Origin of the sequence: Eubacterium multiforme, from assembly GCF_030813415.1 — a bacterium.
Taxonomy (GTDB): domain Bacteria; phylum Bacillota; class Clostridia; order Clostridiales; family Clostridiaceae; genus Clostridium; species Clostridium multiforme.
In genome coordinates this window covers 346,029-807,401 of record NZ_JAUSUF010000001.1, presented here as the reverse complement: position 1 = coordinate 807,401, position 461,373 = coordinate 346,029, and the positions used below count along the sequence as shown (strand labels likewise).

At 27.5% G+C, this 461,373-nt stretch carries 428 protein-coding genes, 10 tRNA genes, 1 other RNA gene, 1 pseudogene, 5 riboswitches and 1 other annotated feature (2 of these 446 running past the window's edge); of the genes and pseudogenes, 360 read left to right on the top strand and 80 right to left on the bottom strand.

Annotation, left to right across the window (positions count from 1 at the left end):
* The 10 genes from J2S18_RS03785 to rho all read left to right on the top strand — a co-directional run.
* Window positions 1-1,167, top strand: the 3' portion of a protein-coding gene (locus J2S18_RS03785; RefSeq protein WP_307483411.1) for a DUF3794 and LysM peptidoglycan-binding domain-containing protein. It extends 396 nt beyond the left edge of the window; the window shows 1,167 of its 1,563 coding nt (coding positions 397-1,563); its start codon lies off the left edge, out of view; it ends in the stop codon at window positions 1,165-1,167.
* A 168-nt stretch (window positions 1,168-1,335) separates the two neighbouring features.
* Entirely contained in the window at window positions 1,336-2,181 is an 846-nt protein-coding gene (locus tag J2S18_RS03780) for a cyanophycinase (RefSeq protein WP_307483409.1), read from the top strand.
* Complete coding sequence (gene cphA / locus J2S18_RS03775) at window positions 2,153-4,759, top strand: cyanophycin synthetase (protein WP_307483406.1); 2,607 nt, start codon at window positions 2,153-2,155, stop codon at window positions 4,757-4,759. Before J2S18_RS03780 ends, cphA begins: the two co-directional genes overlap by 29 nt.
* A gap of 100 nt (window positions 4,760-4,859) precedes the next feature.
* The gene (gene ispE, locus J2S18_RS03770) at window positions 4,860-5,702 is read left to right on the top strand and encodes a 4-(cytidine 5'-diphospho)-2-C-methyl-D-erythritol kinase (protein WP_307483404.1); all 843 of its coding nucleotides are present in this window, start codon (window positions 4,860-4,862) and stop codon (window positions 5,700-5,702) included.
* Between the two features lie 68 nt (window positions 5,703-5,770).
* Window positions 5,771-6,439 (top strand): stage II sporulation protein R, encoded by a 669-nt coding sequence (gene spoIIR / locus J2S18_RS03765; RefSeq protein ID WP_307483401.1) that lies wholly within the window; start codon window positions 5,771-5,773, stop codon window positions 6,437-6,439.
* A 114-nt stretch (window positions 6,440-6,553) separates the two neighbouring features.
* On the top strand, window positions 6,554-7,543 hold the full coding sequence (locus J2S18_RS03760; RefSeq protein WP_307483399.1) for a tRNA 4-thiouridine(8) synthase ThiI: 990 nt from the start codon (window positions 6,554-6,556) through the stop codon (window positions 7,541-7,543).
* A 12-nt stretch (window positions 7,544-7,555) separates the two neighbouring features.
* Window positions 7,556-7,969 (top strand): YwiB family protein, encoded by a 414-nt coding sequence (locus J2S18_RS03755; protein ID WP_307483396.1) that lies wholly within the window; start codon window positions 7,556-7,558, stop codon window positions 7,967-7,969.
* A 211-nt stretch (window positions 7,970-8,180) separates the two neighbouring features.
* Window positions 8,181-8,474: a hypothetical protein gene (locus J2S18_RS03750; RefSeq protein ID WP_307483394.1), complete on the top strand. Its 294-nt coding sequence runs from the start codon at window positions 8,181-8,183 to the stop codon at window positions 8,472-8,474.
* Window positions 8,475-8,681: 207 nt separating this feature from the next.
* Entirely contained in the window at window positions 8,682-10,289 is a 1,608-nt protein-coding gene (pyrG, locus tag J2S18_RS03745; RefSeq protein WP_307483392.1) for a CTP synthase, read from the top strand.
* Window positions 10,290-10,535: 246 nt separating this feature from the next.
* A complete protein-coding gene (rho, locus tag J2S18_RS03740; protein WP_307483389.1) occupies window positions 10,536-12,038 on the top strand; it encodes a transcription termination factor Rho in 1,503 nt (500 codons plus the stop codon).
* A 24-nt stretch (window positions 12,039-12,062) separates the two neighbouring features.
* Here rho and J2S18_RS03735 read toward each other — a convergent pair whose 3' ends face one another.
* Both J2S18_RS03735 and rpmE read right to left on the bottom strand, forming a co-directional pair.
* Window positions 12,063-13,181 (bottom strand): MGDG synthase family glycosyltransferase, encoded by a 1,119-nt coding sequence (locus J2S18_RS03735; RefSeq protein WP_307483384.1) that lies wholly within the window; start codon window positions 13,179-13,181, stop codon window positions 12,063-12,065.
* A gap of 119 nt (window positions 13,182-13,300) precedes the next feature.
* Entirely contained in the window at window positions 13,301-13,507 is a 207-nt protein-coding gene (rpmE, locus tag J2S18_RS03730) for a 50S ribosomal protein L31 (RefSeq protein ID WP_002598683.1), read from the bottom strand.
* 173 nt (window positions 13,508-13,680) lie between these two features.
* Between rpmE and J2S18_RS03725 the strand changes: the two genes are divergently transcribed.
* The 8 genes from J2S18_RS03725 (at window position 13,681) to upp (ending at window position 20,534) form a co-directional block, all read left to right on the top strand.
* Complete coding sequence (locus tag J2S18_RS03725) at window positions 13,681-14,268, top strand: thymidine kinase (RefSeq protein WP_307483377.1); 588 nt, start codon at window positions 13,681-13,683, stop codon at window positions 14,266-14,268.
* 15 nt (window positions 14,269-14,283) lie between these two features.
* Window positions 14,284-16,035: a peptide chain release factor N(5)-glutamine methyltransferase gene (gene prmC, locus J2S18_RS03720; protein WP_307483374.1), complete on the top strand. Its 1,752-nt coding sequence runs from the start codon at window positions 14,284-14,286 to the stop codon at window positions 16,033-16,035.
* A gap of 69 nt (window positions 16,036-16,104) precedes the next feature.
* Window positions 16,105-17,190 (top strand): peptide chain release factor 1, encoded by a 1,086-nt coding sequence (gene prfA, locus J2S18_RS03715; protein WP_307483371.1) that lies wholly within the window; start codon window positions 16,105-16,107, stop codon window positions 17,188-17,190.
* Between the two features lie 54 nt (window positions 17,191-17,244).
* Entirely contained in the window at window positions 17,245-17,832 is a 588-nt protein-coding gene (locus J2S18_RS03710) for a hypothetical protein (RefSeq protein ID WP_307483369.1), read from the top strand.
* A 16-nt stretch (window positions 17,833-17,848) separates the two neighbouring features.
* The gene (locus J2S18_RS03705) at window positions 17,849-18,892 is read left to right on the top strand and encodes an L-threonylcarbamoyladenylate synthase (RefSeq protein ID WP_307483366.1); all 1,044 of its coding nucleotides are present in this window, start codon (window positions 17,849-17,851) and stop codon (window positions 18,890-18,892) included.
* Window positions 18,893-18,912: 20 nt separating this feature from the next.
* Window positions 18,913-19,365 (top strand): low molecular weight protein arginine phosphatase, encoded by a 453-nt coding sequence (locus tag J2S18_RS03700; RefSeq protein ID WP_307483364.1) that lies wholly within the window; start codon window positions 18,913-18,915, stop codon window positions 19,363-19,365.
* Window positions 19,366-19,434: 69 nt separating this feature from the next.
* Window positions 19,435-19,884 carry a ribose 5-phosphate isomerase B gene (rpiB, locus tag J2S18_RS03695; RefSeq protein WP_307483361.1) on the top strand — a complete coding sequence of 150 codons (450 nt, stop codon included), beginning with the start codon at window positions 19,435-19,437 and terminating at the stop codon, window positions 19,882-19,884.
* Window positions 19,885-19,904: 20 nt separating this feature from the next.
* Window positions 19,905-20,534 (top strand): uracil phosphoribosyltransferase, encoded by a 630-nt coding sequence (gene upp, locus J2S18_RS03690; RefSeq protein ID WP_209797559.1) that lies wholly within the window; start codon window positions 19,905-19,907, stop codon window positions 20,532-20,534.
* Window positions 20,535-20,577: 43 nt separating this feature from the next.
* Here the strand turns inward: upp and J2S18_RS03685 are convergent, their stop codons facing one another.
* The gene (locus J2S18_RS03685) at window positions 20,578-21,072 is read right to left on the bottom strand and encodes a deoxycytidylate deaminase (RefSeq protein WP_307483357.1); all 495 of its coding nucleotides are present in this window, start codon (window positions 21,070-21,072) and stop codon (window positions 20,578-20,580) included.
* 215 nt (window positions 21,073-21,287) lie between these two features.
* Here J2S18_RS03685 and J2S18_RS03680 point away from each other — a divergent pair, with 215 nt between their 5' ends.
* The 16 genes from J2S18_RS03680 (at window position 21,288) to mreB (ending at window position 35,343) form a co-directional block, all read left to right on the top strand.
* Window positions 21,288-22,466, top strand: a complete 1,179-nt coding sequence (locus tag J2S18_RS03680) for an acetyl-CoA C-acetyltransferase (RefSeq protein ID WP_307483355.1) — start codon at window positions 21,288-21,290, stop codon at window positions 22,464-22,466.
* 629 nt (window positions 22,467-23,095) lie between these two features.
* Complete coding sequence (locus J2S18_RS03675; protein WP_307483353.1) at window positions 23,096-23,458, top strand: ATP synthase subunit I; 363 nt, start codon at window positions 23,096-23,098, stop codon at window positions 23,456-23,458.
* Window positions 23,459-23,462: 4 nt separating this feature from the next.
* A complete protein-coding gene (locus J2S18_RS03670) occupies window positions 23,463-24,113 on the top strand; it encodes a F0F1 ATP synthase subunit A (RefSeq protein ID WP_307483350.1) in 651 nt (216 codons plus the stop codon).
* Window positions 24,114-24,171: 58 nt separating this feature from the next.
* Window positions 24,172-24,417: an ATP synthase F0 subunit C gene (gene atpE / locus J2S18_RS03665; RefSeq protein ID WP_307483347.1), complete on the top strand. Its 246-nt coding sequence runs from the start codon at window positions 24,172-24,174 to the stop codon at window positions 24,415-24,417.
* Window positions 24,418-24,476: 59 nt separating this feature from the next.
* Complete coding sequence (locus tag J2S18_RS03660; RefSeq protein WP_307483344.1) at window positions 24,477-24,968, top strand: F0F1 ATP synthase subunit B; 492 nt, start codon at window positions 24,477-24,479, stop codon at window positions 24,966-24,968.
* A 2-nt stretch (window positions 24,969-24,970) separates the two neighbouring features.
* On the top strand, window positions 24,971-25,510 hold the full coding sequence (locus J2S18_RS03655; RefSeq protein ID WP_307483341.1) for a F0F1 ATP synthase subunit delta: 540 nt from the start codon (window positions 24,971-24,973) through the stop codon (window positions 25,508-25,510).
* Between the two features lie 10 nt (window positions 25,511-25,520).
* A complete protein-coding gene (gene atpA / locus J2S18_RS03650; protein WP_307483339.1) occupies window positions 25,521-27,029 on the top strand; it encodes a F0F1 ATP synthase subunit alpha in 1,509 nt (502 codons plus the stop codon).
* Window positions 27,030-27,074: 45 nt separating this feature from the next.
* Complete coding sequence (gene atpG, locus J2S18_RS03645) at window positions 27,075-27,929, top strand: ATP synthase F1 subunit gamma (protein WP_307483337.1); 855 nt, start codon at window positions 27,075-27,077, stop codon at window positions 27,927-27,929.
* Between the two features lie 17 nt (window positions 27,930-27,946).
* Entirely contained in the window at window positions 27,947-29,344 is a 1,398-nt protein-coding gene (atpD, locus tag J2S18_RS03640) for a F0F1 ATP synthase subunit beta (RefSeq protein ID WP_307483334.1), read from the top strand.
* A gap of 14 nt (window positions 29,345-29,358) precedes the next feature.
* Complete coding sequence (locus J2S18_RS03635) at window positions 29,359-29,757, top strand: ATP synthase delta/epsilon chain alpha-helix domain-containing protein (RefSeq protein ID WP_307483331.1); 399 nt, start codon at window positions 29,359-29,361, stop codon at window positions 29,755-29,757.
* Between the two features lie 161 nt (window positions 29,758-29,918).
* Window positions 29,919-30,533 carry a hypothetical protein gene (locus J2S18_RS03630; RefSeq protein ID WP_307483329.1) on the top strand — a complete coding sequence of 205 codons (615 nt, stop codon included), beginning with the start codon at window positions 29,919-29,921 and terminating at the stop codon, window positions 30,531-30,533.
* A 21-nt stretch (window positions 30,534-30,554) separates the two neighbouring features.
* Window positions 30,555-31,814, top strand: coding sequence for a UDP-N-acetylglucosamine 1-carboxyvinyltransferase (murA, locus tag J2S18_RS03625; protein WP_307483327.1), 1,260 nt, complete (start codon window positions 30,555-30,557; stop codon window positions 31,812-31,814).
* 114 nt (window positions 31,815-31,928) lie between these two features.
* Window positions 31,929-32,957 carry a stage II sporulation protein D gene (gene spoIID, locus J2S18_RS03620; RefSeq protein WP_307483324.1) on the top strand — a complete coding sequence of 343 codons (1,029 nt, stop codon included), beginning with the start codon at window positions 31,929-31,931 and terminating at the stop codon, window positions 32,955-32,957.
* A 131-nt stretch (window positions 32,958-33,088) separates the two neighbouring features.
* Window positions 33,089-33,856, top strand: coding sequence for a peptidoglycan DD-metalloendopeptidase family protein (locus J2S18_RS03615; protein ID WP_307483321.1), 768 nt, complete (start codon window positions 33,089-33,091; stop codon window positions 33,854-33,856).
* 78 nt (window positions 33,857-33,934) lie between these two features.
* Window positions 33,935-34,186, top strand: coding sequence for a sporulation transcriptional regulator SpoIIID (gene spoIIID / locus J2S18_RS03610; protein ID WP_307483318.1), 252 nt, complete (start codon window positions 33,935-33,937; stop codon window positions 34,184-34,186).
* Between the two features lie 122 nt (window positions 34,187-34,308).
* Window positions 34,309-35,343, top strand: coding sequence for a rod shape-determining protein MreB (gene mreB / locus J2S18_RS03605; RefSeq protein ID WP_307483316.1), 1,035 nt, complete (start codon window positions 34,309-34,311; stop codon window positions 35,341-35,343).
* Window positions 35,344-35,362: 19 nt separating this feature from the next.
* Here mreB and yyaC read toward each other — a convergent pair whose 3' ends face one another.
* Window positions 35,363-35,908: a spore protease YyaC gene (gene yyaC, locus J2S18_RS03600; RefSeq protein WP_307483313.1), complete on the bottom strand. Its 546-nt coding sequence runs from the start codon at window positions 35,906-35,908 to the stop codon at window positions 35,363-35,365.
* A gap of 99 nt (window positions 35,909-36,007) precedes the next feature.
* Between yyaC and J2S18_RS03595 the strand changes: the two genes are divergently transcribed.
* From J2S18_RS03595 to J2S18_RS03535, 13 genes are all read left to right on the top strand, one after another.
* Window positions 36,008-36,640, top strand: coding sequence for a hypothetical protein (locus J2S18_RS03595; RefSeq protein ID WP_307483311.1), 633 nt, complete (start codon window positions 36,008-36,010; stop codon window positions 36,638-36,640).
* 168 nt (window positions 36,641-36,808) lie between these two features.
* Window positions 36,809-36,894 (top strand) — tRNA-Tyr (locus J2S18_RS03590).
* Between the two features lie 8 nt (window positions 36,895-36,902).
* Window positions 36,903-36,978, top strand: a tRNA-Val gene (locus J2S18_RS03585).
* A 23-nt stretch (window positions 36,979-37,001) separates the two neighbouring features.
* Window positions 37,002-37,077, top strand: a tRNA-Thr gene (locus J2S18_RS03580).
* 5 nt (window positions 37,078-37,082) lie between these two features.
* Window positions 37,083-37,168: transfer RNA gene (locus tag J2S18_RS03575), tRNA-Tyr, on the top strand.
* Between the two features lie 10 nt (window positions 37,169-37,178).
* Window positions 37,179-37,254: transfer RNA gene (locus J2S18_RS03570), tRNA-Val, on the top strand.
* A 23-nt stretch (window positions 37,255-37,277) separates the two neighbouring features.
* Window positions 37,278-37,353 (top strand) — tRNA-Thr (locus J2S18_RS03565).
* A 5-nt stretch (window positions 37,354-37,358) separates the two neighbouring features.
* A tRNA-Tyr gene (locus J2S18_RS03560) sits at window positions 37,359-37,444 on the top strand.
* A 312-nt stretch (window positions 37,445-37,756) separates the two neighbouring features.
* Window positions 37,757-37,871: riboswitch (SAM riboswitch) on the top strand.
* A gap of 79 nt (window positions 37,872-37,950) precedes the next feature.
* A complete protein-coding gene (metK, locus tag J2S18_RS03555) occupies window positions 37,951-39,126 on the top strand; it encodes a methionine adenosyltransferase (RefSeq protein ID WP_307483309.1) in 1,176 nt (391 codons plus the stop codon).
* 388 nt (window positions 39,127-39,514) lie between these two features.
* Window positions 39,515-41,365: an LTA synthase family protein gene (locus tag J2S18_RS03550; protein WP_307483306.1), complete on the top strand. Its 1,851-nt coding sequence runs from the start codon at window positions 39,515-39,517 to the stop codon at window positions 41,363-41,365.
* Between the two features lie 232 nt (window positions 41,366-41,597).
* Window positions 41,598-42,344 carry a DeoR/GlpR family DNA-binding transcription regulator gene (locus tag J2S18_RS03545; RefSeq protein ID WP_307483303.1) on the top strand — a complete coding sequence of 249 codons (747 nt, stop codon included), beginning with the start codon at window positions 41,598-41,600 and terminating at the stop codon, window positions 42,342-42,344.
* Between the two features lie 3 nt (window positions 42,345-42,347).
* Complete coding sequence (gene pfkB / locus J2S18_RS03540) at window positions 42,348-43,253, top strand: 1-phosphofructokinase (protein WP_307483300.1); 906 nt, start codon at window positions 42,348-42,350, stop codon at window positions 43,251-43,253.
* Between the two features lie 18 nt (window positions 43,254-43,271).
* Window positions 43,272-45,155, top strand: coding sequence for a PTS fructose transporter subunit IIABC (locus J2S18_RS03535; RefSeq protein ID WP_307483297.1), 1,884 nt, complete (start codon window positions 43,272-43,274; stop codon window positions 45,153-45,155).
* Window positions 45,156-45,230: 75 nt separating this feature from the next.
* Here J2S18_RS03535 and nagA read toward each other — a convergent pair whose 3' ends face one another.
* Window positions 45,231-46,367, bottom strand: coding sequence for an N-acetylglucosamine-6-phosphate deacetylase (gene nagA, locus J2S18_RS03530; protein WP_307483293.1), 1,137 nt, complete (start codon window positions 46,365-46,367; stop codon window positions 45,231-45,233).
* A gap of 145 nt (window positions 46,368-46,512) precedes the next feature.
* Here nagA and recD2 point away from each other — a divergent pair, with 145 nt between their 5' ends.
* The 18 genes from recD2 to J2S18_RS03440 all read left to right on the top strand — a co-directional run bounded on the left by recD2 (window position 46,513) and on the right by J2S18_RS03440 (window position 70,538).
* A complete protein-coding gene (recD2, locus tag J2S18_RS03525; protein ID WP_307483290.1) occupies window positions 46,513-48,747 on the top strand; it encodes an SF1B family DNA helicase RecD2 in 2,235 nt (744 codons plus the stop codon).
* Between the two features lie 17 nt (window positions 48,748-48,764).
* Window positions 48,765-49,748, top strand: coding sequence for a hypothetical protein (locus tag J2S18_RS03520; RefSeq protein ID WP_307483287.1), 984 nt, complete (start codon window positions 48,765-48,767; stop codon window positions 49,746-49,748).
* Window positions 49,730-50,365, top strand: coding sequence for a ComF family protein (locus tag J2S18_RS03515; RefSeq protein WP_307483284.1), 636 nt, complete (start codon window positions 49,730-49,732; stop codon window positions 50,363-50,365). Before J2S18_RS03520 ends, J2S18_RS03515 begins: the two co-directional genes overlap by 19 nt.
* Window positions 50,366-50,778: 413 nt before the next feature.
* Entirely contained in the window at window positions 50,779-51,306 is a 528-nt protein-coding gene (hpf, locus tag J2S18_RS03510) for a ribosome hibernation-promoting factor, HPF/YfiA family (protein WP_307483281.1), read from the top strand.
* A 214-nt stretch (window positions 51,307-51,520) separates the two neighbouring features.
* Window positions 51,521-54,046, top strand: coding sequence for a preprotein translocase subunit SecA (gene secA / locus J2S18_RS03505; RefSeq protein ID WP_307483278.1), 2,526 nt, complete (start codon window positions 51,521-51,523; stop codon window positions 54,044-54,046).
* A gap of 102 nt (window positions 54,047-54,148) precedes the next feature.
* Window positions 54,149-55,256, top strand: a protein-coding gene (gene prfB / locus J2S18_RS03500; RefSeq protein WP_307483276.1) for a peptide chain release factor 2 whose coding sequence is annotated in 2 segments (ribosomal slippage) — window positions 54,149-54,214 and window positions 54,216-55,256 — 1,107 coding nt in all. Because the reading frame shifts where the segments join, the coding sequence is not laid out codon by codon here.
* A gap of 249 nt (window positions 55,257-55,505) precedes the next feature.
* Entirely contained in the window at window positions 55,506-55,976 is a 471-nt protein-coding gene (locus J2S18_RS03495) for a DUF2975 domain-containing protein (protein WP_307483273.1), read from the top strand.
* Between the two features lie 9 nt (window positions 55,977-55,985).
* Window positions 55,986-56,195 carry a helix-turn-helix domain-containing protein gene (locus J2S18_RS03490; protein WP_307483270.1) on the top strand — a complete coding sequence of 70 codons (210 nt, stop codon included), beginning with the start codon at window positions 55,986-55,988 and terminating at the stop codon, window positions 56,193-56,195.
* A 356-nt stretch (window positions 56,196-56,551) separates the two neighbouring features.
* A complete protein-coding gene (locus tag J2S18_RS03485; protein WP_307483267.1) occupies window positions 56,552-57,028 on the top strand; it encodes a PTS sugar transporter subunit IIA in 477 nt (158 codons plus the stop codon).
* Between the two features lie 33 nt (window positions 57,029-57,061).
* Window positions 57,062-57,364 (top strand): PTS sugar transporter subunit IIB, encoded by a 303-nt coding sequence (locus J2S18_RS03480; protein WP_307483264.1) that lies wholly within the window; start codon window positions 57,062-57,064, stop codon window positions 57,362-57,364.
* 51 nt (window positions 57,365-57,415) lie between these two features.
* A complete protein-coding gene (locus J2S18_RS03475; protein WP_307483262.1) occupies window positions 57,416-58,831 on the top strand; it encodes a PTS galactitol transporter subunit IIC in 1,416 nt (471 codons plus the stop codon).
* Between the two features lie 152 nt (window positions 58,832-58,983).
* Complete coding sequence (locus tag J2S18_RS03470; RefSeq protein WP_307483259.1) at window positions 58,984-59,736, top strand: DeoR/GlpR family DNA-binding transcription regulator; 753 nt, start codon at window positions 58,984-58,986, stop codon at window positions 59,734-59,736.
* Window positions 59,737-59,753: 17 nt separating this feature from the next.
* Window positions 59,754-60,182, top strand: a complete 429-nt coding sequence (gene lacA, locus J2S18_RS03465) for a galactose-6-phosphate isomerase subunit LacA (protein ID WP_307483256.1) — start codon at window positions 59,754-59,756, stop codon at window positions 60,180-60,182.
* Window positions 60,183-60,196: 14 nt separating this feature from the next.
* Window positions 60,197-60,718: a galactose-6-phosphate isomerase subunit LacB gene (gene lacB / locus J2S18_RS03460; protein ID WP_307483253.1), complete on the top strand. Its 522-nt coding sequence runs from the start codon at window positions 60,197-60,199 to the stop codon at window positions 60,716-60,718.
* Between the two features lie 22 nt (window positions 60,719-60,740).
* Window positions 60,741-61,598, top strand: a complete 858-nt coding sequence (locus J2S18_RS03455; protein WP_307483250.1) for a tagatose bisphosphate family class II aldolase — start codon at window positions 60,741-60,743, stop codon at window positions 61,596-61,598.
* 19 nt (window positions 61,599-61,617) lie between these two features.
* On the top strand, window positions 61,618-62,544 hold the full coding sequence (locus J2S18_RS03450; RefSeq protein WP_307483246.1) for a 1-phosphofructokinase family hexose kinase: 927 nt from the start codon (window positions 61,618-61,620) through the stop codon (window positions 62,542-62,544).
* A 153-nt stretch (window positions 62,545-62,697) separates the two neighbouring features.
* Complete coding sequence (locus J2S18_RS03445; protein WP_307483243.1) at window positions 62,698-68,586, top strand: Ig-like domain-containing protein; 5,889 nt, start codon at window positions 62,698-62,700, stop codon at window positions 68,584-68,586.
* Between the two features lie 527 nt (window positions 68,587-69,113).
* Complete coding sequence (locus tag J2S18_RS03440) at window positions 69,114-70,538, top strand: APC family permease (protein ID WP_307483240.1); 1,425 nt, start codon at window positions 69,114-69,116, stop codon at window positions 70,536-70,538.
* A gap of 99 nt (window positions 70,539-70,637) precedes the next feature.
* On the opposite strand, the gene J2S18_RS03435 is transcribed toward J2S18_RS03440, so the two are convergent.
* The 3 genes from J2S18_RS03435 to J2S18_RS03425 all read right to left on the bottom strand — a co-directional run bounded on the left by J2S18_RS03435 (window position 70,638) and on the right by J2S18_RS03425 (window position 73,089).
* Window positions 70,638-71,231, bottom strand: a complete 594-nt coding sequence (locus J2S18_RS03435) for a metal-dependent hydrolase (RefSeq protein WP_307483238.1) — start codon at window positions 71,229-71,231, stop codon at window positions 70,638-70,640.
* Window positions 71,232-71,323: 92 nt separating this feature from the next.
* Window positions 71,324-72,679 carry a M28 family metallopeptidase gene (locus J2S18_RS03430; RefSeq protein ID WP_307483233.1) on the bottom strand — a complete coding sequence of 452 codons (1,356 nt, stop codon included), beginning with the start codon at window positions 72,677-72,679 and terminating at the stop codon, window positions 71,324-71,326.
* Between the two features lie 77 nt (window positions 72,680-72,756).
* Window positions 72,757-73,089, bottom strand: coding sequence for a hypothetical protein (locus J2S18_RS03425; RefSeq protein WP_307483230.1), 333 nt, complete (start codon window positions 73,087-73,089; stop codon window positions 72,757-72,759).
* Between the two features lie 156 nt (window positions 73,090-73,245).
* Between J2S18_RS03425 and J2S18_RS03420 the strand changes: the two genes are divergently transcribed.
* From J2S18_RS03420 to J2S18_RS03375, 10 genes are all read left to right on the top strand, one after another.
* Window positions 73,246-75,402: a Tex family protein gene (locus J2S18_RS03420; RefSeq protein ID WP_307483227.1), complete on the top strand. Its 2,157-nt coding sequence runs from the start codon at window positions 73,246-73,248 to the stop codon at window positions 75,400-75,402.
* 100 nt (window positions 75,403-75,502) lie between these two features.
* The gene (locus tag J2S18_RS03415; RefSeq protein ID WP_307483225.1) at window positions 75,503-76,060 is read left to right on the top strand and encodes a hypothetical protein; all 558 of its coding nucleotides are present in this window, start codon (window positions 75,503-75,505) and stop codon (window positions 76,058-76,060) included.
* Window positions 76,061-76,287: 227 nt separating this feature from the next.
* Complete coding sequence (agaV, locus tag J2S18_RS03410) at window positions 76,288-76,764, top strand: PTS N-acetylgalactosamine transporter subunit IIB (protein WP_307483223.1); 477 nt, start codon at window positions 76,288-76,290, stop codon at window positions 76,762-76,764.
* Between the two features lie 60 nt (window positions 76,765-76,824).
* Complete coding sequence (agaW, locus tag J2S18_RS03405; protein WP_307483221.1) at window positions 76,825-77,592, top strand: PTS N-acetylgalactosamine transporter subunit IIC; 768 nt, start codon at window positions 76,825-76,827, stop codon at window positions 77,590-77,592.
* Complete coding sequence (locus J2S18_RS03400; protein WP_307483219.1) at window positions 77,582-78,439, top strand: PTS system mannose/fructose/sorbose family transporter subunit IID; 858 nt, start codon at window positions 77,582-77,584, stop codon at window positions 78,437-78,439. The genes agaW and J2S18_RS03400 overlap by 11 nt, the downstream gene beginning before the upstream one ends.
* A gap of 208 nt (window positions 78,440-78,647) precedes the next feature.
* Window positions 78,648-79,376, top strand: a complete 729-nt coding sequence (locus tag J2S18_RS03395; RefSeq protein WP_307483217.1) for a GntR family transcriptional regulator — start codon at window positions 78,648-78,650, stop codon at window positions 79,374-79,376.
* A gap of 76 nt (window positions 79,377-79,452) precedes the next feature.
* Window positions 79,453-80,616: an SIS domain-containing protein gene (locus J2S18_RS03390; RefSeq protein ID WP_307483215.1), complete on the top strand. Its 1,164-nt coding sequence runs from the start codon at window positions 79,453-79,455 to the stop codon at window positions 80,614-80,616.
* A gap of 27 nt (window positions 80,617-80,643) precedes the next feature.
* Window positions 80,644-81,084: a PTS galactosamine/N-acetylgalactosamine transporter subunit IIA gene (agaF, locus tag J2S18_RS03385; RefSeq protein WP_307483213.1), complete on the top strand. Its 441-nt coding sequence runs from the start codon at window positions 80,644-80,646 to the stop codon at window positions 81,082-81,084.
* 32 nt (window positions 81,085-81,116) lie between these two features.
* Window positions 81,117-81,974: a tagatose bisphosphate family class II aldolase gene (locus tag J2S18_RS03380; RefSeq protein ID WP_307483210.1), complete on the top strand. Its 858-nt coding sequence runs from the start codon at window positions 81,117-81,119 to the stop codon at window positions 81,972-81,974.
* 19 nt (window positions 81,975-81,993) lie between these two features.
* Window positions 81,994-83,316 carry a class II D-tagatose-bisphosphate aldolase, non-catalytic subunit gene (locus J2S18_RS03375; protein WP_307483207.1) on the top strand — a complete coding sequence of 441 codons (1,323 nt, stop codon included), beginning with the start codon at window positions 81,994-81,996 and terminating at the stop codon, window positions 83,314-83,316.
* 132 nt (window positions 83,317-83,448) lie between these two features.
* On the opposite strand, the gene J2S18_RS03370 is transcribed toward J2S18_RS03375, so the two are convergent.
* The 3 genes from J2S18_RS03370 to J2S18_RS03360 form a co-directional block, all read right to left on the bottom strand.
* Window positions 83,449-84,963, bottom strand: coding sequence for a 4Fe-4S dicluster domain-containing protein (locus J2S18_RS03370; RefSeq protein WP_307483205.1), 1,515 nt, complete (start codon window positions 84,961-84,963; stop codon window positions 83,449-83,451).
* A gap of 256 nt (window positions 84,964-85,219) precedes the next feature.
* Window positions 85,220-85,591, bottom strand: coding sequence for a NifB/NifX family molybdenum-iron cluster-binding protein (locus J2S18_RS03365; protein WP_307483202.1), 372 nt, complete (start codon window positions 85,589-85,591; stop codon window positions 85,220-85,222).
* A gap of 1 nt (window position 85,592) precedes the next feature.
* Window positions 85,593-85,961 (bottom strand): ArsR/SmtB family transcription factor, encoded by a 369-nt coding sequence (locus J2S18_RS03360; RefSeq protein ID WP_307483199.1) that lies wholly within the window; start codon window positions 85,959-85,961, stop codon window positions 85,593-85,595.
* 137 nt (window positions 85,962-86,098) lie between these two features.
* A riboswitch (FMN riboswitch) is annotated at window positions 86,099-86,217 on the top strand.
* 127 nt (window positions 86,218-86,344) lie between these two features.
* Here J2S18_RS03360 and J2S18_RS03355 point away from each other — a divergent pair.
* The 3 genes from J2S18_RS03355 (at window position 86,345) to gmuD (ending at window position 89,381) form a co-directional block, all read left to right on the top strand.
* Entirely contained in the window at window positions 86,345-86,932 is a 588-nt protein-coding gene (locus J2S18_RS03355; RefSeq protein WP_307483196.1) for an ECF transporter S component, read from the top strand.
* A gap of 259 nt (window positions 86,933-87,191) precedes the next feature.
* The gene (locus J2S18_RS03350) at window positions 87,192-87,902 is read left to right on the top strand and encodes a GntR family transcriptional regulator (protein WP_307483193.1); all 711 of its coding nucleotides are present in this window, start codon (window positions 87,192-87,194) and stop codon (window positions 87,900-87,902) included.
* Window positions 87,903-87,977: 75 nt separating this feature from the next.
* Window positions 87,978-89,381, top strand: a complete 1,404-nt coding sequence (gene gmuD, locus J2S18_RS03345) for a 6-phospho-beta-glucosidase GmuD (protein WP_307483190.1) — start codon at window positions 87,978-87,980, stop codon at window positions 89,379-89,381.
* Between the two features lie 113 nt (window positions 89,382-89,494).
* On the opposite strand, the gene rimI is transcribed toward gmuD, so the two are convergent.
* The 3 genes from rimI to tsaE are packed head-to-tail and all read right to left on the bottom strand — an operon-like array spanning window position 89,495 to window position 91,096.
* A complete protein-coding gene (gene rimI / locus J2S18_RS03340; RefSeq protein WP_307483187.1) occupies window positions 89,495-89,938 on the bottom strand; it encodes a ribosomal protein S18-alanine N-acetyltransferase in 444 nt (147 codons plus the stop codon).
* The gene (tsaB, locus tag J2S18_RS03335; protein WP_307483184.1) at window positions 89,919-90,638 is read right to left on the bottom strand and encodes a tRNA (adenosine(37)-N6)-threonylcarbamoyltransferase complex dimerization subunit type 1 TsaB; all 720 of its coding nucleotides are present in this window, start codon (window positions 90,636-90,638) and stop codon (window positions 89,919-89,921) included. The genes rimI and tsaB overlap by 20 nt, the downstream gene beginning before the upstream one ends.
* Window positions 90,632-91,096: a tRNA (adenosine(37)-N6)-threonylcarbamoyltransferase complex ATPase subunit type 1 TsaE gene (tsaE, locus tag J2S18_RS03330; protein WP_307483180.1), complete on the bottom strand. Its 465-nt coding sequence runs from the start codon at window positions 91,094-91,096 to the stop codon at window positions 90,632-90,634. The genes tsaB and tsaE overlap by 7 nt, the downstream gene beginning before the upstream one ends.
* Window positions 91,097-91,300: 204 nt before the next feature.
* On the opposite strand from tsaE, the gene J2S18_RS03325 reads away from it, so the two are divergent.
* From J2S18_RS03325 to J2S18_RS03205, 25 genes are all read left to right on the top strand, one after another.
* On the top strand, window positions 91,301-92,182 hold the full coding sequence (locus J2S18_RS03325; RefSeq protein ID WP_307483177.1) for a metal ABC transporter substrate-binding protein: 882 nt from the start codon (window positions 91,301-91,303) through the stop codon (window positions 92,180-92,182).
* Between the two features lie 48 nt (window positions 92,183-92,230).
* Window positions 92,231-92,306 (top strand) — tRNA-Trp (locus J2S18_RS03320).
* Window positions 92,307-92,518: 212 nt separating this feature from the next.
* Window positions 92,519-93,664 carry a 1-propanol dehydrogenase PduQ gene (locus J2S18_RS03315; RefSeq protein WP_307483176.1) on the top strand — a complete coding sequence of 382 codons (1,146 nt, stop codon included), beginning with the start codon at window positions 92,519-92,521 and terminating at the stop codon, window positions 93,662-93,664.
* 163 nt (window positions 93,665-93,827) lie between these two features.
* Window positions 93,828-94,670 carry a MerR family transcriptional regulator gene (locus J2S18_RS03310; protein ID WP_307483174.1) on the top strand — a complete coding sequence of 281 codons (843 nt, stop codon included), beginning with the start codon at window positions 93,828-93,830 and terminating at the stop codon, window positions 94,668-94,670.
* Window positions 94,671-95,151: 481 nt separating this feature from the next.
* Entirely contained in the window at window positions 95,152-96,207 is a 1,056-nt protein-coding gene (locus tag J2S18_RS03305; RefSeq protein ID WP_307483536.1) for a DMT family transporter, read from the top strand.
* Window positions 96,208-96,212: 5 nt separating this feature from the next.
* Window positions 96,213-96,479: a hypothetical protein gene (locus J2S18_RS03300; RefSeq protein ID WP_307483171.1), complete on the top strand. Its 267-nt coding sequence runs from the start codon at window positions 96,213-96,215 to the stop codon at window positions 96,477-96,479.
* Between the two features lie 37 nt (window positions 96,480-96,516).
* Window positions 96,517-96,813, top strand: coding sequence for a BMC domain-containing protein (locus J2S18_RS03295; RefSeq protein WP_307483169.1), 297 nt, complete (start codon window positions 96,517-96,519; stop codon window positions 96,811-96,813).
* 19 nt (window positions 96,814-96,832) lie between these two features.
* Window positions 96,833-97,132, top strand: coding sequence for a BMC domain-containing protein (locus tag J2S18_RS03290; RefSeq protein ID WP_307483166.1), 300 nt, complete (start codon window positions 96,833-96,835; stop codon window positions 97,130-97,132).
* Between the two features lie 25 nt (window positions 97,133-97,157).
* On the top strand, window positions 97,158-98,648 hold the full coding sequence (locus J2S18_RS03285; protein WP_307483163.1) for an aldehyde dehydrogenase family protein: 1,491 nt from the start codon (window positions 97,158-97,160) through the stop codon (window positions 98,646-98,648).
* Window positions 98,649-98,670: 22 nt separating this feature from the next.
* Window positions 98,671-101,217 (top strand): choline trimethylamine-lyase, encoded by a 2,547-nt coding sequence (cutC, locus tag J2S18_RS03280; RefSeq protein ID WP_307483160.1) that lies wholly within the window; start codon window positions 98,671-98,673, stop codon window positions 101,215-101,217.
* Window positions 101,218-101,238: 21 nt separating this feature from the next.
* Window positions 101,239-102,192, top strand: coding sequence for a choline TMA-lyase-activating enzyme (gene cutD, locus J2S18_RS03275; protein ID WP_307483157.1), 954 nt, complete (start codon window positions 101,239-101,241; stop codon window positions 102,190-102,192).
* A 25-nt stretch (window positions 102,193-102,217) separates the two neighbouring features.
* Entirely contained in the window at window positions 102,218-102,571 is a 354-nt protein-coding gene (locus tag J2S18_RS03270; RefSeq protein WP_307483154.1) for a BMC domain-containing protein, read from the top strand.
* A complete protein-coding gene (locus tag J2S18_RS03265) occupies window positions 102,568-103,002 on the top strand; it encodes a EutP/PduV family microcompartment system protein (protein ID WP_307483151.1) in 435 nt (144 codons plus the stop codon). The genes J2S18_RS03270 and J2S18_RS03265 overlap by 4 nt, the downstream gene beginning before the upstream one ends.
* 16 nt (window positions 103,003-103,018) lie before the next feature.
* Entirely contained in the window at window positions 103,019-103,654 is a 636-nt protein-coding gene (locus J2S18_RS03260) for a cobalamin adenosyltransferase (RefSeq protein ID WP_307483148.1), read from the top strand.
* Window positions 103,651-104,481 carry an ethanolamine utilization protein EutJ gene (gene eutJ, locus J2S18_RS03255; RefSeq protein WP_370873751.1) on the top strand — a complete coding sequence of 277 codons (831 nt, stop codon included), beginning with the start codon at window positions 103,651-103,653 and terminating at the stop codon, window positions 104,479-104,481. The genes J2S18_RS03260 and eutJ overlap by 4 nt, the downstream gene beginning before the upstream one ends.
* Window positions 104,482-104,495: 14 nt before the next feature.
* A complete protein-coding gene (locus J2S18_RS03250; RefSeq protein ID WP_307483144.1) occupies window positions 104,496-104,798 on the top strand; it encodes a BMC domain-containing protein in 303 nt (100 codons plus the stop codon).
* Window positions 104,795-105,058 carry a EutN/CcmL family microcompartment protein gene (locus J2S18_RS03245; protein ID WP_307483142.1) on the top strand — a complete coding sequence of 88 codons (264 nt, stop codon included), beginning with the start codon at window positions 104,795-104,797 and terminating at the stop codon, window positions 105,056-105,058. Before J2S18_RS03250 ends, J2S18_RS03245 begins: the two co-directional genes overlap by 4 nt.
* 35 nt (window positions 105,059-105,093) lie before the next feature.
* Entirely contained in the window at window positions 105,094-105,723 is a 630-nt protein-coding gene (locus J2S18_RS03240; protein WP_307483140.1) for a EutQ-related cupin domain-containing protein, read from the top strand.
* A 21-nt stretch (window positions 105,724-105,744) separates the two neighbouring features.
* The gene (locus J2S18_RS03235; protein ID WP_307483138.1) at window positions 105,745-106,416 is read left to right on the top strand and encodes a BMC domain-containing protein; all 672 of its coding nucleotides are present in this window, start codon (window positions 105,745-105,747) and stop codon (window positions 106,414-106,416) included.
* A 28-nt stretch (window positions 106,417-106,444) separates the two neighbouring features.
* The gene (locus tag J2S18_RS03230; RefSeq protein ID WP_307483135.1) at window positions 106,445-108,004 is read left to right on the top strand and encodes an acetaldehyde dehydrogenase (acetylating); all 1,560 of its coding nucleotides are present in this window, start codon (window positions 106,445-106,447) and stop codon (window positions 108,002-108,004) included.
* Window positions 108,005-108,010: 6 nt separating this feature from the next.
* The gene (locus tag J2S18_RS03225; protein ID WP_307483133.1) at window positions 108,011-108,688 is read left to right on the top strand and encodes a phosphate propanoyltransferase; all 678 of its coding nucleotides are present in this window, start codon (window positions 108,011-108,013) and stop codon (window positions 108,686-108,688) included.
* A gap of 32 nt (window positions 108,689-108,720) precedes the next feature.
* Entirely contained in the window at window positions 108,721-109,014 is a 294-nt protein-coding gene (gene eutM / locus J2S18_RS03220) for an ethanolamine utilization microcompartment protein EutM (RefSeq protein WP_307483131.1), read from the top strand.
* A 299-nt stretch (window positions 109,015-109,313) separates the two neighbouring features.
* Window positions 109,314-109,733 carry a universal stress protein gene (locus tag J2S18_RS03215; RefSeq protein ID WP_307483129.1) on the top strand — a complete coding sequence of 140 codons (420 nt, stop codon included), beginning with the start codon at window positions 109,314-109,316 and terminating at the stop codon, window positions 109,731-109,733.
* Between the two features lie 26 nt (window positions 109,734-109,759).
* Window positions 109,760-110,749 (top strand): Gfo/Idh/MocA family protein, encoded by a 990-nt coding sequence (locus J2S18_RS03210; protein WP_307483126.1) that lies wholly within the window; start codon window positions 109,760-109,762, stop codon window positions 110,747-110,749.
* An 83-nt stretch (window positions 110,750-110,832) separates the two neighbouring features.
* Entirely contained in the window at window positions 110,833-111,870 is a 1,038-nt protein-coding gene (locus J2S18_RS03205) for a M42 family metallopeptidase (RefSeq protein WP_307483124.1), read from the top strand.
* Window positions 111,871-111,951: 81 nt separating this feature from the next.
* Here J2S18_RS03205 and J2S18_RS03200 read toward each other — a convergent pair whose 3' ends face one another.
* Window positions 111,952-113,019: an NAD(P)H-dependent flavin oxidoreductase gene (locus J2S18_RS03200; protein WP_307483121.1), complete on the bottom strand. Its 1,068-nt coding sequence runs from the start codon at window positions 113,017-113,019 to the stop codon at window positions 111,952-111,954.
* 156 nt (window positions 113,020-113,175) lie between these two features.
* On the opposite strand from J2S18_RS03200, the gene J2S18_RS03195 reads away from it, so the two are divergent.
* The 12 genes from J2S18_RS03195 (at window position 113,176) to J2S18_RS03140 (ending at window position 126,382) form a co-directional block, all read left to right on the top strand.
* Window positions 113,176-113,251, top strand: a tRNA-Trp gene (locus tag J2S18_RS03195).
* A gap of 367 nt (window positions 113,252-113,618) precedes the next feature.
* Window positions 113,619-114,230 carry a hypothetical protein gene (locus tag J2S18_RS03190; protein ID WP_307483119.1) on the top strand — a complete coding sequence of 204 codons (612 nt, stop codon included), beginning with the start codon at window positions 113,619-113,621 and terminating at the stop codon, window positions 114,228-114,230.
* Window positions 114,231-114,353: 123 nt separating this feature from the next.
* Window positions 114,354-114,539 (top strand): alpha/beta-type small acid-soluble spore protein, encoded by a 186-nt coding sequence (locus J2S18_RS03185; RefSeq protein ID WP_307483116.1) that lies wholly within the window; start codon window positions 114,354-114,356, stop codon window positions 114,537-114,539.
* A 165-nt stretch (window positions 114,540-114,704) separates the two neighbouring features.
* Entirely contained in the window at window positions 114,705-115,835 is a 1,131-nt protein-coding gene (locus J2S18_RS03180) for a metallophosphoesterase family protein (protein WP_307483115.1), read from the top strand.
* On the top strand, window positions 115,825-118,566 hold the full coding sequence (locus tag J2S18_RS03175; protein WP_307483112.1) for an ATP-binding protein: 2,742 nt from the start codon (window positions 115,825-115,827) through the stop codon (window positions 118,564-118,566). The genes J2S18_RS03180 and J2S18_RS03175 overlap by 11 nt, the downstream gene beginning before the upstream one ends.
* A 74-nt stretch (window positions 118,567-118,640) precedes the next feature.
* Window positions 118,641-119,537 (top strand): metal ABC transporter solute-binding protein, Zn/Mn family, encoded by an 897-nt coding sequence (locus J2S18_RS03170; RefSeq protein ID WP_307483109.1) that lies wholly within the window; start codon window positions 118,641-118,643, stop codon window positions 119,535-119,537.
* Between the two features lie 163 nt (window positions 119,538-119,700).
* Window positions 119,701-121,449 carry a MutS-related protein gene (locus J2S18_RS03165; protein ID WP_370873741.1) on the top strand — a complete coding sequence of 583 codons (1,749 nt, stop codon included), beginning with the start codon at window positions 119,701-119,703 and terminating at the stop codon, window positions 121,447-121,449.
* Between the two features lie 29 nt (window positions 121,450-121,478).
* Window positions 121,479-122,396 carry a 3'-5' exonuclease gene (locus J2S18_RS03160; RefSeq protein WP_307483106.1) on the top strand — a complete coding sequence of 306 codons (918 nt, stop codon included), beginning with the start codon at window positions 121,479-121,481 and terminating at the stop codon, window positions 122,394-122,396.
* Window positions 122,397-122,468: 72 nt separating this feature from the next.
* A complete protein-coding gene (locus tag J2S18_RS03155) occupies window positions 122,469-122,873 on the top strand; it encodes a CBS domain-containing protein (RefSeq protein ID WP_307483104.1) in 405 nt (134 codons plus the stop codon).
* A 202-nt stretch (window positions 122,874-123,075) separates the two neighbouring features.
* Complete coding sequence (locus J2S18_RS03150; RefSeq protein WP_307483102.1) at window positions 123,076-123,345, top strand: metal-sensing transcriptional repressor; 270 nt, start codon at window positions 123,076-123,078, stop codon at window positions 123,343-123,345.
* A 93-nt stretch (window positions 123,346-123,438) separates the two neighbouring features.
* Window positions 123,439-126,123, top strand: coding sequence for a heavy metal translocating P-type ATPase (locus tag J2S18_RS03145; protein WP_307483099.1), 2,685 nt, complete (start codon window positions 123,439-123,441; stop codon window positions 126,121-126,123).
* A gap of 49 nt (window positions 126,124-126,172) precedes the next feature.
* Entirely contained in the window at window positions 126,173-126,382 is a 210-nt protein-coding gene (locus J2S18_RS03140; protein WP_307483097.1) for a heavy-metal-associated domain-containing protein, read from the top strand.
* Between the two features lie 40 nt (window positions 126,383-126,422).
* Here J2S18_RS03140 and glsA (J2S18_RS03135) read toward each other — a convergent pair whose 3' ends face one another.
* Window positions 126,423-127,349: a glutaminase A gene (gene glsA, locus J2S18_RS03135; RefSeq protein ID WP_307483095.1), complete on the bottom strand. Its 927-nt coding sequence runs from the start codon at window positions 127,347-127,349 to the stop codon at window positions 126,423-126,425.
* 119 nt (window positions 127,350-127,468) lie between these two features.
* A complete protein-coding gene (locus J2S18_RS03130) occupies window positions 127,469-128,005 on the bottom strand; it encodes a hypothetical protein (RefSeq protein WP_307483093.1) in 537 nt (178 codons plus the stop codon).
* A 163-nt stretch (window positions 128,006-128,168) separates the two neighbouring features.
* Between J2S18_RS03130 and rpsA the strand changes: the two genes are divergently transcribed.
* Window positions 128,169-129,305 (top strand): 30S ribosomal protein S1, encoded by a 1,137-nt coding sequence (rpsA, locus tag J2S18_RS03125; protein WP_307483092.1) that lies wholly within the window; start codon window positions 128,169-128,171, stop codon window positions 129,303-129,305.
* Between the two features lie 108 nt (window positions 129,306-129,413).
* Window positions 129,414-131,051: an ATP-binding cassette domain-containing protein gene (locus J2S18_RS03120; protein WP_307483089.1), complete on the top strand. Its 1,638-nt coding sequence runs from the start codon at window positions 129,414-129,416 to the stop codon at window positions 131,049-131,051.
* A gap of 92 nt (window positions 131,052-131,143) precedes the next feature.
* On the opposite strand, the gene pyk is transcribed toward J2S18_RS03120, so the two are convergent.
* Window positions 131,144-132,562, bottom strand: a complete 1,419-nt coding sequence (pyk, locus tag J2S18_RS03115) for a pyruvate kinase (RefSeq protein WP_307483087.1) — start codon at window positions 132,560-132,562, stop codon at window positions 131,144-131,146.
* 181 nt (window positions 132,563-132,743) lie between these two features.
* Here pyk and J2S18_RS03110 point away from each other — a divergent pair, with 181 nt between their 5' ends.
* The 17 genes from J2S18_RS03110 to J2S18_RS03030 all read left to right on the top strand — a co-directional run bounded on the left by J2S18_RS03110 (window position 132,744) and on the right by J2S18_RS03030 (window position 151,379).
* The gene (locus J2S18_RS03110) at window positions 132,744-134,195 is read left to right on the top strand and encodes an aminoacyl-histidine dipeptidase (protein WP_307483084.1); all 1,452 of its coding nucleotides are present in this window, start codon (window positions 132,744-132,746) and stop codon (window positions 134,193-134,195) included.
* A 135-nt stretch (window positions 134,196-134,330) separates the two neighbouring features.
* Window positions 134,331-135,071: a hypothetical protein gene (locus J2S18_RS03105; RefSeq protein WP_307483080.1), complete on the top strand. Its 741-nt coding sequence runs from the start codon at window positions 134,331-134,333 to the stop codon at window positions 135,069-135,071.
* Between the two features lie 206 nt (window positions 135,072-135,277).
* Window positions 135,278-135,847: a Maf-like protein gene (locus J2S18_RS03100; protein ID WP_307483079.1), complete on the top strand. Its 570-nt coding sequence runs from the start codon at window positions 135,278-135,280 to the stop codon at window positions 135,845-135,847.
* Between the two features lie 12 nt (window positions 135,848-135,859).
* On the top strand, window positions 135,860-136,579 hold the full coding sequence (gene radC / locus J2S18_RS03095) for a RadC family protein (RefSeq protein WP_307483074.1): 720 nt from the start codon (window positions 135,860-135,862) through the stop codon (window positions 136,577-136,579).
* Window positions 136,580-136,597: 18 nt separating this feature from the next.
* Window positions 136,598-137,611 (top strand): rod shape-determining protein, encoded by a 1,014-nt coding sequence (locus tag J2S18_RS03090; RefSeq protein WP_307483071.1) that lies wholly within the window; start codon window positions 136,598-136,600, stop codon window positions 137,609-137,611.
* Window positions 137,612-137,615: 4 nt separating this feature from the next.
* Window positions 137,616-138,461, top strand: a complete 846-nt coding sequence (gene mreC / locus J2S18_RS03085; protein WP_307483069.1) for a rod shape-determining protein MreC — start codon at window positions 137,616-137,618, stop codon at window positions 138,459-138,461.
* An 11-nt stretch (window positions 138,462-138,472) separates the two neighbouring features.
* Entirely contained in the window at window positions 138,473-138,964 is a 492-nt protein-coding gene (gene mreD, locus J2S18_RS03080) for a rod shape-determining protein MreD (protein WP_307483067.1), read from the top strand.
* Window positions 138,961-141,948: a penicillin-binding transpeptidase domain-containing protein gene (locus J2S18_RS03075; RefSeq protein ID WP_307483065.1), complete on the top strand. Its 2,988-nt coding sequence runs from the start codon at window positions 138,961-138,963 to the stop codon at window positions 141,946-141,948. Before mreD ends, J2S18_RS03075 begins: the two co-directional genes overlap by 4 nt.
* A 182-nt stretch (window positions 141,949-142,130) precedes the next feature.
* The gene (gene minC / locus J2S18_RS03070; protein WP_307483531.1) at window positions 142,131-142,775 is read left to right on the top strand and encodes a septum site-determining protein MinC; all 645 of its coding nucleotides are present in this window, start codon (window positions 142,131-142,133) and stop codon (window positions 142,773-142,775) included.
* A gap of 19 nt (window positions 142,776-142,794) precedes the next feature.
* Window positions 142,795-143,592 (top strand): septum site-determining protein MinD, encoded by a 798-nt coding sequence (gene minD, locus J2S18_RS03065; RefSeq protein ID WP_307483062.1) that lies wholly within the window; start codon window positions 142,795-142,797, stop codon window positions 143,590-143,592.
* Between the two features lie 12 nt (window positions 143,593-143,604).
* Entirely contained in the window at window positions 143,605-143,874 is a 270-nt protein-coding gene (minE, locus tag J2S18_RS03060) for a cell division topological specificity factor MinE (RefSeq protein WP_307483060.1), read from the top strand.
* A gap of 195 nt (window positions 143,875-144,069) precedes the next feature.
* Complete coding sequence (gene rodA, locus J2S18_RS03055) at window positions 144,070-145,215, top strand: rod shape-determining protein RodA (RefSeq protein ID WP_370873750.1); 1,146 nt, start codon at window positions 144,070-144,072, stop codon at window positions 145,213-145,215.
* Between the two features lie 378 nt (window positions 145,216-145,593).
* Window positions 145,594-146,640, top strand: a complete 1,047-nt coding sequence (locus J2S18_RS03050) for a galactose ABC transporter substrate-binding protein (RefSeq protein WP_307483055.1) — start codon at window positions 145,594-145,596, stop codon at window positions 146,638-146,640.
* Window positions 146,641-146,729: 89 nt separating this feature from the next.
* Window positions 146,730-148,229 (top strand): galactose/methyl galactoside ABC transporter ATP-binding protein MglA, encoded by a 1,500-nt coding sequence (gene mglA, locus J2S18_RS03045; protein ID WP_307483053.1) that lies wholly within the window; start codon window positions 146,730-146,732, stop codon window positions 148,227-148,229.
* Window positions 148,230-148,249: 20 nt separating this feature from the next.
* A complete protein-coding gene (mglC, locus tag J2S18_RS03040; protein ID WP_307483051.1) occupies window positions 148,250-149,272 on the top strand; it encodes a galactose/methyl galactoside ABC transporter permease MglC in 1,023 nt (340 codons plus the stop codon).
* A 16-nt stretch (window positions 149,273-149,288) separates the two neighbouring features.
* Window positions 149,289-149,462 carry a hypothetical protein gene (locus J2S18_RS03035; protein WP_307483047.1) on the top strand — a complete coding sequence of 58 codons (174 nt, stop codon included), beginning with the start codon at window positions 149,289-149,291 and terminating at the stop codon, window positions 149,460-149,462.
* A gap of 312 nt (window positions 149,463-149,774) precedes the next feature.
* Complete coding sequence (locus tag J2S18_RS03030; protein WP_307483044.1) at window positions 149,775-151,379, top strand: response regulator; 1,605 nt, start codon at window positions 149,775-149,777, stop codon at window positions 151,377-151,379.
* Window positions 151,380-151,493: 114 nt separating this feature from the next.
* On the opposite strand, the gene J2S18_RS03025 is transcribed toward J2S18_RS03030, so the two are convergent.
* A complete protein-coding gene (locus J2S18_RS03025) occupies window positions 151,494-152,984 on the bottom strand; it encodes a C69 family dipeptidase (protein WP_307483041.1) in 1,491 nt (496 codons plus the stop codon).
* 220 nt (window positions 152,985-153,204) lie between these two features.
* Here J2S18_RS03025 and J2S18_RS03020 point away from each other — a divergent pair, with 220 nt between their 5' ends.
* From J2S18_RS03020 to J2S18_RS03000, 5 genes are all read left to right on the top strand, one after another.
* Window positions 153,205-153,564 carry a hypothetical protein gene (locus J2S18_RS03020; RefSeq protein ID WP_307483037.1) on the top strand — a complete coding sequence of 120 codons (360 nt, stop codon included), beginning with the start codon at window positions 153,205-153,207 and terminating at the stop codon, window positions 153,562-153,564.
* Between the two features lie 23 nt (window positions 153,565-153,587).
* The gene (locus J2S18_RS03015) at window positions 153,588-154,445 is read left to right on the top strand and encodes a site-2 protease family protein (RefSeq protein ID WP_307483035.1); all 858 of its coding nucleotides are present in this window, start codon (window positions 153,588-153,590) and stop codon (window positions 154,443-154,445) included.
* Between the two features lie 292 nt (window positions 154,446-154,737).
* Window positions 154,738-155,868: an efflux RND transporter periplasmic adaptor subunit gene (locus J2S18_RS03010; protein WP_307483033.1), complete on the top strand. Its 1,131-nt coding sequence runs from the start codon at window positions 154,738-154,740 to the stop codon at window positions 155,866-155,868.
* On the top strand, window positions 155,858-156,556 hold the full coding sequence (locus J2S18_RS03005; protein WP_307483529.1) for an ABC transporter ATP-binding protein: 699 nt from the start codon (window positions 155,858-155,860) through the stop codon (window positions 156,554-156,556). Before J2S18_RS03010 ends, J2S18_RS03005 begins: the two co-directional genes overlap by 11 nt.
* On the top strand, window positions 156,543-157,727 hold the full coding sequence (locus J2S18_RS03000; RefSeq protein WP_307483031.1) for an ABC transporter permease: 1,185 nt from the start codon (window positions 156,543-156,545) through the stop codon (window positions 157,725-157,727). The genes J2S18_RS03005 and J2S18_RS03000 overlap by 14 nt, the downstream gene beginning before the upstream one ends.
* 130 nt (window positions 157,728-157,857) lie before the next feature.
* On the opposite strand, the gene J2S18_RS02995 is transcribed toward J2S18_RS03000, so the two are convergent.
* Window positions 157,858-158,262, bottom strand: a complete 405-nt coding sequence (locus J2S18_RS02995; RefSeq protein WP_307483029.1) for a hypothetical protein — start codon at window positions 158,260-158,262, stop codon at window positions 157,858-157,860.
* A gap of 282 nt (window positions 158,263-158,544) precedes the next feature.
* Between J2S18_RS02995 and J2S18_RS02990 the strand changes: the two genes are divergently transcribed.
* From J2S18_RS02990 to J2S18_RS02935, 12 genes are all read left to right on the top strand, one after another.
* Window positions 158,545-160,410 (top strand): TIGR03960 family B12-binding radical SAM protein, encoded by a 1,866-nt coding sequence (locus J2S18_RS02990; RefSeq protein WP_307483027.1) that lies wholly within the window; start codon window positions 158,545-158,547, stop codon window positions 160,408-160,410.
* Complete coding sequence (locus J2S18_RS02985) at window positions 160,385-161,089, top strand: TIGR03936 family radical SAM-associated protein (protein ID WP_307483527.1); 705 nt, start codon at window positions 160,385-160,387, stop codon at window positions 161,087-161,089. Before J2S18_RS02990 ends, J2S18_RS02985 begins: the two co-directional genes overlap by 26 nt.
* Window positions 161,090-161,100: 11 nt before the next feature.
* Window positions 161,101-162,549, top strand: a complete 1,449-nt coding sequence (locus tag J2S18_RS02980) for an Rne/Rng family ribonuclease (RefSeq protein ID WP_307483025.1) — start codon at window positions 161,101-161,103, stop codon at window positions 162,547-162,549.
* 129 nt (window positions 162,550-162,678) lie between these two features.
* Window positions 162,679-162,990 (top strand): 50S ribosomal protein L21, encoded by a 312-nt coding sequence (gene rplU / locus J2S18_RS02975; protein WP_307483022.1) that lies wholly within the window; start codon window positions 162,679-162,681, stop codon window positions 162,988-162,990.
* A 5-nt stretch (window positions 162,991-162,995) separates the two neighbouring features.
* Window positions 162,996-163,382 carry a ribosomal-processing cysteine protease Prp gene (locus tag J2S18_RS02970; RefSeq protein ID WP_307483019.1) on the top strand — a complete coding sequence of 129 codons (387 nt, stop codon included), beginning with the start codon at window positions 162,996-162,998 and terminating at the stop codon, window positions 163,380-163,382.
* Between the two features lie 4 nt (window positions 163,383-163,386).
* Window positions 163,387-163,686: a 50S ribosomal protein L27 gene (gene rpmA, locus J2S18_RS02965; protein WP_307483016.1), complete on the top strand. Its 300-nt coding sequence runs from the start codon at window positions 163,387-163,389 to the stop codon at window positions 163,684-163,686.
* 214 nt (window positions 163,687-163,900) lie between these two features.
* Entirely contained in the window at window positions 163,901-165,187 is a 1,287-nt protein-coding gene (obgE, locus tag J2S18_RS02960; protein ID WP_307483013.1) for a GTPase ObgE, read from the top strand.
* An 11-nt stretch (window positions 165,188-165,198) separates the two neighbouring features.
* Window positions 165,199-165,513: a ribosome assembly RNA-binding protein YhbY gene (gene yhbY / locus J2S18_RS02955; RefSeq protein WP_307483011.1), complete on the top strand. Its 315-nt coding sequence runs from the start codon at window positions 165,199-165,201 to the stop codon at window positions 165,511-165,513.
* A gap of 1 nt (window position 165,514) precedes the next feature.
* On the top strand, window positions 165,515-166,120 hold the full coding sequence (nadD, locus tag J2S18_RS02950) for a nicotinate-nucleotide adenylyltransferase (RefSeq protein ID WP_307483007.1): 606 nt from the start codon (window positions 165,515-165,517) through the stop codon (window positions 166,118-166,120).
* Window position 166,121: 1 nt separating this feature from the next.
* A complete protein-coding gene (yqeK, locus tag J2S18_RS02945; protein ID WP_307483004.1) occupies window positions 166,122-166,694 on the top strand; it encodes a bis(5'-nucleosyl)-tetraphosphatase (symmetrical) YqeK in 573 nt (190 codons plus the stop codon).
* A 34-nt stretch (window positions 166,695-166,728) separates the two neighbouring features.
* Window positions 166,729-168,237, top strand: a complete 1,509-nt coding sequence (locus J2S18_RS02940) for an LCP family protein (RefSeq protein ID WP_307483001.1) — start codon at window positions 166,729-166,731, stop codon at window positions 168,235-168,237.
* A gap of 33 nt (window positions 168,238-168,270) precedes the next feature.
* Complete coding sequence (locus J2S18_RS02935; protein WP_307482998.1) at window positions 168,271-169,179, top strand: RluA family pseudouridine synthase; 909 nt, start codon at window positions 168,271-168,273, stop codon at window positions 169,177-169,179.
* Between the two features lie 40 nt (window positions 169,180-169,219).
* Here J2S18_RS02935 and J2S18_RS02930 read toward each other — a convergent pair whose 3' ends face one another.
* Window positions 169,220-170,509, bottom strand: a complete 1,290-nt coding sequence (locus J2S18_RS02930; RefSeq protein WP_307482995.1) for a D-alanyl-D-alanine carboxypeptidase family protein — start codon at window positions 170,507-170,509, stop codon at window positions 169,220-169,222.
* Window positions 170,510-170,636: 127 nt separating this feature from the next.
* Between J2S18_RS02930 and J2S18_RS02925 the strand changes: the two genes are divergently transcribed.
* The 13 genes from J2S18_RS02925 (at window position 170,637) to J2S18_RS02865 (ending at window position 189,762) form a co-directional block, all read left to right on the top strand.
* Window positions 170,637-171,335 carry a helix-hairpin-helix domain-containing protein gene (locus J2S18_RS02925; RefSeq protein WP_307482993.1) on the top strand — a complete coding sequence of 233 codons (699 nt, stop codon included), beginning with the start codon at window positions 170,637-170,639 and terminating at the stop codon, window positions 171,333-171,335.
* Window positions 171,336-171,398: 63 nt separating this feature from the next.
* Entirely contained in the window at window positions 171,399-172,433 is a 1,035-nt protein-coding gene (selD, locus tag J2S18_RS02920) for a selenide, water dikinase SelD (RefSeq protein WP_307482990.1), read from the top strand.
* Between the two features lie 342 nt (window positions 172,434-172,775).
* Window positions 172,776-173,477, top strand: coding sequence for an LptM family lipoprotein (locus J2S18_RS02915; protein WP_307482987.1), 702 nt, complete (start codon window positions 172,776-172,778; stop codon window positions 173,475-173,477).
* A gap of 18 nt (window positions 173,478-173,495) precedes the next feature.
* Window positions 173,496-173,930, top strand: coding sequence for an RDD family protein (locus J2S18_RS02910; protein WP_307482984.1), 435 nt, complete (start codon window positions 173,496-173,498; stop codon window positions 173,928-173,930).
* A gap of 23 nt (window positions 173,931-173,953) precedes the next feature.
* Window positions 173,954-175,306 carry a 23S rRNA (uracil(1939)-C(5))-methyltransferase RlmD gene (rlmD, locus tag J2S18_RS02905; RefSeq protein WP_307482981.1) on the top strand — a complete coding sequence of 451 codons (1,353 nt, stop codon included), beginning with the start codon at window positions 173,954-173,956 and terminating at the stop codon, window positions 175,304-175,306.
* 354 nt (window positions 175,307-175,660) lie between these two features.
* The gene (locus J2S18_RS02900) at window positions 175,661-177,160 is read left to right on the top strand and encodes a hypothetical protein (RefSeq protein WP_307482978.1); all 1,500 of its coding nucleotides are present in this window, start codon (window positions 175,661-175,663) and stop codon (window positions 177,158-177,160) included.
* Between the two features lie 546 nt (window positions 177,161-177,706).
* Window positions 177,707-179,188, top strand: a complete 1,482-nt coding sequence (locus tag J2S18_RS02895) for an ATP-binding protein (RefSeq protein WP_307482975.1) — start codon at window positions 177,707-177,709, stop codon at window positions 179,186-179,188.
* 1 nt (window position 179,189) lies between these two features.
* Entirely contained in the window at window positions 179,190-182,006 is a 2,817-nt protein-coding gene (locus J2S18_RS02890; RefSeq protein WP_307482974.1) for a Z1 domain-containing protein, read from the top strand.
* Window positions 181,990-183,006 carry a PD-(D/E)XK motif protein gene (locus tag J2S18_RS02885; protein ID WP_307482972.1) on the top strand — a complete coding sequence of 339 codons (1,017 nt, stop codon included), beginning with the start codon at window positions 181,990-181,992 and terminating at the stop codon, window positions 183,004-183,006. Before J2S18_RS02890 ends, J2S18_RS02885 begins: the two co-directional genes overlap by 17 nt.
* The gene (locus tag J2S18_RS02880; protein WP_307482969.1) at window positions 183,003-184,754 is read left to right on the top strand and encodes an AIPR family protein; all 1,752 of its coding nucleotides are present in this window, start codon (window positions 183,003-183,005) and stop codon (window positions 184,752-184,754) included. Before J2S18_RS02885 ends, J2S18_RS02880 begins: the two co-directional genes overlap by 4 nt.
* A gap of 70 nt (window positions 184,755-184,824) precedes the next feature.
* Entirely contained in the window at window positions 184,825-186,465 is a 1,641-nt protein-coding gene (locus J2S18_RS02875; protein WP_307482965.1) for a DNA cytosine methyltransferase, read from the top strand.
* A 1,035-nt stretch (window positions 186,466-187,500) separates the two neighbouring features.
* Window positions 187,501-188,262 (top strand): SDR family NAD(P)-dependent oxidoreductase, encoded by a 762-nt coding sequence (locus tag J2S18_RS02870; protein WP_307482962.1) that lies wholly within the window; start codon window positions 187,501-187,503, stop codon window positions 188,260-188,262.
* 291 nt (window positions 188,263-188,553) lie between these two features.
* Complete coding sequence (locus J2S18_RS02865; protein WP_307482961.1) at window positions 188,554-189,762, top strand: PucR family transcriptional regulator; 1,209 nt, start codon at window positions 188,554-188,556, stop codon at window positions 189,760-189,762.
* Between the two features lie 62 nt (window positions 189,763-189,824).
* On the opposite strand, the gene J2S18_RS02860 is transcribed toward J2S18_RS02865, so the two are convergent.
* A complete protein-coding gene (locus J2S18_RS02860) occupies window positions 189,825-190,751 on the bottom strand; it encodes a DMT family transporter (protein WP_307482958.1) in 927 nt (308 codons plus the stop codon).
* 54 nt (window positions 190,752-190,805) lie between these two features.
* Window positions 190,806-191,561: a creatininase gene (locus J2S18_RS02855; RefSeq protein WP_307482956.1), complete on the bottom strand. Its 756-nt coding sequence runs from the start codon at window positions 191,559-191,561 to the stop codon at window positions 190,806-190,808.
* A gap of 431 nt (window positions 191,562-191,992) precedes the next feature.
* Here J2S18_RS02855 and codA point away from each other — a divergent pair, with 431 nt between their 5' ends.
* Window positions 191,993-193,255: a cytosine deaminase gene (gene codA, locus J2S18_RS02850; RefSeq protein ID WP_307482953.1), complete on the top strand. Its 1,263-nt coding sequence runs from the start codon at window positions 191,993-191,995 to the stop codon at window positions 193,253-193,255.
* A gap of 139 nt (window positions 193,256-193,394) precedes the next feature.
* Here codA and grdD read toward each other — a convergent pair whose 3' ends face one another.
* The 9 genes from grdD to J2S18_RS02805 form a co-directional block, all read right to left on the bottom strand.
* Window positions 193,395-194,549: a glycine/sarcosine/betaine reductase complex component C subunit alpha gene (grdD, locus tag J2S18_RS02845; RefSeq protein ID WP_307482951.1), complete on the bottom strand. Its 1,155-nt coding sequence runs from the start codon at window positions 194,547-194,549 to the stop codon at window positions 193,395-193,397.
* A gap of 13 nt (window positions 194,550-194,562) precedes the next feature.
* Window positions 194,563-196,101, bottom strand: a complete 1,539-nt coding sequence (grdC, locus tag J2S18_RS02840; protein WP_307482950.1) for a glycine/sarcosine/betaine reductase complex component C subunit beta — start codon at window positions 196,099-196,101, stop codon at window positions 194,563-194,565.
* Between the two features lie 123 nt (window positions 196,102-196,224).
* The gene (grdB, locus tag J2S18_RS02835) at window positions 196,225-197,526 is read right to left on the bottom strand and encodes a glycine reductase complex selenoprotein B (RefSeq protein ID WP_307482947.1); all 1,302 of its coding nucleotides are present in this window, start codon (window positions 197,524-197,526) and stop codon (window positions 196,225-196,227) included.
* Between the two features lie 106 nt (window positions 197,527-197,632).
* Window positions 197,633-198,106 carry a glycine/sarcosine/betaine reductase complex selenoprotein A gene (grdA, locus tag J2S18_RS02830; protein ID WP_307482944.1) on the bottom strand — a complete coding sequence of 158 codons (474 nt, stop codon included), beginning with the start codon at window positions 198,104-198,106 and terminating at the stop codon, window positions 197,633-197,635.
* A gap of 31 nt (window positions 198,107-198,137) precedes the next feature.
* Window positions 198,138-199,424 (bottom strand): glycine/sarcosine/betaine reductase component B subunit, encoded by a 1,287-nt coding sequence (locus J2S18_RS02825; RefSeq protein WP_307482941.1) that lies wholly within the window; start codon window positions 199,422-199,424, stop codon window positions 198,138-198,140.
* Between the two features lie 74 nt (window positions 199,425-199,498).
* Window positions 199,499-199,828, bottom strand: coding sequence for a thioredoxin TrxA (trxA, locus tag J2S18_RS02820; protein WP_307482940.1), 330 nt, complete (start codon window positions 199,826-199,828; stop codon window positions 199,499-199,501).
* A gap of 50 nt (window positions 199,829-199,878) precedes the next feature.
* Complete coding sequence (trxB, locus tag J2S18_RS02815) at window positions 199,879-200,796, bottom strand: thioredoxin-disulfide reductase (RefSeq protein WP_307482936.1); 918 nt, start codon at window positions 200,794-200,796, stop codon at window positions 199,879-199,881.
* Between the two features lie 24 nt (window positions 200,797-200,820).
* Complete coding sequence (locus J2S18_RS02810; RefSeq protein WP_307482934.1) at window positions 200,821-201,201, bottom strand: GrdX family protein; 381 nt, start codon at window positions 201,199-201,201, stop codon at window positions 200,821-200,823.
* A gap of 112 nt (window positions 201,202-201,313) precedes the next feature.
* Window positions 201,314-201,427: riboswitch (glycine riboswitch) on the bottom strand.
* Window positions 201,428-201,595: 168 nt separating this feature from the next.
* Window positions 201,596-202,609 (bottom strand): PTS sugar transporter subunit IIC, encoded by a 1,014-nt coding sequence (locus J2S18_RS02805; protein ID WP_307482932.1) that lies wholly within the window; start codon window positions 202,607-202,609, stop codon window positions 201,596-201,598.
* A 382-nt stretch (window positions 202,610-202,991) separates the two neighbouring features.
* Between J2S18_RS02805 and J2S18_RS02800 the strand changes: the two genes are divergently transcribed.
* The 3 genes from J2S18_RS02800 (at window position 202,992) to J2S18_RS02790 (ending at window position 204,742) form a co-directional block, all read left to right on the top strand.
* A complete protein-coding gene (locus J2S18_RS02800; protein ID WP_307482929.1) occupies window positions 202,992-203,201 on the top strand; it encodes a DUF4177 domain-containing protein in 210 nt (69 codons plus the stop codon).
* Between the two features lie 34 nt (window positions 203,202-203,235).
* Window positions 203,236-203,385 (top strand): DUF6019 family protein, encoded by a 150-nt coding sequence (locus J2S18_RS02795; RefSeq protein ID WP_307482926.1) that lies wholly within the window; start codon window positions 203,236-203,238, stop codon window positions 203,383-203,385.
* Window positions 203,386-203,857: 472 nt separating this feature from the next.
* Window positions 203,858-204,742, top strand: a complete 885-nt coding sequence (locus J2S18_RS02790) for an LPXTG cell wall anchor domain-containing protein (protein WP_307482925.1) — start codon at window positions 203,858-203,860, stop codon at window positions 204,740-204,742.
* A 252-nt stretch (window positions 204,743-204,994) separates the two neighbouring features.
* Here J2S18_RS02790 and J2S18_RS02785 read toward each other — a convergent pair whose 3' ends face one another.
* The 3 genes from J2S18_RS02785 to J2S18_RS02780 form a co-directional block, all read right to left on the bottom strand.
* Complete coding sequence (locus J2S18_RS02785; protein WP_307482923.1) at window positions 204,995-205,243, bottom strand: CPF_0552 family protein; 249 nt, start codon at window positions 205,241-205,243, stop codon at window positions 204,995-204,997.
* Window positions 205,244-205,483: 240 nt separating this feature from the next.
* Complete coding sequence (locus tag J2S18_RS16395) at window positions 205,484-205,717, bottom strand: IS3 family transposase (protein WP_370873749.1); 234 nt, start codon at window positions 205,715-205,717, stop codon at window positions 205,484-205,486.
* 146 nt (window positions 205,718-205,863) lie between these two features.
* Window positions 205,864-206,157 (bottom strand): transposase, encoded by a 294-nt coding sequence (locus tag J2S18_RS02780; protein WP_307482921.1) that lies wholly within the window; start codon window positions 206,155-206,157, stop codon window positions 205,864-205,866.
* Window positions 206,158-206,391: 234 nt separating this feature from the next.
* Here J2S18_RS02780 and J2S18_RS02775 point away from each other — a divergent pair, with 234 nt between their 5' ends.
* Window positions 206,392-208,395 carry an oxidoreductase gene (locus J2S18_RS02775; protein ID WP_307482919.1) on the top strand — a complete coding sequence of 668 codons (2,004 nt, stop codon included), beginning with the start codon at window positions 206,392-206,394 and terminating at the stop codon, window positions 208,393-208,395.
* A gap of 68 nt (window positions 208,396-208,463) precedes the next feature.
* Here J2S18_RS02775 and J2S18_RS02770 read toward each other — a convergent pair whose 3' ends face one another.
* Complete coding sequence (locus tag J2S18_RS02770; RefSeq protein ID WP_307482916.1) at window positions 208,464-209,360, bottom strand: LysR substrate-binding domain-containing protein; 897 nt, start codon at window positions 209,358-209,360, stop codon at window positions 208,464-208,466.
* Between the two features lie 218 nt (window positions 209,361-209,578).
* On the opposite strand from J2S18_RS02770, the gene J2S18_RS02765 reads away from it, so the two are divergent.
* The 3 genes from J2S18_RS02765 to apgM are packed head-to-tail and all read left to right on the top strand — an operon-like array spanning window position 209,579 to window position 213,099.
* Window positions 209,579-211,054 (top strand): SLC13 family permease, encoded by a 1,476-nt coding sequence (locus tag J2S18_RS02765; RefSeq protein ID WP_234925755.1) that lies wholly within the window; start codon window positions 209,579-209,581, stop codon window positions 211,052-211,054.
* Window positions 211,055-211,066: 12 nt separating this feature from the next.
* Complete coding sequence (locus tag J2S18_RS02760) at window positions 211,067-211,822, top strand: hypothetical protein (protein ID WP_307482913.1); 756 nt, start codon at window positions 211,067-211,069, stop codon at window positions 211,820-211,822.
* Between the two features lie 23 nt (window positions 211,823-211,845).
* Window positions 211,846-213,099, top strand: coding sequence for a 2,3-bisphosphoglycerate-independent phosphoglycerate mutase (gene apgM / locus J2S18_RS02755; protein WP_307482911.1), 1,254 nt, complete (start codon window positions 211,846-211,848; stop codon window positions 213,097-213,099).
* Window positions 213,100-213,352: 253 nt separating this feature from the next.
* Here the strand turns inward: apgM and J2S18_RS02750 are convergent, their stop codons facing one another.
* Together J2S18_RS02750 and mscL are read right to left on the bottom strand one after the other, a co-directional pair.
* Complete coding sequence (locus tag J2S18_RS02750; RefSeq protein ID WP_307482908.1) at window positions 213,353-214,795, bottom strand: anion permease; 1,443 nt, start codon at window positions 214,793-214,795, stop codon at window positions 213,353-213,355.
* 459 nt (window positions 214,796-215,254) lie between these two features.
* Window positions 215,255-215,710, bottom strand: coding sequence for a large conductance mechanosensitive channel protein MscL (mscL, locus tag J2S18_RS02745; protein ID WP_307482905.1), 456 nt, complete (start codon window positions 215,708-215,710; stop codon window positions 215,255-215,257).
* A gap of 343 nt (window positions 215,711-216,053) precedes the next feature.
* Here mscL and J2S18_RS02740 point away from each other — a divergent pair, with 343 nt between their 5' ends.
* The 15 genes from J2S18_RS02740 to citG all read left to right on the top strand — a co-directional run bounded on the left by J2S18_RS02740 (window position 216,054) and on the right by citG (window position 231,568).
* Window positions 216,054-217,415 (top strand): FAD-dependent oxidoreductase, encoded by a 1,362-nt coding sequence (locus J2S18_RS02740; protein WP_307482902.1) that lies wholly within the window; start codon window positions 216,054-216,056, stop codon window positions 217,413-217,415.
* A 289-nt stretch (window positions 217,416-217,704) separates the two neighbouring features.
* Window positions 217,705-219,006, top strand: coding sequence for a hypothetical protein (locus J2S18_RS02735; protein WP_307482899.1), 1,302 nt, complete (start codon window positions 217,705-217,707; stop codon window positions 219,004-219,006).
* 221 nt (window positions 219,007-219,227) lie between these two features.
* Complete coding sequence (locus J2S18_RS02730; protein WP_307482896.1) at window positions 219,228-220,787, top strand: ClC family H(+)/Cl(-) exchange transporter; 1,560 nt, start codon at window positions 219,228-219,230, stop codon at window positions 220,785-220,787.
* A 106-nt stretch (window positions 220,788-220,893) separates the two neighbouring features.
* Window positions 220,894-221,081: riboswitch (cobalamin riboswitch) on the top strand.
* Window positions 221,082-221,373: 292 nt separating this feature from the next.
* Window positions 221,374-222,117 carry an energy-coupling factor ABC transporter permease gene (locus tag J2S18_RS02725; protein WP_307482893.1) on the top strand — a complete coding sequence of 248 codons (744 nt, stop codon included), beginning with the start codon at window positions 221,374-221,376 and terminating at the stop codon, window positions 222,115-222,117.
* Window positions 222,117-222,434: an energy-coupling factor ABC transporter substrate-binding protein gene (locus J2S18_RS02720; RefSeq protein WP_307482890.1), complete on the top strand. Its 318-nt coding sequence runs from the start codon at window positions 222,117-222,119 to the stop codon at window positions 222,432-222,434. Before J2S18_RS02725 ends, J2S18_RS02720 begins: the two co-directional genes overlap by 1 nt.
* Window positions 222,434-223,207 carry a cobalt ECF transporter T component CbiQ gene (gene cbiQ, locus J2S18_RS02715; RefSeq protein ID WP_307482886.1) on the top strand — a complete coding sequence of 258 codons (774 nt, stop codon included), beginning with the start codon at window positions 222,434-222,436 and terminating at the stop codon, window positions 223,205-223,207. The genes J2S18_RS02720 and cbiQ overlap by 1 nt, the downstream gene beginning before the upstream one ends.
* Window positions 223,208-223,226: 19 nt before the next feature.
* A complete protein-coding gene (locus J2S18_RS02710) occupies window positions 223,227-224,084 on the top strand; it encodes an ATP-binding cassette domain-containing protein (RefSeq protein ID WP_307482884.1) in 858 nt (285 codons plus the stop codon).
* Window positions 224,085-224,231: 147 nt separating this feature from the next.
* Window positions 224,232-224,870 carry a pentapeptide repeat-containing protein gene (locus tag J2S18_RS02705; RefSeq protein WP_307482883.1) on the top strand — a complete coding sequence of 213 codons (639 nt, stop codon included), beginning with the start codon at window positions 224,232-224,234 and terminating at the stop codon, window positions 224,868-224,870.
* A 279-nt stretch (window positions 224,871-225,149) separates the two neighbouring features.
* Window positions 225,150-226,310: an NAD(P)-dependent malic enzyme gene (locus J2S18_RS02700; RefSeq protein ID WP_307482881.1), complete on the top strand. Its 1,161-nt coding sequence runs from the start codon at window positions 225,150-225,152 to the stop codon at window positions 226,308-226,310.
* A gap of 17 nt (window positions 226,311-226,327) precedes the next feature.
* Window positions 226,328-227,359, top strand: coding sequence for a [citrate (pro-3S)-lyase] ligase (gene citC / locus J2S18_RS02695; RefSeq protein WP_307482879.1), 1,032 nt, complete (start codon window positions 226,328-226,330; stop codon window positions 227,357-227,359).
* A 49-nt stretch (window positions 227,360-227,408) separates the two neighbouring features.
* Window positions 227,409-227,702, top strand: coding sequence for a citrate lyase acyl carrier protein (citD, locus tag J2S18_RS02690; RefSeq protein ID WP_307482876.1), 294 nt, complete (start codon window positions 227,409-227,411; stop codon window positions 227,700-227,702).
* On the top strand, window positions 227,702-228,607 hold the full coding sequence (gene citE, locus J2S18_RS02685; protein ID WP_307482872.1) for a citrate (pro-3S)-lyase subunit beta: 906 nt from the start codon (window positions 227,702-227,704) through the stop codon (window positions 228,605-228,607). The genes citD and citE overlap by 1 nt, the downstream gene beginning before the upstream one ends.
* On the top strand, window positions 228,600-230,138 hold the full coding sequence (gene citF, locus J2S18_RS02680) for a citrate lyase subunit alpha (protein WP_307482871.1): 1,539 nt from the start codon (window positions 228,600-228,602) through the stop codon (window positions 230,136-230,138). Before citE ends, citF begins: the two co-directional genes overlap by 8 nt.
* A 15-nt stretch (window positions 230,139-230,153) precedes the next feature.
* Entirely contained in the window at window positions 230,154-230,672 is a 519-nt protein-coding gene (citX, locus tag J2S18_RS02675) for a citrate lyase holo-[acyl-carrier protein] synthase (RefSeq protein ID WP_307482870.1), read from the top strand.
* A 20-nt stretch (window positions 230,673-230,692) separates the two neighbouring features.
* Window positions 230,693-231,568 carry a triphosphoribosyl-dephospho-CoA synthase CitG gene (gene citG / locus J2S18_RS02670; RefSeq protein WP_307482869.1) on the top strand — a complete coding sequence of 292 codons (876 nt, stop codon included), beginning with the start codon at window positions 230,693-230,695 and terminating at the stop codon, window positions 231,566-231,568.
* Between the two features lie 76 nt (window positions 231,569-231,644).
* On the opposite strand, the gene J2S18_RS02665 is transcribed toward citG, so the two are convergent.
* Window positions 231,645-232,598, bottom strand: a complete 954-nt coding sequence (locus J2S18_RS02665; RefSeq protein ID WP_307482868.1) for a sugar-binding transcriptional regulator — start codon at window positions 232,596-232,598, stop codon at window positions 231,645-231,647.
* Window positions 232,599-233,098: 500 nt separating this feature from the next.
* On the opposite strand from J2S18_RS02665, the gene ygjK reads away from it, so the two are divergent.
* Window positions 233,099-235,777 (top strand): alpha-glucosidase, encoded by a 2,679-nt coding sequence (gene ygjK / locus J2S18_RS02660; protein WP_307482867.1) that lies wholly within the window; start codon window positions 233,099-233,101, stop codon window positions 235,775-235,777.
* 60 nt (window positions 235,778-235,837) lie between these two features.
* Here the strand turns inward: ygjK and J2S18_RS02655 are convergent, their stop codons facing one another.
* Window positions 235,838-237,139, bottom strand: coding sequence for an MFS transporter (locus tag J2S18_RS02655; protein WP_307482866.1), 1,302 nt, complete (start codon window positions 237,137-237,139; stop codon window positions 235,838-235,840).
* 381 nt (window positions 237,140-237,520) lie between these two features.
* Here J2S18_RS02655 and J2S18_RS02650 point away from each other — a divergent pair, with 381 nt between their 5' ends.
* Both J2S18_RS02650 and J2S18_RS02645 read left to right on the top strand, forming a co-directional pair.
* A complete protein-coding gene (locus tag J2S18_RS02650; protein WP_307482865.1) occupies window positions 237,521-238,417 on the top strand; it encodes a patatin-like phospholipase family protein in 897 nt (298 codons plus the stop codon).
* A gap of 14 nt (window positions 238,418-238,431) precedes the next feature.
* Window positions 238,432-238,911 carry a methylated-DNA--[protein]-cysteine S-methyltransferase gene (locus J2S18_RS02645; RefSeq protein ID WP_307482864.1) on the top strand — a complete coding sequence of 160 codons (480 nt, stop codon included), beginning with the start codon at window positions 238,432-238,434 and terminating at the stop codon, window positions 238,909-238,911.
* 22 nt (window positions 238,912-238,933) lie between these two features.
* On the opposite strand, the gene J2S18_RS02640 is transcribed toward J2S18_RS02645, so the two are convergent.
* The 4 genes from J2S18_RS02640 to J2S18_RS02625 all read right to left on the bottom strand — a co-directional run bounded on the left by J2S18_RS02640 (window position 238,934) and on the right by J2S18_RS02625 (window position 241,017).
* Window positions 238,934-239,377 (bottom strand): hypothetical protein, encoded by a 444-nt coding sequence (locus J2S18_RS02640; protein WP_307482863.1) that lies wholly within the window; start codon window positions 239,375-239,377, stop codon window positions 238,934-238,936.
* 19 nt (window positions 239,378-239,396) lie between these two features.
* The gene (locus J2S18_RS02635) at window positions 239,397-239,828 is read right to left on the bottom strand and encodes a hypothetical protein (protein ID WP_307482862.1); all 432 of its coding nucleotides are present in this window, start codon (window positions 239,826-239,828) and stop codon (window positions 239,397-239,399) included.
* A gap of 130 nt (window positions 239,829-239,958) precedes the next feature.
* Window positions 239,959-240,234 carry a hypothetical protein gene (locus J2S18_RS02630; RefSeq protein WP_307482861.1) on the bottom strand — a complete coding sequence of 92 codons (276 nt, stop codon included), beginning with the start codon at window positions 240,232-240,234 and terminating at the stop codon, window positions 239,959-239,961.
* Between the two features lie 165 nt (window positions 240,235-240,399).
* Window positions 240,400-241,017: a hypothetical protein gene (locus J2S18_RS02625; protein ID WP_307482860.1), complete on the bottom strand. Its 618-nt coding sequence runs from the start codon at window positions 241,015-241,017 to the stop codon at window positions 240,400-240,402.
* A gap of 224 nt (window positions 241,018-241,241) precedes the next feature.
* On the opposite strand from J2S18_RS02625, the gene J2S18_RS02620 reads away from it, so the two are divergent.
* From J2S18_RS02620 to J2S18_RS02560, 13 genes are all read left to right on the top strand, one after another.
* Window positions 241,242-242,663, top strand: coding sequence for a carbon starvation CstA family protein (locus J2S18_RS02620; RefSeq protein ID WP_307482859.1), 1,422 nt, complete (start codon window positions 241,242-241,244; stop codon window positions 242,661-242,663).
* A 103-nt stretch (window positions 242,664-242,766) separates the two neighbouring features.
* Window positions 242,767-243,879 carry a sensor histidine kinase gene (locus J2S18_RS02615; RefSeq protein WP_307482858.1) on the top strand — a complete coding sequence of 371 codons (1,113 nt, stop codon included), beginning with the start codon at window positions 242,767-242,769 and terminating at the stop codon, window positions 243,877-243,879.
* Window positions 243,880-243,893: 14 nt separating this feature from the next.
* Window positions 243,894-244,520, top strand: coding sequence for a response regulator transcription factor (locus J2S18_RS02610; protein WP_307482857.1), 627 nt, complete (start codon window positions 243,894-243,896; stop codon window positions 244,518-244,520).
* Between the two features lie 100 nt (window positions 244,521-244,620).
* Window positions 244,621-245,556 carry an ABC transporter ATP-binding protein gene (locus J2S18_RS02605; protein ID WP_307482856.1) on the top strand — a complete coding sequence of 312 codons (936 nt, stop codon included), beginning with the start codon at window positions 244,621-244,623 and terminating at the stop codon, window positions 245,554-245,556.
* Window positions 245,557-245,586: 30 nt separating this feature from the next.
* A complete protein-coding gene (locus tag J2S18_RS02600) occupies window positions 245,587-246,717 on the top strand; it encodes an ABC transporter permease (RefSeq protein WP_307482855.1) in 1,131 nt (376 codons plus the stop codon).
* On the top strand, window positions 246,714-247,862 hold the full coding sequence (locus J2S18_RS02595; RefSeq protein WP_307482854.1) for an ABC transporter permease: 1,149 nt from the start codon (window positions 246,714-246,716) through the stop codon (window positions 247,860-247,862). The genes J2S18_RS02600 and J2S18_RS02595 overlap by 4 nt, the downstream gene beginning before the upstream one ends.
* 165 nt (window positions 247,863-248,027) lie before the next feature.
* Window positions 248,028-248,813, top strand: a complete 786-nt coding sequence (locus tag J2S18_RS02590) for an MJ1433 family protein (RefSeq protein ID WP_307482853.1) — start codon at window positions 248,028-248,030, stop codon at window positions 248,811-248,813.
* A 149-nt stretch (window positions 248,814-248,962) separates the two neighbouring features.
* On the top strand, window positions 248,963-251,737 hold the full coding sequence (locus tag J2S18_RS02585; RefSeq protein WP_307482852.1) for a sigma 54-interacting transcriptional regulator: 2,775 nt from the start codon (window positions 248,963-248,965) through the stop codon (window positions 251,735-251,737).
* 89 nt (window positions 251,738-251,826) lie between these two features.
* Window positions 251,827-252,249, top strand: a complete 423-nt coding sequence (locus J2S18_RS02580) for a PTS sugar transporter subunit IIA (protein ID WP_307482851.1) — start codon at window positions 251,827-251,829, stop codon at window positions 252,247-252,249.
* Window positions 252,243-252,716 (top strand): PTS sugar transporter subunit IIB, encoded by a 474-nt coding sequence (locus J2S18_RS02575; protein WP_307482849.1) that lies wholly within the window; start codon window positions 252,243-252,245, stop codon window positions 252,714-252,716. The genes J2S18_RS02580 and J2S18_RS02575 overlap by 7 nt, the downstream gene beginning before the upstream one ends.
* A 40-nt stretch (window positions 252,717-252,756) precedes the next feature.
* Window positions 252,757-253,539, top strand: a complete 783-nt coding sequence (locus tag J2S18_RS02570) for a PTS mannose/fructose/sorbose/N-acetylgalactosamine transporter subunit IIC (protein ID WP_307482847.1) — start codon at window positions 252,757-252,759, stop codon at window positions 253,537-253,539.
* Window positions 253,532-254,347, top strand: a complete 816-nt coding sequence (locus tag J2S18_RS02565; protein WP_307482845.1) for a PTS system mannose/fructose/sorbose family transporter subunit IID — start codon at window positions 253,532-253,534, stop codon at window positions 254,345-254,347. The genes J2S18_RS02570 and J2S18_RS02565 overlap by 8 nt, the downstream gene beginning before the upstream one ends.
* Before the next feature lie 18 nt (window positions 254,348-254,365).
* Complete coding sequence (locus J2S18_RS02560) at window positions 254,366-255,418, top strand: SIS domain-containing protein (protein WP_307482843.1); 1,053 nt, start codon at window positions 254,366-254,368, stop codon at window positions 255,416-255,418.
* A gap of 51 nt (window positions 255,419-255,469) precedes the next feature.
* Here J2S18_RS02560 and ilvA read toward each other — a convergent pair whose 3' ends face one another.
* Window positions 255,470-256,669, bottom strand: coding sequence for a threonine ammonia-lyase (gene ilvA / locus J2S18_RS02555; RefSeq protein WP_307482841.1), 1,200 nt, complete (start codon window positions 256,667-256,669; stop codon window positions 255,470-255,472).
* Window positions 256,670-256,819: 150 nt separating this feature from the next.
* Here ilvA and J2S18_RS02550 point away from each other — a divergent pair, with 150 nt between their 5' ends.
* From J2S18_RS02550 to J2S18_RS02485, 14 genes are all read left to right on the top strand, one after another.
* Complete coding sequence (locus tag J2S18_RS02550; protein ID WP_307482837.1) at window positions 256,820-257,197, top strand: RidA family protein; 378 nt, start codon at window positions 256,820-256,822, stop codon at window positions 257,195-257,197.
* Between the two features lie 242 nt (window positions 257,198-257,439).
* Window positions 257,440-257,727, top strand: a complete 288-nt coding sequence (locus J2S18_RS02545) for a DUF503 domain-containing protein (RefSeq protein WP_307482836.1) — start codon at window positions 257,440-257,442, stop codon at window positions 257,725-257,727.
* A 178-nt stretch (window positions 257,728-257,905) separates the two neighbouring features.
* Window positions 257,906-258,077, top strand: a riboswitch (SAM riboswitch).
* A gap of 88 nt (window positions 258,078-258,165) precedes the next feature.
* Window positions 258,166-259,128, top strand: coding sequence for a methionine ABC transporter ATP-binding protein (locus J2S18_RS02540; protein WP_307482835.1), 963 nt, complete (start codon window positions 258,166-258,168; stop codon window positions 259,126-259,128).
* The gene (locus J2S18_RS02535; protein ID WP_307482834.1) at window positions 259,129-259,767 is read left to right on the top strand and encodes a methionine ABC transporter permease; all 639 of its coding nucleotides are present in this window, start codon (window positions 259,129-259,131) and stop codon (window positions 259,765-259,767) included.
* 17 nt (window positions 259,768-259,784) lie between these two features.
* Entirely contained in the window at window positions 259,785-260,597 is an 813-nt protein-coding gene (locus J2S18_RS02530) for a MetQ/NlpA family ABC transporter substrate-binding protein (RefSeq protein ID WP_307482832.1), read from the top strand.
* A gap of 91 nt (window positions 260,598-260,688) precedes the next feature.
* Window positions 260,689-261,801 carry a YkvA family protein gene (locus J2S18_RS02525; RefSeq protein WP_307482830.1) on the top strand — a complete coding sequence of 371 codons (1,113 nt, stop codon included), beginning with the start codon at window positions 260,689-260,691 and terminating at the stop codon, window positions 261,799-261,801.
* A 17-nt stretch (window positions 261,802-261,818) separates the two neighbouring features.
* The gene (locus J2S18_RS02520) at window positions 261,819-262,469 is read left to right on the top strand and encodes a ribonuclease H1 domain-containing protein (protein ID WP_307482827.1); all 651 of its coding nucleotides are present in this window, start codon (window positions 261,819-261,821) and stop codon (window positions 262,467-262,469) included.
* A gap of 93 nt (window positions 262,470-262,562) precedes the next feature.
* Window positions 262,563-262,736 carry a YtxH domain-containing protein gene (locus J2S18_RS02515; RefSeq protein WP_307482824.1) on the top strand — a complete coding sequence of 58 codons (174 nt, stop codon included), beginning with the start codon at window positions 262,563-262,565 and terminating at the stop codon, window positions 262,734-262,736.
* 223 nt (window positions 262,737-262,959) lie between these two features.
* On the top strand, window positions 262,960-264,261 hold the full coding sequence (locus J2S18_RS02510) for a helix-turn-helix domain-containing protein (protein WP_307482821.1): 1,302 nt from the start codon (window positions 262,960-262,962) through the stop codon (window positions 264,259-264,261).
* 13 nt (window positions 264,262-264,274) lie between these two features.
* A complete protein-coding gene (locus tag J2S18_RS02505; protein ID WP_307482818.1) occupies window positions 264,275-265,531 on the top strand; it encodes a helix-turn-helix domain-containing protein in 1,257 nt (418 codons plus the stop codon).
* 279 nt (window positions 265,532-265,810) lie between these two features.
* Window positions 265,811-268,414: an ATP-dependent chaperone ClpB gene (clpB, locus tag J2S18_RS02500; RefSeq protein WP_307482816.1), complete on the top strand. Its 2,604-nt coding sequence runs from the start codon at window positions 265,811-265,813 to the stop codon at window positions 268,412-268,414.
* A 119-nt stretch (window positions 268,415-268,533) separates the two neighbouring features.
* Window positions 268,534-268,932 carry a hypothetical protein gene (locus J2S18_RS02495; protein WP_307482812.1) on the top strand — a complete coding sequence of 133 codons (399 nt, stop codon included), beginning with the start codon at window positions 268,534-268,536 and terminating at the stop codon, window positions 268,930-268,932.
* 394 nt (window positions 268,933-269,326) lie between these two features.
* A complete protein-coding gene (locus tag J2S18_RS02490; protein WP_307482810.1) occupies window positions 269,327-270,520 on the top strand; it encodes a cation:proton antiporter in 1,194 nt (397 codons plus the stop codon).
* A gap of 298 nt (window positions 270,521-270,818) precedes the next feature.
* Entirely contained in the window at window positions 270,819-272,018 is a 1,200-nt protein-coding gene (locus J2S18_RS02485) for a cation:proton antiporter (RefSeq protein ID WP_307482808.1), read from the top strand.
* A gap of 65 nt (window positions 272,019-272,083) precedes the next feature.
* Here J2S18_RS02485 and rd (J2S18_RS02480) read toward each other — a convergent pair whose 3' ends face one another.
* Complete coding sequence (rd, locus tag J2S18_RS02480) at window positions 272,084-272,245, bottom strand: rubredoxin (RefSeq protein WP_307482806.1); 162 nt, start codon at window positions 272,243-272,245, stop codon at window positions 272,084-272,086.
* A gap of 297 nt (window positions 272,246-272,542) precedes the next feature.
* Entirely contained in the window at window positions 272,543-272,704 is a 162-nt protein-coding gene (rd, locus tag J2S18_RS02475; RefSeq protein WP_307482804.1) for a rubredoxin, read from the bottom strand.
* A gap of 504 nt (window positions 272,705-273,208) precedes the next feature.
* Here rd (J2S18_RS02475) and rpsD point away from each other — a divergent pair.
* The 13 genes from rpsD to J2S18_RS02410 all read left to right on the top strand — a co-directional run bounded on the left by rpsD (window position 273,209) and on the right by J2S18_RS02410 (window position 284,397).
* Window positions 273,209-273,802, top strand: coding sequence for a 30S ribosomal protein S4 (gene rpsD, locus J2S18_RS02470; protein ID WP_307482802.1), 594 nt, complete (start codon window positions 273,209-273,211; stop codon window positions 273,800-273,802).
* 174 nt (window positions 273,803-273,976) lie between these two features.
* Window positions 273,977-274,699 (top strand): Bax inhibitor-1/YccA family protein, encoded by a 723-nt coding sequence (locus J2S18_RS02465; RefSeq protein ID WP_307482799.1) that lies wholly within the window; start codon window positions 273,977-273,979, stop codon window positions 274,697-274,699.
* Window positions 274,700-274,999: 300 nt separating this feature from the next.
* Entirely contained in the window at window positions 275,000-277,072 is a 2,073-nt protein-coding gene (locus J2S18_RS02460; protein WP_307482796.1) for a molybdopterin oxidoreductase family protein, read from the top strand.
* Between the two features lie 148 nt (window positions 277,073-277,220).
* Window positions 277,221-278,414: a molybdopterin molybdotransferase MoeA gene (locus tag J2S18_RS02455; RefSeq protein ID WP_307482794.1), complete on the top strand. Its 1,194-nt coding sequence runs from the start codon at window positions 277,221-277,223 to the stop codon at window positions 278,412-278,414.
* On the top strand, window positions 278,411-278,986 hold the full coding sequence (locus J2S18_RS02450; RefSeq protein WP_307482792.1) for a molybdenum cofactor guanylyltransferase: 576 nt from the start codon (window positions 278,411-278,413) through the stop codon (window positions 278,984-278,986). Before J2S18_RS02455 ends, J2S18_RS02450 begins: the two co-directional genes overlap by 4 nt.
* 1 nt (window position 278,987) lies before the next feature.
* Window positions 278,988-279,530: a molybdopterin-guanine dinucleotide biosynthesis protein B gene (gene mobB / locus J2S18_RS02445; protein WP_307482789.1), complete on the top strand. Its 543-nt coding sequence runs from the start codon at window positions 278,988-278,990 to the stop codon at window positions 279,528-279,530.
* Window positions 279,502-279,993: a MogA/MoaB family molybdenum cofactor biosynthesis protein gene (locus J2S18_RS02440; RefSeq protein WP_307482787.1), complete on the top strand. Its 492-nt coding sequence runs from the start codon at window positions 279,502-279,504 to the stop codon at window positions 279,991-279,993. The genes mobB and J2S18_RS02440 overlap by 29 nt, the downstream gene beginning before the upstream one ends.
* Window positions 279,978-280,757, top strand: a complete 780-nt coding sequence (gene modA / locus J2S18_RS02435; RefSeq protein WP_307482785.1) for a molybdate ABC transporter substrate-binding protein — start codon at window positions 279,978-279,980, stop codon at window positions 280,755-280,757. Before J2S18_RS02440 ends, modA begins: the two co-directional genes overlap by 16 nt.
* A 4-nt stretch (window positions 280,758-280,761) precedes the next feature.
* A complete protein-coding gene (modB, locus tag J2S18_RS02430; protein ID WP_307482783.1) occupies window positions 280,762-281,418 on the top strand; it encodes a molybdate ABC transporter permease subunit in 657 nt (218 codons plus the stop codon).
* A 12-nt stretch (window positions 281,419-281,430) separates the two neighbouring features.
* On the top strand, window positions 281,431-282,450 hold the full coding sequence (locus J2S18_RS02425) for a molybdopterin-binding protein (RefSeq protein WP_307482780.1): 1,020 nt from the start codon (window positions 281,431-281,433) through the stop codon (window positions 282,448-282,450).
* Between the two features lie 5 nt (window positions 282,451-282,455).
* Window positions 282,456-282,932, top strand: a complete 477-nt coding sequence (moaC, locus tag J2S18_RS02420; protein WP_307482778.1) for a cyclic pyranopterin monophosphate synthase MoaC — start codon at window positions 282,456-282,458, stop codon at window positions 282,930-282,932.
* Between the two features lie 62 nt (window positions 282,933-282,994).
* The gene (gene moaA / locus J2S18_RS02415; protein ID WP_307483524.1) at window positions 282,995-283,966 is read left to right on the top strand and encodes a GTP 3',8-cyclase MoaA; all 972 of its coding nucleotides are present in this window, start codon (window positions 282,995-282,997) and stop codon (window positions 283,964-283,966) included.
* Window positions 283,967-283,968: 2 nt separating this feature from the next.
* The gene (locus J2S18_RS02410; RefSeq protein ID WP_307482776.1) at window positions 283,969-284,397 is read left to right on the top strand and encodes an MOSC domain-containing protein; all 429 of its coding nucleotides are present in this window, start codon (window positions 283,969-283,971) and stop codon (window positions 284,395-284,397) included.
* A gap of 115 nt (window positions 284,398-284,512) precedes the next feature.
* Here the strand turns inward: J2S18_RS02410 and yjeM are convergent, their stop codons facing one another.
* Complete coding sequence (gene yjeM, locus J2S18_RS02405; protein ID WP_307482774.1) at window positions 284,513-286,009, bottom strand: glutamate/gamma-aminobutyrate family transporter YjeM; 1,497 nt, start codon at window positions 286,007-286,009, stop codon at window positions 284,513-284,515.
* Window positions 286,010-286,238: 229 nt separating this feature from the next.
* On the opposite strand from yjeM, the gene J2S18_RS02400 reads away from it, so the two are divergent.
* Both J2S18_RS02400 and J2S18_RS02395 read left to right on the top strand, forming a co-directional pair.
* Window positions 286,239-288,398 carry a YhgE/Pip family protein gene (locus J2S18_RS02400; RefSeq protein WP_307482771.1) on the top strand — a complete coding sequence of 720 codons (2,160 nt, stop codon included), beginning with the start codon at window positions 286,239-286,241 and terminating at the stop codon, window positions 288,396-288,398.
* Window positions 288,399-288,423: 25 nt separating this feature from the next.
* Window positions 288,424-290,583 (top strand): YhgE/Pip family protein, encoded by a 2,160-nt coding sequence (locus J2S18_RS02395; RefSeq protein WP_307482768.1) that lies wholly within the window; start codon window positions 288,424-288,426, stop codon window positions 290,581-290,583.
* 104 nt (window positions 290,584-290,687) lie between these two features.
* Here J2S18_RS02395 and J2S18_RS02390 read toward each other — a convergent pair whose 3' ends face one another.
* On the bottom strand, window positions 290,688-291,845 hold the full coding sequence (locus J2S18_RS02390; protein WP_307482766.1) for an AI-2E family transporter: 1,158 nt from the start codon (window positions 291,843-291,845) through the stop codon (window positions 290,688-290,690).
* 190 nt (window positions 291,846-292,035) lie between these two features.
* Between J2S18_RS02390 and J2S18_RS02385 the strand changes: the two genes are divergently transcribed.
* The 4 genes from J2S18_RS02385 to J2S18_RS02370 all read left to right on the top strand — a co-directional run bounded on the left by J2S18_RS02385 (window position 292,036) and on the right by J2S18_RS02370 (window position 296,359).
* The gene (locus J2S18_RS02385) at window positions 292,036-292,710 is read left to right on the top strand and encodes a response regulator transcription factor (protein ID WP_307483522.1); all 675 of its coding nucleotides are present in this window, start codon (window positions 292,036-292,038) and stop codon (window positions 292,708-292,710) included.
* Window positions 292,685-294,112, top strand: a complete 1,428-nt coding sequence (locus J2S18_RS02380) for a HAMP domain-containing sensor histidine kinase (protein WP_307482764.1) — start codon at window positions 292,685-292,687, stop codon at window positions 294,110-294,112. Before J2S18_RS02385 ends, J2S18_RS02380 begins: the two co-directional genes overlap by 26 nt.
* 91 nt (window positions 294,113-294,203) lie before the next feature.
* Window positions 294,204-295,676, top strand: a complete 1,473-nt coding sequence (locus J2S18_RS02375; RefSeq protein WP_307482762.1) for an ABC transporter permease — start codon at window positions 294,204-294,206, stop codon at window positions 295,674-295,676.
* An 11-nt stretch (window positions 295,677-295,687) separates the two neighbouring features.
* Window positions 295,688-296,359: an ABC transporter ATP-binding protein gene (locus tag J2S18_RS02370; protein WP_307482759.1), complete on the top strand. Its 672-nt coding sequence runs from the start codon at window positions 295,688-295,690 to the stop codon at window positions 296,357-296,359.
* Window positions 296,360-296,415: 56 nt separating this feature from the next.
* On the opposite strand, the gene J2S18_RS02365 is transcribed toward J2S18_RS02370, so the two are convergent.
* The 3 genes from J2S18_RS02365 to J2S18_RS02355 form a co-directional block, all read right to left on the bottom strand.
* Window positions 296,416-296,598, bottom strand: coding sequence for an alpha/beta-type small acid-soluble spore protein (locus J2S18_RS02365; RefSeq protein ID WP_209795732.1), 183 nt, complete (start codon window positions 296,596-296,598; stop codon window positions 296,416-296,418).
* A 208-nt stretch (window positions 296,599-296,806) separates the two neighbouring features.
* A complete protein-coding gene (locus tag J2S18_RS02360; protein ID WP_307482755.1) occupies window positions 296,807-297,775 on the bottom strand; it encodes a P1 family peptidase in 969 nt (322 codons plus the stop codon).
* A gap of 68 nt (window positions 297,776-297,843) precedes the next feature.
* Window positions 297,844-298,434 (bottom strand): ECF transporter S component, encoded by a 591-nt coding sequence (locus J2S18_RS02355; RefSeq protein WP_307482753.1) that lies wholly within the window; start codon window positions 298,432-298,434, stop codon window positions 297,844-297,846.
* 308 nt (window positions 298,435-298,742) lie between these two features.
* On the opposite strand from J2S18_RS02355, the gene J2S18_RS02350 reads away from it, so the two are divergent.
* The 13 genes from J2S18_RS02350 to recQ all read left to right on the top strand — a co-directional run bounded on the left by J2S18_RS02350 (window position 298,743) and on the right by recQ (window position 309,014).
* Complete coding sequence (locus tag J2S18_RS02350) at window positions 298,743-299,723, top strand: PD-(D/E)XK nuclease family protein (protein ID WP_307482751.1); 981 nt, start codon at window positions 298,743-298,745, stop codon at window positions 299,721-299,723.
* A complete protein-coding gene (locus tag J2S18_RS02345) occupies window positions 299,704-300,270 on the top strand; it encodes an NUDIX hydrolase (protein ID WP_307482749.1) in 567 nt (188 codons plus the stop codon). Before J2S18_RS02350 ends, J2S18_RS02345 begins: the two co-directional genes overlap by 20 nt.
* Before the next feature lie 447 nt (window positions 300,271-300,717).
* A complete protein-coding gene (locus J2S18_RS02340; protein WP_307482746.1) occupies window positions 300,718-301,155 on the top strand; it encodes an ACT domain-containing protein in 438 nt (145 codons plus the stop codon).
* A gap of 358 nt (window positions 301,156-301,513) precedes the next feature.
* Window positions 301,514-302,167 carry a putative ABC transporter permease gene (locus J2S18_RS02335; RefSeq protein ID WP_307482743.1) on the top strand — a complete coding sequence of 218 codons (654 nt, stop codon included), beginning with the start codon at window positions 301,514-301,516 and terminating at the stop codon, window positions 302,165-302,167.
* Window positions 302,168-302,348: 181 nt separating this feature from the next.
* Window positions 302,349-302,852 (top strand): GNAT family N-acetyltransferase, encoded by a 504-nt coding sequence (locus tag J2S18_RS02330; RefSeq protein WP_307482740.1) that lies wholly within the window; start codon window positions 302,349-302,351, stop codon window positions 302,850-302,852.
* A 32-nt stretch (window positions 302,853-302,884) separates the two neighbouring features.
* On the top strand, window positions 302,885-303,502 hold the full coding sequence (locus tag J2S18_RS02325; RefSeq protein WP_307482738.1) for an HD domain-containing protein: 618 nt from the start codon (window positions 302,885-302,887) through the stop codon (window positions 303,500-303,502).
* A gap of 112 nt (window positions 303,503-303,614) precedes the next feature.
* Entirely contained in the window at window positions 303,615-304,097 is a 483-nt protein-coding gene (locus tag J2S18_RS02320; RefSeq protein ID WP_307482736.1) for a hypothetical protein, read from the top strand.
* A gap of 131 nt (window positions 304,098-304,228) precedes the next feature.
* The gene (locus J2S18_RS02315) at window positions 304,229-304,837 is read left to right on the top strand and encodes a hypothetical protein (protein ID WP_307482734.1); all 609 of its coding nucleotides are present in this window, start codon (window positions 304,229-304,231) and stop codon (window positions 304,835-304,837) included.
* 92 nt (window positions 304,838-304,929) lie between these two features.
* Window positions 304,930-305,064, top strand: coding sequence for a clostri-philic family protein (locus tag J2S18_RS02310; RefSeq protein WP_307482732.1), 135 nt, complete (start codon window positions 304,930-304,932; stop codon window positions 305,062-305,064).
* 90 nt (window positions 305,065-305,154) lie between these two features.
* On the top strand, window positions 305,155-305,592 hold the full coding sequence (locus tag J2S18_RS02305; RefSeq protein ID WP_307482730.1) for a GNAT family N-acetyltransferase: 438 nt from the start codon (window positions 305,155-305,157) through the stop codon (window positions 305,590-305,592).
* A gap of 58 nt (window positions 305,593-305,650) precedes the next feature.
* The gene (locus tag J2S18_RS02300; protein ID WP_307482728.1) at window positions 305,651-306,220 is read left to right on the top strand and encodes an NUDIX hydrolase; all 570 of its coding nucleotides are present in this window, start codon (window positions 305,651-305,653) and stop codon (window positions 306,218-306,220) included.
* Between the two features lie 21 nt (window positions 306,221-306,241).
* Window positions 306,242-306,742 carry an ATP-binding protein gene (locus J2S18_RS02295; RefSeq protein WP_307482726.1) on the top strand — a complete coding sequence of 167 codons (501 nt, stop codon included), beginning with the start codon at window positions 306,242-306,244 and terminating at the stop codon, window positions 306,740-306,742.
* A gap of 103 nt (window positions 306,743-306,845) precedes the next feature.
* Window positions 306,846-309,014, top strand: a complete 2,169-nt coding sequence (gene recQ, locus J2S18_RS02290) for a DNA helicase RecQ (RefSeq protein WP_307482723.1) — start codon at window positions 306,846-306,848, stop codon at window positions 309,012-309,014.
* Window positions 309,015-309,025: 11 nt separating this feature from the next.
* Here the strand turns inward: recQ and aspD are convergent, their stop codons facing one another.
* Window positions 309,026-310,672: an aspartate 4-decarboxylase gene (aspD, locus tag J2S18_RS02285; RefSeq protein WP_307482719.1), complete on the bottom strand. Its 1,647-nt coding sequence runs from the start codon at window positions 310,670-310,672 to the stop codon at window positions 309,026-309,028.
* A gap of 286 nt (window positions 310,673-310,958) precedes the next feature.
* Here aspD and J2S18_RS02280 point away from each other — a divergent pair, with 286 nt between their 5' ends.
* The 3 genes from J2S18_RS02280 to tdc (J2S18_RS02270) all read left to right on the top strand — a co-directional run bounded on the left by J2S18_RS02280 (window position 310,959) and on the right by tdc (J2S18_RS02270) (window position 316,852).
* Window positions 310,959-312,692 (top strand): MFS transporter, encoded by a 1,734-nt coding sequence (locus J2S18_RS02280; RefSeq protein ID WP_307482716.1) that lies wholly within the window; start codon window positions 310,959-310,961, stop codon window positions 312,690-312,692.
* 726 nt (window positions 312,693-313,418) lie between these two features.
* On the top strand, window positions 313,419-314,831 hold the full coding sequence (gene tyrP, locus J2S18_RS02275; RefSeq protein WP_307482714.1) for a tyrosine-tyramine antiporter: 1,413 nt from the start codon (window positions 313,419-313,421) through the stop codon (window positions 314,829-314,831).
* A gap of 167 nt (window positions 314,832-314,998) precedes the next feature.
* Window positions 314,999-316,852 (top strand): tyrosine decarboxylase, encoded by a 1,854-nt coding sequence (gene tdc, locus J2S18_RS02270; RefSeq protein ID WP_307482712.1) that lies wholly within the window; start codon window positions 314,999-315,001, stop codon window positions 316,850-316,852.
* A 211-nt stretch (window positions 316,853-317,063) separates the two neighbouring features.
* On the opposite strand, the gene J2S18_RS02265 is transcribed toward tdc (J2S18_RS02270), so the two are convergent.
* Window positions 317,064-318,938, bottom strand: a complete 1,875-nt coding sequence (locus tag J2S18_RS02265; protein ID WP_307482711.1) for a pyridoxal-dependent decarboxylase — start codon at window positions 318,936-318,938, stop codon at window positions 317,064-317,066.
* 557 nt (window positions 318,939-319,495) lie between these two features.
* Here J2S18_RS02265 and tyrP (J2S18_RS02260) point away from each other — a divergent pair.
* Window positions 319,496-320,905 carry a tyrosine-tyramine antiporter gene (tyrP, locus tag J2S18_RS02260; RefSeq protein ID WP_307482708.1) on the top strand — a complete coding sequence of 470 codons (1,410 nt, stop codon included), beginning with the start codon at window positions 319,496-319,498 and terminating at the stop codon, window positions 320,903-320,905.
* 120 nt (window positions 320,906-321,025) lie between these two features.
* A complete protein-coding gene (tdc, locus tag J2S18_RS02255) occupies window positions 321,026-322,873 on the top strand; it encodes a tyrosine decarboxylase (RefSeq protein ID WP_307482705.1) in 1,848 nt (615 codons plus the stop codon).
* 401 nt (window positions 322,874-323,274) lie between these two features.
* Here tdc (J2S18_RS02255) and tyrS read toward each other — a convergent pair whose 3' ends face one another.
* A complete protein-coding gene (gene tyrS, locus J2S18_RS02250) occupies window positions 323,275-324,504 on the bottom strand; it encodes a tyrosine--tRNA ligase (RefSeq protein ID WP_307482703.1) in 1,230 nt (409 codons plus the stop codon).
* 287 nt (window positions 324,505-324,791) lie between these two features.
* Window positions 324,792-325,026, bottom strand: a binding site (T-box leader).
* A gap of 248 nt (window positions 325,027-325,274) precedes the next feature.
* Between tyrS and cax the strand changes: the two genes are divergently transcribed.
* The 3 genes from cax to J2S18_RS02235 are packed head-to-tail and all read left to right on the top strand — an operon-like array spanning window position 325,275 to window position 328,532.
* Entirely contained in the window at window positions 325,275-326,318 is a 1,044-nt protein-coding gene (gene cax / locus J2S18_RS02245) for a calcium/proton exchanger (protein ID WP_307482701.1), read from the top strand.
* A 17-nt stretch (window positions 326,319-326,335) separates the two neighbouring features.
* Window positions 326,336-327,538: an alanyl-tRNA editing protein gene (locus J2S18_RS02240; protein WP_307482697.1), complete on the top strand. Its 1,203-nt coding sequence runs from the start codon at window positions 326,336-326,338 to the stop codon at window positions 327,536-327,538.
* A 13-nt stretch (window positions 327,539-327,551) separates the two neighbouring features.
* The gene (locus tag J2S18_RS02235; RefSeq protein WP_307482695.1) at window positions 327,552-328,532 is read left to right on the top strand and encodes an aromatic acid exporter family protein; all 981 of its coding nucleotides are present in this window, start codon (window positions 327,552-327,554) and stop codon (window positions 328,530-328,532) included.
* Window positions 328,533-328,547: 15 nt separating this feature from the next.
* Here J2S18_RS02235 and J2S18_RS02230 read toward each other — a convergent pair whose 3' ends face one another.
* Window positions 328,548-329,321 (bottom strand): histidinol phosphate phosphatase, encoded by a 774-nt coding sequence (locus J2S18_RS02230; RefSeq protein ID WP_307482692.1) that lies wholly within the window; start codon window positions 329,319-329,321, stop codon window positions 328,548-328,550.
* A gap of 96 nt (window positions 329,322-329,417) precedes the next feature.
* On the opposite strand from J2S18_RS02230, the gene J2S18_RS02225 reads away from it, so the two are divergent.
* The 13 genes from J2S18_RS02225 (at window position 329,418) to J2S18_RS02165 (ending at window position 342,204) form a co-directional block, all read left to right on the top strand.
* Entirely contained in the window at window positions 329,418-329,759 is a 342-nt protein-coding gene (locus tag J2S18_RS02225; protein WP_307482690.1) for a hypothetical protein, read from the top strand.
* Window positions 329,760-329,835: 76 nt separating this feature from the next.
* Window positions 329,836-331,083 (top strand): TcaA 3rd/4th domain-containing protein, encoded by a 1,248-nt coding sequence (locus J2S18_RS02220; protein ID WP_307482688.1) that lies wholly within the window; start codon window positions 329,836-329,838, stop codon window positions 331,081-331,083.
* Between the two features lie 417 nt (window positions 331,084-331,500).
* Entirely contained in the window at window positions 331,501-331,656 is a 156-nt protein-coding gene (locus J2S18_RS02215; RefSeq protein WP_307482685.1) for a hypothetical protein, read from the top strand.
* Window positions 331,657-331,741: 85 nt separating this feature from the next.
* Window positions 331,742-332,527: a hypothetical protein gene (locus tag J2S18_RS02210; protein WP_307482682.1), complete on the top strand. Its 786-nt coding sequence runs from the start codon at window positions 331,742-331,744 to the stop codon at window positions 332,525-332,527.
* A gap of 111 nt (window positions 332,528-332,638) precedes the next feature.
* Window positions 332,639-333,922 carry a trigger factor gene (gene tig / locus J2S18_RS02205; protein WP_307482679.1) on the top strand — a complete coding sequence of 428 codons (1,284 nt, stop codon included), beginning with the start codon at window positions 332,639-332,641 and terminating at the stop codon, window positions 333,920-333,922.
* A 147-nt stretch (window positions 333,923-334,069) separates the two neighbouring features.
* The gene (gene clpP / locus J2S18_RS02200; RefSeq protein ID WP_307482676.1) at window positions 334,070-334,666 is read left to right on the top strand and encodes an ATP-dependent Clp endopeptidase proteolytic subunit ClpP; all 597 of its coding nucleotides are present in this window, start codon (window positions 334,070-334,072) and stop codon (window positions 334,664-334,666) included.
* Window positions 334,667-334,701: 35 nt separating this feature from the next.
* Window positions 334,702-336,000, top strand: a complete 1,299-nt coding sequence (gene clpX, locus J2S18_RS02195; protein WP_307482674.1) for an ATP-dependent Clp protease ATP-binding subunit ClpX — start codon at window positions 334,702-334,704, stop codon at window positions 335,998-336,000.
* Between the two features lie 129 nt (window positions 336,001-336,129).
* The gene (lon, locus tag J2S18_RS02190; protein ID WP_307482672.1) at window positions 336,130-338,439 is read left to right on the top strand and encodes an endopeptidase La; all 2,310 of its coding nucleotides are present in this window, start codon (window positions 336,130-336,132) and stop codon (window positions 338,437-338,439) included.
* Between the two features lie 15 nt (window positions 338,440-338,454).
* Complete coding sequence (gene yihA, locus J2S18_RS02185; RefSeq protein ID WP_307482670.1) at window positions 338,455-339,051, top strand: ribosome biogenesis GTP-binding protein YihA/YsxC; 597 nt, start codon at window positions 338,455-338,457, stop codon at window positions 339,049-339,051.
* A 167-nt stretch (window positions 339,052-339,218) separates the two neighbouring features.
* Window positions 339,219-339,683 carry a hypothetical protein gene (locus tag J2S18_RS02180; protein WP_307482668.1) on the top strand — a complete coding sequence of 155 codons (465 nt, stop codon included), beginning with the start codon at window positions 339,219-339,221 and terminating at the stop codon, window positions 339,681-339,683.
* Window positions 339,684-339,712: 29 nt separating this feature from the next.
* On the top strand, window positions 339,713-339,991 hold the full coding sequence (locus J2S18_RS02175) for a hypothetical protein (RefSeq protein ID WP_307482667.1): 279 nt from the start codon (window positions 339,713-339,715) through the stop codon (window positions 339,989-339,991).
* 135 nt (window positions 339,992-340,126) lie between these two features.
* Window positions 340,127-340,723 (top strand): hypothetical protein, encoded by a 597-nt coding sequence (locus J2S18_RS02170; RefSeq protein ID WP_307482665.1) that lies wholly within the window; start codon window positions 340,127-340,129, stop codon window positions 340,721-340,723.
* Window positions 340,724-340,995: 272 nt separating this feature from the next.
* Window positions 340,996-342,204 carry an extracellular solute-binding protein gene (locus J2S18_RS02165; RefSeq protein ID WP_307482662.1) on the top strand — a complete coding sequence of 403 codons (1,209 nt, stop codon included), beginning with the start codon at window positions 340,996-340,998 and terminating at the stop codon, window positions 342,202-342,204.
* A gap of 51 nt (window positions 342,205-342,255) precedes the next feature.
* Here J2S18_RS02165 and perR read toward each other — a convergent pair whose 3' ends face one another.
* Window positions 342,256-342,663 (bottom strand): transcriptional regulator PerR, encoded by a 408-nt coding sequence (gene perR, locus J2S18_RS02160; RefSeq protein ID WP_307482660.1) that lies wholly within the window; start codon window positions 342,661-342,663, stop codon window positions 342,256-342,258.
* A 373-nt stretch (window positions 342,664-343,036) separates the two neighbouring features.
* Between perR and J2S18_RS02155 the strand changes: the two genes are divergently transcribed.
* Both J2S18_RS02155 and J2S18_RS02150 read left to right on the top strand, forming a co-directional pair.
* The gene (locus J2S18_RS02155) at window positions 343,037-343,366 is read left to right on the top strand and encodes a hypothetical protein (protein WP_307482657.1); all 330 of its coding nucleotides are present in this window, start codon (window positions 343,037-343,039) and stop codon (window positions 343,364-343,366) included.
* A gap of 157 nt (window positions 343,367-343,523) precedes the next feature.
* On the top strand, window positions 343,524-343,724 hold the full coding sequence (locus tag J2S18_RS02150; protein ID WP_307482655.1) for a hypothetical protein: 201 nt from the start codon (window positions 343,524-343,526) through the stop codon (window positions 343,722-343,724).
* Window positions 343,725-343,844: 120 nt separating this feature from the next.
* Here the strand turns inward: J2S18_RS02150 and J2S18_RS02145 are convergent, their stop codons facing one another.
* The gene (locus J2S18_RS02145) at window positions 343,845-345,323 is read right to left on the bottom strand and encodes a nicotinate phosphoribosyltransferase (protein ID WP_307482652.1); all 1,479 of its coding nucleotides are present in this window, start codon (window positions 345,321-345,323) and stop codon (window positions 343,845-343,847) included.
* Between the two features lie 110 nt (window positions 345,324-345,433).
* Here J2S18_RS02145 and J2S18_RS02140 point away from each other — a divergent pair, with 110 nt between their 5' ends.
* The 4 genes from J2S18_RS02140 to J2S18_RS02125 all read left to right on the top strand — a co-directional run bounded on the left by J2S18_RS02140 (window position 345,434) and on the right by J2S18_RS02125 (window position 351,407).
* On the top strand, window positions 345,434-347,449 hold the full coding sequence (locus J2S18_RS02140; RefSeq protein WP_307483519.1) for an ATP-dependent helicase: 2,016 nt from the start codon (window positions 345,434-345,436) through the stop codon (window positions 347,447-347,449).
* A gap of 89 nt (window positions 347,450-347,538) precedes the next feature.
* A complete protein-coding gene (locus J2S18_RS02135) occupies window positions 347,539-348,726 on the top strand; it encodes a M20 metallopeptidase family protein (protein WP_307482650.1) in 1,188 nt (395 codons plus the stop codon).
* 71 nt (window positions 348,727-348,797) lie between these two features.
* Complete coding sequence (locus J2S18_RS02130) at window positions 348,798-349,769, top strand: RluA family pseudouridine synthase (protein ID WP_307482648.1); 972 nt, start codon at window positions 348,798-348,800, stop codon at window positions 349,767-349,769.
* 15 nt (window positions 349,770-349,784) lie between these two features.
* Window positions 349,785-351,407: a putative polysaccharide biosynthesis protein gene (locus J2S18_RS02125; protein WP_307482645.1), complete on the top strand. Its 1,623-nt coding sequence runs from the start codon at window positions 349,785-349,787 to the stop codon at window positions 351,405-351,407.
* A gap of 39 nt (window positions 351,408-351,446) precedes the next feature.
* Here J2S18_RS02125 and spoVB read toward each other — a convergent pair whose 3' ends face one another.
* Window positions 351,447-352,940: a stage V sporulation protein B gene (gene spoVB / locus J2S18_RS02120; protein WP_307482643.1), complete on the bottom strand. Its 1,494-nt coding sequence runs from the start codon at window positions 352,938-352,940 to the stop codon at window positions 351,447-351,449.
* Between the two features lie 132 nt (window positions 352,941-353,072).
* Between spoVB and J2S18_RS02115 the strand changes: the two genes are divergently transcribed.
* The 16 genes from J2S18_RS02115 to J2S18_RS02040 all read left to right on the top strand — a co-directional run bounded on the left by J2S18_RS02115 (window position 353,073) and on the right by J2S18_RS02040 (window position 368,695).
* Window positions 353,073-353,570, top strand: a complete 498-nt coding sequence (locus tag J2S18_RS02115) for a hypothetical protein (protein WP_307482641.1) — start codon at window positions 353,073-353,075, stop codon at window positions 353,568-353,570.
* A 20-nt stretch (window positions 353,571-353,590) separates the two neighbouring features.
* Window positions 353,591-355,255 carry a B12-binding domain-containing radical SAM protein gene (locus J2S18_RS02110; protein ID WP_307482639.1) on the top strand — a complete coding sequence of 555 codons (1,665 nt, stop codon included), beginning with the start codon at window positions 353,591-353,593 and terminating at the stop codon, window positions 355,253-355,255.
* Window positions 355,256-355,463: 208 nt separating this feature from the next.
* Window positions 355,464-355,790 (top strand): ATPase, encoded by a 327-nt coding sequence (locus J2S18_RS02105; RefSeq protein ID WP_307482637.1) that lies wholly within the window; start codon window positions 355,464-355,466, stop codon window positions 355,788-355,790.
* Window positions 355,777-357,726 (top strand): V-type ATP synthase subunit I, encoded by a 1,950-nt coding sequence (locus J2S18_RS02100; protein ID WP_307482634.1) that lies wholly within the window; start codon window positions 355,777-355,779, stop codon window positions 357,724-357,726. The genes J2S18_RS02105 and J2S18_RS02100 overlap by 14 nt, the downstream gene beginning before the upstream one ends.
* A 24-nt stretch (window positions 357,727-357,750) precedes the next feature.
* Window positions 357,751-358,227, top strand: coding sequence for a V-type ATP synthase subunit K (locus J2S18_RS02095; protein ID WP_307482633.1), 477 nt, complete (start codon window positions 357,751-357,753; stop codon window positions 358,225-358,227).
* 18 nt (window positions 358,228-358,245) lie between these two features.
* On the top strand, window positions 358,246-358,845 hold the full coding sequence (locus tag J2S18_RS02090) for a V-type ATP synthase subunit E (RefSeq protein WP_307482630.1): 600 nt from the start codon (window positions 358,246-358,248) through the stop codon (window positions 358,843-358,845).
* A 12-nt stretch (window positions 358,846-358,857) separates the two neighbouring features.
* Window positions 358,858-359,859 carry a V-type ATP synthase subunit C gene (locus J2S18_RS02085; RefSeq protein ID WP_307482628.1) on the top strand — a complete coding sequence of 334 codons (1,002 nt, stop codon included), beginning with the start codon at window positions 358,858-358,860 and terminating at the stop codon, window positions 359,857-359,859.
* Window positions 359,852-360,163, top strand: a complete 312-nt coding sequence (locus J2S18_RS02080) for a V-type ATP synthase subunit F (RefSeq protein ID WP_307482626.1) — start codon at window positions 359,852-359,854, stop codon at window positions 360,161-360,163. The genes J2S18_RS02085 and J2S18_RS02080 overlap by 8 nt, the downstream gene beginning before the upstream one ends.
* A gap of 18 nt (window positions 360,164-360,181) precedes the next feature.
* A complete protein-coding gene (locus tag J2S18_RS02075) occupies window positions 360,182-361,960 on the top strand; it encodes a V-type ATP synthase subunit A (protein ID WP_307482623.1) in 1,779 nt (592 codons plus the stop codon).
* Window positions 361,953-363,332, top strand: a complete 1,380-nt coding sequence (locus tag J2S18_RS02070) for a V-type ATP synthase subunit B (RefSeq protein WP_307482618.1) — start codon at window positions 361,953-361,955, stop codon at window positions 363,330-363,332. The genes J2S18_RS02075 and J2S18_RS02070 overlap by 8 nt, the downstream gene beginning before the upstream one ends.
* Before the next feature lie 3 nt (window positions 363,333-363,335).
* Window positions 363,336-363,977: a V-type ATP synthase subunit D gene (locus tag J2S18_RS02065; RefSeq protein ID WP_307482616.1), complete on the top strand. Its 642-nt coding sequence runs from the start codon at window positions 363,336-363,338 to the stop codon at window positions 363,975-363,977.
* A gap of 230 nt (window positions 363,978-364,207) precedes the next feature.
* A complete protein-coding gene (locus J2S18_RS02060) occupies window positions 364,208-365,161 on the top strand; it encodes an MraY family glycosyltransferase (protein WP_307482614.1) in 954 nt (317 codons plus the stop codon).
* A gap of 141 nt (window positions 365,162-365,302) precedes the next feature.
* Window positions 365,303-365,851 carry a GNAT family N-acetyltransferase gene (locus J2S18_RS02055; protein ID WP_307482611.1) on the top strand — a complete coding sequence of 183 codons (549 nt, stop codon included), beginning with the start codon at window positions 365,303-365,305 and terminating at the stop codon, window positions 365,849-365,851.
* A gap of 380 nt (window positions 365,852-366,231) precedes the next feature.
* Window positions 366,232-366,684: an S-ribosylhomocysteine lyase gene (locus tag J2S18_RS02050; protein ID WP_307482609.1), complete on the top strand. Its 453-nt coding sequence runs from the start codon at window positions 366,232-366,234 to the stop codon at window positions 366,682-366,684.
* Between the two features lie 317 nt (window positions 366,685-367,001).
* Window positions 367,002-367,856, top strand: a complete 855-nt coding sequence (locus J2S18_RS02045; RefSeq protein ID WP_307482607.1) for a homocysteine S-methyltransferase family protein — start codon at window positions 367,002-367,004, stop codon at window positions 367,854-367,856.
* 167 nt (window positions 367,857-368,023) lie between these two features.
* Window positions 368,024-368,695 (top strand): TVP38/TMEM64 family protein, encoded by a 672-nt coding sequence (locus J2S18_RS02040; protein ID WP_307482604.1) that lies wholly within the window; start codon window positions 368,024-368,026, stop codon window positions 368,693-368,695.
* Between the two features lie 53 nt (window positions 368,696-368,748).
* Here J2S18_RS02040 and J2S18_RS02035 read toward each other — a convergent pair whose 3' ends face one another.
* Window positions 368,749-369,432 carry a hypothetical protein gene (locus J2S18_RS02035; RefSeq protein ID WP_307482602.1) on the bottom strand — a complete coding sequence of 228 codons (684 nt, stop codon included), beginning with the start codon at window positions 369,430-369,432 and terminating at the stop codon, window positions 368,749-368,751.
* Window positions 369,433-369,696: 264 nt separating this feature from the next.
* Here J2S18_RS02035 and J2S18_RS02030 point away from each other — a divergent pair, with 264 nt between their 5' ends.
* The 4 genes and pseudogenes from J2S18_RS02030 (at window position 369,697) to J2S18_RS02015 (ending at window position 373,423) form a co-directional block, all read left to right on the top strand.
* Window positions 369,697-370,245 (top strand): transglycosylase domain-containing protein, encoded by a 549-nt coding sequence (locus J2S18_RS02030; protein ID WP_307482599.1) that lies wholly within the window; start codon window positions 369,697-369,699, stop codon window positions 370,243-370,245.
* A gap of 67 nt (window positions 370,246-370,312) precedes the next feature.
* A pseudogene (locus J2S18_RS02025) lies at window positions 370,313-371,279 on the top strand (Gfo/Idh/MocA family protein).
* 355 nt (window positions 371,280-371,634) lie between these two features.
* Complete coding sequence (locus J2S18_RS02020) at window positions 371,635-372,555, top strand: CAP domain-containing protein (RefSeq protein WP_307482596.1); 921 nt, start codon at window positions 371,635-371,637, stop codon at window positions 372,553-372,555.
* A 253-nt stretch (window positions 372,556-372,808) separates the two neighbouring features.
* Window positions 372,809-373,423 carry a DUF488 domain-containing protein gene (locus J2S18_RS02015; RefSeq protein ID WP_307482593.1) on the top strand — a complete coding sequence of 205 codons (615 nt, stop codon included), beginning with the start codon at window positions 372,809-372,811 and terminating at the stop codon, window positions 373,421-373,423.
* A gap of 57 nt (window positions 373,424-373,480) precedes the next feature.
* Here J2S18_RS02015 and J2S18_RS02010 read toward each other — a convergent pair whose 3' ends face one another.
* Entirely contained in the window at window positions 373,481-373,996 is a 516-nt protein-coding gene (locus J2S18_RS02010; protein ID WP_307482590.1) for a ferritin, read from the bottom strand.
* Window positions 373,997-374,265: 269 nt separating this feature from the next.
* Here J2S18_RS02010 and J2S18_RS02005 point away from each other — a divergent pair, with 269 nt between their 5' ends.
* The 3 genes from J2S18_RS02005 (at window position 374,266) to J2S18_RS01995 (ending at window position 377,566) form a co-directional block, all read left to right on the top strand.
* Window positions 374,266-376,245, top strand: coding sequence for a fructose-1,6-bisphosphatase (locus J2S18_RS02005; RefSeq protein WP_307482588.1), 1,980 nt, complete (start codon window positions 374,266-374,268; stop codon window positions 376,243-376,245).
* Between the two features lie 180 nt (window positions 376,246-376,425).
* Window positions 376,426-376,671: a hypothetical protein gene (locus J2S18_RS02000; protein ID WP_307482586.1), complete on the top strand. Its 246-nt coding sequence runs from the start codon at window positions 376,426-376,428 to the stop codon at window positions 376,669-376,671.
* Window positions 376,652-377,566: an MFS transporter gene (locus J2S18_RS01995; RefSeq protein WP_307482584.1), complete on the top strand. Its 915-nt coding sequence runs from the start codon at window positions 376,652-376,654 to the stop codon at window positions 377,564-377,566. Before J2S18_RS02000 ends, J2S18_RS01995 begins: the two co-directional genes overlap by 20 nt.
* A gap of 40 nt (window positions 377,567-377,606) precedes the next feature.
* Here J2S18_RS01995 and J2S18_RS01990 read toward each other — a convergent pair whose 3' ends face one another.
* A complete protein-coding gene (locus J2S18_RS01990; RefSeq protein WP_307482582.1) occupies window positions 377,607-378,740 on the bottom strand; it encodes a DEAD/DEAH box helicase in 1,134 nt (377 codons plus the stop codon).
* A gap of 325 nt (window positions 378,741-379,065) precedes the next feature.
* Between J2S18_RS01990 and J2S18_RS01985 the strand changes: the two genes are divergently transcribed.
* The 11 genes from J2S18_RS01985 to J2S18_RS01935 all read left to right on the top strand — a co-directional run bounded on the left by J2S18_RS01985 (window position 379,066) and on the right by J2S18_RS01935 (window position 388,930).
* The gene (locus J2S18_RS01985) at window positions 379,066-380,445 is read left to right on the top strand and encodes an APC family permease (RefSeq protein WP_307482580.1); all 1,380 of its coding nucleotides are present in this window, start codon (window positions 379,066-379,068) and stop codon (window positions 380,443-380,445) included.
* A 118-nt stretch (window positions 380,446-380,563) separates the two neighbouring features.
* Entirely contained in the window at window positions 380,564-381,637 is a 1,074-nt protein-coding gene (locus J2S18_RS01980; protein WP_307482577.1) for a pyridoxal phosphate-dependent aminotransferase, read from the top strand.
* A 136-nt stretch (window positions 381,638-381,773) separates the two neighbouring features.
* Window positions 381,774-382,292 carry an ECF transporter S component gene (locus J2S18_RS01975; RefSeq protein ID WP_307482574.1) on the top strand — a complete coding sequence of 173 codons (519 nt, stop codon included), beginning with the start codon at window positions 381,774-381,776 and terminating at the stop codon, window positions 382,290-382,292.
* A gap of 96 nt (window positions 382,293-382,388) precedes the next feature.
* Entirely contained in the window at window positions 382,389-384,680 is a 2,292-nt protein-coding gene (gene helD / locus J2S18_RS01970; RefSeq protein ID WP_307482572.1) for an RNA polymerase recycling motor HelD, read from the top strand.
* A gap of 193 nt (window positions 384,681-384,873) precedes the next feature.
* Window positions 384,874-385,116: a DUF1292 domain-containing protein gene (locus J2S18_RS01965; protein WP_307482569.1), complete on the top strand. Its 243-nt coding sequence runs from the start codon at window positions 384,874-384,876 to the stop codon at window positions 385,114-385,116.
* 17 nt (window positions 385,117-385,133) lie between these two features.
* A complete protein-coding gene (locus tag J2S18_RS01960) occupies window positions 385,134-385,529 on the top strand; it encodes a hypothetical protein (RefSeq protein WP_307482566.1) in 396 nt (131 codons plus the stop codon).
* A gap of 71 nt (window positions 385,530-385,600) precedes the next feature.
* Window positions 385,601-385,794: non-coding RNA, 6S RNA (gene ssrS / locus J2S18_RS01955), on the top strand.
* A 239-nt stretch (window positions 385,795-386,033) separates the two neighbouring features.
* Window positions 386,034-386,228 carry a DUF896 domain-containing protein gene (locus J2S18_RS01950; RefSeq protein ID WP_307482563.1) on the top strand — a complete coding sequence of 65 codons (195 nt, stop codon included), beginning with the start codon at window positions 386,034-386,036 and terminating at the stop codon, window positions 386,226-386,228.
* 14 nt (window positions 386,229-386,242) lie between these two features.
* Window positions 386,243-387,154 carry an HPr(Ser) kinase/phosphatase gene (gene hprK, locus J2S18_RS01945; RefSeq protein WP_307482560.1) on the top strand — a complete coding sequence of 304 codons (912 nt, stop codon included), beginning with the start codon at window positions 386,243-386,245 and terminating at the stop codon, window positions 387,152-387,154.
* 67 nt (window positions 387,155-387,221) lie between these two features.
* Window positions 387,222-388,601 (top strand): aminopeptidase, encoded by a 1,380-nt coding sequence (locus J2S18_RS01940; protein ID WP_307482557.1) that lies wholly within the window; start codon window positions 387,222-387,224, stop codon window positions 388,599-388,601.
* 110 nt (window positions 388,602-388,711) lie between these two features.
* Window positions 388,712-388,930, top strand: a complete 219-nt coding sequence (locus J2S18_RS01935; RefSeq protein WP_307482554.1) for a phage holin family protein — start codon at window positions 388,712-388,714, stop codon at window positions 388,928-388,930.
* Between the two features lie 70 nt (window positions 388,931-389,000).
* Here J2S18_RS01935 and J2S18_RS01930 read toward each other — a convergent pair whose 3' ends face one another.
* On the bottom strand, window positions 389,001-389,834 hold the full coding sequence (locus J2S18_RS01930) for a PHP domain-containing protein (RefSeq protein WP_307482551.1): 834 nt from the start codon (window positions 389,832-389,834) through the stop codon (window positions 389,001-389,003).
* A gap of 120 nt (window positions 389,835-389,954) precedes the next feature.
* Here J2S18_RS01930 and J2S18_RS01925 point away from each other — a divergent pair, with 120 nt between their 5' ends.
* Genes J2S18_RS01925 through folK form a run of 7 tightly spaced genes read left to right on the top strand, consistent with a single transcriptional unit; the run spans window position 389,955 to window position 395,346 of the window.
* The gene (locus tag J2S18_RS01925) at window positions 389,955-390,554 is read left to right on the top strand and encodes an anthranilate synthase component II (protein WP_307482548.1); all 600 of its coding nucleotides are present in this window, start codon (window positions 389,955-389,957) and stop codon (window positions 390,552-390,554) included.
* Entirely contained in the window at window positions 390,544-391,893 is a 1,350-nt protein-coding gene (pabB, locus tag J2S18_RS01920) for an aminodeoxychorismate synthase component I (protein WP_307482545.1), read from the top strand. Before J2S18_RS01925 ends, pabB begins: the two co-directional genes overlap by 11 nt.
* A complete protein-coding gene (locus J2S18_RS01915; protein ID WP_307482542.1) occupies window positions 391,890-392,648 on the top strand; it encodes an aminotransferase class IV in 759 nt (252 codons plus the stop codon). Before pabB ends, J2S18_RS01915 begins: the two co-directional genes overlap by 4 nt.
* Window positions 392,649-393,203, top strand: coding sequence for a GTP cyclohydrolase I FolE (folE, locus tag J2S18_RS01910; protein WP_307482539.1), 555 nt, complete (start codon window positions 392,649-392,651; stop codon window positions 393,201-393,203).
* A gap of 13 nt (window positions 393,204-393,216) precedes the next feature.
* Window positions 393,217-393,693, top strand: a complete 477-nt coding sequence (locus tag J2S18_RS01905; RefSeq protein WP_307482536.1) for an HD domain-containing protein — start codon at window positions 393,217-393,219, stop codon at window positions 393,691-393,693.
* A 17-nt stretch (window positions 393,694-393,710) separates the two neighbouring features.
* Window positions 393,711-394,520 (top strand): dihydropteroate synthase, encoded by an 810-nt coding sequence (gene folP, locus J2S18_RS01900; RefSeq protein ID WP_307482532.1) that lies wholly within the window; start codon window positions 393,711-393,713, stop codon window positions 394,518-394,520.
* A 13-nt stretch (window positions 394,521-394,533) separates the two neighbouring features.
* The gene (gene folK / locus J2S18_RS01895) at window positions 394,534-395,346 is read left to right on the top strand and encodes a 2-amino-4-hydroxy-6-hydroxymethyldihydropteridine diphosphokinase (RefSeq protein WP_307482529.1); all 813 of its coding nucleotides are present in this window, start codon (window positions 394,534-394,536) and stop codon (window positions 395,344-395,346) included.
* Between the two features lie 31 nt (window positions 395,347-395,377).
* On the opposite strand, the gene J2S18_RS01890 is transcribed toward folK, so the two are convergent.
* Window positions 395,378-395,848, bottom strand: a complete 471-nt coding sequence (locus tag J2S18_RS01890) for a DUF4883 family protein (protein ID WP_307482526.1) — start codon at window positions 395,846-395,848, stop codon at window positions 395,378-395,380.
* 117 nt (window positions 395,849-395,965) lie between these two features.
* Between J2S18_RS01890 and J2S18_RS01885 the strand changes: the two genes are divergently transcribed.
* From J2S18_RS01885 to J2S18_RS01875, 3 genes are all read left to right on the top strand, one after another.
* Complete coding sequence (locus J2S18_RS01885) at window positions 395,966-396,406, top strand: N-acetylmuramoyl-L-alanine amidase (RefSeq protein ID WP_307482522.1); 441 nt, start codon at window positions 395,966-395,968, stop codon at window positions 396,404-396,406.
* A 127-nt stretch (window positions 396,407-396,533) separates the two neighbouring features.
* Window positions 396,534-397,553, top strand: coding sequence for a pyruvate kinase (locus J2S18_RS01880; RefSeq protein ID WP_307482518.1), 1,020 nt, complete (start codon window positions 396,534-396,536; stop codon window positions 397,551-397,553).
* Window positions 397,554-397,818: 265 nt separating this feature from the next.
* On the top strand, window positions 397,819-398,253 hold the full coding sequence (locus J2S18_RS01875; protein WP_307482515.1) for a hypothetical protein: 435 nt from the start codon (window positions 397,819-397,821) through the stop codon (window positions 398,251-398,253).
* Window positions 398,254-398,706: 453 nt separating this feature from the next.
* Here the strand turns inward: J2S18_RS01875 and J2S18_RS01870 are convergent, their stop codons facing one another.
* From J2S18_RS01870 to J2S18_RS01855, 4 genes are all read right to left on the bottom strand, one after another.
* Entirely contained in the window at window positions 398,707-399,717 is a 1,011-nt protein-coding gene (locus J2S18_RS01870; protein WP_307482512.1) for a C39 family peptidase, read from the bottom strand.
* A gap of 125 nt (window positions 399,718-399,842) precedes the next feature.
* A complete protein-coding gene (cloSI, locus tag J2S18_RS01865) occupies window positions 399,843-401,417 on the bottom strand; it encodes a clostripain (RefSeq protein ID WP_307482509.1) in 1,575 nt (524 codons plus the stop codon).
* A 608-nt stretch (window positions 401,418-402,025) separates the two neighbouring features.
* Window positions 402,026-402,436, bottom strand: coding sequence for a hypothetical protein (locus tag J2S18_RS01860; protein WP_307482505.1), 411 nt, complete (start codon window positions 402,434-402,436; stop codon window positions 402,026-402,028).
* A 215-nt stretch (window positions 402,437-402,651) separates the two neighbouring features.
* Window positions 402,652-402,735 (bottom strand) — tRNA-Leu (locus J2S18_RS01855).
* A 275-nt stretch (window positions 402,736-403,010) separates the two neighbouring features.
* Between J2S18_RS01855 and J2S18_RS01850 the strand changes: the two genes are divergently transcribed.
* Both J2S18_RS01850 and J2S18_RS01845 read left to right on the top strand, forming a co-directional pair.
* A complete protein-coding gene (locus J2S18_RS01850; RefSeq protein WP_307482503.1) occupies window positions 403,011-403,703 on the top strand; it encodes an iron-sulfur cluster assembly scaffold protein in 693 nt (230 codons plus the stop codon).
* Between the two features lie 31 nt (window positions 403,704-403,734).
* On the top strand, window positions 403,735-404,742 hold the full coding sequence (locus tag J2S18_RS01845; RefSeq protein WP_307482500.1) for a GGGtGRT protein: 1,008 nt from the start codon (window positions 403,735-403,737) through the stop codon (window positions 404,740-404,742).
* A 211-nt stretch (window positions 404,743-404,953) separates the two neighbouring features.
* Here J2S18_RS01845 and J2S18_RS01840 read toward each other — a convergent pair whose 3' ends face one another.
* Window positions 404,954-407,305, bottom strand: a complete 2,352-nt coding sequence (locus J2S18_RS01840; RefSeq protein ID WP_307482498.1) for a discoidin domain-containing protein — start codon at window positions 407,303-407,305, stop codon at window positions 404,954-404,956.
* A gap of 367 nt (window positions 407,306-407,672) precedes the next feature.
* On the opposite strand from J2S18_RS01840, the gene J2S18_RS01835 reads away from it, so the two are divergent.
* From J2S18_RS01835 to J2S18_RS01810, 6 genes are all read left to right on the top strand, one after another.
* Window positions 407,673-408,761, top strand: coding sequence for a polysaccharide deacetylase family protein (locus tag J2S18_RS01835; protein WP_307482495.1), 1,089 nt, complete (start codon window positions 407,673-407,675; stop codon window positions 408,759-408,761).
* 219 nt (window positions 408,762-408,980) lie between these two features.
* Window positions 408,981-409,361 (top strand): HsmA family protein, encoded by a 381-nt coding sequence (locus J2S18_RS01830; RefSeq protein WP_307482491.1) that lies wholly within the window; start codon window positions 408,981-408,983, stop codon window positions 409,359-409,361.
* A 74-nt stretch (window positions 409,362-409,435) separates the two neighbouring features.
* Window positions 409,436-410,749 carry a hemolysin family protein gene (locus J2S18_RS01825; protein WP_307483516.1) on the top strand — a complete coding sequence of 438 codons (1,314 nt, stop codon included), beginning with the start codon at window positions 409,436-409,438 and terminating at the stop codon, window positions 410,747-410,749.
* Between the two features lie 371 nt (window positions 410,750-411,120).
* On the top strand, window positions 411,121-412,443 hold the full coding sequence (locus J2S18_RS01820; protein ID WP_307482488.1) for an NCS2 family permease: 1,323 nt from the start codon (window positions 411,121-411,123) through the stop codon (window positions 412,441-412,443).
* 359 nt (window positions 412,444-412,802) lie between these two features.
* The gene (locus J2S18_RS01815) at window positions 412,803-413,099 is read left to right on the top strand and encodes a hypothetical protein (RefSeq protein ID WP_307482485.1); all 297 of its coding nucleotides are present in this window, start codon (window positions 412,803-412,805) and stop codon (window positions 413,097-413,099) included.
* Window positions 413,100-413,139: 40 nt separating this feature from the next.
* Entirely contained in the window at window positions 413,140-414,021 is an 882-nt protein-coding gene (locus J2S18_RS01810; RefSeq protein ID WP_307482482.1) for a LysR family transcriptional regulator, read from the top strand.
* Window positions 414,022-414,130: 109 nt separating this feature from the next.
* On the opposite strand, the gene J2S18_RS01805 is transcribed toward J2S18_RS01810, so the two are convergent.
* The gene (locus J2S18_RS01805; RefSeq protein WP_307482478.1) at window positions 414,131-415,366 is read right to left on the bottom strand and encodes an aminopeptidase; all 1,236 of its coding nucleotides are present in this window, start codon (window positions 415,364-415,366) and stop codon (window positions 414,131-414,133) included.
* Between the two features lie 170 nt (window positions 415,367-415,536).
* Between J2S18_RS01805 and glsA (J2S18_RS01800) the strand changes: the two genes are divergently transcribed.
* From glsA (J2S18_RS01800) to J2S18_RS01745, 12 genes are all read left to right on the top strand, one after another.
* On the top strand, window positions 415,537-416,454 hold the full coding sequence (gene glsA / locus J2S18_RS01800) for a glutaminase A (protein ID WP_307482476.1): 918 nt from the start codon (window positions 415,537-415,539) through the stop codon (window positions 416,452-416,454).
* A gap of 101 nt (window positions 416,455-416,555) precedes the next feature.
* A complete protein-coding gene (gene polA, locus J2S18_RS01795; protein ID WP_307482473.1) occupies window positions 416,556-419,147 on the top strand; it encodes a DNA polymerase I in 2,592 nt (863 codons plus the stop codon).
* Between the two features lie 18 nt (window positions 419,148-419,165).
* Window positions 419,166-419,765: a dephospho-CoA kinase gene (gene coaE / locus J2S18_RS01790; RefSeq protein WP_307482470.1), complete on the top strand. Its 600-nt coding sequence runs from the start codon at window positions 419,166-419,168 to the stop codon at window positions 419,763-419,765.
* Window positions 419,766-419,778: 13 nt separating this feature from the next.
* A complete protein-coding gene (locus J2S18_RS01785; RefSeq protein WP_307482467.1) occupies window positions 419,779-420,321 on the top strand; it encodes a lytic transglycosylase domain-containing protein in 543 nt (180 codons plus the stop codon).
* 62 nt (window positions 420,322-420,383) lie between these two features.
* Complete coding sequence (locus tag J2S18_RS01780; protein ID WP_307482465.1) at window positions 420,384-421,508, top strand: glycosyl hydrolase family 8; 1,125 nt, start codon at window positions 420,384-420,386, stop codon at window positions 421,506-421,508.
* Between the two features lie 158 nt (window positions 421,509-421,666).
* A complete protein-coding gene (locus J2S18_RS01775) occupies window positions 421,667-423,823 on the top strand; it encodes a YhgE/Pip domain-containing protein (protein ID WP_307482462.1) in 2,157 nt (718 codons plus the stop codon).
* Window positions 423,824-423,938: 115 nt separating this feature from the next.
* The gene (locus J2S18_RS01770; RefSeq protein WP_307482459.1) at window positions 423,939-424,868 is read left to right on the top strand and encodes an alpha/beta hydrolase; all 930 of its coding nucleotides are present in this window, start codon (window positions 423,939-423,941) and stop codon (window positions 424,866-424,868) included.
* 144 nt (window positions 424,869-425,012) lie between these two features.
* Window positions 425,013-427,049 (top strand): glucose-specific PTS transporter subunit IIBC, encoded by a 2,037-nt coding sequence (gene ptsG, locus J2S18_RS01765; RefSeq protein ID WP_307482456.1) that lies wholly within the window; start codon window positions 425,013-425,015, stop codon window positions 427,047-427,049.
* A 98-nt stretch (window positions 427,050-427,147) separates the two neighbouring features.
* Complete coding sequence (locus J2S18_RS01760; RefSeq protein WP_307482453.1) at window positions 427,148-429,100, top strand: sensor histidine kinase; 1,953 nt, start codon at window positions 427,148-427,150, stop codon at window positions 429,098-429,100.
* A complete protein-coding gene (locus J2S18_RS01755; RefSeq protein ID WP_307482450.1) occupies window positions 429,084-431,099 on the top strand; it encodes an ATP-binding protein in 2,016 nt (671 codons plus the stop codon). The genes J2S18_RS01760 and J2S18_RS01755 overlap by 17 nt, the downstream gene beginning before the upstream one ends.
* A 58-nt stretch (window positions 431,100-431,157) precedes the next feature.
* Complete coding sequence (locus J2S18_RS01750) at window positions 431,158-431,658, top strand: TspO/MBR family protein (RefSeq protein WP_307482447.1); 501 nt, start codon at window positions 431,158-431,160, stop codon at window positions 431,656-431,658.
* 95 nt (window positions 431,659-431,753) lie between these two features.
* On the top strand, window positions 431,754-433,718 hold the full coding sequence (locus J2S18_RS01745; RefSeq protein ID WP_307482445.1) for a DNA topoisomerase: 1,965 nt from the start codon (window positions 431,754-431,756) through the stop codon (window positions 433,716-433,718).
* A gap of 67 nt (window positions 433,719-433,785) precedes the next feature.
* On the opposite strand, the gene J2S18_RS01740 is transcribed toward J2S18_RS01745, so the two are convergent.
* From J2S18_RS01740 to J2S18_RS01715, 6 genes are all read right to left on the bottom strand, one after another.
* Window positions 433,786-434,502, bottom strand: a complete 717-nt coding sequence (locus J2S18_RS01740) for an LrgB family protein (RefSeq protein ID WP_307482443.1) — start codon at window positions 434,500-434,502, stop codon at window positions 433,786-433,788.
* Window positions 434,486-434,872 carry a CidA/LrgA family protein gene (locus J2S18_RS01735; protein ID WP_307482440.1) on the bottom strand — a complete coding sequence of 129 codons (387 nt, stop codon included), beginning with the start codon at window positions 434,870-434,872 and terminating at the stop codon, window positions 434,486-434,488. Before J2S18_RS01735 ends, J2S18_RS01740 begins: the two co-directional genes overlap by 17 nt.
* A gap of 179 nt (window positions 434,873-435,051) precedes the next feature.
* On the bottom strand, window positions 435,052-435,840 hold the full coding sequence (locus J2S18_RS01730) for an ABC transporter permease (RefSeq protein WP_307483512.1): 789 nt from the start codon (window positions 435,838-435,840) through the stop codon (window positions 435,052-435,054).
* The gene (locus tag J2S18_RS01725) at window positions 435,836-436,600 is read right to left on the bottom strand and encodes an ABC transporter ATP-binding protein (protein WP_307482437.1); all 765 of its coding nucleotides are present in this window, start codon (window positions 436,598-436,600) and stop codon (window positions 435,836-435,838) included. Before J2S18_RS01725 ends, J2S18_RS01730 begins: the two co-directional genes overlap by 5 nt.
* Before the next feature lie 208 nt (window positions 436,601-436,808).
* A complete protein-coding gene (locus J2S18_RS01720) occupies window positions 436,809-437,828 on the bottom strand; it encodes an ABC transporter substrate-binding protein (RefSeq protein ID WP_307482435.1) in 1,020 nt (339 codons plus the stop codon).
* Window positions 437,829-437,914: 86 nt separating this feature from the next.
* Complete coding sequence (locus J2S18_RS01715) at window positions 437,915-438,889, bottom strand: acyltransferase family protein (protein WP_307482432.1); 975 nt, start codon at window positions 438,887-438,889, stop codon at window positions 437,915-437,917.
* A 152-nt stretch (window positions 438,890-439,041) separates the two neighbouring features.
* On the opposite strand from J2S18_RS01715, the gene ppaX reads away from it, so the two are divergent.
* Genes ppaX through J2S18_RS01700 form a run of 3 tightly spaced genes read left to right on the top strand, consistent with a single transcriptional unit; the run spans window position 439,042 to window position 440,742 of the window.
* The gene (ppaX, locus tag J2S18_RS01710; protein ID WP_307482428.1) at window positions 439,042-439,677 is read left to right on the top strand and encodes a pyrophosphatase PpaX; all 636 of its coding nucleotides are present in this window, start codon (window positions 439,042-439,044) and stop codon (window positions 439,675-439,677) included.
* A gap of 11 nt (window positions 439,678-439,688) precedes the next feature.
* Complete coding sequence (locus J2S18_RS01705) at window positions 439,689-440,027, top strand: arsenate reductase family protein (RefSeq protein WP_307482425.1); 339 nt, start codon at window positions 439,689-439,691, stop codon at window positions 440,025-440,027.
* A gap of 7 nt (window positions 440,028-440,034) precedes the next feature.
* Window positions 440,035-440,742, top strand: coding sequence for a flavin reductase family protein (locus J2S18_RS01700; protein ID WP_307482423.1), 708 nt, complete (start codon window positions 440,035-440,037; stop codon window positions 440,740-440,742).
* 15 nt (window positions 440,743-440,757) lie between these two features.
* Here J2S18_RS01700 and J2S18_RS01695 read toward each other — a convergent pair whose 3' ends face one another.
* Window positions 440,758-442,065 carry a D-alanyl-D-alanine carboxypeptidase family protein gene (locus J2S18_RS01695; protein WP_307482421.1) on the bottom strand — a complete coding sequence of 436 codons (1,308 nt, stop codon included), beginning with the start codon at window positions 442,063-442,065 and terminating at the stop codon, window positions 440,758-440,760.
* Window positions 442,066-442,266: 201 nt separating this feature from the next.
* On the opposite strand from J2S18_RS01695, the gene J2S18_RS01690 reads away from it, so the two are divergent.
* Entirely contained in the window at window positions 442,267-442,992 is a 726-nt protein-coding gene (locus J2S18_RS01690) for a polysaccharide deacetylase family protein (RefSeq protein WP_307482418.1), read from the top strand.
* Window positions 442,993-443,041: 49 nt separating this feature from the next.
* On the opposite strand, the gene J2S18_RS01685 is transcribed toward J2S18_RS01690, so the two are convergent.
* Together J2S18_RS01685 and J2S18_RS01680 are read right to left on the bottom strand one after the other, a co-directional pair.
* Window positions 443,042-443,773, bottom strand: coding sequence for a type 1 glutamine amidotransferase (locus J2S18_RS01685; RefSeq protein WP_307482416.1), 732 nt, complete (start codon window positions 443,771-443,773; stop codon window positions 443,042-443,044).
* Window positions 443,774-443,788: 15 nt separating this feature from the next.
* On the bottom strand, window positions 443,789-445,147 hold the full coding sequence (locus J2S18_RS01680; protein WP_307482412.1) for a MurT ligase domain-containing protein: 1,359 nt from the start codon (window positions 445,145-445,147) through the stop codon (window positions 443,789-443,791).
* A gap of 203 nt (window positions 445,148-445,350) precedes the next feature.
* Between J2S18_RS01680 and manA the strand changes: the two genes are divergently transcribed.
* The 16 genes from manA (at window position 445,351) to pflA (ending at window position 461,099) form a co-directional block, all read left to right on the top strand.
* Window positions 445,351-446,328, top strand: a complete 978-nt coding sequence (gene manA, locus J2S18_RS01675) for a mannose-6-phosphate isomerase, class I (protein ID WP_307482410.1) — start codon at window positions 445,351-445,353, stop codon at window positions 446,326-446,328.
* A 165-nt stretch (window positions 446,329-446,493) separates the two neighbouring features.
* Entirely contained in the window at window positions 446,494-447,354 is an 861-nt protein-coding gene (locus J2S18_RS01670; RefSeq protein ID WP_307482407.1) for an undecaprenyl-diphosphate phosphatase, read from the top strand.
* A 293-nt stretch (window positions 447,355-447,647) separates the two neighbouring features.
* Window positions 447,648-448,748, top strand: coding sequence for a 6-phosphofructokinase (locus J2S18_RS01665; RefSeq protein ID WP_307482405.1), 1,101 nt, complete (start codon window positions 447,648-447,650; stop codon window positions 448,746-448,748).
* 156 nt (window positions 448,749-448,904) lie between these two features.
* Window positions 448,905-449,684, top strand: coding sequence for a serine hydrolase (locus J2S18_RS01660; RefSeq protein ID WP_307482403.1), 780 nt, complete (start codon window positions 448,905-448,907; stop codon window positions 449,682-449,684).
* Between the two features lie 287 nt (window positions 449,685-449,971).
* Window positions 449,972-450,178, top strand: coding sequence for a hypothetical protein (locus J2S18_RS01655; RefSeq protein WP_307482400.1), 207 nt, complete (start codon window positions 449,972-449,974; stop codon window positions 450,176-450,178).
* A gap of 47 nt (window positions 450,179-450,225) precedes the next feature.
* Entirely contained in the window at window positions 450,226-450,540 is a 315-nt protein-coding gene (locus tag J2S18_RS01650) for a hypothetical protein (protein ID WP_307482398.1), read from the top strand.
* Window positions 450,541-450,734: 194 nt separating this feature from the next.
* A complete protein-coding gene (locus J2S18_RS01645; RefSeq protein ID WP_307482395.1) occupies window positions 450,735-451,772 on the top strand; it encodes a TDT family transporter in 1,038 nt (345 codons plus the stop codon).
* A gap of 226 nt (window positions 451,773-451,998) precedes the next feature.
* Window positions 451,999-452,922, top strand: a complete 924-nt coding sequence (gene pyrB, locus J2S18_RS01640; protein WP_307482394.1) for an aspartate carbamoyltransferase — start codon at window positions 451,999-452,001, stop codon at window positions 452,920-452,922.
* A gap of 1 nt (window position 452,923) precedes the next feature.
* Entirely contained in the window at window positions 452,924-453,349 is a 426-nt protein-coding gene (locus J2S18_RS01635) for an aspartate carbamoyltransferase regulatory subunit (protein WP_307482391.1), read from the top strand.
* A 24-nt stretch (window positions 453,350-453,373) separates the two neighbouring features.
* Window positions 453,374-454,570, top strand: a complete 1,197-nt coding sequence (locus tag J2S18_RS01630) for a dihydroorotase (protein ID WP_307482388.1) — start codon at window positions 453,374-453,376, stop codon at window positions 454,568-454,570.
* A gap of 14 nt (window positions 454,571-454,584) precedes the next feature.
* Complete coding sequence (gene pyrF / locus J2S18_RS01625) at window positions 454,585-455,457, top strand: orotidine-5'-phosphate decarboxylase (RefSeq protein ID WP_307482385.1); 873 nt, start codon at window positions 454,585-454,587, stop codon at window positions 455,455-455,457.
* A gap of 14 nt (window positions 455,458-455,471) precedes the next feature.
* A complete protein-coding gene (locus tag J2S18_RS01620; protein ID WP_307482383.1) occupies window positions 455,472-456,212 on the top strand; it encodes a dihydroorotate dehydrogenase electron transfer subunit in 741 nt (246 codons plus the stop codon).
* A gap of 13 nt (window positions 456,213-456,225) precedes the next feature.
* The gene (locus tag J2S18_RS01615) at window positions 456,226-457,122 is read left to right on the top strand and encodes a dihydroorotate dehydrogenase (RefSeq protein WP_307482381.1); all 897 of its coding nucleotides are present in this window, start codon (window positions 456,226-456,228) and stop codon (window positions 457,120-457,122) included.
* A gap of 24 nt (window positions 457,123-457,146) precedes the next feature.
* A complete protein-coding gene (pyrE, locus tag J2S18_RS01610; RefSeq protein WP_307482379.1) occupies window positions 457,147-457,821 on the top strand; it encodes an orotate phosphoribosyltransferase in 675 nt (224 codons plus the stop codon).
* Window positions 457,822-458,041: 220 nt separating this feature from the next.
* Window positions 458,042-460,270, top strand: coding sequence for a formate C-acetyltransferase (gene pflB, locus J2S18_RS01605; protein WP_307482377.1), 2,229 nt, complete (start codon window positions 458,042-458,044; stop codon window positions 460,268-460,270).
* A 121-nt stretch (window positions 460,271-460,391) separates the two neighbouring features.
* Window positions 460,392-461,099 carry a pyruvate formate-lyase-activating protein gene (pflA, locus tag J2S18_RS01600; protein ID WP_307482375.1) on the top strand — a complete coding sequence of 236 codons (708 nt, stop codon included), beginning with the start codon at window positions 460,392-460,394 and terminating at the stop codon, window positions 461,097-461,099.
* A gap of 95 nt (window positions 461,100-461,194) precedes the next feature.
* Here the strand turns inward: pflA and J2S18_RS01595 are convergent, their stop codons facing one another.
* A protein-coding gene (locus J2S18_RS01595) for a 3'-5' exonuclease (RefSeq protein ID WP_307482373.1) crosses the window boundary here: on the bottom strand, window positions 461,195-461,373 show its 3' end. Its footprint extends 433 nt past the window's final position; the window shows 179 of its 612 coding nt (coding positions 434-612); the start codon falls outside the window, past its right edge — the gene reads right to left on this strand; the stop codon is at window positions 461,195-461,197.

Below are 461,373 nucleotides of genomic sequence, written 5' to 3'. Positions count from 1 at the left end.
TTTAATTGGGAAATGTATGAAGGAAAGGAGCTTGAACTTGTAAAGGATGTTTCTGAAAGTGATGGAGTAGAAGTTCTTAAAAAAAATGAGGCTATAAATAATAAAAATGCTAGTGAAAATATTGAAATAATAGGGAAATCAATGATTAGGGTTAGCATGGATAAACCACCAATATCAAAAGTTTTAAAATCAAAAATGGAACTTCAAAAGAAAGAAGTGAAAATTGGAGAAGAGAAAGTATATTGTGGTTGCTATTGTAAATTTGGAATAATATATTTAAGTAATGAAAGTAAGGAAGTTTATTATTTAGAGGATAATATTTATTTATCTAAAGAAATGGAAATGGCAGGGGTAACTCCAGATATGTTAGTAACTGCTGATTTTAATATAAAAAATAAAGATATAACTGTAGAAGAAGATGACCTAGGTGAAGCTAGAATAGTTAATACTGAAGTTTTAGTTATTTGTAGTGCAAAGGTATTTTCAAAGAAAAATATAGATGTTATAGTAGATGCTTATTCTCCTAAGTTTAAAATTGAAGTATCAAGGGATGAACACAATATTGGAATGCTTCAAGGAATATATAATAATGAATCTATAATTAAGGATAATATATATATAAATGAAGGCAATATGATGCCAGAAAAAATAATAACTAATTTGGCAAATGTTATTTTAACAGATAAGTCAGTTGCTCAAGATAAAATAAAAGTTTCTGGATATATAAAAGTTAATGTTATATATAAAACTAATGATGAAGAAACTTATTTAGATAAAGTTTCAGGAGACATTCCATTTAATATAAGCATAGATGCAAATGGTGCTAATGAAAATATGAAGGCTTTAGTTAAGGCTTCTATAGAAAATTTAGATGTAGCAATTGAAGCAAATACTATTTCAATAAAGGCTAATATAGATGTTATAGCTAAAGTTTTATTTGAAATTAAAAAAGAATTTGTAAGTGATATAGTAGAAAGGGAAGGAGAAGAAATTAAGAAGAAGGCAAGTATTACAATTTATGTTGTTGGAGAAGGAGATACTTTGTGGAAACTTGCAAAGAAATATCATACTACAATGAACGAAATTATAAAAATTAATGAATTAGAAGATGCGGATAAATTAATAGTTGGAGAAAAATTATTAATACCAGGAAGAGCTGTATCTTAGCCTAGATAAAAAGTCTTACTAATATTTTAGTAAGGCTTTTTGTTATTTAATATAATAATAAAAGCTTTTAAATTTTAAGGGCTTTTTTATTTTTATAGCTTTAAATAATTTTGAATAATTAAATAGCACTTAGGGGATAATAATAAACGCATGATTTGAGGTGATATTATGGAATCTAAGTTAAATTATAATTTAGTTATAATAGGCGGAGCAGAAGATAAAGAAGGAAGAAAGAAAATCTTAAATGAAGTATGTAATCTGATTAATAAAAAAGAAGATTTATTGTTAGTTGCAACTATTGCTTCTGAAATTCAAGAGGATATGAAAAGTATTTATAATAAGGTATTTAGAAAAATAGGCGTTAACAGGATAGAATTTTTAGATATAAATGAAAGAGAAGAGGCATATTTAGAAAAAAATATTAATCTTGTAAATTCAGCTAAGTTAATATTTTTTACAGGAGGAGACCAATTAAGAATTACTAGTTTAATAGGGGGAACACCTTTAAATGAATCTTTAATTGGTGGATTAATGGATGGCAAAGTTATAGTTGGTACATCAGCAGGGGCATCTGTTATGAGTGAAACTATGATTTTAGATGGAGATGATGAAGAATCACCAAACAAAAATAGTATTAATATGTCTCCAGGTCTTGGATTAGTTGAAAATGTAATTATTGATCAGCATTTTAGTCAAAGAGGAAGAATTGGTCGGTTATTAACTGGAATAGCTGAAAATCCTGAAAATTTAGGAATTGGAATAGACGAGGATACTGCCATAATAATTAATGAAAAAAAGCTTTTAAAAGTAGTTGGTAGTGGAGCTGTGTATATAATAGATGGAAGCAGTATAAATCATACAAATGTTTCAGAACAATTTATGGATAAAACATTAAGTATTTTTAATGTTAAATTGCATGTTCTTATAGAAGGAAATAAATTTGATCTAATTAATAAGATACCTTTTGAGGAGGAAGTATTTAGAGATGAAGATAAAAGGGATAAAAGTCTTTAATGGAAGAAATATTTATGCTCATAGAAAATGTATAAGGATGGATATAGATTTAGAAGGATATTCAGAAATTCCAAGTAAGGAAATTGAAGGTTTTAATGATAAACTTCTTAAAATATTGCCCAATTTAAATGACCATAGATGTGGAATAGAAATTGAAGGTGGTTTTGTTATAAGACTTAATGAAGGAACGTACTTAGCCCACATTTGTGAACATACTATAATTGCTATACAAAATATGCTTGGAATAAATTGTTCCTATGGAAAAGCAAGGGAAGTTAAGGAAGAACATTATTATGTGATTTATGAATATCTATACAAAAAAACAGCAATAGAAATTGGTAAATTAGCTGTTGATTTAATAAATTCATTAATTTTAAATAAAGATATCAATTTTAAAGAGAGAATAAAAATAATTAAAGATATTTTAAATCAAGAATTAATAGGACCAAGTACAGAAGCAATTAAAAATGCAGCAGAAAGATCAGGAATTCCTGTATTTAAAATAGATGATTCAGGATATTATCAAATAGGTTATGGAAAACAAGGACGTATTATTGAAGCAACAATTGGAAGTAATACTAGTTGCGTTAGTGTAGATATTGCCTGCGATAAGATTCTTACAAAAACAATGCTTAAAAGTCAAAACATTCCTATAGCTAATGGAGAAAAGGTATTTAATATAATAAGTTTATTAAAGGAAGCTGAAGATATAGGATATCCAGTTGTTTTAAAGCCTCAATGTGGAAATCAAGGTAGAGGTGTAATTTTAAATATAAGAGACGATAAAGAGCTTTTAAAAGCTTACAATAAACTATCTAAAAAATACAAAGATATAATAATTGAAAAATATGTAGAGGGAAATGATTATAGAGTATGTGTAGTTAATAATGAAGTAGTTGCAGCAGCTTTAAGAATTCCCCCTGCAATATGTGGAGATGGCAAGAAAACTATTAAAGAATTAATAAAGGAGTTAAATAGTAATCCTTTAAGGGGAGAGGGACATGAAAAACCATTAACAAAAGTTGATGTTGATGATGAGATGAAAGAGCTTATAAGTGAGCGTGGATATAATTTAAAAAGTATACCTAAAAAAGGTGAAAATATAATACTTAGAAAGAATGCAAATTTATCTACAGGTGGAATGGCTATAGATTGTACAGATGAAATTTGTGAAGAAAATAAAAAACTTTGTAGTAGGGTTTCAAAAATTATTGGGTTAGATATTTGTGGTATTGATATAATATGTGAAAATATAAATAAGCCTTTAAATGGTAAGGGTGTAATTATGGAAGTTAATGCAGCGCCTGGTATAAGGATGCATCATTATCCATCAAAGGGAAAAGCAAGAGATGTTGGAGATTATATTTTTAAACATTTATATAAAGGGAATCCTAAAAATATTCCATTAATATCTATAACAGGAACTAATGGAAAGACAACTACAACTAGATTAATTTCTTACGTATTAAAGCTTATGGGAAATACAGTTGGAATGACATCAACATCTGGAATTTATATAGGAGATGAATGTATAGATATAGGAGACGATACAGGATATGAAAGTGCAAAAGCTATTCTTTTAAATAAAGAGGTTGATGTTGCTGTTCTTGAAACTGCTCGAGGTGGAATGATTAAGAAGGGTTTGGCATACGATTTAGCTGATGTTGGAATAATTACAAATATAACTGAGGATCACCTAGGTCTTAATGATATAAATACTATGGAAGATTTAAGTTTTGTAAAATCATTAGTTGCAGAGGCGGTAAAATCAGAAGGTTATTCAGTTATAAATGCAGATGATAAATGGAGCAAAAGTATAATTTCTAGAATTAAAGGAGAGATTATATACTTTTCAAAGGATAAAAATAATCCATTAATTAAGGAAAATATAATTGCAGGGAAAAAAGCTGTTTTTATAGATAATGATATGCTTTGCGTTATGAGCAATGGAAGAAAATATAATGTTATAAAAATTGATGATATTCCTATTACTTTAAATGGAAAGTTAATATTTAATATTGAAAATTCATTAGCAGCATGTGCAGCTTTAGTTGGTTTAGGTATAGATTATTGTATGATAGCTAGAGGTTTTAATAAGTTTAAACTGGATTCTAATTATAATTCAGGAAGATTTAATATGTATGAAATAGATGGAAGAAAAATCATATTAGATTATGGTCATAATGTAGATGGATATAGAGCTATATTTGAATCATTAAAAAATATTGAGCACAATAATTTAATTGGAGTTATAGGAATTCCTGGAGATAGAAGTGATGAAATGGCAGAAGAAATTGGTAAGATAAGTGATGAGAATTTAGATATTATAGTAATAAAAGAAGATAGGGATAAAAGAGGAAGAAAGCCAGGAGAACTTGCAGAAATTATAAAAAGAGGAATAAGTAATAAGAAAAAGTGTACTACTGTATTAGATGAAGTTGAAGCTTTTAAAGAAGGTATTAGAATAAGTAAAGAAGGAGATATTGTAGTAATATTTTTTGAAGAATTACAACCTTTAGTTCAAGTTGTTGAAGAAATAAAAAAGGAAGATAAAAAAGATAAATTAGTTAATTTATAAATAACATATCTTATGTTTATTTTAATATTACAAAAATAGACAGGAGTAATTTGCTATGATAAAATATGAAATAGCAAATTAACGAAGGAAGGGATATGTAATGAATATAAAGGCATATGCTAAAGTTAATATAGCATTAGATATTGTTGGAAAAAGAGAAGATGGATATCATTTATTAAGAATGATAATGCAAGCAATAGATTTATATGATGAAATAACAATAGAAAAGATAAGTAAGGGAATAAAAATAAATTGTAATAAGCCCTATGTCCCAACTGATGAAAGAAATTTAGCATATAAAGCAGCAAAGTTATTTATGGATAAGTTTAATATAAAATCAGGTGTTAGTATAACAATTAAAAAGAATATTCCTGTTTCAGCTGGTCTTGCAGGAGGTAGTACAGACTGCGCTGCAGTTTTAAAACTTATGAATAAAATATTTAAAACTAATCTTAGTGATGAAGAATTAATGGAACTTGGTGTAAAACTTGGTGCTGATGTTCCTTATTGTATAGTTTCTGGAACAGCTATTTGTGAAGGTATTGGAGAAAAAATTACAAAAATAAAACCTTTTAAAGATAAAATATTAGTTCTTGTAAAGCCACCTTTTGGAGTTTCAACAAAGGCTGTATATCAGGAGTTTGATTTAACAAAGGTTGTATTCCATCCAAATGTTGATGAACTTACAAAAAATATAAAAAATGATAATTTAGAATATGTAGCTAAAAATATGAAAAATTTACTTGAAAATGTTACACTTTCAAAATATAAAGAAATAATATCTATAAAGCAATCAATGATTGAATGTGGAGCTATGGGAAGTATGATGAGTGGTAGTGGCCCTACTGTATTTGCTTTTTTTGATGATATGGTTAAGGCTCAAAAATGTTATGATACTATGAAAAAGAGATACAAAGATGTATTTATAACAAGAACAATATAATAAAAATAAAATTTTTGTATAAAACCTCCTTAAATGGTAATAATCATTACTATTAAGGGGGTTTTATTATGAAGAGATTTTTTGGTATAGTTATATTGTTTATAGGGTCATTGTTTTTCGTTGGTTGTACAAGCTTATCTGATGAAAAAATAAATAAGGATAATGAGGTTCAATATAATTATGAAAGTATTAAAGATGAAATAATAAGATTTCATGTAATAGCAAATAGTGATAATAAAAAGGATCAAGATTTAAAACTTAAAGTTAGAAATGAAGTTATTAAATTTATAGAACCTTTATTAAATAAATCAAAAAGTATAGAAGAATCAAGAAAAATAATTAAGAGTAATAATGAAAAAATCATTAAAATAGCAAAAAAAGTTGTAAAAGAAAATGGGTATAATTATGAGGTAAAGGGTAATTTATCAAAGGAAAATTTCCCGGAAAAAGAATATGGTAATATAGTATTTCCTCAAGGGGAATATGAAGCCTATAGAATATTAATAGGAAAAGCTTCAGGACAAAATTGGTGGTGTGTTATGTTTCCGCCTCTATGTTTTGTTGATGTAACTAAAGGTGAAGTTGCTTATAATGAAACAGAAAAAAGAATGAATGAAGTTTTAGATAATGAAGAATTAGATAAAAATAAAGAAAAGAAAAAGGTTTCTAATAAGAATGATAAAGAAGATTATAATATTAAATTTAAGTTTTTAGAAGTTTTAAAAGAAGCATTTTAAAATAATAAAAAAATTTAACTTGATAAAATCTTAGAACAATCATAAACTATAATTTGTAACAAATTATGAAATTAAATATGTAGTTTAAATAAAATTATTTTAGGAGGAAATTTTATGACTAGAGCATTAGCTATGATCTCAGGGGGATTAGATAGTATATTAGCCGCAAAATTAATAAAGGACCAAGGAATAGAAGTTATAGGAATATGTTTCAGATCATATTTCTTTAATGAAGAAAATGCTAAGAAAATGACTAAGCAAATAGATATACCATTGGAAGTTGTAGACTTTTCAAAGGAACATTTTGAAATGGTAAAGGACCCTAAAAATGGATGGGGAAAAAATATGAATCCATGTATTGATTGTCATGCTATGATGATGAGATATTCAGGGGAATTATTAAAGAAATTTAATGCTGATTTTATTATAACAGGAGAGGTTTTAAACCAAAGACCTATGTCACAAAATAGACAAGCTTTAAATAAGGTTAGAAAAGAATCAGGCTTTAAAGATATAATACTTAGACCTTTATGTGCTAAGAATTTAGATGAAACTGAAATGGAGAAAAATGGATTAGTAGATAGAGAAAAGCTGCTTAATATATCAGGTAGAAGCAGAAAAACTCAAATGGAACTTGCAGAAAAGTGGGGAATAAAAGATTACCCATCACCTGCTGGTGGATGTAAGTTAACTGAGCCTAATTATTCAATAAGACTTAAAGAGACTCTTCAAAGAAAAGGGGATGCAACTCCAGATGAAATTGAATTATTAAGATTTGGAAGACATTTCGTTAGTGATAGTGGATGTAAAATAATAGCCACTAGAACTAAGGATGAAGGAGATAATATAAAGAAATTTTTATCAAAAGAAGACTTAGTGTTTTACCCAGTAAGTCATAATGGTGCTATGATAATAATAAATGGGAAACATAATGAAGAGGATAGAGAGTTAGCAGCTAGGATAGCAGGAAGATATTGTAAGGGAAAAGATTTAGATGAAGTTGAAGTATCTTATGGAAAATTTGGATGTAAATTTGAAGGTACATTAAAAGTTAAACCTGCTACTGAGGAAGAGATAAATAAATATCTAATTCAAGGAAAGTAAGGAGGAAAAGCTTTGGAAAAGAAAGCGGTTATAAAAATAGTTAGTAATGCTACTATGGAAAATGGAGAATTAATAGAAGTTGTTACTCCAGGTAGCTTGAAAAGTGAAAATGAAGAAATAATTGCCCTATATAAAGAAACAGAGATATCAGGAATGGATGGAACAGATACTAAACTTAGAATAGGTGGAGATTATGTTGTTCTTGAAAGAGAAGGAAGTACTTCAACTAAGATGCACTTTCAAAAAGATAAGCAATCTATCTGTTTATACAATACACCTTATGGAATGTTAGAATTAACAATTGATACTAAAGGGTTAGAAATTGATATGAACGAAGACGGTGGCAAGGTAGAAATAAAGTATGAAATGCAAGTTGCAGATCAACCTGCTATAAAGACTCAATTAAAATTAGATATTAAAGCTTAAAAAAAGAGCTGTGGCATTAAAAAATAATTAGTGCACAGCTCATTTTTTTATGTAAATATATGTTCTAAAACTAATCCTCACTTAAAACATATATTTATATAAAAATAGATTTTAAGTTTAGTATTTATTATAAATATTTCAAATTCTTTTAGTTCGAATTAGATTATTAGTTTGAAAATTTGGTGATAATTAAATGTAAGGAGGGATATTTATGATAAATCAAGAAAGATATTTTAAAATTATAGAAGAAATATGTGCCTTTAATAATATATCCAAGGAAGAAGTTGTAGATATGCTTAAAGAAAAAGAAATGAGATATTTATTTATTTTATTTTTAAAAAAATATGATTGTTGGAAGGAAGATGACATAAAATATCTCTTAAGAGTAAAAACTCGCAGGAGTATAAATTACAATTATAAAAAAGCTGAAGAAAAATTATTGATAAATAAGAAATTTAGAGATAAATATTTTGAAATAGAAAAGAAAATTGACTCTGTAATATAAGAAAAAATAAAAATGAACAAAAAAAGAACAAAATATGACTAGATATTAAAAAAAATATATGATACTATATTATCTATGTTATTAAAAGAAATTAATTTTAGCGCCAATACCCCATAAACTAACTTTATGGGGTAATATCTATTATAACTTTGAACAATAGATATGTCAAGTGAAAAAAATAAATTTTTCTCATAGGGAGGAAGTAAAATGAACAAAGGAACAAAGTATATATTCGTAACAGGTGGAGTGGTTTCAGCATTAGGAAAAGGAATTACAGCAGCATCACTTGGAAGACTATTAAAAAACAGGGGAGTTAATGTATCAATTCAAAAATTTGATCCATATTTAAATGTAGACCCAGGAACAATGAGCCCATATCAACATGGTGAAGTTTTTGTAACAGACGATGGAGCAGAAACAGATTTAGATTTAGGACATTATGAAAGATTTATAGATGAAAACTTAACTCAAAATAGTAATGTAACTACTGGTAAAATTTATTGGTCAGTTATTTCAAAAGAAAGAAGAGGGGAATACTTAGGAGGAACAGTTCAAGTAATACCTCATATAACTAATGCTATAAAAGAAAGAGTTTATAGAGTTTCAAAAGAAAAAGATGTTGATGTTGTTATAACAGAAATCGGCGGAACTGTTGGAGATATAGAATCACAACCATTTTTAGAAGCAATAAGACAAGTAAGAAATGAAGTTGGAGCAGACAATGTTTGCTTTATACATGTTACATTAGTTCCATACCTAGGAAAAGCAGGAGAGCTTAAAACTAAGCCAACACAACATTCAGTTAAAGAATTAAGAAGTATAGGAATTCAACCAGATATAATTGTATGTAGAACAGAAAAAGAATTATCAGATGATATTAAAAATAAAATCGGATTATTCTGCAATATTGAAGGAAAAGCTGTTATACAAAATTTAGATGCTGAACACCTTTATGAAGTTCCTTTAATGTTACATGGTGAAGGATTAGATAATTTAGTATGTGAAAAGTTACATCTTGGATGTAAGGATATAGATAATAGAGAATGGATTGACATGGTTCAAAGAATTAAAAATTTACAAGATGAAGTTACAATAGCTTTAGTTGGTAAATATGTAGAGTTACATGATGCATATATATCAGTTGTAGAAGCTTTAAATCATGGAGGTCTTGCAAATAACACTAATGTAAAGATTAAGTGGATTAATTCAGAAGAATTAGAAAACCAAGATGTAGAAAAAGTTTTAGAAGGTGTAGATGGAGTTTTAGTTCCAGGAGGATTTGGAGATAGAGGAATAGAAGGTAAAATTGAAGCTATAAGATGGGCTAGAGAAAATAAAGTACCTTTCCTTGGAATTTGTCTTGGAATGCAATGTGCTGTAATTGAATTTGCAAGAAATGTTGTAGGTCTTGAAGGTGCACATAGTTCAGAATTAAATCCAGAAACAAAATATCCTGTTATAGATATTATGCCAGAACAAAGAGATATTGAAGATTTAGGCGGAACAATGAGACTTGGCTTATATCCTTGTAAGTTAGATGAGTCAACAAAGTCATATGAATTATATAATGATGAAGTTATATATGAAAGACATAGACATAGATATGAATTCAATAATGAATTTAGAAAAGAAATTACTGAAAGTGGAATGACTATTGCAGGAACAAGTCCTGATAAAAGATTAGTTGAAATAATAGAAATAGAAGATCACCCATGGTTTGTTGCTTCACAATTCCATCCAGAATTAAAATCAAGACCAAACAGACCACATCCATTATTTGTTGGGTTTATAAAGGTTGCATTAGAAGAAAGATAATTTTATAATATAGTTTTTAATAGATAGAAGGTATTTTGAATTTTTAGAATACCTTCTATTTATTTTGGAAAGAATTAAGAAAAAGAAAACTTTTAAATTAATTATTAATAAATATATTAAATACCTTGCAAACATTTAAGTATTGAAGGATAATAAAATAAACGTCAAATTATCTAAGAGGCTTACCTTAAAAATTCCCAAAATAATTTAAGTTTACATAAATAAAATTAATACGGAGGTGTCATTTTGACAAGAGAAGTTTATGAAGGAATGACTTTAGCAAAGCTAAAAGAAGTTGCTAAGGAATTAAATATAAAGAATATATCAAAATATAAAAAGAGCCAATTAATAGATGAAATTCTAAATAATAAAGTAAATTCTATTGAAAAAAATGGTGTTATATTAAAAGAAAAAATATCACCAAAGGTTAAGGAAAATAATAATAGTAGTAACAATTCAAGTAACTATCAAAATACTAATAATTCAAGTAATTATCAAAATACTAATAATTATCAAAACACAAATAGGAATTATTATAACCAAAATGATAGAAATAATAGCCAAGGAGATAGAACTTACAATCAAAATGATAGAAACCATAATCAAAATGATAGAAATAATATATCACAAGCAGCAACAGTGTCAGGTATTTTAGAAATTCAAGAAAATAATAGTTTTGGTTTTTTAAGAGGGAAAAATTGTTTAAGTAGTAGCGAAGATGTATATGTATCCCCAGCACAAATTAGAAGATTTAATTTATCAACTGGAGATAAGCTAGAAGGTAAGGTTAGGGAACCTAAAGAAGGAGAGAAGTTTAAGGCTTTAATATACTTAGAAAAGGTAAATGACGAGAATCCAGAGAAGGCAGTTAGAAGAATTCCTTTTGAAAAATTAACTCCTATATATCCAAAGGAAAGAATAAAGCTTGAAAGAGAAGGAGAAAATGATCTTTCTACAAGATTAATGGATATAATCTGCCCATTAGGTAAAGGTCAAAGAGGAATGATTGTTGCACCACCAAAGGCTGGTAAAACAACTCTTTTAAAGAAATTAGCTCAAAATATATCAAAAAACTGTCCAGAGGTTAAACTTATAGTATTACTTATTGATGAAAGACCAGAGGAAGTTACAGATATGCAAAGGTCTATAAATGGAGAGGTTATGTATTCAACTTTTGATGAAGAGCCACAAAACCATGAAAAAGTATCACAGATGATATTAGAACATGGAAAGAGAAGAGTGGAACAAGGACAGGATGTTGTAATACTTTTAGATAGTTTAACTAGATTATCAAGAGCGTATAATTTAACAATAACTCCAACAGGAAGAACATTAACAGGAGGATTAGATCCTGGAGCATTAATAATGCCTAAAAAATTCTTTGGAGCAGCAAGAAATATAGAAGAAGGCGGAAGTTTAACAATTCTTGCAACAGCACTTGTAGATACTGGTTCAAGAATGGATGATATGATATTTGAAGAATTTAAAGGTACAGGAAATATGGAAGTACATTTAGATAGAAGACTTCAAGAAAGAAGAATATTCCCAGCTATAGATATTTATAAATCAGGAACAAGAAAAGAAGATTTATTATTAACTAGTGAAGAAAGAGATGTTGCATATGCAATTAGAAAAGTTATGTATGCAGATGGAAATGTGGATAATGTAACAGAAAACTTAATTAAGATGTTAGCAAAAACAAAAGATAATGGTGAGTTTATAAGAATATTTGAAAAAAATAATATATAAAAATAAAGCTGATACAAAAAGTTATTAAACTTTTGTATCAGCTTTTTCATCTATTAATTTATTTGCTAAATCAACAATTGAAGATGGTGAGTAAGTTTTAGCTAAAGATTCTAATCTTTTTTTCATAGCTTTAAGCTTACTAGGATCTTCTATTAAAGAATTTATTACAGGATTAATTTCTTTAATATTGTTAACACAAAGGGCATACCCCTCTTTAGTTAAAAATTCCGTATTTTCTTTTTCTTGTCCAGGAATAGCAAAGGGTATTATTAAAGGTAGATCTTTTACAATTGATTCTGTAACTGTAAGTCCACCAGGTTTTGATATTATAACATCTGAATATTCCATAAATGAAGCTATGTCATTTGAAAATCCTAATATATGTAACTTTTTGTTTTTATGATCTTCAGTGCAATGCTTCATTAAATTTTGTTTTAATTTTTTATTGTTTCCGCAAACAACTGTAATTCTTAATTTATTATCATTTTTTAATAACTCATCAAGAACATAAGAAATGTCCTTTAGCCCCATACTACCACTCATAAGTAATATATTAAAATATTCATTGGTTTTAATATAAGGAATATTTTCATCTCTTTCAAAAAAAGATTCTCTTATAGGAATACCAAAAGGGAATATTTTATCTTTATCTATCTTTTTATCTATTAAAGATTGTTTTGTGTATTCGCTTCCTGTAATATAAGCGTCTACATACTTTCCTATATATGTATAATGTGCTTTGAAATCTGTAACAACAGAAATAAAAGGAATTTTTAATCCTTTTTTCTTTAGCTTGTTCATAATACATACGCTAAGGGGATGGGTAGCTATTATTATATCTGGTTTTTCTTTGGCAATTAAGTTTGCAAGTCTTTTTCTAACAAATAAAAACAATATATTAGCTAATGAATTAATACATCTTATGTTTGTTAGTTTATAGAAAAAACCATAAATACCTGGAAAACTCATTGCTGATACTTCATATCCACCTACTATAGTATCAATTAAAAACTTACTGCTATTACTTAAAAAGTCATAAGTTATATATTTATAATTTGCTTTTTCAAATAACTCACTTAGGGATTTAGCAGCTTGGTTATGTCCCTGACCAGTAGAAGTGGTTAATATAAGAACTTTTTTCATCAAATTCACTCGCTTCATATAAATTTTATATAAATATAGTCTAACATTATTTTTGAATAATTAAAATAAAATTATTTAAAAAGAAAATGGGAAAGACATGAAGTCTTTCCCTAAATTTCTTACTTATTAAGGTTGAATCTCTTGTTGAACTTGTCAACTCTTCCTCCAACATCAACGATTTTTTGCTTACCAGTGAAGAATGGGTGGCATTTAGAGCATATTTCTACTTTAAGTTCTTCTTTAACTGAACCTGTTGTAAAAGTATTTCCACATGCACACTTAACCACTGCGTCGTGGTGGTATTCTGGATGTATGCCTTGTTTCATATTTTTCACCTCTTTATATATATTTTACTGCTATTTTAAGCAATAAATAACTACTAAAGTATAGCATAGGACATATACATCGTCAATAATATTTAATGTTAAAAAAAACTTTTTATAACCTTTCATAAATGCTATAATCGTAATAACTGAAAAGTCAAAAGGAGAGAAAAATTTTGAGTAAGTTATATTTTAGATATGGAGCTATGAATTCAGGTAAGTCAACACATTTAATGCAAGTTGCTTATAATTATGAAGAAAGAGGAATGAGAGTATTATTACTTAAACCTTCAACGGATAAAAAAGGTGGAGATGAACTTGTTTCAAGACTTGGAGTTGTTAGAAAAGTAGATGTTCTAATTAAGGATAATGATAATATTTACAATATAGTAAAAAATAATTTAGAAGAGTATGGGAAGTTACATTGTATTTTAGTAGATGAAGTACAATTTTTAAAAAAGAAACAAATAGATGAATTATTTGAAGTTGCAGTAACTTTAGATATTCCAATAATATGTTATGGGTTAAGAACTGATTTTAAAATGGAAGGTTTTGAAGGAAGTGAAAGACTTTTGTTAATAGCCCATAGTATAGAAGAGATGAAAACAATATGTAAGTGTGGAAATAAAGCAATAGTTAATGCAAGAAAGATAAATAATAGGTTTGTATTTGAGGGAGAACAAGTAGCAATAGATAATATGGGTGATGTTACTTATGAATCATTATGTGGAGAGTGTTACTTCAAATATAAGAACCACAAATAGGAAGGGGATATGTAATTGAAGAAATGTGAAGTTGGTGGTCAAGCTGTAATTGAAGGAGTAATGATGAGAGGCACCAAAGGAATGGCAACGGCTATTCGTAAGGAAAATGGAGAAATTGAAGTTGATATAAAAAAGGTTACTCCAATTACGAAAAAGTATAAGATGCTTAATATACCATTTATTAGAGGTATGTTTGTACTTATAGATTCTTTAATTCAAGGAATAAAATGCTTAAATTATTCAGCATCTTTTTTTGATGATACAGAGCCATCTGCTTTTGAAGATTGGCTTAGAAATAAATTTGGTGAAAAGAGTAATGACATAATAATTGGATTTACTATGTGTGCTTCTTTTATAATGGCAATTTTATTATTTGTTGCATTACCAACAGGGATAGCAGCTATTTTTAAAAGTTTTGGAGTGCCTAATATAGGTCTTAATATAATAGAAGCGTTAATAAGAATTATTATATTGTTAGGGTATATGTGGGGAATTAGTAAATTTGATGATATATATAGATTATTTCAATATCATGGTGCAGAGCATAAAACAATTTTTTGCTATGAGGCTGGAGAAAAATTAAAGGTTGAGAATGTAAAAAAATATTCAAGATTTCATCCAAGATGTGGAACTAACTTTTTATTTCTTATAATGTTTGTAAGTATAATAGTTTTTGCCTTTACTGGTTGGGGAAACTTCTTTGAAAGATTAGTACTTAGAATAATATTAATTCCAGTTGTATCTGGAATAACTTATGAAATAATAAGATGGCTTGGAAAGTCAAACAATAAACTATCAAGAGTTATTTCAGCACCAGGACTTAAATTACAAGAAATAACAACAAGAGAACCAGATGATTCACAAATTGAAGTTGCAATTAGTGCATTAAAAGCAGCTGAAGGGTTACCGGAGGATAAAATGAAAATAGAAGAAATTTTAGCAGAGGGAACAAAAATATTATCAAGTGCAAATATAGATACAGCAAGATTAGATGCTGCTATTTTACTTGGATATGTTATTGGTAAAGATAGGCTTTACTTATTAACTCATGGAGATTTGGAAGTTAGTAATGAAGATAATAAAAAGTATATGGAACTAATAGAAAAAAGAAAATATAAAATGCCAATAAAATATATTTTAGGTTCTTGTGAATTTATGGGACTAGATTTTTATGTTGAAGAAGGTGTTTTAATTCCAAGAGGAGATACTGAAGTTTTAGTTGAGGAAGTTTTAAAGAATATAGATGAAGAGGAAGAATTAAATCTTTGTGATTTATGTTCAGGAAGTGGAGCTATTGGTATATCATTAGCACACTATAGAAAGAATATAAAAGTAGATGAAATAGATTATTTTGATAAACCTGAAAAAGTTACTAATGAAAATATTAAAAAACATAATTTAAATGATAGAGTTAAATTTATTAAAAGTGATCTTTTAAAGGAAGCCATAAATGAGAATAAAGCCTATAGCATAATAGTTTCAAATCCTCCATATATAAAGGAAGAAGAAATAAATAAATTAATGGATGATGTGAGAAGATATGAACCTCATAGTGCTTTAAGTGGAGGGGAAGATGGCTTAATATTTTATAGAAGAATAGTTAAAGAGAGTAAATTACTTTTAAAAGATAAAAAAATATTAGCTTTTGAAATTGGATATGACCAAGGAGAAGAAGTAAAAAAAATAATGATAGAAAATGATTTTTGTGATGTAAAAGTTATAAAAGATTTAGCAGGTCATAATCGAGTAGTTATAGGACATTTATAATTATTGAAAAAACATTATAAGTTGTGATATAATAATTAAATATGAAAATATATAGTACGGAGTGATAAGATGTTATTAGATAAATTAGCATTCATAGAGAACAAATATGATGAATTATCAGTAAAAATTAGTGATCCTTCAATTATGGAAAACCAAAATGAATGGAGAAAACTATGTAAAGAACATGCTGATTTAGAAATCATAGTAGGGGCCTATAGAGAATACAAAAAAGTTGTTGAAGATTTAAATGATAATAAAGAAATGCTTGAAATTGAGACAGATAAAGAAATGAAAGAAATGCTTCATGAGGAGATAAATGGATTAAAAATAAGAGAAGAAGAATTAGAAAACCAAATTCAAATTCTTTTATTACCTAAAGATCCAAATGATGATAAGAATGTTTTCGTTGAAATAAGAGCAGGTGCAGGTGGAGATGAAGCAGCACTTTTTGCAGCTAATCTTTTTAGAATGTATACAAGATATGCAGAAAATAATAGATGGGCTGTAGAGCTTATGAACACTAATGAAACAGGTATTGGTGGATTAAAAGAAGTTGTCTTTATGATTAAAGGTAATGGGGCATATTCAAAATTAAAATATGAAAGTGGAGTTCATAGAGTTCAAAGAGTTCCAGATACAGAATCAAGTGGTAGAATACATACATCAACAGCAACAGTTGCTGTTTTACCAGAAGTTGATGATGTAGAAGTAGAAATAAACGAAAAAGATATTAAGTTTGATGTATTTAGAGCATCAGGTAATGGAGGACAATGTGTTAATACTACTGACTCAGCAGTAAGACTTACACATTTACCAACAGGAATCGTTATTTCATGTCAAGATGAAAAATCACAGCTTAAAAATAAAGAAAAGGCAATGAAAGTCTTAAGAGCAAGACTATTTGAAAAGGCAGAAGCAGAAAGAGCAGCAGGAATTGCAGAAGACAGAAAATCTCAAGTAGGTACTGGAGACAGAAGTGAGAGAATTAGAACATACAATTACCCTCAAGGAAGAGTTACAGACCATAGAATTGGATTAACTCTTTACAAGTTAGAATCTTTCTTAAATGGGGATATAGATGAAGTTATAAACGCTCTTATAACTGCAGATCAAGCTGAAAAAATGAAACAAATGGGAAATACACAAGAAATGTAATAAAAAAGCCTTGCATTAAAATGTAAGGCTTTTATAATATAAAAAGGAGTAAGTATGGATATTTATAAAGCATTAAAAAAAGAGAAAAAATCTATAAAAAGATTTTACATATTAATGATTATATTAGCTATACTATTACCAACAACTTTATGGCTAACGGGAATAATGGCAAAATTTTATATAATTTATGTAGCCTTATTAGAACTATTAATATTTATTGCAATTTTAAAAAAGAGAGATTATACAAAGCTTGAATTTTCTTATAAAAATAATAAGCTTAGGTTTACAAACGGATTATTTAGTCAAACTCACATAATATTATGTGATAAAATAGCAATAGTTCATACTGAAGGTATAGAAGATTATATGAAAATAATATTAGTTAGTAGTGCAAAAATAAGGAATAGAAGGATGAAACCAATATCTAAAGGATTTTTAGACAAATATCCAGAGGTTTCAGAAGAATACATAAAGATAAAAAAAATAAATCCAAGTGAAAAATATTACTTTCAAATAATTAAAAAAGGTGGACTTAAAAAATATCCTTTTTTAAATGAAATATTTAAATATTGTGTTAAAGCGGAATTCACTGATGATTGTATTGAAAACATAAAAATTGCTCGAGGAGAAACTTTAAGTTAGAAAGAGGGCGTTAGCTTTGGAAACAAAGATTGCTACTATAAATGGAATTAATGATAAAAAATATATAAAAGAAGCTGCAGAAGTTATAAAAAGAGGTGGAACTGTTGCCTTCCCAACAGAAACAGTCTATGGATTAGGAGCAAATGCATTAAAAGAAGAATGTGTAAAAAAAATATTTATTGCAAAGGGAAGACCACAGGATAATCCATTAATTATTCATGTTGCTTCAAAAAATTTAGAACCTTATGCAAAAAATATTCCTGATATTGCAAAAAAATTAATGGATAAATTTTGGCCGGGACCAATGACATTAATATTAGAAAAACAGGATATAATACCAATGGAAACAAGTGCGAATTTAAATACTATTGGAATTAGAATGCCATCAAATGAAGTTGCAAGAGAACTTATAAAAGAATCAGGAGTGCCAATTGCAGCACCATCTGCTAATATTAGCGGGAAACCAAGTCCAACTGATATAGAAAGATGTATTGAAGATTTAAATGGTAAGGTAGATTATATAATAGGTGGAGAAAAAAGCGAAGTAGGATTAGAATCTACAATAGTTGATTGTACAGTTAATCCACCAATAGTTTTAAGACCAGGTGGAATAACACTTGAAATGCTTAGAGAAGTTGATGAAAGAATAGAAATAGATAAAGGATTACTTAATAATTCAGATGATTTTAAGCCAAAAGCACCAGGTATGAAGTATAGACATTATGCTCCAAATGCAAAACTTAAAATTATAAAAGGAAATAAAGAAAAAACTATTGAAAAAATCAATGAAATGGTACAAAATTATATAGATGAAGAAAAAAAGGTAGGAATACTTACTACAGAAGAAAATAGCCATAAATATCCTAAGGGAGAAAAGGTTATTTTAGGAGCAGAAAATAATTTAGAAGAAATTGCATCAAATCTTTTTGAAGCTTTAAGATCATTTAATGATCTAGATGTAGATATAATATTAGCAGAAGCCTTTAATGAAGAAGGACTTGGAATTGCTATTATGAATAGATTAAATAAAGCAGCAGGATATGATGTTATAGATGTTTAAAAGAATTTGGAGGTTTTTTTATGAAAGTGCTCTTCGTATGCACAGCAAATACATGTAGAAGCCCAATGGCAGAAGAAATATTTAACAAAATAAATAATGATTCAAATATAGCAGCCAAATCAGCTGGGATTGTAATAGTTCCTGGTAGCTTTGTTACTGAAAATTCTATAGAATTAATAAAAGAAGAATTAAATGTAGATATTAAAAATAAAGAAGCTATTCAATTAAATGAATCAATGCTTCAAGAATCAGATATTATTTTAACAATGACTGAATATGGTAGAGATTTTATAAAAAATAATTATCCAAATTATAAAGATAAAGTATTTTCAATATGTGAATATGCTGGCGTAAAAGGAGAAATAACTGACCCTTACGGCAGCACAATTTCTGTTTACAATAAAACATACAAAGAATTAGAGGATATAGTGACTCTTATAATAGGTAAATTAAAGAAAGCTGGAAGTGTGTAATATTTATTACATGCTACACTTTCTTTTTTTATAAATTAAATACATAAAAATATATGGAGGTAAGATTTTATGAAAATAGCATTAGGATCAGATCATGGTGGATATAGCTTAAAGAATGAAATTATGGAATATTTAAGTGCAAATGGATATGAAATAAAAGATTTTGGTACTTATACTAAAGAATCATGCGATTATCCAGATTATGCAGAAAAGGTTGCAAAGGCAGTTGCTGCAAAAGAATTTGATTTAGGAATATTAGTTTGTGGAACTGGAATTGGAATGAGCATTGCTGCAAACAAAGTTCCAGGAATAAGAGCTGCTTTATGTTCAGATACATTTAGTGCACATGCAACTGTAGAACACAATAATGCAAATATTCTTACATTAGGAGAAAGAATATTAGGACCAGGACTTGCACTTGAGATAGTTAAGACATTCTTAGCTGCAAAATTCGAAGGTGAAAGACATGAAAGAAGATTAAATAAAATAGCTGCAATAGAAAAAGAATTTAATAAATAAAATTTTGGAGGAATAAAAAAATGAGTAAAGTTACAGAAATCAATCATCCATTAATATTACACAAATTAGCATTCATAAGAAGTAAGGAAACAGGTTCAAAGGATTTTAGAGACTTAGTTTCAGAAGTTTCAATGTTAATGGCATATGAAGTTACAAGAAATTTACCAACTGAAAATGTAGAAATAGAAACACCAATATGCAAAACAAAATGCAAAATGTTAGCTGGAAAGAAGTTAGCAATAGTACCAATATTAAGAGCTGGACTTGGAATGGTAGATGGAGTATTAAAACTTATACCAGCAGCAAAAGTTGGTCACATTGGATTATATAGAGATGAAGAAACTCTACAACCAGTTGAATATTTCTGTAAGTTACCTCAAGATATAGCTGAAAGAGAAATAATCGTTGTAGATCCAATGCTTGCAACTGGAGGATCAGCAATTGATGCATTAACAATGCTTAAGAAAAAAGGTGCTAAATATTTAAAACTTATGTGCTTAATTTCATCACCAGAAGGAATAAAAGCAATTAAAGAAGTTCATCCTGATGTTGATATATATGTTGCACAAATAGATGAAAAATTAAATGAAAATGGATATATTGTACCAGGTCTTGGAGATGCTGGAGACAGATTATTCGGAACTAAGTAATAAATAAAAAATAAAACCTTCCAGTTGGAAGGTTTTATTTTTTTTAAATATCATCAACATTAAAAGATAATTCAATTTTTTCAATAGATGGAACAAGCTGTGTTAATTTAACACCTGCTGATTTAAACATTCTTTTTGAAGCTTTTACTATATCCGTATCAGAATATTTATCACTTAAGAAAATTACTTCTTTTATTCCACTTTGAATAATTGCTTTAGCACATTCATTACAAGGAAATAAAGCAACATATAATTTAGCATTTTCTAATGAAACACCTCTATTATTTAAAATAGCATTAAGTTCTGCATGAACAACATAAGGATATTTAGTTTCTAAAAATTCGCCTTCTCTTTCCCAAGAATAAGTATCATCAGAGCAACCAAAAGCAAAACCATTATAACCAACAGAAAGAACTCTGTTAGTAGGGCTTACAATACAAGCTCCCACTTGAGTGCTTGGATCTTTACTTCTTTTAGCAGATAAAAGAGCAAGTCCCATAAAGTATTCATCCCAAGATATAAAATCATGTCTTTTCATAATAGAAACTCCTTTGTATAAAATTTTTTATGTAATTTTATTAATATTATAATATAAACAAAAGGAAAATTGTAAATATAATTAAAAAAAAGTATTTGTTTAAAATTTAACAAAAACTATTGATTATTATGAATGAAATGGTTATAATAAAAGTATGTTAAGAGTTTAACAAAGAATAAAAGTTTGTTAATTATAAATTTGGGAGGTTTTGTTTAATGAAAGAAGTAGTAATTGTAAGTGCGGTAAGAACAGCATTAGGTTCATTTGGAGGAGCATTAAAAAATGTTCCAGCAGTAGACTTAGGAGCACTAGTAATAAAGGAAGCTGTAAAGAAGGCTGGAATCAAACCAGAAATGGTTGAAGAAGTTTTAATGGGAAATGTTATTCAAGCGGGTCTTGGACAAAACGTTGCAAGACAAGCAACAATAAAAGCAGGACTTCCAGAAGAAGTACCAGCAATGACTATCAATAAAGTATGTGGATCAGGTTTAAGAGCAGTTAGTTTAGCAGCTCAAATGATAAAAGCAGGAGACACTGATATTGTAGTTGCTGGTGGTGTAGAAAATATGTCAAGAGCACCTTATCTTTTAGAAACTGCAAGATGGGGACAAAGAATGGGCAACGGAAAAATGGTTGACTCAATGATAAATGATGCACTATGGGATGCATTTAATGATTATCATATGGGAGTAACAGCAGAAAATATAGCAGAGAAGTGGAATCTTACAAGAGAAGAACAAGATGAATTCTCAGCTAATTCTCAAAATAAAGCAGAAAAAGCTATTAAAGAAGGAAGATTTAAAGATGAAATAGTTCCAGTTGTAATTCCTCAAAGAAAAGGAGATCCAATAGTATTTGATACTGATGAATTCCCAAGATTCGGAACAACAGCTGAAAAATTAGCAAAATTAAGACCAGCATTTAAGAAAGATGGTACAGTAACAGCAGGTAATGCTTCAGGTATAAATGATGGAGCAGCAGCTCTTGTAATTATGAGTGCAGAAAAAGCAGAAAGCTTAGGAATTAAGCCAATGGCAAAAATTCTTTCATATGGATCAAGAGGATTAGATCCAGCTATAATGGGATATGGACCATTCCATGCAACAAAGAAAGCATTAGAAGTTGCTGGATTAGAAGTTAAAGATTTAGATCTTATAGAAGCTAATGAAGCATTTGCAGCTCAAAGTTTAGCTGTAGCTAGAGATTTAGGATTTGATATGACAAAAGTTAATGTAAATGGTGGAGCAGTAGCTTTAGGTCATCCAGTTGGAGCATCAGGAGCTAGAATTTTAGTTACATTACTTCACGAAATGGAAAAGAGAGATGCTAAAAAAGGCTTAGCTACACTTTGCATAGGTGGAGGAATGGGAACAGCAGTAGTTGTTGAAAGATAATATCATAAACTATTTCATAAATAAAGATAATTTATAAATATTTGTAAATATACCTTAGAATTACTTTCTAAGGTATATTTTTGTTGTATAATAAAAATGTATATATTAAAAAATATAATAAGATAAAATAATTGATAAAATTTCATGAAAACATTTAACAAAATAAAAAATTAACAGGAATAAAACACTAAAGCTATAAATTAATTAATTTATAGCCTTAAATTTATTAATAAAATAATAAATTTATTAACAAAATAAAAATGCATTGAATAAAACTAATTGACTTTATTCAAACTAAAAATATAGAGAAAAACTAAAGATAATGATATAGATTTATAAATATGTTTACATAAGGAAAAAAATACTATTATTTGTAAGGCATTTTAACAAAGATATAAAAATGTAACAAGAGAACTATTTTGAATATTCAGACAAATGAATAGGTAATAAATTTAAAATTCGTAAAATATGAAAAAGCTTAAAATACAGAGGAAGCGACAGTAAAAATGAATTACGATATTATAATTTGATATAATACGACGAAATAATGCAATAGCCTAAAATATGGTGTTTCCGACAAAAAAATATATAAACTATAATAAGGGATATGATTGCCAAGGGGGTAAGTAATGGTTGGAAATTTAACTAGACTATTAAGACAGACTTTTAAAAGTAGTGGAATCATCCTTACTGCAGGACTTATAATTTCATACATTATAAATGTAAATTATTGTTTTCCTTTTTTAATAGGTTCAATAATTAGCATTTTAAATTTTTTAATAAGTGGAGCAGTTACTGAGAAAGCTATTAATAGTGACATGAATTTAAAGGGTATTATTCTTATGGTTAGTTTTGTAATAAGAATAATAATGATAGCTGTAATAGGATTATTATTATTGCAAAACCAATATAACGTAATACTATATGTTATTGGATATATGTCCAACTTCATTTCTTTGTTCATGGCAATTAAATATGAAGAAAGGAAGTGATTGAGTGGAAGCATTGTTTAATGAAATTGGTTCTACTGTGTTACAACAATGGGGAATAATCATAATTATTGCTATTGTTCTAATACTAATGACAAAAAATCTTTCAGTTGTACCAAAATCAAAAAGTCAATCAATAATTGAAATTTTTGTTGAAGGCATGAACAATTGGGTTAAAAACACTATGGGAGATAAATACGCAGGATTTGCTGCATACATTGGAGCCTTGGTTCTTTTCTTATTCTTTATGAATATTACAGACCTTGTAGGACTTCATCCACCTACAGCAGATTATAGTGTAGCATTAGTATTGTCATTAACAACATTCTTAATGGTTCAAATAAATGCAATCATAAAGAATGGTGGTTTAGGATATCTAAAAGGATATGCTCACCCAAGTCCAGCTTTATTACCTATCAATATCTTAGAAAGAGTAATGTTACCAGTAACATTAAGCTTCAGACTTTTTGGTAATATTACAGTTGCAACTGTAATTATTGAATTGTTATTAAGAGCATTGAGTAAGATGGCGTGGATTGCTCAATTAGCTATCCCAGTGCCATTTATGGCATACTTCGATTTATTTGACGGATTTCTTCAAACATTCATCTTTTCAATATTAACAATGATCTATATAAAGATGATTGCAGAAGAATAACCAAAATAAAATCAAATTTAGTCAGAGAAACTTGTGAAAGATTAAGGAGGAATTATTTATGACTGGAGCAGAATTTATAGTAGGAATGCGTGCAATTGGTGCAGGACTTGCAGTTATCGCAGCAGTAGGTGCAGGAGTTGGTATTGGTAACGCAACAGCTAGTTTATTAAAAAGTATTGCAAGACAACCGGAAGCAAGTGGTAAACTTATGTCAACATATTTCATTGGTTGTGCATTAGCAGAAACAACAGCAATATATGGATTATTAGTTTCATTCATCTTATTATTTGTTGGTATCCACTAAATTTTGAATGCTATGAAAAAAAGTAGGTTTTTAATAAGCCTGGAAGGGAGGCTTTAAATTTGGAAATTAATATGAATATTAACATTCCAGAGATGATAGTTACATTAGTAAACTTATTAATATTATTTTGGATAGTTAAGCATTTTGCTTTTGATAGAGTAAATAAAATTTTAAGAGAAAGAAATAGTCGTATAGAAGATACGATTAGTAAGGCTGATGAAGATTTAGAGAAAGCAAGAATATTAAAGCTTCAAAATGAAAGAGAAATCGGAACAGCAAAAGAAGAAGGAAAAGAAATTGTTAGTCAATACAAGATTAAGGCAGATGGTATTTATAAAGAGATAGTAGAAGATGCTAGAAAAGAAGCAAGTACTATTATTGAAAAATCTAAGGTTGAAATCAATAGAGAACGTGCAAAGGCTGAGGATGAAATTAAGACTCAAGCAGTAGAACTTGCAATATTCCTTTCAGAAAAGGCTCTTGGAGAATCAATAGATGAAAAGAAGCATAGACAACTTATTGACGAATATATAAGCAAGGTAGGTATGTAATTATGTACGAATATTTGGATCGTAGATATGCCCTAGCTTTATATAAAGTAGCAGAAGAAAAAAATAAGGTAGATGAATATCTTAATGATTTAAGAGAGATATGTAAAATTATTGATGACAACCAAGAAATTTATGAAATCATAAAATCACCTCAAATAAGTACTAGACAAAAAAAGAAAATTTTTAAAGACTTATTTAAAGGTAGAATTGATGAGGAATTACTATCATTTTTATTAATTCTTGTAGAAAAAGGAAGAATATTATTTCTAAAAGAAAAACTTAATCAAATGGAGAAAATCCATTTAGAAAAAGAAAATACAGTAATTGCTAAAGTAAAAAGTGTTATAGAACTTACAGATGACGAAACTAAGAGATTAAAAGAAAACTTAGAAAAGAAGTATAACAAAACAGTAATTATAGAACATGAAATTGATAAAAGTATATTAGGCGGACTTTATGTTAGAGTAGGAAATGATGTTATTGATGGATCAATAAAATCTAAACTTGATGAAATGAGAGCCTTAATACTTAAGAGGGAATAGAGGTGAAACCATGAATATCAAACCAGAAGAGATTACTTCTATAATCAAAAGTGAAATTGAAAAATACGACAAACAAATAAAAACAATAGATTCAGGTACAATTATTCAAATTGGTGATGGTATTGCTAGAGTATATGGTTTAGATGATTGTATGGAAGGTGAATTGTTAGAATTCCCAAATGATGTTTATGGTATGGCATTAAATCTTGAACAAGATAATGTAGGATGTGTTTTACTTGGTTCTGAAGAAGGAATCAAAGAAGGAGATGTCGTTAAGAGAACAGGAAAAATTGTTGAGGTTGGTGTAGGTCAAGAATTAATAGGAAGAGTTGTAGATGGCTTAGGAAATCCTATTGATGCAAAAGGACCAATAAAACCAGAAGCATTTAGACCAATAGAAGTTCCAGCTCCTAGCATTCTAGATAGAAGTTCAGTTAATGAGCCATTACAAACAGGAATAAAAGCAATTGACTCAATGATTCCAATTGGTAAGGGACAAAGAGAACTTATCATAGGAGATAGACAAATTGGTAAGACAGCTATAACAATAGATACAATAATAAATCAAAAAGATAAAGATGTAATTTGTATATATGTAGCAATAGGTCAAAAGCAATCAACAGTAGCACATATAGTGAATACATTAACAGAATTTGGTGCAATGGATTATACAACAGTTGTTGCTGCAACTGCATCAGAATCAGCACCATTACAATACTTAGCACCTTATGTTGGATGTTCAATTGGTGAACATTTTATGCATCAAGGAAAAGATGTATTGGTTATATATGATGACTTATCAAAGCACGCAGTTGCTTATAGAACAATGTCATTACTACTTAAAAGACCACCAGGCAGAGAAGCTTATCCTGGAGATGTTTTCTATATTCATTCAAGATTACTTGAAAGAGCAGCAAAACTTTCAGAAAAAAATGGTGGAGGTTCTTTAACAGCACTTCCAATTATAGAAACACTAGCAGGAGACGTAACTGCATATATTCCAACTAATGTTATATCAATAACAGATGGTCAAATATTCCTAGAATCAGATCTTTTTAATTCAGGACAAAGACCAGCTGTTAATGCAGGTATATCAGTATCAAGAGTTGGTGGTAATGCTCAAATTAAAGCTATGAAACAAGTTTCAGGTACTTTAAGATTAGAGCTTGCCCAATATAGAGAATTAGAATCATTTGCTCAATTTGGATCAGATTTAGATGCTGATACTTCAAGAAGACTTGAAAAAGGTAAGAGAATGGTTGAAATTTTAAAACAAAACCAATATTCACCTATGCCTGTTGAAAATCAAGTAATTATTTTATATGCAGCAGTAAATGATTATTTATCAGATATAAAAGTTGAAGATATAAGAAAGTTCGAAAAAGATTTCTTAGAATACATGGATACTCAATATAGAGAAGTAGGAAAAGAAATAGTAGAAAAGAAAGTTTTAACTGACGAATTAAAAGCATCCCTTGAAAAAGGAATTACTGAATTCAAAAAAATATTCTTACAATAAAGCATAGCTTAAATTAAGCTATGCCATCTTTTAGGAGGTGGATGTATGGCAGGAGCAGGACTTATTGAAATCAAACGTAGAATTAAGTCTGTAGAAAATACTAAAAAAATAACAAAGGCCATGGGACTTGTTGCCACTTCTAAGTTAAGAAGAGTCAGAATGGGATTAAACGAAAATAACAAATATTTTGAAGCTGCTAAGAATATAGCTCAAGAAGCGTATTCATCAATGGATCTTGATAAAGAAGGGATTTATTTTACAGGCAATTCTTCAAAAAGAAAGTTATATATAGTTGTAGCATCAGATTCAGGATTATGTGGAGGGTATAATGTTAATATAGCATTGACTTTAAAAAATTATGTTGGAATAGATAAATCAGATAGTCTAGTTATGTGTTTAGGTAAAAAAGGTATTTCTTATATGAAGAGATATGGTTTCCAAACAATTGCAGAGTATGTTGATATAAAGGATAATACTGATATAAAAGAAGTTTCAATGATTTATAAACATGCCTTAAGATTATATAATTCAAATGAAGTTGGAGAAATTTATGTTGTATATACACATTTTAAATCTCCAGTTTCACAAGTAATAAAGATAGATAAAATGCTACCTTTAGAATTTGATGATATTAAAGAAGATATTGGATTTATGTTAGAATCCAAGAGTGAATCTTCAACAAAGGCAACATTTGATTTTTATTTAGAATCAAAATTAATAAATTGTATTTTACATGCAAAAACTAGCGAAGAATCATCAAGAATGACTGCAATGGACGGAGCTACAAAAAATGCAGATGACCTGTTAGATAGATTAAATACTAAATACAATAGAATAAGACAAAGTGCTATAACTCAAGAAATTGCTGAAATAGTAGGTGGAGCAGAAGCACAAAAATAGTGAGGAGGTATGATTAAATGCCTAACAATATAGGAAAAGTAGTTCAAGTTATTGGACCAGTAGTTGATATAAAGTTTGACAGTGAGTCACTTCCAAATATTTATAATGCTATTGAAATAGACATGAATGGTGAAGTATTAATAACTGAAGTTGAACAACATGTCGGTGATGATATAGTAAGAACAATAGCTATGGAAGCGACAGAAGGATTAAGAAGAGGCATGAAGGCAGTTAATACAGGAAAACCAATTTCAATTCCTGTAGGCCAATGTGTTTTAGGAAGATTATTTAATGTTTTAGGAAAACCAGTTGATTATGAAATTGCAGGAAAAGTTGATGCAAAGGAATTCTATCCAATACATAGACCAGCACCATCATTTGCAGAACAATCAGTTGAACCTGAAATGTTTGAAACAGGAATAAAGGTTGTTGACCTTATAGCACCTTATCAAAAAGGTGGTAAGATAGGTTTATTTGGAGGTGCTGGAGTTGGTAAAACAGTACTTATCCAAGAACTTATAAACAATATAGCTAAACAACATGGTGGATTATCAGTATTCACAGGTGTTGGAGAAAGATCAAGAGAAGGTAATGACCTTTACTATGAAATGAAAGAATCAGGGGTTATAGATAAGACAGCATTAGTATTTGGACAAATGAATGAGCCACCTGGTGCCAGAATGAGAGTTGCCCTTACAGGACTTACAATGGCAGAATACTTTAGAGATCAAGGTCAAGATGTGTTACTATTTATAGATAATATATTTAGATTCTCTCAAGCAGGTTCTGAGGTTTCAGCTTTACTTGGTAGAATACCTTCAGCTGTTGGTTACCAACCAACACTTGCAACTGAAATGGGTGCTCTTCAAGAAAGAATTACATCAACAACTCATGGTTCAATTACATCTGTTCAAGCTGTATATGTTCCTGCTGATGACTTAACAGACCCAGCACCAGCAACAACATTCTCTCACTTAGATGCAACAACAGTTTTATCAAGAAGTGTATCAGAGCGTGGTATATACCCAGCTGTTGATCCTTTAGATTCAACTTCAAGAATATTAGATCCAAGAGTAGTTGGAGAAGATCATTATAATGTTGCTTCAAAAGTTAAAAATATATTAGAGAGATATAAAGAACTTCAAGATATAATTGCTATATTAGGTGTTGATGAATTATCAGATGATGATAAATTAACTGTTTCTAGAGCAAGAAAAGTTCAAAACTTCTTATCACAACCATTTACAGTAGCAGAACAATTTACTGGTATGAAAGGTAAATATGTTACAATAGAAGAAACTATTAGAGGTTTTAAAGAAATAATAGAAGGTAAACATGATGATTTACCAGAATCAGCTTTTCTATTTGTTGGAACTATAGAAGAAGCTATAGAAAAAGCTAAGACTTTAGCATAAGGGGATGGTATAGTATGGCTGATACCTTTAGACTAAAGATTATGACACCTAGTAGTGTTAAATTTGATGAAGAAGTTTTAAGTTTATTAACAAATACATCAGAAGGAAAAGTTGAGATTCTTGCAAATCATGCCTCAATAGTAATTAATACAGTTCAAGCAATTACTGTAGTAACTAAGGCAGATGGAGAGAAAGTAGAACTTTTCACAGCAAGAGGATTAATTGGTTTTAAAAATAATGAATTAGATTTTTGTTGTGGATCTTGTGAAACAAAAGATGAAATTGATGTAGAAAGAGCTAAAGCAGCAAAGGAAAGAGCTGAAAAGCGCTTAAAGGATGAACAATACGATAAAGAAAGAGCTACAGCTGCTTTAAGAAGAGCATTAATAAGATTACAACTAAAGAATGAATAAAAATAAGACTTAGATATTTATATCTAGGTCTTTTTTGATTTATAGCAATTTATGACAATCTATCACAAAAAAAGTATAAAACTTATATATTGTATTATAAAGATAGTTTGTATAAAAAAATATATATTTGACAATAATTAAGAGGAAAGGTAGGGGGTAAAATGGAGGCAAAAAGTTTATTTATCTATTTTATTATTTTCACTCTTAATTTAGTTGGTGTACCTAATGGAAGTGCTATAAGTAAAGAGAATTATAACTATATAGAAGAAGTTGTTATGGATAAAACAGTTTTTTCAGAAAATGGAGTTAAGATTCAATATAATATTAAATCAGATATAGATGATGAAGTTTTAAGAATAAAAAATATATTTAAAGATGAATATACTTTTGAGTTAATAGATAAGTATCATTTTTATATTAAAGGTGAAAATACTATAGAAATTAAACTTTGGAAAGAAAATAACTATGTATTTGTTGAAGGTATTATATTAAATAAAAATAAAAAAATATTAAATTTAGACTTGAAAAATATATTAAAAAAATTACAAAATAATAAAACTAAGTCTGTTAAATATTTTGAATATTATAAAGGTAGATTAAATGATGTAAAAAGCTTAAAAGATATAAAGTTAAATGATAAATTCCTAAAAATTCATAATGGATATGTAGGTAAAGAAAAATTGCCTAACAATAAGGAATTTAGTTATGGAATTGTAGAATATGATACAGGGATATATGTTATTATTGGAACTCCTACTATATTTACAACATACTAATAATTAATTATGGAGGAAAATATGGAAAAAATAATTGTAAAGGGAGTTAGTAGATTACAAGGAGATGTAAATATAAGCTCGGCAAAAAATTCCGTGTTACCTATAATAGTATCTACAATATTATCTCCTAATGAAATAATAATAAAAAATACACCAATGTTAGAAGATGTTCAAGTTATATTGAATTTGCTTAAAGGATTAGACGCAGATGTTAATTATTCAAAAATTAGTACTAATCTTAAAATAAATACAGAAAATCTTAAAAATTTTGATGCAACTAATAGTCTTGTTAGAAAAATGAGGGCATCTTTTTTAATTATGGGACCTATGCTTTCTAGGTTTGGATACTGTAAGCTATCAATGCCTGGTGGTTGCAATATAGGAAGTAGACCTATAGATTTACATTTAAAGGGATTAAGTGCATTAGGTGCAGAAATTACACAAGGACATGGATTTGTTGAAGCAAGGGCTAAAAGACTTATAGGAAATAGGATATATTTAGATTTTCCATCTGTAGGAGCTACTGAAAATATTATGATGGCAGCAGTTTTGGCAAATGGAACAACAATTATAGAAAATGCTGCTGAAGAACCAGAAATATGGGATTTAGCAAACTTTTTAAATTCAATGGGAGCAAATATAAAGGGTGCAGGACTTGGTAAGATTACAATAGAAGGTGTAAAGGAATTAAAAGGAACATCCTATAAACCTATTTACGATAGAATAGAAGCTGGGACATTTATGGTAGCTGCTGCAATAACTAACAGTATGATAAAAATAAATGATGTAAATGAAGAACATTTAAGACCTTTAATAGAAAAATTAAAGGAATGTGGAATTATTTTAACAGAAGAAGATAATGGAATAATAGTAGATGGTAGATTAGATAAAAAATCTGTTGATATAAAAACATTGCCATATCCAGGATTTCCAACAGATATGCAACCTCAAATAATGGCATTACTTGCAGTTACAAAGGGTTCTAGTATAATTACAGAAACTGTTTTTGAAAATAGGTTTATGCATGTGGCAGAACTAGTTAGAATGGGAGCTAAAATAAAAATAGATGGAAGAACTGCAATAATTGAAGGTGTGTCTAAATTAACAGGATGTGAAGTTAAGGCTACAGATTTAAGAGCTGGTGCAGCTATGATACTTGCAGGGCTTGTAGCAGATGGAACTACTGAAATAAGTGATATCTATCATATAGATAGAGGCTATTTAAATATAGAAGAAAAGTTTAGAAAACTTGGAGCTTGTATTTATAGGATAGAAAAATAGAAGGATTAAAACCTTCTATTTTTTTTGGAAGCTTTACATAAATTTATAATAGTAAGTATATTTTTAGATTAAAAACATATAAATAGGTGTATATAAATTTATGGAGGGATAAAGGTGAGAGAAAATGAGATACTAAAAAATCTTAAAAGAATAGGTATTACTACAGGAATTATTTTAATATTTATGATGATTATTCCCTTTATTCTTATGGGAAGTGGAATAAAGAATTTTAGTTCTGATGGAACTTATTATAATGATAACAAAGAATTAAGTGTTTTTATTAAAGGAAAGGATAAAGTTAAAGTTTATAGAACTAAGGAAAAAAAGATTGAAGAAATTAAAGTTGAAGATTATGTTCTAGGAGTAGTTTCAAGTGAAATGCCAGCAAAGTTTGAGATAGAAGCATTAAAGGCTCAATCAATAGCAGCAAGAACATTTTATTATAGCAAAAGACTTAAAAATTGCAATTTAGCTAATGGTGGGGAAATATGTGATGGTGTTCATTGTCAAGCATATATGAACAAAAAAGAAAGAATGTCTAAATGGGAAGAGAAAGAGAGAAATAATAATTATGAAAAAATAAAAAAAGCTGTAGAAGATACTAAAGGACAAGTTTTAACTTATAAAGGAAAGTTGGTATTATATCCTCAATTTTTTTCAACAAGTTCAGGAAAAACAGAAAATGCAGAAGATGTATTTTCATCAGAAGTTCCGTATTTAAGATCAATAAATAGTTTAGGAGAAGAGGTTTCTCCTGTATATGAATCTGAAAAAGAATTAAAAAATAAAGATTTTATAAATATAATTAATCTAAAATATAAAAGAGCAAAGCTTAATGAAAAGAATATAAAAGAAAACATAAAAATAAAATCAAGAACAGATGGTGGTGCAGTTGATGAAATACAACTTGGCAAAACAATAATAAGTGGAATTGAGTTTAGAAAATTATTTGATTTAAAATCTGCAAATTTTACTATTGAGTATTTAGAAAATAAAGTTAAGATAAAATGTAAAGGCAATGGACATGGTGTTGGAATGAGTCAATGGGGTGCTAATGTTATGGCAAAAGAAGGAAAGAAATATGAGGATATATTAAAACATTATTATACAGATATAGAAATTGGAAAAATTGTTTATAAATAAAAGTGAAAAAAGTATATAAAGATGATATTTGGTAAATAATCAAATATCATCTTTTTTTTGTTATAAGAAAATTAAACAAAAAGGATTATTTTTCATAAAAATGGGAAAAATAAGTAAAGGAGGTGTTTATTATGAATAAAAAATCAAATGGATTTAAAGAAAAATCTAAAAAAATAATGACTAGTATTAAGAATTTTTTTAAGAAGGAAGGCTTTTATGTAGCTTTATTTGTAGGTTTATGTGTAGTTACTATAATTGGAGCAATTGCAATAAAGGGCGTAGGAAATAAGCCAGAAGAAAATAAAGCAAATAAAGAAAATGAAGTGGCTTTAAATATTGAAGAAAATCAAAAAACAAATGTAGAAAGTGTTAGGGAGAATTCCGAAAGGGTAGAAGGTGAAAAGAAACAAACACCAACAAAGCCTGTTGGAACTAACAGTAAGATGAATTTTAACAATCCACTAGAAGGAAAACTTTTAAAATCACATAATGAACCATATATTTTTAAGGATGGAAAGCAAGTTCCATCAGGTGAAAAAGGTGATTCAAGTTATAGTTATGGAGGAATTTCTGTAAAGGCTCCTTTAGGAACTGCTGTAAAGGCTTCAGAGGATGGAATAATAGAAAGTGTAATAGAAAATGATGTAACTTATGGAGTTACAGTTACAGTAAAACATCCAAATGGAGTAAAGACATCTTATTCAAATTTAGATAAAAATTTAAAAGTTAAAAAAGGTGATAAAGTTACAAAGGGACAGGAAATTGGAAAGATTGGAAATACATCAAGTACTTTAAAAATGTGTGTTAAAGAAGATTTCTTACATTTAAAAGTATTTTCAAAGAAAGATGATAAATACACAGAAGTAGATCCAATAAAATATTTTAGCTACAAAAAATAAGAAATGCATTAATCAGTCATTTTTTCTAAAATGGCTGATTAATATAAAAAAATAAGTATAGTTTAAGGAGGGAGCATTTTGAAAGACTATATTGAAGAAAGAGTATTAGAAGTGGCCCAATATATTATTGATTCAAAAGCTACAATAAGAAAAACAGCAAAAGTTTTCGGAGTTAGTAAAAGTACAATTCACAAAGATATGACAGAAAGGCTTCCTAAGATAAATCCAATTATAGCAGAAAAAACTCATACAATTTTAGAACTTAATAAAGCTGAAAGACATATAAGAGGTGGAAAGGCTACTAAGCTAAAATATAAAACTGCTGAATAGTGTAAATTTTTTTGGAAAAAGTTGAATAAAAATCATATTCCATATATAATTTATTGTATGGTTATATAAAAAATGTAAAAAATTCTAAAATAAATTGTAAATAATTAGGAGTGAACTTTGGAATGTGGTTTTGGAAATCAAAAAATGATTTAGGTATAGACCTAGGAACAGCAACAGTATTAGTATATGTAAAAGGTAAGGGTATTGTATTAAAGGAACCATCAGTAGTTGCTATAAATACAAGTAATGGTAAGGTTTTAGCTGTAGGAGAAGAAGCTAGAAAAATGATAGGAAGAACTCCAGGAAATATTATTGCAGTTAGACCTTTAAAAGATGGTGTTATTTCTGATTATGATGTAACAGAAAAAATGCTAAAGGAATTTATAAGCAAAGCAGTTGGAAATAAAAAGATTATAACACCTAATATAATGGTATGCGTACCATCCCAAGCATCAGAGGTAGAAAAGAGAGCTGTTATGGAAGCAGCTAGAAATTCAGGAGCAAAAAAAGTACACTTAATAGAGGAGCCTCTTGCAGCTGCAATAGGTGCAGGATTAGATATAACTAAACCTGACGGATGGATGATTGTAGACATAGGTGGAGGAACTTGTGATGTTGCAGTAATATCCTTAGGAGGAATAGTTGTAAGATCATCTATAAAAGTTGCTGGAGATAAGTTTGATGAAGCTATAATTAAATATATAAGAACAAGATATAAGATAATGATTGGTGAAAAAACAGCAGAACAAATTAAGATGGAAATAGGTTCAGCCTTTAATAATTCAAGAAATGAAGAAGCATCAGTTAAAGGAAGAAACTTAGTTACAGGTTTACCTGATGAAATAAAGATAACATCAAACGAAATAAGGGAAGCTCTTAAAGAGCCAGTTAATTTAATAGTTGAAGCTGTTAAATTAGTTTTAGAGAAAACACCACCTGAAATATCATCAGATATTATAGAAAAGGGTATACTTATGACTGGTGGAGGTTCTTTACTTCATGGATTAGACAAACTTATAGAATCAGAAACTGGAGTTACTGTAAATGTTGCAGAAAATTCAGTAGAGGCTGTTGCTGAGGGTACAGGTTCTGTTTTAGGATATATTGATAAATTAGACAAAGCTATAAATGATCAGGAAGTTGTACTAATTGAATAGTATAAAAATAAACCCAAATTTATAATTTGGGTTTATTTTTATTTAAATTTTCATATTCATAATATGAATGAATTAATCCATCTGCAATAACCTTTGCCATTTTAAAAATTAAAGATAAACGAATAGATTTACTATAGAAGAAGTCAGCATTTTCATTAGAGTCAACAATTCCAACAATTGATTTATCCCCAACTTCAGGTAAGGATTTACCTACTCCCTTTCCAGGGTGTATAGCAAAGTTTCTAATATGAATCTCACCTATTGAAGATTCCTGTCCTAAACAGGCATCTATTCCAATTATATAAGCGTTTGGATGAGTTTTTTTAATATATTCTAAATTTTTATTTATATTTAATGCGTGTATTGGATTATCTATTGATCCATATACAGGAAGAGGAAAGTTGTTAATATTTAATATAGTACCAACAAGAGGACCTAAACAATCCCCTATACATTTATCAGTTCCTATACAAATTATTACTGTATTTTCAGAAAAAGAATTTAGAATAGCTTTGGATATATTATAGTAAGCAAGTGGGGATGTGTGATGAATTTTTTTTTCCATATAAGCACCTCCATATTTATATATATGTAGGTATTTTTTTTATAGAATAAACTGAATAAAAATATTTTATATGGAAAGTATTTTTATAGGAGGTGTATTATGAAAAAAATATTAATGGTAGTATTATTATCTATAGTAACTTCAATGACTATATATTTTGTGGCTTTTTGGAATCCAAATAAAAATATTAATAACAATTTAGTTTTACAAGATGAAAGTAAAGCAAAAAATAGATTTGAAAATAAGAATGAGGATAATAATTTTGAAAATAAAGATATAGAAAATATAAATAATAAAAATGAGAATAAACAACCTAAAAGTGAAAATAATAGTAATAAAAAATATGAAGAAAAAGATGTTGAAATAGAAAATAAAGAAAAAAATAAAAATTATAATATTAATGTAGAAAAAAATAATGATGAAAATGAGAGCAATGATGGAGAAAAAGATAAGTTAGCAAATTCAAAGGTTCAAATATTTAATGTGAAAAAGGAAGAGATAATAGGAAGTTTAAGTATTAGAGAAAAATCAAAAATTATTTCAATAATTAATAAATTATCCTCGGTAGATACTGAAAAAATAAAAGAAATACTGTATAAGAAAGGAGAAAATGAAGGAGCTAAAGAAGTAATTAAAATATTAAAACTTAGGTTAGTAGAAGAAGATTATAATGATATAAAAGTTATATTATCACCTTATATAAATATAGAACTTTTAGAAGAATTAATTTAAAATATATTATAACAAAAATGGAAGTATGTATGAGAATAAAGAAGAATGAAAAGGATAAACTTAAATTTTGATATGTTTTGTAAGTTGAAATAAAAGGTGTATGAATATATACTAACTATTGTCGGTTGGTCAGGAAAAACAAATCGGCGTTGAAATTAAATAAAATTTGGTGGAGTTCCCGAGTGGCCAAAGGGGGCAGACTGTAAATCTGTTGTCAGTTGACTTCGAAGGTTCGAATCCTTCCTCCACCACCATTTTTTGTGGGCGCATAGCTCAGCTGGGAGAGCACCTGCCTTACAAGCAGGGGGTCACAGGTTCGAACCCTGTTGTGCCCACCACAAATTCCAAAACAAAAAAATAAGCTGATGTGGCTCAATTGGCAGAGCAGCTGACTTGTAATCAGCAGGTTATCGGTTCAAGTCCGATCATCAGCTCCAAATAAGGTGGAGTTCCCGAGTGGCCAAAGGGGGCAGACTGTAAATCTGTTGTCAGTTGACTTCGAAGGTTCGAATCCTTCCTCCACCACCATTTTTTTTGTGGGCGCATAGCTCAGCTGGGAGAGCACCTGCCTTACAAGCAGGGGGTCACAGGTTCGAACCCTGTTGTGCCCACCACAAATTCCAAAACAAAAGAATAAGCTGATGTGGCTCAATTGGCAGAGCAGCTGACTTGTAATCAGCAGGTTATCGGTTCAAGTCCGATCATCAGCTCCAAATAAGGTGGAGTTCCCGAGTGGCCAAAGGGGGCAGACTGTAAATCTGTTGTCAGTTGACTTCGAAGGTTCGAATCCTTCCTCCACCACCATTGCATTAAGAGTATTCTTAATGCTTTTTTTATTTTATATGGAATTATAATAATTAAAAATTATTTATAATTTTATAAATTAATAAAAAATAGTTTAAATAGTTTGATTTATTATGTTTTAATATATAATAATTTAAAAATAATAAAGTGTTATAATATATGAAAAATATGTACAAGAAAGTAATTTTTAATGTATAAAAAATATTAAATAATTATAAACAAATAAATAAGTATACTTTTACACTAATAAAAACATATTGACTATGAAATTTCTATATGCTAAAATGTTTTACATAATTAAATAATTATAAACTCTTATCAAGAGAGGTGGAGGGAGACGGCCCTTTGAAACCCAGCAACCTACAAATAGCTTGTAAAGTTATTGTGTGTGGTGCTAATTCCAGTAGAATAGTCTACAAGATAAGAAAGATTAGAACACAATCTCTTCTTATCGAAGAGTTTTTTTATTGCAAAAAAACAAAAGAAATTTGGAAGGAGAAATGAAAATGAAAAGATTATTTACATCAGAGTCAGTTACTGAAGGACATCCAGATAAAATCTGTGATCAAATTTCAGATTCAGTTTTAGATGCTATATTAGCAAAAGACCCAAATGCAAGAGTTGCTTGTGAAACATGCACAACAACTGGTATGGTAATGGTTATGGGGGAAATATCAACTAATTGTTATGTAGATATTCCTAAAGTTGTTAGAGAAACAATAAGAGAAATAGGATATGACAGAGCAAAGTATGGTTTTGATTGTGATACATGTTCAGTAATGACAACAATAGATGAACAATCAAGTGACATAGCTATGGGTGTTGATGAAGCCCTTGAATCAAAACAAGGAGAAAAGGATGAAGTTGAAGCAGTAGGTGCTGGAGATCAAGGTATGATGTTTGGATATGCTACTAATGAAACAGAAGAATTTATGCCAACTCCAATAGCAATGGCTCACAGACTTTCAAGAAGACTTACAGAAGTAAGAAAAGATGGAACTTTAGAGTATTTAAGACCAGATGGAAAGACTCAAGTTACAGTTGAATATGAAAATGATAAGCCAAAGAGAATTGATACTATAGTAATTTCAACTCAACATGATGAGTGTGCTACTTTAGAACAAATTCAAAAGGATTTAAGAGAATATGTTATTAATGCTGTAATTCCAGCTGAATTATTAGATGAGAAAACAAGATATTTCATAAATCCAACAGGAAGATTCGTTGTTGGTGGACCACAAGGAGATAGTGGATTAACAGGAAGAAAGATAATAGTTGATACATATGGTGGAATGGGAAGACACGGTGGTGGAGCATTCTCAGGAAAAGATGCAACAAAAGTTGATAGATCAGCAGCATATGCAGCAAGATGGGTAGCTAAAAACTTAGTAGCAGCAGGTGTTGCAGATAAGTTAGAAATACAATTAGCTTATGCTATTGGAGTTGCAAAGCCAGTATCAATTCAAATAGATACATTTGGAACTGGAAAAATAGATGAAGAAGCTATAGTAAATATAGTTGAAAAAATATTTGATTTAAGACCAGGTGCTATAATAAGAGATTTAGATTTAAGAAGACCAATATATAAGCAAACAGCAGCTTATGGCCATTTTGGAAGAACTGATGTTAAGCTTCCATGGGAAGAATTAAATAAGGTAGAAGAAATTAAAAAATTATTATAATATAAATAAAAAAATATAGTTTTTTATATTTTAAGGGCGTTAACCTAGTTAACGCCCTTTTTTTAACTTAAAATTATAAATATTATTAAGTGAAAAATAAAAACAATCTAATATGTATATAAGTTAATAATATTATAGGGTAAAATCATTTGGTAATAAGTATCATATTATAAAAAAATATGATATTATATTAATGTTATAAAATCTACATAGTTATTTAAATAACTTTACAAATTGATAATAAATAGCCATTTAAAACATTTTTTTACAGTAAGGTTATGTTAACTCATATATTTATTAATTATTAAAAGCATTTTAATTTTAGTATAAGTTAATAAATATATATAGTTTTTATAATAACAATTACATTATTTTAGGGGGAGAACTTATGCAAATAATAAGTTACTTAATTCCAGGAGTTTTAATAGCTTTTGTGAATTATCTTTTCTTTGAGAAAAACAAAGGAGCTTTATCTATTATAAAAAACTTATTAATATACATAGTACTATTTAATATAGTAACATTAAGTATATTAAAGTTTGTTTTCGACAAAAAATCAGTACTTAAATATTCTACATATACAGGTGCATTTTCTATTAAATATATTATTTTTGCACTATTATGTGGAATGATATATTTGTTTATAAAAGGAGTAGTTAATTCTAAAATTACTTTTATTCCTGCTACTGATAAAAGCAATTGGAAAGTTATATTAGTAAAAGTAATATCAATAGTATTCTTTGTAGTAGGAATGGTTTTTGTTTTCTTTTCAAATTGGTTTATAGATTATTTTGGAAAGATGACTCCAGAACAATTTTTATTTAATTTAAATTCACCAATTAAAGGTACAGCTTCTGGAATGTACATGGAAATTTTGATGTCACCAGTATTTTCTATTATAGCTACTTTAGTTGTATTTTTAATATTCTTGAATTTCCGTTATGACATATTCTTAAAAATAAAGAATATAAAGAAAAGAATATTAAATCAAAAATATTTAAGAATAATAATGTTTGCACTTTCTTGTGTATTTCTTGTTGGAGGAGTATCATATGGTGTTAAAAAGTTAAGTCTTCAAGAAGTATATGATGCTTATGTTAAAGATTCACCATATATTAAGGATAATTATGTTAGTCCACGTGATGTAAAGATGTCTTTCCCAGCTAAAAAGAGAAACTTAATTCACATTTATTTAGAGTCTGTGGAAAATTCATATATGTCAAAAGATTTAGGTGGATATATGAAGACTAATTTAATGCCTGAATTAACAGAACTATCTAAAGAAGGTATTCATTTTTCAGAGTCTGATAAATTTGGTGGACCATATCAAACATATGGATCTGGATGGTCAGTAGCATCTATGGTTAATATGAGTACAGGTCTTCCACTTAAGATACCTATGGGTGGTAATTCTTATGGAAAATCAGGAAGTTTCTTACCAGGTGCAGTTGCAATAGGAGATATTTTAAAGGCACAAGGATATAATCAAACAATAATGTTTGGTGCAGATGCTGATTTTGGTGGCTTAACTACTTTCTTTACAACTCATGGTAATTTTAATATTTTTGATTATAAAGCAGCAAAAGAGAAAAAATTAATTCCACAAGATTATAATGTTTGGTGGGGATATGAAGATGATAAGTTATATGATTTTGCTAAAGGTGAAATAACTCGTTTATCAAAAGAAGGAAAACCATTTAACTTTACTATGGAAACAGCAGATACTCATTTCCCAGATGGTTATTTATCAAAACATGCAAAGAAAAAACATGATTCACAATATGCAAATGTTATTTCATATTCAACAAAGGAAACAGTTAAATTTGTAAAATGGATTCAAAAACAACCATTTTATAAAGATACTACTATTGTAATAACTGGTGACCATTTAAGTATGGATAAGAAATTCTTCAAAGATTTTGATAAGTCATATCACAGAACAATATATAATTTAATTCTTAATCCAGCAGTTACAACTAAGGATACAAAGAATAGAAAATTCTCTCCAGTTGATATGTACCCAACTATATTATCAAGTATGGGAGTACAAATTGAAGGAGATAGATTAGGATTAGGAACAGACTTATTCTCAGGTAAAAAGACATTAATCGAAAGAGATGGCTTAGAAACAGTAGAAAAAGGTTTTGGAACTAAGAGTAATTACTTTAATAATACATTTATTTCTGAAAAAATGAATAGTAATTTTAATAATACGCTAGTAACTGAAAGAAAAAAATAATAAGACTTATATTATAAAGTTTAAAATTAAATAAATAGTGAAAAGCTCTAGACACATATGAATTTTTGTCTAGAGCTTTTTGTATATCATTAATTAATTTATAAAATATATAAATATTTATTGTAATAATTTAATTGAAAAATAAATTAAATAAAAAAATGAATTATTTTGACTGAAAATGATTGACTTTGAATGAAATTGGTTGTATTATATATTTAAAGAGGTGGTGTAAATGTTATCAGAAGAGAGGTTTGAAAGAATCTTAAAGCTTTTGGAAGAAAAAAATACAATTACAGTCACAGAACTAGTAAAAGAGTTAGATACTTCTGAATCTACAATAAGAAGGGATCTAAATCATTTAGACCAAATAAGAAAGCTTAAAAAAGTTCATGGTGGTGCAAAGTCTATTAATATGACTTATGCAACTAAAGATGATGAAGTAGTTGTAAGACAAACTCTAAATGTAGAGGAAAAAAAGAAAATAGCAAAATATGCAGCTAGTCTTATAAACGAAGATGATTTTGTATATATAGACGCAGGAACGACAACTGAACTTATGACAGATTACATAACAGAAAATAGAGCAATATATATAACAAATGGAATTGTACACGCTAAGAAGTTAATTCAAAAAAAATGCAAGGTATATATAATAGGTGGCGAGCTAAAATTATCTACAGAAGCAATAATAGGAGTTGAGGCTATAGATAGTTTGAAAAAATATAATTTTACTAAAGGCTTTTTTGGAACAAATGGAATAAATAAAAACGCAGGATTTACAACTCCTGATATAAAAGAAGCATTAGTAAAAAGGGAAGCTGTAAATAGAAGTCATGAAGCTTACATACTTGCAGATGACTCTAAATTTAATCATATATCAGCAGTCACATTTGCAGAAATAGACAGAGCAACAATAATAACAACAAATCTTAAACATAAAGAGTTTAAGGAATATGCAGAAATATTGGAGGACAATTAAAAAATGATATATACTATGACTTTTAATCCTTCTTTGGATTACATAATGAAAGTTAAAAAATTTGATTTAGGAATGGTAAATAGAACTTATGAAGAATCTATATTTCCAGGTGGAAAAGGAATAAATGTTTCAATAGTGCTTGGAAATTTAGGAATAGAAAATAAGGCTTTTGGATTCATAGCTGGATTTACTGGAGAAGAAATAGAAAAGAAAGTAAAAAAATCAGGATGTAGAGCAGAATTTATTAAATTGAAGGAAGGTCTTTCAAGAATAAATGTAAAGCTTAAAAGTGAAGAAGAAAGTGAAATAAATGCACAAGGTCCTATAATAGATGAAAAGTCTATAGAGGATTTATATAAAAAATTAGATGAAATAAAAGATGGTGACATATTAGTATTAGCTGGAAGTATTCCAAATACATTACCATCAGATATGTATGAAAAGATTATGAAATACTTAAGCAATAAAAAAATAAAAGTTGTTGTAGATGCAACAAATGATTTACTGCTAAATGTATTAAAATACAACCCATTTTTAATTAAACCTAATAAACATGAACTTGAAGAAATGTTTAAAGTAACAATAAATTCAGAAAATGAAATTATTGATTACGCAAAAAAACTACAAGATATGGGAGCAGAAAATGTTCTTATATCAATGGCTGGAGATGGAGCTATATTAATAAATGAAAATGGTGAAGTCTTAAGACATAAAGCTCCAAAAGGAGAAGTTAAAAATTCTGTAGGAGCAGGGGACTCAATGGTTGCAGGTTTCGTTGCAGGGTATATTATGAAAAATGATTATAAAGATGCCCTAAAATTTGGAATAGCAACAGGGAGTGCCAGTGCTTTTTCAGAAGATTTAGCTACTAAAGAAAAAGTATTTGAAATACTTGAAATGATAAGTTAAAAAATAGGAGGCAAAGGTATGCGTATTATAGACCTTTTAAAGGAAGAAGGAATTGAATTAAACTCAAAAGTAACTTCAAAAGAAGAAGCTTTAAATAAATTAGTTGACCTTATGGATAAGGAAGGAAACTTATCTAATAAAGAAGTTTATAAAGAAGCTGTACTTAAAAGGGAAGAATTAAGTACAACAGGTATAGGAGATGGAATAGCTATACCTCATGGAAAATCAAAGGCAGTAAAAAAAGCAGGTCTAAGCTCAATAGTTGTAAAAGATGGTATTGATTTTGATTCATTAGATGGACAGCCAGCTAAATTATTCTTTATGATAGCTGCACCAGAGGAAGCTAATAATTTACATCTTGATGTACTTGCTAGATTATCAACTATATTAATGGATGAAGATTTTAGAAATAAACTTATTAATGCAAATAGTAAAGAAGAATATTTAAAACTTATAGATGAAAAAGAAAAAGAAAAGTTTGAAACAGAAAAAAGCGAAGAAAAGAATGAAGAAGGTTATAGAGTATTAGCAGTTACAGCTTGTCCTACAGGAATAGCTCATACTTATATGGCTGCTGAAAGTTTAGAAGAAAAAGCTAAACAAATGGGAATTTCAATAAAGGTTGAAACAAATGGTTCAGGTGGAGCTAAAAATGTTTTAACTAAAGAAGAAATAGAAAATGCAGATTGTATAATAATAGCAGCAGACAAAAATGTTGATATGGCAAGATTTGATGGAAAAAGATTAATAAAGACTAAAGTTGCAAATGGAATTCATAAGGCACAAGAACTTATTGAAGAAGCAACAAGTGGAAAAGCTCCAATATATCATGCTGATGGACAAAGCCAAGGCGGAGATGAAAGCATAGAAAAAGAAGGAGTAGGTCATACAATATACAAGCACTTAATGAATGGTGTATCTCATATGTTACCATTTGTTATAGGTGGAGGAATACTTATAGCATTAGCATTCTTATTTGATGATTATAGTATAAACCCAGCAAACTTTGGTATGAATACACCATTTGCAGCATTCTTAAAAACAGTTGGTGGAACAGCCTTTGGATTTATGTTACCAGTATTATCTGGATACATTGCTATGAGTATTGGTGATAGACCAGCCCTTGCAGTAGGTTTTGTTGGCGGTATGCTTGCAAATCAAGGTGGTTCAGGATTCTTAGGTGCATTACTTGCAGGATTTATTGCTGGATATTTAGTTCTTTTATTAAAGAAGATATTTAGCAAATTACCACAAGATTTAGAAGGTTTAAAACCAGTTTTATTATATCCTTTCTTTGGAATACTTTTAATTGGTGCAATTATAATTTTTGTAATTAATCCTCCAGTATCAGCTATAAATGCTGGATTAACTAATACTTTAAACTCAATGGGTGAAAGCAGTAAAGTTGTACTAGGAATAGTACTTGGAGGAATGATGGCAGTTGATATGGGAGGTCCTATAAACAAAGCAGCTTATGTATTTGGTACAGCAGGACTTGCTAGTGGTCAATTTGACATAATGGCAGCAGTAATGGTTGGAGGTATGGTTCCACCACTTGCAATAGCTTTATGTACAACATTCTTTAAAAATAGATTTACAAAGAGAGAAAGACAATCAGGTATTACAAATTACATTATGGGACTGTCATTTATAACAGAAGGTGCTATACCATTTGCAGCAGCAGATCCACTTAGAGTAATACCAGCTTGTGTAATTGGATCAGCAGTAGCTGGAGGACTTTCAATGATGTTTGGATGTTCACTTAGAGCACCACATGGTGGAATATTTGTAGTACCAGTTATAGGAAATCCTTTAGGATACCTTATAGCATTAGGTGTAGGTGCTATAGTTGGAATGTTCTTACTAGCTATATTAAAGAAACCATTAAAAGAAAATGCTTAATATATAAATAAAGAAAAAAGATACCATTAATTTGGTATCTTTTTTTGTTTTGTAAAATTATTAAATTATAATATATTAAGCTTCGTGAACTACTTTTCCATTTATTATAACTTTTTTTACATTTATATCTTTATCAAAAATTACTAAATCAGCATCATAGCCTTCTTTAATAAGTCCTTTTCTATCTTCAACCTTACAATGCTTAGCACCATTAAAACTTGCCATTTTAACTACTTCATTTAGTGGATAATCTGTATTGTTATATACATTTCTAACAGCCTTATCAAGAGTTAATATTGAACCTGCAAGAGATCCAGTTGAAATTCTTGCTGCACCATCTACAACATTTACTTCTTGTCCACCTAATGAATAAATACCATTTGGCATTCCACAGGCCATCATTGCATCAGTTACTAAAAGCACTTTATCAGTTCCTTTTTGCTTATAAGCAATTCTAAGAGCTGGATATGCAATGTGAATTCCATCTGAAATAGTTTCAGTTGTTATATCTGAATCAAAGGTAGCTCCAACAACTCCAGGATTTCTGTGGTGAAGAGGAGTCATAGCATTAAATAAATGAGTTGAATGCGAACATCCACATTTAATTCCTTCAATAGCTTCATCGTAAGTTGCTTTAGTATGTCCAATAGAACAAAGAACTCCTTTATTGCTTAAATATTCAATAAGTTCCTTTGCACCTTCTACTTCAGGAGCAACTGTTATTGAAACTACAGCATCTTCACAATCTCCAACCATTTTTTTGTAAGTTTCTATTGAAGGAGCTTCTATAAATTTAGGATTTTGAGCTCCAATAGCTTTTCCATTTATAAATGGTCCTTCAAGATGAGCACCTAATACGTTTGCACCATCTGTACCATTAAGTTTAGCTTCCTTTATAACTTCCATTGATTTTCTAATATCTTCTACAGCTACAGTCATTGTAGTTGGTGTGAAGGAAGTTGTACCAAATTTACATATAGTTTTAGCTATCTCATTTATAGCCTCAAAAGTTCCATCCATTGTGTCATAACCACTTGCTCCATGAATATGAACATCTATAAATCCAGGTGAAAGATACATTCCTTTTGCATCTATTATTTCATTATCATTTGCATTTTTAGGGTTTATTTCTTTTATTTTTCCATTTTCAATAAGTACTGAACCTTGTTCAATTCTATCAAGAAAAATTATATTACAGTTAGTTATTAACATATAAAAATTTCCTCCTTTAAATTTGTTTCAAAAATACTCTACATAAAATTATATATTTAACCTTCTATGATATAATTATATATTATATATTTTAAAAGTATATAGTCAAAAATAAAAATAATTATGTAAGGTTTGGAGAGATAATATGGAAAACATTATTGGCTTTGTTGAAGCTATTGTTTTTAGAAGTGAAGATACTGGTTATACAGTTTCAAAAATAAATTTTAATAAAGAAACAATTACAGCAGTTGGAACAGTTCCTTTTATTAAGGAAGGCCAAAATGTAAAGTTAAAAGGTGAGTGGATAGTCCATAAGCAATTTGGAAAACAATTTAAAATAGAGGAATTTGAAGAGATACTTCCAACTTCAGTAGAAGCAATTGAAAAATATTTAAGTGCAGGAATAATATATGGAATTGGACCTGTAACTGCAAAAAAAATAGTTGATCATTTTGGAGAAGAAACCTTTGATATTATGGAAAATAATATAGAAAGGCTTATGGAAGTTGATGGTATAGGTAAAAAGAAATTTGGAATAATATATGAGTCTTACATAGAGCAAAAGGACTTAAAAGATATAATAATGTTTTTCCAATCTCATGGAGTTAGCAATAATCAATGTTTAAAAATATATAAAAAATTTGGCAAAGAAGCTAAAAATATAGTTTCAGAAAATCCTTACATATTGTGCAAAGAAATATCAGGAATAGGCTTTAAAACAGCAGATAAAATAGCTATGAGTTTAGGAGTAGAGGCAGTATCTCCCTTTAGAGTGAAAAGTGGAATAGAATATGTTATAAATGGTTTTTGTGCTGCTGGAAATACATATATGCCAAAGGAAAAACTTATAGCAGAAGCCTGTGACACATTAGTAGTAGATAAAAAAATAATTGAAGAAAATATATATAATTCTATTTTAGAGGGAAGAATTATAGGTGAAAAAGTTCAAGAAGAGGAAGGGATTTTTACTCTTCCATATTATTATTGTGAACTTGGAATAACTAATAAAATAATAACTCTTGGAATAGAAAACTTTCAAACAATAAATACAGATGTAGATTATGAAATAGAATTATTTGAAAAAAAATATAATATACAGTTAGCAGATTCTCAAAAGGAAGCAATTTTAGCTGCTTTTTCAGAAGGAATAGAAATTATAACTGGAGGGCCAGGAACAGGTAAAACAACAATAATAAAATGTATTATAGATATATATGAGAAAAATGGAATGAAGGTTTTACTTGGAGCACCAACGGGAAGAGCTGCTAAAAGAATGACTGAATCTACAGGAAGGGAAGCTAAAACAATACATAGACTTCTTGATATGGGAGTTTCAAGTGATGAAGAGGAAAAATCCCTTTTTGGTAAAGGAGATACAGATCCATTAGAGGCTGATGTTGTAATAATAGATGAGGCATCAATGATTGATATTACATTAATGCATAATCTTTTAAAGGCAATAAAATTAGGAACTAGGCTTATAATAGTTGGAGATGTAGACCAATTACCATCTGTAGGGCCTGGAAATGTATTAAGAGACTTAATAAATAGTGGATTAATAAAGGTTGTTAGATTAAAGGAAATATTTAGGCAAGGGTCTGAAAGTTTAATTACAGTTAATGCCCATAGAATTAATAGTGGAGAAATGCCTTACCTTAATAAAAAGGGAAATGATTTTTATTTTATAAAAGAAGATTCTCAAGATGAAATACTTACAACAATAATAGATTTAATTAACAGAAGGCTGCCAACCTTTAATAAAGATTGGGATAAATTAAGGGATATTCAGTTACTTACACCTATGAGAAAGGGAACTTTAGGAGTACTTAATATGAATGAAAGTATTCAAAAGATATTAAATCCTCCTGCAAACTATAAAAAAGAAAAGAAAGTTAAGGAAATGATTTTTAGAGAAGGGGATAAGGTTATGCAAACTAAAAATAACTATTCCCTTAAATGGACTAGAGTTTCTGGAGAAGGTGAACCAGAAGGTGTTGGAGTTTTCAATGGAGATATGGGTTTTATAGAAAGTATAGATGAAGAGGAAAAGATTGTAACTGTAATATTTGATGATGAGAGAAGAGTAAGATATGATTATGTTTATTTAGATGAACTAGAATTAGCCTATGCAATAACCATTCATAAGAGCCAAGGTAGTGAGTTTAAAGTAATAATAATACCTGCATTTATGGGATCACCATTTCTTATGAATAGAAATCTTTTATATACAGGAATAACTAGGGCAAAAAGCTTAGTTGTTGTAGTTGGAATGCCAAAGGCATTAAAATATATGGTTAGTAATACTAAAAGTATGGAGAGATATTCTGCCCTTCAATATAGAATAAAGGATATTATAGCAAATGATATTATAGAGAAGTAAATTTAGGAGTTGATTATGTGAGTAACTCAATTAATAAAGAACTAATTTATTTAAAAAGAGAAATAAACAATTTTTTAAATTGTGAGGATGAGTTATTGACTGTTTTAGGAAGGCCTCTTGATAGCAATGAGATTTTTTATGACATAATAAAAGAAGTAGTAGTTAATAAAGGGGGAAGAAGTTTATATATTTGGGAAAATGAAGGTGTTGATAAAGGGCTTATTTCTTATATAAACAGAGAGGATTATTATGGATATACAAGAGAAGACAATTTAGATAAGCCTTTTATATTTATGAATTGTAAATATATTTACAATGTAAATAAAAAATATGATCTTATTATTGTAGATGATATATCATTTTATTCAACATTATCAAAGGAGGATTTTAAAATCTTATTTGATAAGTTAAGAAATTTTTCTAAAAAGATAATTTTTTATTCTTCAATTAAAATAGAACAATGTAACAATGTAATTAACACCTTAAATACAGGGAGCAGAGGGATATTAGTTGAACCTAGGGTAATAACAACTAGAATAAATTTAAATTCAGATATACCTTATGTATTGTATGAATATATAAAGTGGTTTAAAAATAACAAAAAGAATGTAATAACCTATGTACCAAATAAAGAAGATGTTTATAATGTATATGATTATTATGATAAAAAAATAAACTTAAAAGAAGTAATGTTAATTAAAGGGATAGATAAAAAAATAAATAAAAATGTATTTAAATTTAAAGATAAGTCAATATTTTTAATAACAAATGATATAGAGGAGGTTTTAAAAACTCCAAATGTTCATGGCATAATTGTATTATCTGCAGATGATAAAAAAATTGATTATAAAAAAATCATATTTATGTGTAGCAAGGTTTGTAAAAATATTGATGAATTTTCAGAAGTGATTTTAGTTTGTCATGAGGAAACAGAAAATATAGAAATGGCACGCAGCATAACTAGGAGTTTTAATAAAAGGTTATGGGAGGAAAACTATTAAAAAAATTAGATTATTTAATAGACTGTATACTACAAATTATATTTCCAAGTCCTCCATATTGTATAATATGCAGGGATGATGAAGAAGAAGGAATATGCAAAGCATGTATAAAATCTATAAAGCTTTGTGAAGAGGATGAGTATTATGGATATTATAATGGGGTTCTTAAAGAATTAATTCATCTTTTTAAGTTTAAAAAAGATTTTTTAGCTGGAGAAATATTAGTTAATATGCTTGAAGAAAAAATCAAGAATATAGATAAGGACTATATATTAACTTATATTCCAATTGGCAAAAAATCTAAAAGACAAAGAGGATTTAATCAGTGCGAATACATAGCTAAAAAACTTTCTAGAAAATTAGATTTAAGATGTAGTAATACATTAACAAAAATAAAAGAAACTAAAGTTCAAAAAGAATTAAATAAAAGTGAAAGAATGGAAAATATAAAAAACTCCTTTGGTGTTATTAATAGAGAATTAATAAAGGGAAATAAATTTATATTAATAGATGATGTAGTTACAACAGGTGCAACATTAAAAGAAGGAGTAAAAACACTAAAAGAAAATGGAGCTTTAGAAATAAAAATATTGACTATTGCTAAAAGTCGTATATAATATTAATGTAAAGTTAGGTCTGTGGTTGAAAGTCGATGCCAGTCGCAGGCGAAACGATCCACATAAGCTAGGCAAAGATTCTAGTGAGCATGGTGCGGTATAGAAGTAAGTCCTACCAAGCATTAAAGTTTGAGAGGGTTAGTAGTGAGAGGTTAAATCTGGGTAGCGAAATCTCCAGTAGGCGAGTGTGGGGGCAAAAATCAGGTCAGCTAACTTTTCAAAAAAGACACTAAGTTTTAGGGTCTTTTTTTTATTTTTTATAATAAATTTCAGTTAGAATTTAAGGCTTTTATAAATGGAAATTAATCTTGTTTTTTCTTATGAAAAGGAGTACAATGTATATAACAAATAGATAAACAAATCATTTGAAATCTTCTAAGTTAAACTTAGAACATATGAGAGGGGCTGGACTTATGAAGGTAACAGTTGTAACAAAAAATATGGAATTAACTCCTGCTTTAAGAGAAATGGTAGAAAAAAAGGTTTCAAAGCTTGACAAGTACTTTGAAAGTAATGTAAGTGCTAAAGCAACATTATCTGTACAAAAAAATAGACATAGAGTAGAAATAGCAATTCCATTTAATGGAGTGTTGTTAAGAGCAGAAGAGATAACAGATGATATGTATAAATCTATAGATAAAGTACAAGAAAAATTAGTTAGACAAATCAGAAAGCAAAGAACAAAACTTGCTAAGAGACAAAATGATTCATTAAGATTTGCAGAACTTGCAGCAGATGATAGTATAAATGAAAATGAAGGTAAATTAGTTAAGACAAAGAAATTTGCTGTAAAACCAATGAATGTTGATGAAGCAATTTTACAAATGGAGCTTATAGGACATAATTTCTTCGTTTATAAAGATGCAGACACAAACAATATAAGTGTATTATACAAGAGAAAAGACGGAGATTATGGTTTGCTAGAACCTGATTACAAATAAAATTAAATAAATAAGAATTTATGACTCCATAAAGACAATGATTTTTCATGTACTTTATGGAGTTTTTATGTTATTTTAAGGAAAAATAAGAATTAAGTTAATAAAATTATGATAAAGTTGAAATATATTAATTAAAAATGGTATAATTTATAAATGTATACTAAGATATAAAGAAAATGCTTATTAATTTTGTAGCGTTTGAAAGGATGAAAATATGGGAATATTTAAAGCTTTGTTTGGCACATATAGCGAAAGAGAAGTTAAAAGAATAAAACCATTAGTTGATAAGATAGAGAATCTAGATTCAGCAATGGCTAAGCTTAGTGATGAAGAATTAAGGGGTAAGACAGAAGAATTTAAAGAAAGATATAAGAATGGGGAAACATTAGACGATTTATTAGTGGAAGCATTTGCTGTTGTAAGAGAAGCTTCATGGAGAACATTAAAGATGAAGCCTTACAGAGAGCAGTTAATAGGTGGTATAGTTCTTCATCAAGGAAGAATTGCAGAGATGAAAACTGGTGAAGGTAAAACATTAGTTGCAACATTACCTGCATACTTAAATTCATTATCAGGTGAAGGCGTTCACGTAATAACAGTTAATGATTATCTAGCTTCAAGAGATAGAGAATGGATGAATAATATATATGAATTCCTAGGATTAAAAACAGGAGTTATTGTTCATGATTTAAATAATGATCAAAGAAGAGAAGCTTATAATTCAGATATAACTTATGGAACAAATAATGAATTTGGATTTGATTATTTAAGAGACAACATGGTTGTTTATAAAGAAGAGAGGGTTCAAAGAGGATTAAACTTTGTTATAGTGGATGAGGTTGACTCAATACTTATTGATGAAGCTAGAACACCTCTTATAATTTCAGGAGCTGGAGAGAAATCTACAGAGTTTTATAAAGTTGCAGATTACTTTGTAAAGACATTAGTTGCAGAAGATGATTATACAATTGATGAAAAGGCAAATGCTGCAATGCTTACAGAACAAGGAATAGAAAAAGCAGAAAAAGCCTTTAAGGTTGAAAACTATGCAGATGCTGAAAATATGCAATTACAACACTATGTAACTCAAGCATTAAAAGCTAACTATGTAATGAAACTTGATAAAGATTATATGGTTAAAGATGGAGAAGTTATAATAGTTGATGAATTTACAGGAAGACTTATGGAAGGAAGAAGATATTCTGATGGTCTTCACCAAGCTATTGAAGCAAAAGAAGGAGTTAAGATTGCAAGGGAATCAAAAACTTTAGCAACAATAACATTCCAAAATTACTTTAGAATGTACAATAAATTATCAGGTATGACAGGTACAGCTTTAACAGAAGAAAATGAATTTAGAGAAATTTATGGATTAGACGTTATAGTTATACCTACACATAGACCAATACAAAGAGTAGATAATCATGATATTGTATATAAAACTGCAAAAGGAAAATATAAGGCTATAGTTGAAGAAATAAAGAAATCACATGATAAAGGTCAACCTGTTCTAGTAGGTACTGCAAGTATCGAAAAGTCAGAAATAATATCAGCTTTATTAAAGAAAAAAGGTATAAAGCATAAAGTATTAAATGCTAAGTATCATGAACAAGAAGCAGAAATAATACAAGATGCAGGTGAAGTTGGATCAGTAACTATTGCAACTAATATGGCAGGTAGAGGTACTGATATTAAACTTGGAGATGGAGCAATTGAGACTGGTGGTCTTAAGATTATTGGAACAGAAAGACATGAATCAAGAAGAATAGATAATCAGCTTAGAGGACGTTCTGGTAGACAAGGAGATATTGGAGAGTCAACTTTCTTTATTTCATTAGAAGATGACTTAATGAGAATATTTATGTCAGAAAAAACACATGCTATGGTTGATAAATTAGGTTTAGAAGAGGACGATGCTATTGAAAGTAAGATAATTACTAAATCAATAGAAAGTGCTCAAAAGAAAGTTGAAGGTCATAACTTTGATATCAGAAAGAATCTTCTAGGATATGATGATGTTATGAACATGCAAAGAGAAGTTATTTATAAGCAAAGAAGTCAAGTTCTTGAAGGAGAAAACTTAAAAGAACAAATAGAAGAGATGATTAAGCAAGTAATAAGTGATGCTGTAGATGCTCACGTTACTGGAATGGAAGATGATTATAAGAAGGAATTTAAGAATTTAATTCTTTATTTAGATGATATTTGTATTCCTGCAAATAGAGTGACTATTGATGACTTAACTGATCTTTCAAATGAAGAGATTAAAGAAAAACTTATAAATATAGCCCTAGAGATATATAAGGGAAAAGAAGAAGAATTTGGAGAAGAAAAACTTAGAGAAATCGAAAGAGTTGTCCTTCTTAAAAATGTTGATATGAAGTGGATGGATCATATAGATAATATGGATCACTTAAAGCAAGGTATAGGACTTAGAGCATTTAAGCAACAAGATCCAGTTCAAGCATATCAAATGGAAGGTAGTGCAATGTTTGATGAAATGATAGAAGCAATTAAAATCGACACTGTAAAATACCTATTCCATGTTCAAATGGAAAAAGCTCCAGAAGAAAGAGAAAGAGTTGTAAGAGAAACAGCAGCTATTCATTTAAATACTGGAAATGGAGAAGCTCCTAAAAAACAACAGCCAGTAAAGAAGAAGGAAACTGTTGGTAGAAATGAACTTTGTCCATGTGGTAGTGGAAAGAAATATAAAAATTGTTGTGGAAGAGAAGTATAACATAAACTAAAATAAGTTTATTATGCTACAATTAATTTATTAAAATGAGCATCGTTATTATATATAACGATGCTCTATTAAAATTAATATAGAGGTGATTAGATGAGAGTAGACCTTGAAAAGGCTTTAAGTAAAGTTCCAAGTTTGAAAGTAAAAATAGATGAAATGAGGGTTTCACTTTGACAAGGAAGTTTTAAAAAAGCAAATTAATGAACTGGATTTAAAGATGCAAGAACAAGGCTTTTGGGATGATATAAAGAAGGCAGAAGAAATTACTAAAGAAAGTAAATTTTTAAAATCAAAAGTTCAAAGATTTGAAACAATAGAAAGAAAGATAGAAGATATAGAAATTTTAAATGATCTTATGGAAGAAGATGATGATGATTCAATAAATGAAATAGTATCAGAAGTTAAACTTTTAGAAAATTTAGTTGATGAATATAGAATAGAAATACTTTTATCAGGAGAATATGATAAAAATGATGCAATATTAAACCTTCATGTAGGAGTTGGTGGAACAGATGCAAATGATTGGACTGAAATGCTCCTAAGAATGTACACAAGATGGGCTGAAAAAAAAGGATTTTCTGTGGAAACTTTAGAATTAATTGAAGGTGATGAAGCAGGAATAAAGAATGTAACATTAATGATTAAAGGTGATTTTGCATATGGATATTTAAAGGCTGAAAAAGGTATTCATAGATTAGTTAGAATATCACCATATAATTCAAATGGAAAGAGACAAACATCCTTTGCTTCAGTAGAAGTTTTACCAGAACTTACAACAAATCAAGATATTGAAATAAAATCAGATGATTTAAAAATTGATACTTATAGAGCTAGTGGAGCTGGTGGACAGCATGTTAATAAAACAGAATCAGCAGTTAGAATAACTCATATACCAACTGGAATAGTTGTTCAATGCCAAAATCAAAGAAGTCAGTTTTCAAATAGAGATACAGCAATGAAAATGCTTAAATCTAAACTTATAGAATTAAAGGAAAGAGCTCATAAGGAAAAGATAGAAGATCTAACTGGAGAACTTAAAGATATGGGATGGGGAAGTCAGATAAGATCTTATGTATTTCATCCTTATAACATGGTTAAAGATCATAGAACTTTAGAAGAAACTTCAAATGTTCAAGGGGTAATGGATGGAGATATTGATATATTTATAAACTCATATCTTTCTAGTGATTTAAACTCTTAGAAAATATATTTTAGTTCAGTATTGATTTTAGGTAGCCCTTAGAAGCTTACAGCTCTATCTAAAATCAAAGCTAGTTTAAAACATAGATTTATTAAATATAGTATTAAAAAATGGATAATTTATATAAAAGATTAAGGTTTAAAATAATCATAACCTTAATTTTTTTATTTATAAGTATATTGTTTTTCGATAAAAAAATATTGTATATCATTAAGTGATAAGGTACAATAAGTTATAAGGAGGGATTTTATGAGATATTTAAAATTAACAAGAGGATTAATTAATTTAGCAATTTTTATAATAGGAGTAGTTGTATTTTCAAATATAATTAATGGGTTCAAAAATATAAAAAATTTAAATTTAGCTTTATCTTATATAACTTTAACAATATTTTTTATTTTATTGGTAGTAGTTTTATTTAAAATAAAGGGACTGATTAAAAATGTATGTAACAAGAAGGTATTTATAATAGAAAATGTTTATATTTTAAATAAAATTTCTAATTATATATTTCTTATGGCTGTAGTTTCTTATTTTATAAAGGATAAAATAAATTCATTAGAAATATTATCTATAAGTGGTTATGCAATTACTTTTGAAACTATATTGTTAGTTGTAATAGGATTGGTTTTTAGAATATTTAGTGATATATTTAATGAAGCAGTAAAAATAAATGAAAAATCAGAAGTCTTAGAGGAAGAAAATAAATATGTAATATAAGGTGAAGAAATGAGCATAGTAACAAATTTAGATGTAATGATGGCGAAAAGAAAAATTACTTTAACAGAGCTTGCTGAAAGAGTAGGAATTACTCAGGCAAATCTTTCAATATTAAAAAATGGAAAAGCTAAAGCTATAAGATTTTCTACTTTAGAAGAGATTTGTAAAGTATTAGATTGTCAGCCTGGAGATATATTAGAATATAGGAAAAATGATTAGAAAAGTATTTAAATGTTTGAAAAATAGCTATTTTGAAGAAAATTTTTATAAAATATAGGAGAATTGTATTAAAAGAAATTTAATACAATTCTCTTTTTTTATATTAAATTTTCAAATTTATAACATAAATAATATAGATTAGTAATTATTCGAGAGAAAAGTGAAGATAATTAGAATAAAAAGTATATTTTATTAATGTAATCGTTATATAAAAAATAATATGAATAAAAATGGAGTATTTTTCTAAATATTATAATTGCTTATGTAAACGTATTTATATATAATTAAATCATACAAAATAAAACAAAAACAAACATAAACAAACAAAAACATGGTTAATAGAGGGGAGAATTTTTGTGAATAAGGATAAAATTTTAAATTTATTTGAACCTGATTTAATTTTTATCGAAGATTTTAATGAAAGTAATGAAGCTTTTGAAAAGATTGCTGATAAATTATTCAAAAAGGGATTAGTTAAAGAAGATTACATAGAGGCATTAAAGAAAAGAGAAGAAGAATTCCCTACAGGTATTGATTTAAGTGTTATTGATAATAAAATGCCAAATGTAGCCATTCCACATACAGAAAGTGGTTACTGTAATGTTACGAAGGTTGTAGTAGTTAAATTAAATAACGAATTAAGCTTTAAAAATATGATGGATCCATCAAAGGAACTTAAGGTCAAATATTTATTTATGATTTTAAATGAAGCTGGTGGAGAACAAGCTAATATTTTGGCAAGTTTAATGCAATTTGTTACGAATAAAGAAAATATAGACAAGCTTGAAAAAGCAAATACAACTGATGAAATATATAAAATAGTAAATCAATAAAATTTAAATATATTTTTAAGGAGGAGTTATATTATGATAAAAATTTTAGCAGCTTGTGGAGCTGGAGTAAATTCAAGTCACCAAATAAAAAATGCAATTGAGGAGGAAATGGCAAACAGAGGATATGAAGTTCATGCAGATGCAGTAATGATAAAAGATATTACTGAAGATATGATTGCTAAATATGATATATTTGCACCAATTTCTGCACCAGATTGTGGATTCGAAATAACTATTCCAATAGTTGAAGCTGGACCTATCTTATATAGAATGCCAATGATGAGTAAGCCAGTATTTGATGAAGTTGAAAGAATAATAAAAACTTTAAACAAGTAATAACAATCAATTTAAAATTTAATAAAGAGAGATTATGGGGAGGTAAATTTAATGAACGGTATAATAGATTTTGCTAATAGTATTTTTAGACCATTAATAAACTTAGGTGCTCCACCAATGATGCTTATTGTTTTAACACTACTTGCAGTATGTATGAGGGTTAAATTTTCAAAGGCTTTAGAAGGTGGTATAAAACTTGCAATTGCACTTACTGCAATGGGTTCAGTAATTGGAATTTTAACAGGTAATTTTGCACCTGCACTTCAAGACTTTGTTAAGTCAACAGGTATTCAATTATCAATTACAGATGTGGGCTGGGCACCACTTGCTACAATAACATGGGGTTCTGTTTACACATTGTATTTCTTAATGATTATGGTAATTGTTAATATAATCATGTTAGTTTTAAAGAAAACAGACACACTAGATGTTGATATATTTAACATATGGCATCTATCAATAATAGGATTAATAGTAATGTATTACTCAGATAATAATTTATTATTAGCAACACTATTAGTAGTTTTAATAGGTATTTTAAAGATTTTAAATGCAGATTTAATGAAACCAACATTTAATGATCTATTAAATATGCCAGATACAAATCCAACAACTACAACTCACTTAAACTTTATGTTAAATCCAATAATTATGGTATTTGATAAGATTTTTGATAAAATTTTTCCTTTCTTAGATAAGTATGATTTTGATGCTGCTCAATTAAATAAGAGAATAGGATTCTGGGGAAGTAAATTTGCAATTGGTTGTTATCTAGGAGTATTCGTTGGAATACTTGGAAGACAAAAACCACAAACAATATTTACATTAGCATTTACAGGTGGTATGTGTCTTGAATTATTCTCATTTGTTGGAAGCTGGTTTATTGAAGCAGTTGAACCATTATCACAAGGTATTACAAACTTCTTAAGTAAAAAATTTGCTGGAAGAAAGTTCAATATAGGTATTGACTGGCCTTTCTTAGCATCAAGAGCAGAAATGTGGGCAGCTGCAAATGTTTTAGCACCAATTATGTTAGTTATGGCACTATTTTTACCAGGAAATAAAATTTTACCATTAGGAGGAATAATTGCAATCGGTTTAACACCTGCATTATTAGTAGTTACTAGAGGTAAGATGATTAGAATGATTATTACAGGATGTTTTATGTTACCAATATTCTTATGGTCAGGTACTGCAATAGCAGGATTTGTAACAACTACAGCTAAAGCAGTAGGAGCATTCCCAGCAGGTTTACCAGTAGGAACATTAATTACACATTCAACACTTGAAGGACCTATTGAAAAGTTTATTGCAATATTAGTAGGACAATTCGGTGGTAATATGACAGCTGGAAATGCAATTGCAGTAATAGCAGTTTTACTTGCATATGTTTTACTTTTCTTCTGGTATGCAAAACAAATGAAGAAGAGAAACAAAAAATATGAAATGGAAGCTAGTGAAAAATAATTTCTAAATAAAAAATATCTCTATAAATGTACCTCTATATGTGATAATACTATAAAATTATTATAAAGATAAATTAATAGTTATATAATGAGAAATGTTTAGTGATATAGTATTGTGAAAGTAATTTAATTTTTAATATGGAGGTATAAAATATGTTAAAAGTTGAAAGACATAGAAAAATAATAGAAAAATTAGAAGAACAAAACGTTATAAAAAATTCAGAACTTATAAAAGAGCTTGATGTAACTGAAATGACATTAAGAAGAGACTTAAAAGAATTAGAGAGCAAAGGTTATCTTATAAGAATTCATGGAGGCGCTAAAAATAAAAATATGTATTTAAATGGCGAACTTTTACTTCATGAAAAGAGAGAAATAAATATAGAAAATAAAAAATATATAGCAAAATTAGCAGCAGGTTTTATTAAGGAAAATGATACTGTTTATATAGGACCAGGTACAACCAATGAACTTTTATATGAATATATAAATGTATCATACATAAAGGTAATAACAAATTGTTTGTCAGTATTTCAAAAGTTTAAAAATGATAAGAGATTTGACTTGTTACTAGTAGGTGGAAAGTTTAGAGAAACTACAGATACTTTTGTTGGTAATTTTGCAAATGAAACTTTAAGTAATTTAAGAGTTAATATAGCAATTGTTGGTGCAAATGGTATATATGAAGATGGTCTTATGACATATAACGAAGAAGAAGGCTTTTCTCAAAAAATTATATTAGATAATGCTTATGAAAAATATGCTTTATGCGATTCAAGTAAGCTAGATAGAAAAGATTTCTATAAGTTTTATAAATTAGAGGATCTTACGGCCATAATAACTGATAAAGATATTGCTGAAATAGAAGAAGAACAATATAAAAGATATACTAAAATCATTTATTGATTTACAAGGAGGAAGCAATGAGAATTTTACTTGGCGCAGATAAAAATGGATTTGAATTAAAAGAGTATTTAAAAGAATACTTAATGGAAAAGGATTATGAAGTAATTGATAAAACACCAGAGAATGATTTAGATTTTGTAGATTCAGCAGAGAGAGTATGTAAGGGAATATTAGAAAATGAAGGAGACAGAGCAATACTTATAGATGAGTATGGAGCTGGATCATTTATGTCAGCTAATAAGTTTAAAAATATAATTTGTGCTGAAGTTTCAGATGAACATTCAGCATACATGACAAGAAGTCATAATAACACATCTATAATAGCAATGGGATCAGGAATTGTTGGAAAAACATTAGCTAAGAACATTGTTGATGCATATTTAAATTCTGAATATGCAGGAGGAAGACATCAAATAAGAATAGATATGTTAAATAAAATGCTTTAATTGGAGGAGAAGAAATGAGAATATCAATTGGATGCGACCATATAGTAACAGATATTAAAATGAAAGTATCAGATTATTTAAAATCAAAAGGACATGAAGTTATAGATAACGGAACTTACGATCATGTAAGAACTCATTACCCTATATATGGTAAAAAGACTGCAGAAAAGGTAGTTAGTGGAGAAGCAGATTTAGCTATAGTTATTTGTGGTACAGGAGTTGGTATAACAACATCAGCAGATAAGGTATTTGGAGCTAGAGCAGCTTTAGTAAGAGATGTAAGTACAGCAGTATATGCTAAGAAAAAATTAAATGCAAATGTTATAGGAATGGGTGGAAGAATTTCAGGATTAGGATTAATAGAAAACATAATAGATGCTTTCTTAGAAACTGAATTTGAAGACACTGAAGAAAATAGAAAATTAGTAGAAAAAATAGATAGAATTGCTGAAGTTAAAGATGGACAACTAGGAAATGAACATTTCTTTGATGAATTTATAGAGAAATGGGACAATGGAGGATATCCAGCAGAATAAGGGATATAGAAGGTGAGAAAATATGAATGAAATACTATCAACTAGAGAGATGTTAAAAAAGGCACAAAGAGAAGGATATGCAGTTCCAGCCTTTAATATACACAATTTAGAAACATTACAAGTTGTAGTAGATACAGCTAATGAAATGAGATCACCTGTAATATTAGCAGGAACTCCATCAACAATTGTATATGCAGAGGGAGAAAATATAGTTGCACTGGCACAGGTTGCAGCAAAAAAATATGATATTCCAATAGCAATACATTTAGATCACTTTGAAGACAAAGAGGCTATAAAGCATTATGTAGATATTGGGTTTAAATCAGCTATGATAGATGCATCACATGAAAGCTATGAAGATAATATAAATGTAGTAAAAGAAGTAGTAGAGTATGCACATAGATATGATACAACAGTTGAAGCTGAGCTTGGAAGATTAGGTGGACGTGAAGATGATTTGGTTGTTGATGAAAAAGATGCAATGTATACTAATCCAGAACAAGCAAGGGACTTTGTTGAAAAAACAGGTATAGATTCTTTAGCAGTTGCAATTGGTACAGCTCATGGGTTATATAAGGGAGAACCAAAGCTTGATTTTGATAGATTAAAGGAAATAAGAGAAGTTGTTGATGTTCCATTAGTATTACATGGTGCTTCAGATGTTCCAGATGAATTAGTAAAAAAGGCTATATCTCTTGGAATATGTAAGGTAAATGTAGCTACTGATTTAAAAATACCATTTTCAGATGCTGTTAAAGAGTATTTTATAGAAAATCCAGATGCAAATGATCCAAGAAAATATATGACACCTGGAAAAGCAGCTATGAAAAAGATAGTAGAACACAAAATTAGAGTTTGTGGAAGTGAAAATAGGTACTAGTTCACTTTAGGAGGTAAAAATGATATTAGTTTTAAATCTTAATGCATCTATAGATAAGAAGTATAAGATTAAAAATATAGAAAAAGGCACAGTAATGAGAGCTTCTAGTGTACATAATACTGCTGGAGGAAAAGGTCTACATGTAGCTAATGTTGCAACTATATTAGGAGAAGATACTTTGGCAACTGGATTTTTAGGTGGAACTACTGGAGATTTTATAAAAGAAAAGCTTTCTGAAATGAATATAAAAAATGATTTTGTAAGTATAAAAAATGCTACAAGAGAATGTTTGGCATTCATAACAGAAGATTTAGAACAAACAGAAGTTTTAGAACCAGGTCCAGAACTTATAGATGGAGAACTTGAAAAGTTTTTAGAAAAATATAAAATGCTTTTAAAAGATGCATCAGTAGTTGTTGCATCAGGAAGTGTTCCAAGAAATTTATCTAAAGATATTTATAAGAAACTTATAGAAATAGCAAAAGAAAATAATAAAAAGTTTTTATTAGATACAAGTGGAGAACTTTTAATTAAAGGAATTGAAGGAAAACCTTTCTTTATAAAACCTAATAAAGATGAAATTGAAGATATAATGGGTAGAAAAGTTGAAACTACAGAGGATATATTAAAAGAAATAGATGAGTTTCACAAAAAAGGAATTGAATTTGTAGTTATATCTTTAGGAAAAGATGGATCAATAGCAGGTTATAAAGGAGAAAAGTATCGAGTTAGAGTTCCAAAGGTTAAAGCTGTTAATCCAGTTGGTTCAGGAGATGCATTTGTAGGTGGAATAGCTACAGGTATTGAAAGAGGATATAATATAGAGAAAATATTAGCCTTTGCAGCAGCTTGTGGTACATCAAATGCACTAGAAGAAGAAACTGGAGTAGTTAATAAAGACACTGTAAATAAACTTATGGAAGAAATAGAAGTAACAAAATTATAGTTTTAATTAAAAATATAGCAATTAAAAAGTAGTTTAAATAAAATAACAAAAGAAATAATTGACCTCATTAAGGAAATTGTATAAAGAAATTATATATGCACTTAATGAGGTCAATTGTATATATTAATAAAATTTAGGAGGGTGAATAATATAATGAAAAAAATAGTTGCCTTTATTATGTCTTTTTTAGTAGCTACATGCAGTATAAATATACCAGTATTTGCGGCTAATAATGAAACAGAAATAAATAAAAGTAATGATTCAAAGCCTCAGGATAATTTTGAAAAGGGACGTAAAATTGATTTTACGAATAATTGGAAATTTAAATTAGGAGATGAGGGTGGAGCAGAATCAAAAGGTTTTAATGATTCAAAATGGAGAAGTTTAAATCTTCCTCATGATTGGAGCATTGAACTTGATTTTAACAAAAATTCTCCTGCAACTCATGAGGCTGCTTTTCTAGATGGGGGAACAGGCTGGTATAGAAAGACATTTAAGTTACCAAAGTCAATGGAAGGAAAAAAGATAAATATTGATTTTGATGGAGTCTATATGGAATCTACTGTTTATGTAAATGGTGAAGAAGTTGGAGAATATCAAAATGGATATACACCTTTTGGATTTGATATTACAAAGAAACTAAATTTTGATGGAAAAGATAATGTAATAGCTGTTAAAGTAAAGAATACTCAGCCAAGTAGTAGATGGTATTCAGGTAGTGGAATATATAGAAATGTATACCTTACAGTTACTGATAATATTCATGTAGCTAAATATGGTACATTTGTTACAACTCCAAATCTTAAAGAAGATTTAAAAAATGGAGGTAATGTCTCTGTAAATATTAAAACAAAGATCAGCAATGAATCAGGAGAAAATTCAGATATTACAGTAAAAAATAAAATAATATCTCCAAATGGTAAAGAAGTTTCAAAAGTTGAATCAACTGAAAAGTTAGATTCAAAATCAAAGGAATTTAATCAAAATTTAAAAGTAAATAATCCTGTTTTATGGGATATTTATAGTGGAAATATGTATAAAGCAGTTACAGAAGTCATTAAGAATGGAAAAATAATAGATACATATGAAACACCTTTTGGATTTAGATATTTTAATTTTGATTCAAATAAAGGTTTTTATATTAATGGAAGAAATGTAAAACTTAAAGGTGTATGTATGCACCATGATTTAGGATCATTAGGATCAGCAGTAAACTATAGTGCTGTTGAAAGACAAATTAAAATGCTTAAGGATATGGGAGTTAATGCTATAAGATCTACTCATAATCCTGCATCACCAGAATTTATTGATATATGTGAGAAAAATGGAATATTACTTATAGATGAAGCTTTTGATTGCTGGGAACAAGGAAAGAAAACTTATGACTATCATAGATTTTTTAAACAATATGCAGAGCGTGATATAAAAACTATGGTAGATAGTGCAAAAAATAGTCCATCTATAATAATGTGGTCTATAGGAAATGAAATATATGATACTAATACACAAAATGGAGTAAATATTGCTAAAAATCTTGTTAAATGGATTAAAGAAATAGATACAACTAGACCTACAACTATTGGTGAAGATAAGTATAGAGGAAGTAAAGTTGATGGAGTAGCAAATTATAGCCAAACAAGAAATGCAATATTTGATACTGTTGATGTAGTTGGATATAACTATAGTGAAAACGTTTATGATGTTCATCACAAAGATCATCCTAATTGGAAAATGTATGGCTCTGAAACATCTTCAGCTGTAAGATCAAGGGGAGTTTATTTAGATCCTAATAATCCAAACATAGTAGATAATGCAAATCTTCAATGTTCATCATATGATAATACTGTTGTTGGATGGGGTCGTAGTGCAGAAGATTCATGGATTCGTGATCGTGATAGACAATTTATTGCAGGACAATTTATATGGACAGGCTTTGATTATTTAGGAGAACCAACACCTTTTTATGGAAAGTATCCAGCTAAAAGCTCATACTTTGGAGCAATTGATACAGCAGGATTTAAGAAAGATATTTTCTATTTCTATCAAAGTCAATGGTCTGATAAGCCAATGGTTCATTTATTACCACATTGGAATTGGAAAGATGGACAAAATGTTCAAGTTTGGGCTTATTCAAATGCAGATACAGTAGAATTATTTTTAAATGGTAAATCATTAGGAGAACGTAAATTTGAAAATAAAACTACAAAAGATGGAAGATCATATCTTGAAACAAAGGATGGAAAACTTCATTTAAGATGGGATGTACCATTTAAGGCAGGTACACTTAAAGCAGTAGCTAAGAAAAATGGTATAGTTGTTGCAGAAGACGAAGTAAAAACAGCTGGACAAGCATCAGGAGTAAAACTTACACCTGATAAAAATGTAATATCATCAGATGGTAAAGATTTATCATTTATTACTGTTGATATAGTTGATAAAAATGGAGTAGTAGTACCAAATGCTGATAATCTTGTTAACTTTGAAGTAACAGGAGGAAAATTAGTTGGTGTAGATAATGGTAATGGAGCAAGTGTTGAAAGATACAAAGCAAATAAGAGAAAAGCCTTTAATGGTAAATTACTTGCAATAGTTCAAGCTGATAAAAATGGAGGAAATATTACAGTTAAGGCAACAGCGCAAGGATTAGATAGTAATGAATCTACTATTTATACAGTTAACTCTGAAGACATGAATAAGGACAAAATTGTTGGCTTTGAAAAAGTTGTAGTAAATATTGATAAGGGAAATGTACCTAAGTTACCTGAAAAGGTTAAAGCAATTTATGCAAATAATACTAAAAAGGATGTTAAAGTAACTTGGGATAGCATAAATAAAGATTTATATAATAAAATTGGAACATTTAAAGTAAATGGAACAGTAAAGGGATCAGATTTAAAAGTAGAAGCTATAATTAATGTACGTGATATAGTTTCTATAAAACCATATTCTACAGTTACAAAGGTAGGAAATGCACCTAAGTTACCTAATGAAGCAACTGTCATTTATAGTGATGGAAAAGAAGTTAAATCAAAGGTTACATGGGAAAATATAGATAAAGAAAAGTATAGTAAAGAAGGAAACTTTATAGTATATGGTAAGGTAGAACTTACAGATAGATTTAAGGCAGAGGCAAGAGTTAGAGTTAGCAATAAAACAGAAAAAGTAAATATAGCTCTTTACAACTCAAAGGCACAGGGAAAGGCTTTTGCATCCTTCACAAATCCAGCTGATGATGTTAACAATGTAAATGATGGAGTTGTTTCATACAATAATAATCCAGCTAATAGATGGACAAATTGGCAACGTACTCCACGAACTGGTAATGAATATGTAGGAATAGAATGGAAAGAAAACCAAAATGTTGATAATATGAATCTATATATTTATGCTGACAATGGTTGTCAAGCACCAAAGGATATAAGTGTTGAGTATTTTGATGGACAAGTATGGAAAAAGGTTTCTAATATGAAGCTTAAACCTGAAAGTTTAACAAATAATACTAAACATGAAATTAAATTTGATAAGGTAAATACAAATAAGATAAGAGTAAATATGACTCCTAAAGAAGGAAAATCTTTAGCAATAACTGAAATAGAAGTAATGGATGATGTTATAGTTCCAAATAATACGGCTAAACTTTCATCAATAACAATTGATGGAAAAGAACTTAAAGATTTTTCAAGTGACAAAACTAATTATTCAGTAGAACTTCCATATGGATCAAAGATTCCAGAAATAAAAGCTAAGGCAATGGATAATGGAGCTGAAACAATTATTTCACCAATAGGTCTTCCAGGAGAAGGAAAAATTCTTGTTACATCAGAGGATGGAAAAACAACAAATATATATACAATTAATTTTACTGTTAAAAAAGCAGCACTTAATAATGTTACAATTTCTTCTAATAAAACAGATTATATAGAAGATGAAGTTGGTGAATTAAATATAAATGTAACATTGCAAAATGGAGAAAAGATAGATTTAAGTAAGGCTAAAGTTGAATATTTTACATCTAATAAAGATGTAGTAGATATAAAAGATGGAAAGCTTAATATACTTGGAGAAGGAACTTCAAAGATAAAAGTTAAAGTTAGTTATAATGGAGTAACTAAAGAGTCAAATGAGCTTTCAATAAATGCAAAGAAATCTAATAAAGAAAAAGTAATTGTAGGTTTTGAAAAAGTTAAAATTGTTGTAAATAAGGGAGAAAAACCTATTCTTCCAAAGGAAGTAGAAGCAAAATATAATGTTGGATTACCAAGAAATAAGAAAGTTACTTGGGAAAATATAAAACCAGAGCAATATGAAAAGATAGGAAACTTCAAAGTTTATGGAAAAGTTTCAGAAACTTCAGTAAAACCTGTTGCAGAAATTGAAGTTAAAGGAGCAGTTTCAGTAGAGAAAGTTTCAACAGTAACTTTAATTAATGAAGAACCATCATTGCCAGAAAAAGTAACTGTATATTATAGTGATAATACAGAAAAACAACTTCCTGTTAAATGGAGTAAAATTTCTGAAGAGGAATATAAAAAGGTAAATGAATTTACTGTTTATGGAACTATTGATGGATTAAATATGAAGGCTACAGCTAATGTAAGGGTATCAGATAAGTTTGAAAAGGGACTTAATGTTTCAAGATTCCAAAATGGATATGATTATCCAAGAGTTCAATCATCATATTCAAATGAACCACCTACAAGTCCAACATCAGAAGATAGACTTGCACATGTACACAATGATATAATTTCATTTACAAATGATCCTCACGACCGTTGGACAAATTGGAAACCAAATCCAGATAAAACAGGATGGGTATCTGTAGAATTTGGAAGAACAGGTCCACAAGAATATTATATAAATGAAATGACAGTATATTATTTTACTGATTCAGGAGTAGCACTTCCAGAGTCTGCTAAAGTTCAATATGAAAAAGATGGTAAATGGATTGATGTTGCAAATCAAAAAGTTTCTAATGGAGATAAAGAAAATATAAAGATTTATAAATTCGATAAAGTAAAGGCATCAAAAATGAGAATATTTATGAATGCTAAAGCTAATAAATCATTAGGAATTACAGAAATACAAATATTTAAAGATGATGTAATTAAAAATTCAACTTCTCTTTTAAAATCAATAAAGGTAAATGGTAATGAATTAAAGAATTTTGATCCACAAAATTTAAAGTATACAATTAATACTGATGGGGATAAAATTCCTGAAATTTCTGCAATAGCTGAAAATAATGCAGCTGTAACAATTGTACAACCTACTACTGTACCAGGAAAAGGTAAGGTTATTGTAAAGGGAGAAGATGGTGTAAAAACAAATGTATATGAATTAGATTTTGTTAAAAATACACAAGTTGAAAAGTCTGATTTAAGTAAGAAGATAAATGATATTAAAAATATGGATTTATCAAAATATACAGAAGAAAGTATAAGTCCTTTAAAAGACACACTTCTTTTAGCTGAAAAAGTATTAAATTCTAAAGATGCAAATAAAGATGATGTAAGTAATGCAGTTGCAATGCTTAATGATGCATCTAAAAAGTTACAACCTAAAAAAGAAGACAAACCAAGTGATTTAACATACAAGGTAGAAGTGATTGAAGGTGAAAATGGTAAGGTATTACCTAAAGGATCCTTTGAAGTTAAAAAAGGTGAAGATAAAAAGTTTGTATTTACTCCAAATAAAGGTTATGAACTTAATAAGGTGCTTTTAAATGGAAAGGAAATTAAAACTGTAAATAATTCATATATATTAAAGAATATAAATTCAAATAATAAATTAGAAGTTACATTTAAGAAAATAGTTAGCAATGAAAATTCAAATTTAGATAATAAGAATGTAAACAATAAAGAAAATAGTAATAGTGTAAATTCTAATAAATTAAATAATAGTCAAAATACTGAAGTAAAAAATAATAATGAAGATAGTTTATTAAAATCAATACCAAGCACAGGAAAAACTAAAGGGTTAATGTTTTTAGGAATAGGTGCAGCACTTGTAGCTTGTGGAATAGTTGCAAGAAAATTCAGATAATTAAAATAATATTAATAAATATTCAATCAGAGTATGAGATTTTTCTCATATTCTGATTTTTTATAATTAAAAATAAGATTTGATTTAAATATATATAGTAATCCTAGTATTTATAACAATGTAAACATTATTGACTAAGTGTATAGTTTATATTAAACTTATTGTAAAAGTACAATAAATTTAATATAAAATTTAAATCTGTTAAATTAATAAATACATAAAATAATCAAAGAAATTATAAATATTCATTATTTTAAAGTTCATTTGTAGGTTAATTAAAAATATTAAAAAATAGCTACCTAATGATTAATAAATTTTACATTAAATTTTTATTGAAAACCTTTCTATAATCCTCTGCTTAAATGTATCTACTTATAAAAATTATAATTAAGGTTATTTTTTTGAATAAAATTAATATTTTTAATTAGCCTACTTAAGTGACTTTTTAGTATATTCTCAAATGTTAAAACTGCAAAAATACGTTAATTTAACAGGTTGCAATTAAAAAACAAAGGGGAGATATACACATGAATGACAACAAAGATAGTAGAAAAATAATGTGGTATAGCTTGGCTTTTATGGCCTTTTCAGCTGTATGGGGATTTGGAAACGTAGTTAATGGATTCTCAGAATTTGGTGGATTAAAAGCAATTGTATCATGGGTTCTAATTTTTGCTATTTATTTTGTTCCTTACACATTAATGGTTGGAGAACTTGGTTCTGCATTTAAAGAACTAGGTGGTGGTGTAAGTTCTTGGATTGATGAAACAATTGGGCCTAAACTTGCATATTATGCTGGTTGGACATACTGGGTTGTTCACCTTCCATATATTTCACAAAAGCCTCAAGGAGCAATTATTGCTGGTTGTTGGACTATATTCCAAAACAATACAGTAAGTACTCTAAATCCTAAGTTATTACAATTTTTATGCTTAGTAATATTTTTAGCAGGACTTTGGGTAGCTTCAAAGGGTATTAAACCACTTAAGCAAATAACAACAATAGCTGGTACATCAATGTTTATTATGTCAATATTATTTATCATACTTATGATGGCCGCACCTGAAATTACAAATGCTAAATTATTAAATATTGATTGGTCATTTAAAACATTCTTACCAACATTTGATGTTAAATATTTTACAAGTTTATCTATATTAGTATTTGCAGTTGGTGGATGTGAAAAGATTTCACCATATGTAAATAAGATGAAAGATCCAGAAAGAAATTTCCCAAAAGGTATGATTGCACTTGCAATTATGGTTGCAGTATGTGCTATATTAGGAACTATAGCATTAGGAATGATGTTTAATTCTGATAATGTACCTAAGGACTTATTAACTAATGGTTCTTATTATGCATTCCAAAAATTAGGTGAATACTATAACATAGGAAATACTTTTGTTGTAATATATGCAATTACAAATATTATTGGACAAATTTCAACATTAATATTATCTATTGATGCACCTTTACGTATTTTACTTGAAACTACAGACAAACAATTTATACCTGAAAAATTATTTGAGAAAAATGAACATGGTGCTTTCAAAAATGGTAACAAATTAATTGGTATAATTGTATCTATATTAATTATAATTCCAGCATTTGGAGTTGGTAATGTTGATGCAATAGTTAGATGGTTAGTAAAGTTAAATGCTGTATGTATGCCATTACGTTACTTATGGGTATTTGTAGCTTATATTGCATTAAAGAAAGCAGGAGAAAAATTCCACGCAGAATATCGTTTTACAAAGAGCAAAATATTAGGAATTATTTTAGGTGCATGGTGCTTTATCTTTACAGCATTTGCTTGTATTGGAGGCATGTACTCAAAAAATACATTCCAATTAGTTTTAAATATAATTACTCCTTTTGTTCTAGTAGGATTAGGATTAATAATGCCTAAACTTGCAGAAAAGGAAAGAATGAGAAAAAATGAATTAAATTAATAATATAAGAAGAATGGATATATCAATTTAGTTTGATATATCCATTTTTTATGTAATAAAAGAGTGCCTTAATTGACACTCTAAATAAAACAAACCTTATTACTTGATGAATTTATTTAAATTAAGATATGTTACTATATCAAAATCAAATAAATTTTTTGATAATATATAAATATTATATATTACTAAAATAAATATAAATAGTTTTAATGTCTTATTAAAATACTTTTCTCCATTAGAATTAGTTTTTATAAAAAATATTTTAAAATTAGTTTTAATTGGGTAAAGTAATTCTATTCCTTCTTTTGTAATCAAATCTAATACTAAATGGGATATATAACCTACTAAAAATCCATAACAAAGGGTTATAACAAATATATTTCCATTAGTTGTAGTTATTAAAATCTTACAAACTAAAAATAATATTATTAAAAATAATAAGCTGTGAGTAAAACCTCTATGTTTAAATTTACTTCCAAAATGTTTTGAAAGAAGAGGATGACGCTTACTTATATAGGAGCTTTTCATATCTATATCTGGAAAAAATGAACCTATATGACATGAATAAAAATATACAAATATTAATAGTAATATATAACTTTTGTTAAATCCTTTTAAGAAATCTGTTATAAAAGGATTTAAAGTAATAAGAGCAATTAAAAGTCCACCTGATGAATGTGTTTCTCTAGTCATTTCTTTTTGCACCTTTTTAAAAATATAATAAATACATTATATATTAACATTTCTATTATTCCTATATTTTTATTAAATATTTTCTATAAATATTAAGAAGTTTTTTTATGATTATCTATTTTTTTTAATATAGGATAACTAATAAAAATTAAAAATATTATAAAGGAAAAGGCATGTACTTCATTATTAAATAATATTTTCATAAAAGGGCTATAGGTATTATGAATTATATAATTATTGCATAAATTATAGGCACTAGAAATAGCATCCTCTGAAATAAATTCTACAGTATCTAAGGGTGTGTGTATTTTAGATACATCACCATGGGAAATGGTTAAAGAGTCAAAACCATTATTATTAAAACTAGCATGATCACTTGAATCTTCATATTTAACGTTACAATCTATTTGAAGGTTTTTACAAATAGATTGAAGAGAATTAAGAAGAGGTGATTCTTTATTTTGAGAATCTTGTACTCTCATAAATGTTACAGGAAATTTATCTGCACCAATCATATCAAAATTTATAACTTCTGCACCCTTTAAAATAGATTTATATTTTGAGGCAAATTCATTAGAACCAATAAGTCCAAATTCTTCCCCATTTAAAGCTACAAAAATAATATCTCTATCAGGTTTTGGAAGAGAAGATAAATATTTTGCAAGTTCAATTAAAAATGAAGTTCCAGATGCATTATCTAATGCACCACAGTATATATTGTTTAAACAATCAAGGCCCATATGATCAAAGTGGGCTGTTAAAATTAATGGAGGTTTTTTAGAATCTCTACCTTTAATTTTTGAAGCTACATTAAATACTTCTGTTTTAATTAGTTTATAAGGGAGGGATATTGATATTTCAGCACCAGTTTTTATACTATTAATTATTTCCTCATATGTATCTTCAGTAATTGCTATTGCAAAGGATACGGGAGATTCATAAACAAAGGAACTTCTAAATTTAAAGTTATCTTCCTTACTTACATATAGCAAAAACAGTTCATTATCCTTTTTAAAGGAAATTGATGATGGAAATATGTTTAAATTATCCTCAGAAGATAAACTGATTTCAGAGGTTTTAAAGTTAAGCATATCTTCTTTAAAATCTTTTCCGTAAGTAAATTGTTTTATTGTTTTATTATCTTTTTTTAGTTCTAATAAGGGTTTAGTATCCTTTTTTAAAGGGGCAATAACTTGAAAGCCTTCTTTGTAAGTTTTATTAATAGGAATAAGATTTAATTTTTTAAATTCATCAGATATATAATTTGAGACTAATTCATTTTCCAAAGTACCACAAAGCCTTCCACTAAATTTAGGTGAGGATAAAAATCTTATATTTTCCTTTACATCCTTTGAGCTAAAGTGGTATATGGAACATCTAAGACATAAGAAAAAAATAAAAATTATTCCAGAGATAATAGTACAAATTTTATAAAATTTTGATTTCATCTAGTGCTCCTAAAAATTATTTCACTTAAGTTTATTATAGTTTTTCTTATAATATGATAAAAAGCTTAAGATTTAACTTAAGCTTTTTTGTAGAGCATATCTATAAGAGCATAGGTTAATGTAAATAGAATACATACATATACACTTAAATTTAATTTTGAATTTATTATTACAAATATGCCACCAAGTATTGCAGTAATTAATATTATATAATTTATAAATTTATAAATACCTGCTTTTTTCCCATTTAAAACAGATACAGAAGATATAATTATTAATATTAAAGTTATAAAAGAAAAGGATTCTTTTAATATTTTAGAAAGTTCAATTATTTTAAAATGATTAAGAGTTAATAATAGTATTAGTACAATTAAAGATAAGGAAATTATTTTTTGTATATATTTATTCATAATAAAACCACCTTATGGAAAATATTTACAATTTAAATTATACTAGAACTTAACATAATTACAATATGTAATAAGCAAAATAATCTAAAAAAGTTTATTGCAATTGAGAATAAGGGTATAATGAAATATGGATAAATTAGTTTTGGAGGTTGAAAAATGAATATTAATGAAAGACTAGCGGAGGAACTTGGGCTTAAGTTAAATACAATTAATAATGTTATTGAATTATTAGATGGAGGAAACACTGTTCCTTTTATTGCAAGATATAGAAAAGAAATGACAGGTGGTCTTTCTGATGAAGTTTTAAGAAATTTAGAGGAAAGATTAACATATTTAAGAAATTTAGAAGATAGAAAAAAAGCTGTAAGTAAAATCATAGAAGAACAGGGCAATCTTACAGAAGAAATAAAAAATGCCTTAAATAAAGCAGAAACTTTAACTGAAGTTGAAGATATTTATAGACCTTATAAACCTAAAAAGAGAACAAGGGCAACAATAGCCTTAGAAAAGGGATTAAAACCTTTAGCAGAAATTATTTTAAGTGGAAACTTTAGTGGAAATATTAATGAGGAAGCTAGGAAATTCATAAATGAAGAAAAAGGTGTAAAAAATGAAGAAGAAGTAATTAAAGGTGCATTAGACATAATTGCAGAAATAATTTCTGATGAAGCTAAATATAGAAAATGGATAAGAAATTTTGTTTTTAATGAAGGCAAAATAGAAACAAATGGAAGCAGTGAAGAACAAACACCTTATGAAATGTACTATGATTACAGTGAAGAAGTAAAGAAGATACCTCCTCATAGAATACTTGCTATAAATAGAGGAGAAAAGGAAAAGGTTCTTTCTGTAAAAATAACTTCAAACGAAGATAAAATAATAGAATATTTAGAAAAAAATATATTAAAGGGCAATAGCAATACAGATGAACTTTTAAAAGAGTCTATTAAAGATTCTTTAAAGAGACTTATATATCCATCAATTGAAAGAGAAATAAGAAGTGAACTTACAGATAAGGGAGAAGAGGGAGCTATTAATATATTTAAAGAAAATCTTAAAGCTCTATTACTTCAAGCACCTATTAAAGGTAAGGTAGTTATGGGCTTTGACCCAGGATTTAGAACTGGTTGTAAAGTTGCAATATTAGATAGTACAGGTAAGTTTTTAGAAAATACAGCAGTATACCCAACAGCACCAAAAAATGATGTTTTAGGAACTAAAAATAAGCTTAAAGAATTAATTAAAAAATATGATGTCGATGTTATTTCACTAGGAAATGGAACAGCTTCAAGGGAATCAGAGGAAGTTATAAGTGAAATGATTAAAGAAATAAAGGAAGAAACAGGTAAAGAAGTATCTTATGTTATAGTATCAGAAGCTGGAGCTTCAGTTTATTCAGCTTCTAAGCTTGGAACAAAGGAATATCCAGATTTAGATGTTACAGTAAGAGGTGCAATATCTATAGGAAGAAGACTACAAGATCCTTTAGCAGAACTTGTAAAAATAGATCCAAAGGCAATAGGGGTTGGACAATATCAGCATGATGTAACTCAAAAAAGACTAGAGGAGTCATTAAATGGTGTAGTAGAAGATTCAGTTAATAAAGTTGGAGTTGATTTAAATACAGCAACACCAAGTCTTTTAACACATATATCAGGAATAAACTCAAGTATTGCAGATAATATAGTAGCTTATAGAGAAGAAACTGGAGAGTTTAAATCAAGAAAGGAACTTTTAAAGGTAAAGAGATTAGGACAAAAAGCCTTTGAACAATGTGCAGGTTTCTTACGAGTTATGGAAAGTAAAAATCCTTTAGATAATACTTCTGTCCATCCAGAATCTTATGATGCAGCTAAAAAGCTTATAGAAGTTTTAGGTTATACAATGTATGATTTAAAAAATAAAAAATTAGATGATATAGAAGATAGAGTTAAGTTAAAGGGTATTAGCAATCTTTCTAATGAACTTGAAATTGGAGAACTTACTTTAAAGGATATAGTAAAGGAACTTCAAAAACCAGGAAGAGATATAAGAGAAGATATGCCAAAACCAATACTTAAAACTGGAGTTATTGAACTTAAAGATTTAAAATCAGGTATGGTTCTTATGGGAACTGTTAGAAATGTTTCAGATTTTGGTGCCTTTGTTGATATTGGAGTTCATCAAGATGGCTTAGTTCACAAAAGTCAAATGGCAAATAAATTTGTAAAACATCCTTTAGATATAGTTAAAGTTGGAGACGTTATAAAGGTTAAAATTTTAGAAGTTGATGAAAAGAGAAAGAGAATAGCATTATCAATGAAAGAAGTTTAAAAATATTTTGTTAGAAATTGTAGAAAAGAATTGCTTGTATGAAATTATTGTTAAATGATACAATAACTGTAACAAATTTCAAAATGGTAGGGGTGGGGAAATGAGATATGTTGCTTTAGTTATTTTATTAATATCAATTATGTTTGTGTGTATGTTCACATTTACAATTTTCATGAATAGGAAGAATAGTTTAAATAAAAATTTAAAAATTACTATTATGATGATGACAGTTACTTTTCCTATAATTTCTTTAGTTGGAGGGACTTTGTTTTTAACCTTCAAATTAGTTGAAGTAATAATGTCTGTAGATATTTCAACCTTTAATATTTTTATAATTTCAATTATTGGTGTATTTATTATATTTATTTGTGATTTAATAAGTAAGCAATTAGTGGGAGTTTTAGCACCTATTGTTTTTGCAAATAAATATAAAGATGAAAATTTAAATGAAAAAGAAATGATTAAGATTATTGAAAAATCACAAAATAAGTTAAATATAATAACTTTTTTGCTTATGTTTATTATTAGCTGTCTTTTATATATGTCAATAATGAAGATTATAGCTGTTGACTTTACTTTAGGATTCTTAATTATAATTTCTGCTTTAAATTTATTAAGTTATAAAATTTTCTTTAGAAGATCAAAATTAATAGAATAATAATTAAGTTAAATTTAAAGATGCAATTTTTTATTGCATCTTTTTTTATTGCCAGTAATATTTAATAACTTTTATAAATAATAATAATATTGTGAAAGAAAAAAATAAAATGGAAAATAAGTAAAATATTGACAAGAGAACAAAAAGCATTTACACTTAAATAGAAAAGTAAATTTTTTACAAAATAAAATTAATTTTACATTACAGAACTTATGGGGGTGCTAGTTATGCCAAATATATTATTAACAAGGGTAGATAATCGATTAATTCATGGACAAGTAGGAGTAACATGGGTAAATCATTTAGGAGCAAATTTAATTTTAATTGCAAATGATAAAGTTTCAGAGGATAAGGTACAACAAAGCTTAATGGAAATGGTATTACCAGATGCAATACAAGCAAGGTTTTTTTCAATTGAAAAAACAATAAAAGTAATTCATAAAGCAGCAGATAGACAGAAGATTTTCTTAGTTTGTAAAACACCACAGGATGTTTTAAGACTTATTGAAGGTGGAGTTCCAATAAAGGAAGTTAACATTGGCAATATGCATTTTAGTGAAGGAAAAGAGCAAGTTTCATCAACAGTATCTTTAGATGATGATGACAAGAAAACAATAAGAAAAATATTAAACCTTGGAGTTAAAGTTGAGGTTAGAAGAGTTCCAGATGAGAGGGTAGAAATAGATATAGAAAAATTTGTTTAATTAGTTTTCATTTTTAATTTATTCATACATTTACAAAAATAAAGGGGAGGATGGACAAAAATGTTAGTAGAAGCGCTATTAATTGCTATTTGGGCAGGTATCGCGGGTATAGACATGTTTAATGGATTAACTCACATACACAGACCAATAGTAACAGGACCTATCGTTGGACTTATACTTGGAGATATGACAACTGGACTTATTGTAGGAGCATCTCTAGAACTTGTATGGATGGGAATGGTACCACTTGCTGGTGCACAACCACCAAATGTTGTTATAGGAGGAATAATTGGAACAAGTATTGCAATTTTAACTAAACTTGATCCACAAGCTGCAATTGGAGTAGCAGTACCATTTGCAGTAGCAGCACAGGCTGGAATAACTTTATTATTTACAGCATTTTCACCCGTCATGCATAAGGCGGATAAATTTGCAGAAGAGGCCAATACCAATGGAATTAATAAAATAAATTATTTTGGTATGATAATTCTTTTTGTATCTTATTTTGTTTGTGCATTTTTACCAATATATTTTGGAGCAGACAAGGCAGCAGATATAGTAAATATGATTCCTACAGTTATAATTGATGGATTAGCAGTTGCTGGAGGCGTTATGCCAGCTATAGGATTTGCAATGCTTCTTAAGATAATGCTTAAGAAAGAATATGTTGCATTTTTAATAGCAGGATTCTTATTAGTAACTTACTTCAATATTCCAATATTAGCTCTTGCTTTAATTGGATTATGTATAGCACTTTATGACTATTATGCAAAAAATAATCAAGAAGCAAAAGTTGTAGTAAAGGAGGAGTATGAAGATGGCATCTAAGGTAGAATATAAAAATGCAAATGTAGATACTACATCAGAATTAGGATATAAAAATGCTAGTACTGAAAAAGTAATAAATAAAAAAGATCTTAATGTTATGGTTTGGAAATCATTATTCCTTCAAGCTTCATTTAACTATGAAAGAATGCAAGCCTGTGGATGGCTATATGGTTTATTACCAGGACTTAAAAAGATTCATACAAATAAAAAAGACCTTTCAGATTCAATGAAAGATCACTTAGAATTTTTCAATACTCATCCATTTTTAGTTACATTTATAATGGGACTAATAATAGCTATGGAAGAGAATAAAGAAGATAGAAATACAATTAGAGCAATAAAGGTTGCAACAATGGGACCTTTAGGAGGAATTGGTGATGCATTATTCTGGCTAACAGCTCTTCCAATATGTGTTGGAATAGGAGCATCCCTTGCAAGTCAAGGAAATGTTGCAGGTCCAATAGTATTCTTAGTGTTATTTAATGCTCTTCATTTCTTCTTAAGATTCTTCTTAATGAAATATGGCTACAATACTGGAGTAAAAGCTATAACAAACTTAAAAGAGCAAACAAAGAAAATTTCACATGCTGCATCAATAGTTGGATTAACAGTTGTTGGAGGTCTTATAGCTTCAATGGTTAATTTAAAAACTACATTAGTTATAACAGCAGGTCAAGCAGAAGTAAAACTTCAAGAAGGAGTTTTAGATGCAGTAATGCCAAATATTTTACCATTAGCTTATACTTTCTTAATGTATAAATTACTTAAGAAAGGTAAATCACCTGTTATGTTAATAGTTGTTACAGTTGTTTTAGGTATAGCAGGAAAAGCAATTGGAGTATTATAATTTAAAAATTATTTAAAATTTTGGATCTATGAAAAATTTTTTTCATAGATCTTTTTTGCATGGTAACTACCAGTTTCTTAGAAAATTAAATTTATTGTTGCATAATAGCCTTGTTATTGATTATAATTAAAGAGAAGAAAGATTTTATTATAAAATTTTTCCAGTATTTTATTCTTGTTATAAATAATAAATAAGGCGGTAGTAACAAGTGAAGGTAATAGATAAAAATTCTAAAATACCATTATACTTGCAGTTAATGGATATTTTAATAGAAAAAATAAATTCAGGCTTAGAAGAAAATGAACAATTACTTTCAGAGAGAGAAATTTGTGAAATTTATGATGTAAGCAGAACAACTGTAAGGCAGGCATTAGACGAACTTGAAAGAGATGGTTACATATATAAAGTTCATGGAAAAGGAACTTTTGTAGCACCAAAGAGAGTTAATCAAGATTTAGTTTCATTTTATTCTTTCACTGAAGAAATGAAAAAAATAGGTAAAAAACCTTCTTCAGAAATAGTTGGTTTTGAAATTATACAAGCTGGTGAAAAATTATCAAATACATTTAAAGTTTCAGAAGAGGACTTAATGTATAAGATTATAAGAATAAGAAAAGCAGATAACATACCAATGATGTATGAAATAACATATTTACCTTTTAGTAGATTTGAAGACTTAACTAAGAAAGAATTAGAAGAAAACCCTATGTATGATGTTTTTAGGGATAAGTATAATGCTAAATTAACTTTCGCAGAAGAATATTTTGAACCTATACTAACTAATAAATTAGAGAGTATATATTTAGATATTCAAGAAGGAGCTCCAAGTTTAAAGATTGAAAGATATACTTTAGAAAATACTAAACTTATAGAGTATACTATTGGAGTGGCTAGAGGAGATAAATTTAAATATAGAGTTCAATTAAAAAATAGCTAAATAATAAAAAAATAAAAATAAAAAATTTTTAGAACTGCTGGTAATGATGACATTAGCAGTTGTGGGAGGTATTAAAATGATTTTTGGACTAACAAAGGAAAGATTAAGAGAATTAGGTGCAACATTTACAGCTACAGAAATTAGACAACAACCTAAACTTTGGAGAGAAACTTACCAAATAATAAGTGAAAATAAAGGTATTATTTCAGAATTTTTAAATAAGAATTTAGATGATAATACTAGAATAATTTTAACAGGAGCAGGAACTTCAGATTATGTTGGAGATACAATATATCTTGCTTTAGCTAAAATGTTAAATAAGAGAGTTGAAGCAATAGCTACAACTGATTTAGTATCAAACCCTCATGAATTTTTAGAAGAGGATACTAAAACAATATTAGTGTCTTATGCAAGATCAGGAAATAGTCCTGAAAGTGTTGGAGCTTATAATATATTCCAAGATAATGTAAAAAATATAGCACAACTGGTTATTACATGCAATAAAGATGGACAACTTGCTAAAAAGTCAGAGGAAAATGACAATACATTATGTTTATTAATGCCAGAGAAATCAAATGACAAGAGTTTTGCAATGACAAGCTCCTTTAGTTGTATGTTACTTGCAAGTCTTTTAGCATTTGACATTGAAAATTTAGAAGAAAATAAGAAATATGTTGATGCAGTAGCAACTCAAGGTGATTATATTTTAGATAATGATTTTGAAGATATTAATGAATTAGTGAATTTAGATTGTAAGAGAGTTGTTTATTTAGGATCAGGAGCATTAAAGGGATTATGCCAAGAAATGGCTCTTAAAAATTTAGAATTAACTAGTGGAAGAACAATTACAGTTTGCGAATCAGTTTTAGGTTTTAGACATGGTCCAAAATCAATTATTGATGATAATACTTTAGTAATATTTATGAATTCAACTAACAAGTATACAAATCTTTATGATATGGATTTAATAAAAGAAATTCATGGAGATACAGGAAATCATAAATTAGCGGTAATTAGTTATAAGAAAAATGATGAATTAAAATCACTTTGTAATAAGTATATAGAAATAGATGGACAAGATGTTCCAGAAATTTATACAGTTTTTAATTATATGTTATTTGGTCAAATGTTTGGATTATTTAGTTCATTACATCTTGGAATTTCACCAGATAACCCAAGACCAGATGGAACTGTAAATAGGGTAGTAAAAGGGGTAACAATACATCCATATAATAAATAATTATTAAAAAGAGAGGGAGAGTTTTTTATGGTAGGGATAATAGTAACAGGACATGGGGAGTTTGCAACAGGAATGTTAAGTTCGCTTAAATTAATAGCAGGAGAGCAAGAAAATTTAATAGGTGTAGATTTTACAGCTAATGATAATACTGAAACTTTAGAAATGAAATTTAAAGAAGCTATAAATGAACTTAATTGTAATGAAATAATAGTTCTTTCAGACTTAGCAGGAGGTTCACCTTTTAAGGTATCTGTAGTTTTAAGTCAGACTATTAAAGATAAGAAGATAAGAGTTATTTCAGGAACAAATTTAGGAATGATACTTGAAGTTTCACTATGTAGAGATGGTATGGAAGTAGATGAACTTATAGAATTTGCAAAAAATTCTGGAGTTAATTCAATAAAACCTTTTGATGTAATTAAAGAAGATGAAGAAGAAGAAGATTTATACGAAGTAGATGGAATTTAAAAAGATTATTAATAGGAAGAGGGTAACATAAAATGGGAAAAATTTTATCAACAAGAGAAATGTTAAAGAAGGCACAAAGGGAAGGATATGCAGTACCTGCATTTAATATACACAATTTAGAAACACTTCAAGTTGTAGTAGAAACAGCTGCAGAACTTAACTCACCAGTTATTTTGGCAGGTACACCATCAACAATAACTTATGCAGGTGGAGAATATATTGTAGCAATGGCTGAAGTTTCTGCAAAAAAATATAATATTCCAATAGCAATACATTTAGACCACTTTGAAGATAAAGAGGCTATAAAGCATTATGTAGATATTGGATTTAACTCAACTATGATAGATGCATCACATGAAAATTATGAAAACAATATAAAAATAGTTAAAGATGTTGTTAGTTATGCTCATAAATATGATGCAACAGTTGAAGCTGAACTTGGAAGATTAGGTGGACAAGAAGATGATTTAGTTGTAAATGAAAAAGATGCAATGTACACTAATCCAGAACAGGCTAAAGATTTTGTAGAAAAAACAGGAATAGATTCTTTGGCAGTTGCAATTGGAACAGCTCATGGTTTATATAAAGGAGAGCCAAAGCTTGATTTTGATAGATTAAAAGAAATAAGAGAAGCTGTTGATGTTCCATTAGTATTACATGGTGCATCAGATGTTCCAGATGAGTTAGTAAAGAAGGCAATTTCTCTTGGAATATGTAAAGTAAATGTAGCTACTGATTTAAAAATACCATTTTCAGATGCTGTAAAGAAATACTTTATAGAAAATCCAGAGGCTAATGATCCAAGAAAATATATGACACCAGGAAAGGCAGCTATGAAGGAAATAGTTAAACATAAAATAATGGTATGTGGAAGTAATAATAGAGCTTAATTAAAGAGGTGAAGGTTATATGGTACATCCTATTAAAGATATTGTAAAAAGGTATAAAAATGGAGAACATGCAGGAATATTTTCAGTATGCACTTCAAATCAATATGTTATAGAAGCTGCAATGAGTAGATTAAAGGATGAAAATATGTATCTTTTAATAGAATCAACAGCAAATCAAGTAGATCAATTTGGTGGATATACAGGAATGAAACCAAAGGATTTTATAAACTATATATATAAATTAGCTAGAGATAATAACTTTAAGGAAGATAGGATAATTTTAGGGGGAGATCATTTAGGGCCACTTACTTGGACTAATTTAGATCCAGAAGTTGCAATGGAAAATTCTAAAAATTTAATAAGAGAGTATGTTCTTGCAGGATTTACTAAAATTCATATAGATACAAGTATGCCAATAAAGGGAGATATGGAATCTGGAAATTTTGGAGATGAGATAATAGCTAAAAGAGCAGCTATTCTTTGTAAAGTAGCAGAAGATGCATATAAAGAATTATTAAAGGAAAATTCTAATGCAATTCATCCTGTTTATGTAATAGGTAGTGAAGTTCCAATTCCAGGAGGAGCACAGGCTGAAGGAGAAGATAAGGAAGAGGAAGAAGGTATTTCAGTAACTAAAGTTGTAGATTTTAAAAATACATTGGAAACATTTAAGGATGCCTTTAAGGAAGCTGGTGTTTATGATGCACTTCAATATGTAGTTGGAGTTGTTGTACAACCTGGTGTAGAATTTAGTAGTGATTATGTTTGGGGATATAATAGAGAAGCTGCAAAGGATTTAACAGAAGCTTTAAAAGAATATGATGATGTAGCTTTTGAAGCTCATTCAACAGATTATCAAACTCCAAAAGCCTTAAAGGAAATGGTTGAGGATGGGTATATAATTTTAAAAGTTGGACCTGCTTTAACCTTTGGTTTCAGAGAAGGAGCCTTTGCACTAAATGAAATGGAAAATGAATTGTTAAAATATAATCCTAATTTAGAATTATCTAAGTTTATAGATGTTTTAGATTTTAATATGGTAAAAGAACCTAAGGATTGGATAAAACATTACTCTGGAAGTAGTGAAAAAATTAAATTTGATAGAAAATATAGTCTTTCAGATAGATGTAGATATTATATGCCAAGAGAGGATGTAAATTTTGCATTAGAAAAGATGCTTGATAATTTAAATAAGGTTGAAATTCCTATAACATTAGTTAGTCAATATATGCATACTCAATATAAAAAAATAAGAGATGGCAAGTTAGAATTAAACCCAAAGGAACTGTTAAAAGATAGAATTGGTGAATATATAGATGACTATATATTTGCAGTAAAATAAAGAGAAAAAGGAAAATGAACTTTTATGAGTTTCATTTTCCTTTTTTGTTAAATATATTTAGCTGTTTAAAGGCTATTATATAAAATAATAAATTTTATAATATAATTTATGTTTTAAAATTATATTTGTATATTACTCTTTTGTTAATAAATCAAGGTTGTCTAAATATTCACTTTCAAAAGCAAGTTTCTTTTTAGCTTCATTAGTATATTTCTTTACTAATGTACTAGATTTTGGTACTGCTTGTAATGTACCTGCACCGGCAACACATCCACCAGGACAAGCCATACCTTCTAATAAATAACCGTTACGTTTTCCTGCCTTTGCAAGTGTTAACATAGTTCTACAATTTTTTAATCCTTCAGCAGAGTCAATTAAAACTTCTTTTCCAGGATATTTATCATTTATACATTGTTTTATAGCATTAGCAACTCCACCACTTACAGCAAAGCCTCTACCATTTGCAGTTCCTTCTTCAAATGGAGCATCTGCCACTAGTTTAGCCATATCTATTCCTTTTGCTTCAAACATTCCCATAACTTCTTCAAAGGTTAAAACAAAGTCAATATCACTACGAACGCTCTTTCTGCTAGCTTCTAATTTTTTAGCGGCGCAAGGTCCTATAAATACAACCTTAGAATCTGGTTTTTGTCTTTTTATTAACCGACCAGTTAGTACCATTGGTGTCAATGCCATAGAAATATATGGTTTAAAGTCAGGGAATAATTTTTTAGCCATAACAGACCATGCAGGACAACATGATGTAGCCATAAATGGTTGTTCCTTTGGAACTTTAGCTAAGAAATCTTCTGTTTCTTCAACTGTACATAAGTCAGCACCTACAGCAACTTCTACTACATCAGAAAAACCTAATTCCTTTAAAGCTGATTTTACCTTTTCAGGAGTTACACTAGGTCCGAATTGTCCAACAAAAGCTGGAGCTATTGCAGCAATTACTTCTTTTTGTGATTTCATTGCATGTATTATTTGGAATATTTGACCTTTATCAACTATAGCTCCAAATGGACAGTTTACAAGGCACATACCACAAGATACACATTTGTCATAGTCAATTTCAGCGCGACCAAATTCATCAGATTTAATTGCATCCATACCACAATTTTTAGCACATGGACGTTCTAACTTGTTAATAGCATCATAAGGACAAACAGTTTGACAACGACCACATTTAATACATTTTTCTTGGTCAATATAAGATTTCCCATTTACCATACTTATAGCATCTTTTGGACAAACTTCTTTACAAGGATGTGCTAGACAACCTTGGCAAGTGTCTGTAACAACTATTTTTTTCTCAGGACATGCATTACATGCAAATTTGATAATATTAATTAATGGATCATCATAATATTTTTCAGCAATAGCACTTTTATTAATTCCTTTACTTAATGGAGCATGTTCATCCATTTTACGTAAAGGAAGACCTATACCTAAACGTAAACGCTCACCAATAATAGCTCTTTCTAAAAATATGCTATCACGATAAGTTGCTCTTTCTCCAGGTAAAATTTTAAATGGTAGTTCTTCTATTTTGTTTGCATAATCTCCACCTTCATAAGCAAGGCGGGCTATTTCAGTAAAGACCTTTCTTCTTATATCTGTTACCGAATTGTAGATTCCTCTCATCACATATCACCTCAGTATATATTATTCAGTATTTATTATAACTTATAAATTAAAATTTGTAACAAAAAAATATAATTAAATAATTATATTTATTCATTAGTTTTTATTAGCTTTTATTGCAAATTTTTAAGTTAAATGAATAAAATAAAAAAATTACCTTTTAATATAAAATAAAAGATAATTTTTCTAAAAATAATTGTTAAGTATTTTAAATATGAAAAAAGTAGTGGATTAAAAACCCACTACTTTATTACTTTTAGTGATGACCACAATTGTGACCAGTACATGAATTTGAAGGATTAAATTCTACTAATTTATTATTTGAAAATAATTCTATATTTTCTTTTAATGAAGTATTTTCTGCTCTAAATACTTTAACGCCCATAGAATTTAATTTGTTTATAGCTCCAGCTCCAATTCCAAGTACAAGAACTACATCAATATCAGCGCCGCCAATTGCTTTTATTGGTTGACATTGTCCATGTTCATGATTTAAATCTCCATTATTAATAGGAGTAACTTCATTATTTTCAGTGTTTACAACTAAGAAAAATGGAGCAGAACCAAAGTGGTTGTAAGGAATACTTTCTAAACCATTATTTTCTTTTACAGGAATACAAATTTTCATTTTAATTTCCCCTTTCACAATTTGAATTATTACAACTTTTTTTACAATTTTTCTTTCCTTCACAATTAAAGTTTAAGGAATTGAAATTATTTAGTACTTCTACATTAGGATTTTGAAGGTTACTTATAAATTTTATTAATTCATTTAATGTGTCATGATTAACTGAATAATGAATGAAATATCCATTTTTATATCCTTCAACAATACCCAATTCTTTAAGTATTTTAATATGCTGAGAAACAGCAGCTTCAGATATATTAAGATGTTTAGATATACCTTTTGCACATACATTTTTTCTAGCAAGTAAAAAAAGTATTTTTAACCTAGTTTCATCTCCTAAGGCTTTAAAAAGTCTTACTATATTATCCATAAGTACCTCAAAAAATTTTTTAATTAAGTAATTACTTAATTAGATTTTACTCCTTTTAATATTGGATTTCAAGTATTTAATAAAAATATATTGACTATTTTAGTTTAAAATGTTAACATTTACTTGTAAATTTAATAAAATATCTTCAGGGCGGGGCGTAATTCCCCACCGGCGGTAAAGCCCGCGAGCTAAATTTTTAGCATGATTCGGTTAGACTCCGAAGCCGACAGTATAGTCTGGATGAAAGAAGGTAACATGTTAGTAATTATAATTTAGAATTTCTACGCCCTGATATATTTAGATGTATCAGGTTTTTTTATTTTAAATTTATAGTACTAATACTTACCCACCAAAGGAAGATAATTTGGGGGAGGAATTAAAAAATGACATCAAATTTAAACAAAATGGTTAAAATTTCATTATTAACAGGTATTGCATTTATACTTATGTTCTTTGATTTTCCAGTATTACCAATGTTTCCATGGCTTAGAATTGATTTAAGTGATGTGCCAGCACTTATGGGGGCATTTGCTTTTGGACCACTTGCAGGAATTTTAATTGAATTTTTAAAAGTTACAATGAATTTCTTATTACAAGGTAGTTCAACTGGTGGAGTAGGAGAACTTGCAAACTTTATTATTGGAGCATCCTTTGTTGCACCAGCTGCATGGATTTATTTTAAAAATAAATCAAAGAAAACTGCTATTTTAGGAATGGTAGTTGGAGTAATTGTAATGGAGGTTATAGGAATCATAGCTAATGTTTATTTCTTATTACCTGTTTATGGTATGAAAATGGCTCCAGAGGCTCTTATGCAATATGTAACAGTAGGCTTACTACCTTTTAATGGAATTAAAGGTGTGTTAGTATCAGGATTAACATATGTTTTATACAAAAAGGTGTCAGTATCTATTTTTAAAGTTGAACCAAATTTTGAGGGTAAGAAAAATCATAAAGAAAAAATAGCCTAGTAATTAAAAAGAATTAATAAATTAGAATTTAATATAATAAATATTTTAAAATAAACTCTTATGAAAATAAATTTTTCTAAGGGTTTATTTTTTTTACTTTAAAAAGATTACTTTTTTATAAATATAAATTTTATACAAAAAAAATATAATTATATATTTATTAATTAAAAGTATATACTTTTATATACAAAACTTATGTTTTTATGTATAATGTATTTGTAAATATTTAAATGAAGAAAATATTATAGGAGATATAAAAATGGTTAAATATGAAAAAATAGCTTTTTCTTTAAAGGATGATATATTAAATGAAAAATATAAAGCAAATGAGCAGCTACCTTTTGAAAAGGAATTATGTGAAAAGTTTAATGCAAGTAAAATGACTGTAAAGAAAGCTTTAGATATATTAGTAAATGAAGGACTTATAGTAAAAAGAAGAGGATCTGGAACTTTTGTAAAGGATTTGACAAAGGAGGATTTGCTTTATTTAAGTGAAAAGAAACAATTTTTAGGATTAACTAAAGCAGAGGCAGCACATGATATAAAAAGTGATTTATTAGATTTTAAAATAATAAATGCTAATAAAAAAGTAGCCAGTGTTTTAAAAATTGATGAGGATGACTTTGTTTGTTTTATAAATAGGGTTAGATATGTAGATAAGGAACCATTAGTTATTGAAAAAACTTATATGCCTCTTTACATAGTTGAAGGAATAAAAAAAGCAGATGCATTAGATTCAGTTTATAATTTTTTAGAAAATAAACTTAAACTAAAAATACAAAGTGCTCATTCAACAGTTAGAGCAGAAAAACCAAATGAAATAGATAAAAAGTATATGTTACTTAAAGATGATGAACCAGTTATTGAAGTAGAAAAAATAGGATATTTAGAAAATGGTAAAGTTTTTGAATATTCTTTTTCTAGACATAGGTATGATAGATTTGAGTTTAAGGCTGTAACTATTAGATAGTAAAAAATTATAAGAGTTAATTAAACATACAAATTTTGTTTATATATTAATATGAGAATTTTGGGAGGAATAAATATGAGTAAATTTTTAAAATTTCCAGAGAATTTTTGGTGGGGGTCAGCTACATCAGGTCCTCAATCAGAAGGAGAATTTAATAAAAGGCATAAAAATGTATTTGATTATTGGTTTGATAAAAATCCAGAGGTGTTTTTTGATAGAGTAGGTCCAAATATAGCTTCAAATTTTTATAACAGCTATAAAGAGGACATAAAATCTCTTAAAGAAATAGGTTTAAATAGTTTTAGAACATCAATTCAGTGGACAAGACTTATAAAGGATTTAGAAACAGGGGAGCCAGATGAAGATGGTGTAAGATTTTATAATGATGTAATAGATGAATGTATTAAAAATAATATGACTCCAGTTATGAATCTTCATCATTTTGATCTTCCAGTTGAGCTATATGATAAATATGGTGGATGGGAATCTAAAAAAACTGTTGAGTTATTTGTTAAGTTTGCAGAAACTGCCTTTAGATTATTTAGTGATAGAGTTAAATACTGGACAACTTTTAATGAACCAATAGTAATTGTTGAAGGTCAGTATTTATATAAATTTCATTATCCACAAATAGTTAATGGTAAAAAGGCTGTACAAGTTATGTACAATTTAAACTTAGCATCAGCTAAGGCAATAAAAGTATTTAGGGATAAAAAATATAATAAAGATGGAGGTAAGATTGGTATAATACTTAATTTAACTCCAGCATATCCAAGATCAGAAGAAGAAAAGGATGTTAAAGCAGCCAAATTTGCTGATAACTTTTTTAATAATTCATTTTTGGATGTAGCAGTAAAGGGAGAGTTTCCAAAGGAGCTTGTAGAAATTTTAAAAAAGGATAAGGTTATTTGGGACTTTACTGATGAAGAAATGAAAATATTAAAAGAAAATACAATTGACTTTTTAGGAGTGAATTATTATCAGCCAAGAAGAGTAAAGGCAAGGGAAAAAGATATTGATGAGAGTAATGGATGGATGCCAGATAAATATTTTGATAACTATGAAATGCCAGGAAGAAGAATGAATCCTTATAGAGGATGGGAGATATATCCTAAATGTATGTATGATATAGCAATAAATATAAGGGATAATTATTTTAATATACCTTGGTATATTTCAGAAAATGGCATGGGTGTAGAAGGTGAAAGTAAGTACATCAATGAAGATGGAATTATAGAGGATGATTATAGAATTGACTTTTTTAAAGAGCATTTAGAATATCTTCATAAAGGTATAGAGGAAGGTTCTAATTGTTTTGGATATCACACATGGACACCTATTGATTGTTGGTCATGGTGTAATGCTTATAAAAATAGATATGGTTTTATATCTTTAGATTTAGAAACTCAAAAAAAGACTGTTAAAAAATCAGGAAAATGGATAAAAGAAGTTTCAAAAAATAATGGTTTTAATTTATAGTAAATAAAAAAGCAAAATAATAAATATTTAAGATGGGATAAAATTTAGGCTATGTTTTTAAGTGAATGGTTAAAACATAGCCAAATTTTTTTGTTTTGCTTTTTAAACATATTTTATTTATGTAACCACATTATATTTGCAGCTTCTTTAGGATTTTCATAAAAGTTTTTTCTTAAACCTTCACTAATAAATCCAAATTTTTCATAAAGATTAATTGCAATTTCATTTGATTCTCTAACTTCTAATGTTATATCTTTGCAATTATTTTTTTCTAATTCTAAAAGTAATGTTTCCATTAGCTTTTTTGATATGCCTTGTCCTCTGAAATTAGGATGTACAGCTACATTAGTAATTTGACCTTCACAGGCAATTATCCATGCACCAGCAAATCCTACTACTTCATTATTACTTTTACATATAATATAAGTGGCAAACTTGTTAGAAAGCTCCTTTTCTATAGAATCTAAGCTCCAACTTTCTTTAAGACTTAGTTTACCAACATTATAGACACCTTCAATGTCTTCCTTTTCCATTTTTTTAAGAATTACATTCGCCATTGTTCATTTGAAGCCTTTTTTCTAATTCTCTAACAGCTTGAGGTTTCTTTAAATAAAGTGGAGAAGAATTTTCATCATCTTTAATACCATTTTTAAGAAGATTTAATCCTATTTCTCCTATTTGAGATGCTTTTACTGTATTTATATGAACTGGGGCAAAGGAAATATTTTTAATGTTTTCAACTAAATAATCCTTATGTTTATATACTCCGTCACCTGTAAAAATAACCTTTTCTCCTAAAGAGTTAAGTTTTTCTTTAAGTTCAGAAAGATCCATTGAAGTGCAGTCAACTATTTTTTCAAGTTTACCATTTATTGATTTATACATTGCAGTATAAACATTATCCCTTAAAGCATCCATTATTGGACATATGATACCATCAAAGGATGAAAGGGAATAAGCTAACCCCTCTAAAGTGGAAACACTAACATAAGGCTTTCCACTTCCAAAACTAAGACCTTTAATTGTTGCCATTCCTATACGAAGACCTGTAAATGATCCAGGACCTTTAGAAACAACAAAGCCATCTATATCATCTATAGATAAATCTGAATCCTTTAATAATTTTTCTATTATTCCCATAAGAAGAACAGAATGCTCTCTTTTATTATTTAAAGTATATTCTGCTAAAAGCATATCATCTTTTATTAATGCAGCTGTTGCACATTTTGAGGATGAGTCAACACTTAAAACTAACATAAAGTCAGCTCCTTTACATAATTGTATTTTTCACCATAAGGAGTAATGATTATTTTTCTATAATCCTCTCCTTTAGTTAAATCCTTTTGTATATATATATGTAGGTAATCCTTTGGAAGGATTTCTTCTATATAATTTGCCCATTCAATAATTGAAACTCCATTACCAAAAATATAATCATCAAAACCAATTGCATAAATTTCATCAGGGTCACTAACTCTATAAACATCAAAATGATATAATTTAATTCTTCCTGAATCATATTCATTTACAATGGTGAAAGTTGGGCTAGTAATATTTTCATCTATTCCAAGACCCTTAGCAATACCTTTAGTAATATGAGTTTTGCCAGTACCTAAATCTCCAGTTAAGCAAATAATGTCACCAGGGTTTAAAAGTTTTCCTAAAGCATTTCCAAGTTTTGTAGTTTCGTAAATACTATTAACTTCAAATTCCATTAAATTAAATGCTCCTTTCTTTAAAATATAACCTATCCTTATATTCTATCCAAAAATTTAAAAAAAGAAAAGTAAAAGTAACATAAAAGTAATTGCATTATAGATATAAAAAGTGTAAAATAAAGTAACGTAAAATATTTACAGAATATAAGTCGAAATTAAAATATATATTATAAATGAGAGGGTATATAAAGAGGTGGAGACATGAAAAAGTTAACAGCTGCCATGCTAATAATAACAGCGGCCTTTTTTTTAGGTATTGGAGGAGTTTCTAAAACTCTAATGGCAGATACGTCAGAAAATGAAAAAAATAATAGAGATGTATATTTAAACATAATTACAGTTAATAAACCAGAATATGAAATGGTTAAAGAAATAGCTGGAGATAAGCATAATATAGAATATATGTTTAAAAATACAAAGGACATAAAAGATTATAAATATGATGAAAATACATTAAAAAATATATCAAATATGGATTTATTCTTTTATTCAGGAGCAGGTAATGAAAATGCTACTATAAATAATATGATAAATGGACTAGATAAGAGTAACTTAGGTGTTGTAAATTTATCAAGGGGAATAAGAGAATTAAAGTACAAAGTTGACGGAAAAGATATACAAAATCCTTATTATTATTTAGGAATACCTGAATATAAAATAATGCTTTATAATGCAAAGGCAGCTCTTCAAGAGAAGGATCCTGCAAATAGAGATTATTATGAAGGAAATTATAATAAATTAGTTAAGAGTATTGATGAATCAAAAAGTAGTTTTGACAAAAATACAAAAGGAATAGATAAATATACATTTGTATTAGAAAATAAAAAGTTAGAATATTTCTTTAAAGGTCTTGGAATAAATTTTAAAGTATTACCTGAAAAATCAAGTTTAGAAGATTATGCTAAAGATAATAATTTAAATGTTAAAGACATAGTATTTGTAAAGAGTGAAGATAGCAAATACAAGGGCAAAGAGGACGTAAAGATAATAAATTTAGATTCTTTCAATGATAATAAAGAATTTAAAAAAATAATAAATGATAATATGAAACAATTAGAGGATTTGGTTAATAAAAGCAAATAAAATTGTTGCTTTTTTATAACATATATATTATAATCAATATTGTCCTAAAGGGGTATGGCTCAATTGGTAGAGTAGTGGTCTCCAAAACCATTGGTTCTGGGTTCAAGTCCTAGTGCCCCTGCCAGATATTAATAAAAAAGCTAGAAACTTACGTTTCTAGCTTTTTTTTGTATTATTAATTTAAAATATTAAATTCTTAATATTTTTATTATTATATTTTCCAAAATAAAAAAACGTGATACAATAAAAACATCAAATTTATTATCAATATGGAAAACGTATACTAAATATCTTATTTACACTTTCAATTTATTTATAAATAAGGAGAATGTAAATATGAAAGAATTTAGTTTAAAAACTAAAATTTATTTTGGTGAAGGAGCTTTAAATAAATTAAGTGAAATATCTAATAAGAGAGTTTTGATTATTTGTGATAAATTCATGGAAACATCTGGAATGGCTAAAAAGGTAGCGGAAAAATTAAGTGGATGTGAAGTATTTATTTTTAGCGATATAGTACCAGATCCTAGTGTTGAAATTGTAGCTTCAGGAGTTCAAAAACTTAGAGAATGTAGTGGAGATATTATAATAGCTTTAGGTGGAGGATCTTCTATAGATGGAGCTAAGGCAATAAGGGAGTTTTATAAAAATTTATCTGGAGAATCTAATAAAAATATAGAATTTTATGCAATTCCAACTACTAGTGGAACAGGTTCTGAGGTAACTGAATATGCAGTTATAACTAATAAAGATGAAAACCTAAAATATGCATTAACAGATAAAGAACTTTTGCCAGATGTTGCAATACTAGATGCTGAACTTGTAAAATCTGTACCTAAAAGTATAACAGCTGATACAGGTATGGATGTAATTACTCATGCAATTGAAGCTTATGTTTCTAAGAATGCTACAGATTTTTCAGATGCTTTAGCAGAAAAAGCTTTAAGTTTAGCTTTTAATTATTTAAAAGATGCCTATGTAAATGGTGAAGATTTGGTAGCTAGAGAAAAGCTACATAACGCTTCATGTTTAGCTGGAATGGCATTTAATTTTGCTGGTCTTGGAATTACTCATAGTTTAGCACATGCTATAGGAGGAAAACTTCACATACCACATGGTAAAGCAAATGCTATAATATTACCTTATGTTATAGATTTCAATGCAAATATAAATAATAATTGTTATATAAAAGAGTATGATTTAGCTGCTAAAAAATATCAAAGATTAGCTAAAAATTTAGATATGAATGGTAGTAGTGTTGTTATAGGTGTTAATAATCTAGTAAGAAATATTATCTCACTTAAAAAAGAATTAAATATTCCTTCAACTTTGAAAGAACTTAATGTAGATATTGATTTAACTAATGAAGTTAAAGAAGAAATTATTACTGCAGCCTTAGAGGATGTTTGCACAAAAGCTAATCCAAGAGCTGTTTCAAAAGCTGATTTAGAAAAATTATTAGATAAGATTATAGGAATTTAAATAAAAGAGGTTAGAAGTATAGCGCTTCTAACTTCTATTTTTTTACTTTAATTAAAAAAATTACTATATATATATTTATTAATGATAATTTGACAAAAAAATATCAATATGATAATCATATATACAAGAAGTTACTAAGTTAATAAAGAATGGGGGAAAACAAATGAAAGATGAAAAGTATTATATCGGAAAGGTGGAAAAAATCTGCAAGATAAGTAAAAAGACCTTAAGATACTATGACAAGATTGGTGTATTATCTCCTGATGAGGTACAAAATGATAACGGATACAGATACTATAGTAAAGATAACTTATTGTCTATACCTGTAATAAAGTATTATAAACAAAGTGGATTTAAGCTTGAAGAGATTAAAAATTTACTTTATGAACTTGAATGTAATGATATTGAAGAGAATTTTAGAGAAAAAATTGAGGAGCTTGAAGAAACAGAACGAAAATTAAATCTAAAAAAGAAATCAATTAGAGATTGGCACTCCTTAGTTAAAGAAGCTAATATGGTTATTGAAAATAATCTTTGTGATGTTTGTGTAAAATATATTGAAAAGAGCGAAATGTTATTTCTAGATCAAGATTTTAATTATGATTATATGGATTCAATAATAAACATAGATTTTACAAATTACATAGAGAGTATAGAGAATGCTATTACAGGACCTGTTATAATACAATTTCCATCCCATGAAGAAAAGATTAACGGAAAGTGCAAAAAAATGAGAATAATTCAAAAGGGGCTTATAAAATGTGAACCTGAAAAAACAATGGAGTTTGGTGGAACCTTAGTAGCTTCCTGTTATCATATAGGTTCACATGATAATATTAATGATACATATAAAAAAATAAAAGATTGGATTAAAGAACATAATTACGAACATGAGGAAGAATGTTATGAAAGATATGTAGTTGATTATTGGACAAGTAAAGATAATAAAAATTTTGTAACAGAAGTTATGATAAAAATAAAAAACAAATGTAAAACTAAAAATTGAAAACCTTATACTATACTGTAAGATTTTAAAAAAAGTATGTAGTTAAAAACTACATACTTTTTTTTAGTTAGTTAGTTATTTATTAAAAAAAATTTATAAACAAATGTTTTTATTGATAAATGTTAATAAAATACACTAATTATTATTAAATTATCAATATGTAAATGTTTTATTTTATATATTGACCTTAAAGTTAACTGGAGGGATTATAATTTAAGCAACAAGAATAGAAGATGTAAAAAGATTATTTAGTGTTTCCAAAAGATAATAAATTTGATAATAAGTTTTAAAGGTTACAACTAAAGTAAAGGTTTTTATTAATTATTAAAATAAAATGATTGCTTAAGTAAAAATAATAAAAATTTAAGAGAATCAATTTATTGATAAAAATTATAAAAGGGAGGAGTTTTTATTTATGGCTGAAGTTTCAGTAGGAATCGATGTAAAAAATGGCTCTAATGGAGATAAACACAAAAGAGCTATGGCGATGAAAGAAAAAATGAAAACTAAATTTTTCAAAAAAGGTGTATCCATAGCATTATTTTCAGGTATTGCATATGGACTTTATACTGCATTTTTAACTATGGGAATGAGCAAAGGTGTTTGGGCTGATTGGTATGGCGCAAATACTGCTGGATTATCAGCATTTGTAGTTGTATATTTACTTGCGGCATTAGGTAACGCTATAAATGATACTTGTAGTGCATTTTGGGCAATAGGTAACTCTGTTGTACAAGGAAAGTTTAAAGATTTTATAAGATGCTTAAATACTAAACCTGGAAGAACAATTATTATTGCAGCTCTTATAGGAGGTCCAGTAGCTGGTACAGCTTATGTTGTTGCTCTTCAAATGGCAGGACCTATAATTGTTCCAATATCAGCTCTTTGTCCAGCAATAGCAGCAATACTTGGAAAAATATTATATAAACAAGAAATAAGTAAAAGAATGGCTGTTGGAATTGCAATTTGTATATGTGCAAGTTTCTTAATAGGAAGTACAGGATTTTCAGGAGGAATTTCAGGAACAATATTACTTGGAATTTTTATAGCAGTTATAGCAGCTTTAGGATGGGGATTTGAAGGTTGCGTTGCAGGATATGCTTCAACAATGGTTGATCCTCAAATTGGAATTTGTATACGTCAATTATCTTCAGGAATAGCAAACTTATTTATAGTTGTTCCAATAATGGGATTAATGGCTGGCGGATTAGAAGTATCAAGCAATCTAGTAATACAAGCTTTCACTAGTGGACCTGCAATGATTTGGTTTGTTTTAAGTGGATTATTAACATTTTTAACATTCATGGCATGGTATGCAGGAAACAGTATGTGTGGAGCTGGACTTGGAACAGCTTGTAATGGTACATATTCATTCTTTGGTCCATTTTTCTGTTATATAGTTTTAGGAGTTATTTCAGGAATGGATGGATGGTCATTACCTACAGTTGCTTGGATAGGAGCTGTAATAATGATGGTAGGTATATTAACTATAGCTATGAATCCTTTAGATTTATTTAGAAAGAAGAAGGAGGCTTAAATAATATGAAACCACTTAATTATGCTATACTAAAATATTTTACAACAGTTAAGGAAGCTTCTGCTGATGATGTTATGAAGGCTTTAGCAAAAGATTATTCTACATTTAAAGCATTTACAAAAGATTCTATTATTAATGCCTTAATGACAGCTGAGGCAAATGGATTAATTGAAGAAGTTGGAATTGATTTAGATCATAATGATGAATTAGTTATTTATTATCATGCTAATGAAGAAAGTAAGGCTACAATAAATAGCTTTATAAAAGATTAATAAAATTTAATGTGATTTAAAATAGGAGGCATTTTAAATGAAATATTATGGAGATGAGGCTTTAGGATTAGTAGAAACAATAGGATTAGTTCCAGCACTTGAAGCAGCAGATAAAATGTTAAAGGCAGCAGATGTTGAATTAATCTCATATGAAAATATAGGATCAACACTTGTTACTGTAATGGTAAAAGGAGATGTTGCAGCAGTTAAATCCGCAGTGGAAGTTGGTGCAGAAGCAGCAGCAGCAATAGGAAAATTAACAGCTAAAAATGTTATGCCAAGACCAATTAGAGAAGTTGGAAAAATAGTATCAGTTCATGATATTGATGAATAAAGAAAGGATATGATTAGTTATGATTAGACGTGAAGCAATAGGATTAATTGAAACTTTCGGACTAGTTTTTGCCTTAGAAGCAGCAGATGCTATGTGTAAGGCGGCAGATGTTGAATTAGTTGGTTATGAAAATGTAGCATCAGGATATATTTCTGTTATAGTAACTGGAGATGTTGGAGCTTGTAGTGCAGCAGTAGAAGCTGGAATTAGAGCAGTTAATGAAATGGAAGATGGAAATCTTTATAGCTCAGTAGTTATTGCAAGACCTCATAATGATCTTCAAAAAATAATAGATAAATATGCTATAGAAGCTATTTAAAATTTAATAAAAAGGGGAGAAGAAAATGAATATTATAGATAATGATTTACTCTCCATGCAAGAAGCTAGAATTCTTGTTGAAAATGCACATGAAGCTCAAAAAAAGCTAGCAACATTTTCACAAGAAAAACTTGATGAAATAGTTTATCGTATGCTTGAAGAAATTGAAGAATATGGGAAGGAACTTGCAAGAACTTCTTTTGAAGAAACAGATTGCGGTAAAGTAGAAGACAAATTAATAAAAGATAAATTTGTAAGTACATATTTAAGGGATAATTTAAAAGGAATGAAATGTGTAGGAATCATAAATAAAGATGATTCAAAGAAAACTATGGATATTGGTGTACCTATAGGAGTAATAGCAGCATTTTGTCCTGAAACTAATCCTGTTTCAACAATAATTTATAAGGCAACAATAGCTATTAAATCAGGTAATGCAATAATATTTGCATTGCATCCAAGAGCAAAAAAAGTAATGAAAAGAACTTTAGATATTTTAATTAGGGCTGCAGAGGGATATGGACTTCCAGAAGGTGCATTATCTTACTTAAGTACAATATCAGTTAGTGGCTCAAAAGAATTAATGAGACATAAAGATACATCACTTATTATGAACACAGGAATTTCAGAAATATTAGAAATAGCTTATAAATCAGGAAAACCAATAATTTATGGAGGAGCTGGAAACGGACCAGCCTTCATAGAAAGAACAGCAGATATCAAAAAGGCAGTAAAAGATATTATAGACAGTAAAAGTTTTGATTATGGTATTGTTTCAGGAGCAGAACAATCTATTGTAGTAGATAGTTTAATTGCAAATGAGGTTAAAAATGAGCTTGTAAAAAATGGTGGATATTTTATGACTGATGAAGAATCAGAAGCTTTAGGAAAACTTTTATTTGATAAAGATGGAAATTTTGAAAGAGAATTTATTGGTAAATCTCCACAATTTTTAGCTAAAAGAGCTGGATTTAATATTCCATCTGATGTAAAGGTTTTATTAAGTAATCAAAAATATGTTTCATTAGATAATCCTCATTCTAAAGAAAAACTTTGTCCAATACTTTCCTTTTATATAGAAGATGATTGGATGCATGCCTGTGAAAAATGTATTGAGCTTTTATTAAGTGAGAGACAAGGTCATACATTAATTATACATTCAAGGGATGAAGAGGTAATAAGACAGTTTGCTTTAAAGAAACCTGTTGGAAGAATACTTGTAAATACTTCGGGAGTATTTGGAAGTATAGGAGCAACTACTAACCTTTTTCCATCAATGACTTTAGGAAGTGGTTCTGTAGGTAAAGGAATGACCTCTGACAATGTATCTCCAATGAATCTAATTTATATAAGAAAAGTTGGATATGAAGTTAGAAGTAAAGAAGAACTTTTAAAAAGTATAGGAATAAATGAGAATGTAAATTTATCTTTAGAAGGTAATGAAGAAGATGATTCAATAGAAAATATTAAATTACTAAAAAATGTTTTAAAGCAAATATTAGATTCATCAAAATAAAAAAAGAAAAGGAGTAAATAAAATGGATATTCGTGAATTTTCAAATAAATTTATGGAAGCTACTCAAAACATGTCACAAGAAGAGCGTGAAGCTTTAATTAAAATGTTTAAGAGTGTTTCAAATGAAATAATAACAGAAGACAAGCCTCAAAAGGGTGATTGTGTAGTATGTGAAAATGATGGAAAAGTTCCAGAAGGTATTACTGAACGTTTAGCTAAATTAAAGGAAAATTATTTAAAACAAGTACCTTCAATTACAACACATAGAGCAAGAGCTATAACACAAATAGCTAAAGAAAACCCAGGTATGCCAAAGTCAATTTTAAGAGGAAAATGTTTCAAACATTGTTGTGAAACAGCACCACTTTTAATTCAAGATAATGAGCTTATAGTAGGAGCTCCAAATGGTGCACCAAGAGCTGGAGCATTTTCTCCAGATATAGCATGGAGATGGATGGAAGATGAAATTGACACAATTTCAACTAGACCTCAAGACCCATTTTATATTTCAGAAGAAGATAAAAGAGTAATGAGAGAAGAGCTATTCCCATTTTGGAAAGGTAAATCAGTTGATGAATATTGTGAAGATCAATATAGAGAAGCTGGAGTTTGGGAACTTTCAGGGGAATCATTTGTTTCAGATTGCTCATACCATGCAGTAAATGGTGGTGGAGATTCAAATCCTGGATATGATGTTATCTTAATGGGAAAAGGTATGCTTGATATTAAGAAGGAAGCAGAAGATAAGTTAAAAGAACTTAATTATGCAAATCCAGAAGATATAGAAAAGATTTATTTCTATAAATCAGTAATAGATACAGCAGAAGGTGTAATGATTTATGCTAAGCGTATGTCAGATTATGCAGCTGAACTTGCAAGTAAGGAAACAAATCCTAAACGTAAGGCAGAATTATTAAAAATATCAGAAATAAATGCAAAAGTTCCAGCAAATAAACCAGAAACTTTCTGGGAAGCAATTCAAGCAGTTTGGACAATAGAATCACTTTTAGTAGTTGAAGAAAATCAAACTGGTATGTCTATAGGTCGTGTTGACCAATATATGTATCCATTCTTTAAAGCTGATATTGAATCAGGTAGAATGACTGAATTTGAAGCATTTGAACTTGCAGGATGTATGCTTATAAAAATGTCAGAGATGATGTGGATAACAAGTGAAGGTGGATCTAAGTTCTTTGCAGGTTATCAACCATTTGTTAACATGTGCGTTGGTGGAGTTACAAGAGAAGGACGAGATGCCACTAATGACTTAACTTATCTATTAATGGATGCTGTAAGACATGTAAAAATATATCAACCTTCATTAGCTTGTCGTATACATAAGGCATCACCTCAAAAATATCTTAAGAAGATAGTTGATGTAATAAGAGCAGGTATGGGATTCCCAGCATGTCACTTTGATGATGTTCATATAAAGATGATGTTAGCTAAAGGAGTTTCAATAGAAGATGCTAGAGATTATTGTTTAATGGGATGTGTTGAACCACAAAAGTCAGGAAGACTTTATCAATGGACTTCAACAGGATATACTCAATGGCCAATATGTATTGAACTTGCATTAAATCATGGAGTACCACAATGGTATGGAAAACAAGTATGTCCAGACTTAGGAGATATAGATAGCTTCAAAACATATGAGCAATTTGAAGAAGCAGTTAAAGAGCAAATCAGATATATAACTAAGTGGACAAGTATTGCAACAGTAATTTCTCAAAGAGTTCATAGAGAATTAGCACCAAAGCCACTTATGTCAATTATGTATGAAGGATGTATGGAAAAAGGTAGAGGTGTAGAAGCTGGTGGTGCAATGTACAACTTTGGACCAGGAGTTGTTTGGAGTGGACTTGCAACATATGTTGACTCAATGGCAGCTATTAAAAAGCTTGTATTTGAAGAAAAGAAATACACATTAAGAGAAATAAATGAAGCATTAAAGGCTGACTTTGAAGGCTTTGAAAGATTAAGAAAAGATTGTTTAGAAGCACCTAAGTATGGTAATGATGATGATTATGTTGATTACATTGCAGCTGAATTAATTAACTTTACTGAAATGGAACACAGAAAATATAAAACATTATATTCTGTTTTAAGCCATGGTACTTTATCAATATCAAATAATACTCCATTTGGACAATTAACAGGAGCAACTGCAAATGGACGTAAAGCTTGGACTCCATTATCAGATGGTATTAGTCCAACACAAGGAGCAGACTATAAAGGACCAACAGCAATAATAAAATCAGTTTCAAAAATGGCCTGTGACAATATGAACATAGGTATGGTTCATAACTTTAAATTAATATCAGGACTTCTTGATACTCCAGAAGGAGAAAATGGAATAATTACATTATTACGTAGTGCATGTGCCCTTCAATTAGGAGAAGTACAATTTAACTATTTAGATAACAAAACATTAATTGAAGCTCAAAAGAACCCAGAAGCATATAGAGATTTAATAGTTCGTGTTGCTGGATATAGTGCATACTTCGTTGAATTATGTAAAGATGTTCAAGATGAAATTATAAGTAGAACAGTACTTACACATTTTTAATAAGAAAGCTGGAGAGTTTAAATGAATAATAACATAAATGGAATTATTGAAAGAAAGGCAAGGATCTTCAATGTTCAAAAATATAATATGTATGATGGACCAGGTGTAAGAACAATAATTTTTTTTCAAGGATGTCCATTACGTTGTAAATGGTGTGCTAATCCAGAAGGGATGATGAAGAAAAATAGAGTAATGTTTAAAAGTAATTTATGTATAGATTGTGGACAGTGTGCAGAAGTTTGCCCTGTTGGAATCCATACAATGAATAATATAACTAATAAACATGAAGTTAATCATAATATTGAATGTATTGGTTGTGGAAAATGTGTAGATGTATGCTGTAACTCAGCTATAACTATTGTTGGAGAAACCAAAACAATATCTGAACTAATGGAAATTATAGAAGAAGATAGAACCTTTTATGAGCTTTCTGGCGGTGGAGTTACTTTAGGTGGTGGAGAAGTTTTAATGCAACCTGAGGCAGCAGCTAATTTGCTTATGGCCTGTAAAAATTCAGGTATTAATACTGCAATTGAAACATCAGGTTATGCAAAGGTAGAGGATATACTAAAGGTTGCAGAATTTACAGATTTATTTCTTTTTGATATTAAGCATATTAACTCAGAGGAACATTTTAAATGGACTGGAGTTAGAAATGAACAAATATTATATAATCTTGAAAAGTTATTACAAAATAAATACAATGTACAAATTCGTATGCCACTTTTAAAAGGGGTTAATGATAAGAGAGAGTATATTGAAAAAGCTATGGAATTTTTAATGCCATATAAAGATTATAAAAACTTTAAAGGAATAGATCTTCTACCATATCACAAAATGGGTGTAAATAAATATAATCAATTAGGTGTTGATTATAAGATAGAAGGAGATCCAAGTTTAACTAATGAAGATTTAGATAAAATTGAATCTTGGATTAAAAATTATGACTTAAAGGTTAAAGTAGTTCGCCACTAATAGAAATATGTAAAGGGTGATAGTGATGGAAAGTTTTGAAAATAGAGATATTCAAAGAGTAATACAAGAATCAGTGCCAGGTAAACAAATTACAATATCACATATTATTGCTTCACCTATGAAAGATATATATGAAAGATTAGGAATAGATGAAAGGGGAGCCATAGGAATTTTAACTCTAACACCTTATGAAACAGCAATTATTGCAGCAGATATTGCAACTAAGGTAGCAGATGTTGAAATTGGATTTTTAGATCGTTTCACAGGATCTGTACTTATAAATGGAGATGTAGATAGCGTTGAAACTGCATTAAGTTCAGTAAATGAAACTTTAAAAAATATGTTAGGCTTTACCGTATCTCCTATAACAAGAACGTGAGAAAGAAAAGGATAATGGTTATTGGGCCAAGTAGATGTGGAAAAACAACAATAGTTAATTATTTAAATGGATACAATGGCCCTTTAAGAAGAACGGCAGATGTTATTTATGGTGAAAATACTATGGACATCCCTAGTTCATATATTGAAAATTCCTGGATGTATAAACATATAATCGCTTTAGCTCAAGATGCTTCAAAGATTTTAATATTATTAGATGGATCTAATTGCACACAAATATATTCAGAAGGTTTTGCAAAGTTATTTTCTAAGCCGGTTATTGGAGTAATTACGAAATTAGATTTAAATTCTAATAATAAAGAAAAATGTATAAAACAATTGAAAAGAATTGGAGTTAATGAGCCATACTTTTTAATTAGAAAAAATGATGAGGTAGGTATTAAAATGCTTAAAGAATATCTACTTAAATAGGTAGGTGAATGGAAAAGTGCCTAAATTTATAACTGAAGATTATTTAAAAGATTCATACAAAAAAGAACCTTTTACTACTTATGAATTAAATACTGGAGAGCGCCTTACACCTGGAGGAAGACAATATTTATTAGATAAAGGAATAAAGATAAATAGTAACTTACCTACAGATAACAAAAAATTAGAAAAAAAGACTGAAGAAAAAGTTGAAAATAAAGATAAGGTAAATAAAAAACTTATCTACAAATTTAAAGCTATTGAGTCTATAACTTTAAGTTGTGCTAATGAATTATTAAATGAAGATTTAATACTAGCACAAAAGGTAGTTGATATAGAAAGAAACATTAAAAATATTAGAAAGTTTATAGAAGGTAAATGTGAATTAGAAGTAATTAATGAATGTATTCCTAAAGAATATTTGAAATCATGTGACCTCGAGATTACCGATATTTATATGCACCTAGAAAATAGCAAAGAAATTTTTAATTTATATTACCTTTTCTGTAAACTTAAAGAATTTAAATATGAAATCATTGAAGAAGAATATGAGCTTTTAGAAAAGATTTTAAATAATTTAGATTCACTAATAAATATATTATATGAAATGATTTGTGAAGCAACAGGAGGTATGAAGTGTCAGATAAAAAAATGATTTTCGAATATTGTGATAACTTAGTTCAAAAATTTGAAGAGGTTATAGAAAAACCTATTTTAGAAAAATCATCTGTATATTACACAGGAGTAGATTTAGGAACTGCTTGTGTAGTCCTAGCAGTACTTGACGAAAATTACAGACCAGTTGCTGGAGCATATAGATATGCTGATGTAGTTCGTGATGGAATGGTAGTTGACTATATAGGAGCAGTTAAGATTGTAAGAGAATTAAAAGAAGAAATAGAAGAAAAATTAAATACTGAATTGTTATATGCAGCAGCAGCAATTCCACCAGGAACAGATGCATTAGATTCAGGAGCAATTAAAAATGTAGTACAAGCTGCTGGATTTGAATTAACAAATCTTTTAGATGAGCCTACAGCTGCAAATGAAGTTTTAAAAATTCAAAATGGAGCAGTTGTAGATATTGGTGGAGGTACTACAGGAACTTCTATTATTAAAGATGGAAAAGTTGTATATGTAGCAGATGAACCAACTGGAGGAACACATTTTTCACTAGTTATTTCAGGAGCTTATGGTATGACTTTTAATGAAGCAGATAAATTTAAAAGAGATAATAGAAAACATGAAGAACTATTACCAGTTTTAAAGCCTGTTATTGAAAAGGTTGGATCAATTATAAATAATCATATAAAAAATTATGATGTACAAGAAATATCTTTAGTAGGTGGTACTGCTTGTTTAACTGGAATAGAAGAAGTTATAGAAAAACAAGTTAAAATTTACACTCATAAACCAAAGAACCCTATGTTTGTAACTCCATTAGGTATAGCACTTAGTTGTACCAAAGAAATCATGGAATAATTGGAGATGATTATATGGATTTTAGATTAATAAAATCTCCAACAAAAGGAACAAAGGAAGCTCTTAAAAGAAGAATGAGCCAAAAAGGATTAGATATTCTTAATGAAGCTGGTGCAATTGGATTAGTTCAAGGGAAAGTTATAGATATGATTTATGCAATTGATATTGCAGAAAAAGCTGCAAATGTAGTTGTTGAAGATATTAGGGGGATTTGTCCACAGCATATGACTTCAATAGCTATATTAGGAGATACATCCTCAGTTGAATCTGCAATGGAAGAAATCAAATTAAAAATGAAAGAAGGTAAGTGCTTATGATAACTGCAAAATTAATTGATACTATTTGGGCAACTAGAAAAGCGGATACTTTAAATGGTTTAAAATTTATGCTTGCTGAAGAATTAGGTGGCAAAGAAGAGGGTAGAAGATTTATAGTTACTGACATAATAGGAGCAGGTATAGGAGATAGGGTTATTGTAAGTACTGGCTCATCAGCTCGAAGAATGATAGGAGATGATAATATTCCAATAGATGCAGCCGTCATAGGAATAATTGATGAAGACTGTAATTTTGGATAAGTTATAAAAATTTAGTTTTGAAAGGAAGTGAGTTGATGAAAAGATTAATTTGTGCAGATGACATGGAGACTTTTGTAAAAAGTGGTGAAAAAACATTTTTTATAGACAATGATGTTATATTAACACCTTCTGCAAAGGATATAGCAAAAAATAATGGTATAGAAGTTACTACTAAAAAAGTTAATCAAAAAGAAATTGAAAATTTAGATAGTGAAAAGTTACTTGATATTTTTAAAGCTATGATTAATGAAGGTTTACTTCAAGAAATGTTAAATTCACTAACAAATGATTCTAAGTTTAGTGCTGAATGTGATAAAAATGGACTTAAAGTAGTTAAAGGAAATTCAGTAAAGATGGATGTATTTGATACTGGAAATCCAGAAGCTAATGTGCATTTTCAAGAATTAGTAAGTAAAGATGAATCAAAAATGAGTGCAGGATTATTAACTATAGAAGATTCAAAGTTTGAGTGGGAGCTAACATATGAGGAAATCGATTATGTTATTGAAGGAACTTTAACTGTTGAAATAAATGGTAAAACTTATACAGCAAATGAAGGAGATATACTATTTGTTCCATCAGGATCTAAAGTCGTTTGGGGATCACCTAATAAAGCTAAGGTATTTTATACAACATATCCAGCAAATTGGGCAGATTTACTTTAACTTAAGGAGGATTAAATTGTTATGCAAGCACTTGGATTAATAGAAACTAAAGGATTATTAGCAACCATAGAGGCTGCAGATGCAATGGTAAAGTCAGCAAATGTTAATATCCTTGAGAAAGTATATGTTGGTGGTGGATTAGTTTCAGTAACTATAACAGGTGATGTTGGTGCTGTAAAGTCAGCAATAGATGCTGGTATATCAGCTGTTAATAGACTTGGAGAAAATTTCTTAATTTCTAGTCATGTAATCGCAAGACCCCATTATGATCTAGAAAGCATAATAGAAACTAAACCAGCAATTGAAAAGGCAGAGGAAATTATAGAAGAAGCTATAGAGGAAGAACTTATAAAAGATGAAGTTTGTGAAGCTACATTAGAAGTTATAGAAAATATAGCAAAAGAAGAAGAGCTTAACACTTCATTAGAAAAGGACTTAGAGGAAGTTAATAATAATGAAACTCAAATAGAAAATATTGAAATAGAAATAGAAATTGATAGAGAAAAATTAAATAAGCTAGTGGAAGAGGAAGGTATAGAAAAATCAATTCAATTATTGAAGGATTTAAAAGTATCAAGAATTAGAAAATTAGCTAAGGAATTTAAGGATTTTGATCTTACAAGTAAAACTATTTCAAAATTAGATAAAGATTCATTAATTAAAAAGTTTAAAGAATATTACAAAAATAAATAAAGAGTTTTTGCAAAAGGAGGAATAGACAGTGGAAAATTTCGATAGAGATTTACAATCAATACAACAAGCAAGAAATTTAGCAAGACGTGGAAAAATAGCAGCAAATATAATTGCTGATTATACAGAAGAACAAATTGATAAAATTGTTAGAAATATGGTTAAAGTTGCAAGTGAACACGAAGTTTGTTTAGCGGAAATGGCAGTAGAAGAAACAGGCTTTGGAAAAGTTTGTGATAAGGCATTTAAAAATCATTTAGCATCTACAGTTTTATATGACTCAATAAAGGATATGAAAACTGTTGGAGTTATAAAGGAAGATACTGAAAAGAAATTAATAGAAATTGCAGAGCCAGTTGGTTTAGTAATGGGAATTGTACCATCTACAAATCCAACATCAACAGCAATATTTAAGGCAATAATTGCAATAAAATCAAGAAATGCAATAGTATTTTCACCACATCCATCAGCTGTTAAATGTACATCAAAGGCTGCAAAATTAATGCATGATGCAGCAGTAGCTGCTGGAGCACCAGAAGGTATAGTAAGCTGTATAGAACTTACTTCAATGGGAGCTACAAATGAATTAATGAAATCACCTGAAGTTTCATTAATTATAGCAACTGGAGGACCTGGAATGGTTAAGGCTGCATATAGTTCAGGAAAACCTGCATTAGGAGTAGGTGCTGGTAATTCTCCAGCTTATATAGAAAAGACAGCAAATGTTGAAAAGGCAGTAAAAAACATTATTGCAAGTAAAACTTTTGATAATGGTACAATCTGTGCTTCAGAACAATCAATAATTTGCGAAACTTGTAATGAAGCTAAAGTAATAGAAGAGCTTAAAAAACAAGGCGGATACTTTATGACAAAGGAAGAAACAGATAAAGTATGTAATTTGCTTTTCAAGCAAGGACATGCTATGAATGCTAACTTTGTTGGAAGAGCAGCTGATGTTATTGCAAAGGCAGCAGGATTTTATGTGCCAGATGGAACTAAGGTACTTATAGGAAGACAAGAAGGAGTTGGAAATGGTAATCCATTATCCTATGAAAAGCTTACTACAGTACTTGCATTCTATGTAGTAAATGACTGGCATGAAGCTTGTAATTTAAGTATAGAATTACTTCAAAATGGAATAGGTCATACAATGAGTATCCATACTGAAGATGTTGAAATAGTTAAAAAGTTTGCAAGAAAGCCAGCTTCACGTATTTTAGTTAATACTGGAGGTACTCAAGGAGGTACTGGAGCTAGTACAGGACTTATGCCATCATTCACATTAGGTTGTGGAACATGGGGTGGAAGTTCAGTTTCAGAAAATGTTACACCAATGCATCTTTTAAATATAAAAAGAGTTGCCTATGGTTTAGTAGACTGTGATACATTAGGAAAAAATAATGTTATAAATGAAACTCATACAGAATGTTTTAAACCTAGTTATAAAGAAACAATGAATATGAGTCCAGCAGAAATTCAAGCAGCTGCTACAAAGATGAATAAGGAAGAGCAAGAGCCTAAAATAGATAATTTAAATAATGAAGAAATATTAAATCTTGTAAATCAGATAATAGCTACTATAAAGAGGTAGGTTTTAATGGAAAACTTAGAAGAAGTATTAAAGCTTTTACTAAAAGCAGTTAAAGAAAATGAAGAAAAACAAAAAGAAGTAAAGGAATCTTTTGATATTCCAGTTGGAATTTCAAATAGACATATACATCTTTCACAAAAACATGTAAACATTTTATTTGGAGAAGGATATGAATTAACAAAAATTAAGGATTTATCACAATTAGGACAATATGCTTGTAAAGAAACAATAACAATATGTGGACCAAGAGGTGCAATTGAAAAAGTTAGAGTTCTTGGACCAATAAGAAGTAAAACACAAGTTGAATTATCAATAGGTGATTGTATTAAAACAGGTGTAGCTCCAAATATAAGATTATCAGGAAATTTAAATGCAACTTCAGGCATCACTTTAATTGGACCTAAAGGAAGTGTTCAAATTGAAGATGGAGTAATAGTTGCACAAAGACATATACATATGGCACCAAAACATGCTAAATACTTTGGTGTTGTAGATGGGGAATTAGTTTCAATAGAAGTTTTAGGATTAAGAGGCGGAATATTAAACAATGTAAGTATTAGAGTAAATGATACTTATAGCCTTGAATGCCATTTAGATATAGAAGAAGCAAATTCTATGGGACTTAATTCAAATTCAAAAATAAAAATAGTAAAACATGAAATTGCAAAACAAAAAATTATTTAATAAATAAAAAAAGATTTTAGGAGGATTTAAAAATGAAATATGATGCTTTAGGAATGATAGAAACAAAGGGATTAGTAGGATCAATAGAGGCTGCAGATGCAATGGTTAAGGCTGCAAATGTATATTTAATAGGAAAAGAATATGTAGGTGGAGGTCTTGTAACTGTTATGGTTAGAGGAGATGTTGGAGCTGTTAAAGCTGCTACAGATGCTGGAGCTGCTGCTGCACAAAGAGTTGGAGAATTAGTTTCTGTACATGTTATTCCAAGACCACATTCAGAAGTTGAGGTAATACTTCCAACTTCAACTATAAAAGAAGGTAAATAGTAAATATTAAAAAGCTCAAGGCAAAGATATATTTTGCCTTGAGCTTTTTTGCTATATATAATTTAAATTTAAGTATGTAGTATTTTAAACAATGTATTAAATAACAATTCTGTTAAGGATAAAAAAGGATATAAGATGTATAATATAGAAAAAAGCATTATAACTTTAAAACTCTTTTAAATGAAGTTTTAAATTTAAATTCAAATGTATTATTAAATTTATATAGTACCAATATATTTATAAAATTATTAATATAGAAGGAACTATATAAAAATATAAGAGAATAGAGGGTGTTAAAAATGATAAAAAAGAAAAAAATATTAATCCCAATAGACGGTAGTGATAGAAGTTTAATAGCACTAAATTATTTGAAGAATAATTTCAAACCAGAAGAAGTTGATGTAGTATTAATGCATGTAAGAGAAATAGTTTTTATAAATGGAATGGCAGTTTCAGAAGAAGTTAAAGATGCTGAAGCAATTGGAAAGAAAATATTAAATAATGTAAGAGAAAAAGTAGAAGGATTTAATTGTGAAAAAGAATTTTCATTTGGCTATGCAGGGGATGAAATTGTAAGATATGCAGAAGAAAATGATGTAGACATTATACTTATGGCAAAGAATACAAGAAAGAAATTTACTGCACTTGTAGGTTCAGTAACTGCCCATGTAGTAAAAAGAGCAAAATGTGTAATGATAATAATTCCTGAAGTTTATTAAAATAAATTTTAAAGGTGGTAGTGTTAATGAAGAAAATAAGATTTGGAGTTATAGGCACGGGAAAAATAGTAGATAATTTTCTAAAAGCTGCATTAACTCATGAAAATTTTGAGTTAGTAGCAATGTATTCAAGAACTTTAGAAAAAGCAAAGGATTTTGGGAAAAAGTATGGTGCAACAAAATTTTTTGATAACTTAGAAAGTTTTAGTAAATGTGAAGATATAGATGCAGTTTATATAGCATCTCCTAACTCATTTCATGCATCCCAAGCAATTATGTGCATAGAAAATAATAAGCATGTATTATGTGAAAAACCTATGGCTTCAAACCTTAGAGAAGTTAAAAAAATGATATCACTAGCTGAAGAAAAGGGAGTACTCCTAATGGAGGCTATGAGAATTACGGTTCTACCAAATTTCTTAAGAGTAAAAGAAAATTTACATAAGATAGGGAAAATAAGAAGGTATTTTGCATCATATTGTCAGTATTCATCAAGATATGACAAATATAAAGAAGGAATTATTCTTAATGCCTTTAAGAGGGAACTTTCAAATGGAGCTCTTATGGATATAGGAGTATATTGTATACATCCTATGATAGCATTATTAGGAAAACCAAATGGGATTGTAAGTCAAGCTGTGTTTTTAGAAAATGGAATTGATGGACAAGGTACAGCTATGGCTAGCTATGGAGATGCTGGTGGTTTAATAATGTATTCTAAAATAAGTGATTCAAAGTTACCATTAGAAATTCAAGGAGAAGATGGAACTATATTAATAGATGGCATATTATTTAAAAGTGCAAAAATTGTTTATAGAGATGGTAGAGAAGAGGTTATTTCTATAAGACAAAGGGAAGATGATATGTATTATGAATTAGATGAATTTATAAAGGTTATTAATAGTAATGAAGTAGATTCTATGAAAAATTCACATAAAAATTCATTAATGGCTATTGAATTAATGGATAAGATAAGATCTCAAATAGGATTAGAATTTCCAGCAGATTTTAACTAATAGGTATAAAAGTTTATAATAAAGTGATTAAAGATTAAAATTAGTATAATATACTAAAGTAATAAAAAAAGGAGAGAGTTTTTATGGAGATTAACATTAATAAGGAGTATGTATTAAATACTGCACAAGAAATATTAAAATTTAATAGTCCAACTGGGTTTTGTTTTGAAATAATGGACTTAATTGAGGAAAAGGTTCATTCCTTAGGATATAAGTTTGAAAGAACAAACAAAGGTTGTGGAGTAATTACTATTGATGGTAAATGTGATGAAAAGGTTATAGGTCTTTCAGCTCATGTTGATACTTTAGGAGCTATGGTAAGATCAATTACATCAAAGGGAACTCTTAAGTTTACATTACTTGGAGGACCTATTGTACCAACTTTAGATAGTGAATATTGTACTATAAGAACTAGAGATGGAAAAGAATATACAGGTACATTTTTAAGTGAAAGTGCAGCTATTCATGTTTATGAAGATGCATCTACTAAAAAGAGAACACCAGAAAATATGGAAATTAGAATAGATGAAATAGTTAAAAATAAAGATGATGTTAAAGCACTTGGTATTGAAGCTGGAGACTTTGTATTTATAGATCCAAAAACTACAGTAACAGAAAGTGGTTTTATAAAATCAAGATTTATTGATGATAAAGGAAGTGTTACATGTCTTTTATCTATGTTAGAACTATTTAAGAGAGAAAACATTGTTCCACATTATAAAACTAAATTCTTTATATCTACTTATGAGGAAGTTGGACATGGTTCATCTTATATTCCAAAGGATATAACAGAACTTTTATCTGTAGATATGGGTTGTATTGGTGATGATTTAAATTGTAGCGAATATGACGTTTCAATATGTGCAAAGGATTCAGGTGGACCATATGATTACAATATGACAACAGACCTTGTAAACCTTGCAAAAGAAAATGAATTAAGTTATGCAGTAGATATATATCCAAGATATGGCTCTGATGTTGGAGCTGCACTTACAGCAGGAAACAATATAAGAGGAGCATTAATTGGACCTGGAGTACATGCTTCCCATGGAATGGAAAGAACACATTATAGTGCTTTAGAAAATACTATGAAATTAATTTATTTATACTTAACAAAATAATTACTTAATTGAAGATAAAAATATTAAATAAATGTATATAAAGAAAAAAGTAGGTTAGATAAAAAATCTAACCTACTTTTTTTATGATGATTTTATTTCATTTTCTAATTCTTCCATCAAATTCTTAACAGTTGTTATTTCTTTTATTTTACTTACATTTTCACCACAAAATATAAGTCCATTATCTAAATCTCCCTTTACTGCATTTATAAGTGCTTCAGTTATACAGTATGGAGTATTTGATGGATTGCAGGGAATTAAGCAATTAAAACATTTTGAAACTTTAATATTTCCCTCTAAAGTTTTCTTGATAAATGGATTAAGTATAGCTCTTCCAGGCATACCAACAGGACTTTTTACAATTCCAACATTATCAGCAGTTGCATTAACATAAGAATCTTTAAAAGCTTTAGATGCATCACATTCTTCTGTGGCAACAAATCTTGTTGCCATTTGAACTCCAGAAGCACCTAGTGATAAATATTTAGCTATATCTTCTCCAGAAAAAATTCCTCCTGCTGCAACAACAGGTATTTCTTTATTATATTTTTCTTCATATTCTTTTACATGATTTATTATTTCTACTATTTCAGTATCAAAGTTTTTACAAGCTTCCTGTAAATTTTCCTTTTTAAAGCCTAAATGCCCACCAGCTTTAGGACCTTCAACTACAATCATGTCAGGAGTTGTTTTATCATGTCTATCCCATAATTTTAGTATAACTTTAGTCCCCTTTAATGAAGAAACTATAGGAGCTAATTTTACTTTACTTTCCTTTGCAAGCTTTGGAAGCATTGTTGGCATTCCAGCTCCAGATATAATAAGATCTATTCCTGATTCTATAGCTGTTTTTATATATTTAGCATATTCATTTGTTGCAACCATAACATTAACACCAATTATGCCATTATTACATTTTTCTTTTGCAAGTTTTATATGTTTTTTTAAGGCTCTAAGATTAGCTTCTAGAGGATTAGTTTCAAAGTCATCCTCTTTAAATCCAATTTGAGCAGAAGAAATAATACCTATACCCCCAGCATTTGTAACTGCTGAAGCTAAATTTGAAAGAGAAACACCAACACCCATTCCTCCTTGTATTATAGGTAATCTTGATGTTAGGTTTCCTATTTTTAAAGGTTTTATATTCATTCAATACACCTCATTTAATTTGATTTTTAAATACTTTGATTATCAAAATATATTTTAGTATATTATAATCTAAAATTTAGGAATTAACAATAAGGTTTGTGTAATAAAAAATAGTTGACATAATGTAAAGGCTTATGTTAAAATAAAAAACGTCTTAGGGGTATGGCTCAATTGGTAGAGTAGTGGTCTCCAAAACCATTGGTTCTGGGTTCAAGTCCTAGTGCCCCTGCCAAAAGCACTTAATAATATTATTAAGTGCTTTTTTTTATTATTAAAAAATATAGTATGTTATTAATATATTATTTACAATATATATATATTTAAGTGTTAAAATAACATAATATGGGGCTAAATATTTGATAAGTTTATAAATTTAAATTTATAGGCTTATTTTTCGTTGTAAAAATAATATTAAAATATGCATATAATTTAAAAAAATACAAAAAAACTAAAAGTACATCATAAAATTTTATTAATTTCATAAATATTCCTAAAAAATAAAGAAAAAAAGAAATAATTTAATAAAAAAGTAAATTTGTTAATAATTTTTTTAAAAATATGTTATAATTTAATAAAGGAAACATGATAGGAGGAGAAAAATGGGGAATAAAAGTAAAAAATTCAAAATCATTATTTCAATTCTTATAGTTATTATCATTATTTTATTTGTAACAATATTTAATTTAAGAAATCATAAAAGGATAATAGATTCCGAACGGGATACAAATACAAATAATCAAAATGGAGTTAGTGATGTAGTTAATACAATATTAGATGTAGACTATCAATCTATAACATCATTAATAGAAAAAGATGGCTCTAGAGGTTACATTATAATAGAGGCTAAAAATGGATATTTAAAAGATAATATAGATAAAGTATTAGACACAGCAAAAAATCTAAATGTAAAATTAACTTTCATAGAAAATGATGATATTTTAGATAAAGACAAACCCTATTATAAAATGATAGAAGAAAATGGACATACTGTATTACCGAAATATTTAAATTTACAAAGTATTTTTAAGAAAAATAATTTAAAAATAATAGAAAAAGAAGAAGACGTAAATAAATTAAATAAACAAGATGCAGTTTTTTATATAAAAATAGATGAAAAATATAAAAACTTAACAGAAAACTTAAATAATAAACTACCAAGAAGTATTGGGAATTTAAGAGAGCAAGGATATAAATTTAAAGCTTTTATGTAGAATATAATTCCTAATAAACCTGAAATTACAATGAATTAAAATTTAATTAGAGGATAAACTATAAGTGTAAGATAAATCAAAAGATTTTTCTTATAATACCGTAAGCCTAAGGAGGGACCAGTGATGTCAAACAGAGTAATAGTTCCAGAAGCCAAAAAAGGTTTGAGTACATTCAAAAATGAAGTAGCGAAGGAATTAGGAGTGCCATTTACTGATTATAATGGAGATTTAAGCTCAAGACAATGTGGATCCGTAGGTGGCGAAATGGTTAAAAGAATGGTAAAGGAATACGAAAATTCTCTAAAGTAAGCACCTACTAATTGGTTAGCAAATTAACCTATGGAAGTTACACCACCAAAAAGAATTAGTATTCTAAAACCGAGAGGATGATTTTATAAATCATCCTCTTTCTTTTTGTTTTAAATATATGATAAAATGAGAACAAAAGTTCGTAAATTAGGAAGGTATTTAGTTATGAAAAAAGTAAAAATACTTCATTGTGCTGATATACATTTTGATACTCCTTTTAAGGAATTTAAAAATAATTTAGCAAATAGAAGTAAGGAAGAATTAAAGGAAGTTTTTAATAAAATAATAGATTTATGTAATATAGAAGAAATTGAAATAATGCTTTTGGCAGGAGATATATTTGATAATTATACATTAAGCAGAAATACTTTAGTTTTTATAAGAGAAGCTTTAGAAAGGTTAAAAGATACTAAGGTATTTATAAGTCCTGGGAATCATGATCCTTATAATTTTAAGTCCTTTTATAAATTGGTAGAATGGCCAGATAATGTACATGTTTTTAAAGGTGAAATGGAAAAGGTTATATTAGAGGATAAAGGAGTTTGTATTTATGGTGCAGCTTTTAATGAAAACTATGTAAATTCCCCACTTATGAAAAATATTAATGTAGACAAAGATTTGATAAATTTAGTAGTAATTCATGGTGAGCTTTCAGGTGAAGAAACATCAAATGAATATAATCCAATATATATTAAGGATATTGAAGATAGCTTTGTAGATTATGTTGCCTTAGGACATAGACATAAGTTTTCTGGTATTTGTAAGGCTGGAAAAACTAGTTATGCATATAGTGGATGTCCCCAAGGTAGAGGATTTGATGAATTAGGAGAAAAGGGAGTTTTAATTGGAGAAGTAGGAAAGGACTATGTGAACTTAAAATTTAAAAGTATTTGCATTAGAAAGTATATGGAAGAAGAGATAAATGTTAATGGTCTTTTTGGATATAGAGAAATAAAAAAGAAAATACTAAGTGAGCTTAAAAACTTAGATTTAAAGAAGGACATATTTAAGTTAAATTTAGTTGGAGAATTAGATGCAAGTTTTAAAATAAATGAGGATATTTTGCAAGAAAAGCTTTTAAATGATTTTTATTTTGTTAAGGTAAAGGATAAGACAAATATAAAAATAGACATTGATAATTTAGAAAATGAGAATTCAATAAAGGGTATTTTTGTGAAGAATTTAAAAGAAAAGTTAGTAGATGCAGATGATTGCGAAAAAGAAATAATAGAACTTGCATTAAAAATAGGACTACAAAGTTTAAGAGAAGAGGAGGTGAATTTGGATGATTATTAAAAAGGCTAGAATAAAGGCTTTTGGTGGAATTAGTAATAAAGAAATTAATTTTGAAAAAGGAATTAATTTAATATATGGAGATAATGAAAAGGGAAAGAGTACAATACAAAATTTTATAAGAGCCTGGCTTTTTGGATTTGGAAATGCTAGAGGAAATAAAAATAATTTAAGAAAGAAATACTTACCTTTTTCAGGAGAGAAAATGCAAGGAGAACTTTTAGTTGAATATAAAGGAAAGGAATATATAATTCAAAGAACCTTTGGAGGAACTAAAAAAGATGATAGTTCTGTTATTTATGATGGTTTAACAGGTGAGGAAATAAAGGATATAAATAGGGATGAGCCAGGCAATTATTTCCTAGGAATAAATAGTAACACATTTATAAAAACCTTGTTTATACCACAGCTTGGAGTTGTAGTTTCAAGAGATAAAGAAGAGCAGATTATGGAAAAGGTAATTGATGTTTTTGGTTGTGGAGAAGGAGAAGTTTCCCTTTATAAAGCAATAGAAAAGCTTAAAGGTAATAAAAAGGAGCTTACAACACCAAGAAAAAATGGAGAATTAGATATATTAAAAAATAGGTATTCTAAAGTTGTAGAAGAAAGATATGAAGCTTATAAAATTTCAGAAAAAAATTTAGAAAAAGAAAATGAGCTTATTAATAAAAAGGAAGAAAGAAAAAATATAAGGGAAGAAATAAAAAAGCTGGAGTTATTTAAACAATATTTAAAGAAAAGTAAGCTTCAAAAGGAATATGGAGAAATAACAACATACTTACAAAAAAGTGAGCTTTTAAAAAGGCAAGAAAAAGAGATTGAAACTGAACTAAAAAGGGAAAATGGAATTATAAATGAAGATTATATAAATGACCTTAGTGAAGAAAATAAAAAATATTTAACATTATTAGATTTAAAAAATGAAAATGAATATAATCTAAATAATATTTCTAAAAAGATAGAAGAGGAAAATATAAAACTTAGTGGTTATGAAGTTTTTTCATCTATGGAAGATGGATTAAAAGAAAAGCTAATAAAATTAAATACAGAACAAGAAAATTTAGAAGAAAAATTAGTTTTAAATCAAAAAATATTAAATTCAATAGATGAAGAAGAAAAGAAGTTAGAACAGAAGAGAAGATTTTTAGGAGATGTTGTTAAATTAGGACCTTATATAAATAAAATAAAAGGTCTATTTAAAAACTATGAGGATAAGCTTCATGAATTAAAGGAAACAATAGAAGAAAATTCCTATAAATTAGAAAAAAATAATAAGGGCAATTCAAGTGAATTAAACAGAAAAATGTCCATTATAGCATTAATAGTTGGTGGTATTTTAGTAGGGCTAAATATTGCTGTATTTAGTAAGGCCATATTATATGTTATAGGAATATTATTTATGGCAATAGGAATAGTTTTTGTTTTATCATCAAATAATTCACAAAAAAGTGCAAATAGTAGACTAAATAAGGAAAAAATTGTTGATAATTTAAATGAAGAAATAAAGGATATAGAGGAACAACTAAATGAATATGTGCATTTAATAAATTGTAATAGTTATAAAAATTTATTAAGAGCAATAAATTCACTAGAAAATTTCTATTCATTTCAGGAGAAAGTTAATTTAAGAATAGAAGAGCGAAAATTACAACTAGAAAATATGTCATTTAATAAAGATGAAGAAAGATATAATCAAAATAAAAAAATAATTTCTTCAATAATGAAACTTTCAGGTTGTGATACATTAGATGAAATATATATTCAATTGGAGCAATATAAAGAAATTAAAAATAATTTAACCCTTCTAAATCTTGAGTATAATTCTAAAAAAGATGAATTAGATAGACTTATATTTGAACTAGAAGAAAAAGAAAAGAGTATAAAAGAAAAATTGCAAATTATGGATTTAGATAATATTCAACTAGTTGATTTAGAAATGTATTTAAAAGAGTTTAGAAAAAAAATCTTAGAAAAAAAAGATTTAGAAAAGGCTCTTGAAAGTGTAGAGGAAACTTATAAGGTATTGTTAAAAGATAGAGATATTGAAGGAATAAAAGCAGAGCTTCAAGAGTTTTTAACTGAAGATATAAATTATAGTTACGAATCAGAAGAAGAAATAGATAAGGAAATTAGAGAAAAATCAAATATCTTAATAGAATCTGAAAAGTATATTAAAGATTTAGAAAATGATATTAAAACAAGTTTTTTAGGAAAGAGAAGTATAATTTCAATTGAAGAAGATTTGGAAGGATTAGTTGAAAGAATAAATACATTAGATAAGAGATTACTTGCAATAAATATGGCAATAGATAACTTAGAGAAGGCTGGAAGAGAAATAAGAGAAGAATTTGGTCCAGCATTAAATGAAAAGATTTTAAGGATCTTTAAAGATATAACTAGTGATAAATATTCTGAAGTTAAACTTGGAGAAAATTATGAAATGGTAGTAAGGGATGATTCTAATATATTTGGAGGAGATTATTTAAGTAATGGTGCTAATGATCAATTATATTTATCCCTTAGAATTGCTTTTATAGAGCTTATATTTAAGAACAAAGAAGTTCCAGTAATATTTGATGATTCCTTTGTTCAATATGATGATAATAGAAGAGAAAAGAGTATTAAAATTATAAAAGATAGAAATTTTGCACAAACTTTAATATTTACATGTCAATCAATTGAAGAAAAAATATTAAAAAATAATAATATAGAATTTAATTATATTTGCATTTAAAATTGACAATAATGTCAAACTATATTAAAATTAGAACATGCAAATGCAAATCATATGCAAGAGAGGTGCAGAGTTTGAAAAAAATAATAGGAATAATAGGAACGTTACTTATAGCTATAGGGTTAATTGGATGTTCAGGAAATGGAAAAGAAGAAACAAAAAAATCTAGTGACGGAAAATTAATGGTTACAGTTTCAATTTATCCATTAGAACAATTTACTAAGATGATTGGCGGAGACAAAGTAGATATTAAAACTCTAGTTGGTCCAGGACAAGAGCCACATGATTTTGAGTTGAAGCCAACACAACTTAAAGATCTTACAAATAGTACTTTATTTATTTGTAATGGACTTGGAATGGAAACTTGGCTTAAGGATGTAAAAGGACAAATAGATAATAGTAAAACTACTACAATTGATGCAAGTAAAGGCGTTAAGGTAATTAAAGATGGGGATAAGACAGATCCACATGTTTGGCTTAGTTTAAAGGAAGCAACAGTTCAAGCTGATAATATAAAAAATGCATTAATAGAAAAAGATCCTTCAAATAAACAATATTACGAAAAAAATTATGAAAAACTAAAAAAAGAATTTAGTGATTTAAATAATGAGTATAAACCAAAATTCGAAAAACTTAAAAATAAAGATTTTGTAACAGGACATGCAGCTTTTGGATACTTATGTAGAGAATTTGGATTAACTCAAAAATCAATTAGTGATTTATTTGCAGATGGAGAACCAACTCCAAAGAAGTTAGAAGAACTTGCTGCATACTGCAAGAAAAATAAAATAAAAACAGTATTTTCAGAAAGTTTAGCATCACCAAAAGCTTCAGAAACATTAGCAAGGGAAGCTGGAGCTAAAGTTGAAAAAATATATACATTAGAATCACTAGAAGATAATAAAACATATTTAGAAGGTATGAAATACGATTTAGATGTAATTTATAAATGCCTACAAGAAGAAAATTAATTTTTAAAGGTTTGAATTAGTTAAAAATAGAAACTATTCAAACCTTTTTTTATAATTAATGTGATATAATATATGTAAAAATTAGTAAAGGAGGCGTATTATTATTAATGCCCTAGAATATTACAAAAGCAATATAAAAAAGAGTAAAAGTGAAATAAATAATATGGAAAAGAAAATTGCAACTATTGGATGGGGAAGGCTTGTTATAGTAGTTGTAATGATAATTTTAGGATATATTTTATATAAACAAGATAATATTTCCCTTTTAATTATTAGTGAAATAGTATTAGCTGCTATTGGTATTTATGTAGTTACTTATCATAATAAATTAATAAATAGAAAAGCTAATTCTGAAAGATTTTTAGAGATAAATGAAAAGGGAGTTAAAAGAATAAATGGGGAGTTTAAAAAGATAGAAGATGACGGAAAAGAATTTATAAATGATTCACATCCCTTTTCTTCAGACATAGATATATTCGGAAAAAGCTCTTTATTTCAATTAATAAATGACACTTTAACAAAGGGTGGAAGAGAAAGACTTGTAGATAAATTAACTCTTAAAAAACTACCAACAAAGGATTTAATAGAAAATAAACAGGAAGCTATTAAAGAACTTGGCGAAAAGATAGAGTGGAGACAAGAACTTTTAGTTAAGGGAAAAAAGAAAATAAAAAATAAGAAAAAGGAAATAAATGAATTAGAAGCCTTTTTAAATTGGAGCAGAGAAAAAAATGAAAAAACAGGGGTAAGCAAAAAGATAGTAGCTTACATATTTATATTTATAACATTTTTAAGTATAGTTTTTTCAGTATTAAAGATTATTCCACCTAGTTATATATTGTTAGTTTTATTAATTAACTTTGCGGTAATAAAGTTATTAATAAAGGATCGTAAAGAAGATTTAGATATGTTTAACAGTATAAAGGATACAATAAAATCCTATGCTGAAATATTAGAATTAATAGAAAAAGAAGATTTTAAATCTAAATATTTAAAGGATATAAAAGGAAATTTAAAAAATAATAGTAATAGTTCTTGTAGTAAAGAAATGAGAAAATTATCAAGTCTATTAGATTGGATAGGGGATAGTTCAGGAAATGCTTACTATTTAATACTTAACATATTTATTTTCTCTGATGTATTTATAGTGGAGAATTTAGAAGATTGGAAAAATAAGAATTCTAAGTATTTAGATGATTGGATAGATGTTATGAGTGAAATTGATGCATTAAATAGCATATCTAATTTATATTTTGATTTTAGTAATTGGACTTTCCCAAATATTTTAGATAAAAAAGAAGTTGAAGGAAAGAAGATAGGTCATCCATTACTTGGAGAAAAGGCAGTTAGAAATGATTACTCACTTGAAGGCAAAAAGAAAGTAACTTTAATAACTGGTTCTAATATGTCAGGAAAGAGTACATTTTTAAGAACTATAGGTCTTAATTTATTATTATCATATATTGGTGCACCTGTATTTTGTGAAGAATTCTCCTGTGGGATATTTAATATATATACATGTATGAGAACTAAGGATAATTTAGAGGAAAACACATCATCCTTCTATGCTGAAATTCTTAGGATAAAAATATTAATAGAAGCAACAAAAAAAGGAGAAAATGTATTTTTCTTATTAGATGAAATATTTAAGGGAACCAACTCAGTAGATAGACATACTGGTGCAACAGAACTTATAAAACAACTAATAAATGGGGGAGCTATTGGTCTTGTGTCTACACATGATTTAGAGTTATGTGATTTAGAGAAGATTGATAGTAGAATAGAAAATTATAACTTTAGAGAATATTATGAAGATAATAAAATAAAGTTTGATTACAAGTTAAGAAAAGGCAAGAGTGAAACTCAAAATGCTATACATCTTATGAAGCTTGCAGGTATTGAATTTAAATAAAAAGGAGAGAAAAGAGAGGAACCTTTTATATGGGATATATAATAATGGATTTAGAATTTAATAATTTAAATAATATAACAAAATATTATCCTAATTTTTATGATAAGTATCCAGAGTTAAAAGAACTTAATATACAAAATGAAATAATAGAAATTGGTGCTATTAAAGTGGATAAATATATGAAGGTAATAGGGAGGCTTAAAGCTTATATTAAGCCTTCCATTATACCAGTTTTAAATCCTGAAATAACAGAAATTACAAATATAACAGAAGAAGATTTAAAGCGAGGGGTAAGCTTTGAAGAGGGAATTAAAAAACTTAAGGATTTTGCAGGGGATGATGTAGTTTGTTCCTGGGCAAAGGATGATATTGCACAGATTATTATAAATGCACATTATCATAAGTTTAAAGATTTAAAATGGATTGAAAAATATTTAGATGTACAAGAATATTCAAGTAAGATTTTAGGAATGAAAAAATCTTTAAGCTTAAAAAATGCACTTAAAAAATTAAATATAAGAATTGATAGTAAGCTTCTTCATGATGCATTAAATGATGCACAGTTTACTGTTCAAGTATTTAAAAGAATTTATAATTATAGAATAGTTAAAGGATATATAATAGATAATATATATGATATGCCAGCTATAACAGTGAAAGAACTTAGTGGAGTTAATTTAGATAATTCGAAAATTAAATCTTTATGTCCAAGATGTAATAAGAAATTAGAACTAGATTTTGAATATATGCCTTTTAGATGGAGATTTTTATCTGTTGGAAAGTGTTCAAAGTGTAATGCCTCCGTTTTAAATGAAGTTATAATTAAAAAAACACTTCATGGAGATATTATATATTCTGAAATAGGTACTATTATAGATGAGTTAGATTATTTAGATTATAGTTATAAATTAGATAAATATTTTCTTAAGAAAGAGAAAGCTTTATAACAATGTTAACAAAAATATGATAAAATAGAATTAAAGGTATATAAATAAAATATAAAAAGGAAAGGGTTAACTATGAATATAGCATTTTTTCTTACACCTAAAAATGAAGTGGTTTGTGAGAATTTAGAATCTACAATGAGACAAGTTATGGAGAGAATGGAGCACCATGGATATACTGCAATTCCATTAATAGATAAGAATGGAAGATATGTTTCTACCTTAACTGAAGGGGATTTATTATGGAAGCTTAAAAATACTCCAGAACTTAATTTTAAGAATACAGAGAGTGTAAAAGTAAAAGATATAAAAACAAGAAGAACACATAAAAGCGTTTCAATTAATGCAGATATTGAAAGCTTAATATCCCTTGCAGTTAACCAAAATTTTGTTCCAGTTGTGGATGATGATGGAATATTTATAGGGATCATAAAGAGAAGCGATATAATAAATTATTGCTACAATGAAATAATGAAATAAGTATGTTTATAATTGAGAACCTAACATAAAATAATGCTAGGTTCTTTTGTTTTGAAAAATTTTATTAAATATTATTTTTATGAATAAACTTAAAAATAATATTTAATAAACAAATAAAGTAGTTGACAAGATTTATCAATTAGAGTATATTTTTAATCAAGAAATACACCCCTATAGGGAGGGGGTAAGGAGATGATGTATAGTGAATGAAGATAAGAAAAAAGCAGTACAAGTTCTAAAAACTTGTAGAGGACAAATAGATGGAATTATAAAAATGTTAGAAGAAGGGAGATATTGTATTGATATTTCAAATCAAATAATAGCAGCACAAGGATTACTTAAAAAAGCTAATAAACATGTATTAACACAGCATATGCATCACTGTGTAAAGGAAGCTTTTAATAATGAAGAGGAAAAGGATAAAAAGATTGAAGAAATAATAAGCATTTTAACAAAGCTTATAGATAAATAATATTTAAATATTTTTTTATATTAAGATAAAATTTTAATTTAAATATATAGTTTAAAACTAAATTTATAAAAATTCATAAAGGAGGGAAATGATTTGAAAAAAGAATTTAAAGTAAATGGAATGACCTGTGCATCCTGTTCAAGTAGAGTTGAAAAAATTGTAAATAAAATGGATGGCGTAAATAATGCAGTAGTAAATCTTGCCACGGAAAAGATGACAGTTAATTATGATAAAGATAAAGTTAATGTTTCTGATATAGAAGAAAAGGTTAAAAAGGCAGGTTATGAAGCTATTGAGATAAATAGTGATTCTATAGAAAATAAAAATTATAAAATAAGTGGAATGACCTGTGCATCCTGTTCAAGTAGAATTGAAAAAGTATTAAATAGAACAGAGGGTGTTGAAAATGCAGTAGTAAATCTTGCAACAGAGAAGGCTACTATTAAATATGATAAAGATACAATCTCATCAGAGGATATTATAAATAAAATTAAAAAAGCAGGTTATGGTGCAGAGGAGTTAGAGGATGAAACTTCATCAGAAGCTCATGGGCATTTTAAAATTAATGGAATGACTTGTGCCTCTTGCTCAAGTAGAGTTGAAAAAGTTATTAATAAATTAGATGGTGTAAGTAGTGCTACTGTAAATTTAGCTGTTGAAGATATGAATGTAAAGTATGATAGAAGAAAAATATCAGCTGAAGATATAGAAAATGCAGTTAAAAAGGCTGGATATGAAGCTATTGAAATAAAAGAAGACAACAAAGATGATAATAAAAAAGAAGGGGAAGAAAAAGTAAAGAAGGCTAGAAATAGATTTGTTTGGTCTTTAGTTTTTGCAATTCCTCTTATGATTATTTCAATGGGACCTATGATTGGAGTTCCTGTTCCTAGCATTATAGATCCAAATATTAATCCATTTAATTATGCTTTTATTCAATTAATATTAGCATTAATAATAATTTTTATAGGTAGAGAATTTTTTATTCATGGATTTAGAAACTTATTTCATTTAAGTCCTAATATGGATACTTTAATTACCCTTGGAAGTAGTGCAGCTACCCTTTATGGAATATATGCTTTAGTTAAGATAATTGGTGGAGATGCTCATTTTGCACATCATTTATATTTTGAATCAGCAGGTATGATTGTTACATTTATAAGTCTTGGTAAATTTTTAGAGGCTATAACTAAAGGTAAAACATCAGATGCAATAAATAAGCTTATGGGTCTTGCACCAAAGACAGCTACGATAATAGTTGATGGAAAAGAGAAAACAGTAGGAATTGAAGATGTTAGGGTTAATGACATTATATTAGTAAAACCAGGAGAGAGACTACCAGTTGATGGAGAAGTTGTAGAAGGAACAACAAGTATAGATGAATCTATGCTTACAGGAGAAAGTATTCCAGTTGATAAAAATCCAGGAGATGAAGTTTTTGGAGCAAGTATTAATAAGTATGGAATGTTTAAATATAAAGTAACTAAAGTTGGTAAAGATACAGTTCTTTCAAAAATTATTAATTTAGTTGAAGATGCTCAAGGTACAAAGGCACCAATTGCAAGACTTGCAGATGTTATTTCAGGATACTTTGTACCAGTAGTAATTATTCTTTCAATAGTATCAGCTCTTGCTTGGCACTTTATTGGAAATGAAAACTTAGAATTTTCATTAAATATATTAATATCTGTTCTTGTAATAGCTTGCCCTTGTGCTTTAGGATTAGCAACACCAACAGCTATTATGGTAAGTACAGGTAAAGGAGCTGAAAATGGAGTTCTTATAAAAAGTGGAGTTGCCCTTGAAGAGGCTCATAAAATAAATACAATTATATTTGATAAAACAGGTACAATTACTGAAGGAAAACCAAAGGTAACAGATATTTTAGGAATTTCCATTAAAGATGATGAACTTCTTAAAGTTGCAGCAGCTGCTGAAAAAGGCTCAGAACATCCTTTAGGAGAAGCAATAGTTAATGAGGCTAATGATAGAAAAATAGAATTACCTCCTGTAAAAGATTTTGTATCAATTCCAGGAGAAGGAATTAATACAACTATTGAAAATGAAAATATTGTTATTGGTAATAGAAAGATTATGGATAGAAATAATATTGATATTTCATCTATTGAAGAGAAGGCTAATAATTTTGCAAAAGAAGGAAAAACTCCAATGTTTGTTGGAATTAATGGAAACCTTAGAGGAATAATTGCAGTTGCAGATACTGTAAAAGAAAATAGTTCAAAGGCAGTTAAAGCACTTCATAATATGGGAATTGAAGTTGTTATGCTAACTGGTGATAATAAGGGAACTGCACAGGCAATTGCAAATGAAGTTGGAATTGATAGGGTAGTATCTGATGTATTACCAGAAGGAAAGGCAAATGTAGTTAAAGAAATACAAAGTGAAGGTAAAAAAGTTGCTATGGTTGGGGATGGTATAAATGATGCACCAGCACTTGTAACTTCAGAAATTGGTATAGCTATTGGTTCTGGAACTGATGTTGCAATAGAATCAGCAGATATTGTACTTATGAGAAGTGATCTTTTAGATGTTGTTACTGCAATTCAATTAAGTAGGGCAACAATTAAAAATATAAAAGAAAATTTATTTTGGGCATTTGGCTATAATGTTTTAGGGATACCAATTGCTATGGGTATACTAAAATTATTTGGAGGACCGCTTTTAAATCCAATGATTGGAGCTTTTGCAATGAGCTTAAGTTCAGTTTCAGTTTTATTAAATGCTTTAAGATTAAAGAGATTTAAACCAAAATTTTAAAAGACAAAAAATAAATTTATATAAACTAAAGAAATAAGGAGTGATTGTTATGACAAAATTTGAAATTAAAATTGATGGAATGGGATGCCAAAAGTGCATAGATAATGTAGAGGAAGCTTTTGCAGGAGATCCAAGAGTAAAGGGATATGAAGTAAGAATTGGAGATGCAATTGTATATGGAGATTTAACTAAAGAAACTGTAAAAGAAATAATTGAAGATGCAGGATATGATTTAAAATCAATTAAAGAAATTAAATAAACAAAAAAAGAAGCAGCTTTTTTAAACTGCTTCTTTTTTGTTATTCAAATATATTTAAATCAAACTTTTGAGAGAGATCTTGTAGTAGATGCATTCCAGCAACGCTATTGCCTTTTTTATCTAATGCTGGACTAAAAATTCCTATACCATATCTTTTAGGAACAACAGCTAATATTCCGCCGCCTACACCACTTTTTGCAGGAATTCCAATATGAACTCCAAAGGTTCCAGATTCATCATATAATCCACAAGTAACCATTAAAGATTTTACTATTGTGGATATTTCCTTGGAAACTAATTTTTCATTATTCCAAGGTAATACACCATTATTAGCAAGTACAGCTCCAAGTCTTGCAAGACTTAATGCATTAACCTCTAAGGAACATTGTTTAAAGTAAGAATCTAAAACTTCTGAAATTTCACCTTTAATCATGTTGTTTCCTTTTAAATAGTAAGCAAGAGATCTATTTATATCTCCAGTTTTCTTTTCTGATAAATAAATTTCTTCATTTAATCTTATATCAGGATCATTAGTAATCTTTTTGAAAAATTCTAATATACGATTACTTCTTTCCTCTGTAGTAGCTGCCTTTACTAAAGAAGTAGTAGTTATTGCCCCTGCATTTACAAAGGGATTAGTTGGCTTATTTCTATGATTTATTTCCATGTTTAGTATTGAATTAAAGGCAAATCCAGTTGGTTCTGTATCTATATTTTCAAATACTGTGTCTAAACCATTGTCTAAAGCTGCAAGTATAAGAGTTGGAACTTTTGAGATACTTTCAATTGCAAATCTTGTATCATATTCCCCTGCAAAATATTCTTTATTATTGTTTTGTAAATCTATAATTGCAATGCCTAGTTGATTTGGATTTATTTTTGCAAGAGCTGGTATATAAGTAGCTACATGCCCATTTTTTATATACTTTTTGTTTTGTTCTACTAAATCATTTAATAATTCGAACATAAAATCACCTCTATAATTTTGATTAGATTTAAAATATATTATAAAAATAACCAAATTCACTATCACTAAAATGAGCATAGCATTTAAAAAATAGTTATTCAATTAACTAACTATGAATTTTAATTAAGATATTTCTTTAATTCTTCATTTATATCTATTACTTTATTTTCATAATCTCTATTTGTAAAAATTTCTTCTGTAATTAGAAGTTCTTTTCTTAAATCTTTTTCTATTTTAGAAAAACTTTTCATATAAAATAAAGTTTGGTTAGTTAATTTATTTTCATAGCTTATAATTATATTGTCATATTCATCTTCTAAATTTTTTAATAGGTTTTGGATTTTTAATTTACAGTCATTTAGGTGGTGGAGCCTTTTTTCTAAAGAATGTATTTCTAAATCAAAGGAGAATTTTTTATTTAAGGCTTTTTTTGCAAGGGGTATATTATTTTTCTCTATTGCAAGTTTAATTTTATTATGAAGTTCAAGGGATGTATCTTTAAGCCATTCCATATCTCCAGTTAAAATTGATAAATTATCTAATAAATTAGAAAAATCCTTTGATCTAGCATCTAAAATAGTTTTAAAATTTATTATTTCTTCATATTTTTTTATTGATAGCCTTCTTTTAAAGTTTAATTTTTTTAAAATCTCCATTAATACCTCCAAGAATTTAAGAATATTACTTATATAATTACTATATGAATTATTAGTGATATAATGTTTATATTAAATATAGGCTTTTTCTTGTAATAAATTTGATGATAGATTAAAATTAAATTTGAAGTATAGTGGGGAAAGTTATAAGGAGTGATTTTAAATGACGAATGAAAATACTATGGGTCAATTACTAGACTCTTATGATGTAAAGAGAATTAATAAAGGGGACATATTAAATGGCAGAGTAATAGATGTTAATGATAAAGAAGTAACAGTTGACATAAAATATGCCTTTGATGGAATAATCTCAAGAGAAGAACTTACAGCAGAGGATAAAAATCCATTAGATGTTGTAAAACCAGATGATGAATTTAAGGTTGTAGTTCTTTCACCAAATGATGGGGATGGATTTGTAAAGTTATCAAGAAAGAGAGCTTTATTAAAGGAAGAAAGAGAAGAAATAAGAAAAGCTTTTAAAAATGGAGAAATAATAAAGGTTAATGTTTCACAGGAAGTTAAAGGTGGATTAGTTGCATATTATGGCTCAATTAGAGTATTTATACCAGCATCCCTTGTTTCAAGAGAAAAAATAGATATAAAGACAGTAGTAGGAAAAGAATTAGAAGTTAAAATAATAGAGTTAGATTTTAATAATAATAAAGTTGTAGCTTCAAGAAGAGTTATTGAAGAGGAAGCTTATGAAAAGAAGCAAAAGGAACTATGGAAAGAACTAAAAAGTGGAGAAAAGAGAAAAGGAATAGTTAAAAACATAGTTAAGTTTGGAGCTTTTGTTGATATTGGTGGAATACAAGGATTAGTCCACATAAATGATTTAGCTTGGGAAAGAGTTAAAAGAGTTGAAGACGTTGTTAAAGTTAATGATGAAGTTTGTGTTTATGTTGGAAATATAGATTTAGAAAATAGAAAAGTATCATTAATATTAAAGGATGTAAATGAAGAACCATGGACAGTTCATGGAGATTCAATAAAGACAGGAGATACTTTAAGTGGAAAGGTTGTAAGACTTACAAGCTTTGGTGCTTTTGTTGAAGTATTTAGTGGAATAGAAGGATTAGTTCATATTAGTGAAATAACTGATGAAAATATAGCTAAACCAAGTGATGTCCTAAAGATAGGTCAAAATGTTAAGGTTAAAGTATTAAATGTTAATAAGGATGAGAAAAAGTTAGCATTAAGTATTAAAGATGCAGTAGAAAAGAGCAATGAATATTTACAATATGTAGATAGTGAAGATGAAGGAGTAAGTCTTGGAGACTTATTTAAAGATTTATTTTAATGAAAAAATTTAATAAATAGTTTATGAATTTAACTCTTTAATGTTACTAGAATCCGTTATTTCTAGTAACATTTTTTTATTTTAAATAATATAAAAGGAGGTGAATTAGTGAAAAAATACATATATAATATAAAAAAATTTATTTTTATTCAAGTTATATGTTATGGAGTAGTTACATTATCAACTGCATCCATTCCATATATTCAAAAATTATTTTTTGATTCTATAACTAAAGAAGGAAAAGAATATTCTTTAATTATTCTAATTTTAGCTTATGCAGTATGCAAAGTGTTAGAGTCCATATTTTTGTACATAGATAATATATATGTTTGGAAAGGTGCATTAGAATTTGAAACTTCCTTAAAAAAAGATTTTTTTAGATCAATATTTAACTATAATTTTGAAAAGTTTTCAAAAAAAGATATTGGAGAATACATATCAATTCAAGGTAATGATATAACTGAACTTGAACAAGATTATTTAGAACCTCTTATAGATATAATTAAGTCTATAAATATGATTATTATTTATGGAATTATTTTATTTATATGTGTTGATTTTAGAATTGCTATAGTTATATTTTTAGGTTCTATTGCTACTATATTAGTACCAAGATTTACATGGAAAATTTTATCAGAGAAAAGAAATGAATATTTAGAAGAGATGAGCTTATATGTATCTACAATTAAAGATTTTCTACAAGGATTTAAAGTTATTCAAAGAAAAACTAGGAAAAATATAAATATGGAACATGAAAAAGTTCTTAATAAAACAAAAAATAAAAGATTTATTTATGGTAAATTAAAGTCATTAACAATGATGATTGAGGATTTTAGTATGAATATTTTAAGTATAGTTACTTTTGTTATTACTGGAATATTATTATTTAAAGGAGAAATTACAGTAGGTACGGGAGTTGCAACTTTAGGATATGTAAATTGTTTTATAAGTCCAATTAATTCTATAATGTATGATATAAATTCAGTAAGTTCTTTAAAAAAAGTAAAAGAAAAAGTAATTTCATATATCAATGCAAGGGGAGAAGAAAAACCAATATTTAAGAAAAAGTTTAATGATAAGATTGAATTTAATAATGTAAGTTTTACTTATAAGGATTTTTCTTTAAAAAATATTTGTTGCTCTTTTGAAAAAGGTAAAAAATATGCAATAGTAGGTCATAGTGGCTCTGGTAAATCAACATTAATAAATATTCTAATGTCATATATTAAAGCAAAAGATGGTAATGTCACAATTGATGGTGAAAATTTAAATTTAATTGATACTTCAAATATTATTTATTGTATAAATCAAAATGAACATATATTTATAGAGGATTTTATAAATAATGCAACTGTATTTAATTCATATTCAAAGGATAAAACTAATGAAGTTATATCAAATTTTGATGTAAAAATGATAGATTCAATAAAAAGTAAGAATAATTGCCAATTATTAAGTGGTGGAGAAAAACAAATGTTAGGTATGATTAGAATGCTTACAGCTGATACAGAAATATTTATTATGGATGAGCCCTTTTCAGCAGTTGATTTAAAAAATTCAAAAAAATTACAAGATTTTTTATTTAATTTAAAGGGGAAAACTGTAATTATGGTTACACATAAATTATCTAATAATTTAAATGAATTTGATGAGGTTATTCTTATGGAAAATGGTGAAATTATAAAAAAGGGAACTTATAAAGAAATTAATGAAACAGAGGAATTTAAAAAATTTCAAAATTGCTAATATAATACATAAATTTAAAGTTTAGAAAATTTTATTAACTTAATAAAGCTTCTTTAATATGATTTTAACACATGTTAAAGAAGCTTTTTTTATTATACTCTTTCTATTTTTAACATATTTGTTCCGCCAATATGAGTTGTTGGCATACCAGCTGCAATTATTATTTCATCATTTTCTTTTACAAAATCATAGGTTTTAGCTCTTTGCTTAGCTTCTGCTATTATTTCATCAGTTGTATTAAACATTTTACATTGGGCTGGAATTACTCCAAAGTTAAGGGCTAATCCTCTCATTACGTAATCAAAAGGTGTAATTGCAATTATTGGAGGTTTTGGTCTATATTTTGAAAGAAGCTTTGCAGTTGCACCACTTTTTGTTGCAGCAACAATAGCTTTTGCACCTATTGCATAGGATGTTTTACAGGCTGAATAACTTATTGCATCAGCAAAGGATGTATTTGATGGTTCTGGTTCTTTAGAGAACAAATGACTGTATTCTAAATTATCTTCAGTTTCCTTTGCAATTTTAGCCATAGTTTTTGCAGCTTCTATTGGAAAGATTCCAGAGGCACTTTCCCCACTAAGCATAATTGCATCAGTTCCATCAAAAATTGCATTGCATATGTCACAAGCTTCAGCTCTAGTTGGTATAGAATTTCTTATCATAGAATCTAGCATTTGAGTTGCTGTAATAACTATCTTACCAGCTTTGTTACATTTTTTTATTATTTTCTTTTGAATTATTGGAACTTGTTCTATTGGTATTTCAACTCCCATATCACCTCTAGCTATCATTATGCCATCAGCTACTTCTATTATTGAATCTATATTATTAACTCCTTCATGATTTTCAATTTTGGCAATTATTTTAATTTTAGATTCTCCTTGGCTTTCAAGTATATTTCTTATATCTAATATATCAGATGCCTTTCTAATAAAAGATGCTGCAATAAAATCAACTTCATTTTTACATCCAAATATTATATCTTCTTTATCCTTTTCAGTAACAGAAGGAAGATTTATGCTAACATTTGGAACATTTACTCCCTTATGGTTTTTTATAGTTCCACCAACTTCAACTATGCAATTAATCCAGTTATCTTTTATATCTTTAATTTTAAAAACTAAAAGACCATCATCAACTAAAATAGTTCCTCCAGGTTTAACATCTTTATAAAGATCTCTATAAGTAATTGAGCATTTTGTATTATCTCCAAGAATTTCTTCGCCACATATAAAAGAAAAATTACTTCCTTCTTTTAAAATGGCTTCATCACCTTTAAAGTTATGTGTTCTAATTTTAGGGCCTTTAACATCTAATATAATGGCAGTAGATGATTTCATTTCTTCCCTTAAACTTTTAATCAAATCAATTTTTTCTTTGTGAGTTTCGTGAGTTCCATGAGAAAAGTTAAGTCTTGCAGCACTCATACCTATTTTTATGAATTCTCTTAAAATTTCCTTTGAGTCACTTGCAGGTCCAATAGTAAAAATCATTTTAGTTTTTTGCATAAAATTCACCTCGCAAATTTTTTTATTAAGAATCCTATAGTACAACATCTATTAGTATATACAAATTTCTACAAATTAACTTTAAAAAGTATAATTTGATTATATTAAAATGTGATACTGTGTTATACTAAAATTATCCACAATATAATTTTATCATAAAATAATGGGAGGTAGATAAAAAATGGCAATTTTAGAAAATATTGAACCAAAGTTAGTTTTCAAGTATTTTGAGGAGATTTCAAATATTCCAAGAGGTTCAGGAAATGAAAAGGGAATAAGTGACTATTTAGTTTCATTTGCTAAAGACCTTGGACTAGAAGTAATTCAAGATGAAGTCCTAAATATTGTTATTAAAAAACCTGCATCAAAGGGATATGAAAATGCTCCAGGAGTTATACTTCAAGGCCATATGGATATGGTTTGTGAAAAAAATAAGGACACTGTACACGATTTCACAAAGGATCCAATAGAATTAAAGGTAGATGGAGATAATATATATGCAAATGGAACAACTCTAGGTGGAGATGATGGAATAGCAGTTGCATATTGTATGGCAATATTAGCTGATGATACTATAAAGCATCCAGCACTTGAGGTTTTATTAACTATAGATGAAGAAACAGGAATGACAGGTGCTGAAAATATATCACCAAAGTATATTGATGGAAAAATATTATTAAATATCGATTCAGAAGAAGAAGGAGAACTTTTAGTAAGCTGTGCAGGTGGTATAAGAACTAGAGCAATAATGCCAATTACATGGGAAGATAAATGTGATTGTCAAGAAGCTTTAGAAATTAAAATAAAAGGCTTAAAAGGTGGACATTCAGGAAGCGATATAACTAAAGGTCGTGCAAATTCAAATAAGTTAATGGCAAGATTATTAAAGGGGATTTTTGATAAATATGATATAAAACTTGCTTATATAGAAGGTGGAGCTAAAGATAATGCTATTCCAAGGGAAGCAGAATCAATAATAACTGTATCAAAAGAAGATATTAACAATGTAAAAAATGAAGTTTCTAAATTTGAAGAAATGTTTAAACATGAATTTAAGATTCAAGATCCAGATTTAAGTATAGAAGTAATAGAACATAAAGGAACTAAAAAGACTTTTGATAAGGAATCAACTAGAAATATAATAACACTTTTATATCTTTACCCAAATGGAATAAATACAATGAGTAAGGCAATTCATGGCTTACCTGAAAGTTCAACAAATATTGGAGTTGTTGAAACTAATGGAGATATAGTTAGAATAGCTAGTGCTGTAAGAAGTTCAGTTCCATCATTAAATGATGAAATAGTTTTAAGAAGTAAGACTTTAACAGAAATGTTAGGTGGAGAATTAATAACAGAAGCTCCATATCCAGCATGGGAATATAAAGAAGAATCAAAAATAAGAGAAATATGTAAAGATGTATACAAGAAAATGTATGGAGAAGAACCAAAGGTAGTTGCAATTCATGCAGGAGTTGAATGTGGATTATTTGAAGAGAGAATAGGAAACTTAGATATGATAAGTTTTGGACCTAATATTTATGATGCACATACTCCACAAGAACATATGAGTATAAAATCAGTTAAAAATGTTTGGGAATACTTAATAAATGTATTAAAGGAAATAAAATAATATATTTTTATAAATATTAGAAAATTAATTTTAAAAATACTCACCTTAATTTTAGGTGGGTATTTTTTTACATAATGAATATTATTAAGCCCTTTTTAATATATTTTAATGAAGTAATATTTTAGGAGGGGTAAAATGGGATACACAAGATATAATTATAAGCCAAAAAAAAAGCCAGGGGGAAACTTTTTCCTTGGAGGAGTAATAATTATACTTTTAGCTATAGTTATAGGTTTACTTCTTGGAAAAGTTTTGTTCCCAATTGGTGATGATAAAAATAAAGCAACAGTAGAAAATAAAGAAAATGATAAGATAAATGTTAATGAAGAAGAAAATAAAGAAAGGGAAACTTCTGCTGAAGTTGTAAATACTGAAGAAAAAAAGATATTTACTATTATTCAATGTGGAGTTTATAGCAAAAAAGACAATGCAGAGAAATCTTTAGATGAAATTCCTTCAAGTTTTAATAAGTTTATAATTGAAGAAAAGGAAAAGTTTAGAGTTATAGCTGGAATTTATTCAAAGGAAAAGGGAGATAAAATATCTGAAGATTTAGGTAAGAAAAAAATAACAAATGTTAAAATAAATTGTGATTATTCTATTAATAATAAAGAAGAAAAAATCACCTATGAAATTATTACAGGATTTATGAAAATTTTAGATAAGCTAGATAATACTCAGGTAAGAAGTGTAAATACAACAGACTTTAAAAAATGGACAAGTGATTTATTAAAAAATCCAAATAATAAAATAGAAAATGAAGACATTGAAATTTTAAAGAAACATATAGAAAAATTACCTAAAGAACTGGATAGAAAAGGGGCTAAAAAATCTTTGGAATTTATATATAAAATCCTCATAAAACATAGAATGTAGGCAATTCTTAAAAAAAAATTAATTTGCTTTTTATAGCTGGTTTTTACTTGTTTATGAGCTTATAAAATGATAAACTATATTAGGTGTAGTAATCTTTTGTTTAAAGAATACTACACCTAATATTATTTGAAAAATGTGATCATTTATCTATGGATATATTAAAAGTACAAAAGATAGATTACATATTTTTTACAAAGAGGGATATTATGAAGTTTATTTTAGCATCAGCCTCTGCAAGAAGGCAGGAACTACTAAAAAGAATAGTAGATAATTTTCATGTTATAGTCAGTGATTTTGACGAAGAAAATGTGAATTTTAGAGGAGACATTAATAAGTATGTTGAGGAAATTGCATTAGGAAAAGCTAAGGCTGTTCTTAAAAATGCAACTGATGATGACATAATAATATCAGCAGATACAGTCGTTTCTTTTAATGGTAATATATTAGGGAAACCTAAGGATGAAGAAGATGCCTTTAAAATGCTAAGAATGCTTAGCAAAAATACTCATGAAGTTTACTCTGGAGTTTGTATAATAAACAATAAAACAAAAGAAATGTTATGTGAAAGCTTTAAGACAGAGGTAACTTTTTCAGAAATTAGTGATGACCAAATAAATGAATACATTAAAAGTGGAAGTCCTCTTGATAAAGCGGGAGCTTATGGAATACAAGATAACGGAGGAGTTTTCGTAGAAGGAATAAGAGGTTGCTACTATAATGTAGTTGGGTTACCACTTAATGCAACAGATAAGATGATTAAAAGAATAATGAAATAATTTTTATAGGGGATGGGTATTCTAATAAAGATAAGGAGAATTTTAGTGAATAATCTTAAAATATTAGATATGCCAGAAGGTGAAAGACCTAAAGAAAAATTATTAAGATATGGTGCAGAATCTTTAAGTAATCCAGAATTATTAGCAGTGATTTTAAGAACTGGTATTAAAGGAGAGAATGTATTAAATTTAAGCCAAAAAATAATTACAGAACTTGATGGATTAAATGGCATTTTAAATGCATCTATGAAAGAAATGACAAAAATAAAAGGTGTAAAAGAGGCAAAAGCATCGCAAATACTTGCAATTGCAGAACTTTTTAGAAGGTTTAATACCTATAAATCTTTTAATGAAATTAAGAGAATTAATTCACCTAAGGATGTTGCAAATATGCTATGTGGTGAAATGGGAACAGATAATCAAGAAGTATTGAAATTAATAACATTAAATACTAAAAATGAAGTTGTTAAAATTAAAGATATTTTTAAAGGCAGTTTAAATTCTTCTCTTGTTCATCCAAGAGAGATATTTAATGAGGCAATAAAAAATAGTGCAGCTTCAATAATAATATGTCACAATCACCCATCAGGAGACCCAACTCCAAGTAGGGAAGACATTAATATTACTACCAGAATTAATGAAAGTGGAAAGATAATAGGGATTAACCTTATTGATCACATTATAATAGGTAGAAATAATTACGTAAGTTTAAAAGAAAAAGGAATATTATAATCGAAAGGGGAATGAAAAATGGGATTTTTCGGAACTAGTAAAGACATGGGAATAGATTTAGGAACAGCTAATACACTTGTATTTGTAAAAGGTAAAGGTGTAGTTCTTAGAGAACCATCAGTTGTAGCTATAAACAGCACAACAAGAAAACCACTTGCAGTTGGTACAGAAGCAAAGATGATGATAGGTAGAACACCAGGAAATATAATTGCAATAAGACCACTTAGAGATGGTGTAATTGCAGATTTTGATGTTGCACATACAATGATAAAATCATTAATAGAAAAGGCAGCAAGTAAGAGTGCATTTAAAGCACCAAGAATAATAGTATGCTACCCTTCAGGAGTAACTGAAGTAGAAAAAAGAGCTATTGAAGAAGCAACTAAGCTTGCAGGAGCAAGAGAAGTTATACTAATGGAGGAACCAATGGCAGCAGCAATTGGAGCTGGACTTCCAGTAAGTGAACCAACAGGAAGTATGATAGTTGATATCGGTGGAGGTACTACTGAAGTTGCAATTATTTCACTTGGTGGAATAGTTACAAGCAGATCACTAAGAGTTGCTGGTGATGAATTAGATCAATCTATAATAGCTTACATTAAAAAAGAATTTAACTTAATGATCGGTGAAAGAACTGCTGAACAAGTTAAGATGGAAATAGGATCAGCATATAAAGTTGATGATGAAGAAAGAAATATGGAAATCAAAGGTAGAGACTTAATTACAGGATTACCTAAGGTAGTAGAAATAACAGAAACACAAATTAGAGATGCTCTAAAAGAGCCAGTATATGCAATTATTGAATCAATTAAAACAACACTTGAAAAGACACCACCAGAACTTGCAGCTGATATAATGGAAAAAGGAATAATGTTAGCAGGTGGCGGAGCAATGCTTAAAGGACTAGATGTTTTAATAATGAAGGAAACTAATATGCCTGTACATATTGCAGAAACACCATTAGATTGTGTTGTTCTAGGAGCTGGAAAAGCTTTAGAAGATTTCGACAAAATTAGTAAGGAAGATAGATAGAGACATGAAGCGTCTTAAGAACAAACTGGCAGTAACTATAATAGTGCTGTCAGTTGCATTTTTAGGATTAATTATTTTTACTTTCCAAAATCCTAATAAAGATATTGTTGAAAGTGGTGCAGGTGCAGCATTAAATCCAATACAAAAAATTGCATATACGGCTAATTCAAAACTTAAAGAATTCGTAGACTTATGTTTAAACTTTTCAACAGTTAAGGCTGAAAATAAAAGTTTAACTGTTGAAAATGCAAAATTAAAAAAACAACTACTTGAATATTCAGAATTAAAAGCTCAAAATGATGAATTAAGAAAAGTATTAAAATTTAAAGATTCAAGAGATGATTATAATTATGTAGCTACTAATATTATAGGATATAGTGGAGGAAATATATTAGATGGTTACATTGTAGATAAAGGTAAAAATGATGGTATAGAAAAAGGTATGATTGTTATAGCTGCTGATGGATTGGTTGGTCAAGTTACTTCAGTTGCTAGTAATTGGTCAATAATAAAGAGCATTTTAAATGAAAATGTTGCAGTAAGTGTTAAAGTTGAAAGTACTAAAGAAAATACAGGGATATTAAGAGGCTATAGAGAATCAGATGGAACTTCTGTATGTAAGGTTGAAAATCTTCCAATGGATTCTAACATAAAAGTTGGAGACACAATAGTTACATCAGGCCTTGGACAAATATATCCTAAAGATATAATGATTGGAAAAGTAGAGTCAGTTGAAGAAGACAAGGTTAATGTAATGAAAAATGCAGTTGTTAAGCCTAATGTTGATTTCAATAAACTTGAAGAATTATTTATTGTAGTACCTAAAGATAAACGTAATATTAAGTATTAAGAGGTGATGATATGAAAAAAGTTATAGTAGTTCTAATATCTATACTCTTATTAGTACTTGATAATTCAGTAATGCCATTTATAAGTATATATAATGCATTTCCTAGTTTACTATTTACGTTTGCTATTTTATATTCATTAATAAATGGACCTTATGATGCAGTTTTTATTGGAGTTGTTAGTGGATTACTTCAAGACATATTTTTTTCAAATGGCTTTGGAATAAATTCCTTAGTTAATTTATGTTTATGTTTAGTAGCAGCTTACATAGGAAATGGAGTATTTAAGAAAAGAAAACTAGTTCCTGTAGCAACTGTATTTGGACTTACAATTGTTAAACACTTAGTTATCTTTGTTATATTCTATCTTATGAATTATAAGGTAGTTATAAGTAACATACTTCTAGTTGCAATATATAATTCAGTAGTAGCATTTATAGTATATAAATTTGTATTAATGTTTTCTAATACTGAAGATATAAACGATAAGTGGAGGTTTAGATGATAGTTAATAAGCCAAAAAACAAAAAGAAAAAACTTTCCAGATATACAGTACTTACTATAATAATGTTAATAATATTTTCTGCAATAACTGTGAAATTAGTTTATTTACAAGTATATAAGCATGATGATTATGAAGATAGAGCAAATCAAAATGCTACTAGATTTATTGCTGAAAAAGCTCCAAGAGGAGAAATATTAGATAAAGATGGTAATGTATTAGCAACTAATAGACAGACTTATACATTAACATATACAACAACAGATGATGCAAAAAAGAATTTTTATAATACTATGGCATCAATATTTAAAATATTAAATAGTAATGGAGAAAATGTTCAAGATGATTTGCTTTTAAAGGTTGATGATAAAGGTCAATTTTATTATGCATATAAAGATTCATCTCCTGATAATCAACAATATGAGAAACTTAGATTTTTAAAAGATAGAGGGATGAATGAACAAGTACAAAAAGAACTTTTTGGGGAAGGTAGCAAAGATTTAACAGATAATCAAATTTCTCAAATAGATCAAAAATTATTACAAGTAACTCCACAACAAGCTTTTTATTATTTGGTAAAAAGTTATGATATGATAGAACTTGTTAATCCAAAACCTAGCGATGTAGAGAAAAAAGAATACAAAAAAATGAGCGGTGAGCAGTTAACAAATCTTATTTTAAAGAAGTATTCATTACAAGATATAAGAAATTATATGGTTGTTAAGGATGCTATAAAGATGCAAAGTTTTAAAGGTTATAAATCTGTAACTATTGCAAGTAATATAAAAAAAGATACTGCATTTATAATATATCAAAAGCTTAATGAACTTCCAGGTATTGGAGTGGAACTTCAACCAGTTAGAGAATATCCTTATAAAAATTTAGGATCTGCTGTAATAGGATATGTTGGTCAAATTGATAGTTCATTGGAAGATGACTACAAATTGAGAGGATATGATCCTTCAACAGACCTTATTGGTAAGTCTGGTATTGAAGCTGCTTTTGAAGATGAGCTTAAGGGAGTTAAAGGTGGTAAAACTGTTAAGGTAAATTCAGAGGGAAGAATAACAGAAGAGTTATTTAAACTTGAATCATACCCAGGAAATAGTGTTAATTTAACAATAGATAAAAATGTTCAATATGCAATGCAAGAATCATTAAAGGACACAATAAATCATATTAGAACATCTGCATCTAGTGATGGACATGGTTTTCCAAATGCTACAAGAGGAGCAGCACTTGCTATAGATGTTAATACTGGTAAAATTCTTGCTCTTGCAAGTTATCCAGATTTTGATCCTAATCTTTTTGCAATTCCAGGTCAACTTACAAAGGATCAGACAGAGAAGTATTTCTCACCTAACCTTGAAAAGTTTGGTAAGGAACTTATAAGAAAGACAGGGGTAAGGAAATCTGTAGATGATTTATTCCCTAAAGATAAAAATGGATATAGAACAGATCCATATGATTTGTATCCAAAACCATTTTATAATTATGCAACACTTGGTACATTACCTCCAGGATCAATATTCAAACCACTAACAGCTGTTGCTGGTCTTGAAGAGGGAGTAATTAAACCAGATACAGTTGTAAATGCAACAGGTAAATTTAATATTCACCCTGAAACATTTGGTAAGGGTTTTGGACCAGTATGTTGGATATATCCAGGAAGTCATGGACCTACTAATGTTGAAAAGGCCCTTCAAGTTTCATGTAACTTCTTCTTCTATGAAACAGCTTATAGATTATACATGAAAAATGGTGGAGATGCCAATAGACCAGAATCATTAAATTCTATTGCAAAATATGCATGGAAATTTGGACTTGGTGTTAATCCAAATAGTAAGACAAATCCTTCAACAGGAATAGAAATAGAAGAAAATACTAATGGTCAAACATATAATTTTGACTCAGTAAAACAAAATACAGTTGCTCTTTCAAATTTTGAATTGGCAGGGTATTTAGAAAAAGAAACTTCAAGTGGATCAGATGTTGCAAGTTATTTAGGCACATATACTTTTGTTCCTTTTGATTTCTCTTATAGAGATGATGATTCAGAAAAGTTAAAGGGATTTAAAGTAGATCTTAAACAAAAAATTAAAGAAAGATTTGAAGCAGTAGGAACTGGAAAACCACTTTCTAACCAAGATGCTTTTGCGTTAAGTATTTTACCAGATGTTAAAGGCATAATGGAAAATTCAGATCTTTATAAAAATAATGTTAAAAAATATGAAAGTAAGTACAACAAACAAGTAAAGATAGATGAACAAGCTTCAATTGTATCAAATGCAATTGCAAGATATGTTGTTACTGATAAATCATCAGAAATGACATCACCAGCACAACTTATTTATGCAGGAATAGGTCAAGGTATAAATCATTATACTCCACTTCAACTTGGGGCATATATATCAACTCTTGCAAATGGAGGAACAAGATATTCACTTCATTTAGTTGATAAGATAACAGACCCACAAGGAAAGGTAGTAGAAGAATTTAAACCAAAAGTACTTGAAAAAATAAATCTTAAAAAGTCAACTATTGATGCAGTTAAAGATGGTATGAAAAAGGCTAATGATGCTGAAGGTGGTACAGCTTCTGCAATATTTAGTTCATTCCCAATACCAACAGCTGGTAAAACAGGTACAGCAGATTATAACAATAATCAAAGAGAATATGGTAGAGAACCATATGCAACTTATGTCAGCTTTGCTCCAATTGATAAACCACAAATTGCATTTGTTGGTGTTATATATGATGGTGGACATGGTTCTTATACAGCTCCAGTTGCAAAGGCAACTTATGAAGCATATTTTAGAGATGAGATTTTAAAGAAATATCCAGACTATGCAAAGAGCTCATCAACATTTAAGAAGTATGTAGTAGATGCACCAAAAGATAACAGTGCAGAAAGCAAAAAGAAACAAGAGGAAAAAGATAAAGAAAAGGCTGATAAAGAAAAGTCTGCAAAAGATTCTAACAAATAAATAAGAGTAAAAATTATAAATAAAAAACAACATTAGGTATATATTATAATCTAATGTTGTTTTTTTCTTTTAAAGGAAAACTAAAACTACAAATACTTACATTTTAATGCTATAATAATAAGAGGAATTTATTATGTTTTGTAGAATAATGTATAGTGATAGAAATTGGTGGAGGGAAACCAATAATGGATGAGAAAATAATTATAAAAGGCAATAGAAGTGGTTTAAGTGCTATTATAAATATGAATAAATTTAGTGGTTTTGAAGAGATGCTTGAAAATCTAATAGAAAAACTATCAAAAGGAAAGCGTTTTTATAAAAATTCGACTCTAACAATTAGCACTAATTTAAATTCAATTAATGAAAAAAATCTAATACATCTTAAAGAGGTGTTATTTGATGAGATAGAAATAAAGGACATTATATTACAAGATGAAATATGCAAAGAAAAGGATAAAGATAAAAAGGTTTTTTCAGGAGTATATGAAGGTAGAACAAAGTTTTTGAGAAAAACAGTTAGAAGTGGACAATGTATAAATTATAATGGAAACATTGTTATAGTTGGTGATATAAATAGTGGAGCAGAAGTTATAGTAACTGGAAATATTATTGTTTTAGGAAGTATAAAGGGAAATGTTAGTGCAGGGTCAAATGGAAATTCAAAGGCTATAATTGCATCCTTTAGTCTTCAACCAGAAATTTTAAAGATTGCAGATGTTATAGCATTATCACCAGATGCAGAAAAGCCAGAGTTCCCAGAGGTGGCAAAAATAAAAGATGGGGAAATAATAGTGGAACCATATTTACCAAATAAATATATTTATTAAAGCGTGGAGGGATTGTTAAATGGGAGTATCTATTGTAATTACATCAGGAAAAGGTGGCGTAGGAAAAACTACAACAACAGCCAACATTGGTACTGCATTAGCGGCACTTGGAAAAAAAGTTGTTGTTGTTGATGGAGATACAGGTCTTAGAAATTTAGATGTATTAATGGGATTAGAAAATAGAATAGTTTATACTATAATTGATGTTATAGAAGGACGATGCAGATTAAAGCAGGCTTTAATTAAGGATAAAAGATTTCCTAAGCTATGTCTTTTACCAACGGCGCAAACAAGAGATAAAGATGATATAAGTTCACAACAAATGCTTAAGATTATAAAAGAATTAAAGGAAGATTTTGATTATGTAATAATAGATTCTCCTGCAGGTATAGAGCAAGGTTTTGAAAATTCAATAATTGGAGCTGATAAAGCAATAGTTGTAGTAAATCCAGAAATAACATCAGTTAGAGATGCTGATAGAGTAATTGGTAAACTTGATGCTAAAGGATTAGAAGATCATGCTGTTATTATAAATAGAATGAATTATGCTATGACTCAAAGAGGAGATATGCTTGATGTAAGTGATATAATTGAAACACTTTCAATTGAACTTCTTGGAGTTGTACCTGATGATAAAGAAATAACTGTTTCTACTAATAAAGGAGAGCCAATAGTATTAGAAGAATCAGCAAGAGCTGGAGAAGCTTTCAGAAATATAGCAAAGAGAATAACTGGTGAAAAAGTACCTTTTATGGATTTAAATGATGAGCCTCAAGGTTTCTTTGGATCTATAATGAAGTTATTCAAGCGTAAATAGGGGGTATTTGAAATGGGGTTCTTTAGTAGTTTTACAAACAAACCAAAACCAAAAGACATTGCTAAAGATAGGCTTAAGTTAATACTTATTCATGATAGAGGAAATCTTCCAGCAGAAACTTTAGAGAAAATTAGAAATGAAATATTAGAAGTGCTTTCAAAATACATAGAAATTTCAGCTGAAGATGTAGAAATATCAGTAAGTAAGAGCGATATAGATGAGGGAGAAGCAGCTTCATCATTAGTTGCAAATATTCCTATTAAAAATATAAGAGGCCGTTAAACGTAGAAAAAATTAATAATAAATTTTATAAAAACTGTATATTTTAGATATACAGTTTTTTATTTTATAGATATATTAAAAATTTATTATTTTTTGTCTTTATAAAAGATTTATTATGGAGAATAAATCTTTTATGATATATAATAGAAATACAGGTTTTTCGGGAGGTGAAAGATTTTGTTAAGAGAAGACTTGCTGTTTGATAGAAGAGGAACTTATGACAAATATAAATTAGATTTTAAAAAAATAAGAGATATAGATAAAGTATTATTGTTTTCTACAATAGCGTTAGTACTTTTTGGTATCTTAAACATATACCTTTGTACAAAGGGAGAATATGGATTTTTTTATGCTAAAAGACAATTAATTTGGTTTGTTGTTTCTCTTATAGCACTTTACATATTTATGGCAGTTGATTACAGGGTAATATATAATTATGTTCCAATATTTTATTGGGCAGGAGTTGTATTACTTATTGCAACAAGATTTTTAGGATCAGTTAGAGGTGGAGCAAAAGGTTGGATTGTGTTTGGACCAGTGTCCCTTCAGCCTGCAGAAATTGCAAAGATAGGTATGATACTTATGCTTGCAAAAAAATTAGAAGAAATGGATTTGGAAATAAATAATTTAAAGAATTTCTTTACACTTGTTTTTTATGCTGCAGTTCCAGTTGTGTTTATTATTATACAACCAGATATGGGAATGACAATGGTTTGTTTCTTTATAGTTCTTGGAATATTTTATATTGCAGGACTTGATATGAAAGTAATTGGTGGTGGCCTTTTAGCTTTAGTTATTGGTATATTACTTGTTTGGAATTCAGGCCTTATAGAGAATTATCAAAAGACAAGAATAACATCATTTATGAATCCAGAAGCAAATATGGCAGGGTCAGGATATCATCTAAGTCAATCATTAATAGCTATTGGTTCAGGAGGAATTTTAGGAAATAGACCTTCAATGGCAAATGATGCAACTTCAGGATATGCAGCACAGCATGTTCCAGAAGTACAAACAGACTTTATTTTTGCAGCAATAGCAGAACAGTGGGGACTTATTGGAGTTATATTATTACTAATTCTTTATGGATTTTTAATAAGTAGAATGATAAATATAGCCAGAACTTCAAAGGATATATTTGGTTCAATTATATGTGTAGGAATAATTTCATATTTCCTATTTGCTATACTACAAAATATTGGAATGACAATAGGATTATTACCTATAACTGGTATAACATTACCTCTTATAAGTTATGGTGGTAGTTCACTTTTAACTACAGTAATGTCAATAGGTTTAGTATTAAATGTAGGTATGAGAAGAAAGAAAATTAGATTCTAAGAAATTATATATAAAGGTAATTTTTGATAAATACAAAAATTACCTTTTTTATTCAATTAAAATATAATATAAATAAAAAACAAAAAGTTAGTTTTTAAACTAGCTTTTTATTTTTTTATAAAAAGTTATGTTAGCTTAAAAAAAAATTTAGAATTCTAGTAAAGAAAAAATGTATTATAAATTAGTTTTTATAAAAAACTATAAAATAAAAGATATTAAACAAAAACTAGAAAAATTGTAAAAAAATTAAATATAATAGAATTTCGATAGAAGTGTTAAGAATTTTGTATGGAATAAAAAGTAAAAAATTTCTATAATGAAAACGTAATAAAGGGTAACAAAATTAAAAAAAATAATTTATTTAAGTGGGGGATTAGTATGAGAAAAATTAAAAAGTTAGTTGCTATGGCAATGGCTACAATGATGGTTGGCGGCATGCTTGTTGGATGCGGAGGAGACAAAGGTAAAGAAGGAGGAGCAGCTGGTTCAGATAAACCTGTAAAAGTTGGTGTATGTCTATATAAATTTGATGATACTTATATTTCAACAGTACGTCAAAGCTTAGAAAAAATCCAATCAGAAAATGAAGGAAAAGTTGAATTTACTTTCTATGATGGAAAAGGTGACCAAGCTACACAAAACGATAGTATAGATACATTATTACAAAAAGACACTGATCTTTTAATGGTTAACTTAGTTGATACAGGAGCAGCTCAAACAGTTGTAGATAAGATTAAAGCAGAGGATGTTCCAGTTGTTTTATTTAATAGAGAACCTGCTACACCAGATGCAGTTAAATCTTACGAAAAATCTATGTTTGTAGGAACAAATGCTAAAGAGGCTGGAGTATTACAAGGAAAAATTCTTGTAGATGCATGGAAAGGTGACAAGAAACTAGACAAAAACGGAGATGGAATTATGCAATATGTAATGCTAAAGGGAGAACCAGATAATCCAGAAGCTATTGCAAGAACTAAATTCTCAGTATCTACAATTAATGATGCAGATATAAAAACAAAGGAATTAGCTCTTCAAGTTTGTAACTGGGAACAAGGTTTAGCACAAAATGCTATGGAAGCATGGCTTTCAAGACATGGTAATAAAATTGAAGCTGTAATTGCAAATAATGATGGTATGGCTCAAGGTGCTATTGCAGCATTACAAGCTCAAGGCTACAACAAAGGTGACAAGAAAAAGACAATTCCAGTAGTTGGTGTTGATGCTACAGAAGCAGCACAAGATCTTATTGGAAAAGGCTTCATGACAGGTTCAGTTCTTCAAGATGCTCCAGCAATGGCAAATGCTCTTTATAAATGTGGTATGAATTTAGTAAATGGTAAGAGTGCAATTGAAGGAACAGATTATAAATTTGATGATACAGGTGTTGCAGTACGTATACCATATCAAGAATATATTAAAAAATAATTTCATAGTTTAAAAATAAAGTTGCACTATATTAAGTATTTAATATAGTGCAACTTAAAATAAGCAGAAAAGTGGTGATAACAAAAGTTATGGAAAATACAAAGTATATATTAGAAATGAATAACATATGTAAGAGCTTTCCAGGTGTAAAAGCCTTAGATTCTGTTAAGCTTAAAGTTCGTCCTGGTACTGTACATGCTTTGATGGGAGAAAATGGAGCAGGAAAATCAACCTTAATGAAATGTTTATTTGGTGTTTATATAGAAGATGATGGAGAAATATTTATAAATGGAGAAAAGTGTAAGTTTTCAAATCCTAAACAGGCAATGGAAAATGGAGTATCCATGGTACATCAAGAATTAAATCAGGTATTACAAAGAGATGTAATGGACAATATATGGCTTGGAAGATATCCAGGTAGTAAAGGTATTGTAAGTCATAAAAAAATGTATGAGGAAACAAAAAAAATATTTGAAGAATTAGATATGGATATAGATCCAAAAGTTAAAATGGCAAAGTTATCTGTTTCACAAAGACAGATGGTAGAAATTGCAAAAGCAGCCTCTTATAATGCAAAAATATTAGTTCTTGATGAACCTACTTCATCATTAACACAAGAAGAGGTAAATCATCTTTTTAAGATTATTAATAAACTTAGAAAAAAAGGATGCGGAATTATTTATATATCTCACAAAATGGAAGAAATTCTTAAAATATCTGATGATGTGACAATTATGAGAGATGGAAAATGGATTGATACAATTCCATCAAAGGATTTAACTACAGATAAAATTATAAAGTTAATGGTTGGTCGTGATTTAACTAATCGTTTTCCACCTAAGACTAATAAGCCAGATGAAGTTATAATGGAAGTTAAAAATCTTACAGGAACATATCAGCCTTCTATTCAAAATGCTTCTTTTAAGTTAAGAAAGGGAGAAATATTAGGAGTAGCTGGACTTGTAGGTTCTAAGAGAACGGAGCTTTTAGAAACTATTTTTGGAATTGCACGCCATAATGAGGGAGAAATTATTTTACATGGCAAGACAGTTAATAATAAAGATTCAAGAACAGCTATAAAAAATGGATTTGCTTTATTAACAGAGGAACGTAGATCAACAGGTATTTTTGGAGGTCTTGATATAAAGTTTAATACTATGATAGCAAATATAGATAATTATAGTAAATATGGTGTTTTAAATAATAAAAAGATGGTAGAGGATACTAAATGGGTTATTGATAGTATGAGAGTTAAAACTCCTAGTCAAAAAACTCAAATAAAATCCTTATCTGGAGGAAACCAACAAAAAGTAATTATAGGAAGATGGTTATTAACTAATCCAGAAGTATTATTATTAGATGAACCTACAAGAGGAATCGATGTTGGTGCTAAATATGAAATATATCAATTGATTATAGATTTAGCTAATAAAGGAAAGGGAATAATTGTTGTTTCTTCTGAAATGCCAGAACTACTTGGAATTTGTGACAGAATTCTTGTTATGTCAAATGGTAAAGTAGCAGGGGTAGAAGATACAAATAATCTTGATCAAGAAAAAATTATGGAATTAGCTGCTAAGTACATTTAGGGCTTTTAGGGGGAGAAGGTATGGAAAACACAAAAATTAATAAAGAAAAAGTAACCAAATTTTTGGTTAATTATGCATTATATATAGTATTAGCAATGATGATAGTTTTCTTTGTTATAAAGGAACCATCATTTTTATCATTAAAAAATCTTACTAATATTTTAAGTCAGGCATCTACTCGTGGTATTTTAGCTTTAGGAGTTGCAGGACTTATAGTATTACAAGGAACTGACCTTTCTGCAGGACGTATTTTAGGATTTACTGCAATAGTTTCAGCTTCATTATTACAATCTTCAACATATGCGGCAAGAATGTATCCAGATTTACCAGTATTGCCACTAATTGTTCCACTACTTATAGCTATTGTAATAGGAGGAATATTTGGTGCTATTAATGGTTTTGGTGTTGCAAAACTAAAGGTACATGCATTTATAATTACTTTAGGAACTCAGCTTATTGCTTATGGTGCATCTTGTTTATATATTGATAGACCACCACTTGGTGCACAACCTGTTGCTAACTTAGATGAAAGATATACAAATCTTGTAACAGGCTCATTAAATTTAGGAGTAGTTGAAATACCATATTTAATTTTTTACTTAGTAATTGTAGCATTAATTATGTGGTTTATTTGGAATAAAACAAAGCTTGGTAAAAATATGTTTGCTATTGGTGGAAATCCAGAAGCGGCAGCAGTATCTGGAGTAAACTTAGCTAAAAATATTATGATAATATTTATTATTTCAGGAATTCTTTATGGTATGGCAGGATTCTTAGAGGCTGCAAGAGCAGGTTCTACAACTACTAGTACAGGATTTAACTATGAACTTGATGCAATATCAGCTTGTGTAGTTGGTGGAGTATCTTTTACTGGTGGAGTTGGAACTATACCAGGAGTACTTATAGGTACAGTACTTCTTCAAGTTATAAACTATGGGTTAAACTTCATAGGAGTTAATGCTTACTGGCAATTTATAATTAGAGGATTAATTATAATAGTTGCAGTTTCACTTGATGTAAGAAAATACTTAGCTAAGAAGTAATAAGGGGAGAAATTATATGGAAAAAGAAAATACAAAAGAAATTTTAGAAAATTCTTCTGATAAGCCAAAGCAAGGTGTTAGAGATACCTTATATGGACGTATTGATGTATCAGTAGAAACAATGGATAAAGTTATTACTGGATTATTAATTGTGTTAGGACTAGCTATTACTTTTGGAGTAATCCTTTAAATTTAAAAATAATAAAAATATTTAAGGTAGTTAAAATTTAAATTTTAACTACCTTTTTATGTTTAGTGGGATTTTTTTTGTAAGTTTTAATAGAATATTATATTTGGATATGTTTTAAATCAACATTTACCTAAATTATAAGCCTTATATTTAAATTTATTTAAGATTATATAAAAATGAAGTAATACATATTAAAAAATATTTTACCTAAATTAAAATATAATATTGAATAAGATGTAATATGATGGGATAATCTATCTGTGGGAATATTTTAATTATATGTAAATAAAAAGAAATATTAAGGGGTAGGTTATGGAGTTATATAGGGTTTTAATAGTTGATGATGAAAGGGAAATTCGTAAAAATATTATAAACAAAATAGATTGGAAAAAATATGGATTTGTAGTTATTGGAGAAGGAGAAAATGGAAGAGAGGCTTTAGAAAAGGCAAAAACACTTAAACCAGATGTGATAATTACAGATACAAAAATGCCATTTATGGATGGAATAGAACTTGGAGAAAAAATAAATGAGATTATGCCTAACATAAAAATTATAATTTTTTCATGCTCTGATGAATTTGAGTATGCACATAAAGCTATAAAAATAAATGCTTTAGATTATCTTTTAAAGCCTATAAAAACTAATGAATTAATAGAAGTATTAAAAAAGTTAAAAGAGAAAATGGATAATGAATATAGTGAAAAGAAAAATGTAGAAAAACTTTATAAATATTATATTGAAAGTTTACCGCTTTTAAAGGAAAAATTTTTAGTAGGAACATTAGAGGGTAGAATAAGAAATAAAAAATTAGAAGAGGAAGGGAAAAAAGTTGGAATAAGATTTAATTCTAAATTTTATTCAGTAGCTGTTATATATACTGATAATTTTATAGATGAAAATAGTGAAGAGTTTTTAGAAAAGGATAATTTAATAGATATATCAATTAAACAGATATCAGATGATATTATGGAAAAGTATTGTGAATGTGTAAGTTTTATTTATTCAGGAACAGTAGTTTTAATAGGAAATTTTGATGAAAGAGAAAATGTACTAGATTTTATAGAAGGACTTAACGAGGTATGTAGAGTATCTAAGCGAATTGTAAGAAAAAATGTATCAGCAGGAGTTGGTCAAGTAACGGATAGTTATTTAAAAATACGCTTTTCTTATAAAATGGCTAGAAATGCCCTTCATTATAGAATGATATTAGGTAGTGGTAAGGCAATTTATATAGAGGATGTTGAACCTGATAATTCAGTTCAATTACAATTTGATGAAAATGATGAAAGAGAGTTATTAAATGCTATTAAGATTAAGTCAAAGGATGAAATTGAAAAAATAATATGTAAGCTATTTTTTAGAGTAGAAAATCTGTTACTTCCATTTAACAAATATAAAATATATTTAATAGAGATTACTACAGCATTATTAAAGCTTGTAAGAACTTATAATTTAGATATAGGAGATATTTTTCATGAGAATTTTAATTGTTATAGTCATTTAGATAATTTTGATTCAATAGAAAATGTTAAGAAGTGGTTTATGGAAAGGGCAATTAAAATAAATAACTTAATAAGAAGAGAGCGATTAAATTCATCTAAATTTATTATAGAAAAGGCAAAGGAATATATATATGAAAATTATAATGATAGTGATATATCAGTAGAAAAAATCTGTAAATATTTATATGTTAGTCCAACATATTTTTCTACTATATTTAAGCGTGAAACTGGTACAAGTTTTATAAATTATTTAACTACAATAAGATTAGATGCTGCTTTAAATTTACTAAATACTACTGATTATAAGTCTTATATTATAGCTAAAAAAGTAGGGTATCCAGAGGCAAACTATTTTAGTTATGTATTTAAAAAGAAGTTTGGAGTATCCCCATCTAAATATAGAGTTAATTAGAATATAAAAATATAGGCTGTAACAAATAAAAATTAAATTTATTACAGCCAAAAGAGAGTAGTTAAATTTGTTTATTACACAAATCTAACTACTCTCCCTTTAATACTAATAAGATTATAAATCTGAATTATGATGAACAGGTGTTTTAGCTGTAGTTGCCTTTATTAATGTTTGGTTTAATTCAGTAGTTTTCTTTAATGAGTATTCAGCCATTTTTGTACAATGTCTAGTCATATAATCTTCAGCTTTTCTACTATTTCTCTTATAAAGTTTTAATGCATGTTTATCACTTTCTTTTAAGCTAGAAGTTAATTTATTTTCTATAGCAGCTAATTGGGGCTTAGTATATTTACTTAAATATTCAGAATAATAAGGTGTAGTTAATGCACCTGTTGTTCTATAAACCCAATAAGCTGAAGTGAAGTCAGGAGTATCTGTACCTTCTCTATAAGCTTTTGGAGTTTGATTTATTCCTGAATAAAAAGGAACATAAACACTAGTTTCTGGTACTCCAAGAGCTAACCAATGAATGCAACCAATATCACTTGGTAAGTTTGGTCTGCATTGTAAAATATGAGATTCCATTGTGTAAGCTACATTTATAGGTCTATATTTACCAACATATTTACCATAAGGGTCATATTCAGTTCCATTAAAGTGAGATCTTAAAACTTTTTCTACATCAGAAATCTTTATTTTATTATCAGGTTTCATAAACATTTTAAAATCTTTATCAGTAATTTTTTGCTTTACAGATGGAGTTAAAATTCTTTGACCATCCCAAATTCTAGGATTATTATATTTAGCATCTTCAGCATTGTTAGTTCCAAATGCTTTTTTGAAGCTAAAATATTTATCTACTTTAGGATTATATAATCCTTTTTCTTTTGCAAATTTAACTAAATTTTTTGAACCTAAAAAATTCTTTTTATCTTTTAAATTTACTTTATCTATACATAATTTATTTGGAATTACAGCATAGCAAGAATCAGGAACTCTTGTTGCAACCCAATGATGACCTGAACCTATTTCCATATACCAAACTTCTTTTTTATCAGAGAAGATAACGCCATTAACTTCAGCAGAACCTTTCTTTTCTACTATTTTACCAAGTCTTTCAACACCTTCTCTTGCACTTTTTATGTAAGGCAAGATTACAGAAACCATAGAGTCTTCCCCTATACCATTTTTTATTAAAGGGTCAGCCTTTAAAGTTTTTTCATTTGCAGTAGCACTTTCAGTAGCACTCATTGCAACTCCATATTCATTAATTCCATCTTCTTCAAATTGTCCATCTTTTTGGGTCCATTCAGGAGTTGCTGTATATTTGTACTGTACTTTTGGTAGAGTACATGTAAATCCATTTCCTTTTGATTTATAAGTTTTATGTGTTCTTGATGTTTTTCTAGGGTGTACAACAAATCTTTTATCCCAAGCAGTTTTTGCATCCTCATTACGAGCTGCAATAGTTGAACCATCGGCAGTAGCTGATTTTCCAGCAACTACAGTTGTGCAGGCAAAAGCATTTAAAGCTAATGGGCCTAACAAACAACCAAAGGTTATTGAAGTCATTACAAGAAATTTAGAGATTTTTTTAGTTAACATAATTTCACTCCTTTAAAAGGTTATTATTATATTTACCACAGATAACGTTTACTATAAAAGTTTATTACTAATGTTACTTAAGTTCAATATAATACATAATACATTTACATTATTAATAGAAATAAAACATTATAGCTAATGGTTATAAGTTAAGTTTAAAAATATATATTTTCATAAAACATATATTTAAGAAATATAAATAAAGTAATAGAAGTAACAAATGAAAGGAGATATGATGGGAAGTTATAAAGGGTTATATGAGAATTATTATGAAAACTTAAGAGGAAAAAATAACAGATATAAATCCTTTGATTATAAAGAAAGAGAAAGAAACTCTTATGGCGGAAAAAGAAAAAAGAAGGGAGGAATGTTAAAGGTATTATATATTCAATTTATAGGAGCTTTAACATTAATTGTTTTAATGATGGCTTTAAAATACTTGCCTTATGATAAGGGGAATAAAGTTTATTCAAATGCAAAGGAAGTTATAGCAAAGGAATATAATTTAGATCATTCTAAAGTTCTTAATGCTTTTAATGAATTTAAGAAAAAATTAATTGAAAATAAAAAAGATGTATAAGAAGTGATGTTTTGGAGTTTTAAATGAAAAAATCTTATAAATTAATTATTGTAGAACTTATATTATTATTACTTGCAATTAGTTTTGAAAGTAAGATTTTAATTGGAGTTGTATCTATAATACTTCATGAATTTACACATATTTTTGTTGGAAACAGATTAGGATGTAAGCTTTCTTCCTTAGAACTTGGCTTGACTGGAGCAAAGGCTGAAATTACAGATGTTGAAGACCTTTTAGATAGAGAAAAATTTATACTTTATTTAAGTGGACCGGCTATGAATTTGTTTTTAGGAGTAGTTTTATATGGACTATATAAAATAACCTCTTTTAATTTATTAGAAGTTTGTTATAGCATTAACTTTAGTCTTTGTATATTTAATTTAATTCCTTCTTATCCTTTGGATGGCTCAAGAATTTTAGAAATAATACTTTCAAAATATATTTCATATATAAAAGCTAAGAAAATAACTACTTATGTAAGCTATTTTTCTTCAACTTGTTTTATAGTATTGTTTTTCTTCATGGTATTTTTACATAGAGTAAATATAAGCTTATTTTTAATTGGAATATTAATAATATATTCTACTATATTAGAAAAAAAGTGGACAATGTATATAATAATGGGAGATATTATTAAAAAGAGAAGAAAACTTGAAAAGTATAATTTTATTGAAAATAAAACAATTTCAGTATTTTATAAAAATGAGCTACTTAATGTAATGAGAATGGTAGATAAAAGTAAATTCAATACATTTTATATACTAGATGAGGAACTTAAGCTTCTTAAAATAATTCATGAAGATGAGCTTTTGGAAGGACTTAAAAATTATGGGAATATAACTTTAGAAGAATATATAAATATTTTAAATGAAATATCTTAGGAATTCATTTAGTATTTATGTTTTTAGAAATTACTTTAATTATTAAAAGATATTTAGAAATAAAAGGTTATATTTATTTAAAATTGGCTATGTTTTATGTAAGGAGTGATTTTATATAGCTCTTAAGATATTAAGAATGTCTTATAGTTGTATGTAATTAATGCTCTTTTAAAACATAGCCTTAAATTTAAATGTATTAAATAAATTTATGAAAAAAATATAAAATTTTACAGTAATTACAGAAAAAATATGATATTCTTATAATGAGTTATTTTTTAGAAGGAGGGATTGTATGAAGAAAAAGTATGTAATTATTATAGTAATTGCTGTAATAATTATAGCATCAACTACAGGTCTTTACTTTTTAAAGAAAAGTATGGATAAAGGAAAAACATCTTCTATGGAAACATATACTGTACCTTCAGTAGAAAAAGTTTTCGTAAATGGAGTTATAGAACCTGAAAAGACAAAGGAAATATATCTAGATCCAAGTAAAGGTAATGTAGATAAAGTTTTTGTAAAAAATGATCAAATAGTTAAAAAAGGTGATAATCTATTTGTTTATAAAGATGATAAAGTAAATGCACAAGTTGATCAAATTGAGCTGCAATTAGAAACTGCAAAGAATCAAAAGAAAGAATTATTAAAACAAAAGGAAAGCAGTAAAAAGCAATTAGAAGAGCTTAAGAAAGAAAGTGCTAAAAATCCAGGAAGCATTGCTGGAAAAAATGTTCCAATGGGAAATGCACAAGAAATTTCAACAGAAAGTATAGACAGTCAAATTAACCTTTATGAAAAACAAATAAAGTCCTTAAAGGATAAGGAATACAAGACAATAACAGCTCCTATAAGTGGAAAGGTAATACTACATAATTCAAATTCAAAAAATAATATGGCTTCACCATACATAACAATAGAGTCAACTGATTTTTATATGAATGGAACAGTAAATGAAAAGGACCAGCCAAGACTTAAGAAAAATCAAGATGTTGACATAACAATAGTAGCTACTAATAAAAAGATTAAAGGAAAAATATCAAAGGTTTCTGATACACCTACTAATTCAGGGGGAATGGATGTAGCTGCTAAGGGAGTAGGCCAAGGAAATAATAATAATATGTCATATTATGAAGTTAATATAGAATTAGATACTCAAAAGGGTTTAACAAATGGATTCCATGTACAAGGATCTATTAATTTAGATGATAAGCCAATTGAAATTCCTAAAAAGGCAGTATTAAAAAATGGTGATGAATCTTATGTATTCAAAAAAGTAGATGGAAAGCTAGTTAAACAGGTAATAACTTATTCATCAAAGAAAGGAAATGATGATGTTGTTATAGTTAACAGTGGTCTTGTTTCAGGTGATGAGATAATATCTAATGCAGACTATAATATGAAAGAAGGGATGTCTGTTGAGTAATATTATAGAAATAAATAATTTAAATAAATATTATAAATTAGGAAAAGATAAGTTCCATGCTTTAAAAGATATAAATCTTAATATAGAGCAGGGAGACTTTGTTATGATAATGGGTAAGTCTGGTAGTGGAAAAACAACATTACTTAATATACTTGGATTATTAGATGGATTTGATGATGGTAAATATATATTTAATGGCGAAGAAGTAAGTAATTTAAAGGAAAATACTAAAGCAGAAGTTAGAAATAAATATATGGGATTTATATTTCAACAATTTCACTTAATAAATTCTATAAGTATTGGTAAGAATGTAGAAATACCACTTCTTTATAGCGGAAATGTTTCAAAAAAGAAAAGAGATGAAGCTATAGATAAATATTTAGAGATGGTTGGACTTTTAGATAAAAAGAATCAATTTCCTTTAGAGTTATCTGGAGGTCAGCAGCAACGTGTTGCCATTGCTAGAGCTTTAATAAATAATCCTTATGTAATTTTTGCAGATGAACCAACAGGAGCCTTAGATAGTACAACAGGAATAGAGATTATGAGTATACTAAAAAGACTAAATGAAGAAAAGAAAACAATAATTATGGTAACTCATGATGAGGATTTAGTTAAATATGCTAATAAAGTAATCCGTGTAAAAGATGGAGTATTAACAAAGGGGATGGAATATGTCAATAATTAATTTAATAAAAACTGCAATTTCCAGTTTAAGATTTCATAAATTAAGAACATTCCTTACTATGATTGGCATAATAATTGGTATAAGCTCTGTTGTTGCTATACTTTCTGTAGGAAATGGATTTAAAGATTATGTTGTTAAATCATCAGAAGATGTAAATGCAAATAAAATAAATGTTTATTTTAAACCAGAAAATTCAGAGGCAAGTATAAAACTTTTAGAACCCTTTTCTAAGTCAGATATTTATGGAATAAAAAACATTCCAGGAGTTGAAAAAGCAGAACCTTCTAAAGGTGGTTTTGGAGGATTTACCTTTTCAGCAGGTCAGATAGGATATTTTAATAAAAGTGAAATGGCTTTAATTGATGCTTATGATGGAAAAACTAAAAAGGTTGAATATGGTAGATGGTTTAAAAAAGGAGAAGAAAATGAAAAGCGTATAGTATTACAGTATAGCACTGCAAAAAATCTTTTTAATCCAATAAGTGATGGAATAGGAAAGGCAGTTACTATAAATGGTACTAATTATGAAGTAATAGGTATACTTCCAGAAGAAAAAGGAATGACCTTTGGACCAACATCAAGTTACATATCAAAGACATCAAAAGATAGTATGGAATCACAGGATACTATAGGGTCATTAGATGTTTTTGTTAAACAAGGTTATAAGAAGGAAACTGTTTTTAATGATGTAAAGAAATATTTAGAATCTAGTCATGGTAATATTCAGGGAGAATATAAGCTTCAAGATCCACAAGAAATTACAAAAAAGTTTGAAGATATAATAGGAGGGCTAACTAAGTTTATTGCCTTCATTACAGGAATTTCTCTACTTGTAGGTGGTATTGGAGTAATGAATATTATGTATGTTTCTGTATCTGAAAGAAAAAGGGAAATTGGAATAAGAAGGGCAATTGGTGCAAAGCCAAGCAGCATATTATTACAATTTCTTTTTGAAGCAATATTAGTAACCTCAATAGGTGGATTAATAGGAATATTAGTTGGATATTTAATTGCAAAACTTGCAGGGGCATTTTTACCATTTCCTCCTGTTCTTACACTTGGAACATTTATAGGAGCAACTTTGATTTCTATAATAGAAGGAGTTGTATTTGGTGTAATTCCTGCATATAATGCATGTAAATTAGATCCTATAAAGGCTATTTATAGATAATAAATATTTTAATATATTAAAGCGTTTATAAAAAATAATAAAATTAAAAATTATAGGACTTAGAAAATATTTTCTAAGTCCTATAATTTTTGTTAAGTTAAGTATGTACAATTTATATTAAGCTTTTATATTAAGCTGTTACGCCTAATCCGAAAATATGTTTTTTCCTGTATATTAAAAATGCCATTAATGCAGGGAAAATTAATGAAATAAATATATATTTTGAGAAACCATTAAATATAATTGATTGAATTATACTTAATGCAGTTACAACAAAATATATATAAATTCCAATAACATTTTTAAATAATAAAAATATCATTGAGATTAAAGTTAAACAAGTAAAAATTAATAAAATAACTACTAAAGTAGGATTAGAAATTATTTTTTCATAATATTTATTGTTAAAAAGATCTTTAGTTTTCGGCAGCAACATTAATATAAATTGTATAATTCCAAAAGTTGATGAGATAATTTGAAAAATTATAAGTGTTAAAAGCCCACCACCTATTTTTTGATTTTTTTCATTTTCCATAAAAAATCCTCCCCCTTTTTGTTAAATATTAAATTTTGTATAAATAATCCATTTAATATAAATATACCATAATATACCATGAAATGAAATTATTTTTATAAATTTTAAAATCTTATAGCTGATTTTATAAATTAAATTAAAAAAATAATATAATTAAACAAAGATACGGACACTAGTTTTTTAGTAGAACAAAATTTTAATTTATGCTAGAATATAGGGATGTATATGGAGAATAACTTAATTTAACTATATACATAGTAATTTTTAGGAGGATGTAATTTAATGAATAAAATTTCAGATAACATCTTATGTAAGGTTGAAAAACCGGCAAGATATGTTGGTGGAGAATTAAACCAAGTAATTAAAGACCCAAAAGAAGTAGATATTAGATTTGCTTTTTGTTTTCCAGATGTTTACGAAGTAGGAATGTCTCATTTAGGAACAAGAATACTTTATCATACTATAAATAATAGAAAAGACACATATTGTGAGAGAGTTTTTGCACCATGGCCAGATATGGAAGCAGAAATGAGAAAGCATAATGTAGAATTATATGCTTTAGAAACTAAAGATTCATTAAATAAATTTGATATTTTAGGTTTCACTCTTCAATATGAAATGAGTTATACAAACATACTTAATATGCTTGATATGGCAAATATAACAATTAGAGCATCAGAAAGAGGAGAAGAGGAGCCAATAGTTATGGCTGGAGGTCCTTGTGCATATAATCCAGAACCTTTATATGACATTGTTGATTTCTTTGAACTTGGTGAAGGTGAAGAAATGATGAATGATGTTTTAGATGTATATGCTAAATATAAAGGTAAGGGTAAGAAAAAAGAATTCTTAAGAGAGATTTCCAAAATAAGAGGTATATATGTGCCTTCATTATATGATGTAACTTATAATGAAGATGGAACAATAAAGGAATTTACTCCAAAATATGATGATGTGCCTAAAATTGTTAAAAAGAGAATAGTAACAGACTTTGATAAGGTAGAATTTCCAATTGAAGATATGATAGTACCTTATACAGAAGTCGTTCACGATAGAATAGTTTTAGAAACTGCAAGAGGATGTACTAATGGTTGTAGATTCTGTCAAGCTGGAATGATTTATAGACCAGTTAGAGAAAAAACTAGAGAAACATTAATGAAGCAAGCTAGAGAATTAGTTAAATCAACAGGATATCAAGAAATATCATTAGCATCATTAAGTATATGTGATCATTCAGATATTCAAGGTCTTATACATGGATTAATGGAAGAACATGAAGGTAATAAAGTAGGTATTGCTCTTCCATCAATAAGAGTTGATGCTTTTTCAGTTGACTTAATAAAGGAAATTCAAAAGGTAAGAAAAACAGGATTAACTTTTGCACCAGAGGCTGGTTCTCAAAAAATGAGAGATGTAATAAATAAAGGTTTAACTGAAGAGAGAATACTTGAAGCTACAAAGAGTGCGTTTTTAAATGGATGGAGCACTATTAAGCTTTACTTTATAATAGGACTTCCTTATGAAAAGTTAGAAGATTGTGCTGCAATTGGAGAACTTGCAGAAAAAATGGTAAATGAATATTATGAAATACCAAAGGATGTTAGGAAAAAAGGTCTTAGAATTACAGTAAGTACTTCAATACTTGTACCAAAACCATTTACACCATTCCAATGGGCTCCTATGGAGAAAATGGAAATTGTAAATGAAAAGATTAATGCTGTTAAAGGATCAATTAAATCAAGAAGTATAGTTTACAATTATCATGCACAAAAAACTTCATATATGGAAGCTGTTTTTGCAAGGGGAGATAGAAAGCTTTGTGATGTATTAATTAAAGCTTTTGAAAAGGGATGTAAATTTGATGGCTGGTCAGAATACTTTAAATTTGATGCTTGGATGGAAGCATTAGAAGAATGTAATGTAGATGGAGATTTCTATACTTACAGAGAAAGAAGCTATGATGAAATACTTCCTTGGGATTTCATTGATATTGGAGTTAATAGATCATATCTAGTTAGAGAAAATGAAAAGGCAAAAAATGTTGAACTTACTCAAAACTGCAGAAAAGGTTGTACAGGATGTGGAATTAACGTTAATTTTAAAGAAGGGAAGTGTTTTGAAGGTGCGATATCTAATAAAGTTTACTAAAGAGGCAGAAATAAAATTTGTTGCTCACTTAGATTTAATGAGAACAATACAAAGAGTTATTAGAAGATCAGAACTTCCAGTAGATTATTCAAAGGGATTTAATCCACATATGTCTCTATCAATAGCCCAACCATTATCAGTTGGAGTATTCTCAAGTGGAGAATATATGGATGTAGTTTTTAAAGAGAAAGTTAATGAAGATGAAATAATAGATAGACTAAATAAAAGTACTGTAAGTGGAATAAAATTTTTAAAAGCAGTAGGAATAGAACCTCCAAAGCCTAATGAAAAAAAATTACCTCAAGGTATGGCTTTAATTGATGCTGCAAGATATACAATAGTAATGGAATATAAGGATACATCAAAATTTGAAGAAGAGATGAAAAATCTTTTAGCAAAAAAAGAATGGGTAATGACTAAAAGAACTAAAAAGGGTGAAAGAGAAGTTGATATAAAACCTTTAGTTCATGAAGTTAATTACTGTGTAGAAAATAATGAAGTTATATTAAATATTTTAATAAGCTCAGGAAGTAGGGAACATTTAGCACCAGATCTTTTCGTTAAGCTAATAAAAGATAATACAACTAACTGTAATGAAGAAACTTTTGTTCAAATAAAAAGAGAAGAGATGTATTTCATGAAAGGGGAAACTTTAGTACCTCTTTATGAATGTGTATAGGAAGTGGAACTATGAGAGAAATTTTTATTGAAAGAAGAGAAAAATCATTAAGAATTGCAGTTAGAAATAATAATGAGCTAGAAGAATGTTTCATAGAAGAGACAGGAAATGAACCTACTTATGGAGATATATATAAAGGAAGAGTTAAAAATATAGTTCCTGCAATAAACTCATTATTTTTAGATATTGGATTAGAAAAAGAAGGCTATATGTATTACAGTGATGAGCTTAAAAAGTTAGGAGTTAAAAAAGGTGATGAATTTTTAGTTGAAGTTTTAAAGGAGCCTTTAAATGAAAAGGGAGCAAAACTTACTAATAAATTTAATATTCCTGGGAAATATCTTGTATTTACTTATGGGAAAACAGGAATTTCATTTTCTAAAAGAATAACTGATGAAGTTAAAAAGAAACTTATTTTAGCAGAACTTGAAGAAATTGATGGAATAAGTATAGTTGTTAGAACTGAAGGTGCAAATGTTCCAATTGATATGCTTAAAGCAGAGAGAGAAAAGCTTAAAAAAGTATTAGATGAAATGAATAGGAAGCTTAAATTTAGTACAGAACTTTCAAAGGTTTATGGAGAAGATATATCTTTAAATAAGGTTTTAAGAGATAATATTACAAAGGGAAATCTTAAAATATATGTTGATAATAAAGAAGATGAAGCTTATGTTAAAACTTTCTTAGATGGGGAGCTTAATATTGAAATAATAGTATATGAAGGAATTCGTACTTTATTTGATTATTATAATATTGAAAAAGAAATATTAAAGCTTAGACATAATAAAGTTAAATTAAATTGTGGTGGAGATATTGTAATTGAAAAAACAGAAGCTATGTATGTTATAGATGTAAATAGCGGCAAGAACATAAAGGGTAGAAGTTTTGATAAAACAATATTTCAAACAAATTTAGAAGCTGCAAAAGAAATTGGAAAGCAAATAATGCTTAGAAATTTAAGTGGCATAATTTTAATAGACTTTATTGATATGAGAGATCAAAATCAAAGATTTAGTGTAATGAAAGAATTAAAGGAAGCGCTTAAAAGTGACAAAGGTAATAGCAAAATATATCCTTTTACAGAACTAGATTTAGTTCAAATTACAAGAAGACGTAGAGGAAAGAGTATTTATGATTCTATAGAAGATAGATGTCCTTTATGTAAAGGAAGTGGAAATACACTTAAATTATCTTATGTTGAAGATTTAATAAGAAATGATATATTAAAATCTCTAGAAGATAACACAATTAAAAGCTTTTTTATAGAACTTGATAATATTTATAAAGATAAAGTTGAAGGAGATGTATTTAATTTTCTTAAAAATATTGATGGATTAGATAAAGAAATTTTCTTGAAATTTTCTGATGGAATAGATGGATATAAAATAGAACCTTTAATATTTAAAAACCAAAAAGAAAATCTTTTAGACTATAAAATTAAAGGAATTGAAAAATATTAATTAATTTCTTTACAAAAAATATAGTATATGTTAAGATAGGTTAGTAAACCGCTCACGATAGGGTTTTTTGTCAAACAAAGTTTTACTTTGTACCCGTAGTGGCGAGACCGTTATGAGGAGGTGTTTTTAATGTACGCAGTAGTATTAACTGGAGGAAAGCAATACAGAGTTCAAGAAGGAGACGTATTATTCGTTGAAAAACTTAACGCAGAAGTTGATTCACAAGTTGAATTAACAGAAGTATTAGCTGTTTCTAATGGAGAAACTTTAACAGTTGGTAAGCCAATGGTTGAAGGAGCAAAAGTTGTAGCTAAAGTTGTATCACAAGGAAAAGCTAAGAAGGTAACAGTATTTAAGTACAAACGTAAGAAGGACTATAGAAGAAAAAATGGTCACAGACAACCTTATACTAAATTAGTTATCGAAAAGATCGAAGCATAATATTTATGATTAATGCAAAGATTTTTTACAAAGGTGATAGCATTATAGCGTTCGTTATTGATAGCCACGCAATGCCAGAAGATAGAGATTTTAATAATGATGTCTTATTGGTTGGAGAAGCTTTTGATATGGTTTGTAACTCAGTTTCAGTCTTATCACAAAGTGTTCTTATAGGTATAGATGAAGTTTTAAAACTTAACTGTACATACGAGGTAGCAGACGGATATTTAAAATTAGACTTATCTGATTTTTCAGATGAAGAAATAGCAAAATCACAGGTTTTACTTAAAACTTTTGAGAAGAGTTTAGAAAGTGTAATTTTAAGCTTAGATGATATGTTTGGAAATAATAAACGTAGAGAATATATAAGATTATTAAAAGAGGAGGTGTAGTGACATGATGAAAATGAACCTTCAATTATTCGCCCACAAAAAAGGTATGGGTAGTACAAAGAATGGTAGAGATTCTGAGTCAAAGAGACTAGGTGTTAAATCAGCTGACGGAGAATTCGTACTTGCTGGAAACATCATAGTAAGACAAAGAGGAACTAAAATCCACCCAGGAAACAATGTTGGAAAGGGTAAGGATGATACTCTATTCGCTAAGATTGATGGAGTAGTTAAGTTCGAAAGAATGGGAAAAGACAAGAAGAAAGCTTCTGTTTACCCAGTAAATGTTGAAGAAATAGCTGAATAGTAGTTATTCATATAAAGCACCCATGAATTTGGGTGCTTTTTAAATATAAAAAATTAAAGATTTCCTTAAATTATATTATTTTGTAATGTTTTTTTTCGTTATATATATTACTATTATGTTATAATGAAGAAAATATTTTTTAATATATAGATTTAATATTTTTATATTAGGAATAATATGAATATGGAGATTTTACAAAAGGAAAGGTGATTATATGTTTATAGATAAGGCCAAAGTATTTGTAAAGTCTGGTAAAGGTGGAGATGGAGCAGTTTCTTTTAGAAGAGAGAAATATGTTCCACTTGGAGGACCAGATGGTGGAGATGGTGGAAGAGGCGGAAGCATCATTTTCAAAGTAGATACAGGAATTACTACATTAATGGATTTTAAATATAAAAGAAAATTTGTGGCAGAACCAGGAGAAAACGGTGCTGGTTCAAAATGTTATGGTAAAGATGGTGAAGATCTTTATATTAGAGTGCCAATGGGAACAATAATTAGAGAAGCTGAAAGTAATAAAATTATTTGTGACCTTTCAGAAAAAGATGATGAATATGTTTTCCTAAGAGGTGGAAAAGGTGGAAAGGGTAATTGTAAATTCTGTACACCTACAAGACAAGCGCCAGACTTTTCAGAACCAGGAATGCCTGGAGAAGAAATGACAATAATTTTAGAATTAAAATTACTTGCAGATGTTGGACTTTTAGGATTCCCAAATGTAGGGAAGTCAACATTCTTATCAATGACAACTAAGGCAAAGCCAAAGATAGCAAACTATCACTTTACAACACTAAAGCCAAATTTAGGAGTTGTTGCAGTAGATGGAGTTGAGCCTTTTGTTATGGCAGATATTCCAGGAATAATTGAAGGTGCAAGTGAAGGTATAGGTCTTGGACTTGAATTCTTAAGACATATTGAAAGAACTAGACTTTTAGTTCATGTTGTTGATATATCAGGACTTGAAGGAAGAGATCCAATTGAAGATTTCATAAAGATAAATGAAGAACTTAAAAAGTATTCAGTTAAACTTTGGGATAGACCTCAAATAGTAGTAGCTAATAAGGCAGATTTAGTATTTGAAGAAGGCGTATTTGAAAACTTTAAAAAGAAAGTTAATGAATTAGGTTTTGATAAAGTATACAAGATGTCAGCTGCAACTAGAGAAGGAGTAGATGAGGTAATTAAGGAATGTGCAAAAATGCTTAAAGAAATTCCTATAACAGGCCTTGAAATTTCAGATGAAGAAAGATATATTCCAGAAGAGAAGAGATTTACTTATGAAATTAGAGTTGAAAAAGGTGAAGAATATGATACTTACTTTGTTGAAGGTAGTTTCGTAGATAGACTTTTAGATGTAGTTAATGTAAATGATGCAGACTCATTAAGATATTTCCATAAAGTATTAGGTAACAAAGGTGTACTTAATGAATTAAGAGAACTAGGAATTAAAGATGGTGACATGGTAAACCTTAATGATTTTGAGTTTGAATACTTATTATAGGAGGAACAATAATGCTAATAGGAAAACAGAGAGCTTACTTAAGAGGGCTAGCTAATGATATTCAACCAATATTCCAAGTTGGTAAAAATGGAATAGAGGAGAGCTTTTTAAATCAAGTAAGAGATGCATTAGAAGCAAGAGAGCTTATAAAGATAAAAATTTTGGAAAATAGTGGATTCGAAGCAAGAGAAGCTTCAGATTTTATATGTAAGGAATTAAAATGTGAAGGGGTTCAAGCAATAGGAAGTAAAATAGTACTATACAAAAGATCTTCAAAGAAACCAAAAATAGAATTACCAAGAAAATTTAAGAATCAAAAAAAGTAGTATGAAAAAGTATGGGATTATTGGAGGAACCTTTGATCCTATCCACAATGCACATCTTTATATAGCTTATGAGGCAAAAAAAATATTAGGCTTAGATAGAGTGATTTTTATACCAAATGGAAGTCCCCCACATAAGAAGGAAAAATCTATTACGGGGGCTTCTTTAAGGTATGAGATGGTTTTAAGGGCTATTGAAGGATTTAAGGAATTTGAGGTTTCAGATTATGAAATAAAAAAAGAGGGATTAAGCTATACTTACAAAACATTAAAGCATTTTAAAAAAGATGATGTAACCTTATATTTTATAACGGGAGCTGATTGTCTTGTTGATTTAGAAAAATGGAAAAATGTAAGTGAAATTTTTGCCCTTTGCAATTTAGTGGTTTTTACAAGACCAGGTTTTAGAGAAGAAGATTTAAAAGATGAAAAAGAGAGACTTGAAAAAAAATATAATGGAAAAATTATATTTTTAAATGTATTAGATTTAGAGATATCCTCAACAGAGATTAGAAAGAGAATTGAAGAAGGGAATAGAGTTGATTTTTTCTTACCTAATAAAGTATTAGATGTAATAAATAGAGAAAATCTTTATAATGAAGGTAAATGATATGGAAATTACTTATATATATGATTATTTAAAAGAAAATTTACAACCTAAAAGATATATGCACACATTAGGTGTTGTATCTACTGCAAAAAAATTAGCAAATTTAAATGGAGTAGACGAAGATAAGGCAGAACTTGCTGCCCTATGCCATGATGTAGCAAAAAATCTAACTTTAGAAGAGTTAACTAATATTATTAAAAGTAACAATATAGAGTTAACATTAAGTGAGAAAAAAACACCAGAACTTTGGCATGGAATAGTATCAGAAATAGTTGCTAGAGAAAAGTTTAATATATATGATGAAGAAGTGCTATCTGCAATGAGATGGCATACTACAGGAAAAGAAAATATGAGTAAATTGGATAAGATTATTTATATTTCAGATATGATTGAACCATCAAGAATGTATGATGGAGTAGATGAAATTAGAAATAAAGTATTAGAAAATTTAGATGATGGTGTTCTTATGGGAATGGATCATACAATAAAATACTTATTAACTAAAGGGGCTCTTATTGATTTAAATACTGTTAGAGCAAGAAATTACTTAATAGTAAATAAAAAAAATAATTAACATACATTTATACAGGAGATGGGGTGTAACAAACTTGGCTGATGATAGAAGATCAAAGAGAAGACTAAGTGAGAGAGAAGAAGCCATAAGAAGAAAGAGGCGTATTGCAAAAAGGAATGAAGAATTAAAAAGAGATGGAAGAAGAAGAGATTCAAGTATTCCTGTTAATGATGCAAGAAGAAGAGTTGATGATAGGCAAAGATATCAAGATGACTTTAGAGATAGGAATTTTGATGAGGATATAAGTCAAAGAAGAAGACCTTCAGCAAGTGCAGGAAGTAAAAGGCCTAAAAATTCAAAGAGAATTGTTCCAAAGAAAAAGAAGAAAAAGAGAATATCTTTTAAAAAGATATTTGGAGTAATAGCAATTGCATTAATAGCTATAATTGTAATAACTGGAATGAGAATAGGTAAGCTTTTATCTAATATAAGTACAGATAAGATGATAGCTCCAGTTACTGTACCTATGGATCAAACTGTAAATATACTTCTTCTTGGAATGGATGTTGGGGATATTGATAAACCAAATGATGAAGCATTAAAGAGAACAGACACTATGATGGTTTTAAACTTTAACCCTAAGACAAAAAAGGTTAATATTGTTTCAATACCAAGAGATACCTTAATAAATATAAATGGACATAGATGGAAAATTAATGCGGCTTACCCAATTGGAGGAGACGAGAGAGTAATTAAAGAGGTTGAAAAACTTCTATCTATTAATATAAATTACTTAGCTAAAGTAAATTATAAAGGATTTAGAGATTTTATTGATGCAATAGGTGGAGTTGATATGAAGATAAATTACAATATGGACTACACTGATAAGTCACAAAATCTACGTATTAAGTTTAAAAAGGGAACTACAGTACATTTAGATGGAAAGAAAGCAGAAGAGTTCTTTAGATGGAGAAAAAATAATGATGGTACAGGTCTTCCAAATGGAGATATAGATAGAATTAAGAATCAACATTTATTCTTAGAACAAGTAGTTAAAAAGTGCACAAGTCCATCAATTGTATTTAAAATACCTGGAATATTAAAGACAATAGAGCAAAATGTACAAACTAATATGACTGGTAAAACTATGTTTAGATATGCCCTAAAGGCTGTAACATTAAAACCTAGTGATATATCAATGACAACAGTTAAAGGAAATGCAAAAATGATAGCTGGACAATCATATTTTGTATTTGATAGAAATGAAAATGCAGGATTAATTAAAAAACTTCATTCTGGAAATTCAGTAGGTGGTACTTTACAACCTGAAAATGTAAAAATAAAAGTTTTAAATGCAACAAAAATAAGTGGTCTTGCAGCTACTTATCAAATACAGCTTAAACAATTAGGATATAATAATGTTGACACTGGAAATACAGAACTTAGAGAAAAAAGTGTTATTATGGTTGACAATGAAAATATAAAAAATACTCTTAAAAATAAATTTAAGTCAATAAAAGATTATGAAAGCATTAGTTCTAATTATTCAGATGCTGGTTATGATGTAGTAGTTATATTAGGAAATGATGCTAAGAATTATTAAACACTTGTAACTTTAGGAGGACTTAGAAAGAATATGAGCGTCTTAGAAAAAAGTGTTCCATTAGAATATGATGGAGTTAAAATTAGAGAATATTTAAAAAATGAACTTGAATTATCTTCAAGACTTATAAGAAGGGCTTCCATTGAAAAAAGAATATTTGTAAATGATGAAGCTATTAAAATGAATTTTAAGCTTAAAGCTTATGATAAAGTAAAGATTGATTTAAATAGGGAAGAAAGTCAAGATATAGCTCCTGAAAAGATGGATTTAGATATTGTATATGAAGATGAAGACATATTAGTTATAAATAAAAAACCATTTATAGTAGTTCATCCAACAAAAAGTTATCAATCAGGTACTCTAGCTAATGGGGTTATAAATTACTTTAGAGAAACAGGCCAAAACTGCATTGTTAGACTTGTAAGTAGACTGGATATGAATACTTCAGGGTTAATTGTAATAGGAAAGAATCAATATGCACATATGGCACTATCAAAGGAAATGAAAAATAACAATATGAAAAAAAGGTATATTGCTATTGTTCATGGAAATCTTAAGGAAAAGGAAGGAACTATAGATCTTCCAATATATAGGACTCAAAAAGATGATGGCTTTGATAGTATAAAAAGAGTAGTTGATAAAAGAGGACAAAGAAGCATAACCCATTATAAAGTTTTAGAAAGCTTGAAAAATGGTGATGTAGTTGAATGTTTATTAGAAACTGGAAGAACTCATCAGATAAGAGTTCATTTATCTCATTTAGGTCATCCTATATATGGTGATTTCCTTTATGGAAATGGAGATGAAGAAAAGGATCTAATAGAAAGACAGGCCCTTCATGCCTATGGATTAGATTTTAAATCTCCAAGAAGTGGGGAAAAACTTAGTTTAAGGGCAAAACTTCCAGAGGATTTAAAAGAATTAATTGAAAAGATTAAATAAAGAAAGAGTATCGATTATTATAATAATAATCGATACTCTTTTATTTTTGTCTATTTATAACATGCTTCCATTTTTTGTGAAACTTATTTCTTTTACGCTTTTTTATTATGGAAATAATTATAAATAGTATAATTGTTAATGAAACTATTGATCCAATAATTACTTCAATTAAATTATTAGATACAAATTCAAAAATACCAGTTTTAAAATTATATTCACGATTTACTCCGCTTAATAAGTTTACAGTAGATATTTTCTTGCCATTTACTAAAACATCAGCTTCACAGATTACATCACCTTTTTTTAAAGTTTTCCTTTTTACATTTCTAGGTAATTTATATTTTAGACTTTTATTTATAGAATCATTATTTGATTTTTCTGTAGCAAATAGTACATTATTACCTAATACTATTGGAAGATTTAAATCTTTTGTAATTTTTAAGTTTTCAATTACTTCATTTTTAGAGTAAAGCTTTACCTCTTTAAAGTTATTAAATCCATAGTCTAATAAATTAGCCATATCCTTATAATTCTTAACTTTATCATTAGCCTTTAAAAATACAGCGATTAATCTTTCACCATTTTTTTCTCCTGAAATAACAAAGGTATGTCTTGCAACATCTGTATAACCACTTTTTCCAGCAAGAGTGTATTTATAATAGTATTTTGAATTTTTGTTAAGTAAATAATTGTGATTATTTACCCAACGCTTTTCACCATCTAAATTACTAGCTGGCAATTGAGTAGATACTATCCTAGATATTTTAATATAGTTAGGATTATCTAATGCAGCTCTCATTATTAAAGCTAAATCATGGGCTGTAGTTACATGTTTATTATTTGGTAATCCACTTGGATTTTCAAAATTTGAGTCATTACATCCCAGTTCTTTTGCCTTTTCATTCATCATTTTTGCAAAGTTTTTAATAGATCCACCTACATGTTCTGCTAAAGCTTCAGCACAATCGTTACCAGATTCAAGTAAAAGTCCTGTAAGAAGTGTTTCAACAGTAAACTTTTCACCTTCTTTTAATCCTATGGAGCTTCCATCTGCAAAGGGAGGATTGTGTCCTATAGTTACAACATCTTTTAAATTTGTATTATCTAATATAACTAGGGCTGTAAGAATCTTTGTAGTTGAAGCTGGAAAATGTTTAGCATTTTCGTCCTTAGAATAAAGCACTTGACCTGTATTTGCATCAATTAATATTGAAGATTCTGCATTTATTTTAGGGGGTTTTTCTGCAGCGTTTGCAGTATTTAAAATTAAACTATAAAAGATAGGTATTAATAATAAAAATTTTATAAAAGAATTTAAAAATTTTCTCATAAGTGCTCCTTTTTTAGTAAATTACTTTTCTTATTTTACCAAAAAAACCTTTAATTTTCCACAATATAAGGATAAATTTTAAAAATACTGTTAATAATTTAGAAAAAAGTTATATTAGGAGAAGAAAATGGATGTAAAGAAGAAAAGTATTGGGTTAATTTTAATAGGATTGATTATAGGGGGTATAGTTTTTGGATTATATTTATTTAAGGGTAGAGAAAGTCTTAATAAGAACAATAATGAAACTATATTTGTAGAGGAAAGTGGAGATGTTTCTGATATAAATGCTAGTAAGAGTAATGATAAAAATGGAGAAAATATTAATTTAAAAGATAGTAATGAAGAGAGTATTAAGTTAAAGGATAATAAAATTGTTGTTGATATAAAGGGTGAAGTAAAAAATGAGGGAGTTTATTATTTAGAAGATGGAAGTATAATAGAAGATTTAATAAAGGAAGCTGGTGGACTAACAAAAAAAGCAGCATTAGATTATGTAAATAGAGCAGAAAAGTTAAAAAATAATATGTGTGTTATTATTCCTAATAAAGATAATATTAAAAAGCTAGAAAAGGAAAGTAAAGAAACTTCAGCCCCTTTAAATTCATCTTTAAAGGATAGTAATTCTTCAAAGGAAGAAAAAATAAATATAAATACAGCTGATGAAAGTGAACTTAATAAGATAAATGGAATTGGTCCTTCAAAGGCTAAAGCTATAATAACTTACAGAGAGGAAAGTGGAGGGTTTAAGTCTATTGAAGATATTAAAAATGTAAGTGGAATTGGAGAAGGGACATTTTTAAAAATAAAAGATTCCATCTGTGTATAAATTATTTTGATGTGTTACAATAATTATGTAGAACAAATAGATAATAATCCTAGGGGAGAAGGGATGATAGACGTGATTAAGTTAACAAGTTACGCAAAAACTGCTGGCTGAGCAGCTAAAATAGAGCCGGGAGCTCTTTCAAATATTTTAAAAAGTATACCTAATATGGTAGATGAAAATTTATTAGTGGGAATTGATACTTCAGATGATGGTGCAGTATATAAATTAAGTGATGACATAGCACTTATACAAACTTTAGACTTTTTTACACCAATTGTAGATGATCCCTATACCTTTGGTCAAATAGCAGCAGCAAATTCCTTAAGTGATGTATATGCAATGGGTGGAGAGCCTAAGGTTGCTTTAAATATTGTATGTTTTCCAAATTGTTTAGATAAAAAAATACTTGGGGAAATACTTAGAGGTGGAGCTGATAAAGTACTAGAGGCAGGAGCAGTAGTAATTGGAGGACATTCTGTTCAAGATGATGAACCAAAGTATGGACTTTCAGTTTCAGGAATTGTACATCCAGAAAAGATACTAAAAAATTGTGGATCAGAAAATGGGGATGTTTTAATACTTACAAAACCATTAGGTGTTGGTATTGTAAATACAGCTGCAAAGGGAGAGATGGCATCAAAAGAAGCCTTAGATGAAGCTGTAAAGTGGATGTCACTTCTTAATAAATATGCTGGGGAAATCATAAAAAAATATAACATTTCAGCTTGTACTGATATAACTGGTTTTGGACTTATAGGACATGGATATGAAATGGCAGAAGGTTCAAGTAAAACCTTTGAATTTTATAAAGAAGGTATACCTTACATAAAAGAAGCTAAGGAATATGCAAATTATGGACTTATTCCTAAAGGTGCATATGAAAACAAATATTATATTGAAAACAAGTATAAATTGGAGGATGTTCCAAATTGGCTTGAGGATATATTATTTGATCCACAAACTTCAGGTGGTCTTTTATTTTCTTGCAGTGAAGAAGAAGGAAATAAAATTTTAAAGGAATTTAGAGAAAAAGACATAAGAGCTTGGGTTGTTGGAAAAGTAACAGAAAAAGATGATTATAGTATAATTGTTAAATAAAACTAAATAGAAAATAAATATCGGTTATTAAGATTAGCTACTTAATAACCGATATTTATTATAAAACATACATAAAATAATAAAATTTAATAATTGTAATGAAAATATTATAATTAATGTGAATTAGTTAGATATAATTTAGTAGTAAGAATAATATAAAAAATTTTTTGAGAGAATAATTAAATGAATTGCTCTCTATTTTTTATGGAAATTATATAACAGTAATTTAAGAAAAATATTGTAAAATAAGATAGTAATGTTGTAAAAACAATAGAATGAATGATATAATTAAAAAATATGAGGAATTTTAATAAATAGTGAACATATTTAGGAGGTAAAAATATGTCAAAAAAAATTATAGGTTTAGCAATGGCAACGGTTTTAATGGTTTCCCTAGCAGGATGTGGAAATAAAGAAGAGCAAAAAACTACAGAAGATAATAAAAAACAGGCAGAAGTTAATATAGATAATGGAGATACTTTTAAAAATTTAAAAGGTGATTGGATAAAAGATTTTACACATAAGGAGTTTGTTGATAAGAGCAATGAATTAATGGGTAAAATTGAAGATCAAACAAAAGAATTTGATTTAGATTACAAAAAAGATGATAAGGTTAAGCAAGTAAATGGTACAACAGCTAATGTAAAGTCAATATATTTAGATAATAAAGACCCAGAAGCTAATAAGCTTGAAAGTATGCAATTTGAATCACAGCTTTTTGGAGAAAATCAAAACTCTGGTAGAATACAATTAAAACTTTCACTTAAATTTGATGGAAAAACTGCAATAAAAGATGATAAATTTAATTTAGGAGATACTTCAATAGCTAAATATGCATCAATAATGACTGGAGTTTCAGATAGAGATTATAAGGATATAAATAAGAAAATATTAGACATAATAAAAAATGGTAATGGTGAAGGTGTTATGAAAGATGATATAAATGGATTATCAGAAGAGTTTGCAGTAAGCAAAGAGTACATAGTATACACATTATCAACTAAAGTTTATAAATTTGTTAAAGATAACGAAGGAATAAAATAATTAAATAGGAGGATTATTATGAGTAAGGATGATATGGACATTAAAAATGAAGAAGAATTTAAGATAGAAGAAGAAATAAAAGAGGAAGCTGAATTAGAAAAAAAGGAAAAAGAGCTTGAAGAAAAAATAGAAGTAGAAGAAAATGGTAATAAAAATAGCACTGAAAATAAGGAAGATAAAAATGATAACAAAGAGGAAATAAATGAAGTAGATTCAAATCCATCATTTTTAAAGAAGTTATTTGCAAGTGTTTTGGATCAGGCAGTTATACTTGGTATATCAGCAATAATTTTATTAATATTTGATTTAGTAATAGGATTACTTGGTTATATGATAGTTGAACCAACATCAATATTACTTATATTTTATGTAATAGTTAATGTATTTTACTTACCTTTATTTGAAAGAAGGAACAAAAGAACTATTGGTAAGAGAATATTATCAATAGGATAATTTAATTGATAGGAGAAACAAAAGTGAGAAGAGGAAGCGAAGTAACAGTTAAAATAGAAAGAACTGAATTCCCATCAGTGGGTATATCAACTTTAAATGATAAAGAAGTACGTGTTAAAAATGTATTTCCTGGGCAAACAATAAAAGGAAGAGTTAAAAAAAATAGAGCTGAATATACAGACGTTAAGCTTTTAGAAGTTTTAGAAAAGGCACCTTATGAAATAGAAGCAAAGTGTCCTTGTTTTGGAATTTGTGGAGGATGTTCATCACAAAATCTTACTTATGAAACTCAATTAGAGTTTTTAGGAAAAGAAGTTTTAGAACTATTTAAAAATGCTGAGGTTACAACTGGAGAATATGAAGGTGTAACTGGAAGTGTAGAGCAATGGGAATATAGAAATAAGATGGAGTTTACCTTTGGAGATGAGCATAAAGGTGCAGAACTTTCTCTTGGAATGCATATGAAAAATGCAAGTTTTGGAATAATAACTGTTGATAAGTGTAAACTTGTAGACGAAGATTTTAGAAAAGTAATTAAAGCTACAGTTGAATACTTTAAAGAAACAGGACTTCCTTATTATAGAGTAATGAAAAGGGAAGGCTTCCTTAGACACTTAGTTATAAGAAAAGCTAAAAATACAGGCGAACTTTTAGTTAATCTTGTAACAACAACACAAGTAGATTTTGATTTAATAGAGTGGGCTAATATTATAAAAGGATTAGATTTTGATGGAGAATTAGTTTCACTTCTTCATACAGAAAATAATTCATTTTCTGATGTAGTTTATCCAGAGAAGGTTAATCTTCTTTATGGAAAAGATTATATTATGGAAGAACTTTTAGGATTAAAATTTAAAATTTCACCATTTTCATTTTTCCAAACTAATACTAAAGGAGCAGAAAGCCTTTATAGTATAGTTAGAGAATTTATGGGGGATTCAGAAAATAAAGTTGTATTTGATCTTTATTGTGGTACAGGAACAATTGGTCAAATAGTTGCACCAAAGGCTAAGAAGGTTATTGGACTTGAACTTATAGAGGAGGCAGTGGAAGCTGCTAAGGAGAACGCTAAGCTTAATGGACTTGATAATTGTACATTTATAGCTGGTGACGTAGCAAAAACTATTAAGGAAGTTAAGGATAAACCTGATATTATAATTTTAGATCCTCCAAGAAATGGAGTTAGCCCAAAGGCTTTAGAATATGTAATTGATTTTGATGCTAAGGAAATTGTTTATGTTTCTTGTAATCCAAAAACTTTAGTTAATGATCTTAAGGGATTAGTTGAAGCTGGATATAGCATTGAAAGAACTAGAATTAAAGATATGTTCCCTAATACTCCACATGGAGAAGTTATAACAAAGTTAGTAAAATAAAAAAATAATAAATCAATAGGAACTGTAAGGTAATCTTGTGGTTCCTTATTTTATTGAGGTAGGAAGAGAGTTAATTAACCTATATGTTATTAGAGGAGAGCCATTATTTTCAATAACAATCCTTTTTATAAAACGATTGAGTAATTCAGGAGTTAATTCATATAATTACAGTTCTTCAGTTTTAATTTTAGTAAGTTGGGTTAGTATTTAATTGTTTATCCAATACATGTCATTAGTAAACATTGGAGAATTTAAAATAGTAATGTTATAATTTGTTATATAGAAACTAGGAAGCTGTTAAGCTAATATGAAAAATAGCTTAATAAATCTTAGAAAATTAGGGGGACGATATGAATGAAAAAATCTATTTTAGGAGAATATGATTTTAGTAATGCTACAATTATTAATTTCATAGACAACGGTGAAGAAAAAATTAATTCAACAATATTACATGAAACGATCCATATGGTATTAACTAAGCAAACAGTATGGGGAATATTTTGCTATCTAATAAGAAAAGTTGTAATATATGATAACAATTACAAGCATATGCTTGATGAGTTTTGTACACATTCAAGAAAAGTACAAGAAGCAACTGCTGTTTTTTGTGAATGTATATATATAATAAGAAAGAAAGGTTATAAAGGCTATTTTGATTATCTACAATATTTAAAGAATAATAATAAAGAGTATTATAGATATATATATCCACTTATAAAATTCTTAAGATATTTAGAACCTGAAAGTTCAGTACATATAAACATAGAGGATTTACATTCTCTAATAATGACATTAGCTAAAATTTCATTAAATGCAAATATTACAGAGATAGATATTGAAGTGTTTAAGCAGAAAAAATTTTTTAAAAAATTTATTTCCGATATAGAGAATGTAGAAAAATACATTCCTAATAAAAGATTTAATAGATTATTAAATAAGTATTATAATATTATAGATAAAAGTGGAGAATTAAATTTAGAAGCTTTAGATAATGAGTTAAAGCAAGATATGGGAGATAGTTGTTTTATTAATGATGATATAGTAAATAAGATAAAAAAGTATTTAAAGCAAATATATAAAAATTCACATAGAATAGCTGAAATATCCACATATTTTGATACTGTTAAGCTTGTAGAAATAGATATTGAAGATTTGCCTAATTATAGTTTTCCTAATTCATTTAATACATTTTCCACAGATATATCTAATTATGATGAAGTTTTAAATTGTTGTAGAGAAGAGTTAGGAATACTATTCTGCTTTGGAAATATGTGTAACATGAATTTGTTTGATAGTAGGATTTTATATATACCTAAAGAATCTATGGAAATAATTAAAAGTATGTTAGGTGAAAAAAGCTATGTTATTTCATATTTTGATTATATGAAAAAAAAGATACTTTTCCTGAATGCAGATGAGTTACAAGCAAGACAATTGATAGAAGCTTCTGAATCACCTATAATAGTGAATTATATGGTATATGATATTGAACGAGATGATATTTATGGGATTGATACAAAAAATAAAGAAATATATCTATACTGTGATAGAACATATCCTAATAGCAAAGATTTAATTAATAGTATTGCAAGAGAAAAATGTAAAGTGAGAATAATAGAATATAAGAATATGTATTTATTAGTTGTAAAAATTAGTGAGAAATCAAAATTTATTTTACCATTTATGGGGATAGCTTATTCACAAATAAGAAGTGATATAGATAATTCTATATTAAATGTAGAACTTGCTGATAATCTTGATGGAGTAACAGAAACAGATGATTATATATTGAAAACTCCTGAAAGTGTACAGGTATATGATTTGATAGTTAATTGCTTATTTCAATTGGAATAAACAATTTATAAATCATACTACATATTAATTAGTATGTATTACACACAGTACTCTGCACACGGTGCGGTGATTGTTAAAATTACAAGGAAATACAATTAGCAGTATGGATATAGCTTTAGGTATGTTTCTTGTGAGGTTAGGAAGCATTAAAAAATAAAATATTGGTTATTTAGAGCCCTCGAGTATATGAAATGCACTTAAGGGCTTTTATAGTATTATAAAAAGCATGCTATGCTAGAGATTGGTATAACTAGTTGTTAACAATAATGTATGATAAATTTTAGTAGATTTATATGTGCATTTAACCTTTTCATTTTGAGGCTTTTATTTAAGTATAGTTTGGTTGTATATAATATTTAAAATTAGAGGTAATAAAAACAAATAAAGATTTACATGCTAAAAAGACTATGTTAAAGGTTAAAAATATAAAAATAATATTTTTAATTGTAAATCAACAAATTTGAATGAGGCTACAATAAATGGTACAATTATACTATAATTTACAACATAAGGTATAAAATAACAAGAATAGTGGAGTTGAAATATATGGAAGAGATTAGGGAATATGATTCGATGCCTAATGCATATTTACTATTATCATCTTTAAGATCAGTGGGATATACAGAAGAAACAGCTATAGCAGATATTATAGATAATTGTATATCAGCATTTGCATCTGAAATCAAAATAAAATTTGATTGTGAATCGAGAAATATTCTAGTATGCGATAATGGATACGGAATGACAGAAAAAATATTATTAGATTCAATGAAAATAGGTAGTTCGAATCCATATGAGCAAAGAAAGTTAGAAGATTTAGGCCGTTTTGGGATGGGGATGAAAACAGCATCATTCTCATTAGGAAAAAGACTTACTGTGGTAAGCAAAGAAAACGATAAAATATCAAATGCATGTTGGGATTTAGAACGTATTGAAAAAAATAACCAATGGAAAATGATAATTTTAAATAGTAATGATAACATTATTAATAGTGCTAGAGCGTTATTAGAAGATTATAAAAATGGAACTGTAGTTGTTATAGACAAGCTTGATAAGATAATTGATGAAAACAATATGAATAAATCAGAAGATAAATTTTTTAAAATTATTGAAAAAGTTAAGAAGCATATTAGTTTGGTATTTCATCGATTTATTGAGGAAGATAATCTAGGAATATGGATAAACAAAAATAAGATAAAAGCATGGAATCCTTTTGTTTTAGAAAATAGTGCAACTCAAGAACTTAGTAAGGAAGAATGCTATGAAGATAATAAGGTTATAACAATAGAGCCATATATATTACCCCATAAAACAAAATTTTTTTCTGAAGAGGATTATAAAAAAGCAGCCGGGTATAAAGGCTGGTTACAACATCAAGGATTTTATATATATAGGAATAGAAGATTACTACTTTATGGAACATGGTTTAATATTGTTAAAAAGGAAATTTCGTACAATTTAGCTCGTATTAAATTAGATATCGATTCAAGTAGTGATTTTGATTGGCAAATAGATATTAAAAAATCTAAAGCTGTGCCACCTATTTATATAGAGGACGTATTGGAAAAGGTTGCTACTATATGTGTAGAAAAATCAACAAGTGTCTATAACTCTCGTGGAACATATAATAAAAATTCGAATAAAAATATTCCAAGTCTATCATATGTATGGGAACAACGAAAAAATAAGGTTGGCAAATATTCTTTTTATTTAAATCAAAAACATCCGTTATTACATGAAATTAAAAATTCATTAAATGAAGAAGGTAGAAAATGTCTAAAAGCGTACATTTCACTTGTTGAAAATTTATCACCTATTATGATTTCTGGAATAACTGATACTATGCAAAATAAAGAGAAAAGAATAGATGATATAGAACAAATTGAGGAAAAAATACATATGAAAAATTTAATAGATATTTTTAGAAAAAAAGGTTTTGAAAATGAAGAAATTATAGATACACTGAATAATATGGCATCATATAGAGGAATGGACAAAATAATAAAAGAATTAGTTAAGGATGGTTAAAATGATTAATATTAATAAATTAGATGAAAGTGAAATGAAGTTTTATAAATCTGCATATGAGTTTTATGAAGGAAAGTTAGATAAAAATGCAGATGATATTGATAGTGCGATAAGAGAAGCAGTAGAGAAAACTATGGATATTTTTTCAAATGTAGTTTCAAATGAAGATAATTTAAGAAAATATTTAGAGGAACAAATAAGTATGATTAGGGAGCAACAACATCCTATGTTTATGACATGTTTAGAGGTTAGGAATTCAGTTTGGTGGGATGAATTTCTAAAAGAAAATTCAACAGAGTATTGGAATAGATATGAAAAATATTTGTTAGAAAATAAGGGATGGCCAAGAAGTTCCATAGATAAAAGTATTAATAATACAACAAATAAAGTTATGAATGCGATAGCAGATCCAAATAAAAAAATGGCAATAGAACGTAAAGGAATGGTTATTGGATATGTTCAATCTGGAAAAACTGCACATTATATTGGAGTAATTAATAAAGCTATAGATGCTGGATATAAAATAATAATTGTTCTTGCAGGTATGCATAATAATTTAAGAGCTCAAACACAATCAAGAATTGATGAGGAGGTTTTAGGATTTGAAACAAGTTTAGCTTACTTATTGAATCAAATGAAAAAAGAGACAAATATTATAGGTGTAGGCAAGAAATTAGTTGTTAAGAATGATTCACAAACACTAACTTCAAGGGATGAAAAAGGAGATTTTAATAGGGATAGACAACAAATATTTGTGAGTACTGAAATTCCTACTATTTTTGTAGTAAAAAAGCACTCAAAAGTTTTGGAGTCACTTATAAGTTTCTTTAAGAATAATAAAAAACATAGTATTGATAAAGACACGGGTAGAAAATATATGGATGCCAATTATCCATTATTATTAATTGATGATGAAGCGGATCAGGCATCAATTAATACAAAATATGAATATAAAGATGGAGTAATTAAAAATAAGGACAAGGCATCTAAAATTAATGCTCAAATTAGGGAGTTATTTCATATATTCGATTGTCGTTCATACATAGGATATACAGCAACTCCGTATGCAAATATTTTTATACCTAGTGAAATGGAATCAAAAAAACATGGAAAGGATTTATTTCCTACCCATTTTATTTTAGCTTTGCCTAAACCACCCAATTATATTGGTGCTCACGAATACTTTGGAAAAGAAGGACAGTTGGAAATGCCTTTAAGAAGACGCATAGGTATTAATTCATTATCATTTGTTGATCAAAAAAACAAAATAGTGAAAAACGAATTGCCGGATGATTTAAAGCGTGCTATAAAATCATTTCTTATTTCTACAGCGGCTAGAATTTGTAGAGGGCAAAATGGAGAACCAAATACGATGTTAATTCATGTTACAAGATTAACAGATACTCAAAAACTTGTGCATAAACGAGTAACACACTATTATGAAAATATTGGGAATAAGATCATTGATGGACATTTAGAAACAATTAGTGACTTAAAAACAATTTGGAAAGAAGATTATGAAAAAACTACTCAAAAGATGAGGAAATTTCATGGAAATTTTATGAATGACATTCCAGATACTACGTGGGAGAATGTTTTTCAAAAGATTTGTAACCTTATAGAAAATGATTTGGTGAAAATATATAGTATAAATGGTAAGAGTAAAGATGCATTATTGTATAAAGAACATAAAGGTAAACAATATAATGTAATCGCAATAGGAGGAGATAAACTTTCACGGGGTCTTACATTAGAAGGTTTAACGGTAAGTTATTTTACAAGAGAATCAAAAATGTATGATACTTTAATGCAAATGGGGAGATGGTTTGGTTTTAAGCCTGGATATGCAGATTTGTGTAGATTGTTTGTTCAAGATGATTTATATGCTTGGTTTAGGCATATATCTTTTGCAACTGATGATTTACGTGAACAAATTGAATATATGAATAATATTGAAGAAACACCTGAAAATTTTGGATTAAGAGTTGCTACGCACCCTAATATGAAGATTTCAGGAGCTAATAAGGTTCAAAGTGGAGAAGAAAGAAAAATTACATTTAATAATGTGTTTAGTCAGACTCGTTCAATGGATATTAATGCAGAAAAATATGACAAAAATTTTGAAGCAGTTGATAATTTATTAAAATTATGTGGTAACCCAGTTGAAAATTATTGGGAAAAAATAGGTAGGGGAAAGAATAGAAATAAGCATTTGTTTTGGCAAAATGTAGATGGGCATTATATAAAAGATTTTTTGTTAAATTATGAAACTTCTAGACAAGCAAATAAGGCAAATAGTAAGTATATGGCGGATTATATTGAGGATCAAATGAAAAATGGAGGATTGTTAAGTTGGACTGTGTGCCTGTTAAATTTAGGAAACGAGAATGATGAAATAAAATTTAGTAATGTATCAGTTGCATCTGGAATGAAGAGAGAAAATATAATACCGGTTAATGATGAGTTTTGCTCAATTCAAACTTTAACTTCAGAAGATATGCAATTTTATGACTTTAGCGAAGAGGATATGAAAAAAAAGAAAAAAATAGTAGAACAATTTAAAAAGAAAGGTAAGAATTTGAGCAATGATTATGTTAGAAAGAAAATTAGAAATAGGGAAAATGGTCTTTTAATTATTGCGCCTATTGATGTAAAAGTTGGGAAAGGGGATCAACTAATTGACTTCAAAAGAAAAGAACATAAAGTTCCTATTGGAATAGCTATCGTTTTTCCTGATAATAAAAATATTGGTAGTATAAAATCTTATAGAATTAATGATATTGGGTTAAAAGGAGAAGATGATGAATTATTTGAATAAAATATTTAATGATATTATTAAGGATTTTACTAAGAAAGAATATACTAATCAAAGAAATCTTTCTAGAAGATTTGTCTTGGATAATGATATTGTTTTTATAGTTTATTATAATAAAAGTAATGACACAAAAGAATTAGCAATAAGAATAAACAAAGATTTTAATAAAAATATAGTTGAAAAATATCCAGATTGGAACGGAATAGATGTAATTGTTAGTGAAATTGAAAATGGGTCAGATAAAGGATTCTATTTAGTATTTAAACAATTAGAAGATTCAGATGAAAAGATATATGATGCAATAGTACAAGATATAGTTGAAAATATAAAATTAGTACAAAGCCATCAACAGGTTATTAATACTGTTGGTAAAGTGTTAGTAAAATGGAAGAAATTTTTCAATATTCATCAACACTTGGTTATGTCTGATATAAAGCAACAAGGTTTGTATAGTGAATTAATATTTTTAGAAAAGTTAATAGATTTGTATGGTGAAAAGGCATTGAATTTTTGGAGTGGATGTAACTTTGAAACGCATGACTTTTATATAAGTGGTAATGCTGTTGAAATAAAAAGTACAAGTTCTAATAATACAAGTAGTGTAACTATAAGCAATGAATATCAATTAGATACTAATGATGTAAATGGAGATTTATATTTGATGAGTGTTATTTTAAGAAAAAGTCTTAGTGATGGAGAAACCTTACCATCATTGGTACAACGAATAGTTGATAAATTACAAGTTGATGTTTCTTTAGAGATATTTGAAGAAAAACTGTTTAAGTATGGATACTTATTAAGAAATTCTCAAATATATAAAATAGGTTTTGTGATAAGAGATATAAAGTATTTTCAAGTTAGTGAAGAGTTTCCTAATATAACAAAAGATAAGTTACCAAATGTAATCTCTAATGTAAGTTATAAGCTGAATATTAATGGGTGTGATAGATTTAATATTTTAGAGGAGCATTTAATTCAAAAATTGAATGGAGGTATAGTATGATAACACCTCAAATGAAAGAATTTAATGAAGAATTAATTGAAGAAGTAAGGGAACATTCTTTAAAAAACAATATCAGTACAGAAGATGCATTTACAAGTATTTTCACATCATATATAGTTGATACAGGTGAATCATATCTATCAAATTGTAATATTATAAGTTATCAAAAAACAAATGAAAAAATGAAAATCAATGGCTATAACTATGATGAATATTTTCAGACGTTAACATTAGTTATAAGTGATTTTAATAACAGACAAGATATAAAAAAAGTAGGGAAGGTAGAAATAAAAAAAAATGTACGATTAGCAACAAAATTCTTTAGAAATTGTAAAACAGATTATTTTCTAAATATAGAAGAATCTAGTGATGGATATTTAATTTATGAATATATACAAGAAAATTTAAAAAATATTGAAAATATTAAGGTTATTCTTTTAACTAATAAAGAATCTGTAAGATATATTCCTGATGATATAAAAATTGATAATATGCTAGTAAAATTTGATGTATGGGATTTAGAAAGGATATGTCAGTACATATATCAAAATAAAATTGAACAGGATTTAATAATTAAATTTCAAAAAAAGTATAAATATAATTTACAGATGATAAAGGTAGAGCAGGAGAATAGTATATATGACTGCTATATTGGTGTTATTTCTGGTTATTATCTTGCTAGTATTTATAAAGATGAAGGTCAAAGACTTATTGAAAAAAACGTTAGATCATTTTTACAGGCTACAGGTAAAATTAATAAAGGATTAAAGGAAACATTAATTAAGGAACCTGAGATGTTTATGGCATATAATAATGGAATATCTACGGTAGCGGAAGAATTAATTGTTGATGAACAAAATTCTAATGAAAAAATTATAACAATAGAGGAGTTGAGAAATTGGCAAATAGTTAATGGAGGACAAACAACAGCATCAATTTATAATGCTTTGCAAAATAAAGTTTCATTAGAAAATGTGAGTGTGCAAATGAAACTTACTGTTATAAAAGATAGAGATAAAGCTAATGAAATAATTAGTAATATTTCGAAATATGCAAACAGCCAAAATAAAATAAATATGTCGGATTTTAGTGCTAATGATAGCTATCATATAGAAATGGAACGTTTATCTAGAAAAATCTATGTGCCTACTAGTAGCGGTAAATCAAATAATAAGTGGTTTTATGAACGAGCTAGAGGTCAATATATGGTTGAATTAAATAGGCAACTTACTACAGGAGCTAAAAAACAGTTTAAAGAAATGAATCCTAAAAAACAATGTATTTCTAAAACTGTTGCTGCAAAATGCCAAATGGCATGGATGAAATATCCATACATAGTAAGTAAAGGGTTAGAAACGAACTTTATTAAATTTTCAGAAATGGTTAAAAAAAATGAAATTCCATATCCGAATGAATTAAGTTACATTTCTATGATAGAAAAAGTGATTTTATTTCAGTCTTGCGATAAAATTGTAAAAGAATTGAATTTGGGCGGGTATAAGGCACAAGTAAACTATTATACTATAGCATTGTTATCAGAATTTCATGAAAAATGTGTTGGTGATGAGCAAATTTGGATTAATCAATCAATTTCATCACAATTATCATTTGTGATAGAGGAAATTGCACTTAAGGTATGGAAACATTTTATGAATCCTGAGGTTAAAGGAATAAATGTTACTCAATGGTGTAAAAAAGAGGAATGTTGGAATCTTCTTAAAAAGAGATATAAAAATAATGTATTCTAGATTAGAAGCAGTAATTGACATATTTAAATTAATATGATATGTTGCTTAAAAAGAGGTGATATATGTTATTATGTATAAAATAGTAGATTTGTTTGCGGGTGCAGGTGGTCTTAGCCTAGGTTTTGAAATGACAGAAAAATTTGAGGTCGTGGCATTCGTTGAAAACAATAAGAATGCAGCTAAGACATATCTTAAAAATCACCCCAATATAAAAAATTATGAAGATATCTTAGAATTAGATTTTAATGATATATTATCTGACAATCCTAATATAGATGTAGTTATTGGTGGTCCACCTTGTCAAGGATTTTCTAATGCTAATAGGCAAAGAAGAAAATTAATAAATGGAAGTAATGAGCTTATAAAAAAATATGTTGAGGCTATAAGAGTAATAAAACCTAGTGTTTTTGTGATGGAAAATGTTAAAACAATTGCTTCAGATAAACATTCTTTTTGTTTAACAAGACAAGATGAAAATCATATTAATAATGATTTGAAATTAAAACTTCATAATAAAGATGTTGTTTTGTATGAAGATGAAACACATATTGATGAGTTAGTTAATATGGTAAAAAATAACAATTACAGAAGGTTTGTATTGCTTAATGAAGATCAGTTATATTTACTTAAAAATATTACTAAAAAGAAGGAAAAGCTAAAAGAATACTTTTCAAAAAATAGTAATACTAAATTAATAGAACAGTTAATACGTTGTATGAAACGTAATGGACAAGTATTGCAATGGTATCAGATAATTATTAATGAAGCTAGAGAGTCATTGTTAGAAGTATATAAAACTAAATCAATGAGCAATAAAAATTATAATAAAATAATGAAGTTTTGGGATATACAGAGATTATTTATAGGCGTTAATGAATTAAATATTAAAAATGCAATATATAAAGTAGTAAGTAATAATAATCAAATAATTATCAGAATGCAAACGTATATAGTTATAGATTATATTAAGGCATCTTTTAAATATTTAGGATATAAATTTGAAGGAAGAGTCCTAAATGCAGCATCTTTTGGTACACCACAATGCAGAGAACGCTATATTTTAGTTGGAGCTAGGAAAGAAATTTTAGCAGATAGGAAAATAGAATTACCCAATCCGATAATTGATAATGAAATTAATTATATAACTGTAAAAGATGCTATTAGTGATTTAGAAAAATATGAACCATCAGTTGGAAGTATGGATGAAAAGATTTATAAAAATTATAAACCTAAAACTAGAAATTTTTATAGAGAGTTGATTAGTGCAAATCATGATAATTATATATATAATCATGTTTGTACAGATACAAGAGAAGTGGCAAAAAGTAGATTTGCTGTAATTAAGCAGGGAGGTAATTTCCATTCACTTCCTGATGATATGAAAGAAACATATGAAAATCCAGGACGTACTCAAAATACAATTTATAAACGTTTGGAATATATGAAACCCTCAGATACAGTAGTTAATGTTAGAAAATCTATGTGGATACATCCTAAGTTTAATCGTGCGGTAAGTGCTAGAGAAGCAGCTAGATTGCAAAGTTTTCCGGATGGTTATGTGTTTTATGGAACAAAAGATTCTGTATATCAACAAATAGGCAATGCGGTTCCACCTATGCTAGGGAGAGCAGTAGCAGAAATTGTACTGAGATTATTAAATTATAAGGAAAAATATGTTACATTAAAAAGTATATATGACAAATATAATTAATTCTTAGAAAATGAAATATATAGTGAAAAAGATGGGCAAGAGAAGAAATGATTATTATTTTTTTATGTATATGTATCAAGGTGTTACGAATATTTATTTTATCAAGCACACTTAAATTATAAAAATAGAAATTATAAGAATGAATTGCAAAGAATTAGCGATATAATAAGGGTTATATATTTTCAATAAAAATTAAATGATAAAATTAATGAAGCACTAGGAATTTAAACATCTAGTGTTTTAACTATTCAAAATAAAAAATAACTATCATAAAAATTTATAATAAACATATTTTAGATTATGAAAATATTTCCGAAGGTTATAATCATAAATATAAAAATAATTAGGCAGGTAAATCGCAGGATAATTTCAGTAAAAATAAAAGATTTTATAGAAATTGAGTATATTGAAATAGGAAATATGAACTTTAAATCCTTAAACTTAAGAGAAGAACATATAGAAGAAATTTAATAAATAATATATAAGGTATATTTGAATATTGAACTTTACTTGTGCCCGGAAAATAAGTTGTAAACAAAGAAAACTGGAAAAGTTATTTAACAACAGTAGACAAAATGGTATTAATATAAAGTAGTTTATGATTATCCAAATTTTCATTTAATAATGCATTCTTTTATATGTGAAGTTACAGGTGGAAAATTAAGTTTAAATGCTCATAATGATGCTAAATGGATTAATTTTAATGAATTAGAAAATCAAAAATGGATACCTGCAGATATTTTAGTCCTTAATGCTTTGAAGAAATTAAAATAGAAAATGCTAATTGCTAATAATTTTCTTAGCAATTAGCATTTTCTATTTTATATAGCCTAAAATTATTTTAGAAATATAACTTTTGTAGTTAACAATATAAATTACTATTCAAATAAATGATTATTATAAATTATTTTACTAATTAATATACTATAAAGAGCAAAACATATATAATTTTCAAAGGCTTAAAATAAATTTTTATTTCATTATATTAATATATAAGTATAAAATAATTTATCAAAAAGCAGAGAGGTGTTAAAAATGGATAGTTTATCAAAAAGTATAGAAAATAAAGTTGTTATTGTAACTGGTGGAACTAGAGGAATAGGATTTGCTACAGTAAAAAAGTTTCTTTTAAATGGTGCGAAAGTTGTACTTTGTGGTTCTAAAAAGGAATCTGTTTATAAAGCTTTAGAAGAATTAAAGAAGATTAATCCAAGTTATAAAGTTATGGGATTTTATCCTAATTTATTAAATACAAAAGAAATAGATCATATGGCTGATTTGATTTTAGAAAAGTGGGGAAGAATAGATGTTTTAATAAATAATGCAGGAGTAAGCGATAATAAGACAATTTATGATCAAACATATGAAAACTTCTCTCAAATAATGGATATTAATGTTCAAGCTGTATTTAATTGTTCTAAAATATTTGCAGAAATAATGAAAGAGCAAAAGTCAGGAGCAATTTTAAATACAAGTTCAGTAGTAAGTTTATATGGACAAAAGGCAGGAGTTGGATATCCAACATCTAAATTTGCAGTAAATGGACTTACTAAATCTTTGGCAAGGGAACTTGGAAAAGATGGAATAAGGGTTAATGCAGTAGCACCTGGCATAATATCAACAGATATGGTTAAGGAACTTGATAAGGAATTAGTAGATGGGTTAATTCAAAATATTCCAGTTGGAAGAATTGGAGAGGCAGAAGATATTGCAAATGCCTTCTTATTTTTAGCATCTGATATGGCAAGTTATGTAAGTGGTGAAATTTTATCTGTTGATGGAGCAGTAATGATTTAATAATTTTTTGCATGATAAAAGGCAAGTTAGAATTTTAAAAAGAGGTATAACTTGCCTTTTAGCGAAAAAATTAAATTAATGTACTTTTATTATAATCTAAATTTTCAGATAATTCAAATAATATTTTTTATTAATTATAATATAAATAAATTAATAATTTTTCAAAAGTGTATATGTTAAATATATATGTAATGAGTAAATGTATAAATATGTTAGATAACGTTTAATATACTTATAAAAAATGGTAAAATAAATAAAGTGGAATGAAATGGAATAAGAAGGAGTGACTTTATGAGTTTTTGCTGCAAGGATTTATTTCAGCTTAATTATTTTTCAAAGGCAAAGTTATTAGCTGGGGAAAGTGGATTAAATAATCAAATTTCTTTGCCCTATGTAAGGACAACAGAATCTATTTCAAAGTGGCTTTATGGAGGAGAGTTACTTTTTGTTATTTATAGAGATAACAAAGAAAATGATGAAAATCTTTTATGTTTACTTGAGGAATGTATTAATAAAAGACTTTCTGGTATAGTCATTTTAATTGATGATAAATACATAAACAGCATATCAAAGAATATGCTAGATAGAGCAAATGAAAAAGGTCTTCCTTTATTTATAATGCCTTGGGATATTAAACTAATTGATATTATACAGGAAATTTTTCTAAAGATAGAACAAAAAAGGGAAGAGTCAAAAAATGGGAAGCATTTTCTTGAATCATTACTTTTTTCTCAGGATCAATTACATGAAGATATTAATGCTTTAGCAGAATTTTATAATATAAACTTAAGACCTTGCCATTATATTTGCATATTTAAAATAAAAAAGTTATCAGCTATTTCTCACGATACAGAACAGGTTAGTAAACATATAATAAATTCTTTAGATGAAGGTTTAAAGGAAGAAAATTATACTTTAATACATATGGAATATGCAAATCACTTAATGAGTCTAATATTTGCTAATGATTATGAAGAGGCAAAAAAATCTTCAGAATATATTGAGGATGTATTTAAGCTTATAAATTCTAGATATTCAGAAAATATTGAGATGAATTTAAGTTTTAGTCGTATAAGAGAAAATAATTCTGATATTAAAATAAGTTATAAGGAAGCCTTTAAAGCTTTATCTATGATTGATATGTATAAAAATGATTCAAATGTTATTAAATATAATGAATTAGGTATTGTAAGATTACTTATTGAATTGTCAGATGTTAAAGATGTTCAGCAGTATTGCTATGAAAATTTAGGACCTATTTTAGAATATGACAAAAATCATGGAATGGATTTAACAGGAACTTTAAAATGTTATTTTAAAAATAATAGACATTTAGTAAAGACATCTCAAGAACTTTTTATTCATAGGAATACTTTACTTTATAGATTAACAACAATCAAAAATCTTCTGCAAAGGGATTTAGATGATGCTATGACTGATTTAGAACTTTTTAATAGTATACTAATTTATGAATTTCTTAATTTACAAAATAAAATATAAAGCTAAAAAATGGACTATATCAAAATTATAAGAGTGATTTTGATATAGTCCATAATTTTTTTTTAATTAGTAACTGATTCTTTTATGTTGGTAGTTGCTGTTGCTTTTTCTTTTGCAAAGGATAGTATTAAAACTCCTGCAAATATTAATGCACATGCAACAACTTTTATTAATGTTATTTCTTCGCCTAAAAGTATTGCTCCAAATATAACGCTTGTTATAGGTTCAAATGTACTTATAACAGCTGCTTCGCTGGCTCCAATATTTTTAATACCAACTTGTAATAAGGATAAGGCAACAACTGTGCATAGGAATGCAAATATTGCTGATAATCCCCAAGCTTTAGGTGTTAATGAAGATAAAACAAGTTGATTTGTAATCATTCCATATATAAACATACCTATTGATGATGATACTGCTACGTAGAATGTTATCTTAAAAGGTGGTTCACTTTTTAAACCACTTTTGTCCATGAATATAATATAGAATGCATAAAACATTCCAGATGCTATGGCTAAAATTAAGCCAAGTAGTGTACTAGCTCCAAGGGAGGCTGAAGTTAATGCAGTAATGAAGAAACATCCTATACCAGACATAGCTATAATTAGTGCTAATACCTTTTGCTTGCTTAATTTTTCATGGAAGAATATTACACAACCAAGTGTTACAAATATTGGGTAAGTAAAATGAATTGGTGTAACTATTCCAACATCTATATAAGCAAATGCCATATTTAACATTAATGTTGTTATTGCATTTCCAACAAAACCAAGTATTATTAAATCTCTAAGTTGTTTTTTTGTTACTTTTAAGTTTATTTTTAAAAGTAAAATAATTACTAATAAAAATGGTAAACTTAAAAAGTTTCTTAAAAAGGTTAGTGTTACAGGGTTGCTTCCTTCAAGACCATAGGTCATAGGGCCAAGGGTAAAGGCAAAACCAAAGGTAATTGAAGATAGCATAGTTAAAATAATTCCTTTTGTTTTCATAATATACCTACTTTTTCTATATAAATTTATTAAATACTATTAACTTATTATATATTATTTAAAAGCTTTATCAATAATTTTAATAATGTTTGGAATAACATCATCAACCATTATTTTTCCTCTTTCAGCTGATGAAGATTTAGCTGATGCAAGTATTCCAGTTTCAGGAACAATATCCTTTTCTATTGGGTATCTGTAGTAAGTTGCAGGGCTTGCATTTTCTGTATCTAATATTTTATCTTCTCTAACAAGTTCTGGTGCAAAATACATCATTAATGATGTTTCTGTAACAGCAGCATGTTCTAAAGCCCAACCTGGGAATGGTACTTCATCAAAAACTTTGTCAATTACATCAGGTGACATTGGATCCCACCAGTTAGTAAGAAGTAATTGAACTTTATCTCCATATTTTGCAGAACATAAATCCATAGCTTCTACAATAAATGCTTCATTTTCAAAGTGAGCACTTAATATAAATATCTTTTTAAATCCATCACGAACAAATTCATCAATTATATCCATTACTAAAGCTTGTAATGTAGCTCCATTTAAATCAATAGTTCCTGGGAATAATGGGCCACCACCACTTAATGGTTTTGACTTGTATCCATATGAAAGAGCAGGTGCTACAACACCGTTTATTTTCTCAGCAATTCTATAAGCAAATCCATTAGCTAATACAGTATCTACGCAAGTTGGAAGATGTGGTCCATGTTGTTCTGTAGAACCTATTGGTAATATAATTACATCATCCTTTTTCTTTGCAAATTCTTTCCATGTCATGTTTTCCATTTTTACGTTTTCGTACATAATAAAGTCCCCTTTTCTTGTCTTAATATTATTTTTACTTAAGCGTATATTTTAATTGAATGTTGGTTTTTAGCTAGGACTATAAGAACATTTTAATAAATAGTAATTTGTAATATTTAAATATTTCTAAAGAGCTAGCTAAAAATCAAAACTACATTAAATATAGCTTTATTTAAAATTTTTTTATGTAATTTTTATTATGTTCCCAGTATACAGGGAGGACATATTAGTGACAATGTACTAAAAATACAAATCTATCTATAAAAATATGTTCTTTATGTGCACAGTAATATTAAAATATTATTGTATATTTGATACAATGACTGGGTAATATTTTCGTGATAAACTTCCCTTATTGAAAGGCTACTACTAAAAATAATGTAAATTATTAATAAAAGTAAATTGCCAAAATTGAAGGGAGATTATTTATAATGAAAGTTATTCTATTTAAAAATGCTAGATTAAAAGGAAATGAAACATTAGTTGATTTACTTGTTGAAAATGGTGTTTATAAAGAAATAGGTCCAAATCTTTCTGCAAAATATAAAGATGTAGAAAGTTATGATTTAAAGGGAGACTTAGTTGTACCACCTTATGTTGATCCACATATTCATTTAGATTATGTGTATACAGCTCGTATGCCTGGTGCAAGTAATGGAACAGGTACTCTTTTTGAAGGAATTCAAAGATGGTCTGAAACAAAAGGAAATATGACAGTAGAAGAAGTAAAAGAGCGTGCTAGAATTGCTTTAAAAAAGGAAATATTATATGGAACTCAATATCTTAGAACTCACGTAGATGTAACAGATCCAAATTTTACTTGCTTAAAAGCAATTATGGAATTAAAAGAAGAAGTAAAGGATATTGTTGATATACAAATTATAGCATTCCCACAAGAAGGAATGTATTCATATAAAGGTGGAGATGAATTAGTAGAGGAAGCATTAAAAATGGGTGCTGATGTAGTTGGAGCTATTCCTCATTTTGAATTTACAAGAGAAATGGGAGAGAAGTCAGTTAAGAAAACTGTAGAGCTTGCAATGAAGTATAATAAATTAATTGATGTTCACTGCGATGAAACTGATGATGATCAATCAAGATTTGTTGAATTATTAGCAGCAGAATCTTATATGAATGGAATTGGAGAACTTACAACAGCAAGTCATACTTGTGCTATGGGTTCATATAATAATGCTTATGCATTTAAATTATTTAAACTTTTAAAATTATCAAAGATGAATTTCATATCATGTCCAACAGAAAATATTCATTTACAAGGAAGATATGATACATATCCAAAGAGAAGAGGACTTACAAGAGTTAAGGAATTAAATGATGCAGGAATTAATGTTTGTTTTGCACAGGATTCAATTTCAGACCCATGGTATCCATTAGGAAATGGTAATTTAATGAATATATTAGATTCAGGAATTCATATATGTCATATGATGTCTTTTGATGAAATTAATAACGCTTTAGATTTAATTACAACAAATGGTGCAAAAACTCTTCATATAGAAGATAAATATGGTATAGAAGTAGGAAAGGATGCTAACTTTATAGTTTTAAATGCAAAAAATGAATTTGATGCAATACTTGAAAGAGTAGGAATTAACTGTTCAGTTAGAAAAGGAGAATTCCTATTTAAGAGAGAACCAGAAGTAATTGATACAAAAATAACTTTATTAAAATAGCTATCATATAAATTAAGGGTATATTTTTAAATATATCCTTAATTTTATTTTAATGTAAAAATAATAGAAAAACCCCATAGAGTAGATCTTTTAGGTGTACTCTATGGGGTAAATTTTTTATAGCTTTAAAAATTTATAATTATTTATATCCTTCAGAAGTTAGTATTTTTATAGCATTATCAATATCTTCCTTTGCTACTAAAACTACAGGACCTGTACAGCCCATACCACTTTCTGAATAAATAGAATTACTCCAAAGAACTTTGCAAGCATCATCAAGTTCTAATATATCGATTCCAGCAATTGCTTCTGTTACTACCTTTTTAGGGGGCATTTTAATTTCTTTAGATTCTATTTTCTTTTCAGCAGTTCCTTTTGCAATTATTTCATCTAATTTAGCATTTTTAGCATTTTTAAATTCTAAATTAGCCTTTTCTAAAACTTTATTTTGAGCACAAGTTGCACAATATCTTAAGGCTTCACATATAAGTGGAGCACCAGATGCTCTTGAAACTATGTTTACAAGATAATTATAATCTTCTCCAATTCCTGGACCATAACCAGCACCTAAAGTTTCATAATAGCCGCCAGTTGTAAAGGAGGAGAACATTTTAATTAATAAATTTCCAGTTAAAGAATCACATATCATAACATCAGGTGTTCCAGCTAATAAATCGTTACCTCTCATAACAGCGCCACCATCAGCTCTACCTGATTTTGCAAATTCTATATTATAACCATTTTCTTTTAATTCCTTTAAAAGATTTTCAACTTTTCTAGCACCTTCAATATTTAAAATTCCAATTTTAGGCTCATTTATTCCTAAAGCTTTAGCAACACTTATTCCACTAATAGTATTTAATAGCATTCCTTCAATTCTATTAGTAGATGTTGTTCCAGTTGTTGTTGCAATTATCATTTCTTTTCCTTTTCCAGGAGTTACAACTTTTCCAACAGTTGAAACACCTATTGGAAAATCAAAGTGTTGAGTTACGCAGCCGTTTATATAGCCACTTTCTAAAAGTTCAATCATTTTATGATGACCTTCTTCTGGAGTAGTAGCTTCAATTACTTCAAAATCAGGAATTTTATTTCCACCAATTAAAACTATATCAAAATCTTTATACTTGTCCTTTGCAAGTTTAGCGGCAGAAATCATTTCATCTATTCCATGTTCACTACCTAAAACAGTTAAACCAATTTTTACTTTAGGTCCAAAACTACCAGTAGATATTCCATCAGCTATTTCATTAAATATTTCACCAATAAGTTTTTTTGCATTATTATTTTCCATGATATCACGCTCCTTAATTATTTTGCATTAAGTAAGCAGCAAAATCCTTCATAGCTTCTGCTACCATGGTCTTAACTTCTTCCTTAGTAATTTGATTTTCTTCTTTTTGTAGTCCTTCATTCTTTTCTACAACAATAGATACACCATCAAAAAGATTTGTCATTCTACCTAGGAATAGGCTACCTTTACCTATAATCATAAAGTTATTTAATTCACCATTTAATATTTTATCTACACCATGTCCAACTATTGGTACTCCTGATGGGATATGTCCTTGAGTTGGAGCAAATCCTGGATAACCTTTTTCTTTTACAAAGTTTGGTAATTGTTTTCTGTCTAATTGACCTTTTTTAACTGCTAGGGCACCAATCATTTTATAGTTTTGAGTTGGAACATCACCAGCACCAGCAGGTTCTGTTATATCTGGAGTTTGCATTTCTGGAGCAAACTTATCTATATCAGTTATTTTAAGACCAGCTTCTTCTAATGGATCTAAAACAAGAGCTTCTAGTACAGCTTGTGGAGAAGCACCATGACCTATTGTATGTCTTCCTACAATATCAGTTCTAAGAACTGGGTTTACACCATCATTTTCACTTACTAAAATTGCAAATCCACCAAGGCAATCTTCTAGTATTTTAAGACCTTTTTTAACGTGATCTCTTCCATTCATTCCAAGTTTTGCAGTACATCCACCACCAACTATAACTACATTTTTATATATTCCTGATTTTACAAGGGCAGAAGCAGTTATTAATGCATGGCTAGGTCCTGCACAGAAACCTCTCATATCAACACCAGTAGCATTTTTACATCCAGCTACTTCACCAACAGCTTTAGCAACATTACCGCCACCTCTTTGGTTCATGTCTCCAATAGCTTCTTCAGAACATTCTATTATATAATCTATATCTTCAGGGTTTACATTATTTCCATCACATAAATGCATTAAAGATAGTGCACCTGATGCTTTAACTACTAAATTTTCAATTAAAGTATGAGCGTTAAGGTTTACATCAAATTCATGAGCCCTCTTAACACAGCCTACTAATTTATCATTTATATATAAACCTTCTGCTATATGATCTTCTACTAATTTATTTATTTCACTAATATCTTCTCCCTCTTTAATAGAGGATAATTTATCTTTTAAAAGAGGGTGATTTAAAAGTTTTTCCTTTGTTAATTGTACAAAATCTTTTTCTAATTTAACTAAATCAAAAGAGTCAGATAATTTTAGTAATATATAAAATTCATCCTCTGGCATTATTTCTCCAAATTTACCATACCTAGAAGCACCTTCTACATTTTCATTATACCAAGGTCTTTTTCTTTCAGATAATTCAACTGGATCCATATTACCTATATAAGTTTGGTTTGGAGCATATTCAACAACATCTTTAAAAGGTCTTAAGTGACTTCTTATTTCCTTTAAATATTCTGAATTAGGATTTGATAATCTTTCTATAGTTTGAGTTGTACCATTATGGATAACCATATCTGGAACATCAATTAACACATAAGAACTTTTTTTAATTACTGGAAATTCCATACTCATTCCTCCTATATTTAAAAAAGGCACCAGGAACTTTTTAGCCTAGTGCCTTCCAAATTTTTATTTAAAAAATATTTGATTTTTCATAGGTTAAAAACCTTAATTAATATTCAAAAATTTTTATTCAAATAATGTTTGGTCTTCTATTTCAGTTTGAAGAGCTTTTAAAGCTTTTTCTGTTAATCTATATCTTAATTCATACTCATCTTCTTTAGATAGTGCTGGGTTACCTAAAGGATGTGGTATTGCTATGGTTGGAACTATTCTGTTAGCACCAACTGTAAGTGATATAGGTGTTACTGTACACATATGAACTACAGGTAAGCCTGTTCTTTCAATTTCTTTAACAAGAGTTGCACCGCAACGTGTACAAGTTCCTCAAGTGGAAGTAAGTATAACGGCATCCACTCCAGCATCTAATAACTTTTTGCCTATTTCACTACCAAATTTTTTAGATGATGCAACAGCTGTACCATTTCCAACTGTTGAATAGAAGTATCTATAAAGGGAACCTATTTTTCCTTCCTTTTCCATACTTCTTAAAACATCAACTGGAATAACTCTGTCAGCATCTTCATTTGCATAAGTTGGATCATATCCACCATGTGCTGTTTCAAAAGTTTCTTCTGTTAAATCATAAACACCTTCAAGATCATATTCACCATATTTTGAAGCTGAGGATGATTCAATATGGTCTGGATTTCCCTTTGGAACTATACCACCAGATGTAACTATTGCAATTTTTGCTTTAGTTATATCTAAAATAGGTTTACTTGGTGTAACCCTATCAAAGTTTGGCATTTTAAATTCTGTTTGGAATTCCTCACCTTTAAGCTTTTTAACAAGCATGTTAACAGCTCTTTTTGCGCCTCTTTCTTCTGCAAAATAATTTTCTCTTATTCCTCTTTCAATATAGCCTTCTTCAGCTGGACTTCCTATCTTTTCTCCCTTAGCTATTTTCAATGCAAGTTTTGCTATAGCTGGAAGGGCTTTTCTCATACCAACTGCACTATTTTTTGTTTCAACAATGTATAAATATTTTTTAAATAAATCAACACCAGGATTTTCAGGATACATTGCTGTAAGAGCTTTAATGCCTAGTACATCTTCAACTTCTTTACATATGCTACCACAGGCAACTCCGTATCTACCAGCATTAAAAGCAGGTCCTGCAATAAATAAATCTGCATTACATTTTTTAACCATTTCAATGATTTCAGCTTTTGCCTCATCCATATTTTCATTAAAATATGAATCACCACAAATAATAGTGTTTACTATTTGTGCTTCTCCTTTAAATAGGCCATTTAATCCCATTCCTGGACCTACAAAACCTTCTCTAAGTTCTGGTTTATAATCAGCTTTTTCTTCGCCACCTATACCAGCATAGAATTGGTTTATATAGTGAACAACTCTAATCATTCTTTCTCCCTCCTTAGTTTTTATTTTATTTAAGGATTCTAGTATTTTTATAGAATCTAGATAAATTACTATTTATAATTTTTATAGAAATAGTTTAATTTAAAAATTATAGTTTATTAAACTTTGAATATTCATCTCTTACTGATTTAACTTCATTACAAATTTCATCTACATCTAAAACCATTTCCATCATGCCACATTGTTCATCATAAATAGTAGCATCACATTCTTCCTTTATTTCTGGTTCTACTATGTGGTAAACACCTAATCCTAATTCGATTCCAGCTAAAGGTCCTGCAAATGTTGGGTCACCTGCACAAACTGTTTCAGCAGAAAGACCAGCAGCTTCAGCTTCAGCTCCACCTAATATAACAACTACATTTTCTGCACCATATTTTTCAGTTAAATCTTTTACTCTTTGTTGGATCTCCAGATCCATAGCTCCTGCGGCTGTTCAAACAAAGCATTCTGTTGATGCGAAAACTACTTCAGCTCCAGCACTTTTAACACATTCTTCTATAGCTGGACCTGGAATACCATCTCTATCTCCAATAACTATAACTTTTTTTCCTTCTAGCATTTTTTATGCTCCTTTCAAAATAAAATATTTTTTAATATCCTTTTGCAGATAAGTAATTAAAGCCAACTTCAGAAGTAGCTCCTGTAATAACTTGTATTTCTGCATTAATTGATCCATCTTCTTTTAAACTTCCCATATAACCACCGGCTATAATATTAGCAGCTTCAGGATGACCTATTACCTTTTTCATAGGAGGTAAGGTTATAACTTGATTTGCATTTCCAGCAGTTACAACAGCATCAGCCTTTTGAGTTGAATCAGCTAATGATTGAGATGAACCATCTTGTCCTGCATATTCATCTGTAACTAATACAGTTTTAATTCCTTTATCAGTAATTTTATTGCAGTTCATAACTAAATCAGCATCAGGGTTACCAAAACCTTCTTCTGAAATTATAACTGCATCAGCTCCTAAGAACTCAACTAATTTAGCAGTCATATTTGAGCTTCTTTGCTTGTCTGCTAAATATACATTTTCATTTGTAATAACACAGCCTAAGAAGTTTATATCCTTACCATGTCTATCATATAAATCTTCTATAATTGGATGATTTAAGTGAACATAAGTTGGATTTTTATCACAGGCTGAAACACAGTTACCACTTATGATAGCTCCATCAAAAACTTCTGTTGGATAAATAAATGTTGGAATTATTTTTTTAGCATCTACTCCATATACATATGTATCATGAAGTAAGCCTTGAGTTTGTAGCATATATACATAGACTACCTTTGGTAAGTCAGGATATTCTGCAACTTGTTTTAATAATGGTTTAGTTTCGAAAGTTTTGATTTCATCTGGTTCTAAATCTTTAGCACATCTTGCTAAGTATGTTGCAGTTCGTAAACCCATCATTCTTAAAGTTTCTTCATGATGATGTTTTTCTAAACCTTCATTAACTTCACAGATTGCAACTAAGTTTACTGTTTTTGAAAATGGTGTATATTTTGCACCTTCTCCTGACATGTCAATTATACCTTCTTGGAAACCAACTACACTTCCTGTTGTAACAACAGCAGCACCTTTTAATACATTAGTTCTTCCAGAACCTACAGTATCAACTTTATTAATGAAACCTGGGAATATTCCTCCATTTCCACTAACTTTAACTCTTGGTTCTAGTACGTCTTTTACAGGTATAATTCTTGTTTCATCTCCTGGTCTAACAATATCATAGTCAAGGGATTTAATTCTTTCATCCACATTGACTTCCTCTAGCAATTCTTCTTTATTTACATAAAGAACACCTTCTTTAACTTCTGTTTTTTCACTAAACTGGATGTCCTTAATGAAAATATTACCTAATTCTAGACGCATGTTTTCACCTCCATATAAATTTTAAAATTACAATTTATTTAAATATTAAATTGTTTGCTAAAATAAATAGATAATTATAAAGTTTCATAGAATGATTTTATAAAGTTTTCAACATCATCTAATGAACTTATCTTATCTGGAGTAATAGTTTGTACTTTTTCTCCACCTTTATAAATTGCCATTGTAGGTAAACCTAAAACTTTTTGTCCTATAGCAAGTCTTCTAGCTGATGAGATATTTAGGCTTGAGAATTTAATCTTGTCTCCATACTTTTCTTCTAATCCATGTACTCCTGGCATTAATTCTTTACAAATTTCACATTTATCACCCCAGAAATCAACAAATACTGGTTTTTCTGATTTTAGTACCTCATTTTCAAAGTTTTCTTTATTTAGTTCAAGCATTTTAAAATCTCCCTTCATTTTTAATTATAATTAAATTTAATTAATTAACTTTATTCATTTAGATAAGCTTCAGCAGAAGTAGCAGCTTGTGCACCATCAGCTGCAGCAGTAACTACTTGACGTAATACTTTTTTTCTAACATCTCCAGCAGCAAATACTCCTGGAATATTAGTTCTCATATCTTCGTCAGTTATTATATCTCCACGTTCAGTCATATCTATCTTGCCTTTAAATAGTTGTGAAATTGGAAGGAATCCAACAAATACAAAGCATCCATTTACTTCTAAATCCTTTAATTCATTAGTTTTAACATTCCTTAGAATTAATTTTTCTAATATTTCATCTCCAACAGCTTCTTCAACTACAGAATCATATATTAAATTAATTTTAGGATTATCTTTAACTCTATCAACTAAAGATTTAGCTCCTCTAAATTGATCTCTTCTATGAATTATAGTTACGCTTTCACCAAATTTAGTTAGATATAAAGCTTCTGTTAGAGCAGAATCTCCACCACCTATTACAGCAATGTCTAAGTCTGTAAAGAAATCTGCATCACAAGTTGCACAGTAGGAGACACCTCTACCTCTTAATTCACATTCATTTTTAAAACCAGCTAATCTTGGAAATGCACCAGTAGCTATAATTATTGTTTTACCTTCATAGGTACCTTTTTTACCAGAAAGAGTTTTAATTTCTCCTTCTAATTGGACATCTGTAATTTCATCTTTTTCAAATTTAGTACCAAAACTTTCTGCTTGTTCTTTCATTCTTGCAATTAAAGCTGGACCTGTACAATCATCTATTGATCCTGGATAATTTTCAAGATCAGCTGTTGTAGCAGCTTGGCCACCAAATTTTGCTCTTTCAATAAGTAATGTATCTAATTTGCCCCTTGCAGCATATAGTGCAGCTGAAAGACCAGCAGGACCACCACCAATTATTATGGTATCGTATACATGACTCATATATAATCCCTCCTTTTTATATTTTTATTTATTTATGACATTATTAATTAGGTCATAGTCGATAATCATAAAATCCTTTTTGATTTTTTCATTCCAGTTTGGGCATTTAAACATCTTTATAAATTTATTTAAAGACATCATTGAATCTTCTATTATTTGAAGAGATTCCATATCAACATCATCTTCTTTTTTTGTAGATATTAGTACTGTTCTATAAGGAGTTTCATTAGGCTTTACACTGCTCATTAAAGGATGAGTTAGTAAAATGTGTCCATTATGAACATAGTCGCGAACTTTTTTAAATACATCTTCTACAGTACCATCAACATAATCTAGTTGAAGATATTCTGGAATATTTTCTTTAGTCATAGGATTATTTGTTATTACTTTAGTGTTAGTTAACATTTTATATCCTCCTTTAAGATGATAAAAAAAGACAGAACAAATGGCTTAACCATCTATTCTGTCTTAGAACCTGAGAGATTTACTCCTTCGGTGCTTTCGCTTTCCAGAAACGTGTCATTAATAGGTTCTTTTGCCTGAGAAATTCACAATGAAAGGAATTTTTCATTGTTTGTACCTTCGGCCATTATAATTAATAATAATTATAATAGTCTCCCTATTAAGTCACTCACATTTATTCTCTTTAAATTCATTATACCAATTTAATATGGAAAAATATATATATTTTTGTAATAATTTATTTTTTGTTAATGAAATTTTATATACTTAATCTAAAATTTCATTATAAAAGTAATTTTTTACATCTAATAATTAATTTATTATAAATTATAAAAAATTATTCCCTAATTTCAGATGCTGTATGTATTTTATGATTTTTAAAAATAATATATCCTAAATATCCACTACCTAAACTTACAATAATACATCCAAGAGCTGCTAAAAATACTTTAAGAGCAGGGTTGTATGCAAACATTACAGCCAATCCAGCTATAGGAGTTGCTGTTCCAGGTGACATATTTTTAAGACCCATTAAAACTATTATAATACCACATAAAGAGCCACCTATAAAATTAGTTATATAAATTGGAATAGGATTAGCTGAAATTATATCTGCTTGAGTTAAAGGTTCTATAGCAACTGATATAGTATCTTTTTTGCTTCCAAATTTCATTTTGTGGAAAAATATTAAATTTAAAAAAGATGATCCAAACACTGATAGGGCGCCTATAGCCATTGGTATTCCAGTAAGATTAAGCATAGCAGTTAGAGCCATTGAACTAAGAGGGGCAGTAGCTACAACTGTTATTATTCCTCCAAGAATTATTCCCATTATTATTGGATTAGAATCTGCTGATGCAATTAAAACTTGACCAATTTTTAATAATGTTGAGTTAACTATTGGAGTCATAAAATCACCTATAAATCTTGTTAGAGGAGCTACGAATATAATTATAACTATTAAATCCAAACCTCCTGGGACTTTTTTTTCTATAAACTTAATGACAAATGACATTAAATATCCTGCAATAAAACCAGGCAATATTCCAAGTCCAGAACAGGATAAACCTATTAGTACAGCATATACTGGAGAAATACCAAATGTTAAAGGTACAAGGATTGCAGCAGCAACTCCACCTAAAGATCCATTTGCCATACCGATTTTTTTTAGAAATTCTATATTAAATACATCACCAAAAAATGAAGAATGAAATGCCTCAACTAAAAAACTTGCACAGGCAGCACTAGCTAATGCTCCCATTGCTTTCATTCCATTAGGTGCTTTGTAACTAAATAATGTAAATATTCCTAATACTATAAGTAAAAGAGTTGTTCCAATTAATATTTGCATTAAATTTCCTCCTTAGAATTAGTAATTATACATATTTTTATAAATTGTTATATGAATTTATGCTAGAGATATAAATATATTATTTTTTGAAGGTTTTTTCAATAATATTTTTAAAAAAATATAATAAAAATTTTAATTTTGTTAATTAATCAATTGAAATAATACTTAAATGAATTATATATAAAGTTAAATATATATAATCGTTTGAATTAAATGTATGGAGTTTTAGAAGATTGTCCACAAAATCATAAAAGATATTTCCTGAAGAAAAAAATTATTTAACCAAATTATTGAAAATATATTATAATCTTGAAATATTTATTGTATAATATTTATGGATAAAAATTCCAAATGATATTATATAATAAGGAGTAATTAAATTATGTACGAATATAAATTTGTTAAAATACCTTTTGAACATTTTTTAAATTCAAAAAAAGATGAAGGTTTTGATAGATGTAAGAAAGTTATTGTAGATGAATCAAAAGATGGTTGGAGATTAAAACAAGTTTTTATTCCAGCAAATGAGAAAACAGGAATTTTTACAGCTTATTGTTATGAAGTAATTTTTGAAAGGAAAATAGATTTATAAAATATTAAAATAATTATTAGTGGAGTATTATATTATGATAGAGTATGGGCCTGTTTTTATAAGTCTTTTAACAATATTAACAAGTCTAATTGGAGTAGTTATTTTTTATTATGTTATTAAGTTGGCTGTGAAAAATGGTATAAATGAATCAAAATTAGGAAAGTTTAAAAATCAAGATGAATAAAATGTATACTTAAAAATTAAATAAGAATTAGATTTAGGGGATTAATTTTAATTGATCCCCTAAATTTTTTACAAAATTAAAATATGTTCATTTAAATAGAATTAGAAAATAATAATTATAAATTAATAAAAGATATTAGATAAAATGTAATATTTTAGAAAAAATAACAGTGATATCTATATGAAATAATTGGATATTTAACAATGATAATGAAAAAATTTAATTAAATGGTTATTTTTTATGTAAAAAATTAATAAAATTAAAATAAATAAAACAAAATAATTATATTTCCTTATTTAGCAAATATTGAAATAAAATATAAACAATGGTATTGTGTGTGAGTAAAGGATGCATAAATTGCGTATTTTTATATTTTTAGTACATATAATATGTGAATTTGATTTTTTTGAAGGTTAACTTTTAGAAAGTCAATCACATAATAATAATTTTAATAAACATAGGAGGAATAGTTATGAATAAGAAAGCAATTAATAAAATAATCGCAAAGGGTTTAGTGTGTACCGCAATTGTGGGAACTGGTATAGCAGTAAATACAGGCGTTGCTAAAGCAGCAGAAACAAAAAGTGCAGAAGCTATGATGAAAGAAGCTGGAGAGGCAGAAAGTAATTTCTTAAAAGATCAAGAAAAGAAAGGCCAAGATGCATGGGAAAAGGCTGCAAATAAAGATAAAGACCAAGCAATAAAAGACATGAAAGAAGCAGGCGAAAAGGAAAATAATCTTATAAAGGACCAAGAAAAGAAAGGTCAAGACGCATGGGAAAAGGCTGCAAATAAAGATAAAGACCAAGCAATAAAAGACATGAAAGAAGCAGGCGAAAAGGAAAATAATCTTATAAAAGACCAAGAAAAGAAAGGTCAAGACGCATGGGAAAAGGCTGCAAATAAAGATAAAGACCAAGCAATAAAAGATATGAAGGATGCAGGAGAAGCAGAAAACAATCTTATAAAAGATCAAGAAAAGAAGGGCCAAGATGCATGGGAAAAAGCTGCAAAAGAAGCAAATGCAAAAGATCAAGCAATAAAAGATATGAAGGATGCAGGAGAAGCAGAAAATAATCTTATAAAAGATCAAGAAAAGAAGGGTCAAGATGCATGGGAAAAGGCTGCAAAAGAAGCAAATGCAAAGGGTCAAGAAGTAAAAGACATAAAAGATGCAGGAGAAGTAGCTAAAGATACTAAAGATACTAAAAAGAATGAAGAAAAAAAGGTAGAAGATACTAAAGAAGAGTCAAAAGGAATTCTTCCTAAAACAGGTATTGAAGGAATTGCTAGTATTTTAGGTGGATTATCAGTAGCTTCAGCTGGAATATTTACAATATTTAAAAAGAGAAGATAGTATTTAATTTTATAAATAAGTATATAGTAGACAAATTAAAATCAAGGCAATTAAAAGGTATACTTAAAAATTAAATAAGGATTAAATTTAGAGGATTAATTTTAATTAATCCTCTAGTTTTTTTGTAAAATCGATAATAAAAAAATATTACTGGAAACTAAAATTTCCAGTAATATTTAATTTCAAAGAACCTATATTACACAAAATTATCTACAGTCCCTACCTATAATTACTAAAATTAGCAATTTAAATCTAAACTTCAACTATTTTAGCACATACACCTTCTAATTCATTTAACTTTTCTTTTAAGGAATTTATTTCATCCTTATTTTCATTTAAAAGATCTAATATTATTAATCCAGACCTTGAACAATTATCCACAGTTGCCTCATGAATACCTAGTCTTGTTTTAATTATACATCCATATTCAGTTAAAAGTTTTTGTACCTGTGGTGCTATTTCATTTCTTGGTGATAGTTTTATTAACATAATTGAAAACATGACAATACCTCCTAAAATAATTACTTTTAATTCATATATTCTATATTATAAATATAAATCCTTTAAATAATACATGGATATAATTATATTTTTAACAAGGATATATAAAATTAGTATATAAATTTAATACTATTAAAAAATATATAAATTTTATATAATTAACTAACCCCTAAGAAGTAGACAATAATAAAAATAAGCTATAACTATTATAATTATGAAAAAATATACAATATTTATACTTTATAAATTTTCATTAGATTCATATAATTCTTTTAATAGATTTTGATGTTTAATATTAGAAAAATTTTTTTTATATGTTTTATAACTATATTTAGTTCTTTTTGGATATAAATTCATAATACCCATTAAACGTGTTATACGCTTTCTGTTAACATAGATTCCATTTTTAGATAGTTCTTCAGAAATTCTTTTAGAACCATAATTACCATTATGCGCTTTAAATATATGTAGTATTTTTTCACTTAATATATAATTTTCTATTTGTCTAGGAGAAAGATTACTATTTATATATTTATAATATCCAGAACGGGATACTTTTAAAATTTTACAAGCCTTCTTAATGTTAAGATTATTGGTATTTTCTTTGATATATTGAAATCTTAAATATTCTTTTCCCTTAAGAAGGCTTGGTATTTTTTTAATAGATCAAGTTCCTCTTTAAGTTTTAAATTTTCTTCTTTTAATTTTTCTATTTCACATTTATAGGAATTAAGTTTATTTTCATTGTTTGGAAAGGCATTTTCCCCATATTTTTTATATTCATTTATCCAGTTGTATAAAGTATTATAATGAATACACAATTTTTTAGATACATCTAATACAGAAGTATTATTTTCTAAAACTAATTTTACAGCTGTAATTTTAAATTTAGAATCATAATTTTTTCGTCCCATAAAGATACACCACCTTAAATTTATATGTATATAAATTATTGTACCATATAATAATGAAAACATTTTCTGAATTTATGTCTACTAATAAGGGTTCACTTAATAATTAATAATAAAATAGGGTTTAAATTATTATATTTAATAAAAAATATGAATAATAATAACATATTGACAAAAATTTATTAATGAATTAAGTTAAATATATAACATAATTTTAAAAATTAGGGGGTATTTTTTGTGAGAAAAGAACATTTTAATTTATTTGAACCAATAAAAATTGGAAACTTAGAAATTAAAAACAGATTTGTAATGGCACCTATGGGACCTAGTGGACTTTGTTGTGAAGATGGTTCCTTTAGTGACAAAGGAATTGAGTACTATGTAGAGAGGGCAAAGGGTGGAACTGGATTAATAATGACAGGTGTTACCTATGTTGAAAACGATATCGAAAAATGTGCTATGCCTTCAATGCCTTGTGCAACAATTAATCCATCAAATTTTATAAGAACATCAAAAATACTTACAGAAAGAGTCCATGCATATAACTCAAAAATATTTCTTCAATTAACTGCAGGATTTGGACGTGTTAGTATTCCAGGAATAGTTGGAGATGTTACTCCAATAGCACCTTCTGCTATACCACATAAGTGGATTCCAGAATTAAAATGTAGGCCACTTACTATTGAAGAAATTGAAACATACATAATGAAATTTGGTGAAGCTGCACTTATAGCAAAACAAGCTGGCTTTGATGGTGTTGAAGTTCATGCTGTACATGAAGGATATTTACTTGACCAGTTTACTATGACAATATTTAATAAAAGAACTGATAAATATGGAGGAAGTTTAGAAAATAGATTAAGACTTCCAATAGAAATACTTAATACAATTAAAAAAGCTTGCGGAGAAGATTTCCCAGTTTCTCTTCGTTATAGTGTAAAGAGTTATGTAAAGGGATTAAATGATGGTGCATTACCAGGAGAAAAATTTGAAGAAAAGGGTCGTGATCTTGAAGAAGGACTTAAAGCAGCAAAAATATTAGAAGAGGCAGGATATGATGCCTTTAATGCAGATGCAGGAACATATGACTCTTGGTATTGGAATCATCCACCAATGTATTTTAAAAAAGGTATGTATCTTGAATTAAACAAAAAGTTAAAGGAAGTACTTAAAGTTCCAGTAATTACAGCAGGAAGAATGGATAATCCAGATACTGCAAGCCAAGCTATATTAAATAAGGAAACAGATATGATAGCTTTAGGAAGACCTCTTTTAGCTGATCCATATATTCCATTAAAGATAAAAGAAGAAAAATTTGAAAAAATTCGTCCATGCTTATCTTGTCATGATGGATGTATGGGAAGACTTGCAACTGGTGGAGCACTTTCTTGTGCAGTAAATCCATCTGTTGGAAGAGAAAAAGAATTTGAACTACAAGAAACAATGAAAGTAAAAGAAATATTAATTGTAGGTGGTGGAGTAGCTGGATGTGAAGCCGCAAGGGTTTTAGCTATTAGAGGACATAAAGTTTCTTTATATGAAAAAACAGATAAATTAGGAGGAAATCTTATTCCAGGAGGAACTCCAGAATTTAAAGAAGACGATAGAGCCCTTGTAAAATGGTATGAAGATGCACTAAAGGAGAATGAAGTAGATATTCATTTAAATACTACAGTTACAAAAGATTTAATTGATACAGAAAATCCAGATGTAATTATAGTTGCTACAGGTTCTACACCAAAAATGTTAAATATGTTTAATGGTATAGATAATGTTTATACTGCACAAGATATACTTTTAGGTAAACATGAAGTAGAAAATTCAGCTACAATAGTTGGTGGAGGATTAGTAGGCTGCGAAACTGCACTATGGCTAGCTAAAAAAGGTAAAAAAGTTAATATAATAGAATGTCTTGATGATATATTAGCATCAGGTCCTCCTATGTGTCATGCAAATAGTCAAATGTTAAAGGACTTGTTAAAGTTCTATAATGTAAATATAGAAACTAAAGCTAATATATGTAAAGTAGATAATGATAAAATTACAATAAATAAAAATGGAATTGAAAAAGAAATTTGTGCAGATACTATAATTGTTTCTGTTGGATATTTATCTAATAAAGAATTATATGATGAATTAAGATTTAATAATAAGGAAACATATTTATTAGGCGATGCACTTGAAGTTAGAAATATTATGTCAGCTATTTGGGATGCTTTTGAAGTAGCTAGAAATATATAAATAAAATAAAGGGGAATATATTCCCCTTTATTTTTTTGTAAAATTATATTAAGTATAAAAAATTCTTATTATAGTTTTCTTAATGAGTCCTTTAAAAAATCAATAAAAACTTCTTCTGATGTGGAATATTTATAATCTTTATTTTTTATAAGATAGATTTTTCTATTCATTTCTATATTTTCTTTAAAAGGAATAACATTAACTAGTCCATAATTAATTTCATTTTTTATGGAGTAATAAGACAGTACAGATACTCCAATATTTGAAATAACGCCTTGTTTAATAGCTTCTATATTTCCTATGGTGAAAATGTTTTCTTTTTTAAATTTAAAATTTCCTAGGTTTTCAATATACTTAATAATTGAAGTTTTAGGATTTGATATTAAAAAATTACTATTTTTTAAATCAGTTATACTTATAGATTTTTTATCTTTCCAAGGATGTTCTTTACCGACAAATAAAACTATAGGATCTTCACCAATTGCCTCACAGGTTAAATCCTCTGTATCAAAGAATTCAGGTTGACTTATTAATGCAAAAGATGAAGTATTATTCTTTATATTTTCTATTACATCTTTAGTGTACTTAACATCATTTAATATTGATATGTATGGAAATTTTTGATTAAATTTATATATTATTTCTGGAAGTATATATGTACCTGGTGTGCTAGAACATAAAAGATGTATCTTTTGCTCTTTTAAATCATTTAATAATGAAATTTTAAGCTTAGCTTCATTTGATATATCAATTATCTTTTTGGCATAAGGTAATAATTCCTTTCCTGCCTCAGTTAATTTTACATCTTTATTATCTCGCGAAAATAACTTTGCACCATAATAGGATTCTAAATTTTTAATTCTAAGGGATACAGCAGCCTGAGTGCAAAACAAAGCTTCAGAAGTTTTTGTAAAGTTATTATTTTCAGCAAGAATAAGGAATGTTTTCAAAGTTTCAATATTCATTGCAATACCTCTTAATATTTTTATTTTAATAAGATTATACTACATATTAAATAATAAGTTAATAAATTAGTAAGTTAGAAATATATAACTATAAAAATTTTTTATGATAAAATTAAAAAGATTTTTTTTAATAAGTATTTATAATTGGATAGAAATTTTAAATTATTTTACAATAGGTCTAGGAAAACGAATACAAAAATTGAGAGGAGAAATGTATTTTGAGTAATTCAGAAAAAGAGGTAAAAATAAAAAAACAAAAAAGTCCTTTTGAAATAAAAATGGAGTTTTTTGGATTACCAATTGCACTTATATTATTTGCAATAATTTTTACAATGCCAACACCAAATGGTCTTTCTTATTCAGGAAAGATGGCTATGGGGGTATTTGTATTTGCATTAACTTTATGGATAACAAATAGTATCCCAAATTATGTAACAGCACTTATTACAATAGTTTTATTACCTTTAACAGGAGCTTGGGATGAAACTCACGTTATGGGAGTTTTAGGATATGAAGTTATTTGGTTAACTTTTGCAGCCTTTATAATAGCTTCTGGTATGGAAAAGAGTGGACTTGCAAAAAGACTAGCACTATTTCTTATAACTAAGTTTGGAAAAAGTACTAACAGTATATTAGCACTTCTTATGGCAACAAACTTTTTAATTGCCTTTGTAGTACCATCAACAACAGCTCGTGCTGCAATGATGTTCCCAATAGTAATGCTTGTAATAGAAGCATTCCATGTTAATTTAGATGATCCTAAAAATAATTTTGGTAGATTACTAGCACTACAAGGAATTCAATCAAATAACTTATCAACTGCTGCAATACTAACAGCTACATCATCTCAAATACTTGCAGTTAGTTTTATAAGAGATCTTTCAGGTCATGAAATTTCTTGGGGAGAATGGTTTATGGCATCAGCCCCAATAACTATACTTACACTTATTGCTTCATTCTTTATAGGTAAATCATTATTTAAAGTACATAATAAAAAAGTTACTGAAGATGATATGAAAAAACTTAAAGACCAATACAATAGTCTTGGAAAAATGTCTATAACAGAAAAGAAAGCACTTATTATATTTGCTTTTACAGTTGTTATGTGGGCATTAGATAAAGGACAACTTAAAATATTTGGATTTAGATTAAGTTTAGTTATGGTTGCAATATTATCAGCTGCATTATTCTTTATGCCTTACATAGGAATATTAAAATGGAAAGAAGCTAAAATATCATGGAATTTATTAATATTTGCCTGTGGGGCATATGCAGGTGGAGTTGCTTTAAATGATACTGGAGTAGCATCTTGGGTTCTTAATAGTATTTTCTCTTCATTAGGAATTGAAAACTTAAGTTTCTATGCTTTATTTGCAGTAATAATGTTTATTTCAAGTTTCAGTCATTTAGTATTTACATCAAAAACAGTAAGAACAATAATACTTATACCAACAATAATAGCAATAGCAAAAACAACTGGTTACAATCCAGTTGCACTGGCACTTCCAGCAGCATTAACTATTGCAGATACAATTACATTACCACCAAGTAGTAAGGTTAACCTTATATACTATAACACTGGATATTTTACAGTATTACAGGAATTACTTTATGGATTACTTGTACTAGTAGTAAAATGGGGAATTTTAATATTAGCTTCATTTACTTGGTTTAAAGTATTAGGAATAGTTTAGGAGGAAAATTATATGAAAAAGCTACTGACTATATTAATAGCATTAGTGGTATTAGTACCATCATCAATGCCGGTTTTTGCAGCAGATAAAGTAGGAAAGATTATATCAATAGATGATGTTATTACTAAAGATTCTGAAAATGCAAATATAAAAGAAAATATAAAGGCTATAACAGATTCAAATGGAAATATATATTTTCCATGCTACAAAAATAGCAAAATAAATGAAATTACAATAGAAAAAGGCACAAAAAACGGAGATGTTAAAGTTATAAAAAATGGAGATATAAAATATAACTCATTAAATTTTAAAGAAAAAAATGAAGAAGTTATATTTAATCTTGATATAACACAAGAAAAAACTTATGTAGAAGAAAAAGCAAAAATAGGTAACACAGTACCTGGTGGAGTAAAATTAATTCAATTTAAAGGTAAGAATGATTCGCCTTTAAATATTGATAATTACACAGTTAGTTTAGCAGCTCCTAAAGGATATGAACTTTTAAATATAGTAGACTTTAATGCAGAAAAGCCATATAAAGTTTTTGAAAAAGATGGGAAAAACTTTGGAAGTTTTGTATTTGGAAAAATTAAAAGTGGAAGTGAAATTAAGTTTTCAATTAATGTATATAAGAAAAATAAAGTATTTAATTATGTAGTTTGGGGATTTGCAATAGTAATTTCAATATTATTTATGATTAAAAATAAAGATTTATTAAAAAAGGCAAAAGAAGAAAAATTAAAAAAGAAAAGTTTAAAAAATAAATAGACATTTTAAGTAGGTGAATGAATTTGAGAAAAAGACAAGGTATATTAATAATAGCAGATGGTCTTGGAGATAGACCAAACAAAGAATTAAATGGATTAACTCCACTTGAAAAGGCAAAGACTCCTAATTTAGATAAATTAGTATCTGAAGGTATGTGTGGAAATGTATATCCAATATCAGCAGGTATAAGAGTTGGTACAGATGTTGGACATCTTCAAATATTTGGATATGATAGCAATGAAGTTTATCCAGGTAGAGGACCTCTTGAAGCTATGAGTGCTGGAATAGAAATTAAAGATGGTGATGTAGCTTTTAGAGGTAACTTTGGAACTGTAGATGAAGAAAATATTGTTATAGATAGAAGAGCTGGACGTATTAGAAAAGGTACAGATTTATTGGCACAATCATTAAATGGAATGGTATTAGAAGATGGAACAAAAGTTTTAGTTAAGGAATTAACTGACCATAGAGTAGCTGTTGTTTTAAGAGGAGAAGGACTTGGAAAAGATATAATTTGTACAGACCCTGGAACAGCCTGTGAAGGAGAAAAATTAGTAATTCCAAAATCAAATGATGAAAGTGATTTAAAAAGTAAGAAAACTGCAAAAAATCTTCTTGAATTTACATTAAAGGCACAGGAAATATTAAAAGACCACAAAGTTAATTTAGATAGAATCAAAGAAGGAAAAGAACCTGCAAATGTAATTTTAACTAGAGGTGTTGGACAAAAGAAATTTATGCCTAAAATTACAGATAAGTTTGGATTTAAGGGTATTTGTATAGCTGGGGATAAAACAGTTTATGGTATAGCTAATTTAGCAGGTATGGAAGAATATACTGAAGAGGATTTTACTGCAAACTTTGATACAAACTTCAAGAAAAAGGGAGAAAAGGCAGTACAATTTATAAATAAAGGTTATGATTGGGTTGTAGTTCATGTTAAGGCAACTGACCTTGCAGGACATGATAATTTACCATTAAAGAAAATTGAAGTTATAGAAAATATTGATAAAATGGTTGGATATATATTAGAAAATATTGATAAATCAAAGTGCTATATAAGTTTTACAGCAGACCATTCAACTCCATGCGAAGCAAAGGATCATACTGGAGATGGAGTTCCAACTATAATATGGGGAGAAGATGTAAGAAGAGATAGTGTTAGTGAAGCTGGAGAAAAGTATTTTATGAGTGGTTCATTAAATAATCTTACAGCATCAGATATATTTATGCTTCAAATGGATTTTATGGGCTTTACTAAAAAAAGAGGAGCATAAAAATATTAATATTTAAATATTTACATAAAGATTAATATTTAATATTCTAATAAAATTTAAAATTATAACAAATATGGGCTTAAAGTTATTAAAAATATTTTATTAAAAAGATTATAAATTCGGTAGATAAATTAAATAATATAGATATGCTTGTACAAAAAAAGACTTTTAGAATTTTTGGGATTTAAATTCTAGAAGTCTTTTTCATTTTATTTTATAAAGCTTTTTAAAGATTTTTTTGAAATTATTTATATTAGTATAGTCCTAGTATCTTCCACCATAAGAATCCAATACCAAGCCAAATTATAAGTTCAAATATAGAAATTATAAAACCTAGTTCCCACCATTTACTTTGTTTAACATAACCAGCACCAAAGTAAACAGGAGCAGTTCCTGTTCCATAATGAGTTGTAGCTGCACACATACAAGTTAAAAATGCAAAAAGTAATGCTACTGGCATTGCAGGAGCTCCAAGTCCTATTAGTATTGATAAAAAAGGAGCATACATTGCTTGCATATGAACAATTGTACTTGTAAATAAGTAATGAGCATAATAGTAAACGATAGCTAATATAATTACTGCAATTTGCCAAGATAATCCATGTACTTTTTCTTGAACTATTCCACTAAACCAAGCTATTACACCATATTTACTTAATTGAGATGCCATCATCATTAAAGGTCCAAGCCATAATAAAATATTCCAAGCACTTCTTTCAGAAGTAACATCTTTCCATTCTACTACATTTAAAATAAGTAAAATACATAAACCTATAATAGCAGTGATTGTAGTATTTACATGTAATTGGTTCCCAAATATCCATAATACAATCATTAATATAAATGAAGCAATCATTTGCTTTTCTGATTTTTTTACAGGTCCCATTCTTTTTAATTCTCTTTTAACCATTTCTTTAGCTTCAGGCATTTCAGTTATTTCAGGACGATATAATGCATAAAGCAATAAAGGTATGACTATTAATGAAATTAAACCTGGAACTAATGCTGCTAAAAACCAGCCACCCCAAGTAATATCAACATTTGCAACATTTTTTGCTAATGCTATTGCAATGGGATTTGTTCCCATTCCAGTTAAAAACATTGCACCAGTTATTAAGTTAGCATGAAAGCTTACAAGTAGTAAAAATGCTCCAATTTTTCTAGCTGTACCATCTTTAGGTCTAGAACCTAATGATTCAGAAAGGGATGTAGCAATAGGGAAAACAACTCCAGCTCCTCTAGCTGTATTACTTGGTATTAAAGGTGCAACAACTAAGTCGCATAGTAATAATGAGTAACCTAGTGTTAAAGAATTCTTACCAAATACCTCAACCATTTTATATGCAATTCGTTCTCCTAAACCAGTTTTTCTAAAACCGATAGAAACACAGTATGCAATTACAATAAGCCAAACAGTTTTACTTGCATAACCTGAAAATACTTCTTTTACAGGTAAGGTTTGTGTAACAGATAAAACTGCTATTCCAATTAATGCATATAAGCCCATAGGTGCTGCATCTAATATACAACCAACGATAATGGATAAAAATACAGCAAGGGTATGCCATCCAATTATATCAACTTTTGTAGGTGCTGGAATAAACCATAAAATAATTCCAACTAAAATACTGATAATAAATGGAACTGTTTTTAAAATCTTCTTCTTCTTTGTAATATCACTTTCATTAGTTTTCATAATTGTCCTCCTAATAAGTTAAATCTAATGTATTTAGTGGGTAATATAAAATTTTGGTTTTTAGTTTCAACAAGCAATTAAAATTTATAGATCCTATAATATAAGATAAGAAAAATCCATTTAAAATAGAATTTAATCTTAACATTTGTATAAATACAAAACATTTGTTGAAATTAATAATTATATATTACCATGTTTTATAATAAATTCAATGGTTTTTATTATTTTTGTCTAAAATTTAACATGATAATTAGAATAAAATGGAGTAAAAATATATCATTTGTTACATTTGTTCTACAAATGTTAAAGATGTATATGAAGAAAAATACAAAGTTTGTGGCAAAAAATATAGGCAGCATAGATAATTTAAAATCTATGCTGCCTATATGAATTTTTAATAATTTTTATTTCTCATAAGTTTAAAATGAAAATTATTAATTAATTTAAAATATGTATTGTTTATTCCTCAGTTATTTCAGATAATTTAGATGTACAATGAGGACATCTAATTGCTTCTATAGGAATTTCAGTAAAACAGTAAGGGCAAGTTTTGGTAGTTGGTTTTACTTCTTCTTTTTTTATTGCAAAGTCCTTTAATCTGTTAATTTGTCTTATAACTAAAAATATAGAAAAAGCTATTATTAAAAAGTTAATTACATTATTTAAAAATAGTCCGTAATTTATAGTTGCAACTCCTGCAGCTTTAGCTTCTTGAAGAGAGTTAAAGTGCTGTCCGCTTAGATTGATATAAAGGTTAGAAAAATCAACTTTTCCTACAAGAGTACCTATTAAAGGCATAATAATATCATTTACTAATGAAGTTACTATTTTACCAAAGGCACCACCTATAACAACACCTATTGCTAAATCTACAACATTACCTTTCATTGCAAATTTTTTAAATTCATTCCACATATAAAATCTCCTTTCAATATAATTTAAAGATTAAGGTAAATAATATTATGAATATAATTTACTTAGTGAAATATTTTTAATGAGTATTAAGTAAAATTAAATATTCATTAAAAATAAATATTTATTTAGTATTATAACATCAATAGTAGTATTATGTTTAGTAATATTAAAAATTTTTATTGGAAATTTTAATAATATATAGTATGGACTATTTAAAATTAATACTTACCTAAAACATAGCCATATTATAAAACTAAAGAATAAATTTATATTAGCACATTATTTAATTTTCTTAATATGTGATATTATCATATTAAGAAAATAGTTGATAGAAGGTGAAGAGATGGAAAAAATTAATTATGATAGATTAACTGGAAAAGTAATAAAAAGAGATGATTTTGAATATGAGGAGTCAAGAAAATCATGGAATAGAGCAATTCAAAAATATCCATTAGTTTTTGTATATTGTATGGAAAAAGAGGATGTTATAAATGCAATATGCTGGGCTAAAGAAAATGACATACCTATTAGAATAAGGTCAGGATGTCATAATTATGAAGGATATTCAACTGGAAATGATGTAGCAGTTATTGATGTTAGTAAAATGAATAGTATTTACATAGATGAAAAAAATAATAAGGTTAAAATAGATGGTGGAGTTAGAAATAGAGAATTATATGAGGCTTTAGGTTCCTTAGGATATCCATTTCCAGGAGGAGGATGTCCAACTGTTGGAGTGCCTGGCTTAGTTTTAGGTGGAGGCTGGGGATATTCTAGTAGATTATTTGGGTTAGCTTGTGATAGTTTAATAGAACTAGAACTTATAGACTATGAAGGTAAAAGAATAATTGCAAATAAAAATATTAATGAAGATTTATTTTGGGCTTGCAAAGGAGGAGGTAATGGTAATTTTGGTGTAGTTACTTCTATGACTTTTAATATTCCAGAGAAAATTCAAATGGCAACATTAATAAGTATTGATTATAAGGATATAGATTTTGAAGAAAATATTGATTTAATTCAAAATATTCAAAGAGAATTTAAAACAATAGATAGACGCCTTAACTTAAAGATTGCAATTTATAATTCTAAGGAAAAAGGTAGGGGTGTTAAAATTACAGGTATTTTTTATGGGGATAAAAAGGAAGCACAGGAAATTTTAAAGCCATTTAAAAATTGTGTAAGTAAATTTAATTTTGATTTAGATTATAAAAGGGTTGTTGAAGTAAATAGACAAATACAAGATAGTCATCCACCTTATGAAAAATATAAGTCAACAGGAAGATTTGTATATAAAGATTATAGTAGAGATGAGATAAGAGATATTATTAATTTAGTAAATAATAGACCAGAAGGGTCAGTTTATGTAGCAATTTCTCTTTATGGACTAGGTGGAGCAGTTTGTGATAAAGAAAAAGATAGTACAGCTTTTTATTATAGGGATGCAAAATTTATTATGGGTTTACAATCTGTTTGGGAAGAGGATGAATTTGCTCCATTAAATAGAGAGTGGGTAAAAAATGTATTTAGTAATATAAAGGGGATTACAGAAGGATCTTTTATTAACTTTCCTTTTGCAGAACTTAAAAACTATGAAGAAGAATACTATGGTGGTAATTTAGAGAGATTAAGGAAAGTAAAAATGAAATATGATCCTTATAATGTATTTAAATTTCCTCAAGGAATAAATTTAAAAAATAAATAGATAGTTAAGGCAAGTTTTAAGAGTTATATAAAATCAAAAGAAATAATTAAATTGAAGAACTATACCAACAACGGATTTGGTATAGTTCTTATTATTTTATAGGAAATGTATTCCAAATTATGATACAATATTTATATGAATGCTTAATTTATGTAGAAAATTAAATAGTAAGAAAAGTTTTTTTATGAATAAATTTAATTATTTAAATGATAAGAAATTAAACTTATTTATAGTAGAAATAAAAATACTTAGGATTATATAATTTTTAATAAATAGGAGATGAAGCTTAATGTCAATTGGAGATGTTAAAGTAGAAGATTTAAAAAAAGGTTTACAAGAAAAGAAAAAGGAAATACATATTGAAGATGTTATAAATATTGATTTTGATGAAGAGGTTATTATCTTTAATAAGAGAATAATTTTAGGGTCAGTTATTAATTGTAGTGGAAATTTAATAATAGAAAATTGTGATATATTAGTTGATGATAGGGATGCTAATAAAGAAGTTGATTTGCAGGCGGCTAATGTAGTTATAAAAAATTCTAAAATTAAATTTATGGGTAAAAAGGATAGTTACCTTGTTAAATCTGAAAAATCTAATATAATCTTTGAAAACACTATATTTGAAGGCTGCAATAGCTTTATTAAAGATAATAATTCTAATATAACTATTTTAAATTGCAAAGGAATAGAATTAGACTTTGGATTTATAAAGCAAAGTTATGCTAATGGACTACTTAAAATTGAAAATAGTAGTTTTTTAGCTAAAGAAAACCAGGATAAGAATAACTTAGATGAGAATTTTTTGGAACTATTATCTTTTAAAATTGAAAATTGCAGGTTTGAAAATTTTTTAAATTGCATAATAATTGAAATGAATTTATTTTCTGATAAATCATCAATTATTAAAGAATGTATATTTGAAAATAATAAAATAGAAGTTAATGAAAAAATATCTTCAGCTAAAGTATTTATAACGGAGTCTTTAGTAACTCAATGTAGTTTTATAAATTATAAAGATTGTATTAGTGGAAATTTCTTAATGAAAGATAAAATTAATGTGGAAGACTGTTATTTTGAAAATTGTAAAAATGTTATTACAGCTGTTAAAAGTATTACTGGATGTACTTTTGATAGGTGTGAAAATATAATTGATTATAAAAATACTCTAGAACTTAGTGGATGTAAGTTTATAGAATGTACTGGAAAAATAATATATGGACTTAGTTGTATAAAAGCTAATATAGAGTTTTGTGAATTTATAGATTGTAAATTAAATGATGTTAATAATAATTTTTCGGATTTAGAAAAAAACTCATTAATTGAATTTAGTTCCTTTGAAAAGGATTGCTTATATAAAATTTATAAATGTAATTTTGAAGGAATTAATATGAAAAATTCAAATGATAAATTAATAGTTGTCACCGTAGATAAAGGTAATTATGGAACTGTATGTGATGTTTCTTCTTGCATATTTAAAAACTCATCTCCTATTAATGAAATGATAGATTGTTATTCTGTAATTTGTCGTACATTTGGAAAGGATAAAAATATTCAATCCATATCAATAAATAATTGTAATGAAATATAAATATATAAAAGATACTTCTATAAAATTAGTTTTATGAGACTATTTTTATAGAAGTTTTTTTGTGCAATTAATATAAAATTTTGATTTATTCATTAAATATTAAGGCTAAATTAATAATATAGTCTTTGAGTAAGAACTTTTATAAGATATATAATTAAATATGAGTGAGTGATTAGTAATAGACAGCTTAGGGTAGGAAAGTGACGGATAGGAGGATAATTATGGATAATAAAATATCTAAAATGTATAAAATGATAAATAACTCAAATTTGAGAGTAGTACTAGAAAGTGTTTTAGTAGGAGCAGTTGCAGGACTTATTGTATCTATTTATAGACTTACATTAAAATATATAAATATATACACTACTTTAGCATATGATTTTATGAGAGTACACTGGCTTTATATAATTTTAGGGTTAGCTATATTAATGGGTATAGGATATATTGTAGGATATATGGTTAAGAAAGATTCTATGATAAGTGGTAGTGGTATTCCACAAATTGAAGGAATACTTACAGGGTATTTTAAAAGTACTTCCCCTCTTAAAATTCTTATAAATAAATTTATTGGTGGAGTTTTGGCAATAGGAGCTGGCTTGTCTTTAGGAATTGAAGGACCATCAATTCAATTAGGTGCAAGTTTTGGTAATCTTTTTGGAAATATAACTAAAAGATTGAAACTTGAAAAAAGATTTTTGATTTCAAGTGGAGCAGGAGCAGGTCTTGCAGCAGCTTTTAATGCTCCATTTGCAGGAGTTATGTTTGTTTTAGAAGAGGTACATAAAAAGTTTACTCCAATATTGTTTGTTTCAGCAATAGCTGCTTCTGTAACATCAGACCTTGTTACTTGGGCATTTTTTGGAGGAAAACCAATTTTAGATGCTACAGGTCTTATTGCAATGCCTTTTAAATATTATTTATTTCTTATAGTTCTTGGAATCCTTGTTGGATTTGCAGGTGCTTTTTATAATTATATTTTGCTTAAAACAATAGCTCTTTATGGAAAAATAAAGGTTTCTCTTCCAATAAGAATGATGATTCCTTTTGCATTTGCTATGTTTTTTGGATTATTTCTTCCTGAAGTTTTAGGTGGAGGTAATGAATTAATAAATCAAATATTAGTAGATGGAGTAATATTAAAGTTTGCAATAATACTATTAATAGGTAAATTTGTATTTTCAATGATAAGTTTTGCTTCAGGAACACCAGGTGGAATATTATTTCCATTATTAACTTTAGGAGCATTAATTGGAGTTATATTTGGAGAATGTTCAGTACAGTTTTTAGGCGTAGATGGAACATATTTAATTAATTTTATTCTTTTAGCTATGGCAGGAATGTTTGCTTCAATAGTTAGAGCTCCAATAACTGGACTTGTATTAGTTTGTGAAATGAGTGGATCATTTACTGAATTTGGACCAATTGTATTAGTTTGTGGAATATCTTATTTAGTTGCAGAATTACTTAAGATTGATCCAGTATATGAAGCTTTATTTAAGATAAGATTAAAATCTCAAAATGGCAAACTTAAAGAGGAAAGTAGTGGAGAAATTATGGTTGCTTATACTGTGGCAATGGGATCATTAATAGCAGGTAAAAAATTAAAAGAGATTAATTTACCTGAAAATGCCCTTGTTGTTTCAATAGAAAGGGAGGGTGATACTATAATTCCAAATGGAAATACAGTTATAATTGCTGGAGACTGTATAAATGCTTTAGTAAATGAAGATAAGGAAGTTATTTTAAGGAAGAAGTTAGAGCAACTTTGTGATTTGGCATAAATTGGTTAAATAAATTTAATTTAAATAATCATATTTAATAAATGTATGAAATATTGAATATTTCTTGCTTAGATTTAGTAAATACTGTACAATGAACTTTGGAAAAATAAATATGCAAAAAATAGGTTTATATATATTTATATACTAATTAAAAGGGAAGTGAGTGAAAATCCCACGCGGTCCCGCCGCTGTAAAAGAGGAGTTTCTGCAATATGCCACTGAAAAAATATTTTGGGAAGGCTGTAGAAATGATGATACTTAAGCCAGAAGACCTGCCTATTTTTATACATCAAAGCTCTACGGAAGATAGGGAGGTGTTTTTATGGATGGGTTAAGCTATTTTGATTCATAGAGCCTCTTGACGTTTGGTCAAGAGGTATTTTTATTGTCATGAAATTTATAGTTAAGAATAGTAAAAATAATAGTCAATAAAACTGATATTTTTATTGTTATGGAATTATAATTAATTAAATTTAAGAATAGCTTTATCAATATAGTAAAACTCATAATCCACGGAGTTGATTTTTATTTTGTTTTATAATTTAAAACAATTAACTACTAAATTTATATTAAGGGGCGAATTATTATGTCAAAAAGAATACAACTTTTTACCGGTATTTTATTAATGTTATTATTTATACCAACTAAAGCTTCAGCTATGCATATTATGGAAGGGTTTCTTCAACCAAGATGGTGTATAGAATGGGGAGCATTTACTATTCCATTTGTTATTTTTGGAATATTTTCAATTAAAAAGACAATTACAAAAAATCCAAGACTTAAAATATTATTAGCTATGGCAGGAGCTTTTGCTTTTGTTCTTTCAGCTTTAAAACTTCCATCAGTAACAGGAAGTTGTTCACATCCAACTGGTGTAGGTCTTGGAGCAATACTTTTTGGACCAACAGCTATGACTGTTTTAGGACTTATAGTTCTTTTATTCCAAGCTATACTTTTAGCTCATGGAGGTCTTACAACTCTTGGAGCAAATACATTTTCAATGGCAGTAGTAGGACCATTTGTATCTTATGGAATTTATAAATTAGTTAAAAAATTAAATGGACCAAGATGGCTTGGAATTTTCCTTGCAGCAGCACTTGGAGATCTTGCAACTTATATTACAACTTCAATACAATTAGGTATAGCATTCCCAGCAGAAACTGGAGGAGTTATGGCTTCAATTATGAAGTTTATGGGAATATTTGCAGTAACTCAAATACCTTTAGCAATTAGTGAAGGAATTTTAACTGTAGTTATATTTAATGCAATTGCAGCTTATGATAAAGAAGATTTAATGGATCTTAATATATTATCAAGGGAGGGGAAATAATGGCTGATAATAAAAAGAATAATAAAAGTATGGTTAAAACAAATATTATATTAATATTAATTGTAGTAGCCCTTGCAATTGTTCCTTTCTTTGTAGCAGGAGGATCAGAGTTTGGTGGATCTGATGATGCAGCAGAGGAACAAATAACAAAGATAGATAAAGATTATGAGCCATGGTTTTCACCTATATTTGAACCAGCTAGTGGAGAGATTGAAAGTTTACTATTTGCTCTTCAAGCAGCAATTGGTGCAGGGGTAATAGGTTTTGGACTTGGATATTTTAAAGGACGTAAAAATAAAAGTAGCGAGGAAAACTAATGTTTAACATTGACAAGTATGCTTATGCTTCAAAACTTAAAAAGATAGATCCTATGGGAAAGTTTTTATTTTCAATAATTACTTTAGGAGTGTGCCTTTGGGCAAATAACTTAATAATTTCTATTGCTGTACTTTTTATTATGGGGTATTCTACTATTAAAATTGGAGGAACACCAATAAAGGTTTTTTTAAAACTTATGTTGATTCCTATGGCTTTTTTGATAATAGGAGTACTTACTATAACTATTAATTATTCAGACAGTAGAAATATATTTTTGTTTTCACTTCCTATAATGAATGGATTTATAGGAGTATCAAAGGTTGGAGTATATAAGGCGGTAGAATTATTTTTTAAGGTTTTAGGATCTGTTTCATGTTTATATTTTTTATCTTTAAATACACCTATGGTAGATATTTTGGCTGTTCTTTCAAGGTTTAAAGTTCCAAAGCTTATGATTGAAATGATGGGGCTTGTATATAGATTTATATTTATACTTTTAGATACAGCAGATACTATGTTTGTAGCTCAAAATTCAAGACTTGGATATAGGGATTTAAAAAGAGGATATAAATCTTTAGGGTATCTTGCATCAACACTTTTTATTCGTTCCTTTAAAAGGGCAAATGACCTTTATACATCATTAGAATCAAGAGGATATGATGGGGAATTAAATGTTCTTTTAGAACCATATAAAAAATGTACAAAAATATATATAATAACTATAGTTATTAATGTAGTTTTTATAATAGCTAAAGTCCTATTAATTAAATAGGAAGCAGGAGGATAAATTAATGAAGGATAATATAATAAAACTAGAGGATATACATTATAAATATCCTGATGGAACTCATGCGTTAAATGGGATTAATATGGAAATAAAAAAAGGTGAAATAACTGCAATTCTTGGTGGTAATGGAGCTGGAAAGTCAACTTTATTTCAACATTTAAATGGAATTGTGAAACCTTCATCTGGAAAAATCTTATTTAATGGTAGTCCTTTAGATTATTCAAGAAAGGGACTTATAAAACTTAGAGAATCTGTTGGGATTGTATTTCAAGACCCAGATAGTCAATTATTCTCAGCAAGTGTATATCAAGATGTTTCCTTTGGTGCAGTAAATATGAAATTGTCTGAAGAAGAAATAAGGAAGAGAGTAGATAAAGCAATTGATAGAACTGGAATCAGTCATTTAAAAGATAAACCTACTCACTGTTTAAGCTTTGGACAAAAGAAAAGGGTATCTATTGCAGGGATTTTAGTTATGGAACCTGATGTACTTATATTAGATGAGCCAACAGCAGGTCTTGATCCAATTGGTGTAAGTGAAATAATGAAATTATTAATGGAAACTCAAAAGGAACTTGGAATATCAATTATTATTTCAACTCATGATATAGATATAGTTCCTCTTTATTGTGATAAAGTTTTTGTTATGGATAAAGGAAAGGTTGTTTTAGAGGGTACTCCAAAAGAGGTCTTTAATGAAAAGAAAGCTATTAGAAGTGTAAATCTTAGATTACCAAGAGTTATGCATCTTATGGAAATATTAAAGGATAGAGATGGCTTTTCATTTAAAGAAATACCAGTAACTATTGGAGGGGCAAGAAAAACTCTTAAAAAATGGAGAGATGAATTTAAAAATAAATAATTCTACAAATATTAATATGTAAGTATTAATGAATTGTCAAAGTTAAAATGTGATATAATAAAATTAACATAACCCACAATAAACTATAACTAATTGGAAGTTTTGTGGGTTATTTTTTTATGAATAAAATTAAGGAGATGAAAAGGTATGGCTAGAAATTCAAGAGAAGAAGGCTTTCATTATAATAATACAGAGAAAAAAGATAAAAATTTTATGTATTCAAACTTAAAAAGAAGCAATTGTTATAACTGTAATTTTGCAGGTTCTAATTTTGATTATGTAAGTTTTAGAGGAGCTCATTTTAAAAGTTGTAGTTTTTTAAACTGTAGTTTTAAAGGAGCAGAATTTGTTGGTGCAAATCTTAAAGGAAGTAAATTTAAAGAGGCACATTTTGAAGACACAATATTTGAAGGTGTAAAATTAGATGGAGTTAACTTTAAAGATGCAAAGTTTAAAAATACTATATTTGTAGGATGCGATTTAAAGTCTACTAAAAACTTAAATATTAATGATCCAGAAATAAGAGTATTTGAAAAAATGCCTGAAATAGAAATTAGTGAAGATTTAAGAGAAGCTACTTTAAATGTAATGAAAAATGAATATGTAAAGAAGGCAAGAATATTCGATACAAAAGAAGGTAAACTTAATTTAATAACATTAATGATTCTATTAGAAAATTTTGATGAAAAAGATTTAATAGATGGATTAAATAATATTCAAAGTGAATTAGATAAAGATTTTCATACATTAAGTTATGTAATTAAGTATTTAAAAAATAAAAAATAATCTATTAACAAAGAGAACAGATAAATATATCTGTTCTTTTTTAATTTAAATGTTTTCATAAACAACAAATGTTTTAGTTGATAAACAAATGTTGAAAATGAAAATAATAAAATAAGATAAAAAGTAAAAAGATAAATAAATTTCTCTACAAATGTTAAAATAATTAACAAATGTATTGACGACCTTTTTTAATTTTGCTATTATATAGACAAGAGGAGCTGCTTCGGTAGCAAGTAATAAAATAGGAGGAAATAAACCTTAAGGTTTAATGATGATTTTATGAATGTAAAAGAAGAATCTTTAATTATGCACAAGAAAATGCATGGAGCTATAAAAGTAGAAGGAACAATGCCGGTTTCAAACAAGGAAGAATTATCAGTTGCATATACTCCAGGGGTTGCAGAACCTTGTAGAGCAATAGCTGAAGATAAAGAAAAAGCTTATGAGTACACAATAAAAGGTAAGAGTGTAGCTGTTATAACAAATGGTACAGCAGTTTTAGGTCTTGGAAATATTGGACCTGAAGCAGGGATGCCAGTAGTTGAAGGAAAAGCTTTACTTCACAAAGCATTTGCAAATATAGATGCTTATCCAATAGCTTTAGATCTTACAGATCAAGAAGAAATCGTTAAAACAATAAAAGCAATATCACCAGGATTTGGAGGTATACATCTTGAAGATATAAAAGCACCAGAATGTTTTTATATAGAAGATAAATTAAAGGAAGAATTAGATATACCAGTTTATCATGATGATCAACATGGTACAGCTATTGCAGTACTTGCAGGACTTTATAATTCTTTAGAATTATTAAATAAAGAACTTAAAGATATTAAAATTGTAATTAATGGTGCAGGTGCATCAGGAATAGCAATTGCAAAATTATTACTTGCAGCTGGAGCAAAAGATATTGTACTTTCTGATATAAATGGAGCTGTAGTTGAAGGGGATGAAACTTTAAACGTAGCACAAAAGGAAATTGCAAAAGTAACAAATAGAAATTTTGAAAAGGGAAGCCTTGAAGATATTATTAAAGGAAAGGATTTATTTATAGGTGTTTCAGTTGGTGGAGTAGTAACTACTGAAATGATAAAAACTATGAATAAAGATTGTATGGTTTTTGCATTAGCAAATCCAGTTCCAGAAATAATGCCAGAGGATGCTAAAAAAGGTGGAGCTAGAATAATAGCTACTGGTAGAGGAGATTTTCCAAATCAAATAAATAACCTATTAGTATTCCCAGGAATATTTAGAGGTGCATTAGATGCAAGAGTAAAAAATATAACTGATGAGATGAAAATAGAAGCAGCTAAGGGAATTGCAAACTTAATCCCAAGAGATGAAGTAAGTGAAGATAAGGTTGTTCCTAGTGTATTTAACAAAGAAGTTGTTGATGTAGTTGCAGAATCAGTAATTAAAATAGCAAATAAAAATAAATAAAAAGAGGGAGTACAGTTTTGGAATATTTAGATTTTGAAAAAGTTATTATTGAAGATAATGATAGTGTGCAATTAAAAAAAATAAAAAAATTTTTAGAGGATCAAGAATTAAAGTTAGATTCTAATTTAGATTATACAATAGCCTTTTATGATGATGAAGATGAAGTAGTTGCAACAGGTTCTTTTAAAAAGAATATTCTAAAATGTATTGCTGTAAATAATAAATATAAAGGAAGCGGAGTTTCTAGTAAGATAGTTTCAGAACTTATAAATGAAGAATTTAGAAGGGGATATTCTCATTTATTTGTTTATACAAAGCCTAAGAATATAGATATATTTAAGGGATTAGGTTTCTATGAAATAGAGACAGTAGAGAATAAAGTTACCTTACTAGAAAATCTGCCTAATGGAATAAATAAATATTGTGAAAAATTAAAGAAAGAAACTCCTAATATAAATGGGGATAAAATAGCTTCAGTAGTTGTTAATTGTAATCCATTTACGTTAGGACATAGATATCTTATTGAAAAAGCATCAAAAGAAAATGATTTAGTTCATGTTTTTGTAGTTTGGGAAGATGAATCTATGTTTTCTCCAGAAGTTAGATATAAGTTAGTAAAGGAAGGATTAAAGGATTTAGATAATATAGTTTTACATAAAGCTGAGGACTATATTATATCAGATGCCACTTTTCCATCATATTTTTTAAAGAAAAAAGATAATGTAGTAAAAATACATGCAAATTTAGATATAAAAATATTTTTGCACTATATAGTAAAAGCTTTAAATATAAAAAGAAGATATGTTGGAGAGGAACCTTTAGATTTTGTAACTAACGAATACAATGAAGTTATGAAAGAAATACTAAATAAAAATGGAATACAAGTTATAGAAGTACCTAGATTAGAAAATAATAATGAAATAATAAGTGCTTCAAAAGTTAGAAAATTATTTAAAAATAGAGAGTTTTCTAAACTTAAAGGCTTTGTTCCTGAAAGTACATATAATTTTTTAGTATCAAAAGAGGGAGAAGAGTTAATAAAAGAGTAGGTAAATAATATTTAAACTTATAAATATTAAAACATGAGGAGGAGAAGAAATGGAAATTAAGAAAATAGCTATGGCTGGAACTTTAGAATCTAGTGATATTTCAATAGTAGTTGAACCAAATGAAAATGGAATAAATTTAGACTTAACTAGTACAGTTGAAAAGCAATTTGGAAAACAAATAAAGAAGGTAATAATGGAAACATTAGAGGACCTTGGAGTTAAAAATGCAAATGTTAGAGCAAATGATAAAGGTGCTTTAGATTGTATTATAAAAGCTAGAGTAGAAGCTGCTGTATTTAGAGGAGCAGAAGTTACAAAGGTTAACTGGGGAGGTATGAAATAATGTACAAGCTTAGAAGAACTATGATGTTTGTTCCAGGTAGTAATCCTGGTATGGTTAAAGATGCTCATATTTATGGATCAGATTCTATAATGTTTGACTTAGAAGATTCAGTATCATTAATGGAAAAGGATGCTGCAAGATTAATAGTTTTTAATGCATTAAAAAATATAGATTATGAAGGAACAGAAACTGTTGTTAGAATAAATGCTTTAGATAGTGAATTTGGACTAGAAGATTTAGAGGCTATAGTTAGAGCACAGCCAGATGTAATTAGACTTCCAAAGACAGAAACTGCAGAAGATGTAATTGAAGTTGAAAGAGAAATTGCAAGAATAGAAAAAGAAGCTGGAATTCCAGTTGGAAAAACTAAGATGATGGCTGCTATAGAAAGTGGACTTGGAGTTATAAATGCTTATGCAATAGCAAAATCTAGTGATAGATTAATGGGAGTAGCTTTAGGTGCAGAAGATTTTGTAACTAATATGAAGACAACAAGATCACCAGAAGGAATAGAACTTTTAGCTGCTAGAAGCCATATTTTATTAGCTACAAGAGCTGCTGGAATTTGCGCATTTGATACAGTATTCTCAGATGTAAATAATGAAGAAGGATTCATTAAAGAAGTAGAATTAATAAAACAATTAGGATTTGATGGAAAATCAGTTATTAACCCAAGACAAATTGCTCCAGTTAATAAGATTTATACTCCTTCAGAAAAGGAAATTAAAAAATCAATTAGAATTATAAATGCAAGTGAAGAAGCTAAGAAAAAAGGATCAGGTGTTGTATCATTAAACGGAAAGATGGTAGATAAGCCTATTATAGAAAGAGCACAAAGAGCATTAATGTTAGCAGAAGCTGCTGGTGTGGATTTAGAAAAATTCGGAGGTGAAGAAAATGCTTAATAAACTAGGAAGAGAAGTACCTGAAAAGGTTGCAGGAATGAAAGAAGTAAAACCATTTGAAGGAGCATTTGCTATAAAGCCAACTGGAAGAAAGGTTGGAAGTGAAGTTACAGGTGCACCAAAGGGTGATAGTAAAGTAGTAGAAAGTATAAAAGAAGCAATAATTAAAAGTGGATTAAAAGACGGAATGACAATATCTTTCCACCATCACTTTAGAGAAGGTGACTATGTATTAAACATGGTTATGGATGTAATTGCTGAAATGGGAATAAAGAACTTAACAATAGCATCAAGCTCATTAAACAAGGTTCATGAACCACTTATTAAACATATTAAAAATGGTGTAGTAACACAATTAATGACTAGTGGATTAAGAGGTAAATTAGCAGACGAAATTTCTCACGGCTTAATGGAAAAACCAGTAATAATACGTTCACATGGTGGAAGAGCTCGTGCAATAGAAATGGGAGATGTTAAAATTGATGTAGCATTTTTAGGAGCACCAAGTTGTGATCCATATGGTAATGCCAATGGATATGATGGAAAGTCATTCTGTGGTTCATTAGGTTATGGAATAATTGATAGTAAGTATGCAGATAAGGTTGTACTAATTACAGATAATTTAGTACCATATCCAAATACTCCAGCAAGTATATCACAAACAGATGTTGATTATATAGTTGTTGTTGATTCAATTGGTGATCCTAAGGGTATAGTTTCAGGAGCTACAAGATACACTAAAGATCCAAGAGAGCTTTTAATAGCAAATTATGCATCTCAAGTTATGGAAGCATCAGGATATTTAAAACCAGGTTTCTCAATGCAATGTGGTACTGGTGGTGCATCTCTTGCAGTTGCTAGATTCTTAAAAGATAGAATGATTAAAGATAACATAGTAGCTAGTTTTGGTCTTGGTGGAATAACTGGACAATTTGTAGAAATGTTTGAAGAAGGTTTAATAAATAAATTATTTGACGTTCAATGTTTTGATTTAAAGGCTGCAAAATCAATAGGAGAAAATAAAGGACATTGTGAAATAGATGCATCTCTTTATGCAAATCCATTTAATAAAGGATGTATTGCAAATCTTTTAGATTTTGTTGTACTTAGTGCATTAGAAGTTGATACAGACTTTAATGTTAACGTAATAACTGGTTCAGATGGTGTTATAAGAGGAGCATCAGGTGGACACTGTGATACAGCAGCAGGAGCTAAATTAGCTATGATAGTTTGTCCATTAATGAGAGGCAGAATACCAACTGTTGTTAAGAGAGTAAATACAGTTATAACTCCAGGTGAAACTATAGACGTTGTAGTTACTGATAGAGGAGTTGCTGTAAACCCAGCTAGAAAAGATTTAATAGAAAAATTATCAAAGACAAAGCTTCCACTATTTACAATAGAAGAATTACAAGAAAAGGCAGAAAAGATTACTGGAAAACCAGAACCAATAGAATATACAGATAGAGTTGTTGGTGTTGTAGAGTATAGAGACGGTAGTATAATAGACGTAATAAGACAAGTAAAATAGAAATGGCGTGAATTTATGAACAGTGAAGAGGTTACTCTATTACAAGAAATACTTAAAGGAAAAGAAGAAAGAGTTGAAATTCAAAAAAAGCTTATTAATAAATATAATACAACTTTAATATCATTTACCTTGAATATACCAGGTTTTTATAAAATTAAAGATGAATATAAAATAGCTCATAAGGCAGGGGTAGAAGCTTTAAAAAAAGAAATTAAAAATCAGAATTTAAAGATTGTTCATTTAGAAGAAAATACTACACCTGCTGGTTTTGAAACATTTATTTGTGTTGATGCTCCAATGGAAATAGTTAAAAAGATGACTATTTCCATTGAAGAAAACCATAAATTAGGAAGGCTATTTGATTTGGATGTTTTTGATAATAAATATAAACAAGTAAGTAGAACGGAATTTAATGTAAGTAAAAGAAAATGTTTAATTTGCAATGAAGAAGCAAATGTTTGTAGAAGAGAAGGAAATCATTCCCTAGATGAGATTTTAAATAAAATAGATTCCTTAATAAAAGAATATATATAGATATAAAATAGGAGAGTACTATGAATAAACATGCACAATATAATATAAATGAAATTTCTCTAGATATAGGTGCCCTAGCAGTTCAGGCAATGCTTTATGAAGTATCCTGTTTCCCATCCCCTGGACTGGTTTCTCCTGTATCTAACGGCGCCCACAAAGATATGAATTTCTATACTTTTATTGATAGTACTTCAGCTATTTTAAAATACTTGGTACTTTTCACCCAAAAAGGATACCAAGATAAGTCTTCTAAAGAAATATTTAAAGATATAAGAAAAGTTGGTATTGAAGCAGAAAAGGCTATGTTTTTAAAAACTAATGGTGTAAACACCCATAAAGGTATGATATTTTTAATAGGAATATGTTGCGGAGCTGTTGGAAAAGCCATATATGATAATAGGAGTTCTTCGTCAATACAATCAATTATTAAAGAAATGTGTGAGGGACTTACAAAAAATGATTTTATTAATTTAAAAGATAAAGAAAAATTATCAAATGGTGAAAAATTATATTTAAAATATAAGGTTAAAGGTGTTAGAGGAGAAGCTGAAAGCGGAATACCTTTAGTATTTAATTATGCTTTAGATTTATATGAAAATACATCTTCACTAAAGGAAAATGATAAGCTTATACACACTTTAATTGGAATAATGCAATTTTGCGAAGATTCAACTATAATAAATAGACATTCCTTAGAGGTACTAAATTATGTTAAAGAGGTTTCTAAAGACATAATGGAATTAGGAGGAATGGAAACTGAAGTAGGCAAAAATAAAATAAAAGATTTGTGTAATATTTTTATTGAAAAAAATATAAGTCCTGGAGGAAGTGCAGATCTTTTAGGAGTAACTGTTTTTATAAGTCTAGTTACAAATTATATGAAAAATATAAATTAATGATTATAAAATATGTGTGAAAAAAATAGTAGTATAAACATTTAAGGTTTATACTACTATTTTTTTACTTTTTATTTTAAAGTCTTGTTTCTTTATCCATTGCTAAAACTTTAGTAGCTGTATCTTCATCAGTTATTAATACGTTTATAAATTTACCTCTTAAAGCTCCTAAAATAGCCTTTGCTTTAAATTTACTTGAAGTTATCCCAATTTTATATTCTATATGTAATAGAGTATTTAAATCTATACCTACAACTTTTTTGTTTATATTATTATCTATGAGATTACCATTTATATCAAAAACATAACCATAAACGCATCCTACAGCATTTTTAATCTTTAAATCGTGTATTAAATAGTTAGACCATAAGCTTGAAGCAAAAACCGCCTCTGTAGTTCCTATGCCTGTAAGAACTATATTTGCTTTATTAGCTAAGAATAAAGTGTCATTTATTACAGGCTCTTGAAGAAGAGATTTTCTTGCATAATCGTTATCTATATATAAAGGTGCGTATAAATATTTGTATTTCCCGTTATATGCTTTAGCTACCATCCTTATTAAGTCTGGAGTATCTACTAAAGGATCATCCTTTGCAGCAGCACCAACTACTGGAAGAACAGTTATTGGAGGCTTAGTTTTAGGCTTAAGTTGTTTTATAACACTAGAAATAGTTTTTCCCCATGTCATACCTAAAATAGTATTTTCTTTAATGATACTTTGTAAATATTCAGCTCCTGTTTTTCCTATAGAATGAAGTGTTTCATCAAGTGGAAGTGAACTGGTATTTAAAACTATAACTTTTTTTAAGTCAAATTTTTCCTTTAATGCTTTCTCTATTTCAAACATTCTTTCTCTTGGATAATTTATTGATATTTCCACAACATGATTATTGCGAGCTTCTTGTAGGTATTTTGATATTTTAAAACGTGTAATTGAAAGTTTTGCAGCTATTTCACTTTGTGTCATGCCTAAATCGTAATACATTGTTGATAGCTCAGCTAAAAAAGTTAGCTTTTCGGTTTCATTCATTTTTTCGTAGTCACCAATCATAATAAATCCTTTCAAATTATAATGTTATTTGAACTTTAATTATAATATTATTTTAGCAATTCTTCAAGATTCATAAGGAATAGAATTTACAAACAAAAGTTTATATGAAAAACAAATGTTTAAAATGTTCATATATATAATATTAAATTTATTCGTTTTATTTATATTTTTTATATAGAATAAAAATAAAATGAATACAAGGTTAAAAATATTTTATCATTTGTTTTAATAATAAACAAATGTTAAAAGAAAAAATAGTTAATGTAAATTCATAAAATAAGAGAAAAGTATGGAAATTTTAAAAATAAGTAACTTTTAAATTAAGGACTTCATAATTAATTGAGATATTTATCTTAATTATATTAAACAAATGTGAAAAAATATAATAAATGTTATTTTCATAGCCTTTGAAAACGTTTTTAAAAGAAATTATAATTAACATAGGATATTATTAAAATTAATTAAAAGGGGGATTTTTAATGCTTTTTAACAAAAGAAAAAAATTATTTATTGCATCTCTTGGTATATCATCAATGATGCTTGTAAATTTGACAGGAGTAAATGCCTTTGCAGAGGGAAAAAGGAATGAAGTGACGGATTATAAAAACGTATTAAATGTAAAAGGGGCACCAAGCAGTAGTTTATATGGAGAAAATTCCAATAATAAATACAATAATTTTTCAGATAAAGGAGCTTGGCATGGATATTATTTACCTAAGGAAGGTGATACAAGTCTTTATGGAGATTTTTTAGGACCAGTAATAATAGGACAGGAATATCCAGTTAATTTATCAGATTCATTAAGTAAAATAGTAATAACAAATGCAGATAACGGGAAAGTATATGATTTAGGTAAAGATAGTAAGGTTTCCTTTATATATTATCCAGGAAGCCTAGTTCAAAAATACGATTTAAAAGATTTTACTTTAAACTTAAAATTAATATTCCCAACAAATAGAACTGCATTAATACAAACATCAATAACAAATAAAAGTAATAAAAATTTGAACCTTAAATTAAAATGGAAAGGTCATATTTTTAATGAATTTAAAGAAGGTGGATACACAGTACCACTTGATCAAAAAATTGTTAAAACTAAAAAGGGAATAGAAGTTTTATTTAGTGACATTAATTATACTTGGAATTTCTTTTCAAGTAAGGAAACTAAGTTTTCAGTTAATTACAAAGGAAATACTGAAACTAAGATAGATGGAAACAATTATGTAACTGAATTAAATAATGAAGTTAAAATAGCACCAAATAAAGAATTTAAAACTTATACTGCAGAAAGTTACACTTTTACAAATAAAGAATTAAGCAGTGAAAATGAAAAGATAAATAGTTTATTAGCTAATGGAGATACATATTTTAAGGAAAATAATAATCGCTGGCAAGGATATTTAGATAAAACATTTAAGGGAAATAAAGAAACAAATCCTAAATATAAAGATGTAGCAGTTAAAGCTATGGAAACTTTAACAACTAATTGGAAAAGTCCAGCTGGTGCTATTAAGCATGATGGAATTGTACCATCAATGTCTTATAAATGGTTTTTAGGAATGTGGGCATGGGACTCATGGAAACATGCAGTTGCAGCAGCTAATTTTGATGGCAAATTAGCAGAAAATAATATAAGAGCTATGTTTGATTATCAAATTAAAGGAAATGATAAGGTAAGACCTCAGGATGCAGGAACAGTAATAGATGCAATATTTTATAATAAGGATTCAGAAAGAGGAGGAATAGGTGGAAACTGGAATGAAAGAAATTCTAAGCCACCACTATCTGCTTGGTCTGTATGGAATGTATATAAAGAAACTGGAGATAAAAGTTTCTTAGAGGAGATGTATCCTAAATTAGTAGCTTACCATGAATGGTGGTATAAAAATAGAGATCACGATAAAAATGGTATAGCTGAATATGGAGCAATGGTACATGATGCCCATGACTTACATGACAAAAATGGTAAAGTAATATTAGATAAAGATGGAAATCCTAAAATTGATCCTAATGCAATAATTGAAGCAGCTGCTTGGGAAAGTGGAATGGACAATGCAACAAGATTTGATGTTAAAGGAATGGGAAAAGATGATGTAGGAGTTAAGGTATTCCAAAATAAAAACAAAAAAGGAAAGGTTATTGGATATTCTATAAATCAAGAATCAGTAGATTTAAATGCATATCTTTATGCAGAAAAGGGATTCTTAAAATCAATGGCAGATGTTTTAGGAAAAACTGAAGATGCTAAAAACTTTGAAAAACAAGCTAAATATGTTAAAAAATATGTTGATGATAAAATGTTTGATAAGAAAACTGGATTTTTCTATGATCTTCAAATCAATAATGATGGAAAAGAGAAGAAATTGCTAGTTAATAGAGGTAAAGGAACAGAAGGATGGATACCACTATGGGCTAAAATGGCAACTAAAGAACAAGCTTTAGCAGTAGAAAAGAATATTATGAGTCCAAATAAGTTTAATACCGAAATGCCATTCCCAACAGCATCAAAGGATAATCCTAAATATGCTCCTACTAAGTATTGGAGAGGACCAGTATGGCTTGATCAAGCTTTATTTGGAGTAGAGGCACTTCAAAATTACGGATATAATAAAGATGCAAAAGTTATGGCAGAAAAATTATTTAATAAAGCTGAAGGGTTAACATCAGATGGACCTATTAGAGAAAATTATGATCCTGAAAATGGAAAGGGACTAAATTGTAAAAACTTTAGTTGGTCATCAGCTGCATATTATTTAATGTATAAAAATTTACTTGCAGCAGAAAAACCCCATACAACTTCTCAAACAGCCTTTGCAATAGAAGAAAATAAAGGAGATAGTGAGAAACCAAATAATACTAAGCCAGATGTTACTAAACCAAGTAATACTGAAACAGATAGTAGTAAACCTAAAGAAAAACCAAGTGATAATACAGCATCAAGTAAGGTTTCTAATACAGCTTCAAACAATAAAGGCAAAAGTAAAATTAAAAAAGCAGATGAAAAAGATAATAATATAAAAAACAATAATTCAGAAAATAATAATGTTCCTAAGACTGGTTATGGAAGAGGAATGTTAGCTACTATAGTAGCAATTATTCTAATTATAATTGGGGTAGTTGTATTAAAGAAGAAAAATAATAAAGAAACTGAAAAATAAATAACAAAAAAGAGATAAATTTATTTTTAAATTTATCTCTTTTTATTTTAATTATTTATTTTAAGCTAATGCTTTTTTGTTTGAAAAGATTTTAAATAACCACATAATTAATAAAGAAATTGCAATTAATGCTATAAAGATTGCAAAACCTTTAGGGAAACCACTTAAATCTTTTCCACTTTTATCTATGAATGAGGCCATTAAAGGAGGAATAACAAATCCACCAAAGGCTCCAAGTCCGCCAATCCATCCAGAAGCTCCACCTATTGCATCAGGAACTACATTTGGAACTATTTTAAATACAGCGGCATTAGCAACACCCATTCCAGTACCTAAAAGTAAAACGCCTATAACAGCCATAGGTATTGAACCTGCAAAAGTCATAAATATAGCACCTATAAGAGCTATTATTAATGAAATTGTAGCAGTTGATTCTCCACCATTTTTATCAGCTATTTTTCCACCATAAATTCTAGTTACTGATGTAACGATAGAATACATAGCAGTTAATAAACCAGCTGTTTTTATATCTAATGAGAAGAAACTCATCCAGTAATTTGGTAACCAACTTGTAAGAGCTAAGAAGCCACCAAAAGTTGTAAAGTATATAAGTACTAAAGCCCATGTTTTCCAAGTTTTTGCAGAAGCAATTAAGCTTTCACTTACTTTAGATTTAGGGAATAATTCTTGTCCATATTCTGATGAAGCAATTTCTCTAGCTTCAGTTTTAGATACACCTTTATCAAGTAATTGGAAGTACCAAGCATTTTGACCTATTTTTATATAAATTATTGTACCAACTATTAAAAATACTAACCATGCTAAATAAGAACCTGATAATCCTAAGAATGGAAGAGCTAAATTTGGTATTAATAATGCAAATATTCCAGGTGCTAAATTACCTACTCCAGCATAAACTCCTAATGCTACCCCTTGTTTCTTTTGAGGGAACCAATAAGAAGTTTGGCTAATACCAACAGAGAATGTAGCTATACCACAACCAGATAATATTCCAAGTAAAAATAATAGCCAGTAATATTGATTTAGATTTTCTCTAAAAAATGCCATTACTATATATAATCCAGCCATACCTATAATTGATAGTATTAATAAAACTATAAATGGCTTTCTTCCACCAGTTGTATCAACCCAAGCTGAAAATGGAATTCTTAATAAAGATCCAGATAGGGAAGGGGCTGATATTAATAATGCTAATAAAATTGGATTAAGATCTACAAATACATGTTTAAATATTGCAACTGTAGGTCCATAAAGTGAAACTGCGGCAAATCCTATAAAGAAACCAATAGTTGCTCCAATTAAGCCACGATTCGAATTACCTTTTAATGTTAAGTTATTCATAAATAATGCCTCCGTAATTTTTAAAATAATTGTTAATTCTTTAACAAAATAACATAAAATAATGAGTATTTCCGTGATAAATATCACATAAATTATAAAAGATTTATTTTTAATATAAAAAGTAAAACAAAAAAGATAAATAATGGAATTAAGTGCTATTAATTGACAATATTTTTGAGAATAAATAGATTCTTATAATTGTAATGTAAGCATAAAAACTTTATGAAAAAATAAACAAAGAATTAAATATTAATAAATTTTAAGAATGATAATAATTTCATATTTCTTTCATTAAATAAATTTATGTTATACTTATAAATAAAAATAGGATGTTATAAAATTTATAATAATAATATAGTTTAATTTAAAAAGGAGATTTATATGAAGATAGGACTTGTATTATCTGGTGGAGGGGGAAAAGGTGCTTATGAACTTGGCGTTTGGAAGGCACTTAAGGAGTTAGAACTAGACAAGTATATAGATGTATTTTCAGGAACTTCAATAGGAGCCTTTAATGCAGTTTTATTTGCTCAAGATGATATGCAATCTGCTGAAGATTTATGGGATGAAGTTACTATGGATAAGTTAGTTCCAATAAGTAAGTTTGAACTTATAAAAAGGGGATTAGAGCTTATAATTGGCGGTAGACATCCAAACTTTGCAAAGAAATATATGATGCAAAAGTTAGAAGAAGGTGGAGTACCAAAGGATGGAGCTAGAAAAATTATAAATGAGTACTTAAATATAGGAAAGGTAAAAAGTAGAGGAAAGATATGTTATGCAGCATGTACAGAACTCCCAGATTTTACTCCTAAATATTTTAAGATTAATGATTATGAAGACGAGTTAGCTAAGGAAATAATTGTTGCTTCAGCCTCTCTTCCAATGATATATGATTGTACAGATGTTTTAGATGGAAAATATATAGATGGTGGAGTTGTAGATAACACACCTATTTTACCTGTTTATAGAGAAAATTGTGATGTGATTATTGTAGTTCTTCTTTCAAAGGAAGCACGAGTTGATAAATCAATTTATCCAAATACTAAAATATTAGAATTAATTCCAAGAAATTTAAATGAAAGTACCTTAAATGGAACGTTAAATTTAGACATGGAAGCTAAGAGAATGAGAATAAAAGAAGGATATAATGATACAATAAGCCTTTTAGAGCCTATAATGATTATAGCTGATTTAAAAAGGGAAAGAGAAGAAAGAAAAAATCATCCAAAACTTTTTAAACTTTACAATTGGTTAAAGGGTGGAAAGAATAAATAAAACGAGGTGATACTTTGGCAATATTTTTTTATGAAACTAAAATAGGGAATATTGGTATAAAAGAAATAGAGGGAAAAATATGTAATGTTTATTTTGGGAAAGGGGAGTTTCTTAAAGATGATGAGATTAAAGAAGTACCAATATTAAAAGAAGCCTCAATTCAACTTAATAAATATTTAAATGGAGATTTAAAAGAATTTTCACTTCCTTTAGTTGTTAAAGGAACAGATTTTATGATGAAAGTTTGGAAAGCATTAGAAAATATTCCTTATGGAGAAACTTTATCTTATAAAGAAATTGGTGAAAAGATAGGAAATCCTAAAGGGGCAAGAGCTATTGGACTTGCTTGTAATAGAAATCCAATACCAATATTTATCCCCTGTCATAGAGTAGTTGGAAGTAATGGTAAACTTACGGGATATCGTGGTGGAATTAATTTAAAGGAAGAGTTACTTAACCTTGAAAAAGAGAATAATTATAAAAGGCTTATTTAAAATTTAGTTTAAATAAGCCTTTTTAAATATTAGGAAGATTATTAATTATATCAGCTCTTGCATTTATTCTAATCATATAAGCAAGAAGAGTTGGAATATAACTTAATGCAATTTTTCTGTAAGGTAGAGAGTGGTTATAATCTTCATAAATTTTTTCTTCAGATCGTTTAAAAGCTGCTAAGGTAAATATAAATAAAGCAAAGAATCCAAGAGTTTCTCCTACATCTACATAAGGTTTTGCATCTAAGGAAGTTTCTTTTCCACTAAGCCTAATTGTTATTATTTTGTTACCTACAAAGGATGCTTTTAAATAGTATATAGAAGACAGTAAAGACAGGGAGGAAGCAAAAATTTCAAGATTTGATATTTCTAAATCTATTTCAAGAAAATAATATTTTCTATCTTCTTCTGATAAATTATTAATTAGTTTGAATTTATTTCTATCAAAGTAAGTATTACTATCCATATAAACCTTAAATTAAAATTTAAAGAAAATTAGTATCACCCTTACGGGTTTTATCAATTTCTCCAAAGGCTTCAACTCTAGCTATATTAGCGGCAACACTTAGTATGTAAGCATCAGCCAATTTTTCATATGGAGATAGGGATTCACCAGAAGATTCAAGTTGTTTTTGCTTTACTCTTTTTATAGCAACAATTGAGAGTATAATAAGACCTTCTAATATAATTGTTTCCCCTATAAAGGCTAATAATGTAGGTCTTAAAGTAGATTCTTCATTTGATTTTTCTTCATTATTTTCAGAAAGGACATCTATTTTATCAATGTTAGCAGCTATTATAAGGTTAAAATATCCTGCAATTAAAAAGCTAGAACCAAGTATTTCTAAGTCTGCAAGTTCTAAGCTAAGATTTCTAATATAATCTTCAAGATCATTAGGTGTAGTATATTTATTCATTAAAAAATCACCTCAAAACTAGTAAGGCTTTAATTTAATATATGTGTAAATATTTTTATTGGTACAACACTAAAAAAAGCTGTTTTACGAAATATTTTAATTTTGTAAAACAGTTTCTTAATTTTTTAGATTATATTTCTTTTAAAATAATTTGTTGTACACCCATTATTTGAGGCCATGTTTCCTTCGGAGAAAGAGAACATTGTACTCCTCCAGGTGTAATATTTTTTACTTTAAGTTCATAAGTTCTTAAATTGATTAAAAGCAATGGATTACCAAGGTTATCTCTTCCTATAAGTCTACATAATGTTCCTTGATCTCTATAATATTCTTTTACTGCTTTTAGTAAATCATCCATATTATAATATACATCAGTAAGTTCTAATAATACTTTTCTATTAAACATAATAGCCTCCTTTTTTATTTTTTTAGGTTTCTTCAATAGTCAGGATAAAACTATTATAAAAAATCTCCCTTAAATTACAATATACACTAGTATTGTTAACTAAGAGAGTATTATAAAAGAAGAATATATTAATATATTTTAATTAAAAAGAAATTTTACAATAGATTAAAAGCATAAAGGTTTTATACTACTAAGTACAGCCTGAGGACATACCTTCTTAAACTTATGAAATAATTCTAATGAAGGATCTATTACTTCAATTTCTTCATTATCATATTTAAAGGATATATAATTGCAATCAAAATCAAATCTTATATCTCCTGGAGATTCATCAATTGAATCATAATCATAATCTTTCATAAAGTTTATAATAATATCTCTGTTTGAATTTAGTTTACAAAGTTCTATTATATATTTATTTTCAATAATAAATATTTTTTCTACTTCAATAATAAAATAACTTAAAATATCTAAGGGATGTATTATTATATTTCCTTCACTATCTATAATTTCATATCCATCAATAGTTTCTTTAGCAAAGAAATTTTTATCATTACTCATTAAAATAGTTTCTTTAGTATCTTCTTTAAATTCTGCATATTCAATCTTTATTTTTTTAGATTTCCAATTAAATAATTCTGAAACATCTTTATCCTTGTCATACATAAGTTTATCTAATTTTTTTGCCTCAAAGTAAGTAATATCTGACTCAATAGCAGTTTTATATTCATTTAATTCTTTAATAAGCTCATCAATCTTCTTTATCTTAAGTTCTTTATTCAAGGTATACCCCTCCATTTCCTTAAAAATATTATAACATTAATTTTGAAAAAATTCTTTGGAATTATATTTTATAAATTTAGAAAAAAAACAAAAAGGAAAATGGTTTTAAAATATGAATATTCTAACAATTATGGGGTAATTTAATGAATAATTTTTTGTAAACGTTTATAATTAATATATACAAATTAATGTATACTAATTAATTTATAAGGGGATGATTAATAATGATATCATTTTTATTATCACTAGTATTATTAATTGTAGGTTATTTTACATATGGTAAGTTTGTGGACAAGGTATTTGGCACAAGCGACAGTATTAAAACACCGGCAGAAACAATGGAAGATGGAGTTGACTATGTTCCAATGAGTTGGCCAAGAATATTTTTAATTCAATTTTTAAATATTGCAGGACTTGGACCTATTTTTGGAGCAATAGCAGGAGCTCTATGGGGGCCAGTAGCCTTTTTATGGATAGTTTTTGGTTGTATATTTGGAGGAGCAGTACACGATTACTTCACAGGAGTATTATCTATGAGAAATAAGGGAGCATCAGTTGCAGACCTTGTTGGAAAATATCTTGGAGAAATACCAAGGAAAATAATGGTAGTATTTTCTGTAGTTCTTTTGATTTTGGTTGGAGTTGTATTTTTAACAGGACCAGCAGATCTTTTGAAAAACTTAACAGGAATTGATAGAGATATATTTATAGTTATTATAGTTATTTATTATATTGCAGCTACTGTATTACCTGTAGACAAGGTTATAGGAAAGATTTATCCTATATTTGGATTATGTCTTTTAATTATGGCAATTGGAATTGGAGCAGGTATAGTTATAGAAGGATATAATATTCCAGAAGTACAATTTGCTAATTTCCATCCAGATGGAACACCAATATTTCCTTTCTTATTTATAACAATAGCATGTGGTGCAGTTTCAGGATTCCATGCTACTCAATCACCTATTATGGCAAGATGTGTTAAGAAGGAATCAGAGGCAAGAAGAATTTTCTATGGCGCAATGGTTGCAGAAGGTGTTATAGCCTTAGTTTGGGCAGCAGCAGCTATGTCATTCTTTGGTGGAACAGAAGGTCTTAAAACAGCCTTAGCACATGGTGGACCAAGTACAGTTGTTAATGTTATTTCTAATACTGTAATGGGTAAAGTTGGTGCAGTACTTGCAATATTAGGAGTTGTAGCATGTCCTATATCATCAGGAGATACAGCTTTTAGAAGTGCAAGACTTACTATTGCAGATACAATTAAAATGAAACAAGATAAGATTGGTAATAGATTTAAAATTGCAATTCCATTATTTGTAGTAGGAATAGCTTTAACATTTATAGATTTCACTATAATTTGGAGATATTTTGCATGGTCAAACCAAACTTTAGCAATGATTATGCTATGGGCAGCATCATCTTATATGGCAAGAGTTAAGAAAAATTATTGGATTACAGCAGTGCCAGCAGTATTTATGTCAGCAGTTACCTGTGCATATATACTTCAAGCACCAGAAGGATTTAGAATAGCAGCTGGAATATCAAATACAATAGGAATAGTATTTGCTGTTGCACTACTTATTATATTCCTTAAGTTTGTAAAAAAAGAAGACAGTGAAGATAATATTGAAGAAGTAGCTTAAGCTAAATAGATAATAAGAGACTACTTAAAAGGTAAAACTTTTTAGGTAGTCTCTTTTTATAGTATAATAATGTAAAATAGGTAAAGGTTTTATTAGGTGTATTATGAATGGGTTTGAAATGAAAAGTTATAATTTGATATTTAGAATAGTAGTTTTAATTGGAATTGTAGGTTTTACTATAAAAGATAGCAAAGATATTTTTAGTATTTCTGTTTATACTATAGTGTCTTTAATTTTATCTCTTATGCAAGGAATAATAAAAGATAAATATAAGGGAATAGTATTTGTTTTTTTAATTATTTGGAATCTAATATTTTATGTTAGTGGTATGGAAATTTCAAGTGTATTTTTAACTATAATATTAATTGAAGAGGTTATAAAAAAAGTAAAAATATTAATTCCTACCATTATTTTAGTAGTATTTTTCATTATGGCAAATTACCAAAAGAATTTTATAGGCTTTTATATTTATACAAATGTTTTGGCATTATTTTTTACATATTTATCATATACAAATAATAAAAAAATTAAAGATTTAGAAAGTCTTTTGGATAAAAATATAAAGAAAAATAATAGATTAAAAGAAAGAATAAAAAATGAAGGAGATTTTTATAAACAAAGTATATATTCTGTTAAGCTAGAGGAGAGAAATGAGCTTTCAAGGAGAATGCATGATAATGTTGGACATGTAATTGCAGCATCTCTTATGAGATTAGAGGCTGCTCAAATTGTACTTAAAAGTGATAGAGTAAAAGGGGAAGAAATGCTAAAAGAAACTGCAGAAAATTTAAGAAATGGCATGGAGGATATAAGAAAAACAATACATGATATATCCCCTAAAAGTGAAGAAATTGGTATAAATAAAATAAAATTATTATTAGAAGAAAAGCTTAAAAGTTTAAAAATTGAGTATTTAGTAACAAATGTTGGTAATATAGAAACTATTTCACCAAAGGAATGGGCAGTTATTTATGATGGAATAAAAGAGCTATCTACAAATAGCATTAAATATAGTAATTGTGAAAACATATATATTAACATTGAAGTTTTAAATAAATTAGTAAAGGTTACTTTTAAAGATGATGGAATAGGAAATAAAAAGATAATTAAGGGGTATGGTTTAACAAAATTAGAGGAATCTATATTAAAACTTGGAGGAAATTTAATAGTAGATGGAAGAGATGGATTTTCTGTAATTATGATATTTTATAAATAAGGGGGAATAATTAAATGGCAATAAAAGTGGTCATTGGAGAAGATGATAATTTAATAAGGGAAAGTTTAAAAATAATATTAGGAGCTAATAAAAATATAGAAGTTTTAGAAGCCTTTCCAAATGGTAGGGAAACCTTAGAGTATGTACTTAAAAATGATGTTGATATTGCACTATTAGATGTTAGGATGCCAGTTATGAATGGAGTTTTAGCAACAAAAGAAATAAATGAAAAAAGTAAAACTAAGGTTATAATATTAACTACTTTTGATGAGGATGAATACATAAAAAGTGCAATATCTTATGGTGCTAAAGGATATTTACTTAAAAATACTCCCCCAGATAAAATAATAAATGCCATTAGCATGGTTTATGAGGGAAATTCAGTTATTCAAGAGGAAGTTCTTTCAAAATTATCATCTAATATTGAATATAAAAAAAAGGAAGAGTTTGATTTATCAATTTTTACAGAGAGAGAAATTGAAATAATTAAGGAAATATCAAAAGGAGCAAGTAATAAGGAAATTAGCAAAAGTTTATATATTTCAGAAGGGACTGTTAAAAATTATATAACATCAATACTTCAAAAAACAGGACTTTCTCACAGAACACAAATAGCAATTAAATATTTGAAATCAATATGACAAAAGTCATATTAAAAATGTGACCTTCTCTAGATTAAAAGAGAAGGTTATTTTTATATAATTAAACTATAGAAAAGAAAATAGTTTGGAGGTTTTTAATATGTATGCTATAGAAATTAAAGATTTAGTAAAGATGTATGGGGAATTTTTAGCAGTGGATAATGTATCTCTTAAAATAGAAAAAGGAAGAATATACGGTATTTTAGGACCAAATGGTGCAGGAAAAAGTACAATTATAAATATTATTTGTGGACTTTTAAGAGCAAATTCAGGAACTATAAAAATAAATAATATTGATGTTACAAAAAGTATGAAGGGTGAAAATAAAAAGGTAGGACTTGTGCCTCAAGAAGTAGCTCTTTATTTAACCTTTACAGCAGAAGAAAATTTGAAGTTTTTTGGAGAGATTTATGGATTAAAGGGAAGAGAATTAAAAGAAAATATAGAAAAAGCATTAGAATTTACAGGACTTTTAGAGGTGAGGAAAAAGTTAGCTAAAGATTTCTCAGGAGGAATGCTTAGAAGACTTAATATAGCCTGTGCATTAGTTCATAACCCAGAAATAATTATAATGGATGAACCTACAGTTGGAATAGATCCACAGTCTAGAAATCATATTTTAGAGTCTGTAAAAAAACTTAATAAAAATGGAACTACAATAATATATACAACTCACTATATGGAAGAGGCAGAAATTCTTTGTGATGAAATTGCAATAATAGATCATGGGAAAGTAATTGCATCAGGTAGTAAAGAAAAGCTTAAAAATCTTGTAAGTGATACAAAGGATCTTAATTTATTAGTTGATAATGGAAGCCTTATAGAAATTAATGAATTTAAGAAAATTTCAGGAGTTAAAGATGTAATTATACTAGAAAATAAAATAAGTATATCATCAAGTAAGGACATTAATAATTTAGGTAGAATTATTGATAAGGTAAATTATTTTGGAGCAAATATTTTAGATATTGGATATAAAGAAGTAACGTTAGAAACAGTATTTTTAACTCTTACAGGAAGAAGTTTAAGGGACTAAATAAAATTTTAAATTAGGGGGATTAAAATTATGAAAGCAGCTATTAAAAGTACCATACTTTTAGTTTTAAGAAGTCCAAAATATCTCATATTTTCAATGCTTTTTCCTATATTTTTAACTATTTTATTAGGTGGAATTCTTGGAAAAGATTTTGAAGATAATAATCCTATGAATGGAAAGGTTATCTATTATGTTAATAATATAGGAAAAGATGGGGAAAGTCTTTTAAAGACCTTTCATAAGGTTAGTGGTAAAGGTGATATTAATCTTTCTTTAAAACAAATATCATCAGTAGAAGAAGGTAAAAATGAAGTTAGAAAGAAAGATGAAATTTTTCTAGAAATAAATAAGGACAAGATTAATATATTTGTTCAAAATGGAAGAGATTTTTATTATTCATATATTAAATCTTTGCTTACTGGCATAATCAAAAGAGGAGAAACAGCAAATCTTTTAATAGAAACAAATAAAATAGAGGGAGCTAATATATTAAGAAAAGGAGAAGTTAAAGATGGAGGAATAAGTATAAATATTATTAAAAAAGAGGAAGCACCAACATCTTTTGATTATTATGCAATTGCAGAACTTACTCTTATGTTACTTTATTTAATGTTATTTCCAATGAGTAGATATTTTGAAGATAAAAGAATAGAAGTTAAAGAAAGAATGAAATTACTTGGTATATCAGATTTTAAATATTACTTTGGAGGAACAATTGGATATTTCATTTTATCCTTTATTATAACTCTTCCAAGTTTCTTATTTTCAAATTATATATTAAAGACAAACTGGGGAAGTTACCCATTACTATGTTATGGAGGAATACAAATATTTGCCCTTGCAAGTATAAGTATAGGTACAGTTATTGCAAGTTTATGTAATAGTGAAGAAAAAGTATTAGGAGTTCTTCAAGCAGCAGTATTTCCAATTTTATCATTCCTTGGAGGAAGTTATATTGCTTTTCCTGATGATGTTGGGGGATTATTTCAAATTGTAACTAATATTTCTCCAATAAGATGGTTAAATAGAGGAATAATGCAAAGTATATTTAAAGGTGAAAATATGTTACTTATGAAAGCTTACTTTGGTGGAGCAATAATTATTTTATTAATGGCAGGAATTATGATTATAAGTGGAAAAAGAAAGGATTGTAGGATATGAGAAATATTTTAGTTATGGTTAAAAATAATTTAAAAATAATGATTTTAAAAAAGCCAATATATTTTCTTGGAATCATAATAGTTCCTGTACTTATTTTAGTTGGACTTACTCCTTTAATGGCAAGACATTCAGAAGAAATTCTAATTGGAGTTTCTAATTTAGATAAGAGTAAATCAGCTGATATTATAGTAAATAGTCTTAAAAGTCAAGATAACTTTAAAGTGTTAAACATAGAAGAAAATGATATAAAAGGAAGTATACAGGAAAAAAAGATAGAGTGTGGAGTAATAATAAAGAGTGGATTTCAAAAAGATATAATTAATGGTAAAGAAAAAAATAATATTGAAATAATAGGAAAAGAAGGAGATTCCATTTATAAATCTATTAAATCAATTATTGAGCTTGATTTAAATAACATAAGGGATTTAGGCAAGATAAGTAATGGAAATATTAAAAAATATAATATTCTTTTAAAAGAGTATAGCAAAAATACTATAAAAATAGATAAGGGTACTTTAAGAAGTGATAGTAAAGATTATAATATTTCAGGAATGTTTGTAGGATTTTTAGTAATGTTTATGTTCTTTAGAGCATTATTTGGAGCAGGTAAAATAATGGATGATAAGAAATGCAGAGTTTATACAAGAATATTTACAGCACCTATAAAAACTTATGAATATTACCTTGGAAATGTTTTGGCTAGTTTAATATCAATAGTATTACAAATAATATTAACTTTAATTGGAGTATATTTATTTACAAATGTAAATTTTGGAATGAGTTATATACAGTTATTTTTTGTACTTTTATTAATTAGTATATTTGCAGTTTCTTTAGGAACATTTTGTATATCTGTAAGTAAAACAGATCAAGAGGTAAGTATATTAAGTAATATTTTAATAATGATTTTAGTAATGCTTGGAGGATGTTTTGTTCCAGTTTATATATTTCCAAGTGCATTAGATAAAATTTCAAAGTTACTTCCAACTAGATGGGCAATGGATATGATATTCTCTCTTCAAGATGGTATGTCTATAGGTAGCTTATATAGAAATATAATAATAATTTTATTATATTCACTAGCATTATTTTTAGGAGCAGCTTATATAACAAAAATTAAGGATAAAAGATTTAACGATATATAAAATATTCCAAGTGAATATAGGAAATATGATAAAGCACATTGTTATTTATATAGTGCAATTCAGTAAGAGTCTTATAAAATATAATGATTTTAATAGAAAAATTTTGTATAATAAATAAAAATAGACATAAAATTTAGCATAAATTATACAAGGAGAAAAATTATTATGAATAATAAACATAAGAGAGAAACTATATTTATTGGAATAGGGCTTATAGCATTATCACTTTTTCTTCATTATGTACATTTCTTAATTTTTAAGGATTTACATCATACTTTAATTTTTTTATTTGCTGACATTGCATTTATTCCTATGGAAGTTTTTTTCACTGCATTTGTAATTGAAAAATTATTAGAAGACCGTGAAAAATCTCATAAGATGGAAAAGCTAAATATGATTAAAGGAGTATTTTTCTCAGAGTTTGGAACTGATCTTTTAGAGGAATTTTCAAAGGGTGATAGGGATATTGAAAATATTACAAAGGTTGCTATAGTTAATAAAGAATGGGGAAAAGATGATTTTAAAGAGTTAGAAAGAGTTATAGATGAACATAAATTTTCTGTTGATATTTCTAAAATAGATTTAGATAAGGTTATAAATATTCTTGAAAGTAAGAAGGATATGATAATTTCATTTATAGGAAATCCAATTTTATTGGAACATGAAGTTTTTTCAGATTTACTTATATCATTATTTCATCTTTTAGAGGAGTTTGATGATAGATATTATAATATAATCTGTGAATGCTGTGACGAGAAGGCTCATATAGAGAAGGATATTAATGATTCTTATGAACAACTAGGAAAGATATGGGGTAGATATATGAGGCATTTAAAAACTGAATATCCTCAATTATTTATAAAAGCTATGCTTCATAATCCTTTTGATAAAAGAGATATAAAAGACAAACTTGAAACTTGTGGATTAAGATGTATAAGTGAAAAAAATTAAATTTAAAACTCTACTATCTTTTAGAATAAAAGATAGTAGAGTTTTATTTATAGTAAAATAATTGTGTTAAAGCTTTACAATCAATAAATTCTTTTATATATTTAATTTACTTAAATATATAAAAGAATTTATTTATAAGGGAGGGTATTATGAGTAAAAATTTAATATTAGAATATATAAAGTGTAGAACTGATGATAATGATTATAAAAATATAACTACAACATTTATAGCTGATAAATTTGATTTATCTAGAAATACTGTAAGTCAATATCTTAATGAATTTTTTAAAAAGAATATTCTTATAAAAATTAATACTAGACCAGTTATATTTTTGCATAAAAAAATATTTGAGGAAAAACATGATATTGAAATTAAGGAGAATATATTGGACAGTTTGGAAAATTTGGAAAGATTAGTTGTTGATGAAAAAAAGGAAAAAGATGTATTTTCTAATGTTATTGGATGTAATGAAAGCTTAAGAGGAGCTATTGATCAAATAAAGATGGCTGCAAATTATCCAAATGGTGGACTACCAGTTTTATTAACAGGTCCAACAGGTAGTGGTAAAAGTTTTTTAGCAGAATTAATGTATAAATATTGTAAAGATGTTGGAATACTTAAAGAAAATGCTCCGTTTATAGTATTAAATTGTGCTGAATTTTCAGATAATCCGGAACTTTTAGGAGCTAATTTATTTGGATATTCAAAAGGAGCTTTTACTGGAGCTGAAACTAGTAAAACTGGTTTAGTTGAGGAAGCAGATGAAGGAATACTTTTTTTGGATGAAGTACATTGTTTAAAACCAGAAAGCCAAGAAAAATTATTTTTACTTATGGATAAAGGGAACTATAGAAGATTGGGTGAAAATGATAATTGGAGGAATGTAAATGTTAGATTTATATTTGCTACAACTGAAGATATAGAAAAAGTGTTACTTAAAACATTTCTAAGGAGAATACCAATTAATATAGTAATTCCATCTTTAGATAAAAGAACAGAAAAAGAAAAATATAATATGATTTTAAGTTTTCTTCAGAAAGAATCTAACAGAATTAATAAAGATATAAAAATTACTAAAGGTGCTTTAACAGTATTAGAAAAGAGTAAATTTAAAGGAAATGTTGGTGAACTTAAAAATATTATAAAATATGCTTGTGCAAATGCATATACATTATCAATAAAAGAAGAATATATACCAATAAAAATACATAATCTTCCTAATAATGCATTTATAGAAATGAATAATATTAATATAAGTGTAAATGCTGATTATGAAGAAGATAATTATATAGATGTGAATAATATAGATGTGGATATGAATTGTTTACATAGTGGAAATGAATTAAATGAATTACATAAGGTTGTTATAGATAACTGTATAAAAATATTAGAGGGAAAGAAAGAAGTAGAAGAAATCTTAGAAGTGAATAATAGATTAATATATAATTATTATGATCATTTACTTTATAAAAAAGATCATTTTTTTATAAATGACAAAAATGAAGTTATATTTAATATATTAGAAGAATTATTTGATTATATGTTTGAAAGAAGACATATTAGAGTAATTAATAATCTTTTGAAATCCTTAATAAAATATATAATTGAAGTTAATAAAATAAGAAATTACATATCTTTAGATTCAAAATTAGATTCAAAATGTTATAAAAATATATTAAATTATTTTCAAATAAATTATCAAAAGGAATACTTGCTAGTAGAAGAGATGTCTAAAGGTATTAAGGAAAATTTAGATTATGTATTATTGGATATAGATAAAATAATAATTATTCACAATATAATTTTATTAAATAGTAAAAGTGATAATGAAAAAATATTAGGTGTAATAATTAGTCATGGATATGCAACAGCTACAAGTATAGCAGATGCAACTAATAAAATGATAGGTAAATATGTCTTCGAATCTATAGATATGCCTATAGGATCAACAACTATAAATGTGATTAATAAATTAAAGTTGTATCTTCAAAAAATGGTAAGATATGAAAATGTAATTCTTTTAGTTGATATGGGAAGTTTAGAAGAAATTTATAGTGGTTTAGACATAATTGAAAATAAAACTGTAGGAATAATTAATAATATAACAACAAAACTTGCTTTAGATATAGGATTAAAGATTATACAAAAGAAAAGTATGGAAGATATATTAAAGGAAACTAGTGAAAGCATAGTTACAACTTATAAAATAATAACTCCAAAGAAAAAGAAAAAAGCAATAATAACAACATGTCAAACAGGTATAGGAACTGCTGTAAATTTTGCAAAACTTATTAAAGAAAGTCTTCCAAGTAGTTCAGATATTGAAGTTAAATCAGTGGATTTTAGAATTTTAAGTATTGAAAAGGAAGAAAATAAATATATAAAAGGATATGATGTTGAATTAATTATAGGAACAAAGAACCCACAAATAGATGGAATTAAATTTATACCAATAGAAAAAATAGTTTCTGGTGAGGCTATTAAAGATTTAAGGACATATTTAAGTAATGTAGTTGGATATGAAGATATGGATGAATTTAATAGAAAAATAGTCAAGAGATTTTCTCTAGAGAATATAATACATCAACTTACTATTTTAAATGCTAATAAATTAATTGATTATATTGAAGCTTCTATTTCTGAATTGCAGTCTAATATTGGAGTGAAATTAAACAATAATACAATTATAGGATTATATATACATTTAAGTTGTATGATTGAAAGACTTGTAATAGGAGAAGAAATAGAAACTTATAGAGATATAAATGAACTTAGTAGTGTCGATAAAACTACATTAAAGAGAATTAAGAAATGTCTTACAGTGATTGAAAAGACATTTAGTGTCGATATAGTTGAATCGGAATTAGGATATATATTTGATTATATTAGATATGATAGCAATTACTTAGCTATTTATAGATGATTTTATATAATATAAAAAGCATGCTAAAATCTTCGACAGAGATTTTGGCATGCTTTTTGCTTTTAAATAATAGTGTAGGAGGTATGAATATGAAAAACATAATTATAATATCCCATGGAGATTTTTCTAAAGGGATTAAAAATTCAGCAGAAATGATAATGGGAGATAGTATTAAAATTAAAACTTTTTCTCTATATCCAAGTGAAAGTCCAGATTTTATTGCAAATGAAATAGAAAAGTTGGTAAAAAACAATTTAAATGAGGAGTTTTTAATATTAGCAGATATACTTGGAGGTAGCGTTTATAATGCTTGTTTAAGATTAGTAATGTATTCAAACGCTAGAATAATATCAGGAATTAATTTAGGGTTATTAATAGAGACTCTACTTATAAATGACAAGGAAGAAGATATAGATATAGCATTAGAAAAAGCTATAGATAGGGCTAAAGAGGGAATTAAATTAGTAAATAAAAAATTATTAAAAGATAGAGAGGATGATGAAATATGGTAAAACTAGTTAGGATTGATGATAGGCTATTACATGGACAAGTTGCATTTGCATGGACAAATAGTTTAGGTGTTGATGCAATAATAGTTGCGAATGATGAAGTGGTTAATGATCAAATAATAAAAATGTCATTAAAAATGGCAGTACCACCAGATGTTAAGCTTGCAATTAGAACAATAGATGATGCAATAAAACTTATACATAACCCAAAAACTGAGAATATTTCAATATTTGTTGTTGTAAAGAACACAAAAGATGCTTTAAGACTTGCAGAAGGTAGTGAATTAATAAGAAAAATAAATGTTGGTGGAATGAGAAAATCAGATGGTAAGGATATGTTAACTAGAGCTGTTTATGTTGATGACTCTGATATTGAAAATTTAAATAAGATGACAGAAATAGGTTGTGAAGTAGAAATAAGACAAGTACCAACAGATACAAAAAAATATATTTATGAGTTATTAAAATAATAATATTTAAATTATAAAAATTGTAAGGAGGTTATATTTTATGAAAGATGCAATTTTAATTGGACTTATTAATGTAATAGGATATTTAGATTACTTTTTTGGTGGAATTATGATTAATAGACCAATAGTATTAGCTCCATTAGTTGGTTTAGCACTAGGTGATCTAAGAGCAGGAATAATAATGGGAGCAACATTAGAACTTGTATTTATGGGAGTAATAACAATAGGAGCTGCTACTCCACCAGATACAGTAACTGGAAGTGTTTTGGGAACTGCATTTGCAATTTTAACAGGAAGTGGTGCTGAAATTGCATTAGCACTAGCTCTTCCAATTGCTATGCTATCACAAGCAGCTAAAATAGGTGTAAATGTATTGAGATCAAGTTTTATGCCAAAAGTTATGGAATATGCTGAAGATGGTGATATTAAAGGAATGGAGAGAATTCATTGGATATGCTATATCATTATGTTAGTTGTAATGTTTACTATTGCTTTTATATCAATTTTAATAGGTTCAGATGCAATGAAAGCTTTTGTAGATAGCATTCCAAAATCTATATTAGAAGGAATGAAAATAGCATCAGGTTTATTACCAGCTGTTGGTTTTGGATTACTTTTAAAAGTTATGTATTCAAAAAGATTAGCCATATTTTATTATTTTGGATTTTTACTAGCTGCATATTTTAATTTACCTATAATGGGTATAGCTTGTTTAGGAATAGTTGTTGCAGTAATATTAGAGTTTGTTATTGATGCAAGTTCAGGAAATAAATCAATTTCACAGGATTCTAATGAAGATAAGGAGGCATTATTTGATGATTAAAAATAATATTTCAAAAGAAGATAAAAAATTAATGAATAAGGTTTTATTAAGATCATTTACTTTAGAATGTAGTTTTAATTACGAAAAGATGCAAGCATTAGGATTTGCATATTCAATGATACCTGTAATAAAGAAATTTTATAAAACTAAAGAAGAAAGAGCAAAAGCTTTAACAAGGCATATGGGCTTTTTCAATACTACACCACAAGTTTCACCTTTCATTATGGGAATTGCATCTGCAATGGAAAAGAAAAATGCAGAAAAAGGTGGTGTTGATGATAGCTCAATAAATGGTATTAAAGTAGGTCTTATGGGACCCTTAGCTGGCATAGGAGATTCATTCTTTTGGGGAACATTTAGAGTAATTGCAGCTGGAGTAGGTATACAGTTTGCTCAACAAGGAAGTATATTAGGAGCAATATTATTCTTGATATTATTTAATATTCCACATTTGCTAGTTAGATATTTTGGTGTTCAATTAGGATTTGGATTTGGAACTAAAATATTGGAATCAGCTTATGAAAATGGAATAATGGATAAAATTTCAAAAATGGCTACTATAGTTGGATTAATGGTAGTGGGAGGAATGACATTCTCAATGGTTAAGTTTTCAACTCCATTTGTATTGGTAATTGGTGAAACTAAATTAGAATTACAAAATATATTTAATCAAATATTACCAGGTGTATTACCATTATTATTAACATTGTTCTGTTTTAAATCATTAAAAAAGGGTACAAAAGTAAATTTATTATTATTATTAATGATTATTTTAGGTATTTTAGGCAAAGTTGTAGGAATTCTTTAACAGTAGGAGGAAATTAAAATGAATATGTATGATTATATAGTCGAAACAAATAAGTTTTCTAAAGAATTAATGGATAATAGAATTTTAGAATATAAAGAAATTGTTAAATTATTTAATGAAAATGATTATGATGAAATAGTTTTTGTAGGATCAGGATCTTCTTATAATGCAGCCTTAACTACAAAATATTTTATGGAAAATATGTTAGATACTAAAGTTAGTTGTATATACCCATATTTACTTTTAAATTTTGAAAAAAAGATAAATGAAAAAGCTTTATACATATTTATATCTCAAAGTGGAGAAAGTAAATTAACTTATAATGCTATTGAAAAAATAAAAGAAATAACATCAAGTATAGTTTCGTTGACATCTAATAAAAATAGTAGTATATCTAAATTCGCTAATATATCAATAGATATGAATTGTGGAGAAGAAATAGTTCCATATAAAACAAAGGGATATATTTGTACATTAATTTCAATAATAGCTATTACTTTAGAATTAGCTAAAGGAAAAAATATAATTGATAATTTAAAATATGAAGAATATGTTGAAAATATATATTCTATAATATCAAATATGAAAAATATAATTAATAAAAGTGAATATTGGTATGAAGAAAATATAAATAATATGATTGATTGTGATGGTGTTATAGTATGTGGAACAGGAGCAAATTATGGCACAGCACATGAAGCACATTTGAAAATAATAGAAACTGTAAGGTGTTTCACTAGCTTTTATGAACTTGAAGAATATATGCATGGTCCTCAAAATTCATTAAATAATAGATTTATTGTTTTTGGAATAAATTCTGGAACAATAGAAAATGAAAAAATTAATACTTTATTTAATTTCTTAAAAAGTAAGATTGATAATGCTTATATAGTTGGTCCAAGTGGAGATATAGATATTAATTTTATAGGAAAAGATGAACTTAAATTTATTGAAATGACTATATTCTTTCAAGTATTTGCTTATAAATATTCAAAAGATAAAAAAATTGATTTAAGCAAAAGAACATTTGAAGATTTTGACAAAGTAGTAGGTAAAAAGGTTAATAACTAAGTTATATGAGCTATATCTTATTGTTTAAACAATAAGATATAGCTTTATTTTTTAATATAATTGTTTTATTAAATATCCTTCGTTTTTAAATCTATCTTTTATTCTTTCAATGTGTTCATATCCATTTGTTTCAACAGTTACTTCAAGTAAAGTATTTCTATACTTATTAACTGCCTTAAATTGATTGTGTTCAAGTTTAACTACATTAGCATTAACTTCTCCAAGTATTTCAGTTATTCTATTAAGTTCTCCTGGAATATTTGGAAGTTCTAAAGTGAAACAGAAAAGTCTTCCTCTAGATACTAAACCACTATTAATAAGTGCAGTTATTGTTAGCATATCAATATTACCACCACTTATTACAGAAACAACATTTTTACCTTCAAAGTTTAATTTTGATAAAGCAGCTAAAGATGCTACACCGGAAGCTTCAGCTACAAGTTTTTGCTTTTCACTAAGTGCTAGGAAAGCGTCAACGATTTCATTATCTGTTACAGTTACAATTTCATCAACATGTTTTTGTATTATTGAGAATGTAAGCTCTCCTGGACATTTTACAGCTATTCCATCAGCTATTGTGCAAACAGATTGAAGGTAAGATAATTCTCCACAATGAAAGCTTTTTTCCATTGCATTTGCACCAGAAGCTTGAACACCTATTATTTTTATATCTGGATTAATTTCTTTAGCAGCTAATGAAATACCACTAATTAATCCACCGCCTCCAATTGGGCAGACTATTGCATCAACATTTTTTAAATCTTCAAATATTTCAAGGGCAATAGTTCCTTGACCATAAATAACATTAATATCGTTAAAAGGATGTATAAATGTTGCCCCTTTTTCTTCTTCAATTTTCTTTGCATAATTATAGGCATCATCATAAACGTTACCATGTAAGATTACGTTTCCACCTAATTCTTTTGTTGATTGAACTTTTAAATATGGAGTGGTAGTTGGCATTACTATTGTTGCATTAATTCCCATTAAGTTAGCAGCATAAGCAACTCCTTGTGCGTGATTACCAGCAGATGAACAAACAACTCCTTTAGCCTTTTCATCATTTGTTAAAGTCATCATTTTATTAAGAGCACCTCTTAGTTTGTATGCTCCAGTTAATTGTAAATTCTCACATTTCATATAAACATTATTGTTACTTGCCTTGGAAAAAAATTTACTATGTAATAAAGGAGTTTTTACTACTACATCTTTAATGTTTTCCCTTGCAGCTTTAATATTATCTAAATGCATAAACAACACCTCTTTTTGATATACTCATATTTGTATTATAACATTTTGGGAAAAATATTAAAAACAGTAAAAATGAAATATTTAAAATATTTAGACTTTTTATGAAAAATTTTCTATAATAGAAGTATAGAAAACAAAGGAGGGAATTTTATGAATAAAACAATAATTAAAACAAATAATGCACCTCAAGCAATAGGACCATATTCTCAAGGTGTTAAGGTAGGAGATATGATTTATACATCAGGTCAAATTCCACTAAACCCAGAAACAAAAGAATTAGTAACAGAAATAAAGGCTGCTACAAAACAAAGTTTAACAAACATTAAAGGAATACTTGAAGAAGCAGGATCAAGCATGGATAAGGTTATAAAGACTACAGTATTTGTAAAGGATTTAAATGACTTTGCTGCAGTTAATGAAGTTTATGCAACTTTCTTTGAAGGTGAACCACCTGCAAGAAGCTGTGTGCAAATAGCTAAATTACCACTAGATGCACCAGTTGAAATAGAAGTAATTGCTTTAGCATAATAAAATATAAACATACAATTAAAAATTTTTTATAAAAGTCTTAGTAATTTATTACTAAGACTTTTATTTTGTTATTAATATATCCATAAATATAACATATTAATTAGTTTATTTATAAATAATATCATTAATGAATAACTTAATTATTTTTTGTGAAATTATTAGGTAAACAATTTTTTTTAGCTAAAATATATATTATTATAAGAGTATAAAATTAATTATAAACTTGGAGGATAGCTTGTATGGACATCTTACTTATGAAAATAACAATAAGAAATTCTTGGGTAAAGTCATTAAAAGAAAAGAGAATGATAGTTAAAAGTATTACTCAAAGATTAAAAAATAAATTTAATATTTCAGTTGGAGAAGTGGATAAGCAGGATAATCATAAACTTATGGTAATTGGTATTTCAGCAGTATGTGGAGATGTTAAAATAGCACATTCAACTAAAGAAAAGATATTAGATTTTTTAGAAAATAATATAGATGGTGAAATTATTAATATAGATGAGGAAACTGAGATCTTTTAAATGGATTTTATAGAAATTATATTAAAGGTATAATAAAATATATTTAATAAATATTAGAGAACAAAATGAGAAATTTCTTCAATTTAAAAAGGTTTTGTAAAATTTTCTTGAAAAATTCTTGACAATTTTGCTGTAAAATATTATATTATTAACTAAATGTTAAAAATAAATATTAGGTTTCTTATCAAGAGTGGTGGAGGGACTGGCCCTATGAAGCCCGGCAACCTAGGAACAATAACAAATGTTCTAATAAATTCTTTTTTTATAAAGAGTTTATTTGTTATGTTTTAATTACATTGTTTCCTGTGGTGCTAAATCCTGCAGTAAAGAGTTTTACTGATAGATGAGGGAATAGGTTAATAGGGTGATTTATATGCACTAGAGATTTATTCTCTAGTGCATTTTTTTATTTTTCTAAAAAAGGGGGCTTAAATAATAATGATAAAAGTAAAAAATGTAACAAAGAATTTTGGAAATTCTAAAGTATTAAAGGATGTAACATTAGAAATAAAAGAAGGGGAGATATATGGAATAATTGGACATAGTGGGGCAGGGAAATCTACATTACTTAGATGTATAAATGGTTTAGAAAGTTATGATAGTGGTTCTATAAATGTTATGGGAAAGGAGATAAAAGATTTAAATAAAAATGAAATAAGGGATCTTAGAAAAAATCTTGGAATGATTTTTCAAAGTTTTAATTTACTAAATAGAAAAAATGTTTATGAGAATATTGCACTACCTTTAGAAGTTTGGGGATTAAGTAAGGAGAAAATAAGAGAGAGGGTTTTAAAGTTATTAAAGCTTGTATCTCTTGAAGATAAAGAGAAAAGTAATCCCTCAGAACTTAGTGGTGGTCAAAAGCAAAGAGTAGCAATAGCAAGGGCTTTAGCTTTAGAGCCTAAAATATTACTTTGTGATGAAGCAACCTCAGCATTAGATCCTAGAACAACTAAAGAGATATTATCATTACTTTTAAAAATAAATAAAGAACTTAGAATAACTATAGTTATAGTTACTCATCAAATGGAGGTGGTAAAGGAAGTTTGCGAGAAAATAACACTTTTAGAAGATGGTGTTATAAAGGCACAGGGAAAAGCAGCTGAATTATTTTTAAAACCAGAGGTATCTCTTAAGAAATTTTTAGGAGAAGAGGATATAGAGAGCTTACCTAACTTTGGGAAAAACATAAAAATATTTTTTCCAAAAGATTTTTCTGAAAATGCCTTAATAACAAAAATGGCAAGAGAACTTAATATAGACTTTTCTATAGTTTGGGGCAAATTAGAAAAGTTTAGAGATGATGTTCTTGGAAGTTTAGTTATAAATGTTTATGAAGAGAATGAAGAAAAGATATTAGAATATTTAAAAAGTAAAAATGTTAAATGGGAGGTATTATAGATGATTAAAGAAATATTAAAAGCTACAGGGGAAACAGCCTATATGGTTTTATTATCCACATTTTTTGCAATGATCATTGGATTTATATTAGCTATAATACTTACGCTAACAGCAGAAGATGGATTAAAAAAGAATAAAAAAATATATAATTCATTAGATTTTATAGTAAATATTTTAAGAAGTTTTCCTTTTGTAATATTAATGGTTGCAGTTTTTCCACTTAGTAAATTAATAATAGGTACAACTATTGGAAAAGAAGCTATGATAATTCCATTAACTATAGCAACAGCACCATTTATTGCAAGAATAGTAGAAAGTTCATTAAGAGAAGTTGATAAGGGAATTATTGAAGCTGCAAAATCCTTTGGGGCAAAGGATAGTCAAATAATATTTAAGGTAATGTTTAAAGAGGCTATACCATCTATGGTATCAGGACTTACTTTAACACTTATAAGTGTAATTGGATATTCAGCTATGGCTGGGGCAATAGCTGGAGGAGGACTTGGGGATGTTGCTATAAGATATGGATATCATAGATATCAAACAGAATATATGATAGTAACAGTAATATTATTAATAGTTATAGTTCAAGCTATACAAACTTTAGGAAATTATTTATATAAGAGGCTTTTAAAATAAAAAGGGGGATTTTAAATATGAAAAAGAAATTATTAATATCATCAATTTTAATAGGGGCATTATCATTAGGACTAGTAGGATGCGGGGGCAATTCTAAAAATAATGATAAAACAATAACAATAGGGGTTAGTCCAGTACCTCACAAAGAGATAGTAGAACAAATAAAACCTAAACTTGAGGAAAAAGGTTATAAGGTAAACATTAAAGAATTTACTGATTATGTTACACCAAATAAAGCATTATCAGAAGGCAGCTTAGATGCAAATTATTTTCAACATATTCCATACTTAAATGAACAAAACAAAAAAGAAAATTTAGGATTAACTTATACAAAAAGAATTCACTTAGAGCCATTAGGTTTATATTCAAAAAGTATTAAAGATATTTCTAAAATAAAAAATGGAGCAACTATTGTAATTCCAAATGATCCATCAAATGAGGCTAGAGCACTTAAACTTTTAGAGGTAAATGGAATTATAAAAGTTAAAGAGGGGGAACTTGTAACACCAAAGGATATAACAGAAAATAAGAAAAATATTAAATTTAAAGAAGTGGAAGCAGCTGCAATTCCAAGAACATTAGATGATGTAGATGGAGCAGTTATAAATGGTAATTATGCAATAGATGCAGGTTTTTCAGTTAAAAAAGATGCCTTAATAAAGGAAGATAAAAATTCAAAAGCAGCAGAATCTTATGCAAATGTTATAGCAGTAAAAGAAAAGGATAAAGAAAGTCAAAAAATTAAAGATTTAACAGAAGTTTTAACTTCAGATGAAGTTAAAAATTTTATAAATGACAAATATAATGGAGCAGTTATTCCAGTATTTTAAATAGACTAAATTTATCCAAGTATATATAATTTACATTATTCTTATAAAAGGGTAAAATAAAGAGAATAAAGTAAATGGGAGGATAAATTTTATGAATATATCAAAGGTTTGCGTAAATCTTACTGGAAATGATATTTTAACTATTGTAAATGATTTTGTTCATGTAAAAGGCTTAATTTTAGATGAAGTAGTAATAGATAATTGTATTTTAGTGAAAGGAAGTTTTACTAAAGGATTAAAAATAAAATTTGAGGCAACAATAGATGATATAAGTGTTATAGATGGGAAGATTATTGGAAGATTTTCTAAATTAAAGTTATATAAATTAGGTATATTTAGAATTTTTAGAAGTTTAGCTTTAAAGTTTGGGTTAAGTAAAGCAGGGGATATTGGAATAGAAGCAACAAAAGATGAATTAACAATTAATATGGACAAGATTCTAGAAAAAGTACCTTTTGTAAAGTTATCAATTGAAGAAGTATATATAAAAGATGATTTAATTTTTGCAGATGTTCAAAATGTTAATGTAAGTATTTCTGATATAAAAACAATAATGGAAAAGAAACCTGAAGCAGAAGAAGCTAAAGTTAATGATTCTAATGATTCTGAAGAAAATCACAATGTATGTAATAAGGAAGAAAAAGAATCTACAAATAATCCTTTAGATGAAAATTGTATTGAAGTTCAAAAGGCTGAAGAGGATGAAGAAGAAAAAGCTGAAGAAAAAGAATTTGAAGAAGCAATTAAAGATTCAAAGAAACGTAATGATTATTATGCTAAGGGAAGAGAGAATACTAAAGAAAAAATAGAAAAAAAATTACCTGATAATGCAAAAAAATATTCAGATTATTTATTTTTAGTTCCAGATTTAGTAGCACTTATTTTTAGACTATTAAAAGATGAAAGAGTTCCTATAAAAACAAAGCTTACAGTATCAGCATCTGTAGCATATATAATTTGTCCAACAGATATGATACCAAGTAATATTCCATTTATTGGTCAAATAGATGACTTAGCAGTATTATTTTTTGCATTAGATAGAATAGCAAAGGATGTTCCTTTAAAAGTAATAGTTGAAAATTGGTCAGGTAAAAATGAATTAATTTTAGTTCTAAAAACAGGACTTGAATATGTTACTAACTTTACAGGTGCAAGAAATGTGGAGAAAGTTTATAATATTGTAGAACAATTATCAACATTATAATTTATAAGGAGAATTATATGGCAAAATTTTATTCAGTATTTAAAGGGAAATCAGGAGTTCCTAAAATCTTAAATTCTTGGGAAGAATGTAAAAAAGAAGTTATAGGATGTAAGGGAGCTATATATAAAAGTTTTAAAACTATGGATGAAGCAAAGGAATTTATTCTTTTAAATTTAGATGGTAAAACTAATAATAGTAAAGTTTCTACAAAATTAAATGAAAAAACATCTGAAAGCTTTTTGGCAGATGAAGGTTTAACTATTTATGTAGATGGAAGTTTTTCTTTAGAAAAAAAGAATTTCTCCTATGGACTTGTAGCAATAGAAAACGGAGAAGTTATTTATGAAGATAAAGGAATTGGCTTTGATGAAAAGGCAGTGCCACTTAGAAATGTATCTGGTGAGGTTCTTGGAGCTATGAAAGCAGTAGAATATGCTATAGAAAAGGGATATGAAAAGGTAACTATAGTATTTGATTATCAAGGAATAGAATCTTGGGCACTTGGAACTTGGAAAAGAAATAATGAAATTACTTCAAATTACAATAAATTTATGCAAGAAAAGATGAAGGATATAAAAATAAGCTTTAAAAAGGTCAAAGGACATAGTGGAGATAAGTTTAATGACATGGTGGATTCTTTAGCAAAGGAAGCTTTAGGTATAAGATAAGAGAATCCAAAAATTTCTTAGTTTAAAAATAATTAAATTACATACTATAAAAATAGCATCAAAAATAATTTTTTGCTTAAAGAGGTGTTATTTATGGGTAAATTAATTAAAGGAATGGCTGCAGGTGCTTTAATAGGTACTGCAGTAGGAATGGCTATGTTACCACAGCTAGATAGAAGAACTAAGAGAACAATGAGAAGAGCAGGAAGAAAATTAGCAAATGTAGCTAGTGACACAGTAGAAAATATGATGTCAATGATGAAATAATCTAAAAAAGCACTTACAAAAATGTGAGTGCTTTTTTATTTTTCCTAGATATAAATTTATTTTTAATTTAAATTAAATTTTAGTGTTAAAAAAACAAACAAACTTTAACAAGAATATTGTATATATTCATAGAAGCATGTTATAATGAATCTAAATTTATACAAAATGTAAATAAAATTAATAATTAGTAAATAAAATAAGAACGTAAAGGGAAGAGATTATTATGAAAATTCTATCTTTAGGAGAAAAGATAAAAAGAAAAAGAAAAGAACTTAACATGACATTAAAGGATTTAGCTAAAGACAGAATAACGCCAGGACAAATAAGTTTAGTTGAATCAGGAAGATCAAATCCATCAATGGATTTATTAGAATATTTAGCAGAAAATTTAAATACAACAGTAGAATATTTAATGGAGTCTGAAGAAAGTCAGGCAGAAAAAATGTGTACTTATTATGAACAAATAGCAGAGGCACACATATTAGATGAAGGCTATACTATTGCAGAAAAATATATAGAAGATGCTTTAAATTATGCAGAGGAATACAATCTTGAAAACAAAAAAGCTAAAATACTTTATTTAAGAGGAAAGATAAATGTTGGAGAAGGCAAATTAATTTTAGCTGAGCAGTGTTTTTTATCAGCAAATATAATTTTTATTAAAAATAATAATTTTGAGGATATTATAAAAACTTTTTTAAATCTTGCAAAAATAACATTAAAGCTTAAATCATATTACTCTGCAAATAGTCATTTAAAACAAGCAGAAAAAGTATTTATGGACAATGACATTTGCAATGATTATCTTTTAGGGGAGATTTATTTTTACTTATCAAAAACATATTTTGAAATGGATAATTTAAGTAAATCTACAGAATATGCATCTCTAGCAAATGAACAATTTGAAAAAATACACAATAAAGAGGAATATGCTAAAAATTTATTGCTTTTATCAGAAGAACATAACAAAAATGGAAATTTAGAAAAGGCAATAACATATTCTAAAAAAAGCTTAAAATTATATAAGGAAATGGAAAGCCTTGATAATATATATACTATAGAAAATGAACTTGGAAAATTATTTTATAATTTTGAAAATATAGATGAATCCTTTAAGCATTATGAATTTGCAAAGGATATAAAAATCCAAAACAATGATGGTAAATTAATTAAAACTTTAATAAATATATGCGGCAATTATTTAAAAATAAAGGATTTAGACAAATGCCAAAAGGTCTTAGATGAAATTTCAGAGAAAATTACTGAGGAAGATGTAGAAGAAAGAATAGAGTGTAGTTTAATAAAGTACACAATGTATATAATAAATGAAAGAAAGATAGAAGCAGAGAGTATATTAATAGATAGCTATAGATATGCAAAGGAAAAGAACATGCTTCAAAAAGCTGGAGAAATTTCAATTATGCTAGGTAAATTTTATATAGATAATAAAAATAGCGAACAAGCTAATAAGTACTTAAACGAAGGGGTTAGTATTTTCAAAAAGACTGGGATACTAAATAATTAAATGGGAGGTTAAAATGGAGATATATTCAACTGGAGAAAAAATAAAAAGAGCTAGAATATATAAAGGAATTACACTAAAAGAATTATGTGGAGAAAAAATATCCATATCTAAAATGAGTTGTATTGAAAATGGAAAAGTAAAGGCAGATGAAGAAATTTTAAGATATGTGGCAGACATTCTCCAATTAGATTACGAATATATAGCAAAGGATGTTTATGAGCAAATTATAGATAATATAAAGCTTTTAGAAAATGAAGATATTTCAGAAAAAGATAGGGAAGACTATATACTTTTAAATTTAGAATATGCTACTCATTATGAGTATTATAAATTAGCATTTAAATTAATTCATAAGTTATTTAATTATTACTTAAATGAAAATAGGTTTGATGAAATATTAGATATAGTTCCTAAGTATTATGATTTATATAGAAGAAATAATTCAAATAAAGCAACAATAATATATTTTAAAGATATGGCAAATTATTTCTATATAAATAAGGAATATAGTGAAGCTAGATCATACTATAATAGGGTTTTAGAAATATTAATTAAAGATGATGATTTAGATAAAGAGCTTTATTCTTATATACTTTATAGAGAAGGTATGTGTCTTTTAAAATGTGGAGAATATTGTGAAGCTGAAAAATGCTTAAAGGCAGCAAAGGAAGCAGCAGAAAATTTAGATTCAAGAGAAATTAAAGGTAAAATATATTATGCAAGTTCTATTATTGGAATACTTAATAAGGATATAGAAGAGGAAAATTTAATAAAATCCTATGAATTCCTAGATGATAATATAAGAGTTATAGAATCAAAAATAGATTTTGCAGGTGCATATTTTATTATAGGTGAAGAAGAGAAAGCTTTAAAGGAAATAAATGAAGCTATGGAAATGCTACCAAATGATAATACTTATAAAGTTGGAAGGTTATATGTAAAGGGTGCAACATTACTTAAAAGAAATAATAAAATAGACCTTTCAGAAAAATTTGCAGATAAAGCATTAAATATTTCAATAGAAACAAATAATATAGAATTAATTGAAAAGGCATACTATTTAAAAGGAAAATTGCTTCAAAATCAAGACAGATACAGAGAGGCTGAACTATATATGAATTTATCCTTAGATTCCCTTGTAAAGTTTGGAACTAAAAAAGATTTATATAATAGGTATATAGATATGGCAAATATGTATCATAAAACTAAAGAGATAAATGATTCAATAAAATATTTTACACTTGCAATGAAAATGCAAAAGAAAATATAAAAATTATTTTGAATGTATAAAATCAAAGCACTACTAACAAACTAAAAAATGTTAGTAGTGCTTTTTATTTAATTTTATGTTTTAGGGGGCATTGATTTTACATAAAAAATAATTTCAAGTAAATTAGAGATAAATAAAGTAAGATTAAGATTAAATTAGATGAAAAGGAATTAGTTAATTAAAACTTAAAAATTTATTCAAAAAATAATCTTTGACTTTCTTTGACTAATATAATATTATAAAAATAAATAAAGGAAAATTGTAAGAGGTGAAATAAAGATGGATGTAGAAAAAATGACTTTAAGAGTGCAACAAGCACTAAATGAAGCTAATTTAATAGCAGTTAAAAATAATAATCAACAAATGGATGTAATTCATCTTTTTGCAAGTTTAGTAGAACAACAAGACGGATTAATTCCAAATATATTAACTAAAATGGGAGTTCCAGTTAAAAGCTTACAAAATACAATTAATCAATCAATAGAACTTTTACCTAAAGTGACTTCAACATCAAATTCAGATTCAAATGTTTATATAACTAAAAAAATACAACAAGTATTAATAGAAGCTGAGGATATATCAAAGAAATTTGAAGACTCCTATGTAAGTGTAGAACATTTAATGCTTGCAATTATGAAAGTGGACAAAGACGGAGCAGTAGGAAATATTCTTAAAACTTATGATATAACAGAAGAAAGATTCATGGAAGTTTTAAAAGAAGTTCGTGGAAGTCAAAGAGTTGATAGTCAAGATCCAGAGGGAACTTATGATGCTTTAGCTAAGTATGGAACAAATTTAAATGATTTAGTTAAAAGTCATAAATTAGATCCTGTTATTGGAAGAGATGAAGAAATAAGAAGAACTATTAGAATTCTTTCAAGAAGAACAAAGAACAATCCAGTCTTAATTGGTGAACCTGGTGTTGGTAAGACTGCAATTGTTGAAGGGCTTGCCCAAAGAATAGTTAATGGAGATGTTCCAGAAGGATTAAAAGAAAAGATAATATTCTCTTTAGATATGGGATCATTAATTGCTGGTGCTAAATATAGAGGAGAATTTGAAGAAAGATTAAAAGCAGTACTTAAAGAAGTTCAAACTAGTGAAGGAAGAATAATATTATTTATTGATGAAATTCATACAATTGTAGGTGCTGGTAAAACTGATGGTGCAATGGATGCAGGTAACTTAATTAAGCCATTACTTGCAAGAGGAGAATTACACTGCATTGGTGCTACAACTTTTGATGAATATAGACAATATATTGAAAAAGATAAAGCTTTAGAGAGAAGATTCCAACCTGTAATTGTAAATGAACCATCAGTTGAAGATGCTATTTCAATACTAAGAGGATTAAAGGAAAGATTTGAAATTCACCATGGAGTTAGAATACATGACTCTGCTATAGTTGCAGCTGCAAAACTTTCAGATAGATATATTCAAGATAGATATTTACCTGATAAAGCTATCGATTTAATTGATGAAGCTGGTGCAATGATAAGATCAGAAGTAGACTCTCTTCCTACAGAACTAGATGCAGTAAGAAGAAAGATATTCCAATTAGAAACTGAAAAAGAAGCATTATCAAGAGAAAAAGATGATAATTCTAAAAAGAGATTAGATATAATTGAAAAAGAACTTGCAGAACTTAGAGAAGAAAATGATGGAATGACTGCAAAGTATGAAAAAGAAAAAGAACACATTGTAGACCTTAGAGATTTAAAGGAAAAGTTAGATGAAGCTAAGGGTGAACTTGAAAGATATGAAAGAAATTATGACTATAACAAAGTTGCAGAAATTAGATATAGTGTAATTCCTGATTTAGAAGAAAAGATTAAAGAAAAAGAAGAAGAAGTTAAAGAAAATTCTGATGGAGCTTTATTAAAAGAAGAAGTAACAGAAGAGGAAGTTTCAGAAGTTCTTTCAAAATGGACTGGAATTCCAGTTTCAAGACTTATGGAGGGAGAACGTGAGAAATTACTTAGATTAGATGAAGAATTACAAAATAGAGTAATTGATCAAGATGAAGCTGTAGAATCAGTATCAAATGCAATACTTAGAGCTAGAGCAGGACTTAAGGATGAAAATAAACCAATAGGATCATTTATATTCTTAGGACCAACTGGTGTAGGTAAAACAGAACTTGCAAAAACACTTGCAAGAACATTATTTGATAGTGAAGAAAGTATGATTAGAATTGATATGTCTGAATATATGGAGAAACAATCAGTATCTAGATTAGTTGGACCACCTCCAGGATATGTTGGATATGAAGAAGGAGGTCAATTAACAGAAGCTGTTAGAAGACATCCATATTCAGTAATATTATTTGATGAAATTGAAAAAGCTCATCCAGATGTATTTAATATATTCTTACAAATATTAGATGATGGTAGACTTACAGATAATAAAGGTAAGACAGTAGATTTTAAAAATACAATAATAATTATGACATCAAATATAGGTTCTCAATATTTATTAGAAAATAATGTAAATGGTCAAATTTCAGAAAATGCTAGAAACTTAGTAATGAATGAAATGAAATCAAGATTTAAACCAGAATTCTTAAATAGAGTTGATGATATTATAATGTTTAGACCATTAACTCAAAATGGAATTAAGAAGATTATTGATATATTCTTAAAAGATGTAGAAAAGAGATTAGTTGAAAAGAATATAAAATTAGAAGTAACAGATGGCGCAAAGGATATACTAGCTAGAGAAGGATATGATCCAGTATACGGTGCAAGACCACTTAAGAGATATATCCAAAATACTTTAGAAAATAGATTAGCTAGAATGATAATTAAAGGAACAATAGGATATGGCTCAATTGTAAAAATTGAGGGTGAAGGAGATAATTTAACAATTAATCCTATTAATTAAAAGTATACAAATCCTTAAAACTACAAAAAATAAATATAAATAAATAAGGTAGGATGAAAGAGAAAATCTTTTAATCCTACCTTTTTATTAGATTTATAATTTGCATAGGAGGGGTTTTAATGGAATATTTAAATCCAGAAGATAACTATTTAGTTGTATTTCCTGATGGAAGAGGTGTTACTTTTAAAGACTTAGAAGGATGTCATAGTTATATAAATAGATACTATGAAGAAAGAATAAGATTACATGCTATGGAAGAAGTTTATGAAAATTATGATTTAACAAAGGAAGATGCAAGGCATAGAATATCTACAATAATAGGTGCAGAAGAAGGAGATTCAAAAATATATTTTTTAGAGGATATATTTGAAGCTATACAAAATTCAGGAGCATTTTTAGAGGAGCAGGAAGAGGTTATAGGAAAACTTATGGGAAGAAATTCAAAAATAGATATAACAGATTATGGACTAGATAAAATATTATTAAATGTGACAGATATAATAGAAGGAAGATATTAATGATTAAAATTACATAAAAATTAAAAACAAATAATATAATTTGACATCATAATTATTATCTAGAACTAAATTGAAGTATATGGTTTAAAAGTATAAAAAAGATAATTATAAAAATTATATGAAAAAATATTTAATAAAATAGGTTTATTAGGAAAAAACTATAAATTAGATACGAATAATCCTATTTTAGATAATATATTAATAATTAAAACCTATGTAAATTGATGATTTAATATTAAGAAAAGGTTTTATTCATATAAAGTTTTCTAAAAGTTTTTAAAAAATTTAAATATAAAATATTAATTAATATAGATACAAATTTTTAACATTTTAAAATAAAATTATATATGCTATAATGCTGGGGAATTAAGACAACAGGAGGTTAGCGTAATAAATGTTATCATATAAGTATTTACTTGACATAGCCATAATATTATTAAGTACAAAAATATTTGGGCTAATATCAAGAAAGTTTAAAATGCCACAGGTAGTTGGAGCATTACTTGCAGGTGTTATATTAGGGCCAGCATTATTGGATATATTACATGAAACAGATTTTATTCATAAAATGGCGGAACTTGGAGTTATAGTTCTTATGTTTACAGCAGGATTAGAAGCAGACATAAAAGAACTAAAGAAAACGGGAAAGGCAGCTTTTGTTATTGCAATTTTAGGTGTTATAATTCCTTTAATTGGAGGATTTGCTGTTGCTTATTTATATAATAGTAACAATAGTGTAATCGATAACAAACAACTGCTTCAGAATATATTTATAGGAGTAATAATAACTGCAACTTCTGTAAGTATAACAGTTGAAACTTTAAAAGAACTTGGAAAATTAAATTCTAAGTCAGGAAATACAATACTTGGAGCTGCATTAATTGATGATATATTAGGGGTAATATTATTAACTTTAATAACAAGTGTTGCAGATTCTTCTATAAGCCTATCTACAGTATCTTTAAAAATAATAGCTTTCTTTATATTCTCAGGGATAGTTGGTGTTATATTTAATAAACTATTTAAACTTTGGTTTTCAAAGTATGATAAAGATTTAAGAAGATTTATAATAGTTGCTTTTGCATTATGTTTAATCTTATCTTATGTAGCAGAAGAGTTTTTTGGAGTAGCAGATATAACAGGAGCTTTTATTGCAGGACTTATAATATCAAACACTGAAAAGACAAAGTATATTAATAGTAGATTTGAAACTTTATCCTATATGATATTATCACCAATATTTTTTGCAAGTATTGGAATAAAAGTTGAAATAGGAGATATGACTATTAATATGATAGTATTTACAATTATATTGTTAGTAATCTCTATACTTTCAAAAATATTAGGGTGTTCAATTGGAGCAAAATTCTTTAAATATACAAATAGGGAAGCACTTCAAATAGGTACAGGCATGATATCTAGAGGAGAGGTAGCCTTAATTGTTGCAAATAAGGGAATGGCAGTTGGCCTTTTAAGTTCAGCTTTTTTAACCCCAATAGTTATTGTAGTTGTAATAACTACTGTAATAACTCCAGTACTTTTAGAGTTTGTTTATGCAAAAAATAAGAACTTAGAAACAGTTTCTTAAAATTTTTTAATTAATAGATTGGTGCGAATACAAAGTATTTAATAAAAAAGCGAAAGTTAGCATTTAATATTTTACTTTTTTATAATTGTATTTTGCAGCAATCTATTTTTTTTGTGTAAATATTAATAATATTATTAATATTTTTATAAATTTATAAGAATGTAAGAAAAGAATAGATTTAATGAATAAACAGGGTATAAAGAACTTTTATTAGAACAAATAGATTGAATTGGATTGTTGTAAAATTTGTAATAAAATCCTACAATTGTATGGGTGAAAGTAAAAGGGGGATTTTAGTATGTTATCATATGGTTTTTTACTAGATATAGCAATTATATTATTAAGTACTAAATTGCTTGGAATAGCAACAAAAAAATTTAAAATGCCACAAGTTGTAGGAGCATTAATGGCAGGGATAATACTAGGGCCAGCAATGTTTGATATACTTCATGAGACTGAATTTATTAATCAAATGGCTGCACTTGGAGTTATAGTATTAATGTTTACAGCAGGTCTTGAAACAGATTTAAAAGAACTTAAAAGAACGGGAAAGGCATCGGCTATAATTGCTCTTTTAGGTGTAATAGTACCTTTAATTGGAGGATTTGTGGTAGCATATATTTTTAATAGTGGAGAATTATCTCATGCTAGCACAAGTACTTTATTACAAAATATTTTTATAGGAGTAATACTTACAGCAACATCTGTTAGTATTACAGTTGAAACATTAAAAGAACTTGGCAAATTAAATACCAAAGCTGGAAGCACTATTCTTGGAGCTGCATTAATTGATGATATACTAGGAGTTATTGCATTAACAATAGTAACTAGTTTAGCAGATTCATCTGTGCATATAGGAATAGTATTACTTAAAATAGTTTTATTTTTTGTCTTTTCAATAAGCATTGGTTATTTATTTTATATGTTCTTTAAGAAGTGGGTACAAATGTATAACAAAGATAAAAGAAGATTTGTTATTGTAGCTTTTGTTTTTTGTTTATTATTATCCTTTGCAGCAGAAGAATTTTTTGGAGTAGCAGATATAACAGGAGCATTTATTGCAGGGCTTATAATATCAAATACAGAAAGAACAAAATATATAAATTCTAGATTCGAAACATTATCTTATATTTTGTTATCACCAATATTTTTTGCAAGTATTGGAATAAAGGTTGAATTATCTAATATGTCATCAATAATAGTAATTTTCACATTGATTTTATTAGTAATTTCAATAGCAAGTAAAATAATAGGATGTTTTTTAGGCGCAAAAATTTGTAAGTATAATAATGATGAAGCAATTCAAATTGGTGTAGGAATGATTTCAAGAGGGGAAGTTGCTCTAATAGTAGCTAATAAAGGAATTGCAGTTGGACTTATGAATCCAGCTTTTTTAGCACCTGTAGTTATAGTTGTTGTTTTAACCACGGTAATAACACCTATACTATTAAAAGTTGTTTTCAAAAAAGATGAAAATCAGGTTTTATGCACTGAATAAAAATACAAAATAGGATATGCAGTATTGCATATCCTATTTTGTATAATGAAACTTTTCTATTATGATTATTTTAATTCTGAGAAGTCATCTTTGCTTGCACCACATAATGGACAAACCCAATCTCCAGGTAGGTCTTGAAAACTAGTTCCAGGATTAACTCCATTATCTGTATCTCCTACTTCTGGATCATAAATATAACCGCATATACCACAAACATATTTTTTCATAACAATTCCTCCTAAAAATTTTCTATTATCTATGTATTTAATTATAGTTGATGTAATTATCATTGTCATAATAATAGTTGTTAAAGATTATTTAATTAAGTTAATGTTTATGCTAATTAATAAAAAGTATAGAAATTTAAATAATATTATTTAAATTTTAGACCTTTAAGGTTAAAATTTTTATTCAATTTCATATTTAATTATAAAGTTAAGTTTTTATATAAGTAATAAAAATACAAAATAGGATATGCATCATTGCATATCCTATTTTGTATGATAAAACTTTTTAAATTATAATTATTCTACTTCTGAGAATTGATCCTTACCAACTCCACATAATGGACAAACCCAATCTTCTGGTACATCTTGAAAACTAGTTCCAGGATTAACTCCGTTATCTGGATCTCCTACTTCTGGATCATAAATATAACCGCATACATCACAAACATATTTTTTCATAACAATTCCTCCTAAATATATAATAAATAATTAGTTAGATTAATAAATTACTATTTTAATAAGACATTATCTAACCTTTTAATATTATTTTTACAGATAATTTATTATAATCATTATCTGTTGTTTTAATTATAGCCTATATAGTTAAAAATTTCATACTAATATTTGTTAAATATTTTTTAATTAATTTAATATTTATATTAGTTAATAAATAGTGTAAAAATTAAAATAATATTGTTTTAACTTTAGCTTTTGTCAATTAATTTATTTAAGTAACTATTCATTATTTAATTAGTATTTCAAAAATAAAATTAATTATTATAAAAAATAAAATTAATTTTATAATATTAAATTTTATAGCATTTAATATATATTTATAGTATTTCTTAAAAAAATAAAGATAATTTTAAAAAATGAGAAAATTTAATAATGATAATCATTTTCAATTAATAAGAAATTATGATAGTATACATTCATAAAGTATTTTATAGGAGGTAAGCCAAAATGGCAAAGATGAGAGGACCACGTTTTAAAATGTGCAGAAGGTTAGGACTTAATGTTATAGGTCATCCTAATGCAATGAAACGTGCAGGTAGAGGAACAAGTAGAGCAGATAAAAAATTATCTGACTATGGTGTAAGACTATTAGAAAAACAAAGATTAAGAGCTTATTATGGTGTCTTAGAAAAACAATTTGAAAGATATATAAATGAAGCTTTTAAATCAAAAATGCAACCAGGTGAAGCTTTATTATTAAGACTTGAATCAAGACTTGATAATATGGTTTATAGAATGGGCTTTGCAACTTCAATAAGAGCTAGTAGACAAATGGTTAATCATGGACATTTTCTTGTTAATGGAGAAAAAGTTGATATTCCATCATACAAGCTTAAGCCAGGTGATAAGGTAATGCTTAGAGAAAAGTCTCGTAAAACAGAACTTTTTGTTAATACATTTAAGGATAATGAATTAAATACATTACCATATATAGAAAAAGATGTGGACAATTTCACTGGAATATTTACTAGAGAACCAGAGAGAAGTGAATTACCAATAGAAATTGATGAACAGCTAATAGTTGAATTCTATTCTAAATAAATCTAATTTTAAATAATACAATCTTCTTATGAAATACAGTATATTTTGCCATATGATAAACATTAAATTCGTGCAGGGATTTAATGTTTATTTTTTATTAAAATATAATGAATTAATATAAAATCAATGTATAATAGTGGTATGATAAAATAAAAAAAGAAAGGGGATTAGAATATGCGTATAGGAGAAACAAATCCGGCATTAGAAAAAGGTTTTGAAAATGTTGTATCTAATAACACTACAATGTCTATAGGAGGAACTATAAGTAAAATATTAATTTTACTTGCAATAGTTGCAGCTTCATTTGTTTATAGTTGGTTTCGCATTCCATATAGTGCAGGAATATTAACAGTAGTTGCACTTCTTACATTTGTTTGTGCAATGGTTACAACTTTTATGCCAAAGATAGCTCAATTTTCAGGAGTTATTTATGCAGCTTTTGAAGGATTATTATTGGGAAGTATATCAAAGTTTTTTAATAATATTTATCCAGGAATAGTTCTACCAGCTATAATGCTTACAATAGTAGCTGTTTTAGTAACTCTTGTTATTTATGGTAAGAAACCAAGTTTAGCAGAGAGAACAAGAAAAGGTATAATGATTGCAATGGGAACAATCATTATTACATCATTAATTGGAATTGTATTAAGCTTTTTTAATATAACATTACCAATATATAATAATGGACCAATAGGAATAATATTTAGTTTGGTAGTTGTAATAATTGCAACAATAAGTTTAATGCAAGATTATGATTTTATTTTAAGGGGAGCACAATATGGGGCACCAAAGTATATGGAATGGTATGCTGCATTTGGATTAATGGTAACCCTTATATGGTTATACATGGAGATATTACAATTTCTAGTTAAGATTGTTTCAAATAATGATCAATAAAAAATTATATTTATATAAAAAACCAACTAGTTTTTATAGTTGGTTTTTTTGTTTAAAAAGTATTTAATTAAATTAATATTGTCATAATAGTATTTTAACTAATTAATATTATAATACTATTATGACAATATTAAAATGTTTAATTTTATGTGATAAGAATCACATAAAAATGGGGAAAATAGTATTAATTTTTAATTGTATGTGATTATTATCACATTAATTGAAAAAAAACAATGTTAAAATTATAACTAACTGTGAGTTTAAATAAAATAAGAAGGTTTAAAAGAGGAGATGACTGTAATGGAAGTAAAACAATCTGTTTGCAATTATTGTTCTACGGGATGCAATCTTGATTTTAATATTGAAGATGGAAAGATAGTTAAAATAATAGGAACAAAAAATTATCCAGTAAATTCAGGAACAGCGTGTATTAAAGGATTAAATTTAGATAAACAATGTACTATATATGGAATGCAAAGATTACCTCTACTTAGAGGAGAAGATGGCAAAATGCATGAAATATCATGGGATGAAGCTTTTAAAGTATTTGCAGAAAGAATGACAAATATTAATGAAAAGTATGGCGATGGAAGTTCAGCTTTCATAAGTACAGGACAATTACCAATGGAAGAAATGGCTTTAATTGGTTTAATAGGAAGAGGATTTATGAAAATGGAGGGAGATGGAAATACAAGACTTTGTATGGCAACATCTGTTGTAGCATATAAGCAAAGCTTTGGTTTTGATGCTCCAGGGTATACATTAAAAGATTTAGAACTTTCAGATACTATGATATTTATTGGAGCAAATCCAGCAATTGCCCATCCAGTTTTATGGGGAAGAATAAGAAAAAATAAGGATGCTAAGAAAATAGTAATTGATCCAAGAAATTCAGAAACTGCAAAGGGTTGTGATTCATGGTATGGAATAAAGCCAAAGGCAGATTTAATGTTTTTATATACATTAGCTAATTTACTTATAGAAAAAGGTTATATAAATGAAGAGTATATTGAAAAACATACAGAGGATTTTGAAGGCTTTAAAGAATTTGTAAAGAAGTATACATTAGAGGATGCTTTTGAAAAGACAGGAATAACTAAAGAAGAAATTTGTGAAATTGCTGAAACAATACATAATGGTAAAAGAGTTTCTTTCTGGTGGACAATGGGAGTAAATCAAGGTTATGAAGCAGTAAGAACAGCTCAAGCAATAATAAATATTGCTGTAATGACAGGAAACATTGGAAGAGAAGGAACAGGTCCTAATTCAATTACAGGTCAATGTAATGCAATGGGTTCAAGATTATATAGTAATACTACAGGTATTTACGCTGGAAGAGATTATGCAAATGAGGAAGATAGAAAATTTATAACTAAGGTTATGGGAATAAAAGATGAATATATTCCAAAAAGACCAACAATTGCATATCCAGAAATAATACAAGGAGCTTTAGATGGAAAGATTAAAGGACTTTGGATAGTTTCAACAAATCCTGCAAATTCATGGATTGATAACAAGAAGTTTAATGATGCAGCTAAAAATGTTGACTTTTTAGTAGTGCAAGATTTATATAGTGATACAGACACTGCTAAGATTTGTGATCTTTTCTTACCAGCAATTCCTGGAATTAAAAAGAGTGGTACTTATATAAATACAGAGCGTAGATTATCTGCCTTAGTACCAATGGTTCCTAAAGAGGAAAATGAATTAACAGATTTTGAAATTTTAAGAGGAATAGGAATTGCCCTAGGAAAAGAAAAAGAATTAGAAATGTGGAAAACTCCAAGAGAGGTTTTTGAACTTCTTAAGAAATCTTCAGAAGGTATGCCTTGTGATATAACAGGGGTAGAATATGAAATGTTAAGAAATGGAAGAGGAGTTCAATGGCCATTTAGAAAAGGTGATAAGCTTATAGAGGATGAAAGAAGACTTTATGAAGATGGGAAATTCTTTAGACCAAATGGAAAAATGAAATTTATGTATGAAGACATAAAGGATAATAAAGAAAAGCAAACAGAGGAATATCCTTATATTTTAAATACTGGTAGAGGAACAGTTGGTCAGTGGCATACTCAAACTAGAACTAGAGAAATTCCTATAGTTAATAAAATTACACCAGCTGATCCTTATATAGAAATAAGTGAAGAAATAGCTAAGGATAAAAATATAGAAGATGGAGAGCTTATAGAAGTTTTATCATCTAATGGTAAAAAGGTTAAAGTTAAGGCTAAAATAAATAGTGGACTTAAGAAAAATCAAGCATATGGACCAATGCATTATATAGAAATAAATACATTAACTAAAGGTGATTTTGATGCTTATTCAAGAGAACCATCTTATAAATTTGTAACAATAAATATAAATAAATTATAGTTTAACTTATGTAAGATTTAAGAGTATCTTTATTTATTATTCAATTAAGATTATTAGAAATATAATATGTAAGATAAATTAATTTATTAAATATAATGCTCATTCTTTAAAAGGAGTGGGCATTATTAACTTTAAAGGAGAGTTATTTATGGTAAGTTTAGAAGAAGCTAGAAATTTATTGTTAAGTAAAGTAAAAAAAATTACAGAAGAAGAGGTTAATATAGAAGATGCTTTAGGAAGAGTATTATATGAAGATATACATTCTAAAATAGATAACCCACCCTTTCCCCGTTCTCCTTTAGATGGATATGCTATAAGGGGATATGATACAAAGGGTGCATCAAAGGATAATCCTATATACCTTAAAGTTATAGATAAAATATATGCTGGAGAAGTATCAGAAAAGACAGTAAAAGAAAAAGAAGCTGTTAGAATAATGACAGGTGCTCCAATTCCAAAAGGAGCAGACTGTGTTATAAGGCAAGAAGATACAGAAGAAATTGATGGAGTAGTTAAAATAAAAAGTGAATTAGCTCCATATGACAATTATTGCTATAAAGGTGAGGATTTTAAAAAAGGAACAAAGCTTTTAAAAAAGGATACCTTTGTTACTTCATCAGAAATTATGGCTATTGCTTCATTAGGATTAGATAAGGTAAAAGTTTATAAAAAACCTGTTGTTGGAATATTAAATACTGGAGATGAAATACAAAATCCAGGAAAACCATTAGGATATGGAAAAATTTATAATAGTAATGGATACTTTTTAAAAAGTAGACTTAAGGAATTAGGCTGTGAACCTATATTATATAATCTTATTTTAGATAAAGATGAAGATATTATAAATGCAATAAAAGATATGGAAAAATACTGCAATATTATAATTTCCACTGGTGGAGTTTCTGTTGGTGAAAAAGATATAGTTAGGTTAAGTGCTTCAATGGCAGGTTATGAAATATTATTTTGGAAAATAGATATGAAACCAGGTTCACCAATGTTTGGTGCTTTTAAGGGAGATAAAATATATATAGGTTTATCAGGAACACCAGTTGCAGCAGCAACAAGTTTTGAACTTACTTGTAGAGATATAATTGCAAAAATGTTATCTTCAAATAAAATTTCTCTAAAAGAAAGAGAAGTTACATTAAAGGAAGATTTTAACAAGGTAACTAAAAAAAGAAGATTTTTGAGAGTTCATCTAAATGATAATAATGAAGTTACTATAAATAATGTATACCAAACTCCAGGGCAAGTTCACACTATGATTAATAGTAATGCTATATTAGAAGTTAAACCTAATAAATCTTTAAAAAAAGGTGATGTAGTGAAGGTGCTTATATGATAAAAAAGACTGCAATAATATTATCTGGTGGAAAAAATAGTAGAATGAATTATAAGACAAAGGCATTTTTAAAGTTTAATGGAGATACTTTTATTAATAGGACTTTATTAGCAGTTGCAGATTATGAAGAAAAAATAATTTCCTGTAATGATTTTAAAACTTATAAAGATTTTAAGAATGAGGCTTTACTTGTATCAGATTCTTTTAAAGAAATAGGTCCAATTGGAGGAATTTATTCTGCATTAAAGAAAAGTAGTTTTTCATATGCATTAATAGTTGCTTGTGATATGCCATTTTTAAATAAAGATATATTAAATTATTTAGGAAATTATGATTTTAAAGAAGATGCCTTAATTCCAATTGTTAATGGTAAAATAGAGCCTTTATGTGGAATATACAAAAAATCTTCTGTAAAACTTATTGAAAATATGATTAAAGATAAAGATTATAAGCTTATGAATTTATTAAAAAATTTAAATACTAAATATTTAGATATAAAAGATAATAATAATTTTTTAAATATAAATAATCCAGAAGAATATAGTAAATTAATTAAAAAAGAAGGTGAGTAGTATGTCAAAAGTTATAAATGTAGTAAGTGAATGTTCAAATGTTGGAAAGACAACTCTAATTGAAGGTCTTATAAGAGAACTTAAATTAAAAGGATATTCAGTAGGAACAATAAAACATGATGCTCATGGATTTGATATAGATAAAAAGGGTAAAGATACATATAGGCACAGAATAGCTGGAGCAGATACAATAATAATATCATCAAAAAAAAGAATGGCTATGATAAAAGAAGTAGAGGATGAAATTCCTTTGGAAAAACTTATAGCTATGATGGAAGATAAAGATTTTATTATAGTTGAAGGATATAAAAATAGTTCTTTAAGAAAGATAGAAGTCTTTAGGGAAGGAATAAGTAATAATATTATAACTCCAAAGGACAAATTAATTTTTATAGCAACAGATGTGCCACAAAACATTCCAAATGTAAAAGAAATACATATAAACGATTACAAAAAAATGGTAGAATATTTAATTCATTTAGAATATAATAAAAAAAGAGAGGAGATGGTGAAAGGTGTATACACTGGGAATAATAACAAGTAGTGATAAAGGCTCACGGGGAGAGCGAGAAGATAAAAGTGGTGAAATAATAAAAGAAATTGCAGAAAATGAAGATTTTCTTGTAAAAAGATATGTAGTTCTTCCAGATGAAAGAGAAGAATTATCAAAAGAAATGAAGTACATGAGTGACGAATTGAAATTAGATTTAGTTCTTACAACAGGGGGAACTGGATTTAGTGAAAGGGATGTTACTCCAGAGGCCACAAAGGATGTAATACATAAAGAAGCCCTTGGAATTGCAGAGGCTATAAGAAACTATAGCTTTACAATAACAAAGAGAGCTATGCTTTCAAGAGGAACAGCAGGAATTAGGAATAAAACATTAATAGTTAATATGCCAGGAAGTCCAAAGGCATGCAAAGAAATATTAGATTACTTATTAAATGATTTAAAACATGGATTAGATATAATGAAGGGAAGTGCTTTTGAATGCGCAAGAAAATAATATCTTTAGCTTTACTTGGAACTATGGTTGTTTCATTAGGAATGTTATCAGGATGTGGTAAAGAAGAAAAAAAGGAAAGTAAACAAATAACTGTTAGTATAGCAGCTAGTCTTCAGAAACCTATGGATAAAATAAAGGAAGAATTTAAAAAGGAAACAGGAATTGATGTTAATTATAATACTGGAGGATCTGGTACTTTAAAGAAACAGATTTCTCAAGGTGCAAATGTTGACATATTCTTTTCAGCAAATACAAAATATGCAAATGAATTAGTAAAAGAAGGTTTAGTAAATAAAGATAATACATATAATTTTTTAACAAATTCTCTTGTTTTAATTGGTGGAAAAGATGAAAACAAAAAGATAAATTCATTAGATGATTTAAAAAATGTATCAAAAAAGATTGCTATTGGAGAAATTTCAACTGTACCAGCTGGACAATATGCAAAACAAACTTTAGATAAATTAAAGCTTTGGGATGCTTTAAAGGGTAAGTTTGTTTATGCAAAGAGTGTTAACAATGTAGTAAATTATGTTGATAGTGGAGATGCAGCTTATGGATTTGTTTATAAAACAGATGCTATGAAGGCAAAGGATAGTAAAATAGTATATGAAGTACCAAATAAATATCATAAAAAGATAGAATATGTTTTATGTTTACTAAAGAACACTAAAAACAAAGAAGAAAGTGAAAAGTTTGTTGACTTTTTAAAGGGTGATAAGAGTAAGAAGATATTTAAGGAATATGGATTTGGAGTAGAATAGCAATATGATTTTTAATGCATTTTTTATATCTTTTAAGGTAGTAACTGTTTCAGTTATAGTAAGTTTAATATTAGCTTTAATAGGAAGTTTTTTCTTAATTGAAAAGAATATAAAAGGAAAAAGTATAATAGAGACAATAATGATTTTTCCTATGTTTTTGCCACCATCTGCAGTGGGATATTTAATATTAATTAATTTAGGAAATAGAGGGGTTATAGGAGAATTTCTCTCTAATAATTTTAATTTAACTATTATATTTACATGGTTTGCAGCTGTAATTGCAGGAGTTATAGTATCTCTTCCTGTTATGTATCAAAGTATTAAGGCGGCACTTTTAGGAGTAAATGAAGATATAAAAAATGCAGCAAGAGAAATGGGTGCAAGGGATAATCAAGTTTTTAGAAAGATAAGTTTACCCTTATGCAAAAAAGGCATTTTAACAGGGTTAATACTTAGCATTGCTAGAGTTTTTGGAGAATTTGGAGCTACTATATTAGTTGCAGGTAATATTCCAGGAAAAACGCAAACAGTTCCAATGGCAATGTATTATGCAATAGAAAATAATGATGATACAACTGCAAAGACTATACTTATTTTAATTGTGATTATTTCAATTATATTAACCATATCATATAACAAAATATTAAAAAAAGTAGTATAAGGAGAGAAAGTTATGAAGAGCGTTAGAGTTGAAGATGCAGTAGGAATGATATTATGTCACGATTTAACTAAAATAATTCCAGGAGAATTTAAAGGAAGAGCATTTAAAAAAGGACATATAATACAAGAGGAAGATATAAAGGAACTTCTTTCAATAGGTAAGGAACATATATATGTTTGGGAAAACAAAGAAGGAATTCTTCATGAAAATGATGCTGCTGTAAGACTTAAAGATTTAGTGTGTGGAGAAGGTCTAGAATTTGGAGAGATAAAGGAAGGTAAAATTAATTTTAAAGCTGCAAAGGATGGACTTTTAAAAATAGATAAAGAAAAATTATTGGAAATAAATATGCTTGGGGATATAATAGTTTCAACTATACAAAATAATACTCCTGTAAAAAAGGGAGAAGTTATTGGAGCTACAAGAATAATTCCACTTGCAATTGATGAAGAAAAAATAATAGAAGCAGAAAAGCTAATTAAAGAGAGCATAATTAAGGTTATCGATATAAAACCTAAAAAAGTTCATATGATAACAACTGGAAGTGAAGTTTATCATGGAAGAATAAAAGATGCTTTTGGACCAGCTGTAAGGAAAAAGGTAGAATATTATGGCTGTACTTTAGAAAATCAAGTTATACTTCCAGATGATAAGGAAAAAATAGTATGTGAAATAAAGAAGGCAATAGAGAGTGGAGCAGAAATGATACTATGCACAGGAGGAATGTCTGTTGATCCAGATGATGTAACTCCAACTGCAATAAAGGAATGTGGAGCAGACCTTATTACTTATGGAGCACCAGTACTTCCAGGAGCTATGTTTTTATTAGCTTATAGTGGAGATATTCCTATAGTTGGACTTCCAGGATGTGTAATGTATTGCAAAAGAACAATATTTGATTTAGTTCTTCCAAGAATATTAAGTGATGAAAGATTAAGCTTTAGAGATATAGCTTTATATGGACATGGAGGATTCTGTTTAAATTGTGATGTTTGTACATTCCCACATTGTTCTTTTGGAAAGGGAGAATAGTAAAAATGGATAAAAAATTTAATCATTTTGACAACGAAGGAAATGCAGTTATGGTAGATGTAACTGAAAAGAATAAGACAGAGAGAGTAGCAATTGCAACTGGAAAGGTAAAAACAAGTAAAGAAACAATTGCTCTTATAAAAAAAGGAGAAATAGGAAAAGGTGATGTTTTAGGTGTTGCTAGAGTTGCTGGTATTATGGCTATTAAGAAAACATCAGATCTTATTCCAATGTGTCATCCATTAATGATAAATGGATGTAGCATTAATTTTGAAATAGATGAGGAAAATTCAGAAATAATAATAACATCAAAAGCTAAGATTTTTGAAAAAACAGGAGTTGAAATGGAAGCATTAACAGGTGTTTCTGTTGCAGCACTTACAATATATGATATGTGTAAAGCTATAGATAAAAAAATGGTAATAGAAGATATACATTTAGTTAAAAAAACTGGCGGAAAGAGTGGAGAATTTAATTATTAGGCTATGTTTTAGTTAAGTGTTGATTTTAGATAGCCAATTATTAAAGTTTTGAGGTGAGTACAATAAAGGATAAATATGGAAGAAATATAGATTACCTTAGAATTTCTATTACTGATAAATGTAACTTAAGATGTATATATTGTATGCCAGAGAAAGGAAATATTTTTTGTTCAGAAGATAATAAACTTTCAAATGAGTATATTTATAGAATTTCAAAGGAAGCTGCAAAGCTTGGAATTAGAAAAATAAGACTTACTGGAGGAGAGCCTTTAGTTAGAGATAAAATAGTTAACTTAATAAAAGATATAAATTCTATAGATGGAATAGAAGAGATTGCTATAACAACAAATGGAATATTATTAGATGATAAAGTTAATGAATTAGTAGAAGCTGGACTTAAAAAGGTTAATATAAGTTTAGATACACTTAAAAGTGACAGATACCGTAAAATAACTAGAGGTGGAGATCTTTCAAAGGTTACATCTGCAATTAATAAATGCTTAGATAAGGGAATAAAGGTTAAATTAAATGTAGTTATAGTTAAAGGAATTAATGATGATGAAATAATTGATTTAATGAAATTAACAACAAAGAAACCTTTAGATGTTAGATTTATAGAATTAATGCCTATTGGAGAAGGAAAAAATTATAGTGGAATTTCAAATGAAAAGTTAATGGAGTTTTTAAAAAATAAAAAAATTAAATTTTCTTATATAAAAAGAAATTCCCATGATGGACCAGCAGAATATATAAAGCTAGAAGATGGAATAGGTAAGATTGGATTTATTAGTGCCATGAGTAATTGCTTTTGTAAAGAATGTAATAGAATTAGAATTACAAATGATGGGCTCCTTAAGCAATGTTTAAATTGGAGAGGAAAAGTAAATTTAAAAGGGCTATTAGATAAAGGTATTAGTGATGACAATCTTAGGGAAATACTTAAAGAAGAGATATATAATAAGCCAGAAAAATATCTCTTTAAGGTAGAAGATAAAAATAAAGAAGAAAAGTTTATGAATGAAATAGGAGGCTAATTATGGGCAAGGTAGCAGCAATTTGCACAAGTCCTAAAAAAGGAACTGCAAAATATGAAGTTGAAGAGGCACTTTTAATTGAAGATTTTGGAATAAAAGATGATGCTCATGCAGGAAAGTGGCATAGACAAGTAAGTTTATTAGAATTAAAAAAAATAGAAGATTTTAATGCTGAAGGTGGAAATGTTAAATTTGGAGATTTTGGAGAAAACATTGTAGTAGATGGAATAGAAGTTGATAAATTAGATATTGGACAAAAGCTTAAAATAGGAGATGTTATTTTGGAAATAACTCAAATAGGTAAGAAGTGTCATAGTGAATGTGAAATATTTCATAGAGTAGGAAAGTGTATAATGCCTATACATGGAGTATTTAGTAAAGTTTTAAAGGGTGGAAATATTAAATTAAATGATGAAATAGAATTAATTTAATGAAAAAGCTGTACTTATATGTAATGAAAATATTACTTTAAGTACAGCTTTTAAGTTTACTTTTTTATAAATAAGGTAGTTTATTTAAGACTTTAAATTAATAAGTTTAAATATATTAATTTAAAGTTTTATATTTTTTTTCGTATCTATCATAAAGAAGTAAGGCTGCAATAGTAAATACTATTGGACCTGCAATTTGGAAGATCATAGCTGTATAATCTCCAGTAGTTAAAACTGGTTGTATAATTGTAAATATATTTGCAAATGTAACAGTTATAATAACAATTATAGTCCAAATTTTAGTTGATAAATGAGTTTTAAATACAACGAAAGGTTTTACTATACTTTCTTTCTTTTTGAAAGAAATAAATGCTAATGCAATAAATATATAAGGAATAGTCATTGCAACATTACTCATTAATATTAAGTAATTGAAAAACTTAGAAGCTGTATCTCCACCAAAAGATGAAATTAAAATAATAGCAACAACAACAATACATTGTACTATCATTGCATTTCTTGGCATATTATTTTTATCAACTTTAGTCCATGATTTAGGCCATACCTCTTTAGGAGTTCCTTCTATTAATTGTTTTATTGGAGCGTATATTATTGTAAAGAAAGCTCCAAGTAAGGCTAAGAACATTGAAAGTCCTATAAATCTTGCAAATATACTATATAAAATTTTAGCAGTAGGTATTCCAAGATGTAATGCCATTCCTAAGGAATATCCTAAATTACCCATAACAACATAGGCTACATTTGCCATATTTATATCATTTCCATTTAATGCTCCAGTCCAGTTAGTGAAAAATCCTACACAAAGTATTTCAATTGCATAGGCAACAGCTATAACTATTGCTGCAATTTTTATTCCTTTTGGGAATGTTTTTTCAGGATTTTCAGTTTGGTCAACTAATCCACCTATAACTTCTAATCCACCATATGCAAATATAGCAAAAACCATAAATCCTAAAAGTCCTATAGGAGATTGGTAAGCTGGATTTGGTGAAGTAATAAGTGCAGAAGCTGTAAGTGGTTCTGCAAATTTAAAGTGATTTAAAGCTAAAACTACAATTGCAAGAATAAATAATATAACATTTGAAAGTGCAACAAATGTTCCTCCGATTGAAGTTATTCTTTTTATGCTATCTAGTCCTTTTGTAGCAAAAAATGTTATTGCTATAACTAAGATTGATCCAAGTACAGCCATTGTATGGGGAGTACTTAAACCTAATATAGACCAAGTTGCTGTAGTATCTTTTCCAAAGAAAACGTTTGATAATGGTATCCATATAGATGATGAAACTGAAACCATCCAAATAACATTTGAAGCATACCACATAAAGGTAACTATAAATGCATATTTAGGGCCAACAGATAAGTTCATCCAAGAATATATACCACCTTTTTCATTTTTGAAAGCAGCACCGTATTCAGCCATCATAAATGCATAAGGTATAAAGAAAGTAATTGCTGAGAATATGTACCAAGGTATAGCTGAATATCCCATAAGGTAGAAAGCTCTAGCAATATTTGTAAATCCAAAAACAGAGGTAAATATCATTAAAATTAATGACATTAATGTAAGTTTTTTAGTATTTGTACTCATAGTGTTCCTCCTTCAAGTCTAATCTTTATAACTTTATCATAGTAAAGTTATAAAATAGTTAAGTGTTTATAAATATTCCATTAATATTACTAAATATGCAGTAAAAAATAGCTTCTATATTAGTTTAGATTTATATAGACATAGAATATTCATAAAAAATTTATCGATAATACATTTAAAATTGATAAAATTATGATATTGTCGTTATTTGAACTTTTGGAGGTGAAATATGAAAAACGTTATTTCGGTATTTAAGAGGGATATGAGAGCTATTATTAAAAATCCAGTGGCAATGTTAATAATAGCTGGAGTATGTGTAATTCCTTCCCTTTATGCGTGGGTAAACATAAAGGCTTGTTGGAATACCTATGAAAATACAAGTACAGTTCCAATAGCTGTGGTTAATAATGATAAGGGGACAATCATTGATGGTAAAGAGATTGATATGGGAAATGAGGTAGTTTCAGAACTTAAAAATAATAAAGCTATAGGATGGAAATTCGTTAATGCAAATCAAGCAAATTTAGGAATAATAGATGGAAAATACTATGCTATGATAGAAATTCCAGAAAATTTTTCAAAGGATTTAACTAGTTTAACAACAGATAATCCAGTTAAACCAGAACTTATTTACAAGGTAGATACAAAGGCAAATCCAGTATCAGGAAAAATAACAGGTATTGCAAAGGAACAATTAGTTGATCAAATTAAATCTAACTTTGTATCAACAGTTAATAAAATAATATTTTCTTCTTTAAATAAAGTTGGAGAGAAGCTTCAAAAAAATAAAGGAGAAATTATAGCATTAAAACATGCAATAATTAATATTGATAAAAACTTAAATTTAATAATAGCTTCATTAAGTGATACAAGTAATAATGCTAAAAACTTAAATACATATCTTACTAGTATAAAATCAACTCTACCTCAAGTTACAAGTGGAATTGATGCAATGCAAGATAGTACTAAACAATCTAAAGAATTAACTAATTGTACAAAAAATATTGTAAATAGTTCTTTTAGCAGTCTGTCTATTAATTTAAATCAAATAGATTCTTCAAGTAAAAGAATGAAAGCACTTTTAGGAAGTCTAAATGAATTAGCATCTACTGGAGGATCAGAGGGTGCTAGTACAACAGTATCCTTTATGAAACAAGAAATAAGCTTTATGAATAAGAGTATTGATAATATTATTAATTATTTAAATGAGCTAAATAAAAATTCATCAAATAGTGATATTTCAAAAATGATTTCTGCATTAAATAATTTAAAAACATCTTTAAATGCAGAAAATCCTAAATTAGATGATTTAAATAATTCATTACAATCAACAGGAAAATTAAGTAGTGGAATTTTAAGTGAAATTAATTCATTAAATTCTTCTATGAATAGCAATGTAAATAAAGTTACAAAAGAATATAGTAGAAATACTAAAAAATCTATTGAAAAGATATGTAATAATTATATAAAAGCAACTGAAGATGCAAATAAATTGCTTGGAAGTTCAAAAACAATGGTTAAGAATATGAATGGGCTTATAGATTCAGCACTTAGCGGAACAAATTTAACATATGAAACATCAAGTAATTTAGAACAAAAGTTTAATTATTTTAAAAGTTCAATTGATTTTTTAAGTAAAAAACTTAGTGCTATAAGTGATGATGATTTAAGCGAAATTGTAACTATACTTCAAAGTAAGCCTGAAGTAATGGGATCTTATATAGCAGATCCATTTAACGTAAAAGATGAATCAATTTACAAGGTTCCAAACTATGGTTCAGGAATGGCACCTATATATTCAGTGTTAGCTATGTGGGTTGGAGGGCTTATATTAACTTCTATTTTATCTACTGATGTAGCTCCCTTTGAAGGAAGCGAAAAATTTACAGTTAAAGAGAGATATTTAGGAAAGCTTTTAACATTCTCACTTTTAGGAGTAATACAAGGTATAGTAATTACTCTAGGAGATAAATTAATACTTGGAGTTTATACTGTAAACCCTGTACTTTTTATTATTTTTGGTATAGTTTCATCCCTTTGCTTTAGTATAATAACATATACATTAGTATCTTTATTTGGGAATATCGGAAAGGCTATGAATATAATACTTTTAGTAATACAAATTGCAGGTTCAGGAGGAACTTATCCAATTCAGGTTGATCCAAAAATATTTAGAGTTTTACAACCATTTTTCCCATTTACCTATGCATTAGGTGGAGTTAGAGAAGCGATAGCGGGACCTTTAATTAGTAGTGTAGTATTAGATTTTGCTATGTTATTTGTATTTTCTGCTATTATGCTAATTATAGGAATATTCTTTAAGGAAAAACTTTGTAAACATGTAAAGAAATTTGAAGATAAATTTGAGGAATCAGGAATATCAGAATAAAGAATTATTTTTTTAGGAGGAAAAAATGAGAAAAATATTAAAGGTTTTTAAGAGAGATTTAAAAAACATCATTAAAAATCCTGCTGCCATAATTATAGTTCTAGGACTATTCTGTATTCCATCACTTTATGCCTGGGTTAATATAAAGGCATGTTGGAATCCTTATGTAAATACAGGAGAAATTCCTGTTGCAGTAGTAAATGATGATACAGGAGCAAGTATTAAAGGGAAAAGTATTAATATTGGAAATGAAATAGTTGAACAATTGAAAAAAAATAAAAGTATAGGTTGGACATTTGTTGGCAATTGGCAAGGTAATTATGGATTAAATGAAGGTGACTATTATGCATTAATAGAAATTCCACCAACATTTTCAAGTGATTTGGCAAGTTTATTAACCAAAAATCCTAATAAGCCAGATATAATATATAAGGCAAATGAAAAAGTAAATGCAATAGCTACTAAAATAACTGAAGTAGCTAAAAGTAAATTAACACAAGAGATAAAGAGTAATTTTATTAATGCAGTTAATAAGGAAGCTTTTAAGTATTTAAATCAATTTGGTGGAGATGTTAAAAAGAATAAACCACAAATATTAGAACTTAAATCAACTTTAGATCAAACTCAAGATAATTTAAATAAAATAGAAAATCAATTAAATGCTTCAAGTGGAAATATAAATAATATTCAAAAATATTTAAATGAGGCTAAAGGAGAATTACCAACAGTAACTAATTCTATAAATTCTCTTCAAGGAATGGTACAAGGTAATAGGGATCTTATAATGAATACTCAAATGAGTGTGCAGGATTTAAGTAGTGCTATGAAAAATGATTTATTACAAGTTCAAATGATTAATGATAAATATAATGAACTTTTAAATAAGTTAAGGGATATTAATAATAACCCAGCTAATGACAAAGCTTTAAATAATAGCATAGAAAAAATGCAAGCTTCCATGGATATATTAGATAATATAATTGAAGCTGATAAAAATTCTCTTAAAAAAATAAATGATATATTTAAAAAGAATTCTATTGAAAAAGAGATAGCAAACTTAAATGAGCTTCAAGGAATACTAGCTAAAAATAAAACTACATTAAATGAACTTAAAAATGCTGTTAATTCAGGAAAAGATAAAGATGCTATAAATAAGATAATTGATAAATTAATGAACTCAAGTTCAAATATATCAAGTAGTTTATCAGCTTCAAGTAGTAGTTTTTATAATAGTACACTTCCAGCTTTAAATTCAATAGGAAGCAGTTTAGCACAAGGAAGTAATAGTACTAATAATGTATTAGAAGGAAGTAAAGTTATAATACCTCAGTTAAATGCATTAGCTAACTTTGGAATAGCAAGTGGAGATGTAGCATCTTCTCAAATATCTAATGTAAATGCAAAGATTAATGAATTTAAGGGCAAATTAACAGGAATTGAAAATGACACAAAGGATATAAGCGAAAATAGTTTAAATAATGCTATTAATATGATGGAGAAAAATCCAGAAACTATGGCTTCATTTATGTCATCACCTATAAATGTTAAAAATGTAGAAGTTTATGATGCAGGAATTTTTGGAGTTGCATTAACACCATTTTATACAGTTTTAGGTATATGGGTTGGAATACTTCTTATGTCAGCACTTCTTACAACAGAATGTGAGGACTTTGAAGATGGAGAAAAAATTTCTGTTATACAAAAACACTTTGGGAAAATGTTATTATTCCTTACAATAGGAATAGTACAAACTATAATAGTTTTACTTGGAGATATTTATATATTAGGTGTTAAGCCAAAAAATACAATGGTCTTCTTTGGAATGGGACTGTTAAGTTGCATTGTATTTACATTTATAATATTTACTCTCGTTTCTTTATTTGGAAATATAGGTAAAGCTATTGCTGTTGTAATTATGGTATTTCAAATTGCAGGGGCAGGAGGAATTTATCCAATACAAACAAACCCTAAAATATTTGAAGTGTTACAACCATTATGGCCATTTACCTATGCCATTGATGGATTTAGAGAAGGAATTGCAGGGCCTATTTGGTCAAGTACAATTCATAATGTAGAAATGCTTTGTTTATTTGGAGTAATATTCTTTATACTTGGAGCTTTAAAGAAACATATTTACAAAGCAACAATATTTATGGAACGTAAATTTAAAGAAGCAGGATTATAAAACAAAAGTGGTAGATTAAAAGTCTACCACTTTTGTTTTACAAAAAGGTTTTTCTTAGTTTTCTTTGAAAAACCTTTTTTATTACATGTAATTTTTATAATAATTTACTTGTCTAATATATCTTTATTTGATAATTCTTTTGATATTAATTTATTATTTGTATTTTCTTTAAGTAATTTATATATTACTCCAAATAGAGGAATTCCTATAAGTAATCCAACAAATCCAAGAATACTTCCTCCAACTAGCATTGCAAACATAACCCAAATAGCAGATAGTCCAATATAATTTCCAACAACCTTTGGATAAATTAAATGACCTTCAAATTGTTGAAGAACAATTATAAATATTATAAAGACAAGTGCCTTTACTGGATTAATTATAAAAATTAAAAATGCTGAAGGTATAGTTCCAAGGAAAGCTCCAAATATAGGAATTAAACTTGTTACTCCCACTATAAACCCAATTAAAAGGGCATAAGGAAGTCTTAATATAAGCATTCCAATAAAGCAAAGAGTTCCTATTATAACAGCTTCTGTACATTGTCCTGCAATGAATTTTTGAAAAGTTTCATTTGATAGCCTGCCTACTTTAAGAATATAATTTGCAGTTTTTTCTTTTAAGTGAGCATATAAAAGTTTCTTACATTGAAAAATAAGAACTTCTTTACTTGCAAGCATATAAATTGCAAATACTACAGCTAAGAAGAAATTAACTACTCCAGATGTAAGGCTAACAGTTATATTAACTAAACGATTTAATGTAACTCCTAAAAATTGTCCTGCAAAGCTTAAAATATCTTTCCAAGCATTTAAAATATCACTCCATACTTTGTCAAAGCCTTGAAAACTTCCAAGATTTGAAGTAACTAAATGTTCAAAGGATTGTACATAACCTGGAACACTATCAATTAATTTTGAAAAACTATCTACAAGTTGCGGTATAACAAATATCACTAAAGTAGTTAATAAACCAACTACAAGTAAAATAGTTATAACAATAGAAAATGCTCTTTTAAAATATTTTAAAAATGGGAATTTTTTTGAGTTATCCATAAATTTTAATAGTTTGTTTTCTATTAACTTCATTGGTATATTCAAAACAAAAGCAATAGCTATTGCAAGTAAAAATGGACTTAGTATACCTAAAATTTTACCTAAAAATGTCCAAACTGTTGATAGGTTTAAAACTATATAAGCTAATACTATTATGTATGTAGCAATTAGCATATAAGGTTTAAGGTTGTTTTTTATATATTTCAAATAATAACCTCCTTAAATAAAATCATTTACTATGATTTTTTATATAAAAAACATTATACAATGATATCCAATTTATAACAACAAAATATATATAATACTTTTTATAATTTGAAATACTTTTTCTATGTGAAATCTATGTGAAATTTAAATATTTAATATAAGTTAGTGATAAAATTATAACAAGGAGGATATTATGAAAAAAATATTAGTTGTTGAAGATGAAATTAAAATAAATGAACTTATTGTTGAGTTTTTAAAAAGTGAAGGATATGAAGTAGACAGTGCTTATGATGGAGTAGTTGGATATTCAAAATTTAAAGAAAATAAGTATGATTTAGTAATTTTAGATGTAATGATGCCAAAGCTTGATGGCTATGGATTATGTAATTTAATAAGAGAAAAGAGTAAAGTTCCTATAATATTTTTAACTGCACTTAGTGAAGTAGATGATGAAATTAAAGGGTTTGAAGCAATGGCTGATGACTATATTACAAAACCTTTTTCTTTTAATGTTTTAATAAAGAGAGTAGAGGCAGTCCTTAGAAGAAGTGATAGAGAAGAAAAAATATCTAATGAATTGTCATTTGAAAAAATAGTTATTAATTTAAATACATATAAGGTTTATATAGATAGAAAAGAAGTAGAGTTTACGTTAAAGGAATTTAATATATTAAAAATTCTTATGGAGTCCTATCCAAATGTAGTATCTAGAGAAATTTTAATGGATAAAGTTTGGGGCTATGATTATTATGGGGATATGAGAGTAATAGATGCACACATAAAAAATATAAGAAAAAAGATATATTATGATTATATAGGAACAGTAAAGGGTATTGGCTATGTACTTAAAAAATCAGTGGAATAAGATTGGAATTAAAAAGAAACTGTTCATAATAACAAGTTCAGTAGTATTAATAACTTCAATTGTTATATATACTCTATTATTTTTAATTGTACCTATAATTTATTTAGACATAAAGGAAAATACAGTAAAGACATCAACTAATCAATTAATAGAGACTTTAGAAAATAATACTAATATTGATTATACTAAAACTTTAGATCAGTATGCATATAACAATGAAGGTATGGTTTTGATAACAACTCTTTATGGTGATGTTGTATATTCTTCAAATAGAATATTTGGAAAACCACCTAAAGAAGATATAACAAAAAGAAACTTTTTTAAAGATGATATGAATGAAAAAAAGGATATAAAAATTAGTAAAGAGTTTTATTTTAAAGGAATAGATAGAGATTGTATAATTACCATTCACTCTCCAATTAAGTTTTTAAATAATATGCAAATGGTAATGATTAGAATACTTCCTATAATAATTTTAATAACAATAGGAATAGGACTTTTATCACAGTACATATATTCAATTGTAATAAGTAAGCCATTATTTAAAATAAATAATGTAGCTAAGAAAATTTCAAAATTAAATTTTAATGAAAAGCTTTCTTATACTGGAAAAGATGAAATAGCAGAGCTGTCTAATAGCATTAATTTAATTAGTTCAAATCTTGAAGAAAAGATATATAATTTAAAGATTGCCAATGAAAAACTTTTAAGTGATATTGAAAAGGAAAAACTTCAAGATAGGAGACGGAGAGATTTTATAAAGGCAATATCACATGAACTTAAAACTCCTATAACTGTTATAAATGGGCAGATAGAAGGAATGATTTATAAAATAGGACCATATAAAGATAGAGATAAATATTTAAAAGAGAGTTTAGATAGTGTTCTAGAGCTTAAAACCCTAGTTCTTGAAATAATTAATCTTGCAAAGTATGAAGAAGATTTATATTTAAAGTATGAAGAATTTTCTTTAAATAATTTAGTAAAAGACATTGTAGATGGATATGAATATTTTATTTTAGAAAAAAATTTAAAGGTAAATATTAAAGAAGAGGAAGTTTTATTAGTAAATGGAGATATAAATATAATAAAAAAGATCATATCAAATCTTATTAATAATAGTCTTAAATATTCTTTAGAAAATAAGGATATAGAAATTTATATAAATAAAAATGGATTGTTTGAAATAACTAATTATTCAAAGGATGTAAATAATATTAGTAAGGATTCTTTATTTAAAGCATTTTATAGAGGTGAAAAATCTAGGAATAAAGAGACTGGAGGTAGTGGACTAGGTCTTTATATAGTAAAGACACTATTAGACACTCATGGAAATATTGAATATAAAATAAATATTGATGATGAAAAATTTATATTTTCATTATATTTTAAAAAAGAATAGAAACTTCATCTAGAATTCATGTTCTTTTCACTTTTATTACAGGTAGTTACTTTATTCTAAGTACATAACTTTTAATGAAAGAGGGGAGAACATGGATTTTTTATTTAGAGCATTTTTAAGTGTTAAGGAGAGATTTGGTAAGAGCATAATATTATTTTTAGTAATGACATCTATTTGTATATTTGTATTATCTGGCTTTTCTATAGAGAGTGCTACAGAAAAAGCTGGAATTTTAGCAAGACAAAAACTTGGAGCGACAGTTACACTTGCTCCTAATATGGAAAAAATTAAAGAGAAGATGAGAGAAGAAGGTGGACAAAAAGCCTTTAAGTTAGAGAGAAATCCAATATCTTTAAAGGACGTGGATAAGGTTTTAAAGTTAGACAATATAAAGAGCTATAATGTTACCTCTTCAACAGAAGGAATTGCAGATGGATTTACTCCAATAAGTAGTACAGAATCAACTAAGATTAATGAAAATGAAGAATTTATGAAAGGATTTAAGGAAAGTAATAGGGTAAGGGGAGATATTATATTAGAAGGGATTTTAAATCTAAAAGATGTAAGTTCATTTTTAGATGGAGAATCTTCCATAGTTAAAGGAAAAGAAATTACAGAAGCTTTTAAAAATAAGAATGTTGCAGTTATAGAGAATACATTAGCAGAGCAAAATAATTTAAAGGTTGGAGATAAGATAAAGGTTAAATCAACTACAACTAGTTCAAAAACTATTAAACTTGAAGTTATAGGGATTTATAAAAATAGTTCAGAAATATCAGAAGGAGCTATGAGAAATAATTCAATGAATCCATATAATAAAATTTATGTTCCATATAATGTAGCAAACACCCTAAAAGGTAGCAGTTATAAAAATAAGGTAGATAGTGCGCAATTTTATTTAAATGATCCAATTAATGTGGATAAATTTTTAGAAGAAGGAAAGAAACTTGATATAGATTTTGACACATATTCTTTAGATGCAAATAGTAGAGCTTATGAAACAATGATGGGTCCTATTGAAAATATAGCATCCTTTGCAAAAATAACAGTTATTGTTGTATCAATTGCAGGAGCAATTATACTAGGTTTAATAATAATGTTATCAATAAAGGAAAGAAGAAATGAAGTAGGCATTCTTTTATCACTTGGAGAGAAAAAAATAAAGATAGTTTCTCAATTTTTAGTAGAGGTGCTTATTATATTAACTTTATCTTTAGGCACATCAGCCATAATTGGAAATACTGTAAGTAATCAAATAGGAAATATGTTATTAGCTAAAGAAACTTCTGTAGATAATTCTAATAATAGAGAACATATGCCTCAAGGAATGCAAGGTTTTCCAGATATGGGCGGTCCTAATATGAATGGCAAAGATAATAGAGGTGAAGGCAATTTTAATAAATCCAAAATAGAAAAAATTTCTTCATTAGATGTTAGCGTTTCTGGAAAAGATTATAGTAAGATGTGTGGAATTGCATTTATAATATCATTATTTGGAGTGGTCATTCCTTCAATAGCAATAATGAGATTGCAACCTAAAGAAATTTTAAGTAAGCATGATTAGGAGGAGAGAAAATGGATGATGAAAAAGTATTAGAATTAAAAGATGTATCATATTGGTATAAGGATTCAAATAAAATATTAGAAAAATTAAATGCAAGTTTTTATAATGGAAAATTTTATACAGTAATTGGACCATCAGGAAGTGGAAAAACTACATTTTTATCTCTTATATCAGGACTTGATAAAAATAAATCTGGAGAAATATTATATAAAAATAAGAGTATAAAAGACATAGGACTTAATGCTTATAGAAACAAATATGTATCAATAATATTTCAAGGCTATAATTTAATTACTTATATGACTGCTCTTCAGAATGTAATATCAGCTATTTCTATAAAGGGATTAAAAATAAATAATAAGCGAGAAAGAGCTTTAAATATGCTTAAAAAGGTAGGTCTTACAGAGAAACAAGCAGATCAAAAAGTATTAACTTTAAGTGGTGGACAACAACAAAGGGTTGCTATTGCAAGGGCATTAGTATCAGAAAGTAAAATAATAATAGCTGATGAACCAACAGGAAATTTAGATGAAAAAACATCAAATGATATAATTAAATTATTTAAGGAAATTGTAAAAGAAGAAAATAAATGTTTGGTTATGGTTACTCATAATAATGAAATTGCTAAGGTATCTGATGAAACATACAAGTTATATAATAAAAATTTAATAAAACAAATTTAATAAAATAAAAAAAATGGTAGAAAATTAATTCTACCATTTTTTATTTGGTTTAATTATTATTTAATTTTATTTTCGTATTCTTGTACCATTCTCTTAACCATTTCTCCACCAACGCTACCGCATTGTTTTGAAGATAGGTCTCCATTGTAGTCAGTGAATGGAACTCCCATTTCATTAGCTACTTCATTCTTGAATTTTGATAATCCATCTTTTGCTTCTGGTACTAATTTTGTTGCCATTTTAAATTCCTCCTTAAGTAAATGAATTATTTTGTAAAGTTTGTTTGATTTACTTTACACTCATAGTTTGCGTCCTTTTAGGTTTTATAAACTGTATTATTATAACCATTTTTGGAAACTAAATAGATATAAGGAAAAAATAGCTTGTGTAAGTTATTTATAGAAGCAAAACGCCTTTATATTTTAACCTTTTTAAATTTAAAATATACTAATTTTTTAAATCATTAAAAGAAGGAACACCATTAAGAGATGAGGCTTCTTTTACAGCTCTAATAATAGCCTTTTCCATAACTTTAGCAGCAAGCATTCCAACAGTTGATACATCAGAAGGTACTTCATTAGTTGACATAGTAAAAATTGTATCACCATCAAACATTGTATGAGCTGGTCTCATAGTTCTTCCAAAGCCATTATGAGCCATAGAAGCAATTTTTTTTGCTTGAGCTTTTGTAAAATCTCCATTAGTTACGATTAAACCAATTGTTGTATTGCCTTTAAAGGGATCTTTAGGATTTTCTAAATTTTTTAATAATATTTCTTCGCTATTTAGAAAAGTGTTATTTTTTTTATCTAAAGCACCTGCAATAATTTCTAAGTTTTCTGGATTAACAACATCACCTAAACAATTAACAGCAACTATAGCACCAACTTTAAGAGGCCCAACTTGAAGGGCATAAGTTCCTAAGCCGCCTTTCATAGCTGTAGATTCTCCTAATATTTTACCAACAGTTGCGCCGTAGCCTGCTCCAATATTTCCATTTATATCATCTTTATAGTTTTCACTATTTATGCAAGCTTCGTAGCCCATTTTTTTGTCAGGTCTTATTTTTGAACTTCCAAAGGCTAAATCAAAAAGAACAGCAGAGCAAACAATTGGAACTTTAGTAACCTTTACATCAAAACCTATATTTCTTTCCTCAAGATATTTCATAACACCAGAAGAAGCATCAAGACCAAAGGCACTTCCACCAGATAAAACAACAGCATTTATTTTTTCTACCATTTCTGATGGATCTAAAAGATCAGTTTCCCTTGTTCCAGGTGAGCCACCACGAACATCAACTCCACCTGTTGCACCTTTTTCGCATATTATAACAGAGCAACCTGTACATCCTTCTTCATTTTGTGCATGACCAAGTTTAATTCCTTCTATATCAGTAAATTTAATTTCTTTCATAAATAAAACCCCCATTTTTTTTGTATTACAAAAAGCTCCTATAAAATTTTATAGGAGCATAACATTTCTTATTTTTTAATTTTTTTAAGTGTAAGTACTACTGGTATTGTAATAAGTTCTGATAAAATTGCTTCTGGAATACCATTTGTAACACCTACAGTAGCAATTGCTGCACCAGTTGCAGATGGTGCTATACCTAAAGCATGTGAATATTTTTCTAAGTAAATAAGGTAAGTAAGACCTAAAACACCTACTGTATTAGTTAGTGTTCCAAGAACTGCAGCAATACCAATTGCAGTAGATTCTTTCTTAAATTTATTTTTTAGAAATTTATAAATGTAGTAGGCAACTATTCCTATTAATACTCTTGGAATAATAGCAATTATTGGATTGTAAAATATAAATGATGTTGGTGTTGGGGCTGTAAAAGCTTGATACATTGAAAATAAACCAAAAACTCCTCCTACTAATGCTCCAACTATAGGACCTTCAATTATTGCACCGATAATTACAGGTATATGCATTATAGTAGCTTTCATAAAGGGAAGTGGAATAAATCCAATTCCAGTTAATCCCATAAAAATTGATATACCTGAAAGCATACCTATAATTACCATTTGGCGAAGTCCTAAAACCTTTTTTGTTGTACTTCTTTCCATTTTGTAACCTCCGTTCTTATTCCCCCATTTAGGATATAATTCGGCAAAAAACAATGATTAAAAATTTTGAATTTTGCGTTCAGTTTCTTATAAAGAATACCGACATTATATATTTTACAATTAAGTAAAACTAGTTTCAATAGATATTGTTAAAAATTTATCTATATTTAATTATAAAAATATATGGAGTGAGATAATTAGTAGCTTAGAGGTGAAAAAATAAATTTATTCTGAAAATTTGCAAAAATAAAGAAACTTGATTTTTCAAAGAGTATAATAATTAGTATATTTAGGTTTTGGAGGAGAGTATGAAAAAAGAGAAATTCTTTGTAAAGGATTATCCAGAAAAGTCTTGGAGTATATCTAAAATAAAAACTATAAAATCTTGTTTAAGGGAGTATTACTATACATATTATGGCTCCCATAGAGGTTGGGAATATGAATCTGATTATGAAAGGAAGATGACTTGGAGGTTAAAAAAATTAACGAATATATGGATTTTTTTTGGAGATATAATACACGAAGGAATTAAAGATATTATTAAATATACAATTAATAATAAAAATAGTGAAGTTAATGTAGATAGATTTAAAAATTTTGTAAGGCTTAAATTAAATACAATAGTTAAACAAAGCAGTAGAGAAGGAAGAATATTAGAATGGGAAAGCTATCCTAAGGGTGAAATGCTTCAAGAGTATTATTATAATGGAAAGCTTGAAAAAGACGATATAGATGAAATTAAAGAGAGAATAGAACAATGTGTGGAAAACTTTTTTGAAAGTAAGACTTTTGGGGATATTAGTAGTAGAAACTTTTTAGATGTTCTTGAGGTTGATGAAAAAAGTTTTGATTATATATTTATAAATAATATTAAAGTATTTGCAATTATAGATATGTTATATATTGATGGAGATGGAAATTGTATAATAGTAGATTGGAAAACTGGAAAAGGAAGTGAAGATGATAAAAATCAGCTTCTAGTATATACACTTTATGTAATGGATAAATATAAAATTCCTTTAGAAAAGATAATAGGAAGAATTGAATATTTATTCACTGGAGAAAATAAGGAATATAAATTTTCAAATAGTGATTTAGAAGAGATGAACTTAAAGGTTAAGCAAGAAATTAATGTTATAGATGCAATGCTTGAAGATAAAGAACTTAACAAACCAAAACCAAAGGAAATGTTTGTTATGTGTGAAGAAGAATATAAATGTAAAAAATGCAAATATAAAAAGTTATGTGAAATGGAAAGAGGAGATTTAAATGAAATTATTAGAAATTAAAAAACAAACAGATAATAAGTATTTAAACATGTATGAATTAAAGCTTGAAAATAAAAAAGGAAACTTAAAAAGATATTTTGTAGCAAGTAGAAGAGATGAAAAAGACCTTGCGTGTAAAACAAAAGATCATAATAGAGCTGATGGAGTTATGATAATTCCAATAACTAAGAATAAAGAAATTATATTATTAAAACAATTTAGACCAGCAATTAATGACTATATTTATGAATTACCAGCTGGACTTATAGATCCAGGTGAAAGTATGGAGGAGGCAGCTAAAAGAGAATTATTTGAAGAAACAGGATTAAAGGCATCAAGTTATGAAGTATTTTTAGATGCTAGTTATACTTCAGTTGGTATGACTGATGAAACAACAGCTATAGTAAAAATGGACGTTTATGGAGAAATAAGTACAAACAATGTGGAAGAAAATGAAGAAATTGAAGTTATTAAATTAAAAATAAAAGATGCAAAGGAATTTGCAAATAGCCATAATGTTTCAATAAAAGGTGGAATAATTTTAAATCTTATAAGCAATGGATTGTAAAATTTTAAAATTAATTAATGTATATCATATAAATACAGTTGTATTTATATGATATACATGATATTATTATAATATAATATTAATTAGTTAAGTAAATATTTGTATTTAATAAAATAAATTAAGGGGGAGTAATGTTAATATAAATATAAATAAAGTATATTTAAGTAGCTAATTATATCGAAAAATTTGGGGTCAGGTATTTATTATATAAAATTGAATAAAATGTTATATAATAAATGTTTTTAATAATTAATAAAAAAATATTTGATATTCTTAAAAAAGAATCATATAATAATGTGGCGTCAAAAATATTAGATGCAAAATATTAATTATTAAATGTAGTTTTAGCAATAAGATTAAAAAGTGTTAATAGTCTCAGGGGTTTTTTTGGACTAAATACTTGTTTATAAATAAAAAAGGGGTAGTTGTTATAGAAGGTGGTAACAAATGAAAGGTAATTATTTAGTTATTGATAAGAAGGTTTTACCTGAAGTATATGAAAAGGTCATAGAGGTTAAAAGAGTATTAAAAGAAGGAAAAATAAAAGAGATAACTGAAGCCACAAAAAAAATAGGAATTAGTAGAAGCGTATATTATAAGTATAAGGATCATGTTTTTGATTTTGCAGAAAGTGTACAGGGGCGAAAAATGACTTTCAGCATGATAATAGAACATAAAAAGGGAGTTTTATCAGATATTTTAAATTATATATCGGATAAAGGTGGAAATGTACTAACAATAGATCAAGGTATACCTATAAATGGTTCTGCAAATTTAAGTATAACAATTGACATGTCATCTTTAGAGTGCGATTTAACAGGTCTTTTAGGTGGACTTGGTGATATGCCAAATATTGAGAAGGTTGATTTTATAGCAATGGAATAAATATAAAATCTAATAAAAGCTTGATAAATAAAAATGTAAGATGTTTTAGTAAATTTAAAGTTTACTAAAAACGTATTACATTAATTTATCAAGCTTTTTTTATTTATCTATGTTTTAGGTAATTACTAATTTTAGATAGCCCTTCAGACTTATTTAATTTCTCACATAGTTTATATTATTTATTACAAAAGAATAATCTTTAAAGGATTGTCAAAAGTTAAAAGAAAATTAAAAGGATTTTTCTTATTAATACTTAATATAATGGTATTATTTTAAATATTAGAGTTCTTTTAAAGTAGTATTAAATTTTAATTAGATACTATGAAATTAAAATATATAAAAGATAAGAGGTGGATTTATGGTTAATTTAAAAAAAGGAATAAATATTTATAAGTTAATTTGGATTTTTATGTTAGGATCTGTTTTGGGATATGCAGTAGAAATGCTTTGGTGTTATATTAGAAATGGTTATTTTCAAAGTAGACAAGGCTTATTATATGGACCATTTAGTCCTGTATATGGAATAGGAAGCGTTTTATTAACTATTTTATTATATAAGTTTATTAAAAAAGATGGTTTATTAATATTTTTTATAAGTGCTGTTTTTGGAGGATTTTTTGAATATGCATGTTCATGGATTCAACAAAAAATGACAGGAACAATATCTTGGGATTATACTAGTAAAGCTCTTAGTATAAATGGTAGAACTAGTGTTGAATACTGTGTGTTTTGGGGGATATTAGGTGTTCTTTTCATAAAAGAGGTATATCCATTTTTTGAGAAGATTATTTCACATTTTTCTGATAAAGCTATAAGAATTTGGACATATATATTTATAATAATTATGGTGCCAAATATAGTACTATCAACATTAGCTGTAAGAAGAGAAGTAGCTAGAATAAATCATGTTAAAGCAGATAGTGCTATTGATAGATTTTTAGATACTCATTATCCAAATTCATATTTAAAAAAGGTATATCCAAATATGATTTTTCCAAAGGAAAAGAAGTAGAGGAATAGTAATTCTAAATTTAATAAAATGAATAAAATAATTATTACCTACATAGAAATAGTAGTATAAATAATTATGCATAAAAAGCAATGGGATATCATTCCATTGCTTTTTGTAAAATTATATTATAAGTACATACCATATATGGTATAATATAACATAAAACAAAGGTGGGGTAATAATGAAATATATAGATACCAAAATAAAAGGATTTAGATTAAGAAGCAGCGTTAGGGAAGATGTTGATTTAATATTAAGTTTAATAAAGGAAATGGCAATTTATGAGAATATGTTAAATGAAGTTATTGCAACAAAAGAAAGTATAAAAGAATCAATATTTGAAAAAAAACAAGCTGAAGCAATGATAGCAGAATTTAATGGAGAGCCAATAGGATATGTATTATATTTTTTTAATTATTCAACTTTTGTAGGAAGATCAGGATTTTATTTAGAAGATATATATATTAAAAAGGAATATAGAGGAATGGGACTAGGAAAGGAAATATTTAAAGTTATATCTAAAATTGCACATGAAAATGGTTGTAAAAGGATGGAATGGAGCTGCCTAAATTGGAATACACCATCAATAAAATTTTATAAAAGTTTAGGGGCAATTCCAATGGATGAATGGACAGTATATAGATTAACTGAAGATAATATTAAAAGTATTATAAATAATAGATAAATAATAAGTGGAAGTGAGAGGAATTTATTGAGATGAGTAAATATTATAATTCAGTAAGAAAAGAAATTGAGATTCTATTAGACAATAATCATAAGGAAGATATTTATCATTTAGATAGAGTATATAAAATAGCTAAATATATAAATGAAAAAGAGTCATTAGAAATAAATGATGATATACTATGTTTATCTTGTTATATTTATGATTTAGATAGAGTGTTTGAAAATATTAATGATAAAAATAAATATATTAATAAAATTTTTGATAGATTAAGTTTAAGTGATAATATAAAAAAGCAAATTAAAGATTGTATAGGATTTGTTTATAAAGATAACAAATTATCAATTGAAGCAAAGGTTTTAAAAGATGCTAGTAATTTAGATAAACTAGGGGCAGTTGGAATAGGAAGGGCTTTTATGATAGGAGGCTATAAAGAAGAAGTATTATATGACCCAAGTGTAAATTTAGAAAGTGATGATGATACATTAAAGGAAAAGAATCCATCAGTAGTCCATTATATTTATGAAAACTTATTTAAATTAGAGGATCATATGGAAACTGATACAGGAAGAAATATAGCAAGAAAAAGAATAGATTATATGGAAGAATATTTAAATAAATTTTTTGAAGAATTTGAAGGAATAGTATAAACTATTAGTAAAATTAATAAATATTTTATAATAAAAAAATATTCTATCTATAAATTTAATATATTATGATAAAATATGTTATGAATAATTTAATTTATTGAAGGTGAAAAAGATGAAAAACAAGAAGAAAAAAGTAATTGGAATTATAATAGCAGTGGCAGTATTAGCTTTGTTAATATTTAATACGCAAAGAGAAACTAAAAAGATTAATGAATTTAAAGTTTATTTAAATGGACACAAAACAGAATTTTCTCAATATATGATAGGAAAAGAAGAGAAAGAATATAAAAAATTAATGAAAGAATCAAAAGATGCTATTTCATATAGAAACGTTCAAGCTATGCCAGAACTAGAAAAAAAGCTTAACGATTTAAGTGATAAAGCACAAAAAGATAATAAAGATATTTTAACTAAGCAGTTAAATGATATTGAAAGTGTTAATTTAAATAAAATAGAAAAAGATAAAAGAGGAAAGATAAAAAAACAAATAGATACTGTTAGTAATTTAATTAAAGATAAAAAGTATAATGATGCAAGTAAAATAATTAAGGATTTAAATAAAGAAATATATAATTCAATAAGTTTAGGAAATTAACTATAAAATGCTATGGATAAAAAAATTATTCATAGCATTATTTTTTTGTTGCAGTATATAATTAAAAATAGTAATATTTAATTGTAATTAAGAACTTTTTTATAATTTAATAGTATTAAGGGAGAAAGAAGATGAGAAAGACTTTAATATTTTTAGTTTCTTTAATAGTTCTAATTGGTGGAGGGGTATATTGTATTAAAAATGGTAATGAGAAGGAAGTAGTTCAGGCATTACAAAATTATAATGAAAATCCTAATGGACAACAGATTAGAAAAAAAGAAGCTAATAAGGTTGAAAACACTAATAATAGGAATTTTTTAGATAAGATTGAAGGTGTTTGGGGTAATGGTATTATGTATGGATATATGAATGATTCAAAACCTTCAACTAATATTTCAAATAAATATTCAATATTAGTTAAAAAAGATATTATAATATCTGATTATAGATATTTTAATGGATTTGATAATATTAATTATAATAAGGAGTTTAAAGATCCTTATTACAAAATAAATAAGATTAATGAGAAAAATATTAATGACAAATTAAAGGATACCTATATAAATAAAGAAGCTTTAAATGGGATAGATATGAATGGACAATATTATATGGTAACAATAACAGAAGAAAAGAATAAAGATGATAAAGAATATAAAAATGCTCCATTTTTTTATACAAATGGAAAGGTTTTAATAGTAAATTATAAAGGTTGCTTTTTTAGATACACAAAACTTAATTAATTTAAAAAGTTCTTTCATGTAAAATCTAATAGATTTATGTATTTTTAATTATTATAAAGAGAAAGATAATACATGAAAGGAGTGTTTAAGTTATGCCTAAAAAAGATAATCTTGGAACACCAATGCAAAAGGGTGAAAGAAGACAAAGATTGCACAAAAAACAAAATAACATTGGAAATGATAAGAATCAATCAGAATATAAAGATTTTGATGGAAACCCATTATAAATAATAAAATTAAGCGTTTTAACATTGAACCAGTTATTACGCTTAATTTTTTAATAGATTTAAATAAATTAAATTTTAGGAGAGAATATTATGAGATTTGAAGAAATTACTTTAAAACATTTAGATGAAATAGTAAACTTTTATATTGAATCCTTTAATGCACCACCTTGGAATGATAAGTGGACAAGAACTACTGCAAAAAATAGACTGACTCAAATGATAAACTGCGAAGGGTCATATGGATTAGTTTGTTTTTATGAGGATAAGCCAGTAGGTATGATTCTTGGAAACCATGAGTATTATTATGATTGCCTACATTTTAATATTAAGGAACTTTGTGTAGATAATAGTAAAAAGGGAATGGGAATAGGAAAGAAACTTTTAAATGAATTTACTCTTAGACTAAAGGATAAAAAGATTAAAAAAATATATTTATATACCTTAAAATCTAATATGACAGAAAAATTTTATATAAAAAATGGGTATGAAACAATAGAAGAAATAATAATGATGGAAAAGATTATATAATATAATTTTGATTTTAAATCATATAAATAATACAATTTAGATAGAGGGGAAGCAATTTATGGATTGGAAAAAGGAAATAGAGGAATATGTACCAGTAAATGAGCAAGAAATAAAGGATAAAGAGAACATTCTTATGTGTATAAATAATTTTGAGGATGTATTTACTAGAAAAAATGTAGTTTGTCATTTAACAAGTTCAGCTTTTGTACTTAATAAAAATAAAGATAAGGCTCTTATGGCTTATCACAATATATATAAGTCATGGGCATGGACAGGCGGTCATATGGATGGAGATAAAGATTTTCTAAAAGTTGCCTTTAAAGAACTTAAAGAAGAAACAGGATTAAAAAATGCAAAACTTTTATATAATGGAATAGCATCATTAGATGTTCTTCCTGTAAATGGTCACATAAAAAGGGGTGATTTTGTATCACCTCACCTTCATTTATCAGTGGCATATCTTTTTGAAGGAGAAGAGGATGCAAACATTAGAATAAAAGAAGATGAAAATAGTGGAGTTAGCTGGATACCTTTAAAAAAGCTTAGAGAATATACTAAAAAAGAACCTTTTATGCAAAAGGTATATGAAAAAATTTTAAATAGAATAGATATTAAAACCGAAATCTAATTGAAAGAAGGATTAATTACTATGAAAAAGCTAATTGTTATTAATGGAACAATGGGAGTTGGAAAAACTAAAACTTGTAAGGAATTAAATAAAAGACTTAATAACTCAGTGTGGTTAGATGGAGACTGGTGCTGGAAGATGAATCCATTTGTAGTTAATGAAGAAAATAAAAAAATGGTAAAGGAAAATATAGTATTTCTTTTAAATAACTTTTTAAACAATTCAAATTTAGAAAACGTTATATTTAATTGGGTAATCCATGATGAAAAAATTATGGATGATATTCTAGAGAAATTAACAAATAAAGATTTTCAATTAAGAAAAATAACATTAACCTGTTCTAGAAAAGTTTTAAAAAGAAGAATATCAAGTGATATAGCAAAGGGAAAAAGAGATATAGAATGTTTAGAGAGAAGTCTTAAGTATTTTGATTTATATGAGAATATGGATACAGAAAAGATTGATACAAGTGAAATGGCTACAGAAGAAATAGTAGAAGAAGTAATGAAATTAATTGAATAATACATAAAAATTATAGATAAGGAATTGCAAAGTTGTAATTCCTTTTTATAATTAAGAAAATAAGGTTATAATTATAGTAATAGTAAATTTTAGGAGGATAATTTTGAAAAAAGCATTAGAAGTTTTAAAAAATTATTTTGGATATAGTAGTTTTAGAAAAGGGCAAGAGGAAATAATTAATGAAATAATTAATGGTAATGATGTAGTTTCAATAATGCCAACAGGCGGAGGTAAATCTATATGTTATCAAGTACCAGCATTACTTATGGATGGAATAACAATTGTTATATCACCACTTATTTCCCTTATGAAGGATCAGGTAGATACATTAAATGGTACAGGAATTCAATCTGCTTATATAAATTCTTCCCTTTCTAATTTAGAAATACAAGATATTTTTAAAAATATAGAAGATAAAAATATAAAGATTTTATATGTTGCACCTGAAAGATTAGAATCAATGGAATTTTTAAATGTTATATCAAATATTAATATTTCACAAGTAGCTGTTGATGAAGCCCATTGTGTATCAGCATGGGGACATGATTTTAGAAGTAGCTATAAATATATAAGTAAATTTATACAATTATTAAATAATAGACCTGTGGTATCAGCTTTTACAGCAACAGCAACTAAGGAAGTTAGAGAAGATATAGTAAAACTTTTAGATTTAAAAAATCCAAAGGTTTTTGTTGCTGGATTTGATAGGGAGAATTTAAAGATAATAATAGAAAAGGGTGTTAATAAAAAGCAATATATATTAGACTATGTTAAAGAAAATAAGGATGTTTCAGGTATAACTTATTGTTCTACAAGAAAAGAAGTAGATATGTTATATGATTTATTAAACTCAAAGGGAATACTTTGTGGAAGATACCATGCAGGCCTTAGTGATGAAGAAAGAAAAAGAACTCAAGAGGATTTTGTATATGATAAAATAAATTTAATTATTGCCACAAATGCCTTTGGAATGGGTATAGATAAACCTAATATTAGATATGTAATACATTATAATATGCCTAAAAATATAGAAGGATACTATCAAGAGATAGGAAGAGCTGGAAGAGATTTTGAAAAGTCAGAATGTATACTTTTATTTTCACCAGGAGATGTTCAAACACAAAAATATATTATAGAAACAGGAACATTAAATCCAGAGAGAAAGATAAATGAATTATCAAAGCTTCAAACTATGACAGATTTAGTCTACTCTAATGATTGTTATAGAAAGTTTATATTAAGTTATTTTGGTGAAGAACTTAAAGAAAATTGTAATAACTGTAGTAATTGCGAATCTTCTGGAGAGGTTGTAGATAAAACTATTGATGCACAAAAGGTTATATCTTGTATTTATAGGATGAAAAGACCATATGGCATAGGTATGATAGTAGATGTTTTAAGAGGTTCTAAAAATCAAAAACTAATTGATTTAGGGTTAAATAAATTAACTACTTATAATATAATGGCAGATTATTCTAAAGAGGATTTAAAAGATTTTATAAATACTTTAATTTCTCATGGATATATTAATTATGGTGGGGAATATCCTGTTGTTAAACCTAATTCAAAATCACTAAATGTAATAAAGGGAAATGAAGAGGTATTATTTAAAGAAAAGAGAAAAATTAAAAAACTTAATGATAATAATGAATTATTTATTATACTTAAAGACCTTAGAAGAAATATTGCAGCTAAGGAAGGAGTACCTCCATATGTAGTTTTTGGAGATAATACTATTAAGGAAATGAGTATAAGAATGCCTATAAACAACACTCAATTAATAGAAATTAGTGGTGTTGGAGAAAAAAAGATAGAAAAATATGGAGAAGTATTTTTAGAGGATATAAAAAATTATATGAAGGAAAATAATATAGAATCTAATTTTACATATGGTGAAAAAATAGATGATGAAAAATCTCATAAAAGAACAAGAAGTAATTCTTCAAAGCAAAAATCCTATGAAGTAACAATAGAAATGTTAAGGTCTGGAAAAGACTTTAAAGAAATTTCAGATGAAAGATCTTTAGCAATAACAACTATAATATCTCATGTTCAACAATTTATGAAAGAAGGAAATGAAATAGATTTTAATATAGATTTTTCTACTTTGTTTAGCAAAGAGGAAGAAACTTTAATTTTAAATGCAATAGATAACCATGGTTATTATAGAATAAAGCCAATTAAGGATGATCTTCCAAATGAAATATCTTATGACAAAATAAGATTTGTAATACTTAAAAAAATTATTAATGATAAAAAAGAAACTTTATGATAGAAATTCTATCATAAAGTTTCTTTTAATCTGTTTTTAGGATTTTCCCATTTAGTAATTAAACTTATCATTAGCTTACGCATAACTTTACCAATTTTGTAGTATTCATAATCATCAAGATTAGCAAGGGATACTCTAAGGGACCATTCAGAATCATCAAAGCCACTTCCAGATAATAAGATTACAGAACATTCTTTAGCCAAGTCATAAAGTATATATACTAATTTATAATTATTTTGAAGAAAGTTTGCAAAATCATTTCCAAAGCTAGTTTTTGCCCATTCAAGTAAATTTAATTCTGTATAATAATAGGCACTATAAGGATTATCCTTTAGTTCTATACCTAAACCTTCAAATAATAATTTTTCACGACGACGGCATATTTCCATTGTTAACTTTTTATAACTATCATCAGTATCTAATAAAGAGAAGGCACAGAAAAATGCCATTTGAACTTGTTGAGGAGTTGAAAGACCAGCAGTGTGGTTTAAGGCTACCTGTCTACTATCTGCAACAATTCTATCTATAAAAGGTAGATTTTCACAATCAGTACGAAGTTCTTTATATCTTCTTCTAATAAGTTCCTTTTTATCATCAGATAGATTTTTTATTAAATCATCTAATACATTATTTTTATGAATAGCAATTGTTCCCAAACGATAGCCAGTTACTCCAAAATATTTTGAAAAAGAGTAAACGCCAATTGTATTATAAGGAAGATCTGCCATTAAAGAACGGAAATTAGGAACGAATGTACCATATACATCATCAGAAATTATTATTAGATTTTTGTTATATTCTTCAACAATATTTATTAATTTTTCCTTGCTTTCTTTTGTTAAAGCTACAGAGGAAGGATTACCAGGATTAACAATAAATAAAGCTTTTATTGAAGTATCTTTAAGTTTATCTAATTCACTTTGAGATACTTGCCAGCAATTACTTCCATCTTTTGAATGTTCCAAAGCTTTAACTTGAACTATATCTAAACTATATCTTGGAATATGAGGAATTTCTAAGTAAGGTGTAAATATAGGTGTAATTATAGCAATTTTATCTCCTTTACATAAAAGTTCATTAGCTTTTAAAGAATCAAAAATATAACACATAGCAGCAGTAGCACCTTCTACAGCAAATAAATCAAAATCTCCACATTTAGAGTCATTAGAGCAAAGTTCTTTTACCAAATAGTCGTGAACTATTTTTTCTATATAGGATAACATTCTATCTGGAAAAGGATAGTTATCTCCAATTATTCCATCTGCAAGTTCATAAACCCATTTATCTGGATTAAAACCTTTTTTATTTATTCCATATTCAATTATATTTACTAAAAGCTCCATTCCAGGGGCAGTTTTATTTTTATTTGCAAATTCTTTAAATCTATTATATATACCATTTGCATGAGGCATACCAGCAAGGTCTCCTTCACTCCAAACCCTTTGAGTTTCAGAAACTGCAAATTGCCCAAAAGTAAAAAAAGCTTGACGAGGAGTTGCAGCTGTCCAGTTTGGATTTCCTCTTCCAGCATCAAGAAGTGGTCGCTTACTTCCATCAATATCTTTTTTTGCTACTTTTAATAATTCATTTTTAAATTCAAAGGGACTTATTTTATCATAAATCTCTTCAATTTCTTTAAGTTTAACAGTATCATTCATATTTAATCCTCCTAAAATTTATATATAAACTCTAGCCACAAAAAAACTATACAACAACTTTAAAATAATAAAAGAGATAAACAGTAATAATATTGTTAAATTTTTTTATTAAAATTGTACAATTAACTTAATACAGTTAACAATTAAGTATTTTTGTTAATAATCATTATTAGTTAACAAAAATATTACAGTTTCTCCATTGAATTGAAGTGAGAATAAAACTATAATTTGAACATGGTTCATAAAGCGGTGGGATAAGAGGTGTATTAACAAAGGAGGAATTAAAATGGAAAATGAAAATGGGTATGCACCAAAGGTGCAAAAGGCACTTATGACAATGTTTTTACTAGGAATATTTATAGGTGGTATGGATTCTGGTATAGTATCACCAGCAAGAACAGTAATTGCAGATGCATTAGGAGTAGGTGCAGATACATCTGTTTGGATGATTACAATTTATACATTAGCATATGCAGTTATAATGCCTATTTCAGGAAAATTATCAGATAGATATGGAAAGAAAAAAATGTTCGTATTTTCAGTTGCTGTTTTTGGTATAGGTTCAGCATTATGCGGATTTTCAGATTACATAGGTGGTTATGATGGACTACTAGTAGCAAGAGTTATACAAGCTATTGGTGGTGGTGGAATTATGCCAGTTGCAACAGCATTTATAGGAGAAAGCTTCCCAGTTTCAAAAAGAGGATCAGCTTTAGGATTAGTTGGTGCAACTTATGGTATAGCTACAGTTCTTGGACCTACAGTAGGTTCTGGAATAATAAATTTATTTGGTGCAGATAATTGGGGATTATTATTCTTTATTAATGTTCCAATATGTTTAATAGTTGTTATAATGGCAATTAAGATTAAGATAGTAGAACAAAAACATATAGACAAAAAAATGGATACTATTGGAAGTGTAATTGTAGCAGTTATGATTTCATCAATTATGTATGCAGTTACAAATTTAAATTTCCATAAATTTAGTGAATCATTAAGATCAACTGATGTTTATCCATTCCTAATTATTTTTGTTGTATTATTACCTTTATTCATATATCGTGAAAATAGAGCTGAAGATCCAATAATAGATTTAAACTATTTTAGAAATAGAAATATATGTCTTACTTTACTTATGAGTTTATCTGTTGGATGTGGAATGATGAGTGTTGTATTTATTCCTCAATTTGGTGAAAATTCATTAAGATTAGCACAAGGTTCAGGTGGATATTTAATCACTATAATGGCTGTATTTACAGGTATTGCATCACCTATAGGTGGTAAATTTATAGATAAATATTCAGCAAAAGCAGTATTGTTAGTAGGATTTTCTTGTACAATTATAGGTACATTAATGCTAGCATTAATTGTTGCAAAAGATAATAATATGGTTGTATTACTTATAGGTCTTGCAATAATGGGTGCTGGTATGGGACTTACAATGGGAACACCACTTAATTATTTAATGCAAACTTATGTGGCAAAAGAAAATGCGGCATCAGCACAATCAACTTTATCTCTTATAAAGAGTATTGGTATTGCTGTATCTCCAAATATATTAATAAACTTCATAGCAGAGGCTGGAGATAAAATGCCTACAGAAATTATGAAGGTAATGCCTAAAATTCCAGGGGCTAGTGGAGGAATGGCAGGTTCAATTACAAATTCAGATATTCCAAAGCATATAATTGATTCATTCCAAAATGCAGATGTTACAAGTATTACAGGAGTAATGAAGGAATTTTCAAACTTTATGTTTGATAAAGCAAAACCTGCAATTGAAAGAGGAATGGCAGGTCACCTTCCACCACATACTACTATGAATGAAGCATTTACATCAATGAAAGCTAATTATTTAACTCAAGTAGATGGAGCTAGGGTAGCTATAGAAAATACATTCCAACAAACAATGAATAATGGATTTGCAAATTTATTTATTGCTTCAGCTGTAATTGCAGCAATAGGACTTGTATTAGCTTTATGTTTAACTAATAAAAAGAAAGAAGTAGCTGAAAAATAGTAGAGTAAATTAAAAAATATAGGAAAAATAAAAATGGAATCTATATAAATAGTTAATTCAAAAAGAAACTATTTATGTAGATTCTATTTTTTTATTTATAAGAAAAAATTTTCAAAGAAAATAGCAAAGATAACTAAAATTAAAAATATAACTAGTATACCTAAAGCATGTTTAATAGCATTTATATTTGACTCTTTACTCATATAATTCTCCTTTCATAGACCTTTTTTATAAAATTTTATGTAAATGTTTACTTGGATAAAAATATTAATAGTAAAGTATATTATGAAAAATTGCATTTAATTACTGAATAAATATAACAAAAAAGGAAGTGATTCCTTAATTATTTAGTACATTTTTAGTTAATAAAAAGGTTAAATAAAAACACTAAATTAATGATGTTAAAGGTTTAATTATGAACAAATATTAAAAAATATATTTTATATTACTTATTGAAAGGAATAAAAAACAGATTTAATAGCATTTTAGATGAACAAATTGAAAACAAAATTGATTAAATATGAATATTGTATCTAAAGTGTATTCTTTGGCCTATATAGCAATTTGACAAAAAAATAAAAGAGAATAATATATAATGTGTACTTATTCAGGAGAGAATGCTTTTCAATAATAAGTATAAATATAAAAAAATTATTAGATTTAAAATTTTAAGATGTAATAATTTTTTATGAAAAATTAAATATTTTCAGGAAAGGAAGTAGTCTTATGAGCAGTGTTAAAAAACTTACACTATTCCAACTTATAGGAATAACAATGGCCTTCTTTGGTACAGTAAGAAGTGTTCCTACGTTAGCAATAAATGGTTGGACACAAATCTTTTATCTTGTAGGAGCAGTTATAGTATTTGCTATTCCTATATCATTAATGGCAGCAGAACTTGCAACAGGATGGCCAGAAGAAGGAGGCCCTCACGTTTGGGTTAAAGCCGCACTTGGAGAAAAATGGGGATTCGTAACATCATGGTTATTATGGGTTCAAATGTTCTTCGGTATGGTAATGGTTGCTTCAACAGTTGGAGTTTTACTTGGATATGTTGTTGGTAACGAAAGCTTATCAAAAAATAATATATTCATATTCGTAGTTATACTTATTTCTTATTGGGGAGTTACTTTATTAAATCTTAAGTTTGATATGGTTAAGATAGTTGGTAACTGGGGAGCAGTAATTGGTGTTTATATTCCATTTATCGCACTTGTAGTATTAGGATTAATTTATTTATTTAAAAACGGAATACAACCTAACAGTTGTTTAGGAACATTTAGTACAAGTAAACTTATACCAAATTTCAGTGATTTTGGAAGTTTAACTTATTTCTCAGGAATTATATTTATATTTGCAGGTGTTGAAATATCATCAGTTCACGCTAACAACATTGAAAACCCAAAGAAAAACTATCCAATAGCTGTTATATTATCAGTTATCGTATTAGTTATATTCAACTTAATAGCAGGCTTAACAGTTTCAAATGCAGTTCCAGCTGGAAAAATGGAATTAGCAAATATAACTCAACCATTTGTTATATACTGTCAAAACCTTGGAATACCATCAATATTTAATAATATAATATCAGCTATGATAGCTATTGGTGTTCTAGTTCAATTAAGTGCTTGGGTACTTGGACCATCAAAAGCAATGATTAAAGTTGCTGAAGAAGGAAATTTACCTCCAGTTTTCCAAAAGAGAACTTCAAATGGAGTACCAATAACATTTGTTTTAATACAAGCTATCGTTATTTCAATAATATCAATAACTTATGTTGTAACATCAGATGTTAATAGTGCATTCTTTATGATAACTGTAACAACAACTATACTTTACTGCGTAGTTTACATATTAATAGCAATAGCAGCTATCGTATTAAGATATAAAATGCCAGAAGTTGAAAGACCATTTAGACTTGGAGCTAAAGGTAATGGATTAATGTGGGTTGTAGCATTACTTGCTATATTTGGAGTATCAATTACTGTAATAGTAAGTTTAATACCACCATCAATATTACCAACAAGTCAACATACTTTCTATATTTCATTCCAAATTATTGGAACATTAGTAAGTGTAATAATACCATTAATTATATTCAAGTTTAAGAAACCTGAATGGAAAAAAATCGATAAATAATATTTAATTTATATAAATAATATTTAAAAGCATTATAAATTTAAAAAAAGCATTATAAAATTTATAAGTTAAAAACCGTATGGGCATTTAAAATGAGGTTAATCTTTCATTTTAAATGGTCATATGATTTGTAAACTTACAAAACATATGAAAAGGAGCATTTAAAAATGAGTGGACAAGATTTAAACTTAAAAGCATTATTTTTAGGACCAAAGTCAGAAAACAAAGATACATTCGAAAAACATTTAAAAATGTTATTTGAAGATCATAGCCAATGGAGAAAAAACTATCATCCAGAAGATAAGTGCATCATAAAGAATGCTGATAAAAATGAAGCTGATTACCTTATGACTGCTGAAAAAATGGAAGATGTTTTAACTGAATTATCAAGAAAGTTAAGATCACAATCATTACCATGGCATTCACCAAGATTCTTAGGACATATGAACTCAGAAACTTTAATGCCAGCATTACTTGGATATTTTGCAGCTATGTTATACAATGGAAACAATGTTGCTTATGAATCATCACCAGGAACTTCAGAAATGGAAGAAGAAGTTGGAGCAGATTTTGCAAGACTTATGGGATATGAAGAAGGAATCGGTTGGGGACACATTTGTGCAGATGGATCAATCGCTAACTTAGAAGCAATTTGGTATGCTAGAAACATCAAATCATTACCACTTGCAATGAAAGAAATTGCACCAGAATTAGTTGAAGGAAAAACTGAATGGGAACTTTTAAATATGTCAACAAAAGAAATCTTAGATTTAGTTGATAGAGTACCAGAAAAGTTAGATGATTTAAAAGCTAAATCAGCTAGAAGTGGTAAGAACTTAGGAAAATTAGGAAAATGGTTTGTTCCTCAAACTAAACATTACTCATGGCTTAAAGCGGCAGATATAATAGGAATTGGATTAGATCAAGTTGAAGCTGTAGAAGTTAATGAACAATACAGAATGGATACAGAAGTTCTTGAAAAGAAAATAAGAGAATATGCAGCAAAGGGAATTCCTACATTAGGAGTTGTTGGAGTTGTTGGTTCAACAGAAGAAGGAGCAGTTGATGATATTCATAAGATCATAGCTGTAAGAGATAAATTAGCTAAAGAAGGAATTAACTTCTATGCACACGTTGATGCTGCATACGGCGGATATGCAAGATCAATATTCTTAGATGAAGATTATAGCTTCATAGCTAAGGATGAATTAAAGAAGAAATACTTAGAACATGGAGTATTCTTAAATGAAGCTACTATGTGGCCTTCAGATGATACTTACGAAGCATTCAAAGCTATAAGCGAATGTGATACAGTAACTATCGACCCACACAAAATGGGATATATCCCTTATTCAGCAGGTGGTATAGTTGTAAAAGATAAGAGAATGAGAGAATCAATTTCATACTTTGCAACTTACGTATTTGAAAAAGGAATGGATATACCAGCACTTCTTGGAGCATTCATGCTTGAAGGATCAAAGGCAGGAGCTACAGCTGCATCAGTTTGGACAGCTCACAGAGTATTACCATTAAACATCACTGGATACGGAAAACTTATTGGAGCTGGAATTGAAGGAGCATTTAACCTTTATAACCACTTCAATGGAAAAGAATTTATGGTTGGAGATAAGAAAGTTATCCTTAACACATTAATAAGACCAGACTTTAACATGGTTGACTTTGCATTCAATGAAGAAGGAAATACTGATTTAACTAAGATGAATGAATTAAATCATGATTTCTATGAAGAAGCTTCATATGCAAAGGGTGGATTATATGATAATGACTTCATAACTTCACATACTGATTTCGCAGTACCAGACTATGGAAACAGCCCATATCCATTTGTTAAATCACTTGGATTCTCAAGAGAAGAGTGGGATAAAGTTGAAAAAGTTACAGTATTAAGAGCTTGCGTACTTTCACCATATATAAACAACATGGCAACATTTGATGAATACATGGAAAAAGTAGATACTGCAATTCAAAAGAAATTAGAAAATATCTACGATGTAAGATAATATAAAAATATTAAGAGAAACTCATTTGAGATGAGTTTCTCTTTTTTTGCATTTTTATATAAAAATATAGGAAATTTTATTATAAAACATATATGAAAAAGATTACTTTTATATTAATAATAAAAATAAATTTTATTATTAATATTTTATAAATATGAAGTCAATTTAAATTTATAGAAAAGTATAAACTAATTATTTATGGTTAAATAATTTAGTTGTTAAGTTTCATTAGAACTATTTTTAAGTCTTCTACAATTGCTTTTGATATTTTCTTTTCATAAACATCAAAAGTTTCCTTATCAGCGAAGAATGTATTTAATGCTGTAGCCCTTAATAAACCTATTGAATGAACTCTATCCCATTCAGTTTTTGATATTCCAAATTTTTCAGCAAACTTAACTGGACTATCTCCATAACCAGAATAATCAAATATAGTATGAGAAGTTATGAAATCATTTGTAAATAATTTTGTGCAGAATGAAGCTTCTTCATAGAATAAATGATTTATCTTATTCATTAATTCTAAATCTGTGTTTCCTTCTATATTAAAGGCAAAGTCAACCATATTAAATTCTGGTTTTGTCAATGTTTTTACAATAATATTTGTTCCATTTACTTCAAATGTTTTTTGAGATTCTAATCTATTATAAACATTGAAGGCACTTTCTATACTTGCACCTATTAATTTACCATATCCAGTAATATTTAGTGGTAATACTTGATGAGCTGCCCATACAGCTGCAGCAGAAGCTCCTGCTTTAGAACCTTCTAATGTAAATGCTCCAAGTAATACAGGAATATCCATTCCCTTTTCAAAAGTATAATTTGCAAAATAAGATATTGAATCTCTCATTCTTTTATCTTTTATACAAATACCTCCTGCAGCATAAGGAACATAACCCATTTTATGAGGATCTATAGTTAAACTATCAGCTCTATTCATATCTCTAAATGCAATATATATATCTTTAGAAGGCCAACTAATATTTTCAGGATGTTCAAAAACATGATGTTCTTCAAGCTTAGCTTTTAATTGATTTTCAGGTATAAATGAACCATCTGTATCTAAGAAAATAGCTCTGCAATATGCACCGAAGGCTGCATCTATATGGAAGTAGAAATTAATTCCTTGTTTTGAGAATTTATCTCTTAAGTCAGCAATTTTATCAATACAGTCAACTGATCCTTCTTCTGTTGAACCAACTACTCCTACTACACACATAATAGGAATTTCTTTACTTACACAGTCCTTAATTATTTCCTCTAATGAATCAATTTTCATTCTAAAATGATCATCAACTGGAACTTGTATTAAATTATCTGAACCTACTCCCAAAATATCTACAGCCTTAAGCCATGAATAGTGTTTTGTTTGTGGAACTAATACTTTTCCGAGTTTAGGGATAAGAGAACCTGAAGCTCTAGCTGAATGTTCTTTTATAGCATCAATTTTATCATTATTTTTTTCTAATATATCTAGTATTTCTTTTACTGACATATTTAAAAGTTCCCATTCAGTTTTTCCTTCTACTAGTTCTGGTGCAACTTCTTTCATTGCAAGTGGTAATGATTTGATATTTCTAGCATACCATAATGCTTCTACATTTGCTGTAGTTCCATCTACAGAAATATGACCCCAGCCAGTTTGTGGATCTATGCTCATAAGTTTACAGAAATCTTCACCAACTTCGCCTTCTAATATTGTAGTTGCTGGTGCACCTTCGTAAGCACAATTGTTTCCGTTATACATCATTGCTGCAAAATATCCGAGTAATGCTGGCATTATTGTTTCTGCATTCATGTGACCTATATATCTCATAGAATGCCAAGGCATCATATTTGCTCTTAATTTAGAAGAAAGCTCTTCTAAAACACATTCAGTTTTCTTTTGAGTTTCTATAAAGTTTTTATTTGTTAATCTATCACCTGTAATAACATTTTCATCTTCAGGGTGGAAATTTTTTCTCCATTGAGAATGTTCAGTAAACATTTTTGTTAAATTTTTCAAGAAAAATTCTTCATTTTCAGCTTTTGGGCCTAAAAATAAAGCGTCAACGTTTACATCAGTATTATGTTGTTTTTCCATTAAAAACATCTCCTTAATATATTCTATATTATACCAATTAACGCTAATTACAAAAATTTATATTTAAGATGTACATCATTCAACTATGATGATAGGATTTTAAGATAATTAGTGCAAAAATTAACAATATTTAAACATAGGATAAAAGGCTTATATTTTTTTAGTTTATTAATTAAAAGTAATATTTTTTATTAAAGAAATATATAAGATAATATTTTAATCTTGTTTTTAAAAAAAATATTATATTTAAATATTCAGAAAATTCTTTTGATTTAAATTTATGTAATTGTTATTAATAATATTTTCAAAGTATATTCATAAGGATATATATAATTTTTAATGACTATATATTGTAGATTATATTTTATGAAAAAGTACTATGTATAAATAAAGTTTTAACAACTACTGATAAAAATTTATTTATATATTAATTTTTTATGTATTTATTAATAAATTTAATTTGACATAAGCAGTTAAAGGTTTACTATTAAGTTGTAAATTTTATTTGGCCTTATAATTTTTATAAATATATTTAAGAGAGGAAGTAGACATTATTTATGAATAGTGTTAAAAAACTTACCCTTTTTCAATTGATAGGTATAACAATGGCATTTTTCGGAACTGTAAGGAGTGTACCTACTCTTGCGATTAATGGGTGGACACAAATATTTTATTTTGTAGGCGCTGTAGTAATATTTGCTATTCCTATATCATTAATAGCAGCTGAACTTGCTACAGGTTGGCCCGAAGAGGGCGGGCCACAAGTTTGGGTTAAAGAAGCACTTGGAGAAAAATGGGGTTTTGTAACCTCATGGCTTTTATGGGTTCAAATGATGACCGGAATGGTTATGGTTGGAACAACAGTAGGTGTTTTAATTGGATATGTAGTTAATAATCCGTCATTATCTCAGAACAGTATATTTGTAGCAGCTTGTATATTGATAGGTTTTTGGGGAATGACATTATTAAATCTTAAGTTTGATATGGTAAAGGTAGTTGGAAACTGGGGAGCCTTAATAGGTGTATATATACCATTTGCAGCATTAGTTATATTAGGTATAGCATATGCAATAAAATATGGATTAAATCCAAATGGATATTTAGGTGCATTTAGTATGTCTAAAGTATTCCCTGATTTTCATAATTTTGGTAGCTTAACTTATTTTTCAGGAATAATATTCATATTTGCAGGAGTTGAAATTTCATCAGTTCATGCTAATAATATAGAAAATCCAAAGAAAAATTATCCAATAGCAGTTATAGCTTCAGTTTTAATTTTGGTTGTTTTAAATTTGACAGCAGGTTTAACTGTTGCTAATGCAGTTCCAGATGGTAAAATGGAATTAGCAAATATAACTCAACCATTTGTTATTTATTGTTCAGGTCTTGGTATTCCTGCAATATTTTCAAATATAATTTCAGCTATGATATTAATAGGTGTTTTAGCACAAATTAGTGCATGGATACTTGGTCCATCAAAAGCAATGATAAAAGTTGCAGAAGAAGGAAATTTACCACCAGTATTTCAAAAAAGAACTGAAAGTGGAATTCCTATAACATTTGTAATAATTCAAGCAGTAGTTGTTTCAGTACTTGCACTTGCAAATCTTGCAATACCAAATGTTAATAGTGCATTCTTTATGATTACTATTACAACAACTATACTTTATTGCATAGTTTATATTTTAATATGTATCTCTGCAATTGTTTTAAGATATAAGAGACCAGATGTTGAAAGAGCATTTAGATTAGGTTCACATGGAAATGGATTAATGTGGTTTATATCTATACTTGCACTAATAGGAGTTATATTAACTATAATAGTAAGTATTATGCCACCATCAATAATGAAACCTAGCGAACATACTTTTTATATATGTTTCCAAATAATAGGAACAATAGTTAGTATTGTAATACCATTAATTATATTTAGGTATAAGAAGCCAGAGTGGAAAAAACAAAAATAGCATTATTAAAAGCTCTTAATTTTAAATAATATAGCATTTAAATTTTATTACAATTAGGTTTAAATGCTATATTTTTTAGAATATAATAGTTAAAAATTTTTTACAAAGGAGAAGATTAAAATGAAGGGACAAGATTTAAACTTAAAAGCATTATTTTTAGGACCAAAATCAGAAAATAAGCAAACTTTCCAAAAGTATTTAAACATGTTATTTGAAGACCATAGTGAGTGGAGAAAAAATTATCATCCAGAAGATATGCCAATAATAAAAAGAAGTGATATGAACAAAGAAGATTTTATTTTTACTTCAGATAAAATGGAAGATGTTTTAACTGAATTATCAATAAAATTAAGATCACAATCATTACCATGGCATTCACCAAGATTTTTAGGACACATGAATTCAGAAACTTTAATGCCAGCATTACTTGGATATTTTGCAGCAATGTTATATAACGGAAATAATGTTGCTTACGAATCATCACCAGGAACTTCAGAAATGGAAGAAGAAGTAGGTGGAGATTTTGCAAAACTTATGGGATATGAAAAAGGTTGGGGACATATTTGTGCAGATGGTTCAATAGCAAACTTAGAAGGTATTTGGTATGCAAGAAATATTAAATCATTACCACTTGCAATGAAGGAAGTTGCACCAGAATTAGTTGAAGGAAAAACTGAATGGCAATTATTAAATATGTCAACTAAAGAAATTTTAGATTTAGTAGCTAAAGTTCCAGAAAAACTAGATGATTTAAAAAAATATTCAGCAAGAAGTGGTAAAAATATTGATAAATTAGGTAAATGGTTAGTTCCTCAAACTAAGCATTATTCATGGCTTAAAGCTGCAGATATTATAGGCCTTGGATTAGATAATATTGAAGCTGTTGAAGTTAATGAGCAATATAGAATGAATACAGAAGCTCTTGAAAGAAAAATAAGAGAATTAGCAGCTAAAGGAATTCCAACTTTAGGTGTTGTTGGAGTTGTTGGTTCAACAGAAGAGGGTGCAGTTGATGATATTCATAAGATTATAGCAGTAAGAGATAAGTTATCTAAAGAAGGAATTAATTTTTATGTTCACGTTGATGCAGCTTATGGTGGATATGCAAGGTCTATATTCTTAGACGAAAATTATAATTTTATACCTAAAGATGAGTTAAAGAAAAAATATTTAGAAAATGGAGTATTTTTAAATGAAGAAACTAACTGGCCTTCAGATGAAACTTATGAAGCATTTAAGGCAATGAGTGAAGGTGATTCAATTACAATTGATCCTCATAAAATGGGATATGTACCTTATGCAGCAGGTGGTATTGCAATAAAAGATAAGAGAATGAGAGATTCAATTTCATATTTTGCAACTTATGTATTTGAAAAGGGTATGGATATACCAGCACTTCTTGGAGCATTTATGCTTGAAGGATCAAAGGCTGGAGCTACAGCAGCATCAGTTTGGGTAGCTCACAGAATATTACCATTAAACATTACTGGATATGGAAAACTTATAGGAGCAGGTATAGAGGGTGCTTATAATTTATATACTTACTTTGAAGGAAAAGAATTTAAAGTAGGAGATAAAGTTATTAAGATGCATAATTTAACAAGACCAGATTTTAATATGGTTGATTTTGTATTTAATGAAGAAGGAAATACTGATTTAGCTAAAATGAATAAGTTAAATCATGATTTCTTTGATGAAGCATCATATGTTGATGGTGAATTATATACTAATGATTTTATAACTTCACATACTGATTTTGCAGTGCCTGATTATGGACAAAGTCCATTACCATTTGTTCAAAGATGTGGAATAACAAAGGCTCAATGGGATAAGGAACAAAAGGTTACAATTTTAAGAGCTTGTGTACTTACACCATATATAAATGATAAAGAAACATTTAATGAATATATGGATAAAATCCATAAAGCAATTCAAGAAAAATTAAATAAAATTTATGATGTAAGATAAAAAAATAAAGTGTATAGAAAAAAGGTATCGACAAAGCATTACATCGATACCTTTTTCTTGCATTATAAAATGATTCACTTATTTAAACTTTTTAAGTTTTTAGCATTATTTTTTTATCTATCTATTTTTAATCTTTTATGAACAGTGTGTTTTATTTAACTTTTATTTTTTAGCATTATAATTATTTAAAAATTAGCATTATTTTTAAAATTGTTTTTTTAGCATTATTTTGATTTTCCGAATCTTTTATTTTTAAATTAAAGCATTATTATTAAATTAAAGCATTATTATTAAATTTTTTTATTTTTAAATTAGCATTATTTTTTAGCATTATTGTTATCTTTTAATCTAAATTATATTATAAATATTTATTCCCTAAGTAAATATTTAAATTAAATAATTTATTTAATCACTATTTTTGTGAAACCTTTTTTACCTTTTTTAATCATTGCAAATCCATCTTCAAAATGTTCTTTTTCTAAAGTTTTTGCAATATCTAAAACTTTTTCTTCATTTATAGTTAATCCACCTTGGTTAACAAATCTCTTAGCTTCTGATTTTGATGGGAATACATCAAATTCAACTAATACATCTAATAGATTATTTCCTAAGTGAGCTTCTGTTATTTCTATAGTAGGAACGTGTTCTAAATCAACGCCACCTTCAAATAAAGCTTGTGAAGCAGCTAAAGCTTTTTCAGCAGCTTCTTCTCCGTGAACTAATTTAGTTACTTCGAAAGCTAATCTCTTCTTAGCTTCATTAATTTCAGCACCTTCAACTGAACATAATTCTTTAATTTCATCCATTGGTACAAATGTTAAAAGCTTTAAGCATTTTTCAACATCAGCATCATCGATGTTTCTCCAGTATTGGAAGAATTCAAATGGTGAAACTCTTTCAGGATCAAGCCATAAAGCTCCTCCAACAGTTTTACCCATTTTTTCACCTTCACTATTAGTAAGTAGGCTACAAGTCATAGCGTATACGCTCTTACCTTTTTTCTTTCTTACTAGATCAACACCAGCGATCATATTTGACCATTGATCGTCTCCACCTAGTTCCATTTTACATCCGTATTTTTCATTTAATACTACAAAGTCGTATGCTTGCATTAACATGTAGTTAAATTCTAAGAAAGATAAACCTCTATCTAAAGCAAATCTCTTTTTGAAACATTCAGCAGCTAACATTTTGTTTACTGTGAAATGTCCACCAACTTCTCTTAAGAAATCAATGTAGTTTAATCCTCTTAACCAATCAGCATTATTAACTAATATAGCTTTGTCATCTTCAAAATCAATAAATCTTGACATTTGTTTCTTTATTGATTCAACATTATGATGAATTTGTTCATCAGTTAACATTTTTCTCATGTCAGTCTTTCCACTTGGGTCACCAATAGTTACAGTACCTCCACCAATTAAAACAATTGGTCTGTGACCAGCTTGTTGCATATGTGCCATAAACATTAATGCAATAAAGTGACCAACATGTAAACTGTCAGCAGTTGGATCAAAACCTATGTAGAAAGTAACTTTCTCTTTTCCTAATAATTCTCTTGTTTCTTCTTCATGTGTGAATTGTTTAATGTATCCACGTTCTTTTAGGACGTCTAAAACATTTCTTTCCATCATTACAACCTCCAATAACTAATGTATTTTTTATATTTTTTGCATTAATTATTGACCTTCTTTAAATAAAACAATATAATAATATGTGTGAAATAATAATAATATCGTAGAAGAGCAATAATTGTGCAAATTTTTGACTCTTTTATTTGCTATATAAATTTTTATTTATAACTCTTTGAAACTTACGTTATAAATAATTACTTTATATAGTTTTTTATTTTTTAATGAGCATTAATTTATATTTATATTTATATTTATATTTATATAACAAAAAAACCCCATCCATAATAAAGGACGAGATTGCTCACGTGGTACCACCTTAATTTATTATATATTTTAAAAATATATAACCTCATTAAAAGTTTTTAACGGTACTTAACCGATAACACCTAATATCTATAAAGTAGAGTTCAATGTACGACTCCAAGATGTATTCAAAATAAATGTCTTTGTTCCTCTCATCATCCGGTAACTTTCTGTAAAGACTTAGATATTCTTACTTGTTCTCTTCATTGTCTTTTTTTATTAATTTATTTAGCAACTTTGTAGTGCATGTGCTTATTATAACGCCATAAAATATTATAGTCAACATCATTTTTCAAATATTTGCATTAAATGTGAGTAAAATATAAATACTTTAAATGAATTAAGTGTATAAAAAGTAAATATAAGCCTGAATATAGCTAGTGTTAGACTAATTTAAACATAATTAAAAAATATGTTGTATAATTATATAAAATAATTATACAAATGAAGAAAGAGGTATCATTATGAAATTTTTGAAATACTTACTAATATTTATACCTATAAGTATAATAGGAGAGTTTATGCATTTATCTCCTACAATTTTATTTTTATTATCTGCCTTTGCAATAGTTCCACTTGCAGGAATTATGGGTCAGGCAACAGAAGAAATATCTTGTTATACAGGTCCAAAGGTTGGAGGATTTTTAAATGCTACATTTGGAAATGCAACTGAACTTATAATTTCCTTTTTTGCTTTAAAAAGTGGACTTTTTGATGTAGTTAAAGCTTCAATAGCAGGTTCAGTAATTGGAAATACATTATTAGTTTTAGGTGCTAGTATGTTTATTGGAGGACTTAAATTTAAAACTCAAAGCTTTAATAAAAAAGTTATTGATGTAAGTTCTAGTATGCTTTTATTTGCAGTTATTGGATTAAGCGTTCCTGCAATATTTACTCATACAGTTAATCCAGAATTATTAAATACTAAATATGAAGGATTAAGTATTATAGTAGCTATAATTATGTTTTTAATATATATATTAAGTTTAGTTTTTTCATTTTTTACTCACAAGGATTTATATGAAAGTAGTGCAGAGGAAGGAGAAGAAGCAAATTGGTCTTTAAAAAAATCCATAGGAGTATTAGCAGTTGCAACAGTATTAATTGCAATTGAAAGTGAACTTTTAGTTGGAGCTGTTGAGCCTATGACTGAATCTCTTGGATTAAGTCAATTCTTTGTTGGAATAATTTTAATTCCTATAATAGGAAATGCAGCTGAACATAGTACTGCTGTTGTTATGGCTCTTAAAAATAAAATGGATGTAGCAGTTGAAATAGCAATTGGTTCAAGTCTTCAAATAATTTTATTTGTTGCACCAGTTTTAATATTTTTAAGTCTTTTATTTACTCCTATGAGTATTGTATTTAATTTATTTGAACTTGTATCACTTATAGTATCTGTTTTAATTGCCAATAAAGTAGCAAGTGATGGAGAGTCAAATTGGCTTGAGGGTGTTCAATTGTTAGCTGTTTATATAATTATTGCAGCAGCGTTTTTTGTAGTTTAAAAAAGGAGGATTAAGGTTTGGAAAAGTTATATTATATAGATCAATATATAAAAGAGTTTACAGCAGAAATTGAAGAAATATTAGAAAAGGGTGATGGTTTTCACGTTGCCTTAAATAAAACAGCTTTCTTTCCTGGTGGAGGGGGTCAGCCCTGTGACTTAGGAATGATAGGAGAGCATGAAGTTAAAGAGGTATATGAAAAAGATGGCATAGTGTATCATGTAGTTTCTAAGAAACCTATAAAAATACATAAAGTTAAGTGCAAAATTGACTGGGATAGAAGATTTGATTATATGCAGCAACATTTATCTCAACATGTACTTTCAGGATGTTTCTTTAAACTTTTTAATCATAATACAGCAGGTATTCATCTTGGAAAAGAAAAAAGTACAATTGATATAGTTGGAGATGTAACAGAAGAGCAAATAAGAGAAGCTGAAATATATGCAAATGAAAATATATTTAATAATTTAAAGGTTAATTTTTTATTTCCAGAAAAAAGAGAACTTAAAAAGATGGGACTTAGAAGAGCCCTTCCAAATACAAATGAAAAAATAAGAGTTGTAGAAATTGAGGGTTTAGACATAAATGCCTGTTGTGGAATTCATCCAAGTAATACAATAGAACTTCAATGTATAAAACTTTTAAGACATGAAAGACATAAAGGAAATATAAGAATAGAATATTTAGCAGGAAAAAGAGCAATTAATGATTATTTTGAAAAAAGTGATTTTTCAAAGAAAATATGTAAATTTTTAAACTGTAATGAAACTGAAGCAATAAATAGTATAAATAATTTAAGTGAAGAACTTAAAAAATCAAATAATGAAAACAAAATACTTAATGGAGAATTATCTAATTATAAAATAAAAGAACTTATAGAAAATGCAACTAAAGTTTCTGATGTTTCAATTATAAAAGAAATATATGATGGAAAAGATATTAAGTACGTAAGTAAGTTAGCTTCAAGTATTACTGAAAATTCAAGAGTAATAGCATTAATGGTTGTTAAAAATGAAGATAAAGCTAATTTAATATTTGCATCTTCTAAAGATATAAAAGAAGTTAATATGAATAATCTTCTTAAAGATTCAATTACTCTAATTGATGGAAGAGGAGGAGGAAGTCAAAATTTAGCTCAAGGTGGAGGAAAGAACAATAACAATTTACAATCACTTTTAGATTATTCCTTCATGAAGGTAAAAGAGAGTTTGCTTTAAGGGAAGGATGAACATGGAATTTTTAAGGAAAAATACATTTAAGATGGCAGCTTCTGCAACAATTTCAATAATTATAGCAAATTTACTTGGAGTTAAGTTTGGAGTTACAGCAGGAATAATAGCAATACTTAGTATTCAAGATACAAAAAAGGAAGCTTTATTAGTTGGGGGAAAAAGACTTATAGCAGCAACTATAGCAGTATTATTATCCTTTATATTATATATAATATTAGGGAATAATCCATTAGTTTTTGGTTTGTTTTTGCTTATATTTATTCCTATAACAAAGAAATTTAAAATGGAAGAGGGGATGGTAGTTGGTGCTGTTTTATCAACTCACCTTCTAACAGGAAGCAATATAAATTTAAGCTGGATATTTAATGAAGAAATCTTAACTTTAATAGGAATTGGAATTGCATCTGTATTTAATTTATATATGCCATCATTAGAATCTAAATTTAATAAAAATAAAGAATTTATTGAAGAGCAGTATAGAAATATAATAGCTGATATGGCAAAAAGTCTTGTAACAAAGGCTGTACCAATAAATGAAAGAAAAAGATTTAAAAAGGTTAAAAAAGTTCTTGAAGAAACTAGGCTTTTAGCTTATAAAATAAATAATAATTATTTGTTTAAAGATGAATTTTATTTTATTGATTATGTGGAAATGCGTATAAAACAATTTGATACAATAAAAAGAATGAATTCTCACTTTTCAAGATTTTCAATAACGTATGATCAGACACTTATAATGTCTGACTTTACTGAAAATATTGCAAATAATATATATGCAGATAATGATTGTGTAGAACTTTTATATAAATTAAATAGATTAAGAGCTGAATATAAAGAGATGGAATTACCAAAAACTAGGGAAGAATTTGAAAATAGAGCTATGCTTTTTCAGTTCTTAAATGATTTAGAAGATTTCCTTTTAATTAAAAAAGAATTTAAAAGAATGCATAAAAACATAAAACAAAGCTATGGCTTATAAGGTCATAGCTTTCTTTTATAAATGAATTATATTTATTTTTCTTTCCTTAAAGTATACAGGTGTTAAATTAGTTTCAAGTATTATATCCTTTGCAATATTAAAATCTTTTCCTATTCTGTCTTTATTATGAGCATCTGAACCTACTGTTATATATTTACCACCAAGTTCCTTATATCTTTTACAAAGATTAAAAATAGAATGGATGAAATTTTTATCATCAAATTTCTTAGTATTTATTTCTAAACATTTTTCCTTTTCTATTAATATTTTAAATACTTCATCAACATATTCTCCAAGTTCTGATAGATTTATTTCCTTATCTTTTCCTTTTAAGTATCTACAAGGATAGTCAATGTGGGATAATGAATCAAAATTATCAAATTCTTTAATATCTTTTATCATTTCCTTAAAATATAAAGTAAGATATTCTGCTTTTGTAAGATCATTTTTACTTTCATCAGTAAATATATCTACATCATTAACTGAATGTATTGAGCCTAAAATAAAATCAAAGGGATAAGAAGTTGATAAATTATTATTTTTACTTAAAGAGGAGGAAGATAATCCAATTTCTACCCCAAGAAGAAGATTATCTCCTCTATATTTTGAGTATTCATTAAAAAATTTATTAGGGTCAAATTTAAATAAATCTTCTTTAGGATAATTATAATCCATATGTTCTGTTAAAATAGTTCCTATATTTAAAGCTTGTCCTTGTTTTATTACATCTTCAATTTGCATCTTACTATCTGATGAAAATTTTGTATGCATATGACTGTCAAAAAACATTAAATTACCTCCGTTAAAATATATAAATTGCTTTTTTATATTATAGCATAGTATTATAAATGGTGAAGAATATGACCTATATTAGGAGGAATGAAAATGAAAGAATTATTTAAAATAAAAGATATGGCTTTTTATGAAGAGGATTTTTTTGATGACATAAAAGAGTACGAAGATATAATTCCAATAATAAAAGAGTTAGAAGATAAATTAACTTATGAAAAAATAAGTTGTGTTGAAATTAATGAATGTTGTAAAGTTAGCAAAGATAATTATTATGTTGAAATTCATGGATATATAAATGGAGAAGATGAATTTATTACAAAGGAAGAAAAGGATAAATTTGAGGATGTATTAAATAATGATTCTTTAGATTTATTTGTTATAAGAGTTTATAAATGTGCTGACTGTGGAAAATGGATAATTGATATATTAGAATAAAATAAAAACGATATGCAAATATTAGGGAAGTATTTGCATATTTCTTTAATTTGGAATTTGTATAGGGGTGAGGTTAATGGATCTTAAAGAAGGTATAAATAAGATAAAAAATAATTTCCTTAGAAAATATAATGAAGTTAAAAATATAAATAAGGAAAACTACAAGTATTTTTTTAAAAGCAATATTAAAATTTTAGTTATAATTTGTATTGCTGTATTTTTATCCTTAGGTTATATAGTTGGAAATACTAGAACTACTAAAGATCAAGTATTGAAAAATCTTGAGATTGGTCTTGAAAAGGGAAAGTTATCTAAACTTAATGATGTAATAAGGGTAGATAATAAAAAGATACCAAAAGATAATTTGAAACCTTTAGCTCAGTATTATAAGGGAAAAGATTCTGAAGTAAATAATGTGATTAATGATTTGAAGGAAAATAATTCTAAGTCTATTTTTAAATTAGAAGAGGAAAAAGGATTGTTTTTTAATAAATATTATGTTGAACTTAAAACATTTAATCTTAGTGTTATAAGTAATTTTGATGAGGCGGATATAACATTAAATAATAAAGAAAAGATTAAATCAGGAGAAACTTTAAAGAATCTTATACCAGGAGATTACAAGGTAAGTGGATATATAGACAATAAGTATGGGAAAATAAAAAAAGAAGAAAATATAACTTTAATGAAAAATGAAACTGTAAATTTAAAGTTAGATGGAATAGTTGTAACTGTAGATAGCAATTTTAAAGATGCCACTGTTTTTATTAATGGAGAAGATAGTGGAATTAAAGTATCAGATTTTAAAGATATAGGACCAATGCCTTCAGATGGAAGTATAAAATTATCTATTAAAAAAGAATTTCCTTGGGGAGAGATAGCTGGAACAGAGGAAGAAGTAAAAGAAATTCCAGATATTCGTTTAAATTTAAATATTTCTAATGAAAAACTTTGGAGTGATGTTAATACTTCAATAGATAAGTTTTACAAAAGTGTATTTGAGGCTCTTAATGATGAAGATAAAAATGTTATAACTATGGCTACTGATGAAGCAAAAAATAAAATATATTCTGTTTTAGAGAAAAATTATTTTATATTAAAAAATAAATACGATATGGTTTCTTTAAATATAGATAAAGATAAAAGTAAGTTTGAATATAAAAATGGTGAATATATAGGAACTATAGTTTGTAATGTGCAATATAATACAAGTAAAATTTTCCTTGGACTTGGAAAACAAGAAAATACAAAGAAATTTTTAACTAGAGTAGTATATAAAAATGGTGAATGGGTTATTAATAATGTAGAAAACTTTTCTTTGTAAAGAAGTTTTAAAATTGGCTAGTGGATAATTTCCATTAGCTAATTTTTTGTGGCAAATAAAAAACCTGCACTACAATAGTACAGGTTAAAGGGTTATGTTCATTTAAGAAAGGGAATAAATGAACATTTTGTGGGGTTTATTTAAACTCTATAGCGTTTGCTAATAGAGTGGTATGGGCTTTATTTATAATTTATTTGTTAATACAATTATACTAGACTTGAAAAAATATTCCAAGGGAGAAGAGGTAAATTTACTTTTTATTAATAAATAATTCAGAATATGTTTAAAAATGAAGAAATATAGATTAAAATATATTTAATAAATTAATAAGAAAATTTATTTGTAAATTTATGATAGAATATACTTTAGGATATTCTTGAATTTTGTTAAAATATGATATTGTAAAGGAGGATTAATATGTTAATAATAGAAAAGAAAAGTCATTTGAAGGATGCTCCAGAATATGAAGAATATTCAAATAATGTAGCTAAGCTTACATCAGAAGAAAAAAGAGCTTTAGGAATAAGAGAGTGTAATTGTAAATGCAAAAACAAAAATAAAATTAAAAAGTAAGTAAAATATAATAAGTTAGATATTATTTTTTTATATAAATATTGTATAATAAGTTTAGTATTAGTAAGTTTAGGAGGTAAATATTTTGGCTAAACCAAGTATTTTTAGTAGAGATTATGAAAAGAAAATGAAAAAAAGAAGGGCTAAAATTATAGCAATAATTAGTGTTGTAGCAATAATTGCTGGAGTGCTTATATATAAGTTTAAAATTGAAAATATGGATTTTTCTAATATAAGAACGAAATTACAAGCCTGGGCAGACAGTGATAAACAAGTGGAAGAGAAACCTAAAGAAGAAGCTAAAGTTAATGAAGCTGAGGTTAAACCAGAACCACCTAAAAAAACTTATATTGATGCAAAACTTGGAAAAGATTTAGTTGTAAAGTGTGAGTATAAAACTGTTGATGATAAAAAAGAATTTGTTTCTATGGAAGATGTTAAAGGCTTAAGCTATGATATATCTCCTAATAAACAAATGATACTAACATTAGATAAAGATCAAAATATGCAACTTATAGATATAGATGGAAAAGTTAAAGATGTAACTAGAAAAGAATATGTTTCAACTAAAGGACAAAAATTTCATAAAGAAGCTATCTTAAAAAGAGAAAAGAAATATTTATGGAGTTCTGATGCTAAGTTTTTAGATGATGATAATATTGTATATATAAGCAACTTACCTTATTTTGGAAGTGCTGCTACAAATGAGTATGCATGGATATATAATATAAAAAATAATACTAATACATTTGCAAGAAGCACAAAAGGTAAAAAGATAGAGTTTGGAAAAGTTGTTCCTAAAAAAGGAATAGAAATAAAAATAGATAAAAATGAATATGTACTTAATGATAAGGGAAGTATTTTAAAGTAATATTAAAAAAACACTATATATAACAAAGCATTTGATAATATGTAGAAATTTATGTTATAATAACGTAGTTAATATATGAGAACAAAGAACTATTTTAGGAGGAAAAAGCAGATGGAAGCTAAAATGGAAAAAATAGAAGCTAATGTTGTTAAATTTGAAGTGAGAGTAGAAGCAGAAAAATTCACTGCTGCTTTAAATAAAGCGTACAACAAAAATAAGAAGAATTTTAATATACCTGGATTCAGAAAAGGTAAAGTGCCAATGGCAATGGTAAAGAAGCATTATGGTGTAGAAGTATTATTTGAAGATGCTATAAATACTGTAATAAATGAAACTTACCCAACTTTAATAGAAGAAAACAAACTAAGACCAGTAGACTATCCAAAGATAGACGTTTTAGAAGTTGGAGAAGGAAAAGAATTAGTTTACACAGCAGAAGTTACTTTATATCCAGAAATTGAACTTGGAGAATATAAAGGATTATCAGTAAAGAAAAAAGAAGTTGTAGTTGATGATGCTGAAGTTGAAGGTCAATTAAAGAACATGCAACAACAAAATGCTAGAGTAGAAACTAAGAATGATGGAGCAATCGAAAAAGGCGATATCGCTGTTATAGATTTTAAAGGATTCATAGATGGAGTTGCTTTTGAAGGCGGAGAAGGACATGAATATTCATTAGAAATAGGTTCTGGTTCATTTATAGATAACTTCGAAGATCAATTAATTGGTTTAACTACTGATGAAGAAAAAGAAGTTAAGGTTACTTTCCCAGAAAATTACGGAAAAGAAGAATTAAATGGAAAAGAAGCTACTTTTGAAGTAAAGATTAGAGAAATTAAGTTCAAAGAACTTCCAGCATTAGATGACGAATTTGCTAAAGAAGTATCAGAATTTGACACATTAGATGAATTAAAAGCTGATATTAAAGGTAAATTAGAAGAAACTAAGGCAGCTTCAGTTGAAAGAGAATTTGAAGATGAATTAATAACAGCAGTTATTGAAAATTCAAAGATAGATGTTCCAGCTGTAATGGTTGAAAAAGAAATTGATGCTATGGTTAGAGATCTTGAAAATAGATTAAAATACCAAGGATTATCATTAGAACAATACATGCAATTTACTGGAAACACTGAAGAAAAAATGAGATCATACATGAAAGAAAATGCTGAGAAGAAAGTTAAATCTGACTTAGTATTAGAAGCTATAGCTAAGGCTGAAAAAGTTGAAGCTACTGACGAAGAAGTAAAAGAAAAAGCTACTGAAATCGCAAAGATGTATGCAGGAGATGAAGCTGAAAAGATGGCTGAAATGTTAATGCAAACTCAAAGAGCTATGATCGAAAAAGATATAGTTGTATCAAAGACAATAAAGTTATTAGAAGATAACTGCAAATAATTGATATACTAAAACTAAATAGATATAATCACTAGATAATTGCCAGAAAATATTTTTCTGGCAATTATTTCAAATAAAACAATTAACAAAATAATTATATTGATGTATAATTTTATTTAAGTTACATTAATAAAGGAGGGAACAGTTATGAGTTTAGTTCCAATGGTTGTTGAACAAACAAATAGAGGAGAAAGAAGTTATGATATTTTTTCAAGACTATTAAAAGATAGAATAATAATGCTTAATGGTGAAATAAATGATGATACTTCAAATCTAGTAGTTGCTCAGCTTTTATTCTTAGAAAGTGAAGATCCAGATAAAGATATATATGTTTATATAAATAGTCCAGGAGGATCAATTACAGCTGGTATGGCTATATATGACACTATGCAATATATAAAACCAGATGTTTGTACTATATGTATTGGATTAGCAGCTTCAATGGGTTCTTTCTTACTTTCATCAGGTCAAAAAGGAAAGAGATATGCTCTTCCAAATGCAGAGATCATGATACACCAACCTTTAGGTGGTTTCCAAGGTCAAGCAACTGATTTTGACATTCATGCAAAGAGAATTTTAAGAATAAAAGATAAATTAAATCAAATACTAAGTAAAAATACAGGTATGCCTTTAGAAAAGCTTAAAGCAGATGTAGAAAGAGATAATTTTATGGATGCAGATGAAGCTATGGAATATGGCTTAATTGATAAGGTAATTACTAAGAACGAAATAGAAAAGGCATAATAAATTTAGGACTTGTCCTTAGTGAGGTGAAAAATATGGCTAAATATGAAGATAAAAAACAGTTAAAGTGTTCTTTTTGTGGAAAGAATCAAGATCAGGTTAAAAGATTAATAGCTGGACCTGGAGTATATATATGTGATGAATGTATTGAATTATGTTCAGAAATCATAGAGGATGAATTTGAAGAAACAAAAGAAGTTGTTTCAACAGATTTACCTAAGCCACAAGAAATTAAAGAATATCTTGATTCATATGTAATAGGTCAAGAAGGAGCTAAAAAATCATTAGCTGTTGCAGTTTACAATCATTATAAGAGAATAAATAGTAAGAAAGTCTCAAATGATGATATAGAATTACAAAAGAGTAATATATTATTACTAGGACCAACAGGTTCAGGTAAAACTTTACTTGCTCAAACATTAGCTAAAGTTTTAAATGTTCCATTTGCAATTGCAGATGCAACAACATTAACAGAGGCTGGATATGTTGGAGAAGATGTAGAGAACATTCTATTAAAATTAATACAAAATGCTGACTATGATATAGAAAGAGCAGAAAAAGGTATTATTTATATAGATGAAATAGATAAGATTGCAAGAAAATCAGAAAATCCATCAATTACAAGAGATGTTTCTGGAGAAGGAGTTCAACAAGCACTTCTAAAAATATTAGAAGGAACAACAGCTTCAGTTCCACCACAAGGAGGAAGAAAACATCCTCATCAAGAACTACTTCAAATAAACACTTCAAATATACTGTTTATTTGTGGAGGAGCCTTTGATGGAATAGATAAAATAATTGAAAAAAGAACAAGAAAGAGTTCAATTGGTTTTGGAGCAGACATTCAATCAAAACACGAAAAAGATTTAGGTTCATTATTTAAAGAAATAATGCCAGGAGATCTTTTAAAGTTTGGATTAATACCAGAGTTTGTAGGAAGACTTCCTATATTGGTTACTTTAGAGTCTCTTGATAAAAAAGCTTTAGTTAAAATATTATGTGAACCTAAAAATGCTCTAGTAAAACAATATAAGAAATTATTTGAACTTGATAATGTAGATCTTGAATTTACAGAAGAATCTTTAGATACAATAGCAGAAGAAGCTATTAGTAGAAGTACAGGTGCTAGAGGATTAAGATCAATAATAGAAGAGATGATGATGGATATCATGTTTGAAATACCTTCAGATGAAAGAATAACTAAGGTAGTGATAACAGAAGATACAATAAAAAATGGAGATAAACCAGAGGTAGAGAGATTGCCAGAAGGTGAAGTAAGACCTATGCTTATTGATAAATCATCAAAAACTAAAGAAGATACAGAAACAGCTTAGATAAAAAAACACTCTTTTATTAAGGAGTGTTTTTTATTTATAATATTACAATTATTGAAAAAACTTATGGTTATGGTATACTTATTAAGTCTAATAAAAATAAATTAAAAAGATTGGGGGAAGATAGGTATGACAAATGAAAATATTCTTCCTTTAATTCCTCTAAGAGGAATAACCATTTTTCCAAATATGGTTACTCACTTCGACGTTGGAAGAGAAAAGTCAAAAGTAGCAGTAGAAACTGCAATGAAAAATGGAGAAAAGATTTTTCTTGCACCACAAAAAAATGTAGAAATAGATGATCCAAAGAAAAGTGATATAAGCAGAATTGGAACAATCTGTGATATAAAGCAAATAATTAAATTACCTGATAATGTAATAAGAGTTTTAGTTGAAGGTAAAGAAAGAGCTAAAATAAAAAAATATCAAGCTAAAAAGGCTTGTTTAGAAGTTGAATTAGAGAGAATTAAAGAAGAAGAAATAGATAATATTGAAATAAGTGCTTACATAAAGTCTTTAAAAGAAATGTTTATAAAATTTATGAAGCTTACTGGTGAAAATTCAAAGGAGGTTATAAAAGCCGTTGAAGTTGACAATAAAGTTCATGAATTTGTAGATATGGTAAGTACTGTAGCTGTCACAAGAGAAGATTATAGACAAGAGTTATTAGAAACCATTGATTTAAAGAAAAGAATTCAAAGGCTTTTAGTAATGATTGAGGAAGAAACTCAAATTATTAAAGTTCAAAAGAAGATAGCTGATAAAGTAAAAGAAAAAACAGATAAAAGTCAAAAAGAATATTTCCTAAGGGAACAACTTAAAGCAATTCAAGAAGAACTTGGGGAAGATGACGATGCAAAAAAAGAAATAATTAAATATGAAGAAAAGATTAAAGAGTCAAATCTGCCTAAAGAAGTTTTAGAAAAGGCTGAATATGAACTTAATAGATTAAGAGGTGCTGGAGCTTCAAGTTCTGAAGAGGCTGTTATAAAAACTTATTTAGATTGGATATTGGACATGCCTTGGAGTAAGAGTAGTAAGGATACCATAGACATAAAAAGCGCTGAGAAAGTACTTCAAAGAGAGCATTATGGACTTAATGATGTTAAGGAAAGAATTATAGAATATCTTGCTGTAAAACAAATGAGTAAAAGTATGAAGGGACCAATTCTTTGTTTAGTTGGACCACCAGGAGTAGGTAAGACATCAATAGCAAAATCAATAGCAGAGGCTATGAATAGAAAATATTCAAGAATTGCATTAGGTGGAATGAAAGATGAGTCTGAAATTAGAGGGCATAGAAAAACTTATGTTGGAGCAATTCCAGGTAGAATAGCTTATGCTTTAAAAGAAACTCAAACTAATAATCCTCTTATATTATTTGATGAAATTGATAAGATTAGTTCAAACTATAAGGGAGATCCAGCTGATGCATTATTAGAAGTTTTAGATAGTGAACAAAACTTTAACTTTAGAGATAATTATTTGGAACTTCCAATAGATTTATCAAATGTATTTTTTATTGCAACAGCAAATAGTTTAGATACAATTCCAAGAGCTTTACTTGATAGAATGGAAGTTATTGAAGTTTCTGGATATACTTATGAAGAAAAATTCCAAATAGCAAAAAGATATTTAATACCTAAGGCTTTAAAGGAGCATAATATTTCAGAAGAAAAAATAAAAATAAGTGATTCTGCAATTAAAGAAATAATTGAAGGATATACTTTAGAATCTGGGGTAAGAAGTTTAACTAGAGTAATAGCTTCAATAATTAGAAAAGCTATTACAGAGATGCTTAAAAAGAATAAAGATAAGGTTAGTATAAATTCTAAAAAAGTGGAGACTCTATTAGGTAAAAAAGTATTTAGTTATGAAAAGATAGATAAGAAGGATAAAATTGGAGTTGTTACTGGAATGGCATGGACAGCTTATGGTGGAGATACTCTTCCAATAGAGGCTATGGTTATGGAAGGTACAGGAAAGCTTCAATTAACAGGACAATTAGGAGATGTAATGCAAGAATCTGCAAAGGCTGCATTTACTTATGTAAGAGCTAATGCAGCTAAATATGGAATTGATGTGGATTTTTATAAGAATAAAGATATTCATATTCATGTTCCAGAAGGTGCTGTTCCAAAGGATGGACCTTCAGCAGGAGTAACTATGGTTACAGCATTAGTTTCAGCTTTAGCTAAGAAAAAAGTTAGACATAATGTTGCAATGACTGGAGAAATAACTCTAACAGGAAGAGTGTTACCTATAGGTGGATTAAAGGAAAAATCACTTGCGGCAGTTAGGGCAGGAATTGATACAATAATAATTCCTAAAGAAAATGAAAAAGATGCAGATAAGATACCGGCTTCAATAAAGAAAGGCTTAAAGATTATAGTGGCAGAACAAATTGATACCGTATTAGATAATGCAATAATGCAATAATTGGAGATGATACCTATGAGGATAAAACAATCAGAATTTATTATATCGGCAGTTAAGAAAGAGCAATATCCAACAGATGATAGAGTAGAAATTGCTTTTGTTGGAAGATCAAATGTTGGAAAGAGTTCAATAATAAACGCTTTAACTAATAGAAAAAAATTAGCTAAGGTTAGTCAAACTCCAGGAAAAACAAGACTTATAAACTTCTTTTTAATAAATAATGATTTCTATCTTGTTGATTTACCAGGATATGGATATGCAAAAGTATCTAAAAGTGAAAAAGCAAGTTGGGGTCAAACTATTGAAAGATATTTAAATGGTAGAGAAGAATTAAAGAGGGTTGTTCTATTAGTTGACTCAAGACACAAACCAACTGCAGATGACGTAATGATGCATGAGTGGATAATACACTATGGATATGACGTAACAGTAGTTGCAACAAAAAGTGATAAGTTGTCAAATAATAATTTAAAAAAGAGTGAAAAAGTAATAAGAGAAACATTAAAATTAACAAAAGAAGATAAACTTTATTTTTACTCATCACTTAATAAAAGAGGAACAGAACAATTAATTGACAATCTTTTTGGAGATTTAGCAGAAGATACTGAATAAAACCATATTAATATAAGGTTCTAGTAAAAGATATATAAACTTTTACTAGAACCTTTTTTTGTAGAAAATTAGAGCAATTTTAAAATTTAGTGTCAAATAATTTTAGAGAGAATAGTATATAGTATAAAAGTTAAATAGAAATATGGTTAAGGAGGTTTGGATAGTTTATGGAAATTAATGATATCCTAAATGGCTTTAATGATTGTTCAGATGATGATAACTGTAATTGCCAAGATGATTGCTGCGGATTTTCTAACAATAATTGTGGCTGTGGCGGATGTAGTGGATTCGGAAACAATTCCTGGCTTTTATTAATTTTATTATTAGCTTGCTGTGGCGGAAATCGCGGATATGGCGGCGGATATGGAGGATATGGTAATATGGGATATGGATTTAATGATTGTTGTTGCTGTTGTTGTTGTGAAAAACCTAAATTTAAGAAATGCAAACAAACAGTTTATGTACCAGAATGTGGAATGATAGGCGGATATAATAATTATCCTGGATATGGTGGCGGAAATGATGGCTTCGGTTTTGGTGGAGACGGCTGCTGGTGGTGGATAATAATAATACTATTAATTTGTTGCTGTGGAAATAATGGATTTGGAAATTGTGGATGTAATAACTGCTAAATAATTTTAAGGTATAGGGGGAATTTATAATGTCACACAAAAAATGTTGTTGTTGCGATAAAACAGTTATAGTTTCACCACAAGGTCAAGCACCATATGGTAGATATGATGGTTTTGGCGGAGGTTGTTGGTGGTGGATAATAATACTACTAATATTCTGCTGTGGATTTGGAAATAATGGCTGCGGTTGTAATGATGGCTGTAACGATGGTTGCAATAATGGTGGTTGTAATGGATTCGGAAACAGCTGGTGGATAATAATAATATTACTATTCTGTTGTGGTGGATGTGGATTTAACAGATTTTAATAAATTAATCAATTAAATATAATTGATAATTGTTGGAGGGCTTTAAGCCCTCCAAAAAAATACCTAAAAATAATAACAAAAATTAATGGTGATACATAGAATGTAAATAAAATAGTTATTTTGGGAGGATTTGAAATGTCAAAGAAGAAACATAAAAGTAAAAGCAATTCAAGAGAAGAAGATGGAAAAGCTTCATTTAATAACTTAGCTAATAATCCTTTTGGTATAGATCCAAATCAGCTTATGAGTATGTTAGGTAATGTAGATCAAAATAAATTAAATAACATAATGGCATCCATGGAGAAGGAAGGAATTGATTTAAGTTCATTTCCACCTATAAATGAATTTAATAATAGTAATAATGGAAATAGTAATATTAACAATAATTTTAATGATAGTGGGAATAATATAAATAATAATATGAATAATGGTGGTAATAATTCTAATATGAATCCTATGGATTTATTTAATTCTGGAAATTGGGGCAATAATATGGGGGGAATGGGAAATATGAATCCAATTGCAATTATAAGTCAACTTGCTAGAATGAATAATGGTAATTGTAATAAAAATAATACAAATAATAATTCTAATTCAAAAAAGAAAAATAATTATAATACAGGGGATCCTAACATGGATATGTTATTAGCTTTAAGAAACTCTGTTGCAGCTGAAAGAATTGAATTTGTTGATAAAATAATAGGTATTTATAAAAAAGGTGATTTAGATTAAAAAAAATGAATAAAAAAATTAATTAAAGTTAATAATATAATTGTATCGGAGAAAAAGATCTCCTACGAAGTTATATTAAAATTAATAGATTTTAATATAATACCCCCCATCCCCCTTTTAGGCCGCATTAAGCGGCCTTTTATTTTGTAATGTATAATAGAAACTTACTGAACAATGAAGTAAGTCTTAATGAATATCTAAAGTAAATATTAATTTAAAACATAATTAATTATTAAAATATTAGGCAGACTATTATATAAGGAGGAGTAATAATGAAATTTAATTGGAAGTTTTGTGGAGTTTTAGTTTTTATATGTTTATTAATTGTAGGTTGTGGAAAAGACAAAAACAAAGAAACTAATACAGTAAATTTATATTATAATAGCAGCACAGTAAAATCCATAAATTATGTTGTTGAATTAATAAAAAAATATGAAGAGAAGGAAGGAAAAAAGATTAACCTTGTCCCAGTTAATAGTGAAGAAGAAATAGAAAAAAAGATAGGTGACGAAAAGGAAGCTGCATTAGTATTGTTAGATGGATATTCATTTATTGATTTTAATAATAAAAATTATTTAAGGGATATAACTTATTTATTTAAGGAAAAAAAAACTAGAGAGAAGTTTGCTAACATAAATAATTTATATGGTATATATGAAGGTAAATATTATGGTCTTGGAATAACACCATTTACCTTAGAGCTTGTTTATAATGAGGAATTATTAAAAAGTAAAGGCATAAAATTTGAAGATAATAATTACATTGAAGCATTAAAAAAATTAAATGAAAAAAAGATTAAAATACCTACATATGTAAAGAGTGAGTACACAAAAGAAATACTTTTTAGTGCACTAGTTGCAAATGATACTATAGCTTATGATTTACATAAAGTTGATGATGTAAATAGTGTTGAAGACAAGATTAAACATATAAAAAACGGTCAAAAAATATTTGATACTTTACATGAACTGTATACAAAAAACATAATAAAAGAAGATATGTTCCAAGATGAAGGGGAGAGTGCTATTAAAAATTTTAATGAAGGAAAAATACCAGTCCTTCTTACAACGACTTTAACATCAGAAAAGATAACAGATAAAAGAGGAATTGGAACTATTAATAAAATGCCTATAAATAATAAAAGTGTAAATTCAACAGTTGGAATGGATTGTATTATATGTTCATCATCAGGTAAGACTAAAATAGATGATTTAGATAATTTTTTTAGATATATTATTAATAGTGATGTTTTTGAAGAGTTAACTAAAAAGAATTGTATTACTGGAAATAGAAAAGCAGATAGTAATTTAAAGGGTGTTCAAATTAAAATGGTAAATTCTATAGTAAGCGCAGATGATATAAATATGTTTTATTTTAATATAATATCTAATGAAAATATTAGAAAGATAGATAAAGAGTGTAAAAATGTTTTAAGTGGAAAGTATGATGGAAAGGAATGGAGTAGGATTATTGGAAAGTGAGACATAAAAAAATAAAAGCAAATCAGCTCTGATTTGCTTTTAATAAAACTTTTATTGACAATCTTTACAAAGACCATAAAAATAAGTTTGATTTGATAAAACTTTATAATCTGAATTTTTTTCAACTTCAGAATTTAGGTTATCAAAAGAAAAGTTCATTAAATCATCTACTCTTCCGCAATTTATACACTGTATATGTGGATGAGAAGCTACATTACCATCATATCTAAAATTTCCTTCACCAACATTTAGTTCTTGAACTAAACCAACTTCAACAAGAGTTTTTAAAGCTTTATAAACAGTAGCTAAACTCATTGTAGGAAAATCAGGCTGAATAGATTTGTATATAACCTCAGCTGATGGATGTTCCTTTGTACTCATAAGATATTTATAAACAGCAAGTCTTTGAGGTGTTAATTTAAGCTTTTTTTCTTTAAAAACAGCAGAAATATTATCCATATTCTACCCTCCTTAACTTGGAATAATACTATTATAACTTTAAAAAAATACTAAGTCAATAATTATTAATAAATTATTATACTTTGTAGATAATCGATATTAATTGTAAAATCCAATTATTTTAAAAGTTTCTCTTGATAAAATAAAGAAACAATGTTAAAATATAAACAAAGTTGTTAATTGATTAACAAATTCCGTGTTCATTTTATCTTGATAGAGTAACTATTGTTATTCTATCTTTTTTTTTATAAATTTTCAAATTTTTTTAATAATAAGTTAAAATATAGTAACTAAAAAATCTTTAGTTGAAAGAAATATTTTAAAGTGCTACTATATTACTAATAAATACAAATTATTTAAGGGAGGAATTATAATGGCTAAATACAAAGTTGGAGAAGAGCTATTAATAGTAAATGATCCTACAGAAGAAAAAGAAAAACTTAAAGAACTAACTAAATTATCTATTGAAGATGATTTTGCACAAATTTCATGGGGAATCAAAGTACTTAATGTAGAATATGATAAACCTAATGTTACTCTTACATATAGAAATATAAATGGAGAAACTAATAAAGTTTTTGCTGTATGCAAAAATATTGCAAATTTTGATCAACAAAAAGTTCTTGAAAAAGCTTTATTAAAAGCTTTCCAAAATGAAATAATTGATATTTCAGTAGGAAAGAACACTGGTTGTATAAGATAGAAAATATAATAAGTTAATAGAAGATAGCCATGTAGTTATAGTATATGGTTATCTTTTTTACAATAAATAAAAAAAATGTAAAAAGCTCTTTATTTTTATTTGTATATATAATATAATCATACTAAATATTGGTTTCGTTTACAAGGTGGGGGTAATTATGAGAGTTTGTCCGTTTTGGTCATTAACCAGTGAGAAAGTAGAATGTAATAATGAATGTCCTATGTATCCTTTTGAAAATGAAGGAGAAGAATGTATATTCGAAACATATTTATATAATGTAGAATTAAATTATACTAATTTAATTAACGAAGGTATGTTTGATATTGATGAAGATGACATTCAACAAATTGAAGCTTAAAAAATTAAAAAAGCAACATTGATATTTTAATGTCAATGTTGCTTTTTTAGGTAATTATTTATAATAATTTAGAAGTACTAAATTTATTTAGTTTTTCTTTTTGTTATCTTTTATAATATTCTATTCAGAATAATTATCAACTGTTGAATGTAATAAATCTTGTTTTAGATTCCAAAGTTTATCTGATAAATCAACATAATATGTGTGAGGATTTTCGAATCTTAAAACTTCAGACCAAAGTTTTTCAGTTTCTTGTAATGAAAATTCTCTAATATCCATTACAGAAGGTGAATTATATACTAAAGTTCCTTTATCAAAAATTTTCTCCATTAAATCTTTTGTATAGTAATTTTTAATTTTCTTCTTTTTCCAAGTATGTATTGGATGGAATATTGTAAGTGGTAAACTCTCATCTATAGTTTCATCATGAAGCATTATTAAATCAGCAATAGCTTTATGAGTAGTTTTATCAAATATTCTAACTGTTTTCTTAAAACCTGGATTAGTTATTTTTTCATTATTTTCACTAATTTTAATTTTAGGAATTATTTCTCCATTTTCTTCAACAGCTACTAATTTATAAACTCCTCCAAAAACAGGTTCAGATTTTGCAGTTATAAGTCTTTCTCCAACTCCAAAAGAATCTATACAAGCACCTTGATCTAATACATCTCTAATAATATGTTCATCAAGAGAATTAGAAACAACTATCTTACAATCTTCATATCCTGCTTCATCAAGAATTTGTCTGCACTTTTTAGTTAAATAAGTTATGTCTCCTGAATCTATTCTTATACCAACAGGTCTTTTTCCTTGAGGTTTTAAAATTTCATCAAATACTTTTATGGCATTTGGAAGACCTGATTTTAAAACGTTATAAGTATCTATAAGAAGTAGGCAATTGTCAGGATAAACCTCTGCCCAAGTTTTAAATGCTGTAAATTCATTATCAAATAATTGAATCCAGCTATGAGCCATTGTACCAACTGCTGGAATATCAAAACGTTGATCAGCTATTGTACATGCTGTTGAGTGGCATCCACCAATTATAGAAGCTCTTGCACCGTATATAGCACCATCATATCCTTGAGCACGTCTTGAGCCAAATTCCATAACTGTTCTACCTTCAGCTGCTCTACATATTCTATTTGCTTTTGTAGCTATAAGAGTTTGATGATTTACAGTTAAAAGAATCATTGTTTCTATAAATTGAGCTTGAATAACAGGTCCTCTAACAGTAACTAGAGGTTGATTTGGAAATACAGGATTTCCTTCAGGAATTGCCCAAACATCACATGAAAATTTGAAATTTTTAAGGTATTCTAAAAAGGCCTCTGAGAATATATTTTTAGATTTTAAATATTCTATATCATCTTGTGTAAACTTTAGGGAACTTAAATACTCAGTTATTTGCTTAACACCAGCCATTATACAGTATCCACCATCATCTGGTATTTTTCTGAAATACATATCAAAGTAGGCAATTTTATTTTGAAGATTTTTTTCAAAATAACCATTTCCCATAGTTAATTCATAGAAATCTACTAACATTGTTAGGTTTCTATTATCTTTAACGTTAAAAGTTTTAGTATTATTCATAATCTAACTCCTCTAAAAAAATATTTAAAACTATTGTACAACTTAAAGAGAATTATTACAATATAGTTATTCCCTATAAAATGTGGCAATAATCAATAATAAAGGAGGGAATTTTAGTGAATTTAGATTTATTTCAGCAAGGTGCAGTTAATGCAAAAGAAAGAAATGTACTAGTTGTTGCAGCACCAGGTTCTGGAAAAACTACAGTTATAATAAATAGAATAAATTATCTTGTGAATAATTTCAAAGTATATAACAAAAATATTATAGTTATAACTTTTACGAAATCTGCAGCTTTGAATATGAAAGATAGATATATAAAGAGATTTAATCTTGAAAGGACTCCTTTTTTTGGAACATTTCATGGATTATTTTATAAAATGTTAATTAGAGAAAATTATAAGATACAAATAATAGAATCTTATAAGACACATAAATTAATAGAGGGAGTATTAAAAAAATATTTTGATGATATAAATGAGGATAAGATTAAAGAAGTTATAAATAATATATCTTTATTTAAAAACTCTAGAACTACTTTAGGGGAATTTAAGCCATCAATAACAAAAGAAATCTTTGAAGATTGTGTCACAGTTTATAGTGATTATAAAAGAAGTAATAATCTTTGGGATTTTGATGATTTAGCACTAAAGGTATTAGAACTTTTAAAGGAGAATAAAGGACTTAGAGATGGTTATAGAGACCTTTTTAAATATATATTAGTAGATGAGTTTCAAGATTGTGATGAACTTCAGATAGAATTTTTAAAAATGATGAATGAGGGAGAGAAAAATTCACTTTTTGCAGTGGGGGATGAAGACCAATGTATATATTCATTTAGAGGTTCAAAGCCGGAGTATATGGTAATCTTTAATAATATATTTAAAGGTGGAAAAAAGTATTATTTATCAAAAAATTATAGAAGTTCAAAGAATATAATAGATGGAGCAAAAAAGGTAATAGAATATAATAAGGAAAGAAATAAAAAAGAAATTATAGCAAATAAAGAAGAGGATGGAATAATAAAAGTTTCCTTTCCTTATGATGAAAAAATTCAAGGGGAAGAAATTGTAGATAAAATAAAAGGATTAATTAAAGATAATAAATATACATATAAAGATAATATTATTTTATATAGAACTAATATAGAGGCTATGACCTTTATTGATGTTTTTACTAGAAAAAAGATTCCTTTTACATTGTTAGATAAGGAATATAACTTTTTTGAACATTTTATATGTAAGGATGTATTAACTTATTTAAAATTATCATTAGACCCCTTTGATAGAGAAGCTTTTTTAAAGATTATAAATAAACCTTTTAGGTATGTAAGTAAAAGCAATTTAGCTTATGTTAGAAACTTTAAAGAATATAAAGATCCCTTTGAAATATTAATGGAGAAGAAAGATACTCCACCTTTTCAAATAAAAAAATTAGATGATCTTAGAAAAGATATACAATATTTATCTAAGTTATCTTTAAGTAGTGCAATACAGTTTATAATAAGTGACTTAGGATATTTAGATTATTTAAAAACTTATTGTGAAAAATTCAATCAAAGCTTAGATGATTTAGAGGAAATACTAGAAGAGTTTAAAATATCTGCAAGTGGATTTAAAACTATAATAGAATTTTTTACTCATATTGAAAATGTTAAAGAAGAGATTGAAATGTCAAAAAATAAAACTGATGAAGATAGGGTGTTATTAAGCACTATTCATAGAGTTAAGGGAATGGAATTTAAAAATGTATTTCTTGTAAATTGTAATGAAGATACTATTCCGCATATATCAGCTGGAGAGGACAATATAGAAGAGGAGAGAAGATTATTTTATGTTGGAATAACAAGGGCTATAGATAATCTTTATATAATTGCGCCTAAAACAAAGGGAGGAAAGTTTAAAGAAGTTTCTAGATTTATTAAAGAAACTGAATTTAAAAATGAAGAGGAAGAATCTCATGATTTAAAAAAGGGTACAGTTGTTTATCATAATGGAAGAAAAGAAGAAGGAATAGTTGATGATTGCAAAGGGGATAGGATTAATATATTATTTAAAGATGGAATAATTAGAAGTTTTTCAATAAAGGTTCTTTTAGAGAGAAATCTTCTTATGATAATAGAATAAAAAATGGTATACTTATATATGGTATAAATTAATGTGGAAATATAGTTTATTATGTAATAGATATAATGTATAGTTATTGGAGGGATAAGATGATTAATTTTAAAGATGAAGCAAATAAACTTAAGAGAGATTTAATAGATATAAGAAGAGATATTCATATGCACCCAGAAGTAGGTTTTGAAGAGTTTAGAACATCTACTTTAATAAAAGAGTTTTTAAAAAGAGAAGGGATAGAATATAGAGAAGTTGCTGGTACTGGGGTATGTGCTTTAATTAAAGGTACAAAGGAAGGAGCTAGTGATAAAACTATTGCTTTAAGAGCTGATATGGATGCGCTTCCAATTCAAGATAAAAAAGTATGTGAATATAGCTCAAAAATTCCAGGAAAGATGCATGCTTGTGGTCATGATGCTCACACAACAATTCTTTTAGGAGCATCTAGAATATTAAATGCTAATAAAGATTTATTTAGTGGAAATGTAAAGTTATTATTTGAACCAGCAGAGGAAACAACTGGAGGAGCAAGATTAATGATAGAAGAAGGAGTTCTTGAAAATCCAAAGGTTGATAGAGTAATTGGACTTCATGTATCAGAAGATACTGAATGTGGAACAATTAAAATTAAGAAGGGTGTTGTAAATGCAGCTTCAAATCCATATACAATAAAGGTAAAGGGTAGTGGAGGACATGGTGCAGCACCAAATACAACAGTAGACCCTATTGTTATTGGAGCTAATATAGTTTCAACTTTGCAAACAATAGTAAGTAGAGAAATTTCACCTGTAAATCCATCAGTTGTAACTGTTGGGAGCTTTCATGCAGGAACTGCTCAAAATATAATTCCAGAAGAGGCAGAAATTTCAGGTATAATAAGAACTATGACACCAGAGGATAGAAAATATGCTTGTAAAAGACTTTGCGAAATAGCAGAAGGAATTGCAGCTACTTCAAGGGGAAGTGCAAAGGTAACTATTGAGGAAAGCTATCCATGTCTTATAAATAATAATGAATGTGTAGATTTAGTTAAAGAAGCAGCTATAAAGGTTCTTGGAAGAGAAAATGTATTAGAACAAAAGGCTCCAAGTATGGGAGTTGAAAGTTTTGCATACTTTGCAATGGAAAGAGATGCTGCCTTTTACTTCTTAGGAACTTCAAATGCAGCTAAAGGAACAGGAAAAGCTGCACACAGTAGCTTATTTGACATAGATGAAGATGCAATACCTTTAGGGGTAGCAATTCAATGTCAATCAGCTTTTGATTATTTGACAATGGAGTAAATAAATATTAACCTATAAAAATGTAGAAAAAGATTCACGAAAGAAGTTTGATTATTAGGAGTGATTATAGAGTGAAAATAGAAATAGGAGCTAACGAAGCAGGACAAAGGCTTGATAAATTTCTAAGAAAATTATTAAAAGATGTTCCGCTAAGTGCTATATTTAAGGCCCTTAGAAAAGGTGATGTTAGAGTAAACGGGAAAAAACAAAAAGAAAAATATACATTAGAAATAAATGATGAAGTTGAAATAAGATATATACAAAGTCAAAAAATGACTGAAAAGAAGGAAACTTTTATAAAGGTTGATCCAAGATCACTAAAAGTTGCTTATGAAGATGAAAATTTATTAGTTGTTGAAAAATGGCCAGGAATTTTAGTTCATCCAGATAGCAACAAAAAGATACCTTCACTTACTGATTTTGTACTATCATATTTAAATGGAAAAGGTGATTATCTTCCAGAAAAAGAAATTACATTTACTCCAGCATCATGTAATAGACTTGATAGAAATACTTCAGGAGTAGTTATTTTTGGAAAGAATTTCGAAGGGTTAAGAGAACTTAACGAAATAATTAGAGAGGGTAAAGTAAAAAAATACTATAACACTTTAATTAAAGGAAAAATCAAAGATGGACTTTATAAAGGTTACATATTAAAAAATGAAGAAAATAATGTATCAAAAGTTTATGATAAAAAAGTTAAAGACTCAAAAGAAATTTCTATGGAAGTTAAAACTATACAAACAGATGGTGCTTTTTCATTTTTAGAAATTGACTTAATAACAGGAAGAAGCCATCAAATAAGAGCTCATTTAGCACATTTAGGTAATCCTATTATAGGGGATGAAAAATATGGTGATAGACAACTAAATTCATATTTTGTAAATAAATATGGTTTAGAATTTCAATACTTATATGCATATAAATTAAACTTTAAAAACATAGATGGAAAGCTTGCTTATTTAAAAGATAAAGTTATAACAGTAGCATTACCACCTATATTTAAAAAGATTAAGAAAGATATATTTAAAATCAGATTATAGGATAGGGGATTAAAAATGAGGGAAGAGTCATCATCCACTAGAGGGTTTATGATACTATCTTTTGCTGGTATATTTGCAAAGGTCCTATCAGCGTTTTATGTTCCGTTATTAAATAGAATTATTGGTGTAGAAGGCGTAGGAATGTATTCGAGAAGTTATGACATCTTCATGTTTGTTTATGCAATAACAAGTATGGGATGCCAACCGGCAGTAGCAAAGGTTGTAGCTGAACTTAAAGCTCTAGGAAATGAAAGAGATACCATTAAAGCTTTAAAGATTTCGAGAAAGGTTTATGGGTTAATTGGGGGAGCATTAACTATTTTACTTTTACTTTTTGCTTATCCAATTGCAAGAATAGGTGAAATACAAAATTCTACATTTGCAATAATGTTTTTGGCACCAAGCATACTATTAACAGCTGTATTGTCTGCTTATAGAGGTTATTTTCAAGGTAAGAATGAAATGACTGGAATAGCAATATCACAAATATTAGAACAATTATTAAATGTATTTGTTAGTTTGTTATTTGCCTTCCTTCTTTATCATATAAGTTTACCAATGGGGGCAGCAGGAGGAACAATAGGTACTTCTGTTGGAGCTGTTGTTGCAATATTTTATCTTGTATACATATATGATAAGAGAAAATTTGAAGAGGAAGCATTAAATGCTCCAAAAGTAGGTAGAAGAATTACTTCAAAGGCAATACTTAGAAAATTAGTTAGATATGCATTTCCAATAACATTAAGCGCAGGGATACAAAATTTTGGTGGTATGATTGATATGATGAATGTTAGCCGTAGATTAATACATGCAGGATTTACAAAGGCTCAATCAGATACACTTTATGGACTTTTGTATAATTATAAAGTATTAATAGGAGTTCCTCTTATTATTGTAACTGCCCTTACTACTATAGTATTACCAGCAGTTTCAAAAGCATCAGCCTTAAAGGATAGGAAATCAATAAGAAGAAGTGCTAATTTTGCATTTAGAATTACATTTGCAATAACTATTCCATCAGCTGTAGGACTTACAGTTTTAAATAATGATATATATACACTGCTTTATCAAAGTGATAGAGGAGCTTATATTATGGAATATGGTGCCTTTATATTAGTTCTTACTGCAATTGCACAACTTCAAAGTGTAATACTTCAAGGGATAAGTGAGTTTTATCCAATGATTATATCTTTTTCAATAGGAATTGTGCTTAAAATTGCTGCAAACTTTATTTTAGTTGGAATTCCATCAATAAATATACTAGGGGTTTTAATAGGTAACTTCTTATGTTACTTTGTACCTATATTAATAAATCATAGAATTCTAACAAGAAGTATAAGATACAAAGTTCCTATGCTAAAAAATTGTGTTAAGCCAATACTAGCATCAATATGTATGGCAGCTGTAATATTCATTTTAAAACAACCAATAATGATTTTAGGTGGATTCCTTGGAACTTCAAGAATAATTATGTACTTATACACAGCTATATATACATTAGCATTAGTGGCTATAGGTGGCTTTGTTTATTTATATATAATGATAGTATTAGGTGGAATAAGAAAGTTAGATATAGAATCTATATCACCAAGAGTATATACTATGCTTCCAAGATTTATGAGAAGAAAATTAATGTAAAAATATTAAAAGATGTAGGAAAATTTTCCTACATCTTTTTTAGTATTCCCCAAACCTAGAATAATATATAAAAATAAGAAAAGTAATTAATACTACAAATAATGTTTCAAAAGTACCAAGAGGATATAAAAATCTTTTTATAAATATGTTTAAAATTAAAAAAGTTAATATGGCTAAAAGTATAAATATTAAAACATTAGTTAATGAAATATTTATTTTAATCTCCTTTTTTACTTCATATAAATTTAAAATAATAGAAAAAGATGAAGTTATAAATAATGTTATGCTATAGCCATAAATATTTATATTAGGTATGGAAGTGAAAATAAATAAACATATTAATTCCATTAAAGCAATTATAAATGAATTTCTTACTATAATCCCTTGTTTATTTAATCCGTTTAAAACTCCAAACATTATAGAGGAAGTAAAAAATATTGGCGCTGATAAAGAAGCCATAAAAATAAAACTACCTAAGTCATTTCGACTATAAAATAAATTACCTAATTCATAAGGAATTAATGAGCAAATAACTGTTGTAGATAATCCTAGTAAAAAGGAAATTTTCATAACTTTCTTTATTCTTACAGAAGCCTCATAGCTATCTCCCCTACTTAAGGATTGAGATAAATCAGGTATTAAAAGAGAATTTATAGAATTAACAACTATTAGAGGAATCCCAATTAAAGTAACAGCCATTCCAGTATATTTACCAATTAAAGATAAAGCCTCTCCATAAGAAAATCCAGCAGCTAAAAGTCTTCTTGGAACAATTAATGTAGACAAAGTAGCAAAAATATTACTTAAAAATCCATTAATACATAATGGAAGGGAAATAATTAAAACATTAAAAAGAAGCTGGGCTCTCCCTTCTGGTTTAATATTAGATTTAGGTAATTTTCTAATACATTTTCTATAATAAAAGAATAATAGTATTAAACTCTGAAATTCTCCAATTGCAAGAGAAACATAGGCTAAAGTTACAAGAGTAGTTAAATTTTCTGTACTAAAAGCATATACCAAAATAGTAATTGTAATTATCCTCATACCTTTTTCAAATATATCTACAAGTGCTGGAACTTTTATTTTTGATACACCTAAAAAATATCCCTTTAAAATATTGCTAAGAGAAATAAAAATCATAGCAGGGCATGTAACCTTAATTGCATTAATGGTTCTAACATCATTTATTCCATACTTACTAATGAAAGGTGCAAGGAAGAACACTAAAATACCTATTAAAAGAGCCCAGATAATATTAAAAAGAGCAACAGAGTTTATTGTTTTAGTTAAATTATTAGTTTCATTTCTTTCAGAATAAACAGCAGACACTTTAGAAAGTGCAGCAACAATACCAGCTGTCATTAAACATATAAATAGATTGTAAATTGGCATAATTATGTTATAAAGTCCAATGCCTTCAGCTCCTAAAATTTTGGACAAGTATATAGAAAAGGCAAAGCCTAATAAACCTGTAGTTATATTTGAAGCTGTAAGTATAAATGAATTCTTAAAAAAATTATCTTTCTCCAAAATAAAGTCTCACCCCTTTAAACTACAGTAAATAATATTCAAGTTAAGGTTAAGTTATACAACTTATTTTACTTTATATAAAAGTAAATAAATGGTAATATAGAAATATATTATGTTAAAAGGGTGGGATTTATGAAAAAAACCTTAGTGTTAAATTTAGAAAATATAAAAATTAAAGGGAACATTTTAGATGTTACATGTGATAACTTAGAGGTTATTAATAATCTTTCTGATGATATAGAAGAGGAATTAGCAATAGATGACTTTAAAGATGAAGACCAAAAATTATTAGAAAAAAATAAATATGATGTTTGTACCTTTTTCTTTAATCTTAATTCTTTTTGGAATATAAATAAAAAGGAAAATTTAATAAGTGAAATGTCAAATTATATAAAAGAAAATGGAGAAGTTTATATATGGGATATAAATAAAAATATAGGTGAATTAATTAATGTTAAGCTTAAATGTATACTACCTAATAGAGAAATAAAAGAATATAAAATAAAGAATAACAATATATTTTCATCATCTAGTTTTGAAGAAACAAAAAAAATCCTTGAAAAAACTTTCAAAATAGAAGAAACTAAAGTTTGGGAAGATATTTATTTCATAAAAGGAATAAAAAAATAACTTTAGAGAGGAAGAATTTTATGAAGATATTACTTACAGCTATAAATTCAAAATTCATTCATAGTAATTTGGCTGTTAGATATTTAAAAGCATTTACAAAAGATATGCCTTTTGAATGTAAAATAAGAGAATTTTCAATTAATGATAGAGAAGAGAGAATTCTAGAGGAAATAATAAAGGAAAAGCCAGATGTAGTTGCCTTTTCAACTTATATATGGAATGTTGAAATGGTTGAAAGAATTTCTAATCTTATAAAAAAAGTAGACTCTAAAATAGAAATTTTATATGGTGGACCAGAAGTATCCTACGATAGTATTGTTTGTTTAAAGGAAACTGTTGGAGATTATGTAATAGAAGGAGAAGGAGAAAAAACCTTTAGAGAATTTGTAGAGTTTAAGTTAGGAAAAAGAGAAATAGATGATATAAGAGGATTAGTATATAAAAAAGATGGAGAAGTTAAATTTAATGGAAGCAGACCTCTTATGAATATGGATGATTTAGTATTTCCTTATGAAGAGGGAGAAAACTTAGATAATAAAATAGTATATTATGAAGCTTCAAGAGGTTGTCCATTTAATTGTAAATATTGTTTATCATCAACTATACATGGAGTTAGATTCCATAAAAGTGAAAGAGTAATTAAAGAACTTAAGTATTTTATTGATAAAAAAGTAAGGTTAGTTAAGTTTGTAGATAGAACTTTTAATTGTAATCATAAGTTTTCAATGGAAATATGGAAATTCTTAATAGAGTGTGATACAGATACGCAATTCCATTTTGAAATATCAGCAGATATTTTAAAAAATGAAGAAATAGAGCTTTTAAGAAATGCACCAGAGGGAAGATTCCAATTTGAAGTTGGAGTACAAACAACAAATGATGAAGTTCTTTCAAATATAAATAGATTTGTTAATTTTAGTGATATTAAAGAAAAGGTAGAGGAATTATTATCTATAAGAAATATAAAACAACATTTAGATCTAATTGCAGGCCTTCCAGGAGAGGATTATGATTCTTTCAAGAGGTCTTTTAATGCTGTCCATTTAATTAGACCTGAGGAGATACAATTAGGCTTTTTGAAATTGCTTAAAGGATCTTCTATGAGGGAAGAAAGTGAAAAATATGATATGAAATATTCTCCATATCCACCCTATGAAATATTAAGCACAAATAAGATAAGTTATTTGGAATTAATAGATTTAAAGAAGGTTGAACATATGGTAGATAAGTATTATAATAGTCAAAAGTTTAATAATATACTTAATTTTTTCTACCCTAAGTTTAAGGAACCTTTTGAATTATTTCATGAGTTATCAGTTTTTTATGATAATAAAGGATATTTTGATAGAAGTATAGGTAATAACGAATATTATAAAATTTTCTTAGATTTTAATAAAGAGATTTTAAATGGAGATAATAAAATTTTAAGGGAAGTAATAAGATATGATTATTTATTACATAATAAGAGAAGAGGAATTCCTGAGTATATAAAAAGTGATATCTCAAAAGAAGAGGAAAGAGAAATAAAAGAAGCTTTAAGGGAAACATATTCTTTCAGAGAATACACAATAGAAAAATTTAATATTGATATTATTACATTTATAGAAAAAAATGAGATTTTAATATGTGATAAATATGCACTTTTAAATAATGACAAAAAATTTATTTTTTTAGGAAGTAAGTAAACAAACAATTGCAAAATAAGTCATATATTTACTTGCAATTCAAAAAGTTTACCTTTTGTTAATTAGTTTATGGACAAAAATAAAGAAATTTATTGAAATTATCCATAAAAAGTGTATAATTAAAGTTGTAAATAAAAAAGTAATTAATACTATATTAAGTATTAATTTATATATTATTACACATTCAAGTGCAAAAGGTGGTGAGATTTTGGCATTAGAAGCAATTAAAGAAATTAAAAAAGCAGAATCTGAAGCAGATGAAATGATTAAATCTGCTAACGTTGAAGCAAAGGATATCCTTCAAAAGGCTACCATAGAAGCTACTGATAATTATAATAAAGTTTTAGCAGAAGCTAAGGATAAGTGCAATAGTATAATAAATGATGCTGTTGAAGCCGGGAATAAGGAAGCTGAACCTATTTTATTAAAGGGAAAGCAAGAAGCCCAAGATATCTACAACATTGAAGAAGACAGAAAAAATAATGCTGTAAAATTAGTGATTGAGAGGATTGTGAAGATTCATGGCAATAGTTAAGATGAATAAGTTCACTTTGCTTAGTTTTGAATCAAAAAAAGATGCTCTTTTAGAAAAGCTGCAAGGATTCTCAGAAGTAGAATTTATAAATCTTCAAAATGAAGATTTTCTTGAAGATCATGAAGAGCTTAAAGAATTAGTTAAAGATTCTGTTGACTCAGAATATGCAAAGTGTGAAGAAGACTTATCTAAAGTAAGATTTACTTTAGAGTTTTTAAAAGACTATGTACCTCAAAAATCCGGTTTGAAAGCAATGCGTGAAGGAAAGAGAACTTTAACCTTAGATGAGCTTAAAGAACAAGTAGATAAAAGTGCTTGGGAAGAGCTTTATTGTAAGGTTAAAGAAAAAGAAGTTCACCTTGCAAATCTAGATAGTGAAAAAACTAAGTTAGAAGGAGATATAAATACTCTTAGACCATTAGAAGGTTTAGATGTATCTTTTGATGAATTAGAGAGTATTAAAACACCATATTTCTTAGGTTCTGTTGCAAAGCAATATGAAGAAGACTTAGTTGAAGGATTATCTAATTGTTATTTAGAAATAATAACAAGAAGTAACCAAGATATTTTCTTTTTAGCTTTATGCAATAAAGAAGATAAGGAAGAGATTGAAGAGGTCCTAAGAGGATTAGGTTTTAGTTCTTTTAAAATTGAACATACTGAAACTCCAATAAAGATTATTCATAATAATATGGATAGAATTGAAAAGATTGAAAGTGAAAAATTCTTTATTAAAGAAGAATTAGCAACTTTAGAAGAAGAAGTTAAATATTTAGAACTTGCTTATGAATATTATCATAATATTTATACAAGAAAAACTGTAAAGAATAATTTCTTAAAGACAAATAAGGTATCTTTAATACAAGGTTGGATTCCAATATCAGAAAATGAAAAGTTTTCAAAAATAGTTAAAGATATATTGGGAGAAAACTATTACCTTAAATTTGATGATGTAAAAGAAGAAGAGTTAGATGATGTTCCAATAAAATTAAAAAATAATGATTTAAATGGAGCATTTGAAAATATTACAGAAATGTATAGTTTACCAAAATATAATGAAATTGACCCAACACCAATTTTAGTACCATTTTTCTTAATATTCTTTGGAATGATGGTTGCAGACGTTGGTTATGGAGTTTTACTTCTTATAGGTGCAACTTTAGCATTAAAAGTATTGAAGTTAGATGATGGACAAAGACAATTTGCTAAGTTTTTCTTCTACTTAAGTTTCCCAACAATAGTATTTGGATTTGTGTATGGAGCAGTATTTGGAGATTTAATAAAATTACCAGCTCTTATAGATACAAATAAAGATATTACAACCATACTTATTTTATCAATAGCCTTTGGTGTAGTTCAAATATTCTTTGGACTTGGCGTTAAAGCTTATGTATTAATAAGAAATGGAAGACCATTTGATGCTTTTTGTGACGTAGGATCATGGGTTATAACATTAGTTTCAATAGCTGCCTTTGGATATGGTGGATTTGCTGGAAATCCAATTGTTAAGACTATTGGTATGTGGTGTATGATAATCGGTATGGTACTTATTGTTTTAACACAAGGAAGACATATGAAATCTGTTGGTGGTAAGCTTGGAGAAGGATTATATGCTTTATATGGAATAACAGGATATATAGGAGATTTAGTTTCATATACAAGATTAATGGCCTTAGGTTTAGCTGGAGGAGCTATAGCTGGAGCAATTAACCTTATTATAAGTATGTTCCCAGGAGTAGCATTAATTATATTTGGACCAGTAGTATTCATTCTAGGCCAAATATTTAACTTTGGATTATCATTATTAGGAGCTTATGTTCACACATGTAGATTAGAATATGTTGAATATTTCTCAAAGTTTTATGAAGGTGGCGGAAAGCCATTTAAACCATTTAAGACATTAGATAAATATATAAAAATAAAAAGAGAAATTTAATTTAGTAAACAGGAGGAATTTAAAATGAATACTTGGATAGAGTTTTTTACACAAAATGGAGGATTTGTATTTGCAGCAATTGGTGTTGCATTAGCAGTTGGTTTATCAGGAATAGGTTCAGCTAAAGGGGTTGGATTAGTTGGTGAAGCAGCAGCAGGATTAATGACAGAACAACCAGAAAAATTTGGTAAAGCCTTAGTTCTTCAATTATTACCAGGTACACAAGGTTTATACGGATTCGTTATAGGATTATTAGTTTTCTTAAAAATTACACCAGATATGTCATTCCAAAGCGGATTATATTTATTATTTGCATGTTTACCAATTGCTATAGCTGGATTATGGTCAGGTATTGCTCAAGGTAAGACAGCAGCTGCTGGTATTCAAATCTTAGCTAAAAAACCAGAACAAACAACTAAAGGTATTATATTTGCAGCAATGGTTGAAACATACGCACTATTAGGATTCGTTGTATCAATTTTATTAGTATTTAAGTTTTAATATTGAGGATGTGAAGTTATGTCAGATATAAAAAATCTTACTTCTAAAATCATAAGTGATGCGGAAGAAAGAAAGGAAAGCATAATTAAGTCTGCAAATGAAGAAAAAGCTAAAATAATTGCAAAAAAAGAATCTATTGCTGAATCAGAAAAGTTAGCAATGATTGAAAAAGCAAATATTGAAGCTAAAACAAGACATGAAAGAATAGTTTCAAGTGCAGAATTAAAGGCAAGAAATGAAAAACTTGCAGCTAAGCAAGTTGTAATAGATTCAGTTTTTGAGAAGAGCGTAGATGAATTATGTTCAATGTCAGATGAAGAAATGAAGAATTTCATGAAAAATGTGATAGTTAACTCAGATATAACTGGAGATGAAAATATTATTTTAAATGAAAAAGGTAAATCAATACTTGATGGAAAATTACTTGAAGAAATAAATAGTGAATTAAAATCAAAGGGTAAAAAGAGTGATCTTACTATAAGCAATGAAGTAAGAAACTTTAAAGGTGGATTTATCTTAGAAAAGGATGGCATAGAAATAAATAATACTTTTGAAGACTTAGTTAACTCATTAAGAGATGATTTAGAATTCGAAGTAGCTAAAGTTTTATTTAATTAAGGAGGATAACAAATGAATTCAATGGAATTTACTCAAGTTATACCAAGACTTAGGGTATTAGAAACAAGACTCCTTGATAAAGCTAAAATCGATAGAATGATTGATGGAGATTCTTCAAATGAAGCAATTAAGGTGCTTCAAGAATCTGAGTATGCCAATGTAATGACAGGTGTTAAAAGACCAGAAGATTATGAAATGGTGCTTGCAAGAGAACTTAAAAGAATATATGAACTTATGTATGATGCATCACCATCAAAAACTTTAATAGATATAATGAGCATTAAATATGATTACCATAATGTAAAGGTGATTTTAAAAGGAATGTTCCTTAAAAAAGATTTTAGTGATATGTTAATTCCAGTAGGAAAAGAAGACACAGCACTATTAAAGCATAGTATTGAAAATAATAACCTTGGTGATTTACCTAAAATAATGAGATCTGGTATTGAAGAAGCTAAGGAAGATTTTGAGGCAACTAAAGATCCTCAAAAAATTGATATTATTTTAGATAATGCTATGTTTAAGGAAATGAAGGAAATAGCTAAGAAGCTAGATGATAGATTTGTTGATAAATATGTTAGAGTGTTAATTGATTCTACAAACATAAAGACTCTATTAAGAGTAAAGAAACAAAATAAAGATAGAGATTTCTTAGGAGAAGTTTTAATAAAAGGTGGAGCAATAGACGAGGATACGTTAATTTCTTTACTAAATGATGCTCCAGAGAATATATCTAACAAACTAGCTTTCACTGATTATGGAGAAATGATAAAGGTTGGAATTGAAAGTTATACTAAAACTGGATCAGCAAGCCTTTTAGAAAAGTTAATAGATAACTATTTAATGGATATGATGAAGGAAGCTAAATTTATTCCATTTGGAGTAGAACCAGTTTTAGCTTATATCTATGCTAAAGAAACAGAAATAAAAGTTATAAGAATCATAATGGTTGGTAAACTCAATAATATCTCAGGGGAAGTAATTAGAGAAAGGCTGCGTGATATTTATGTATAAGAAGATCGGTGTAGTTGGAGATAAGGATTCCGTTTTAGCATTTAAAGCTTTAGGAATAGATGTATTTCCAGTTGTAGAAGCTGATGAAGCTAAAAAAACTATAGATAGATTAGCAATGCAAGATTACGCAGTTATATTTGTTACTGAGCAAGTAGCAAAAGAAGTAGAAGAAACTATTGAAAGATACAATAGGGCAACACTTCCAGCTGTAATATTAATTCCAAGTAATCAAGGATCATTAAATATAGGAATGCAAAGAATCAGCGATAATGTTGAGAAAGCTGTTGGCGTTAATATCTTATAGGAAGGTAGGTTTTGTAAGGTGAAGACCGGAAAAATAATTAAAGTTTCAGGACCTTTAGTTGTTGCTGAAGGTATGGATGAAGCTAACATATTTGACGTATGTAAAGTTGGAGAAAAAGGTCTTATCGGTGAAATCATAGAAATGAGAGGCGATAAGGCATCAATACAAGTATATGAAGAAACTTCAGGAATAGGACCTGGGGACCCAGTTGTAACAACTGGAGAACCATTAAGTGTTGAACTTGGACCAGGACTTATTGAAGCAATGTTTGATGGTATACAAAGACCACTTGATGCTTTTATGAAAGCAGCAGGTTCAGACTTTTTAACAAAGGGTATATCAGTTAAATCATTAGATAGAGAAAAGATGTGGGAGTTTGTTCCTACTGTTAAAGTTGGAGATGAAGTTGCTGCAGGAGATGTTATTGGAACAGTTCAAGAAACACCAGTAGTACTTCACAAAATAATGGTACCTTATGGTGTTGAAGGTAAAGTAAAAGACATCAAAGAGGGAACATTTAATGTTGAAGAAGTAGTATGTATCATTGAAAGCAAAGATGGAGACAAAGAAGTTAAGATGATGCAAAAATGGCCTGTAAGAAAGGGAAGACATTATGCAAATAAGTTAAACCCAGTTGCACCATTAACTACAGGTCAAAGAGTTATAGATACTTTCTTCCCAGTTGTTAAAGGAGGAGCTGCTGCAGTTCCAGGACCATTCGGAGCTGGAAAAACAGTTGTTCAACACCAAATAGCTAAATGGGGAGATGCTGAAATAGTTGTTTATGTTGGTTGTGGAGAACGTGGAAATGAGATGACAGACGTTCTAAATGAGTTCCCAGAACTTAAAGACCCAAAGACTGGTCAAAGCTTAATGAAGAGAACAGTTCTTATAGCAAACACATCAAACATGCCAGTTGCAGCTAGAGAAGCATCTATCTATACTGGAATAACAATAGCTGAGTATTTTAGAGACATGGGATATTCAGTAGCTATTATGGCTGACTCAACATCAAGATGGGCTGAGGCCTTAAGAGAAATGTCAGGTAGACTTGAAGAGATGCCTGGTGATGAAGGTTACCCAGCATACTTAGGATCAAGACTTGCAGATTATTATGAAAGAGCTGGTAAAGTTGTTTGTCTTGGAAAAGATGGAAGAGAAGGAGCAGTTACAGCAATCGGTGCAGTATCACCTCCAGGAGGAGATATTTCAGAGCCAGTTACTCAATCAACTTTAAGAATAGTTAAAGTTTTCTGGGGACTAGATGCACAACTTGCATATCAAAGACACTTCCCATCAATTAACTGGTTAAACTCATATTCATTATATGCAGATAGAATTGGTAAGTGGATGGATGAAGAAGTAGCACCTGATTGGTCAGAACTTAGACAAGAGGCTATGTCTTTATTACAAGAAGAAGCAAACTTACAAGAAATAGTTAGACTTGTTGGTATAGATGCTCTTTCAGAAGGGGATAGATTAAAACTTGAAATTGCAAAGTCAATAAGAGAAGACTATCTTCAACAAAATGCTTTCCATGAAGTAGACACATATTCTTCATTAAATAAGCAACATAAAATGTTAAAAATTATACTTCAATTTAAACATGAAGCAGAAAAAGCTTTAGAAAGTGGAGTATATCTAGATAAGATTTTAGGTATGAGCGAAATAAGAGATAGAATAGCAAGAGCTAAGTATATCCATGAAGACGACCTAGCAAAAATCGATAAAATCGGAGTTGATTTAACATCTGAGATGAATAAATTAATCAGCGAAGGAGGGGTTCTAGATGCCTAAAGAATATAGAACAGTTACAGAAGTTGTAGGACCTTTAATGGCTGTTGAAGGTGTTGAAGGTGTTAAATATGATGAACTAGTTGAAATAGAATTACAAAATGGAGAAAAGAGAAGAGGTAAAGTACTAGAAGTTAATGGTTCAAAAGCTATGGTACAAATCTTTGAAGGTTCTTCAGGAATAAACTTAAAGGGAACTAAAGCAAAATTCTTAGGAAGACCACTTGAACTTGGTGTTTCAGAAGATATGCTTGGAAGAGTCTTTGATGGTATGGGAAAACCAATAGATAATGGTCCAAAGATAATACCAGAACAAAGACTTGATATAAATGGTGAAGCAATAAATCCAGTTGCTAGAGATTTCCCATCAGAATTCATTCAAACAGGAATATCAGCAATAGATGGACTTAACACTCTAGTTAGAGGACAAAAACTTCCAGTTTTCTCAGGAGCAGGACTTCCACATGCAGAACTTGCTGCACAAATAGCAAGACAAGCGAAAGTTTTAAATTCTGATTCAAAGTTCGCAGTTGTATTTGCGGCTATTGGTATTACATTCGAAGAAGCTCAATTCTTCGTTGATGAATTTAAAGAAACAGGAGCAATAGATAGATCAGTTCTATTTATGAACCTAGCTTCAGACCCTGCTATCGAGAGAATAGCTACTCCAAGAATGGCATTAACTACTGCTGAATATTTAGCATATGAAAAAGGAATGCACGTTCTTGTTATTATGACAGATATAACAAATTATGCAGAAGCATTAAGAGAAGTTTCAGCTGCAAGAAAAGAAGTTCCAGGTAGAAGAGGATATCCAGGATACCTATATACTGACCTTTCAACATTATATGAAAGAGCAGGAAGACTTAGAGGAAAAGAAGGTTCAATTACTCAAATTCCAATACTTACAATGCCTGAAGATGATAAGACACATCCAATTCCAGACTTAACTGGATATATAACAGAAGGACAAATAATTCTTTCAAGAGAACTTTACAAAAAAGGAATTATGCCTCCAATAGATGTTTTACCATCACTTTCAAGACTTAAAGATAAAGGTATAGGTAAAGGAAAAACTAGAGAAGACCATGCAGATACTATGAACCAATTATTCTCAGCATACGCTCAAGGTAAACAAGCAAAAGAATTATCAGCAATCTTAGGAGAGTCAGCTCTTTCAGAAACTGATAAGGCATTTGCTAAATTTGCAGAAGCTTTTGAAAATGAATATGTTTCACAAGGCTTTACTACAAATAGAACAATAATTGAAACTTTAGATTTAGGTTGGAAGTTATTAAGATTACTTCCAAGAACTGAACTTAAGAGAATTAGAGACGAATACCTTGAAAAATATATGCCAAGAGAGGAAGAATAGGCTATGGCTAAGTTAAATGTGAATCCTACTAGAATGGAACTCACAAAGCTAAAAAAGAGATTAACTACAGCTACTAGAGGTCATAAGCTTTTGAAAGATAAGCAAGATGAATTAATGAGACAATTCATAAACCTTGTAAAATATAATAACTCCATAAGAAAAGATGTTGAAGAGCAACTAGAAGGTTCTTTAAAAGATTTTGTTATGGCAAGAGCTGTTATGAGCTCAGAGTTTTTAGAGGAAGCAATTGCTTATCCAAAAGAAAGCATTTCAGTAGATGTTGGAAATAAAAACATAATGAGTGTTAACGTTCCTGTTATGAACTTTAAAAGACAGCTTGAAGGAGACGAAGGTAGTATCTTCCCATACGGATTTGCGAATACTTCATCAGAGCTTGATGATGCAATAACAAAGCTTTATGGAATATTACCAAAGCTTTTAGAGTTAGCAGAAGTAGAAAAGTCATGTCAACTTATGGCAGATGAAATAGAAAAAACTAGAAGAAGAGTTAACGCTCTTGAATATATGACAATTCCTCAACTTCAAGAAACAATAAAGTATATTAGAATGAAACTTGATGAAAATGAAAGAAGTGCTTTAACTAGACTTATGAAGGTTAAGAGCATGATTGAACAAAGAGGATAGTTATGGTATTTATTACACCTTAGAGTTTTTCTAAGGTGTAATTATTTTAGTATTAGACAGTATTAAAAATAAAAATTTAAGTGTTACCTATACTTGGTAAATACTTAAAAGTAAATTAAAATTGTATTAATATAATTGATAATAATATATATTAATAGTATAATTCATTGTAGGTTATAATTTCTTTAACATAGAATTTACAATCTAACGTGATTTAGGAGAAGGAACATATGTATTATTTTATAGAGTTTATGGTTTCTTTTTTATTGGTTGCATTACTTATGCCAATATTAATGAAATTATCAAATAAAATAGGTTTTACAGATAAACCTACCAAAAGAAAGAAACATAATAAAGTAACACCATTATGTGGTGGACTTGCAATGTTTATAGTATTTTTTATAGTATATTATTTTGTGGGAAAAGAAGATAAAAATGAAGCCATATGGATATTTATATCATCTATGCTAATATTACTTATAGGATTAATTGATGATTCTTATAAGGCAATTGGAAAGGAATTTCCTATATTACCAAGATTAATAATTCAAATATTAGCAGCAGTATTAGTATTTAATGCAGGAATTGCATTTAAAGGTTTTACTAACCCATTTACAGGTAATTATGTAGTCCTTAATTCCTTTTTACAGTTTGTTTTAAGCATAACTTGGATTTTTGGGGTTACTACAGTAATAAATTGGTCTGACGGAATGGATGGCCTTGCAGGAGGAATTTCATTAGTTTCCTCAATTACATTTTTTATAGCAGCAATAATTTTAGGACAAAATTATTCAGCAACTTCATCAATAATACTTGCTGGTGTAATAGCAGGATTCTTATTATACAACAAATATCCAGCTAAAGTTTTTATGGGAGATTCGGGAGCAAATTTCTTAGGATTTATTTTGAGTATAATTGCTTTAGATGGTGCATTTAAACAGGCTACGGTGCTTAGTTTGCTATTACCTATATTGGCACTTGCAGTACCTATATTTGATAATATATTTGTTATATTTAAAAGATTTAATGAAGGTAAGCCAGTATATCAAGCTGATAGAAGTCAAATGCATTTTAGATTAGAAGAAAAAGGCTTAAATAAGCCACAGGTTGTACATTTTATTGTTGGAATAAGTATAATATGCTCATTTTTATCAATAATATTATTATTTTATAATCATCCATAAAAAAATAAGCATCACCTTAAAATTTAAGGTGATGCTTATTTTTTTTATATAAATTGAGTATATTTAAATATAATAATGTAAATATTGACATATAAATATAATTTTGTTATTATGATTAGAAAATAAAAAGGGGGCTTTAAAATGTATAAAGGAAAAAAAGTAAGGCTTAGGGCTTATGGGGAAGAAGATATAAAAATAGTTCAAAATTTTATTAATGATTTTGAAGTAAAAAAGTTTATAGATCCTAATACACCATTTCCTATGACTTTTTGGCAAGAAGAAAATTGGGTTAAAAAAGATCGGAATTCAAATGATCAAACTTATGATTTTGCTATAGAAGAATTAGAAAGTGGAGAAATAATTGGTGGATGTAGTATTAATTCCACAAATATAAAAAATAGAAATTGTACTATAGGTATTATGATTGGAAATAAAAAGTATTGGGGCAAAGGATATGGTTATGATGCTTTATCAGTACTAATTAAATTTATATTTGAAGAATGTAATATGGAAAAGATAAAACTAGGGGTATACTCCTTAAATCCAAGAGCTTTGGCTTGTTACAAGAAGCTTGGCTTTAAAGAAGAAGGAAGACTTAAAAAGGAGATATTTAGAGAAGGAAAATATCATGACGAAATACTAATGGCTTTATTTAGAGAGGATTATTTAAATGATATAAATAGCTTATAATTTATATTTTAATGTATATAATATTTATAATTATACTTATAAATATAAGTTGCTAATTAACTAAATTTTACTTAAATTAATATAGAATTTGCTATTATACATTGATTGTCTTTATATAATTTTTAATTAATACTTATTTACACTTATGTAATATCAAAAGGTTGTACTTGAAAATATTTTTATATATTTATTACTATAAATTTTTATTATCTAGTTTAAATTTTGAAAAAGTGGGCATAATTAATAGTGAAAATGCTTTGTATAAATAAATAATAGAATTTTTATTCAAAATTTATGCATATATTTGATGAAGTTAGTATATAGATAGAATAATAAAATTAATTAAAAGTATAATAAAATGATTTATAGGAGGTAAAGGTATGAAAAAGATAGAAAGTTTTGATCTAGATATTACAAAGGCAAAGGCACCATTTATAAGAAAATCTTGTGTTTATGAAGGTGCAAATGGAGATAGAATAAGTAAGTTTGATATTAGATTTTTACAACCAAATGAAGAGTTTGATTTAGAGTCTATGAATGCTTTAGAGCATCATTTAAATTATTCTATTAGAGAAGAATTAGATGGAGTAATAGAAATTTCTCCTATGAATTCTAGAACTGGATTTTATTTAAGTGCTTGGGGAGATAAGGATTCTATAGAAATAAAAGCTGCTGTAGAAGCTGTATTAAGAAACTTATTAACTTTAGATAGTATACCAGAAGGAAATAAATTAGAGTGTAATCCTTGTGCAAACAACACTTTTTTAGGAGTGAAAGAGTGTGCAGAAAATGCAATAAGCAAGGGGTTTTCCCTAAATATATATGGAGAGTAATAGAAAGCCTTGTATTTTTAATAACTTTAAAAATAATTTATTTTTAAAATATTTAGGATACAGAGGAAATAGAATACGGCGAAAATATTATAAATTACAGGTGTAAAATATATTAAAGAAATTTACACCTGTTTTTTTTATTTTTCTATATTTTACCTAGTATTTGTGGGTAGATATTTTTTGAAGTATTTATTTTAAAATGTATTAGTTATTTTAAGTACTTAAAAATACTAATTAAAGATTAATGAAAATTTGTATTATATTATATAAACATATAAAATCAAGATATAGTTAAGTATAGAAATGAGTTGAAATATTTGAATATAAGAGAGTATATTAAAAATAATATTTTAATTTTTGATGGGGCTATGGGAACTATGCTTCAAAGGAAAGGATTAAATATAGGAGAAGGTACAGAAAAATTTAATATTACTCATAGTGAAATAGTAAAAAGTATACATAGGGAGTATATAGAGGCAGGAGCTAGGGTTATAACTACTAATACCTTTGGTGCAAATGAAATAAGACTTAAAAATACACCTTATTCTGTTGAAGAGATAATATGTAGTGCTATAAATATAGCTAAAGAAGCTATGAAAGGGAAAAGGGGCTTTATTGCTTTGGATATTGGGCCTATTGGAAGAAAAATAGGAGAAAATGAAGAAATAGATTTTAATAGAGCTAAAGATATTTTCAAAAGACAAATAAAAGAAGGAATAAAGTATGAAATTGATTTAGTCATTATTGAGACTATGACTGATTTATATGAAATGAAGTCAGCGATTTTAGGTGTAAAAGAAGTTTGTGATATTCCTATTTTTGCAACTATGGCCTTTTCAAAGGAAGGAAGAACTTACGGTGGATCCTTACCAGAGACTATGGCTTTACAATTAGAAAAGTTAGGTGTTGATGGAATAGGTGTAAATTGTACAGAAGAAGGTAAAAACCTTGAAGATATAGTGAGAAGAATAAGTGAAAATACAACTTTACCAGTAATAGTTATGCCAAATGCAGGAACTCCTAAAGTTATAAAGGGAAAATTAGAATATGATATTACTAAAGAAGAATTTAGTAAAGGTATAAAAAAGCTTATTAATAATGGAGTTTCAATAGTAGGAGGATGCTGTGGAACAACTCCTGAATTTATAAAAGAGCTTTCTAAAACATTATAAAAAATTAAGAGGTTTTTATGAATGCTTAAGAAATTCTTATAATTAACATATAAATTATAAATACTAACTAGGCTTACTTTACATTACTAAGTTTTTATGTTACTTTTAGTTATCAAAGCATAGGTTATATGAAAATTAATATAAGTATTTTAATAAGAGGAGTTTAAATGAGTAAAAGTAATAATATAAGTAAAATAAAGTTTTATATATTTCTAGTATTAGTAGTAGTTTGTTTATCTATATTAGTTAAAAATTTTGAGTTTATAAAGAGTTTAGATTTTGAAAAAGTATCAACGTTTATTAAAGAAAAAGGAGCCTTTTCTTCTTTAATATATGTAGGGATTTTTATATTAAAGCCATTTTTTGTAGTTATTCCAACAAATTTAATTGCAATAGTTGGAGGAACATTATTTGGTCCTATAAAGGGATTTTTACTTACAATGGTTGGATTTTTTATATCAGGTACAGTTGCCTTTTATACATCAAGGATTTTAGGAAGAGATTTTGTTGAAGGTATAATTGGAAACAGATTTATTAAATTAGATAAAAATATAGAGAAGAATGGATTTAGAATTTTATTTCTTTTAAGATTACCACCAATACTTCCTTTTGATCCATTAAGTTATGCCTGTGGATTTACTAAAATAAAATATAAAGATTTTATTTTAGCATCACTTTTGGGGGTTGTTCCAGAAACAATGTGTTATTCAATTCTTGGAAGAAGTTTTACTAATCCATTTTCAATTCAGTTTTTAATTCCAATAGGAATACTTATTATTGGAGTTATATCTTCAAAGTATTTAATAAAGTCAAAGAAAAATAGTAAAATAGAAAATTAATAGAAAGTGATCTTAAATTATACTTTAAGGTCACTTTCTAATTATAATGTTTTTTATTTTGCTATAGATAATTTAGTATTAAGGTTTTTCTCAGAATTAAAATCTTCTAATTTAGGAAATTCACAATAATAAATCTTAAGGTTTTTTAGAAATTCTAAGGATTCTTTAAGATTATTTTTTAAAGTTAAGCCCTTTTCTTCAAAGAGTTCTATAAGATTTTCATTTTCCCATTCATAATAATGATAATATTCTTTAGCTGCTAATTCATAAGTATGTATTAAATTATTGAAATTAGCTGTATGTTTAATTTCTTTGCAAAGAAAGAAGTTGCATACAGGAGTTCTAAACTTTGAAGGTATAGAACAACCTTTTCCATCTACTACAAAAGGGCAAGCTTTAAAGTATAGAGTTTTATCAAAGGGTTCAGATTTATCTAATTTAAAATTAGAACTTTTTAGATAGTTTTTATATCCTTCCTTATCAAAATATCCAACTTCTTGAATGTAATAATTAAATATTTTAGCTTTTTTATTATTTAGTATCTTATTAATAACAGGTTTACCTTCAGGGTCTTTCACCATTCTTTGTAAATCTACCAAATTAAACTTAGGATAATAAAAACAACATCCTCTATGTTTATATTTACACAAACTTACACCCATTTTGCTATGACACTTATAACACTCGTCACAATTAAATCTTGGAATATTATCATCAATTTTTACTGATAATTTCAAAGTAATCGCCACCTTTTTTATTAAATTAGTACTATAAGATACAAATAACTATATACATTTTATCAAAAATATATGTACTTAAATATTTCATTCATGTTAAATTTTATTAAAATATGAATATTATAGAATTTATTTAAAAATCTAATGTTTTTTTATTCTTACATAAATGAAAGAATAAAGTAATGAAGTTGAATATGAGTTTTTTTAGATATTTATATAATAAAGTCATAACGAAAGAAAAATTCAGTCTTAGGAGGAATTGTTATGAGAAACTTTATTATAAATGAACTAAGAAATTTTTTAAAATCAATGGTGGCAATAGAAGATCATAGATTTTATTCTCATGGAGCAATAGATGTAATTTCAGTTACTAGAGCTACTTTAAACAATTTAAAGGCTGGAAGAGTAGTACAAGGTGGTAGCACAATAACTCAACAATTAGCAAAAAATATTTGTTTATCAAATGAAAGAAGTTTTAAGAGAAAATTTAAAGAATTATTGTTAGCTATTGAATTAGAAAGAAAGTATTCTAAAGAAGAGATTTTAGAATTATATGTTAATGTAATATATTTTGGAGATGGACATACTGGTATAGGAGAAGCTGCTAAAGGTTATTTTGGTAAAAAGGCAAGTGATTTAACTTTTGATGAAGCAACTCTTTTAGCAGGACTTCCTCAAGCACCAAATTTATATGCATTAAGCAAAAATAATGGATTAGCAAAAATAAGGCAAAGGCAAGTGATAAATGCATTTGAAAAATATAGTGGAAGAAATTTAAATGGGGATTTAGTAAAAGGATATTTAATAAATTAATATTGACGAAGCTTTATAATAATAATATGATAAATTTAAAAAATAGTTAGTTTATGAGGTGGAGGATATGAGTAATATAAAATGGGCAATATTAGGACCTGGAACAGTAGCAGAAGAATTTGCAGAGGCTTTAAATGAGGCTAGTATAGGGGTTTATGCAGTAGGGTCAAGGAATATTTTAAAAGCTGAAAAGTTTGCCAAAATTCATAGTGTAAAAGTCTTATGGAAATTATGAGGAAATGTTAAAGGATGAGAATATAGATGTAGTTTATATATCAACTCCTCATTGTAATCACTATGAATATATAATGGAAAGTTTAAAAAATAATAAGCATGTACTTTGTGAAAAAGCAATAACTGTAAATAGTAAACAATTAAAAGAGATAGTAGATTTAGCAAAATCTAAAAATTTAATTGTTAGGGAGGCTATGACAATTTATCATATGCCACTATATAAAAAACTAAAGGAATTTGTTGAGTCTGGAAAAATTGGAAATCTTAAAATGATTCAAGTATCCTTTGGAAGCTGCAAAGAAAAGGATATTAATAATAGATTTTTTAATAAAGATTTAGCAGGTGGAGGACTTCTTGATATTGGAACATATGCTTTATCCTTTGCTAGATACTTTCTTTCAGAGAAACCAGAAGAAATTTTAACAACAGTTAAAAAATTTGAAACTGGAGTAGATGAGCAGTCTGGAATAATACTTAAAAATTCCTTGGATGAAATGGGTGTAATTTCTTTAACAATGAGAGCAAAGATGCCAAAGAGAGGAGTTGTAGCAGGAGAACTTGGATTTATAACAGTAGATAATTCTCCAAGAGCAGAGGTTGCAACTATAACTTATTTAGATGGTAGAGTTGAGGTTATAGAATCAGGAGAAACTTCAAAGGCATTAATGTATGAAGCTTTAGATATGAATGAGAGTATTTTAAAGAAAAATAACCTAAATACTCTAGAGTTATCTATGGATGTAATGGATATAATGGATGAAATTAGAAATCAATGGGGAATAAAATATCCTTTTGAATAGAGAATATAAAATATATTAAAGGCTAAAGAAATTTAATAGTTTCTTTAACTTTACTTTTTTATATAAAGAAAAAGAAAAAAATTATACCTAGTAATTTTACCCAAAGAATATATTGGAAAAACTATTGGGAGTAAGAAATACTGCCAACTTTCAAAAAAAATAAGGTTTTTAGAATAGGAATATAATTGAAATTAATCTTTACATAGGAATCAGTGGCACCAATTTACTGTGAATTTAAGGGGGAAACTGTGGTATAAATATACATGTTAGCATTAGAAAAAGTAAAAGAGTACTTTAACTAATAAGATATTAGTCCTATTTTATAGGACTGAAAAAATAAAAAGGAGTGGTACAAATGAAACACAAACTAATTGCTATATTAATAACTACTACATTATTAGGGGGAGTAGGTGCTACAGCTTATGCTTCTGCAAACTCAGATGATAATGTATCTAACTGCAAAACTTCTATTGAATATGATAAAGGACAAGCTCAAAATTGTAATACAAGCTGCGACAAAGTAAATGAAGGCTCATTACAAAAGGCAGAAAATATAAAAAGTGATTGTTTTTCATATCTTCAAGGAATTTCAAAGAATCTTAGTAAATTTATTTATGGCAAAATAGATTGTAATAGTTCAAATTGTTATGGAGAAGAAGAAAATTTAGTTCAAGATAATGGACAAAATCAAGATAATAAAAAGATAGAAGAGAAAAAGGAAATTTCAAATAACAAAAAAGTAGAGAAGGTTTCTAAAACTAATAAGGTTAATAAAACTGCTAAAAAAGCAGCAGATAAAAAGAATACATCAAAGGTAGCAGAAACTTCAAAAAATAATGCTGATACTAAAACAGTTGTAGCTAATAATGATAAATTTATGGAACAAGTACAAGCTATGATCTTTAAAAAAGTAAATGAAGAAAGAAGAAAGGCTGGAGTTTCACAATTATCATATAATAGCACTATGGAAAAGTACGCGAAAATAAAATCTCAGGATATGGGAGATAGAAAGTATTTTGACCATAAGGACCCAGAAGGAAATCTTATAACAGCTAAGATGAAAAAAGATGGAGTAAATTATAGAGCATGGGGAGAAAATATTGCATATATTGGTGGAGTATCTGATGCAAATGAATTAGCAAATCAATTTATGAGAAACTGGATGAATTCGCCAGGACATAGAGCAAATATTTTATCAAATAATTTTTCAAGTATTGGTGTAGGTGTTTATAAAACAGGAAATACAGTTTATGCAACTCAAGAGTTTTATAAATAGAGATTTACAATAAAAGTTTAATTAATAAACTAGTTTTGTATATAAATTAAGAAAATTATATATAGATTTTAAAATAAAGAGGCTGTGTGCATAAAATATGCACATGGCTTTTCCATTTTAAAAATTGACAAAATAATATAACATAGTTAAAATAATTTAAATAAATATTTATCTTTAAAACCTGTGTTAAAGGTATAGTGTTTTATAACTTATAAATAAAATATTTTAAAAACAATTAAAGGGGTGATATAAAGTGGAAATATTTACAATTGGACATTCTAATTACAGTATTGAAAGGCTAATAGATATGTTAAGGCATTTTAATATTAATTGTGTTGTAGATGTAAGAGGAACGCCTTATTCTAAATATAATGTACAATTTGATAAAGAAGCTATAAGATATTCCCTAAAAAAAGCTGGTTTTTCATATATTTATATGGGAGAAGAATTAGCTGCAAAAAGGAAAACAAAAGAATCCTACAATAAAGAAGGATATGCAGATTTTGAAAAAGTAATTAAAGAAGATAATTTTAAAATAGGTATTGAAAGATTAAAAAATGGCTTAAAAAAAGGATATAAAATAGCCTTACTTGGAGCTATGCAAAATCCAATAAGATGTCAGAGAGGTATTTTGCTTGGGAAATTTTTAAAGGAAAATGGAATTAAGGTAAATCATATACTTGATGATTACTCAATAGCCTCTCAAGAAGATATTGAAAAGGAGATTTTAGATAAATATTTTAAAACTAGAAATCAAATGACAATAGATTCTCTTCTTGGTAATGGATTAAGTGAAGAAGATATGATAAAAGAAAGTTATAAGCTAGCCAATAAGGATATTGGTTATAGAATAGAACACTTAAAATAAAAAATTAAATAAAGAACTCAGATTATTTTTTTGTAATCTGAGTTCTTTATTATTTCCTTATTTACCATTATTATTTATAGGAACAAATACTCTTGTTGCAAGTTCATCATCCATCATATATAAAGCTGCTGGATTTCCTTCAGATCTTCTAACTCTCTTTAAAAGGGAATTAAAATTATTTTCTTCTTCAACTTGCTCATCTATAAACCAATTAAGTAAGCTCATAGTAGCATGTTCTCTTTCCTCACTTGCAATATCAGCAAGTTCGTATATTTTCTTTGTAACAGTTTGCTCATGGTTGTATCCTTTTTGGAAAACATCAATTATGTTATCAAAAGTAAGATCAGGTTTTGGAATTGCTTCTAAAGTTACAACTCCATTTTTTTGGAATACATAATCATAGAATTTCATTGCATGAGCTAATTCTTCTTGTGCTTGAACTCTAAAGAAGTTAGCAAATCCACTTAAATCAACAGATTCAGCATAAGAAGCCATTGATAAATAAAGGTAAGATGAATAGAATTCAAAGTTAACTTGTTTGTTAAGGTTTTCTAGTAAATTTTTACTTAGCATTTATATCTCTCCTTTAAATTAAAATTAATTATTTATTATTAATTAAAATACCTATGAGGATATTTTATCTCTTTTAATAATAATTAGCAAACTTCTATGAAATTACAATAGTATATATTATTTAATTTAATTTGATGTATAGAGTAATCTATATATTGAAAATTAAAATATAGTATAAGTTATTGCTGTGAAATAAAAATTAAGATATAATTATTTTGAAAGGATTACAGGAATTGTTAAGGAAGATTTAAAATTACTGGAGGATAAGAATGAATAATTGTGATGATGAAATTATTAATAAATTAAAATATTTAAAGCTTTTAGCTAGACAATATCCAACTATAGCAGAAGCATCAACAGAAATTATTAATTTAAGTGCTATATTAAATTTACCAAAAGGGACAGAACATTTTTTAACAGATTTACATGGGGAATATGAACCTTTTGTACATGTTTTAAAGAATGGTTCAGGCGTTATAAAAAGAAAGATAGAAAGTGTTTTTGGAAATTCTCTTAGGGATAGTGAAAAGAAAAGTTTAGCAACATTAGTTTATTATCCAGAACAAAAATTAGAAATAGTTTTAAAGGAAGAAGATAATATAGATGATTGGTATAAAATTAATTTATATAGGTTGATAGAACTTTGCAGAAATGTATCATCTAAATATACAAGATCAAAGGTTAGGAAAGCCTTACCTAAAGATTTTAGCTATGTTATTGAAGAATTATTACATGAAGAATTTTATGGGGTTGATAAACATGAGTATTATGATGAAATAATAAGCACAATTATAGATATTGGAAGATCTAAAGAATTTATTATTGCATTATCTAAGGTTATACAAAGGTTAATTGTAGATAGACTTCATATTTTAGGAGATATATATGATAGAGGACCAAGGGCAGATATAATAATGGATAAATTAATGGATTATCATTCTGTAGATATACAATGGGGAAATCATGATATGTTATGGATGGGAGCAGCAGCAGGAGTAAAGACATCTATAGCAAATGTTTTAAGAATAGCAACAAGGTATGGAAATTTAGATACAATAGAAGATATATATGGTATAAATTTACTTCCTCTTGCAACCTTTGCTTTAGAACATTATAAAAAAGATCCATGTAAAGAATTTATTCCAAAATTAAATGACGATAAAAGATATGGGAAATTTGAAATAGATTTAATTTCTAAGATGCATAAGGCAATTGCAATTATACAGTTTAAATTAGAAAAAGAAATTATTCAAAGAAGACCAGAATTTAAATTAGACCATAGATTACTTTTAGATAAAATTAATTATGATGAAGGAACTATATATTTAAAGGGAAAAACTTATGAATTAAAGGATAAAGACTTTCCAACAATAGATCCTAAAGATCCTTATAAACTTACTGATGAAGAGGAAAAGTTAATAGAAAAATTAAGGGATTCATTTGTTAATAGTGAAAAGCTTCAAAAACATATTACATTTCTTTTTGCAAAGGGAAGTATATATTTAAAATATAATTCTAATTTACTATTACATGGATGTATACCATTAAATGAAGATGGTTCTTTTAAAAGTATGACTATTCAAGGTAAAGAATATAAAGGAAAGGCTTTATTAGAAAAATTTGATATTTTAGCAAGGGAAGGATATTTTAACAAAGTAGGAACTAAAGAAAAATTATATGGAATGGATATAATGTGGTATTTATGGACAGGACCTGCTTCATCTTTATTTGGTAAAAATGAAATGACAACCTTTGAAAGATATTTTATTGAAGATAAAAAAACTCATATAGAAAAGAAAAATCCATATTACGAACTTAGGGACAACGAAGATATGGTTAGAAGAATTTTAGAGGAATTTGATTTAGATATAAACGAATCAATAATAGTAAATGGACATGTTCCTGTTAAGAAAAAGTATGGAGAAAGTCCAATAAAATGTGGTGGAAAAATACTAGTTATAGATGGAGGTTTTGCAAAGGCATATAGAAGAGATACAGGTATTGCAGGATATACCCTTATATATAACTCTTATGGATTTCAACTAGTATCTCATCAGCCTTTTGAATCAATTGAAAATGCTATTATTGAAGAAAAGGATATCTTATCTACAAGTATTATTGTTGAAAGAAAGGTAACTAGAAAAAGAGTTGGAGATACTGATGTTGGAATAGAATTAAAAAATCAAATAAAGGATTTAAAATTACTGTTGATAGCTTATAGAAAAGGATTTATAAATGAAATGAGATAATATATACACATATATGTACTTATGGTAATATAAGTATATATTTTATAATAATATTTTTGTTAGGAGATAATTTTATGTTTAGACCAATTTAAATTTAATCTAAAGAAATTCATACAACTATAAAATTTAAGCCTTTTATAAGAAAGGTTTATTTGCTTTGGAATTTTGGAGGAATTTAAATTGGATAAGAGAAAAAACATATACATTATGTATATTATTATATTTATGCAGGGGCTAGTTTTTTATGGTCCTATAGCTACTCTTTATAGGGAAGCAAATGGAGTTTCTATTAATGCAATATTTTTAATAGAATCTTTAACATGTATACTTAGTATATTATTTGAAGTACCTTGTGGATATTTAGGAGATAGATTTGGATATAAAAATACACTTATAATATCTAATTTTGTATTTTTTTTTATCTAAAATTATATTTTTCAAAGCTACTTCAATTGAATTTTTTGTTATAGAGAGAATTTTACTTTCTTTTGCAATTGCAGGAATTTCAGGTTGTGATGTAGCAATTTTATATGAATCCATAGATAAAAATTGTAATAGTGAAAAAATATTTTCAAGATATAATTTATTTTCAACTAGTGGTTTTTTAGTAGCTGCATTAACATCAAGTATATTTATTAATATTTCAATGAAAATGGCAGCTTTTGCTACAATTATTCCATATGGAATAGCATTTTTGTTATCTTTATTTTTAATAGATGTAAAGAATAATAAAAGAGAAAAGCCAAATATTATAAATAGCTTTAAAAGAGTTCTTAAAAATAGAAGATTTATATTTTTTATTATATCTATTGCATTTGTTAGTGAAATTTTTCAAAGTGTAACTGTATTTTTAAACCAAGGACAGTATGTTAAATGTGGAATTCCATATAAATATTTTGGATTAATATTAGCATTTATGCAAATTATTAGTTTAATTACAGTTAAGTCTTATAAAATAAGTGAGAGATTTGGAAGAAAAAAATCTATTCTTAGTATGTATTTATTTATAAGCATAAGTTCATTAATATTAGCTTTTACAAAATCAGCGGTAATTAGTGTTTTTTGTGTAGGAATAATTTCTTTAAGTATGTCACTTATTACCCCTATGGCAACTGAATTAGAAAATAAATCCATAGTTAATGGGGATAGAGCTACTATTTTATCTATTTATTCAATGATAGAAGGAATTATAGCTACAGCTGTTAATCCAATAATAGGACTAGCTGCTAAAAAATCAATAAGTTGTGCTTTTGAATTTTGTTTTATTATAGGATTAATATCCATAATAATTTTTATAGGTTATTGTAATAAGAAAAAATAAGAAAAAAATAGATGAGCTTTTTTGCTCATCTATTTTTTATTTAAACTAATTCACCATAAGATAAAGTTTTCTTTTCTATTTTTATGTTAAATTCTCTTTCATAGATTCTAAGGGCTGGGAATTCTCTTTTTGTAACTAAAGATATAGTTGTTCCATGAGCATTTCCTCTAGCTGTTCTTCCAGCTCTATGAAGATATTCATTAGCATTTGCAGGGAAATCTAAATTTATAATATGTGATATTCCATCAATATCTAAACCTCTTGCTGAAATATCTGATGAAACTAATATGTTTATTTTCCCATTTCTAAAGTTTTCAAGAGCTTGTTGTCTTTGTTCCTTTGTTATTCTTTTATGCATAGCAAAGGCATTTTGATTATGATATTTTAATTTATCTGCAATCATTTCAACATCAAATCCACGATTTATAAATACAATTGCCTTTGAAGGGTTAACTGCAGCAATTAATTTTCTTAAAACTTCAGCTTTGTCTCTTTCTTCAACTTCAATGTACATATGTTCAATATTAGGATTTAAAGAAGCTTTCTTTTCATTTTTAAAGATTATAGGATCTTTCATTAATTCTTTTGCAATAGGCATTGCTTTTGCACTTACTGTTGCAGAAAAAATTAAAAGTTGTCTATCTCTCATTGTACTTTTTATTATATCTTTTATAGTTCTTAAATGAGTGTTGTCTAGTAAGTTATCACCCTCATCAAGAACAATTGTTTTTATTGTATGAGCTTTGATTTTTTTCTTTCTAATTAAATCTAAAACTCTTCCTGGAGTTCCAACTACAATTTGTGGTTTAATTTCTTTTAATTTTTTAATTTGCTTATCCATGTTAACATCACCAATAATTGATATTGAGTTAACTTGCATATTTGAGTTTTCTGATAATAATTTTGCTTGCTTTTCTATTTGCATAACAAGTTCACGAGTTGGAGCAAGAATTAAAGCTTGAAGGTCTTTTTTACTTGCATCTATCTTTTGGAAAAGAGGTGTTAAAAAGGCAAGAGTTTTTCCACTTCCTGTGTGAGCTTCACCTATAACATCCTTATTATTTAATATTTCAGGAATTGTTAAAGATTGTATTTCTGTTGGTACAGTAATTCCTTGCTTTTCTAAACCTAAAATTATTTTATCATCTAAATTTAATTCACTAAAGTTCTTCATAAATATATCCTCCTTTAAGAAGTTAGTCATAAATTATAGTATATACATAATATGAAGAAAAGTGTACTAATTTTATAAAATAAAGAAAATTATATTATATATTTAAGAGAAAATTTATGGATTGTTCCAAATATAGGATAAAAATAAATGAATTTTAAAAAAAAGACTATAAAAAATAAAAGTTTACTTTTTTGAAAAAAACTTTACATAGAAACTTTTTAGAATATTGATATAATTTTTATGACAAAATTAAAAATATATTAGTTTATTTTAGTATTATTTAAAAAATATTTATTGATTTTTATTAATGGAAGAGGTGATTTATTTGAGCATTTTTAGAACTCAGCAAATTGAAAAAGTATCTCAAAATGTTAAAGACAGTGAAAAAAATTTAAATACATTAGACCTAACATTAATGAGTATAGGTTCTGTTATAGGAACTGGAGTTATGGTTTTAACTGGAATAGTTGCAGCTAAAGAGGCAGGACCTGCAGTTGCAGTTTCTTTTGTAATTGGAGCTATTGCAGCTGCATTAATAGTTTTATGCTATGCTGAACTTAGTGCAAGTATACAAAGTCCTGGCGGTTCATATACTTTTACATATGTAACGTTAGGAGAGTTTATTGCATACATAGTAGGAATGTGTGTAGTAATTGCATATATTCTTTCAACAGCAACAGTAGCATCAGGGTGGGGAAGTTATCTTTTAAGTTTATTAGATGTTATTAACATACATTTACCTAAAGCAATTACATCAATACCATCTCAAGGTGGAATTGTTAATTTGCCAGCAATTTTTGCAATAATATTTATTACATTTGTTATTTCAGGTGGTACAAAATCAAGTAAAAAGGTAAATGATACAATGGTGATTATAAAGCTTTTCGTAATTGCTTTATTTTTAGTAGTTGGTTCAATGCATATGAAAACATCAAATTGGGTACCATTTACACCTTATGGAACATCAGGAGTTATGACTGGAGCTGCATCTGTATTTTTTGCTTATTGTGGATTTGATGCAACAGCATCAGCAGCACCTTATGTAAAAAATCCTAGAAAAGCATTACCAATTGGACTTTTAACATCATTATTTATATGTGCACTAGTTTATGTGGGTGTTTCATTAGTATTAACAGGAATAACTTCATATAGTAATTTAAATGTTCCAGATGCTCTTTCTTATACTTTGAAAGTTGCTGGTAAGCCAATGGTTGCCTTTGTTGTTTCATTAGGAACAATTATTGGAATACTTGCAGTAATATTTGCAGGAAATTTTGCAACTTCTCAAATATTATCAACAATGAGTGAAGATGGATTAGTTCCTAAAGTTTTTAGTAAGAAGGATAAAAATGATGTTCCATATATTTCACTTTGGGTTATAGGAATTATATCATCAATTCTTGCAGGATTTTTTAATTTAAAGGATTTAGCTAATTTTGCAAGTATAGCATTTTTACTTGTTTATACTTTTGTATGTTTTTCAATAATAATATTTAGAAAAAAATATCCTAATATAAAGAGAAGTTTTAAAACACCACTTGTACCTGTTATCCCTATACTAGGAAGTTTATGTTGCTTATTTTTAATGTTAAATTTAAAGAAAACAACATGGATTGTATTTTTAATTATATTATTTTTCATGCTTATAGGATATTTTGGCTATGGAAAGAAAAATTCTTTAGTTGGAAAAGAAATAGACAAATAGATATTATTAATAATAATATTTAATCTTAAAATTTAGTGTAGAATTTTATAAATTATGATTAATTAAAAAAGTTTATTATAATAGTAAATAGTAGATAATATTAATTGGAGGTATTATTATGTCAGTTACTCATGGAGCTAATCTTTTTGATTTAGCAAATAAACTTGGAATAGACAGAGGAGAAATTTTAGATTTTAGTTCAAACATAAATCCTTTTGGAGCTTCAAAGAAAGCAAAGGAAGCTGTTATAAATAATATAGATATGGTTTCAATATATCCAGATCCTGAATATAAAAATCTTAAAAGTTCAATATCAAAATATTGTAATTGTAAGAGTGAAAATATTTTACTTGGAGGTGGTGCAACAGAACTTATATCTTCATTTATAGAAACAGTTAATCCTAAAAGGGCATTACTTGTAGCACCTGCCTATTCAGAATATGAAAAAGAACTTAAAAAGATAGGATGTAAAATATCAAAGTATTTTGCCAAAAAGGAAAATGATTTTAAAATTAATGTTAAGGATCTTAAGAAAAGGATAGAAGAAGAGAGTTTTAATCTTGTTATTATTTGTAATCCTAACAATCCAACAGGATTTGCCTTTACAAAGGAAGAAATTAGAGAAATTGTAAAAGAAACAAAAGCCTTTGTTATGGTAGATGAAACTTATATAGAGTTTACTTATACAAAGGACTATTCAGCTACTACTTTAGTGGATGAATATGAAAATCTTTTTGTAATAAGGGGAACATCAAAGTTTTTTTCAACTCCAGGAATAAGACTTGGATATGGTTTAATATCCAGTAAGGCTGTTAAAGATAAGATTTTAGCTAATTTAGATTTATGGAATATAAATATTTTTGCAACCTTAATGGGAGAAGAAATGTTTAAGGATACTGAGTACATAAATAGTACAATAACTCATATGACAAATGAGAGAAAATATCTTAATGAGGAATTAGGCAGTATAGATTGGATTAAAAATTATGATAGCAAAGGTAATTTTATATTATGTGAAATTAAAAAAGAAGGCTTAACAGCAGATTATATATATGATAAATTAGTTAGTAAAAAAATTATAATAAGAAATTGTAAATCCTTTGAAGGATTAGATAATAAATTTTTCAGAGTTTGTGTTTTAAAACATAATGAAAATGAATTATTAATAAATGAACTTAAAAAAATAAATTAATATAAATTATAAAATGAAGCTACTACATTAAATAATTAATGTGTAGCTCATTTTTTTACTTTTAAAAATTTTCCTCGTAGTTTATAATGAATATATTAGTGTATATACACTAATATAAAAAAGGGGGAAGATTTTTATGAATAATAACAAAACAAGAGAAATGGTATACGCATCACTTTTAACAGCACTTGCAATAATAATTCCAATACAATTTAGTTTTTTAAGAATTTATATACCACCATTTAGTGCAACTTTAGCAGCTCATGTGCCAATGTTTATATCTATTATGATATCTCCAATGGTTGCAGTAGTTACAGGAATTGGATCTACTATAGGTTTTCTTATAGCAGGAATGCCACTTCCTGTAGTTTTTAGAGCAGCAACTCATATTATAGTTGGATATGTTGGAGCAAAGATTATACAAAAATATAAATCTTATAAAAAAATGACAGCAATAACATCAATTGTACATGCAGGACTTGAAACTTTAGTTGTTATACCTTTTGTTGGATTTGATTTATTTCAGCTTTTAATTGTAACTTTTGTAGGTGCATTTTTGCATCATATGGCAGATGCTTTTATAAGCTATGGCTTTTTAAATGCTTTTGCAAAGGTTAGAAATAAGAGAATATATACAATTTTTCAGAAAGAATAAAGAAAAAATAAATAGACTAGATACCTTGAACTGTTTAAGTATATAATAGATAATGTATGTTTTATAGATAATATTTTAAATTAAGAGGTATTTATTTTGAGTAATAGTGAATTAAATGAAGAAAGATTAATACTAGAAGAAAAGAGAAAACTTATAGATGAAGAGCTTTTAGAAAAGCAAAAATATGTTGAACAAGTAACTCATAAGTTTACAGAGTTAAGTAAGGAATTAAAGGGAAAATATAATTTTGAAAAAGAATCCATAGAAAAAGCTATGAATCTTGCAAAAAATGATATACAAAAATATGAAGAAGTATACAATAGTCCTTATTTTGGAAGAGTTGATTTTAGGGAGAAAAGGTCAGCAGAAATAGAAAATATTTATATTGGAAAACATGGAATAAATAGTTCTAAAAATGGAGAAGAAGTTGTAGTAGATTGGAGAGCACCAGTTGCAGATCTTTACTATAGTGGAACAGGGGGAGAAGCCTATTATAAGGCTCCAGTTGGAATTATAGATGGAGAACTTTCTTTAAAGAGAAAATTTTTATTTGATGAAGAAGGAATACTTGAAAGAATTTTTGATGAAAGTATAAATGAGCTTATGATAAATGGAGAAGAAGGCCAAGGATTAGTTGATGAATTTCTTAAGATTAATCTTGAAGAAAGTAGAGGTAAGAAACTTAAAGAAGTTGTTGCAACAATTCAGAAGGAACAAAATGATATTATAAGATGGCCAAGAAATTTACCTATAATAGTTCAAGGTTCAGCAGGATCTGGAAAGACAACAATAGCCCTTCATAGACTTGCATACCTTATATATAGATATAAAGAAAATATGAGTGGAGAAGATATTTTAGTTCTTGCACCTAATAAACTGTTTTTAGACTATATTTCAGAGATTTTACCAAGTCTTGGAGCTAATGAAGTAAAACAGAGTACTTTTGAAGAAATGGCAAAGTCTAAAGCTAAAATTAAAGGAAAAATATACAATAAAGATGAAAAACTTAAAAGTATAATGGAAGAGGAAGATGAATTAAAAAGAAAATTAATTATAAATTCAGCAAAAATAAGAGGTTCATTAACTTTTAAAATAATGATTGATAGATATATAACTTTAATTGAAGGAAGAGCTTTAGAAATTAAAGATATAGAAATAGAAAATCAAGTTCTATTTAAGAGAAAAGAAATAATGAGATTATATTTAAAAGATTTAAGGGCATATCCTATAAATAAAAGAAAAGATGAAATAAAAAGATATTTAACTTTAAAACTTAAAGAAAAAATTCAATTAGTTCTTGAAAAGGTAAATATAGAATGGGATAGTAAAATACGAGATATAAAACTTAATGAAGAGGATTCAGAGGATAGAAGAAAAAAACTTATAAATCTTTATGATGAAAGAGATAAAATTAAGAAGTCTATTAAAAATAATTCTAAAACTGTAATGAATGATTATTTTAAAGCTTGGAGGGGAATAAATCCAAGTGACATATATAGAGGATTTTATAATGATGATGAATTGTTTGAAATATCTACAGATGGTAAGATTCCAGAAGCTCTTGCAGAATTTATGAAAGATGAATTTAATAGAAGAGATAAAGAAGGAATAGTAGATGAAGATGATCTAGCAGCACTTTTATATATTCGAGTTTTACTTGAAGGAATAGAAGATAATGAAAAGTTTAAACATATAGTTGTAGATGAAGCACAAGATTATAGTCCTTTTCAAATATATTTAGTAAATGAAATGGCCAAGGGAAATTCTTTAACATTAGTTGGAGATTTAGCTCAAGGAATTTATTATTATAAAGGACTTAAAACTTGGGAAGATATAACTAAGGGGCTATTTAAGGATAAGGCAACATTTATAAGTTTAACTCAAAGTTACCGTTCAACTGTTGAAATTATAGATTTTGCAAAGGGTGCATTAGATGCTCAAAATCTTGGACTTAAAGATGCAAAACCTGTTTTAAGGCATGGAGCAAAACCAGAAATAATAAACTTAAAAGAGGAAAAAGAAGTAATACAGACAGTGGAAAATATAATTGATAAAGTCATTTCATCAGGTAAAAATAGTATAGCTTTAATAACAAAGGATTCTAAGGAAGCAGAAAAATTAGAAAAGCTATTAAGAAGAAAATGTAAATATAAATTCCAAAGAATAAAAGGAAAAGAAAAGGAAGCAAAGGGAGATAACATAATAATTCCATCATATTTAACAAAGGGATTAGAATTTGACTGTAGTATAATTTATAATCCAAGTAAAGAGGATTATAAGGAAGAGAGTATATTAGATCAAAGACTTTTATATGTATCTCTTACAAGAGCTCTTCACACTGAATATATTATAGCTTTAGATAAGATAACTTCTCTAATTAAAAATTAAATTTAAAATATTTATTAATATAGAATTATTTTATAGAGAGCTAATTATAAAAAAACAACATGCTTTTAAAGACTATTTAAAAATTTTATGGATTTTTAGGTAGTCTTTTTTTAAAATTACCTATATTAGGTTTGTATTTATAAGTAATTATAATTATAATAAGAACATAAAAATGTTAGGAGGAATTAAACACATGGAAGAAAAAGAGATAATGTCTTTTAAAGATGAAAATGGAAATAAAGTGGATTTTGAGGCTGTTGCAAGAATATTTCTTGAAAAGAAGGAATATTTATTATTAACACCTGTTGATGAGGATGCAGAAGACATATTTGTCTTTAGAATAGATAAAGTAGATGACAAAGAAGAGCTAAATCTTGTTGAAGATGACAAAGAATTTTTAGCAGTAAAAAAAGAATACAGTAAGCTTATATACTAAAAGGAGAGTAATGAGAAATGAAAGCTTTTGATATTATTGAAATGTTAGAAGAAAATGGATTAACAGAAATTGAAGAAATTTTAGTAGATGATGATAAAGTAGTACTAGAATTTTTCTATGATTTTGATAGAGATGAGCTTAAAGCTGCAGAATCTTATGCAAATGAAGAAAGTGATACAGAAAAAGAAAGTGAAGAATGGAAAAAGGACTGGTACATACCATATCTTTTAGATATAGCTAAAGATAATATTGAAAATATTATTGAAGATATAAGTGATGAACTTGAAATTGAAGGAATGGCTCATGAGTTAAATATAGATGGAAATAATACTGACTATATTAAATTTGTTGCAGCATTTTGTACAGAAGATTGCGATTTACCATTAGAAGATATGTTAAACGATTACTTATAGATAATTATTAGAGTTTCAGAGTTTTAAGAAAAACTTGAAATGATAAAAAAATGTGTTATAATAAAGTCATAGCATTCCTGAGATGTTCGCCAAGCTTATCATGTTCAACCTACATATGATAAACGGGATTTGCAACATTATTAGTAATGTCGGGCTTCAAGGCTTTTGCTTTCATTATGACGGAAGATGGCAGATATAATATGAGTGAAACCCACCTGCGAGGCGCAGGTCTTGAATATATAAGCAAACGGCATGTTGGGATGATATATTTTGTAGAATTAATACCTCTGTAGTAGAGGTATTTTTTTTTACAAAGATTAAATAAATTAAGCAGCTAAATTTAATAGAAGGATATTTGTTAAGTTAAATTGTATTATTAAAGTAATAATTGTAAATAAGCTGTTTAAAAGTTAAAATCATTGGTGATAAAAGTTGATTATGTATAAAAATATTAGTAAAATAAATATAAAGACTAAAAAATATTGATTTTGTAAGGAGTATTATATGAATAACATAGATAAGATGAACATAGATGAAGTAACAGCTAAAATAAATGAATTATATAAAAAGAGTAAAGAAGAGGGATTAACAGAAGAAGAAAAAGAATTACAAAAAAAATTAAGACAAAGATATATAGATAGTGTAAAAAGAAATTTTAGAGCTCAACTTGAAGGAATAGAGCTTAAGAAAAAGAAATAAAGGGTGGATAGTGTATGGCAGTAACAGTTGAAAAATTAATTAAAGACTTCGACTTAGAAATATTAGTAGAAGGCGTTGAAGGTGAAAAAATAAATGTAAGCGATATCAATAGACCTGGACTGCAACTATCTGGATTTTATAATTACTTTACACCTGAAAGAATACAAGTTATAGGAAAGGCTGAATGGAGTTTCTTAGATGATATGCAAGTTGAACTAAGAAGAAAGAGACTTAAAAAATTCTTTAGCTTTAATATGAAGTGTGTAATAGTAACAAGAGATCTTGTACCTCATGAAGAACTAATAAAATATGCTGAAAAACAAAATATTTGGGTTTTAAGAAGTAACATGGTTACTACAAATTTTATTAGTAAATTAACTATTTACATGGCAGATAAATTAGCACCAGAAACTAGACTTCATGGAGTGCTAGTGGATGTTTATGGAATAGGTATATTAATAACAGGAGAAAGTGGAATCGGTAAAAGTGAAGTTGCCCTTGAACTTATAAAAAGAGGACATAGATTAGTAACTGATGATGCTGTTGATATAAAAGAAATAGATGGTGAACTTATTGGTTCATCACCTAGAATAACTATTGGAATGCTTGAAGTTAGAGGTATTGGAATAATCGATGTTTCTGCATTATATGGTTTAAGTTCAGTACTACAAGAAAAAGATATTAAACTTGTAATGCATTTCGAACATTGGAAAAGCGAAGGGGACTATGATAGGTTAGGAACAAACTATGAGTATATGGATGTTTTAGGCGTTCCAGTTAGAAAACTAACTGTTCCTATAAGACCTGGTAGAAATATTGCAGTAATTATTGAGGCGGCTGCAGTAAACTTTAGATATTCACTTATGTCTAAAGAAACACCAGTTGATATTATAGAAAACAGAATAAATCAAATAAGCGATAATTAAAAAAGTAATTATTATTATAACAAAAGATAATAATAATAATATAAATAACAAAAGGGAGGAATTTCATATGTCAAAAAATGCTTGGGAAAAGTATGATGAAAAAGGAATTCAAGAAATATTTAATTTCAACGAAGGCTATAAGAAATTTATTTCAGAATGTAAGACAGAAAGAGAATGTGTTGTAGAGTCAATTAAGATTGCAGAAAAACATGGATTCAAAAATTTAGAAGATGTAATAAATTCTAATGAAACTTTAAAGCCTGGTGATAAGGTTTATGCAAATAATATGGGAAAAGGACTAGCATTATTTGTAATTGGTAAAGAAAAAATGGAAAAAGGTCTTAAAATTTTAGGAGCTCACATTGATTCACCAAGACTAGATTTAAAACAAAATCCATTATATGAAGATACTGATTTAGCTTTTTTAGACACTCACTATTATGGTGGAATAAAGAAATATCAATGGGTTACTCTTCCACTTGCTTTACATGGTGTTGTAGTTAAAAAGGATGGAACAAAAGTAAATGTAGTTGTTGGAGAAGATGAAAGTGATCCAGTAGTTGGAATATCTGACCTTTTAATTCATCTTGCAGCAGATCAAATGGACAAAAAGGCTGGAAAAGTAGTTGAAGGAGAAGACTTAAATGTTCTAATTGGAAGCATACCTTTAAAGGATGAAGAAAAAGATGCTGTTAAGGCAAACATTCTTAGAATATTAAAGGAAAAATATGATTTCGAAGAAGATGACTTCTTATCAGCAGAAATAGAAGTTGTACCAGCAGGAAAAGCAAGAGATTATGGATTAGATAGAAGTATGATCATGGGATATGGTCAAGATGATAGAGTTTGTGCTTATACTTCATTACTAGCTTTAACAGAAATTAAGGAAGCAAAGGATAAAACTTGTGTATGCTTACTTGTTGATAAAGAAGAAGTTGGAAGTATAGGAGCTACTGGAATGCAGTCAAAATTCTTTGAAAATGTAGTAGCTGAAGTTATGGATAGAGCAGGAGATTATTCAGAAATAAAATTAAGAAGATGCTTAACTAACTCAAAGATGCTTTCATCTGATGTTAGTGCAGCCTTTGATCCAAATTATCCATCAGTAATGGAAAAGAAAAATACTGCTTTCTTTGGAAAAGGAATTGTATTTAATAAATATACTGGTGCTAGAGGAAAAGGTGGCTGTAATGATGCAAATGCTGAATACATTGCAGAACTTAGAGCTATGATGGAAAAACACGATGTATCCTTCCAAACAGCTGAACTTGGTAAAGTTGACCAAGGAGGCGGTGGAACAATCGCTTATATATTAGCACAATATAATATGGAAGTAATTGATTGTGGAGTTGCTCTTCAAAATATGCATGCTCCATGGGAAGTTGCATCAAAGGTTGATGTATTTGAAACTAAAAATGGATATGTTGCTTTCTTAAAAGAAGCATAAAAATAAAAAATAGTTTACCTTATTTTATAGGGTAGACTATTTTTTTTTTTGCCCTTTTGTAACTTAACAAATATATTTACATATATTAATAATACAAAGGGGGAAAGTATATGATTGATAAATCCCGTTTTAAAAATTATGGACTATGGGTATCTATTGCAGCATTAATTCCAATGATTTTACATGCATTTGGATTTGATGTTTTACCAGATAATTATCAAGAAATAACAAGTTCTATACTTTCCATTTTAGTAATGGCAGGTATATTAAGTAATCCAACAACTGATTGCAAATGGTATATTGATGATAAAAATAAATGCGATAAATAAAAGTGACACCTCTTTATTAAATAAAGGTGCCTATTCTACATTTATAATTAAAGTAGAATAGGCACTTATTTTATTTCATATTTAAATTTTCTAGTAGTTTACTTAAATATTCATCTTTTAAAGGCATATCTCCTATATCACCATGACGTTTATCATTTTTAAAATCACCATGACAATCAGAGCCAGCAGAAACTAAAAGATTATGTTTCTTTGCAAAATCTAATAGATATTTTTCATCTTCTTTTGAATTTAAAAAGTATACTGCTTCAATTCCATCTAAATTAAATTTTAAAAAATCTTCTAAAGAAGAATTTTTAATTAATACAGGATGAGCTAAAAATACAAGAGCATTAAATTTATGAAGAACTTCTATACCTTCTTCAATAGTTATTTTGTTAGTTGGTACATAAGCTGGTTTATCTTTACCAATGAAATTATCAAAAATATAATCATGAGTGTAAGAATAACCTGCATCTATTATTGCCTTTGCAATATGAGGTCTTGCAACTACATTTTTACCATGTTTTAAAACATCTTCAAAATTTATATTTATATTAAATTCATCAGATAATTTTTCTATCATTTTTTTTGCTCTTAATATTCTTTTTTCTTGTATATTATTTAATATTTCAATAAAATTTTCTGATTTATAACTGTCATCTTTGAAAAATCCTAATAAGTGGATACTTTCATTGTTATAGTTACATGAAAATTCTATTCCAGGAATTAATTTTATATTTTTAACTTTTGCTTCATCTATTGCTTCTGAAAGACCATTTATAGTGTCGTGGTCTGTTATTGCAAGTATTTCTACTCCATTTTTATATGCTCTGTCAACAACTTCTTTTGGACTAAGTAATCCATCAGATTTATTTGTGTGTACATGAAAATCAACTTTTGGCATATAATTTAAACTCCTTTCTTAAGCTTATTTATTTTTTTAAGATAAAAAGCTATGCTATAATTTAAATATTATAAGTATTTTAGCACAAGATAAGATAAATGAATAGAAGTGGGGGATATTATGTTAGTAATGATAGATAATTATGATTCATTTGTTTACAATTTAGTTAGATATTTTAATGAATTAGATGAAGAAGTAAAAGTTTTTAGAAATGATGAAGTAAATAGTGACATAATAAATAATATTAATCCAGATGGAATTGTTATATCACCAGGACCTAAAAGTCCTAAGGAAGCTGGAGAAGTTTTGAAAATAATAGAAGAATTTAAAGAAAAAACACCTATTTTAGGAATATGCCTTGGACATCAAAGTATAGGGGAATACTTTGGAGGTAATATAGTAAAGGGTATAAGACCTATGCATGGAAAAATATCTAAGGTTTTAAATAATGGAAAGGGAATATTCAAAGGTATTCCAAAGGAAATAAAGGTTACAAGATATCATTCTTTAATTATAGAAAAGGAAAACTTCCCTTCTGAATTAGAGATTACTGCAATAACAGAAGATGGAGTTATTATGGGAATTGAACATAAATCTTTACCTATATATGGTGTTCAATATCATCCAGAGGCAGTACTTACAGAAGAAGGACATACACTTCTTAATAATTTTATTAATATTTGCAAAGAAAAAGGAAGGGAGAGAAAAAATGAAATTTAGTATAGAAGAGATTAAAACAAATTTATCTCCTTTTGATATATATAATTTATTTAGTAAAGAAAAAGATAGTGTTTTTTTAGATAGTTCAAAGGAAGATGAAAGGTTATCAAAATATTCTTTTATAGGAATAAACCCAATTGAAACCTTTGAAGTTTTAAATGGAGAAGTTTATATAAATTCTAAAAAAATAGAAGGAAGAGATGGCTTTTTAGAGTTAGAAAAAAGAATAGAAAATTATAAATTACATATTGAAAGTGATATTCCCTTAATTGGAGGATATATAGGATATATATCCTATGATGCAGGAAGACTATTAGAAAAGCTACCTAATACAGCAAAAGAAGATTTTACTATTCCTGATATGAGGTTTATATTATATAATAATATAATAATTTTTGACTTAATAAAAAATAAAACTTTTATAACATCCTTAGGATTAAAAGAAGAAGAGGATATAGATTTAATTAAAGAAAAAATAAAATATGCATCTCCTAAAGGCGAGGAAACTATAAGAGAAGGAAAGAATGAATTTTATTCTAATTTTACAAAGGGAGAGTATATTAATGCAGTTAAGAAGATGAAGGAATATATAGTAAATGGTGATATATATATTGCCAATATGACTCAAAGATTTTATTGTAAATCCCTAGAGGATTCCTTTAAAATATATTCTAAATTAAGAAGTATTAATAAGGCACCTTTTTCAGCTTTTTTAAATTATGAGGACTTTCAAATTATAAGTTCTTCTCCTGAAAGATTTATTCAAATAAAGGATGGAAATGTAAATACTCGTCCAATAAAGGGTACTAGACCAAGGGGCAAAAATAAAGAAGAGGATGATATTTTTAGAAGAGAGCTACAAAATAGTGAGAAGGATAAGTCAGAACTACTTATGATTGTTGACTTAGAAAGAAATGATTTAAGTAAAGTATGTGAAAATAATTCTGTAAAGGTTAGTGAGCTTTTTAAAATAGAAGAATATGCAACTGTATTTCATTTAGTTTCTACAATAGAAGGAAAATTAAAAAAGGAAAATTCAGCAGTTAAATGTATGAAAGAAGCATTTCCAGGAGGATCTATAACAGGTGCACCTAAAATTCGTGCAATGGAAATTATAGAAGAACTTGAAGGGGTTAAAAGAAATCTTTATACAGGAAGTATAGGATATTTTGATTTAAGGGGAAATAGTGACTTTAATATAGTAATAAGAACTATACTAAAAAAGGATAACAAAGCTTACTTTGGAGTAGGTGGAGGAATAACCTTTGAATCAGATGAAGAAGATGAATATTATGAAACACTTCAAAAGGCAAAGGCATTAATGCAGGTGTTAAGATGAGAGAGATTATAATAGATCAAAATAAAATTAATTTAGATAATGGTGTTTTCTTTGGAGAAGGGGTTTTTGAAACAATTTTTTTTAATGAAAGCCCTTATTTTTTAGAATTTCATATAGAAAGATTGAAAAAAGCTTTAAAAATTTTAAATATGCCTCCTTTAATAGAAGAAGAAAAGGTAGTAGAATATATAAATAAATTAAAATTAGTAAATAAAGCATTAAAGATAACAGTTACAGAAAAAAATATTATATTAACTACAAGAGACAATAGTTATACTGATGAAATGTATGAAAAGGGATTTAACCTTAAAATTTCAAAAGTACTTAGAAATTCAACATCTATTATGCCTAGAATAAAGTCTACTAATTATATTGAAAATATATTAGAAAAAAGAAAGGCAGCAAAAGAAGGCTTTAATGATGCTATATTTTTTAATGAAAAGGGATATTTATGTGAAACTACAGTTTCTAATATATTTTGTATAAAAAATAAAAAAATATATACTCCAAAATGTTCTAATGGATTATTAAATGGAACAGTAAGAGATTGGATTATAAGAAATTTTAAAGTTTCTAAGTGTAATATTACATTAGATGAATTAAAAAATATGGATGAAGTATTTTTAACTAACAGTTTACTTGGTATAATGAAAGTTAAATTTATAGAAGATATAAGATTTGATAAAGAATATGTTACAAATATTATAAGCAATAAGTATAGAGAAGATTTACTAAAATTGGAGGGCAAAGGATAAATGATAAACAAAGAGAAGATAATTGAAGGGGCCAAATTAATAATAGAAGGAATTGGGGAAGATCCAAATAGAGAAGGGCTTATAGAAACACCTGAGAGAATAGCTAGAATGTATGAAGAGATTTTTGCAGGACTTAATAAAGATGCTAAGGAATATTTAAGTAAAGCCTTTACTGTTTCAAGAGATGATTTAGTTATAGAAAAGGATATAGTTTTTTATTCAATGTGTGAACATCATTTTGTACCTTTCTTTGGAAAGGCTCATATAGCATATATACCAAATGGAAAGGTAGCAGGGCTTTCTAAACTTGCAAGAACAGTTGAATTACATTCAAAGAAACCACAACTTCAAGAAAGATTAACTTGTGAAATTGCAGATGATATTATGAAATATTTAGATGCAAAGGGAGTTATTGTTGTTCTTGAAGGAGAGCATACTTGTATGACGATGAGAGGAGTTAAAAAGCCTGGAACAAAAACAATAACAACTACTTATAGAGGTGTATGTGAAGAGGATAGGGAACTTAGAGGAGAAATTCTTTCCCTTATGAGATAGGAGCCTATAATTTATGGATAAGGTAAATGAGATTTTAAAAAATAATATTTTTAAGGAAAATATGAAACTTTTAGAAGATCTAGAAATAGATAGAGAATTTTGTAGACATGGGTTAGATCACAGCTTAGATGTTGCAAGAATAGCATATATAAAAGCTTTAGAAGAAAACATTGATATTTCAAAAGAAGTTATATATGCAGTAGCTCTTTTACATGATATAGGTAGAGTTTTGCAATACAAAGAAAATATACCACATCATAAAGGAAGCGTAATATTAGCTGAAAAAATATTAAAGGAAACTTCCTTTAGTAATGAAGAACAAAACTTAATAATAAGTGGAATAGAAAATCATAGAGAAGATAATAATTCTAATTATTTTAATAAATTAATTAGAGAAAGTGATAAGCTATCTAGAAACTGCTTTACTTGTAAAAGTTATAATAAATGCTATTGGGATAAAAATAAGAAAAACAATATAATTAAGTATTAAATTAAGGAGTGAATTTAATGAAGATAGGAAATACTGAATTTAAATTAGGTGAAAGAACCTATGTAATGGGAATACTTAATGTAACTCCAGATTCTTTTTCAGATGGAGGAAAGTTTAATAATATAGAGGCTGCTTTAAAGAAAACAAAAGAACTTATAGATGATGGAGCTGATATTATAGATATTGGTGGGGAGTCAACTAGACCTAACTTTGAAGTTGTTAAGGCAGAGGAAGAAATAAAGAGAGTTGTACCTATAATAAAAGCAATAAAAGAAAATTTTGATATACCAATATCAATTGATACATATAAAAGTGAAACAGCAAAGGCAGCTATAGAAGCTGGTGCTGATTTAATAAATGATGTATGGGGATTTAAAAAGGATAAAAACATGGCAAAGGTTGCCTATGAATATGAAGTTCCTTGTATTTTAATGCATAATAGAGAAAAGGCTGAGTATAAAAACTTAATGGAAGATGTTATAAGTGATTTAGAAGAAAGTATAAATATAGCATTAGAAGCTGGGGTTAAAAAGGAAAATATTATATTAGATCCAGGTATAGGATTTGCAAAAACATTAGAAGAAAATTTAAAGGTTATGAATAACCTAGAAAAAATTAGAGATATGGGATATCCTGTTCTTTTAGGTACATCAAGAAAGTCAATGATAGGACTAACACTAGATCTTCCAGTAGACAAGCGTTTAGAAGGAACTATAGCAACAACAGTACTTGGAATAGTTAAAGGCTGTGAATTTATAAGGGTACATGATGTTCTAGAAAATAAGAGAGCTTGCGTTATGACAGATGCAATTTTAAAAGCTAAATAAGGTGGTATAACTTATGGATAAAATTTATTTAAAGGATGTTGAAATATTTGCAAATCATGGGGTATTTCAAGAAGAAAAAAGTTTAGGACAAAAATTTATATTTGATATAGAGTTAGAATTAGACCTTTCAAAGGCAGGGAAAACTGGTGATTTAAAATCTTCTGTTCATTATGGAGAACTTGTATATGGAATTGAGAAGGTTGTATGTGAAAAAAGTTATGATTTAATTGAAACTGTTGGAGAAAGAGTTTCAGAATATATACTTAATGAATATAGATTTATTAAAAATGTTAAAGTTAAAGTTAAAAAACCATGGGCACCTATAGGAAGACATTTAAAATATGCAGCTATTGAAATAAATAGAGGATGGCATGAAGCTTATCTTTCAATTGGAACTAATATTGGAGATAAAGAAAATAATTTAAGAGAAGCTATAAATTACTTAGAAGATATAAATGGAGTTACTATAGATAAAATATCATCATTTATAAAAACTAAACCTTGGGGATTAGAGAATCAGGAAGATTTCTTAAATGGAGCAATTAAATTAAAAACAATACTTTCTCCAAAGGAGCTTATGGATGAGCTTTTAAATATTGAAAAATTAATGAAGAGAGAAAGAATAATAAAGTGGGGACCTAGAATAATAGATTTAGATATTATATTTTATGACGATATTATAATGGATGATGATTATACTACTATTCCACATCCAAGAATGGAAGAGAGAGAATTTGTATTAAAACCTCTTTGTGAAATAGCACCTAATAAGGTTCACCCTCTATTAAAAAAGAGAGTATTTAGATTACTTGAAGAATTAAATTAAAGTTTAGGAGTGCAAATTAACTATTGCACTCCTATTTTTTATTTTTAATATAATTACAAAAATCATAAAGATTAAAATGAAGGGGAAGATTGCTCATGTCAATTATATCTTCACTATAATGACCATCCCAAGGATTAAGAGTAGCTATTTTATTATCATAAATTTTTATAATATAATTTTCTTCTGGAAATTTAATAATAAGTCTAAAAATTTCTTTGTTTTTAATTTCAAATTTATCTAAAAAGGCACTTTCATCTAAAGTATTTATAAAATTTTTTAAAATATCATTATCTTTCTCATCTACTGGAAAATATTTGTAAAGATTTGTGTCAAATACCTGAAGAGAATATGTTTTATTATCTATTAGATTATCTTTAATTTTATTAGAGTAATAATTTTTTGAAGGACTTTTTTCAAAGTGAACATATCTTGAACTATTTAAAGTACAACCTTGTAGAAATATTAAAGCTAATATTAAAGATAAAAACTTAATATGTTTCAACTATAAAACCTCCCATTTAAAATCTCTTTAATAATTTATTCTAGTTAATCTTTAATTAGAACATTTTGGAAAGTTATGAATATAATATAATAAAATTTAATCCTTGGAGGTATTATTATGAAAATTGGAATAGATATAAATTATTCTGATATTTCCAGGGCTGTAAGGACAGAGCTTAAGAAAAAGGGATATTATATTGTTGATATGTCCTTGGAAGAGAAAATAATTATTGGAGAGGAAGTATTTAAAAAGGCAATTCTTATTAATACTTCAAAATTAGATTTCTTTTTGCTTGTTCAAATTAATGAGGAAGAGGAAAATACAAAAATTTATTACAAAGATAAGATATCTAAAGATTTTTCCCTGAAACTACAAAGAAAATTAAGGGCTATTGGAATAAATAATATTAATTATAATAACGGAAATAAATTTTATTTAATGAAAAATACAGATGTTCCAACTGTAATTATAAAAATGAATTTAGAAGAAATTGAAGACAAAAAAGAGGATTTAATAAAAATATTAATTAGTTCTTTAGAGTCACTTAAGATTTCATAAATTAATTATATTTTTAGTTTTTTTATTTTATATCTTAAATAGAAAAAGTAATTACAAGTAATATTAAGGGATAAAAAGGGGTGAACAAAAGTAATATTATAGTAAGGGTAAAAAGGGGGATAGCATTATGAGGGTAATAGCAACTTTAGGACCTAGCATTAATGAAAAATTAGTTATTCAAGAATTGATTTCATCTGGAGTTAATACCTTCAGATTTAATTTTTCTCATGGAAGAATTGAGGATTTTGAAGAAAAATATAAATTAATAAAAGATATAAATAAAGATATACATATTATGGTGGACTTACCTGGAAGTAAAATAAGGATATCAGATAAGCTTCCATATATATATAAAATTTATAATGGAGAAGAACTTGTATTTTGTGGAGAAGATATTTATATAAATGAAGGGTATGCTGTTAAGAGAGGCAAAAATAGGGTGATTCCTTTAAATATAAAAAATAAATTTTTAAAGGATAAAAATATAAAAAGTATTTCAATGAAAGATAATACAATGAATTTTGAAATACTTTCTATAAGTAATAGTGGAATTAAAGTTAGAGTGAAAAAGGGAGGGATAGTAAGAGCTGAAAAAGGATGTAATATAAAAGGATTTTCAAGGGAAAACTTAGAACTTTCAGAAAGAGATAAGATTGCAATTTCCTGGGGAATTAAAAATAAAGTAGATATAATATGTCAATCTTTTGTTGAAGATGTATTTGATATAGAAAAGGTTAAAAACTTTATAAAATTAAAGAATATAGAAGAAAGTTATATACCTGATATATGGGGAAAGTTAGAAACTGAAAAGGGAATTAAAAATGTAAATATTATTTCTAAGAGTGTTAATGGAATTGTAATTGGACGGGGAGATTTAGTTCCAGAATGTAATATAATAGATGTTCCAATTTATCAAGATAAAATTTTTAATAATCTAAAAAAATATAATGGAGAGATAATAGTTGCAACTCATATTTTAAACAGTATGAAAAGAGGAAAGAGAGCAGATTTATCTGAAGTGGATAGTATATATAATTTAATTTTAAAAGGGTGTAGTGGATTTTTACTATCAGGAGAAACTTCAATAGGAAAGGCACCTATAAAGACAGTGAAATTTTTAGTGACTCTTATAAAAAGATATAAATAAAAAAAGAAGGGTTTGATTATATGGGAGATAAAGGTGGAGGGAAAAGTGTTTTATATACTAGAATTACTCAACTAGTTTGGATATGTATTGGTGTTTTAATGTTATTTTTAATTTATAAAGTTGTAACTGAGTTAATTTAGATTTTAAGGAATTATTTATTAATAAAAATGTAAGATTTAACCTAGAGTTAATAAAACGTTTACTGTAATTTGAATTAATTATGATAAAATTAAATAAATCTATAACTTAGGAAGAAGTGAAATGGATGAAAAAATTTGTAGCAATTTTAATTTTTATATTAACACTAAATACCATATTTGTTGGCTGTGGCAAATATGAACCAGAAGAACTAGGTAAGTATAATACAATTTATAAAGACAAAAGTGATAAAGAAGATGATGGTTCATATCCAGTAATAAATATTAAAAACATAAAAAAAGAAAATGGGGCCTTAGTTATAGAGATAGAAGCGCCTACAATAAAACAACTAGATTATGCATTTGATAATTTTTTATTTGTACAACTTATAGATAAAGATGGTAGTAGAATTCAGTATGAAAAGATGCAACTAGATCCAATTGAAGGAGATATTCAGGCAGAATTAAAACTTACTGGTGTAGATTTAAATGAGATTGCTTATGTAGAGATAGGTCCATATAAAACAAAAGATGATAGTCCATTAATTTTTAAAGTTAACTAAATAATTTATAATAAAGATAATTAAAAAATTATATAAATAAAAAACTAAGAGATTTATTTCTCTTAGTTTTTTATTTAATAGTATTATATTTAAAAAGTGATATATTAAAAGGTTTATATTCAATAAGTAGATTATATACCTAATATAGTATTTTAGTTATACATTTAACTTTGATTTTACATTAGAAGTTAATATTCTTTTAAAAGTTAACATATTTACAATAAATTTATTACATTAAAAATATCAAATAAAGGCAGTGAGCCAAGCACTCATTGCCTTTACCTGTAAATTTTATATTTTTATAAAGTTTGTAAAGAAAGCAATTAATTTCTTTTACATAATTAGTATAATTAAATTTATATTAGAAATCTACAGCCTTAACCTGATTTTTACATTGGATAACTTAGTTTTTACATTAAGTAATTCAAATTATTAAGAATTTAAAAGTTAAGTTTATTTACTAGAAAATACAAAATATTCTTGTCCTTCATTAGCCAAAACACTTTGTTTTAATAATATAAAGCCATCATTTTTAATATTATCAATTATAGTACCATCATATATGTAAAATTGATTATAACAGTGAGGGTCATAAACTTTAAAATAAGTTGAGTTATTTATTTTTTTATAACCAGATAAAACAATGTAATGGCCTCCTTTAGTAACATGGCCAGGACACATATTAGCAATTACTAAATGCTTTTTATCATTTAACAGTCTCTTTACCTCTCTTATACTTGAAGTATAAGTTAGATTCAAGTTATATTGTGGTTTAGATTTATCAGAAGAGGCAATTTTGAAGAATTTGCTATCTGTTCCTCTATTAGTTGTTCTTGTATTTTTTTCTATTGAATACTTACATAACTCAGGTGGAGATATATCAGTATTATTTAATGTTGAAGCAACTATTGCAAAAGCAGTTGGAGCACAGGCTGAATTTGCAATTATTTGTGATTTGTTATTTATAATACTATAAATATTATTACCATATCTAGGATCATCCTGTGCATAATATCTTATAAAATCTTCTTTAATAGTACTTGATAAATCAGAAGGATTAATTTTATTTGAATTGCATTTAGTCAAATAATCTTCCTTTAAATATCCTGTTTTGTTATTATACTTTACTTTGTAAAAATTTTTTTCTTTTTCTAATATATTTACTATTGAGCTATTTGGAATTTTACATGATATAGCTGAAGAATTATAAGGTTCCTCTAATAAATTTAAATTATCTATTTTGCTATTTAGATTTGCTATTCCAAAAGATAAATTTGAAGAATTTTTAACTTCTTTAGAATCATTAGAATCCTGTGGAACTATTTTTGTAGAATTAGTATTTATGACTTTTGAATTATGGTTTACCTTTTTAAAAATAATTATAGATAGTATAAGAATTATAATAAAAAGTATTGATGATATAATTATAATCTTATTACATAGGGAAAGTGTTTTTAACTTCATTTAATGTATCCTTTCTTTTGTGTATTAGAATATAAAGTTTACTATGTAAAGGAAGATATGTCCAATAAAATAATAAAAAAATAAGACCTCTTTAAAAAAGAGATCCTATTTTCATTATTTATAATTTACCATCTATGATGATTATAGCCACCACTTGGACCATTTGTTTTATCAAACCATGAATCTAAAAGTTCAAACCAGTTTCCTACTTTGTTTATTCTAGAGTCTAGTCCATCTTTACACCAAGATAATTTTCCATAACCACTTCTTAAGCCAGAAGCATTAGTATCAAGATAGTTATACCATCTTTGTATAGCCCAATGAGGAATAGAATATCCAGAGTATGAGTCAGAATAAATTCTATTTCCATCTGGAAGGAATATACTTATACCATTTTTACCTTCTTTAAAACCTGTGAATTTTTCTCCACCAAAGGAATATAAAATTAAAGAATTTACATTTTTCATAACATTTCTAGCTAACGCTTTAGTAGTTTTGCTAAATTTATTACTTGTACTTATTTTTTGACAAAAATCGTATAAATCAAAGTAAGGATATTCTATCCATTCTTGTTCAGAAGACTCTTTAAAATAATGAATTAATGAAGTATTAGTTCCAGAACCTCTTAAAGATTCAACAGCATTTTTCTTATTTTCAATACTTAAATTTCTAGATAATGTATCTACAGAATTTTTTACAGCTTCTACTTTTGAAAGATCATAACAGCTTAACTGTTGATCTGTTCTACGAGCAGCATTAACAGAGTCACGTTGTTCTTCAACAAATAATGCTCCTAATTCGTTGTTTGTAACAGTTGAAGGATCAAAGAATTTTTCCTTTCCACCTAATGTAGAATCAGTTTGTCCATTATCTCCTCCACCAGCTTTTAAACGTCCAAATATTTTATCATAAGGTAATCCATATCCCCACACTACAGGTGCAGAGGCAACAATTGTATTAGCTTCAAAACTTCCATTACCAGGTCTATATTGGTATGCAACTTCTGATGTTCCCATTAAACAAGCATCAAACACAAGAACATCTACAGATTCATTTTTAGTAAGAACATCTGAGATTTCTCCTGTATAAAGGCAGTCATTTTGATTACTATCATCCCAACAGATTGCTTTGTTTGGTGAATTTGAAGTTTTAGCTTTTGCACCACCACCGTGATTTGACATAATTAGCATATACTTATCTGCTTTATAATTAGATTTACAAAAGTTAATAAACTTCTTTAATGTATGAGCATCACCCATATTTGCTTCGTAATTACTTGTAGTAGTTATTTCAGGAAATTGAGTACTACCACTAATTCTTTTTGCAGAATTTTTACCTATTTTGTACAATCTAGTATCTGTGAAATTAGAACCTAGTATTGAGGAATTATTAGAATATCCTGGAGTTCTATCAACAAGTACTACAACATTTAAATTAGGATCTTCTGTAATGCCCCTTTTAATTTCTTCGATGTCATGAAGTATATAATCTTCAAGATTATTATCGCAATCAGCGTACATCATAACTGTTAGTTTTTTACCATTAGCCTCTCTTTTAGCTTTTTTAATTTTGTTTGCTATGGTAGTAGGTTTTGTTTTAGATTGCGATTTAGGAGCAGCATTAGCAGTTGTAAATCCTCCTAGAGAACAGGCCAAAACAGCAACAGTAGTAATTAGAGAAAGTTTCTTTTTACTAAACATAAATAACCTCCTTGAAATTTTATTATATTAACATAAATTTTAATTATGTTTCTTAATTTGCGGGTAGGTTTAATATAAAATTGTTTATATTTTACGAATAGAATTACTTTTTCTTATATGTAGTAAAACTAATATGTTAAATTGTAGAAAATACAATTTAATTAATATGTATAATTAGATTTTAATTATAATAAAAAATATGTAAAAAAATTCTTATATTTGTATTTTAATGTAAAAATATGAACTTGTAAAAAAAGTAAAATTAATAAATTGTAAAAAAATACAATTCAAATGTAATTGATAGGCATTATCTAAGAATATATAATTATAAATTAATAAAAATATAGCAGAAAGATAAATAAATTTATAAAATTTAATGGTTATTTGCATAAAAATGAATTTTTATATAAAGAATAAATTGTAAATGTGATAAAAGGTGATTTAGCCTAAGATAGAGGCAAATGATAGAAAAGATAATAAAAAATAGAGATAGGAGGTTTTTAGATTACCGTTTTAGTTTTTTTATAAAAAGTAAATAAATATATAAAAAGTTCCCACTTTAAATAATTGAAAAAAGTGGAAACTTTTAACTTTGATAAAGAATTAATTTAATTAAATTTTGATTGTACCAATGAAGATTCTTTTTGGATATAATCAATTGGTACATTGAATTTTTCAAGTAAATTTCCTAAAGAGTTTATTAAAGATTCTCTCTTATAAAAGAATTCATCGCCATTTTTATATTTTAAAAGTTTAAGACAGTCATAATAGTCATTTTTTAATCTTAGTGGTATATAATTTTCAGCATCTTTAAATACTTTTACACTTCTTGCAGAATTGTAATCACCTTGAGTAGGGTTACTTCTATAATCTATGGTAGCTAATTGGTCTATGGCCTCACAAAGTAATAAGTCTACATAAGCTTTTGTTGCATTAACCTTCATATAGTCATTAACTCCAATATATGCACCTGATACAATTGCAATTAATAATGCTAATAGAAAAATATTCTTTTTCATATGTAACCTTCTTTCTATGTTTTAGAATAATTAAAGTTTGTTTTTTATATATTGGAAATGTTGTATTTCTGTTACAATTTAGTCTTATAATTTTAATAAAAGAAGAAAAAACAACTTATAGTTGCACTACTGTTGTACTGCTTTTTACAAAAAGAAAACTCGTAAAACTTTGAATGTTAGTAAATTCAATGCTTTACGAGTTTCTATAAAATATTTGGTGCCACCAGTGGGAATCGAACCCACACGGTAAAACCGCATGATTTTGAGTCATGTGCGTCTGCCAGTTCCGCCATGGTGGCATAAAATACATTGTTAAATAATGTACGCCAATGAAAAATATTATATCAGAATTAATAAAAAAATTCAATTAAATAAATTGAATGAAATAAAAAATTATCAAAAATATAAAAAAATTTAATATTACAGTTGTTTGATTGGTGTACATTTGCTAAAATATAACTAGGATAAAACTAACCCAGTGGGATGGTTTTTGACCTAGCTAGAAATGTAAACTAAGTTTTTGTACATAAAAAAACAGTTTATAATCTAATAATTAGGGAGGAGAAATTAGAATATGATGTATTCAACAGAAGTTCAAGAAATGTGTGTAATTGCTAAAGGCCCTAACCATGGTCCAGCACCAATTCCTGAAGAAGGAAAATGGGTTTTAGCTAAAGAAGTAAAAGATATCTCAGGTCTTACTCATGGAGTAGGTTGGTGTGCACCTCAACAAGGAGCTTGTAAACTTACTTTAAATGTTAAGGATGGAATAATAGAAGAGGCATTAGTAGAAACAATAGGATGTTCAGGTATGACTCATTCAGCTGCTATGGCTTCAGAAATATTACCAGGAAAGACTATCTTAGAAGCATTAAATACAGACTTAGTTTGTGATGCTATAAACACTGCAATGAGAGAATTATTCTTACAAATTGTATATGGAAGAACTCAAACTGCATTCTCAGAAGGTGGACTTCCAATAGGAGCTGGACTTGAAGATTTAGGAAAAGGTCTTAGATCACAAGTTGGTACTATGTATGGAACAGTTGCTAAAGGACCAAGATACCTTGAAATGGCAGAAGGATATGTAACAGAAGTTGCTTTAGATGCAGATAATGAAATTATCGGATACAAATTCGTTCACTTAGGCAGAATGATGGAATTCGTTGCTAAGGGAATGAGTGCTAACGAAGCAATGGAAAAAGCAGCAGGACAATACGGAAGAGTTGCAGATGCTGTTAAATTAGTAGATCCAAGACATGCATAATTTAAATTAATTTGTAAGGAGGAATTTAATCATGGCATTATTTGAAAGTTATGAAAGAAGAATAGATCAAATCGTTCCAGTACTTAATAAATACGGAATGGAAAAAATAGAAGATGCTAAGGCTATATGTGATGCAGCAGGTATCGATCCATACACAATCGTAAAGGAAACTCAACCAATCGCATTCGAAAATGCTGGATGGGCTTACACTTTAGGAGCTGCTATAGCTATAAAGAAAGGTTGCGTTAAGGCTGCTGATGCTGCTGAAGCAATCGGAGAAGGATTACAAGCTTTCTGTATCCCAGGTTCAGTTGCTGATGACAGAAAAGTTGGTTTAGGACACGGAAACTTAGGAGCTATGCTTTTAAGAGAAGAAACTAAATGTTTCGCTTTCTTAGCAGGACATGAAAGTTTTGCAGCAGCAGAAGGTGCTATTAAAATAGCTGAAAAAGCTAACAAAGTAAGAAAAGAACCATTAAGAGTTATATTAAACGGTCTTGGAAAAGATGCTGCTATGATAATCTCAAGAATTAATGGATTCACTTATGTTCAAACTGATTTTGATTTCTATACTTCAGAATTAAAGATAGTAAGAGAAAAAGCTTATTCAAATGGAGATAGAGCAAAGGTTAGATGCTTTGGTTCTAATGACGTTAGAGAAGGTGTTGCTATAATGCATCACGAAGGAGTTGACGTATCAATTACTGGTAACTCAACTAACCCAACTAGATTCCAACATCCAGTTGCAGGAACATATAAGAAAGAATGCGTAAATGCAGGAAAGAAATACTTCTCAGTTGCATCAGGTGGTGGTACTGGAAGAACTCTTCACCCAGATAACATGGCTGCAGGTCCAGCTTCATACGGTATGACTGATACTATGGGAAGAATGCACTCAGATGCACAATTCGCAGGATCATCATCAGTTCCAGCTCACGTTGAAATGATGGGTCTTATCGGAATGGGTAACAACCCAATGGTAGGAGCTACTGTTGCTGTTGCAGTTGCTGTAGAAGAAGCTGCAAAGAGAAATAAGTAATATCAAGCCTTTAAGAAGATTTAAACTGTTTTGATATAAAGATTATGAGTATTCGTTATATAGGAATATATAACGGGTACTCATTTTTTTTATTTAAATTAATAAAGAAAAAGGAACAGAAGATTAATATCTGTTCCTTTGATTTATTGATAAAGAAGAGTAGGTATATTTGTGTAATAAACAAATTAATATTAAATTATTTTATTAAAAACTAATTTGTATATAAATTAAGTTCAGCTATTGAAGCAAAGCCAGAAACACCTTCAGTTACTTCAAATTTAACATATTTAGCCTTAGTTTTATTAAAAGTTACTGATTGTATAGCTTTATTATTATATTTCCATTCTCCACTAACAACTTTTGTGAAGTTAGTTCCATCTAGACTTGTGTATATATTATATTTTTTAACATTTCCATTAACTCCAGAATCTTGTCTTGGAAGATAAGTTAATTTTGAAATATCATATTCTTTATTAAGTTTTATAGTTACATAAGGAGTTTTGTCACTTCTATCCCATTTTGTGTGCCAGAAGGAATTACTATTACCATCAATAGAATTTCTTGAAGCTTGTCCTCCGTTATCTTGTTGACTTGAATATGAAATAACTTCCATATCAGAGTGTAGTATTAATCCTTCAGGTTTATTATTAGCAGTATAAATTACTTTTGCAGCATCACTTGGAAGTTTGTTTGAAGTTGCAGCTCTACGAACTAATATAGTTACATCTTTGCTTAAGTCAGGAAGATTTTCACCATTATATTTAGTCCATTTATTTCCTTTATCTGTTGAAAATTCCATAGTTTTATCTATACCGAAAATTAAGTTTTCATCATTATTTCCTGAAATATTTACCCTATTTCCTTTTGAAATAGAAAGTAAAATTGCTGTATCTGTATTTTTGACTTTTAATAGTATACCATTTTCAGATGTTATAGATTTTAATTCTTCTTCACTTAGTTTCATAGAATTTTCTGTTGGTGTTTTATAAGTTTTGCCACCATCTAAACTGTATTCAATATCCTTTGTAACTCCTTCTAATTTTCCAGCATTTTTACCATCAAAACTAAAGGTAGCTAAAAATAAACCATCTTTGACCATATCATTTAAAAGAAGATTAGCCACACCCTTTTGGTCATTATCTGATACATTTTTTAATGTGGTTTTATAAGATATTATATATTTTGCAAGTTCTTTTTTGTCATTTGCAATAACTTTATCTTTTATTTTCTTTAGAAGATCTGTCATTGGTTTTGGATAATTTTTAAATGTAGATAAAATTTCAGAATTAACGGTTCTATATTCTTCAGTAGATGTTTCTTTATTTTTTAGCATTTCATCTATTTTATCTTTCCATATACCATAATTTAGTGGTAAAGTTTTAATACCTATATTACGTATTTTTTGTGCCTTATCATAGGAAGTAGATGCATTTGCAAGCCATTTGAATTGTTCTGATTTTAATAAAAGTTTTTCATCTTTTGAAGCATCTTCAACTAATATATCATAGGAGGAATTATATCCTTTTGAGCCATTAGACCAAGGGTTTAGTGTGCCACCATTTGATTCTTTCCAACCTGATATATTATTTTTAATTTCCCATTTTCCTTTTGAATTTAAAAATATAAAAGCACAGTGACCAGGTTGACCAACTGGCATTGAAGGAACTCCAAAGGCTTTAGAAGTCATTGCACCAAAATGGGATATAGAACCGCAAACGCCGCCATAATCTAAAACTGTTTTAAAGGTAGGGTTAGTGCCATAAAATTCTGAACCAAAAATACTTTTTCCATAGGGGTTTTTGTCAGTATATTTTATAAGCCAAGCACTATCTGCAATTTTATCTTGACTTAATAAATTTTGTTTATTATTTTTTATATAATCTCTAATCCAAAGAATATCATTGTCTGTTATTTTAGCATTTATAACTTGTCTTAAATGAGTTACATCAAGGGTGTTAAATACCTCAAATAATTCTTTTTTGTCATTTAAATCTTTATAGAGACTGTATCTATGAACAGGGTCTATTTTTTGTTTTCCATCTAGCCAAAAGGTTAATTCTTTAGAATGTTCTAAAGAGGTTGCAATTGCAAGCTTTAAATTAAATCCATTTCTAGATGAAGGGTCTTTTTCCCATATTTTAAGCCATATATTAAGGGGATCAATTTGATTGTTTGAAATTGGATCTCCACTAGATAAATAAAGATTTAATGCATTAGTATTACTTATAAGCCAAGTTAAAAACTTTTTATGAGTTTCATCTGTATTATAAAATTTTTCTAAATTAGATGGACCTACTTTTGATATAAATTCTCTTAGTGGTAAATAGTTTTTTATTATAGGATTATAGAGTAAATTGGTTAATTCAGAATCAGGGGTGTTTGATAGAATTAGATTTATACTTTTATTTAAAGATTCTAGCTTTTTATAAAAGAAATCCTTTTCTTGAATGGTAGATGTACTTTGCTTTCCATTATTTGTTGCAGCAAAAGTAGTTTCTAACGGGAGAGTAGCAGTTACAATTGTAATTGCCATTAGTAATGCAAGTATTTTTTGTTTCTTCATAACAAAACCTCCAAAATATTACTTATTTTTTTATAAATATATGATATTATTATAAATATAATATTTTTATGGTAATATTATAAAATATTAGATAATATTTTGTCTATTATTTATCAAAAAGAAAATAGACAAAAAATGTTAATTTTTTCGTAATTGTATTACTAAAATGTAGACGAAAATATATTTTTTAGTATTTTAGGTTGGTGTTGATTTTAGATAATCATATAAATATGAGTTAATATTGTTAAATTAATAAAAGGATACAAATTATTAACTGATTATACATAAATTTTTGATAAAATTAATTTTAAATATATAATTACAAGGTAAAATAATAATATAAATAATTAATCGAAGGATGAGTAAAATGAGGAGAAACAATTATAACCAAAGGAGAAATAATATAAGAGATAATAAAATAAGGTCAGCTAAAAGTAGAAATAGGAGAAGAAATAAGAATAAAAGGATAATTGTACTTATTATGGCACTTATTTTAGTAATTTCAGGAGTTAGTATTTTTGTACATAGCAGAAGTAAGTCAAAGGGTATTAATGCAGCTGCAAAAGAAGAACAAATTAAAGAAGAAAATAATAATAATAATGAAAAGGCACAAGCAAATAAAGAAAAAGCAGCTAATGAAGAAAAAAAGGCACAAAATGAAGTAGCCAAAGGACAAAATATTATAAGTTCAGCAGAAAGTTATGCAGTTCCAGCTAATGAAGTAGCTCAAATGATAGCTGGAAATAGTAAAAATAATAATAAGGAAATTTTCTTAACATTTGATGATGGTCCAAGTCCAAATACTAGTAAAATATTAAAAATACTAAAAGAAAAAGGTGTTCATGCAACATTTTTTGTAATGGGAAACAATTTAAAGGACAATAAAAAAAATCAACAATTATTAAAGGATGAATTTGAATCAGGAAATGCTATTGCAAATCATACTTTAACTCATGATTATAAAAAATTATATCCTAACAATAGAGTTAATGTACCTTATTTTATGAAGGAAGTGAAAGACCTTAATAAAATGATGGAAAATATTTTAGGATCTAATTTTGATTGTAGAGTTCTTAGAATGCCTGGTGGATATATGTCAAGACGTTATTATAAAGATGAAGGACTTCCAAGCTTGAATAAAAATTTAGATGAAAATCATATAACATCAATAGATTGGAATGCATCAATTGGAGATGGGTCTTCAAAACATTATACAACAAAGGAAATAATAGCAAATTCAGCTAGATACATGAAAGAACAAAAACATATGATATTATTAATGCATGATTCTGGAGCAAAGGTTGAAACAGTAAAGGCATTACCAGAATTAATAGATTTTTATAAGGAAAAAGGGTATTCATTTAAAGTAATTAAAAATGCCCCAATAGATTCTTTTAAAGATTTAAATACAAATTCTACTAAAACAGATTCAAATCAAGGACAAAAGGATAAATAGAAAAATAGAGGCAATGGCCTCTATTTTTTTTATGCTTAAAACTATTCATAATTAATTAACTAAATGTTAATTGCAAAATACATTATATCAAAGTATTATTTGTACATAGTTAGTACGCTAATGAATTAAGTTTATATAAAAATATATTTTTTTATAATATTAATTTAAGTAAAATATTTTAAATGTAGTAACTAAAATTAGAATTTAGAGGTGAATTTTATGTCAGCACAATTATTAAAGGCAATTATATTTATATCATCAGCACTATTATTTTATACAATAGGTGTTTGGTCAGAAAAGAAACAAGGAGTACTTAAAAAATGGCATGTTATAATTTTTTATATAGGGTTAATGTGTGATGCTTTAGGTACACATTTTATGAGTGATATTGCAGGAGGATTTAAGGCTAATCTTCATGGTGTTACAGGACTTTTAGCAATTTTATTAATGTTTTTCCATGCAGTATGGGCAACAGTAGTACTTATAAAGAATAACCCAGAATCAAAGGCTAAATTCCATAAATTTAGTATAATTGTTTGGGCAATATGGTTAATTCCATATTTTACAGGTATGATTGTTGGTATGAATAATATACATTAATTAGACCCTTAATTGAGTTTTATAATAAAATGTGATAGTATTATATTATTATACATTTTTAGGAGGATAAAAAAATTATGGTAGAACCCGCCCCGGGGAGCATTATACCCCAGTTAATATTAGTATTTCTTTTAACAGCAATTAATGCATTTTTTTCATCAGCTGAAATGGCAATTGTATCAGTAAATAAAAACAAGATTAAAATGCTAGCAGAGGATGGAAATAAGAAGGCAAAATTATTGGAGAAAGTAATAGAAGACCAAAGTAATTTGTTAGCAACTATACAAGTTGGAATAACTCTTGCAGGATTTTTATCTAGTGCAGTAGCTGCAACAGGTATATCTGGAATGGTATTTGAAAAGTTAAAAAACTTTAATATACCATATATTCATCAAATTTCAATTATTACTGTAACAATAGTACTTTCTTATATAACTTTAGTTTTTGGAGAGCTTATTCCAAAAAGAGTAGCACTTCAAAGAAAAGAGAAAATAGCGTTAGCATCTGTTAAAGCAATTTATATAACTTCTATAATAGCAAAACCATTTATAAAAATTTTATCAATATCAGCCTCAGTAGTTTTAAAAGTTATAAGATTTAATGAAAATAATGATGAAGATAGTATATCTAAAGAAGAGATACAAGCTTTGATTTTAGAAGGAGAAGCTGAAGGTGCTATAGATGAAGATGAAAAGGACATGCTAAATGGTATTTTTGAATTTAATGATAGATTATCAAAGGAGATAATGACATCTAGAAAAGATACTTATTTAATAGATATATCAGATGATATAAATGAGTATTTAGATGATTTAATAAATTTCCAATATTCAAGAGTTCCAGTATATGAAGATGATATAGATAATGTAATTGGGATACTTTATATTAAAGATTTTTTTGTTGAAGCAAGAAAAGTAGGTTTTGAAAAAGTAGATATAAGAAAAATTCTTCATAAACCATATTTTGTTCCAGAAACTAAAAAAATAAAAGAATTATTTAAAGAGTTACAAGTTAATAGAAATCATATGGCTATATTAATTGATGAATATGGTGGATTTTCAGGTATTGTAACTATGGAAGACTTAATTGAAGAAGTTATGGGCGATATAGATGATGAATATGATCTTGATGGTCCAGATGTAAAACAAATAGATTCAAATAAATATTTAGTTAAGGGAACTATAAATATTTATGAATTTAATGAAGAGTTTGATTCAAATATAGAAGAGGGAGATTATGATACATTAAATGGGTACATAATAACCCAAATTGGAGAGATACCAAAGGAAGATATAGATGTGCAATTTACTATTGAAAATCTTATGTTAAAAGTAACTAAGGTTATGGACAGAAGAATTGAAGAAGTTGAAGTTGTACTTATGAGCTAATACAAATTTAAATTAATGAAGTTTTAGATTAATCTAGAATTATTTAGATTAATCTTTTTTTATTGAAAATATTTTAAAATAATGAAATTTTAATTTCTTAATTAATATGTACTTATAGTTTTATCTAAAATTAGCACTAACTAAAATGTAATATAAATTTAAAAACATAAAAATTATATTTGATAAATAAAACTATTTAATTTAAACACGTACAATAATAACTTTTAAAAGGGATTATAATACGTGTTTTTATATAAAAAACAGAAAAAAATTAAAAAAAATCAAAAAATATTCGTGGAAAGGGTAGAATTTTGGTGAGAAATATTATATTATAGTTTTCGGACGTAAAATATTAATGAGAGAGTGATTAAATGAAAAACTTCTTTAAAAAAGATGGATTACTTGATAATTATTTTGAAATAACAAAAAGTGGTTCTAATACTAAGACAGAATGCGTTGCAGGCCTTACAACATTTATGACAATGGCCTACATATTAATCGTTAACCCATCAATACTTGCAGCTGCAGGAATGAATCAAGGTGCAGTATTTACAGCAACAGCCCTATCAGCTTTAGTTGCAACATTACTTACAGGACTTTATGCTAAATTACCTTTTGCTCAAGCACCAGGAATGGGACTTAATGCTTTCTTTGCATTTACTGTAGTTGTTGGAATGGGATATTCATATCAATTTGCATTAACTGCTGTATTTTTAGAAGGAATCGTATTTATATTATTAACATTATTTAATGTTAGAGAAGCAATTGTAGATTCAATACCAGAATGTATAAAAAAAGGTATTTCAGTTGGAATAGGACTTTTAATAGCACTTATAGGTTTAGAAGGAGCTGGAATAGTTATTCATCCAAAGGATGGAGGAACTATAGTAGCACTTGGAAACATTACCCATGGTGCTGGACTTCTTGCTATAGTTGGACTTATAATAACAGGAATTTTACTTGCAAGAAATGTTAAGGGAGCACTTTTCTTTGGAATGATGATTACTGCAATTATTGGAATTCCATTTGGTTTAACACCAATGCCAAAGGCATTAATGAGTGCACCACCTTCAATAAGTTCAGTATTATTTGATTTTGAATGGCATAATATTTTTTCAATAGATATGTTAATAGTTTTATTTACATTATTATTTATGGATTTATTTGATACTATAGGAACTTTAGTTGGAGTTGCAACAAAGGCTAAAATGCTTGATGAAAATGGAAAAGTTCCAAATATCAAAAAAGCATTACTTTCAGATGCCATAGGTACAACTTTTGGAGCTTGTGTTGGAACAAGTACAGTAAGTACATTTGTTGAAAGTGCAGCAGGAGTTGCAGAAGGTGGAAGAACAGGACTTACAGCTGTAGTTACAGCACTTATGTTTGGACTATCATTATTCTTTGCACCAATATTTGCATCAATAACACCAGCTGTAACAGCATCAGCATTAATATTGGTTGGATTATTTATGATAGAACCAATAAGAGAAATAAATTTAGAAGATTATACAGAATCAATTCCAGCATTTTTAACAATGATTATGATGCCATTTTCATATAGTATTTCAGATGGTATTATATTTGGAGTAATTTCATACATAGTACTTAAATTATTTACAGGTAAGTGGAAAGAGATTAGTATAACAACAGTTGTTATAGGATTTATATTTATATTAAAATTCTTAGTTTAATGAAAAAGACAATTTAAAAATTAAATAAGATACATAAATTTTAACATATTTAAATAGCATTTATTATGATTTGCCTTCTATTAAGTAATATAGAAGGTAGGTCATTAAATTAAGTGCTATTTTTTGTATTGTTTATAAATAAGATTATTTTTAGTAATATATAATTTAAAAGGAGATAATAGTTAAAAGTATATATTAAAAACATTTTTAGTATAAATAAAATTTTATTTAATTAGAAAATAAATAAAATTTTAGGGTTAAATTTTTAACATTAATGAAAATACAGCATAAAACCCTTTATTACTTAGGGATTAAATTGTATAATAGTACAAATGATATATTTAAAAAGGACTGAGAATATGAATAGAAATTTTAAGATGGCAATGTACTTTTTAATTACTATTTTAGTTATTGGAGCAGTTGCTACTTTAATGATAACAATATTACCTTATGTAATAATTACTGGATTAATAATTTGGGCTATATTTAAAATTAGAAAGTATATTAATCAAAGAAAAAATAAATATAATAATTATGAAGAAACTACTACCTATACAAGTTCAAATGATAATCTACATAATGAAGAAAATGGTGATGAAGATTATGATACTTCAAAAGCAATAGATGTTGATTATGAAGATGTAGATAAAAAGTAGGCTATGGTATTTCCATAGCTTATTTAATTGAGGTGAAAATATGAATTTTAGAAAACTAAGAATATTTTATGAAACTGCTATAAACTTGAATATGACAAAGGTTGCTAAATCTTTATATATAAGTCAACCTTCTGTAAGTCAAGCAATACAGGAATTAGAAGAGGAACTTGGAGTAAAAGTTTTTGACAGAATAGGAAGAAGACTAACTCTTACATATGAAGGAGAGGTTTACTTTAATTATGTAAGAAGAATACTTAATTTATATGATGAAGGTATTGATACAATAAGACAAATAAATAATAAAGAGCAGGGAAAAATAGTTATTGGAGCAAGTACAACTATAGGTACATATATACTTCCAGCAATAATTAAAAACTTTGTTGAAAAGAATAAAGGAATAGACATATCTCTTATAATTGAAAATACTGAAAACATAGAAAAAATGATTCTTCAAAATAAGGTGGATTTTGCTTTTGTTGAAGGGAATATTCATTCTGAAGAAGTAAGGTATGAAAAGATATGGGAAGATGAACTTGTATTTATAGCACCTTATAATCATAGGTGGGCTAATAAAGAGTATTTAAATAAAGATGATATTAAAAATGAAAGATTTATTATGAGAGAACATGGAAGTGGAAGTAGGGAAATAGTTGAAATTTACTTAAAAGATAAGGGCATTAAATATCAGCCTTTTATGGAACTAGGTAGTACTGAGGCTATTAAAAAAAGTGTAGAGGCAGGACTTGGAATAGGATGTATTTCTAAGGAATGTATAAAAGATGAAGTAGAAAGAAACGAACTTATAAAAGTTACATTTAATAAGGGTAAGATTTCTAGAGATTTATTATTAATAGTACATAAGGATAAATTTATAAGTAACAATATGAGAGAATTCATAGAAGAAGCAAAATTAAAGGAATAAACTTTTTTGTAAAGTTACAACTAAGTTTTGCAGAATTTTAATTAAAATTAAAAAGTTATTATTTATTAAAATGAAAAGACTGGAGCAAAATTACTCCAGTCTTCTTTAATTAAAATGCGAAATTTCCATCCTTAAATACTTGAATTTCTTTTCCATCATGAGTTACACCGATTATATTAAGATCCTTTGATCCTACCATAAAGTCTACATGAGTTAATGAAACATTAGAAGAAGCTTTAATAAGTTCTTCATCACTCATTTCTTCTCCATTTTGTATACAAGAAGGATAAGCCTTACCTAGTGCAAGGTGGCAAGATGCATTTTCATCAAATAAAGTATTATAAAATAAAATATTTGAATTTGATATTGGAGAGTCATATGGAACAAGGGCAACTTCTCCTAAATATCTAGCTCCTTCATCTGTATCTAAAAGCTCCTTTAAAGCATCATAGCCTTCTTCTGCTGTAAAATCTATTATTTTACCATCTTTAAAAGTGAATGAAAAATTATCTATTAAATTACCACTATAATTTAATGGTTTAGTTGAATATACTACACCATTTATGCCATCTCTTTTTGGAGTTGTGAAAATTTCTTCTGTTGGCATATTTGCAATAAATTCAATTCCTTCTTTAGTATGGTCAGCACCTCCACACCATATATGATTTGGAGCAAGACCTATTTCTAAATTAGTTCCTAAACTATTTTTATATAATAATTTATCAAAGTTATAACTTTGAAGTTTTTCCATTCTTTCTTCTAAGTGATTACAATGTTTTTTCCAAGCTTCATTTGGATTAGCTTCTTTAAGTCTCATAACAGAGAAAATTGCATCCCATAGTTTATCTACGGCTTCATCTTCACTTACATCACTAAATACTTTAGTAGCCCAAGCTTTAGTTGGTAATGAGATAACACACCAAGCATTTTCATTATTCATTAATTTATCTGAATAATCTCTAAGGGCAATGCTTCTAGCTTTAGATGCAGAGGCAATTTTTTTTGAGTCTATTCCATTAAAAAGAGAAGGATTACTTGCAGAGATTGAAATGAAAGAAGCTCCATTATCAGTGAAATAATTATATTTATCAATTTCATATTGAGGAACATTTGATAAAGTATCACAACTTGCATTTTCAAATCTTAATCTTGTAAATAATTCATCAGAATAGTTTATATATACATCCTTTGCTTGAGCTTTATAAGCTTCCTTACATAAAAGTCTTGCAAAAGGTGCACATTCTATTGGTGAGTTAATAAATAATAATTTATCCTTTTGAATATTAACTCCTTTTGAAATGACCAAATTAGCATATTTTTCTAGTAAATTTTCGAATTTATCCATTTTAAAACACCTCCCAAATTTTACTTATAATTCTACCATATAAAGTAAGAGATTTGCAAAGATAATAGCAAATAATTAAAGAGTATATTTCTTGTAAGAAAAGTTAATAAGTAATATAATATATTTACTTGAATTTGTTTAATATACATAATGGAACGGAGTGCTTTAATATGTTTGATATATTACAAAGGTTAGTAGATAAAAATAAAATCTACGGAAAAGAAGGACAGTTAGCTTCATATATTCCAGCCCTATTAAAAGCGGATGTAAATGATTTAGGAATTGCGGTAGTAAATTTACAAGGGGAAGAATATTTTGCAGGTAACTTTGAAAAAGTTTTTACAATACAAAGTATTTCAAAGATTGTAAGTTTAATGATTGCATTAGCTGACAATGGAAAAGAAAATGTACTTAAAAAGGTTAACGTTGAACCAACTGGAGAAGGTTTTAATTCAATAGTAAAATTAGAAACTACTGATACAGGAAGACCTTATAATCCTATGATTAATGCAGGGGCTATAGTTACAACTTCTCTTATTAAAGGGAAAACAGAAGAAGAGAAGCTTAGAAGACTTATAGAATTTATAAAAAAAGCTACAAATAATGATAATATTACAATTAATGAAGAAGTTTATATATCGGAGAAATTAACAGGTGATAGAAATAGAGCATTAGCATATTTCATGAAAAGTAGTGGAATATTAGAAGGAAATGTAGAGGAAGTATTAGACCTTTACTTTAGACAGTGTTCAATAGAAGCCAATGCTAAAGATTTAGCTAGATTTGGGGCAGTTCTTGCAAATGATGGTATAATTCCTTGGAGCGGTGAGAGATTAATAGATAAGGAAATTTGCAAAATTGTTAAATCTATAATGGTTACCTGTGGTATGTATGATGCATCAGGAGAATTTGCAGTAAACATAGGGATACCTGCAAAAAGTGGTGTAGGTGGAGGAATACTTGCCTCTGTCCCTAAAAATATGGGAATAGGAGTATACGGACCTGCATTAGATAAAAAGGGAAATAGTATTGCAGGATTAAAAATATTACAGGATTTATCTAAAGAATTAGATCTTAGTATTTTTTAATTTACTTGTTACTTTTAATTTAATATGAAGTGTTATAATAAAGCATCGTGGGATATAATTATAAAAGAAATAGAGCTTAAGGCTTAAATAGGGAGGAAAGTATGAAAAAACTACTTATATTAGATTCAAACTCACTTATGAATAGAGCCTTTTATGCATTGCCACCTCTTACAAATAGTGAAGGTGTTCATACAAATGCTATATATGGTTTTACAAATATGTTGTTAAAAATGAAAGAGGATATTAAACCAGACTATATAGTTGCAGCTTTTGACAAAAAGGCCCCAACTTTTAGACATAAAGAATATGAAGATTATAAGGCAGGAAGAAAGAAAATGCCTGAAGAACTTAGAGAACAATTTCCATTAATAAAGGAAATGTTAACTCTTCTTGGAATAAAAATATATGAATTAGATGGATTTGAAGCTGATGATATAATTGGAACAACTGCAAAACTTGCAGAAAAAGAAGGAATGGAAGTTTATGTTGTTACTGGAGATAAAGATGCTCTTCAATTAGCAGATAATCATATAAATGTTGTTATAACAAAAAAGGGAGTATCAGAAACAGCTGAATATAACAAAGAATCATTTATTGAAGAATTTGGAGTAACTCCTACACAATTTATTGATGTTAAAGGACTTATGGGAGATAAATCAGATAATATCCCAGGAGTTCCAGGAGTTGGAGAAAAAACAGCTTATAAGTTAATAAAGGAATATGGTTCAGTTGAAGAAGTTTTAAGAAACATTGATAAAATCAGTGGTAAAAAATTAAAAGAAAATCTTGAAACTTATAGTGAACAAGCAATATTTAGTAAAAAACTTGCAACTATAATGACTGAAGTTCCAATAGAAAATATAATGGAAGACATATCAGTAGAAAATACAATTGATAAAGAAGGTTTAAAAAAATTACTTTTAAAACTTCAAATGAGATCTTCCCTTGTAAAATTTATTGGAGAAGAAGAAAAAGAAGAAGTAAAAACTAAGGAAATAAAGTCGTTAGATGAATTAAAAGACTTATTAAAGGAAGAAAAAAATTATTATATTACTTATTTAATAGAGGAAGCTCCTTTAAATTCAATGAGAAGACTTAGAAACTTATATTTTGGAGAAGAAAATATAAGTATTGTATTTAATTTTGAAGACTTTATAAAAAGTAATGAAGAAGAAACAATATCTATATTAAAAGATTTCTTTGAAGATAAAAATAAGAAGAAAATAATACATGATGGTAAAGCATTAATTAAGATATTAACTAGAATGGATATAAATATAGAAGGTTTTTGTTTTGATACAGCAATAGCTGCATATATTATAGACTCATCTAAAGGTCAATATCCATTAAGTAGTTTAGTAGAATCTTATATTGGAGATGAAGTTAAAAAAGGTGAAGAAGGTTTACTTCAAGGTGTAAGCTTTATGAGAAAGCTTTATGATATTCTTAATGACAAAATTAAAAAAGAAAATATGGAAGATCTTTATTATAATGTAGAACATCCGTTAATAACTGTTTTAGCTTACATGGAGGAAAATGGTTTTAAGGTAGATGAAGATGTATTAGATGAATTAGCAGTTAAATTTAAGAAGGAAATAGATATAGTTCAAAAGGAAATTTATGAATTAGCTGATGAGGAATTTAACATAAATTCACCAAAGCAACTTGGAAAAATTTTATTTGAAAAGTTAGACCTTCCTGTTATAAAGAAAACTAAAACTGGATATTCAACAAATGTTGATGTTTTAGATAAACTTAGGGATAAACACCCTATAATAGATAAGATTACTTATTATAGACAAATGACTAAAATAAATTCTACTTATGTAGAAGGAATGAAGTCATTAATAGATGTAGATGGGGCTATTCATACAACCTTTAATCAAACTGTAACTACAACAGGAAGATTATCAAGTACTGAGCCAAATCTTCAAAATATCCCAATAAGATATGAAATGGGAAGAGAAATAAGAAAAATATTTATAACTAGGGAAAAGACAGATAAACTTTTATCTGCTGACTACTCTCAAATAGAACTTAGAGTTTTAGCTCATATAAGTAAAGATGAAAACATGATAAATGCTTTTAAGCATCATAGTGATATTCATACAAAGACTGCATCAGAAGTATTTAATGTACCTATTGATGAGGTGACTCCTTTAATGCGTTCAAGAGCAAAGGCAGTTAATTTTGGAATTGTTTATGGCATAAGCGATTTTTCATTAGCTCAAGACTTAGGAATTACTAGAAAAGAAGCAGGGGAGTATATGGCTATATACTTTGATAGATATCCTAAAATAAAAGAATATTTAGAGAATATAGTTAAAGAATCAGAAGAAACTGGATATGTAACTACAATATTAAATAGAAAAAGGTTTATACCAGAAATTAAATCTTCTAATAAGATAGTTAAGGCATTAGGGGAAAGACTTGCTATGAATGCACCTATACAAGGAAGTGCAGCAGATATAATAAAGATAGCAATGATAAATGTTTTTAACAGACTTAAAAAAGAAAATTTAAAGAGTACACTTATACTTCAAGTTCACGATGAACTTATATTAAATGTTAAAGAAGATGAATTTAAAGAAGTAGAAAAGTTAGTTAAAGATGAAATGGAAAAAGTTTTTAAACTTAGTGTACCATTAGATGTAGATTTGAATTTTGGTGATACATGGTATAGCACTAAATAAAGGAGGCAAAGATTTACTATGATAAAAGTTGGCCTTACTGGTGGAATAAGCACAGGAAAAAGTACAGTCTCTTTAATGCTTAAAGAAGCAAAGTTTAATATAATTGATGCTGACGTAATATCAAGGGAAGTTTTAGTAAAATATCCTGAAATATTAGAAAAGGTTAGAGCTCAATTTGGAGAAGGCTTTTTTGACTGGCGAGGAGACTTTAGAAGAAAAGAGTTTGGTAATCACATATTTAGATTTCCAAAACAAAGGGTAAAGTATGAAGAGATTATAATGCCTTATATAAAAAAAGAAATATTTTCTGAAATAGATAGGTTAGAAAAAAAAGGGGAAAAAATAGTAATAGTAGATGCTCCAACACTAATAGAAACAAAACTTAATGAAGAAATGGATTTTGTAGTATTAGTATCAGTAGATCATTCAACTCAACTTCAAAGACTAAAAGCTAGAGATAAGTTAAGCAATAATGATGCACTAAATAGAATTAACTCACAAATGCCTTTAGATAAGAAGAAAGAAGTTTGTAATATAATAATAGAGAATAATAAAGATTTATTATATACTAAGGAGCAGGTAGACGACTTTATAGATTTTATAAATGAAGTAATTTGATAGGAGCATTAGAATGAAGTTAAAAAGAATAATAATCTGTTTGTTGGTTATAGTAATAGCAGCTCTAGGAATAAAGGTAGGATTAAAAAAATATGCTTTCCCATACAAACATAAAGATATTATTAATGAATATAGTAAGGAATACAATTTAGATCCATTATTTGTATTATCTATAATTAAAGCAGAAAGTAATTTTAATTCTAATGCACATTCACATAAAGATGCAGTTGGTCTTATGCAAATAACAGGAGAGACTGGTAAGTGGATTGCAGGACAAATGGGAATTAAAAATTATTCAACTAGTATGCTTTACAATGAAGAAACAAATATAAAAATGGGATGTTGGTATTTGAATAATTTATATAAAGAGTTTAAAGATAAGAACTTAGTAATATCGGCATATAATGCAGGAAGAGGAAATGTTAATAAGTGGCTTAATGACCAAAACTACTCAAAGGATGGTAAGGCTATTCATTATATACCATTTCCAGAAACCAAAAATTATGTAGAGAGAGTAAATGTATATTATAAAGTTTATAAATATTTATACAATTAAGATGTAGCTGATTATTTTTGTAATCAGCTATATTTTTGGATAGAAAGTAGGGGAAAATAATTTTGAAAAAGTTAAAAGGTACAACTTATGGAATAATATTTTTTATATTACTACTTGTCCTTATAGCTATGAAAATAGCTATGCCTTACATATTGCCAATTGATAGTGGAGTAACTTATAAAGATAATCCAGTTTCAGAAAGAGAAAATATATTATTAAACTTTGTAGATAATAAATTAACTCTTAAAGATGGAGGAATAAAAACAAATTATAAGGATGAAAAATCTAAAGGTGATATAACAAAAGGATATTCTGTTTTGTCTGAATCAGAGGGAATGATGCTTTTGTATTATTTAGAAAGAAATGATAGAGAAAAATTTGATAATACATTAAATTATATTAAGGATAATATGGTTCTTAAAAATCATTTAATTTCATGGAGAGTTACAGGAAAAGATAAGGAAGCTACATCAGCAACAATTGATGATTTAAGAATAGTAAAGGCACTTTTATTAGCAAATGAGAGATGGGGAAACTTTGAATATAGAAAAATGGCTGTTAAAACTTTTAAAGCTATAAGTAAAAATTTATTAGATAAGAATATATTAAGTGATTTTAATGATGGACATAATAAAAGTGATATAACAACCCTTTGTTATATTGACCTTCCTACATTAAAGTATTTAAGTAATATAGATTATGCATGGAAAAAGGTGTATGTATCTTCACTTAGTATTTTAGATGGAGGTTACATTAGTAATAATGTTCCTTTATATAGAAAATCTTATGATAGAAAAACTAAAAAGTATGATAACAATGATGTTGATACTTTGTTATCATTAATTTGTATATTAAATAAGGTAGAAGTTTCTGAAAGTACATCTAAAAGCGTTAACTGGCTAACAGAAAAATTTAAAAGTGATGGAGCAATTTATGCAAAATATAATTCTAATACTGGAGTTAAAGCATCTGATGTTCAATCAACATCAATTTATGCCCTATTAGTAAGGATAGGAGAAAAAACAGGAAATAAAGAATTATATAATATGGCTCTTAAAAAACTTAAAGACTTTCAAATAATTAATAAAAATAGTCCTATTTATGGAGCTTATGGAGATCCTAAAACTTTACAAGTATATTCTTTTGATAATTTAAATGCTTTATTAGCATATAGAGATGTAAATTAAAAAAAATACCTTAGAGAAGAAACTATTATTTTTCTCTAGGGTATTTTTTTATAAAAAAGCAAATAATAGTTGTAAAATATATAAATTAGTTAATGACTTATAGTCAGTATGTATGTTATAATCTTTACATTACTAATTTTTAAAGAAAGGAAGGCTTTATGAGAAATATTTTAAAGATTTTTAAGAGAGACATAAAAAAAGTAGTTACAAATTGGGTTGCCGTTGTAGTTCTACTTGGACTTATAATATTACCTTCATTATATGCATGGTTTAATATAAAATCATCATGGGATCCATATGGCAGTACAAAAGGTATTAAAATAGCAGTTGTTAATGAAGATAAAGGAGCATCTTTTGGGGGAAAAGATTTAAATGTTGGTAATAAAGTAACTGAAGAACTTTCAAAAAATGATAAAATTGGATGGCAGTTCGTAAGTAAAGAAAAGGCAGATAAGGGAATAAGAATGGGAGACTACTTTGCAAGTATTATTATTCCAGAAGATTTTTCTGAAGATTTAATTTCACCAGCTTCAAATAAAATAATAAAACCAAAACTTATTTATACAGTAAATGAATCTTCAAATGCAATAGCACCAAAAATTACTGATAAAGGAGTTAATACTTTAAAAGAAAATGTTGATAATACAGTTTCAGAAACAGTAAATGGTACAATATTTAAAGTTTTAAACAATGTTGGTATAGAGTATAAATCTTCTAGAGATAAAATAAGAGAAGTAGTTGACTTAATATATAAAGTAAATGATAATATGCCAGAAATTGAAAAGCTAATAAATAAGGCTTATGATGGAACAATTACAATAGATCAAATGCTTACTAAAATAGATAAGATTATTCCTAATTTAGAGGGAACATTAAAGGATGCTAACAGTGCTTTAAATAAAGGGAAAACTTTTCTTGATAAATCAAAGGAAAGCTTTAATAGTCTTTCACCAATAATTAAAGAAGATTTAATATTTGGAAAAGATTTATTAAATGGAGCAAGTGAAATTTTAGGTAACGTATCACAAAAATATGATAAGGATACAATCCTTAAAGTATTAAATAATGCAAATAATAAATTAACTACAGTAAATAAAACATTAAATTCAGTTATAGACATATTAGAATCTATAAATAAAATAAGTAATAAAGATTTAATGGGAAATACAATAGCTAGACTAAAGGCAATTGAAGGCAAAATAACATCTGTAATAGGTGAAATAAATAATGATATAAATTTAGTAAATAACAATACAGTATTAAAGCCAGAGTCTATTAATAAATTAAAGGGTAAGATAGATTCAATATCATCAAATTTAGGAGAAATAATTTCAAAGTATGATAGTAATATTGTACCTTCTATAAATGGGTCATTAACTAAATTAGATGATATGTCTAAAAATGCTATTTCACTAATAGATAGTACTCAAAAAGTAATGCCAGATGTTAAAAATGTAGTATCATTACTTTCAAAGGGAACAAAGCTTACAAATGAACAATTAATAAAAGTTAAAAAGGATTTTCCTGCCTTTAAAAAGTCATTTAACAAAATGGCTAATCAAATAAAGAAAATAGATAATAAATCTGGAATAGATGAAATCCTTAAAATTATTACAGGAGACTGGAAAAAACAAACAGATTTTTTAGTTAGTCCTGTACAAATTGAAACTAATAGATTATTCCCTGTACCTAATTATGGTTCAGCAATGTCACCATTTTATACAACTTTAGCACTATGGGTTGGAGGATTAATACTTGTTTCAATTCTTACAGTTAAAGCAAAACCATTTGAAGATGGAGAAACTTTAAAACCTATTGAAGTTTTCTTTGGAAAGTATTTAACCTTTGTTACAATAGGAATACTTCAAGGGGCAGTTGTTACATTAGGAGATATATTTATATTAAAAACTTATGTAATACATCCAGTACTATTTGTACTATTTGGAATGTTTGCAAGTTTAATATTCATAACTATAATATACTCAACAGTTTCTGTATTTGGAAATGTTGGTAAAGCTATATGTATAATATTTTTAGTACTTCAAGTTGCAGCATCAGGAGGTACATTCCCAGTTGAAGTTATGTCAAACTTCTTTAGAGGAATAAATCCTGCATTACCTTTTAAGTATGCTATACAAGGTATGAGAGGCTTAGTAGGTGGAGTTGTACCAGAACTTATACAAAAAGATATAAGTGTATTAATTATTGTAGCTTTAATATTTATGATAATAGGAATATTATTAAAGAAACCAATGAATAAAGCAAGTGAAAAACTTGTTAATAAGCTTAAAGAAAGCGATATGGTAGAACATTAAAATTTAATTTAAAGAGGCTGTTATTTAATTTTTTTAACATTTAAATTAATTGACAGTCTCTTTGTTATTAATGCATAATTAAATAAATGTTATGAATTTATGGAGGAATAATATTATGGAAACTTTTAAATTTAAAGATAAATTAGGAAAAGAAATACATGTATATAAGTGGATTCCTAAAGATAAAACTAATATTAAAGGGGTAGTTCAAATAGCACATGGTATGGCTGAAACTGCATTAAGATATGATTATTTTGCAAATAAATTAGCTGATGAAGGCTATATAGTATATGCAAATGACCATAGGGGACATGGACAAACTTCTGAAAGTAAAGAAAAACTTGGATTTGTTGGAGATAGTGATGGATTTTTATTAATGATATCTAACATGAAAGAATTAAATGATATTGTAAGGAAAGAAAATGAAAATTTAAAAATAATATTATTTGGTCATAGTATGGGATCATTTTTAAGTCAAAGATATATGCAATTACATGGAGATACTATTGATGGACTAATACTTTCTGGAAGTAATGGTAAACCTAAATTTATAACTAAGGTTGGAAAAGTAATTGCAAAGATGGAAATGAAATTAAAGGGAAGAGAAGCTAAAAGTCCACTTATGGACAAGCTATCCTTTGGAGGTTTTAATAAAAGATTTCCTGATGCAAAAACAGATTATGATTGGATATGTGGCAATGAAGAGGAAGTTAAAAAGTATATTGATGATGACTACTGTGGATTTATAGAAACTACATCATTTTATTATGATTTAATAAATGGAATTTGGAGTATTCATGAAGGAGAAAACTTTAATAATATAAGAAAAGATTTACCAGTTTATATTTTCTCTGGTGAAGATGATCCAGTTGGAGATTTTGGTACAGGAGTAATGAACCTTTATGAATTATATAAAGATGCTGGAGTTAATGATTTAGAGTATAAACTTTATAAATCAGGAAGACATGAAATGTTAAATGAGAAGAATAGAGATGAAGTTATTGAAAATATAATATCTTGGATTAATAAAAGATATTTTGTTTAGAAATAAAATTTATATAAATAATGTTTAATTTTAGTGAGTAAGTAATAGTTTTGCTCACTATTTTTTTATGGAAATTTTATCTAGTGTAAATAAAGAAAATAAAGGGAAAAATAATATTGTTATAAATTAGAAAGGAGAATAGAGATGAGTAAAAAGATTTTTGGAGTTTTACAAAGAATAGGTAAAGCTTTAATGTTACCAGTGGCACTTCTTCCAGCAGCAGGATTATTATTAGCCTTTGGTAATTTATTTATGAATGAAGCATTTTTAGTTAATTTTCCATATTTAAGAGCGGACTGGATACAATTAGTTGCAAATGTAATGGAACAGTCAGGTAATGTTATTTTTACAAACTTACCATTAATTTTTTCTGTGGGAGTTGCAATTGGACTATCAGATGGAGATGGAGTTGCTGGTCTTGCAGCTATAGTTGGATTTTTAATAATGAACGTTTCTATGGGAACTTTCATAGGAGTTACTAGTGATATGTTAACAGATCCTATGTATACCACTGTAGTTGGAGTTCCAACCCTCCAGACTGGAGTATTTGGAGGAATAATAATGGGCCTCATAGCATCAGCTATGTACAATAAGTTTTATAAAATTGAACTGCCTCCTTACTTAGGCTTTTTTGCAGGAAAGAGATTTGTACCAATTGTTACAGCTGCAATTGGAGTTCTTTTAGGAATATTAATGACATTTATATGGCCTCCAATTCAACAAGGATTGTTTTATTTTTCAAGAAGTATGATTGATGCTAATCCTACTATAGCATCATTTTTATTTGGAGTTATTGAAAGGGCATTAATACCTTTTGGGTTACATCATATTTGGTATAATCCATTTTGGTATCAGTTTGGAGAATATATAAATAAGGCTGGACAATTAGTTATGGGAGATCAAAATATATTTTTTGCTCAATTAAAAGATGGAGTTCCCTTTACAGCTGGAACATTTATGACAGGAAAATTTCCTTTTATGATGTTTGGTCTTCCAGCAGCAGCCCTTGCAATATATCAAGAAGCTAAACCAGAAAATAAAAAGGCAGTGGCAGGAATTATGGGATCAGCTGCTCTTACATCATTTTTAACTGGTATTACAGAACCTTTAGAATTTGCTTTTCTTTTTGTTGCACCAGTTCTTTTTGGAGTTCACGCTTTAATGGCAGGTTTATCCTTCATGATTATGCAAATTTTAAATGTTAAAATTGGTATGACATTTTCAGGAGGAATAATAGATTTTATTTTATTTGGAATAATACCAAATAGAACGCCATGGTATTTAGTAATAGTAGTTGGAGCAGTTTATGCTTTAGTTTATTACAGCTTATTTAGAATATTAATAAGAAAGTTTAATTTAAAAACTCCTGGACGTGAAGATGATAATGAAAAGTTAAGCACTACAAATTCATCGGAAGCCTCCCTTGCAAGTGGAGTTTTAAAAGCACTTGGAGGAAAGGAAAATATAGAAAATTTAGATGCTTGTATAACTAGACTTAGAGTAATTGTAAAAGATGTATCAAAAGTTAATAAAGATGAATTAAAAGCTTTAGGGGCAGCTGGAGTTATGGAAGTTGGAAATAATATTCAAGCTATTTTTGGACCAAAATCTGATATATTAAAAGGTCAAATAAAGGACATAATAGCAGGAAATTTACCAATTGAAAGTAAATTAGAAGCAAAAGATGAAATAGGAGAGATAGATAAAAGATATCTTGAAGATATACCAGAGGATATTTTAGCACCTCTAACTGGAAATGTAATAAAATTAGAAGAGGTTCCAGATAAGGTTTTTGCAGAAAAGATGATGGGAGAAGGTTTTGCAATTGAACCTTTAGGTAATGTAGTAACTTCTCCTGTAAGTGGAGAGATAACTTCATTATTTGGAACAAAGCATGCCATAGGAATAACAAGTGATAATGGATTAGAAATTCTTATTCATGTTGGTATGGATACAGTTTCACTAAATGGAGAAGGCTTTACTGCATACATAAATCAAGGAGATAAAGTAAAGGTTGGAGATAAACTTTTATCAGTAGATTTTGATAAGATAAAAGAAAAGGTACCTTCTATTGTAACGCCAGTTGTATTTACTAATTTAACTGAAAATAGTAAATTAGAAATAAATTATGGAGAGGTAAAGTCTTCTAAGGATGTAGTTGCAATAATAATAAATAGATAATTATAAAACCTAGTCAAAATATTTTGACTAGGTTTTGTTCATAAAAACTTCACATAATAGGAAAAATAAAGTAAAATATTAAGGGTATGGAGGGGTTTATGGAATTTAATAGAAAAATGAGAGATATTATATATATCAATAAGAAAAATTATATTATTATGACTTTAATATTTTTTGCTATATATATTGTTTTATATTGTTTAACATCTATATTTTTTGAAAGAAATATAGATATGTTTGAATTTATTATAAGAATATTTGTATTGATATCAACATTTTCAATTTTGCTTTTAATATATTCTACTAAAAACGTATTTGATGTTAGAATATTTAAATTTTTATCAATACATTTTATTGTAATAATTTTAATAAATTTAAATTCATTATTATTTGAAGTAAGCAAATTAAATTTAAATTATTATGACAAAGTATTATATAGATATTTTGGAAATGTATTATTTATTTTATCAGCAGGATTAGTTTATAAATATTTAAGAGATCCTAAAATAAAACTATTAAAAAATATATTTATAATTTTTATAGTTATTTCAATAATGAATTTATTAAAGGTACAAGAATATTATTTAGCATTAGATATATTTAACTTAATAATAATTTTATTGATATGTTTAAGAAATATATTAATAATAAAAAAATATAAAATTTATTGGAAACACAAAATTAATTATATATATGTTTATACTATTTCAATTTTTATGATAGTAATTATAAATTGTATTTCACTTATTTTTAAAATAGTAATAATTAATGAAATGGTTAATTTAATATTTTTTATTTCTTTTTCTAGTATGGTTTCCTGTGCTATATATGTAATTATAAATATTCCATATAAGGTGTTATTTAAAGAGTTATATGAAAGAAATGAAAAATTAAATAATATAAATACTAATATTTCAATTAAAAATAGTGAACTTGAAGTATCTCATATTTTAATACGAAAAAAAGAAATGATATTTAAAGACTTTTTTAAAAGTATACCTGTTCCAATAATAATATTAAGTGATAATACAAGCAGAGTTATTTATTGCAATAAGTATTTTTTGAGTTTAATAGAAGAAGAGAATATTAGAAATGTTATAAATAAGAAAATTTCTAAATTAATTAAATTTAATGAAGATGATACTTTTGAAGTTAAATATATATGTGATAAAAAAATATATAGAGGCGAGATAGAGTGTAATGGACATGGGAAATATTTAAATATAGAGGTAATAGATTATAACAAGGAAAATGGGGAAATTATATTAAATATAACGGATATAACATCAAAAATAAAAATAAATACAATGAAAGAAAATATAGAAAGAAAACTTTTACAAGAAAAGATAAAGAGAGATTTTCTGTCTAACATAAGTCATGATTTAAAAACACCTATAAATGTTATTTATTCAGCTCTTCAATTAGAACATATATTTATAGAAAATAAAGATAGACAAGCCTTATTAAAATATAATGGTATATCTAAGAAAAATTGTTTGTCTCTTATGAAGCTTACTAACAATTTAATAGATAGTAGTAAAATTGAATCAGGTTATTTATATCCAAATTTAAAAAGAATAAATGTTGTGGAGTTTGTAGAGGATACTGTAAATAGTTTAATTTGTTATGCAAAGCAAAAGGAAATTGAATTGTTATTTGATACAAATAATGAAGAGATATATTTAAATTTAGATGAAAATTTCATGCATAGAATTTTATTAAATATTATATCAAACTCAATTAAATATATTTTAGAAGATGGGAAAATATTTGTAGGAGTATTTGAAAATGAGGAAGATATTAATATAGTTATTAAAGATAATGGGGTAGGAATGAGTAAGGAGTTTATAGATAAGATATTTATTAAATATTCAATGGGTAAAAATAACCATGCAGTAGAGGAAAAAGGAAGTGGCATTGGATTATTTGTAGTGAAAAAGTTAGTTGAACTTCAATATGGCAGTATAGATGTAAATAGCAATGAAGGAAATGGCACAAAAATTACAATAAGCTTTAAAAGGGAGAATAATTTAAATGAATATAAAGTATAAAAAGAATATGAAAAAAAATTCATTTAATATTGCAATATTATTGTTATTAGCATTTATTATATTTTATAAAGTATTTGGAATTAACATTTTATTTCACTATATTATTGGAATTTTTTGTGCAACTTTTGGAATATCCTTATCAATAGTTACATTACTTAGAAATACAAAAGGGTATTATAATTATGTTGGCATTGGTTTCTTATTTATAGGAATTATAGAATATATTAAAATATTAATGAGCAAAACAGTTGAAAGAGAATCTGATATTAGACATATATTCATATTTGTAGTATCAAATAATATTTTGTTATTTCTTGTAATATTAGTAGCATTTATACTTATGAAAAAAAAGGTTACTAATATTAAGTGTATAAAAATATATACAATATTAACTTTATCAATTGTATTTTTTAATTATTTTTTGGCTAATATATCAAAAAATGAAAAAGAGTTTTTACAATTATTCTTTTATGTATATATATTTAAAGTTATTTTAATAATTATTGATATAGTAGTAGTCCTTAAACTTAGAAAGGATAAAAATAAAGTAAAATACAGATATATATATAGTTATTTAATTTTTACTATTTTATATCAATGCTGTTATGACATTATATTAAGAAATAATTATAATAATATAATATTTAAGGCAGATATATTTAAATATATAGCTTACTTTTCTATATATGAAGGTATAAGAAATAATGTACTTAATCTTGCCTATTATGAAATGAAGAGTAATTTAGAAAAGTTAAGAATAAAGCAAAGTGAACTTAATATGAAACTTAAGCAAAGAAATACAATTTTAAATGAGCTAAAAGTTATAAAGAAAAAAAGTGAAAAAAGATATTATGATTTAATAGAGTCCTTTAAAGATGGGTTATTAATATTTAATGTTGGTAAATTAACATATATTAATGAGGAAGCTTTAAAAATTTTAGGATTTAATTATAAAGAAGAATTACTTGGAAAAGATATTGAATTTATAATAGGGATTATATGGGATGAAACTGAAATTAGAGATGAGAATTTAGTTCATCAAATTGATTTAATATCCTTTGTAAAAAGCTTATATAAATTTAAAAATAAAAGAAAAAGTATTAGGGAACTAGAATTACATTTAGTTAATAATAATGAAAAGAGACAAATTTTATATATTAGGGATATAGCAGAAATAAATAAGTATAATAAAATGAGAAAAGAGTATGAGGAATATTTAAGGGAGGAGGAAGTTAAAAATAAATTTTATTCAAATATATCTCATGAACTTAGAACTCCAATTAATGTTATAAGCTCAGCATTAACATTAAACGAAGTACATTTAAATAATTATAATATGGAAAGTATAAGTAAAAACAATGAGGTAATAAAACAAAATTGTTTAAGACTTATAAGAACTATAAATAATTTTATAGATGCAAATAAGATTTCAGAAGGATATTTAAGACCTAATAAAAAAGTATACAATTTAGTTGAAGTTATTGAGAATGTTACAATAGCTACTAATAAGTATGTAAAAAGGATAAATAACTCATTAATATTTGATTCTTCTCACGAAGAGGTATATCTTCCGGTAGATAAAAATATGATAGAGAGAATTATGCTTAATCTATTATCAAATAGTGTTAAGCATGGTGAAAATAATAAAAAAATAGAGGTAAATATAAATTTACAGGAATACAATGTAGTTATTACAGTTAGAAATAATGCAAGGCTTATAGAAAATGAAGAAAAAAAATATATGTTTGATGAATTTACAAAAATAAATAAAACTTTAAATAGAAATAAAGAGGGAAGTGGATTAGGTTTATTTTTAAGTAAAACCTTAATAGAACTTCACAATGGAACTATTAACTTTAAAGCAAGTAAGGAATGTGGAAATAAATTTACTATTAAGTTTCCCTTAGAAGATCTACTAGATTATGATATGGGAGAAAATAGTGAAATAGTTACGCTAAACAGAAAAGTTGATATTGAATTTTCAGATATTTATCTTTAAAGAATAATTTAATAATGAAAAAGTATAATAATATTATAAGTATACTTTGAGGTGATATATGAAAAATATTTTTAAGGTAAATGGTAAATTTAATATTATTAGTTTTATTATTTTAATGGCACTTCCAATTGCTGGAGGAGTTATAGTAGGAACTATTACAAAAGGCTCTAGGATAATATATGAAAGTCTTATAAAAGGCCCATTTTTCCCGCCACCATGGATTTTTGGAGTTGCATGGACTATTTTATATATTTTAATGGGATTTGCATCCTACAGAGTTTTTATGAGGCTAAAGGAAGAGAAAAAAAGTTACTTTGAATTAAGCCCCTATTTTATACAGCTTATATTAAACTTTTTATGGCCAATATTATTTTTTAATTTTAGATTATATGGATTGGCAGCTATAGAAATAATAATCCTTCTTATATTTATAGTTATAACAACTATAAAATTTTTTAAGATTGATAAATTCTCAGGAATATTATTTGTTCCATATTTAATATGGACTCTTTATGCAACATATTTAAACATAGTAATATGGATTCTAAATGAAATGTAAAAACATTAAATTTGGAAAAATAGAAGTTTCATAGTATAATTTTAATAAGCCCTCAGAGTGTTTGAGGGTTTATTTTCTTTAGAAAGGAAATAGATATGGGAAAATCTTTATTTATAGCAGAGAAACCTTCAGTAGCAATGGATTTTGTAAAGCTGTTAAAGGTAGATGGAAAAAGGAATAATGGATATATAGAAAGTGAGAAATCTGTATTTACTTGGTGTGTAGGGCATATGGTTACTATGTCTTATCCTGAGGTTTATAATGAAAAACTAAAATATTGGAACTTAAAAGATCTCCCTTTCTTGCCTGAAAAATATAAGTATGAAGTAATAAATTCAGCTAAAGGGCAATTTAATGTAGTAAGTAAATTATTAAATAGAGGGGACATTGACAAAATATATGTTTGTACAGACTCTGGACGAGAGGGAGAATATATATATAGACTTGTTGATGATTTATCAGGAAATCCTAAGAAGGAAAAGCTTCGTGTATGGATTGATTCTCAAACAGAAGAGGAGATTAAAAGAGGAATAAAGGAAGCAAAACCTTTAGATGAATATGATTCTTTAGCTCATTCAGCTTATTTAAGAGCAAAGGAAGATTACATAATTGGAATTAATTTTTCAAGATTATTAACACTTATTTATGGTAGACAATTATCAAACATATTAAAGAAGGATAGAAATTCCGTAGTTGCAGTTGGAAGAGTTATGAGCTGCGTTCTTGGAATGGTAGTTGATAGAGAAAGAGAAATTAGAGATTTTAAAAAGACTTCATTTTATAAGATTTCAGGAAGTTTTAAAAGAGAAGAAAAAGATGAAGAAATAATAGCTGAATGGAAAGGGCTAGAAAAATCTAAGTTTAAAGATTCACCTAAATTATACAATGAAGGTGGATTTAAAAATAAAAAAGACTGTGAAGAACTTATAAAAGAACTTGAGGTTTTAGAAGAGGGAGTAATAGCAAATATTAAAAAAACTAAAGAAAATAAAAATGCTCCATTACTTTTTAATTTAGCAGAACTTCAAAATGAGTGTTCTAGAAAGTTTAAAATAAGTCCAGATGAAACATTAAAGCATCTTCAAACTCTTTATGAAAAGAAGATGGTAACTTACCCAAGAACAGATGCTAGAGTACTATCTACAGCAGTTGCAAAGGTAATTAATAAAACATTATTTAAATTAACAAAATTAGATATTGGAGAAGAACTTTTAAATGCTTCAAAAACAATTTTAGATAATAAATGGTACACAAGTATTTTAAAGAGTAAATATGTTGATGATAAGAAAATAACAGATCACTACGCTATAATTCCAACAGGAGAGGGTAGTTCTATGATAAACTCTCTAAAAGAAATAGAAAGAAAAATGTACTTTTTAATTCTTAGAAGATTTATAGCAATATTTTATAAAAAAGCTCAGTTTAGTAAACAGGCAATTACAATTAATGTTGGTGATGAAAGTTTTTATACAACAAAAAAGGTTTGTATAGAAAGAGGATATTTAGATATATTAGAACAGAAAAAGGAAGAGGATAAGGATGACTTCCCTAAGGATTTGAAAAAAGGTCAAAAGGTATTAATTAATTCCTTAGAAATGAAAGAGGGAGAAACTAGTCCTCCTAAGAGATTTACAACAGGTTCAATAATAATAGCAATGGAAAATGCAGGTAAGCTTATAGAAGATGAAGAACTTAGAGAACATATAAAAGGAGCTGGTATTGGAACATCAGCAACAAGGGCAGAGATTTTAAAGAAACTTATAAATATTGAATATGTTAAATCTAACAATAAAACTCAAACGCTTACTCCAACAGAACTTGGAGAAATGATTTATGAAGTTATAAGTAATTCTATACCATCTCTTTTAAATCCAAAACTTACAGCTTCTTGGGAAAAGGGATTAAAGCTTGTGCAAGAAGAAAATATAAAACCAGAAGAATTTATGAGTAAACTTGAAAATTATACTAAGAAGTCAACATATATAGTTTTTAGAGATAGTAAAATGGGATTTTTAAATAGAAGATTATTAGAGGTTAAAAAAGTTTATAATGAAAATTAGTTAATTAAAAAAATCAGCTTATTAAAATTTTAATAAGCTGATTTTTATTACAATATGAAATTAATATTTAATGTATTATTAATTTATATATAAACATTGCAATATTAAAGGCAAGTGGAGCTACAAAAACTGTCATCATTCCAGCTATACCAATTGAAAGTGAACTCATTGCACCTTCTGTTTCTCCAAGTTCTAATGCCTTACTTGTTCCAACGGCATGAGAAGCTGTTCCAAGAGAAATTCCAATTGCAATTCTATTTGTAATTTTGCATATTCTACAAATAGTTGGTCCTATTATTGCTCCAATTATTCCAGATAAAATAATTGCAAGAACTGTAACAGGAACTATTCCATTAAATTCTTTACTTATAGCAATACCTATTGGTGTTGTTACGGACTTAGGCATTAATGATACTATCATTGAAACATTAAGACCTAGTGAATGTGATAAAAGTATTATTGAAAATATTCCAATTAAAGTTCCAAAGAAAATTCCAATAAAAATAGCTATAGCATTCTTTTTTAAAAGTTCAAATTGTTTATAAAGGGGAACTGCTAAAACTACAGTTGCAGGTCCTAAAAACATATTTATAAATTGTGCACCTGAATTATATGTTTTAAAATCAATATGAAATGCAGTTAAAAATGCAATTACAATTACTATTGCTATAAGTAAGGGATTAAAAAGTGGTAAATTAGTTTTTTTGTAAAAGAATAATCCAATCTCAAATGCAATAAGAGACAAAACTATACTAAAAAATATGTTACTAGTTATTACACTCATTTTTTTCGATTCCTTTCTTTTTTTTATTTAATAGATTTACGACAAATTGTACTATTAAACCAGTTGAGGCAATTGTAATAGCTGTTGTTATTACACAAACTATTATAATTTGAAGAATACTTGCTTTAATAATTCCAAGTGAATTCATTAAACTAACTCCTGCTGGTAAAAAGAAGAAGGCTAAATGATCCAAAAAGAAATTTGTTAAAGTTTCAACTTGACTAACCTTTATGATTTTAGTACAAAGACCTATAAAAAGTAAAAGAAGTCCAATAATATTACCTGGTATAGGTATATGAGTAAGAGCAACTATTACTTCTCCTATTAAATAAATTCCGAATACAATAAGTGCTTCTCTAAATAATTTCAAGTTAATCTCTCCTTAGTATCTTTTGTACCATATTAATGTATCACTTTAAGTTAATTAAGTAAACAAAAAATAAACAAATAAAAACAAAGGATTTACATTGTGTGAAGGCTTATAAATCCTCTGTTTTACTGGATGAAATGGTTATCTAATAAAAATTTTTTTGAAAAGTGAATATATTGTTAATTATGCTTGGTATATTTATCTTCTGCAATAGATACCAATTTATACATTATAAAGGCAATTAATGACAGTATAACAATACTCATCATTACCATATTTAATTGGGAAATTTGTCCGCCATAAACTATTAAAAATCCAAGACCTTCTCTAGCTACTAAAAATTCACCCATTATAACTCCAACCCAAGATAAACCAACATTTATTTTTAGGGCAGATATTAAAACTGGAATTGTATATGGGAATATTAAATATTTTAATATTTGAAATTTAGAGGCTTGAAAAGTTTTCATTAATAAAAGCTTATCTTTATCCACTTCATTAAATCCAGTTAATACACTTATTATTGTAGTAACCAAAGATATTAATAGAGCTATAACAATTATAGCTGTAGTTCCATTTCCAACCCAGAATATTATTATTGGAGCTAAGGCTACCTTTGGAAGTGCATTTAATACAACTAGATATGGATCTAATATTTTTGATGTTAAAGGACACCACCATAAAATAATTGCAACTATTGTACCTATAACAGTACCTAATACAAATCCTAATATTGTTTCATAGGAAGTAACCCATATATGTGTCCATATTGTTCCTTCTTTAATGAAATCTATAAGTGAATTAAACATTCTTGATGGAGATGAAGTTAAAAAAGGATCAATTAATTTTAAGTTAGCTAAAACTTCCCATAAACAAAGAAAGGCTATTAAAATAAAAATTCTAAAAAAGGTTATTTTTAATTTTTCTCTTTTTAATTTTTTTATATAAAGTTCATGTTCAGTACTAATCACTATTATCAAGCTCCTTCCAAAGTAAATCAAAATAAATTTTAAATTCTTCTTCTTTTCGTCTATTAAAAGGAGTTAATGGATCATTTTTAAAATTGATTTTAAATTCTTTTTTTATTAATGCAGGTCTTTTAGTTAAGACAATAATTCTATTTGAAGTAGAAATTGCTTCACTTATATCATGAGTTACCATAATGGCAGTTTTACCTTCTAGTTTTATTATTTCAAAAATTTCATCACATACATTAAGCCTTGTTTGATAATCTAGTGCAGAAAAAGGTTCATCTAAAAATAAAACTCTAGGATTTAATGCAAGAGTTCTAATTAAAGCAACTCTTTGACGCATACCACCTGATAATTCTGTAGGTTTGTGATCTTTAAATTTGCTTAAATCATAATTGTTTAATAGATTTAAAACTCTAGAAATATTTTCATCTGTAAGTAAGCCTTTAATTTTTAATCCAAGGGTTACATTGTTCCAAACAGAGGTCCATTCAAATAAATGATCCTTTTGAAACATATATCCTATTTTATCTAAATTATCCTTTATAGGTTCATTATTAAATAATATTTCGCCACTTGATTGAGGTAAAAGACCACTCATTATATTTAAAAGAGTTGATTTACCACAGCCAGAAGGTCCTAATATACTTAAAAAATCTTTATCATTTACATGAAAACTTACATCTTTTATAGCTTCAGTTTCTCCCTTTAAGGAATGATATTTCATTGTTATATTATTAATGTCTAATAGTGCCAATAGTTTCACCACCTTTAATTTAAAAGATATGTAAAAAGTTATATGGAAATTAAAATTAAAATCTAACACTAATAGAGTTTAAATTTATTAAAAAAGATTTTTAAAAGTATTATATATTTAATAAAGAGGCAAAATAATAAGCTTTAAAAATTGTTTATTATTTTGCCTTTTTAATTAGTATAATTTTCTCATATTATATTTTTAATAATTACTTTTCATTTGTAACTTTTTCTGCAAAACTATTATTCACTATATCATTAAAAGGAGGTCTAGATGGTATTAGTGATGAGTCATATTCAGTTATTATATCCATAAGGTGATTTAAGCCCTCTTCACTTAATTTAGGATCATTTGCAAGGGCACCAATTTCTTTATAGTTATTAATAACAGAAACCATTATATCTTTATCTGTTCCAGGGAAAAATGAAGATATAGAATCTGCAATTTCTTCTGAAGAATGTTTTTCAAACCAAAGTTGTCCTTTATAAATAGCTTTTGTAAAACTTTCTATTACATCAGGATTATTTTCCATATAAGATTTAGTTGAGAAGAAGCAAGTGTAAGGCATTTCTCCGGAAGATTCTCCAATTGATGCAACAATTTTTCCACTACCTTCTTTTTCAAGCATAGAAGCAGTTGGTTCAAATAATGCAACATAATCAGCAGTACCAGCTTTAAAAGCTCCAGCTGTTGCAGTAAAATCTAAATTTGTAACCATATGAACATCTTTTTTAGGTTTTATATTATTTTTGTTTAACACATATTCAAGAGACATTTCAGGAACACCACCAGGTCTTCCACCTATTATGTCTTTTCCCTTTAAATCTGACCATTTAAAATTATCTTCAGTTTTTCTTCCAACTAAGAAAGAACCATCCCTTTTAGTAAGCTGAGCAAATAAAACAGGGTAATCCTCTCTTCCTTGGTTATAAATGTACACTACTTGTTCAGGTCCACAAAAACCTATATCAGAATTTTTAGATAAAACATTTTGCATAACTTTGTCTGCTCCTTGACCAGTAGATAAATCAATATTTAGACCTTCATCTTCAAATAAACCTTCATTTATTGCAACATACATTGGAGCATAGAATATAGAACGAACAACTTCATTTAGTTTTATAGTTTTAAGTTTAGAAGGTTCCTCTTTTTTAGTGCAACCAATAAAGCATATTGAAAGGGAAAATAGCATTGATAAAACAAGAGCTATTTTGGAAAGTTTTTTCATAGGAAAATTCACCTCTAACAAAATAATTACTTATGATTTATAGTATGACAAAATACGCTATAGTGTTAAATGAAAAAAAGCAGCATTTAAATAATGCTACTTTTTTTATTAATTATTTTTTCTTTTAGTTTTAAAAATACATCAGTAATTATAATTGTTGCACAAACTATAATTATTTCTGATAATATAAGTTCGATTAAATTATTATATCTTGCAATACCAACACCGATAAGTATATTACATACAGCAGCATGGGACAAATATAAAATTAATGAATTTTTTCCTAAAGGAGAAAGAATAGTTTTGAAGTTTGGAACTAAAGTTAAAATAAAAGTTCCGATTACAAAGGCTCCTCCATAATGAAAAATTCTTGTTAAAAATGGTGGAAGTAATATATCTTCATTAGCAGCGGAATAACTAAATAGTTCAAATAAAAATTCTAATTTAATATCTTTAGAAAATACATATAATAAAATAAGAACTATTGCTGAAGAAATAAGAAGTTTTATTCGATGTCTTTTTAAAACTTCTACATATTTTTTGTCAAAGGCCATTCCTGCAATGAAAAATGGAAAATAAAAAAGTGTTCTTTCCATACTTCCAAGACTTCCTATGCTATTATCAAAACCTGCAATAAGAGATACTATAATTGCGCCAATTAACCATTTTTTCTTATCTTTAATGTAATCTCCTAGTATATACCAACAGGTTAAAGATAATAAATACCAGAGTGTCCATTGTGGATACATAAATTCAAATTTATATCCACTGCTTCTAAGTATATACTTATAAAAAATTATATAAAATAATTGAGCAAAGAAATATAATTTAAATGTTGATGTAACTTTTTGAACTGTAGTTCTTTTACTTAGTTTTGAGAAATATCCTGATACAAAGGTAAACATAGGCATATGAAACATATAAAGAAATAATAAAAAGTAGTGCGTATCTACATTTTGTGGGCTAGCAAGTTCAATTGAATTGCCTATAATAACAGATAATATAAGAAAACCTTTTAATGTATCAAAATAAAAATCTCTAGTACTTTTTTCTGATTTCATAATAAGCCTCCAAATTAAAGTCTATTAAAAATAATAGCATAAATAGTCAGAAAATACAAATAATTTAAAACTGTTAATTTAAGTTTAAAATTAGTAATGCAAATAGAATTTTGGTATAATAACCATTATATATTTATAGGGGGTATAACAAAATGATAAAAGCTATATTATTTGATTTAGATGGGACTTTATTAGACACAAATGAATTAATATATGAGTCCTTTAAATATACATTTAATAAATGTTTTAACTTAAAACCTTCTAAAGGAGAAATTACAAGTCTTTATGGTATGCCATTAGAAAATAGTCTTATAGATTATTGCAAAGATGAAGAAGAGTTAAAAAGAGCAATTCAAACATATAGAAATTATAACGAAAAAATTCATGATAATATGTGTTTCCCTTTTAAAGGTGTAGAGGAACTTTTAATTAATCTTAAAGAAAAAGATATAAAGATAGGTATTGTTACATCTAAAAGAGAAATATTAGCTAAAAAGGGTATGGATATTGCAGGAATTATAAAATATATGGATATAATAGTTACACCTGAGTGTACTAAAGAACATAAGCCAAAGGGAGAACCTGCATTATATGCTTTAAAAAATTTGAATGTAAAACCAGAAGAAGCTATTATGGTAGGAGATAGCCATTTTGATTTATTATGTGGTAAAAATGCTGGCTGTAAAACTTGTGGAGTTAAGTATACAGCATTAGATATTAAAAAATTAGAGGAAGTAAATCCAGATTATTTTGTGGAATCTCCAATGGAAATTTTAAATTTATTATAAAGGAGTAAAAAATGAATATACAAATATTTGGAACAAAAAAATGCTTTGATACAAAAAAGGCTGAAAGATATTTTAAAGAAAGAAAAATAAAATATGCATTTATTGATATGAAGGAAAAAGGTATTAGTAAAGGGGAATTAACTAGCGTTAGTAATTCAGTTTCTGTTAATGAATTAATAAATGAAAAAAGTAAGGATTATAAAAAATCAAATTTAGCTAAAATAAGAAGTAATGATATGAAATTAGAGATTTTACTTAAAAATCAAAGTGTAATAAAAACTCCAATAGTTAGAAATGGTAAAAAAGCAACTGTAGGATATAAACCAGAAGTATGGAAAGAATGGGAGTAATAAATATATGAAAAAAGAAAGTTTTAAAGGAAGTGTAGTTTTAAATCCAGTTCCTGTAGTTTTAATTTCTTCAAGAAATAATAAAGGGGAGGAAAATGTATTTACTGTTGCTTGGGCTGGAACTGTATGTACAAGACCACCTATGCTTTCAATATCAATAAGACCAGAAAGATTATCTTATGAGTATATAAAAGAGAGCATGGAATTTGTAGTTAATATTCCACATGGAAATATGGCAAAAAAAGTTGACTTTTGTGGAGTTAGAAGTGGAAGAAAAATTGATAAAATAAAAGAAATGAATTTTACTATGGTAGAATGTGATAATATTAATGCATCTTATATAGAGGAGTGTCCAATTAATATAGAATGTAAGGTTAAACAAGTAATTCCTCTTGGAAGTCATGATATGTTTGTAGCAGAAGTTTTAAGTTCTCATATAAATGAAGAATTAATAGATGAAAAGGGAAAGATACATTTTGAAAAGGGAGACTTATTAGCTTACTGTCATGGAGAGTATTATAAATTACCTAGAACTTCAATTGGTTCCTTTGGATATTCTGTTATGAAGAAAAAAACTATAAAAAATAAGACTTCAGAAAAAGAAGTAAGTGATAAAAAAATAGAAAATAAAAAATTAAAATCTTCAAAACCTAAGAAAAAGATTAACGTAAATAAGAAAAAAATAAATAAGAAAAATAAAAAAAGAGGAAAGTAATTCCTCTTTTTTTATTTAGTATCTTCTATAGTGACTATAAGATGATCTTCCATAACGTCTTTTTCTGTAACGTCTCTTATTAATCGTTCTTATTATAAATATTATTATAAGAATAACTATAACAATACCTAAAATTATTCCTAAATAAGCAAATATATTTGCTTTGAATAATTGTCCAAAGGATACTCCAATAGTACCTGCTAGGGCTGCTTTATATTCTTTAACTGAAAGAGTAAGATTAACATTATTACTTGCAGCTACAGACCATGCATCTTTAGTATCTGAATTAAATGTTATCTTAGCATTGTTTTCATTAAATGAATTTTTGTAAAGCATAGCATCTTGTGATAAAGTTACTGGAGCTTTTATTGTTTTTTCTGGACCAAAGAACTTAAACATTTTATATTTTAAAGTTACGTTATTTATTGAATCACCAGATTTTTTATAGATTGATGGTTTTACGGCATAACTATAATCCATTATTGCATTCATATCATTATATCTTGTTGTATCATTTGCACTTACACTTGAATCTAGAACTACACCTATAAGTTCTCTACCATTTCTGTTATAAACAGTAGCTAAACATTCACCAGCTTCATTAGTAGTTCCTGTTTTACCACCTATATTACCATATTTACCTAGAGTTCTATTTCTATTTTCTAATTTAACAGGTTTTCCTGCAATATTAATAGTTGCATCTTTAGTTTCCATTACTTCCTTAACCCATGGATTGCTAAAAGCAGCTTTAGTAAGTAATGCTAAATCATAAGCTGTTGTATAATGATTTGCTTTATGTAATCCGTTTGGTGTTACAAAGTGACTATCTTTCATTCCAATTTCTTGAGCTTTTTTATTCATAAGCTTTGAAAAATTATTAGCATTTCCAGAAACATAATCAGCTATCATATAAGCTGCATCATTTCCTGAGAACATTAATAATCCTTTCATAACATCATCAGCAGTCATTGTATCGCCGACTTTCATCTTAACTCCTGGCCAGTTTGAATGTAATGAATACTGAGGTTGAGCTTTTGCAGACTCAGTAAATTTAATTGTAGTATCTTTTTGTGCATTTTCTGCAAAAATTAGTGCTGTTAATAATTTTGTTATACTTGCAGGATATGCTTTTGCATCTGCATTTTTTGAATAAATAACTTCACCAGTTTTTAAATCCATAGTAATTGCATACTTTGCAGTTATATTTGGATCAGGTACTGCTGTATCAGCATATGATTTTATTACTCCTAAAGGAGATAGCAAATACATAGCAAAAACAAGTACCATTGTTTTTAGTAGTAATCCTTTCTTAGTTAAACTCATTTCTCCACCTCGTTTTTTATTTTGCTAATATTAATGGACGTGCCTATAAAAAAGTATAACATCTTACTTAAGTAATAACAACAAACAATAGAGATAAAAAACAACAGAATTTATTACAATATAATTAAATAAAAATTAAGATTGTAGGCAAACTATATATAAGGTGGTGATATTATAAAAAATTTTAAGAAGATAACTTTATTGTTAGCAATTATTTTAATTATTACTTTAAATTCAGCTTATATTCAAGTAAACTGTAGTACATTGGAAGGGAAAGTTGTTTATTTGACCTTTGATGATGGGCCATCTTATGCAAATACAGGTAAAATACTTAACATACTTAATAAAAATGGAGTGAAAGCAACTTTTTTTGTAGTTGGAAATAAAGTTGTAGAAAATAAAGAGCAAATTAAAAATTTAAAAAAGCATAATATGGCAATATATCCTCACTGTAATGTTCATGATTATAAAAAAATTTATAAAAATAAAGAAGAATATTTTAAAGATTTAAATATCTGTGAGAAAAGAATGAAAAGTGTATTAGGTGAAAATATAAAACTTAACTTTGTTAGATTACCAGGAGGCTCTACAAATACTGTAGGAAAGAGAACAGTTATAAATAGCATAAAGAAACAATTAAAAGAGAAAAGAAAAATGTATATTGACTGGAATATTGATTCAGGAGATGCAAAAGCTTCTAATGTATCTAGCAACATTATAAAAAATAATATTAAGAAAAATTCAGGGGCATACAAAGTTGAGGTTGTTTTAATGCATGATGCAGAAGGAAAGAAAAGTACTGTAAGTTCATTACAAAGTATTATAAATGAATATAAGGCTATGAATTATGAGTTTAAAACTTTAGACAACATATCAAAAGAAGAAATTCAATATTTAAAAAATGCTGGAGTAATAAATAGAAAATAAAAAATAAGCCTATATTGAATTATAAAATCATTTCAATATAGGCGCTTTTTTATTTATCTTTATTTTCAAATCTTTTTATTATAGTTTCTTTAGCTTTAAGTTCAAGTTCATCATTTAAAGGTTCTAAATTAACTTCACCATATTTATGACTTAAAGCAAGAGTTAAAAATCTATCTGCAAGTTCAGGATTTTTAGAAAGTAGGGAACCATGGAAATAAGAACCAAATGTATTTTTGTAAATACAACCTTCATAACCATCTTCACCATTATTTCCGTAACCTTCAATACATTTTCCAAGAGGTTTTAAATTATTTATATAAGTTCTTCCTGAATGATTTTCAAATCCAACATAAGTTTGAGATAATTCTTCATTTTTTATTATTGTATTACCAATAAAACGAGTATCTCCACCTTCAGTATATATATCTAATATGCCTAATCCTTCAAGTTTTTCTCCATTAGGAGCTCTATAATAGTTACCAAGAAGTTGGTATCCACCACATATAGCAATTAAAACTTTTGAATCTTCTACATATTTAGTTAATGCTTCTTTTTTTTCATTTTTTAAATCATCTGAAACTATTGATTGTTCGTAATCTTGACCACCACCAAAGAAGACAATATCATAATCTTCTCCTTTGAATTTATCATTTACAGATATATCAATAATATTAACTTTTATTCCTCTAGCTTCTGCTCTAGATTTTAAAATTAATATATTTCCTACATCACCATAAACATTTAATAGGTCAGGATAAAGATGACAAATATTTAATTCCATAACATTTCCTTCCTTTTACCAAAGTTTTTTGATATATCCTTTTGAATGTAAATATTTTCTATAATTAATCATTGCAGTATAAGTTGCAAGTACATAAATATTAGTATCTTTACATTCTTTAATTTTATTTGTTAAATTTTCATAATCAGCTTCAATTATAAAATTATCAGAATTAAGACCAGCAGTCTTAAGTCTAACAGCCATATCATACATTCTCATACCTGAAACAAAAACATTATTTATTGGAAGCTCTTTAAGACTTTCAAAATTAACATCCCATATCCAAGATACATCACGTCCATCTGCATAATTATCATTTAACATAAATAGTGCAGAGAATGGTTCTTTATTTAAGCATAATGTATCAATTGCTTGGTTATATCCAGCAGGGTTTTTTACAAGAATTATTTTTATATTCTTATCATCAATTTTTATTACTTCTTGTCTACCAAAACTTGAATCTTGCTTTCCTAAAGATTTAGCTATTACACTATCATCTACCCCAAGTTCCTTTGCAATAGAATAAGCACAAAGACCATTATATATATTATAAGCTCCAGATTGACTAATTGTAATTGGAGTATTATTAATAACAACCTTTGAATATTCAGGTGTAGCACTAGCTATTTCATCAACAGTATACTTTAAAGGAGCTCTTTTATATCCACAGCTAGGACAATAAAAATCTCCTAAATGATTATATGTAATGAAGTTATAGCTATAAGGAGCTTTGCAGAATTTACAAAACTTAGAATCAGAGTTTACATCAACCTTTGTATCCTTTTGAATTGGAACATTAAATCCATAAAATTCAGTAGGATTTTTAATATCCAATTTTCCAAGTAAAGATTCATCACCATTTAAAATAAGTTTAGTTTCTGGTGATTTTTTAACTCCCTCTAAAATTTTAGTAAGTGTTGTATACACTTCTCCATATCTGTCAAGTTGATCTCTAAATAAGTTAGTTATAGTAAGAAGTTCTGGAGTTATGTATTCTGTAATAAATTTAACGTTTGCCTCATCAACTTCTATAACTGCATACTTAGAGGAATTGTTGTCATTAAATTTAAAGTTATCTACAAAACAAGAAACAATTCCAGGAAAAAGATTTGCACCTGTATTATTTGTTATTACTTTAAATCCATTTTCTTTAAGTATATTTGTAATCATACTAGTAGTTGTTGTTTTACCGTTAGTACCTGTAACAAGAATAACTTTATAGCCTTTAGAAATAGTTTTTAAAATATTACTATCTATCTTTAAAGCAACTCTTCCAGGAAAAGTACTACCGCCTTTTAAAAAGTTTTTTGAAATGAAGAGTACCATTTTACTAGAAATAATACTCATAAATGATTTTATATTAATAGTATTCACCACCCTATCTTTAAGTATTGACAGTTATTGTTCAAATAATAATTAGTATAACATAAAATATATTATATCGAAATTTTAATTAATACAATATTTAATGTAATTATTACTAAAAAATTAATTATAAGGTTGAGAGAAGAAATTTTTTATCGTATTATTAATATATGTTAAAAATGTATGCAAAAGAGAAAAGGAGAGTATTTAAAATGTATCCAATTATATTTGAAAATTTATACTATGACAAGATTTGGGGAGGAAGAGACTTAGAAAATTTTAGAGACAACATGCCAGAGGGGTTAATAGGAGAAACATGGGATATAGCTTGCCATAGAAATGGTACAGGAGTTGTAAAAAATGGTGAATTTAAAGGAATTAAATTTGATGAACTTATAAAAAAATTACAACATAAGTTAGTTGGAGATAAAATAGGAGTGGAAAACTTTCCTTTACTAATAAAGCTTATAAATGCTAACGACAAGTTATCAGTTCAAGTTCACCCAGGAGATGAATATGCAAGAGTTAAAGATAATGATCTTGGAAAGACAGAAGCTTGGTATGTTGTAGATGCAAAAGAAGGAGCATCTCTTATAGTAGGTACTAAAAACTGTGACAAAGAAACTTTTGAAAAGGCAATAAAGGATGGAAACTTAAATCCATACTTAAACCAAATTCCAGTTAAAAAAGGTGATATGTTCTACGTTAAAAGTGGTTTAGTACACGCAATTTGTGAAGGTGTTGTAATTGCAGAAATACAACAAAATAGTGATACAACTTATAGAGTTTATGACTATAACAGAGGAAGAGAAATACATGTAGAAAAAGCTTTAGATGTTATAGATTTCTCATTAAAGGGAGAAAATATTAAAGGAATAACTATTCATGAAGATGGATATGATAAAACTATACTTTGTATAGGTGAGTACTTTGCAATAGAAAAGTATGAAATCAAAGAAAGTGCAAAGGAAGAAAGCGATAAAAATAGATTTTTCTTATTTACTTGTGTTGAAGGAAATGGAGAAATAGTATGGAAAGATGGTTCATTAGATATAAAGATGGGAGATAGCATACTTATTCCAGCATATCTTGGAGAATATGAACTAAAGGGAGAATTTACATTACTTAAAAGTTTTGTTCCAGATGTTTCAGAAGAAAAAGAAAAAATATTATCAGTAGTTTTAAAATAATATATAAAAATTTTTATAGTATATTTAAGAATAAGGGAGTTTAAACTAAGTTTAAACTCCCTTATTCTTAAAATTTGCTTAATTAAATTGATAATGTAGACAATATGTTAAAATATAATTTATAATTAATAAGTCGAAAATATTTTTGAAAGTGAGTGAGAATTAGTGGGAATAGATTTACTATTAATTTTTAAGGCAATTATTATTGCAATAGTAGAAGGCCTTACAGAATTTGTACCAGTGTCATCAACGGGACATATGATACTAGTAGGAAACTTAATTAACTTTACTGGCCCTTTTGCAAGTATGTTTGAAGTCGTTATACAGCTTGGAGCAATTCTTGCAGTAGTAGTTTTATATTGGAATAAAATTAGTACAAGCGTAGTAGACTTTTTTAAATTCATATTTACAAAAGGAGAAGAAGGGGAAACTGGTTTTAGATTTGGAATTAACGTAATTGTAGGTTCAATTCCAGCTCTTATAGTTGGATTAGCCCTTCATGACAAAATAAAGTCATTATTTACTCCAAGAGCTGTTATTTATGGCTTTATAGTTGGAGGTATTTTATTAATAGTTATTGAAAATATGTATAGAAAAAGAAGACCAAAGGCAACAAATATAGATAGAATTACTGCAAAAGAAGCTTTAGTTGTTGGTGTAGCACAATGTTTTGCAATGTGGCCTGGAATGTCAAGAAGTGCTTCAACTATCATGGGTGGTTGGATTGCAGGACTTTCAACTCCAGTTGCAGCAGAATTTTCATTCTTTTTAGCTATTCCTGCAATGGTAGGTTCAACTGGTCTTGATATGTTAAAGTTTGATTATTCACAAATGGATGGAACAAAGTGGATAGCATTAGCAATTGGTTTTGTAGTTGCATTTGTAGTTGCATTAGTAGTAATGGATGGATTCGTAAGTTACTTAAAGAAGAAACCAATGAGAATTTTTGCTATATACAGAATAGTAGTAGGTATAATACTTGCTGTACTTGTATTTGCAGGATTCATGACTTTACCACCTTTATAATTTTATAGAAGATTAATAAATTCAGCTAAATTTTATTTAGCTGAATTTTTTTATAAATAATAAGAATGAAATTACTTGAATATAAATAGATAAAATAAAATTTATTTATAATTTATATAATAGGAACCTATTATAAATAACTTTATAAATAAAAAAAAATATGATATTATTATGTTAAAAGTAAAATTTTTACAATTAAGTAAAATAAATAAATATTTTTATGTTATAAATTTTAAAATTAATAAAAATAATTAATTATTTTTTATTAATAAGGGTAGAGGGGGATTTGTGAAATGGTAAATAAAATTAAAAAAATAGGGTTATTAACAGGAGGGGGAGATTGTCCTGGATTAAATGCTGTAATTAGAGCAGTAACTAGGACTGCAATATTAAATTATGGATATGAAGTTATAGGATATAAATTTGGATATCGTGGATTATATAATAATGATTTTATCCCCTTAACTTTAGAATCTGTATCTGGAATACTTCATAAAGGAGGAACAATTCTTTATAGTTCTAATAAAGATAATCTTTTTGATTATAGAGTAGAAGAAGATGGAGTATTTATAAACAAGGATGTATCAGATGTTGCAGTTGAAAATCTTAAAAGGGAAGGTATTGATGTTTTAGTAGTAATAGGAGGAGATGGCACATTAACTTCTGCTAGAGATTTTGCAAGAAAAGGAGTAAAAGTTATAGGGGTACCAAAAACAATAGATAATGATTTAGCATCAACTGATGTAACCTTTGGATTTAATACTGCAATAGATGTAGCAACTGAAGCTTTAGATAGACTTCATACAACAGCAGAATCCCATCATAGAATTATGCTTTGTGAAGTTATGGGAAGAGGTGCTGGATGGATAGCATTAGAATCTGGAATAGCAGGTTCAGCTGATGTTATATTATTACCTGAAATTCCATATGACATAAATAAAATAGTAGAAAAGGTAAATGAAAGAAAAGCAGAAGGTAAATTATTTACTATTATAGTTGTTGCAGAAGGGGCTAGACCAAAGGATGGAGATGTAATAGTTTCTAAAATAGTTTCAGATAGTCCAGATCCAATAAGGCTTGGAGGAATAGGAAATAAATTAGCAGATGATTTAGAAAAAATAATAAAAGATCATGAAATAAGGTGTACAGTTCTTGGACATATTCAAAGAGGTGGAACAACTTCAACTTTTGATAGAATACTATCAACAAGATATGGGGTAGAAGCTGTTGAAATGATTAATGAAGGACTTTTTGGAAATATGGTTTGTTTAAGAGGGGATAAGTTAACTTATGATAGTCTAGAAAATGTAATAGGTCAAAAAACTAAACAAGTAAATCCAAATTGTGAATTAGTTACAATTGCAAAAAAAATAGGAATTTCATTTGGAGATTAATTAATACTATAGAATAAAATAGATTAAAAAATAGTAAACTAAAGATGATTATTTAAAATAAAGGTATATTTGCTATATACTTCAAAATTTTCTTAAAATATGCTATAATTCTATTAACAATTAGGACATATTTAAATTTGAAAGCTGGAGGATATTATGAGAGAGATTAAAAAATATTTAGAATCAAGAATTGGTACTTATAGTTTTTTCTTTGAAGATTTAGACAGTGGTTTTATTTATGGTTGTAATGAAAACGTTCAAATGATTGCGGCAGGATGTATCAAGCTTCCAATAGCTATTTCCTTAATAAAAGATGTTGAGAGAGAAAATGTATCTTTTATGGATAGAATAAAAATAGATGGTTCTGATAAAGTTTATGGTACAGGAATAATCCATGAATTTGATTCAAGGGACTATACTGTGTTTGAACTTTTAGTTGCTATGCTTATTCAAAGTGATAATACAGCAACTAATAAAATTATTGATATTATTGGAATGGATAGAATAAATGAAGATATAAGAGAAATGGATTTAAAAAATACTATACTAAATAGAAAGATAGCTGATAAAAGAAATAATAAATCTGAAAGTGATAATTTAACATCGGCTAAGGATTTATCAAAAATGTGGAAGCATTTATATAAGGGAACTTATCTAAATGAAGAAAATAGTATTATGTTAATAGATATATTAAGGAGACAGCAAATTAAAAATAAGTTAGCTCTTTATATACCTGATGATTTAAAATATGAAATATCAAGTAAGACAGGAGATAAAGCTGGAGTAGAAAATGATACTGCTCTTGTTCAGCTTTCAAAGGGAACATTTTCATTTACAGTTTTATCAATGGGAATACCAAATAGTGTATATGGAACAGTTACTCTTGCAAAAACTGGAAAAATGATGTGGGATAATGCAATGAATAACTGGAAATAGTACTTAAAGACTAGTATTTAAGCCATTCTTTAAAGTAATTATTGTATAAAAATGTAAAAGGGCAAAAAAAGGGCAAAAATTTAAAAAATTATAAATTTAGAACTATATCAAGATATAAGAAAACTTTAAAAATAATAATAACTATAAATTTATTTTTATAATTTTCTATAATAATTCTTTTGATATAGTTCTTTTAATATAATATTCTATTAATAGAAGATTTACAGAGTGTATATTTTTATACTATAAAATTATGATATAACTAATTTTAATAAGGAGAAAAATGCATGAATTTAATTAAGTGTATACAAGATAAAGAACTTAATAAAGGTGTAAAAGAAATAGAAACAATTGAGGAATTAGAAATAAAAACAATTAGGGATGAAATTGATGAATTAAGTGATGAAAAACAAAAACTTAAAATTCAAATTCAAACTATAGACAGTAAGATAGAAAAATTAAACTTAAAAATTAAAGAAAAAGAAGGAAAATAAAAGGGAATATAAAAGGTTATGAAGAATAACTTTAGGAGGAATTTAATATGGTAAACTTTTTAGATGTTTTTAGTGAGAAGGAATTATTTGATTTATGTTATTCTAATTTTTTAACTGGAATAATGGATTACAATGGATTTTATTCTGATGAATTATTAACTAAGTATGATAGTTTAGGAGTTGCATCAAGGGAAAAACTTGATAAAATACTTGATAAAATAGTTAAGAAAAATATTAATAAATTTAAAATGTTAGAAAAAATTGACACTACTGAAGATTCGGATTTATTAGATAGTCTACAAAAAGAATTGTTAGAAAAGATAATTCTTGATTTTAGAGTTCTTTCTAAAATAGATTGCTAGCATATAGTGTTTTTATTTTAAGTAATATAATATTTTTTTATTTTATTAAAATTTATTTTTTTAGCTTAAATTGGTGTTAGTTTAATAAAAATAACAATAGGTTAATACCTATTATTATAATAATAATATTATATTTTACTTATTATAATTATCAATATATAATTCATTTATAATTAATAAATGGAGGAGAAAAAGTGAATAAAAATAGAAAACTTTTAAATAAATTAGAAAATTATCCTATAGGAATATGTGGGACATCATTAGCTTTAATTACATTAGGATCAGCATGGCAATTAAATGGGATACTATTCTTTAAACCATTAGCAATAATATTTGCTATATTTGCACTGGCGTTAATGTTTTTAAGAATAGTGTTATTTCCTAAAAAGATATTAGAAGAATTAAAACATCCTGTATTAGGAAGTTTTTATCCAACTATAGATATGGCACTTATGCTTATAGCAGCTTACTTTTTAGATGTAGCACCTAAGATTGCAGAAATAGTATGGCTTTTATGTATAGCAGTGCATCTTGGATTATTTATTTTCTTTTCAGTAGTTAGGGCAAAGAATTTTAAATTAGAACATATGGTTCCAAGTTGGTTTGTAATATGGATAGGTGTTGTAGTTGCAACAGTTGCAAGTCCAGGAATGGGACATGATTCATTAGCTAGAATATTATTTTACTTTGGATTTGTGTTATATGTAATTACATGGCCAATAATGTTATATAGAGTATTTAATCATAAGGCCTTAGAAGCTCATACTTTACCTACAATAGGAATAATGGCAGCACCAGCTAGTCTTTGTTTAGTTGGATATCTTACAGCTTTTAAAGCTTTAAATCCAGTAATAGTAGGAATTTTAACTATAGTATCATTAATAAATTTAGCTATTGTATATAGTTATATAATTGGATTTATAAGAAAGGGATTTGCACCAACATATGCTTCATTAACATTCCCACTTGCAATAAGTATAATGGCAGCTTATAAACTTCGTGGATATTTTGGAACAGGATTTTTTGCAAGTACCTTTAAATTATTAGGAGATATTGAAATATTTATAGGAACTGGTGTAATTCTTTATGTAGCATTTAATTTTGTAATATTATTTGCAAAAGCTATAAATCCAGATTTTGAAAAGAATTTAGAAAAAGAAGAAAAATTATTTGGAGAGACAGCTAAAGAAGAAGCTCTTCCAGATGATGAAGTTGAAAAATTAATAAAATAAAATTATTGACATTAAATATTATAAGTGCTATTATCATAGCAAAGAAAAGATAACCTTTAATTTGATACAGAGAGATCAGTAAGGAAGTAATAGTAGTACAATTGTGTAATTAGGATAATTGCGTCTTCCTTAGAGTCTAAGGAAGACTTTTTTTATGGAATTATGCAGTCGTAGGAAAATATTTCCCTTTTAATTTAACACTGAGAGGTTAAGAAGGAGTGAAATTATGTTAAAAAACAAAGATTTAATTGAGCCTATGGATTTTACCATAGAAGAACTAGAGGAAATTTTTAAATTAGCACACCAAATTATTGAAAATCCAAAGGAATATTCACACATATGTGATGGAAAAATCCTAGCAACTCTATTTTATGAACCTAGTACTAGAACAAGATTTAGCTTTGAAGCAGCTATGATGAGACTAGGTGGAAATATCTTAGGTTTTTCAGAACCAAATTCAAGTTCAGCATCAAAAGGTGAAACACTTGCAGACACAATTAAGATGGTATCAATTTATTCAGATATCATAACAATGAGACATCCAAAAGAAGGATCATCAAAGGTAGCAAGTATGTATGCAGATGTACCAGTTATAAATGCAGGGGATGGTGGACATCAACATCCAACTCAAACATTAACAGATTTATTAACAATAAAAACATTAAAGGGCGGTCTTACAAATCATACAATTGGAATATGTGGAGACTTAAAGTATGGAAGAACAGTCCACTCACTAATAAAGGCAATGTCTAGATACGAAGGTAACAAATTCGTACTAATATCACCAAAAGAGCTTAGAGTTCCAGATTACATCATAGAAGATGTTTTAAAGAAAAATAATATAGAATTTAAAGAAGTAGAAAAATTAGATGATGTAATAGATGAATTGGACATACTTTATATGACAAGAATTCAAAGAGAAAGATTCTTTAATGAAGAAGAATATTTAAGATTAAAAGATTGTTATATATTAGATATGGACAAGATGAATCAAGCTAAAAAAGATATGATAGTTATGCATCCATTACCAAGAGTAAATGAAATAGCTGTAGAAGTTGATAGTGATAAGAGAGCAGCTTATTTTGAACAAGCTAAATATGGAATGTATGCAAGAATGGCATTAATTTGTAAACTTTTGGGGGTGTGCTAATATGTTAGAAATAACAAGTATTAAAAATGGATTAGTTATAGATCATATTAAAGCAGGAGTTGGAATTAAAATATTCAAACATTTAAATTTAGAAAAATCAGATTTAAGTGTAGCTTTAATAATGAATGTTCAAAGTGGTAGATTAGGAAGAAAAGATATTATAAAGGTTGAAGGTATAGAAGATATAGATTATAGCGTTCTTGCAATGCTTTCACCAAACATTACTATAAATGAAGTTAGAGATGAAAAAATTGTAAATAAGTTAACACCAGAATTACCACAAAGGGTTGAAAATGTTATAACTTGTGATAACGTAAGATGTATAACAAATGATGAGAAATATGTTCCTCAAATATTTAATCTAGTAGATAGAAAAGAAGCAACTTACAGATGCGAGTATTGCGATCATACAATGAAATTAGTATAAGAATAGTTTAAAGAGGTGCTTAATTTGAATATATTAATAAGAAATGCCAATATAATTGATTCTAGTCAAAATTTTTTTGGTGATGTTTATATAGAAAATGGAAAAATAAAAGAAATTGGAACTGAATTAAATAAAAATGGAGTAGAAACTATAGATGCAAAAGGCTTAGTATTAATGCCAGCTTTTGTAGATACACATGCCCATTTTAGAGATCCAGGGCTTACTTATAAAGAAGATTTAGAAACAGGATCTAAAGCAGCACTTAGAGGGGGATATACAGGAGTTTGCCTAATGGGAAATACAAGTCCTGTATGTTCATCTAAAGAAGTTTTAGATTATGTAAAAAATAAAGAAAAAGATTTAAATTTAATAGACATATGCCAATGTGTTACAATAACAAAAAATTTTGATGGGAAAACAATTTCTCACTTAGAAGATTTTAAAGATGATGATAGAGTAAAAGTAATATCAGATGATGGAGTTGGCGTTTCAGATTCAAGAGTTATGATGGAGGCTATGAAAGTAGCTAAAGAAAATCATTGGGTTATAATGTCTCACGCAGAGTCAAAGGAATTTTCAGATATAGACATGCGTCTTGCAGAAAATATGATGACATGGAGAGATATAACTTTAGCTAAAGTTACAGGAGCTAGACTTCATATGGCTCATGTTAGCACTAAGGAAGCTATGAGATATATAATAGATGGAAAATGTAATGGGGTAAATGTAACTTGTGAAGTTACACCCCACCATATTTCCTTAACTAATGATATTAATAATTATAGAGTTAACCCACCAATAAGGGAAAAAGAAGATGTAGATTTTCTAATAAAGGCTATAAAACATGGTGATGTAGATTGCATAGGCACAGATCATGCACCTCATACTTTAGAGGATAAGAAAAAGGGATCACCTGGAATGGTAGGACTTGAAACTGCATTTCCAATATGCTATACAACATTAGTTAAAAGTGGAATTATTACAATAAATAAACTTTCAGAGATGATGTCTAAAAATCCATCAGAAATATTAAAGATGAATAAAGGAAATGTTAGCATTTCATTAGATGGAGATTTAGTTTTATTAGACCTTAATAAAAAAATAAAAGTAGATTCTACTAAATTCCACTCAAAAGGTAAAAACACACCATTTGAAGGTATGGAGTTTTATGGTGAAGTAGTTATGACAATAAAAGGCGGAAAAGTACTTTATAAAAGATAGGTGGGGATTTAAATATGAGAAGTAAAATTATAGATAAACTATATAAAAGGGTTGAAGAGAGAGGTGTGGTGTGTGTTGGATTAGACACATCACTTGATTATATACCTGAATATATAAAAAATAACAATTCAGTTAAGGATGCAATAGTAAAGTTTAATAAAGAGATAATAGATAAAACCTTTGATGTTTGTGCCTGCTTTAAAGTTCAGATTGCTTATTATGAAGCTTTAGGAATTGAAGGATTAATAGCATATAAAGAAACTTTAAAATATCTTAGAGAAAAAGATTTAATTATAATTGCAGATATAAAAAGAGGAGATATTTCAGCAACTGCTAAAATGTATGCAAAGGCTCACTTTGAAGGAGATTTTGAAGCAGATTTTATAACTTTAAGCCCATACATGGGTATGGATAGTATAGAACCTTATATTCCGTATATAGAAAAAGGAGAAAAAGGAATCTTTAGCTTAGTTAGAACCTCAAATAAAGGAGCTTTTGATATAGAATATATTAAAAATGCAGAAGGCAAAAATGTATATGATATAGTTGGTGAAAAGGTCTTAAATATGGGAAAACCTTATATAGGTGAATGTGGTTATACTCCAATGGGTGGAGTCATAGGTTGTACTCACGTAGAAGAGGGAGCAAAGATTAGAGAAAATTTAAAAGAAATGTTTTTCTTAATACCAGGCTATGGAGCTCAAGGTGGAAAGGCCTCTGATATTGCACTTTATTTAAATAATGGTAATGGAGGAGTAGTTAATTCATCAAGAGGTATACTTTTAGCATATAAAAATAAAGGCGAAAAAGAAGAAAATTTCGGTAAATGTGCTAGAGAAGAAGCTATTAGAATGAGAGATGAAATAAGATCAGCATGGAATAAGTAGGAGGGTTTTTAACTATGAGTATTGTCTATGAAAAGGCTACTGTAATTAGTAATGAAGAGATAGAAAAGGGAATTTTTAAATTAGTTATTGAAAATGAGAATGATATAAACTGTGGTCAATTTTATATGATAAAAGTTTCCTCAGGAATACTTCCAAGACCTATAAGTATATGCGAAAAGGCAGAGAATAAATTAACCTTTCTTTATGCAGTAGTAGGAAAAGGAACAGAAGAGATAAGCAAGTTAAAAACGGGGGACGAGATAAGCATAACAGGACCACTTGGAAATGGGTTTAATGTAAAAGAACCTTTAGGAAAAGTGGCTTTAGTTGTAGGGGGAATTGGAATAGCACCAATGCTTCAAGTTGCAAAGGAACTTAAAAACAACAAAAATTCAAGTAAGATAGATTTGTATGCAGGTTTTAGAGATGATACATATTTAATACAAGATTTTGAAGGGTATGTTGATGATATAAAAATCACAACAAATACAGGGAAATATGGCAAAAAGGGTTTTGTAACAGAGCTTTTAAATCCAAAGGAATATGATGTAGTTTTATGTTGTGGACCTGAAATAATGATGAAAAAAGTTATAGATATGTGTAAAGAAAGTAATACAAAAATATTTGTATCCATGGAAAAACATATGGCATGCGGAGTTGGAGCTTGTTTAGTATGTACTTGTAAAACAAAAGATGGTCATAAAAGGACTTGTAAAGATGGACCAGTTTTTGATGGAAATTATGTAGAACTATAGGAGGAGAGTTTATATGTTAAAAGTTAATATAAATGGAGTGGAATTTAAAAATCCTGTTATAGCAGCTTCTGGTACATTTGGATTTGGAAAAGAGTACAATGATTTTTATGATGTTGGAATTTTAGGGGGAATATCTTCAAAGGGACTAACAATAAATAAAAAAGAAGGTAATGAAGGTTTAAGAGTATTTGAAACTCCAAGTGGAATGTTAAATTCTGTAGGTCTTCAAAATCCAGGAATTGATCATTTTATAAAATATGAGTTAGAAGATATGAAAAATTTAGGCACTAACATAATAGCAAATGTTGGAGGAGGATGCCTAGAAGATTACGAAATGGCAATAAGTAAATTAAATGATACAGATGTAGATATTATAGAGCTTAACATATCATGTCCAAATGTAAAATGTGGAGGAATGGCTTATGGAATAAAATCAGATGTAGCTTATGATTTTGTAAGTAAAATAAAGAAAATATCAAATAAGCCACTTATGGTTAAATTATCTCCAAATGCTGAAAATATAGTTGATATGGCAGTTAAGTGTAGAGAAGCTGGGGCAGATTCTTTATCTTTAATAAATACATTAAAGGGAATGGCAATTGATATAAATAAAAGAAAACCAGCATTTAATAATGTTTATGCAGGACTTTCAGGACCAGCTGTAAAACCAATTGCACTAAGAATGGTTCATGAAGTAGCAAAAAATGTTGATATACCAGTAATAGGACTTGGAGGAATATCTAATTGGCAAGATGCAATAGAATTTATTATGGCAGGTGCAACTGCAATTCAAATTGGAACTGTTAATTTTAGTAATCCTTTAGCTGGAAAAGAAATAATAGAAGGAATGGAAAATTTCTTAGTAAAAGAAGGAATAAAAGATATTAATGAAATTATTGGTATAGTATAAAAATTGAATTTTGGAGGTTCTCATATGAAAGATTATAAAAAAGAGTTTATTGAATTTATGGTTGAATGTGGAGTTCTAACTTTTGGAGATTTTGTAACTAAAAGTGGTAGAAAGACTCCTTTTTTTGTAAATACAGGAAATTACAAAAGTGGAAGTCAATTAAAAAGACTTGGTGAATTTTATGCAAAAGCAATAAAGGAAAATTTTGAAGATGAATATGATGTGTTATTTGGACCAGCATATAAGGGAATACCATTAACAGTTACAACATCAATTGCGCTATCAAATCTTTATAATATAGATGTAGAATACTGTTCTAATAGAAAAGAAATTAAAGACCACGGCGATAAAGGAATACTTCTTGGAGGAAACTTAAAGGATGGAGATAGGGTAATAATTGTTGAAGATGTTACAACAGCAGGAACATCTATATATGAAACTATGCCAATAATAAAAAGCCAAGGAGATGTTTCAGTTAATGGACTTATAATATCAGTAGATAGAATGGAAAAAGGTCAAGGAGAAAAATCTGCATTAAAAGAGATAAAAGAAAAATTTAACTTTAAAACTTGTGCCATTGTTACTATGAAAGAAGTAATTGATTATCTTTATAATAAAGAGATAAATGGAAAAGTTCTTATTGATGATAATATAATGGAAAGAATAAATAATTATTATAAACAATATGGAGCAATTTAAACAAAATTTATAAAGTTTAGAAAATGTTTTCAAAATATAAAAAAAAGACTAATTGTTAAAATAAAATTTACAATTGGTCTTTTTTCATTTAAAATATAAATGTATATAAAATTACAATATGATAATTTATTTCAAATGAAAATAATTATTGACTATGGAAAAATTATCATTTATAATTTTAGTGGAATTTTAAAAAAAAGAAAAGAGGCGACGTAAATTAATGTTTAAAGAATGGGAAGGCTTCAAAGAGGGAAGCTGGAAAAAAGAAATTAATGTAAGAGACTTTATTCAAAAGAACTATACACCATATGAAGGAGATGCTTCATTCTTAGCTGGTGCTACTGAGAACACTAAGAAATTATGGGATGATGTTAGTGAACTATTCAAAAAGGAAAGAGAAAATGGCGTTTTAGATGTTGATACTGAAACAGTATCAGGAATCGATGCTTATAGACCAGGATATATAGATGAGGCAATTGAGAAAATTGTTGGTGTACAAACAGACGCACCTCTTAAAAGAGCAGTTATGCCACAAGGTGGTATAAGAATGGCTGAAAATGCAGCTAAAGCTTATGGATATGAGGTAGATCCAAAAATATCAGAAATTTTTACAAAGTATAGAAAGACACATAATCAAGGTGTGTTTGATGTATATACAGATGAAATGAAATTAGCTAGAAAATATGGTATTGTAACTGGACTTCCAGATGCTTATGGTAGAGGAAGAATTATAGGAGACTATAGAAGAGTTGCATTATATGGTGTTGATAAGCTAATAGAAGATAAATTAGAACAAAAAAAGAGCTTAGAAGTTGGTACTATTGATGCTGATATAATACAATTAAGAGAAGAAATAACAGAACAAATAAATGCTTTAAAAGAACTTAAAAGAATGGCTTTAAGCTATGGATTAGATGTATCTGTTCCAGCAAGCAATGCAAGAGAAGCCGTTCAATGGTTATATTTTGGATACTTAGCTGCAATTAAGCAACAAAATGGTGCAGCAATGTCACTTGGAAGAACTTCAACATTTTTAGATATTTTCATAGAAAGAGATTTAAAATCTGGAGCTATAACAGAAGAAGAAGCTCAAGAAATAATGGATCACTTTGTAATGAAACTTAGATTAGTTAAGTTCTTAAGAACTCCAGAATACAACGATTTATTCTCAGGGGATCCAACTTGGGTAACAGAATCAATAGCAGGTATGGGACTTGATGGAAGAACTTTAGTTACTAAGAACTCATTTAGAGTACTTAATACACTTTATACTTTAGGACCATCACCAGAACCAAACTTAACAGTTTTATGGTCAAGTAGATTACCACAAAACTTTAAAGATTTCTGTTCAAAGGTTTCAATAGATACAAGTTCTGTTCAATATGAAAATGATGATTTAATGTTAGAATATTGGGGAGATGACTATGCTATAGCTTGTTGTGTATCAGCAATGAGAGTAGGAAAGCAAATGCAATTCTTTGGAGCTAGAGTTAACTTAGCTAAAACTTTACTTTACACTATAAATGGTGGGGTAGATGAAAAGTCAGGTGTACAAGTAGCACCAAAGATGGAACCAATAAATAGTGAGTATTTAAATTATGATGAAGTAATGGAAAAATTTGATGCAATGACAGATTGGCTTGCAAATCTTTATGTTAATACATTAAACTGTATCCACTACATGCATGATAAATATTCATATGAATCATTACAAATGGCATTACACGATAGAGATGTATTTAGAACAATGGCTTGTGGTATAGCTGGATTATCAGTATGTGCTGACTCATTATCAGCTATTAAATATGCTAAGGTAAAGCCAATTAGAAATGAAAATGGAATAGCAGTAGATTTTGAAGTTGAAGGTGATTTCCCTAAATACGGAAATGATGATGATAGAGTTGATGAAATAGCTGTATATCTAGTTAAGAATATGATGGATAAAATCAAAAAGAACAAGACTTACAGAAATGCATATCACACTCAATCAATATTAACTATAACTTCAAATGTAGTATATGGTAAGAAAACTGGAACTACTCCATGTGGAAGAAAGGTTGGAGAACCATTTGCACCAGGAGCTAACCCAATGCATGGAAGAGATTCAAGCGGATCACTTGCATCATTAAACTCAGTTGCTAAGCTTCCATATGAACATTCACAAGATGGTATTTCAAATACTTTCTCAATTATACCAGATGCATTAGGAAAGTCAGCAAAAGAGAGAATATCTAACTTAAGTAACTTAATGGATGGATATTTCGGTCAAAAGGCTCATCACCTAAATGTTAATGTATTTAATAGAGAAACATTATTAGATGCAATGGAAAGACCAGAAGAGTACCCACAATTAACTATAAGAGTTTCAGGATATGCTGTAAACTTCATTAAGTTAACAAGAGAACAACAATTAGATGTTATAAATAGAACATTCCATTCAAAAATGTAATTTAAATTTTAAAATATCCTCTGCTAAAGTTTATTTAGCAGAGGATATGTATTATAATTTTAAATAAATAATTTTCTAAAAGGTTGTTTATTTTAAGTTGTAAATTAGGAGGATATATACTATGACTACAGGGAGAATTCATTCAATGGAAACAATGGGACTTGTTGATGGACCAGGAATAAGGGTTGTTGTTTTCTTGCAGGGCTGTTCTTTAAGATGTAAGTATTGCCATAATCCAGATACGTGGGAATATGGTGAAGGAGAAGAGTATACACCAGAACAATTAGTGAATAAGTTAAAAAGATATAAAGCGTATTTTAATACTTCTAATGGCGGAGTAACCTTTTCTGGTGGAGAACCTTTAAGGCAGCCAGAATTTTTATTAGAGGCTTTAAAGTTATGTAAAAAAGAAGGTATTAATACTTGTATAGATACTTCAGGTTTTGGACTTGGAGATTATGATGAAATATTAAAATATACTGACTTAGTTCTTTTTGATATAAAAGATGTAACAAGGGAAGGTTATAAAAATGTTACATTAGTTAATATAGATGAATCTTTAATTTTTCTTGAAGCTATGAAAAGAAATAAAACTAAAATGTGGATAAGACATGTAGTTGTGCCAGGACTTACAGATGGAATAGAGCACATTAAAGAAGTAAAGAAGTTTATAGAAACTATAGATAATGTAGAGAAGGTTGAACTTTTGCCTTACCATCTTCTAGGTGTAAATAAATATGAAAAAATGGGAATTAAATATCCTTTAGAAGGAACTGAAGCTATGGATAAGGAAAAAATAAAAGAATACAAAAAAATAATCGATAAATAAAAATTACTTATAAAAAAGAGGCTGCTAAAAAAATATATTGTATTTTTTTAGCAGCCTCTTTTCATTTTGATATTAACATATTATAAAAATATAAATTATCTTTTTATAATGTTTGAAAAATATCCATGAGGAATGATTTTTCTTTTTAAGCCTTCAATAACTACTAAATAAGTTGCAGCAGTATCAAATCTAGCATCATGATAGTTGCCAGTGCCTCCAAATAAATCCTTAGCTTTAGATTCTATTTGTTCCTTTGTAATATTTAAGTAGTTTA

Bases quoted from the DNA above. Each gene is read 5' to 3' on its own strand.
- J2S18_RS03780 (WP_307483409.1), top strand. From the start codon at position 1,336: ATGGAATCTAAGTTAAATTATAATTTAGTTATAATAGGCGGAGCAGAA.
- cphA (WP_307483406.1), top strand. From the start codon at position 2,153: ATGAAGATAAAAGGGATAAAAGTCTTTAATGGAAGAAATATTTATGCT.
- ispE (WP_307483404.1), top strand. From the start codon at position 4,860: ATGAATATAAAGGCATATGCTAAAGTTAATATAGCATTAGATATTGTT.
- spoIIR (WP_307483401.1), top strand. From the start codon at position 5,771: ATGAAGAGATTTTTTGGTATAGTTATATTGTTTATAGGGTCATTGTTT.
- J2S18_RS03760 (WP_307483399.1), top strand. From the start codon at position 6,554: ATGACTAGAGCATTAGCTATGATCTCAGGGGGATTAGATAGTATATTA.
- J2S18_RS03750 (WP_307483394.1), top strand. From the start codon at position 8,181: ATGATAAATCAAGAAAGATATTTTAAAATTATAGAAGAAATATGTGCC.
- pyrG (WP_307483392.1), top strand. From the start codon at position 8,682: ATGAACAAAGGAACAAAGTATATATTCGTAACAGGTGGAGTGGTTTCA.
- J2S18_RS03735 (WP_307483384.1), bottom strand. From the start codon at position 13,181: ATGAAAAAAGTTCTTATATTAACCACTTCTACTGGTCAGGGACATAAC.
- rpmE (WP_002598683.1), bottom strand. From the start codon at position 13,507: ATGAAACAAGGCATACATCCAGAATACCACCACGACGCAGTGGTTAAG.
- prfA (WP_307483371.1), top strand. From the start codon at position 16,105: ATGTTATTAGATAAATTAGCATTCATAGAGAACAAATATGATGAATTA.
- J2S18_RS03710 (WP_307483369.1), top strand. From the start codon at position 17,245: ATGGATATTTATAAAGCATTAAAAAAAGAGAAAAAATCTATAAAAAGA.
- J2S18_RS03700 (WP_307483364.1), top strand. From the start codon at position 18,913: ATGAAAGTGCTCTTCGTATGCACAGCAAATACATGTAGAAGCCCAATG.
- rpiB (WP_307483361.1), top strand. From the start codon at position 19,435: ATGAAAATAGCATTAGGATCAGATCATGGTGGATATAGCTTAAAGAAT.
- upp (WP_209797559.1), top strand. From the start codon at position 19,905: ATGAGTAAAGTTACAGAAATCAATCATCCATTAATATTACACAAATTA.
- J2S18_RS03685 (WP_307483357.1), bottom strand. From the start codon at position 21,072: ATGAAAAGACATGATTTTATATCTTGGGATGAATACTTTATGGGACTT.
- J2S18_RS03680 (WP_307483355.1), top strand. From the start codon at position 21,288: ATGAAAGAAGTAGTAATTGTAAGTGCGGTAAGAACAGCATTAGGTTCA.
- J2S18_RS03675 (WP_307483353.1), top strand. From the start codon at position 23,096: ATGGTTGGAAATTTAACTAGACTATTAAGACAGACTTTTAAAAGTAGT.
- atpE (WP_307483347.1), top strand. From the start codon at position 24,172: ATGACTGGAGCAGAATTTATAGTAGGAATGCGTGCAATTGGTGCAGGA.
- J2S18_RS03655 (WP_307483341.1), top strand. From the start codon at position 24,971: ATGTACGAATATTTGGATCGTAGATATGCCCTAGCTTTATATAAAGTA.
- atpA (WP_307483339.1), top strand. From the start codon at position 25,521: ATGAATATCAAACCAGAAGAGATTACTTCTATAATCAAAAGTGAAATT.
- atpG (WP_307483337.1), top strand. From the start codon at position 27,075: ATGGCAGGAGCAGGACTTATTGAAATCAAACGTAGAATTAAGTCTGTA.
- atpD (WP_307483334.1), top strand. From the start codon at position 27,947: ATGCCTAACAATATAGGAAAAGTAGTTCAAGTTATTGGACCAGTAGTT.
- J2S18_RS03635 (WP_307483331.1), top strand. From the start codon at position 29,359: ATGGCTGATACCTTTAGACTAAAGATTATGACACCTAGTAGTGTTAAA.
- J2S18_RS03630 (WP_307483329.1), top strand. From the start codon at position 29,919: ATGGAGGCAAAAAGTTTATTTATCTATTTTATTATTTTCACTCTTAAT.
- murA (WP_307483327.1), top strand. From the start codon at position 30,555: ATGGAAAAAATAATTGTAAAGGGAGTTAGTAGATTACAAGGAGATGTA.
- J2S18_RS03615 (WP_307483321.1), top strand. From the start codon at position 33,089: ATGAATAAAAAATCAAATGGATTTAAAGAAAAATCTAAAAAAATAATG.
- mreB (WP_307483316.1), top strand. From the start codon at position 34,309: ATGTGGTTTTGGAAATCAAAAAATGATTTAGGTATAGACCTAGGAACA.
- yyaC (WP_307483313.1), bottom strand. From the start codon at position 35,908: ATGGAAAAAAAAATTCATCACACATCCCCACTTGCTTACTATAATATA.
- J2S18_RS03595 (WP_307483311.1), top strand. From the start codon at position 36,008: ATGAAAAAAATATTAATGGTAGTATTATTATCTATAGTAACTTCAATG.
- metK (WP_307483309.1), top strand. From the start codon at position 37,951: ATGAAAAGATTATTTACATCAGAGTCAGTTACTGAAGGACATCCAGAT.
- J2S18_RS03550 (WP_307483306.1), top strand. From the start codon at position 39,515: ATGCAAATAATAAGTTACTTAATTCCAGGAGTTTTAATAGCTTTTGTG.
- J2S18_RS03545 (WP_307483303.1), top strand. From the start codon at position 41,598: ATGTTATCAGAAGAGAGGTTTGAAAGAATCTTAAAGCTTTTGGAAGAA.
- pfkB (WP_307483300.1), top strand. From the start codon at position 42,348: ATGATATATACTATGACTTTTAATCCTTCTTTGGATTACATAATGAAA.
- J2S18_RS03535 (WP_307483297.1), top strand. From the start codon at position 43,272: ATGCGTATTATAGACCTTTTAAAGGAAGAAGGAATTGAATTAAACTCA.
- nagA (WP_307483293.1), bottom strand. From the start codon at position 46,367: ATGTTAATAACTAACTGTAATATAATTTTTCTTGATAGAATTGAACAA.
- recD2 (WP_307483290.1), top strand. From the start codon at position 46,513: ATGGAAAACATTATTGGCTTTGTTGAAGCTATTGTTTTTAGAAGTGAA.
- J2S18_RS03515 (WP_307483284.1), top strand. From the start codon at position 49,730: ATGGGAGGAAAACTATTAAAAAAATTAGATTATTTAATAGACTGTATA.
- hpf (WP_307483281.1), top strand. From the start codon at position 50,779: ATGAAGGTAACAGTTGTAACAAAAAATATGGAATTAACTCCTGCTTTA.
- secA (WP_307483278.1), top strand. From the start codon at position 51,521: ATGGGAATATTTAAAGCTTTGTTTGGCACATATAGCGAAAGAGAAGTT.
- J2S18_RS03495 (WP_307483273.1), top strand. From the start codon at position 55,506: ATGAGATATTTAAAATTAACAAGAGGATTAATTAATTTAGCAATTTTT.
- J2S18_RS03490 (WP_307483270.1), top strand. From the start codon at position 55,986: ATGAGCATAGTAACAAATTTAGATGTAATGATGGCGAAAAGAAAAATT.
- J2S18_RS03480 (WP_307483264.1), top strand. From the start codon at position 57,062: ATGATAAAAATTTTAGCAGCTTGTGGAGCTGGAGTAAATTCAAGTCAC.
- J2S18_RS03475 (WP_307483262.1), top strand. From the start codon at position 57,416: ATGAACGGTATAATAGATTTTGCTAATAGTATTTTTAGACCATTAATA.
- J2S18_RS03470 (WP_307483259.1), top strand. From the start codon at position 58,984: ATGTTAAAAGTTGAAAGACATAGAAAAATAATAGAAAAATTAGAAGAA.
- lacA (WP_307483256.1), top strand. From the start codon at position 59,754: ATGAGAATTTTACTTGGCGCAGATAAAAATGGATTTGAATTAAAAGAG.
- lacB (WP_307483253.1), top strand. From the start codon at position 60,197: ATGAGAATATCAATTGGATGCGACCATATAGTAACAGATATTAAAATG.
- J2S18_RS03455 (WP_307483250.1), top strand. From the start codon at position 60,741: ATGAATGAAATACTATCAACTAGAGAGATGTTAAAAAAGGCACAAAGA.
- J2S18_RS03450 (WP_307483246.1), top strand. From the start codon at position 61,618: ATGATATTAGTTTTAAATCTTAATGCATCTATAGATAAGAAGTATAAG.
- J2S18_RS03445 (WP_307483243.1), top strand. From the start codon at position 62,698: ATGAAAAAAATAGTTGCCTTTATTATGTCTTTTTTAGTAGCTACATGC.
- J2S18_RS03440 (WP_307483240.1), top strand. From the start codon at position 69,114: ATGAATGACAACAAAGATAGTAGAAAAATAATGTGGTATAGCTTGGCT.
- J2S18_RS03435 (WP_307483238.1), bottom strand. From the start codon at position 71,231: ATGACTAGAGAAACACATTCATCAGGTGGACTTTTAATTGCTCTTATT.
- J2S18_RS03430 (WP_307483233.1), bottom strand. From the start codon at position 72,679: ATGAAATCAAAATTTTATAAAATTTGTACTATTATCTCTGGAATAATT.
- J2S18_RS03425 (WP_307483230.1), bottom strand. From the start codon at position 73,089: ATGAATAAATATATACAAAAAATAATTTCCTTATCTTTAATTGTACTA.
- J2S18_RS03420 (WP_307483227.1), top strand. From the start codon at position 73,246: ATGAATATTAATGAAAGACTAGCGGAGGAACTTGGGCTTAAGTTAAAT.
- J2S18_RS03415 (WP_307483225.1), top strand. From the start codon at position 75,503: ATGAGATATGTTGCTTTAGTTATTTTATTAATATCAATTATGTTTGTG.
- agaV (WP_307483223.1), top strand. From the start codon at position 76,288: ATGCCAAATATATTATTAACAAGGGTAGATAATCGATTAATTCATGGA.
- agaW (WP_307483221.1), top strand. From the start codon at position 76,825: ATGTTAGTAGAAGCGCTATTAATTGCTATTTGGGCAGGTATCGCGGGT.
- J2S18_RS03400 (WP_307483219.1), top strand. From the start codon at position 77,582: ATGGCATCTAAGGTAGAATATAAAAATGCAAATGTAGATACTACATCA.
- J2S18_RS03390 (WP_307483215.1), top strand. From the start codon at position 79,453: ATGATTTTTGGACTAACAAAGGAAAGATTAAGAGAATTAGGTGCAACA.
- agaF (WP_307483213.1), top strand. From the start codon at position 80,644: ATGGTAGGGATAATAGTAACAGGACATGGGGAGTTTGCAACAGGAATG.
- J2S18_RS03380 (WP_307483210.1), top strand. From the start codon at position 81,117: ATGGGAAAAATTTTATCAACAAGAGAAATGTTAAAGAAGGCACAAAGG.
- J2S18_RS03375 (WP_307483207.1), top strand. From the start codon at position 81,994: ATGGTACATCCTATTAAAGATATTGTAAAAAGGTATAAAAATGGAGAA.
- J2S18_RS03370 (WP_307483205.1), bottom strand. From the start codon at position 84,963: ATGAGAGGAATCTACAATTCGGTAACAGATATAAGAAGAAAGGTCTTT.
- J2S18_RS03365 (WP_307483202.1), bottom strand. From the start codon at position 85,591: ATGAAAATTTGTATTCCTGTAAAAGAAAATAATGGTTTAGAAAGTATT.
- J2S18_RS03360 (WP_307483199.1), bottom strand. From the start codon at position 85,961: ATGGATAATATAGTAAGACTTTTTAAAGCCTTAGGAGATGAAACTAGG.
- J2S18_RS03355 (WP_307483196.1), top strand. From the start codon at position 86,345: ATGACATCAAATTTAAACAAAATGGTTAAAATTTCATTATTAACAGGT.
- J2S18_RS03350 (WP_307483193.1), top strand. From the start codon at position 87,192: ATGGTTAAATATGAAAAAATAGCTTTTTCTTTAAAGGATGATATATTA.
- gmuD (WP_307483190.1), top strand. From the start codon at position 87,978: ATGAGTAAATTTTTAAAATTTCCAGAGAATTTTTGGTGGGGGTCAGCT.
- rimI (WP_307483187.1), bottom strand. From the start codon at position 89,938: ATGGCGAATGTAATTCTTAAAAAAATGGAAAAGGAAGACATTGAAGGT.
- tsaB (WP_307483184.1), bottom strand. From the start codon at position 90,638: ATGTTAGTTTTAAGTGTTGACTCATCCTCAAAATGTGCAACAGCTGCA.
- tsaE (WP_307483180.1), bottom strand. From the start codon at position 91,096: ATGGAATTTGAAGTTAATAGTATTTACGAAACTACAAAACTTGGAAAT.
- J2S18_RS03325 (WP_307483177.1), top strand. From the start codon at position 91,301: ATGAAAAAGTTAACAGCTGCCATGCTAATAATAACAGCGGCCTTTTTT.
- J2S18_RS03315 (WP_307483176.1), top strand. From the start codon at position 92,519: ATGAAAGAATTTAGTTTAAAAACTAAAATTTATTTTGGTGAAGGAGCT.
- J2S18_RS03310 (WP_307483174.1), top strand. From the start codon at position 93,828: ATGAAAGATGAAAAGTATTATATCGGAAAGGTGGAAAAAATCTGCAAG.
- J2S18_RS03305 (WP_307483536.1), top strand. From the start codon at position 95,152: ATGGCGATGAAAGAAAAAATGAAAACTAAATTTTTCAAAAAAGGTGTA.
- J2S18_RS03300 (WP_307483171.1), top strand. From the start codon at position 96,213: ATGAAACCACTTAATTATGCTATACTAAAATATTTTACAACAGTTAAG.
- J2S18_RS03295 (WP_307483169.1), top strand. From the start codon at position 96,517: ATGAAATATTATGGAGATGAGGCTTTAGGATTAGTAGAAACAATAGGA.
- J2S18_RS03290 (WP_307483166.1), top strand. From the start codon at position 96,833: ATGATTAGACGTGAAGCAATAGGATTAATTGAAACTTTCGGACTAGTT.
- J2S18_RS03285 (WP_307483163.1), top strand. From the start codon at position 97,158: ATGAATATTATAGATAATGATTTACTCTCCATGCAAGAAGCTAGAATT.
- cutC (WP_307483160.1), top strand. From the start codon at position 98,671: ATGGATATTCGTGAATTTTCAAATAAATTTATGGAAGCTACTCAAAAC.
- cutD (WP_307483157.1), top strand. From the start codon at position 101,239: ATGAATAATAACATAAATGGAATTATTGAAAGAAAGGCAAGGATCTTC.
- J2S18_RS03270 (WP_307483154.1), top strand. From the start codon at position 102,218: ATGGAAAGTTTTGAAAATAGAGATATTCAAAGAGTAATACAAGAATCA.
- eutJ (WP_370873751.1), top strand. From the start codon at position 103,651: ATGATTTTCGAATATTGTGATAACTTAGTTCAAAAATTTGAAGAGGTT.
- J2S18_RS03250 (WP_307483144.1), top strand. From the start codon at position 104,496: ATGGATTTTAGATTAATAAAATCTCCAACAAAAGGAACAAAGGAAGCT.
- J2S18_RS03245 (WP_307483142.1), top strand. From the start codon at position 104,795: ATGATAACTGCAAAATTAATTGATACTATTTGGGCAACTAGAAAAGCG.
- J2S18_RS03240 (WP_307483140.1), top strand. From the start codon at position 105,094: ATGAAAAGATTAATTTGTGCAGATGACATGGAGACTTTTGTAAAAAGT.
- J2S18_RS03235 (WP_307483138.1), top strand. From the start codon at position 105,745: ATGCAAGCACTTGGATTAATAGAAACTAAAGGATTATTAGCAACCATA.
- J2S18_RS03225 (WP_307483133.1), top strand. From the start codon at position 108,011: ATGGAAAACTTAGAAGAAGTATTAAAGCTTTTACTAAAAGCAGTTAAA.
- eutM (WP_307483131.1), top strand. From the start codon at position 108,721: ATGAAATATGATGCTTTAGGAATGATAGAAACAAAGGGATTAGTAGGA.
- J2S18_RS03215 (WP_307483129.1), top strand. From the start codon at position 109,314: ATGATAAAAAAGAAAAAAATATTAATCCCAATAGACGGTAGTGATAGA.
- J2S18_RS03210 (WP_307483126.1), top strand. From the start codon at position 109,760: ATGAAGAAAATAAGATTTGGAGTTATAGGCACGGGAAAAATAGTAGAT.
- J2S18_RS03205 (WP_307483124.1), top strand. From the start codon at position 110,833: ATGGAGATTAACATTAATAAGGAGTATGTATTAAATACTGCACAAGAA.
- J2S18_RS03200 (WP_307483121.1), bottom strand. From the start codon at position 113,019: ATGAATATAAAACCTTTAAAAATAGGAAACCTAACATCAAGATTACCT.
- J2S18_RS03190 (WP_307483119.1), top strand. From the start codon at position 113,619: ATGGGGAATAAAAGTAAAAAATTCAAAATCATTATTTCAATTCTTATA.
- J2S18_RS03185 (WP_307483116.1), top strand. From the start codon at position 114,354: ATGTCAAACAGAGTAATAGTTCCAGAAGCCAAAAAAGGTTTGAGTACA.
- J2S18_RS03180 (WP_307483115.1), top strand. From the start codon at position 114,705: ATGAAAAAAGTAAAAATACTTCATTGTGCTGATATACATTTTGATACT.
- J2S18_RS03175 (WP_307483112.1), top strand. From the start codon at position 115,825: ATGATTATTAAAAAGGCTAGAATAAAGGCTTTTGGTGGAATTAGTAAT.
- J2S18_RS03165 (WP_370873741.1), top strand. From the start codon at position 119,701: ATGGAAAAGAAAATTGCAACTATTGGATGGGGAAGGCTTGTTATAGTA.
- J2S18_RS03160 (WP_307483106.1), top strand. From the start codon at position 121,479: ATGGGATATATAATAATGGATTTAGAATTTAATAATTTAAATAATATA.
- J2S18_RS03155 (WP_307483104.1), top strand. From the start codon at position 122,469: ATGAATATAGCATTTTTTCTTACACCTAAAAATGAAGTGGTTTGTGAG.
- J2S18_RS03140 (WP_307483097.1), top strand. From the start codon at position 126,173: ATGACAAAATTTGAAATTAAAATTGATGGAATGGGATGCCAAAAGTGC.
- glsA (WP_307483095.1), bottom strand. From the start codon at position 127,349: ATGTTCGAATTATTAAATGATTTAGTAGAACAAAACAAAAAGTATATA.
- J2S18_RS03130 (WP_307483093.1), bottom strand. From the start codon at position 128,005: ATGGAGATTTTAAAAAAATTAAACTTTAAAAGAAGGCTATCAATAAAA.
- rpsA (WP_307483092.1), top strand. From the start codon at position 128,169: ATGACGAATGAAAATACTATGGGTCAATTACTAGACTCTTATGATGTA.
- pyk (WP_307483087.1), bottom strand. From the start codon at position 132,562: ATGCAAAAAACTAAAATGATTTTTACTATTGGACCTGCAAGTGACTCA.
- J2S18_RS03110 (WP_307483084.1), top strand. From the start codon at position 132,744: ATGGCAATTTTAGAAAATATTGAACCAAAGTTAGTTTTCAAGTATTTT.
- J2S18_RS03105 (WP_307483080.1), top strand. From the start codon at position 134,331: ATGGGATACACAAGATATAATTATAAGCCAAAAAAAAAGCCAGGGGGA.
- J2S18_RS03100 (WP_307483079.1), top strand. From the start codon at position 135,278: ATGAAGTTTATTTTAGCATCAGCCTCTGCAAGAAGGCAGGAACTACTA.
- radC (WP_307483074.1), top strand. From the start codon at position 135,860: ATGGGTATTCTAATAAAGATAAGGAGAATTTTAGTGAATAATCTTAAA.
- J2S18_RS03090 (WP_307483071.1), top strand. From the start codon at position 136,598: ATGGGATTTTTCGGAACTAGTAAAGACATGGGAATAGATTTAGGAACA.
- mreC (WP_307483069.1), top strand. From the start codon at position 137,616: ATGAAGCGTCTTAAGAACAAACTGGCAGTAACTATAATAGTGCTGTCA.
- mreD (WP_307483067.1), top strand. From the start codon at position 138,473: ATGAAAAAAGTTATAGTAGTTCTAATATCTATACTCTTATTAGTACTT.
- J2S18_RS03075 (WP_307483065.1), top strand. From the start codon at position 138,961: ATGATAGTTAATAAGCCAAAAAACAAAAAGAAAAAACTTTCCAGATAT.
- minD (WP_307483062.1), top strand. From the start codon at position 142,795: ATGGGAGTATCTATTGTAATTACATCAGGAAAAGGTGGCGTAGGAAAA.
- minE (WP_307483060.1), top strand. From the start codon at position 143,605: ATGGGGTTCTTTAGTAGTTTTACAAACAAACCAAAACCAAAAGACATT.
- J2S18_RS03050 (WP_307483055.1), top strand. From the start codon at position 145,594: ATGAGAAAAATTAAAAAGTTAGTTGCTATGGCAATGGCTACAATGATG.
- mglA (WP_307483053.1), top strand. From the start codon at position 146,730: ATGGAAAATACAAAGTATATATTAGAAATGAATAACATATGTAAGAGC.
- mglC (WP_307483051.1), top strand. From the start codon at position 148,250: ATGGAAAACACAAAAATTAATAAAGAAAAAGTAACCAAATTTTTGGTT.
- J2S18_RS03035 (WP_307483047.1), top strand. From the start codon at position 149,289: ATGGAAAAAGAAAATACAAAAGAAATTTTAGAAAATTCTTCTGATAAG.
- J2S18_RS03030 (WP_307483044.1), top strand. From the start codon at position 149,775: ATGGAGTTATATAGGGTTTTAATAGTTGATGATGAAAGGGAAATTCGT.
- J2S18_RS03025 (WP_307483041.1), bottom strand. From the start codon at position 152,984: ATGTTAACTAAAAAAATCTCTAAATTTCTTGTAATGACTTCAATAACC.
- J2S18_RS03020 (WP_307483037.1), top strand. From the start codon at position 153,205: ATGAAAGGAGATATGATGGGAAGTTATAAAGGGTTATATGAGAATTAT.
- J2S18_RS03015 (WP_307483035.1), top strand. From the start codon at position 153,588: ATGAAAAAATCTTATAAATTAATTATTGTAGAACTTATATTATTATTA.
- J2S18_RS03010 (WP_307483033.1), top strand. From the start codon at position 154,738: ATGAAGAAAAAGTATGTAATTATTATAGTAATTGCTGTAATAATTATA.
- J2S18_RS03000 (WP_307483031.1), top strand. From the start codon at position 156,543: ATGTCAATAATTAATTTAATAAAAACTGCAATTTCCAGTTTAAGATTT.
- J2S18_RS02995 (WP_307483029.1), bottom strand. From the start codon at position 158,262: ATGGAAAATGAAAAAAATCAAAAAATAGGTGGTGGGCTTTTAACACTT.
- J2S18_RS02990 (WP_307483027.1), top strand. From the start codon at position 158,545: ATGAATAAAATTTCAGATAACATCTTATGTAAGGTTGAAAAACCGGCA.
- J2S18_RS02980 (WP_307483025.1), top strand. From the start codon at position 161,101: ATGAGAGAAATTTTTATTGAAAGAAGAGAAAAATCATTAAGAATTGCA.
- rplU (WP_307483022.1), top strand. From the start codon at position 162,679: ATGTACGCAGTAGTATTAACTGGAGGAAAGCAATACAGAGTTCAAGAA.
- J2S18_RS02970 (WP_307483019.1), top strand. From the start codon at position 162,996: ATGATTAATGCAAAGATTTTTTACAAAGGTGATAGCATTATAGCGTTC.
- rpmA (WP_307483016.1), top strand. From the start codon at position 163,387: ATGATGAAAATGAACCTTCAATTATTCGCCCACAAAAAAGGTATGGGT.
- obgE (WP_307483013.1), top strand. From the start codon at position 163,901: ATGTTTATAGATAAGGCCAAAGTATTTGTAAAGTCTGGTAAAGGTGGA.
- yhbY (WP_307483011.1), top strand. From the start codon at position 165,199: ATGCTAATAGGAAAACAGAGAGCTTACTTAAGAGGGCTAGCTAATGAT.
- nadD (WP_307483007.1), top strand. From the start codon at position 165,515: ATGAAAAAGTATGGGATTATTGGAGGAACCTTTGATCCTATCCACAAT.
- yqeK (WP_307483004.1), top strand. From the start codon at position 166,122: ATGGAAATTACTTATATATATGATTATTTAAAAGAAAATTTACAACCT.
- J2S18_RS02935 (WP_307482998.1), top strand. From the start codon at position 168,271: ATGAGCGTCTTAGAAAAAAGTGTTCCATTAGAATATGATGGAGTTAAA.
- J2S18_RS02930 (WP_307482995.1), bottom strand. From the start codon at position 170,509: ATGAGAAAATTTTTAAATTCTTTTATAAAATTTTTATTATTAATACCT.
- J2S18_RS02925 (WP_307482993.1), top strand. From the start codon at position 170,637: ATGGATGTAAAGAAGAAAAGTATTGGGTTAATTTTAATAGGATTGATT.
- J2S18_RS02915 (WP_307482987.1), top strand. From the start codon at position 172,776: ATGTCAAAAAAAATTATAGGTTTAGCAATGGCAACGGTTTTAATGGTT.
- J2S18_RS02910 (WP_307482984.1), top strand. From the start codon at position 173,496: ATGAGTAAGGATGATATGGACATTAAAAATGAAGAAGAATTTAAGATA.
- J2S18_RS02900 (WP_307482978.1), top strand. From the start codon at position 175,661: ATGAAAAAATCTATTTTAGGAGAATATGATTTTAGTAATGCTACAATT.
- J2S18_RS02895 (WP_307482975.1), top strand. From the start codon at position 177,707: ATGGAAGAGATTAGGGAATATGATTCGATGCCTAATGCATATTTACTA.
- J2S18_RS02890 (WP_307482974.1), top strand. From the start codon at position 179,190: ATGATTAATATTAATAAATTAGATGAAAGTGAAATGAAGTTTTATAAA.
- J2S18_RS02885 (WP_307482972.1), top strand. From the start codon at position 181,990: ATGAATTATTTGAATAAAATATTTAATGATATTATTAAGGATTTTACT.
- J2S18_RS02880 (WP_307482969.1), top strand. From the start codon at position 183,003: ATGATAACACCTCAAATGAAAGAATTTAATGAAGAATTAATTGAAGAA.
- J2S18_RS02875 (WP_307482965.1), top strand. From the start codon at position 184,825: ATGTATAAAATAGTAGATTTGTTTGCGGGTGCAGGTGGTCTTAGCCTA.
- J2S18_RS02870 (WP_307482962.1), top strand. From the start codon at position 187,501: ATGGATAGTTTATCAAAAAGTATAGAAAATAAAGTTGTTATTGTAACT.
- J2S18_RS02865 (WP_307482961.1), top strand. From the start codon at position 188,554: ATGAGTTTTTGCTGCAAGGATTTATTTCAGCTTAATTATTTTTCAAAG.
- J2S18_RS02860 (WP_307482958.1), bottom strand. From the start codon at position 190,751: ATGAAAACAAAAGGAATTATTTTAACTATGCTATCTTCAATTACCTTT.
- J2S18_RS02855 (WP_307482956.1), bottom strand. From the start codon at position 191,561: ATGTACGAAAACGTAAAAATGGAAAACATGACATGGAAAGAATTTGCA.
- codA (WP_307482953.1), top strand. From the start codon at position 191,993: ATGAAAGTTATTCTATTTAAAAATGCTAGATTAAAAGGAAATGAAACA.
- grdD (WP_307482951.1), bottom strand. From the start codon at position 194,549: ATGGAAAATAATAATGCAAAAAAACTTATTGGTGAAATATTTAATGAA.
- grdC (WP_307482950.1), bottom strand. From the start codon at position 196,101: ATGGAATTTCCAGTAATTAAAAAAAGTTCTTATGTGTTAATTGATGTT.
- J2S18_RS02825 (WP_307482941.1), bottom strand. From the start codon at position 199,424: ATGCGTCTAGAATTAGGTAATATTTTCATTAAGGACATCCAGTTTAGT.
- trxA (WP_307482940.1), bottom strand. From the start codon at position 199,828: ATGCTTGAACTAAATAAAGAAAACTTTGAAAATGAGGTACTAAAATCA.
- trxB (WP_307482936.1), bottom strand. From the start codon at position 200,796: ATGAGTCATGTATACGATACCATAATAATTGGTGGTGGTCCTGCTGGT.
- J2S18_RS02810 (WP_307482934.1), bottom strand. From the start codon at position 201,201: ATGTTAACTAACACTAAAGTAATAACAAATAATCCTATGACTAAAGAA.
- J2S18_RS02805 (WP_307482932.1), bottom strand. From the start codon at position 202,609: ATGCAAATATTAATTGGAACAACTCTTTTACTTATAGTATTAGGAATA.
- J2S18_RS02800 (WP_307482929.1), top strand. From the start codon at position 202,992: ATGTACGAATATAAATTTGTTAAAATACCTTTTGAACATTTTTTAAAT.
- J2S18_RS02795 (WP_307482926.1), top strand. From the start codon at position 203,236: ATGATAGAGTATGGGCCTGTTTTTATAAGTCTTTTAACAATATTAACA.
- J2S18_RS02790 (WP_307482925.1), top strand. From the start codon at position 203,858: ATGAATAAGAAAGCAATTAATAAAATAATCGCAAAGGGTTTAGTGTGT.
- J2S18_RS02785 (WP_307482923.1), bottom strand. From the start codon at position 205,243: ATGTTTTCAATTATGTTAATAAAACTATCACCAAGAAATGAAATAGCA.
- J2S18_RS02780 (WP_307482921.1), bottom strand. From the start codon at position 206,157: ATGGGACGAAAAAATTATGATTCTAAATTTAAAATTACAGCTGTAAAA.
- J2S18_RS02770 (WP_307482916.1), bottom strand. From the start codon at position 209,360: ATGAATATTGAAACTTTGAAAACATTCCTTATTCTTGCTGAAAATAAT.
- J2S18_RS02760 (WP_307482913.1), top strand. From the start codon at position 211,067: ATGAAAAAGCTACTGACTATATTAATAGCATTAGTGGTATTAGTACCA.
- J2S18_RS02750 (WP_307482908.1), bottom strand. From the start codon at position 214,795: ATGAAAACTAATGAAAGTGATATTACAAAGAAGAAGAAGATTTTAAAA.
- mscL (WP_307482905.1), bottom strand. From the start codon at position 215,710: ATGTGGAATGAATTTAAAAAATTTGCAATGAAAGGTAATGTTGTAGAT.
- J2S18_RS02740 (WP_307482902.1), top strand. From the start codon at position 216,054: ATGGAAAAAATTAATTATGATAGATTAACTGGAAAAGTAATAAAAAGA.
- J2S18_RS02735 (WP_307482899.1), top strand. From the start codon at position 217,705: ATGTCAATTGGAGATGTTAAAGTAGAAGATTTAAAAAAAGGTTTACAA.
- J2S18_RS02730 (WP_307482896.1), top strand. From the start codon at position 219,228: ATGGATAATAAAATATCTAAAATGTATAAAATGATAAATAACTCAAAT.
- J2S18_RS02725 (WP_307482893.1), top strand. From the start codon at position 221,374: ATGTCAAAAAGAATACAACTTTTTACCGGTATTTTATTAATGTTATTA.
- J2S18_RS02720 (WP_307482890.1), top strand. From the start codon at position 222,117: ATGGCTGATAATAAAAAGAATAATAAAAGTATGGTTAAAACAAATATT.
- cbiQ (WP_307482886.1), top strand. From the start codon at position 222,434: ATGTTTAACATTGACAAGTATGCTTATGCTTCAAAACTTAAAAAGATA.
- J2S18_RS02710 (WP_307482884.1), top strand. From the start codon at position 223,227: ATGAAGGATAATATAATAAAACTAGAGGATATACATTATAAATATCCT.
- J2S18_RS02705 (WP_307482883.1), top strand. From the start codon at position 224,232: ATGGCTAGAAATTCAAGAGAAGAAGGCTTTCATTATAATAATACAGAG.
- J2S18_RS02700 (WP_307482881.1), top strand. From the start codon at position 225,150: ATGAATGTAAAAGAAGAATCTTTAATTATGCACAAGAAAATGCATGGA.
- citD (WP_307482876.1), top strand. From the start codon at position 227,409: ATGGAAATTAAGAAAATAGCTATGGCTGGAACTTTAGAATCTAGTGAT.
- citE (WP_307482872.1), top strand. From the start codon at position 227,702: ATGTACAAGCTTAGAAGAACTATGATGTTTGTTCCAGGTAGTAATCCT.
- citF (WP_307482871.1), top strand. From the start codon at position 228,600: ATGCTTAATAAACTAGGAAGAGAAGTACCTGAAAAGGTTGCAGGAATG.
- citX (WP_307482870.1), top strand. From the start codon at position 230,154: ATGAACAGTGAAGAGGTTACTCTATTACAAGAAATACTTAAAGGAAAA.
- citG (WP_307482869.1), top strand. From the start codon at position 230,693: ATGAATAAACATGCACAATATAATATAAATGAAATTTCTCTAGATATA.
- J2S18_RS02665 (WP_307482868.1), bottom strand. From the start codon at position 232,598: ATGAATGAAACCGAAAAGCTAACTTTTTTAGCTGAGCTATCAACAATG.
- ygjK (WP_307482867.1), top strand. From the start codon at position 233,099: ATGCTTTTTAACAAAAGAAAAAAATTATTTATTGCATCTCTTGGTATA.
- J2S18_RS02655 (WP_307482866.1), bottom strand. From the start codon at position 237,139: ATGAATAACTTAACATTAAAAGGTAATTCGAATCGTGGCTTAATTGGA.
- J2S18_RS02650 (WP_307482865.1), top strand. From the start codon at position 237,521: ATGAAGATAGGACTTGTATTATCTGGTGGAGGGGGAAAAGGTGCTTAT.
- J2S18_RS02640 (WP_307482863.1), bottom strand. From the start codon at position 239,377: ATGGATAGTAATACTTACTTTGATAGAAATAAATTCAAACTAATTAAT.
- J2S18_RS02635 (WP_307482862.1), bottom strand. From the start codon at position 239,828: ATGAATAAATATACTACACCTAATGATCTTGAAGATTATATTAGAAAT.
- J2S18_RS02630 (WP_307482861.1), bottom strand. From the start codon at position 240,234: ATGTTTAATAGAAAAGTATTATTAGAACTTACTGATGTATATTATAAT.
- J2S18_RS02620 (WP_307482859.1), top strand. From the start codon at position 241,242: ATGATATCATTTTTATTATCACTAGTATTATTAATTGTAGGTTATTTT.
- J2S18_RS02615 (WP_307482858.1), top strand. From the start codon at position 242,767: ATGAATGGGTTTGAAATGAAAAGTTATAATTTGATATTTAGAATAGTA.
- J2S18_RS02610 (WP_307482857.1), top strand. From the start codon at position 243,894: ATGGCAATAAAAGTGGTCATTGGAGAAGATGATAATTTAATAAGGGAA.
- J2S18_RS02605 (WP_307482856.1), top strand. From the start codon at position 244,621: ATGTATGCTATAGAAATTAAAGATTTAGTAAAGATGTATGGGGAATTT.
- J2S18_RS02600 (WP_307482855.1), top strand. From the start codon at position 245,587: ATGAAAGCAGCTATTAAAAGTACCATACTTTTAGTTTTAAGAAGTCCA.
- J2S18_RS02595 (WP_307482854.1), top strand. From the start codon at position 246,714: ATGAGAAATATTTTAGTTATGGTTAAAAATAATTTAAAAATAATGATT.
- J2S18_RS02590 (WP_307482853.1), top strand. From the start codon at position 248,028: ATGAATAATAAACATAAGAGAGAAACTATATTTATTGGAATAGGGCTT.
- J2S18_RS02585 (WP_307482852.1), top strand. From the start codon at position 248,963: ATGAGTAAAAATTTAATATTAGAATATATAAAGTGTAGAACTGATGAT.
- J2S18_RS02580 (WP_307482851.1), top strand. From the start codon at position 251,827: ATGAAAAACATAATTATAATATCCCATGGAGATTTTTCTAAAGGGATT.
- J2S18_RS02575 (WP_307482849.1), top strand. From the start codon at position 252,243: ATGGTAAAACTAGTTAGGATTGATGATAGGCTATTACATGGACAAGTT.
- J2S18_RS02570 (WP_307482847.1), top strand. From the start codon at position 252,757: ATGAAAGATGCAATTTTAATTGGACTTATTAATGTAATAGGATATTTA.
- J2S18_RS02565 (WP_307482845.1), top strand. From the start codon at position 253,532: ATGATTAAAAATAATATTTCAAAAGAAGATAAAAAATTAATGAATAAG.
- J2S18_RS02560 (WP_307482843.1), top strand. From the start codon at position 254,366: ATGAATATGTATGATTATATAGTCGAAACAAATAAGTTTTCTAAAGAA.
- ilvA (WP_307482841.1), bottom strand. From the start codon at position 256,669: ATGCATTTAGATAATATTAAAGCTGCAAGGGAAAACATTAAAGATGTA.
- J2S18_RS02550 (WP_307482837.1), top strand. From the start codon at position 256,820: ATGAATAAAACAATAATTAAAACAAATAATGCACCTCAAGCAATAGGA.
- J2S18_RS02545 (WP_307482836.1), top strand. From the start codon at position 257,440: ATGGACATCTTACTTATGAAAATAACAATAAGAAATTCTTGGGTAAAG.
- J2S18_RS02540 (WP_307482835.1), top strand. From the start codon at position 258,166: ATGATAAAAGTAAAAAATGTAACAAAGAATTTTGGAAATTCTAAAGTA.
- J2S18_RS02535 (WP_307482834.1), top strand. From the start codon at position 259,129: ATGATTAAAGAAATATTAAAAGCTACAGGGGAAACAGCCTATATGGTT.
- J2S18_RS02530 (WP_307482832.1), top strand. From the start codon at position 259,785: ATGAAAAAGAAATTATTAATATCATCAATTTTAATAGGGGCATTATCA.
- J2S18_RS02525 (WP_307482830.1), top strand. From the start codon at position 260,689: ATGAATATATCAAAGGTTTGCGTAAATCTTACTGGAAATGATATTTTA.
- J2S18_RS02520 (WP_307482827.1), top strand. From the start codon at position 261,819: ATGGCAAAATTTTATTCAGTATTTAAAGGGAAATCAGGAGTTCCTAAA.
- J2S18_RS02515 (WP_307482824.1), top strand. From the start codon at position 262,563: ATGGGTAAATTAATTAAAGGAATGGCTGCAGGTGCTTTAATAGGTACT.
- J2S18_RS02510 (WP_307482821.1), top strand. From the start codon at position 262,960: ATGAAAATTCTATCTTTAGGAGAAAAGATAAAAAGAAAAAGAAAAGAA.
- J2S18_RS02505 (WP_307482818.1), top strand. From the start codon at position 264,275: ATGGAGATATATTCAACTGGAGAAAAAATAAAAAGAGCTAGAATATAT.
- clpB (WP_307482816.1), top strand. From the start codon at position 265,811: ATGGATGTAGAAAAAATGACTTTAAGAGTGCAACAAGCACTAAATGAA.
- J2S18_RS02495 (WP_307482812.1), top strand. From the start codon at position 268,534: ATGGAATATTTAAATCCAGAAGATAACTATTTAGTTGTATTTCCTGAT.
- J2S18_RS02490 (WP_307482810.1), top strand. From the start codon at position 269,327: ATGTTATCATATAAGTATTTACTTGACATAGCCATAATATTATTAAGT.
- J2S18_RS02485 (WP_307482808.1), top strand. From the start codon at position 270,819: ATGTTATCATATGGTTTTTTACTAGATATAGCAATTATATTATTAAGT.
- rd (WP_307482806.1), bottom strand. From the start codon at position 272,245: ATGAAAAAATATGTTTGTGGTATATGCGGTTATATTTATGATCCAGAA.
- rd (WP_307482804.1), bottom strand. From the start codon at position 272,704: ATGAAAAAATATGTTTGTGATGTATGCGGTTATATTTATGATCCAGAA.
- rpsD (WP_307482802.1), top strand. From the start codon at position 273,209: ATGGCAAAGATGAGAGGACCACGTTTTAAAATGTGCAGAAGGTTAGGA.
- J2S18_RS02465 (WP_307482799.1), top strand. From the start codon at position 273,977: ATGCGTATAGGAGAAACAAATCCGGCATTAGAAAAAGGTTTTGAAAAT.
- J2S18_RS02460 (WP_307482796.1), top strand. From the start codon at position 275,000: ATGGAAGTAAAACAATCTGTTTGCAATTATTGTTCTACGGGATGCAAT.
- J2S18_RS02455 (WP_307482794.1), top strand. From the start codon at position 277,221: ATGGTAAGTTTAGAAGAAGCTAGAAATTTATTGTTAAGTAAAGTAAAA.
- J2S18_RS02450 (WP_307482792.1), top strand. From the start codon at position 278,411: ATGATAAAAAAGACTGCAATAATATTATCTGGTGGAAAAAATAGTAGA.
- mobB (WP_307482789.1), top strand. From the start codon at position 278,988: ATGTCAAAAGTTATAAATGTAGTAAGTGAATGTTCAAATGTTGGAAAG.
- modA (WP_307482785.1), top strand. From the start codon at position 279,978: ATGCGCAAGAAAATAATATCTTTAGCTTTACTTGGAACTATGGTTGTT.
- modB (WP_307482783.1), top strand. From the start codon at position 280,762: ATGATTTTTAATGCATTTTTTATATCTTTTAAGGTAGTAACTGTTTCA.
- J2S18_RS02425 (WP_307482780.1), top strand. From the start codon at position 281,431: ATGAAGAGCGTTAGAGTTGAAGATGCAGTAGGAATGATATTATGTCAC.
- moaC (WP_307482778.1), top strand. From the start codon at position 282,456: ATGGATAAAAAATTTAATCATTTTGACAACGAAGGAAATGCAGTTATG.
- J2S18_RS02410 (WP_307482776.1), top strand. From the start codon at position 283,969: ATGGGCAAGGTAGCAGCAATTTGCACAAGTCCTAAAAAAGGAACTGCA.
- yjeM (WP_307482774.1), bottom strand. From the start codon at position 286,009: ATGAGTACAAATACTAAAAAACTTACATTAATGTCATTAATTTTAATG.
- J2S18_RS02400 (WP_307482771.1), top strand. From the start codon at position 286,239: ATGAAAAACGTTATTTCGGTATTTAAGAGGGATATGAGAGCTATTATT.
- J2S18_RS02395 (WP_307482768.1), top strand. From the start codon at position 288,424: ATGAGAAAAATATTAAAGGTTTTTAAGAGAGATTTAAAAAACATCATT.
- J2S18_RS02380 (WP_307482764.1), top strand. From the start codon at position 292,685: ATGTACTTAAAAAATCAGTGGAATAAGATTGGAATTAAAAAGAAACTG.
- J2S18_RS02375 (WP_307482762.1), top strand. From the start codon at position 294,204: ATGGATTTTTTATTTAGAGCATTTTTAAGTGTTAAGGAGAGATTTGGT.
- J2S18_RS02370 (WP_307482759.1), top strand. From the start codon at position 295,688: ATGGATGATGAAAAAGTATTAGAATTAAAAGATGTATCATATTGGTAT.
- J2S18_RS02365 (WP_209795732.1), bottom strand. From the start codon at position 296,598: ATGGCAACAAAATTAGTACCAGAAGCAAAAGATGGATTATCAAAATTC.
- J2S18_RS02360 (WP_307482755.1), bottom strand. From the start codon at position 297,775: ATGAAAGAAATTAAATTTACTGATATAGAAGGAATTAAACTTGGTCAT.
- J2S18_RS02355 (WP_307482753.1), bottom strand. From the start codon at position 298,434: ATGGAAAGAAGTACAACAAAAAAGGTTTTAGGACTTCGCCAAATGGTA.
- J2S18_RS02350 (WP_307482751.1), top strand. From the start codon at position 298,743: ATGAAAAAAGAGAAATTCTTTGTAAAGGATTATCCAGAAAAGTCTTGG.
- J2S18_RS02345 (WP_307482749.1), top strand. From the start codon at position 299,704: ATGAAATTATTAGAAATTAAAAAACAAACAGATAATAAGTATTTAAAC.
- J2S18_RS02340 (WP_307482746.1), top strand. From the start codon at position 300,718: ATGAAAGGTAATTATTTAGTTATTGATAAGAAGGTTTTACCTGAAGTA.
- J2S18_RS02335 (WP_307482743.1), top strand. From the start codon at position 301,514: ATGGTTAATTTAAAAAAAGGAATAAATATTTATAAGTTAATTTGGATT.
- J2S18_RS02330 (WP_307482740.1), top strand. From the start codon at position 302,349: ATGAAATATATAGATACCAAAATAAAAGGATTTAGATTAAGAAGCAGC.
- J2S18_RS02325 (WP_307482738.1), top strand. From the start codon at position 302,885: ATGAGTAAATATTATAATTCAGTAAGAAAAGAAATTGAGATTCTATTA.
- J2S18_RS02320 (WP_307482736.1), top strand. From the start codon at position 303,615: ATGAAAAACAAGAAGAAAAAAGTAATTGGAATTATAATAGCAGTGGCA.
- J2S18_RS02315 (WP_307482734.1), top strand. From the start codon at position 304,229: ATGAGAAAGACTTTAATATTTTTAGTTTCTTTAATAGTTCTAATTGGT.
- J2S18_RS02310 (WP_307482732.1), top strand. From the start codon at position 304,930: ATGCCTAAAAAAGATAATCTTGGAACACCAATGCAAAAGGGTGAAAGA.
- J2S18_RS02305 (WP_307482730.1), top strand. From the start codon at position 305,155: ATGAGATTTGAAGAAATTACTTTAAAACATTTAGATGAAATAGTAAAC.
- J2S18_RS02300 (WP_307482728.1), top strand. From the start codon at position 305,651: ATGGATTGGAAAAAGGAAATAGAGGAATATGTACCAGTAAATGAGCAA.
- J2S18_RS02295 (WP_307482726.1), top strand. From the start codon at position 306,242: ATGAAAAAGCTAATTGTTATTAATGGAACAATGGGAGTTGGAAAAACT.
- aspD (WP_307482719.1), bottom strand. From the start codon at position 310,672: ATGAATGATACTGTTAAACTTAAAGAAATTGAAGAGATTTATGATAAA.
- J2S18_RS02280 (WP_307482716.1), top strand. From the start codon at position 310,959: ATGGAAAATGAAAATGGGTATGCACCAAAGGTGCAAAAGGCACTTATG.
- tyrP (WP_307482714.1), top strand. From the start codon at position 313,419: ATGAGCAGTGTTAAAAAACTTACACTATTCCAACTTATAGGAATAACA.
- tdc (WP_307482712.1), top strand. From the start codon at position 314,999: ATGAGTGGACAAGATTTAAACTTAAAAGCATTATTTTTAGGACCAAAG.
- J2S18_RS02265 (WP_307482711.1), bottom strand. From the start codon at position 318,938: ATGGAAAAACAACATAATACTGATGTAAACGTTGACGCTTTATTTTTA.
- tyrP (WP_307482708.1), top strand. From the start codon at position 319,496: ATGAATAGTGTTAAAAAACTTACCCTTTTTCAATTGATAGGTATAACA.
- tdc (WP_307482705.1), top strand. From the start codon at position 321,026: ATGAAGGGACAAGATTTAAACTTAAAAGCATTATTTTTAGGACCAAAA.
- tyrS (WP_307482703.1), bottom strand. From the start codon at position 324,504: ATGGAAAGAAATGTTTTAGACGTCCTAAAAGAACGTGGATACATTAAA.
- cax (WP_307482701.1), top strand. From the start codon at position 325,275: ATGAAATTTTTGAAATACTTACTAATATTTATACCTATAAGTATAATA.
- J2S18_RS02235 (WP_307482695.1), top strand. From the start codon at position 327,552: ATGGAATTTTTAAGGAAAAATACATTTAAGATGGCAGCTTCTGCAACA.
- J2S18_RS02230 (WP_307482692.1), bottom strand. From the start codon at position 329,321: ATGTTTTTTGACAGTCATATGCATACAAAATTTTCATCAGATAGTAAG.
- J2S18_RS02225 (WP_307482690.1), top strand. From the start codon at position 329,418: ATGAAAGAATTATTTAAAATAAAAGATATGGCTTTTTATGAAGAGGAT.
- J2S18_RS02220 (WP_307482688.1), top strand. From the start codon at position 329,836: ATGGATCTTAAAGAAGGTATAAATAAGATAAAAAATAATTTCCTTAGA.
- J2S18_RS02215 (WP_307482685.1), top strand. From the start codon at position 331,501: ATGTTAATAATAGAAAAGAAAAGTCATTTGAAGGATGCTCCAGAATAT.
- tig (WP_307482679.1), top strand. From the start codon at position 332,639: ATGGAAGCTAAAATGGAAAAAATAGAAGCTAATGTTGTTAAATTTGAA.
- clpP (WP_307482676.1), top strand. From the start codon at position 334,070: ATGAGTTTAGTTCCAATGGTTGTTGAACAAACAAATAGAGGAGAAAGA.
- clpX (WP_307482674.1), top strand. From the start codon at position 334,702: ATGGCTAAATATGAAGATAAAAAACAGTTAAAGTGTTCTTTTTGTGGA.
- lon (WP_307482672.1), top strand. From the start codon at position 336,130: ATGACAAATGAAAATATTCTTCCTTTAATTCCTCTAAGAGGAATAACC.
- yihA (WP_307482670.1), top strand. From the start codon at position 338,455: ATGAGGATAAAACAATCAGAATTTATTATATCGGCAGTTAAGAAAGAG.
- J2S18_RS02180 (WP_307482668.1), top strand. From the start codon at position 339,219: ATGGAAATTAATGATATCCTAAATGGCTTTAATGATTGTTCAGATGAT.
- J2S18_RS02175 (WP_307482667.1), top strand. From the start codon at position 339,713: ATGTCACACAAAAAATGTTGTTGTTGCGATAAAACAGTTATAGTTTCA.
- J2S18_RS02170 (WP_307482665.1), top strand. From the start codon at position 340,127: ATGTCAAAGAAGAAACATAAAAGTAAAAGCAATTCAAGAGAAGAAGAT.
- J2S18_RS02165 (WP_307482662.1), top strand. From the start codon at position 340,996: ATGAAATTTAATTGGAAGTTTTGTGGAGTTTTAGTTTTTATATGTTTA.
- perR (WP_307482660.1), bottom strand. From the start codon at position 342,663: ATGGATAATATTTCTGCTGTTTTTAAAGAAAAAAAGCTTAAATTAACA.
- J2S18_RS02155 (WP_307482657.1), top strand. From the start codon at position 343,037: ATGGCTAAATACAAAGTTGGAGAAGAGCTATTAATAGTAAATGATCCT.
- J2S18_RS02150 (WP_307482655.1), top strand. From the start codon at position 343,524: ATGAGAGTTTGTCCGTTTTGGTCATTAACCAGTGAGAAAGTAGAATGT.
- J2S18_RS02145 (WP_307482652.1), bottom strand. From the start codon at position 345,323: ATGAATAATACTAAAACTTTTAACGTTAAAGATAATAGAAACCTAACA.
- J2S18_RS02135 (WP_307482650.1), top strand. From the start codon at position 347,539: ATGATTAATTTTAAAGATGAAGCAAATAAACTTAAGAGAGATTTAATA.
- J2S18_RS02125 (WP_307482645.1), top strand. From the start codon at position 349,785: ATGAGGGAAGAGTCATCATCCACTAGAGGGTTTATGATACTATCTTTT.
- J2S18_RS02115 (WP_307482641.1), top strand. From the start codon at position 353,073: ATGAAAAAAACCTTAGTGTTAAATTTAGAAAATATAAAAATTAAAGGG.
- J2S18_RS02110 (WP_307482639.1), top strand. From the start codon at position 353,591: ATGAAGATATTACTTACAGCTATAAATTCAAAATTCATTCATAGTAAT.
- J2S18_RS02100 (WP_307482634.1), top strand. From the start codon at position 355,777: ATGGCAATAGTTAAGATGAATAAGTTCACTTTGCTTAGTTTTGAATCA.
- J2S18_RS02095 (WP_307482633.1), top strand. From the start codon at position 357,751: ATGAATACTTGGATAGAGTTTTTTACACAAAATGGAGGATTTGTATTT.
- J2S18_RS02090 (WP_307482630.1), top strand. From the start codon at position 358,246: ATGTCAGATATAAAAAATCTTACTTCTAAAATCATAAGTGATGCGGAA.
- J2S18_RS02085 (WP_307482628.1), top strand. From the start codon at position 358,858: ATGAATTCAATGGAATTTACTCAAGTTATACCAAGACTTAGGGTATTA.
- J2S18_RS02080 (WP_307482626.1), top strand. From the start codon at position 359,852: ATGTATAAGAAGATCGGTGTAGTTGGAGATAAGGATTCCGTTTTAGCA.
- J2S18_RS02070 (WP_307482618.1), top strand. From the start codon at position 361,953: ATGCCTAAAGAATATAGAACAGTTACAGAAGTTGTAGGACCTTTAATG.
- J2S18_RS02065 (WP_307482616.1), top strand. From the start codon at position 363,336: ATGGCTAAGTTAAATGTGAATCCTACTAGAATGGAACTCACAAAGCTA.
- J2S18_RS02060 (WP_307482614.1), top strand. From the start codon at position 364,208: ATGTATTATTTTATAGAGTTTATGGTTTCTTTTTTATTGGTTGCATTA.
- J2S18_RS02055 (WP_307482611.1), top strand. From the start codon at position 365,303: ATGTATAAAGGAAAAAAAGTAAGGCTTAGGGCTTATGGGGAAGAAGAT.
- J2S18_RS02050 (WP_307482609.1), top strand. From the start codon at position 366,232: ATGAAAAAGATAGAAAGTTTTGATCTAGATATTACAAAGGCAAAGGCA.
- J2S18_RS02040 (WP_307482604.1), top strand. From the start codon at position 368,024: ATGAGTAAAAGTAATAATATAAGTAAAATAAAGTTTTATATATTTCTA.
- J2S18_RS02030 (WP_307482599.1), top strand. From the start codon at position 369,697: ATGAGAAACTTTATTATAAATGAACTAAGAAATTTTTTAAAATCAATG.
- J2S18_RS02020 (WP_307482596.1), top strand. From the start codon at position 371,635: ATGAAACACAAACTAATTGCTATATTAATAACTACTACATTATTAGGG.
- J2S18_RS02010 (WP_307482590.1), bottom strand. From the start codon at position 373,996: ATGCTAAGTAAAAATTTACTAGAAAACCTTAACAAACAAGTTAACTTT.
- J2S18_RS02005 (WP_307482588.1), top strand. From the start codon at position 374,266: ATGAATAATTGTGATGATGAAATTATTAATAAATTAAAATATTTAAAG.
- J2S18_RS01990 (WP_307482582.1), bottom strand. From the start codon at position 378,740: ATGAAGAACTTTAGTGAATTAAATTTAGATGATAAAATAATTTTAGGT.
- J2S18_RS01980 (WP_307482577.1), top strand. From the start codon at position 380,564: ATGTCAGTTACTCATGGAGCTAATCTTTTTGATTTAGCAAATAAACTT.
- J2S18_RS01975 (WP_307482574.1), top strand. From the start codon at position 381,774: ATGAATAATAACAAAACAAGAGAAATGGTATACGCATCACTTTTAACA.
- J2S18_RS01965 (WP_307482569.1), top strand. From the start codon at position 384,874: ATGGAAGAAAAAGAGATAATGTCTTTTAAAGATGAAAATGGAAATAAA.
- J2S18_RS01960 (WP_307482566.1), top strand. From the start codon at position 385,134: ATGAAAGCTTTTGATATTATTGAAATGTTAGAAGAAAATGGATTAACA.
- J2S18_RS01950 (WP_307482563.1), top strand. From the start codon at position 386,034: ATGAATAACATAGATAAGATGAACATAGATGAAGTAACAGCTAAAATA.
- hprK (WP_307482560.1), top strand. From the start codon at position 386,243: ATGGCAGTAACAGTTGAAAAATTAATTAAAGACTTCGACTTAGAAATA.
- J2S18_RS01940 (WP_307482557.1), top strand. From the start codon at position 387,222: ATGTCAAAAAATGCTTGGGAAAAGTATGATGAAAAAGGAATTCAAGAA.
- J2S18_RS01935 (WP_307482554.1), top strand. From the start codon at position 388,712: ATGATTGATAAATCCCGTTTTAAAAATTATGGACTATGGGTATCTATT.
- J2S18_RS01930 (WP_307482551.1), bottom strand. From the start codon at position 389,834: ATGCCAAAAGTTGATTTTCATGTACACACAAATAAATCTGATGGATTA.
- J2S18_RS01925 (WP_307482548.1), top strand. From the start codon at position 389,955: ATGTTAGTAATGATAGATAATTATGATTCATTTGTTTACAATTTAGTT.
- pabB (WP_307482545.1), top strand. From the start codon at position 390,544: ATGAAATTTAGTATAGAAGAGATTAAAACAAATTTATCTCCTTTTGAT.
- J2S18_RS01915 (WP_307482542.1), top strand. From the start codon at position 391,890: ATGAGAGAGATTATAATAGATCAAAATAAAATTAATTTAGATAATGGT.
- folE (WP_307482539.1), top strand. From the start codon at position 392,649: ATGATAAACAAAGAGAAGATAATTGAAGGGGCCAAATTAATAATAGAA.
- J2S18_RS01905 (WP_307482536.1), top strand. From the start codon at position 393,217: ATGGATAAGGTAAATGAGATTTTAAAAAATAATATTTTTAAGGAAAAT.
- folP (WP_307482532.1), top strand. From the start codon at position 393,711: ATGAAGATAGGAAATACTGAATTTAAATTAGGTGAAAGAACCTATGTA.
- folK (WP_307482529.1), top strand. From the start codon at position 394,534: ATGGATAAAATTTATTTAAAGGATGTTGAAATATTTGCAAATCATGGG.
- J2S18_RS01885 (WP_307482522.1), top strand. From the start codon at position 395,966: ATGAAAATTGGAATAGATATAAATTATTCTGATATTTCCAGGGCTGTA.
- J2S18_RS01880 (WP_307482518.1), top strand. From the start codon at position 396,534: ATGAGGGTAATAGCAACTTTAGGACCTAGCATTAATGAAAAATTAGTT.
- J2S18_RS01875 (WP_307482515.1), top strand. From the start codon at position 397,819: ATGAAAAAATTTGTAGCAATTTTAATTTTTATATTAACACTAAATACC.
- J2S18_RS01870 (WP_307482512.1), bottom strand. From the start codon at position 399,717: ATGAAGTTAAAAACACTTTCCCTATGTAATAAGATTATAATTATATCA.
- cloSI (WP_307482509.1), bottom strand. From the start codon at position 401,417: ATGTTTAGTAAAAAGAAACTTTCTCTAATTACTACTGTTGCTGTTTTG.
- J2S18_RS01860 (WP_307482505.1), bottom strand. From the start codon at position 402,436: ATGAAAAAGAATATTTTTCTATTAGCATTATTAATTGCAATTGTATCA.
- J2S18_RS01850 (WP_307482503.1), top strand. From the start codon at position 403,011: ATGATGTATTCAACAGAAGTTCAAGAAATGTGTGTAATTGCTAAAGGC.
- J2S18_RS01845 (WP_307482500.1), top strand. From the start codon at position 403,735: ATGGCATTATTTGAAAGTTATGAAAGAAGAATAGATCAAATCGTTCCA.
- J2S18_RS01840 (WP_307482498.1), bottom strand. From the start codon at position 407,305: ATGAAGAAACAAAAAATACTTGCATTACTAATGGCAATTACAATTGTA.
- J2S18_RS01835 (WP_307482495.1), top strand. From the start codon at position 407,673: ATGAGGAGAAACAATTATAACCAAAGGAGAAATAATATAAGAGATAAT.
- J2S18_RS01830 (WP_307482491.1), top strand. From the start codon at position 408,981: ATGTCAGCACAATTATTAAAGGCAATTATATTTATATCATCAGCACTA.
- J2S18_RS01820 (WP_307482488.1), top strand. From the start codon at position 411,121: ATGAAAAACTTCTTTAAAAAAGATGGATTACTTGATAATTATTTTGAA.
- J2S18_RS01815 (WP_307482485.1), top strand. From the start codon at position 412,803: ATGAATAGAAATTTTAAGATGGCAATGTACTTTTTAATTACTATTTTA.
- J2S18_RS01810 (WP_307482482.1), top strand. From the start codon at position 413,140: ATGAATTTTAGAAAACTAAGAATATTTTATGAAACTGCTATAAACTTG.
- J2S18_RS01805 (WP_307482478.1), bottom strand. From the start codon at position 415,366: ATGGATAAATTCGAAAATTTACTAGAAAAATATGCTAATTTGGTCATT.
- glsA (WP_307482476.1), top strand. From the start codon at position 415,537: ATGTTTGATATATTACAAAGGTTAGTAGATAAAAATAAAATCTACGGA.
- polA (WP_307482473.1), top strand. From the start codon at position 416,556: ATGAAAAAACTACTTATATTAGATTCAAACTCACTTATGAATAGAGCC.
- coaE (WP_307482470.1), top strand. From the start codon at position 419,166: ATGATAAAAGTTGGCCTTACTGGTGGAATAAGCACAGGAAAAAGTACA.
- J2S18_RS01785 (WP_307482467.1), top strand. From the start codon at position 419,779: ATGAAGTTAAAAAGAATAATAATCTGTTTGTTGGTTATAGTAATAGCA.
- J2S18_RS01775 (WP_307482462.1), top strand. From the start codon at position 421,667: ATGAGAAATATTTTAAAGATTTTTAAGAGAGACATAAAAAAAGTAGTT.
- J2S18_RS01770 (WP_307482459.1), top strand. From the start codon at position 423,939: ATGGAAACTTTTAAATTTAAAGATAAATTAGGAAAAGAAATACATGTA.
- ptsG (WP_307482456.1), top strand. From the start codon at position 425,013: ATGAGTAAAAAGATTTTTGGAGTTTTACAAAGAATAGGTAAAGCTTTA.
- J2S18_RS01760 (WP_307482453.1), top strand. From the start codon at position 427,148: ATGGAATTTAATAGAAAAATGAGAGATATTATATATATCAATAAGAAA.
- J2S18_RS01755 (WP_307482450.1), top strand. From the start codon at position 429,084: ATGAATATAAAGTATAAAAAGAATATGAAAAAAAATTCATTTAATATT.
- J2S18_RS01750 (WP_307482447.1), top strand. From the start codon at position 431,158: ATGAAAAATATTTTTAAGGTAAATGGTAAATTTAATATTATTAGTTTT.
- J2S18_RS01745 (WP_307482445.1), top strand. From the start codon at position 431,754: ATGGGAAAATCTTTATTTATAGCAGAGAAACCTTCAGTAGCAATGGAT.
- J2S18_RS01740 (WP_307482443.1), bottom strand. From the start codon at position 434,502: ATGAGTGTAATAACTAGTAACATATTTTTTAGTATAGTTTTGTCTCTT.
- J2S18_RS01720 (WP_307482435.1), bottom strand. From the start codon at position 437,828: ATGAAAAAACTTTCCAAAATAGCTCTTGTTTTATCAATGCTATTTTCC.
- J2S18_RS01715 (WP_307482432.1), bottom strand. From the start codon at position 438,889: ATGAAATCAGAAAAAAGTACTAGAGATTTTTATTTTGATACATTAAAA.
- ppaX (WP_307482428.1), top strand. From the start codon at position 439,042: ATGATAAAAGCTATATTATTTGATTTAGATGGGACTTTATTAGACACA.
- J2S18_RS01705 (WP_307482425.1), top strand. From the start codon at position 439,689: ATGAATATACAAATATTTGGAACAAAAAAATGCTTTGATACAAAAAAG.
- J2S18_RS01700 (WP_307482423.1), top strand. From the start codon at position 440,035: ATGAAAAAAGAAAGTTTTAAAGGAAGTGTAGTTTTAAATCCAGTTCCT.
- J2S18_RS01695 (WP_307482421.1), bottom strand. From the start codon at position 442,065: ATGAGTTTAACTAAGAAAGGATTACTACTAAAAACAATGGTACTTGTT.
- J2S18_RS01685 (WP_307482416.1), bottom strand. From the start codon at position 443,773: ATGGAATTAAATATTTGTCATCTTTATCCTGACCTATTAAATGTTTAT.
- manA (WP_307482410.1), top strand. From the start codon at position 445,351: ATGTATCCAATTATATTTGAAAATTTATACTATGACAAGATTTGGGGA.
- J2S18_RS01665 (WP_307482405.1), top strand. From the start codon at position 447,648: ATGGTAAATAAAATTAAAAAAATAGGGTTATTAACAGGAGGGGGAGAT.
- J2S18_RS01660 (WP_307482403.1), top strand. From the start codon at position 448,905: ATGAGAGAGATTAAAAAATATTTAGAATCAAGAATTGGTACTTATAGT.
- J2S18_RS01655 (WP_307482400.1), top strand. From the start codon at position 449,972: ATGAATTTAATTAAGTGTATACAAGATAAAGAACTTAATAAAGGTGTA.
- J2S18_RS01650 (WP_307482398.1), top strand. From the start codon at position 450,226: ATGGTAAACTTTTTAGATGTTTTTAGTGAGAAGGAATTATTTGATTTA.
- pyrB (WP_307482394.1), top strand. From the start codon at position 451,999: ATGTTAAAAAACAAAGATTTAATTGAGCCTATGGATTTTACCATAGAA.
- J2S18_RS01635 (WP_307482391.1), top strand. From the start codon at position 452,924: ATGTTAGAAATAACAAGTATTAAAAATGGATTAGTTATAGATCATATT.
- pyrF (WP_307482385.1), top strand. From the start codon at position 454,585: ATGAGAAGTAAAATTATAGATAAACTATATAAAAGGGTTGAAGAGAGA.
- J2S18_RS01620 (WP_307482383.1), top strand. From the start codon at position 455,472: ATGAGTATTGTCTATGAAAAGGCTACTGTAATTAGTAATGAAGAGATA.
- J2S18_RS01615 (WP_307482381.1), top strand. From the start codon at position 456,226: ATGTTAAAAGTTAATATAAATGGAGTGGAATTTAAAAATCCTGTTATA.
- pyrE (WP_307482379.1), top strand. From the start codon at position 457,147: ATGAAAGATTATAAAAAAGAGTTTATTGAATTTATGGTTGAATGTGGA.
- pflB (WP_307482377.1), top strand. From the start codon at position 458,042: ATGTTTAAAGAATGGGAAGGCTTCAAAGAGGGAAGCTGGAAAAAAGAA.
- pflA (WP_307482375.1), top strand. From the start codon at position 460,392: ATGACTACAGGGAGAATTCATTCAATGGAAACAATGGGACTTGTTGAT.